The sequence below is a fragment of the Variovorax sp. RA8 genome (genome assembly GCF_901827175.1).
Lineage (GTDB): Bacteria > Pseudomonadota > Gammaproteobacteria > Burkholderiales > Burkholderiaceae_C > Variovorax.
Map to the genome: position 1 here is coordinate 4,867,652 of NZ_LR594662.1, position 444,908 is coordinate 5,312,559.

464 protein-coding genes, 11 tRNA genes, 3 rRNA genes and 3 pseudogenes (2 of these 481 running past the window's edge) are annotated in these 444,908 nt (G+C 62.5%); 189 read left to right on the plus strand and 292 right to left on the minus strand.

Features of this window, described 5'->3' with window-relative positions:
• The 3 genes in view from dxs to xseB are tightly spaced (at most 14 nt apart) and all read right to left on the minus strand, a layout consistent with a single transcriptional unit that may run on beyond the window.
• Window positions 1-1,293: the 5' portion of a 1-deoxy-D-xylulose-5-phosphate synthase gene (gene dxs, locus E5P3_RS22940; RefSeq protein ID WP_162588060.1), read on the minus strand. The gene continues 591 nt to the left of window position 1, outside the view; 1,293 of the gene's 1,884 nt are visible here — the first part of the coding sequence; its start codon is at window positions 1,291-1,293; its stop codon lies off the left edge, out of view.
• Between the two features lie 14 nt (window positions 1,294-1,307).
• Window positions 1,308-2,225 (minus strand): polyprenyl synthetase family protein, encoded by a 918-nt coding sequence (locus E5P3_RS22945; protein ID WP_162588061.1) that lies wholly within the window; start codon window positions 2,223-2,225, stop codon window positions 1,308-1,310.
• Complete coding sequence (xseB, locus tag E5P3_RS22950) at window positions 2,222-2,491, minus strand: exodeoxyribonuclease VII small subunit (protein ID WP_162588062.1); 270 nt, start codon at window positions 2,489-2,491, stop codon at window positions 2,222-2,224. The genes E5P3_RS22945 and xseB overlap by 4 nt, the downstream gene beginning before the upstream one ends.
• 245 nt (window positions 2,492-2,736) lie before the next feature.
• Between xseB and E5P3_RS22955 the strand changes: the two genes are divergently transcribed.
• From E5P3_RS22955 to E5P3_RS22990, 8 genes are all read left to right on the plus strand, one after another.
• Window positions 2,737-3,876 carry an aromatic ring-hydroxylating oxygenase subunit alpha gene (locus E5P3_RS22955; RefSeq protein WP_162588063.1) on the plus strand — a complete coding sequence of 380 codons (1,140 nt, stop codon included), beginning with the start codon at window positions 2,737-2,739 and terminating at the stop codon, window positions 3,874-3,876.
• Window positions 3,877-3,886: 10 nt separating this feature from the next.
• Complete coding sequence (locus tag E5P3_RS22960) at window positions 3,887-4,819, plus strand: DMT family transporter (protein WP_174263091.1); 933 nt, start codon at window positions 3,887-3,889, stop codon at window positions 4,817-4,819.
• Between the two features lie 17 nt (window positions 4,820-4,836).
• Complete coding sequence (locus tag E5P3_RS22965) at window positions 4,837-5,748, plus strand: sulfurtransferase (protein WP_162588064.1); 912 nt, start codon at window positions 4,837-4,839, stop codon at window positions 5,746-5,748.
• Window positions 5,745-6,290 carry a DUF2796 domain-containing protein gene (locus tag E5P3_RS22970; protein ID WP_162588065.1) on the plus strand — a complete coding sequence of 182 codons (546 nt, stop codon included), beginning with the start codon at window positions 5,745-5,747 and terminating at the stop codon, window positions 6,288-6,290. Before E5P3_RS22965 ends, E5P3_RS22970 begins: the two co-directional genes overlap by 4 nt.
• Window positions 6,291-6,297: 7 nt before the next feature.
• Entirely contained in the window at window positions 6,298-7,002 is a 705-nt protein-coding gene (locus E5P3_RS22975; RefSeq protein WP_162588066.1) for an ABC transporter ATP-binding protein, read from the plus strand.
• Window positions 6,999-8,261, plus strand: a complete 1,263-nt coding sequence (locus tag E5P3_RS22980; protein WP_162588067.1) for an ABC transporter permease — start codon at window positions 6,999-7,001, stop codon at window positions 8,259-8,261. Before E5P3_RS22975 ends, E5P3_RS22980 begins: the two co-directional genes overlap by 4 nt.
• Window positions 8,262-8,263: 2 nt before the next feature.
• Window positions 8,264-8,863, plus strand: a complete 600-nt coding sequence (locus E5P3_RS22985) for a DUF3299 domain-containing protein (RefSeq protein WP_162588068.1) — start codon at window positions 8,264-8,266, stop codon at window positions 8,861-8,863.
• Between the two features lie 90 nt (window positions 8,864-8,953).
• The gene (locus tag E5P3_RS22990; RefSeq protein WP_162588069.1) at window positions 8,954-9,163 is read left to right on the plus strand and encodes a dodecin; all 210 of its coding nucleotides are present in this window, start codon (window positions 8,954-8,956) and stop codon (window positions 9,161-9,163) included.
• A gap of 29 nt (window positions 9,164-9,192) precedes the next feature.
• On the opposite strand, the gene E5P3_RS22995 is transcribed toward E5P3_RS22990, so the two are convergent.
• The 5 genes from E5P3_RS22995 to E5P3_RS23015 form a co-directional block, all read right to left on the minus strand.
• Window positions 9,193-9,426 carry a hypothetical protein gene (locus E5P3_RS22995; RefSeq protein ID WP_232073276.1) on the minus strand — a complete coding sequence of 78 codons (234 nt, stop codon included), beginning with the start codon at window positions 9,424-9,426 and terminating at the stop codon, window positions 9,193-9,195.
• 130 nt (window positions 9,427-9,556) lie between these two features.
• Window positions 9,557-10,450 (minus strand): ZIP family metal transporter, encoded by an 894-nt coding sequence (locus E5P3_RS23000; protein ID WP_162588070.1) that lies wholly within the window; start codon window positions 10,448-10,450, stop codon window positions 9,557-9,559.
• 64 nt (window positions 10,451-10,514) lie between these two features.
• Window positions 10,515-11,432: a dienelactone hydrolase family protein gene (locus tag E5P3_RS23005; protein WP_232073278.1), complete on the minus strand. Its 918-nt coding sequence runs from the start codon at window positions 11,430-11,432 to the stop codon at window positions 10,515-10,517.
• A gap of 76 nt (window positions 11,433-11,508) precedes the next feature.
• A complete protein-coding gene (locus E5P3_RS23010) occupies window positions 11,509-12,273 on the minus strand; it encodes an aspartate/glutamate racemase family protein (RefSeq protein WP_162588071.1) in 765 nt (254 codons plus the stop codon).
• A gap of 32 nt (window positions 12,274-12,305) precedes the next feature.
• On the minus strand, window positions 12,306-13,187 hold the full coding sequence (locus E5P3_RS23015) for a transporter substrate-binding domain-containing protein (RefSeq protein ID WP_162588072.1): 882 nt from the start codon (window positions 13,185-13,187) through the stop codon (window positions 12,306-12,308).
• A gap of 226 nt (window positions 13,188-13,413) precedes the next feature.
• Here E5P3_RS23015 and E5P3_RS23020 point away from each other — a divergent pair, with 226 nt between their 5' ends.
• Window positions 13,414-14,625 (plus strand): D-amino acid dehydrogenase, encoded by a 1,212-nt coding sequence (locus tag E5P3_RS23020; protein WP_162588073.1) that lies wholly within the window; start codon window positions 13,414-13,416, stop codon window positions 14,623-14,625.
• Here the strand turns inward: E5P3_RS23020 and E5P3_RS23025 are convergent.
• Genes E5P3_RS23025 through polA form a run of 3 tightly spaced genes read right to left on the minus strand, consistent with a single transcriptional unit; the run spans window position 14,622 to window position 19,655 of the window.
• Window positions 14,622-15,524 carry a LysR family transcriptional regulator gene (locus E5P3_RS23025; protein WP_162588074.1) on the minus strand — a complete coding sequence of 301 codons (903 nt, stop codon included), beginning with the start codon at window positions 15,522-15,524 and terminating at the stop codon, window positions 14,622-14,624. The genes E5P3_RS23020 and E5P3_RS23025 overlap by 4 nt on opposite strands.
• A gap of 17 nt (window positions 15,525-15,541) precedes the next feature.
• The gene (locus E5P3_RS23030; protein ID WP_162588075.1) at window positions 15,542-16,831 is read right to left on the minus strand and encodes a M20/M25/M40 family metallo-hydrolase; all 1,290 of its coding nucleotides are present in this window, start codon (window positions 16,829-16,831) and stop codon (window positions 15,542-15,544) included.
• A 31-nt stretch (window positions 16,832-16,862) separates the two neighbouring features.
• On the minus strand, window positions 16,863-19,655 hold the full coding sequence (gene polA / locus E5P3_RS23035) for a DNA polymerase I (RefSeq protein WP_162588076.1): 2,793 nt from the start codon (window positions 19,653-19,655) through the stop codon (window positions 16,863-16,865).
• Between the two features lie 97 nt (window positions 19,656-19,752).
• On the opposite strand from polA, the gene E5P3_RS23040 reads away from it, so the two are divergent.
• The 3 genes from E5P3_RS23040 to E5P3_RS23050 are packed head-to-tail and all read left to right on the plus strand — an operon-like array spanning window position 19,753 to window position 22,001.
• Window positions 19,753-20,109 carry a hypothetical protein gene (locus E5P3_RS23040; RefSeq protein ID WP_162588077.1) on the plus strand — a complete coding sequence of 119 codons (357 nt, stop codon included), beginning with the start codon at window positions 19,753-19,755 and terminating at the stop codon, window positions 20,107-20,109.
• 12 nt (window positions 20,110-20,121) lie between these two features.
• Complete coding sequence (locus tag E5P3_RS23045) at window positions 20,122-21,171, plus strand: homoserine kinase (RefSeq protein ID WP_162588078.1); 1,050 nt, start codon at window positions 20,122-20,124, stop codon at window positions 21,169-21,171.
• Between the two features lie 26 nt (window positions 21,172-21,197).
• Window positions 21,198-22,001 (plus strand): BPSS1780 family membrane protein, encoded by an 804-nt coding sequence (locus E5P3_RS23050; RefSeq protein ID WP_162588079.1) that lies wholly within the window; start codon window positions 21,198-21,200, stop codon window positions 21,999-22,001.
• A gap of 55 nt (window positions 22,002-22,056) precedes the next feature.
• On the opposite strand, the gene E5P3_RS23055 is transcribed toward E5P3_RS23050, so the two are convergent.
• Window positions 22,057-24,420, minus strand: coding sequence for a UvrD-helicase domain-containing protein (locus E5P3_RS23055; protein ID WP_162588080.1), 2,364 nt, complete (start codon window positions 24,418-24,420; stop codon window positions 22,057-22,059).
• Between the two features lie 223 nt (window positions 24,421-24,643).
• Between E5P3_RS23055 and E5P3_RS23060 the strand changes: the two genes are divergently transcribed.
• From E5P3_RS23060 to E5P3_RS23075, 4 genes are all read left to right on the plus strand, one after another.
• Complete coding sequence (locus E5P3_RS23060; protein WP_162588081.1) at window positions 24,644-25,129, plus strand: hypothetical protein; 486 nt, start codon at window positions 24,644-24,646, stop codon at window positions 25,127-25,129.
• A 199-nt stretch (window positions 25,130-25,328) separates the two neighbouring features.
• Window positions 25,329-25,772, plus strand: coding sequence for a protein kinase domain-containing protein (locus E5P3_RS23065; RefSeq protein WP_162588082.1), 444 nt, complete (start codon window positions 25,329-25,331; stop codon window positions 25,770-25,772).
• A gap of 229 nt (window positions 25,773-26,001) precedes the next feature.
• Window positions 26,002-26,979, plus strand: coding sequence for a GMP reductase (locus E5P3_RS23070; RefSeq protein WP_162588083.1), 978 nt, complete (start codon window positions 26,002-26,004; stop codon window positions 26,977-26,979).
• A gap of 52 nt (window positions 26,980-27,031) precedes the next feature.
• A tRNA-Ala gene (locus E5P3_RS23075) sits at window positions 27,032-27,107 on the plus strand.
• A 53-nt stretch (window positions 27,108-27,160) separates the two neighbouring features.
• On the opposite strand, the gene E5P3_RS23080 is transcribed toward E5P3_RS23075, so the two are convergent.
• Entirely contained in the window at window positions 27,161-27,868 is a 708-nt protein-coding gene (locus E5P3_RS23080) for an SDR family NAD(P)-dependent oxidoreductase (RefSeq protein ID WP_162588084.1), read from the minus strand.
• 116 nt (window positions 27,869-27,984) lie between these two features.
• On the opposite strand from E5P3_RS23080, the gene bktB reads away from it, so the two are divergent.
• Window positions 27,985-29,166 (plus strand): beta-ketothiolase BktB, encoded by a 1,182-nt coding sequence (gene bktB / locus E5P3_RS23085; RefSeq protein WP_162588085.1) that lies wholly within the window; start codon window positions 27,985-27,987, stop codon window positions 29,164-29,166.
• Between the two features lie 64 nt (window positions 29,167-29,230).
• Window positions 29,231-29,306: transfer RNA gene (locus tag E5P3_RS23090), tRNA-Lys, on the plus strand.
• A gap of 141 nt (window positions 29,307-29,447) precedes the next feature.
• On the opposite strand, the gene E5P3_RS23095 is transcribed toward E5P3_RS23090, so the two are convergent.
• From E5P3_RS23095 to orn, 3 genes are all read right to left on the minus strand, one after another.
• Window positions 29,448-30,893 carry an NAD-dependent succinate-semialdehyde dehydrogenase gene (locus E5P3_RS23095; RefSeq protein ID WP_162588086.1) on the minus strand — a complete coding sequence of 482 codons (1,446 nt, stop codon included), beginning with the start codon at window positions 30,891-30,893 and terminating at the stop codon, window positions 29,448-29,450.
• 207 nt (window positions 30,894-31,100) lie between these two features.
• Window positions 31,101-32,909 (minus strand): DEAD/DEAH box helicase, encoded by a 1,809-nt coding sequence (locus E5P3_RS23100; RefSeq protein ID WP_162588087.1) that lies wholly within the window; start codon window positions 32,907-32,909, stop codon window positions 31,101-31,103.
• A 223-nt stretch (window positions 32,910-33,132) separates the two neighbouring features.
• Entirely contained in the window at window positions 33,133-33,729 is a 597-nt protein-coding gene (gene orn / locus E5P3_RS23105) for an oligoribonuclease (protein WP_162588088.1), read from the minus strand.
• A gap of 65 nt (window positions 33,730-33,794) precedes the next feature.
• Between orn and E5P3_RS23110 the strand changes: the two genes are divergently transcribed.
• The 4 genes from E5P3_RS23110 to E5P3_RS23125 are packed head-to-tail and all read left to right on the plus strand — an operon-like array spanning window position 33,795 to window position 37,559.
• Window positions 33,795-35,066: a M48 family metallopeptidase gene (locus E5P3_RS23110; protein WP_232073280.1), complete on the plus strand. Its 1,272-nt coding sequence runs from the start codon at window positions 33,795-33,797 to the stop codon at window positions 35,064-35,066.
• Between the two features lie 59 nt (window positions 35,067-35,125).
• The gene (locus E5P3_RS23115; protein ID WP_162588089.1) at window positions 35,126-35,464 is read left to right on the plus strand and encodes a 4a-hydroxytetrahydrobiopterin dehydratase; all 339 of its coding nucleotides are present in this window, start codon (window positions 35,126-35,128) and stop codon (window positions 35,462-35,464) included.
• A 17-nt stretch (window positions 35,465-35,481) separates the two neighbouring features.
• The gene (rsgA, locus tag E5P3_RS23120; protein WP_162588090.1) at window positions 35,482-36,441 is read left to right on the plus strand and encodes a ribosome small subunit-dependent GTPase A; all 960 of its coding nucleotides are present in this window, start codon (window positions 35,482-35,484) and stop codon (window positions 36,439-36,441) included.
• Window positions 36,438-37,559 carry a glycosyltransferase family 4 protein gene (locus tag E5P3_RS23125; protein WP_162588091.1) on the plus strand — a complete coding sequence of 374 codons (1,122 nt, stop codon included), beginning with the start codon at window positions 36,438-36,440 and terminating at the stop codon, window positions 37,557-37,559. The genes rsgA and E5P3_RS23125 overlap by 4 nt, the downstream gene beginning before the upstream one ends.
• 15 nt (window positions 37,560-37,574) lie before the next feature.
• Here the strand turns inward: E5P3_RS23125 and hisC are convergent, their stop codons facing one another.
• From hisC to rpsP, 7 genes are all read right to left on the minus strand, one after another.
• A complete protein-coding gene (hisC, locus tag E5P3_RS23130) occupies window positions 37,575-38,654 on the minus strand; it encodes a histidinol-phosphate transaminase (RefSeq protein WP_162588092.1) in 1,080 nt (359 codons plus the stop codon).
• A 20-nt stretch (window positions 38,655-38,674) separates the two neighbouring features.
• Entirely contained in the window at window positions 38,675-39,676 is a 1,002-nt protein-coding gene (locus tag E5P3_RS23135) for a CobD/CbiB family protein (protein ID WP_162588093.1), read from the minus strand.
• Between the two features lie 54 nt (window positions 39,677-39,730).
• Window positions 39,731-40,450: a CoA pyrophosphatase gene (locus E5P3_RS23140; protein WP_162588094.1), complete on the minus strand. Its 720-nt coding sequence runs from the start codon at window positions 40,448-40,450 to the stop codon at window positions 39,731-39,733.
• Window positions 40,451-40,615: 165 nt separating this feature from the next.
• Window positions 40,616-40,996 carry a 50S ribosomal protein L19 gene (gene rplS / locus E5P3_RS23145; RefSeq protein ID WP_093106411.1) on the minus strand — a complete coding sequence of 127 codons (381 nt, stop codon included), beginning with the start codon at window positions 40,994-40,996 and terminating at the stop codon, window positions 40,616-40,618.
• 98 nt (window positions 40,997-41,094) lie between these two features.
• Window positions 41,095-41,841 (minus strand): tRNA (guanosine(37)-N1)-methyltransferase TrmD, encoded by a 747-nt coding sequence (trmD, locus tag E5P3_RS23150; RefSeq protein ID WP_162588095.1) that lies wholly within the window; start codon window positions 41,839-41,841, stop codon window positions 41,095-41,097.
• An 18-nt stretch (window positions 41,842-41,859) separates the two neighbouring features.
• A complete protein-coding gene (gene rimM / locus E5P3_RS23155; protein ID WP_162588096.1) occupies window positions 41,860-42,414 on the minus strand; it encodes a ribosome maturation factor RimM in 555 nt (184 codons plus the stop codon).
• Between the two features lie 16 nt (window positions 42,415-42,430).
• Entirely contained in the window at window positions 42,431-42,694 is a 264-nt protein-coding gene (rpsP, locus tag E5P3_RS23160) for a 30S ribosomal protein S16 (protein WP_068676152.1), read from the minus strand.
• Window positions 42,695-42,861: 167 nt separating this feature from the next.
• On the opposite strand from rpsP, the gene E5P3_RS23165 reads away from it, so the two are divergent.
• Window positions 42,862-43,383: a GNAT family N-acetyltransferase gene (locus tag E5P3_RS23165; protein WP_162588097.1), complete on the plus strand. Its 522-nt coding sequence runs from the start codon at window positions 42,862-42,864 to the stop codon at window positions 43,381-43,383.
• A complete protein-coding gene (locus E5P3_RS23170; protein WP_162588098.1) occupies window positions 43,380-43,826 on the plus strand; it encodes a hypothetical protein in 447 nt (148 codons plus the stop codon). The genes E5P3_RS23165 and E5P3_RS23170 overlap by 4 nt, the downstream gene beginning before the upstream one ends.
• Window positions 43,827-43,833: 7 nt before the next feature.
• Here the strand turns inward: E5P3_RS23170 and E5P3_RS23175 are convergent, their stop codons facing one another.
• The 5 genes from E5P3_RS23175 to hda form a co-directional block, all read right to left on the minus strand.
• Window positions 43,834-44,844 carry an inorganic phosphate transporter gene (locus E5P3_RS23175; protein WP_162588099.1) on the minus strand — a complete coding sequence of 337 codons (1,011 nt, stop codon included), beginning with the start codon at window positions 44,842-44,844 and terminating at the stop codon, window positions 43,834-43,836.
• A 12-nt stretch (window positions 44,845-44,856) separates the two neighbouring features.
• Entirely contained in the window at window positions 44,857-45,501 is a 645-nt protein-coding gene (locus E5P3_RS23180) for a DUF47 domain-containing protein (RefSeq protein ID WP_162588100.1), read from the minus strand.
• 93 nt (window positions 45,502-45,594) lie between these two features.
• Entirely contained in the window at window positions 45,595-46,056 is a 462-nt protein-coding gene (gene folK, locus E5P3_RS23185; RefSeq protein ID WP_232073282.1) for a 2-amino-4-hydroxy-6-hydroxymethyldihydropteridine diphosphokinase, read from the minus strand.
• 1 nt (window position 46,057) lies between these two features.
• Window positions 46,058-47,629: a polynucleotide adenylyltransferase PcnB gene (gene pcnB, locus E5P3_RS23190; protein WP_162588102.1), complete on the minus strand. Its 1,572-nt coding sequence runs from the start codon at window positions 47,627-47,629 to the stop codon at window positions 46,058-46,060.
• 27 nt (window positions 47,630-47,656) lie between these two features.
• Window positions 47,657-48,343 carry a DnaA regulatory inactivator Hda gene (gene hda, locus E5P3_RS23195; RefSeq protein WP_162588103.1) on the minus strand — a complete coding sequence of 229 codons (687 nt, stop codon included), beginning with the start codon at window positions 48,341-48,343 and terminating at the stop codon, window positions 47,657-47,659.
• A 207-nt stretch (window positions 48,344-48,550) separates the two neighbouring features.
• On the opposite strand from hda, the gene purM reads away from it, so the two are divergent.
• The 6 genes from purM to E5P3_RS23225 all read left to right on the plus strand — a co-directional run bounded on the left by purM (window position 48,551) and on the right by E5P3_RS23225 (window position 55,706).
• Window positions 48,551-49,591: a phosphoribosylformylglycinamidine cyclo-ligase gene (gene purM, locus E5P3_RS23200; protein WP_162588104.1), complete on the plus strand. Its 1,041-nt coding sequence runs from the start codon at window positions 48,551-48,553 to the stop codon at window positions 49,589-49,591.
• Window positions 49,592-49,605: 14 nt separating this feature from the next.
• Entirely contained in the window at window positions 49,606-50,664 is a 1,059-nt protein-coding gene (locus E5P3_RS23205) for an AI-2E family transporter (RefSeq protein ID WP_232073284.1), read from the plus strand.
• Window positions 50,665-50,770: 106 nt separating this feature from the next.
• Window positions 50,771-51,343, plus strand: coding sequence for an isochorismatase family protein (locus tag E5P3_RS23210; RefSeq protein WP_162588105.1), 573 nt, complete (start codon window positions 50,771-50,773; stop codon window positions 51,341-51,343).
• 12 nt (window positions 51,344-51,355) lie between these two features.
• Window positions 51,356-52,351, plus strand: coding sequence for a GlxA family transcriptional regulator (locus E5P3_RS23215; RefSeq protein ID WP_162588106.1), 996 nt, complete (start codon window positions 51,356-51,358; stop codon window positions 52,349-52,351).
• Between the two features lie 125 nt (window positions 52,352-52,476).
• Window positions 52,477-53,541, plus strand: a complete 1,065-nt coding sequence (locus E5P3_RS23220; RefSeq protein WP_162588107.1) for a glycosyltransferase family 4 protein — start codon at window positions 52,477-52,479, stop codon at window positions 53,539-53,541.
• Window positions 53,542-53,555: 14 nt separating this feature from the next.
• Window positions 53,556-55,706: an amylo-alpha-1,6-glucosidase gene (locus E5P3_RS23225; RefSeq protein WP_162588108.1), complete on the plus strand. Its 2,151-nt coding sequence runs from the start codon at window positions 53,556-53,558 to the stop codon at window positions 55,704-55,706.
• Window positions 55,707-55,721: 15 nt separating this feature from the next.
• Here E5P3_RS23225 and E5P3_RS23230 read toward each other — a convergent pair whose 3' ends face one another.
• Genes E5P3_RS23230 through murJ form a run of 3 tightly spaced genes read right to left on the minus strand, consistent with a single transcriptional unit; the run spans window position 55,722 to window position 58,615 of the window.
• Window positions 55,722-56,144, minus strand: coding sequence for a bleomycin resistance protein (locus tag E5P3_RS23230; protein ID WP_162588109.1), 423 nt, complete (start codon window positions 56,142-56,144; stop codon window positions 55,722-55,724).
• Window positions 56,144-56,995 (minus strand): SirB1 family protein, encoded by an 852-nt coding sequence (locus E5P3_RS23235; protein WP_162588110.1) that lies wholly within the window; start codon window positions 56,993-56,995, stop codon window positions 56,144-56,146. The genes E5P3_RS23230 and E5P3_RS23235 overlap by 1 nt, the downstream gene beginning before the upstream one ends.
• 54 nt (window positions 56,996-57,049) lie before the next feature.
• Complete coding sequence (gene murJ / locus E5P3_RS23240; RefSeq protein WP_162588111.1) at window positions 57,050-58,615, minus strand: murein biosynthesis integral membrane protein MurJ; 1,566 nt, start codon at window positions 58,613-58,615, stop codon at window positions 57,050-57,052.
• 118 nt (window positions 58,616-58,733) lie between these two features.
• Here murJ and rpsT point away from each other — a divergent pair, with 118 nt between their 5' ends.
• The gene (gene rpsT, locus E5P3_RS23245) at window positions 58,734-59,045 is read left to right on the plus strand and encodes a 30S ribosomal protein S20 (RefSeq protein ID WP_068676180.1); all 312 of its coding nucleotides are present in this window, start codon (window positions 58,734-58,736) and stop codon (window positions 59,043-59,045) included.
• A gap of 113 nt (window positions 59,046-59,158) precedes the next feature.
• Here the strand turns inward: rpsT and E5P3_RS23250 are convergent, their stop codons facing one another.
• Window positions 59,159-59,491: a DUF3579 domain-containing protein gene (locus tag E5P3_RS23250; RefSeq protein ID WP_162588112.1), complete on the minus strand. Its 333-nt coding sequence runs from the start codon at window positions 59,489-59,491 to the stop codon at window positions 59,159-59,161.
• Between the two features lie 162 nt (window positions 59,492-59,653).
• Here E5P3_RS23250 and E5P3_RS23255 point away from each other — a divergent pair, with 162 nt between their 5' ends.
• From E5P3_RS23255 to kynA, 5 genes are all read left to right on the plus strand, one after another.
• A complete protein-coding gene (locus tag E5P3_RS23255; protein ID WP_162588113.1) occupies window positions 59,654-60,859 on the plus strand; it encodes an aspartate aminotransferase family protein in 1,206 nt (401 codons plus the stop codon).
• Complete coding sequence (argF, locus tag E5P3_RS23260) at window positions 60,856-61,848, plus strand: ornithine carbamoyltransferase (protein WP_443083262.1); 993 nt, start codon at window positions 60,856-60,858, stop codon at window positions 61,846-61,848. Before E5P3_RS23255 ends, argF begins: the two co-directional genes overlap by 4 nt.
• Window positions 61,849-61,933: 85 nt before the next feature.
• On the plus strand, window positions 61,934-62,572 hold the full coding sequence (gene kynB / locus E5P3_RS23265) for an arylformamidase (RefSeq protein ID WP_162588114.1): 639 nt from the start codon (window positions 61,934-61,936) through the stop codon (window positions 62,570-62,572).
• Entirely contained in the window at window positions 62,569-63,855 is a 1,287-nt protein-coding gene (gene kynU, locus E5P3_RS23270; protein WP_162588115.1) for a kynureninase, read from the plus strand. Before kynB ends, kynU begins: the two co-directional genes overlap by 4 nt.
• A 48-nt stretch (window positions 63,856-63,903) precedes the next feature.
• On the plus strand, window positions 63,904-64,740 hold the full coding sequence (gene kynA / locus E5P3_RS23275; protein WP_162588116.1) for a tryptophan 2,3-dioxygenase: 837 nt from the start codon (window positions 63,904-63,906) through the stop codon (window positions 64,738-64,740).
• Between the two features lie 8 nt (window positions 64,741-64,748).
• Here the strand turns inward: kynA and E5P3_RS23280 are convergent, their stop codons facing one another.
• A complete protein-coding gene (locus E5P3_RS23280; RefSeq protein ID WP_162588117.1) occupies window positions 64,749-65,600 on the minus strand; it encodes a helix-turn-helix domain-containing protein in 852 nt (283 codons plus the stop codon).
• Window positions 65,601-65,697: 97 nt separating this feature from the next.
• Here E5P3_RS23280 and E5P3_RS23285 point away from each other — a divergent pair, with 97 nt between their 5' ends.
• The 7 genes and pseudogenes from E5P3_RS23285 to E5P3_RS23315 all read left to right on the plus strand — a co-directional run bounded on the left by E5P3_RS23285 (window position 65,698) and on the right by E5P3_RS23315 (window position 74,684).
• Window positions 65,698-66,684 (plus strand): Bug family tripartite tricarboxylate transporter substrate binding protein, encoded by a 987-nt coding sequence (locus tag E5P3_RS23285; RefSeq protein ID WP_162588118.1) that lies wholly within the window; start codon window positions 65,698-65,700, stop codon window positions 66,682-66,684.
• Window positions 66,685-66,696: 12 nt separating this feature from the next.
• The gene (locus E5P3_RS23290) at window positions 66,697-68,991 is read left to right on the plus strand and encodes a xanthine dehydrogenase family protein molybdopterin-binding subunit (RefSeq protein WP_162588119.1); all 2,295 of its coding nucleotides are present in this window, start codon (window positions 66,697-66,699) and stop codon (window positions 68,989-68,991) included.
• Window positions 68,984-69,856, plus strand: a complete 873-nt coding sequence (locus tag E5P3_RS23295; RefSeq protein WP_162588120.1) for an FAD binding domain-containing protein — start codon at window positions 68,984-68,986, stop codon at window positions 69,854-69,856. Before E5P3_RS23290 ends, E5P3_RS23295 begins: the two co-directional genes overlap by 8 nt.
• A gap of 58 nt (window positions 69,857-69,914) precedes the next feature.
• Window positions 69,915-70,391 carry a (2Fe-2S)-binding protein gene (locus E5P3_RS23300; protein ID WP_162588121.1) on the plus strand — a complete coding sequence of 159 codons (477 nt, stop codon included), beginning with the start codon at window positions 69,915-69,917 and terminating at the stop codon, window positions 70,389-70,391.
• Window positions 70,381-70,893: pseudogene (locus E5P3_RS23305) on the plus strand (CoxG family protein); the annotation flags it as partial. The gene E5P3_RS23300 and the pseudogene E5P3_RS23305, both read left to right, overlap by 11 nt.
• Window positions 70,894-70,949: 56 nt before the next feature.
• Window positions 70,950-73,271, plus strand: coding sequence for a molybdopterin-dependent oxidoreductase (locus E5P3_RS23310; RefSeq protein WP_162588123.1), 2,322 nt, complete (start codon window positions 70,950-70,952; stop codon window positions 73,269-73,271).
• 165 nt (window positions 73,272-73,436) lie between these two features.
• Window positions 73,437-74,684 (plus strand): SMI1/KNR4 family protein, encoded by a 1,248-nt coding sequence (locus E5P3_RS23315; RefSeq protein ID WP_162588124.1) that lies wholly within the window; start codon window positions 73,437-73,439, stop codon window positions 74,682-74,684.
• Window positions 74,685-74,690: 6 nt separating this feature from the next.
• Here the strand turns inward: E5P3_RS23315 and E5P3_RS23320 are convergent, their stop codons facing one another.
• The 4 genes from E5P3_RS23320 to E5P3_RS23335 are packed head-to-tail and all read right to left on the minus strand — an operon-like array spanning window position 74,691 to window position 78,319.
• Window positions 74,691-75,872 (minus strand): FAD-dependent monooxygenase, encoded by a 1,182-nt coding sequence (locus tag E5P3_RS23320; RefSeq protein ID WP_162588125.1) that lies wholly within the window; start codon window positions 75,870-75,872, stop codon window positions 74,691-74,693.
• 6 nt (window positions 75,873-75,878) lie between these two features.
• On the minus strand, window positions 75,879-76,145 hold the full coding sequence (locus E5P3_RS23325) for a DUF6587 family protein (RefSeq protein WP_162588126.1): 267 nt from the start codon (window positions 76,143-76,145) through the stop codon (window positions 75,879-75,881).
• A 1-nt stretch (window position 76,146) separates the two neighbouring features.
• Window positions 76,147-78,045, minus strand: coding sequence for a ferrous iron transporter B (gene feoB, locus E5P3_RS23330; RefSeq protein ID WP_162588127.1), 1,899 nt, complete (start codon window positions 78,043-78,045; stop codon window positions 76,147-76,149).
• Window positions 78,038-78,319, minus strand: a complete 282-nt coding sequence (locus E5P3_RS23335) for a FeoA family protein (RefSeq protein ID WP_162589817.1) — start codon at window positions 78,317-78,319, stop codon at window positions 78,038-78,040. Before E5P3_RS23335 ends, feoB begins: the two co-directional genes overlap by 8 nt.
• Before the next feature lie 110 nt (window positions 78,320-78,429).
• On the opposite strand from E5P3_RS23335, the gene E5P3_RS35860 reads away from it, so the two are divergent.
• Together E5P3_RS35860 and E5P3_RS23340 are read left to right on the plus strand one after the other, a co-directional pair.
• Complete coding sequence (locus E5P3_RS35860) at window positions 78,430-78,750, plus strand: hypothetical protein (protein ID WP_232073286.1); 321 nt, start codon at window positions 78,430-78,432, stop codon at window positions 78,748-78,750.
• Window positions 78,726-79,883, plus strand: a complete 1,158-nt coding sequence (locus tag E5P3_RS23340; protein ID WP_232073288.1) for a C13 family peptidase — start codon at window positions 78,726-78,728, stop codon at window positions 79,881-79,883. Before E5P3_RS35860 ends, E5P3_RS23340 begins: the two co-directional genes overlap by 25 nt.
• 53 nt (window positions 79,884-79,936) lie before the next feature.
• Here E5P3_RS23340 and E5P3_RS23345 read toward each other — a convergent pair whose 3' ends face one another.
• Entirely contained in the window at window positions 79,937-82,804 is a 2,868-nt protein-coding gene (locus tag E5P3_RS23345) for an aconitate hydratase (protein WP_162588128.1), read from the minus strand.
• Between the two features lie 127 nt (window positions 82,805-82,931).
• Here E5P3_RS23345 and E5P3_RS23350 point away from each other — a divergent pair, with 127 nt between their 5' ends.
• Complete coding sequence (locus tag E5P3_RS23350) at window positions 82,932-83,759, plus strand: helix-turn-helix domain-containing protein (protein ID WP_162588129.1); 828 nt, start codon at window positions 82,932-82,934, stop codon at window positions 83,757-83,759.
• A 102-nt stretch (window positions 83,760-83,861) separates the two neighbouring features.
• Complete coding sequence (locus tag E5P3_RS23355; protein WP_174263092.1) at window positions 83,862-84,362, plus strand: pyridoxamine 5'-phosphate oxidase family protein; 501 nt, start codon at window positions 83,862-83,864, stop codon at window positions 84,360-84,362.
• A 72-nt stretch (window positions 84,363-84,434) separates the two neighbouring features.
• Here E5P3_RS23355 and acnB read toward each other — a convergent pair whose 3' ends face one another.
• From acnB to E5P3_RS23380, 5 genes are all read right to left on the minus strand, one after another.
• Window positions 84,435-87,020 (minus strand): bifunctional aconitate hydratase 2/2-methylisocitrate dehydratase, encoded by a 2,586-nt coding sequence (acnB, locus tag E5P3_RS23360; RefSeq protein ID WP_162588131.1) that lies wholly within the window; start codon window positions 87,018-87,020, stop codon window positions 84,435-84,437.
• An 80-nt stretch (window positions 87,021-87,100) separates the two neighbouring features.
• Entirely contained in the window at window positions 87,101-87,661 is a 561-nt protein-coding gene (locus E5P3_RS23365; protein ID WP_162588132.1) for a hypothetical protein, read from the minus strand.
• Window positions 87,662-87,692: 31 nt separating this feature from the next.
• Window positions 87,693-88,691 carry an HpcH/HpaI aldolase/citrate lyase family protein gene (locus E5P3_RS23370; protein ID WP_162588133.1) on the minus strand — a complete coding sequence of 333 codons (999 nt, stop codon included), beginning with the start codon at window positions 88,689-88,691 and terminating at the stop codon, window positions 87,693-87,695.
• 55 nt (window positions 88,692-88,746) lie between these two features.
• Window positions 88,747-89,523: a trans-aconitate 2-methyltransferase gene (gene tam, locus E5P3_RS23375; protein WP_162588134.1), complete on the minus strand. Its 777-nt coding sequence runs from the start codon at window positions 89,521-89,523 to the stop codon at window positions 88,747-88,749.
• Window positions 89,524-89,550: 27 nt separating this feature from the next.
• A complete protein-coding gene (locus tag E5P3_RS23380) occupies window positions 89,551-90,537 on the minus strand; it encodes a malate dehydrogenase (RefSeq protein WP_162588135.1) in 987 nt (328 codons plus the stop codon).
• Window positions 90,538-90,728: 191 nt separating this feature from the next.
• Here E5P3_RS23380 and E5P3_RS23385 point away from each other — a divergent pair, with 191 nt between their 5' ends.
• The 19 genes from E5P3_RS23385 (at window position 90,729) to accD (ending at window position 110,032) form a co-directional block, all read left to right on the plus strand.
• The gene (locus E5P3_RS23385; RefSeq protein WP_162588136.1) at window positions 90,729-91,490 is read left to right on the plus strand and encodes a GntR family transcriptional regulator; all 762 of its coding nucleotides are present in this window, start codon (window positions 90,729-90,731) and stop codon (window positions 91,488-91,490) included.
• Between the two features lie 169 nt (window positions 91,491-91,659).
• A complete protein-coding gene (gene sdhC, locus E5P3_RS23390) occupies window positions 91,660-92,106 on the plus strand; it encodes a succinate dehydrogenase, cytochrome b556 subunit (RefSeq protein WP_162588137.1) in 447 nt (148 codons plus the stop codon).
• Between the two features lie 51 nt (window positions 92,107-92,157).
• Entirely contained in the window at window positions 92,158-92,523 is a 366-nt protein-coding gene (sdhD, locus tag E5P3_RS23395) for a succinate dehydrogenase, hydrophobic membrane anchor protein (protein ID WP_162588138.1), read from the plus strand.
• Between the two features lie 5 nt (window positions 92,524-92,528).
• Window positions 92,529-94,340 (plus strand): succinate dehydrogenase flavoprotein subunit, encoded by a 1,812-nt coding sequence (sdhA, locus tag E5P3_RS23400; protein WP_162588139.1) that lies wholly within the window; start codon window positions 92,529-92,531, stop codon window positions 94,338-94,340.
• A 23-nt stretch (window positions 94,341-94,363) separates the two neighbouring features.
• Window positions 94,364-95,065, plus strand: a complete 702-nt coding sequence (locus E5P3_RS23405) for a succinate dehydrogenase iron-sulfur subunit (protein ID WP_162588140.1) — start codon at window positions 94,364-94,366, stop codon at window positions 95,063-95,065.
• Between the two features lie 17 nt (window positions 95,066-95,082).
• Complete coding sequence (locus E5P3_RS23410; protein ID WP_162582167.1) at window positions 95,083-95,385, plus strand: FAD assembly factor SdhE; 303 nt, start codon at window positions 95,083-95,085, stop codon at window positions 95,383-95,385.
• Between the two features lie 23 nt (window positions 95,386-95,408).
• Window positions 95,409-96,719, plus strand: a complete 1,311-nt coding sequence (gene gltA / locus E5P3_RS23415; protein WP_162588141.1) for a citrate synthase — start codon at window positions 95,409-95,411, stop codon at window positions 96,717-96,719.
• A gap of 120 nt (window positions 96,720-96,839) precedes the next feature.
• Window positions 96,840-96,980, plus strand: a complete 141-nt coding sequence (locus tag E5P3_RS23420; RefSeq protein WP_162588142.1) for an entericidin A/B family lipoprotein — start codon at window positions 96,840-96,842, stop codon at window positions 96,978-96,980.
• Between the two features lie 128 nt (window positions 96,981-97,108).
• On the plus strand, window positions 97,109-98,053 hold the full coding sequence (locus E5P3_RS23425; RefSeq protein WP_162588143.1) for a LysR substrate-binding domain-containing protein: 945 nt from the start codon (window positions 97,109-97,111) through the stop codon (window positions 98,051-98,053).
• A gap of 46 nt (window positions 98,054-98,099) precedes the next feature.
• Window positions 98,100-99,521 (plus strand): 3-isopropylmalate dehydratase large subunit, encoded by a 1,422-nt coding sequence (gene leuC / locus E5P3_RS23430; protein ID WP_162588144.1) that lies wholly within the window; start codon window positions 98,100-98,102, stop codon window positions 99,519-99,521.
• Between the two features lie 12 nt (window positions 99,522-99,533).
• Window positions 99,534-100,184: a 3-isopropylmalate dehydratase small subunit gene (gene leuD, locus E5P3_RS23435; RefSeq protein WP_162588145.1), complete on the plus strand. Its 651-nt coding sequence runs from the start codon at window positions 99,534-99,536 to the stop codon at window positions 100,182-100,184.
• 28 nt (window positions 100,185-100,212) lie between these two features.
• A complete protein-coding gene (leuB, locus tag E5P3_RS23440) occupies window positions 100,213-101,301 on the plus strand; it encodes a 3-isopropylmalate dehydrogenase (RefSeq protein WP_162588146.1) in 1,089 nt (362 codons plus the stop codon).
• A 90-nt stretch (window positions 101,302-101,391) separates the two neighbouring features.
• Window positions 101,392-102,534 carry an aspartate-semialdehyde dehydrogenase gene (asd, locus tag E5P3_RS23445; protein WP_162588147.1) on the plus strand — a complete coding sequence of 381 codons (1,143 nt, stop codon included), beginning with the start codon at window positions 101,392-101,394 and terminating at the stop codon, window positions 102,532-102,534.
• 282 nt (window positions 102,535-102,816) lie between these two features.
• A complete protein-coding gene (locus E5P3_RS23450) occupies window positions 102,817-105,378 on the plus strand; it encodes a FimV/HubP family polar landmark protein (RefSeq protein WP_332107390.1) in 2,562 nt (853 codons plus the stop codon).
• A 25-nt stretch (window positions 105,379-105,403) separates the two neighbouring features.
• On the plus strand, window positions 105,404-106,216 hold the full coding sequence (truA, locus tag E5P3_RS23455) for a tRNA pseudouridine(38-40) synthase TruA (RefSeq protein WP_162588149.1): 813 nt from the start codon (window positions 105,404-105,406) through the stop codon (window positions 106,214-106,216).
• Complete coding sequence (locus E5P3_RS23460; RefSeq protein WP_162588150.1) at window positions 106,213-106,890, plus strand: phosphoribosylanthranilate isomerase; 678 nt, start codon at window positions 106,213-106,215, stop codon at window positions 106,888-106,890. Before truA ends, E5P3_RS23460 begins: the two co-directional genes overlap by 4 nt.
• 48 nt (window positions 106,891-106,938) lie before the next feature.
• On the plus strand, window positions 106,939-108,216 hold the full coding sequence (gene trpB / locus E5P3_RS23465) for a tryptophan synthase subunit beta (protein ID WP_162588151.1): 1,278 nt from the start codon (window positions 106,939-106,941) through the stop codon (window positions 108,214-108,216).
• Window positions 108,213-109,058, plus strand: coding sequence for a tryptophan synthase subunit alpha (trpA, locus tag E5P3_RS23470; protein ID WP_162588152.1), 846 nt, complete (start codon window positions 108,213-108,215; stop codon window positions 109,056-109,058). The genes trpB and trpA overlap by 4 nt, the downstream gene beginning before the upstream one ends.
• A gap of 101 nt (window positions 109,059-109,159) precedes the next feature.
• On the plus strand, window positions 109,160-110,032 hold the full coding sequence (gene accD / locus E5P3_RS23475; RefSeq protein WP_162588153.1) for an acetyl-CoA carboxylase, carboxyltransferase subunit beta: 873 nt from the start codon (window positions 109,160-109,162) through the stop codon (window positions 110,030-110,032).
• Between the two features lie 7 nt (window positions 110,033-110,039).
• On the opposite strand, the gene E5P3_RS23480 is transcribed toward accD, so the two are convergent.
• A complete protein-coding gene (locus E5P3_RS23480; protein ID WP_162589819.1) occupies window positions 110,040-110,600 on the minus strand; it encodes a YggT family protein in 561 nt (186 codons plus the stop codon).
• Between the two features lie 49 nt (window positions 110,601-110,649).
• On the opposite strand from E5P3_RS23480, the gene E5P3_RS23485 reads away from it, so the two are divergent.
• The 4 genes from E5P3_RS23485 to E5P3_RS23500 all read left to right on the plus strand — a co-directional run bounded on the left by E5P3_RS23485 (window position 110,650) and on the right by E5P3_RS23500 (window position 114,679).
• Window positions 110,650-111,288 carry an LON peptidase substrate-binding domain-containing protein gene (locus tag E5P3_RS23485; RefSeq protein WP_232073290.1) on the plus strand — a complete coding sequence of 213 codons (639 nt, stop codon included), beginning with the start codon at window positions 110,650-110,652 and terminating at the stop codon, window positions 111,286-111,288.
• A 78-nt stretch (window positions 111,289-111,366) separates the two neighbouring features.
• A complete protein-coding gene (gene lysS, locus E5P3_RS23490) occupies window positions 111,367-112,899 on the plus strand; it encodes a lysine--tRNA ligase (protein ID WP_162588155.1) in 1,533 nt (510 codons plus the stop codon).
• Entirely contained in the window at window positions 112,896-114,173 is a 1,278-nt protein-coding gene (locus E5P3_RS23495) for an Hsp70 family protein (RefSeq protein ID WP_232073292.1), read from the plus strand. Before lysS ends, E5P3_RS23495 begins: the two co-directional genes overlap by 4 nt.
• The gene (locus tag E5P3_RS23500) at window positions 114,170-114,679 is read left to right on the plus strand and encodes a YgjP-like metallopeptidase domain-containing protein (RefSeq protein WP_162588156.1); all 510 of its coding nucleotides are present in this window, start codon (window positions 114,170-114,172) and stop codon (window positions 114,677-114,679) included. Before E5P3_RS23495 ends, E5P3_RS23500 begins: the two co-directional genes overlap by 4 nt.
• Before the next feature lie 6 nt (window positions 114,680-114,685).
• On the opposite strand, the gene nagZ is transcribed toward E5P3_RS23500, so the two are convergent.
• From nagZ to E5P3_RS23605, 21 genes are all read right to left on the minus strand, one after another.
• Window positions 114,686-115,762 carry a beta-N-acetylhexosaminidase gene (nagZ, locus tag E5P3_RS23505; protein ID WP_162588157.1) on the minus strand — a complete coding sequence of 359 codons (1,077 nt, stop codon included), beginning with the start codon at window positions 115,760-115,762 and terminating at the stop codon, window positions 114,686-114,688.
• Entirely contained in the window at window positions 115,759-116,154 is a 396-nt protein-coding gene (acpS, locus tag E5P3_RS23510) for a holo-ACP synthase (RefSeq protein WP_162588158.1), read from the minus strand. The genes nagZ and acpS overlap by 4 nt, the downstream gene beginning before the upstream one ends.
• Complete coding sequence (locus tag E5P3_RS23515; RefSeq protein WP_162588159.1) at window positions 116,151-116,894, minus strand: pyridoxine 5'-phosphate synthase; 744 nt, start codon at window positions 116,892-116,894, stop codon at window positions 116,151-116,153. The genes acpS and E5P3_RS23515 overlap by 4 nt, the downstream gene beginning before the upstream one ends.
• On the minus strand, window positions 116,891-117,661 hold the full coding sequence (gene recO / locus E5P3_RS23520) for a DNA repair protein RecO (RefSeq protein ID WP_162588160.1): 771 nt from the start codon (window positions 117,659-117,661) through the stop codon (window positions 116,891-116,893). The genes E5P3_RS23515 and recO overlap by 4 nt, the downstream gene beginning before the upstream one ends.
• A gap of 16 nt (window positions 117,662-117,677) precedes the next feature.
• Window positions 117,678-118,643 (minus strand): GTPase Era, encoded by a 966-nt coding sequence (era, locus tag E5P3_RS23525; RefSeq protein ID WP_232073294.1) that lies wholly within the window; start codon window positions 118,641-118,643, stop codon window positions 117,678-117,680.
• Complete coding sequence (gene rnc, locus E5P3_RS23530) at window positions 118,640-119,344, minus strand: ribonuclease III (protein WP_162588161.1); 705 nt, start codon at window positions 119,342-119,344, stop codon at window positions 118,640-118,642. Before rnc ends, era begins: the two co-directional genes overlap by 4 nt.
• Before the next feature lie 90 nt (window positions 119,345-119,434).
• On the minus strand, window positions 119,435-119,791 hold the full coding sequence (locus E5P3_RS23535; RefSeq protein ID WP_162588162.1) for a DUF4845 domain-containing protein: 357 nt from the start codon (window positions 119,789-119,791) through the stop codon (window positions 119,435-119,437).
• 25 nt (window positions 119,792-119,816) lie between these two features.
• Window positions 119,817-120,788 (minus strand): signal peptidase I, encoded by a 972-nt coding sequence (lepB, locus tag E5P3_RS23540; RefSeq protein ID WP_162588163.1) that lies wholly within the window; start codon window positions 120,786-120,788, stop codon window positions 119,817-119,819.
• 13 nt (window positions 120,789-120,801) lie between these two features.
• Complete coding sequence (gene lepA / locus E5P3_RS23545) at window positions 120,802-122,613, minus strand: translation elongation factor 4 (RefSeq protein ID WP_162588164.1); 1,812 nt, start codon at window positions 122,611-122,613, stop codon at window positions 120,802-120,804.
• A gap of 522 nt (window positions 122,614-123,135) precedes the next feature.
• Window positions 123,136-124,623 carry a DegQ family serine endoprotease gene (locus E5P3_RS23550; protein ID WP_162588165.1) on the minus strand — a complete coding sequence of 496 codons (1,488 nt, stop codon included), beginning with the start codon at window positions 124,621-124,623 and terminating at the stop codon, window positions 123,136-123,138.
• Between the two features lie 41 nt (window positions 124,624-124,664).
• Window positions 124,665-125,732, minus strand: a complete 1,068-nt coding sequence (locus tag E5P3_RS23555) for a MucB/RseB C-terminal domain-containing protein (RefSeq protein ID WP_162588166.1) — start codon at window positions 125,730-125,732, stop codon at window positions 124,665-124,667.
• 25 nt (window positions 125,733-125,757) lie between these two features.
• Window positions 125,758-126,402, minus strand: coding sequence for a sigma-E factor negative regulatory protein (locus E5P3_RS23560; RefSeq protein WP_162589825.1), 645 nt, complete (start codon window positions 126,400-126,402; stop codon window positions 125,758-125,760).
• Between the two features lie 12 nt (window positions 126,403-126,414).
• On the minus strand, window positions 126,415-127,089 hold the full coding sequence (rpoE, locus tag E5P3_RS23565) for an RNA polymerase sigma factor RpoE (protein ID WP_162588167.1): 675 nt from the start codon (window positions 127,087-127,089) through the stop codon (window positions 126,415-126,417).
• Window positions 127,090-127,584: 495 nt separating this feature from the next.
• Window positions 127,585-128,829 (minus strand): beta-ketoacyl-ACP synthase II, encoded by a 1,245-nt coding sequence (gene fabF / locus E5P3_RS23570; RefSeq protein WP_162588168.1) that lies wholly within the window; start codon window positions 128,827-128,829, stop codon window positions 127,585-127,587.
• 93 nt (window positions 128,830-128,922) lie between these two features.
• Window positions 128,923-129,162: an acyl carrier protein gene (gene acpP / locus E5P3_RS23575; RefSeq protein ID WP_007830471.1), complete on the minus strand. Its 240-nt coding sequence runs from the start codon at window positions 129,160-129,162 to the stop codon at window positions 128,923-128,925.
• Between the two features lie 98 nt (window positions 129,163-129,260).
• Window positions 129,261-130,004, minus strand: a complete 744-nt coding sequence (fabG, locus tag E5P3_RS23580) for a 3-oxoacyl-ACP reductase FabG (RefSeq protein WP_162588169.1) — start codon at window positions 130,002-130,004, stop codon at window positions 129,261-129,263.
• A 26-nt stretch (window positions 130,005-130,030) separates the two neighbouring features.
• Window positions 130,031-130,984: an ACP S-malonyltransferase gene (fabD, locus tag E5P3_RS23585; protein ID WP_162588170.1), complete on the minus strand. Its 954-nt coding sequence runs from the start codon at window positions 130,982-130,984 to the stop codon at window positions 130,031-130,033.
• 47 nt (window positions 130,985-131,031) lie between these two features.
• Window positions 131,032-132,009, minus strand: coding sequence for a beta-ketoacyl-ACP synthase III (locus tag E5P3_RS23590; protein WP_162588171.1), 978 nt, complete (start codon window positions 132,007-132,009; stop codon window positions 131,032-131,034).
• On the minus strand, window positions 132,009-133,100 hold the full coding sequence (gene plsX, locus E5P3_RS23595) for a phosphate acyltransferase PlsX (protein ID WP_162588172.1): 1,092 nt from the start codon (window positions 133,098-133,100) through the stop codon (window positions 132,009-132,011). The genes E5P3_RS23590 and plsX overlap by 1 nt, the downstream gene beginning before the upstream one ends.
• Before the next feature lie 62 nt (window positions 133,101-133,162).
• Complete coding sequence (gene rpmF, locus E5P3_RS23600) at window positions 133,163-133,345, minus strand: 50S ribosomal protein L32 (RefSeq protein WP_068678319.1); 183 nt, start codon at window positions 133,343-133,345, stop codon at window positions 133,163-133,165.
• A gap of 160 nt (window positions 133,346-133,505) precedes the next feature.
• Window positions 133,506-134,054: a YceD family protein gene (locus E5P3_RS23605; protein ID WP_162588173.1), complete on the minus strand. Its 549-nt coding sequence runs from the start codon at window positions 134,052-134,054 to the stop codon at window positions 133,506-133,508.
• A gap of 38 nt (window positions 134,055-134,092) precedes the next feature.
• Here E5P3_RS23605 and E5P3_RS23610 point away from each other — a divergent pair, with 38 nt between their 5' ends.
• From E5P3_RS23610 to E5P3_RS23620, 3 genes are read left to right on the plus strand one after another with little or no spacing between them, the layout of a single operon-like run.
• Window positions 134,093-134,674, plus strand: a complete 582-nt coding sequence (locus tag E5P3_RS23610; protein ID WP_162588174.1) for a Maf family protein — start codon at window positions 134,093-134,095, stop codon at window positions 134,672-134,674.
• A 50-nt stretch (window positions 134,675-134,724) separates the two neighbouring features.
• Complete coding sequence (locus tag E5P3_RS23615) at window positions 134,725-135,432, plus strand: SAM-dependent methyltransferase (protein WP_174263093.1); 708 nt, start codon at window positions 134,725-134,727, stop codon at window positions 135,430-135,432.
• Window positions 135,433-135,449: 17 nt separating this feature from the next.
• On the plus strand, window positions 135,450-136,586 hold the full coding sequence (locus E5P3_RS23620; RefSeq protein ID WP_162589827.1) for an MFS transporter: 1,137 nt from the start codon (window positions 135,450-135,452) through the stop codon (window positions 136,584-136,586).
• On the opposite strand, the gene E5P3_RS23625 is transcribed toward E5P3_RS23620, so the two are convergent.
• From E5P3_RS23625 to E5P3_RS23640, 4 genes are read right to left on the minus strand one after another with little or no spacing between them, the layout of a single operon-like run.
• The gene (locus E5P3_RS23625; protein WP_162588176.1) at window positions 136,587-137,609 is read right to left on the minus strand and encodes a S49 family peptidase; all 1,023 of its coding nucleotides are present in this window, start codon (window positions 137,607-137,609) and stop codon (window positions 136,587-136,589) included.
• A gap of 1 nt (window position 137,610) precedes the next feature.
• The gene (locus tag E5P3_RS23630; protein ID WP_162588177.1) at window positions 137,611-137,976 is read right to left on the minus strand and encodes a Rieske (2Fe-2S) protein; all 366 of its coding nucleotides are present in this window, start codon (window positions 137,974-137,976) and stop codon (window positions 137,611-137,613) included.
• Window positions 137,977-137,986: 10 nt separating this feature from the next.
• Window positions 137,987-138,655: an HAD-IIIA family hydrolase gene (locus E5P3_RS23635; protein WP_162588178.1), complete on the minus strand. Its 669-nt coding sequence runs from the start codon at window positions 138,653-138,655 to the stop codon at window positions 137,987-137,989.
• Window positions 138,648-139,703 carry an RluA family pseudouridine synthase gene (locus E5P3_RS23640; RefSeq protein ID WP_332107392.1) on the minus strand — a complete coding sequence of 352 codons (1,056 nt, stop codon included), beginning with the start codon at window positions 139,701-139,703 and terminating at the stop codon, window positions 138,648-138,650. The genes E5P3_RS23635 and E5P3_RS23640 overlap by 8 nt, the downstream gene beginning before the upstream one ends.
• A 540-nt stretch (window positions 139,704-140,243) precedes the next feature.
• Here E5P3_RS23640 and E5P3_RS23645 point away from each other — a divergent pair.
• The 8 genes from E5P3_RS23645 (at window position 140,244) to E5P3_RS23680 (ending at window position 151,653) form a co-directional block, all read left to right on the plus strand.
• Window positions 140,244-143,177: an Rne/Rng family ribonuclease gene (locus E5P3_RS23645; protein WP_162588179.1), complete on the plus strand. Its 2,934-nt coding sequence runs from the start codon at window positions 140,244-140,246 to the stop codon at window positions 143,175-143,177.
• A 533-nt stretch (window positions 143,178-143,710) separates the two neighbouring features.
• On the plus strand, window positions 143,711-144,430 hold the full coding sequence (locus E5P3_RS23650) for a sugar transferase (RefSeq protein WP_162588180.1): 720 nt from the start codon (window positions 143,711-143,713) through the stop codon (window positions 144,428-144,430).
• A gap of 1 nt (window position 144,431) precedes the next feature.
• The gene (locus E5P3_RS23655) at window positions 144,432-145,862 is read left to right on the plus strand and encodes a mannose-1-phosphate guanylyltransferase/mannose-6-phosphate isomerase (RefSeq protein ID WP_162588181.1); all 1,431 of its coding nucleotides are present in this window, start codon (window positions 144,432-144,434) and stop codon (window positions 145,860-145,862) included.
• Window positions 145,863-145,920: 58 nt separating this feature from the next.
• Complete coding sequence (fcl, locus tag E5P3_RS23660; protein WP_162588182.1) at window positions 145,921-146,889, plus strand: GDP-L-fucose synthase; 969 nt, start codon at window positions 145,921-145,923, stop codon at window positions 146,887-146,889.
• Between the two features lie 22 nt (window positions 146,890-146,911).
• Window positions 146,912-147,883: a hypothetical protein gene (locus E5P3_RS23665; RefSeq protein ID WP_162588183.1), complete on the plus strand. Its 972-nt coding sequence runs from the start codon at window positions 146,912-146,914 to the stop codon at window positions 147,881-147,883.
• Entirely contained in the window at window positions 147,880-149,229 is a 1,350-nt protein-coding gene (locus tag E5P3_RS23670; protein WP_162588184.1) for a hypothetical protein, read from the plus strand. The genes E5P3_RS23665 and E5P3_RS23670 overlap by 4 nt, the downstream gene beginning before the upstream one ends.
• Window positions 149,226-150,389, plus strand: a complete 1,164-nt coding sequence (locus E5P3_RS23675; RefSeq protein ID WP_162588185.1) for a glycosyltransferase — start codon at window positions 149,226-149,228, stop codon at window positions 150,387-150,389. Before E5P3_RS23670 ends, E5P3_RS23675 begins: the two co-directional genes overlap by 4 nt.
• Before the next feature lie 37 nt (window positions 150,390-150,426).
• Window positions 150,427-151,653 carry a glycosyltransferase WbuB gene (locus E5P3_RS23680; RefSeq protein ID WP_162588186.1) on the plus strand — a complete coding sequence of 409 codons (1,227 nt, stop codon included), beginning with the start codon at window positions 150,427-150,429 and terminating at the stop codon, window positions 151,651-151,653.
• Window positions 151,654-151,704: 51 nt separating this feature from the next.
• On the opposite strand, the gene E5P3_RS23685 is transcribed toward E5P3_RS23680, so the two are convergent.
• From E5P3_RS23685 to hemC, 7 genes are all read right to left on the minus strand, one after another.
• A complete protein-coding gene (locus E5P3_RS23685; RefSeq protein ID WP_162588187.1) occupies window positions 151,705-153,954 on the minus strand; it encodes a polysaccharide biosynthesis tyrosine autokinase in 2,250 nt (749 codons plus the stop codon).
• Window positions 153,954-154,391, minus strand: a complete 438-nt coding sequence (locus E5P3_RS23690; RefSeq protein ID WP_162589831.1) for a low molecular weight protein-tyrosine-phosphatase — start codon at window positions 154,389-154,391, stop codon at window positions 153,954-153,956. Before E5P3_RS23690 ends, E5P3_RS23685 begins: the two co-directional genes overlap by 1 nt.
• A gap of 5 nt (window positions 154,392-154,396) precedes the next feature.
• Window positions 154,397-155,566 (minus strand): polysaccharide biosynthesis/export family protein, encoded by a 1,170-nt coding sequence (locus tag E5P3_RS23695; RefSeq protein ID WP_162588188.1) that lies wholly within the window; start codon window positions 155,564-155,566, stop codon window positions 154,397-154,399.
• A gap of 217 nt (window positions 155,567-155,783) precedes the next feature.
• Window positions 155,784-157,067, minus strand: a complete 1,284-nt coding sequence (locus E5P3_RS23700; protein WP_162588189.1) for a heme biosynthesis HemY N-terminal domain-containing protein — start codon at window positions 157,065-157,067, stop codon at window positions 155,784-155,786.
• Window positions 157,068-157,076: 9 nt separating this feature from the next.
• On the minus strand, window positions 157,077-158,153 hold the full coding sequence (locus tag E5P3_RS23705) for a uroporphyrinogen-III C-methyltransferase (RefSeq protein WP_162588190.1): 1,077 nt from the start codon (window positions 158,151-158,153) through the stop codon (window positions 157,077-157,079).
• Window positions 158,150-158,923, minus strand: a complete 774-nt coding sequence (locus E5P3_RS23710) for a uroporphyrinogen-III synthase (protein ID WP_162588191.1) — start codon at window positions 158,921-158,923, stop codon at window positions 158,150-158,152. Before E5P3_RS23710 ends, E5P3_RS23705 begins: the two co-directional genes overlap by 4 nt.
• A 5-nt stretch (window positions 158,924-158,928) precedes the next feature.
• Complete coding sequence (gene hemC / locus E5P3_RS23715) at window positions 158,929-159,834, minus strand: hydroxymethylbilane synthase (protein WP_174263094.1); 906 nt, start codon at window positions 159,832-159,834, stop codon at window positions 158,929-158,931.
• 100 nt (window positions 159,835-159,934) lie between these two features.
• Here hemC and ppc point away from each other — a divergent pair, with 100 nt between their 5' ends.
• Together ppc and E5P3_RS23725 are read left to right on the plus strand one after the other, a co-directional pair.
• Entirely contained in the window at window positions 159,935-162,859 is a 2,925-nt protein-coding gene (gene ppc, locus E5P3_RS23720) for a phosphoenolpyruvate carboxylase (protein ID WP_162588192.1), read from the plus strand.
• Between the two features lie 43 nt (window positions 162,860-162,902).
• Window positions 162,903-163,817: a LysR family transcriptional regulator gene (locus E5P3_RS23725; RefSeq protein ID WP_162588193.1), complete on the plus strand. Its 915-nt coding sequence runs from the start codon at window positions 162,903-162,905 to the stop codon at window positions 163,815-163,817.
• A 95-nt stretch (window positions 163,818-163,912) separates the two neighbouring features.
• On the opposite strand, the gene E5P3_RS23730 is transcribed toward E5P3_RS23725, so the two are convergent.
• Window positions 163,913-165,199: a DNA polymerase Y family protein gene (locus tag E5P3_RS23730; RefSeq protein ID WP_443083263.1), complete on the minus strand. Its 1,287-nt coding sequence runs from the start codon at window positions 165,197-165,199 to the stop codon at window positions 163,913-163,915.
• 18 nt (window positions 165,200-165,217) lie between these two features.
• Here E5P3_RS23730 and E5P3_RS23735 point away from each other — a divergent pair, with 18 nt between their 5' ends.
• Together E5P3_RS23735 and E5P3_RS23740 are read left to right on the plus strand one after the other, a co-directional pair.
• On the plus strand, window positions 165,218-165,778 hold the full coding sequence (locus tag E5P3_RS23735) for a putative glycolipid-binding domain-containing protein (RefSeq protein WP_162588195.1): 561 nt from the start codon (window positions 165,218-165,220) through the stop codon (window positions 165,776-165,778).
• A gap of 265 nt (window positions 165,779-166,043) precedes the next feature.
• Window positions 166,044-167,183, plus strand: a complete 1,140-nt coding sequence (locus E5P3_RS23740; protein ID WP_443083296.1) for a DNA topoisomerase IB — start codon at window positions 166,044-166,046, stop codon at window positions 167,181-167,183.
• Window positions 167,184-167,283: 100 nt separating this feature from the next.
• On the opposite strand, the gene rrf is transcribed toward E5P3_RS23740, so the two are convergent.
• The 9 genes from rrf to yaaA form a co-directional block, all read right to left on the minus strand.
• Window positions 167,284-167,396: ribosomal RNA gene (gene rrf, locus E5P3_RS23745) — 5S ribosomal RNA — on the minus strand.
• A 116-nt stretch (window positions 167,397-167,512) separates the two neighbouring features.
• Window positions 167,513-170,383: ribosomal RNA gene (locus tag E5P3_RS23750) — 23S ribosomal RNA — on the minus strand.
• 312 nt (window positions 170,384-170,695) lie between these two features.
• Window positions 170,696-170,771: transfer RNA gene (locus E5P3_RS23755), tRNA-Ala, on the minus strand.
• Between the two features lie 28 nt (window positions 170,772-170,799).
• A tRNA-Ile gene (locus tag E5P3_RS23760) sits at window positions 170,800-170,876 on the minus strand.
• Window positions 170,877-170,949: 73 nt separating this feature from the next.
• Window positions 170,950-172,484: ribosomal RNA gene (locus tag E5P3_RS23765) — 16S ribosomal RNA — on the minus strand.
• Together the 16S, 23S and 5S rRNA genes with 2 tRNA genes alongside form the textbook arrangement of a ribosomal RNA operon.
• Window positions 172,485-172,959: 475 nt before the next feature.
• The gene (gene queF / locus E5P3_RS23770; protein WP_162588196.1) at window positions 172,960-173,817 is read right to left on the minus strand and encodes an NADPH-dependent 7-cyano-7-deazaguanine reductase QueF; all 858 of its coding nucleotides are present in this window, start codon (window positions 173,815-173,817) and stop codon (window positions 172,960-172,962) included.
• Complete coding sequence (locus tag E5P3_RS23775) at window positions 173,814-174,707, minus strand: alpha/beta fold hydrolase (RefSeq protein WP_162588197.1); 894 nt, start codon at window positions 174,705-174,707, stop codon at window positions 173,814-173,816. Before E5P3_RS23775 ends, queF begins: the two co-directional genes overlap by 4 nt.
• Window positions 174,708-174,741: 34 nt before the next feature.
• Complete coding sequence (locus tag E5P3_RS23780) at window positions 174,742-175,584, minus strand: 2OG-Fe(II) oxygenase (RefSeq protein ID WP_162588198.1); 843 nt, start codon at window positions 175,582-175,584, stop codon at window positions 174,742-174,744.
• A complete protein-coding gene (yaaA, locus tag E5P3_RS23785) occupies window positions 175,581-176,366 on the minus strand; it encodes a peroxide stress protein YaaA (protein WP_162588199.1) in 786 nt (261 codons plus the stop codon). Before yaaA ends, E5P3_RS23780 begins: the two co-directional genes overlap by 4 nt.
• A gap of 303 nt (window positions 176,367-176,669) precedes the next feature.
• On the opposite strand from yaaA, the gene E5P3_RS23790 reads away from it, so the two are divergent.
• Both E5P3_RS23790 and galU read left to right on the plus strand, forming a co-directional pair.
• A complete protein-coding gene (locus E5P3_RS23790) occupies window positions 176,670-179,540 on the plus strand; it encodes a valine--tRNA ligase (protein ID WP_162588200.1) in 2,871 nt (956 codons plus the stop codon).
• An 88-nt stretch (window positions 179,541-179,628) separates the two neighbouring features.
• A complete protein-coding gene (gene galU / locus E5P3_RS23795) occupies window positions 179,629-180,519 on the plus strand; it encodes a UTP--glucose-1-phosphate uridylyltransferase GalU (protein ID WP_162588201.1) in 891 nt (296 codons plus the stop codon).
• On the opposite strand, the gene E5P3_RS23800 is transcribed toward galU, so the two are convergent.
• The 4 genes from E5P3_RS23800 to cysM form a co-directional block, all read right to left on the minus strand.
• Window positions 180,500-181,618, minus strand: a complete 1,119-nt coding sequence (locus E5P3_RS23800) for an SGNH/GDSL hydrolase family protein (protein ID WP_162588202.1) — start codon at window positions 181,616-181,618, stop codon at window positions 180,500-180,502. The genes galU and E5P3_RS23800 overlap by 20 nt on opposite strands.
• Before the next feature lie 11 nt (window positions 181,619-181,629).
• On the minus strand, window positions 181,630-181,857 hold the full coding sequence (locus tag E5P3_RS23805; protein ID WP_068678739.1) for a sulfurtransferase TusA family protein: 228 nt from the start codon (window positions 181,855-181,857) through the stop codon (window positions 181,630-181,632).
• 30 nt (window positions 181,858-181,887) lie between these two features.
• Entirely contained in the window at window positions 181,888-182,454 is a 567-nt protein-coding gene (locus E5P3_RS23810; RefSeq protein WP_162588203.1) for an NUDIX hydrolase, read from the minus strand.
• 91 nt (window positions 182,455-182,545) lie between these two features.
• Window positions 182,546-183,448 carry a cysteine synthase CysM gene (gene cysM / locus E5P3_RS23815; RefSeq protein WP_162589836.1) on the minus strand — a complete coding sequence of 301 codons (903 nt, stop codon included), beginning with the start codon at window positions 183,446-183,448 and terminating at the stop codon, window positions 182,546-182,548.
• Window positions 183,449-183,499: 51 nt separating this feature from the next.
• Here cysM and E5P3_RS23820 point away from each other — a divergent pair.
• Window positions 183,500-183,584 (plus strand) — tRNA-Leu (locus tag E5P3_RS23820).
• A gap of 91 nt (window positions 183,585-183,675) precedes the next feature.
• On the opposite strand, the gene E5P3_RS23825 is transcribed toward E5P3_RS23820, so the two are convergent.
• The 3 genes from E5P3_RS23825 to E5P3_RS23835 all read right to left on the minus strand — a co-directional run bounded on the left by E5P3_RS23825 (window position 183,676) and on the right by E5P3_RS23835 (window position 186,273).
• Window positions 183,676-184,083 carry an RNA recognition motif domain-containing protein gene (locus E5P3_RS23825; protein ID WP_162588204.1) on the minus strand — a complete coding sequence of 136 codons (408 nt, stop codon included), beginning with the start codon at window positions 184,081-184,083 and terminating at the stop codon, window positions 183,676-183,678.
• Between the two features lie 265 nt (window positions 184,084-184,348).
• A complete protein-coding gene (locus tag E5P3_RS23830) occupies window positions 184,349-184,627 on the minus strand; it encodes a hypothetical protein (RefSeq protein ID WP_162588205.1) in 279 nt (92 codons plus the stop codon).
• Between the two features lie 185 nt (window positions 184,628-184,812).
• Window positions 184,813-186,273, minus strand: coding sequence for an NAD-dependent succinate-semialdehyde dehydrogenase (locus E5P3_RS23835; protein ID WP_162588206.1), 1,461 nt, complete (start codon window positions 186,271-186,273; stop codon window positions 184,813-184,815).
• 201 nt (window positions 186,274-186,474) lie between these two features.
• Between E5P3_RS23835 and E5P3_RS23840 the strand changes: the two genes are divergently transcribed.
• On the plus strand, window positions 186,475-186,630 hold the full coding sequence (locus E5P3_RS23840) for a hypothetical protein (RefSeq protein ID WP_157103462.1): 156 nt from the start codon (window positions 186,475-186,477) through the stop codon (window positions 186,628-186,630).
• A gap of 29 nt (window positions 186,631-186,659) precedes the next feature.
• A complete protein-coding gene (locus tag E5P3_RS36180) occupies window positions 186,660-186,782 on the plus strand; it encodes a hypothetical protein (protein ID WP_269473990.1) in 123 nt (40 codons plus the stop codon).
• Between the two features lie 37 nt (window positions 186,783-186,819).
• On the opposite strand, the gene E5P3_RS23845 is transcribed toward E5P3_RS36180, so the two are convergent.
• Complete coding sequence (locus E5P3_RS23845) at window positions 186,820-187,206, minus strand: response regulator transcription factor (protein ID WP_232073296.1); 387 nt, start codon at window positions 187,204-187,206, stop codon at window positions 186,820-186,822.
• Window positions 187,203-188,087 (minus strand): S1C family serine protease, encoded by an 885-nt coding sequence (locus E5P3_RS23850; RefSeq protein ID WP_162588207.1) that lies wholly within the window; start codon window positions 188,085-188,087, stop codon window positions 187,203-187,205. The genes E5P3_RS23845 and E5P3_RS23850 overlap by 4 nt, the downstream gene beginning before the upstream one ends.
• Before the next feature lie 237 nt (window positions 188,088-188,324).
• On the opposite strand from E5P3_RS23850, the gene E5P3_RS23855 reads away from it, so the two are divergent.
• Window positions 188,325-188,675, plus strand: coding sequence for an alpha/beta hydrolase (locus E5P3_RS23855; protein ID WP_162588208.1), 351 nt, complete (start codon window positions 188,325-188,327; stop codon window positions 188,673-188,675).
• Between the two features lie 217 nt (window positions 188,676-188,892).
• Here E5P3_RS23855 and E5P3_RS23860 read toward each other — a convergent pair whose 3' ends face one another.
• A complete protein-coding gene (locus tag E5P3_RS23860; RefSeq protein WP_162588209.1) occupies window positions 188,893-189,816 on the minus strand; it encodes an SDR family oxidoreductase in 924 nt (307 codons plus the stop codon).
• 40 nt (window positions 189,817-189,856) lie between these two features.
• Here E5P3_RS23860 and E5P3_RS23865 point away from each other — a divergent pair, with 40 nt between their 5' ends.
• Both E5P3_RS23865 and E5P3_RS23870 read left to right on the plus strand, forming a co-directional pair.
• Window positions 189,857-190,921, plus strand: coding sequence for a CDP-6-deoxy-delta-3,4-glucoseen reductase (locus tag E5P3_RS23865; RefSeq protein WP_162588210.1), 1,065 nt, complete (start codon window positions 189,857-189,859; stop codon window positions 190,919-190,921).
• Window positions 190,922-190,979: 58 nt separating this feature from the next.
• Window positions 190,980-191,957, plus strand: a complete 978-nt coding sequence (locus tag E5P3_RS23870; protein ID WP_162588211.1) for a Bug family tripartite tricarboxylate transporter substrate binding protein — start codon at window positions 190,980-190,982, stop codon at window positions 191,955-191,957.
• Window positions 191,958-191,979: 22 nt separating this feature from the next.
• Here the strand turns inward: E5P3_RS23870 and E5P3_RS23875 are convergent, their stop codons facing one another.
• The 8 genes from E5P3_RS23875 to E5P3_RS23910 form a co-directional block, all read right to left on the minus strand.
• On the minus strand, window positions 191,980-192,696 hold the full coding sequence (locus E5P3_RS23875) for an ABC transporter ATP-binding protein (protein ID WP_162588212.1): 717 nt from the start codon (window positions 192,694-192,696) through the stop codon (window positions 191,980-191,982).
• A gap of 2 nt (window positions 192,697-192,698) precedes the next feature.
• Window positions 192,699-193,469 carry an ABC transporter ATP-binding protein gene (locus E5P3_RS23880; RefSeq protein WP_162588213.1) on the minus strand — a complete coding sequence of 257 codons (771 nt, stop codon included), beginning with the start codon at window positions 193,467-193,469 and terminating at the stop codon, window positions 192,699-192,701.
• A gap of 17 nt (window positions 193,470-193,486) precedes the next feature.
• On the minus strand, window positions 193,487-194,674 hold the full coding sequence (locus E5P3_RS23885) for a branched-chain amino acid ABC transporter permease (protein ID WP_174263095.1): 1,188 nt from the start codon (window positions 194,672-194,674) through the stop codon (window positions 193,487-193,489).
• 13 nt (window positions 194,675-194,687) lie between these two features.
• Window positions 194,688-195,617, minus strand: a complete 930-nt coding sequence (locus E5P3_RS23890; RefSeq protein ID WP_162588214.1) for a branched-chain amino acid ABC transporter permease — start codon at window positions 195,615-195,617, stop codon at window positions 194,688-194,690.
• Window positions 195,618-195,860: 243 nt separating this feature from the next.
• On the minus strand, window positions 195,861-197,156 hold the full coding sequence (locus E5P3_RS23895; protein ID WP_162588215.1) for a replication-associated recombination protein A: 1,296 nt from the start codon (window positions 197,154-197,156) through the stop codon (window positions 195,861-195,863).
• 67 nt (window positions 197,157-197,223) lie between these two features.
• Window positions 197,224-197,862 carry an outer membrane lipoprotein chaperone LolA gene (gene lolA, locus E5P3_RS23900; RefSeq protein ID WP_162588216.1) on the minus strand — a complete coding sequence of 213 codons (639 nt, stop codon included), beginning with the start codon at window positions 197,860-197,862 and terminating at the stop codon, window positions 197,224-197,226.
• Window positions 197,863-197,875: 13 nt separating this feature from the next.
• Window positions 197,876-200,257, minus strand: a complete 2,382-nt coding sequence (locus tag E5P3_RS23905; protein WP_162588217.1) for a DNA translocase FtsK — start codon at window positions 200,255-200,257, stop codon at window positions 197,876-197,878.
• 133 nt (window positions 200,258-200,390) lie between these two features.
• Entirely contained in the window at window positions 200,391-201,065 is a 675-nt protein-coding gene (locus E5P3_RS23910) for a Crp/Fnr family transcriptional regulator (protein WP_068681431.1), read from the minus strand.
• Between the two features lie 167 nt (window positions 201,066-201,232).
• Between E5P3_RS23910 and trxB the strand changes: the two genes are divergently transcribed.
• The 3 genes from trxB (at window position 201,233) to rpmG (ending at window position 202,793) form a co-directional block, all read left to right on the plus strand.
• Window positions 201,233-202,195 carry a thioredoxin-disulfide reductase gene (gene trxB, locus E5P3_RS23915; RefSeq protein ID WP_162588218.1) on the plus strand — a complete coding sequence of 321 codons (963 nt, stop codon included), beginning with the start codon at window positions 201,233-201,235 and terminating at the stop codon, window positions 202,193-202,195.
• A gap of 179 nt (window positions 202,196-202,374) precedes the next feature.
• Window positions 202,375-202,608, plus strand: a complete 234-nt coding sequence (gene rpmB / locus E5P3_RS23920) for a 50S ribosomal protein L28 (protein WP_162576306.1) — start codon at window positions 202,375-202,377, stop codon at window positions 202,606-202,608.
• A gap of 11 nt (window positions 202,609-202,619) precedes the next feature.
• Window positions 202,620-202,793, plus strand: coding sequence for a 50S ribosomal protein L33 (gene rpmG / locus E5P3_RS23925; RefSeq protein ID WP_007830291.1), 174 nt, complete (start codon window positions 202,620-202,622; stop codon window positions 202,791-202,793).
• A 117-nt stretch (window positions 202,794-202,910) separates the two neighbouring features.
• Here rpmG and E5P3_RS23930 read toward each other — a convergent pair whose 3' ends face one another.
• From E5P3_RS23930 to E5P3_RS23940, 3 genes are all read right to left on the minus strand, one after another.
• On the minus strand, window positions 202,911-204,125 hold the full coding sequence (locus E5P3_RS23930; protein ID WP_162588219.1) for a DesA family fatty acid desaturase: 1,215 nt from the start codon (window positions 204,123-204,125) through the stop codon (window positions 202,911-202,913).
• Window positions 204,126-204,257: 132 nt separating this feature from the next.
• The gene (locus E5P3_RS23935; RefSeq protein WP_162588220.1) at window positions 204,258-205,529 is read right to left on the minus strand and encodes an RsmB/NOP family class I SAM-dependent RNA methyltransferase; all 1,272 of its coding nucleotides are present in this window, start codon (window positions 205,527-205,529) and stop codon (window positions 204,258-204,260) included.
• Between the two features lie 12 nt (window positions 205,530-205,541).
• The gene (locus E5P3_RS23940; RefSeq protein ID WP_162588221.1) at window positions 205,542-207,398 is read right to left on the minus strand and encodes a M48 family metalloprotease; all 1,857 of its coding nucleotides are present in this window, start codon (window positions 207,396-207,398) and stop codon (window positions 205,542-205,544) included.
• Window positions 207,399-207,425: 27 nt separating this feature from the next.
• On the opposite strand from E5P3_RS23940, the gene E5P3_RS23945 reads away from it, so the two are divergent.
• Entirely contained in the window at window positions 207,426-207,671 is a 246-nt protein-coding gene (locus E5P3_RS23945; RefSeq protein WP_162588222.1) for a DUF1653 domain-containing protein, read from the plus strand.
• Between the two features lie 30 nt (window positions 207,672-207,701).
• Here E5P3_RS23945 and E5P3_RS23950 read toward each other — a convergent pair whose 3' ends face one another.
• Window positions 207,702-208,052, minus strand: a complete 351-nt coding sequence (locus E5P3_RS23950; protein ID WP_162588223.1) for an I78 family peptidase inhibitor — start codon at window positions 208,050-208,052, stop codon at window positions 207,702-207,704.
• Between the two features lie 32 nt (window positions 208,053-208,084).
• Window positions 208,085-208,669: a phosphoribosylglycinamide formyltransferase gene (gene purN, locus E5P3_RS23955; RefSeq protein WP_162588224.1), complete on the minus strand. Its 585-nt coding sequence runs from the start codon at window positions 208,667-208,669 to the stop codon at window positions 208,085-208,087.
• Between the two features lie 150 nt (window positions 208,670-208,819).
• Here purN and E5P3_RS23960 point away from each other — a divergent pair, with 150 nt between their 5' ends.
• The 4 genes from E5P3_RS23960 to E5P3_RS23975 all read left to right on the plus strand — a co-directional run bounded on the left by E5P3_RS23960 (window position 208,820) and on the right by E5P3_RS23975 (window position 213,441).
• A complete protein-coding gene (locus E5P3_RS23960; protein WP_162588225.1) occupies window positions 208,820-210,022 on the plus strand; it encodes an acyl-CoA dehydrogenase family protein in 1,203 nt (400 codons plus the stop codon).
• A gap of 28 nt (window positions 210,023-210,050) precedes the next feature.
• Entirely contained in the window at window positions 210,051-211,166 is a 1,116-nt protein-coding gene (locus tag E5P3_RS23965) for an acyl-CoA dehydrogenase family protein (protein WP_162588226.1), read from the plus strand.
• Between the two features lie 87 nt (window positions 211,167-211,253).
• Window positions 211,254-212,633 (plus strand): alpha/beta fold hydrolase, encoded by a 1,380-nt coding sequence (locus tag E5P3_RS23970; protein ID WP_162588227.1) that lies wholly within the window; start codon window positions 211,254-211,256, stop codon window positions 212,631-212,633.
• A 10-nt stretch (window positions 212,634-212,643) separates the two neighbouring features.
• Window positions 212,644-213,441, plus strand: a complete 798-nt coding sequence (locus tag E5P3_RS23975; protein WP_162588228.1) for an enoyl-CoA hydratase — start codon at window positions 212,644-212,646, stop codon at window positions 213,439-213,441.
• Here E5P3_RS23975 and E5P3_RS23980 read toward each other — a convergent pair.
• Window positions 213,438-213,995, minus strand: a complete 558-nt coding sequence (locus E5P3_RS23980; protein WP_162588229.1) for an HNH endonuclease — start codon at window positions 213,993-213,995, stop codon at window positions 213,438-213,440. The two genes, E5P3_RS23975 and E5P3_RS23980, sit on opposite strands and share 4 nt — an antisense overlap.
• A 164-nt stretch (window positions 213,996-214,159) precedes the next feature.
• On the opposite strand from E5P3_RS23980, the gene E5P3_RS23985 reads away from it, so the two are divergent.
• From E5P3_RS23985 to E5P3_RS24000, 4 genes are all read left to right on the plus strand, one after another.
• Complete coding sequence (locus tag E5P3_RS23985; protein WP_162588230.1) at window positions 214,160-215,197, plus strand: bifunctional riboflavin kinase/FAD synthetase; 1,038 nt, start codon at window positions 214,160-214,162, stop codon at window positions 215,195-215,197.
• A 122-nt stretch (window positions 215,198-215,319) separates the two neighbouring features.
• On the plus strand, window positions 215,320-218,190 hold the full coding sequence (ileS, locus tag E5P3_RS23990) for an isoleucine--tRNA ligase (protein WP_162588231.1): 2,871 nt from the start codon (window positions 215,320-215,322) through the stop codon (window positions 218,188-218,190).
• A complete protein-coding gene (lspA, locus tag E5P3_RS23995; RefSeq protein ID WP_162588232.1) occupies window positions 218,190-218,693 on the plus strand; it encodes a signal peptidase II in 504 nt (167 codons plus the stop codon). The genes ileS and lspA overlap by 1 nt, the downstream gene beginning before the upstream one ends.
• A gap of 53 nt (window positions 218,694-218,746) precedes the next feature.
• Window positions 218,747-220,405, plus strand: a complete 1,659-nt coding sequence (locus E5P3_RS24000; RefSeq protein ID WP_162588233.1) for a Na/Pi cotransporter family protein — start codon at window positions 218,747-218,749, stop codon at window positions 220,403-220,405.
• A 31-nt stretch (window positions 220,406-220,436) separates the two neighbouring features.
• Here the strand turns inward: E5P3_RS24000 and E5P3_RS24005 are convergent, their stop codons facing one another.
• The 9 genes from E5P3_RS24005 to E5P3_RS24045 form a co-directional block, all read right to left on the minus strand.
• The gene (locus E5P3_RS24005; protein ID WP_162588234.1) at window positions 220,437-221,423 is read right to left on the minus strand and encodes a quinone oxidoreductase family protein; all 987 of its coding nucleotides are present in this window, start codon (window positions 221,421-221,423) and stop codon (window positions 220,437-220,439) included.
• Window positions 221,424-221,524: 101 nt separating this feature from the next.
• The gene (locus E5P3_RS24010) at window positions 221,525-222,529 is read right to left on the minus strand and encodes a tripartite tricarboxylate transporter substrate binding protein (RefSeq protein WP_162588235.1); all 1,005 of its coding nucleotides are present in this window, start codon (window positions 222,527-222,529) and stop codon (window positions 221,525-221,527) included.
• Window positions 222,526-223,947: an amidohydrolase family protein gene (locus E5P3_RS24015; RefSeq protein WP_162588236.1), complete on the minus strand. Its 1,422-nt coding sequence runs from the start codon at window positions 223,945-223,947 to the stop codon at window positions 222,526-222,528. Before E5P3_RS24015 ends, E5P3_RS24010 begins: the two co-directional genes overlap by 4 nt.
• A gap of 34 nt (window positions 223,948-223,981) precedes the next feature.
• Window positions 223,982-225,325, minus strand: coding sequence for an amidohydrolase family protein (locus E5P3_RS24020; RefSeq protein WP_162588237.1), 1,344 nt, complete (start codon window positions 225,323-225,325; stop codon window positions 223,982-223,984).
• Window positions 225,322-226,338, minus strand: a complete 1,017-nt coding sequence (locus E5P3_RS24025; protein ID WP_162588238.1) for an ABC transporter ATP-binding protein — start codon at window positions 226,336-226,338, stop codon at window positions 225,322-225,324. The genes E5P3_RS24020 and E5P3_RS24025 overlap by 4 nt, the downstream gene beginning before the upstream one ends.
• On the minus strand, window positions 226,335-228,320 hold the full coding sequence (locus E5P3_RS36345) for a dipeptide/oligopeptide/nickel ABC transporter permease/ATP-binding protein (protein ID WP_162588239.1): 1,986 nt from the start codon (window positions 228,318-228,320) through the stop codon (window positions 226,335-226,337). The genes E5P3_RS24025 and E5P3_RS36345 overlap by 4 nt, the downstream gene beginning before the upstream one ends.
• Window positions 228,317-229,261 (minus strand): ABC transporter permease, encoded by a 945-nt coding sequence (locus tag E5P3_RS24035; RefSeq protein ID WP_162588240.1) that lies wholly within the window; start codon window positions 229,259-229,261, stop codon window positions 228,317-228,319. The genes E5P3_RS36345 and E5P3_RS24035 overlap by 4 nt, the downstream gene beginning before the upstream one ends.
• Window positions 229,258-230,619, minus strand: a complete 1,362-nt coding sequence (locus E5P3_RS24040; protein WP_162588241.1) for an amidohydrolase family protein — start codon at window positions 230,617-230,619, stop codon at window positions 229,258-229,260. The genes E5P3_RS24035 and E5P3_RS24040 overlap by 4 nt, the downstream gene beginning before the upstream one ends.
• Before the next feature lie 13 nt (window positions 230,620-230,632).
• Window positions 230,633-232,120: an ABC transporter substrate-binding protein gene (locus E5P3_RS24045; protein WP_162588242.1), complete on the minus strand. Its 1,488-nt coding sequence runs from the start codon at window positions 232,118-232,120 to the stop codon at window positions 230,633-230,635.
• A gap of 131 nt (window positions 232,121-232,251) precedes the next feature.
• Here E5P3_RS24045 and E5P3_RS24050 point away from each other — a divergent pair, with 131 nt between their 5' ends.
• Window positions 232,252-233,166, plus strand: coding sequence for a LysR family transcriptional regulator (locus E5P3_RS24050; protein ID WP_162588243.1), 915 nt, complete (start codon window positions 232,252-232,254; stop codon window positions 233,164-233,166).
• Between the two features lie 684 nt (window positions 233,167-233,850).
• On the opposite strand, the gene E5P3_RS24055 is transcribed toward E5P3_RS24050, so the two are convergent.
• The 11 genes from E5P3_RS24055 to E5P3_RS24105 form a co-directional block, all read right to left on the minus strand.
• The gene (locus tag E5P3_RS24055; protein WP_162588244.1) at window positions 233,851-234,642 is read right to left on the minus strand and encodes an SDR family oxidoreductase; all 792 of its coding nucleotides are present in this window, start codon (window positions 234,640-234,642) and stop codon (window positions 233,851-233,853) included.
• A gap of 19 nt (window positions 234,643-234,661) precedes the next feature.
• Window positions 234,662-235,585 carry a DMT family transporter gene (locus E5P3_RS24060; RefSeq protein ID WP_162588245.1) on the minus strand — a complete coding sequence of 308 codons (924 nt, stop codon included), beginning with the start codon at window positions 235,583-235,585 and terminating at the stop codon, window positions 234,662-234,664.
• Window positions 235,586-235,591: 6 nt separating this feature from the next.
• Window positions 235,592-237,205 (minus strand): gamma-glutamyltransferase family protein, encoded by a 1,614-nt coding sequence (locus E5P3_RS24065; protein WP_162588246.1) that lies wholly within the window; start codon window positions 237,203-237,205, stop codon window positions 235,592-235,594.
• Window positions 237,206-237,209: 4 nt separating this feature from the next.
• Entirely contained in the window at window positions 237,210-238,190 is a 981-nt protein-coding gene (locus E5P3_RS24070; protein WP_443083264.1) for a Bug family tripartite tricarboxylate transporter substrate binding protein, read from the minus strand.
• Window positions 238,191-238,275: 85 nt separating this feature from the next.
• Entirely contained in the window at window positions 238,276-239,790 is a 1,515-nt protein-coding gene (locus E5P3_RS24075; protein ID WP_162588247.1) for a tripartite tricarboxylate transporter permease, read from the minus strand.
• An 11-nt stretch (window positions 239,791-239,801) separates the two neighbouring features.
• Window positions 239,802-240,290, minus strand: coding sequence for a tripartite tricarboxylate transporter TctB family protein (locus E5P3_RS24080; RefSeq protein WP_162588248.1), 489 nt, complete (start codon window positions 240,288-240,290; stop codon window positions 239,802-239,804).
• 122 nt (window positions 240,291-240,412) lie between these two features.
• Window positions 240,413-242,203 carry a GspE/PulE family protein gene (locus tag E5P3_RS24085; protein WP_162588249.1) on the minus strand — a complete coding sequence of 597 codons (1,791 nt, stop codon included), beginning with the start codon at window positions 242,201-242,203 and terminating at the stop codon, window positions 240,413-240,415.
• Complete coding sequence (locus tag E5P3_RS24090; protein WP_162588250.1) at window positions 242,200-242,949, minus strand: spermidine synthase; 750 nt, start codon at window positions 242,947-242,949, stop codon at window positions 242,200-242,202. The genes E5P3_RS24085 and E5P3_RS24090 overlap by 4 nt, the downstream gene beginning before the upstream one ends.
• Window positions 242,946-243,494: a DNA-deoxyinosine glycosylase gene (locus E5P3_RS24095; protein ID WP_162588251.1), complete on the minus strand. Its 549-nt coding sequence runs from the start codon at window positions 243,492-243,494 to the stop codon at window positions 242,946-242,948. Before E5P3_RS24095 ends, E5P3_RS24090 begins: the two co-directional genes overlap by 4 nt.
• 55 nt (window positions 243,495-243,549) lie before the next feature.
• Window positions 243,550-243,978 carry a hypothetical protein gene (locus E5P3_RS24100; protein ID WP_162588252.1) on the minus strand — a complete coding sequence of 143 codons (429 nt, stop codon included), beginning with the start codon at window positions 243,976-243,978 and terminating at the stop codon, window positions 243,550-243,552.
• A gap of 124 nt (window positions 243,979-244,102) precedes the next feature.
• Entirely contained in the window at window positions 244,103-244,963 is an 861-nt protein-coding gene (locus E5P3_RS24105; RefSeq protein ID WP_162588253.1) for a TatD family hydrolase, read from the minus strand.
• A gap of 89 nt (window positions 244,964-245,052) precedes the next feature.
• Here E5P3_RS24105 and E5P3_RS24110 point away from each other — a divergent pair, with 89 nt between their 5' ends.
• The 5 genes from E5P3_RS24110 to E5P3_RS24130 are packed head-to-tail and all read left to right on the plus strand — an operon-like array spanning window position 245,053 to window position 249,937.
• Window positions 245,053-246,051, plus strand: a complete 999-nt coding sequence (locus E5P3_RS24110) for a S1C family serine protease (RefSeq protein ID WP_162588254.1) — start codon at window positions 245,053-245,055, stop codon at window positions 246,049-246,051.
• Window positions 246,052-246,092: 41 nt separating this feature from the next.
• Window positions 246,093-247,112, plus strand: a complete 1,020-nt coding sequence (locus tag E5P3_RS24115) for an AAA family ATPase (protein ID WP_162588255.1) — start codon at window positions 246,093-246,095, stop codon at window positions 247,110-247,112.
• Complete coding sequence (locus E5P3_RS24120) at window positions 247,093-248,088, plus strand: DUF58 domain-containing protein (RefSeq protein WP_162588256.1); 996 nt, start codon at window positions 247,093-247,095, stop codon at window positions 248,086-248,088. Before E5P3_RS24115 ends, E5P3_RS24120 begins: the two co-directional genes overlap by 20 nt.
• Entirely contained in the window at window positions 248,085-249,137 is a 1,053-nt protein-coding gene (locus tag E5P3_RS24125; protein ID WP_162588257.1) for a VWA domain-containing protein, read from the plus strand. Before E5P3_RS24120 ends, E5P3_RS24125 begins: the two co-directional genes overlap by 4 nt.
• A gap of 41 nt (window positions 249,138-249,178) precedes the next feature.
• Window positions 249,179-249,937 carry an SDR family NAD(P)-dependent oxidoreductase gene (locus tag E5P3_RS24130; protein ID WP_162588258.1) on the plus strand — a complete coding sequence of 253 codons (759 nt, stop codon included), beginning with the start codon at window positions 249,179-249,181 and terminating at the stop codon, window positions 249,935-249,937.
• A gap of 51 nt (window positions 249,938-249,988) precedes the next feature.
• Here the strand turns inward: E5P3_RS24130 and E5P3_RS24135 are convergent, their stop codons facing one another.
• Complete coding sequence (locus E5P3_RS24135; protein ID WP_232073297.1) at window positions 249,989-250,888, minus strand: LysR substrate-binding domain-containing protein; 900 nt, start codon at window positions 250,886-250,888, stop codon at window positions 249,989-249,991.
• A gap of 127 nt (window positions 250,889-251,015) precedes the next feature.
• Here E5P3_RS24135 and E5P3_RS24140 point away from each other — a divergent pair, with 127 nt between their 5' ends.
• A complete protein-coding gene (locus tag E5P3_RS24140) occupies window positions 251,016-251,996 on the plus strand; it encodes a tripartite tricarboxylate transporter substrate binding protein (protein WP_162588260.1) in 981 nt (326 codons plus the stop codon).
• Between the two features lie 8 nt (window positions 251,997-252,004).
• A complete protein-coding gene (locus E5P3_RS24145; RefSeq protein WP_162588261.1) occupies window positions 252,005-253,420 on the plus strand; it encodes an FAD-dependent oxidoreductase in 1,416 nt (471 codons plus the stop codon).
• Window positions 253,421-253,439: 19 nt separating this feature from the next.
• Here the strand turns inward: E5P3_RS24145 and E5P3_RS24150 are convergent, their stop codons facing one another.
• Together E5P3_RS24150 and E5P3_RS24155 are read right to left on the minus strand one after the other, a co-directional pair.
• A complete protein-coding gene (locus E5P3_RS24150) occupies window positions 253,440-254,465 on the minus strand; it encodes a DUF2272 domain-containing protein (protein WP_162588262.1) in 1,026 nt (341 codons plus the stop codon).
• A 130-nt stretch (window positions 254,466-254,595) separates the two neighbouring features.
• A complete protein-coding gene (locus tag E5P3_RS24155) occupies window positions 254,596-255,906 on the minus strand; it encodes an amino acid deaminase (protein ID WP_162588263.1) in 1,311 nt (436 codons plus the stop codon).
• A gap of 250 nt (window positions 255,907-256,156) precedes the next feature.
• Here E5P3_RS24155 and E5P3_RS24160 point away from each other — a divergent pair.
• Together E5P3_RS24160 and E5P3_RS24165 are read left to right on the plus strand one after the other, a co-directional pair.
• A pseudogene (locus E5P3_RS24160) lies at window positions 256,157-256,300 on the plus strand (RidA family protein); the annotation flags it as partial.
• Window positions 256,301-256,304: 4 nt separating this feature from the next.
• Window positions 256,305-257,144, plus strand: coding sequence for a M23 family metallopeptidase (locus E5P3_RS24165; RefSeq protein WP_162588264.1), 840 nt, complete (start codon window positions 256,305-256,307; stop codon window positions 257,142-257,144).
• Window positions 257,145-257,576: 432 nt separating this feature from the next.
• On the opposite strand, the gene E5P3_RS24170 is transcribed toward E5P3_RS24165, so the two are convergent.
• From E5P3_RS24170 to E5P3_RS24185, 4 genes are all read right to left on the minus strand, one after another.
• Entirely contained in the window at window positions 257,577-258,914 is a 1,338-nt protein-coding gene (locus E5P3_RS24170) for a type II toxin-antitoxin system HipA family toxin (RefSeq protein WP_162588265.1), read from the minus strand.
• Between the two features lie 3 nt (window positions 258,915-258,917).
• A complete protein-coding gene (locus E5P3_RS24175) occupies window positions 258,918-259,160 on the minus strand; it encodes a helix-turn-helix domain-containing protein (RefSeq protein ID WP_162588266.1) in 243 nt (80 codons plus the stop codon).
• Between the two features lie 126 nt (window positions 259,161-259,286).
• Window positions 259,287-259,970, minus strand: coding sequence for a lipoprotein-releasing ABC transporter ATP-binding protein LolD (gene lolD, locus E5P3_RS24180; protein WP_162588267.1), 684 nt, complete (start codon window positions 259,968-259,970; stop codon window positions 259,287-259,289).
• Window positions 259,963-261,219 (minus strand): lipoprotein-releasing ABC transporter permease subunit, encoded by a 1,257-nt coding sequence (locus tag E5P3_RS24185; RefSeq protein ID WP_162588268.1) that lies wholly within the window; start codon window positions 261,217-261,219, stop codon window positions 259,963-259,965. The genes lolD and E5P3_RS24185 overlap by 8 nt, the downstream gene beginning before the upstream one ends.
• Before the next feature lie 206 nt (window positions 261,220-261,425).
• Between E5P3_RS24185 and E5P3_RS24190 the strand changes: the two genes are divergently transcribed.
• The 4 genes from E5P3_RS24190 to E5P3_RS24205 are packed head-to-tail and all read left to right on the plus strand — an operon-like array spanning window position 261,426 to window position 265,653.
• Window positions 261,426-262,394, plus strand: coding sequence for a hypothetical protein (locus E5P3_RS24190; protein WP_162588269.1), 969 nt, complete (start codon window positions 261,426-261,428; stop codon window positions 262,392-262,394).
• On the plus strand, window positions 262,394-264,112 hold the full coding sequence (recJ, locus tag E5P3_RS24195; RefSeq protein ID WP_162588270.1) for a single-stranded-DNA-specific exonuclease RecJ: 1,719 nt from the start codon (window positions 262,394-262,396) through the stop codon (window positions 264,110-264,112). Before E5P3_RS24190 ends, recJ begins: the two co-directional genes overlap by 1 nt.
• Window positions 264,109-264,987 (plus strand): NUDIX hydrolase, encoded by an 879-nt coding sequence (locus tag E5P3_RS24200; protein ID WP_162588271.1) that lies wholly within the window; start codon window positions 264,109-264,111, stop codon window positions 264,985-264,987. Before recJ ends, E5P3_RS24200 begins: the two co-directional genes overlap by 4 nt.
• Before the next feature lie 60 nt (window positions 264,988-265,047).
• Window positions 265,048-265,653, plus strand: a complete 606-nt coding sequence (locus tag E5P3_RS24205) for a hypothetical protein (protein ID WP_162588272.1) — start codon at window positions 265,048-265,050, stop codon at window positions 265,651-265,653.
• An 89-nt stretch (window positions 265,654-265,742) separates the two neighbouring features.
• Here the strand turns inward: E5P3_RS24205 and E5P3_RS24210 are convergent, their stop codons facing one another.
• Genes E5P3_RS24210 through E5P3_RS24220 form a run of 3 tightly spaced genes read right to left on the minus strand, consistent with a single transcriptional unit; the run spans window position 265,743 to window position 271,077 of the window.
• On the minus strand, window positions 265,743-266,411 hold the full coding sequence (locus tag E5P3_RS24210) for a hypothetical protein (RefSeq protein WP_232073298.1): 669 nt from the start codon (window positions 266,409-266,411) through the stop codon (window positions 265,743-265,745).
• A gap of 50 nt (window positions 266,412-266,461) precedes the next feature.
• The gene (locus E5P3_RS24215; protein WP_162588273.1) at window positions 266,462-267,478 is read right to left on the minus strand and encodes a response regulator transcription factor; all 1,017 of its coding nucleotides are present in this window, start codon (window positions 267,476-267,478) and stop codon (window positions 266,462-266,464) included.
• Complete coding sequence (locus E5P3_RS24220) at window positions 267,475-271,077, minus strand: hybrid sensor histidine kinase/response regulator (RefSeq protein WP_162588274.1); 3,603 nt, start codon at window positions 271,075-271,077, stop codon at window positions 267,475-267,477. The genes E5P3_RS24215 and E5P3_RS24220 overlap by 4 nt, the downstream gene beginning before the upstream one ends.
• Before the next feature lie 36 nt (window positions 271,078-271,113).
• Here E5P3_RS24220 and E5P3_RS24225 point away from each other — a divergent pair, with 36 nt between their 5' ends.
• From E5P3_RS24225 to ureC, 4 genes are read left to right on the plus strand one after another with little or no spacing between them, the layout of a single operon-like run.
• Window positions 271,114-271,416 (plus strand): urease subunit gamma, encoded by a 303-nt coding sequence (locus E5P3_RS24225; protein ID WP_162588275.1) that lies wholly within the window; start codon window positions 271,114-271,116, stop codon window positions 271,414-271,416.
• A 24-nt stretch (window positions 271,417-271,440) separates the two neighbouring features.
• Window positions 271,441-272,043, plus strand: coding sequence for a HupE/UreJ family protein (locus E5P3_RS24230; RefSeq protein ID WP_162588276.1), 603 nt, complete (start codon window positions 271,441-271,443; stop codon window positions 272,041-272,043).
• A complete protein-coding gene (locus E5P3_RS24235) occupies window positions 272,040-272,345 on the plus strand; it encodes an urease subunit beta (RefSeq protein WP_162588277.1) in 306 nt (101 codons plus the stop codon). Before E5P3_RS24230 ends, E5P3_RS24235 begins: the two co-directional genes overlap by 4 nt.
• 2 nt (window positions 272,346-272,347) lie before the next feature.
• On the plus strand, window positions 272,348-274,066 hold the full coding sequence (gene ureC / locus E5P3_RS24240) for an urease subunit alpha (RefSeq protein WP_162588278.1): 1,719 nt from the start codon (window positions 272,348-272,350) through the stop codon (window positions 274,064-274,066).
• Here ureC and E5P3_RS24245 read toward each other — a convergent pair.
• Entirely contained in the window at window positions 274,011-274,310 is a 300-nt protein-coding gene (locus tag E5P3_RS24245) for an AbrB/MazE/SpoVT family DNA-binding domain-containing protein (protein ID WP_162588279.1), read from the minus strand. The genes ureC and E5P3_RS24245 overlap by 56 nt on opposite strands.
• A gap of 64 nt (window positions 274,311-274,374) precedes the next feature.
• Here E5P3_RS24245 and ureE point away from each other — a divergent pair, with 64 nt between their 5' ends.
• The 4 genes from ureE (at window position 274,375) to E5P3_RS24265 (ending at window position 276,766) form a co-directional block, all read left to right on the plus strand.
• Window positions 274,375-274,968 carry an urease accessory protein UreE gene (gene ureE, locus E5P3_RS24250; RefSeq protein ID WP_162588280.1) on the plus strand — a complete coding sequence of 198 codons (594 nt, stop codon included), beginning with the start codon at window positions 274,375-274,377 and terminating at the stop codon, window positions 274,966-274,968.
• Window positions 274,968-275,657 (plus strand): urease accessory protein UreF, encoded by a 690-nt coding sequence (locus E5P3_RS24255; RefSeq protein ID WP_162588281.1) that lies wholly within the window; start codon window positions 274,968-274,970, stop codon window positions 275,655-275,657. The genes ureE and E5P3_RS24255 overlap by 1 nt, the downstream gene beginning before the upstream one ends.
• A 14-nt stretch (window positions 275,658-275,671) precedes the next feature.
• A complete protein-coding gene (gene ureG, locus E5P3_RS24260; RefSeq protein ID WP_162588282.1) occupies window positions 275,672-276,322 on the plus strand; it encodes an urease accessory protein UreG in 651 nt (216 codons plus the stop codon).
• Window positions 276,323-276,496: 174 nt separating this feature from the next.
• Window positions 276,497-276,766, plus strand: a complete 270-nt coding sequence (locus tag E5P3_RS24265; RefSeq protein ID WP_162588283.1) for a DUF1488 family protein — start codon at window positions 276,497-276,499, stop codon at window positions 276,764-276,766.
• Window positions 276,767-276,981: 215 nt separating this feature from the next.
• On the opposite strand, the gene ilvB is transcribed toward E5P3_RS24265, so the two are convergent.
• On the minus strand, window positions 276,982-278,739 hold the full coding sequence (gene ilvB, locus E5P3_RS24270; RefSeq protein WP_162588284.1) for a biosynthetic-type acetolactate synthase large subunit: 1,758 nt from the start codon (window positions 278,737-278,739) through the stop codon (window positions 276,982-276,984).
• 64 nt (window positions 278,740-278,803) lie between these two features.
• Between ilvB and E5P3_RS24275 the strand changes: the two genes are divergently transcribed.
• A complete protein-coding gene (locus E5P3_RS24275) occupies window positions 278,804-279,298 on the plus strand; it encodes an Lrp/AsnC family transcriptional regulator (RefSeq protein ID WP_232073299.1) in 495 nt (164 codons plus the stop codon).
• A gap of 70 nt (window positions 279,299-279,368) precedes the next feature.
• Here the strand turns inward: E5P3_RS24275 and E5P3_RS24280 are convergent, their stop codons facing one another.
• The 5 genes from E5P3_RS24280 to E5P3_RS24300 all read right to left on the minus strand — a co-directional run bounded on the left by E5P3_RS24280 (window position 279,369) and on the right by E5P3_RS24300 (window position 283,199).
• On the minus strand, window positions 279,369-279,590 hold the full coding sequence (locus E5P3_RS24280; RefSeq protein WP_162584109.1) for a hypothetical protein: 222 nt from the start codon (window positions 279,588-279,590) through the stop codon (window positions 279,369-279,371).
• A gap of 353 nt (window positions 279,591-279,943) precedes the next feature.
• Window positions 279,944-280,327: a RidA family protein gene (locus E5P3_RS24285; RefSeq protein ID WP_162589846.1), complete on the minus strand. Its 384-nt coding sequence runs from the start codon at window positions 280,325-280,327 to the stop codon at window positions 279,944-279,946.
• Window positions 280,328-280,349: 22 nt separating this feature from the next.
• A complete protein-coding gene (locus E5P3_RS24290; RefSeq protein ID WP_162588285.1) occupies window positions 280,350-281,495 on the minus strand; it encodes a DSD1 family PLP-dependent enzyme in 1,146 nt (381 codons plus the stop codon).
• 13 nt (window positions 281,496-281,508) lie between these two features.
• Window positions 281,509-282,495 (minus strand): tripartite tricarboxylate transporter substrate-binding protein, encoded by a 987-nt coding sequence (locus E5P3_RS24295; RefSeq protein ID WP_162588286.1) that lies wholly within the window; start codon window positions 282,493-282,495, stop codon window positions 281,509-281,511.
• Window positions 282,496-282,524: 29 nt separating this feature from the next.
• Window positions 282,525-283,199 carry an HAD family hydrolase gene (locus tag E5P3_RS24300; protein WP_162588287.1) on the minus strand — a complete coding sequence of 225 codons (675 nt, stop codon included), beginning with the start codon at window positions 283,197-283,199 and terminating at the stop codon, window positions 282,525-282,527.
• 72 nt (window positions 283,200-283,271) lie between these two features.
• Here E5P3_RS24300 and E5P3_RS24305 point away from each other — a divergent pair, with 72 nt between their 5' ends.
• Entirely contained in the window at window positions 283,272-284,237 is a 966-nt protein-coding gene (locus E5P3_RS24305; protein ID WP_162588288.1) for a LysR family transcriptional regulator, read from the plus strand.
• On the opposite strand, the gene E5P3_RS24310 is transcribed toward E5P3_RS24305, so the two are convergent.
• The 7 genes from E5P3_RS24310 to E5P3_RS24340 form a co-directional block, all read right to left on the minus strand.
• Window positions 284,223-284,310 (minus strand) — tRNA-Ser (locus E5P3_RS24310). The two genes, E5P3_RS24305 and E5P3_RS24310, sit on opposite strands and share 15 nt — an antisense overlap.
• 15 nt (window positions 284,311-284,325) lie before the next feature.
• Window positions 284,326-285,024, minus strand: coding sequence for a TetR/AcrR family transcriptional regulator (locus E5P3_RS24315; RefSeq protein WP_162588289.1), 699 nt, complete (start codon window positions 285,022-285,024; stop codon window positions 284,326-284,328).
• Between the two features lie 16 nt (window positions 285,025-285,040).
• Window positions 285,041-286,222, minus strand: coding sequence for a radical SAM family heme chaperone HemW (gene hemW / locus E5P3_RS24320; protein ID WP_232073491.1), 1,182 nt, complete (start codon window positions 286,220-286,222; stop codon window positions 285,041-285,043).
• Between the two features lie 80 nt (window positions 286,223-286,302).
• A complete protein-coding gene (gene rdgB, locus E5P3_RS24325) occupies window positions 286,303-286,902 on the minus strand; it encodes an RdgB/HAM1 family non-canonical purine NTP pyrophosphatase (RefSeq protein WP_162588291.1) in 600 nt (199 codons plus the stop codon).
• Between the two features lie 30 nt (window positions 286,903-286,932).
• Complete coding sequence (gene rph, locus E5P3_RS24330; protein WP_162588292.1) at window positions 286,933-287,661, minus strand: ribonuclease PH; 729 nt, start codon at window positions 287,659-287,661, stop codon at window positions 286,933-286,935.
• Between the two features lie 25 nt (window positions 287,662-287,686).
• Window positions 287,687-288,601, minus strand: coding sequence for a PP2C family protein-serine/threonine phosphatase (locus E5P3_RS24335; RefSeq protein WP_162588293.1), 915 nt, complete (start codon window positions 288,599-288,601; stop codon window positions 287,687-287,689).
• A 37-nt stretch (window positions 288,602-288,638) separates the two neighbouring features.
• On the minus strand, window positions 288,639-289,646 hold the full coding sequence (locus E5P3_RS24340; protein WP_068681569.1) for a serine/threonine protein kinase: 1,008 nt from the start codon (window positions 289,644-289,646) through the stop codon (window positions 288,639-288,641).
• 92 nt (window positions 289,647-289,738) lie between these two features.
• On the opposite strand from E5P3_RS24340, the gene E5P3_RS24345 reads away from it, so the two are divergent.
• From E5P3_RS24345 to E5P3_RS24360, 4 genes are all read left to right on the plus strand, one after another.
• A complete protein-coding gene (locus E5P3_RS24345) occupies window positions 289,739-290,653 on the plus strand; it encodes a YicC/YloC family endoribonuclease (RefSeq protein WP_162588294.1) in 915 nt (304 codons plus the stop codon).
• A gap of 26 nt (window positions 290,654-290,679) precedes the next feature.
• Window positions 290,680-291,300: a guanylate kinase gene (gmk, locus tag E5P3_RS24350; RefSeq protein ID WP_162588295.1), complete on the plus strand. Its 621-nt coding sequence runs from the start codon at window positions 290,680-290,682 to the stop codon at window positions 291,298-291,300.
• Between the two features lie 37 nt (window positions 291,301-291,337).
• Entirely contained in the window at window positions 291,338-291,541 is a 204-nt protein-coding gene (gene rpoZ, locus E5P3_RS24355) for a DNA-directed RNA polymerase subunit omega (RefSeq protein WP_093162973.1), read from the plus strand.
• Window positions 291,542-291,634: 93 nt separating this feature from the next.
• Window positions 291,635-293,890 (plus strand): RelA/SpoT family protein, encoded by a 2,256-nt coding sequence (locus E5P3_RS24360; protein WP_162588296.1) that lies wholly within the window; start codon window positions 291,635-291,637, stop codon window positions 293,888-293,890.
• Window positions 293,891-293,893: 3 nt separating this feature from the next.
• Here E5P3_RS24360 and greB read toward each other — a convergent pair whose 3' ends face one another.
• Window positions 293,894-294,466 (minus strand): transcription elongation factor GreB, encoded by a 573-nt coding sequence (gene greB / locus E5P3_RS24365; protein WP_162588297.1) that lies wholly within the window; start codon window positions 294,464-294,466, stop codon window positions 293,894-293,896.
• A gap of 477 nt (window positions 294,467-294,943) precedes the next feature.
• The gene (locus tag E5P3_RS24370) at window positions 294,944-295,366 is read right to left on the minus strand and encodes a hypothetical protein (RefSeq protein WP_162588298.1); all 423 of its coding nucleotides are present in this window, start codon (window positions 295,364-295,366) and stop codon (window positions 294,944-294,946) included.
• Between the two features lie 748 nt (window positions 295,367-296,114).
• Here E5P3_RS24370 and E5P3_RS36500 point away from each other — a divergent pair.
• The 3 genes from E5P3_RS36500 to E5P3_RS24385 all read left to right on the plus strand — a co-directional run bounded on the left by E5P3_RS36500 (window position 296,115) and on the right by E5P3_RS24385 (window position 297,883).
• On the plus strand, window positions 296,115-296,429 hold the full coding sequence (locus tag E5P3_RS36500) for a helix-turn-helix domain-containing protein (protein ID WP_162588299.1): 315 nt from the start codon (window positions 296,115-296,117) through the stop codon (window positions 296,427-296,429).
• A gap of 226 nt (window positions 296,430-296,655) precedes the next feature.
• Window positions 296,656-296,907 carry a hypothetical protein gene (locus E5P3_RS24380; protein ID WP_162588300.1) on the plus strand — a complete coding sequence of 84 codons (252 nt, stop codon included), beginning with the start codon at window positions 296,656-296,658 and terminating at the stop codon, window positions 296,905-296,907.
• A gap of 481 nt (window positions 296,908-297,388) precedes the next feature.
• Window positions 297,389-297,883 carry a hypothetical protein gene (locus tag E5P3_RS24385; RefSeq protein ID WP_162588301.1) on the plus strand — a complete coding sequence of 165 codons (495 nt, stop codon included), beginning with the start codon at window positions 297,389-297,391 and terminating at the stop codon, window positions 297,881-297,883.
• 1,117 nt (window positions 297,884-299,000) lie between these two features.
• Here E5P3_RS24385 and E5P3_RS36505 read toward each other — a convergent pair.
• Window positions 299,001-299,222, minus strand: coding sequence for a hypothetical protein (locus E5P3_RS36505; RefSeq protein WP_443083265.1), 222 nt, complete (start codon window positions 299,220-299,222; stop codon window positions 299,001-299,003).
• Window positions 299,223-299,869: 647 nt separating this feature from the next.
• Here E5P3_RS36505 and E5P3_RS24395 point away from each other — a divergent pair.
• Complete coding sequence (locus E5P3_RS24395; RefSeq protein ID WP_162588303.1) at window positions 299,870-300,388, plus strand: hypothetical protein; 519 nt, start codon at window positions 299,870-299,872, stop codon at window positions 300,386-300,388.
• Between the two features lie 20 nt (window positions 300,389-300,408).
• Here E5P3_RS24395 and E5P3_RS24400 read toward each other — a convergent pair whose 3' ends face one another.
• The 5 genes from E5P3_RS24400 to E5P3_RS24420 are packed head-to-tail and all read right to left on the minus strand — an operon-like array spanning window position 300,409 to window position 302,572.
• Complete coding sequence (locus E5P3_RS24400) at window positions 300,409-300,813, minus strand: 3TM-type holin (RefSeq protein ID WP_197893981.1); 405 nt, start codon at window positions 300,811-300,813, stop codon at window positions 300,409-300,411.
• Between the two features lie 11 nt (window positions 300,814-300,824).
• A complete protein-coding gene (locus tag E5P3_RS24405; protein ID WP_162588304.1) occupies window positions 300,825-301,313 on the minus strand; it encodes a glycoside hydrolase family 108 protein in 489 nt (162 codons plus the stop codon).
• Window positions 301,310-301,540 carry a hypothetical protein gene (locus E5P3_RS24410; RefSeq protein ID WP_162588305.1) on the minus strand — a complete coding sequence of 77 codons (231 nt, stop codon included), beginning with the start codon at window positions 301,538-301,540 and terminating at the stop codon, window positions 301,310-301,312. The genes E5P3_RS24405 and E5P3_RS24410 overlap by 4 nt, the downstream gene beginning before the upstream one ends.
• Entirely contained in the window at window positions 301,537-301,773 is a 237-nt protein-coding gene (locus E5P3_RS24415) for a hypothetical protein (RefSeq protein WP_162588306.1), read from the minus strand. Before E5P3_RS24415 ends, E5P3_RS24410 begins: the two co-directional genes overlap by 4 nt.
• Window positions 301,774-301,786: 13 nt before the next feature.
• Entirely contained in the window at window positions 301,787-302,572 is a 786-nt protein-coding gene (locus E5P3_RS24420; RefSeq protein WP_162588307.1) for a phage tail protein, read from the minus strand.
• 131 nt (window positions 302,573-302,703) lie between these two features.
• Here E5P3_RS24420 and E5P3_RS24425 point away from each other — a divergent pair, with 131 nt between their 5' ends.
• On the plus strand, window positions 302,704-302,958 hold the full coding sequence (locus E5P3_RS24425; protein WP_162588308.1) for a hypothetical protein: 255 nt from the start codon (window positions 302,704-302,706) through the stop codon (window positions 302,956-302,958).
• A gap of 162 nt (window positions 302,959-303,120) precedes the next feature.
• Here the strand turns inward: E5P3_RS24425 and E5P3_RS24430 are convergent, their stop codons facing one another.
• The 19 genes from E5P3_RS24430 to E5P3_RS24520 all read right to left on the minus strand — a co-directional run bounded on the left by E5P3_RS24430 (window position 303,121) and on the right by E5P3_RS24520 (window position 321,045).
• On the minus strand, window positions 303,121-305,703 hold the full coding sequence (locus tag E5P3_RS24430) for a hypothetical protein (protein ID WP_162588309.1): 2,583 nt from the start codon (window positions 305,701-305,703) through the stop codon (window positions 303,121-303,123).
• Entirely contained in the window at window positions 305,703-307,298 is a 1,596-nt protein-coding gene (locus E5P3_RS24435; RefSeq protein WP_162588310.1) for a hypothetical protein, read from the minus strand. Before E5P3_RS24435 ends, E5P3_RS24430 begins: the two co-directional genes overlap by 1 nt.
• 9 nt (window positions 307,299-307,307) lie before the next feature.
• Window positions 307,308-308,069: a hypothetical protein gene (locus E5P3_RS24440; RefSeq protein ID WP_162588311.1), complete on the minus strand. Its 762-nt coding sequence runs from the start codon at window positions 308,067-308,069 to the stop codon at window positions 307,308-307,310.
• Between the two features lie 2 nt (window positions 308,070-308,071).
• Window positions 308,072-308,479, minus strand: coding sequence for a cupin domain-containing protein (locus E5P3_RS24445; protein ID WP_162588312.1), 408 nt, complete (start codon window positions 308,477-308,479; stop codon window positions 308,072-308,074).
• Entirely contained in the window at window positions 308,476-309,213 is a 738-nt protein-coding gene (locus tag E5P3_RS24450; protein ID WP_162588313.1) for a hypothetical protein, read from the minus strand. The genes E5P3_RS24445 and E5P3_RS24450 overlap by 4 nt, the downstream gene beginning before the upstream one ends.
• Window positions 309,214-309,224: 11 nt before the next feature.
• Window positions 309,225-309,815: a hypothetical protein gene (locus E5P3_RS24455; protein ID WP_162588314.1), complete on the minus strand. Its 591-nt coding sequence runs from the start codon at window positions 309,813-309,815 to the stop codon at window positions 309,225-309,227.
• Entirely contained in the window at window positions 309,812-311,272 is a 1,461-nt protein-coding gene (locus E5P3_RS24460) for a hypothetical protein (RefSeq protein ID WP_162588315.1), read from the minus strand. The genes E5P3_RS24455 and E5P3_RS24460 overlap by 4 nt, the downstream gene beginning before the upstream one ends.
• A complete protein-coding gene (locus E5P3_RS24465) occupies window positions 311,272-311,874 on the minus strand; it encodes a phage adaptor protein (protein WP_162588316.1) in 603 nt (200 codons plus the stop codon). Before E5P3_RS24465 ends, E5P3_RS24460 begins: the two co-directional genes overlap by 1 nt.
• 1 nt (window position 311,875) lies before the next feature.
• Complete coding sequence (locus E5P3_RS24470; RefSeq protein WP_162588317.1) at window positions 311,876-312,181, minus strand: hypothetical protein; 306 nt, start codon at window positions 312,179-312,181, stop codon at window positions 311,876-311,878.
• Between the two features lie 85 nt (window positions 312,182-312,266).
• Window positions 312,267-313,238 carry an SU10 major capsid protein gene (locus tag E5P3_RS24475; protein ID WP_162588318.1) on the minus strand — a complete coding sequence of 324 codons (972 nt, stop codon included), beginning with the start codon at window positions 313,236-313,238 and terminating at the stop codon, window positions 312,267-312,269.
• 10 nt (window positions 313,239-313,248) lie between these two features.
• Window positions 313,249-314,238 (minus strand): hypothetical protein, encoded by a 990-nt coding sequence (locus E5P3_RS24480; protein WP_162588319.1) that lies wholly within the window; start codon window positions 314,236-314,238, stop codon window positions 313,249-313,251.
• Window positions 314,239-314,328: 90 nt separating this feature from the next.
• The gene (locus E5P3_RS24485; protein ID WP_162588320.1) at window positions 314,329-314,610 is read right to left on the minus strand and encodes a hypothetical protein; all 282 of its coding nucleotides are present in this window, start codon (window positions 314,608-314,610) and stop codon (window positions 314,329-314,331) included.
• Between the two features lie 20 nt (window positions 314,611-314,630).
• Complete coding sequence (locus E5P3_RS24490) at window positions 314,631-315,842, minus strand: hypothetical protein (RefSeq protein ID WP_162588321.1); 1,212 nt, start codon at window positions 315,840-315,842, stop codon at window positions 314,631-314,633.
• 182 nt (window positions 315,843-316,024) lie between these two features.
• Window positions 316,025-316,489, minus strand: a complete 465-nt coding sequence (locus E5P3_RS24495) for a hypothetical protein (RefSeq protein ID WP_162588322.1) — start codon at window positions 316,487-316,489, stop codon at window positions 316,025-316,027.
• A 9-nt stretch (window positions 316,490-316,498) separates the two neighbouring features.
• Window positions 316,499-318,832, minus strand: coding sequence for a portal protein (locus tag E5P3_RS24500; protein WP_162588323.1), 2,334 nt, complete (start codon window positions 318,830-318,832; stop codon window positions 316,499-316,501).
• Window positions 318,833-319,045, minus strand: coding sequence for a hypothetical protein (locus tag E5P3_RS24505; protein WP_162588324.1), 213 nt, complete (start codon window positions 319,043-319,045; stop codon window positions 318,833-318,835).
• 10 nt (window positions 319,046-319,055) lie between these two features.
• A complete protein-coding gene (locus E5P3_RS24510; protein ID WP_162588325.1) occupies window positions 319,056-320,462 on the minus strand; it encodes a terminase B in 1,407 nt (468 codons plus the stop codon).
• A complete protein-coding gene (locus tag E5P3_RS24515; RefSeq protein ID WP_162588326.1) occupies window positions 320,419-320,817 on the minus strand; it encodes a hypothetical protein in 399 nt (132 codons plus the stop codon). Before E5P3_RS24515 ends, E5P3_RS24510 begins: the two co-directional genes overlap by 44 nt.
• Window positions 320,818-320,832: 15 nt before the next feature.
• Window positions 320,833-321,045, minus strand: a complete 213-nt coding sequence (locus E5P3_RS24520; protein WP_162588327.1) for a hypothetical protein — start codon at window positions 321,043-321,045, stop codon at window positions 320,833-320,835.
• Window positions 321,046-321,130: 85 nt separating this feature from the next.
• On the opposite strand from E5P3_RS24520, the gene E5P3_RS24525 reads away from it, so the two are divergent.
• Window positions 321,131-321,370 (plus strand): hypothetical protein, encoded by a 240-nt coding sequence (locus tag E5P3_RS24525; protein ID WP_162588328.1) that lies wholly within the window; start codon window positions 321,131-321,133, stop codon window positions 321,368-321,370.
• Between the two features lie 224 nt (window positions 321,371-321,594).
• Here E5P3_RS24525 and E5P3_RS24530 read toward each other — a convergent pair.
• Window positions 321,595-321,656, minus strand: a tRNA-OTHER gene (locus E5P3_RS24530).
• An 85-nt stretch (window positions 321,657-321,741) separates the two neighbouring features.
• On the opposite strand from E5P3_RS24530, the gene E5P3_RS24535 reads away from it, so the two are divergent.
• Together E5P3_RS24535 and E5P3_RS24540 are read left to right on the plus strand one after the other, a co-directional pair.
• A complete protein-coding gene (locus E5P3_RS24535) occupies window positions 321,742-321,933 on the plus strand; it encodes a hypothetical protein (protein WP_162588329.1) in 192 nt (63 codons plus the stop codon).
• A 9-nt stretch (window positions 321,934-321,942) separates the two neighbouring features.
• Window positions 321,943-322,242, plus strand: coding sequence for a hypothetical protein (locus E5P3_RS24540; RefSeq protein WP_162588330.1), 300 nt, complete (start codon window positions 321,943-321,945; stop codon window positions 322,240-322,242).
• A gap of 141 nt (window positions 322,243-322,383) precedes the next feature.
• Here E5P3_RS24540 and E5P3_RS24545 read toward each other — a convergent pair whose 3' ends face one another.
• From E5P3_RS24545 to E5P3_RS24570, 6 genes are all read right to left on the minus strand, one after another.
• On the minus strand, window positions 322,384-322,902 hold the full coding sequence (locus E5P3_RS24545; protein WP_162588331.1) for a hypothetical protein: 519 nt from the start codon (window positions 322,900-322,902) through the stop codon (window positions 322,384-322,386).
• Window positions 322,899-323,147 (minus strand): hypothetical protein, encoded by a 249-nt coding sequence (locus E5P3_RS24550; protein WP_162588332.1) that lies wholly within the window; start codon window positions 323,145-323,147, stop codon window positions 322,899-322,901. The genes E5P3_RS24545 and E5P3_RS24550 overlap by 4 nt, the downstream gene beginning before the upstream one ends.
• Window positions 323,144-324,958 (minus strand): toprim domain-containing protein, encoded by a 1,815-nt coding sequence (locus E5P3_RS24555; protein WP_162588333.1) that lies wholly within the window; start codon window positions 324,956-324,958, stop codon window positions 323,144-323,146. The genes E5P3_RS24550 and E5P3_RS24555 overlap by 4 nt, the downstream gene beginning before the upstream one ends.
• The gene (locus E5P3_RS24560) at window positions 324,955-325,944 is read right to left on the minus strand and encodes a hypothetical protein (RefSeq protein WP_162588334.1); all 990 of its coding nucleotides are present in this window, start codon (window positions 325,942-325,944) and stop codon (window positions 324,955-324,957) included. Before E5P3_RS24560 ends, E5P3_RS24555 begins: the two co-directional genes overlap by 4 nt.
• A complete protein-coding gene (locus E5P3_RS24565; RefSeq protein ID WP_162588335.1) occupies window positions 325,944-326,294 on the minus strand; it encodes a hypothetical protein in 351 nt (116 codons plus the stop codon). The genes E5P3_RS24560 and E5P3_RS24565 overlap by 1 nt, the downstream gene beginning before the upstream one ends.
• 106 nt (window positions 326,295-326,400) lie before the next feature.
• Window positions 326,401-326,706: a CII family transcriptional regulator gene (locus E5P3_RS24570; protein WP_269473991.1), complete on the minus strand. Its 306-nt coding sequence runs from the start codon at window positions 326,704-326,706 to the stop codon at window positions 326,401-326,403.
• Between E5P3_RS24570 and E5P3_RS24575 the strand changes: the two genes are divergently transcribed.
• Entirely contained in the window at window positions 326,705-326,935 is a 231-nt protein-coding gene (locus E5P3_RS24575; RefSeq protein WP_162588337.1) for a hypothetical protein, read from the plus strand. The two genes, E5P3_RS24570 and E5P3_RS24575, sit on opposite strands and share 2 nt — an antisense overlap.
• Window positions 326,936-326,942: 7 nt before the next feature.
• On the opposite strand, the gene E5P3_RS24580 is transcribed toward E5P3_RS24575, so the two are convergent.
• On the minus strand, window positions 326,943-327,143 hold the full coding sequence (locus E5P3_RS24580) for a Cro/CI family transcriptional regulator (protein WP_162588338.1): 201 nt from the start codon (window positions 327,141-327,143) through the stop codon (window positions 326,943-326,945).
• A 77-nt stretch (window positions 327,144-327,220) separates the two neighbouring features.
• On the opposite strand from E5P3_RS24580, the gene E5P3_RS24585 reads away from it, so the two are divergent.
• The 4 genes from E5P3_RS24585 (at window position 327,221) to E5P3_RS24600 (ending at window position 329,839) form a co-directional block, all read left to right on the plus strand.
• Window positions 327,221-327,721 carry a helix-turn-helix domain-containing protein gene (locus tag E5P3_RS24585; protein ID WP_162588339.1) on the plus strand — a complete coding sequence of 167 codons (501 nt, stop codon included), beginning with the start codon at window positions 327,221-327,223 and terminating at the stop codon, window positions 327,719-327,721.
• 116 nt (window positions 327,722-327,837) lie between these two features.
• Entirely contained in the window at window positions 327,838-328,146 is a 309-nt protein-coding gene (locus E5P3_RS24590; RefSeq protein ID WP_162588340.1) for a hypothetical protein, read from the plus strand.
• Window positions 328,147-328,148: 2 nt separating this feature from the next.
• A complete protein-coding gene (locus E5P3_RS24595) occupies window positions 328,149-328,910 on the plus strand; it encodes an SGNH/GDSL hydrolase family protein (RefSeq protein WP_162588341.1) in 762 nt (253 codons plus the stop codon).
• 182 nt (window positions 328,911-329,092) lie between these two features.
• Complete coding sequence (locus E5P3_RS24600; RefSeq protein WP_162588342.1) at window positions 329,093-329,839, plus strand: hypothetical protein; 747 nt, start codon at window positions 329,093-329,095, stop codon at window positions 329,837-329,839.
• 192 nt (window positions 329,840-330,031) lie between these two features.
• Here the strand turns inward: E5P3_RS24600 and E5P3_RS24605 are convergent, their stop codons facing one another.
• Entirely contained in the window at window positions 330,032-330,589 is a 558-nt protein-coding gene (locus tag E5P3_RS24605) for an Arc family DNA-binding protein (protein ID WP_162588343.1), read from the minus strand.
• Between the two features lie 436 nt (window positions 330,590-331,025).
• On the opposite strand from E5P3_RS24605, the gene E5P3_RS24610 reads away from it, so the two are divergent.
• Genes E5P3_RS24610 through E5P3_RS24635 form a run of 6 tightly spaced genes read left to right on the plus strand, consistent with a single transcriptional unit; the run spans window position 331,026 to window position 334,755 of the window.
• A complete protein-coding gene (locus tag E5P3_RS24610; protein ID WP_162588344.1) occupies window positions 331,026-331,577 on the plus strand; it encodes a hypothetical protein in 552 nt (183 codons plus the stop codon).
• On the plus strand, window positions 331,574-332,296 hold the full coding sequence (locus tag E5P3_RS24615) for a hypothetical protein (protein ID WP_162588345.1): 723 nt from the start codon (window positions 331,574-331,576) through the stop codon (window positions 332,294-332,296). Before E5P3_RS24610 ends, E5P3_RS24615 begins: the two co-directional genes overlap by 4 nt.
• A complete protein-coding gene (locus E5P3_RS24620; protein WP_162588346.1) occupies window positions 332,293-332,970 on the plus strand; it encodes a hypothetical protein in 678 nt (225 codons plus the stop codon). Before E5P3_RS24615 ends, E5P3_RS24620 begins: the two co-directional genes overlap by 4 nt.
• On the plus strand, window positions 332,967-333,410 hold the full coding sequence (locus E5P3_RS24625; RefSeq protein WP_162588347.1) for a ribonuclease H family protein: 444 nt from the start codon (window positions 332,967-332,969) through the stop codon (window positions 333,408-333,410). Before E5P3_RS24620 ends, E5P3_RS24625 begins: the two co-directional genes overlap by 4 nt.
• Window positions 333,407-333,847, plus strand: a complete 441-nt coding sequence (locus tag E5P3_RS24630) for a hypothetical protein (protein ID WP_162588348.1) — start codon at window positions 333,407-333,409, stop codon at window positions 333,845-333,847. Before E5P3_RS24625 ends, E5P3_RS24630 begins: the two co-directional genes overlap by 4 nt.
• 20 nt (window positions 333,848-333,867) lie before the next feature.
• Window positions 333,868-334,755, plus strand: a complete 888-nt coding sequence (locus E5P3_RS24635; RefSeq protein ID WP_162588349.1) for a tyrosine-type recombinase/integrase — start codon at window positions 333,868-333,870, stop codon at window positions 334,753-334,755.
• A gap of 80 nt (window positions 334,756-334,835) precedes the next feature.
• Here the strand turns inward: E5P3_RS24635 and E5P3_RS24640 are convergent.
• The 3 genes and pseudogenes from E5P3_RS24640 to E5P3_RS24650 form a co-directional block, all read right to left on the minus strand.
• Window positions 334,836-334,912: transfer RNA gene (locus E5P3_RS24640), tRNA-Arg, on the minus strand.
• Window positions 334,913-335,023: 111 nt separating this feature from the next.
• A pseudogene (locus tag E5P3_RS24645) lies at window positions 335,024-335,908 on the minus strand (NAD(P)-dependent oxidoreductase); the annotation flags it as partial.
• 15 nt (window positions 335,909-335,923) lie between these two features.
• Window positions 335,924-336,406 carry a hypothetical protein gene (locus tag E5P3_RS24650; RefSeq protein WP_162588351.1) on the minus strand — a complete coding sequence of 161 codons (483 nt, stop codon included), beginning with the start codon at window positions 336,404-336,406 and terminating at the stop codon, window positions 335,924-335,926.
• Window positions 336,407-336,471: 65 nt separating this feature from the next.
• Between E5P3_RS24650 and E5P3_RS24655 the strand changes: the two genes are divergently transcribed.
• The 3 genes from E5P3_RS24655 (at window position 336,472) to E5P3_RS24665 (ending at window position 339,134) form a co-directional block, all read left to right on the plus strand.
• Complete coding sequence (locus E5P3_RS24655) at window positions 336,472-336,633, plus strand: hypothetical protein (protein ID WP_162588352.1); 162 nt, start codon at window positions 336,472-336,474, stop codon at window positions 336,631-336,633.
• 122 nt (window positions 336,634-336,755) lie between these two features.
• Entirely contained in the window at window positions 336,756-337,481 is a 726-nt protein-coding gene (locus tag E5P3_RS24660) for an HpcH/HpaI aldolase/citrate lyase family protein (RefSeq protein WP_162588353.1), read from the plus strand.
• A gap of 240 nt (window positions 337,482-337,721) precedes the next feature.
• On the plus strand, window positions 337,722-339,134 hold the full coding sequence (locus E5P3_RS24665) for an integrase family protein (RefSeq protein ID WP_162588354.1): 1,413 nt from the start codon (window positions 337,722-337,724) through the stop codon (window positions 339,132-339,134).
• On the opposite strand, the gene E5P3_RS24670 is transcribed toward E5P3_RS24665, so the two are convergent.
• Window positions 339,121-339,468 (minus strand): helix-turn-helix domain-containing protein, encoded by a 348-nt coding sequence (locus E5P3_RS24670; RefSeq protein WP_162588355.1) that lies wholly within the window; start codon window positions 339,466-339,468, stop codon window positions 339,121-339,123. The two genes, E5P3_RS24665 and E5P3_RS24670, sit on opposite strands and share 14 nt — an antisense overlap.
• A gap of 146 nt (window positions 339,469-339,614) precedes the next feature.
• Here E5P3_RS24670 and E5P3_RS24675 point away from each other — a divergent pair, with 146 nt between their 5' ends.
• Both E5P3_RS24675 and E5P3_RS24680 read left to right on the plus strand, forming a co-directional pair.
• The gene (locus E5P3_RS24675; RefSeq protein ID WP_162588356.1) at window positions 339,615-340,124 is read left to right on the plus strand and encodes a hypothetical protein; all 510 of its coding nucleotides are present in this window, start codon (window positions 339,615-339,617) and stop codon (window positions 340,122-340,124) included.
• Entirely contained in the window at window positions 340,121-340,978 is an 858-nt protein-coding gene (locus E5P3_RS24680) for a hypothetical protein (protein ID WP_162588357.1), read from the plus strand. Before E5P3_RS24675 ends, E5P3_RS24680 begins: the two co-directional genes overlap by 4 nt.
• A gap of 18 nt (window positions 340,979-340,996) precedes the next feature.
• On the opposite strand, the gene E5P3_RS24685 is transcribed toward E5P3_RS24680, so the two are convergent.
• A complete protein-coding gene (locus E5P3_RS24685; RefSeq protein ID WP_162588358.1) occupies window positions 340,997-341,230 on the minus strand; it encodes a hypothetical protein in 234 nt (77 codons plus the stop codon).
• Between the two features lie 106 nt (window positions 341,231-341,336).
• On the opposite strand from E5P3_RS24685, the gene E5P3_RS24690 reads away from it, so the two are divergent.
• The gene (locus tag E5P3_RS24690; RefSeq protein ID WP_162588359.1) at window positions 341,337-341,732 is read left to right on the plus strand and encodes a hypothetical protein; all 396 of its coding nucleotides are present in this window, start codon (window positions 341,337-341,339) and stop codon (window positions 341,730-341,732) included.
• A gap of 48 nt (window positions 341,733-341,780) precedes the next feature.
• On the opposite strand, the gene E5P3_RS24695 is transcribed toward E5P3_RS24690, so the two are convergent.
• The 7 genes from E5P3_RS24695 to E5P3_RS24725 all read right to left on the minus strand — a co-directional run bounded on the left by E5P3_RS24695 (window position 341,781) and on the right by E5P3_RS24725 (window position 346,111).
• Window positions 341,781-342,146, minus strand: coding sequence for a hypothetical protein (locus E5P3_RS24695; RefSeq protein WP_162588360.1), 366 nt, complete (start codon window positions 342,144-342,146; stop codon window positions 341,781-341,783).
• Window positions 342,147-342,156: 10 nt separating this feature from the next.
• Window positions 342,157-342,879 (minus strand): amino acid ABC transporter ATP-binding protein, encoded by a 723-nt coding sequence (locus E5P3_RS24700; RefSeq protein WP_162588361.1) that lies wholly within the window; start codon window positions 342,877-342,879, stop codon window positions 342,157-342,159.
• On the minus strand, window positions 342,876-343,118 hold the full coding sequence (locus E5P3_RS24705) for a hypothetical protein (protein ID WP_162588362.1): 243 nt from the start codon (window positions 343,116-343,118) through the stop codon (window positions 342,876-342,878). Before E5P3_RS24705 ends, E5P3_RS24700 begins: the two co-directional genes overlap by 4 nt.
• Entirely contained in the window at window positions 343,115-343,747 is a 633-nt protein-coding gene (locus E5P3_RS24710) for an amino acid ABC transporter permease (protein ID WP_162588363.1), read from the minus strand. Before E5P3_RS24710 ends, E5P3_RS24705 begins: the two co-directional genes overlap by 4 nt.
• Before the next feature lie 111 nt (window positions 343,748-343,858).
• Window positions 343,859-344,557, minus strand: a complete 699-nt coding sequence (locus E5P3_RS24715; protein ID WP_162588364.1) for an amino acid ABC transporter permease — start codon at window positions 344,555-344,557, stop codon at window positions 343,859-343,861.
• A 109-nt stretch (window positions 344,558-344,666) separates the two neighbouring features.
• Window positions 344,667-345,161: a hypothetical protein gene (locus E5P3_RS24720; RefSeq protein ID WP_162588365.1), complete on the minus strand. Its 495-nt coding sequence runs from the start codon at window positions 345,159-345,161 to the stop codon at window positions 344,667-344,669.
• A gap of 107 nt (window positions 345,162-345,268) precedes the next feature.
• Window positions 345,269-346,111, minus strand: coding sequence for a transporter substrate-binding domain-containing protein (locus E5P3_RS24725; protein WP_162588366.1), 843 nt, complete (start codon window positions 346,109-346,111; stop codon window positions 345,269-345,271).
• Between the two features lie 134 nt (window positions 346,112-346,245).
• Here E5P3_RS24725 and E5P3_RS24730 point away from each other — a divergent pair, with 134 nt between their 5' ends.
• Entirely contained in the window at window positions 346,246-347,289 is a 1,044-nt protein-coding gene (locus E5P3_RS24730) for an ArdC family protein (protein WP_162588367.1), read from the plus strand.
• On the opposite strand, the gene E5P3_RS24735 is transcribed toward E5P3_RS24730, so the two are convergent.
• Genes E5P3_RS24735 through E5P3_RS24775 form a run of 9 tightly spaced genes read right to left on the minus strand, consistent with a single transcriptional unit; the run spans window position 347,290 to window position 356,055 of the window.
• A complete protein-coding gene (locus tag E5P3_RS24735) occupies window positions 347,290-347,748 on the minus strand; it encodes a hypothetical protein (RefSeq protein ID WP_162588368.1) in 459 nt (152 codons plus the stop codon).
• Window positions 347,749-347,758: 10 nt separating this feature from the next.
• Window positions 347,759-348,808 (minus strand): DUF4116 domain-containing protein, encoded by a 1,050-nt coding sequence (locus tag E5P3_RS24740; RefSeq protein WP_162588369.1) that lies wholly within the window; start codon window positions 348,806-348,808, stop codon window positions 347,759-347,761.
• A gap of 9 nt (window positions 348,809-348,817) precedes the next feature.
• Window positions 348,818-349,861, minus strand: coding sequence for a DUF4116 domain-containing protein (locus E5P3_RS24745; protein ID WP_162588370.1), 1,044 nt, complete (start codon window positions 349,859-349,861; stop codon window positions 348,818-348,820).
• Window positions 349,862-349,870: 9 nt separating this feature from the next.
• Window positions 349,871-350,311 (minus strand): hypothetical protein, encoded by a 441-nt coding sequence (locus E5P3_RS24750; RefSeq protein WP_162588371.1) that lies wholly within the window; start codon window positions 350,309-350,311, stop codon window positions 349,871-349,873.
• A 9-nt stretch (window positions 350,312-350,320) separates the two neighbouring features.
• On the minus strand, window positions 350,321-351,184 hold the full coding sequence (locus E5P3_RS24755; RefSeq protein WP_162588372.1) for a DUF4116 domain-containing protein: 864 nt from the start codon (window positions 351,182-351,184) through the stop codon (window positions 350,321-350,323).
• A gap of 2 nt (window positions 351,185-351,186) precedes the next feature.
• Window positions 351,187-352,266, minus strand: a complete 1,080-nt coding sequence (locus tag E5P3_RS24760) for a hypothetical protein (RefSeq protein ID WP_162588373.1) — start codon at window positions 352,264-352,266, stop codon at window positions 351,187-351,189.
• Window positions 352,263-353,336: a hypothetical protein gene (locus tag E5P3_RS24765; RefSeq protein WP_162588374.1), complete on the minus strand. Its 1,074-nt coding sequence runs from the start codon at window positions 353,334-353,336 to the stop codon at window positions 352,263-352,265. Before E5P3_RS24765 ends, E5P3_RS24760 begins: the two co-directional genes overlap by 4 nt.
• The gene (locus E5P3_RS24770; protein WP_162588375.1) at window positions 353,333-355,525 is read right to left on the minus strand and encodes a type IV secretory system conjugative DNA transfer family protein; all 2,193 of its coding nucleotides are present in this window, start codon (window positions 355,523-355,525) and stop codon (window positions 353,333-353,335) included. The genes E5P3_RS24765 and E5P3_RS24770 overlap by 4 nt, the downstream gene beginning before the upstream one ends.
• Window positions 355,522-356,055 (minus strand): hypothetical protein, encoded by a 534-nt coding sequence (locus tag E5P3_RS24775; protein WP_162588376.1) that lies wholly within the window; start codon window positions 356,053-356,055, stop codon window positions 355,522-355,524. Before E5P3_RS24775 ends, E5P3_RS24770 begins: the two co-directional genes overlap by 4 nt.
• 94 nt (window positions 356,056-356,149) lie before the next feature.
• On the opposite strand from E5P3_RS24775, the gene E5P3_RS24780 reads away from it, so the two are divergent.
• Window positions 356,150-356,833 (plus strand): hypothetical protein, encoded by a 684-nt coding sequence (locus tag E5P3_RS24780; protein ID WP_162588377.1) that lies wholly within the window; start codon window positions 356,150-356,152, stop codon window positions 356,831-356,833.
• A 30-nt stretch (window positions 356,834-356,863) separates the two neighbouring features.
• Here E5P3_RS24780 and E5P3_RS24785 read toward each other — a convergent pair whose 3' ends face one another.
• From E5P3_RS24785 to E5P3_RS24840, 12 genes are all read right to left on the minus strand, one after another.
• Window positions 356,864-357,265 (minus strand): hypothetical protein, encoded by a 402-nt coding sequence (locus E5P3_RS24785; RefSeq protein WP_162588378.1) that lies wholly within the window; start codon window positions 357,263-357,265, stop codon window positions 356,864-356,866.
• Window positions 357,265-358,029 (minus strand): hypothetical protein, encoded by a 765-nt coding sequence (locus E5P3_RS24790; protein WP_162588379.1) that lies wholly within the window; start codon window positions 358,027-358,029, stop codon window positions 357,265-357,267. The genes E5P3_RS24785 and E5P3_RS24790 overlap by 1 nt, the downstream gene beginning before the upstream one ends.
• Window positions 358,030-358,076: 47 nt before the next feature.
• Window positions 358,077-360,488, minus strand: coding sequence for a type IV secretion system DNA-binding domain-containing protein (locus tag E5P3_RS24795; protein WP_162588380.1), 2,412 nt, complete (start codon window positions 360,486-360,488; stop codon window positions 358,077-358,079).
• 161 nt (window positions 360,489-360,649) lie between these two features.
• A complete protein-coding gene (locus E5P3_RS24800; RefSeq protein WP_162588381.1) occupies window positions 360,650-361,093 on the minus strand; it encodes a hypothetical protein in 444 nt (147 codons plus the stop codon).
• 10 nt (window positions 361,094-361,103) lie between these two features.
• Window positions 361,104-361,367 (minus strand): hypothetical protein, encoded by a 264-nt coding sequence (locus tag E5P3_RS24805; protein ID WP_162588382.1) that lies wholly within the window; start codon window positions 361,365-361,367, stop codon window positions 361,104-361,106.
• Window positions 361,368-361,506: 139 nt separating this feature from the next.
• A complete protein-coding gene (locus E5P3_RS24810; RefSeq protein WP_162588383.1) occupies window positions 361,507-361,899 on the minus strand; it encodes a hypothetical protein in 393 nt (130 codons plus the stop codon).
• A 60-nt stretch (window positions 361,900-361,959) separates the two neighbouring features.
• Window positions 361,960-365,397: an AAA family ATPase gene (locus E5P3_RS24815; RefSeq protein ID WP_162588384.1), complete on the minus strand. Its 3,438-nt coding sequence runs from the start codon at window positions 365,395-365,397 to the stop codon at window positions 361,960-361,962.
• Window positions 365,398-365,399: 2 nt separating this feature from the next.
• Window positions 365,400-365,846: a hypothetical protein gene (locus E5P3_RS24820; protein ID WP_162588385.1), complete on the minus strand. Its 447-nt coding sequence runs from the start codon at window positions 365,844-365,846 to the stop codon at window positions 365,400-365,402.
• Complete coding sequence (locus E5P3_RS24825) at window positions 365,843-366,118, minus strand: hypothetical protein (RefSeq protein ID WP_162588386.1); 276 nt, start codon at window positions 366,116-366,118, stop codon at window positions 365,843-365,845. The genes E5P3_RS24820 and E5P3_RS24825 overlap by 4 nt, the downstream gene beginning before the upstream one ends.
• The gene (locus E5P3_RS24830) at window positions 366,115-366,363 is read right to left on the minus strand and encodes a hypothetical protein (protein ID WP_162588387.1); all 249 of its coding nucleotides are present in this window, start codon (window positions 366,361-366,363) and stop codon (window positions 366,115-366,117) included. Before E5P3_RS24830 ends, E5P3_RS24825 begins: the two co-directional genes overlap by 4 nt.
• 7 nt (window positions 366,364-366,370) lie before the next feature.
• Window positions 366,371-366,598, minus strand: coding sequence for a hypothetical protein (locus E5P3_RS24835; RefSeq protein WP_162588388.1), 228 nt, complete (start codon window positions 366,596-366,598; stop codon window positions 366,371-366,373).
• A complete protein-coding gene (locus E5P3_RS24840) occupies window positions 366,599-366,892 on the minus strand; it encodes a hypothetical protein (RefSeq protein ID WP_162588389.1) in 294 nt (97 codons plus the stop codon). It lies immediately after the preceding gene.
• Window positions 366,893-367,246: 354 nt separating this feature from the next.
• On the opposite strand from E5P3_RS24840, the gene E5P3_RS24845 reads away from it, so the two are divergent.
• Together E5P3_RS24845 and E5P3_RS24850 are read left to right on the plus strand one after the other, a co-directional pair.
• Window positions 367,247-367,549, plus strand: coding sequence for a hypothetical protein (locus tag E5P3_RS24845; protein WP_162588390.1), 303 nt, complete (start codon window positions 367,247-367,249; stop codon window positions 367,547-367,549).
• Window positions 367,542-368,198, plus strand: coding sequence for a hypothetical protein (locus tag E5P3_RS24850; protein WP_162588391.1), 657 nt, complete (start codon window positions 367,542-367,544; stop codon window positions 368,196-368,198). Before E5P3_RS24845 ends, E5P3_RS24850 begins: the two co-directional genes overlap by 8 nt.
• 38 nt (window positions 368,199-368,236) lie before the next feature.
• Here E5P3_RS24850 and E5P3_RS24855 read toward each other — a convergent pair whose 3' ends face one another.
• On the minus strand, window positions 368,237-369,109 hold the full coding sequence (locus E5P3_RS24855) for a hypothetical protein (protein WP_162588392.1): 873 nt from the start codon (window positions 369,107-369,109) through the stop codon (window positions 368,237-368,239).
• 100 nt (window positions 369,110-369,209) lie between these two features.
• Here E5P3_RS24855 and E5P3_RS24860 point away from each other — a divergent pair, with 100 nt between their 5' ends.
• Window positions 369,210-369,986, plus strand: coding sequence for a hypothetical protein (locus tag E5P3_RS24860; RefSeq protein WP_162588393.1), 777 nt, complete (start codon window positions 369,210-369,212; stop codon window positions 369,984-369,986).
• Here E5P3_RS24860 and E5P3_RS24865 read toward each other — a convergent pair.
• The 23 genes from E5P3_RS24865 to E5P3_RS24970 all read right to left on the minus strand — a co-directional run bounded on the left by E5P3_RS24865 (window position 369,955) and on the right by E5P3_RS24970 (window position 385,329).
• Window positions 369,955-370,722 (minus strand): N-6 DNA methylase, encoded by a 768-nt coding sequence (locus E5P3_RS24865; protein ID WP_162588394.1) that lies wholly within the window; start codon window positions 370,720-370,722, stop codon window positions 369,955-369,957. The genes E5P3_RS24860 and E5P3_RS24865 overlap by 32 nt on opposite strands.
• Complete coding sequence (locus E5P3_RS24870) at window positions 370,719-371,495, minus strand: N-6 DNA methylase (RefSeq protein ID WP_162588395.1); 777 nt, start codon at window positions 371,493-371,495, stop codon at window positions 370,719-370,721. The genes E5P3_RS24865 and E5P3_RS24870 overlap by 4 nt, the downstream gene beginning before the upstream one ends.
• Before the next feature lie 11 nt (window positions 371,496-371,506).
• Entirely contained in the window at window positions 371,507-372,574 is a 1,068-nt protein-coding gene (locus tag E5P3_RS24875; RefSeq protein WP_162588396.1) for a DUF4116 domain-containing protein, read from the minus strand.
• A 792-nt stretch (window positions 372,575-373,366) separates the two neighbouring features.
• Window positions 373,367-373,591, minus strand: coding sequence for a hypothetical protein (locus E5P3_RS24880; protein ID WP_162588397.1), 225 nt, complete (start codon window positions 373,589-373,591; stop codon window positions 373,367-373,369).
• Window positions 373,588-373,710 carry a hypothetical protein gene (locus tag E5P3_RS36190; RefSeq protein ID WP_269473993.1) on the minus strand — a complete coding sequence of 41 codons (123 nt, stop codon included), beginning with the start codon at window positions 373,708-373,710 and terminating at the stop codon, window positions 373,588-373,590. The genes E5P3_RS24880 and E5P3_RS36190 overlap by 4 nt, the downstream gene beginning before the upstream one ends.
• 103 nt (window positions 373,711-373,813) lie before the next feature.
• The gene (locus E5P3_RS24885; protein WP_162588398.1) at window positions 373,814-374,029 is read right to left on the minus strand and encodes a hypothetical protein; all 216 of its coding nucleotides are present in this window, start codon (window positions 374,027-374,029) and stop codon (window positions 373,814-373,816) included.
• Between the two features lie 30 nt (window positions 374,030-374,059).
• Window positions 374,060-374,356 carry a hypothetical protein gene (locus E5P3_RS24890; RefSeq protein ID WP_162588399.1) on the minus strand — a complete coding sequence of 99 codons (297 nt, stop codon included), beginning with the start codon at window positions 374,354-374,356 and terminating at the stop codon, window positions 374,060-374,062.
• A gap of 208 nt (window positions 374,357-374,564) precedes the next feature.
• Window positions 374,565-375,440: a hypothetical protein gene (locus tag E5P3_RS24895; protein WP_162588400.1), complete on the minus strand. Its 876-nt coding sequence runs from the start codon at window positions 375,438-375,440 to the stop codon at window positions 374,565-374,567.
• 3 nt (window positions 375,441-375,443) lie between these two features.
• Window positions 375,444-375,728, minus strand: coding sequence for a hypothetical protein (locus tag E5P3_RS24900; RefSeq protein ID WP_162588401.1), 285 nt, complete (start codon window positions 375,726-375,728; stop codon window positions 375,444-375,446).
• Window positions 375,729-375,738: 10 nt separating this feature from the next.
• Window positions 375,739-375,930, minus strand: a complete 192-nt coding sequence (locus tag E5P3_RS24905) for a hypothetical protein (RefSeq protein WP_162588402.1) — start codon at window positions 375,928-375,930, stop codon at window positions 375,739-375,741.
• 217 nt (window positions 375,931-376,147) lie between these two features.
• Window positions 376,148-376,861: a hypothetical protein gene (locus tag E5P3_RS24910; RefSeq protein WP_162588403.1), complete on the minus strand. Its 714-nt coding sequence runs from the start codon at window positions 376,859-376,861 to the stop codon at window positions 376,148-376,150.
• Window positions 376,858-378,045, minus strand: a complete 1,188-nt coding sequence (locus E5P3_RS24915; RefSeq protein ID WP_162588404.1) for a phospholipase D family protein — start codon at window positions 378,043-378,045, stop codon at window positions 376,858-376,860. Before E5P3_RS24915 ends, E5P3_RS24910 begins: the two co-directional genes overlap by 4 nt.
• Window positions 378,046-378,103: 58 nt before the next feature.
• Complete coding sequence (locus E5P3_RS24920; protein ID WP_162588405.1) at window positions 378,104-379,132, minus strand: hypothetical protein; 1,029 nt, start codon at window positions 379,130-379,132, stop codon at window positions 378,104-378,106.
• Window positions 379,122-379,391, minus strand: a complete 270-nt coding sequence (locus E5P3_RS24925) for a hypothetical protein (RefSeq protein ID WP_162588406.1) — start codon at window positions 379,389-379,391, stop codon at window positions 379,122-379,124. The genes E5P3_RS24920 and E5P3_RS24925 overlap by 11 nt, the downstream gene beginning before the upstream one ends.
• Window positions 379,388-379,621 (minus strand): hypothetical protein, encoded by a 234-nt coding sequence (locus tag E5P3_RS24930; protein WP_162588407.1) that lies wholly within the window; start codon window positions 379,619-379,621, stop codon window positions 379,388-379,390. Before E5P3_RS24930 ends, E5P3_RS24925 begins: the two co-directional genes overlap by 4 nt.
• Before the next feature lie 677 nt (window positions 379,622-380,298).
• Complete coding sequence (locus E5P3_RS24935; RefSeq protein WP_162588408.1) at window positions 380,299-380,688, minus strand: hypothetical protein; 390 nt, start codon at window positions 380,686-380,688, stop codon at window positions 380,299-380,301.
• A gap of 129 nt (window positions 380,689-380,817) precedes the next feature.
• Window positions 380,818-381,774 (minus strand): hypothetical protein, encoded by a 957-nt coding sequence (locus tag E5P3_RS24940; protein ID WP_162588409.1) that lies wholly within the window; start codon window positions 381,772-381,774, stop codon window positions 380,818-380,820.
• A 212-nt stretch (window positions 381,775-381,986) separates the two neighbouring features.
• Complete coding sequence (locus tag E5P3_RS24945; protein ID WP_162588410.1) at window positions 381,987-382,187, minus strand: hypothetical protein; 201 nt, start codon at window positions 382,185-382,187, stop codon at window positions 381,987-381,989.
• An 88-nt stretch (window positions 382,188-382,275) separates the two neighbouring features.
• Entirely contained in the window at window positions 382,276-382,668 is a 393-nt protein-coding gene (locus tag E5P3_RS24950) for a hypothetical protein (RefSeq protein ID WP_162588411.1), read from the minus strand.
• A 431-nt stretch (window positions 382,669-383,099) separates the two neighbouring features.
• Window positions 383,100-383,297, minus strand: a complete 198-nt coding sequence (locus E5P3_RS24955) for a hypothetical protein (RefSeq protein WP_162588412.1) — start codon at window positions 383,295-383,297, stop codon at window positions 383,100-383,102.
• Window positions 383,294-383,905, minus strand: a complete 612-nt coding sequence (locus E5P3_RS24960; RefSeq protein ID WP_162588413.1) for a hypothetical protein — start codon at window positions 383,903-383,905, stop codon at window positions 383,294-383,296. Before E5P3_RS24960 ends, E5P3_RS24955 begins: the two co-directional genes overlap by 4 nt.
• 244 nt (window positions 383,906-384,149) lie before the next feature.
• Window positions 384,150-384,617: a hypothetical protein gene (locus E5P3_RS24965; protein WP_162588414.1), complete on the minus strand. Its 468-nt coding sequence runs from the start codon at window positions 384,615-384,617 to the stop codon at window positions 384,150-384,152.
• Window positions 384,618-384,918: 301 nt separating this feature from the next.
• Window positions 384,919-385,329, minus strand: coding sequence for a hypothetical protein (locus E5P3_RS24970; protein ID WP_162588415.1), 411 nt, complete (start codon window positions 385,327-385,329; stop codon window positions 384,919-384,921).
• A gap of 228 nt (window positions 385,330-385,557) precedes the next feature.
• Between E5P3_RS24970 and E5P3_RS24975 the strand changes: the two genes are divergently transcribed.
• Window positions 385,558-386,730 (plus strand): Swt1 family HEPN domain-containing protein, encoded by a 1,173-nt coding sequence (locus tag E5P3_RS24975; RefSeq protein WP_162588416.1) that lies wholly within the window; start codon window positions 385,558-385,560, stop codon window positions 386,728-386,730.
• A 4-nt stretch (window positions 386,731-386,734) separates the two neighbouring features.
• Here E5P3_RS24975 and E5P3_RS24980 read toward each other — a convergent pair whose 3' ends face one another.
• From E5P3_RS24980 to E5P3_RS25020, 9 genes are all read right to left on the minus strand, one after another.
• A complete protein-coding gene (locus E5P3_RS24980; RefSeq protein ID WP_162588417.1) occupies window positions 386,735-387,211 on the minus strand; it encodes an N-6 DNA methylase in 477 nt (158 codons plus the stop codon).
• Complete coding sequence (locus E5P3_RS24985; RefSeq protein WP_162588418.1) at window positions 387,204-387,635, minus strand: hypothetical protein; 432 nt, start codon at window positions 387,633-387,635, stop codon at window positions 387,204-387,206. The genes E5P3_RS24980 and E5P3_RS24985 overlap by 8 nt, the downstream gene beginning before the upstream one ends.
• Window positions 387,632-387,919 carry a hypothetical protein gene (locus tag E5P3_RS24990; protein WP_162588419.1) on the minus strand — a complete coding sequence of 96 codons (288 nt, stop codon included), beginning with the start codon at window positions 387,917-387,919 and terminating at the stop codon, window positions 387,632-387,634. Before E5P3_RS24990 ends, E5P3_RS24985 begins: the two co-directional genes overlap by 4 nt.
• Window positions 387,897-388,217, minus strand: a complete 321-nt coding sequence (locus E5P3_RS24995; RefSeq protein WP_162588420.1) for a hypothetical protein — start codon at window positions 388,215-388,217, stop codon at window positions 387,897-387,899. Before E5P3_RS24995 ends, E5P3_RS24990 begins: the two co-directional genes overlap by 23 nt.
• Window positions 388,214-388,471 carry a hypothetical protein gene (locus E5P3_RS25000; protein ID WP_162588421.1) on the minus strand — a complete coding sequence of 86 codons (258 nt, stop codon included), beginning with the start codon at window positions 388,469-388,471 and terminating at the stop codon, window positions 388,214-388,216. The genes E5P3_RS24995 and E5P3_RS25000 overlap by 4 nt, the downstream gene beginning before the upstream one ends.
• A gap of 205 nt (window positions 388,472-388,676) precedes the next feature.
• Window positions 388,677-389,093 carry a hypothetical protein gene (locus E5P3_RS25005; RefSeq protein WP_162588422.1) on the minus strand — a complete coding sequence of 139 codons (417 nt, stop codon included), beginning with the start codon at window positions 389,091-389,093 and terminating at the stop codon, window positions 388,677-388,679.
• 600 nt (window positions 389,094-389,693) lie between these two features.
• Window positions 389,694-391,580: a DNA primase family protein gene (locus E5P3_RS25010; protein WP_162588423.1), complete on the minus strand. Its 1,887-nt coding sequence runs from the start codon at window positions 391,578-391,580 to the stop codon at window positions 389,694-389,696.
• A gap of 83 nt (window positions 391,581-391,663) precedes the next feature.
• The gene (locus tag E5P3_RS25015) at window positions 391,664-391,849 is read right to left on the minus strand and encodes a hypothetical protein (protein WP_162588424.1); all 186 of its coding nucleotides are present in this window, start codon (window positions 391,847-391,849) and stop codon (window positions 391,664-391,666) included.
• Window positions 391,850-392,065: 216 nt separating this feature from the next.
• Entirely contained in the window at window positions 392,066-392,425 is a 360-nt protein-coding gene (locus E5P3_RS25020) for a hypothetical protein (RefSeq protein ID WP_162588425.1), read from the minus strand.
• 153 nt (window positions 392,426-392,578) lie between these two features.
• Here E5P3_RS25020 and E5P3_RS25025 point away from each other — a divergent pair, with 153 nt between their 5' ends.
• The 3 genes from E5P3_RS25025 to E5P3_RS25035 all read left to right on the plus strand — a co-directional run bounded on the left by E5P3_RS25025 (window position 392,579) and on the right by E5P3_RS25035 (window position 395,864).
• On the plus strand, window positions 392,579-392,752 hold the full coding sequence (locus E5P3_RS25025; RefSeq protein ID WP_162588426.1) for a hypothetical protein: 174 nt from the start codon (window positions 392,579-392,581) through the stop codon (window positions 392,750-392,752).
• A 128-nt stretch (window positions 392,753-392,880) separates the two neighbouring features.
• The gene (locus tag E5P3_RS25030; protein WP_162588427.1) at window positions 392,881-395,586 is read left to right on the plus strand and encodes a DotA/TraY family protein; all 2,706 of its coding nucleotides are present in this window, start codon (window positions 392,881-392,883) and stop codon (window positions 395,584-395,586) included.
• Between the two features lie 65 nt (window positions 395,587-395,651).
• Window positions 395,652-395,864: a KTSC domain-containing protein gene (locus E5P3_RS25035; RefSeq protein ID WP_162588428.1), complete on the plus strand. Its 213-nt coding sequence runs from the start codon at window positions 395,652-395,654 to the stop codon at window positions 395,862-395,864.
• Between the two features lie 19 nt (window positions 395,865-395,883).
• Here E5P3_RS25035 and E5P3_RS25040 read toward each other — a convergent pair whose 3' ends face one another.
• The 10 genes from E5P3_RS25040 to E5P3_RS25085 all read right to left on the minus strand — a co-directional run bounded on the left by E5P3_RS25040 (window position 395,884) and on the right by E5P3_RS25085 (window position 400,693).
• Window positions 395,884-396,594 carry a DUF4116 domain-containing protein gene (locus E5P3_RS25040; RefSeq protein ID WP_162588429.1) on the minus strand — a complete coding sequence of 237 codons (711 nt, stop codon included), beginning with the start codon at window positions 396,592-396,594 and terminating at the stop codon, window positions 395,884-395,886.
• A gap of 88 nt (window positions 396,595-396,682) precedes the next feature.
• Complete coding sequence (locus E5P3_RS25045; RefSeq protein WP_162588430.1) at window positions 396,683-397,003, minus strand: type II toxin-antitoxin system RelE/ParE family toxin; 321 nt, start codon at window positions 397,001-397,003, stop codon at window positions 396,683-396,685.
• Window positions 397,000-397,269, minus strand: coding sequence for a type II toxin-antitoxin system Phd/YefM family antitoxin (locus E5P3_RS25050; RefSeq protein WP_162588431.1), 270 nt, complete (start codon window positions 397,267-397,269; stop codon window positions 397,000-397,002). The genes E5P3_RS25045 and E5P3_RS25050 overlap by 4 nt, the downstream gene beginning before the upstream one ends.
• Window positions 397,270-397,331: 62 nt before the next feature.
• Window positions 397,332-397,622, minus strand: coding sequence for a hypothetical protein (locus E5P3_RS25055; protein WP_162588432.1), 291 nt, complete (start codon window positions 397,620-397,622; stop codon window positions 397,332-397,334).
• Between the two features lie 181 nt (window positions 397,623-397,803).
• The gene (locus E5P3_RS25060; RefSeq protein ID WP_162588433.1) at window positions 397,804-398,019 is read right to left on the minus strand and encodes a hypothetical protein; all 216 of its coding nucleotides are present in this window, start codon (window positions 398,017-398,019) and stop codon (window positions 397,804-397,806) included.
• Window positions 398,020-398,066: 47 nt separating this feature from the next.
• Window positions 398,067-398,531: a hypothetical protein gene (locus E5P3_RS25065; protein ID WP_162588434.1), complete on the minus strand. Its 465-nt coding sequence runs from the start codon at window positions 398,529-398,531 to the stop codon at window positions 398,067-398,069.
• A gap of 11 nt (window positions 398,532-398,542) precedes the next feature.
• On the minus strand, window positions 398,543-398,704 hold the full coding sequence (locus E5P3_RS25070) for a KTSC domain-containing protein (protein ID WP_162588435.1): 162 nt from the start codon (window positions 398,702-398,704) through the stop codon (window positions 398,543-398,545).
• A gap of 50 nt (window positions 398,705-398,754) precedes the next feature.
• Window positions 398,755-399,519, minus strand: a complete 765-nt coding sequence (locus tag E5P3_RS25075) for a DUF6030 family protein (RefSeq protein WP_162588436.1) — start codon at window positions 399,517-399,519, stop codon at window positions 398,755-398,757.
• Window positions 399,519-399,965: a hypothetical protein gene (locus tag E5P3_RS25080; protein ID WP_162588437.1), complete on the minus strand. Its 447-nt coding sequence runs from the start codon at window positions 399,963-399,965 to the stop codon at window positions 399,519-399,521. The genes E5P3_RS25075 and E5P3_RS25080 overlap by 1 nt, the downstream gene beginning before the upstream one ends.
• 62 nt (window positions 399,966-400,027) lie before the next feature.
• On the minus strand, window positions 400,028-400,693 hold the full coding sequence (locus tag E5P3_RS25085; protein ID WP_162588438.1) for a hypothetical protein: 666 nt from the start codon (window positions 400,691-400,693) through the stop codon (window positions 400,028-400,030).
• 237 nt (window positions 400,694-400,930) lie between these two features.
• On the opposite strand from E5P3_RS25085, the gene E5P3_RS36195 reads away from it, so the two are divergent.
• Together E5P3_RS36195 and E5P3_RS25095 are read left to right on the plus strand one after the other, a co-directional pair.
• Window positions 400,931-401,419, plus strand: a complete 489-nt coding sequence (locus tag E5P3_RS36195) for a pilin (RefSeq protein WP_197893982.1) — start codon at window positions 400,931-400,933, stop codon at window positions 401,417-401,419.
• Window positions 401,420-401,473: 54 nt separating this feature from the next.
• Entirely contained in the window at window positions 401,474-401,938 is a 465-nt protein-coding gene (locus tag E5P3_RS25095) for a pilin (protein ID WP_162588439.1), read from the plus strand.
• On the opposite strand, the gene E5P3_RS25100 is transcribed toward E5P3_RS25095, so the two are convergent.
• The 9 genes from E5P3_RS25100 to E5P3_RS25140 form a co-directional block, all read right to left on the minus strand.
• Window positions 401,935-402,183 carry a hypothetical protein gene (locus tag E5P3_RS25100; protein ID WP_232073300.1) on the minus strand — a complete coding sequence of 83 codons (249 nt, stop codon included), beginning with the start codon at window positions 402,181-402,183 and terminating at the stop codon, window positions 401,935-401,937. The two genes, E5P3_RS25095 and E5P3_RS25100, sit on opposite strands and share 4 nt — an antisense overlap.
• An 8-nt stretch (window positions 402,184-402,191) precedes the next feature.
• The gene (locus E5P3_RS25105; RefSeq protein ID WP_162588441.1) at window positions 402,192-403,199 is read right to left on the minus strand and encodes a DUF4116 domain-containing protein; all 1,008 of its coding nucleotides are present in this window, start codon (window positions 403,197-403,199) and stop codon (window positions 402,192-402,194) included.
• Complete coding sequence (locus E5P3_RS25110; protein ID WP_162588442.1) at window positions 403,180-403,848, minus strand: SOS response-associated peptidase; 669 nt, start codon at window positions 403,846-403,848, stop codon at window positions 403,180-403,182. The genes E5P3_RS25105 and E5P3_RS25110 overlap by 20 nt, the downstream gene beginning before the upstream one ends.
• A 45-nt stretch (window positions 403,849-403,893) precedes the next feature.
• Complete coding sequence (locus E5P3_RS25115) at window positions 403,894-404,523, minus strand: DUF4116 domain-containing protein (RefSeq protein WP_162588443.1); 630 nt, start codon at window positions 404,521-404,523, stop codon at window positions 403,894-403,896.
• Window positions 404,524-404,586: 63 nt separating this feature from the next.
• Window positions 404,587-405,402, minus strand: a complete 816-nt coding sequence (locus E5P3_RS25120) for a DUF4116 domain-containing protein (RefSeq protein WP_162588444.1) — start codon at window positions 405,400-405,402, stop codon at window positions 404,587-404,589.
• A gap of 80 nt (window positions 405,403-405,482) precedes the next feature.
• Window positions 405,483-405,941 (minus strand): hypothetical protein, encoded by a 459-nt coding sequence (locus tag E5P3_RS25125; protein ID WP_162588445.1) that lies wholly within the window; start codon window positions 405,939-405,941, stop codon window positions 405,483-405,485.
• A 1-nt stretch (window position 405,942) separates the two neighbouring features.
• Window positions 405,943-406,314 (minus strand): hypothetical protein, encoded by a 372-nt coding sequence (locus E5P3_RS25130; protein ID WP_162588446.1) that lies wholly within the window; start codon window positions 406,312-406,314, stop codon window positions 405,943-405,945.
• On the minus strand, window positions 406,301-406,642 hold the full coding sequence (locus E5P3_RS25135) for a hypothetical protein (RefSeq protein ID WP_162588447.1): 342 nt from the start codon (window positions 406,640-406,642) through the stop codon (window positions 406,301-406,303). Before E5P3_RS25135 ends, E5P3_RS25130 begins: the two co-directional genes overlap by 14 nt.
• Window positions 406,639-407,691: an HNH endonuclease gene (locus E5P3_RS25140; RefSeq protein WP_162588448.1), complete on the minus strand. Its 1,053-nt coding sequence runs from the start codon at window positions 407,689-407,691 to the stop codon at window positions 406,639-406,641. Before E5P3_RS25140 ends, E5P3_RS25135 begins: the two co-directional genes overlap by 4 nt.
• A gap of 45 nt (window positions 407,692-407,736) precedes the next feature.
• On the opposite strand from E5P3_RS25140, the gene E5P3_RS25145 reads away from it, so the two are divergent.
• Entirely contained in the window at window positions 407,737-408,171 is a 435-nt protein-coding gene (locus E5P3_RS25145) for a hypothetical protein (protein ID WP_162588449.1), read from the plus strand.
• On the opposite strand, the gene E5P3_RS25150 is transcribed toward E5P3_RS25145, so the two are convergent.
• From E5P3_RS25150 to E5P3_RS25160, 3 genes are all read right to left on the minus strand, one after another.
• A complete protein-coding gene (locus E5P3_RS25150) occupies window positions 408,172-409,467 on the minus strand; it encodes a Y-family DNA polymerase (protein ID WP_162588450.1) in 1,296 nt (431 codons plus the stop codon).
• Window positions 409,468-409,471: 4 nt separating this feature from the next.
• Window positions 409,472-409,900, minus strand: a complete 429-nt coding sequence (locus E5P3_RS25155) for a LexA family protein (RefSeq protein WP_162588451.1) — start codon at window positions 409,898-409,900, stop codon at window positions 409,472-409,474.
• Window positions 409,901-410,272: 372 nt separating this feature from the next.
• Window positions 410,273-411,181: a tripartite tricarboxylate transporter substrate binding protein BugE gene (locus E5P3_RS25160; RefSeq protein ID WP_443083297.1), complete on the minus strand. Its 909-nt coding sequence runs from the start codon at window positions 411,179-411,181 to the stop codon at window positions 410,273-410,275.
• A 209-nt stretch (window positions 411,182-411,390) separates the two neighbouring features.
• Here E5P3_RS25160 and E5P3_RS25165 point away from each other — a divergent pair, with 209 nt between their 5' ends.
• The 5 genes from E5P3_RS25165 (at window position 411,391) to E5P3_RS25185 (ending at window position 416,032) form a co-directional block, all read left to right on the plus strand.
• Window positions 411,391-412,389 carry a YadA-like family protein gene (locus E5P3_RS25165; RefSeq protein WP_162588453.1) on the plus strand — a complete coding sequence of 333 codons (999 nt, stop codon included), beginning with the start codon at window positions 411,391-411,393 and terminating at the stop codon, window positions 412,387-412,389.
• A 2-nt stretch (window positions 412,390-412,391) separates the two neighbouring features.
• On the plus strand, window positions 412,392-412,943 hold the full coding sequence (locus E5P3_RS25170) for a hypothetical protein (RefSeq protein WP_162588454.1): 552 nt from the start codon (window positions 412,392-412,394) through the stop codon (window positions 412,941-412,943).
• A 4-nt stretch (window positions 412,944-412,947) separates the two neighbouring features.
• Window positions 412,948-413,021 (plus strand) — tRNA-Ala (locus tag E5P3_RS25175).
• 100 nt (window positions 413,022-413,121) lie between these two features.
• Window positions 413,122-414,729: a hypothetical protein gene (locus E5P3_RS25180; protein WP_162588455.1), complete on the plus strand. Its 1,608-nt coding sequence runs from the start codon at window positions 413,122-413,124 to the stop codon at window positions 414,727-414,729.
• A gap of 91 nt (window positions 414,730-414,820) precedes the next feature.
• Window positions 414,821-416,032, plus strand: coding sequence for an AAA family ATPase (locus tag E5P3_RS25185; protein ID WP_162588456.1), 1,212 nt, complete (start codon window positions 414,821-414,823; stop codon window positions 416,030-416,032).
• Here the strand turns inward: E5P3_RS25185 and E5P3_RS25190 are convergent.
• The 10 genes from E5P3_RS25190 to hrcA all read right to left on the minus strand — a co-directional run bounded on the left by E5P3_RS25190 (window position 416,029) and on the right by hrcA (window position 427,954).
• The gene (locus E5P3_RS25190) at window positions 416,029-416,463 is read right to left on the minus strand and encodes a hypothetical protein (protein ID WP_197893983.1); all 435 of its coding nucleotides are present in this window, start codon (window positions 416,461-416,463) and stop codon (window positions 416,029-416,031) included. The two genes, E5P3_RS25185 and E5P3_RS25190, sit on opposite strands and share 4 nt — an antisense overlap.
• The gene (locus tag E5P3_RS25195) at window positions 416,444-417,121 is read right to left on the minus strand and encodes a PIN domain-containing protein (protein WP_162588457.1); all 678 of its coding nucleotides are present in this window, start codon (window positions 417,119-417,121) and stop codon (window positions 416,444-416,446) included. Before E5P3_RS25195 ends, E5P3_RS25190 begins: the two co-directional genes overlap by 20 nt.
• On the minus strand, window positions 417,118-419,058 hold the full coding sequence (locus E5P3_RS25200) for an ATP-binding protein (RefSeq protein WP_232073301.1): 1,941 nt from the start codon (window positions 419,056-419,058) through the stop codon (window positions 417,118-417,120). Before E5P3_RS25200 ends, E5P3_RS25195 begins: the two co-directional genes overlap by 4 nt.
• Before the next feature lie 10 nt (window positions 419,059-419,068).
• Complete coding sequence (locus E5P3_RS25205) at window positions 419,069-420,226, minus strand: GIY-YIG nuclease family protein (RefSeq protein ID WP_162588458.1); 1,158 nt, start codon at window positions 420,224-420,226, stop codon at window positions 419,069-419,071.
• A complete protein-coding gene (locus tag E5P3_RS25210) occupies window positions 420,223-422,142 on the minus strand; it encodes a DEAD/DEAH box helicase (RefSeq protein WP_162588459.1) in 1,920 nt (639 codons plus the stop codon). Before E5P3_RS25210 ends, E5P3_RS25205 begins: the two co-directional genes overlap by 4 nt.
• Window positions 422,135-424,789 carry a DNA methyltransferase gene (locus E5P3_RS25215; protein ID WP_162588460.1) on the minus strand — a complete coding sequence of 885 codons (2,655 nt, stop codon included), beginning with the start codon at window positions 424,787-424,789 and terminating at the stop codon, window positions 422,135-422,137. The genes E5P3_RS25210 and E5P3_RS25215 overlap by 8 nt, the downstream gene beginning before the upstream one ends.
• A 61-nt stretch (window positions 424,790-424,850) precedes the next feature.
• A complete protein-coding gene (locus tag E5P3_RS25220; RefSeq protein WP_162588461.1) occupies window positions 424,851-425,594 on the minus strand; it encodes a hypothetical protein in 744 nt (247 codons plus the stop codon).
• Complete coding sequence (locus E5P3_RS25225) at window positions 425,591-426,538, minus strand: helix-turn-helix transcriptional regulator (RefSeq protein WP_162588462.1); 948 nt, start codon at window positions 426,536-426,538, stop codon at window positions 425,591-425,593. The genes E5P3_RS25220 and E5P3_RS25225 overlap by 4 nt, the downstream gene beginning before the upstream one ends.
• Window positions 426,539-426,652: 114 nt before the next feature.
• Window positions 426,653-426,731, minus strand: a tRNA-Ile gene (locus E5P3_RS25230).
• A 218-nt stretch (window positions 426,732-426,949) separates the two neighbouring features.
• Window positions 426,950-427,954, minus strand: coding sequence for a heat-inducible transcriptional repressor HrcA (gene hrcA / locus E5P3_RS25235; RefSeq protein WP_162588463.1), 1,005 nt, complete (start codon window positions 427,952-427,954; stop codon window positions 426,950-426,952).
• A 28-nt stretch (window positions 427,955-427,982) separates the two neighbouring features.
• Here hrcA and E5P3_RS25240 point away from each other — a divergent pair, with 28 nt between their 5' ends.
• From E5P3_RS25240 to rapZ, 3 genes are all read left to right on the plus strand, one after another.
• Window positions 427,983-428,879: an NAD kinase gene (locus tag E5P3_RS25240; RefSeq protein ID WP_162588464.1), complete on the plus strand. Its 897-nt coding sequence runs from the start codon at window positions 427,983-427,985 to the stop codon at window positions 428,877-428,879.
• 142 nt (window positions 428,880-429,021) lie between these two features.
• Window positions 429,022-430,710: a DNA repair protein RecN gene (gene recN, locus E5P3_RS25245; RefSeq protein WP_162588465.1), complete on the plus strand. Its 1,689-nt coding sequence runs from the start codon at window positions 429,022-429,024 to the stop codon at window positions 430,708-430,710.
• A gap of 56 nt (window positions 430,711-430,766) precedes the next feature.
• Entirely contained in the window at window positions 430,767-431,645 is an 879-nt protein-coding gene (gene rapZ / locus E5P3_RS25250; RefSeq protein ID WP_162589856.1) for an RNase adapter RapZ, read from the plus strand.
• Here rapZ and mutY read toward each other — a convergent pair.
• The 3 genes from mutY to mutM form a co-directional block, all read right to left on the minus strand.
• Entirely contained in the window at window positions 431,642-432,715 is a 1,074-nt protein-coding gene (gene mutY, locus E5P3_RS25255) for an A/G-specific adenine glycosylase (RefSeq protein WP_443083266.1), read from the minus strand. The two genes, rapZ and mutY, sit on opposite strands and share 4 nt — an antisense overlap.
• Window positions 432,705-434,666, minus strand: a complete 1,962-nt coding sequence (locus tag E5P3_RS25260) for a dynamin family protein (RefSeq protein WP_162588466.1) — start codon at window positions 434,664-434,666, stop codon at window positions 432,705-432,707. Before E5P3_RS25260 ends, mutY begins: the two co-directional genes overlap by 11 nt.
• Before the next feature lie 70 nt (window positions 434,667-434,736).
• Entirely contained in the window at window positions 434,737-435,552 is an 816-nt protein-coding gene (gene mutM, locus E5P3_RS25265; protein WP_162588467.1) for a bifunctional DNA-formamidopyrimidine glycosylase/DNA-(apurinic or apyrimidinic site) lyase, read from the minus strand.
• 80 nt (window positions 435,553-435,632) lie between these two features.
• Between mutM and E5P3_RS25270 the strand changes: the two genes are divergently transcribed.
• The 8 genes from E5P3_RS25270 (at window position 435,633) to E5P3_RS25305 (ending at window position 441,954) form a co-directional block, all read left to right on the plus strand.
• A complete protein-coding gene (locus tag E5P3_RS25270; protein WP_162588468.1) occupies window positions 435,633-437,456 on the plus strand; it encodes a tetratricopeptide repeat protein in 1,824 nt (607 codons plus the stop codon).
• Window positions 437,453-437,947 carry a lipoprotein insertase outer membrane protein LolB gene (locus E5P3_RS25275; RefSeq protein ID WP_162588469.1) on the plus strand — a complete coding sequence of 165 codons (495 nt, stop codon included), beginning with the start codon at window positions 437,453-437,455 and terminating at the stop codon, window positions 437,945-437,947. Before E5P3_RS25270 ends, E5P3_RS25275 begins: the two co-directional genes overlap by 4 nt.
• Window positions 437,944-438,807, plus strand: coding sequence for a 4-(cytidine 5'-diphospho)-2-C-methyl-D-erythritol kinase (gene ispE / locus E5P3_RS25280; protein ID WP_162588470.1), 864 nt, complete (start codon window positions 437,944-437,946; stop codon window positions 438,805-438,807). Before E5P3_RS25275 ends, ispE begins: the two co-directional genes overlap by 4 nt.
• A gap of 68 nt (window positions 438,808-438,875) precedes the next feature.
• Window positions 438,876-438,952, plus strand: a tRNA-Gln gene (locus tag E5P3_RS25285).
• A 68-nt stretch (window positions 438,953-439,020) separates the two neighbouring features.
• Complete coding sequence (locus tag E5P3_RS25290) at window positions 439,021-439,995, plus strand: ribose-phosphate pyrophosphokinase (protein WP_162582409.1); 975 nt, start codon at window positions 439,021-439,023, stop codon at window positions 439,993-439,995.
• A 99-nt stretch (window positions 439,996-440,094) separates the two neighbouring features.
• Window positions 440,095-440,748, plus strand: coding sequence for a 50S ribosomal protein L25/general stress protein Ctc (locus tag E5P3_RS25295; RefSeq protein ID WP_162588471.1), 654 nt, complete (start codon window positions 440,095-440,097; stop codon window positions 440,746-440,748).
• A gap of 84 nt (window positions 440,749-440,832) precedes the next feature.
• Window positions 440,833-441,465: an aminoacyl-tRNA hydrolase gene (gene pth / locus E5P3_RS25300; protein WP_162588472.1), complete on the plus strand. Its 633-nt coding sequence runs from the start codon at window positions 440,833-440,835 to the stop codon at window positions 441,463-441,465.
• Window positions 441,466-441,501: 36 nt separating this feature from the next.
• Window positions 441,502-441,954, plus strand: coding sequence for a hypothetical protein (locus E5P3_RS25305; protein WP_162588473.1), 453 nt, complete (start codon window positions 441,502-441,504; stop codon window positions 441,952-441,954).
• Here the strand turns inward: E5P3_RS25305 and E5P3_RS25310 are convergent.
• Window positions 441,951-442,244, minus strand: coding sequence for a YfhL family 4Fe-4S dicluster ferredoxin (locus tag E5P3_RS25310; RefSeq protein ID WP_162588474.1), 294 nt, complete (start codon window positions 442,242-442,244; stop codon window positions 441,951-441,953). The genes E5P3_RS25305 and E5P3_RS25310 overlap by 4 nt on opposite strands.
• 212 nt (window positions 442,245-442,456) lie before the next feature.
• On the opposite strand from E5P3_RS25310, the gene E5P3_RS25315 reads away from it, so the two are divergent.
• The 3 genes in view from E5P3_RS25315 to E5P3_RS25325 are tightly spaced (at most 12 nt apart) and all read left to right on the plus strand, a layout consistent with a single transcriptional unit that may run on beyond the window.
• Complete coding sequence (locus E5P3_RS25315; RefSeq protein WP_162588475.1) at window positions 442,457-443,407, plus strand: ABC transporter permease; 951 nt, start codon at window positions 442,457-442,459, stop codon at window positions 443,405-443,407.
• Window positions 443,404-444,285, plus strand: coding sequence for an ABC transporter permease (locus E5P3_RS25320; RefSeq protein ID WP_162588476.1), 882 nt, complete (start codon window positions 443,404-443,406; stop codon window positions 444,283-444,285). The genes E5P3_RS25315 and E5P3_RS25320 overlap by 4 nt, the downstream gene beginning before the upstream one ends.
• A 12-nt stretch (window positions 444,286-444,297) precedes the next feature.
• Window positions 444,298-444,908: the 5' portion of an ABC transporter ATP-binding protein gene (locus E5P3_RS25325; RefSeq protein ID WP_162588477.1), read on the plus strand. The gene runs 376 nt beyond the window's last position; only the first 611 of its 987 coding nucleotides appear in the window; its start codon is at window positions 444,298-444,300; the stop codon falls past the right edge of the window.

Genomic DNA, 444,908 nt, shown 5'->3' on the forward strand with positions numbered 1-444,908 from the left:
GATGTCGTAGGCGCCCGCATGGGTCGCGCCGTCGGCGCCCACCAGGCCCGCGCGGTCGAGCGCGAACACGACCGGCAGGTTCTGGATCGCCACGTCGTGGATCATCTGGTCGTACGCGCGCTGCAGGAAGGTCGAGTAGATCGCGACCACCGGCTTGAGCCCTTCGCATGCCAGGCCCGCCGCGAAGGTGACGGCGTGCTGCTCGGCGATGCCGACGTCGTAGTAGCGCTCGGGGAAGCGCTGCTCGAACTCGACCAGCCCCGAGCCTTCGCGCATCGCCGGCGTGATGCCGACCAGCCGGCTGTCCTGCGCCGCCATGTCGCACAGCCAGTGGCCGAAGACCTGCGTGAAGGTCTGCTTGGGCGCGGTAGCGGGCTTGACCAGGCCGATGGCCGGATCGAACTTGGTGGGCCCGTGGTAGGCCACCGGATCGGCCTCGGCCAGCTTGTAGCCCTGCCCCTTCTTCGTGACCACATGCAGGAACTGCGGGCCGTGCAGGTGCTTGAGGTTCTCGAGCGTGGGCACCAGCGAGTCGAGGTCGTGCCCGTCGATCGGGCCCACGTAGTTGAAGCCGAACTGCTCGAAGAGCGTGGCCGGCACCACCATGCCCTTGGCATGCTGCTCCAGGCGCTTGGCCAGCTCGAACAGCGGCGGCGCCGCGCGCAGCACGCTCTTGCCCACGTTCTTGGCCGCGGCGTAGAAGTTGCCGCTCATCAGCTGCGCGAGGTAGCGGTTGAGCGCGCCCACCGGCGGGCTGATCGACATGTCGTTGTCGTTCAGGATCACCAGCAGCTTGCAGTCGTACACGCCCGCATTGTTGAGGGCCTCGAAGGCCATGCCGGCGGTCATCGCGCCGTCGCCGATGATCGCGACCGCGTGCCTGTCCTCGCCCTTCTGCTTGGCCGCCAGCGCCATGCCGAGCGCGGCCGAGATGCTGGTGGAGGAATGCGCGGTGCCGAAGGTGTCGTACTCGCTTTCGCTGCGCTGCGGGAAGCCTGAGATGCCGCCGATCTGGCGCAGGCTGGGCATGCGCTCGCGCCGCCCGGTGAGGATCTTGTGCGGGTAGGTCTGGTGGCCCACGTCCCACACCAGCCGGTCGTGCGGCGTGTTGAACACGTGGTGCAGCGCCACCGTGAGCTCGACCGTGCCGAGGTTCGAGCTCAGGTGCCCGCCGGTGCGCGAGACGTTGTCGAGCACGCAGCTGCGCACCTCGTCGGCCAGCTGCTTGAGCTGGGCACGGTCGAAATGGCGCAGGGCGGAGGGGTCGTGGAGGGTGGGGAGCAGCGGAGCCATGGGTTTGTAGTTCTCTATCGATCGCGGTCCACGACCATGTAGGCCAGCGCGCGCAAGGCGCCGGTATCGGCCAGCCCACTTCGGTCGAGCGCCTGCAGCGCCTGAACCAGCAGTTCGCGCGCCTGCGCACGCGCGCCGCCGAGGCCGAGCAGCGAGACATAGGTGGGCTTGTCGCTCGCCGCATCCTTGCCCGCGGTCTTGCCGAGTGTCTGCGAGTCGGCCGTGACGTCGAGGATGTCGTCCACCACCTGGAAGGCCAGGCCGATCGCGGCGCCATAGGCGCGCAGTGCATCGAGCGCCTCGGCATCGATGGTGCCGCAGGCGGCGCCCATCTCGACGCTGCCCTGCAGGAGGGCGCCGGTCTTCAGGCGATGCATCTCGCGCAGTTGGGCCTCGTCGAGCGCGAGCCCGACGCTGGCCAGGTCGATCGCCTGCCCGCCGGCCATGCCCTGGCTGCCCGCCGCGCGCGCCAGCAGGCGGCACAGCCGGGCCTGCACCGCGGGCGCGATGCCTTCATCCTCGGGCGTGAGCAGCTCGAAGGCCAGCGCCTGCAGGGCATCGCCGGCCAGCAGCGCATCGGCCTCGCCGAACTTCACGTGCACGGTGGGCTTGCCGCGGCGCAGCACATCGTTGTCCATGCACGGCAGGTCGTCGTGCACCAGCGAATAGGCATGGATGAGCTCGGCCGCGCAGGCGGCACGCAGCGCGGCCTCGGCCTGGCCGCTGGCCGACTCGCTGGCAGCGAAGACCAGCAGTGGCCGCAGCCGCTTGCCGCCATCGAGCACTGCATAGCGCATCGCATCGCCCAGCAGCACCGGTGCATCGACGCCCACCCACCGCGACAGCGCGGCCTCGACGCGAGCGAGCAGCGGCTCGCTCCAGGCCGCAAGGCGCCGTGCATCCCAGCGCAGGGCATCTGCCGCGGCGCTCATTCCCCGGCCCAGGCCTTGAGGCCGTTCGCGTCGAGCACCTTGATCTGATCTTCGACCGCCTGCAGCTTGTCGCGGCAGAAGGCCAGCAGCGCCGCGCCCCGCTGGTAGCTGCCGAGCAATTGGTCGAGCGGCAGTTGTCCCGATTCGAGTTCGGCCACCAGCTGCTCGAGTTCCTGAAGCCCGGCTTCGTAGGTCGCGGGCAACGCGCCGGTGTCGGAAGCTGCGGGTGAAGGAGCCGGTGGGGAGGAAGGAGACACCTTGGGCATGCGGGGATGGGGGATCAAACCGGGCATTTTAGGGCGGGGGCACCAAGGCCGCCCCGCGGCGCCATCGGCCCGGGCCGGCCAAGCCCTTCAGCACGGAGGGCAAAGCAGCAGCACGCTTATTTTTCCCGGGGTACAATCCCGCACTCTCGCGCCGGCGCCCGCCGGCGATTTTCTTGGGGCCGCCCGTTCTTCAGCGGCACCTCCTTGCGTTCTTCCTCCCTGTGGGGAGCTTGGTCAGGTCACCCATGTCTGATTTAAGTCTTCAACTGCAGCAGGCTTCCAGCCAACTCCCGGTTTCCGCGTACTTCGACGAGGCGCTCTATGCCCGCGAGCTGCAAACCCTTTTCGCCGGCGGTCCGCGCTACGTCGGCCACCGGCTCGCGGTGCCCGAACCGGGCAACTACCACGCCCTGCCGCAAGAGCAGCAGGGCCGCGCACTGGTACACACGCCCAAGGGCGTGGAGCTGATCTCCAACGTCTGCCGGCATCGCCAGGCACTGATCCTGCAAGGCCGCGGCGAACTGGATCGGCAGGCCGGCGGCGGCAACATCGTGTGCCCCCTGCACCGCTGGACCTACGCGGCCGCCGACGCACGCACCACCGGCAAGCTGATCGGCGCACCGCATTTCGCACAGGACCCCTGCCTCGACCTGCACAACTATCCGCTGACCGAATGGAACGGCCTGCTGTTCGAGCAGAACCCGCGGGGCGGCGGGCGCGATGTCGCCGCCGACCTGGCCCGGCTAGGCCCGCGCGCGGACCTCGACTTCGAGGGCTACGCACTGGACCGCGTCGAGCTGCACGAGTGCAACTACAACTGGAAGACCTTCATCGAGGTCTACCTCGAGGACTATCACGTCGGGCCCTTCCACCCGGGTCTCGGCAGCTTCGTCACCTGCGAGGATCTGCGCTGGGAATTCGGCCTCCACCATTCGGTGCAGACGGTGGGCGTCGCCAACCGCCTCGGCCGCGCCGGCAGCCCGGTCTACCAGAAGTGGCAGGAGCAGTTGCTGAAGTACCGCGAGGGCAAGCCGCCCAAGTACGGCGCGATCTGGCTCACCTACTACCCGCACGTGATGATCGAGTGGTACCCGCACGTGCTCACCGTCTCGACGCTGCACCCGATGGGGCCGCAGAAGACGCTCAACATGGTGGAGTTCTTCTACCCCGAGGAGATCGTCGCCTTCGAACGCGAATTCGTCGAGGCGCAGCAGGCCGCCTACATGGAAACCTGCGTCGAGGACGACGAGATCGCCGAGCGCATGGACGCCGGCCGCCGCGCACTGATGCTGCGCGGCGTCGACGAGAGCGGCCCCTACCAGAGCCCGATGGAAGACGGGATGCAGCAGTTCCACGAGTGGTACCGCCGCGAGATGGCTGCCTAGAGCCGGAGGGATGCAAGCCCTCTGGATGGTGCTGGCCGCACTGATCTTCGCCACCATGGGCGTGTGCGTGAAGATCGCTTCCGCCTGGTTCACGAGCGCCGAGCTGGTGCTCTACCGAGGCCTGATCGGCATGCTGTTCCTGTGGGTGCTGGCGCGCCAGCGCGGCATCGCGCTCGCCACGCCCTACCCCGGCATGCACGCCTGGCGCAGCCTGATCGGCGTGTTCTCGATGGGTGCCTGGTTCTACGCGATCGCGCACCTGCCGCTCGCGACCGCCATGACGCTCAACTACATGAGCAGCGTCTGGATCGCGGCCTTCCTGGTCGGCGGCGCGCTCCTGGCCTGGGTGCCGGTGCCCGGCCGCGACGGGCGCATTGCACGGCCGCCGCTGCAGGGCCCGCTGGTCCTGACCGTGCTGGCGGGCTTCGGCGGCGTGGTGCTGATGCTCAAGCCCAGCGTCGGCGACGGCCAGGGCTTCGCGGGGCTGGTGGGCCTGATGTCCGGGCTGACCGCCGCCTTCGCCTACATGCAGGTGGTCGCGCTCTCGCGCGTGGGCGAGCCGGAATCGCGCACGGTCTTCTATTTCGCGGTGGGCTCCGCGGTGGCGGGCGGTCTCGTCACGCTGCTGGGCAGCTTCACGCCCTGGGAGCAATGGACCTGGGCGCACGCCGCGTGGCTGCTGCCGGTCGGCGTGCTCGCGGCACTGGGACAGCTGTGCATGACGCGTGCCTATGCAAGCGCCAAGACGCAAAGCGGTACGCTCGTCGTGGCCAACCTGCAATATTCCGGCATTGTCTTTGCGGCAATCTACAGTGTGCTTCTGTTCGGCGACCGCATCGACGCGGCCGGCTGGGCCGGCATGGTGCTGATCGTCGGCAGCGGCATCGCGGCCACCGTGCTGCGTCAGCGCTCGCTGCCCAAGGCGCCCGCCGAAGAGCATTGAGCCATGAAGGAACCGCCATGTACCAGACCCTGATTTCCGTCGACCAGCTCATGGACCTGCAGCGCAACGGCGCCCCGCAGATGGTGTTCGACTGCAGCTTCGACCTGATGAAGGCCGAGGCCGGCCCCGCCCAGTACCGCGCGGCCCACATCCCGGGAGCGATCTACGTCAACCTCGACACCGACCTGAGCGCGAAGCATGGCGCGCCGGGCGCGAACGGGGAGGTCGTGGTGGCGCAGGCCGACGAGGGCCCGCCCGCATCGGGCGGGCGGCATCCGCTGCCCAGCCGCGAGAAGTTCGCAGCCTGGCTCTCCAGCATCGGCTTTGCGAACAACATGCAGGCTGTGGTCTACGACCGCAACGGCGCCAACTACTGCGGCCGGCTCTGGTGGATGCTGAAGTGGATGGGCCACGACGCCGTGGCCGTGCTCGACGGCGGCCTGCAAGCCTGGCAGGCGGCGTGCGGCCCGACGAGCAGCGGCGAGGAGCCGGCGCGCTTCCAGTCCAACTTCGTGCCCGGTGAACCGCTCGCGGCCCTGGTCGACACGCGCACCGTCGCCGCGCGGCTGGAGAAGGCCGATCAGACGCTGATCGATGCGCGCGCCGCCGCACGTTATCGCGGCGAGGTGGAACCCCTGGACCCGATCGCCGGTCACATCCCCGGGGCCCTGAACCGGCCCTTCACCGAGAACCTCGGCCCTGAAGGCAAGTTCAAGCCGGCCGCGCAGCTGCGCGCCGAGTTCGAAGCTCTGCTGCAAGGCCGGGACCCCGCCACGGTCGTCCACCACTGCGGCAGCGGCGTGAGCGCCGTGCCGAACGTGCTCGCGATGCAGATTGCCGGGCTCGGGCCGACCGCGCTCTATGCCGGCAGCTGGAGCGAATGGAGCAACACGCCGGGACTGCCGACCCGGCAAGGTGCGGATGCATGAATCTTCAACGCCTTCTCTGGACTTTTGCGTTCACGGCCCTGGCCGCGGCAGCCCCGCTGGCCGCGACGGCACAGGCGCGCGCGCACGTGCACGGCCAGCTCAAGCTCGACATCGCCATCGAGGGCCCGACCGTGGTGATCGAGATGGAATCGCCGCTCGAGAACTTCGTCGGCTTCGAGCATGCGCCCAAGACCGAGGCCGAGAAGAAGATGGCCGAGGACGCCATTGGACAGCTGCGCGCGGCCGACCAGCTGTTCAAGATCGACCCCGCCGCCAACTGTAAGCTCGGCCCCGTCACGCTCCGTTCGGCGGCGCTGGGCCTGGGCAAGTCCGAGACCGGCGTGGGTGAAGGCCATGCGGATCTCGATGGCACTTTCGCGTTCAATTGCACCAAGGCCACGGAGACGAAGTTCATCGAGCTGGCGTTGTTCAACGCCTTCAAGGGCGTGCGCCAGATCGACGTGCAGATCGTCTCGCCGGACGGCCAGTTCAAGCGCACGCTCAAGCGGCCCGCCACGCGTCTGACGTGGGGCGGCAAGTGACGGTTCGGTGAGCGCGGTTCTTTCCGCCGAAGCGCTGCGCTACGCCTGGCCGGGCGCCCCTGCCTCCTGCATCGACATCGAACACCTCGACATCGAAGCGGGCGAAGCCGTGTTCCTGCACGGGCCCAGCGGCTGCGGCAAGAGCACGCTGCTGTCGCTGCTGGCCGGCGTGCTGGTGGCCGATGCGGGCCGCATCACCCTGCTGGGCCAGGACTGGGCCACGCTCTCGGGCGCCGCGCGCGACCGCCAGCGCGTCGCACACGTGGGCTACATCTTCCAGCAGTTCAATCTGCTGCCCTACCTGAGCGTGCTCGACAACGTGCTGCTGCCCTGCCGCTTCTCGGCACGACGCCGCGAGCAGGCCGGGCGCGAAGGCGGCGCGTGCGCGCAGGCCGCGCAATTGCTCGAAGCAATGGGCTTGCCGCAAGCCTTGTGGAAACGCCAGGCGATGCAGTTGTCGGTCGGCCAGCAGCAGCGCGTGGCCGCGGCCCGCGCGCTCATCGGCCACCCCGAGGTCGTGATCGCCGACGAGCCCACCTCGGCACTCGACGAGGACCGCCGCGAGGCCTTCCTCGACGTCCTCATCGAGGCCTGCCGCGCGAACCGCAGCGCCCTGGTGTTCGTGAGCCACGACCAGCGCATCGCGGCGCGCTTCGGCCGGCATCTGCTGCTGCCCGAGATCAACCGCGCGGCCATGGGCGAGCCCCCATGAAGGCCCTGTTCGCGATCGCCTGGAAGAGCGCCTGGAACCGCCGCTTCACGCTGGCGCTCACGGTGCTGTCGATCGCGCTGTCCACCTTCCTGCTGTTGGGCGTCGAGCGCATCCGCACCGAGCTGCGCGACAACTTCTCCGCATCCGTCTCGGGGACCGACCTGATCGTGGGCGCACGCACCGGCTCCTCGCAACTGCTGCTGTACTCGGTGTTCCGCATCGGCGCCGCCACCAACAACATGCAGTGGCAGAGCGTGCAGGCCCTGGCCGCGCACCCGGGCGTGGATTGGGTAGTGCCGCTGTCGCTGGGCGACTCCCACCGCGGCTTCGCGGTGCTTGCGACCTCGCCGGACTACTTCCAGCATTTCCGCTACGGCAACCGCCAGCCGCTGCGGCTGCGGGAGGGCAAGCCCTTCGCCGAACTCTTCGACACGGTGATCGGCGCCGAAGTGGCGGATCGGCTCGGCTACCACGTGGGCCAACGCATCACGCTGGCGCACGGCAGCGGCGAACTCAACGTGGCCGAACATGCCGACAAGCCCTTCGTCGTGGCGGGGGTGCTCGCGCGCACGGGCACGCCGGTCGATCGAACGGTCCACATCGGCCTGGAAGCGATGGAGGCCTTGCATCTCGAATGGCGCGGCGGCGCGCCGCTGCCGGGCGTGCGCATCCCGGCCGAGCAGGTCCGCAAGTTCGATCTCAAGCCCAAGACCGTGACCGCCGCGCTGGTCGGGCTCAAGAACCGGGCCGCGGTGTTCTCGGTGCAGCGCTGGGTTTCAACCTACCAGCCCGAGGCGCTGATGGCCATCCTGCCCGGCGTGGCGCTGGACGAGTTGTGGAGCGTGATCGGCGTCGGCGAGAACGCGCTGCTGCTGATGTCAGCGCTGGTCGCGCTGGTCAGCCTCGCAGGGCTGGTGTCGGTGGTGATGGCGGGGCTGAACGAGCGGCGCCGCGAGCTCGCGGTATTGCGTGCGGTGGGCGCCAGCCTGCGCCATGTGCTGGCGTTGCTGGCGCTCGAAGGCGCGATCGTCACACTGCTGGGCGTGGCGCTCGGCCTCGTCGCGGCGGCGCTGGGGATCGCCCTGCTTTCGCCATGGCTGCAGGCCCAGTTCGGGCTGACACTCTCGCTGTCCGAACCTACACTCAATGAATGGGCCTTGCTCGCCGGCTTGCTGGCGGCGGGCTGGCTTGCGAGCCTGCTGCCGGGCGTGCGCGCCTACCGGCTCTCTCTTGCAGACGGCCTCTCCCCAAGGATCTGAACATGATGAAGACATTGCGTCCCCTGCTCCTGGCGCTGTGTGCCGCGACCGTCACGGCCTACGCTGCCGACCCGGCGCCGCAGTCGACCTCGGCCACCAACCCGCTGGGCGGCAAGAACGCCGCCGCCAAGCCCGCGCCGGGTCAGCCGCGGCTGATTGCCTGGGAAGAATTGGTGCCCAAGGACTGGGACCCGATGAAGGAATTCAAGGGCATGGACCTGAGCAAGCTGGAGGACGGCGATCCTCGCGCCAACGAGCTGCTGATGAAAATGCAGGAAGTCTCGAACAACGCGCCCACCAACCCTGCGATGAACGGCGTGGAGATCAAGCTGCCGGGCTTCATCGTGCCGCTGGAAGAGAACAAGGGCGAGGTCACGGAGTTCCTGCTGGTGCCCTACTTCGGCGCCTGCATCCACACCCCGCCGCCGCCGGCCAACCAGATCGTGCACGTGCGCCCGCGCCAGGGCGCGAAGTTCCGCGCCATGGACACGGTATGGATCACCGGCAAGCTCCAGACCCTGCGCAACGATTCGATGATGGGCGTGAGCGGCTACCACATGACCGCGGAGAGCGTCACCAAGTACACCGGCGGGGCGAAGTAGCAGACGACCGCAGCGCCCGGGGCCTATGATGAACGGGACGCTGCCCTTTCGATGGCAGCGCGCCCGGTTCCATCATCCAAGGAGCGTTCCATGTCCAATCACGTCTACAAACTCCTCGAACTCACCGGCTCTTCGCCCACGAGCAGCGACGATGCCGTGCAGCGTGCGATCGCGAAGGCCAGCGAGTCGGTGCGCAACATCCAGTGGTTCGAGGTCACCGAGACCCGTGGCCACGTGCAGGACGGCAAGATCGCGCATTGGCAGGTCACGCTGAAAGTGGGCTTCACGCTCGAGGACTGAAGAAGGGCCCGGTGCGGACCGGGGCGACCTCAGTCCGGCGCCTGCATGACGCGATCGAATTCCTCGTCGGCCGGCACGTTGTCGGCATCGAGCTCGCTGGCATCGCTCAGGTCGATGCCGGTTTCCTCGGAAAGCTCGTCCGGCGCTCCGGCCTCGACTTCGTCCAGAGCTTCGCCTTCGGGCAGCTCGTCGTCCTCGATTTCTTCTTCCGTTGGATCGTCGACGGGATCGACGGAGCGCAGCGGGGGATCGGCGCGGTTCATGATCGGCTCCTAGGCTGTTATGGCTCGCGTTGGCAAGCCCCAAGTGTGAGCCTCCTCGCCCGACTTGGGTAGCCCGAGTTTGCAACCGGCCGAACGGGCGGTGTGTCGGAAATCGCCGCGTTCGGCCTCTTCAATGCTTGTGGCCGTGTTCCTCGTGCGCGGGCTCGGCATGCTCATGGGCATGTTCGTACTCGCCATGGGCCAGGCGGCTGACGCCCATCACCAGCAGGAGACCCGCGGCGAGCCAGGCGATCTGCCATGCGGTCTCGCGCGCGCTCAGGCGCTTTTGCAGTTGCGGAATCAGGTCGGCCAGCGCCACGTAGACAAAGCTGCTGGAGGCCAGCACCAGGAAGTAGGGAAGCCAGCCGTGGAGCTGGTCGACCAGCCACCAGCCGGCCAGGCCGCCCAGCGCGGTCATCGTGCCGGCGAGCGACACCTTGACCAGCGCCGCCCGCGCATCGGGCGAGCTCTGGCGCAGCACCACCAGGTCGCCGATGTGGTGCGGTACTTCGTGCGCAAGCACCGCGAGCGCGGCGACCAGACCCAGGCGCAGGTCGGCGATGAAGGCCGAGGCGATCAGGATGCCGTCGCCGAAGCAATGCACGCTGTCGCCGGTGAGCACTGCCCAGCCGCCGCTCTTGCGCAGATGGTCGTGGCCGTGCGAATGCGAGCGCCCGTGTCCGTGTCCGTGGCCATGGTCGTGGTCGTGGTCGTGGTGCTCCTCCTCGCCATGATGGTGCTCGTGGCCGTGGTGCCAGAGTTCGGCCTTGTCGAGCAGGAAGAACAGCACCAGCCCGCCGAGCAGCACGCCGAACAGCAGGCCCGGTTCGATGCGGCTCTCGAAGGCCTCGGGCAGCAGGTGCATGAAGGCGGTGGCCAGCAGCGCGCCAGCCGCCAGGCTCAGCAGGTGCTGCGGATCGACGCCGCCGCCGCGGCGCACGCCCACGCGCAAAAGCAGCGCGGCGACCCAGACACTTCCGATGCCGGCAACCAGAGTCGCGGCGATGATGACGAACAGGTTCATGTCGGCTTCACGAGAAAAAACAAAAGCCGCCCATCGGACGGCTTTCAGCAGAAAGCGCGGCGCCTCAGTCGATGCCGTGGCTATGGAACCAGGCCAAGGCACGCTTCCAGCCGTCCTCGGCCGGGCCCGCGACGTAGCTCGGCCGGTAGTCGGCATGGAAAGCGTGGCCCGCTTCGGGGTACACGACGAACTGGGAGGCCTTGGCCGCCGGAGAGCCGGTGGCCAGAGCGGCTTTCATCTTATCAACCGTGTCAAGGGGGATGCCCTGGTCCTTGCCGCCATAGAGACCGAGCACCGGCGCCTTCAGCTCGGCAACCAGGTCGATCGGATGCTTCGGCGTCAGCGCGCCGGGCTGCCCGACCAGCCGGCCATACCAGGCCACGCCCGCCTTGACCTTGCCAGTGGCCGCATAGAGCCAGACGATGCGGCCACCCCAGCAGAAGCCGGTGATGGCGGCCTCGTCGGCGTCGCCGCCGTTGGCCGCAGCGTACTTCAGGGCGCCGTCGAGGTCGGCCATCACTTGCGCGTCGGGCACCTTGCTGACCACTTCGGCCTGCAGCTTCGGGATGTCGGTGTAGCTGCGCGGATCGCCCTGGCGCGCATAGAGCTCGGGCGCAATCGCGTAATAGCCGGCCTTGGCGAAGCGGCGGCAGGTGTCGGCGATGTACTCGTGCACACCGAAGATCTCCTGCACCACCAGCACCACGGGCAGGCCGGTCTTGCCGGCAGGTGCGGCGGCGTAGGCCGGCACATCGAAGCCGTTCACGCTGTACTTGACGGGGCCGGCCTTCAGGCCGTCGGCGGGGGTGTTGATCGCGGTCTGCGCCGCGATGGGCAGCGTGGCCGCCGCATAGCCGACGCCGATGGCGGCCTTGAGAGCGGTGCGGCGCGTGGTGCCTTGCCAGGTGCTCTCGCCGGGGCGAAGCGAATCGAACTCGGCTTGCAGATCGGAACCTGTCTGGGAATGGCGCATCAGGGGCATCAGTACGGACTCCTTGAAGAAATCGACAACCAGGCACGCAGGCGCGCGCCACCGCAAAGGCCCGCACTGTAGGCGATCAGGCGTGAATCCGCTGTGACTGGGAAATCCCGTCATAGGCCCGCACGGCGAGCGCCGACGCCAGGACCCGTGCCGGATCGACCAGCCGCAGCCCGGCGACGGCCGCCGAGCCTTGCAGCCCCAGCGGGATCTCGGTGCAGCCCATGACGATGGCCACCGGGCCATGCCGATCCGCCAGTTGCTGCGCAACCCGGCTGAAGCAATGCTCCGCCAGACACATGTCGCCGGCTTTCACGCCCTCGTAGATGCCGCGCATCAGCAGCCTGCGCTCCTCGGCCAGCGGCAGGTGGCAGGCCAGGCCCGCATCGGCGAGCGCCTGCTCGTAGAGCCCCACGCGGTAAGTGCCCTCGGTCGCCATCAGCGCCGTGCCGCGCACGCCCTCGGCGGCGAGTTGCGCGGAGACCTCGCGCGCCACATGCAGTACCTCGATCTGCGGGAAACGCTCCTGCAGCGTGGCGTGCCAGGCATGGGCCGTGTTGCAGGCGATCGCCACCGCGCGGCTGCCGAGGGCGGCCAGCCGTCCCAGCGCCTGCAGCATGGGCTCCAGCGGCTGGTGGGCACCGAGCGCGTTCGATTCGAGCGCGCCGCTGCGGTCGGGCACCGGCACCTGCGCCAGCCAGTGCTCGGGAAAGGCCTGGTCGCGCACCGGCTCGCCGCGCTCACGCATGAGCCGGGCACAGGCTTCGACGAAGAGGCGCACGAAGTCGGCGCCCGCCGCCGGCCCCATGCCCCCAAGGATGCCGACCGTCTGCGACTTCAGCATCGCGGCCTCCCTGCCTCGATCAACGCCTGCGCTCAGGTTGCGGGTTTGTCAGTAGGCGACTTGATGTTGTCGCGCAGCTGCGGGCTCATCGGCAGGTTCAGCGGCACGTTCTTGGGCGGGATCGGCTGCAGGAACCACTTGGTGTACATCTTCTCGAACTCGCCGCTCTTCATCAGGCCGATGAAGGTGTCGTCGACCAGCTTCTTGAAGGCCGTGTCGTCCTTCGCCAGCATGCAGGCATAGGGCTCGACCTGCAACGCCTCGCCGACCACCTCGAACTCGGCCGGGTTCTTGGCATTGGCCATCAGTCCATACAGCAGGATGTCGTCCATCGCGAAAGCCACGGCGCGGCCGCTCTCGACCAGCAGGAAGGCGTCGGCGTGGTCCTTGGCCAGCACGATGTCCATGTCGAGGTTCTTCTCGGCGTTGTACTTGCGCATGACCAGCGCGTTGGTGGTGCCGGTAGTACTGGTGATCGTCTTCTTTGCGAGGTCGGCGTAGTCCTTGATGTTGGAGGACTTCTTCACCAGCAGGCGCGTGCCCGTGTAGAAGTGGTTGACGGCGAAGCTCACGTCCTTGGCGCGTGCGCTGTTGTTCGTGGTGGAACCGCACTCCAGGTCGACGGTGCCGTTGCTCAGCAGAGGAATGCGGTTCTGCGAGGTCACGGCCATCATTGCCACCTCGAGATTGGGCTTGTTGAGCTTCTTCTTGACCGCTTCGACCACCGCATTGGAGAGCTCGACCGAGAAACCGATCGGCTTGCCGCCGTCCAGGTAGCTGAAGGGCACCGAGGACTCGCGGTAGGCGAGCGTGATCTTGCCGGAGGCGGCGATCTTGGCCAGGGTGTCGGCAGCCTGCGCACCCGTTGCGGCAGCGGCGAGCGCCACGGCAGCCATCAATACGGAAATCTTCATGCGAGCCCTTTCGATCGGAATGGAATGTGTTGCCGAGTGTAGGAACGATTCACGCGGTGGCCACAATTCCTTTTGCACCCACGCCCATGACCAAAAGTTATGGCCCGGCGCCCGGAGCCTGAAAGGCATGAGCTTTGGCTATGGGCGGCGGCGCTTTTGGCATTTCACGCACGCGCGGCCGGCGCCTAGAGTCGGCGCATTCAACAAGCGACAGGAAGAAAGCGTCATGCATGTGGGTGTGCTGGGTGCCGGCATCGTGGGCCTGGCCACGGCGTGGCAGTTGAGCCAGCGGGGCGTCCGGGTGAGCGTGGTCGACCGCGCGGCGCCTGGGTCCGGCGCAAGCGGCGGCAACGGCGCGCAGCTGAGCTATTCCTACGTGCAGCCGCTGGCCGACGCTTCCATCTGGAAGCAGCTGCCCAAGCTGCTGTTCTCGCCCTCCTCCCCGCTGAAGCTGCGGCCCCAGCTCGATCCGCTGCAGTGGCGCTGGGGCCTGGCATTTCTCGCGGCCTGCAACGCGCGCACCTCGCGCGAGACCACGTCCCGGTTGCTGGCACTGGCGGCCGAGAGCCGCGCCGCCTTCGAGACCATGCTGGCCGGGCTCGATCCCGACTGCGACTACTCCAGCACCGGCAAGCTGGTCCTGTATGGGAGCGCCGCCTCGCTGGACGGCGCCCGCCGTCAGCTCGAGCTCCAGCGCACGATGGGCAGCGAGCAGCGCCTGGTCACGCCCGACGAATGCATCTCGATCGAGCCCGCGCTCGCGGCTTACCGCGACCAGATGGCCGGCGCCGTCCACACGCCCAGCGAATGTGCCGCCGACTGCCTCAAGCTCTGCAACGCGCTGGAGCGGGCGTTGCGGGCGCGCGGTGTGCGCTTCCTGCTCGACTGCGAGGTGCAAGGCTTCGACCGGCGCGATGGCCGCGTGGCGGCGGTGCAGACCAGCGCGGGCGACGTGGAGGCGGACGCCTTCGTCATGGCCCTTGGCACCGCCTCGCATCGGCTGGGTCGCCAGCTCGGCGCCTACCTGCCGGTCTATCCGCTCAAGGGCTACAGCATCACGGTCGATGTGGACGGGGCGCCCGATGCGGCGCCGCAGGTCAGCGTGACCGACAGCGCGCGCAAGGTGGTGTTCGCGCGCATCGGCTCGCGCCTGCGGGTGGCGGGGATGGCCGAGCTGGTGGGGCACGATGCCAGCATCCCGGCCACGCGCATCGAGACGCTGGCGGCGGCGACGCGCGCCGTGTTTCCACAGGCCAGCCGCATGGAGGCGCTCCATCCCTGGACCGGCATGCGCCCGGCCACGCCGACGGGCGTGCCCATCATCGGGCGCCTGGCCGGTGCGCCGTCGAACATGGTGTTCAACACCGGCCACGGCGCGCTGGGCTTCACGCTGGCTTTCGGATCGGCGGAGCGCGTGGCGCGGCAGCTGACGGCCTAAGCCATTTCCTCGATCGCCTCGCGCATGCAGCGCGTGATGCCGCGCACCGCCACCGAGTCGGGCCGTTCGGCAAAGCGCAAGGCACGGATCGGCACCGGGATGCACGGCTCGAGCGCCAGCACATCCACCTTCTCGCGATCGGCAGAGCCGGCGGTGCAGCCGTCGACCAGTGCCACGCCCAGCCCATGGTGCGCCATGGCCAGCGCGGCATGGTAGGTCTGCACCGTGACCACGGCCTGCTGGAAGCCCACGCCGGCCTGTCGGCAGGCCTGGCTCAGGCTGGTGCCCACGGGGTCACGGCTGTCGAGCCCCACCACCGGGACCTTGACGAGGTCGTGCAGCGCCACCGAGCCGTTGCGCACCAGCGCGCGCGGCAGCATCCCCTTGGGTGCGATGCACACCATGCGGCTGTCGGCCAGCGCCTCCTGCGTGAGCGAGGGATGCACCGCGGGACTGAAGGCGAAGCCGACGTCGGCCTCCTGCCGCAGCAGGGCCGACATGATCTGCGGCGAATGCAGCGATTCCACCGTGACGACCACGCCCGGATGCTGCTCCCGGAACGCCTTGAGCGCGCGCGGCAGCACTTCATAGCTCAGCGCCAGCACGGTGAGGATGCGCAGCTCGCCCGCGTTGCTGCCGGTGCGCAGATGGGCCGCCAGCCGCTGCACCTCGTCGAGCTGCGCGAAGAGGCGCTCGATGTGCGGATAGAGCGCCTGCGCCTCGGTCGTGGGCGTGAGCCGCCCCTTGGCGCGCTGGAACAGCGGGAAGCCCAGCTGGAGCTCCGCATGCTGCAGCGTGCGGCTGACGGCCGGCTGCGTGATGTTGATGAGCCTGGCCGCCGCGCTCACGCTGCCGGTGAGCATGATGGCGTTGAAGACCTCGATGTGGCGCAGGCGCATCGCGTCAGGCAGTTGGGCTAGTGGCCGGCGGTCTTGCCGCGCGAGATGTCCATGACCATGCGCGCCGCCAGGTAGAGCCGCGGCTCGATCGAATCGATCAGCACGTACTCGGCATCGGCCGAATGCGCGCCGAAGCCCTGCAGACCGAAGCGCTCCACCACCGGGGCCTTGGTCTGCAGCGCGGCAAAGGCCGCGTCGGTGCCGCCGCCGGCCACCTTGTCGTCCGCGCCCAGATCACGGCCCAGTTCCTTGTAGACCGCCTGCGCATGCGCGGCGAGCGCGCGCGACGCGTCCGTGGCCTCCAGCGGCGGACGGCGGCGCTCGAACTTCATCTCGACCTTGGCCTCGGGGATCAGCTGCTTCTTCACCCGCTCCTGCACCTGCTTCTCGATGCGGTCGTAGTCGCTGACCTTGAGCACCCGCACATCGGCGGCGGCGCTGGCCGAAGCCGGGATCACGTTGCGGTTGGTGCCCGACTTCGAGATGGTCCAGTTCATCTTGAGCCCGGTCGCCGGATCGGACAGGTCGCGCATCTGCAGGATCTGGTGCGAGAGCTCGTACAGCGCATTCACACCCAGCTCGGGCGCCGAGCCCGCGTGCGAGGCCTTGCCCGTGACGTTGAGCGACACCGAGGCGATGCCTGCGGTGGCCAGCGAGAGCTTGTCTTCCTTGACCGAGGCGCCTTCGTACGACATCACCACGTCGTGCTCCGCGCCGAGCCGGCTGATGAGCGCGCGCGAACCGGGCGAGCTGATTTCCTCGTCGCCGTTGATCAGTACCGTGAGCGTGCCGTATTCCTTGAAGTCCAGCGCCTTCAGCAGCGCCACCGCGTGCAGGATGACGGCCACGCCCTGCTTGTCGTCGGCAATGCCCAGGCCGTAGGCCTTGTCGCCCTCGATGCGGAAGGGCTGCTTGTTCAGCATGCCGATCTGATAGACCGTGTCCATGTGGGCGATCAGCATGATCTTCTTGCTGCCGGTGCCCTTGAAGGTGGCGCGCACCGCCTTGCCGATCTTCTCCGGCGTGTCCCCCATGCGGTAGGCCTCGGCCGTGGGGTCGACCAGCTCGACCTGGCCGCCCATCGCCTTGAGGCGCTCGGCGATCAGGTTGGCGATCTTGTCCAGGCCTTCGAGGTCGCGGCTGCCCGATTCGATGGAGACCAGCTGCTTCAGGGTTTCGAGCAGGGCAGGCTTTTCCTTGGCGGCCAGCGCGGCGATGCGCTCGTCGGGTGCGGCGCAGGCGATGCCCAGCCAGGCGGCGCAGAGGGCGCCAAGTGCGAAGGTGCGGAGGCGATGCGAGAGCTTCATTCGTTTGTCTTTCCTTGGGTTCTTTCTTCTTTCAATGGGCCTTGTCCCAATTGGGACCAAAGCCGATTTCTGCGAGCAGCGGGACCTTGAGCTCCGCCACGCCGGCCATGAGTCGCGGGATTTCGCTGCGGACCCATTCGACTTCATCCTCGGGCACCTCGAACACCAGTTCGTCATGCACCTGCATGATCATCTTCGTGCGGCGCTGCTCGGCGTCGAGCACGTCCTGCACCTTGACCATGCTGAGCTTGATCAGGTCGGCCGCCGTGCCCTGCATCGGCGCGTTGATGGCGGCGCGCTCGGCGCCGCCGCGGCGCGGGCCGTTGGGCGAGTTGATCTCGGGCAGGTAGAGGCGCCGGCCGAACACCGTCTCCACATAGCCCCGCTGCTTGGCCAGCGCCTTGGTCTCGTCCATGTAGATCTTCACGCCCGGGTAGCGGGCGAAGTAGCGGTCGATGTAGGAGGCCGCGGCCTTGGTCTCGATGCCGAGGTTGCGCGCCAGGCCGAAGCTGCTCATGCCGTAGATCAGCCCGAAGTTGATGACCTTGGCGTAGCGGCGCTGCTCGCTCGACACCTGGTCCACCGGCACGCCGAAGACCTCGGCCGCGGTCGCGCGGTGCACGTCGATGCCCTCCGTGAACGCGCGCAGCAGCGACGCGTCGCCGCTGATGTGGGCCATGATGCGCAGTTCGATCTGCGAGTAGTCGGAACTCGCGATCACGCTGCCCGCCGGCGCCACGAAGGCCTCGCGCACGCGCCGGCCTTCGGGGGTGCGGATCGGGATGTTCTGGAGGTTGGGGTCGTTGCTGGACAGCCGCCCCGTCACCGCGACCGCCTGCGCGTAGTGCGTGTGCACGCGGCCCGAGCGCGGATGCGCCAGCTGGCCCAGCTTGTCGGTGTACGTGCCCTTGAGCTTGGACAGGCCGCGGTGCTCGAGGATCTTGGCCGGCAGCGGGAAGTCCTCGGCCAGCTTCTCCAGCACCTCCTCGTCGGTGCTCGGCGCGCCGCTCGGCGTCTTCTTGATCACCGGCAGCCCCAGCTTGGTGAAGAAGACCTCGCCGATCTGCTTCGGCGAGCCCAGGTTGAAGGGCTGGCCCGCCAGCTCGTAGGCCTCCTGCTCCAGCGCCATGATGCGCTTGCCCAGCTCGTTGCTCTGGGCCGCCAGCGTGGGTGCGTCGATCAGCACGCCGTTGCGCTCGACGCGGTACAGCGTCTCGCTGGAGGCCATTTCCAGCTCGTAGACGAAGCGCAGCTTCTCGTCGGCCTGGAGCCTGGGCCAGAGCGCGAGGTGCACGTCCAGCGTCTGGTCGGAGTCCTCGCAGGCGTACTCGGCCGCCTTGTCGATCGACACCTGGCTGAACGGGATCTGGTGCGCGCCCTTGCCGCACAGGTCCTCGTAGTCGATGCCGCTGCGGCCCAGGTGGCGCTCGGCCAGGCTGGCCAGGCCGTGCGGCTTGTGCACTTCAAGCACGTAGCTCTGCAGCATGGTGTCGTGCGCGTAGCCCTGCACCTCGATGCCGTGGTTGGCAAACACATGGCGGTCGTACTTGACGTGCTGGCCCAGCTTCTTCTTCGTGCCGTCCTCCAGCCAGGGCTTGAGCTTCGCGAGCACCTCGTCGCGAGGCAGTTGCGCCGGCGCGTCGCCGTAGTTGTGCGCCAGCGGGATGTAGGCCGCCTCGCCGGGCTTGACGCTGAAGCTGATGCCCACGATCTCGGCGTACATCTCGTCCAGCGAGGTGGTCTCGGTGTCCAGCGCGACCAGCTCGGCGGCCTCGACCTTCGCCAGCCAGGTGTCGAAGAGCGCCCAGTCGAGGACCGTGTCGTAGACCAGGTTGCTGGCCTTGGCCGCGGCGTTGGCGGCCGGCTCTTCCAGCAGGCCGGTGCCGCCCTCCGGGCCGCGCTTCGCCTTGTTCTCCTCGATGAGCTCGGGCGGGACTGCATGCGCCTCCAGCGTCTTCACCAGGCTCTTGAAGCCGTACTTCTCGTAGAAGCTCTTCAATGCATCGACCTGCTGCGGGCCGATGGCGATGCCGTCGAGCGCGGGCAGCCCGGGCACATGGCCGTCGAGCTCGCAATCGGTGCGGATGGTGACAAGCCGCTTGCCCTGCGGCAGCCAGTCGAGGGCCTTGCGCAGGTTCTCGCCGGCCTGGCCCTTGACCTCGCCGGCGCGGGCGATGAGCGCATCGAGCGAGCCGTACTCCAGCAGCCACTTGGCGGCCGTCTTCGGGCCCACCTTGTCTACCCCGGGCACGTTGTCGACGCTGTCGCCGACCAGCGTCTGGTAGTCGACCATCAGGCGGGGCGGCACGCCGAACTCGGCCGTGACGCCGGCCACGTCGCGCCTCTTGCCGCTCATGGTGTCGATGATGGTGACGTGCTCGTCGACCAGCTGGCTCAGGTCCTTGTCGCCGCTGGAGACGATCACCTCCACGCCCTGGCTCGCCGCGGTGCGTGCCAGGGTGCCGATCACGTCGTCGGCCTCGATGTCGGGCACGCACAGCACCGGCCAGCCCAGGAGCTTGACGACTTCATGGATGGGCTCCACCTGGCTGCGCAGGTCATCGGGCATCGCGGAGCGGTTGGCCTTGTACTGGGGATACCACGCGTCCCTGAAAGTCTTTCCCGGCGCGTCGAAGATGCAGGCGGCGTAGTCGGCCCGCACCTCGCGGCGCAGCACCTGCAGCATGTTGATCATGCCGCGGATGGCGCCGGTCGCCGGGCTGCCGGGATCGCCCGGCACTGCGCGCAGATCGGGCATCGCGTGGAAGGCGCGGTAGAGGTAGCTCGAGCCATCCACGAGCAGCAATGTTTTCTTGTCGGTCATCGGAGCATTTTGCCGCGCCGCGTCCGAGCGCCCGCACGACGCCGAACGTCGCTGCGCGCTGACAGCGAGGCACGGGGCCGCCGCCTACAATCGCCCCATGTCTTCCACACCTCTTCTGCTTGCCCGCGGCGCCCTGCTGGCCGCGCTGGCCGGTGCCGCACCGCTGGCCGCCGTTCATGCCCAGAGCGCGCCGCCGCCCGCCGAGGCCCAGGCCGCGCCCGAGCCGCCGCGCCGCAATCAGAAGATCGAGCACATCCACGTCGAAGATTCCGGTGCGCGCGTCGACGAGGTGCGCTACGGCGGCCAGACCCAGAGCATCACGGTCCAGCCGAAGGCGAACGTGCCCTCGTACGAGGTGCTGCCCAACAACACCGGGCGCGACCGGCAGGGCCAGTCCGAGACCGGCGGCGGCAACGGCAACGGCGCGCGCGTCTGGAACGTGCTCAAGTTCTGAGCACGGGCGGCCGTGGCGGTCTTTACCGAAGTCGGGTTCGACGAAGCCGATGCGCTGGTCCAGCGCCTCGGCCTGGGCCCGCTGGCCGCGCTGCGAGGCATCGAGGGCGGCATCGAGAACACCAACTACTTCGCCAGCACCGCGTCGGGCGAATTCGTCCTGACGCTGTTCGAGCGCCTGGGGCCGCAGCAGCTGCCCTACTACCTGTGCCTGATGAAGCATCTGGCCTCGCGCGGCATCCCGGTGCCCGGGCCGGTCGCCGACCCGGCAATCGAGCCGCTCGGCGGACATCCTCTCTCCGTCCCGGCCAATGCGCCCTGCGAGTTCCTGCACCGGGTCGCGGGCAAGCCGGCGGCGCTGGTGCAACGGCTCGCAGGCAAGAGCGAGCTGTCCCCCACCGCAGCGCACTGCGCCGAGCTGGGTCGTCTCCTGGCGCGCATGCACCAGGCGGCGCGCGACTTTCCCCGCATCCAGCCCAACCTGCGCGGCCTGGCCTGGTGGAACGACACCGCGCCGGTGGTGCTGCCCCACCTCGAAGCACCGCAGGCCGCGCTGCTGAAGAGCGAGCTGGCCTACCAGAACCACATCGCCCAATCCTCGGCCTACGCGGCGCTGCCGCGCGGCCCGGTGCACGCGGACCTGTTCCGAGACAACACCATGTTCGCCGTCGACGGCGACTCCCCGCGCCTGACGGGCGTGTTCGACTTCTACTTCGCCGGCACCGACACCTGGCTGTTCGACCTGGCGGTGTGCCTCAACGACTGGGCCATCGATCTGCCCACCGGCCGGCACGACGCCGTACGCGCCGACGCGCTGCTGGCCGCGTACGGTACCGTGCGGCCGCTGACGGGTGCCGAGCGAGCCCTGCTGCCCGCGATGCTGCGCGCCGCGGCCCTGCGCTTCTGGATCTCGCGGCTGTGGGACTTCCACCTGCCACGCGAGGCGAGCATGCTCAAGCCCCATGACCCGACCCACTTCGAGCGCGTGCTGCGCGAACGCTCGCGGGCGCCGGCCACCCCCTTGTCTTCTTGCATCGCCGTCGGCGAGCCGCAGGCCGCCTGAGGCTTGTTGAGCCCCGGCCTCCATCCATGAAACTGAACCTCGTGCCGGCACGTACCGGCGCCGAATGGGTCCGCCTCGGGCTCAAGACCTTCTGGCGGCAGCCGCTGGCCTTCATTTCGCTCTTCTTCCTGTTCATGGCCTCGATCTCGATCGCCTCGCAGCTGCCGCTCATCGGCAGCGTGCTGGCCCCGATCCTGCTGCCCTTCATGACGCTGGGGCTGATGGTCGCCACCTCGGTCGCCTATGCCAACGACCGGCAGAAGCCGGCCGCGCCGGCCATGTTCGCGGCCGCTGCCGAGGCGGTGCGCAACGAGTGGCGGCCAATGGTCGTGCTGGGCCTGATCTCGGCCGCCTATTTCGTCCTGGCAGTGGGCGTCTCGGCCCTGTTGGACGACGGGCAGCTGGCGCGCGCCTACCTGCTCGACGAGACGCTCTCGCCCGAGGTGATGGCCAGCAGCGACTTCCAGACCGCGCGCCTGTTCGTGATGGTGCTCAACCTGCCGCTCTCGCTCGCCATGTGGCATGCGCCGGCACTGGTGCACTGGCATCACGTCGAACCGGTGAAGAGCCTGTTCTTCAGCCTGGTCGCGTTGTTCCGCAACTTCGGCGCCTACGCGATGTTCTGCCTTTCGTGGTTCGGCGTGTTCTTGGTCGCGGGCATCGCCATCGGGCTGGTGGCCACGGTGCTGGTCGGTGTCGGCGCCGTCGGCATGGGCGGTGGCGCCTCGGCCATCGGCAGCGCGCTGATGATCGGAAGCGCCCTGGTGCTGGCGGCCATGTCGCTGAGCTCGACCTGGTTCACCTTCAGGGACAGCTTCCAGGCGGATTGAGTACGGGAACGAAAGCGGAACTCAGAGGACGCGAAGGCTTCTTTCCGCTCCCGCACTAAACCGGCGTCAGCTTCGCCACCGACAGCGCCAGCCACTTGACGCCGTGGCGCGGAAAGTTGATCTGCGCCCGTGCATCGTCGCCGCTGCCCTCCAGCGCAAGCACGGTGCCCTCGCCGAACTTGTTGTGGAAGACCTGCATGCCCGAACGCAGGCCATGCGAAGGCGCGGCCTTCTGCGGTGGCACGGGTGGGCTGGCGAAGTTCTCCTTGCTGCCGTAGCTGGCGCCGCGCGTGCTCGCGTAGCCCCCACCGTAGCCAAAGGCCGAGGGCGTGAAGCCCTGGTTCTTCGGCGTCAGCCACTTGAGCGCGGACTCGGGCAGTTCGTCGAAGAAGCGGCTCTTGAGGTTGTAGCGGGTCTGGCCGTGCAGCATGCGGGTCTGCGAATGGCTCAGGTACAGGCGCTGGCGCGCGCGCGTGATGGCCACGTACATCAGCCGGCGTTCCTCCTCCAGGCTTTCGTGGTCCGACAGCGAGTTCTCGTGCGGAAAGAGGCCCTCCTCCATGCCGGTGATGAACACGCAGTCAAACTCCAGGCCCTTGGCCGCATGCACGGTCATCAGCTGCACCGCGTCCTGCCCGGCCTGCGCCTGGTTGTCGCCCGATTCCAGCGCGGCGTGGGTCAGAAAGGCGGCCAGCGGGCTCATGGTCTCGCCGGTCTCGGCGTCCGGCGCTAGCGGCTCGTCGGTGACCGGCAGGTTCGGGTCGAGCCCCTGGCTGGCCGGCGACTGGCGCAGCTCGTCCACCGGCATCGCCACCGCGTCGCGCCCGAAGCCCTCCTGCGTGACGAAGCTCTCGGCCGCGTTGACCAGTTCCTCCAGGTTCTCGATGCGGTCGGCGCCTTCGCGCTCGCTGCGGTAGTGCTCGACCAGGCCGCTGTGCTGCAGCACCAGCTCGATGATCTCGCGCAGCGACAGACCCTGGGTCTGCTCGCGCAGCACGTCGATCTTGGCCACGAAGGCCGACAGGTTGGCACCGGCCTTGCCGCCGACAGCGGCGACTGCGTCGTGCAGCGATCGGCCCGCGGCACGGGCGGCGTCCTGCAACTGCTCGATGCTGCGCGCGCCAATGCCGCGCGGCGGGAAGTTGACGATGCGCAGGAAGCTGGTGTCGTCGTCCTTGTTCTCCAGCAACCGCAGGTAGGCCAGCGCGTGCTTGATCTCGGCGCGCTCGAAGAAGCGCAGGCCGCCGTACACGCGGTAGGGCACGGCGGCATTGAAGAGCGCGGTCTCGATGACGCGGCTCTGCGCGTTGCTGCGGTAGAGCACCGCCATCTCCTTGCGCTCGATGCCGTCGCGCACGAGTTGACGCATCTCCTCGACCATCCACTGCGCCTCGGCGAAGTCGCTGGTGGATTCGTAGACGCGCACCGGCTCGCCGGGGCCCTGGTCGGTGCGCAGGTTCTTGCCCAGCCGCTTCTTGTTGTGGCTGATCAGCGCGTTGGCCGAGTCGAGGATGTTGCTGTAGCTGCGGTAATTCTGCTCCAGCTTGATCTGGTGCGTGACCTCGAACTCCCGCACGAAGTCCGCCATGTTGCCCACGCGCGCGCCGCGGAAGGCGTAGATGCTCTGGTCGTCGTCGCCCACCGCGAGCACGCTGTTGTCGCCGGGCACGAAGCGGCCCTCCACCGTCTGGCCTGCCAGCATCTTGATCCAGGCGTATTGCAGGCGGTTGGTGTCCTGGAACTCGTCGATGAGGATGTGGCGGAAGCGCCGCTGGTAGTGCTCGCGCACCGGGTCGTTGTCGCGCAGCAACTCGTAGCTGCGGAGCATCAGCTCGCCGAAGTCGACCACGCCTTCCCGCTGACACTGCTCCTCGTAGAGCTGATAGAGCTCGACCTTCTTGCGGTCGTCTTCACTGCGGGCCTCGACGTCGCGCGGGCGCAAGCCGTCTTCCTTGGCGCCTGCGATGAACCACTGGGTCTGCTTGGCCGGGAAGCGCTCCTCGTCGACGTTGAACTGCTTCATCAGCCGCTTGATGGCCGAGAGCTGGTCCTGGGTGTCGAGGATCTGGAAGGTGGAAGGCAGCCCGGCCAGTTTCCAGTGCGCGCGCAGGAAACGGTTGCACAGGCCATGGAAGGTGCCGATCCACATGCCGCGCACGTTGACGGGCAGCATGGCGGTGAGCCGCGCCATCATCTCCTTCGCCGCCTTGTTGGTGAAGGTGACGGCCAGGATGCCGCCAGGCGAAACCTGGCCGGTCTGCAGCAGCCAGGCGATGCGGGTGGTCAGGACGCGGGTCTTGCCGGAGCCAGCGCCGGCGAGGATCAGGGCGTTGCCGGCGGGCAGCGTGACGGCGGCGAGCTGCTCGGGGTTGAGGTTTTGCAGCAAGGGGGAGGCGGGCGCGGGGTCGTCGAACAGCATGGTGCATTGTAGGAAGCGTGGTCTTGCAGGGCTCTCGGCGGGCTATCCCGCGGATCGCAGGGCAGATGGAACAGGTTCCGGCGGATCGTTACTCATCTCGCACAGGGTGGCGCGCATTGCGGGAGCCGTGCGGTTGATTCGTAAGCTGGCCAGTTAGGCGGACATCTACGCCACGACGCGACCAAAAAGGCCCGGCGTGTTGAAGCACGGATGGAACCAGCTGATGGGCCGCACCGAAACCCGCAAGCGCGCAGCGAACCAGGCCGGAGATCTGATCAAAGCCAAAGTCAAACAGGTTGCGGGCGCTGAACAGGCTCCGGGCATGGACAAAATGCTCACACGAGTGAGCAGCCAGATCTCGAAATGGGGTTCCGTCAATGCAAAGGACCTCCACCAACTGCTCGACGCCATCAAGGACGTGGAGAAGGCCAATGCTGCAAAGGAAGAACAACAGCGATGTGACATGGCCGTCAAGGGTGCCGCTCAGTTCGTCGTGGCAAGTGCCAGGCTTGACGTCCTGGGGCTGCCCCTAAAAGTGCTTGCGCCCGCGTTCAGGAAAAAATCAGCTTCCGATTTCCGGGCCTTCATCCTGGAAGCGAGCCGCGGCGACGAGAGCCCGCCCAACTATGCATTGGCCCGTGCGTTCGCCGAGCAATGGATCGAAGCCTCGCCGAAGGATGTGAACTGTGACGAAGAACCCGACATCTGATCGACAGCCTTGTGAAGTTGATGATGCGTGGCTGCAAGATGGACGTGACACCTGCCGTTGAGCAACCGCTCCAAGAGTGCACGCACGTTGAGGACGGAAAGTTCGAGCGCCCCGATGGCACGCTCTTCTCGCGCAAAACCCTCTTGGGCGCTGGAGGAACGCGGCAACGTTTCTCTACAGGTCCGAGGACGGGAAGGAAGTGGCGGTCAAGGAATTTAAAGCTGACGCTGAGCTGTCACGATTGCCTGGGGCGAAGGCGGAAGCCAAGATACACGACCGGGCACAGATGGAAGGAAATCATGTGGTCGACTCGTCCGACTACACCGCTCCAGAAATGATACGGGCACGGAACCAAAGCACATTGGTGACCGAGAGGGCCGCTATATGGTCACTGGGCGTGATGCTGTTTAAGATCACTAAACGTGTCATGCCCTTCCCTGCAAACGAATGGGTTTCAGAGTCCTTCAGCCTTATTCTCGATTTCGCCGAGAAGGGCTGGGTCGCTCGATTCAAGCAACTCGGATTGGACCCAACGGACAGACTGCATCAGCTTATCGGCGAGATGCTCGATCCGGATCCCCTGAAGCGGCCTTCGGCCCAAGCGGTTCTCGCGCATCCTTCGATCGCAAGTCACGCCGGTTGAGGCGGCCACGCGCGGGCGCCGCGTCGAGGCTTATTGGCCCTCATGCATGGACGGTATTCGCACAACTGTTCGCAACCGACCCGCCGCGCTACTAAACTCGCTCACCGGGCCCAAGTTTCTTGCGCCCGGTTTTTTACGCGCGCTTCCTATTAGCGGGACGCGTCCGAAAGCCGGCCAGACCAAGCGCTCATTCGTTCATCAACGACGACCTTCCCAGGAGCTTGGTTCCATGCAGATCTTCGACTACGACAACATCCTCCTCCTGCCGCGCAAATGCGTGGTGGAAAGCCGTTCCGAGTGCGACGCCAGCGTCACGCTGGGCAGCCGCACCTTCCGCATCCCGACAGTGCCCGCCAACATGAAGACAGTGGTCGACGAGACCATCTGCACCTGGCTCGCCGAGAACGGCTACTTCTACGTGATGCACCGCTTCGACCTCGACAACGTGCAGTTCGTGAAGGACATGCACGCCAAGGGCGTCTTCGCCTCCATCTCGCTGGGCGTCAAGAAGCCGGACTACGAGACGGTGGACCTCCTGGCCGCCGAGGGCCTGGCGCCCGAGTACATCACCATCGACATCGCGCACGGCCACGCCGACACGGTGAAGAACATGATCGCCTACCTCAAGAAGAAGCTGCCCAAGGCCTTCGTGATCGCGGGCAACGTGGGCACGCCCGAGGCGGTGATCGACCTCGAGAACTGGGGCGCCGACGCGACCAAGGTCGGCATCGGCCCGGGCAAGGTCTGCATCACCAAGCTCAAGACCGGCTTCGGCACGGGCGGCTGGCAGCTGTCGGCGCTCAAGTGGTGCGGCCGGGTGGCGACCAAGCCCATCATTGCCGACGGCGGCATCCGCGACCACGGCGACATCGCCAAGAGCATCCGCTTCGGTGCGTCGATGGTGATGATCGGCTCGCTGTTCGCCGGCCACGAGGAGTCGCCGGGCAGGACGGTGGAAGTCGACGGCGCGCTCTTCAAGGAGTACTACGGCTCGGCCAGCGACTTCAACAAAGGCGAGTACAAGCACGTCGAGGGCAAGCGCATTCTGGAGCCGATCAAGGGCAAGCTGGCCGACACGCTGGTCGAGATGGAGCAGGACATCCAGAGCTCCATCAGCTACGCGGGCGGGCGCAAGCTCATGGATATCCGCAAGGTCAACTACGTCACGCTGGGCGGCGACAACGCAGGCGAGCACCTGCTGATGTAAGAGGGCGGCCGCGCCGGGGCCTCTCGATTCTGGTTAGAATTCGCCCTGCGTTGGGGGGGTAGCTCAGCTGGGAGAGCGCCGCGTTCGCAATGCGGAGGTCGTGAGTTCGATCCTCATCCTCTCCACCAACTTTTCTCATGAGGCCTCGGCATCCGCCGGGGCCTTTTTGCTTTGGGGCCTTTCAGGCGTCCAGCGTCAGGTGCTGGCCGTGCAGCGCCGCAGCCGCGGGCGAGGCCAGGAAGCCGATGGTCTGGGCCGCCACGGTCGTCGAGACCCAGCTCTCGGGCTGGGCGTTGGGCATGGCCTGGCGGTTGGCCGGCGTGTCCAGCACGCTGGGGGCGATGCTGTTCACCGTGATCCCATGCGGCGCCAGTTCGGCAGCCGAGGCCTCGACGAGGCGCTGCAGCGCGCTCTTCGACGCGATGTAGGCCGCCATGGCCGCAGTGCCGCGCGCCGCGCCCTTGGCCGTGACGGCGATCACGCTGCCGGCCTTGCGCTCGATCATCGAGGGCACCAGCGCCTGCGAGACCGCGACGAAGGACCAGGCGTTCAGTTCCATCATGCGATCCCAGGCCGTGCGGCTCAGCCCGTGCACCGGTTCGCCCATCTCGAAGCCGCCGGCGATGTGCACCAGCGCATCGACCTGCTTGAACGCTGCCAGGATGCGCCGCCCGGCCTCGCCCATAGCGTCGGTCGACGTCACGTCCGCCTCGAGCAACAGATGTTGCGAGTTGTCGAGTCCGGGAAACACGTTGACCAGGTGCTCCATGCGATGGTCCAGCAGGGCCACCCGGGCACCCTGGTCCAGGAAGTGCTGCACGACGGCGCGGCCCAGGGCGCCGGCGGCGCCTGTCACCACGACGTGGCGGGAGGTGTTGGGGTCGATCATTTCGCGGCTCCTTGTTCGGGGCAGGCATCGTAACGCCGCGGCCACGCAGGAAACGTGCATCATTGCCCCTTCCCCCTCCCTCTCCTCTTCCCCTTTCACTGCACCGGAGACATGTCATGAAAGAAGTAGTTGTTGTCAGCGGCGTTCGCACGGCGATCGGTACCTTCGGCGGCGCGCTCAAGGACGTGCCGCCCACGCGGCTTGCCGCGCTGGTGACCAAGGAAGCGCTCGCGCGCGCCCAGGTCGACGGCAAGGACGTGGGCCATGTGGTCTTCGGCCACGTGGTCAATACCGAGCCGCGCGACATGTACATGGCTCGCGTGGCGGCCATCGAGGGCGGTTGCGCCCAGGAGACGCCTGCGCTCACCGTCAACCGCCTCTGCGGCTCGGGCCTGCAGGCGATCGTGAGCGCGGCGCAGAGCATCCAGCTCGGCGACGCGAAGGTAGCCGTCGGCGGCGGCGCCGAGAGCATGAGCCGCGCTCCGCTGTCTTCGCTCACCGCGCGCTGGGGCGTGCGCATGGGCGACATGAAGCTGGTGGACATGATGATCGGCGCGCTACACGACCCCTTCGAGAACATCCACATGGGCGTCACGGCCGAGAACGTGGCCAAGAAGTGGAACATCAGCCGCGAAACGCAGGACCAGACCGCGCTGACCAGCCACCAGCGTGCGCAGAAGGCGATCGAGGGCGGCTACTTCAAGAGCCAGATCGTCCCGGTGCCGCTGCCGAGCCGCAAGGGCCCGACGCAGTTCGACACCGACGAGCACGTGCGCTTCGACGCGAAGATGGAAGACATGGCCAAGCTCAAGCCCGCCTTCCTGAAGGAGAACGGCACGGTGACGGCCGGCAATGCCTCCGGCATCAACGACGCCGCCGCGGCCGTGGTGCTGATGGAGAAGGGGGAGGCGGCGCGCCGCGGCCTGAAGCCGATGGCGCGCATCGTGGCCTACGCCTTCGCCGGCGTCGACCCGAACTACATGGGCATCGGGCCCGTGCCGGCCTCGCGCAAGGCGCTGGAGAAGGCAGGCCTCAAGGCTTCGGACATGGACGTGATCGAGGCCAACGAGGCCTTTGCCGCGCAGGCCTGCGCGGTCTCGCAGGACCTCGGCCTCGACCCAGCGAAGGTGAACCCCAACGGCTCCGGCATCTCCCTCGGCCACCCGATCGGCGCCACCGGCGCGCTGATCACCGTCAAGGCGCTGTACGAGCTGGAGCGCATCCAGGGCCGATACGCGCTGGTGACCATGTGCATCGGCGGCGGGCAGGGCATCGCCTGCATCTTCGAACGCGCCTGAGCCGAGGGCGCATTCATTCTTGCTATAATCTTTGGATTGCCTGAATGACAGCGATGTCGATCAGGGGCTCTTAGCTCAGTTGGTAGAGCAGCGGACTCTTAATCCGTAGGTCGAGTGTTCGAGTCACTCAGGGCCCACCAAAATTACCGCGCCAACGCTGAAAAGCCCGCCATCCAAAGATGGCGGGCTTTTTTCTTTGGAGGCGGTTTGGGCGGGCGTCCTCAGTCCGCCGTCGCGCCGCGGGCAATATGCCCGCGTCTCCTGTCCGGCCGCAACCGGCCTCAGGCGGCCATGATCGACACGGCCTTGGTGTTGAGATAGGCCTCCATCGCCTCCGGGCCGCCCTCGGAGCCGTAGCCCGAGTCCTTGACGCCGCCGAAGGGCATCTCCGGCGAAGGCGCGGCCGGCTGGTTGATCCACAGCATGCCGACCTCGAGTTGCTGCGACAGCAGGTGCGTGTTCTTGAACGAGCGCGTGAAGGCATAGCCCGCCAGGCCGAAGGGCAGGCGGTTGGCCTCGGCGATGGCTTCCTCCAGCGTGTCGAAGCCGCGGATGGCAGCGACCGGGCCGAACGGCTCGTTGTTGAACACGTCGGCTTCCAGCGGCACGTCGGTCAGCACGGTGGGGGCGAAGAAATTGCCGACCGAACCGATGCGCTCGCCACCGGTCGCGACTTTCGCGCCCTTGCTCCGTGCGTCGTCCAGGACCTGGGCCATGGCCGTGAGGCGGCGCGCATTGGCCAGCGGCCCGAGGGTCGTGCCCTCGGCCAGGCCGTCGCCCAGCTTGAGGCCTTCGGCATGCTTGACCAGCGCTTGCGCGAATTCGGCCTTGATGCTGTTGTGCACCAGGAAGCGCGTCGGCGAGATGCACACCTGCCCAGCGTTGCGGAACTTGGCGCCGCCCGCGGCCTTGACGGCCAGGGCGACGTCGGCATCGTCCGCGACGATCACCGGCGCGTGGCCGCCCAGTTCCATCGTGGCGCGCTTCATGTGCTGGCCGGCCAGGGCGGCGAGCTGCTTGCCCACCGGGGTGGAGCCGGTGAAGGTGACCTTGCGGATGATCGGATGCGCGATCAGGTAGCTGGAGATCTCGGCGGGGTTGCCGAACACCAGGCCCACCGTGCCGGGCGGCACGCCGGCGTCGACGAAGGCCTGCAGCAGGGCCGCGGGCGAGGCCGGCGTCTCTTCGGGCGCCTTCGCCAGGAAGGAGCAGCCGGTGGCCAGCGCGGCACCCAGCTTGCGCACGACCTGGTTGATGGGGAAGTTCCAGGGCGTGAAGGCGGCCACGGGCCCGACCGGCTCCTTGATCACCAGTTGCTGCGCCGCCAGGTTGCGCGATGGCACGATGCGCCCGTAGACGCGGCGGCCTTCGTCGGCGAACCATTCGATGATGTCGGCGCCTGCGAGCACCTCGACGCGCGCCTCGGCGAAGGGCTTGCCCTGCTCCAGCGTCAGCAGGCGGGCGATCTCGGGCGCGCGCTCGCGCAGCAGGCCGGCGGCCTTGCGCATGGTGGCCGCGCGCTCGTTGGCAGGGATCTTGCGCCAGGCCTGGAAGCCGCGCTGCGCGGCCTCCAACGCACGGTCCAGGTCGGCGATGCCGGCGTGCGCGACCTTGCCGATGGGCTTGCCGGTGGCCGGGTTGACGACGTCCAGGGTCTTGCCGCTCGCGGCGTCGCACCATTCGCCATTGATCAGGAGGCGGGTGTCAACGTAGCTCGATGTGCTCATGTCGGTCCTTGGGTTCTTTCAGGGGGATGTTGATGCCGGATTCGGACGGGAGCGGGCGCGAGGCCGTCCCGTGCGCCATTGTCGCCCGACGCGGCGGGTCGCCCCCGCGAGCGGGGCAAAGCCCCTCGCGCCTGGCCTCCACATGGAGGTCGCGGACGCAAAAAAGCCCGCCTCGGGGGAGGCGGGCTTTGCAGGAAGATCGACGCTTCAGCGGCTCGGCTTGAAGGCGCGGCGCTGCCCGTCGCGGGGCACGAAGGACTTGGCGCCACCGTGCGCGCCGCCGTGGCCGCGAGGGGTACCAGCGCCAGCGCCGGCGCGCGGCGCGCTGTCACCCCAGCCCGGCTTTCGGCCGTAGCTACCGGCCTCGTCACGGCCCCTGCCCTGCGCCTGGCCCGGGGCCTGGCTCTGGAAGCCACGCGAAGGCGCGTGGCTGCGCGGCGCCGGGCCGCGATCATTGAAGCCGCTGGCATTCGCATAGCCGGCGCGCGGGCCGCCGAACTTGCGGTCGCGCGAATGGTTCTCGCGGTTCTCGCGGCCGCGGCCGCCGAAGTCGCCCGGCGGACGACCCTGCGGGAAGCGCTGCTGCGGCTCCAGGCCGGGGATCACCTCGGCCGTGAAGGGCTGGCGGCTGTAGGCCTCGATGTCGAAGATCTTGCGGCGATCGCGGAACTCGGCAAAGGTCACGGCCAGGCCGTCGCGCCCGGCCCGGCCGGTGCGGCCGATACGGTGCGTATAGTCCTCCGCCTTCATCGGCAGGCCGAAGTTGAAGACGTGGGTGATGGTCGGCACGTCGATGCCGCGCGCGGCCACGTCGGTGGCCACCAGGATCTGCACCTGGCCCTGACGCAGCGCCATCAGCCGGCGATTGCGCAGGCCCTGGCTCAGCGCGCCGTGGAGCGCCACGGCGCTGAAACCGCCCTGCTGCAGGTCGGCGGCGAGGCCGTCGCATTCCACCTGCGTGCTGCAGAAGACGATGGCCTGGTTGATGCTGGTGTCGCGGAGCCAATGGTCGAGCAGCTTGCGCTTGTGCTGAGCGTTGTCGCTCCAGAACAGCACCTGCTTGATGTTGACGTGCTTCTCCTGGGGGGTATCGATGGTCACGCGCTGCGGCTCGCGCATCACGCGCTGCGCCAGTTGCTGGATGCGCGACGCGAAAGTGGCGCTGAACATCATGGTCTGCTGGCGCTCGATGGTGAGCTGGTTGATCTCGGCCAGGTCGTCGGCAAAGCCGAGGTCGAGCATCCGGTCGGCCTCGTCGACCACCAGGAACTTGACCTGGTCGAGCTTGATCTGCATCGAGCGCTGCAGGTCCAGCAACCGGCCAGGCGTGGCGACCACGAGATCGGCGTTCTGCAGGCGGGCGATCTGCAGCTGATAGGGCATGCCGCCAACCACATTGGCGATACGCAGACCGCGGCAGTGCTTCACCAGGTCGATCGCGTCGTGCGCCACCTGCTGGGCCAACTCGCGCGTGGGGCACAGCACCAGTGCGCCGGGGGTGGCGGCCTTGAAGTGGCGCGGGTTGGTCGGGTCCTTGCGCTTGCTCTTCTTGGACGGCGCTTCACCGCGGGCAGCGGCCTCTGCGGCTTGGCGCTGGTGCTCGGCCTTCGCGGCGGCCGCGGCTTCGGCCTGGCGCTGCAGCAGCGTGTGCAGCACGGGCAGCAGGAAGGCGGCGGTCTTGCCGCTGCCGGTCTGGCTGGAGACCATCAGGTCGACGAAGCGGGCGGCACCGTCGGTCCCGCCGATGGCGCCCATGGCGCGGGGAATCGCCTGCGCCTGCACGGCGGTCGGCTGGGTGAAGCCGAGGTCCTCGACGGCGGCGATCAGTTCGCTGGCCAGGCCCATCTGGACGAAGCCGTTGGGCTGCTTCGTCTCGGCAGGTGCGACGGCGTCGAGTGCCTCGAGCACTTCGGAAGCCTCGGTGTGGGGGATGGAAGTCGATTCGCCGCGAACAGCGGCGAAGTCATCGGATTGCACAGGCACGAACTCGCCCTGCGCTTCAAAAGCGTCGGTCATTGAAAAATCCAAGTGCGGGCGCCGCCGTGAGCGGCACCCCGTCGGGTGGCGAAAACATCAACCATCCAACGACATTTCAGCCTGGGCTTTCGCCTGGGCTGCGGCCCATTCGTGTGGGCGCGGTGTGCAAGATAGGGAGATGCAAGAAGCGCTCTGGGCACCTGCTTGAAAGGGCTACCCGAAAGCGAAGCCGTCGATTATTGCATGACTTCGGGGTTTTCACCTAATCCCGCAGCCGCAGGAAGGTGTCGCGGTAGTGCGCCAGCTCCTCGATCGACTCGTGCACGTCGGCCAGGGCGGTATGGGCCTGCTGCTTCTTGAAGGCGTTGTAGGCAGCCGGCTTCCAGCGCTTGGCGAGCTCCTTGAGCGTGCTGACGTCCAGGTTGCGGTAGTGGAAGTACGCCTCCAGCCTGGGCATGAACTTGACCAGGAAGCGCCGGTCCTGGCCGATGGTGTTGCCGCACATCGGCGAGCCGTTCTTCGGGATATAGCGCGCAATGAATTCAAGCAACTGCTGCTCGGCCGCCGCCTCGTCCAGCGTGGAGGCCTTGACCTTGTCGATCAGCCCGCTGCGGCCGTGCGTGCCCTTGTTCCAGGAGTCCATGCCGTCGAGCACCGCGTCGCTCTGGTGGATCACCAGCACCGGACCGTCGATGCGCGGAGTGAGGTCGGGGCCGGTCACGACCACGGCAATCTCGAGCAGGCGCTCCTTCTCGGGGTCCAGGCCGCTCATCTCGCAGTCGAGCCAGACGAGGTTCTGGTCGCTCTTCTTGAGGGTGGCGGCGGTCGCGGCTGCGGTCGTGACGATGGAATCGGGCATCGGCCGATTGTCGTCGATGACCTTGAGCGCGAGTGGGCATGCCTGCGGGCTAAACTCGCTGCGCCATGGTCGCTCCCCTGCCCGCTTCGCTGCTGCTCACCCTCGCCTTCGCGCTCGCGCTGGTCGCGGGCCTGATCGTGAAATTCTGGCTGGCCACGCGGCAGATCCGCCATGTGGCGCGCCACCGCGACGCGGTGCCCCCCGCCTTCGCGCAGGCCATCACGCTCTCCGCACACCAGAAGGCGGCCGACTACACGATCGCCAAGACCCGCTTCGGCTTGCTCGAGATGGTCTGGGGCGCGATGGTGCTGCTGGGCTGGACCTTGCTGGGCGGGCTCAACCTGCTCAACGAACTGCTGCTCGACGCGCTGGGCGGCGGCATGTGGCAGCAGCTCGCGCTGATCGCCGCATTCGCGCTGATCGGCGGGCTGCTCGAGCTGCCCTTCACCTTGTGGCAGACCTTCCGGCTCGAGGAACGCTTCGGCTTCAACAAGATGACCTGGCGGCTCTGGCTGGCCGACGGCATCAAGGCGCTGCTGCTGGGCGCGGTGATCGGCCTGCCGATCGCCGCGCTGATCCTCTGGTTGATGGGTGCGGCCGGCCGCCTGTGGTGGCTGTGGGCCTGGGGCGCATGGATGGGCTTCAACCTGCTGCTGATGCTCGTCTACCCGACCTTCATCGCGCCGATCTTCAACAAGTTCCAGCCGCTGGACGATGCCACGCTCAAGGCCCGCGTCACCGCGCTGATGCAGCGCTGCGGCTTCGCGGCCAAGGGCTTGTTCGTGATGGACGGCAGCACGCGCAGCGCGCATGCCAACGCCTACTTCACCGGCTTTGGCGCCAGCAAGCGCGTGGTCTTCTACGACACGCTGCTGCGCCAGCTCAACGCGGGCGAGGTGGAGGCGGTGCTCGCGCACGAACTGGGACACTTCAAGCACCGGCATGTGCTCAAGCGCATGGCCGCGATGTTCGCGCTGAGCCTGGCCGGCTTCGCGCTGCTGGGCTGGCTGTCCGGCCATACCTGGTTCTATACCGGGCTGGGCGTGCAGCCCAACATGGCGGCGCCCAACGATGCGCTGGCGATCCTGCTGTTCATGCTGGCGGTGCCGGTGTTCGGCTTCTTCGTCGCGCCGCTGCCGGTCCTCATTTCGCGCCGGCACGAGTTCGAGGCCGACGCCTATGCGATCGCCCAGACCAACGGCGCCGACCTGTCGCGGGCGCTGCTCAAGCTCTACCAGGACAACGCCTCGACGCTCACGCCCGACCCCGTGTTCGTCAAGTTCTACTACTCGCACCCGCCCGCCACCGAGCGCCTCGCGCGCATGGCGGCGGCCTGAAAAGGTGTGAACGAACCCGCCGGATTCATTCACACCTTCCGACCCCTGGAAAGACGATCATGACCAGCATGTTGAAGCCCATCGACTGGAAGACGAAGACGCGGCGCGCGCTGAGCGCGACGGAGATCGTGTCCCACCTGGCCCGGGTGGACGGATGGAAGCTCACCGGCGACGGCGCCGATGTCGCGATCGAGAAGACCTTCAGCTTCGCAAACTACTTCGAGACCATCGCCTTCGTGAACGCGCTGGCGCTGGTTGCGCACAAGCAGGACCACCATCCCGACCTCTCGGTCCACTACAACCGCTGCGTGGTGCGCTTCAACACGCACGACGTGGGTGGCCTCTCGGCCACGGACTTCGACTGCGCAGCGCAGGCGGATGCCCTGCTGGCTGCCTGAGCCGATGGGCCGCGCCCTTGGCTAAGCCCGCGCGCCCCCGGCCGGGCGGCGATGCCCACGGGCACACGGCACGGCGCGACGGGCTCGTCGTCGCCAGCCACGGCCGCCATTGCGTGGTCGAGACGCCCGAGGGCGAGCGCGTCATCTGCCATCCGCGCGGCAAGAAGAGCCTGGCCGTGGTCGGTGACCGGGTGCGGTGGCAGGCCAGCGAGGACGAGGGCACCATCGAAGAGCTGCAGCCGCGCAAGAACCTGTTCTACCGGCAGGACGAGATCCGCACCAAGTCCTTTGCGGCCAACCTCGACCAGGTGCTGATCCTGATCGCGGCCGAGCCGGAGTTCTCGGAAACGCAGCTGGCGCGCTCGCTGATCGCGGCGGCAGCCGAGCGCATCGCCCCGATCATCGCGCTCAACAAGAGCGACGTGGTGGCGTCTTTCGAGCGGGCCTGGGAGCGGCTCGCGCCCTACCGCCGCATGCACCACGGCGTGCTGCCGCTGTCTCTCAAGGCCTCGCCCGAGGTCGATCGCGCGACCCTGATGAAGCTGCTGGCGGGCAAGACCACCCTGGTGCTCGGCCCCTCCGGAGTGGGCAAGAGCACGCTGACCAACCTGCTGGTGCCCAGCGCCCGTGCCACGACAGCGGAAATCTCGCAGGCGTTGAATTCGGGCAAGCACACCACGACCAGCACCACCTGGTACTGGGTGGACGAGGCGCGCAGCACCGCGCTGATCGATTCGCCGGGCTTCCAGGAATTCGGGCTGAACCACATCGAGCCGATGCAGCTCGCGTCACTGATGCCCGACATCGCCGAGCACGCCGGCGAGTGCAAGTTCTACAACTGCACGCATCTCCACGAGCCGGGCTGCGGCGTGATCGCGCAGGTGAGCTCGCCGGGCCACCCGGGCTCGATCAGCCCCTCGCGCTATCGCATCTATGGCGAGCTGTTCGCCGAACTGAGCCAGCCCCGCCACCGATGAAAGTGCTGCTGTACTCCCATGTCTTCCATCCCTCGGTCGGCGGCGTCGAGACCGTGTCGCGTGCACTGGTCGAAGGCTTCGTGGCTCGCGGCATCGACTGCAAGGTGGTCACGCAGACGGCGACCCGGGAGGTCGAGGTCTTTCCCTTCGAGGTGATCCGCCAGCCCTCGAGCCGGCGCGTACGGGAGCTGCTGCGCTGGGCCGACGTGGTGCTGTTCAACGGCGCCACCATGGCGCTGCAGCCCTGGGTACTGCTCTACCGCAAGCCATTCGTCTGGGTCCACGTGGGCTACCAGGCCAGTTGCATCGATGGCGCTGGTTGGGTCGACGGCAAGCCTGCACCGCTGTCGCCGTTCGCTTCCTTTCTTTTTCATGCGCGCCGCAGCGGCTACGCAAGGGGCGTGAAGGAGGGCCTGAAGCTGCTGCTGCGCCGCGCCGTCGCCAAGTTCGGCGTGACGCGCAACGTTGCCATCACCGAGTGGATGAACCAGGCCCTGCCGCTACCGCGGCAGGTGCAGATCTACAACCCCTTTCCGATCGAGCGCTTCCGCGCAGCGGACCGCGAGGGGGCCGAGTACGAGTTCTTCTACATGGGCAGGCTGGTGCAGGAGAAAGGCGTGGACGTCCTGGTCCGCGCCTTCGCGAGGCTGCACCAGCGCCACGCCGGACGGCCGCGCCTGCTGCTGATCGGCGACGGCAGCGCGCGAGCACAGGTCGAGCGCCTGGTCGCAGAGCTGGGCATCGCATCGTCGGTACGCTTCGTCGGCGCGCAATCCGGCGAAGGCCTGGTCGAATGGGTCGCGAAGGGCATGATCGGCGTGATCCCCTCGGTGTGGTACGAGCCCATGGGCGGCGTCGCGGTGGAGTTGCTGGCGGCCGGCAAGAGCCTCATCGTGTCGGCCCAGGGCGGATTGGCCGAATGCGTGGGCGATGCCGGCCTGACCTTCCCGAATGGTGACCACGAAGCCCTGGCCGCTCAGATGCAGCGCGTGCTGGACGATCCGGCCCTGCGCGCCACGCAGGCAGCGAAGGCGCGCGAGCGCGCCGGGAGCTTCATGCCGGGACGCTTCGTCGGCCAGTACATCGAGCTACTCGAGGGGATCGCTCGCAAGGCCTGAGCGCCCGGCCGGGTTTCAACCCAGGATGTCCGAGAGCGCCTCGACCAGCACGCCGCACTGCTCGCGCGTGCCGACGCTGATGCGCAGGTACTGCGCGATGCGCGGCTGGTCGAAATGCCGCACCAGCACCGCACGTGTGCGCAGCGCCGATGCCAGTGCCGCCGCATCGTGCGCGGGATGGCGCACGAACAGGAAATTGGCCTGCGAGGGCAGCACCTCGAAGCCGAGGTCCTCGAGTTGCAGGGCCAAGCCCTCGCGGATGTCCATGACTTGGTGCCGCGTATGGGCGAACCACGCCTCGTCCGCCAGCGCAGCGATCGCGCCGGCACTGGCGAGACGATCGATCGGATAGGAATTGAAACTGTTCTTGACCCGCTGCAGCGCCTCGATCAGCTGAGCCTGTCCGCAGGCGAAACCCACGCGCAGCCCGGCCAGCGACCGCGACTTGGACAGGGTCTGCACCACCAGCAGGTTTGGATGTCGCTCGATCAGCGGCAGCGCGCTCTCGCCGCCGAAATCCACATAGGCCTCGTCCACCAGCACCACGTGCCGCGGGCATGCTTCGAGCAGCCGCGCGACGCTGTCGAGCGGCAGGCCGGTGCCTGTCGGCGCGTTGGGATTCGCGATCACGATGCCGCCGCAGCCGGTTGCGGCGCGTGCGGCCATCGCGGGGACGTCGATGCGCAGCCCGGCATCGACTGGCTGCAGCTCGCAGGCAATGCCGTAGAGCTGCGCATAGACGCGATAAAAGCTGTAGGTGACGTCAGGGATCAAGAGCGGCTCGGCCTGCTGGAAGAAGGCGAAGAAGGCGTGGGCCAGTACCTCGTCGGAACCGTTGCCTGCGAACACCTGCGAGCCATGCAGCCCATGGCGCGCGGCAATGGCTTCGCGCAGCGCGACCGATTCGGGATCGGGATAGCGCTCGAGCCCCTCGGAAGCCGCGGACTGGATGGCGTCGAACACCTGCGGCGACGGCCCGAAGGGGTTCTCGTTGGTGTTGAGCTTGACCAGCTTCGCGATGCGCGGCTGCTCGCCCGGCACATAGGGTTCGAGCGCCGCGATGCGCGGGCTCCAGAAGCTGGGCGCGGTGCTCAAGGGGATCGATCCGATCGAGCTCAACCCAACAGGCGCGCCAGGGTGAGCAGCGCCAGCAGCACCATCCACATCACGACCGAGCGCCAGACCAGGCCGACCACGCTGCGCAGATGCGCCGGCTCGGGCTCGCGCCCCGGGGTGCTGCCGCTGTCGAGGCCGCGTGCCCCAGCGAGCGGGTCGCCGGCCTGCGCCCGCGACAACGGATCGGTCAGCGGCACCGGGCTGAGCACGCCACCGCCGAGCCGCACATTGACTGCGCCCGAGGTCGCGGCCAGGATCACGCCGTCGTTCCCGTTGGGAAAGCGCCGGGCATCGTTGCGCCAGCAGTCGATCGCCTCCTCGAAGCTGCCGACTACGGCAAAGCCAATGGCCGTGATGCGCGCGGGCAGCCAGTCGATCAGTGACCAGGCCTGGTCGGCAGCCTCCTGGACCCAGATGCTGGAGGGCTGGACCGAGGCGTTGTTCTTGTGCGCCCAGTAGCGCGCGACGAACTCGCTCATGCGGTAGAACACGGCCCCGGCCGGTCCGAGCCCGAAGGCGGCAAGGATCGAGAACCAGGCCAGCACGCCGAACACATGGCGGTGCGCCGCGATCACCGAGTGCTCGATCACATGCCGCACGATCTCGCTGCGGGGCAGGTCCGCCGCATCCACGCGCTGCCAGTGGGCCAGCAGCGAGCGGGCCAGTGCCTCGTCGCCCACGTCCAGAGCGTCGCGGATGCCGGTGAAATGGTGGCTGAACTGCCTGAAGCCGAGCGTGACGTAGAGCACCGCCACGCTCCACAGGACGGCGAAAGGCAGGCCCAGCGTGAGCGCCAGCAGCCAGTGCACCCCAAGAGCGAGCACCGTCGGCACCAGCACCGCGAGCCCCCAGGCAACCCAACCGTGGTGCGGCTTGCCGGCGTCGAAATTGCGGCTGGTCCAACGGGTCCATGCCAGGACGCCGCCATATACCGGGTTGTGATAAGCGAGCGGCCGCACCTGCTCGATCAGCAAAGCGCACAGGATCGCGAAGAAGCTCATCCGTCGATGATAGCGAGTGGTCCCCTGGCGCCCCCGAGCTCCCGCACCGCTGGGTTAGGCCGCCAGGAAGCGGTAGAGGTTGCGCAGCATGCCGGCCGTCGCACCCCAGACATAGCGCTCGTGCGCACCGTCCTGGTAGGGCATCGAGAACCACTCGCGCGACTGGAGTTGGTCGTCGACCAAGGCGTGGCGGCGGTGGTTCGCCGGGTTCATCAGATAGGCCAGCGGGACCTCGAAGGCTTGCGCGACCTCGTAGGGGTTGAGGGTCAGCTCGAAGTCCGGGTGCACCAGCCCGACCACCGGCGTCACGATGAAGGAGGTGACCGTCGTGTAGGTGGGCAGCGCCCCCAGGACCTCGATGTACTCGGCCGAGAGGCCAACCTCTTCCCATGCTTCGCGGAGGGCCGCGGCCGCGATGTTGGCATCCTCGGGGTCTACCCGGCCGCCGGGGAAGGCCACTTGGCCCGAATGGGTGGACAGGTTGGCGGTGCGCTCGGTCAGGAGCACGGTGGGCTCCTCGCGCATCACGATCGGCACCAGCACAGCGGCCGCGGCCGGCACGCGGCTCGTCAGGCGCGGCTCGCGCCGCAGTTCGGGCGTCCAGGCGGGCGGGGCGGCGAAGCGCGCACGCAGGGCCTGGGCATCGAAACGGATCTGCGGAACAGCGGGGAGCGCGGAGTCGACGCCGACCACCGGTACCTGGCGCGGGTCGAAGGACCGCAGCGCCGACGGCAAGACGGCATTGACGTTCTCTTCAACAGGGGCGGCGCGCATGGGAGGTGGAGGAGTGGTCAAGTCGGATCTGGAGAGTAAAACGCAAAACGGCGCAGCGGATGACAGGCGACACCACGACAAAAATCACGGTCCCCCTGATTCATCGAGGCACCAACGCAAAAAGCCGCCCTGAGTGGCGGCTTTTTGCACGGCAGGAGGCACTCTTTACTGAGCTGCTGCTGCGGAGGACTTGCCGGGGAGCTTTTCCTTGATGCGCGCCGAACGGCCGCTGCGCTCGCGCAGGTAGTACAGCTTGGCGCGGCGCACATCGCCGCGGCGCTTGACTTCGATGCCGGCAATCAGCGGGCTGTACGTCTGGAAGGTGCGCTCGACGCCTTCGCCGCTGGAGATCTTGCGCACCGTGAAGCCGCTGTTGAGGCCGCGATTGCGCTTGGCGATCACCACGCCTTCGTAGGCCTGCACGCGCTTGCGGTTGCCTTCGACGACATTCACGCTGACGATGACCGTGTCACCGGGCATGAAATCGGGAATCTTCTTGCCGAGCCGGGCGATTTCTTCCTGCTCGAGGGTCTGGATGAGGTTCATGGCTTTCCTGGATTCGATCGTGCACGCGCTACACAAGGGGCGTCTGCAGCCTGAGAGGCTGGGCCGACGCGGCCGGCAGAGGATCGGGGAACCGAGAATTATAGCTTTTTCGCAAGCGCCTTTTCGTCCGCCGCGCTCAGACGGCCAGCCGCACGCGCCGCATCTACCAACTCGGGCCGCTTCTGCAGCGTGATCGCGAGCCGCTGGTCACGCCGCCAGCGCTCGATCTGCTCATGGTGGCCCGAGAGCAGGACCGCCGGCACGCCCTGCCCTTTCCATTGCTCGGGGCGGGTGTAGTGGGGACAGTCGAGCAGCCCGTCCAGCGCCGGGTTGAAGCTGTCCTGGAGGTGGCTCGCCTCATCGCCGAGCACGCCGGGCTGCAGCCGGGCCACCGCATCCAGCAGGGCCATGGCGGGAATTTCGCCGCCCGAGAGCACGAAATCGCCCAGGCTGAGCTGGTGCGTCACCCGGGCGTCGATGAAGCGCTGGTCGATGCCCTCATAGCGGCCGCATACCAGGACCGCCCCATCACCCGCAGCCCAGTGCTCGACAGCCCTGTGCCGCAGGACCTCGCCCATCGGCGAGAACATGACGACGGGCGCCGTGGCCCCGCGCGCGGCGAGCGCAGCATCCAGGCAGGCCGACAGCGGCTCGGCCATCATGACCATTCCAGGCCCGCCGCCGAAAGGCCGGTCGTCCACGCGACGGTAGTTGCCCTCGGCGAAATCGCGCGGGTTCCACGGCACGACCTCGATCTGCCCCGTTTCGAAGGCACGCCGCGTCACGCCAGTCGCGAGGAAGGTCGCGAACAGCTCGGGGAACAAGGTGATGACATCGAAGCGCATGGGCGCTGACGGTGCGGCTCAGTAGTCCGGCTGCCAGTCGACGGTGATCAGCCGTCCCGACAGGTCCACCTTGTCGATGAAAGCAGAGACGAAGGGGATCATTCGCTCGACGGGCTTGCCGTTCTCCAGCGCCTCCAGAACCAGCGTGGTCTGTGGGCCGCTGGCGAGCATCTCGCGAACCGTGCCGAGAGTCACGCCTTCCCGATTCACGACTGGAAGGCCGATCAGGTCGACCCAGTAGTACTCGTCCTGCGCAGCGGTCGGAAAGCTTGAACGAGGCACGAACACACGCGCGCCACGCAGCGCCTCGGCCGCGTTGCGGTCGGGCACGTCTTCGGAGGAGGCGACGATGCAGTCGGAATGTTCCTTGGCCTCGCGGATGGTCAACCGGAAGGCGCCGGTGGACTTGCCGCCGGGCGGCTGCAGGAACCAGCGCTTGGAGGAGAAAAGCGCCTCGGGCTGGGCGCTGTGGGGCAGGACCTTGAACCAGCCCTTGATACCCCAGGCATCGGCGATGCGCGCCACTTCGATCGCATCCGCCGGCAGTTCGGCGGCTTCGAGCGTGGGCAGCATCGCCGGAGCAGGCGGCTTAGGCGGCCGCCTTGGGGGCCGCGGCGGCGGCCTGCTTGATCAGGCGTGTGACAGTGGGCGAGGCCTGCGCGCCAACACCCTGCCAGTAGGCCAGGCGATCCTGCGCGATGCGGATGCCTTCCTCGTTGTCCTTGGCGGTAGGGTTGTAGAAGCCCAGGCGCTCGATGAATCGGCCATCGCGGCGCACGCGCTTGTCCGACACGACGATGTTGAAGAACGGACGACCTTTGGAGCCGCCGCGGGAGAGTCGGATCACGACCATGATTTATCCTTCGGGTGGTGCAACGAACACTGAAAACGGTTCGCCCACGGAGTTCTTCCAGCGTCGAGACACGCGACATAGCCACCCGGCCAGCGCACGCTGAAAAGCCGGCGATTATAGCCCGAGGGATATTCCTCACCATTCCCGGCCTGTGCCGGACCTTTCGAATGACCGCCATCCGACCCAGCCGCGACGAAGACATCCCCGCGATCACCTCCATCTACGCCCACCATGTGCTGCACGGCACCGGTACCTTCGAGACCGAGCCGCCCACGGCTGCCGACATGGCGGCACGGCGAGCCGACGTGTTGGCCAGGAAGCTGCCCTACCTGGTGGCCGAGCGGGACAGCGAACTGCTGGGCTTTGCCTACTGCAACTGGTTCAAGCCGCGCCCCGCCTATCGCTTCTCGGCCGAGGATTCAATCTACCTGGCCGAGGCCGCGCGCGGCCAGGGACTGGGGGCCAGGTTGCTCGCTGCATTGATCGAGGCTGCCGAGTCGGCGGGCGTGCGCAAGCTGATCGCGGTGATCGGCGACTCTGCCAACGCCGGCTCGATCGGCGTGCACCGCGCGCAGGGCTTCGAGCACGTGGGCGTGCTGAAGAACTGCGGCTGGAAGTTCGGCCAATGGCGCGACGTGGTCCTGATGGACAAGGTGCTGGGCGAAGGCAGCGCGACGAGCCCCGAATGAAGAACAAGACGGTAGCCGCCTGGCTCGCCTTCCTCGGCGGTCCGCTGGGCCTGCATTGCTTCTACCTGCGCGGCTTCGGCAGCACGCTCGGCTGGCTGCTTCCCATCCCGACAGCCCTCGGGCTCTACGGCATCGAGCGCGTGCGCCTCTACGGCGTGGACGACGCCTGGAGCTGGCTGCTGCTGCCGCTGCTGGGCTTCACGATCGCGGGCTGTGCCCTCACTGCCATCGTCTACGGCTTGATGACGCCAGAAAAATGGAATGCCCGCTACAACGCCGGCGCTGCGTCCGATGCCCAGCCCGGACGCAGCAACTGGCTCACCATCGGGGCCGTCGTACTGGCCCTGTTCTTCGGCAGCACCATCCTGATGGCCAGCATCGCCTTCAGCTTCCAACGCTTCTTCGAGCATCAGATCGAAGAGGGGCGCCGGATCTCCCAGTAGGCCGCGATCAGAAAATCTGCAAGCCGAGCCAGTAGGCGATGGCTGCCACGAAGGCCGATGCCGGAATCGTGAAGACCCAGGCCCAGACGATGGTCCCTGCCACCCCCCAGCGCACCGCGCTGGCGCGCTGCGTCGAGCCCACGCCGACGATGGCGCCGGTGATGGTGTGCGTGGTCGACACCGGGATGCCCAGCGCGGTCGCGAGGAAGAGCGTCAACGCCCCGCCGGTTTCGGCGCAGAACCCGCCCACCGGCTTGAGCTTGGTGATCTTCTGGCCCATGGTCTTGACGATGCGCCAACCGCCGAACATGGTGCCCAGCGCGATCGCTGCATAGCAGCTCGCCACAGTCCAGGCCGGTGGTGCCTCCGCGCTGGCGGCGGAGTAGCCGGTCGCGATCAGCAGCATCCAGATGATGCCGATGGTCTTCTGCGCATCATTGCCGCCGTGGCCCAGGCTGTAGGCGCCGGCAGAGACCAATTGCAGCGTGCGGAACCACCGGTCCACGCGCGAGGGCGTCGAGCGGCGGAAGGCCCACGCGACCAGCACCATCATGATCGAGCCGAGCAGGAAGCCCAGCAAGGGCGACACGAAGATGAAAGCCACCGTCTTCCAGATCCCCGCGGCGATGAGAGCGCCGGCACCGGCCTTGGCGATCACCGCGCCCACGATGCCGCCGATCAGCGCATGCGACGAGCTGCTGGGAATGCCGTAATACCAGGTGAGAAGGTTCCAGCTGATGGCGCCCACCAGCGCCCCGAAGACCACGTGAACGTCAACCACGCCCGGCTGCACGATGCCCTTGCCGACGGTCGCCGCCACGCTGAGGTGGAAGACGAAGACCGCGACCAGGTTGAAGAAGGCGGCGAACACCACCGCGTGCCCGGGCTTGAGCACGCCGGTGGACACGACCGTGGCGATCGAATTCGCCGCGTCGTGGAAGCCGTTCATGAAGTCGAATGCGATGGCCAGCGCGACCAGCACCACCACCACCCAGAGGGCGACCTGGACCGATTCCATTCGGCGCCGCGCTCAGGAATTCTCGAGGACGATGCCCTCGATCACATTGGCCACATCCTCGCACTTGTCGGTGATCCGCTCGAGCAGCTCGTAGATCGCCTTGAGCTTGATGACCTCGCGCACGTCCGGCTCCTCGCGAAACAGCTTGCTCATGGCGCTGCGCAGCACGCGGTCGGCGTCGGATTCAAGGCGGTCGATCTCCTCGCAGGTCTTGAGTGCGGCTTCGGCCGTCGCCGGCTCGCTCACCTTGCCGAGAAGCTTGACCGCGTCCTTCACCCGTTCGCAGCACTTCGTGCTCAGGGCGGTGAGGCGGGTGATCTCCTCGGTCATGTGGCGCACGTCGTACAGCGCCATGGTTTCGGCCGAGTCCTGGATCAGGTCGGCCACGTCGTCCATCGTGTTGATCAGCTTGTGGATCTGCTCGCGGTCGATGGGCGTGATGAAGGTCTTGTGGATGAGCCGATTGACATCATGCGTCACGCGGTCCGCGGCGCGTTCGGCGTTGTCCACGTCGCGGTTGTACTGCTCGCGCAAGTGCAGGTCGTTGTAGTTGCCCACCAGTTGCTCGAAGGCGCGCGCGGCTTCGACGATGCGATCGGCGTGCTGATCGAACATCTCGAAGAAATTCCCCTCGCGGGGCAGCAGCTTGCCGAACATGGCGATCTCCTGGGTTCTCGGCTATCACCAACCCGTGACGCCATCATGAAAAAAACCTGGCAAGTGTAATGGGCACGCATCGCCGAAGCGGGCTCAGAGCCGCTCGACGCGCTGGCCGGCCACCCGCGCGAGTTGGGCTGCCGAGACCAGGGCCGGCGCGATCTCGGCCAGTGGCAGCAGCACGAAGGCGCGCTCGCCCATGCGCGGATGCGGCAGTGTCAGTACCGCGCTCTGCATCGTGGTGTCGCCGTGCCGCAGCAGATCGAGGTCGAGGGTGCGCGGGGCGTTGCGGTAGGGCCGCTCGCGGCCGGCCTCGGCCTCGAGTCGCTGCAGCTCGGCCAGCAGGGCAGGCGGCGCCAGGCCGGTGCGCAGTTCGACCACGGCATTGATGAAATCGGGGCCCTGGGCCTCGAGAGGTGCGCTGCGATAGAGCGAGGAGCGCGCGGCGAGCCGGGTGCGCGGCAGGCTTGCCAAGTCGTCCATTGCCCGCCTCACCGTCGCCTGCGCGTCGCCGAGATTGGCGCCGATGGCGACGTAGGCCGGCGTTGCCGTCACGTCAATCGGCCGCAATGCTGCCGGCCTCGCCGCCGGTGCGCGGCTTGCGCCGGCGGCGGCGCTTGCGCGGTGCGGCGGCGGCGAGCTCGCCCTCAGGCGGCTGCGCCTGCTCGGCCTCGCCATCGGCCTGCGCAGCCGCAGGTGCCGCGCTGCGCGCCGGGCCGCGCTGGCGGGTTCTCTTGTGCTGCTCGTCGCGCACCTGGTCCAGCAGGTCCTGGCGACGCACGTCGTCAGAGGTGCTGCTGAACTCCTGCCACCACTCGGCGATCGCCTCGCTCACCTCGCCGACGTCGGCGCGCAGGCGCATGAAGTCGAAGGCCGCACGGAAGCGCGCCTGCTCGACCAGGCTGTAGGGCGTGGCGCCGCTGCGCTTGTCGAAGCGCGGCTGCATCATCCAGATCTCGCGCATGTCGGCCGCCAGCTTGCCGCGCCCCGAGACGTCGCCGATGCGCGCGTTGAACACGTCGTCGATGGCATCCTGCAAGGCTGGGAAGGAGGCCTGCGGGCGCTGGCCATGACGCCCCTCGGCGCGTTGCGCCCAGCCGTCGCGCACGTCGGCCCACAACACGCAGGCCAGCAGGAAGCTCGGCGCCACCGGCTTGCCCTCGCCCACGCGGCGGTCGGTGTCCTGCAGCGCGGCCTTGACGAAGGGCTGGTCGGCACGCTCGACGATCACGTCGAGCAACGGGTAGATGCCGCTCGCCAGGCCCAACTTGCGCAGCTGCGCGACCGTCGCCACCGCGTGGCCGGTCTGCAGCAGCTTGAGCATCTCGTCGAACAGGCGGCTCTGGGGCACATCGGCCAGCAGCTTGCTGCATTCGACCAGCGGGGTCCCGGTCTTGGGCTCCAGCGAGAAGCCCAGCGCTGCCAGCTTGGCCGAGAAGCGGATCGCGCGGATGATGCGGACCGGGTCCTCGCGGTAACGCGTGACCGGGTCGCCGATCATCCGCAGCGTGAGCTTCTTGGCGTCCTTGATGCCGTTGTGGTAGTCGACCACGATCTGGCTCGCCGGGTCGTAGTACATCGCATTGATGGTGAAGTCGCGCCGCGCGGCGTCTTCCTCCTGAGGGCCCCAGACGTTGTCGCGCAACACGCGGCCGCTGGCGTCCACCGCGTGCTTCATGCCGGCGAGCTCGCCCTTGCTGGTGCGCTCGTTGCCGGCCACCTGCTCGGCGCCGGCACTGTCCATGTAGGCGCGAAAGGTCGAGACCTCGATCACCTCGTGCTCACGCCCGCGGCCGTACACCACGTGCACGATGCGGAAGCGCCGGCCGATGATGAAGGCACGCCGGAACAGGCTCTTGACCTGCTCGGGAGTGGCGTTGGTGGCCACGTCGAAGTCCTTCGGGCGCAAGCCCAGCAGCAGGTCGCGCACCGCGCCGCCGACGACGTAGGCCTCGTAGCCGGCGTCCTGCAGCGTGGTGACCACGTTCCTGGCGCGCTCGTCCACCAGTTGGGGGTCGATGCCGTGCACGGAGGCCGGCACCTCCTGGCGCTTGCCGAAGCGGTTCTTGCCGCCAGAGCCGGCGACGCCGGACTTGCCCAGGAGTTTGTCGATGAATTTCTTGATCATTGGAAAGCTTCGGCGCGGGACGCGCCCTCATTCATTTTCGAGCATCGACCGGATCAGGGGGATCGTGATCGCGCGCTGGGTCTGCAAGGCATAGCCGTCGAGCTGCGCCAGCAGCTCCATCAGGCTGCCGAGGTCTCGGCTGAAGCGATGCAGCATGTAGTCCAGCACCTCGTCCGTCAGCATCACGCCGCGGCTGTCGGCGGCCTGGCGCAGCACGGCACGGCGCTCCGGTTCGTTCAGCACCTTCAAGTGGAACACATGGCCCCAACCCAGGCGCGTGCGCAGGTCCTCGCGCAGCGGCAGGTCGGCCGGCGGCACCGCGCCCGCCGCCACCACCCCGCGCTGCAGGCTCTGCGCGTTGACGAACCAGTTGAAGGCCGCGTGCTGCTGGACCGCCGTGTAGAGATGTACGTCGTCGAGCAGCACCGCGCCCCAGCGCTCGTCGAAGTCGGGCGGATCCGAGAGCCCCGCATGCAGCCACCCCACGCTCGCGCCCTGCTCGCGCAGGGCGCTGCGCACCGCTTCCAGCAGATGCGTCTTGCCGCTGCCGCTCTCGCCCCAGAGGTAAGTCGGCACCGGCGAATGCAGCGTGCTCGAACGCGCATCGCCCACCCACAGCCGCAGATGCCGCAGCGCGGGTTCGTTGGGACCGGCGAAGAAGCCCGCCAGTGTCGGACCGGAGGCAAGGCCGATATCGAGCGCGAGCTGCTTCATGCCGAGGCCACGGCGGGCGGCTGGAAGGACGCGGATGACGCGGTACGTGGATTCATGGGACAGGCGGAAGCGCTGCGCGACGGGCCGAGGGCGCGGGGCAACAGGGCCCTTAAAATCGTGGGGAATTCTATCGGCCCGACCGCCCCGGTTGCCGGCGTCATTCTCCTCCTCCCTTCGACCGTCACTTCTTTTTCGTCCGGCCCGCCCATGAACTCCACCCCGCCCACCCCGCTCAGCTACAAGGATGCCGGCGTCGACATCGATGCCGGCGACGCGCTGGTCGACCGCATCAAGCCGCTGGCCAAGAAGACGATGCGCGAGGGCGTGCTGGCCGGCATCGGCGGCTTCGGCGCCCTGTTCGAGGTACCCAAGCGCTACAAGGAGCCGGTGCTGGTGAGCGGCACCGACGGCGTGGGCACGAAGCTCAAGCTGGCCTTCGAGTGGCACATGCACGACACCGTCGGCATCGACCTGGTGGCCATGAGCGTCAACGACGTGCTGGTGCAGGGTGCCGAGCCGCTGTTCTTCCTCGACTACTTCGCCTGCGGCAAGCTCGATGTGGACACGGCCGCGGCAGTGGTCGGCGGCATTGCCCGCGGCTGCGAGCAGAGCGGCTGCGCGCTGATCGGTGGCGAGACCGCCGAGATGCCCGGCATGTACCCGGCCGGCGAGTACGACCTGGCCGGCTTCGCGGTGGGCGCGGTCGAGAAGTCGAAGATCCTCACGGGCCGGGACGTCAAGCCCGGTGACGTGGTACTGGGCCTGGCCTCGGCGGGCGTGCATTCCAATGGCTTCAGCCTGGTGCGCAAGGTGATCGAGCGTGCGGGCGCCGACCTGCCCGCCACGCTGGACGGCCAACCCTTCCGGGAGGCCGTGATGGCGCCGACCCGGCTCTACGTCAAGCCGGTGCTGGCGGCGTTGGCCCGGCACCCGATCAAGGCGCTGGCCCACATCACGGGCGGCGGGCTGCTGGAGAACATCCCGCGGGTGCTGCCCGAGGGCACGGCGGCGCACCTGAAGAAGGGCAGCTGGCCGCAAAGCGAGCTCTTCGCCTGGCTGCAGAAGGTGGCCGGCATCGACGACCTGGAGATGAACCGCACCTTCAACAACGGGATCGGCATGGTGGTTGTGATCGACGCGGCCGACGCCGCGGCCTGCGCCGCCACGCTGCGTGCTGAGGGAGAGACGGTGTACGAGATCGGCACCATCGCGCCGCTCGGCGCCGGCGCGGCCGTGGTCGTGGCCTGAAAAGCCTCCGCCGCGTGAGCGTCGTCGCCCCCCTCCCCTCGCGCAGGCTGGTCACGGCGAGCTACCTGCTCATCGCAGGCGCCCTGCTGCTGATCATGTGGCAGGGCCTGCTGCCCGGGCTGCTGTGCGTCTGCATCGGCTTTCTCGGCACACGCTGGCTCGCGCGCCTGCTCGATGCGGGACTGGGCCGGCTGCTCCCCGCGAAGGCGCGCCAGCAGGCGCCGGACTCCCCGTCGTCCTGGTCGCGCGTCGTCGCCGCAACCCTCGTGTCGCTGGCGCCGATCGGCCTGGGCATGCTGGCGTTTTCGGAAGCGCGCGAGTTCGTGCTCGGCGCGCCGGAGCAATACCAGGAACTGCTCGACTACATCGCCCGCACGGTGCTGGAGCTGCGGCTCAAGCTGCCGCCCGAGATCGGTACCTACCTGCCCGAAGGCACGGCCGAGGTGCAGCGGGTCATCGCCGGCTACCTCCGCGCCCAGGCCGGCGCGCTCGCGCTGACCGGCCGCGCCTGGCTGGGCGGCCTGCTGTTCGCCTATGTCGGCCTGATCGTCGGGGCATTGGCGGCCGTGGCCCGGCATCCATCCAGCGGCCGCCCGCTGGCCGAGCTGCTCAAGCAGCGCATCACCCTGTTCGGCGAGGCCTTCGGCCAGATCGTGGCCGCACAGTTCTGGATCGCGGCCTTCAACACGCTGCTGACTGCGATCTTCCTGTTGTTCGTGCTGCCGCACTGGGAGCTGAACCTGCCCTACACGCCAGCGCTGATCACGCTGACCTTCGTCGCCGGCCTGGTGCCGATCGTCGGCAACCTGCTGTGCAACACGGTGATCACGCTGGTGGGCCTGTCGGTCTCGCCGGTCACTGCGCTGGCTTGCCTGGGCTTTCTGATCCTCATTCACAAGGCCGAGTACTTCATCAATGCCAAGGTGGTCGGCGCCCGCACGCAGATGGGCGTGTGGGAGCTGCTGTCTGTGATGTTCGTGGCCGAGGCCGTGTTCGGCCCGGCCGGGCTGGTGGCGGCTCCGTTGTTCTACGCCTACCTCAAGAAGGAACTGCAGGCGGCACGGCTGGTTTGAAAGTCAATGTCCTGATTTGACCGATTCGTGTCCTGCTGAGGGCGGACAGGCGGCAGAAACATAGGAAAAATAAGGCGCATCATCCACCTGCCCGGAGTTTTGCGCCATGAAGTCTTGTCTGATAGTGATCGATGCCCAGGAATCCTTCCGCCATCGCCCCTATTTCACCCCGCGTGACCTGTCCGCCTACGCGTTCGCCCAGAACGCGTTGATCGAAGGCTGCCGCGCTGCCGGCATTCCGATCGTGCGCATCTTTCACGTCGACGGACCCGCTCTCGCCGACAACCCCTTCGCCATCGAATCCGGCCACGTCCGGCCGCTGGCCGAGCTCGCGTCTTTCGAAGCGGCCGCCACCTACACCAAGCACCGCCACAGCGCCCTCGTCGGGACCGGGCTCGATGTGTGGCTGACGCAGAACGGCATCGCCAGGCTGATCGTGAGCGGCATCCGCACCGAACAATGCTGCGAGACCACGACCCGCCATGCCTCAGACCTGGGCTGGGCGGTCGATTTCGTTACCGATGCCACGCTGACCTTCGACATGACGCAGCCCGACGGCCGGCCCCTGGCGGCGGCCGACATCAAGGCTCGCACCGCGACCGTGCTGGAAGGCCGTTTCGCGAAACTGTGCACCGTCGAGCAAGCACTGGAGCGGGCCGGCGCGCTGGCCGCGGCCTGAGGACGAAGGCGGATGAGCAGCGCGCCACGCATCCGGGTCGTGTTCGTGCTGCTACCGAACAGCCTGGTATTGGACTGGGCCGGCCCGGCGGAAGCGCTGCGCATCGCCAACCAGCAGCTGCGCGCCGGCGGGCAAGCCGAGCGCTTCGCCATCGAGTTCGCCTCCCCGAGCCCCACCTCGACCGGCTCCGTCGGAATCACCCTGAGCGGCCTGGATCCATTGCCGACCTATTGGGACGACGGGCCCGCCTGGATCGTGCTGGTGGGCCTGCCGGGCGACACAGTGTCGACGGCCGGTGCGGACGCCCAGGCACTGCTGCGCTGGCTGCGCGGCCAGCGACTGGAGCGGGGCCGTCTCGAGCTGGTGACGATCTGCGCCGGCGCCCTGCTGGCTGCCCATGCCGGCGCCCTGGCAGGACGGCGCGTCACGACCCATCACCATCACCTCGATGAACTGCGGAGGGTGGAACCGCGCTGTGACGTGGTGGCCAACCGCGTGTTCGTGATCGACCCGCCGCTCTACAGCAGCGCCGGCGTGACGACCGGCATCGACCTGATGCTGCATCGCATTGCCGACACCTGCGGCGGGGCGCTGGCGGCCCAGGTCGCCCAGACCATGGTGGTGGCGCTGCGGCGCGGTCCGCAGGACCCGGAACTCTCGCCCTTCCTGGCCCACCGCAACCACCTGCACCCTGCGCTCCATCGCGTGCAGGATGCGGTGAGCGAGGCGCCGCAGGACGACTGGAGCGTGCCGCGCATGGCCCAGGTCGCCCACACCTCGTCACGTCACCTGACGCGCCTGTTCGTCGAGCATGCAGGCGTGGCACCGCTCGATTACCTGCGCCGCCTGCGCCTGGCGACAGCGCGGCTGGCCCTCGACTCGGGCGCCAACGTCACCCGCGCGGCCGAGCTGGCAGGTTTCGCTTCCGACACCCAGCTGCGCCGCGCCTGGAGGCGGTTCGGCGCCGAGGGAGTGCCTTCGCGCCACCGGCTCGCCCCCCGCGCCTGAGCGCCTGAGCGCCTGCGGCTTGTGCGATTCGTCCTATCCAAAAAGCGCCATCGTCCGGCCCGGCGCGTCTGCGCCCGGTGCTCTTCTAGCGTCTTTCACACCTAGCGCGCGGGGAGCCAGAGGCCATGAAGATCGCTCAGATCGCTCCAATGTACGAGTCCGTGCCACCCCGTCTCTATGGCGGAACGGAGCGGGTCGTCGCCCATCTCTGCAATGCCTTGGTGAGCCAGGGTCACGAGGTCACCCTGTTCGCCTCGGCCGACGCACGCACACGGGCGCAGTTGGTTCCCATACGCGAACAGGCATTGCGGCTGGACCCGGCGCCGCTCAAATCTGACCTGGCCAGCCACATGGTGCTGCTTCAGGAGGTGCGACGACAGGCGGACGACTTCGACGTGCTGCATTTCCACATCGACCTGCTGCACTTTCCCTTCTTCGCGGACATGGCCGAACGCACGCTCACCACCCTGCACGGCCGGCTGGACCTGAAGGACCTGCCCGAAGCCTATGCCCAGTGGCAGCAGTTCCCACTGGCCTCCATTTCCAGGCACCAGCGCGCGCCCCTGCCCTTTGCCCGCTGGCACGGCACGGTCCACCATGGACTCGACCCGGCGCTCTACCCCTTCCAGCCGGAGGCGGCCGGCGGCTACCTCGCCTTCCTCGGCCGGATCTCGCCCGAGAAAAGGCCCGACCGGGCCATCGCGATCGCCACTCGCGCAGGGCTGCCGCTGAAGATCGCCGCCAAGATCGACGCGGTGGACAAGGAATACTTCCGTGAGCGCATCCGGCCGCTGCTCGACCATCCGCTGGTGGAATTCATCGGGGAGATCGGGGATGCCGAGAAGCCCGCCTTCCTTGGCGGCGCGCGCGCCCTGCTGTTCCCCATCGACTGGCCGGAGCCCTTCGGGCTGGTGCTGATCGAGGCCATGGCCTGCGGGACGCCGGTCATCGCCTGGCGCTGCGGCTCGGTGCCCGAGGTGGTGGATCACGGGATCAGCGGCCTGATCGTCGGCGACGAGGATGAGGCGCTCGCAGCCGTCCAACAGATCGGTGCACTCGACCGCACCGAGGTCCGCGCCACCTTCGAGCGGCGTTTTTCTGCCGCAACCATGGCCAAGGCCTACGTGGAGTTGTATCGTCGGCGTCCTGCGCACGACAAAGACGGCACTTCCTATCCCAAGGCGGCTTGAGCATGAGCCAAGGCATGACGACTGAACCGCCGCTCGCGGAGCTCGAGGTCGAGGCGGTACTCGAACGCAATCCGCAGCGGCTTTTTGTCCTGAAGGAGGGCGACACCTTCCTGGTCGCCGATGTCTACGGCGACGTCACGGGAGAAGCCGACGGCCTGTTCCACAACGACACGCGCATGCTGTCGACCTTCCTCCTGCGGCTGGCCGGTCGAAGGCCTTCGCTGCTGTCGGGCGCCGTGAGCCAGGACAACCTGTTCTTCACGGCCAACATGACCAACCACCCGCTGCCCCTGCTCGGCAACCCGGCCACGGCGGAGGGCGTGATCCACCTGGAGCGCAAGCGTTTCATCTGGAACGACCGCATCTTCGAGCGCATCAGCGTGCTGAACTATGGCGACCAACGGGTGCAGGCACCGCTGACACTGCATTTCGCGGCCGATTTCCACGACATGTTCGAGGTGCGCGGCCAGCAGCGGCAGCAGCGCGGCGCCCGCGAGCCGTCGCTGCTGAAGGAGCGCGGCGTGGAGTTGCGCTACCAGGGCCTCGACGGCCTGCTGCGCAGCATGTGCATCGAGTTCTCCGAGAACCCCGAGCGCATGGATGAGCGGCATGCGGCCTTCATGGTGCAACTCGATCCGCAGCAGCGCTGGACGCTGCATGCCGAGATCGGACCTTGTCCTTCGGACGCCGGCTGTTCGCGCTACCGGCAAGCCGCAGCCGCGGCCCGGCGCAGCATGCGCACGCGCCAGCGGCGCGGCGCGCGCGTACTGGCCTCGGGCCGATTGTTCCAGTCGTGGCTGGACAAATCGCGCGCCGACCTGGCGTTGCTGACCACCGACCTGCCCACCGGCCCGTACCCCTACGCCGGCATTCCGTGGTTCTCGACCCCGTTCGGACGCGATGCGATCGTGACAGCACTCCAGACGCTATGGCTCGATCCGGGCCTGGCGCACGGCGTGCTGTCCTTCCTGGCGCACAACCAGGCGCAGCAGACCTCGACTTTCCGCGACTCCGAGCCGGGCAAGATCATGCATGAGACGCGCAAGGGCGAGATGGCGGCGGTGAACGAGTTGCCCTTCGCCAAGTACTACGGCGGGGTCGACACGACGCCGCTGTTCGTCATGCTGGCGGGTGCCTACGCGGAACGGATGGGCGATCCCCACGTGCTGGATGCCTTCTGGCCGGCACTGGAAGCCGCCGTGCGCTGGATCGAGCGCAGCGCGGCCAGCCATCCGACCGGCTTCCTGAGCTATGCGCGCGGCGAGGTGACCGGGCTGGCCAACCAGGGCTGGAAAGACAGCAACGACTCGGTGTTCCACGCCGACGGGAGCACGCCGGAAGGGCCGATCGCGTTGATCGAAGTCCAGGGCTACGCCTACCGCGCCTACGCCGCGATGGCCGAGCTATCGCGCCTGCGCGGCGACGCGGACGCGGCCCGCCACTGGCAGCAAAGCGCGGTGGCGCTGCAGGCTTCGGTCGAACGGCACTTCTGGCAGGAGGACATGCAGTTCTACGCGCTTGCGCTTGACGGCCACGGGCAACCCTGCCGGGTGCGGGCGTCGAACGTGGGGCATCTTCTGTACACCGGGCTTCCGCGCGCCGAGCGCGGGCGGGCCGCCGCCGAACAGTTGCTCTCGCGTGCCTTCAACTCCGGCTGGGGCATTCGCACGCTGCCGCCCGAGACGCCGCGCTTCAATCCGATGTCCTACCACAACGGCTCGGTCTGGCCCCACGACGTGGTGCTGTGCGGCGCCGGGCTGGCGCGCTACGGCGAGCGCGACGGGCTGGTCCGGCTGCTGAACGGCCTGTTCGAGGCTGCCACGCATTTCGGCATGCGGCTGCCCGAGCTGTTCTGCGGCTTCGAGCGCGCGCCGGGCGAGGCGCCGATCGCCTATCCGGTCGCCTGCTTGCCGCAGGCCTGGGCGGCGGGCTCGGTCTTCATGCTGCTGCAGGCCTGTCTGGGCTTGCAGCTCGATGCCCATCGCGGACTGGTGCGCGTCGAGGATCCGCGACTGCCGGATGGAATCGACCATCTCCAGCTCCGGCACCTGCAACTCGGCACGCAGAAGCTGGACCTGAGCTTTCAGCGCCTGGGCGAGCGCGTGGTCGCATTCATCGACCGGCAGGAGGGGCCGTCACCGGTCAAGCTGTCGCTGAAGCTGTAAGGCGGCGAGAGGCGCTCAGAGATAGCCGCAGAAGCGCAGCACATGCCCGTCGGGCTCGCGTATCGCGAACTCGCGCAGCCCCCAGGGCTGCGACATCGGCGGCTCGATCACGCTGACGCCGCGTTTCACGTAAGCGGCATGCAGGCCGTCGACGTCCTGGCCCACATGAATCACGATCTCGCCGCGCCAGGCCTCGGCCTCGCGCCGGCCGCATTGCCACAGCCGGATGTAGACCGGATCGCCGTAGCTGCGGTCGCCCTTCTTCACCCGCGCATAGCTCGGCGGCTCGCCGGCGATGAAGTCGAGCTCGAAGCCGAGCACATCGCAGAAATAGCGCGCGGCGCGGGCCGCATCGGCGACCGGCAGCACCGGCTGCACGCCGTGGAATTCATGCAGCGTGCCGAGGTCGGCGGCCGCGGTCTTGCTGTCCTGCGCCATCAGTTCTCCGCCCGGCGCAAGGCGGCGACACGCTCGGCGATGGCATCGATGTCGAGCGCATCCTCGGCATGCATCAGGTAGGTCTCGAGGTCGCGTACCGCGCGTGCGGTGTTGCCCTGCTCCGCATGGGCCAGCCCGCGGTCGCGGTGCTCGCCCCAGGCCTCGGGGAAGAGCGTGACCAGCCGGTCCTGCACCGCGATCGCGCGCTGCCAGTCTTCCTGCGCCCGGTGGATTTCCTTCAGGTTGCGCAGCATGCGCCCGATGATCTCGCGCGGCGAGGCCGGCTGCAGGTACAGGCCCAACGGCACGTCGAAGTCGCCAACCAGCCCGCTGCTGCGCTTGTAGGGCTCGAGACGCTCGCTGAGCTCCTCGCGCGAGAGCGACTTGCCGGTGAAGGGATCGATCACCACCTGCCCCTTGGGCAGCGTGATCTTGACCATGAAGTGGCCCGGGAAGCCCACGCCGCGCGCCTGCAGGCCCAGGCCCTGCGCCAGCTCCATCCACAGCACGGCCAGCGAGATCGGGATGCCGCGGCGCGTGCGCAGCACCGCGTTGAGGTAGCTGTTGTCGGGGTCGTAGTAGTCGTTGACGTTGCCGCCAAAGCTCAGGTCGTGGAAGAAGAACTGGTTGAGGGCGCGCAGCCGCTGCAGCGGTGCGGCATCGGCGGGCAGCCTGCGCTTGAGGCGCGCGAGCAACTGGTCGACATCGCCCAGCACCTGCTGGACATCGAGCTCGGGGTATTCGTCCTGGGCCAGGCTGGCGGCGGCTTCGAGCAGCGGGAAGTGGTCGTCGCTCTTGACAAGCGACTCGAAGTACTCGAGTGCGGTGGGCGCCTGGAAGCTGAACGTCATGTGTCTTTGTAGAGGAGCCCGCGCCGAGCGTCAAGGCAGGGCATGCGCCATGAATCAGCGGCGCACCAGGCTGCGCAGCTTGACGCCCGCGAGCGCCAGCACTGCGAAGTACAGCAACGCCCCGCCTATCACCAGTGCCGCCAGCAGGCCAATGCGATGCAGGCGCTGCGCCTGCAGCCCGATCCAGTCGAAGTGCTGGTTGCCCCAGACCAGCAGGGCGCTCAGCGCGGCGGTCCCCGCCAGCACCTGGAGCAGGAAGCGCCCCCAGCCCGGCTCGGGCCGATAGCTGCCGCGGCGGACCAGTCCGACGAGCAGCCAGAGCGCATTGACCATCGCGCCGATGGCGATGGTGAGCGTCAGCGCCGCATGCTGAAGCAGCGGCACCAGGGCGACGTTGAGCAGTTGCGTCAGCACCAGTACCGCCACCGCGATCAGCATCGGCGTTCGCGTGTCGTGCTTGGCGTAGTAGCCCGGCGCCAGCACCTTGACGGCCACCAGGCCGACCAGCCCGACGCCGTAGCCCATCAACGCCAGGCTGGTGCGCTGCACGTGGAATTCGTTGAAGGCGCCGTTGTGGAACAGCACGGCCACCAGCGGTCGCGCAAAGACCAGCAGGGCCAGGGCGCAGGGCACCGACAGCAGCACCACCAGGCGAAGGCCCCAGTCGAGCATCGCGGAGTAGCGCGCATCGTCCTGGGCCGCGCGCGCGCCGGCGAGCTGGGGCATCAGCACCACGCCGAGCGCCACGCCCAGCAACGCGGTGGGGAACTCCATCAGCCGGTCGGCATTGGTGATCCAACTCACGCTGCCGGTTGCGAGGTGGGAGGCGATCTGCGTGTTGATCAGCAGCGAGATCTGCGCCACGCTGACGCCGATCAGCGCCGGCAGCATCAGGCGCGCGACGCGGCGCGTGCCCGGATCGGCCCAGGCGGCGCGGATCGCGCCCGGGCCGAGGCCGATGCGCGGCATCATCCCAACCCTGCGCAGCGCGGGAATCTGCAGCGCCAGCTGGAGCACCCCGCCCACCATCACGCCTGCGCACTGCGCATAGATCGGCTCGAGCCCCAGGCGCCTGAACCAGGGCGCGCCGACCACGATGGAGAGGATCAGCGCCACGTTCAGCAGCACCGGCGCGGCCGCAGGCACGGCGAACTTGCGCCAGGTGTTGAGGATGCCGCCGGCCAGCGCCACCAGCGACATGAAGCCGATGTAGGGGAACATCCAGCGCGTCATGGCGACGGCGGCGTCGAAGCTCTCCGGGTTCTTCTGCAGGCCGCTGGCCATGGCCCAGACCATCAGCGGCGCCCCGATCACGCCCGCCACGCACAGCAGGACGAGGGTCCAGGTCAGCAGTGTCCCCACGTGGTCCACCAGTGCCTTGGCGCCTGCGTCGCCCTGCTCGGTCCGGTTGGCCGCCAGGACCGGCACGAACGCCTGGCTGAAGGCGCCCTCGCCGAACACGCGCCGGAACAGGTTGGGGATGCGGAAGGCGACGTAGAACGCGTCGGTCATCGCGCTGACGCCGAACACCGAGGTCATGAGCACGTCGCGGATGAGCCCCGTGATGCGGGAAGCGAGCGTCAGCAGGGAGACGGTGGAGGCGGATTTGAAGAGCGACACGGCCGGAAGTGTATGTGGCTGCGCGTGCTCTTCCCGGGGCCCGGGACGGGCAGTTGCCCATCGCCTATAATGGAGGGCTTTGCCGCATCATCCGCAGACACTGTAAGGAACACCATCCATGGCATCCACCAAGCCCAAGAAAAAGAACCCGCGCCTCGCGTCGGGCCGCAAGCGCGTCCGCCAGGACACCAAGCTCAACGCCGCGAACACCTCGCTGCGCTCCAAGTACCGCACCGCTGTGAAGAATGTCGAGAAGGCCGTCGTGGCCGGCGACAAGACCAAGGCGGCAGAGCTCTTCGCGAAGGCCCAGAGCATCGTCGACACCATCGCCGACAAGGGCATCTTCCACAAGAACAAGGCTGCTCGCGACAAGAGCCGCCTGGCAGCCAAGGTCAAGACCCTGGCCCTCGCCGAAAAGGCCGCCGCCTGACGTCTTCAGGCAAGCCCGGACAGGCCTCCCGCCAGTCCGCCGTTTGATCTGGGTGCGCTGCAGCAAAGTGAAAAAACCGCCTTCGGGCGGTTTTTTCATGGGCGGGTGCTTTTCTACTTCCGGCTGCCAGCGGGAGGCGCCGCGTCGGGCACCAGGCAGGCCTCGGCTACCTGCAGGTTGTTGTCCCGGGCGAAGTTCATCACGAAGTCCCAGGCCATCACCTCGGCCTCGCGCAGCTCGGCGCTCACCACCACGCACTTGATGCCGTTGATCACGGTCGGCACGCACCAGGGCGAATAGCTCAGGTGGCTGTCCGGCTGCGGCCCGCCCGGCCGGAACGAGCACATCACGCCCGCCAGCCGCTCCGCCCAGTCGCTCGGGCGAAAGGTCCGGCCATCTTGGGTGATGCCCTGGATGAAAATTTGTTTGGCGGAGGGGGAAACCATGGATTGCGCGAAGGACGCAGGCGGGTGCTGCGCTGCACAATGGATTCTATCCGGGTGGGTCCCGCGAGCGACACGGGGGCGCGGCATTGCTGTGATGCGCAATCCTCAACGACGCTGTCAAAACGCAACCCTAGAATCCCTGTTCCCCTTTTCGGAGATCGTATGAGCGCCACTGCCGCCCCCTCCTCGCCCCATGTCATGAACACCTATGGCCGCCTGCCGATCGCGCTGTCGCACGGCCAGGGCTGCCGAGTCTGGGACACCGAGGGGCGAGCCTACCTGGACGGCCTCGGCGGCATCGCGGTCAACACCCTGGGCCACAACCATCCCGAGCTGGTGCCGGCGCTGCAGGAGCAGATCGCCAAGCTGATCCACAGCTCCAACTACTACCACGTGCCGGGCCAGGAACAGCTGGCCACCAAGCTCACCGAACTCTCGGGCCTGACCAACGTCTTCTTCTGCTCCACCGGCCTGGAAGCCAACGAGGCCGCGCTCAAGCTGGCGCGCAAGTTCGGCCATGACAAGGGCGTCGAGCGCCCAGAGATCGTGGTCTACGAGGCCGCGTTCCACGGCCGCAGCATCGCCACCCTGTCGGCCACCGGCAACCCGAAGGTGCAGAAGGGCTTCGAGCCCCTGGTCGAAGGCTTCATCCGCGTGCCGCTCAACGACATCGAGGCGCTGAAGAAGGCGACCGAGGGCAATCCGAACGTGGTCGCCGTGTTCTTCGAGACCATTCAGGGCGAAGGTGGCATCCACCCCATGCGCTGGGAGTACCTGCGCCAGGTCCGCCAGCTGTGCGACGAGCGCGACTGGCTGATGATGATCGACGAGGTGCAGTGCGGCATGGGCCGCACCGGCAAGTGGTTTGCGCACCAGTGGGCCGGCATCAAGCCGGACGTGATGCCCTTGGCCAAGGGCCTGGGCTCGGGCGTGCCGGTCGGAGCGGTGGTGGCCGGTCCGCGCGCCGCCAACATCTTCGCCCCGGGCAACCACGGCACCACCTTCGGCGGCAATCCGCTCGCGATGCGCGCCGGCATCGAGACCATCCGCATCATGGAAGAGCACAAGCTGCTCGACAATGCAGCCAACGTGGGCGCGCACCTCAAGGGCGCGCTGGAGCGCGAACTGGGCGGCCTGCCCGGCGTGAAGGACATCCGCGGCCAAGGCCTGATGCTGGGCATCGAACTCGACCGTCCCTGCGGCGTGATCCTCAATCGCGCCTGCGAGGCCGGCCTGCTGCTGAGCGTGACCGCCGACAGCGTGATCCGCCTGGTGCCGCCGCTGATCCTCAGCGTGGCCGAGGCGGACGAGATCGTCGCCATCCTCGCGCCGATCGTGAAGACCTTCCTCGCGGAGGCCACGCCATGAGCGCCGCCCGGCCGCCCGAAGGCGCTCGCACCGCAGCCGCAGGCGAAGGTTCTCCAAAGAACTCGGTCCCGGCGTTGCGCCACTACCTCCAGTTCTCGGACTTCACCGCCGACGAGTACGCCTACGTCTTCGCACGCGCCGCTCTGATCAAGAAGAAGTTCAAGGCCTACGAGAAGCACCAGCCGCTCACCGACCGCACCCTGGCCATGATTTTCGAGAAAGCCTCGACGCGCACCCGCGTGAGCTTCGAGGCCGGCATGTACCAGCTCGGCGGCAGCGTGGTGCACCTGACCACCGGCGACAGCCAGTTGGGCCGCGCCGAGCCGATCGAGGACAGCGCCAAGGTCATCAGCCGCATGGTCGACCTGGTGATGATCCGCACCTACGAGCAGACTAAGATCGAGGCCTTCGCCACGCACTCGCGCGTGCCGGTGATCAACGGCCTGACCAACGAGTTCCACCCCTGCCAGATCCTGGCCGACATCTTCACCTACATCGAGCACCGCGGCTCGATCAAGGGAAGGACGGTGGCCTGGGTCGGCGACGGCAACAACATGGCCAACACCTGGCTTCAGGCCAGCGAGATCCTGGGCTTCAAGGTGCACGTGAGCACGCCCAGCGGCTACGAGGTCGACCAGTCGATCGCCGGCATCCGCTCGGCCGACAGCTACCAGGTCTTCAAGGACCCGATGGAAGCCTGCCGCGGCGCCGACCTGGTGACCACCGACGTGTGGACCAGCATGGGCTACGAGGCCGAGAACGAGGCCCGCCGCGCCGCCTTCGCCGACTGGTGCGTGGACGAGGAGATGATGCGCGCGGCCCAGCCCGACGCCCTCTTCATGCACTGCTTGCCTGCCCATCGAGGCGAGGAAGTGCAGGCCGAGGTCATTGACGGCCCGCAGTCGGTGGTCTGGGACGAAGCCGAGAACCGCCTGCACGCGCAGAAGGCGCTGATGGAGTTCCTGCTGCTCGGCCGCCAGGCTGGCTGACCGCCGCTCGGCGCCTTTGCCGATGTTTGCGTTCTGTTGGAAATAACCGACACCACGACGCTGTTCACGGCGCTAAGTTCGCGCCATGAACCAACGCATCTGGGACATCTCGCCGCCGGTGCATGAAGGCGCGCCGGTATTTCCCGGCGACACGCCCTATCGCCAACGCTGGGCCGCGACCATCGCGCCGGGCTGCCCGGTCAATGTCAGCGAGATCACTCTCTCCCCGCACGTCGGCGCCCACGCCGATGCGCCGCTGCACTACGACCCGGAAGGCGCGACCATCGGCGAGGTGGACCTCGCTGCCTATCTCGGCCCCTGCCGCGTGATCCATGCGATCGCGCGCGGGCCGCTGATCCAGTGGGCGCACATCGCGCATGCCGTGCACAGGCTGCCGCCGCGCGTGCTGGTCCGCACCTATGAACGCGCCCCCATCGACCGCTGGGACGGCGCGCTCGCGGCCTACGCGCCCGCCACCATCGAACGCCTCGCGGCGCTGGGCGTGAAACTCATCGGCATCGATACCGCCAGCATCGACCCCGCCGACAGCAAGACCCTCGACAGTCACCAGGTGATCCGCCGCCTCGGCCTGCGCGTGCTCGAGAACCTCGTGCTCGACGCCGTGCCCGAGGGCGACTACGAACTCATCGCACTGCCGCTCAAGCTGCTGACGGCCGACGCTTCCCCCGTTCGCGCGGTGCTGCGCGAGTTCACTGCCCCATGACCATGACCCTCGACGATTGCCGGCGCCTCGATGCCGAAGACCCTCTCGCCGCGCTGCGCGGCCAGTTCATCCTGCCCGAGGGGGTGACCTACCTGGACGGCAACTCGCTCGGCGTGCTGCCCAGGGCCGCCCCTGCGCGCATTGCCGAAGTGGTCAGCCATGAGTGGGGCGAGGGCCTGATCCGCTCCTGGAACAGCGCGCGCTGGATCGACCTGCCGCAGCGCCTGGGCGACAAGCTGGCCCGCCTGATCGGCGCTGCAGCGGGCGAGGTGGTCTGCACCGACGGCACCTCGATCAATCTCTACAAGGTGCTGTTCGCAGCCCTCTCACAGATGAAGCCCAGCGGTCGCCGCGTCGTGGTCAGCGAGCGCAGCAACTTCCCGACCGATCTCTACATCGCGGAATCGCTGTGCCGCGAGCGCGGCTTCACACTGAAGCTGGTCGAGGAAAGCGAGCTGCCCGCCGTGCTGGACGACCAGGTCGCAGTGCTGATGCTGACGCACGTCAACTACCGAACCGGCGCGATGCACGACATGAAGGCGCTCACCGCCGCGGCCCACGCGTTCGGCGCGCTCACGGTGTGGGACCTCGCGCACAGCGCAGGCGCGGTGCCGGTGGCGCTCAACGACAGCGAGGCCGACTTCGCCATCGGATGCGGCTACAAGTACCTCAATGGCGGCCCGGGCGCGCCGGCCTTCGTCTGGGTGCATAAGAGGCATGCGAGCCGTTTCGAGCAGCCCCTGTCGGGCTGGTTCGGCCATGCGGCGCCCTTCGAGTTCACGCCGCACTACCGGCCCGCGCCGGGCGTGACACGCTACCTCTGCGGGACCCAGCCCATCATCGCGCTGTCTGCACTGGAATGCGGGATCGATTCGGTGCTCGCGGCCGAGCCTTTCGACGGCGGCCGCGGCAGCATGGCGGCACTGCGCGCCAAATCGCTGGCCCTTACCGATGCCTTCATCGCCCTGGTCGAGGAACGCTGCCCGGGCCGCTTCACGCTGGTCACGCCGCGCGAGCATGCTCGGCGCGGTTCGCAGGTCTGCCTGGCGCTCGCAGACAACGGGCCGGGCGCCTACGCCATCGTGCAGGCGCTGATCGCCCGCGGCGTCATCGGCGACTTCCGTGCCGGCGATACCCGCACGCCCGACATCCTGCGCTTCGGCTTCACCCCCCTGTACCTGGGTTTCGAGGATGTCTGGAACGCCGTCGAGCACCTGGTGCAGGTGCTGGAACGCGAGGAATGGAAGCGGCCCGAGTTCAACCAGAAGCTCGCCGTGACTTGAAGGAAGGCCCATCATGAATTGCACGGCCCGCAGGGCGGAGGTTTTCCAGTGAGCACCGAAAAGATCGTCCACGAAGAAAAGGCGCAGCTCGACTTCAGCGCCTCGATGAGCTACAGCGACTACCTCAGCCTGGACGCCATCCTCAACGCCCAGCACCCACGCTCGCCGGCCCACGACGAGATGCTCTTCATCGTGCAGCACCAGACCAGCGAGCTGTGGATGAAGCTGATGCTTCACGAGCTGCGCGCCGCGATCCGCTGCGTCGCCGAGGACGAGCTTGCCAGTGCCTTCAAGATGCTGGCGCGCGTCTCGCGCATCATGGAACAGCTGGTGCATGCCTGGGATGTGCTGGCCACCATGACGCCGCCGGAGTACAGCGCGATGCGGCCCTACCTCGGCAGCTCCAGCGGCTTCCAGAGCTGGCAGTACCGATGCATCGAGTTCGCACTCGGCAACAAGAACGCCGCCATGCTCAAGCCTCATGCACACCGGCCCGAGCTGCTGGCCGAAGTCGAAGCGGCCTGGCACGCCCCCTCGCTTTACGACGAGGCGCTGCGCCTGTTGGCGCGCCGGGGCTTCGCCATTCCGGCCGACCACGTCGAGCGCGACTGGACCCGTCCGTACGAATGCAGCGATGGCGTGGAGCAGGTCTGGCTGACCATCTACCGCGATCCGAAGCAGCACTGGGAGCTCTACCAGCTGGGCGAGGAGCTGACCGACCTGGAAGACGCGTTCCGCCTCTGGCGCTTCCGCCACGTGACCACCGTGGAGCGCGTGATCGGCTTCAAGCGCGGCACCGGCGGCACGGGCGGCGTGAGCTACCTGCGCAAGATGCTCGACGTGGTGCTCTTCCCCGAGATCTGGAAGCTGCGCACGGATCTCTAGTTCTGGTTCTATCGGCCCGGCGGCACCGCTGGAAACTTCGCCGCTGCCAGACGGTTCTGGACGGCCTGCGCGGCGGCCTTCAGATCGCCGAGATGGCGCTTCACGACCTCCTGCTCGGTCGCGACCGCCGGCAGCCACGCGCAACTGATGCAGCCGACCACCACACCACCGAGCTGAATCGGCACCGAGATGGCGCCGAATCGCTCCGGCGAATCCAGGCTCGTCGGACTCGGGTCGCGCGATGCATATCCCTGCGCCCGGTAGCGGGCGGGCCAGTCGGCGGCACCATGCGCCTTCAAGGCGGCACGGTCGACCTCGTAGGGCGAACGCGCCAGCCCGCCCAGCAGCCTGCGCCGTTCGGCTTCCGGGCAGAACGCGAGGTAGCAGCGCCCGAGCGAGGACAGCAGCAGCCGCGGGCGAAAGCCGAGCACGCGGTAGTTGACCGCCAGCCCGTTGATCGGCCGGTTGGTGTCGAGGATCAACATTGCGAGCCCGTCCAGCACTGCGAGGTCGGTCGGCCAGGGGACGACTCGCTGCAACTGCTCTCGCGGTTGCGTCGCGAGCGCGGAAAGTCGGGTGCGCCATTCCAGGGCCAGTCCCGATTCGCCGGGGCTGGCCGCTGGCACATAGCGGTTCTCGATCTCGTTCCGCTCGATCCACCCGGCCTCCTGCAACGTCCTCAGGATGCGCAGCAGCGTGGCCTTGGACAGCGAGGTCTGGCGGTGCAGGTCCGCCAGCGTGGCGGCGGACGAGCGCTGGATGGACCAGAACACATCGAGCCCGCGGCGAAGTGCGGTGATCGACTTCACGCCGGGCGCGGGCCCGGCGCTGCGGAAACTGTCGCGTCGCAATTGGTTCATTGGGTGAAATTATGTCTGGCTACACCGGGAAGCGACCCACAGAATTCGCTCGCTTCCTTCATCCCATCACAGCGGGCCCGAGCCCAGGAGACACCCCATGAAAGCCCTTCGACGACAGCTCACGCTCGGCGCCCTCGCGCTCGCCTGCGGCCTCGCCATCGCACCCGCCACCGCCCAAGCGACCTATCCCGCGAAGCCGATCTCCATCATCGTGTCCTACCCACCCGGCAGCGACACCGACTCGATCGCGCGCATGCTTGCCGAGCGCTTGGCGCAGCGCTTGAACCAGCCGGTGATCGTTGACAACAAGCCGGGCGCGGGCGGCACGCTGGGCAACTCGTTCGTCGGCCGCGCAGCGCACGACGGCTACACGCTGCTTTTCACGCCCAACCCTTTCACCACCGCGCCAATGGTGCTGCGCCTGTCGCCCGCCGCCAGCTATGACGTGCTGCACGGGTTCGAGCCGATCATCCAGATCGCGACCCAGCCCCTCGTGCTGGTGGCCCATCCGGGGGTCGGCGCGAAGTCGGTGCCGGAGATGGTCGCGCTGGCCCGCTCCGGCAAGACGCTCAGCTACGCCTCCCCGGGCGCCGGCTCGCCGATGCACATCGCGGGTGAATGGCTCAACCGCGCTGCCGGCGTGAAGATCACGCATGTGCCGTACCGTGGCGTCGCCCCATCGGTCAACGACGTCGTCGCCGGCCATGTCGACACGGCCTGGGTGACGCTCGGCGTCGTGAGCCAGTACACCAGCCAGGGCCGGCTCCTCCCCCTGGCCATCGGCGATGCCTCCCGCTCGCCGCTCGCGCCCCAGGTGCCTACGCTTGCCGAACTGGGCTACAAGGACGTCGTGGTCGGCGCCTGGAACGGGTTCTTTGCTCCCAAGGGCACGCCCATGGAGGTCGTGCGCCTGCTCAACGGCCATCTGAACGAGATCATCAAGTCGCCCGAGGTGGTGAGCAAACTGGCGACCTTCGGTGCCCAGCCGGTCGGCGGCGCACCCGAGGTGCTGGCCAAGACCAATGCCACCGAATATCAAGTGATGGGCAAGCTGATCAAGGACCTGGCCATCACGGCCGACTGAGGCGGGACTCCCATGAGTGCTTCCACGCTGGGCACCTCGGTGCCCCAGGTCAATGCGCGCTCCAAGGTCACGGGGCGCGCTCTGTACGCCGGCGACATCCAACTCCCCGGCATGCTGCACGGCAAGGTGCTGCGCAGCCCCTATCCGCATGCCCGCATCGTGCACATCGACGCGACGCAGGCACTCGCGCTGCCCGGCGTGAAGGCGGTCGTGACGGGCGCCGACGGGCCGCCGGTGCCCTGGGGCGTTCACCACAAGGAGCGGCTCACGCTGGCACGCGACGTGGTGCGCTTCGCCGGCGAGGAAGTGGCCGCCGTTGCCGCGACGAGCGAAGAAATCGCGCGCGACGCGCTGGACCTGATCCAGGTCGAGTACGAGGAACTGCCCGCCCTCCTCACGCCCGACGAGGCGCTGGCCCCGCAGGCGCCGCCGGTCCATCCCGGTCGCGCCGGCAACATCTCGCACGAGATCCGCTTCGAGCGCGGCCACGTGGATGCGGCCTTCGCGCAGGCCCACCTGGTGCATGAGGCGACATACACCACGCATGCGCAATACCCAGGCTACATGGAGCCGATGGCCTCCGTGGCGGCCGTCGACGCCGACGGCCGCCTGCAGGTGTGGACCTCGACGCAGTCCGCGTTCCTGGTGCGCGCCCGCCTGGCCGCGGTGCTCGAACTGCCGGTCTCCCGCGTGCGCGTCATCCAGGCGACCACCGGCGGCGGCTTCGGCGGGAAGATCATCGAGGACGCCAACAGCCTGATCGCCGGAGTGCTGGCGCTGCGCACCGGCAGTCCGGTACGGCTCGTCAACACGCGGCTGGAAGATTTCCTCGCCTGTGCAACCAGCGTGCCCGAGCGCATCACCCTCCGGCTCGGTATGGACCGCGAGGGCCGGATCGTTGCCAAGGACGTGCGCATCGTCGCCGACTGCGGCGCCTACAGCGGCTTGTCGGCGGAAGTCATGCATGTCAGCGCGATGCGCAGCGACAACATGCACCGCAACGGCAACGTGCGCTCGCACGCCACGCTGGTCTACACGCACACGCCGCCGCACGGCGCCTTTCGCGGCTTCGGCGGCACGCAGATGCTGTTCGCGCTGAACAGCCATATCGACGCCATGGCGCGCCAGCTGGACCTCGATCCGCTGGAGGTCCACAGGCTCAACGCGATCGAGCGCGGCGAGACCTCAGTGCATGGTTGGAAGATCGGCAGTACCGGGCTGGCCGAGTGCCTTGCGCAATGCGCCGACGCGATCGGCTGGAGCGGCAGGCGCAGCCGAAACGCTGCCGTGCAAGTCGCAAAGCGGCGCGGGCTGGGCCTGGCCGCGGCCATGCACGTGAGCGGCAACCGGACCATCGGCGACTGGGACGGCTCCACCGTCATGCTGAAGATCGACGAGGACGGCCGTGTCGTCCTTCACAGCAGCGAAGCGGACATGGGCCAGGGGGCCATGACGATGCTGTCGCAGGTCGTGGCGCACGAGCTCGACATCCCGCTCGCGCATGTCCACGTCGTCCCGCCCGACACCGACAGCTCGCCCTGGTGCATCGGCTCGCTCGCCTCGCGCGTCACCATGGCAGCAGGCAATGCGGCCATCGTGGCGGCGCGCGCCGCGCGCGACAAGCTGCTTGAGCAAGCCGCAGCAATGCTGCAGGCACCGGTCGGCGAGCTGCAATGCGCGGGGGGCACGGTGCATGTGCGCGCAACGCCGCAACGCAGCCTCACGCTGGCCGAGCTGTCGCGCGCGCGCCTCTGGCGCCAGGGCGGTGAAGGCATCCAGGTCATCGGCACCTGGGATGCCAGGACCGAGATGTTCGACAAGAAGACCCTCATGGGCAACATCGCGCCGGCCTACTCCTTCGCTGCGCAGGCGGTCGAGGTCGAAGTCGATACCGAGACGGGACAGGTCACCCTTGTCGACAGCTTCGTGTCCGACGACTGTGGAAGGGCCCTCAATCCGCAGGCAGTCCACGGGCAGAGCAACGGCGCTGCGGCACAGGCGATCGGCTGGACGCTGTACGAGCGCCTGCAACTGGAGGACGGCCGCATCGCCAATGGCAACTTCGCCGACTACACGATGGCCACGTCCGACGCGCTGCCCATGCTGCGCAGCGGCATCGTGGAATCGAACGACCCCCATGGCCCCTATGGCGCCAAGGGCGCGAGCGAAACGGCGATCCTGCCCGGCCCGGCTGCCATCGCCAACGCCGTCTTCGATGCGGTCGGCGTTCGCATCACGGAACTGCCGATCACACCCGAGAAGTTGCTGGCCGCGCTGCGCCGGGGCGGGGAGCCGCGCCATGCGTGAGTTCGACTTCCTGCAGCCGCGCACCGTGCCCGAGGCGAGCCGCATGCTCGCCGATCTGGGGGACGATTGCCGGGTGATGGCCGGCGGCACGGCCTTGCTGCTGGCCATGCGCCAGCGCATGGCGGCGCCGTCCCACGTGGTCTCGGCCATGCAGATCGAGGGGCTGCGCGGCATTTCCTTCGATGCGCGCGAGGGGCTGCGCATCGGCGCGCTGGTCAAGCATGCCGAGCTGGCACGCTCCGATCTCGTCCGGCGCCACTACCCGATGCTCGCGGCGATGGCCGCGCAGGTCGCCAACCCGCAGGTGCGCAACCAGGGCACGCTGGGCGGCAATCTCTGCTATGCCGACCCTGCCACCGACCCGCCCGGCTGCTTGATGGCACACGGCGCGCAGTTGGTCCTGGGCAGCGCGCGCGGCCAGCGGGCCCTCCCGATCGAGGAGTTCCTGGTGGACTACTACGTGACCGCGCTCGAGCCCGACGAGCTGGTGATGGAGATCCGCGTGCCGGCACCGCCCTCCGATGCCGACGGCCGCTACACGCGTTTCCTGCGTACGGCCGCGGAGCACAGGCCGCTCGCCAGTGTGTCGCTGATGACGCGGCGCGAGGGCGCGCTGTGTCGCGAGGCGAGGCTGGTCGTGGGCGCGTCGGTGCCCGTTCCGCGCCGGCTCGCCCGCGCCGAGGAGTTCCTCCGCGGCCGAACGATCACCGAGGTCGTGGCCACGGAGGCCGCCGACATCGTTGCCGCCGACATCGACCCCATCTCGGACATCCGCGGGAGCGCCAATTTCCGGCGCGACATGGTGAGGGTCGCCTGCCGCCGGACCATCGCCGGCCTGTTCGGCCTGACTGGAGAAAACACATGAGCCGCACGGCCGTTCCGAAAGCGCACAGCACCGCAGCCCGCAGGGCGGAGGTTATCCAATGAGTCATCACACCATCGCCCTGATCGTCAACGGGCAGCGGCAGGAGGCGGACGTCCCCGCGCGCAGGCTGCTGTCCGACTTCCTGCGCGACGATCTTCACCTGACGGGCACCAAGCGCGGCTGCGAGACCGGCGTCTGCGGTGCCTGCTCGGTGCTGATCGACGGCGAGGTCGTGAAGTCCTGCCTGTCGCTGGCGGCGCACGCGGACGGCTGTGCCGTCACTACGGTGGAAGGGCTGGCGCAGGATGACCGGCTGCACCCTTTGCAGGAAGCCTTCATGCGCTGCGGTGGGCTCCAGTGCGGCTACTGCACGCCGGGCTTCCTGATCGCCTCGTGCGCGCTGCTGGCACACAACCCCGCACCATCGGTGCATGAGGTGCGCCACGGCCTCAACGGCAACCTGTGCCGCTGCACCGGCTACAGCCAGATTGTGGAGTCCGTTCTGGACGCCGCGGAGAAGATGCATGGAAATTGAGAAGACCCTGGCCTTTGCCGCACCGCCCGCGCGGATCTGGGCGCTGCTGCTGGACCCCGAGGTGATGGGCGGCTGCGTTCCCGGCATGCAGTCGATCGAGGTGGTGAGTCCCACCGAGTACAAGGCCTTGATGGCGGTGAAGATCGCCTTCGTGAGCGCGAAGTTCAAGCTGAGGACGACGATCCTCGAGCAACGCGCGCCATGCTACCTGCGCTGCGAAGGTACCGGCGAGGACGCCTCGGTGGCCAGCTCGCTCAAGCAGCAGAGCGAGATGTTCCTGGCCGAACAGGCCGACGGCAGCACCGAGCTGCGCATGAAGGTGAAGGTCGACGTGCTGGGTCGGCTGGGCAGCTTCGGCCTCAGCGTCATGAAGACCAAGGCTGACCGCATGTGGGATGAGTTCGGGCAGAACCTAGCGAAGCGGATCGAGTCGCAGCAGGAGGCACCGGCCGAGACACCGAACGCCCTCGAGGAGGAAGCCGTGCCACCGCCGCCGGAGAGCTTCGGCTGGTGGTCGCGCCTGCGCGACCGCCTGCAGCCGGCGACAAAGGGATGAAGATGAACACGCCTCCCGGCCATCGAACGATCCAGACAGCCTCCCACTGGGGCGTCTACAACGTGGAGATCGATCCGCGCGGCCAGATCGTCAGGACCACGCCATTCAAGGCCGACCCGCATCCGTCGAGGTACATGGCGAGCTTGCCGGAGACGGTTCGCAGCCCGCTGCGGATCAACCAGCCCCATGTCCGCGCAGGCTACCTGCAACGCGAGAAGACGCGCAAGCGGGGCGGCGAGGCCTTCGTTCCCGTCGGCTGGGACGAGGCGCTGGACCTGGTCGCTGGCGAGCTGGCGCGCGTCAAGTCCCGATTCGGCAACGAAGCGATCTATGGTGGGTCTTACGGATGGGCCAGCGCCGGGCGCCTCCATCATTCCCCGAGCGTCCTCAAGCGCTTCCTCGGTCTGCATGGCGGCTACGTCGAAAAGCGCGGCAACCACAGCTTCGGGGCCGCGCTGCAGATCGCCCCCTACGTCCTGGGCCGCTCGGACATCACGGAGATGGTGGTGCCCTGGCCCGACCTGGTGGCGTCGGCCGAGCTCGTGGTCATGTTCGGCGGTGCCTCGCTGAAGAACACCCAGATCGATGCCGGCGGCGCCGTGGCGCACGAGAGCCCGGACTGGTTCAAGCGCGCTCGCGCAGCAGACATTCGCTTCGTCAACATCAGCCCATCGCGCCAGGACCTGCCTGCGCAGGTGAAGGCGCAGTGGGTTCCACTGCGTCCCAACACCGACGTCGCCCTGATGCTGGGCATCGCGCACACGCTCGAGAAGGAAGACCTGTGCGACCGCAGCTTCCTCGCGACGCACTGCGAGGGTTACGAGCGATTCGAGGCTTATCTCATGGGACGCCAGGATGGCCAGCCCAAGGACGCGCGCTGGGCGAGCCGCATCACCGAGGTGCCGACGGAGGCGATCGAAGGGCTGGCGAGAACGATGGCCCGCTCGCGCACCCTCATCACGACCAGTTGGTCGATCCAGCGTGCCGACCACGGGGAGCAGCCGGTCTGGATGACGATCACGCTGGCGGCCATGCTCGGCCAGATCGGGCTGCCGGGACGCGGCTTCAGCCTGGGCTTCGGCGCGGTCAACGGCACGACAAGGCCGCACCACGACGATCTTCCGCGGCCGACGCTGCCCTTGGGTCCCAATCCCGTGAAGGCCTATGTGCCGGTCGGACGCGTGGGCGACATGCTGCTGCGTCCGGGCGCGACGATCGAATACGACGGCAAGACCATCACCTACCCGGACATCAAGCTGCTGTACTCGATCGGAGGCAATCCCTTCCATCACAACGGCAACCTCAACCGGTTCCTCGAGGCCTGGCAGCGGCCGGACACGGTGATCGTCCACGAGCCATGGTGGAACCCGGCCGCCAGGCATGCGGACATCGTGCTTCCGGCGACCACCACGATGGAGCGCAACGACATCCTGGCGCAGGAGTACACGCCTTTCTGGATCGCGATGAAGCAGGTGATCGAGCCCGTGGGCCAAGCGCGCAACGACTTCGACATCATGGCGAGCCTGGCGGCCCGCCTGGGCTTCGGCCCAGCCTACACGGAGGGGCGGGACGAGTTCGGATGGCTGAAGCACATGTACGACGGCGCGCGTGCGCGAGCCCGGGTCCTCGGCTTCGACCCGCCGGAGTTCCAGGCTTTCTGGGAAGCAGGGGCATGCGAGTTTCCACCGCCATCCGAGGCCAAGGTCCTGCTCGGCGACTTCCGGCGCGATCCCGCCGCGCACCCGCTGTCCACGCCGTCGGGGCGGATCGAGATCTTTTCGAGCACCATCGCCGGCTATCACTATGCGGACTGCCCGCCACATCCGGCATGGCTGGAGCCCGCCGAGTGGCTGGGGTCGCGAACGGCGTCGCGCTTCCCGCTGCATCTCCTCTCGAATCAACCGACACCGCGGCTGCACAGCCAGCACGATCACGCCCCCGCCAGCCGCCAGGGCAAGGTGTCCGGGCGGGAGGCGCTGGCTATGCATCCCGACGATGCGACGACACGCCGGCTTGCGCAGGGAGACGTGGTGCGGGTCTTCAACGATCGGGGCGCGTTCCTCGCGGGAGTGGTCGTCGCGGACCACCTTCGCCCCGGCGTCGTCCAGATCTCGACCGGCGCGTGGTACGACCCCGCCGAAGGCGGCCAACCAGGCAGCCTCGAGAAGCACGGCAACCCGAATGTGGTCACGCTTGACGGTGGCACGTCGCAGCTGGCGCAATCGACTGCCGTCCAGACGGTGCTGGTGCAGGTCGAAAAATGCGAATCGCCGCCGCCGGTCACCGCATTCGCCTTGCCGCGGTTCGCCTCCCGTCCCTCCTGAACGCGCTTGTCCCGGCGGCCCGTGAAGCCCGCTTCTCGAGTGCATTCATCGGCCCGGCGTGCACCGGGCCCGAAGAACTTGATACTCTCCCCCATGGCTCGGCATCATTCGGTTGCAGTTGGCTTGACTCACCGCCGCCGGGCATGCCGATGACAAGGAGACTCCATGAGCGCCCATTTTGCCGACGACGAACTGGCCCTCCTGCGCGAGCACGGCATCGTGCTCTTCGCCGAGCGGGTGATATTCGACGCCCGGCCCCCGATGACGGTCGAGCAGATCGCGGCCGTGCAGGAACTCTGCGCCGGGCCGCTCCCGCCCGAGCTCGTCGCGCTCTGGCAACGCACGGCGGGCGGCCGCATCGACTACGACCTGCATCTGCGCATCAACGGCTACGAGGAGGCCGTGAGCTGGGCCGAGCTGTTCTGGAAAGGCAGCGGCGCAGACCATGACCTCCAGGACTGGATCGAACACGAACAGCAGAACGCGCGTGAGGCGGCCGCAGCCCGCGACCAGCAGTGGGACGGCAAGCTCACCGCCCTGCCCTTCGGCGGCTTCGAGTCCAGCGACCGGATCTACGCCGTGGTCGAGCGCGGCGCCGACTATGGCCACATCCTGGCCTGGAAGCAGGGCCTGCCCGAGGCCTGGGCGCATGCGATGCACGAGGACGGCCTGACCACCATCGCGCACGACCTGCCCGCCGCGTTCGCCATGCTGCACCTGGACGAGGACCCTCTCGAGCCCGCCGGCGACTATTTCACCGGACAGGCGCTGCTCGAATACCTCGACGAACGGCACCAGACGCACGGGCTCGCGCTCGAGCTGGTGGACAAGCTGGTGGCCTTCTACCGTCGCGCGGTGGTCGACTGGCGCACGCCGCTGGCCGCGGGCACGCTGGCCAGCGACGGCGCTCTCTCGCGCATCGCCCTGCGTCACGCGGTCGCGACCGACGACAAGGCGCTGGTCGAGCGGCTCGCCGCCAACGGCGTGCCGCTCGACGGGCCGCTGCAGGGCAGCGCGCTGGCCACCGACCTGGCCCTCGCCCACGGCGCGCACCATGCGGCGGAAGCGCTCGCGCGCGCGGGGGCGCCCGTGTCGCCCGATGCGCTCGACGCCATCGACAGCGCAGTTTCGCCAGAGCTCGTGGCCCTTCTGCTGGAGCGCGGCGCCCGGCCCAGCGCGACCGCGATCGCCGAATGCGTGGCCTGCGGTGCGCCCGCCGCGGCGCGGGTGATCGCCGACGCCTATCGGAAGCAGCACGAGGACCTGCCTACGGCATTCGAGACGGTGCGCCAGGACATGCTGGCCGACCTGGAGAGCTCGCTGGCCGAAGTGCGCACCGGCAAGCGCAGCCACTACCTCGGCGCCGAGGGCCTGGCCGAGCGAGTCGACCACCTGCAGAGCTTCAGTCTCTGAGAAGGTTCAGGCCCCGTAGAGCCAGGGCACGTCGAGCAGCCGTGCGCCCAGCACCCGCAGGGCCGCGTCGCGACCCACGCGCACCAGGCCGGTGGCATGGAAGATCTCGCCGTTGCGCCGCGCCCGCGCCTGCACCTGCGCATTGCGTTCCCAGCGCCCTTGCGCGTAGCGCGCGAGACGCTGCGGCACCTCCTCGGCGCCGCAGCCGTCGAGTGCCTCGGCCAGCGCCACCCCGTCCTCGATCGCCATGCCGGCGCCTTGCGCCAGGTAGGGCAGCATCGGGTGCGCGGCATCGCCGACCAGGGCCACGCGCTCGCCGGCCATCTGATCGGGACCGCTGAGCGGCGTGCGGTCGCACAGCGTCCAGGCGCGCCAGGCCGGCATCGCCTCCAGCAGCGCCTGCAGGCCCGCGTCCATGTGGCCGGTCGCGGCCTGCAGGGCGGCCAGGCTGCTGGCCTGGTCCCAGTCGCGCGCATCCCCTGACGGCGCGGCCTCGGCCAGCACCACCACGTTGAGGGCCTCGCCGCGGCGTACCGGGTAGGCCACGGCGTGCAGGCGCGGGCCGAGCCAGACGCTGATCTGCATGCTGCGCAACGCCGCCGGCAGCGCCGATTGCGCGACGAGGGCGCGCCAGGCCGTATGGCCGGTCGCACGCGGCGGGGATGCATCCTCCACGACCCGCGCGCGCACCGTGCTCCAAAGGCCATCGGCGCCGATCAGCGCATCGCCTTCCCAGGCCCTGGTGGCAGTGCTCGCGACGCAGACCGCGCCCGCACGAGCCACGGCATCGGTGATGCGCGCGCCGGTGTTGACGGTGACGGCGCCGGTGCCACGCACGGCGGCGAGCAGCAGCGCATGCAGGTCGGCGCGATGCGCGCAGAGGTAGGGGGCGCCATAGCTGCGCAGCATCGCATTGCCGAGCGGCAGGCGCGCGATCTCGCCGCCGCGAACGGCGCTGCGGACAACCAGCGCCTCGGGCCTGGCAGCAATGCGCATCAGCGGCTCCCACACCCCGAGCATCTGCAGGCGGCGCGCGACGTTGGGGCCGAGCTGGATGCCAGCGCCGACCTCCCCGAAGGCTACGGCCTGTTCGAACAGGTCGATGCGGTGGCAACGACGGGCCAGGGCGAGCGCGCTGGCCAGGCCCGCAATGCCGCCGCCCGCGACCAGGATATGAGCGGCACGCATGCCAGCTCAGCGCCCGGTGGTGCTGCGCCTGGCCTGCGCCGAATCGGCCGGAGTGCCGCAAGTGCCGCAGCTGTCGCACGAACCGCAGCCCGAGGTCTTGGCAAGCGATGCGGCCATTTGCTGCGCACGCTGCGCATCGAGCAGGCCCGCGCGTTGCGAGCCCGAAGCGAGCCGGGCCGCGGCCGCGCGGCGCCAGCCGGCGGGCATCCAGCGCCAAACGGCGTAGAACGCGGCCAGCGCGACGATCAGTCCAACGATGATCTGTTGGGTCATCTCATCCTCCTGTGAATGCCAGGGCCACACGATAGGTGATCAAGCACGCAACGTAGGCGAGGGCAAACAAGTAGGCCGCCATGATCCACACATAGCGCCACGAACCGGTCTCGCGCTTGACCGCCGCCAGCGTCGAGATGCACTGCGGCGCGAACACGTACCAGACCAGCAGCGACAGCGCCGTGGCGAGCGACCAGCTGCCGGCGATCAGCGGCTCCAGCTGGCCCGCGACATCGTCGCCGGTCGCCGAGAGCGCGTACACCGTGCCGAGCGCGCCCACCGCCACCTCGCGCGCCGCCATGCCGGGCACCAGCGCGATCGAGATCTGCCAGTTGAAGCCGATGGGCGCGAAGATGTGCTCGAGGCCGCGGCCGATGATGCCGGCCAGGCTGTACTGGATGGCGGGGCCGGTCGCGCCCTCGGGTGGCGACGGGAAGGTGGACAGGAACCACAGCAGGATCGTCAGCGTCAGGATGATGGTGCCCACCCGCTGGATGAAGATCCACGCGCGCTCGTACAGGCCCAGCGCCAAGTTGCGCAGGTTGGGCCAGCGGTAGGCCGGCAGCTCCATCATCAGCGGCGAGCGCTGCTGAGTGCCGCGGAAGCGCTTCATCACCCACGCCACCGCCATGGCCGAGACGATGCCGAAGACATACAGCGCGAACAGCACCACACCCTGCAGGTTGAACACGCCGCCCACGGTGCGCGCCGGGATGAAGGCCGCGATCAGCAGCGCATAAACCGGCAGCCGCGCCGAGCAGGTCATCAGCGGCGCGATCATGATCGTGGTGAGCCGGTCGCGCCAGTTGCTGATGGTGCGCGTGGCCATCACGCCGGGGATGGCGCAGGCGAAGCTCGACAACAGCGGAATGAAGGAGCGGCCCGACAGCCCCACCGTGCCCATCACGCGGTCGAGCAGGAAGGCCGCGCGCGGCAGGTAGCCGGAGTCTTCGAGCGCAAGGATGAACAGGAACAGGATCAGGATCTGGGGCAGGAACACGATCACGCCGCCCACGCCGGCGACGATGCCGTCCACCAGCAGGCTCTGCAGCATGCCCTCGGGCACCAGTTGCTTCACCAGCTCGCCGAGGGCGCCCGTGGCGTCCTTGATGGCATCCATCGGCACGTTGGCCCAGCTGAACACCGCCTGGAACATCAGGAACAGCGTGACCGCCAGCACCAGCATGCCCCACAGCGGATGCATCACCACGCGGTCGATGCGGTCGCTGGCGGCCAGGCTGCCCGCGGGCTCGCGCACCGCCGCGGCCAGGATGCGGCGCACCTCGCGCTGGGTGGCGAGCACGTCGTCGAGGCCCGGTGCCTGCCAGGGCGCGGCCCGGGCGACCGCGACCGGCGCATCGAGCTGCGCCAGCAGGCCCTGCGCGCCGCCCGCGTGCACGCCGACCGTCTCGATCACCGGCACGCCGAGCTCGGCTGCCAGCAGCGGCACGTCGATCGCGATGCCCTGCTTCTTCGCCATGTCGGTCATGTTGAGCGCCACCACCATCGGCAGTCCCAGGCGCCGGGCCTCCAGCACCAGGCGCAGGTTGAGCCGCAGATTGGTGGCGTCGGTCACGCACACCAGCAGGTCGGGCAAGGCCTCCTCGCTCTTGCCGGTCACCACGTCGCGGGTGACAGCCTCGTCGGCCGACAGTGCATTGAGGCTGTAGGCCCCAGGCAGGTCGAGCACGGCCACCCGTCGGCCCGAGGCGGTGCGCAGCAAGCCCTCCTTGCGCTCGACCGTCACGCCGGCGTAGTTGGCCACCTTCTGGCGGCTGCCGGTGAGCAGGTTGAACAGCGCGGTCTTGCCGCAGTTGGGATTGCCCAGGAGCGCGATGCGTCCGGGCGGCGCGGACGAGACGGCGGCGCCCGGCTGGAAGTTGAGGGTCGCCTCAGCCATGGTGCGCGGCTCCCGGCAGCACGCGCACCAGCGCGGCCTCGTGGCGCCGCAGTGCGAAAGTGGTGTGGCCCAGGCGCACAGCCAGCGGCTCTCGGTTGGGTACTCCGGTGGCGACGATGCGCACCATCTCGCCGGGCACGAAGCCGATCTCGGTCAGCCGGAGCACCAGGTCGCGCACTTCCGCTTCTTCGGGCCTCGAGACCTCGAGCACGGTGGCCCATTGGTGGTTCGGAAGCTGGTCAAGGCTGATGGCGGCTGTCGCCGCCCGATTCATGGTAGTCACCCGCAGATCCAAAATCGACAAAATGAGAATTATTCTCGAAAACACGCGCCTTGGGCGAAGCGGAATCGAAGTAGCCCTGCTGCCCGGGCATCATCGCGGCCATGACAGACCCGCAATCCGATCCGCCGCTCGACGCCGCTCCCGTTGAAACGGCTCCCCCCTCCCATCCCTCGCAGCCTGCCGCCCGCGCCTCGTTCTGGCGCTGGATCGGCGAGGGCCTGCGCGCAGCGTTCCTGCTGCCGCCCCGCATCGACGCTTCCCCCACGCCCTGGCAACTGCTGATCCTGGTGTTGGTCCCGGGCCTGCTGGCCCTCGGCGTCGCGCGCCTGCAGATCGAGGGGCCGGCCAGCTTCCACCCGCTGCCGGCGCTTCAATCCTTCTGGGCGACGGCGCTCTCATGTGGCTCGGCTGGTGGACGCTGAACACCACCCCCGCGCGAGGCGCCCTCGGCCGCTGGTTCGCGCTGGGCACCTGGGCCGCAGTGCCCTGGAGCCTGCTGATGGCCGGCATGTCCCTGGCCTATTCCCAGGGCTGGTTGCCGAGCGTGCTGACCACGGCGTCCGGCTTCTGGGCGGTCTACGGCGCCTTGCTCGGGATCGGCCTGGTGGCCGCCGTGCGACTGATGGCCCGCTGCGTGGCGAGCCCGATGCGACTCGCGATCTTCGTGCCGGGCCTGCTGGCGATCAGCGCGCTCGGCATCTGGGAGGCCCTGCAGGAGCAGGAGCGCGTCTGGCAGGAAGACGCCAGCGCCTCCGCCAAGGCACCCGAGCGGCCCCGGCTGCGCCTGACGCAGGAGACTTTCGAGGCGCAGCAGGCCGTCTGGCAGCGCGCGGTCGACGGCATCGCGCCTCGGCGCGACGGCGAGGCTCAGGTGTTCGGCCTGGTGTTCGCGCCCTATGCCTCCGAGGACGTCTTCCTGCGCGAGAGCGCGATGGTGGCCACCCTGCTGGAGGAGCGCTTCGATGCCCGCGGCCGTGTGCTGCGCCTGGTCAACCACGCCACGACCGCGGAGGAGCTGCCGTGGGCGACGCCGCTGAACCTCCGGCGCGCCGTGGAAGCGGTGGCCGCCCGCATGGACCGCGAGCAGGACGTGCTGGTGGTCTACATGACCTCCCACGGCGCCAGCGACTTCAAGCTGGCATCGTCCCACTGGCCGCTCACCGTGCCCTGGCTGACGCCGCAGCAGCTGCGCGAGGCGCTGGACGCGGCCGGCATCCGGCATCGGGTGATCGCGATCTCGGCCTGCTATTCGGGCGGCTGGATCGAGCCCCTGGCCACCCAGCACAGCCTGGTCATGACCGCGGCCGATGCCGAGCACACCTCCTACGGCTGCGGCCACCGCTCCGAACTCACTTTCTTCGGCCGCGCACTGTTCGACGAGGCCCTGCGCAAGACGCGCTCCTTCGAAGCGGCCTTCGCTGCGGCGGTGCCGGTGATCCGGCAACGGGAGATCGACGCACAAAAGGAAGACGGCTTCTCCAACCCGCAGATCCGCGTTGGGGATGGCATCAGGCCCGTGCTGGACAGGCTCTCGCAGCGGCTCGGGGACGACTGAAGGAAAAAGCGGCACGCGCTCGCGTGCCGTTGCGCAACCAGGCCCGCCGGCGCTCAGGCGGCCAGCAGCTGCCTCAGCACGAACGGGAGAATGCCCCCGTGCCTGTAGTAGTCGACCTCGATCGGCGTGTCGATGCGCAGGCGCACCGTCACCTCCTGGTGCGTGCCGTCGGCGCGGTGGACGACGATCTTCACATCCATCTGCGGCTTGAGCTCGCCGCCGATCACCACGTCGATCTTCTCCTCGCCGGTGAGGCCCAGGCTTTCCCATGAATCGGCACCGCGGAACTGCAGCGGCAGCACGCCCATGCCGACCAGGTTGGCGCGGTGGATGCGCTCGAAGCTGCGCGCCACCACCGCCTTGATGCCCAGCAATTGCGTGCCCTTGGCCGCCCAGTCGCGCGAGGAGCCGGTGCCGTATTCCTCGCCGCCGAAGATCACGGTGGGCACGCCCTGCTCGATGTACTTCATCGCCGCGTCGTAGATGAACATCTTCTCGCCGCCGGGCTGGAACAAGGTCACGCCGCCCTCCTCGCGCGAGCCGTCCGGACCGGGCGGGATCATGAGGTTCTTGATGCGCACGTTGGCAAAGGTGCCGCGCATCATCACCTCGTGGTTGCCGCGCCGTGAGCCATAGCTGTTGAAGTCGGCCTTCGAAACGCCGTGGGCCTTGAGCCAGATGCCGGCCGGCGAGCTTTCCTTGATCGCGCCGGCGGGCGAGATGTGGTCGGTGGTGATCGAATCGCCGAACAGCGCCATGATGCGCGCGCCGGTGAAGCCCGCGTCCGACGCGTGCGGCTGCATCTTGAAGCCGTCGAAGAATGGCGGCTTGGCAATGTAGGTCGACGTCGGCCAGTCATAGACCTGGCCTGCGGTGCCCTTGATGCTGCTCCACAGCTTGCCGGGGTTCTCCTGGATCTGCTCGTAGTTCTTGCGAAAGGCCTTGGCGTTCATCGCATAGTGCAGGTTCTCGTCGATCTCCTTGGAACTGGGCCAGATGTCGCCCAGGTACACGTCCCTGCCCTTCTTGCCCTTGCCCACCGGCTGGGTCATCAGGTCGACCATGACGTTGCCGGCGATCGCGTAGGCCACCACCAGCGGCGGCGAGGCCAGGAAGTTGGCCTTGAGATTCGGATGGATGCGGGCCTCGAAGTTGCGGTTGCCCGAAAGCACGGCGGCAGCCACCAGGTTGTTCTTCGTGATCACCTCGTTGATCTCGGGCGCAAGGTCGCCTGCATTGCCGATGCAGGTGGTGCACCCGTAGCCGGCCAGGTAGAAGCCCAGCTTCTCGAGGTAGGGCAGGAGGCCCGCCTTCTCGAGGTACTCGGTCACGATGCGCGAACCCGGCGCCAGCGAGGTCTTCACGTGCGGCTTGACCTTGAGACCTGCCTCAACCGCCTTCTTGGCCAGCAGGCCTGCTGCCAGCAGCACGCTGGGATTGGAGGTGTTGGTGCAGGAGGTGATGGCAGCGATCAGCACGTCGCCGTTCCCGATGGTCACCGCATTGTTCGGCGCATGGGCCGTCGTGGCGCCGACATGCGCGGCCTCGGCGGTCGGCTTGTTGGCCACCATCTCGACCATCGGCGCCGGCGCGCCGGGCCGAGGTTCGGCGGGCGCCTCCTCGGCCGTCTCGCCGTGCTGCGACAGCGGGTAGCGCGCCTTGAGCTTTTCGGCAGGCTGATTGAAGCCGTTGGCCTCGTTCGGCTTGCTGTAGAGCTCGGAGAACTTGGTCGCCAGGTGGCCGAGGTCGATGCGGTCCTGCGGACGCTTGGGGCCGGCCACGCTGGGGGTGACGGTGCCGAGGTCCAGCTTGACGACCTTGGTGTAGTTGAGCTCGCCGGGCGCGGGCATGCCGAACAGGCCTTGGGCCTTGTAGTAGGCCTCGAAGCGCTCGATTTCCTTGTCGGTGCGTCCCGTGCCCCGGAAATACTCGACCGTCATCTCATCGACAGGGAAGAAGCCCATGGTTGCGCCGTACTCGGGCGCCATGTTGCCGATGGTCGCACGATCCGGAACGGGGATGGAAGCGGCGCCGGGGCCGAAGAACTCGACGAACTTGCCCACCACCTTCTCGCTTCGCAGGATGTTGGTGACGTAGAGCACCAGGTCGGTGGCCGTCACGCCCTCTCGCAGCTTGCCGCCGAGCTCGAAACCCACCACGTCGGGCGTGAGCATGTAGACCGGCTGGCCCAGCATCGCGGCCTCGGCCTCGATGCCGCCCACACCCCAGCCCACGACGCCGATGCCGTTGATCATGGTCGTGTGGCTGTCAGTGCCCACCAGCGAATCGGGGTAGTAGACCGGCGTGTCGCTCGTGTCCTGCGGGCTCTTGTAGACGCCGCGCGCGAAATATTCGAGGTTGACCTGGTGCACGATGCCGAAGCCCGGCGGCACCACCCCGAAGGTGTCGAAGGCCTGCATGCCCCATTTCATGAACTGGTAGCGCTCGTTGTTGCGCTGGAATTCCAGCTTCATGTTGAGGTCGAGCGCCTTGGGCGTCCCATAGTAGTCCACCATCACCGAGTGGTCGACCACCAGGTCCACCGGTACCAGCGGCTCGATGGTCTTGGGTGACTTGCCGAGCGACTGGGCCACGCTGCGCATCGCGGCCAGGTCGGCCAGCAGCGGCACGCCGGTGAAGTCCTGCAGCACCACCCGCGTCACGACGAAGGGGATTTCGTCGGTGCGGTCCGCGTTGGGCGCCCAGTTGGCGAGCTGCTCGACATGCTCGGGCGACACCTTCTTGCCGTCGCAGTTGCGCAGTACCGACTCGAGCACGATACGGATCGAGACCGGCAGCTTGTCGACGTTCGGATATTGCCTGGCGAGTTCCTTGAGCGACCAGTATTTGCCGGCCTTGCCCGATGCAGTCTTGAAGGTCTTGAGCATGGGGGCGAAAGCGTGCGCCGGTTCTCTGGCCATGAGGAACTCCTTGGGGATTCGTGGAAGCACCTCAAAGATAGCAGGGTTCGATGACAAGGTGAGGCTCGCATGCTCGATGACCTGGGAGGTCATGGGCGCCGCGCGCCGCTTCACTAGGATAGTGCCCATGAGCCTGCACCCGACGCCGCCCACCGCCGCCGATTCCTTTGGCGCCCACCTGCGCCACTGGCGCCAGCACCGCCGCCTCAGCCAGCTCGACCTGGCGCACGAGGCCCAGGTGTCGACCCGGCACTTGAGCTATGTCGAGACCGGCCGCGCCGAGCCCAGCCGCGAGATGGTGCTGCGCCTTGCCGAGCGGCTCGAGGTGCCGCTTCGCGAGCGCAACACGCTGCTGGTAGCGGCCGGCTATGCGCCGATGTACCGGCAGCGCTCGCTGGACGACCCGGCCTTGGCGCCCGCCCGGCAAGCGGTGGATCTGGTGCTCAAGGGCCACGAGCCCTTCCCGGCGCTGGCAGTCGACCGGCACTGGAACCTGGTGGCGCACAACGCGCTGGTGCCCCTGCTGATGGAAGGCGCGGCGCCCGAGCTGCTGGCTCCTCCCGTCAACGTCTTGCGGCTCAGCCTGCATCCCGATGGGTTGGCGCCGCGCATCGCCAACCTCGCCCAATGGCGCGCCCACTTGCTGGAGCGGCTGCAGCAGCAGATCGCGGCTACCGGCGATGCGACATTGGTCGCGCTGCACGACGAGCTCGCGGCCTACCCCGCGCCGCGGGTCAGCCACGACTCCCCGGCCAGCAACAGCGAGCTCGCCGGCGTGGCCGTGCCCTTCCAGTACGTGACGCCGCATGGCGTGCTGAGCTTCATCAGCACGACGACCATCTTCGGCACGCCGGTGGACGTCACGCTGCAGGAGCTGGCAGTGGAGTCGTTCTTTCCGGCGGACGCCTCGACCGCCGCCGCGCTGGCCGCGATGGCGCAGCAGGTGGCGGGCTGACGACGGTCGGCGGCGGACGACAAGGGAACGCGGCTTTTCGCGTCGCGGTCCGCGCTCCGCGGGCGTCTAGCGTGACGGTCTTTCACCTCATCGGAGATGCCCATGCCCACCACCGACCAGCACGCCAAGCTCTGGGACCTGATCAAGGACACGCGCTACGGCATGCTGACCCACCGCCATGGCGATGGCCAGCTGCACAGCCACCCTCTCACCACCCAAAGCAAGAACCTGGAGGAAGGGGGGACGCTCTACTTCTTCATTCCCCGGGACGGGGAGATCGCGCGCCACGTCGCGAGCGACCCGATGGTCAACGTGTCATACGCCAACACGGACAAGGACAGCTATGTCTCCGTGGCCGGACAGGCCGCCCTCGTCGAGGACCAGGCCAGGAAGGAAGCGCTTTTCAACACCATGTCCAAGGCCTGGTTCCCCCAAGGACCCACGGATCCCAACCTGGGCCTGCTGGCGGTCAGCATCGTCGAGGCCGAATACTGGGACGTGAAGGACAGCAAGATGGTCCAGCTGATGAAGATGGCAGCTTCGGCCGTCACCGGAAATCCGCCAAGGCAAATGGCGGAGCACGAGAAACTCCGGGGCGGCTGACGACAGGAAGCGCGGGGACGCGCAAAAGAAAGCCCGCCTGGGAGAGGCGGGCTGGGCTGGAATGGCTGCGGGTCAGGCGGGGACCTTGGCCGCGACCTCCGTGTAGTCCTCGATCTTGTCGAAGTTGAGGTACTGGTAGATCTGGTCGCTCGCCGCGTCCAGCACGCCGGTGCTGGCCATGTATTCCTCCCTGGTCGGGATGCGACCCAGGCGCGAGCAGATGGCGGCCAGCTCGGCGCTGCCCAGGTACACGTTGGTGTTCTTGCCCAAACGATTGGGGAAGTTGCGCGTGCTGGTCGACATCACAGTCGCGCCCTCGCGCACCTGCGCCTGGTTGCCCATGCACAGCGAGCAGCCCGGCATCTCGGTGCGCGCGCCCGCGTTGCCGAACACGCCGTAGTGGCCTTCCTCCGTCAGTTGCTGCGCGTCCATCTTGGTCGGCGGCGCGATCCACAGCTTGACGGGGATGTCGCGCTTGCCTTCCAGCAGCTTGGAGGCGGCGCGGAAGTGCCCGATGTTGGTCATGCAGGAGCCGATGAACACCTCGTCGATCTGGGCGCCTGCCACGTCCGACAGCGTCTTCACGTCGTCCGGATCGTTGGGACAGGCCACGATCGGCTCGTGGATGTCGGCCAGGTCGATCTCGATCACGGCGGCGTACTCGGCGTCGTCGTCGCCCTTGAGCAGCTGCGGGTCCTTCAACCAGGCTTCCTGCGCCGCGATGCGGCGCGCCAGCGTACGTGCGTCGGCATAGCCCTCGGCGATCATCCAGCGCATCAGCGTGATGTTGCTGTTGATGTACTCGATGATCGGTTCCTTGTTCAGGTGCACCGTGCAGCCGGCCGCCGAGCGCTCGGCCGAAGCGTCGCTCAATTCGAAGGCCTGTTCCACCTTCAGGTCCGGCAGGCCCTCGATCTCGAGGATGCGGCCCGAGAAGACGTTCTTCTTGCCCTTCTTTTCGACCGTCAGCAGGCCCTGCTTGATGGCGTAGAGCGGGATCGCGTTGACCAGGTCGCGCAGGGTCACGCCGGGCTGCATCTTGCCCTTGAAGCGCACCAGCACCGACTCCGGCATGTCCAGCGGCATCACGCCGGTGGCGGCTGCGAAGGCCACCAGGCCCGAACCGGCCGGGAAGCTGATGCCGATCGGGAAGCGAGTGTGGCTGTCGCCGCCGGTGCCGACCGTGTCGGGCGTCAGCAGGCGGTTGAGCCAGCTGTGGATCACGCCGTCGCCCGGACGCAGCGAGACCCCGCCGCGCGTGGAGATGAAATCGGGCAGCTCGTGGTGCATCTTCACGTCGACCTTCTTCGGATAGGCCGCCGTATGGCAGAAGGACTGCATCACCAGGTCGGCGCTGAAGCCCAGGCAGGCCAGGTCCTTGAGCTCGTCGCGCGTCATAGGGCCGGTGGTGTCCTGGCTGCCGACAGAGGTCATCTTCGGCTCGCAGTAGGTGCCGGGGCGGACCCCCAGCCCCTCCGGCAGGCCGCAAGCGCGGCCGACCATCTTCTGGGCCAGCGAGAAACCCTTCTTGGTGTCGACGGGGCTGACCGGCAGGCGGAACAGCGTCGAAGCCGGCAGTCCCAGCGCCTCGCGCGCCTTCGCGGTGAGGCCGCGGCCGATGATCAGCGGAATGCGGCCGCCGGCACGCACCTCGTCGAACAGCACCTCGCTCTTGACCTTGAACTCGGCAATGACCTTGCCGTCCTTCAGCGCCTTGCCCTCGTAGGGGCGCAGCTCGACCACGTCGCCCATCTCCATCTGGCTCACGTCGAGCTCGATGGGCAGCGCGCCGGCATCTTCCATCGTGTTGTAGAAGATCGGCGCGATCTTGGTGCCCAGGCAAACGCCGCCGAAGCGCTTGTTGGGAATGAACGGGATGTCCTGGCCGGTGAACCAGAGCACCGAATTGGTGGCGCTCTTGCGCGAGGAGCCGGTACCGACCACGTCGCCCACGTAGGCGACCAGGTGGCCCTTCTCCTTGAGCGACTCGATGAACTTGACCGGGCCGCGCTTGCCGTCTTCCTCCGGCGTGATGCCGGGGCGGGCGTTCTTCAGCATCGCGAGCGCGTGCATCGGAATGTCGGGGCGCGTGGTGGCATCGGGCGCGGGCGAGAGGTCGTCCGTGTTGGTCTCGCCGCTCACCTTGAAGACGGTAATGGTGAGGCTCTGCGGCACTTCCGGCCGGCTGGTGAACCACTCGGCATCGGCCCAGCTCTGCAGCACGGCCTTGGCGTTGGCGTTGCCCTTGTCGGCCTTTTCCTTGACGTCGTGGAACTGGTCGAACATCAGCAGAGTCTTCTTCAGCCCCTCGGCCGCGACACCGCCCACCTCGGCATCGTCGAGCAGATCGATCAGCGGGCTGATGTTGTAGCCGCCCAGCATGGTGCCCAGCAGCTCGGTCGCATGGGTGCGAGAGAGCAGCAGGCTCTTCTCGCTGCCGTGGGCCACCGCCGCCAGGTAGCTCGCCTTGACCTTGGCCGCGTCGTCTACGCCGGCCGGCACGCGGTGCGTGAGCAGGTTCAGCAGGAACTCGCCGTCCTTGGCGGTCGCGGTCTTCATCAGTTCGATGACTTCGCTGGTCTGCTTGGCCGACAGGGGCAGCGGCGGGATGCCGAGCGCGGCGCGCTCGGCGACATGGTCAACGTAGGCTTGCAACATTTCTTCTCTTCTCCGAGATCGGGAACCGGTGTGGCGGCCGAAGCAAAAGGCGGGCCGCCGGCGCCTTGGTTTGCCGTGGCTTACTTCTTGGGCGCGTCAGCGCCGTCGAACAGGCTCTTGGGCGGGTTCTTCTTCATGTCTTCCGCGACCACCGATTGCTCGTTGGCCTGGCATTCGTCGGCCAGCCGCAGGCCCTGCTTCTGGCTCATCAGCATCGACTTGTTGCCCAGCTGAAGCCACATCGCTTCGGCCTTCGGGTCCTCGAGACGAATCGCGCCGGTGCGGCTGTTGACCGGGTGCATGAAGTACTTCGTGCTGCCATGCGTGACGATGAAGAAGCCGGGCTTCTTCTGGCTGCTCTCGATCGCCACGCTGGCACCGAGTTCGCACTTGATGGTGCCGGTGAGCACGCGCTTGGAGACCTCCAGGTCTTCGGATGAGAGGACGACGTCGGACTCTTCACTGATGGGCTTGGCTTCCTCGAGCTTCTTGATGACGCGCTTGGGCACCACCTTCTGCGTCACTTTCTTGGCGGACTTCGCGGCCCGCTCCTTGAGCGGCGGCTTGGCCGCGGAATCCTGCGCCAGTGCCGACAGCGGCAGGGCAAGCGCCACGGCGGCGATAAGGGCAATCTTCTTCATGGGTGTCTGTTCCTTGTAGGAGGTGTGGTTTTCAGGAGGACGCCGCCGCAAACCATCCTTGCGCCTCCGGCGGCAGCGCACGGCCGGTGGCATGCGCACGCGAAAGTACCTGCCAGAAGTGGCGATAGCTCGCGCGGTCGTGCAATGTGCCATCAAAACTGACCGGCGCCCAATTGGCAGCGGCTGCGGACGCTATGATTTTTGTAGCCATTTGAATCTGCCGCTCGTCGGGCGCGAAGGCCTCGAGGATGGGGCGGATCTGGTTCGGATGGATGCTCCACATGCGCGTGTAGCCGAATTCGCTGGACGCTCTCCTGGCGGCGGCGCGCATCGCGTCGACGTCGTTGAACTCGGTCACCACGCAGTGCGAAGGCACCTTGCCATGCGCATGCGCGGCAGCGGCGATCTCGAGCTTGGCGCGCACCACCAGCGGATGAGTGAACTGGCCCGCCGCGCCCATGCCCTCGGCAGGAATCGCGCCGCCATGGGCCGAGACGAAATCCATCAGGCCGAAGCTGAGTGACTGCACGCGGGGATGGGCCGCGATCTCGAAGGCCTGGTGCACGGCGAAAGGCGACTCGATCAGCACGTGGAGCGGCAAGGCCTCTGCGCCGACAGCGTTGAGCGCCTGCACGGCCTGGCGCACATCGTCGACCGATTCGACCTTGGGCACCATCAGGTGGCTCAGGCGGTGGCCGGCGCGCCCCGCAATGGTGACCACATCGCCGGCGAAGGCCGGGTGGTCGACCGGGTGCACGCGCACCCCCACGCGCATGCCGGGGGCAGCGGCCAGGGCGAGCTCGGTGACCAGGGCAGCGTGCTCGGCCTCGCCGCCCACGGGGGCGCCGTCCTCGCAATCGAGGGTGACATCGAACACGCAGGCGCCGAATTCCTGCGCCATCTCGGCCTGCAGCGAGAGGCTCTTGCGCATGCGCGCCTCTACGCCGCTGTAGTGGTCGCACACCGGCAGCACCACGGCGCCGGCCTGCGCGCCGAGCAGCACTTCCTGCGGATGGACGGATTCGGTCATTGGACTACCTTCGCCTTCGGCTGCAGTGCCATGAGCCTTCGAACGGCCGGGCGGCTCATGACTTTCGTTGGGCAACGATGAACATGCGCGGAAAGGCCAGTAGCCGCTTGCCATCGGCGCGCGCGGGATAGGCGGCTTCCACACGCCGCTCGTACGCGGCCAAATAGCTCGCCTGCAGATCGGCCGGCAGCCGGTCGACGAAGGGCTTGAGGCCTGTACCGCGCACCCATTCGACGATGGCGGCCGCCGAAACCATGGGATGCTGGTAGGCAGTACGCCAGACGTCGACCTGCACCGCCTCGGGCGCCAGCAGGTCGTAGTAGCCGGCCAGCGCCAGCAGCAGGGTCCGCAGCCGGTCAGCATCGCCGATGGGCTCGGCCCACGGCGCCTCGGCCGCGACTTCGCGCATCAGCCGGTGTGTGGGCTCCTCGCGGTTGTCGGGCATCTGGATGGCGAGCACCCCGCCCGGCGCCAGGGCGGCGAACAGGCGCGGGATCAGCGTCTCGTGACCGGGCACCCATTGCAGCGAGGCATTGGCATAGATGAGATCGGGCGGCGACCCGGGCTGCCAGCTCGCGATGTCGCTGAGCTCGAAGCGCGCCGCCGGCAGGCGCTCGCGCGCACTCTTCAGCATCGCTTCGGAGTTGTCGGTACCGATGACCTCGGCACCGGGGAATCGCTGCACCAGCAGCTCGGTGGAATTGCCGGGCCCGCAACCCAGGTCGACGACGCGGGTTGCCGAGGACAGCGGAACCCGCGCCAGCAACTCCTGCGCGGGGCGCGTGCGCTCGTCCTCGTAACGACGGTAGAGCGCGGGGTTCCAGTCGAGCATGCTGGTGACTGACCGACGAGGTGGAACTCAGAGCAGGTGGGCGACGCCGGCCTGCTCGTCCTGCAGTTCCTTCAGGGTCTTGTCGATGCGTTCCTGGCTGAACTTGTCGATTTCCAGGCCTTCGACCAGCTTGTATTCGCCGTTCTCGGTGGTGACCGGGAAGCCGAAGATCACGTCCTTCGGAATGCCGTACTGGCCATCGGAAGGGATGCCCATCGTGACCCACTTGCCGTTGGAGCCCAGGGCCCAGTCGCGCATGTGGTCGATGGCGGCATTCGCGGCCGAGGCGGCCGACGAAAGGCCGCGTGCCTCGATGATGGCGGCGCCGCGCTTGCCCACGGTGGGCAGGAACACGTCGGCATTCCAGACCTGGTCGTTGATGAGGTCCTTGACGCTCTTGCCGCCGACGGTGGCGAAACGGTAGTCGGCGTACATCGTGGGAGAGTGGTTGCCCCAGACGGTGAGCTTCTCGATGTCGCCCACGGCCGTGCCGGTCTTGGCGGCAATCTGGCTGGCGGCGCGGTTGTGGTCCAGGCGCAGCATGGCGGTGAAGTTCTTGCGCGGCAGGCTGGGCGCACTCTTCATCGCGATGTAGGCGTTGGTGTTGGCCGGGTTGCCGACCACCAGCACCTTGACGTTGCGGCTGGCGACCTGGTCCAGGGCCTTGCCCTGGGCGGTGAAGATCTGCGCGTTGGCGGCCAGCAGGTCGGCGCGCTCCATGCCGGGGCCGCGCGGGCGGGCGCCGACGAGCAGCGCGTAGTCGGCGTCCTTGAAGGCGACCAGCGGATCGCCGGTGGGGACCACGCCCGCCAGCAGCGGGAAGGCGCAGTCCTCGAGCTCCATGATCACGCCCTTGAGCGCCTTCTGCGCTTTCTCGTCCGGGATCTCGAGCAGTTGCAGGATGACCGGCTGGTCCTTGCCGAGCATCTCGCCGGAGGCGATGCGGAACAGCAGGGCGTAACCGATTTGGCCGGCGGCGCCGGTGACGGCAACGCGAACAGGCTTTTTGCTCATGGGAAAACTCCAGGAAAGGTGAAAACGGTGCGCGGTCGCGGTTGCGGGCGCGGAGGTCGGGGCCGGGCGATGCGCCCGGTCGCATAGGCCGGCTTGGATTTTATGCCGATTTGCGCTTTGGATGGCGCCAGTCTTGTGTCTTATATAAGATGTCGGGCGAAACACGCTGCCGTGGCGCACCCCGCCTGCCAATGACCACCTCCACTATCGCGCTTGCCGAGTCGGCGACGCCCTCGTTCAGCCCGCTCTACCAGCAGATCAAGTCATTGATCCTGCAGAGCCTGCACGCCGGCGAATGGAAGCCGGGCGAGCCGATCCCGAGCGAGATCGAACTGGCCGCGCGCTTCCGCGTGAGCCAGGGCACGGTGCGCAAGGCCATCGACGAACTCGCGGCCGAGAACCTGGTGGTGCGCCGCCAGGGCAAGGGCACCTTCGTCGCTACCCACGCCGAACAGCATGTGCAGTACCGCTTCCTGAAGCTGGTGCCCGACAGCGGCGACGTCGACAGCGAGGGCCCTGCCGAGCGCGAGATCGTCGACTGCAGGCGGCTGCGCGCGAGCGCCGACGTCGCCCGCCTGCTCGCGCTGCGCACCGGCGACGCGGTGCTGCAGGTACGGCGCGTGCTCGCCTATCGCGGCACGCCCACCATCCTGGAAGACCTCTGGCTGCCCGGCGCGCCCTTCAAGGGCCTCACGGCCGAGCGGCTGATGGCCTGGCACGGCCCGATGTACGCGATGTTCGAGACCGAGTTCGGCGTGCGCATGGTGCGCGCCGAGGAGAAGATCCGCGCCGTGCTGCCTGACGAGGCGCAGGCCGCGCTGCTTCGCGTCAGCACCGCCACGCCGCTCCTGAGCGTGGAACGCGTTGCCCATACGTACCACGACACGCCGATGGAGCTGCGCCGCGACCTCTATCGCACCGACACGCACCACTACCGCAATGAACTCGGCTGAGCGCATTCGCGCTGCAGTCCATGACGGCCGCGACACATCAACATCCGAGCGCCGCGCTGCGGTGACAGTTCGGCATCAGTCGCCCGATGGTGCATTGCAATAGAATTTTGCGTTGTTTGCATTTCCGCCAAAGAACAAGCCGCCCCCTCTAAAAATTCTGAAAGCCCACATGACAGAGCTGGCCACACCTCCCCGATCCCAGCGGCGCGAGTTCCGCAACATCAACGCCTTCACCGACCTCACCACCTACCGGCTGCCACCGGCGGGCCTCGTGTCGATCCTGCACCGCGTGAGCGGCGCGCTGATGTTCCTGCTGCTGCCCTTCGTGATCTGGATGTTCGACACGTCCGTGTCTTCCGAGTACTCCTATGCCCGCTTCAAGGCCGCCTTCAACAGCGGCCTTGGTTTCGTTCCGGGCTGGTTCCTCAAGCTGGTGGCGCTCGCCTTGATCTGGGCCTACCTGCACCACTTCATCGCCGGCCTTCGCCATCTCTGGATGGACGTGAGCCACGCCGCGGTGAGCAAGGAATTCGGCCAGAGCTCGGCCATCGCGACGCTGGCCATCAGCATCGTGCTGACCGTCGTGCTCGGTGCGAAGCTGTTCGGTCTTTATTGATTTGCGGGTCAGATCTTCAGCTCTGACCCCACCTGATTGGGAAACTGACTCATGTCTGTGAACTACGGCTCCAAGCGCATCGTCGTCGGCGCGCACTACGGTCTGCGCGACTGGCTCAGCCAGCGCATCACCGGCGCCCTGATGGCGCTGTTCACCATCATCCTGCTGGCGCAGGTGCTCTTCACGCGCGGGCCGATCGGCTACGACGCGTGGGCCGGCATCTTCGCCTCGCAATGGATGAAGGTGCTCACCTTCGTGGTGATCGCCTCGGTGCTCTATCACGTGTGGGTCGGCATGCGCGACATCTGGATGGACTACGTCCAGCCGGTCGGCATCCGTCTCGTCTTGCAGGTTTTCACGATCGTCTGGCTTGTGGCGTGCGCGGGTTGGGCCATTCAAGTGCTCTGGAGAATCTAAGCGCCATGTCCTCCTATACCAAAGAACAAATCACCAAGCGCAAGTTCGACGTCGTCATCGTCGGCGCCGGCGGATCCGGCATGCGGGCCTCGCTGCAGCTGGCGCGCGCGGGCCTCAACGTGGCCGTGCTCTCGAAGGTCTTCCCGACTCGCTCGCACACCGTGGCCGCCCAGGGCGGCGTGGGCGCATCGCTCGGCAACATGAGCGAAGACAACTGGCACTACCACTTCTACGACACGATCAAGGGCTCCGACTGGCTCGGCGACCAGGACGCGATCGAATTCATGTGCCGCGAGGCCCCGAAGGTGGTCTACGAGCTCGAGCACTTCGGCATGCCCTTCGACCGCAACCCGGACGGCACCATCTACCAGCGTCCCTTCGGCGGCCACACGGCCAACTACGGCGAGAAGCCGGTGCAGCGTGCCTGCGCCGCGGCCGACCGCACCGGCCACGCGATGCTGCACACGCTCTACCAGAAGAACGTGGAAGCCCGGACCCAGTTCTTCGTCGAATGGATGGCGCTCGACCTGATCCGCGACGCCGAGGGCGACGTGGTGGGCGTGACCGCGCTCGAGATGGAAACCGGCGACCTGCACATCCTGCAGGCCAAGACCGTGCTGCTGGCGACCGGCGGCGCGGGCCGCATCTTCGGCGCCTCGACCAACGCCTTCATCAACACCGGCGACGGCCTCGGCATGGCTGCGCGCTCAGGCATCCCGCTGCAGGACATGGAGTTCTGGCAGTTCCACCCGACGGGCGTGGCTGGCGCCGGCGTGCTGCTGACCGAGGGCTGCCGCGGCGAAGGGGCGATCCTCATCAACAGCAACGGCGAGCGCTTCATGGAGCGCTACGCGCCGACCCTGAAGGACCTGGCGCCGCGCGACTTCGTCTCGCGCTCGATGGACCAGGAGATCAAGGAAGGCCGCGGATGCGGTCCGAACAAGGACTACGTGCTGCTCAAGATGGACCACCTGGGGGCGGAGACCATCCACAAGCGCCTGCCTTCGGTGTACGAGATCGGCGTCAACTTCGCCAACGTCGACATCACCAAGGAGCCGATCCCGGTAGTGCCAACCATCCACTATCAGATGGGCGGCATACCCACCAACATCCACGGTCAGGTCGTGGTGCAGAAGGGCGAGGACAACAGCGCCGTGATCAACGGCCTGTATGCAGTGGGTGAATGCTCCTGCGTGAGCGTGCACGGCGCCAACCGCCTGGGTACCAACTCGCTGCTCGACCTGCTGGTGTTCGGCCGCGCGGCCGGCAACCACATCGTCGAGTTCAACGACAAGCACCGCGAGCACAAGCCCCTGCCTGCCGACGCCGCCGACCGCACGCTGGAGCGCCTGAACCAGCTCGAGGCCTCGACCTCGGGCGAGTACGCGCAGGACGTGGCGGGCGAGATCCGCTCGGTGATGCAGAAGCATGCCGCCGTGTTCCGCACCCAAGCCTCCATGGACGAAGGCGTCCAGAAGATCGCCGCCGTGCGCTCGCGCGTCGCCGACGTCACGCTCAAGGACAAGTCGCGCATCTTCAACACGGCACGCATCGAGGCATTGGAAGTCGACAACCTGATCGAGGTGGCGCAGGCCACGATGGTCTCGGCCGCCGCGCGCAAGGAATGCCGCGGCGCCCACACGGTGGAGGACTACGAGCGCCCGGCGGACGATCCCGTGGCGCCGCTGGGCCGCGACGACGCGAACTGGATGAAGCACACGCTCTGGTACAGCGAGGACAACCGCCTGTCGTACAAGCCCGTCAAGCTGCAGCCGCTGACGGTCGACTCCGTGCCGCCCAAGGTCCGCACGTTCTAAGAACACATCACAAGGTTTTCACGATGAAGCGCACATTCCAGATCTACCGCTACGACCCGGACAAGGACGCCAAGCCCTACATGCAGACAGTGGAGGTCGAGCTCGACGGCCACGAGCGCATGCTGCTCGATGCCCTCATGAAGATCAAGGCGCAGGATCCGTCGCTGTCCTTCCGCCGCTCCTGCCGCGAGGGCGTCTGCGGCTCGGACGCGATGAACATCAACGGCAAGAACGGCCTGGCCTGCCTGACCAACATGAACACGCTCAAGGGCACGGTGGTGTTGAAGCCGCTGCCAGGCCTGCCGGTGATCCGCGACCTGATCGTGGACATGACGCAGTTCTTCAAGCAGTACAACTCGATCAAGCCCTACCTCCAGAACGACACGGTGCCGCCCGAGAAGGAGCGTCTGCAGTCGCCCGAGGAGCGCGACGAGCTCAACGGCCTGTACGAGTGCATCCTGTGCGCGAGCTGCTCGACCAGCTGCCCGAGCTTCTGGTGGAACCCGGACAAGTTCGTCGGGCCAGCCGGCCTGCTGCAGGCCTACCGCTTCATCGCCGACAGCCGCGACGAAGCGACCGCCGAGCGCCTGGACAACCTCGAAGACCCGTACCGCCTGTTCCGCTGCCACACGATCATGAACTGCGTGGACGTGTGCCCGAAGAGCCTGAATCCCACCAAGGCCATCGGCAAGATCAAGGAACTGATGGTGCGCCGCGCCATCTAGCCATTTGTGCGAACCCCATGCAATCCGCCGCCGACCTCGACCAGCCGATCAGCGAACGCGCGCTGAGCAAGCTCAAGTGGCGTTGCCGGCGCGGCTTGCTCGAAAACGACCTGTTCATCGCCCGCTTCTTCGAGTTGCATGAGCAAGGTCTGACCTGCGGGCAGGCGCAGGCCATGGAGACATTGATGGACCTGTCGGACAACGATCTGCTCGACCTCTTGCTTCGAAGAAAGGAGCCCGAGCCCGGATGGGCCGGCGCCGAAGTGATCGAACTGTTGCAGCTGATGCGTACCGAGGGCGCGCACCCCCTCTCATCTTGATCATTTTTTGAAAGACACTCGCAATGAAAGCATCCGACACCAAAGCCACCCTGTCGTTCAGCAACGGCGGACAGAGCGTCGAGCTGCCGATCTACAAGGGCACGATGGGGCCCGAAGTGATCGACATTCGCAAGCTCTATGCCCAGACCGGCATGTTCACGTACGACCCGGGCTTCATGTCGACAGCCTCGTGCGAATCGGCCATCACGTACATCGACGGCGACAAGGGTGAGCTGCTCTACCGCGGCTATCCGATCGAGCAGCTCGCGACCAATTGCGACTTCCTCGAGACCTGCCATCTGCTGCTGTACGGCGAGCTGCCGAACGAAGGCGAGAAGGCCGCCTTCACCAAGCTGGTGACCAACCACACCATGGTCAACGAGCAGATGCAGTTCTTCCTGCGCGGCTTCCGCCGCGACGCGCATCCGATGGCCATCATGACGGGCTTGGTCGGCGCGCTCTCGGCCTTCTATCACGACAGCACGGACATCAACAATCCGAAGCACCGCGAGATCGCCGCGATTCGCCTGATCGCGAAGATGCCGACGTTGGTGGCCATGGCCTACAAGTACACCATCGGCCAGCCGTACATGTATCCCAAGAACGACCTCAGCTACGCGGGCAACTTCTTGCACATGATGTTTGCGACGCCATGCGAGGAGTACAAGGTCAGTCCGGTGCTCGAGCGCGCGCTCGACCGCATCTTCATCCTGCACGCCGACCACGAGCAGAACGCCTCGACCTCCACCGTGCGCCTGTGCGGATCGTCGGGCACCAACCCGTTCGCCGCGATCGCGGCCGGCGTGGCCTGCCTCTGGGGCCCGGCCCACGGCGGCGCCAACGAGGCGGCGCTCAACATGCTCTACGACATCCAGAAGGCCGGCGGCGTCGACAAGATCGGCGAGTTCATCAAGCAGGTCAAGGACAAGAGCTCGAACGTGAAGCTGATGGGCTTCGGGCACCGCGTGTACAAGAACTACGATCCGCGCGCCAAGTTGATGCAGGAAACCTGCCGCGAGGTGCTCGGCGAACTGGGCCTGGAGAACGACCCGCTGTTCAAGCTGGCCATGGCGCTAGAGAAGATCGCCCTCGAGGACGAATACTTCGTCTCGCGCAAGCTCTACCCGAACGTGGACTTCTACTCGGGCATCGTGCAGCGCGCAATCGGCATCCCGGTGCCGCTGTTCACCGCCATCTTCGCGCTGGCCCGCACGGTAGGCTGGATCGCCCAGCTCAACGAGATGATCGGCGACCCCGAGTACAAGATCGGCCGCCCGCGGCAGCTCTTCGAAGGCTCGCCCAAGCGCGACGTACAGCCCATCAGCAAGCGCTGATCGTTCGCGGCGCTCACGCGGGAAAGCTGCCCTCGGGCAGCTTTTCTGCGTTTTGGCTGACACACGGCATCGAGCGGGGGGCGCACGCTGCGTAGCACTTTTTAACGAAGGAGTTATGCCATGAAGAAGCTTGCCGCACTGTTTGCCGTTGCGTTCACCCTGGCTGTGCCGCTGGCCGGCTGCAATACCTGGAAGGGCGCTGGCCAGGATGTGCAGAAGGCTGGGGAAAAGATGGAAGACGCGGGGAAGAAGCGGCAATAAGCCCGACGGTGCCCGCGATTGCACATCGCATGCGGGTACCCGTGTCATCGCGCATCGCGATGACCCCACACTAAAAACCAGCGGAAAATAGAGGCCTCCATCTCCTTACGAGATGCCAGTGCCTCTCCATGATTTCATCCGAACGCAGCTTCGCTCGCCGCATCGACCTCACGTCGCTGCAGTTGTTCGTGGCCGTTTGCGAGCTCGGCAGCATCGGCCGGGCGGCGGAACGCGAATTCATCGCCGCTTCGGCGATCAGCAAGCGGCTGTCGGACTTGGAAGCCACCCTTGGCACGCCCCTGCTTTACCGCCACGCGCGTGGCGTCGACCTGACGCCGGCGGGCGAGAGCCTGCTGCACCATGCACGCTCGGTGCTCTACAGCCTGGAGAAGATGCAGGGCGAACTGAGCGAATACGCCGACGGTGTGCGCGGCCATGTGCGCGTGCACGCCAACATTTCGGCCATCGTGCAGTTCCTGCCCGAGGACCTGGGCGCCTTCACGCGCGAGCACGACGCCATCAAGATCGACCTCGAGGAGCATCTCAGCAGCGAAGTGGTGCGCGCGGTGCACGAAGGCGCGGCCGACCTCGGCATCTGCCACATGCCCGAGGGCGCAAACGAGTTGCAGAGCCTGCTCTATCGACATGACACCCTGATGCTGATCGCGCCCCCCGGGCATCCGCTCGCCGGCCGCGGTGCGATCGACTTCGCCGATTCGCTGGCCTTCGATCACGTCGGCCTGCACACCAACAGCTCCATCTACGTAGCGATGCACCAGGCGGCGCTGGCGGCCGGCCGCACCATCAAGCTGCGCATCCATGTCACCGGGCTTGACGCCATGTGCCGCATGATCGAGAACGGCCTGGGCGTCGGCGTGATGCCGCAACGCGCCTTCGAGCTGATGCAGGGCGGCATCGGTCGTGGGCTGAGCAGCATTGCGCTCAAAGACGCCTGGGCCGCACGCGAGATCCGGCTGGTGGCACGCGACTTTTCCACACTGCCGGTCGCGGCGCGCACCCTGGTCAAGCACCTGCAGGCGCCCGACGCGGCGGCTGATCCGCTGGCGGCCTGAGGCCGGATAGGCAGACAATTCCCTCCCCACGAAAGAGACCATCACCATGGCACGCACGCTCTACGACAAGCTCTGGGACGAACACGTCGTCCACACCGAGGAAGACGGCACCTCGATCCTGTACATCGATCGCCACCTGGTCCACGAAGTGACCAGCCCTCAGGCCTTCGAGGGGCTGCGCGAGGCAGGCCGCAAGCTGTGGCGCATCAGCTCGGTGGTCGCGACCGCCGACCACAACACGCCCACCACGCACTGGGAGCGCGGCTACGACGGCATCGAGGATCCGATCAGCAAAGAACAGATCACAACTCTGGACACCAACATCAAGGAGTTCGGCGCAGCCGCCTTCTTCCCCTTCCTTAGCAAGCGCCAGGGCATCGTCCACGTGATCGGGCCCGAGTCGGGCGCCACGCTGCCGGGCATGACCGTCGTGTGCGGCGATTCGCACACTTCCACGCATGGGGCCTTCGGCGCGCTGGCGCACGGCATCGGCACCAGCGAGGTCGAGCACGTGATGGCCACGCAGACGCTGCTGGCGAAGAAGGCCAAGAACATGCTCGTCAAGGTCGAGGGCAAGCTCGCGCCCGGCTGCACCGCCAAGGACATCGTGCTGGCCATCATCGGCCGCATCGGCACGGCAGGGGGCACCGGCTACACCATCGAGTTCGCCGGCTCGGCGATCCGCGATCTCAGCATGGAAGGCCGCATGACAGTCTGCAACATGGCGATCGAGGCCGGCGCGCGCGCCGGGCTGGTGGCGGTGGACGAGAAGACCATCGCCTACATCCAGGGCCGGCCCCTGGCGCCGACCGGCATCGAATGGACCCAGGCGGTCGAGTACTGGAAGACGTTGCAGTCTGACCCGGGCGCGCATTTCGATACCGTGGTCGAGCTCGACGCGACGCAGATCAGGCCCCAGGTCACCTGGGGCACGTCGCCCGAGATGGTGGTGCCCGTGGATGGCCGCGTGCCGGACCCCGACAAGGAAAAGGATGCGAGCAAGCGCGGCGCCATCGAGCGCGCCCTGAGCTATATGGGCCTCGAGCCGAACAAGGCCATGAACGACATCTTCATCGACAAGGTCTTCATCGGCTCGTGCACCAACAGCCGCATCGAGGACATGCGCGAGGCCGCTGCCATGGTCAAGAAGCTGGGCCAGAAGGTCGCGAAGAACGTCAAGCTCGCGATGGTGGTGCCTGGCTCCGGCCTTGTGAAGGAACAGGCCGAGCGTGAAGGCCTGGACCAGATCTTCAAGGCCGCAGGCTTCGAATGGCGCGAGCCCGGTTGCTCGATGTGCCTGGCGATGAACGCCGACCGGCTGGAGCCCGGCGAGCGCTGCGCCTCGACCAGCAATCGCAACTTCGAAGGCCGGCAGGGCGCCGGCGGCCGAACCCATCTCGTGAGCCCGGCCATGGCCGCGGCAGCCGCGGTGCACGGCCATTTCGTCGACGTTCGCCAATTCGCCTGAGGAGCCAAGACCATGCAGAAATTCACCGTCCACAAAGGCCTCGTGGCACCGATGGATCGCGAGAACGTCGACACCGACGCCATCATTCCCAAGCAGTTCCTGAAGTCGATCAGGAAGACCGGCTTCGGCCCCAACCTGTTCGACGCCTGGCGCTACCTCGATCCGGGCGAGCCGGGCCAGGATCCGGCATCGCGCAAGCCCAACCCCGACTTCGTGCTCAACCAGCCACGCTATGCGGGTGCCTCCATTCTGCTGGCACGCCAGAACTTCGGCTGCGGCTCCTCGCGCGAGCACGCGCCCTGGGCACTCGACCAGTACGGCTTCCGCGCCATCATCGCGCCGAGCTATGCGGACATCTTCTTCAACAACAGCTTCAAGAACGGGCTGCTGCCCATCGTGCTGTCCGAGTCGCAGGTGGCCCAGCTCTTCGACGAGACCTTCGCCTTCCCGGGCTACAGCCTGACCATCGACCTCGAGCGCCAGGTCGTGGTCAAGCCCGACGGCAGCGAGATCGCCTTCGATGTGCAGGCCTTCCGCAAGTACTGCCTGATCAACGGACTGGACGACATCGGCCTGACCCTGCGACACAAGGACAAGATCCAGGCCTTCGAGGCCGAGCGCCTGGCCCGGAAGCCCTGGCTGGCACACCAGCTGATCGGCTGAACCCTTTCCATTTCTTCAGAACGACTTCATGAAAATCGCAGTTCTTCCCGGTGACGGCATCGGCACCGAAATCGTGGCCGAGGCCATCCGCGTGCTCGACACGCTGGACCTGTCCTTCGAGATGGAAACCGCCCTGGTCGGCGGCGCGGGCTACGAAGCCCACGGGCATCCGTTGCCAGAATCCACGCTCAAGCTGGCCAAGGAGGCTGACGCGGTGCTGTTCGGCGCCGTGGGCGACTGGAAGTACGACAAGCTGGAGCGCTCGCTACGGCCCGAGCAGGCGATCCTCGGCCTGCGCAAGAACCTGGGCCTGTTCGCCAACTTCCGCCCGGCGATCTGCTACGAGCAGTTGGTCGACGCCTCCAGCCTCAAGCCCGAACTGATCGCGGGCCTGGACATCCTGATCATCCGCGAGCTCACCGGCGACATCTACTTCGGCCAGCCACGCGGCCGCCGCACGGCACCAGATGGCCATTTCCCTGGCTCCGAGGAGGCCTTCGACACGATGCGCTACTCCCGCCCGGAGATCGAGCGCATCGCCCATGTCGCCTTCCAGGCCGCGCGCAAGCGCAGCAAGCGGGTGACCAGCGTGGACAAGGCCAACGTGCTCGAGACCTTCCAGCTCTGGAAGGACGTGGTGAGCGAAGTGGGCAAGGAATATCCCGACGTCGAGCTCGACCACATGTACGTGGACAACGCCGCGATGCAGCTGGTCAAGGCGCCCAAGAAGTTCGATGTGGTGGTCACGGGCAATATGTTCGGCGACATCCTCTCCGACGAGGCGGCCATGCTGACCGGCTCGATCGGAATGCTGCCCTCGGCCTCGCTCAATTCGAGCAACCAGGGCCTCTACGAGCCTAGCCACGGCAGCGCCCCCGACATTGCGGGCAAAGGGGTTGCCAATCCTTTGGCTACAATCCTGTCCGCTGCCATGATGCTCCGCTTCTCCCTGAACCAAGCCGAGGCTGCCGACCGGATCGAGTCGGCGGTCAAGCACGTGCTGGCGCAGGGCCTGCGGACGGCGGACATCTGGTCGGAGGGCACGACCCGAGTCGGCACGCGCGAGATGGGCGACGCCGTGGTGGCAGCCATCACCAAAAAGACGATTACCGGCTAACCGCAGCCCGTTTCGTCATGCCCTTCCCGGCTCTGACGAGCCGGGTGCCAAAAAAGACGACTTTCTTTTTTCACAAGGGCAAACTGAAAAATGGCGAACGCAACTCAACCTCTGGTCGGTCTCGTCGGCTGGCGCGGCATGGTCGGCTCGGTCCTGATGGACCGCATGCAGGCTGAAGGCGACTTCCAACTGATCGAGCCGCTGTTCTTCTCCACCTCCAACGCCGGCGGCAAGGCCCCGGCGATGGCGAAGAACGAGAGCACCCTGAAGGACGCGCACGACATCGAGGCGCTCAAGAAGTGCGACATCGTCATCACCGCCCAGGGCGGCGATTACACCAGCGCAGTCTTCCCCAAGCTGCGCGCCGCGGGCTGGAACGGCCACTGGATCGACGCCGCCTCCACCTTGCGCATGAACGATGACGCCATCATCGTGCTCGACCCGGTCAACCTGCCGGTGATCCAGAAGGCGCTCGCCAAGGGCGGCAAGAACTGGATCGGCGGCAACTGCACCGTCAGCTGCATGCTGATGGGCGTCGGTGCCCTCTACAAGGCCGGCCTGGTCGAATGGATGACCAGCATGACTTACCAGGCGGCCTCGGGCGGTGGTGCCCAGCACATGCGCGAGCTCCTCGCACAGTTCGGTAGCCTGCACGGCGAGGTGCGCGCGCTACTGGACGATCCGAAGTCTGCCATCCTCGAGATCGACCGCAAGGTGCTGGCCCGCCAACAATCCCTGAGCACCAGCGAGACCGCCAACTTCGGGGTGCCGCTCGGTGGCAGCCTGATCCCATGGATCGACAAGGACCTGGGCGACGGCACCAGCAAGGAAGAATGGAAGGCCGGCGCAGAGACCAACAAGATCCTCGGCCAGGGTGCAGCTTTCGGAACTGCCGCCACGCCGGTCGACGGCTTCTGTGTGCGCGTCGGCGCGATGCGTTGCCACAGTCAAGCGCTGACCTTCAAACTCAAGAAGGATGTGCCCCTGGCGGACATCGAGGCGCTGATCGCCAACGACAACGCCTGGGCCAAGGTGGTGCCGAATACCCGCGAATCCACGATGCGGGACCTGACTCCAGTCGCGGTGACCGGCACGATGAACATCCCCGTCGGCCGCTTGCGCAAGCTTGCGATGGGCCCAGAATACCTGGGTGCCTTCACCATCGGCGACCAGTTGCTGTGGGGAGCGGCGGAACCGCTGCGGCGCATGCTGCGCATCCTGCTCGAGGCCTGATGCGGCGTCGGGCGCTCTCCGGGGTGCCCGACGTTGCGATGCAGCAACGCAAAAATGGCGCCGAAGTTGGCACGCACTGGGTAGATAAGGCCTGTCGCCTTGTCAGTGCGGGGCGATGATGTTAACGTCCTCTTACACTTTTGGGCCCAATTGCCCTCTACCAGCATGACACGACATCCGTTGCCTGCGGCCCGACTCTCGGCCATTTGCCCGACCTCGCGCCTTCCCGCCCGCGGCCAACTCTCCCTGCTCTGTACGGCGGTGGCTTTCGGACTGGGGCTGGTGAGTGTCGACGCCGCCGCGCTGGCGCTCGGGCGGCTCAATGTGCAGTCGGCCCTGGGCGAGCCCCTTCGGGCCGAGATCGAGGTCACCGAGATCGCCCGGGGCGAAGCGGACGGGCTCAAGGTCAACATTGCTCCCGCCGAGGCCTTCAATGCCGCCGGCGTCCCCTACAGCGCGGTGCTGGCCGATGTAAGGACCAGCCTGCAGCGCCGGGCCGACGGGCGCTACGTGGTGCGTCTCACCAGCAACCGCATGCTGAGCGAGCCCTTCATCGACCTGCTGGTCGAGGCCAACTGGAATTCCGGCCGCGTCGTGCGCGATTACACGGTTCTGCTGGATCCGCCAAGGAGCCGCACCGCCACCGCAGCCGCGCCGATCGCACCCACCGCCCCGCAAATCAGCGCGACGCCCGCGCCGCGCAGCGCCCCGGCAGTCACGCAGGCGCCCTCGCGCCGCGCGCCCGCTGCAGCTGAGACTGCTCCGGCTGCGCCCGCCGAGAGCGAGCGCAGCGTGCGCACAGGTTCGGGCGACCAGCAGGTGACGGTCCGGCCCGGCGATACCGCGAGCAAGATCGCGGGCGCCTACAAGTCGGCCGATGTATCGCTGGACCAGATGCTGGTGGCCCTGCTGCGGGCCAACCCCACTGCCTTCATCGGCGGCAACGTCAACCGCATGAAGGCTGGCGCCGTACTCGACGTGCCGAGCGCCGCGCAGGCGGCCGCCGTTCCCGGCGACGAGGCCAGGCGCACGGTGACGGCGCAGAGCCGGGATTTTGGCGAGTACCGCCGCCGCTTGGCCGAGAACGCCCCAGCCTCGCAGGTCGCCGAGGCAGACCGGCAGGCCAAAGGCCAGTTGCAGGCCAACGTCGAGGACCGCAACGCCGCGAATGCAGCCGCCGACAAGCTGCGCGTCAGCCAGGGCGGCGCGGGCCGGCAAACCGAGGAGCAGCTGGCCCGGAGCCGCCAAGCCCAGGAAAGCAGCACGCGCGTCGCCGAACTGTCGAAGAACATCGAAGAACTGAACAAGCTGCAAGCCGCGAGCGGCAGCCCGCCGGCCGCCGCAGGAACGCCGCAGTCAACGGCCCCTGCTGCCGCCGTTCCCTCGCCCGCTGCACCCGCGACGGCGGCACCGGGCGCCACGCCGGCACCCGGCGCTGCGGCGGCCCCCTCGAGTCCGGCAGCGCCCGCCCTGCCGGCAACGCTTGCACCAGCCGCGAATGCGCCGACTGCACCCACCGCCGCGCCGGCGCCCGCGCCCGATGCAGCCGCTTCCGCCACCGCCACGGCACCCGCCCCTGCGCCAGCGCTGGCGGCGGCCGCCGCCAAGGCCCCGGCGCCCGCTCCTGCTCCCGCTCCCGGCTTCTTCGACGAACTGCTCGCGAATCCGCTGATCCTCGGTGGCGCCGCGCTGATCGCGCTGCTGGTCGGCTTCCTGCTGTACCGCGTCCTGGGCCGCAAGCGTCGTGAAGCCGGCGAGAGCGTGTTCCTCGAAAGCCGCATCCCCAAGGACTCCTTCTTCGGCGCCAGCGGCGGCGAGTCGGTGGACACCAAGAACCGGGGCAATTCGGTCGTTTCCTCGCTGTCCTATTCGCCCAGCCAGCTCGACGCCGGCGATGTCGATCCGGTGGCCGAGGCCGACGTCTACCTGGCCTATGGCCGCGACCTGCAGGCCGAGGAAATCCTGCGCGAAGCCCTGCGCGTGACTCCCGAGCGCACCGCCATCCACCTCAAGCTGCTCGAGATCCACGCCAAGCGGCGCGACCTGCGCGCCTACGAGGCCCTCGCCTCGGACGTGCACAAGCTGACCGGCGGCACCGGCAGCGATTGGAACCGCGTGGCGGAAATGGGCAAGGAGTTGGACCCCGGCAATCCGCTGTACGAATCGGGTGGCCGGAATGTCACGTCCGCGGAAGCCGCCGCCTTCGCCGGCACCCTGGCTGCCGCCACGGCAACACCAGCAGCGCCAATTGCCGCGCCGGCACCGGCTCCAGTGGTCGCCGCGCCGCCCCCGGCCTTCGTGCCTTCGGTCGCCCCGCTGGATTTCGATCTGGACCTGACCAAACCCCCGGCGCCCGCTCCCGTCAGCGCCAGCTTGCCGCAGACGCAGATCCAGGTGCCCGCCCAGACGCCGCGTACCGCGTTGAAGAATGGAAGCCATTCAGGGCCCACCGCCCCGACCGCCAAGCTCGACCTGCACAACGACTTCGACACCGCCCCGGGGGTCCTCGAAGCGACCACGGTCCGCGCCCCGCTGACCTCGGAAGAAGACATGACCCAGCCGGCGACCCTGCGTGCCGGCCTGCCGGGCGACTCCGGCTTCATCGAGTTCGACATGAGCTCCATGGCCGGGCTGCGCGCCCCCGCCGACACCGAGCGCGGCCGCCTGGAACCCCTGGCCGAGGAAAGCGGCGAAAGCCCCCATGCCATCAAGTTGTCGCTGGCGCGCGAATTAAAGGCGCTCGGCGATGTCGAAGGTGCCCGCTCGCTGGTCGAGGAAGTGGCCGCCGAGGGCTCGGGCGATGTAAAGGCCGAAGCCAAGCAACTGCTCGGCCAACTGCGCTGAGCGGCGTGCTGGCGCCGATCCCCCGGTGAGGCTGGCCCTCGGCGTCCGCTACCAGGGCCAAGCCTACGAGGGCTGGCAGAGCCAGCTTTCGGGCCGCACCGTCCAGGACAAGCTGGAGGCCGCGCTGGGCCGCTTCGCCGACCAGCCCATCTCCACCTTGTGCGCCGGGCGCACCGACGCCGGCGTGCACGCGCTGATGCAGGTGGTGCACTTCGACACCTCGATCGAGCGCCAGCCCGTCTCCTGGGTCCGCGGCACCAATCGCTTCCTGCCGGACGACATCGCCGTGCAATGGGCGCAGCCCGTGCCCGGCCAGTTCCATTGCCGCGCCAGCGCCCTGACGCGGCGCTACCTCTACGTGCTGTCCCAGTCGCCGGTGCGCCCGAGCCTGGACGCAGGCCGGGTCGGCTGGTCCATCCACCCGCTCGACGGCGATGCGATGCGCGCCGCTGCGGCCATGCTGCTGGGCCGGCACGACTTCAGCTCATTCCGGGCCTCGGCCTGCCAGGCGCTGTCGCCCGTCAAGGAGCTGCGGCGCATCGAGATCACGCGGCGGGGCATGAACGACCGCTGCCGTTGGCACTTCGAATTCGAGGCCGATGCCTTCCTGCATCACATGATCCGCAACATCATGGGCTGCCTGGTCCGCATCGGCCATGGCAAGGCCCAGCCGGAATGGATGCGCGAAGTGCTGCAGGCGCGCAGCCGCCTGGTCGCCGCGCCGACCTTCTCGCCCAACGGCCTCTACTTCCTCGGACCGCTCTACGACGCCGGATGGGGTCTTCCGCCCGAGGCGACTCTGCAGACGGGCGGCGCTGCGTATGATGGCCCGCCATGAGCACTGCCGGCCGTACGCGCATCAAGATCTGCGGACTTACGCGCGAGCAGGATGTCGATGCAGCGGTCGAAGCGGGTGCCGACGCCGTGGGTTTCGTGCTCTATCCAGCCAGCCCGCGCGCGGTAACCGCGGACCGCGCGCGCCAGCTCGCCTCGCGACTGCCGCCTTTCGTCACGCCAGTCCTGCTGTTCGTCAACGAGCCGGCGCCTGCGGCGCTGGCAGCCCTGCAAGGCGTGCCCGGCGCCATGGCCCAGTTCCACGGAGATGAGTCTCCCGAGCAATGCTGGGATGCGAGCGGCCGCGGTGCCCACCACTTCATGCGCGCAGCCCGCATTCCGCTCGGCGCTGCCGGCGTCGGCTTCGACCTCGTAAAATACGTCTCCGATTACTCCCACGCCCTGGCCATCCTGCTCGACGCCCATGTCGAAGCCTATGGCGGTGGCGGCAAGGCATTCGATTGGTCACTTCTTCCACCCGCCGTCGACGCTCACCTCGTCTTGAGTGGTGGGCTCGCACCTGCAAACGTGGGCGATGGCATTCGCCGGCTGCGCACGGCCGCGAAGTCGCTGGCCGTTGACGTGAGCTCCGGCGTCGAGGCCGCCAAAGGCATCAAGGACGCCGCGAAGATCCGCGAATTCGTGGCCGCCGTACGGGCGGCCGATGCATTGACCTAGCGCGTCGCCCGACTCGATCGTCCGGCGGCGCGCCCACCGATCGAGACCATGAACAGCTACGACCAACCCGATCCCAGCGGCCATTTCGGCATCTATGGCGGCACCTTCGCCAGCGAAACGCTGACCCACGCGATCAACGAATTGCGCGAGGCCTACGCAAAATACAAGGACGACCCAGAGTTCCAGGCCGAATTCCGCCACGAACTCGCGCATTTCGTGGGCCGTCCCTCGCCGATCTATCACGCGGCACGAACCAGCCGCGAGATGGGCGGCGCGCAGATCTACCTGAAGCGCGAGGACCTGAACCATACCGGCGCGCACAAGGTCAACAACACCATCGGCCAGGCGATGCTCGCCCGGCGCATGGGCAAACCGCGCGTGATCGCCGAGACCGGTGCCGGCCAGCACGGCGTGGCCACGGCCACCATTTGCGCACGCTACGGGCTCGAATGCGTGGTCTACATGGGAAGCCAGGACGTCAAGCGCCAGAGCCCGAACGTCTATCGCATGAACCTGTTGGGCGCGACCGTGATCCCGGTCGAATCGGGCAGCAAGACCCTGAAGGACGCGCTGAACGAAGCGATGCGCGACTGGGTCACCAATGTCGAGAACACCTTCTACATCATCGGCACCGTGGCCGGTCCGCATCCGTACCCGATGATGGTGCGCGACTTCCAGCGCGTGATCGGCGACGAGTGCATTGCGCAAATGCCGGCGATGCTGGCGGCACAAGGCATCACCGGCGAGGCTGAAGGCCGGCAGCCGGACGTCGTGGTGGCATGCGTGGGCGGCGGCAGCAACGCCATGGGCATCTTCCACCCCTACATTCCCTTCACGGGCACGCGCCTCATCGGCGTCGAAGCGGCTGGCGAAGGACTGGACAGCGGCAAGCACGCAGCTTCGATCCTGCGCGGCAGCCCCGGCGTGCTGCACGGCAACCGCACGTACCTCCTGCAGAACGATGACGGGCAGGTGACCGAGACTCACAGCATCAGCGCCGGGCTCGACTACCCCGGCGTCGGGCCCGAGCATGCCTACCTGGCCGACATCGGCCGTGCCGAGTACGTGGGGGTCACCGATGCCGAGGCCCTCGAGGCCTTCCACTACCTGTGCCGAACCGAGGGCATCATTCCGGCGCTCGAATCCAGCCATGCCCTGGCCCACGCCATGAAGCTCGCGAAAACCATGCGTCCCGACCAGTCGATCCTGGTCAACCTCTCGGGCCGCGGCGACAAGGACATCGGCACCGTGGCCGACCTGTCGGGGGTCGACTTCTACGATCGGCCGTCGATGCGCGGCCTCAGCGTCAAGGGAGGCAAAGCATGAGCCGCATCGCTGCCACCTTCGAGCGCCTTCGCGAGCACGGCGGCAGGGCCCTGATTCCCTACGTCACCGCAGGCTTCCCCTACGCCGACATCACCCCCGAGCTGATGCACGGCATGGTGGAAGCAGGCGCCGACGTGATCGAACTCGGCGTGCCCTTCTCCGACCCGATGGCCGATGGCCCCGTGATCCAGGCCGCGGGCGAAGCCGCGCTGGCGCTGGGCATCGGCATGAAGCAGGTGCTGGCGATGGTGAGCACCTTCCGCCGCAAGGATGATGCGACGCCGGTCGTGTTGATGGGCTATGCCAATCCGATCGAGCGCTACGACGGCGTGCACGGTAAAGGCAGCCTCATCCGCGACGCCGCGGCCGCCGGCGTCGACGGGCTGCTGGTGGTCGACTATCCACCCGAGGAATGCGAGGACTTCGCCGCCGGCCTGCAGGCGCACGGCATGGACCTGATCTTCCTGCTGGCCCCCACCAGCACCGCCGAGCGCATGGCGCAGGTCGGCCGCATCGCCACGGGCTATGTCTACTACGTCTCGCTCAAGGGCGTGACCGGCGCCGGGCACCTCGACACCGAGGCAGTCGGCCGAATGATCCCGCGCATCCGCGAGCACGTGAAGCTGCCGGTGGGCGTGGGCTTCGGCATCCGCGATGCCCGCAGTGCCCAGGCGGTCGGTTCGACGGCGGACGCGGTGGTGATCGGCACCCGCATCATCCAGCTGATCGACGGCCAGCCCCGCGAGCGGGTGGTACCCCTGGTGAGCGAATTCCTGGCGGAGATCCGGGAAGCGCTGGATGCACTGCCGGCCGCGACGGCCAAGAATGCGGCTGGTCGATAATGCGGAGTTGACCCACACCCCGAGCCCCTATCCCGCGGGCGGGAGAGGGCGCTACTCGCCGCGAAGACCTTGTTTCGCGAGAACTTCGAACTGGAGCCCCCATGAGCTGGCTTGAAAAACTGCTTCCGCCCAAGATTGCGCCCACCGACCCGAGCGAGCGGCGCCAGATGCCCGAAGGCCTCTGGATCAAGTGCCCGAGCTGCGACACCGTGCTCTACAAGACCGACCTCGAGCACAACCAGAACGTGTGCCCGAGTTGCAGCCACCACCACCGTATCGGCGCGCGCGCGCGCATCGACGCCTTTCTGGACTCGGAAGGCCGCTACGAAGTGGGCCAGGAAGTCCTGCCGGTCGACGCCCTCAAGTTCAAGGACAGCCGCAAGTATCCAGAGCGGCTCAAGGAAGCACTCGAAAACACCGGCGAGACCGACGCACTGGTAGTAGTGGGCGGCTCGGTCCATAGCATCAACGTGGTGGTGGCCTGCTTTGAGTTCGACTTCATGGGCGGCAGCATGGGCAGCGTGGTCGGCGAGCGCTTCGTGCGCGGCGTCGAGACCGCGATCGAGCAGAAGGTGCCCTTCATCTGCTTCACCGCCACCGGCGGCGCGCGCATGCAGGAAGGCCTGCTGTCGCTGATGCAGATGGCCAAGACCAATGCGGCGCTCACGCGCCTGGCCAAGAAGGGCCTGCCCTACATCAGCGTGCTGACCGACCCGACCATGGGCGGCGTGAGCGCCGGCTTCGCCTTCGTGGGCGATGTGGTGATCGCCGAGCCCAAGGCACTGATCGGCTTTGCCGGCCCGCGCGTGATCGAATCGACCGTGCGGGTAACGCTGCCCGAAGGCTTCCAGCGCGCCGAATTCCTTCAGACCAAGGGTGCCATCGACTTCATCTGCGACAGGCGCGAACTGCGCAAGACGGTCGCCAACACGCTGGCGATGCTGCTGCGCCAACCGGCCGACGCAGTGGTCTGACCCCGGGCTAGCGGCCCATCCCGAAGACGGCCGCCATGAGGCTTCCCAGCACGATGGCACCCACCTGGAGCAGCACGATCGCGGCGAGCGGCGACAGGTCCACGCCGCCCACAAGCGGGATGAAGCGCCTCAGCGGCCGCACCAGCGGCTCGGCCAGCCGGCCGATGAGGTCCTGGAGCATCGACGACGCATTCGGGATCCACGAGAGAACCGCGTAGACGATCAGCAGCGCAGTCAGGCCTGACACCGCCAGCTGCATCAGCCCGATCAGCGACACCAGCGGCAGGATCGCCCAGCGGCCGAGCGCCCCCATCAGGGCCCACAGCAGCAGGAATTTGAGCATCACCAGCAACCACGCGGCCACGGCGCTCGCCAGGTCCCAGCGCTTGACCGCGGGGATGACGCGCCGCAGCGGCAGCACGATCCAGTCGGTGATCGCGAACACGAAGCGCCCCAGCGGGTTGCCGAAGGGCACGCGGTGGTACTGCATGTACAGGCGCAGCAGGCACGCCCCGCCGAGGAGGCCGACGATCACGTCGAGAAGGAACGAAGGGATCTGGTAGAACATGGCGCGCGGTCGTGAACGGAATGCGATGATAGCCATGCAAGGTTCCTCGATGACGACTCAACCCCTCCCGCAGCCCCTGCCCCTGTTCCCGCTGGGTACCGTGCTCTTTCCCGGCGGCTTCCTGCCCCTGCGCATCTTCGAGGTCCGCTACCTGGACATGATCGGCAAATGCCACAAGGCCGGCACGCCCTTCGGCGTGGTGAGCCTGACGCAGGGCGCGGAAGTCCGGCGCGCGGGCGCGGAGGCCGAGCGCTTTGCCGGTGTCGGCACGCTCGCCGAGATCCGCGAGTTCGAAGTCCCGCAGGTTGGGCTGATGCAGATCGCCTGCGTGGGCACGCAGCGCTTCCGCGTGCGCACCAGCGCGTTGCAGACGCATGGGCTCTGGACCGCGGAGGTCGACCTCGTCGCCGACGACGTGGCGCTCGCCGTGCCCGATGACCTTCGGGCCGTCTCCGACGCGCTGCGCCGCCTGGTGGACACCCTGGAGGAGCGGCGCCGCGGCGAGCAGCTGCGGTTGCCGGTCCAGGCGCCCTTCCGTTTCAATGATTGCGGCTGGGTGGCCAACCGTTGGTGCGAGCTGCTGCCCGTGCCGACTGAGCTCAAGCAGCGGCTGATGGAGCTGGATAGCCCCTTGATGCGACTCGAGCTGGTGGGCGACCTGCTCGTGCGCACCGGGATCACGAAGTAGCCCGGCAGCCGGGCTGCAAGACACCGCCGGCTAAAATGGCGGGTTGCGCGCGGCTGCCCGCGCTTCTACTTCCCCCTCATGTCCGACGCACTCCCCTCTTCTTCCTCCGCCCACGACGACAACCAACTCATTGCCGAACGGCGCGAGAAGCTGAAGGCGCTGCGCGCCGCACAGGTCGAGGGCAAGGGCGTCGCCTTTCCGAACGACTTCAAGCCCGCCGACCGCGCGGCAGCGCTGATCGCGGCGCACAACGAAACAGAGCCCGAGGCGCTGGAAGCCACGCCGATCGCCGTCAGTGTCGCGGGCCGCATGATGCTCAAGCGGGTGATGGGCAAGGCGAGCTTCGCCACCGTGCAGGACGCCACCGGCCGCATCCAGCTCTACGTCACGCGAGATGCCGTCGGCGAAGCGCCCTACGCCGAGTTCAAGCACTGGGACCTGGGCGACATCGTCGGCGCCGAAGGCACCGCCTTCAAGACCAAGACCGGCGAGCTCTCGGTCAAGGTGACCCGGCTGCGCCTGCTGACCAAGAGCCTGCGCCCCTTGCCCGACAAGTTCCACGGCATGGCCGACCAGGAGCAGAAGTACCGGCAGCGCTACGTCGACCTGATCACCGACGAGTCGGCACGCGAGCGCTTCGTCGCACGCAGCCGCGCGGTGAGCGCGCTGCGCGAATTCATGGTGGCCAACGGCTTTCTCGAGGTCGAGACGCCGATGCTGCACCCGATGCCGGGCGGCGCCAACGCCAAGCCCTTCAAGACGCATCACAACGCGCTGGACCAGGAGATGTTCCTGCGCATCGCGCCAGAGCTCTATCTGAAGCGCCTGATCGTCGGCGGCTTCGAGCGCGTCTTCGAGATCAACCGGAGCTATCGCAACGAGGGCATCTCGGTGCGGCACAACCCCGAGTTCACGATGATGGAGTTCTACGCGGCCTACTGGAACTACCGCGACCTGATGGACTTCACCGAGACGCTGATCCGCACCATCGCGCAGAAGAGCGTCGGAAATCTCCAACTCGAGTACCAGGGCAAGCCGGTGGACCTGAGCCAGCCTTTCGAGCGGCTCACCATCCGCGAGGCGATCGCCAGGCACACCGAGGCCGGCGCGAACGCCGACGATGCCCCCTGGCTGCGCGATGCCCTCCGCAAGCTCGGCTTGAGCGAGGAGAAGGACAAGCTCTCCCAACGCAGCCTGGCGAGCCTGCAGGTGATGTACTTCGAGGAGACGGTGGAAGAGAAGCTCTGGCAGCCGACCTTCATCATGGAACACCCGACCGAGATCTCGCCCCTGGCGCGCGCCAACGACGAGCGCCCGGAGGTCACGGAGCGCTTCGAGCTCTACATCACCGGCCGCGAGTTCGGCAACGGCTTCAGCGAGCTCAACGATGCCGAAGATCAAGCCGCGCGCTTCAACGCCCAGGTCTCGGCGAAGGACAGCGGCGACGACGAGGCGATGTTCTTCGACCACGACTTCGTGCGGGCGCTGGAGTACGGCATGCCGCCTACCGGCGGCTGCGGCATCGGCATCGATCGCCTGATGATGCTGCTGACCGATTCGCCCAGCATCCGTGACGTGATCCTCTTTCCTGCATTGCGCCGGGAATCTTGAGTACACAGGCGCCCGTCCTCGGCATCGACTTCGGCACGTCCAATTCCGCGGTCGCGTGCGTGGCCGGGAGCGAGCTCGCCCGCCTGCTGCCGCTGGAGGGATCGGCGACGACGATCCCGACCGCGGTCTTCTTCAACACCGAGGACCGCAGCACGCATTTCGGCCGCGAGGCAGTCGCACTGTACCTGGCGGGCACGGAAGGCCGGCTGATGCGATCGCTCAAGAGCCTGCTCGGCAGTGCGCTGATGCAGGACCAGACCGAGATCGGCCACCAGCGGGTGAGCTTCGAGGACATCATCGCCCTCTTCCTGTCGGAGCTTGCTGCACGCGCCCACCGGCAGCTCGGCGCGAGGCCGGCGCGGGTCGTCGTCGGCCGCCCGGTGCATTTCGTGGATGATGACCCGGCGCGCGACCGCGAGGCCGAAGCCACGCTGCGCCGGGCCGCGCGGAACGCCGGCCTGGGCGACGTCGACTTCCAGTATGAGCCGATCGCCGCCGCCTTCGACCACGAGCGGCGCGTCACCCGCGAATCGCTGGTGCTGATCGTCGACATCGGCGGTGGCACCTCCGACTTCACCGTGGTGCGCCTGGGCCCTGGGCGGATCGCGAAGGCAGATCGCTCCGGCGACGTGCTGGCCACCACAGGCGTGCACATCGGCGGCACGGACTTCGACCAGCGGCTCAGCGTCGAATGCGTCATGCCGCATTTCGGTTTCCGCCATATCGGGCCGCAGGGCCGCGAGGTGCCGAGCAGGACCTTTTTCGACCTGTCGTCATGGCACCTGATCAATTGGCTCTATGCGCCGAAGGCGATCCGGCAGGCGCAGGAGCTGCGCGTCAACTACCTCGATACACGGCTGCACGACCGGCTCATAAACGTGCTCTCCGACCGGCAGGGGCATCGCATTGCCAGCGAGGTGGAAGAGGCCAAGATCCGCAGTTCGATGACCAGCGATACCGTGGCGATCGACCTGTCGTTCGCAGAGCCGAAGCTGAACGCCATGCTCACGGCCGGTGACATGGACCGCCAGCTCGCAGTGCAACTCGACAACGTGGTCGCGTGTGCCCGCGATTGCGTCGCGCGCGCGGGGCTGCACGGCGAGCAGCTCGACGCCCTCTACCTGACGGGCGGCTCCTCGGCCCTGCGCCCCTTTCAGGGTGCCCTGCGACGGGCCTTTCCGGCCACGCCGGTCATCGAAGGCGATCTCTTCGGCGGCGTGGCCGCAGGCCTGGCCTATGCCGCTGCCGGCGCCGGAACGCCGCGACCCGCGTGAAGTACCTGGCAGCCTACCCCGCGGCGCTGCGCGCCCAGGTCGAGGAGCTGATGACGCAGGGCCGGCTCGGCGACTGGCTCCTCAAGCGCTACGGTGGCGTGCACGGCATCCGGACCGACCGCGCGCTCTACGACTACGTGAGCGGACTGAAGAGCGAGTTCCTGCGCAACGCCGAGCCGCTGGCCAAGGTTGCCTTCGACAACAAGCTGCACGTGATCCGCAACGCACTCGGCACCCACACGACCATCTCGCGCGTGCAGGGCGGCAAGCTCAAGGCGAAACGCGAGATCCGCGTGGCGAGCTTGTTCAAGGAAGTGCCGATCGAATGGCTGCGCATGATCGTCGTGCACGAACTGGCGCACACGAAGGAGCGCGAGCATGACAAGGCCTTCTACCAGCTCTGCATGCATATGGAGCCGGACTATCACCAGTTCGAATTCGACCTGCGCCTCTACCTCACGCACCTGGAGAGTGGCGGCTCCGCCCTCTGGTCGGCGACGGCCTGACCGAGGTCAGAGCCCGGACAGCGTCGCGGCAGCATGCCGATAGGCCGGCGAGCGCATGAGGTCGTCCCAAGCGAGCGCACCACCCCGCGGCAGCAGAGCGCGCCGACGCGCCTCGCGGACCGCCTCCGGCTTCCAGCGGCCGTTGCGGCGCGCTGCGGCAAAACCGTCGAGCACTTCGTCGAGCGCCGTGCTCTCGCCGATGCTCTGGTTGCACAGCAGCGCGAGGTCGCAGCCAGCGTCGAGGGCGGCAAGCGCGGCGTCGCTGTAGCTCAGCAGCTCACCCTGGATGCTGCGCGCGGCCTCCATGCTGAGGTCGTCGCTGAATACCGCCCCGTCGAAACCCAGTCGGCCGCGCAGGATCTGCTGCAGCCACTTCGGCGAAAAGCCTGCCGGACGGGTGTCGACCTTCGGATAGATCACATGCGCCGGCATGACTGCAGCCAGCGTGCCGCGCAGCCAGTCGTAGGGCTTTGCATCGTCGGCCAGGATCGCCTTGAGGCTGCGACGGTCCACGGGGATCGCCACGTGCGAGTCGGCACGCACGAAGCCGTGCCCCGGGAAATGCTTGCCGCAGTTGGCCATGCCTGCCTGCAGCAGGCCGTGCGTGAGGCTGCGGGCCAGCAGTGCGACGACGCGCGGATCGCGATGGAAGCTTCGGTCGCCGATCACGCTGCTTTCGCCGTAGTCCAGGTCCAGGACGGGCGTGAAGCTGAAATCGACGCCGCAGGCACGCAGTTCGGCGGCCAGCACTTGGCCGCAGGCCACGGCCGCCTGGGTGGCGCGCATCGGATCGCGCATCCAGAGCTCGCCCAGCGTGCGCATGGAAGGCAGGCGGGTGAAGCCATCGGAGCGGAAGCGCTGCACCCGTCCTCCTTCATGGTCGACGCAGACCAGGATGTCCGGCCGCAGGGCCTTGATCTCGGCGTTGAGGGCGCTCATCTGCGCCCGGTCTTGCCAGTTGCGCGCGAAATGGATCACGCCCCCCACCAGCGGATCGGCAAGGCGGCGACGGTCGGCGGCATTCAATGCGGTGCCCGCGACGTCGATGATCAAGGGGGCGTGCGCGGGATTCTGGTCGGTCATGGCTTGCGTTCGACCACGACAAAGCTGGCCGCGTAGTCGGTCTCGTCGGTCACCGTCACGTGCGCGACCAGGCCTTCGGCCTCGAACCAGTCCTTCAACACACCATGAAGCACGATCACGGGCTTGCCGCTGCGCTGGTTCGCGATCTCGCACAGCCGCCAGCTCATCGGCATGCGCATGCCCAGGCCGATGGCCTTGCTGAAGGCCTCTTTGGCGGAAAAGCGCGTGGCCAGGTAGCGCAGGCCGCGCTTCGGCCAGCGGGCGCTGCGGGCACGCCAGACCTTGAGTTCGGCCTCGCTCAGCACGCGCTGCGCGAAGCGCTCACCCTGGCGCTCGAAGGTGGCGGCGATGCGGCGGATGTCGCAGATGTCGGTGCCGATGCCGTAGATCACGCGGCCTCTCGAATACAGCGCAGGTAGTCCCGCGTGGCCGCGGCGTAGCCGAGCTCCAGCGCATCGGAGACGAAGGCATGACCGATCGAAACCTCGCGCACACCGCGCACCGCCCGCAGGAAGTCGGTGAGATTGTCGCGGCTCAGGTCGTGACCGGCATTGACTTCGAGCCCGGCCGCCTGCGCCGCGCGGGCGGCCTCGGCGTAAAGGGCCAGCACCGCGTCAGCCCTGGAGGTGCCCCGCGAGGCGGCATAGCCTTCGGTGTAGAGCTCGATGCGGTCGGCCCCGACGGCCTTGGCGGCCGCCATCATGTCCGGCTCCGGGTCCATGAACAGGCTCACGCGCACGCCCAGGGTCTTGGCTTCGGCTATCAACGGCCGCAGCCGATCGGCATCGTCGGGGAAGGTCCAGCCGTGGTCGCTGGTCGACTGGGCCACCTCGTCGGGAACGAAGGTGGCCTGGTGCGGGCGCAGCTCTCGCACGAAGTCCATCAGGTTGTGGAACGGGTTGCCCTCGATGTTGAACTCGGCCTGGGGCCAGTCCTTGCGCAGCAGCTCCGACAGGTCCTGGACGTCCTGCGGGCGAATGTGGCGCTGGTCGGGCCGGGGGTGCACCGTGATGCCGTGCGCCCCGGCATCCAGGCACAGCGCGGCGGCGAAGAGCACGCTGGGGATGCCCAGCGAGCGCGTGTTGCGCACCAGCGCCACCTTGTTGAGGTTGATCGACAGGGAAGTGCTCATAGGGCTTGCAAGTCTCTCATCATCTGGCGCGTACGCAGCGTGCTCACACCGCAATGGTAGTTGAGCAGCACGCGCAGCTGGTTGCGCAGCGCGCTGCTGGCCCCGGCGTTCAGGGTCGCGACCTGGCGCAGCGTGGCAGCCAGCGGCGCGCGTTCCTCGAGCGTGCGTTGCAGGGCCAGCCAGCCGGCGCCCTCGAGTGCGGCTTCGTCCTCGGCGGCGAGGCGCAGGCCAGCCTCGGGCACGAGGGCGTAGCGAGTCTGCGTGTCGAGGGGCGCCAGCGTCAGTGTTTCGATATCGAGCACCGGCAGCAACCCGACCTCGCGCAGCAGCAGCAGCTCGAAGGCCCGCAGCGCGGCGGCCTGGGTAGCAGCCTGGGCGCCCCCATGGTCGCCGGCCAGCACCTGCACCATGACGGCGTAGCCGTCGAACAGCGCCTCGTGCGCGTCGTCGCGCGCCAGCAAGCGCAGCAGCAGTTCATTCAGGTAGTAGCCCGACAGCAGGGCTTCGCCGGTGGGCATCACATGGCCTCCCATCCACTCGGCCCCCTTGAGCGTGCGGATCTCGGCGTCGCCGCCGTAGCTGACTTGCAGCGGCTGCAGGGGAAGCAGCACCGGCCGGAAGTTGGAACTCGGCCGCTTGGCCCCCTTGGCCACCAGGGCGATGCGTCCGTGATGGCGGGTGAAGACCTCCAGGATCAGGCTCGACTCGCTCCAATCGTAGTGGTGCAGCACATAGGCCGGTTCATGCGAGACGCGGTGGGTTGCCATTCACCCTCGGCCGTGTTCATTCATATCCGAATGAACGTACCCGTGCCTCGTCGTCGGCCCAGCCCGAACGCACCTTGACCCACAGCTCGATGAAGACCTTGGCGTCGGCGAGCTTTTCGAGCTCCTGCCGCGTTTCCATGCCGATGCGCTTGATGCGCTCGCCCTTGTCGCCGATCACCATCGCCTTGTGGCTGTCGCGCTCTACGACGATGGTGGCGGCGATGCGCAGCAGGCGTTTCTGGCCCTTGCGGGCAGGCGGCTCCTCCTCGTACTTGTCGATCACCACGGTCGATGTGTAGGGAAGCTCGTCGCCGGTCAGGCGGAACAGCTTTTCCCGCACCAGTTCGCTGGCGAGGAACTGCTCGCTGCGATCGGTGAGCTCGTCCTCGGAATACCACCAGGGCTGCTCCGGCAGGTACTTTTCGCAGATACCGAACAGGCGCTCGATGTCCTTCGGATTCTTGGCCGACATCGGGACGAGCTCGGCGAAGGCGTGCCGGGCCTGCATCTCCTGCAGCCACGGCGCTAGCTCGCTGCGGCGATGCACGTTGTCGAGCTTGTTGGCGATCAGCACCGTCGGGATGCCGGTGCCGAGCAGCTTCAGCACCCGCTCGTCGGCCGCGGTGAAACTGCCGGCCTCGACCACGAAGAGGATCAGGTCCACGTCCGAGACCGCGCCCACCACGGTCTTGTTGAGCGAGCGGTTGAGCGCGTTGGCGTGCAGCGTCTGGAAGCCCGGCGTGTCGACGAAAACGAATTGCGTCAGCCCACGCGTGCGCATGCCGGTGATGCGGTGCCGCGTCGTCTGCGCCTTGCGCGACGTGATGCTGATCTTCTGGCCCACCAACGCGTTGAGCAGCGTCGACTTGCCCACGTTGGGCTTGCCGACGATGGCAACAAGGCCGCAGCGCTGGCCGGGGGATGGGTCCGGCCCCGCTCCCTCTGCGGGAGGGAGCGGACTGGATTCGATGGGATGGTTCATGGGGATGCCTTTGCAGCGCCTCCGCGCGCCTTGAGCCGGATCAACATGGCGGCGGCCGCGGCCTGCTCGCCGGCGCGGCGCGAGCCGCCGATGCCGCGTTCGCGCAAGCCCAGCTCGGACACCTCGCATTCGACATCGAAAGTCTGCTTGTGCGCCGCGCCCAGCGTGCCGATCACGCGGTAGACCGGCAGCTTCATTTTGTGGCCCTGCAGCCATTCCTGCAATTCGGTCTTGGGGTCCTTGGCCGCGGCGTCCATGCGCGGCGTGATGGCAACGGACTCGTAGAGCCGTCGCACCAGCGCCTGTGCCGGCCCGTAGCCGGCATCGAGGTAGACGGCGCCGATCAGCGCCTCCAGCGCATCGGCCAGGATCGAAGGCCGGTTCGGCCCGCCGGACCGCGCTTCCCCTTCGCCCAGCCGCAGCAGCGGGGACAGCGCCAGCTTGAGCGCCAGTTGATGGAGGGTGTCCTGCTTGACCAGATTGGCCCGCACCCGGGACAGGTCGCCCTCGGGAAGTTGCGACAGTTGCTCGTAGAGCAGATGGGCGACCGCCAGGTTGAGCACCGAATCGCCGAGGAATTCAAGCCGTTCGTTGTGATCGGCGGAGAAACTGCGATGCGTCAATGCGCGCTGCAGCAACCGCGGGTCTGAAAAGGAATGCTGGAGACGCGCCTGCAGCGCGTCGAGGCCACCGCCCGTCACGGCTGGCCCGTCGAGGCGTTGCGCCAGAACCTGCGCAGCCCCTCGGCAGGGCGACGCAAGGGCTTGGCCGCGACCCCGTGTGCGTCCATTTCAGTTCGATTGGCCTGCGTACTTGAGCGTCAGGTAGGCCGGACCGAACAGGTGGATCTCGCGCTCATAAGCGAAGGACACCACGACCTTGTCGCCGACCTTCTTGACGTCGAGGTCCTTCCCCGCGACCGACTGGAAGTCGTCGATGGCCTGAGCCCGGTCGAAGATCGCCCGCACCTCGGGAACGGTCGTTCCCTCCTTGGCCTTGTTCGCCGCCTTGGTGATCGCCTGGTACTCGATCAGCGTCGGAATTACCTGGGCCACCACCACGCCGACGCAGGCCAGCACGACGGCGACGAACAGCAGCCCGATAAAGGATATGCCACGCTGGCGCCGCCTGGATTGACTTGCTCTCATCCCTCTTTTCCCTCCAAAACCTCGATTATTGGAACCCGCCGATGCGCTTGAGGTCGCCGAAATTCATCCAGACGAAAAAGGCCCTGCCCACGATGTTCTTGTCAGGCACGAAGCCCCAGTAGCGCGAATCGAGCGAGTTGTCGCGGTTGTCGCCCATCATGAAATAGTGGCCCGGCGGCACCTTGCACACCACGCCCTCAACACTGTAGCGGCAATTTTCCCGGTTCGGGAACGCCATGATTTCGGCTTCCGAAAGGCCGGCACGTCGGCCCTCGTCGTTGAGCAGCATGTGCCTCTTGCCGCCCAGGTCCTCGGAATACTGCTTGAGGTAGCGCATCGCCTCCTCGTCGAAATAGTCGGGCTCTGCCCGCTTGCTGACAGGCTGGCCGTTGATGGTGAGCTTCTTGTTGAGATAGGCCACTTCGTCGCCCGGCACGCCGACCACGCGCTTGATGTAGTCCATGCTCGGCTTGGGCGGGTAGCGGAACACCATCACGTCGCCGCGAGCTGGCGGGGTGCCTTCGGTCATCTTGGTGTTGATGACGGGCAGGCGCAGGCCGTAAGTGAACTTGTTGACCAGGATCAGGTCGCCCGTGAGCAGCGTGGGCATCATCGAACCGGAGGGAATCTTGAAGGGCTCGACCAGGAAGGAGCGCAGCAGGAACACTGCCAGGATCACCGGGAAGAGGCCCGCCGTCCAGTCCAGCCACCACGGCTGCATGAGCAGGCGCTCGCGCGCCTTGGGGTCCGTGGTGTCGACCTGGGTGATGCCCTGGCGGTTCAGCTCTTCGCGCCGTTGAGCCAGGGCGATCTCCAGCGCCTCGGCCGTTTTCCGGCGACGCGGAAGGAAATAGAGGCGCTCGGCCAGCCAGTACAGGCCCGTGACCACGGTGGCAAGAAACAGAAGCAGTGCGAAGTTGCCTTCGACGGCACCGAAGTACCAGGCACCGATATATCCAACGAAAGCCGCAAGGATCAGGGAGGTGAGAAATGCCATCGATGCCGTGTTCTTAGTCTTCGACCTGCAGGATGGCGAGAAAGGCCTCTTGCGGGACCTCGACCGAGCCGATCTGCTTCATTCTTTTCTTGCCCGCCTTCTGCTTCTCGAGAAGCTTGCGCTTGCGGGTGATGTCGCCGCCGTAGCACTTGGCGAGCACGTTCTTGCGCAGGGCCTTGATTGTCTCACGCGCGATGATGTTGGCCCCGATGGCGGCCTGGATCGCGACGTCGTACATCTGGCGACTGATGATCTCGCGCATCTTGGCAACGACCGCCCGGCCGCGGTACTGGCTCTGGCTGCGGTGCACGATGATCGACAGCGCGTCGACCTTGTCGCCGTTGAGCAGGATGTCGACCTTGACGACGTCCGACGCGCGGTACTCCTTGAACTCGTAGTCCATCGACGCGTAGCCCCGGCTGACCGACTTCAGCTTGTCGAAGAAGTCGAGCACGATCTCGCCCAGCGGCATCTCGTAGGTCAGCATGACCTGGCGGCCGTGGTAGGCCATGTTCATTTGCACGCCGCGCTTCTGGTTGGCCAGGGTCATCACCGAGCCGACGTATTCCTGCGGCATGTAGAGATGGACCGTCACGACCGGCTCGCGGATCTCCGCCATGCGGCCGACGTCGGGCATCTTCGACGGGTTCTCGACCATGATCACCTCGCCGTCGTTCTTCACGACCTGGTAGACCACGCTGGGGGCCGTCGTGATCAGGTCCTGGTCGAACTCGCGCTCCAGGCGCTCCTGCACGATCTCCATGTGCAGCAGGCCCAGGAAGCCGCAGCGGAAGCCGAAGCCCAGTGCCTGGGACACCTCCGGCTCGTAGTGCAGCGAGGAGTCGTTGAGTTTGAGCTTCTCCAGCGCGTCCCGCAGCGAGTCGTACTCGCTCGCCTCGGTTGGGTAGAGGCCGGCGAACACCTGCGGCTGGATTTCCTTGAAGCCCGGCAAAGCCTCGGTGGCGGTCGCGGCCGCACCGCCGCTGCCGGTCTTGATCTGCGTGACCGTGTCGCCTACCTTCGCGGCCTGCAGCTCCTTGATGCCGGCGATGATGAAGCCCACCTCGCCCGCCTCGAGCGACTGGCGCGTCTCGGCTGCCGGAGTGAAGACCCCGAGGCTGTCGGCGTTGTAGCTCGCACCCGAGGCCATCATCTTGATGCGGTCGCCCTTCGCCAGGCGGCCGTCCACCACGCGCACCAGCATCACCACGCCCACGTAGGCGTCGAACCAGCTGTCGACGATCATCGCGCGCAGTGCCGCATCGGGATTGCCGCGCGGCGGCGGCACCTTGGCCACGATGGCCTCGAGAATCTCGTCGATGCCCATGCCCGTCTTCGCAGAGCACGGAATCGCATCGCCGGCGTCGATGCCGATCACGTCCTCGATCTCGGCCTTCGCGTTGTCGGGGTCGGCTTGCGGCAGGTCCATCTTGTTGAGCACCGGCACCACCTCGACACCGAGATCGAGTGCGGTATAGCAGTTGGCCACCGTCTGTGCTTCGACGCCCTGGCTCGCATCGACAACGAGCAGCGCGCCTTCGCATGCGGACAGCGAGCGACTCACTTCATAAGAGAAGTCGACGTGACCCGGCGTGTCGATCAGATTGAGGTTGTAGACCTGTCCGTCGCGTGCCTTGTAGTGCAGTGCCGCAGTCTGCGCCTTGATGGTTATCCCACGCTCTTTCTCGATATCCATCGAGTCGAGGACCTGCGCTTCCATCTCGCGCTCGGCGAGGCCTCCGCAACGCTGGATCAAGCGATCTGCGAGCGTCGACTTGCCATGGTCGATGTGCGCAATGATTGAAAAATTTCTGATGTGATTCATCAACGGGAACGCTTAAGTACTTGAAATGGCTCGTGCGCAGCAGGCGACAGGCAAGAAAAAAGGGCGCGTCCCCAAGAGACGCGCCCTGAACCAACAAGCAATGGCAACTGCAGTAGTTGGAACTTCATTGTAGGCAAAAAGGGGGGCGCGTACAGCCGGGCCTGGGCCTCGGATCGGTCGTTGCAGGTCAGCAACATGGTACTTATTAACAGCTTATCAACACAATCGGTGGACCAGTTCCTTAACAACTTGTGGGCGATCTGTGGAGCACCGGTGGGTGACATGCGGGAATCCCGCATCGTGGAGAAGCTTCGGCGGCTTATGCGCCGTGGAGGCTCCCTCGGCGTCCTATTCTACCGAAAAGTGTCATTAGCCCTCCAATAAGTTAGCGATCGCCAACCAATCGAGGCGACTCAGCGACGTCAAAATTTTTTTGCTCGGGGTTGCAGGAACACCAAAAGGGGTCGGAAAAAAGGCCCCAAACCCGACTGCGGGATGGGGCCACTTGACGCCAGACGCCGTTCAGCGTGAGGGGCGAATCAGGGCGTACTGCGCCCAGTCGCCGCGGCGGAAAAGCACGCTCACGGGCTTGCTCTTGTCAGCCTTTACCAGCGCAGATTCGAACTCCTTGGCGTTGGCGATCTCGGTGTTGTTGACGGCCAGGACGATGTCCCCCTCGCGCAGGCCGGCGCGGGTCGCTGCCTCGGTGGCCGAATCGATCTTCACCCCGCCCTTGAGCTTGAGCTCTTTCTTTTGCGCCTCCGTGAGGTCGCTGACGGCGAGGCCCAGCGACTTGGCAGCGGCTGAGGCCGACGGCTTGCTGGTCGGTTGCTCCTCGCGCTCGGCCGTCCGCGCCGGCTTGTCAGGCTCGATCTCGGCGATCGTCACGCTCAGGTCGCGCGAATTGCCGCGCCGGAACACGGTGACCGTGCTCTTGGTGCCGGGCTTGGTGTTACCGACGAGGCGCGGCAAATCGCTGGGCTTGTCGATGGCCTTGCCGTCGAAACGGGTGATGATGTCCCCGGGCTCGATGCCGGCCTTCTCGCCCGGCGAGCCCGCCTCGACCCCGCGCACCAGGGCGCCCTGGGCCTTGCCTAAGCCGATGGATTCGGCTACATCCTTCGTGACTTGGTCGATCTGAACACCGATGCGTCCGCGCGAAACCCGACCGTTCGTGCGGAGTTGGTCGCTCACGCGAATCGCCTCGTCGATCGGAATCGAGAAGGAGATGCCCATGAAGCCGCCCGAGCGCGAATAGATCTGGCTGTTGATTCCGACCACCTCGCCGCGCATGTTGATCAGCGGCCCGCCGGAATTGCCCGGGTTGATAGCGACGTCGGTCTGGATGAAGGGCAGGTAGTCGCCGGTGTCACGCTGCTTCGCGCTCACGATGCCGGCGGTCACGGTATTCTCGAGGCCGAATGGCGAGCCGATGGCCATCACCCATTCGCCGACGCGCAGCTTGGAGATGTCGCCAACCTTGACGGCCGGGAGCCCGGTGGCATCGATCTTCACGACCGCAACATCGGTGCGCTTGTCGGCCCCGATGATCTTCGCCTTGAATTCGCGCTTGTCGACCAGCGTCACCATGACCTCGGATGCGCCGTCGACCACGTGGGCGTTGGTCATCACGAAGCCGTCGGACGTCAGGATGAAACCGGAACCCACGCCCCGCGGCCGCTCCTCCTCCTGCGGCGCCTGGGGCCGATTCGGGCGCGGGCCCTGGCGCGGGATGTTGGGCATGGGCTGGCCGAAGAAGCGGCGGAAGAACTCCTGCATCTCCTCGTCCATCTCACCGCTGCCGCCGCGCTGCGTCACCTTCTCGACAGTCCGGATATTGACCACCGCCGGGCCGACCTGATCGACCAGATCGGTGAAGTCGGGCAGCACGCGCGCCTGGGTCTGCGCACTGGCGGGGGCAACCGGCAGCAGTGCAGCGCCGGAGGCGAGCATGAATGCCCCGGCCAAGAAGAATGAGCGGATCCTGTTCCTCTCGGTTCTGAACATCATCGCTTCCTTTTGGAGAACACTTAAAACATCGATATGGCGACTCAACGCGCACGCACAAGACTCTGCGCGAACCCATCGAGCGTCTGAGGAGGAACTTCGCCGACCGCGGTCAGCCACCAGTCGCCATCCTTGTTCGTCAGCTTGCGCGTCAGCGTGTAGGTGGCGCCGAGTGCGAGCAGGACTTCCCGAGGCTGACGTTTGGCGTCGTAAGGCTCCACGAAGAGCGAGACCGTTGCCAGGCCATCAGAGAAAATCCACTGCATCGTGTGCCCTTGCTCGCCGCCCGCCGCAGCGCCCATCGCGCGCCTGTAGCAACTGACAGGCTTGAAACCGGCGATGGGGGCTCGCAGGTCCCAACCCTCCTTGAGAGGCGTGCTGCGCTCGAGCTCGGATTTCTCTACCTTGTAGCCGGCGGTGCTGGCCATCATCTGCGCCAACGCCTGCGCTTTGACTGGTGCATCGAGCTGGAGTTCAGAAAAGGCAGACTGTTCGATCACACGGTTCTCGCCATCGAGGGTCTGCAACTTCACAACCAGGCCCGAGCGCCGCTCGCTCCAGATGCGGTAGCCGAAACGCAGGCCGTCGCGCGGCTCCAGCTGCACCACGTCGGCATCGAAGCCTGCGACGCGATCCTTGCCCACGACGCGTGCACCATAGTAGTTGCCGATCGCGGAGTCGGGCGCACCGAGCAGATTCGGAAACAGTTCGAGGTTCTCGCGCTTCTCGCTCTTGACGATCTTCGTCTCGGGCAGGAAGGTCATCACATGGTTGTTGCGCCTGAAGGTCGAGCGCGGCGGCCCGGACAGCACCTCGACGCGCTCGAACTGGAGGTCGCCTTCGCAGACATGCCAGATGCGGGCACTCGACAAGTTTCCGCCGGCAGCCGAAACGACGAAGGTCCCTGCATAGGACCGCTGGCGGGATGCTGTATGCATTCGCTGCAGCCACTCGACCACGCTCAGCGTCGGCGCCTCGCCGCCCACCGCGCTGGTCGCCCCTTTGACCGACGGCGAGGACGCCCTGCTCTGCGCCACGACCATCGGTGCAACGCATAGCGCCGCAACCAGGACCACCGCGCCACTCGCGGACATCGGCATCGAGACAGTCATTGGGGCAGCTGCGGACGCACGATCATCAACGCGACGGCCTGTCAAAGGTCGCATTGCGCAGGAAGCCGGACGGCATCTGGGAGGCGCCGCCCGCTTGCTGGTGCGCTTCAAGCAACTGGTCCAGGCGGGGATCGCGCAGCATGACCTGCGGATGCCCATTGCCCACCACGACTCGCATCGGCATCAGCACAGATGCGCCCTGCGGCGCGGACCCGTTGGCGGCGAGCACCGAGCCCGAGCTCTGCTGTTGTTGCTGCTGCGCCAATTGCGCCGCCGGCTGAGGACCGGCGCCCCCGACCCAGTTCCAGCCGATGGCTGCCGCCGCTGCGAGCGATGCTGCACCGGCCACGAGTTTCCATCGGAACACCGGCTCGTTGGCGGCTTCGGCGCGACGCAGCGCGGGCATTGCCGCGACATCCGGCGCAAGCACTGGAATGGAGGGCTCCGCCGCCAGTCGTTGCTGGAGCCGCGAGAGGAACTGCGAGCTGTCGCTGCACGCGGTATGGACGCCGGACCGCAGGACATCCCCGACGACATGGTAGGCATGCCAGGTCGCACGCAAGTCGTCGCTACCGCAGACCTTGTCGATCACCTGGGCGAACTCGTCATCTCGCAAATGCCCGTCGGCGAGTGCGGAAATCTGCTCATGGACCATGGTTATGTGCTTCATCTTGTTCACCTGCTACCAACGTTTGCCGGACTGGTTGTCCAGCAACGGTTTGACTCGGGCCGAAATGGCTTCGCGCGCCCTGAAAATCCGCGAGCGCACCGTCCCGATAGGACAATTCATGACCTCGGCGATCTCTTCGTAGCTCATGCCTTCGATCTCGCGCAACGTGACCGCCTGCCTCAGCTCTGCGGGCAGGGCCTCCATCGCTGCTTCGACGGCGGCCGCGATTTCATTGGCGGCCAGCACGGATTCGGGCGTCTCGTCGGTGGTTGGTTCGTTTCCTGGCCGGTAAGTTTCATCATCCTCGTCGGAAGACGAACGCAGCGTGCTTTCGGTTACGGTCGGATCGCGCTTCATGTCCACCAGGGCCTTCTTGGCCGTATTGACAGCGATGCGGTACAGCCACGTGTAGAACTGCGCTTCGCCCCTGAACTGGTGCAGGGCGCGATAGGCGCGGATAAAGGTCTCCTGCGCGATGTCCTCGACCAGGTTCACGTCCCGCACCATGCGGCCGATGAGCCGCTCGATCCGGCGCTGGTATTTGAGGACCAGCAATTCGAACGCCTTCTGATCGCCCGCGACCGTGCGCTGGACCAGTTGGAAGTCGACCTCCCCGGCTCCGGGCGCGACAGTCGGCGCATTGGTCAGACCGGCGTCGGGCGGCACGGGCGGCGGAGCTGCGGTCATGAAAGAGGATGTTGCGCGCCCATGGGCGCGGACCGGGCGTCAGTCAGGGCCTGGCTGGCCCGAATGGGGCGCGAATATACCGCACGGCGCAAGTTCAGCCAGCGCTCGGGCATGGTGCGCCGCTCGAGCCAGACCCACCCGCTAGCGCCCCCGCTGTGGGTAATCCGCACGAGAAGCCAGGACTGGCCATCGAGGGCCACCCGCGCTCGAGCCGCCTGCAAGCCCGTCGCGCCCCGGATCGACCAGCGCGAGCCGTCGAAATCCAGCACATCGGACGAAGCACGACGGGGCGAGCCTCTCCATGCAGCCACGCCCGTTCCGATCAAGCAGAGCACCAGCAGCCCGGCGCGCCAGTCTACCTGGCCCAACCGAGCGCATGCCGCAACCGCGCAGCACGCGCCGCTGATCCAAAGGAGGAGCAAGAGCCAGTCCGCAATACGCGAACGCCCCACCGGGTAGCTCACCGACGGGGCGCCGTGCATGGGTCCTGGGAATTCAAGCGCGCTTGAACACCAGCGTGCCGTTGGTGCCGCCGAACCCGAAGTTGTTCTTCACCGCGACGTCGATGTTGAGATCGCGCGCCTCATTGGCGCAGTAGTCGAGATCGCACTCCGGATCCTGATTGAAGATGTTGATCGTCGGCGGGCTCTTCTGATGGTGGATCGCCAGCACGGTGAACACCGACTCGATGCCCCCGGCACCTCCGAGCAGGTGGCCGGTCATGGACTTGGTCGAATTCACCACCAGCTTCCCGGCTTGCTCGCCGAAGGCCTTCTTGATCGCGTTGGTCTCGTTGAGGTCGCCGAGCGGCGTCGAGGTACCGTGCGCGTTGAGATACTGGACCTGGTCGGGGTTGACGCTGGCGTTGTTCAGCGCCGCCACCATCGAGCGACGCGGCCCATCGACGTCCGGAGCGGTCATGTGGAAGGCATCGGCGCTCATGCCGAAGCCGGCGACTTCCGCGTAGATCTTGGCGCCGCGTGCCTTGGCTCGCTCGTATTCTTCAAGCACCACCACCCCCGCGCCCTCGCCGAGCACGAAGCCGTCACGGTCGCGATCCCACGGGCGCGAGGCGGTGGCCGGGTCGTCGTTGCGTGTGGACAGCGCGCGAGCCGCGGCGAAGCCGCCGATGCCGAGCGGCGAAACCGTGGACTCGGCACCGCCGGCGATCATCACATCGGCGTCGCCATACTCGATCATGCGAGCAGACGTGCCGATCGCATGCAAACCGGTGGTACAGGCCGTCACGATCGCGATGTTAGGCCCCTTGAAGCCGTAGTGGATCGACACATGGCCGGATATCATGTTAATGATCGACGCGGGCACGAAAAACGGGGAGACGCGGCGCGGACCGCGGTTGGTCAGCTCGGCATGCGTCGCCTCGATCATGGGAAGCCCCCCGATGCCCGAACCGATGTTGCAGCCGATGCGAACGGCGTCTTCGTGGGACAGCGCATCGCCGGTCGGCAGACCGCTGTCCTGCACCGCTTGCATCGCAGCGGCCAAGCCGAGATGGATGAAGCGATCCATGTGGCGCGCTTCCTTCTCGGCGATGTACCGGGTGATGTCGAAGCCCTTCACCTCGCCCGCGAACTTGCATGCGAAAGCGCTCGCATCGAAGCTGGCAATGGTGTCGATGCCCGATTTTCCAGCGAGCAGATTGGCCCAGCACTCGGCGACGGTATTTCCGACAGGGGCAATGCAACCGAGTCCGGTCACAACGACGCGGCGTTTGGTCATGCCGGCAAACCTTTCTGGAGGCACTGAGACCATCGGACGGCCTGCACGATCATGGCGGCCGCGAACCGATGCGGGAACCCAGTGTGGCCGATATCAGGCCTTTTGATTCTTGGTGGCGTAGTCGACGGCGTTCTGGACGGTCGTGATCTTCTCGGCGTCTTCGTCGGGGATCTCGATGCCGAATTCGTCTTCGAGTGCCATCACCAGTTCGACCGTGTCGAGCGAGTCTGCACCGAGGTCCGCGACAAAAGCCTTCTCGTTGGTGACCTGGGACTCTTCAACGCCGAGTTGCTCGGCAATGATCTTCTTGACACGTGCTTCGATATCGCTCATTTGGTTCCCTCTAAGGGTTGTAGGTAATCGATGATTTTAGCCGGCCGGATCATGGCGTTTGGCCTTGGCCCAGCCGGCAAAGGAATTGCTTCTCGCGTTCACATATGCATGCCGCCATTGACATGCAACTCCTGCCCTGTCACATAGGCGGCCTGAGGCGAGGCCAGGTAGGCGACGGCATGGGCGATATCCGCCGGCTTGCCGAGGTGGCCGAGTGGGATCTGCGCCAGCAGCGCCTGCTGCTGGGCTTGGGGCAGGTTGGCGGTCATGTCGGTCTCGATGAAGCCGGGCGCGACACAGTTGACCGTGATGTTGCGACTGCCAAGCTCGCGTGCCAGCGCACGGGTCATGCCCGCGACACCGGCCTTGGCGGCGGCATAGTTGGCCTGGCCGGCATTGCCCGCCGCGCCGACCACGCTGGTGATGCTGATGATGCGGCCGTAGCGCTGCTTCATCATGGGACGGATCGCCGCGCGCGAGAGGCGGAAGACGGCCTTGAGATTGGTGTCGAGCACTGCATCCCAATCCTCGTCCTTCAGTCGCATGGCCAGCATGTCGCGCGTGATACCGGCGTTGTTGACCAGCACATGGATCGCACCATAGGCCCTGACGATCTGATCGATCAACGCCTCGACCGCCGGGCCGTCGTTCACGTCGAGCGCCAAGCCGCGTCCGCCATGAGCGCCGAGTGCGGAGGTAATCTTGTTGGCGCTCTCCTCGGTGGTGCCGGTGCCGATGACCTGCAGGCCACGATGCGCCAGTTCGAGCGCGATCGCCGCCCCGATGCCGCGCGAGGCACCGGTGACCAGAGCCACCTGGCCCTCGAATTTGGGAATACTCATGGGAGATGAATGTTGAGGCAAGCTGCTCAGGTGCCGAGCAGTTGCTGGGTTTCCGCCCGGGTCGCCGGGTCGTAGACAGAGGCCGCGACGAGCTCGGGCGAAATGCGCTTCGCCATTCCGGCGAGCACCTTGCCGGGCCCGCATTCGACGATGACCTCCACGCCGCGCGCCTTCAGCGCCAGCACGCTTTCGACCCAGCGCACGGGGCCCGCGGCCTGGCGCACCAGGGCATCGCGGATCCGGTCGGCGTCGGTTTCCACCGCCACGTCGATATTGTTGAGGATCGGGATCTGCGGCGCCGCCAGGCTCACCGATGCCAGCCGCTGGCGCAGGGCTTCGGCCGCGGGCCGCATCAGGCTGGAGTGGAAGGGGGCCGATACCGGCAAGGGGAGCGCCCGCTTGGCACCTTGGGCCTTGAGCACTTCACAGGCCTTGTCGACCGCGGCCTTGCTGCCGGCGATCACCGTCTGCATCGGGTCGTTGAAGTTCACGGCCTCGACGATCTCCGCACTGCCGGGCCCGTAGCCGGCGGTCACCTCTGCGCAACCTGCCTTCACCTTTTCCGCGTCCATGCCGAGGACCGCCGCCATCGCACCCGCGCCGACCGGCACGGCCTGCTGCATCGCCTGGGCGCGAAAGCGCACCAGCGGCGCCGCCTGCGCCAGGGTGAGCACGCCCGAAGCGACGAGCGCGGAGTACTCGCCCAGTGAATGGCCGGCGACCAGCGCCGGCTCGGCACCACCCTCAGCCAGCCAGGCCCTCCAGGCGGCGACGCCAGCCACCAGCATTACGGGCTGCGTGTTCGTAGTGAGGCCCAGCGCTTCCTTGGGGCCCTCGCGGATCAGGCGCGCGACATCCTCGTCCAGCGCATCGGAGGCTTCGCGCAGCGTCTCGATCACGGCCGGGTGATCACCCCAGGCATCAAGCATGCCGACCGCCTGCGAGCCCTGGCCCGGGAATACGAAAGCGAAGGATTTCATTATTGCGTCTCCGTTGCGCGCCTCGCCGCGGGGGGCGGCGCGTCGCACTACATAGTCAACAACACCGCGCCCCAGGTGAAGCCACCGCCAACGCCTTCGAGCATGACTGTGTCACCCTTCTTCACCTTGCCCGCACGGACTGCCTCGTCCAACGCCAGCGGAATGGAGGCGGCGGAGGTGTTGCCGTGCTCGTTGACGGTCACGACCAGCTTCTCGAGCGGGAGCTTGAGCTTTCGCGCGGTGCCTTCCATGATGCGGATGTTGGCCTGATGGGGGATCAGCCAGTCGATCTCCGTGTTGGCCTTGCCGGCCTTCTGCAGGCAGGCGCGCGCCGCCTCCTCCAGTACGCGGACAGCCAGCTTGAACACGGCCTGCCCGTCCATATGGAGCAGCGGCGTGCCGAGCACATTGCCACCCGAGACATGACCGGGCACGCAAAGAATGCCAACGTGCCTCCCGTCGGCATGCAGATCGCTGGCGAGGATACCGGGCTCGGTGCTGGCCTCGAGCACCACCGCGCCGGCGCCATCGCCGAACAGCACGCAGGTAGTGCGGTCGTTGAAATCGAGGATGCGCGAGAACACTTCCGCACCGATGACCAGCGCGCACTTGGCGCTGCCCGTGCGGATCATCGCGTCCGCCACCGTCAATGCATAGACAAAGCCGCTGCACACGGCCTGCACGTCGAAGACAGGGCAGCCGGCAATGCCCAGCTTGTTCTGAAGGATGGCTGCCGACGAAGGAAACACCATGTCAGGCGTCGAGGTCGCAACGATGATCAGGTCGACTTCGGCAGCGCTGCGGCCAGCAGCCTCGAGCGCCTGCTTGGCGGCGTGAACGCCCAGATCGCTGCTGGTCACCTCGGGTGCAGCGAAGTGGCGGGCACGGATGCCCGTTCGCTCGACGATCCACTGATCAGAGGTTTCGATGCCACGCACCGCGAGTTCGCGGGCGAGGTCGTCGTTGGTCACTCGACGCGGCGGCAGGTAGCTGCCGGTGCCGGTGATGCGTGAAAAAAGAGTCATCAAACGTGGAGCGCCGCCGTGTCGACCGGCGTCGCCGGCTCTTGCCGCGCGAGCAGTGGCGCGGCGTGGGCGATGCGGGCCCGCACGCGATCGAGCAGGTTGTTGCGAGCGGCATCATAAGCGCGATCGAGCGCATGACCGAAAGCCACTTCATCCGCAGAGCCATGGCTCTTGAATACCAGCCCACGCAGCCCGAGCAGGGCAGCGCCGTTGTACCGGCGATGATCCAGGCGACGCTTGAGGGCTTTTAGAACCGGATAGGACACAATCGCGGCGAATTTGCTGAAAATACTGCTCGAATACTCGACTCGAAGGAAGTCGACGATCATCGCCGCCACGCCTTCCGTGGCCTTCAATGTGACGTTGCCAACAAACCCGTCACAGACGACGATATCGGTCGTCCCCTTGAAGATGTCATTGCCCTCGACGTTGCCGTAGAAGTTCAGGTCGTCGGAGCTTGCGGCCTTTCTCAACAGTTGGCTGGCTTTTTTGATAGTTTCGCTACCTTTTATTGCTTCCTCGCCCACATTGAGCAGCCCGACCGAGGGCGACTCATTGCCCGTCAGCGCTGAGACAAGCGCAGAGCCAAGGACGGCGAATTGCAGAAGGTCTTCTGCGTCGCAATCCACGTTCGCGCCGAGATCAAGTACCGTGGTTGCCCCGCCCTTGCTGTTGGGCAGTTGGGGCGCGATGGCCGGCCGGTCAATTCCCTCGAGCGTCTTGAGCAGGTAGCGTGCAATGGCCATCAACGCGCCAGTATTGCCCGCCGAAACCGCGGCCTCGGCAGCGCCATCCTTCACCTGCTGGATCGCGACGCGCATCGACGAGTCTTTTTTCTTCCGCAGCGCGACCTCGACGGGGTCGTCCATGCCAACAACTTCGCTGGCACCTATGATCCGGGCGCGCGGGTGCGAAAAATCGGCGAGCGCGGCGGGCGCGCCAACCAGAAGCAGCGACGCCTCGGCGTGGCGCTCGAGAAAAGCCCGACAGGCCGGGAGCGTGACGCGCGGCCCATGATCCCCGCCCATGCAATCGACGGCCAGCGTGATCGCGCGGGGTGCGGACGTTACGGAGTCGGAAAACGCAACCATCAAAACAAAGGCCCGACGCTACGCCAAAAGTAGCTTCGGGCCTTCAGCCTTGAAACAGCAGATCAGGCTTCTGACTTGGTCTTGAGCACCTTGCGGCCGCGATAGAAGCCGTTGGGGCTGATATGGTGGCGCAGGTGCGTCTCGCCGGTGGTCGGCTCGACAGCCAAGCCCGGAACGCCCAGTGCGTTGTGGGAACGATGCATGCCGCGCTTGGACGGCGACTTCTTGTTTTGCTGGACAGCCATGCTGGCTCCTGAAAATGTTCGGGTGAGTGGGTGGGCACGCGCTCGACCGTGGGCTCTGGCGGCCCTTGCCGTCCCTCGACCACATGCAAAGGGCGGCGCGCGCGAAGCCCGTGATTATAGCTCCATCGAAGCACCAGATGCCAGTCCCTCGACTTCACGCCTACTTCCGCTTGTCCGACCGCAAGCTGCCAAGCACGGCGAAGGGGTTGGGGCGAGCGGCCTCGGCGGTGTCGAACTCGGGGTCCACTGCGGACAGCTTCACCGGCTCCGGGCAATGTTCGTGGCGCGGTGTAACAGGGATCTCCATCAGCAATTCATCCTCGATCAAGGCATGCAGATCGAAATCTCGGCTGGAAACGAGCACATCCTCCTCGGATTCCTCGTCTTCGACAGCCGCCGTGCCTTCGTCCGCGACGAATCGAAACCAGCGGTCAACTTTCAACTCGACATCCACAGGCGTCAGGCACCGCTGGCAAACCAGCGGCACCGTGCTCGATGCGCTCAGATGCAGCCAGGGCACCGGGGCTTCCGCATGCCCGTTGCGCTCAGTGCCGACGGCCTCCCAGCGCACGCGCGAATCGGCTGCGGGGCTGGCGAGTTCCGCGCTCAAGCGCGTATAGGCCTGGACGGGCTCCTCGCCCGAAAGCGTCGCGGCTGCCTCGGCGAAGCGGTTCACGTCGAGCCTGCCGGGGGTGAATTCTCTGCTCATCGTCGCCAGTCTAAACCGCTCACGCACAATCATGGGCCATGCAACGCCCCGTGATTCTTGCCTCGACCTCGCGATATCGCCGCGAGTTGTTCGCCCGCCTGCTTCTGCCCTTCGACGTCCATCCCCCCGGTGTCGACGAAAAACCACTGCCCAAGGAGTCGCCAAGCGCCCTGGCCGAGCGACTCGCCCTCGAAAAGGCCGTGGCGGTGGCGCGCCGCTTTCCGGAGGCGGTGGTGATCGGCTCCGACCAGGTGGCCGACCTGGCCGGCGAGCCGCTGGGCAAGCCCGGAGACCACGCCCGCGCGACAGCCCAGCTACGGCGCATGCGCGGCCAAACCCTGGTGTTCCAGACCGCCGTCGCCGTGGTCTGCCAAGCCACCGGGTTCAGCCAGCGCGAGCTCGCTCCCGTACGGGTCGTCTTCCGTAATTTCAGCGACGCGGCGATCGAGCGCTATTTGCTGGCAGAGCAGCCGTACGACTGCGCAGGCAGCGCCAAAAGCGAAGGCCTCGGCATCGCGCTGCTGGACGCCATCGACAGCGACGATCCGACGGCGCTGGTGGGCCTGCCCTTGATCCGCACCGCCAACATGCTGCGCGCCGCAGGGATCGATCTGCTGTGAGCCGAGGCAAGCTCTATCTGGTTCCGGCACCGCTGGATTTCGGATGCGACATGCAGGCCGCACTGCAGGAGGTGGTGCCGCTCGGCACGCTGCAGGCCGCCGCCAGCATCACCCATTGGATCTGCGAAAACGCAAAATCGGCACGCGCCTATCTCAAGCGCATCGATGGCGTCGTGCCGCTCGCTGCGCCACTGCAGATGCAGCAGATCCAGGAGTTGCCGCGCGAAGTCCACAAGAAGGGCGACCACCAGGCGGGCCAGTTCGATGCGCGCCCGCTGCTCACCGCGGCGCTGGCCGGCGCCGATATCGGGCTGCTGAGCGAGGCCGGCATGCCGGCTGTTGCCGATCCGGGCTCGTCCGTTGTGCGCGCAGCCCACGAACTGGGCATCGCGGTGGTGCCTCTCACCGGGCCAGTGTCGCTGCTGCTCGCGCTCGCGGCCAGCGGACTCAACGGCCAGAATTTCGCCTTCGTCGGCTATCTGCCGCAGGAAGCCGAGGCCCGGGTGCAGCGCATCCGCGAGCTCGAATCGCTCGCGCTGCGCACCGGCCAGACCCAACTCTTCATCGAAACGCCCTACCGCAATGCAGCCCTGCTGCAAGCCTTGATGCAAACACTCCAGCACAACACGCGACTCGCGGTGGCCCGTGGCTTGACGCTTGCGAGCGCCGACATCCGTAGCGAGCCGGTGAAAGCCTGGCGCGCCAAGCCTACCGGCACCGACGACCGCATGCCCGCCGTATTTGCGATCGGACGCTAGGCGTGTCTGCGACCGTCATGCAGCCGTCCGCGCGTACGCGTTGGGCATCGCGCGTGCAGTTCTTTGCCTCGGGCTTCATCTTCGCCACCTGGGGCGTGCATATCCCGACAGTAAAAGCCCAATACGGCGTCACGGAGGCTGAACTCGGTCTGGCCCTGCTCGCAGCCGGCATCGGCGCCCTGCTCGGCCTCACGCAGGCGAGCCGGTGGATCGGCCGCTACGGCGCACGTACCACGGCCGGCCCCTGCGGGGCCATCTACGCCCTGCTGCTCGCCGGCCTGCTGGTCATGCCGGGCTATGCCGCATTGCTGGGCCTGTTGGCGGCTTTCGGTATCGTCACCAGCGTGTTCGACGTGGCGATCAACACCGAAGCCGCAGAGCTCGAGCTGCGCAACGGGCACCCGCTCATGAGCGGGATGCACGGCATGTTCAGCCTGGGCGGCATGGCCGGCGCGGTGACCGGGAGCGCGGCGCTGGCCGCGGGCATGGCACCGCAGGCGCATCTGACGCTCGTGGCGAGCGCAGTGGCAGTGATGGTCGCATTTGCCGCCCAGTGGATGCTGCCCCGCGAGGCCACCGCTTTCGCCGCCAACAACGAAGGCTTCCGCCTGCCCCGCGGCGCCCTCGTGATCCTCGGCGTGCTGGCCGCGCTGGGGCTGATCGCTGAAGGCGCGATCTACGACTGGAGCGTGCTCTATCTCAAGCAGGAGCTGGGCAGTCCACAACAGCAGGCCGCCCTCGCCTACGCCAGCTTCTCCGCTGCCATGGCCGCGACGCGCTTCTGCGGCGACGCGATGCGAGCGCGCTTCGCGCCGGCCGTGCTGCTGCGCGGTAGCGCCCTGCTGGCCGCTGCCTCCATGACACTGGTCCTGCTGACCGATGCCCCATGGCTGGCGCTGGTCGGCTTCGCGGGGGTGGGGGCCGGATTCGCGAACGTGGTGCCGATCCTGTTCGCGGCTTCGGCGCGCGTGCCGGGCGTCGAGCCGGCGCGCGGCATCGCTGCGGTTTCGGCGGCGGCCTATCTGGGCTTCATGGCGGGGCCGCCTGTGATCGGCTTCCTGGCCGAGGTCAGTTCGCTGACCGCAGCGCTCTATGTCGTGGTGGCCTTCGCCGTGGGTCTCGCGGCGTCGGCGCGCTGGGCCGACCCGGCCTGATCAGCGCAGCGCGGGCGCGCTGCGCATCGCACGCACCGAAGCATCGCCGAGCGCCGCGCCGAATTTCTTGGCCAGCTTCTCGGCCACGTTGTCGCGGCGGGTGTAGTCAATGACTTCCTCTGCCTTGACGACCTCACGTGCGACGAAGTCGACATTGCCGAGCTGATCGGCGAGCCCGAGATCCACCGCCTGCTGTCCGCTCCAGAACAGGCCGCTGAACAAGCCCGGCGTCCCGGTCTTCAGCCGATCGCCCCGGCCTTTCTTGACCACGTCGATGAACTGGGCGTGGATCTGCTCGAGCATCTGCTGCGCATGCGCACGCTGGGCATCGCTCATCGGGCTGAAGGGATCGAGGAAGCCCTTGTTCTCGCCGGCCGTCAGCAGCCTGCGCTCGACACCGACCTTTTCCATCAGCCCCGTGAAGCCGAAGCCGTCCATCAGCACGCCGATGCTTCCGACAATGCTGGCCTTGTCGACGAAGACCTTGTCGGTCGCCGCAGCGATGTAGTAGGCCGCCGAGGCGCAGGTCTCCTCGACTACCGCGTACACCGGCTTGTTGTGCTTGGCCCGTAGGCGGCGGATCTCGTCGTTAATGATGCCGGCCTGCACCGGGCTTCCGCCGGGCGAATTGATCAGCAGCACGACGCCCTTGGCGCCCTCGTCCTCGAAGGCGGTCTTCATCGCCGCCACCACGAACTCTGCGCTTGCATCGGCGCCGTTGGCGATCTCGCCCTTGATCTCGACGACCGCCGTGTGCGCGGTGGTTTTGGCGGTGGTTGGCGTGCCGCGCGAGACGACCAGCCAGACCAGGAAGATGAAGAAGGCCAGCCAGCTCAGCCGGACGAAAGTCTTCCAGCGTCGTGCGGCCTGCTGCTCGCGCAGGCTGGCGAAGGCGAGCTTCTCGAGCGTCGCACGCTCCCAGCCGGGCTGCTGCGTCGGATCATTCCTGGAGCTGCTGTGCGCCGGCCTGGCGCGCTCGAAAGGCTCGAAACCCTCGGGTTCCGTGCGGTGGGGGTCGGTCATGTCAGAAAGCCAGGGGTTGGAGGTTCCAGGCAGTATGCCAGTGCACCACGCCGTCCCGTTCGCTCAGCGCGATCTTCACCAGGCCGCCGCGGCAGGGGCCGCCGGCGCATTCGCCGGTGTCCGGCCTGTAGACGGCGCCGTGGGTCGCGCACAGCAACCATTGGCCGCTGTCGTCGAAGAATCGGTCGGGCTGGAAGTCCAGCTCCATCGCCACGTGGCTGCAGCGATTCAGGTAGGCATGCACCTGCCCTTCGTAGCGGACCGCGAAGGCCCGGCAGGTCTGGCCGCCGTGAACCACGTCGAAGGGCACGGCACGACCACCCTCGACCAGATCGGCCGCATTGCACAGGGGAATGCTTTCGCTCATTTCCCGATTTTCACGCGTTGTCGAGCAGCCATTGCATCAGGCCGGACACCGAGTGCGCCACGTACAGAGGCTGCAGCGCGTCGAAAGTGTCAGGCTCGTGCGCGCCGTAGCTCACGCCCACGCTCGCACAGCCGGCGTTGATCGCGAGCTGCAGATCATGGGTGGTGTCGCCGATCATGAGGGTGCGCTCTGGCGGCACCTCCAGTTCCTCCATCAGCTCGAGCAACATGCGCGGATGCGGCTTGCCGAAGGTCTCGTCGGCCGTGCGCGAGGCGTCGAAGCGCTCGCGCAGCGCGACGGTGGCCAGGGCTTCGTTCAGTCCGCGCCGCGACTTGCCGGTGGCCACCGCCAGCTTGTGTCCACGGTTTTGGAGCGCATCGAGCAACGGCAGAACGCCGTCGAAGAGCACGAGGTCGTCCTGATGCTTGAGATAGTGGTACCGGTAGCGAACCCCAAGTTCAGCGTATTTCTCGCGGGGCACATCGGGCGCTGCGCGAGCCAGCGCCTCGGCCAGGCCCAGGCCGATCACCCAGGCGGCGTCGTTTTCGCTCGGCCTGGCGCCACCGACGTCGACCACTGCGGCCTGGATGCAGCGCACGATGAGACGGGTGGAATCGTAGAGGGTGCCGTCCCAATCGAAGGCGATCAGGTCGAAGCGGCGTGGGCGGCTGTCAGTCATGGGTCACGGGCGTAGCGGAAACGGCGAGCGCATCGAGCGCGACCTGGGGCATCAGCGCGCGCAGCTCGGGCGGCAGCTCCGCCTGCAACGCCATGCGCTCGCCGCTCGCGGGATGGGTGAACTCGAGGCGCCAGGCGTGCAGGAACATGCGCTTGAGGCCGAGCTTCTGCAGCGCGCGGTTACGCTCGAAGACGCCGTACTTGTCGTCGCCGGCGATCGCATGGCCGCCGGAGGCGAGGTGGACGCGAATCTGGTGCGTGCGGCCTGTCTTGATGGTGACGGCGAGCAGGGAAAAGGCCGCCGGCTCGATCGGCAGCGAAACCCGCGCCAGCACCTTGACCAGTGTCACGGCCCGCATGGCGTCGGGATGGTCCTTGGCGACAACGCGCACACGCCGCTCGCCGGGCTCGGAGGATCCCGGTCGGCTCGGCAGCAGATAGCGTGCAAGTGGTGCGTCGAGCACCTTCTTGTTCGCCGGCCAGTGGCCCTCGACCAGCGCCAGGTAGGTCTTGCCGGTCTCCCGCTCGCGAAACTGGTCCTGCAAGCCCGTCAAGGCGCTGCGCTTCTTGGCCACCAGCAGGATGCCTGAGGTCTCGCGGTCCAGCCGGTGCACGAGCTCCAGGAAACGAGCCGCGGGCCGCGCCATGCGAAGCTGCTCGATCACGCCGGAGCTCACCCCGCTGCCGCCGTGGACCGCCACGCCAGCCGGCTTGTCGATCGCAAGCATGGCATCGTCCTCGTACAGCAAGGGGAATTCGCGCGCGGGCGGAGGCTGCGATCCGCCCTCCTCCACCGCCCGTGCGGCCATCCGCAACGGCGGCAGTCTCAGCACGTCGCCCGCTTCCAGCCGCGTCTCGGCCTGCGCCCGGCCCTTGTTGATGCGCACCTCGCCGGACCGGATGATCCGGTACACATGCGTCTTGGGGACGCCTTTGAGCTCCCTGAACAGGAAGTTGTCGAGTCTCTGACCCGCAAATTCAGCATCGACTGTCAGAAAGCGAACTTCTGCTGCCGCGGGGCTTGCCGTCGCACCTATAATGTTTTTCACCAGCGCGGTCTTGTAAGTGCTTGATTGAACAGAAGTTTAGAGCACGACCGGCAGCGTTGCGAGGTCGATGCCGCTTGGGCGTTGAATCTGCAGGCCACGCGCAAACGTGCAAGGCGGCAGCCGCTCCATCCAAGCCAAGCCGACGCCCACGAAACACCGATACGGAATACCAGCCGGCAGGCAACAGGCTGCCGGCGGATCGAAGCGAGTCCCTTTGTGTTGATGCTGTTGATTCAACTGTGCCTACGCTGGCTGATGCCGGCGCCTTCGGGCATTGAGTCATCGGTTGCGCCTGTTTCCACCGCGCCAGTTGCCATCGAAAACATGGCAAGTCAACATCACATCGGGCTCGCGCCCATCCACGCGCCCCCACCCTTGCTGCGATTGAGCTGACGCTCAATTCAGGTGGCGTGCGCTCGCACACCGCCGGCATCCGGGGTCAAGCGGCAATTCCTCCTTCGTTTCGCGAAGCGTCGTCCGTGCATCGTGGGTCCGTCATGGACCGGTGAGAACGACAGATACGACAAAAGGAAACGCATCATGAAGCGGATGCTGATCAACGCCACGCAGGCAGAAGAACGCCGCCTGGCCATCGTCGACGGGCAGAAGCTCCTCGACTACGAAATCGAGATCGAAGGACGCGAACAGCGCAAGGGCAACATCTACAAGGCGGTCGTGACGCGCGTCGAGCCGTCGCTGGAGGCCTGCTTCGTGGACTACGGCGAGGATCGGCATGGCTTCCTTCCGTTCAAGGAAATCTCCAAGCAATATTTCGCCGAAGGCGTGTCTGCCAGCCAGGCGCGCATCCAGGACGCCATCAGGGAAGGCCAGGAACTGGTGGTCCAGGTCGAGAAGGAAGAGCGGGGCAACAAGGGTGCGGCCCTGACCACCTTCATCTCGCTGGCTGGCCGCTACGTGGTGCTGATGCCCAACAACCCGCGCGGCGGCGGCGTCAGCCGGCGCATCGAGGGTGACGACCGCGCCGAACTCAAGGAGGCGATGGACCAGCTCGAGTACCCCAAGGGCATGAGCATCATCGCGCGCACCGCTGGCATCGGCCGCGCCGCGCCCGAGCTGCAGTGGGACCTGAACTACCTGCTGAAGCTGTGGGCCGCGATCGACGGCGCCGCCAAGGGCGGCAAGGGTGCCTTCCTGATCTACCAGGAGTCGTCGCTGGTGATCCGGGCGATTCGCGACTACTTCAACCACGACATCGGCGACATCCTGATCGACACCGACGACATCTACGACCAGGCGCAGCAGTTCATGGCGCACGTGATGCCGGAACATGCGCAGCGCGTGAAGCGTTATCGCGACGACGCCGCCCTGTTCAGCCGCTTCCAGATCGAGCACCAGATCGAGTCGGCCTATGCCCGCACGGTGCAACTGCCCAGCGGCGGTGCGATCGTGATCGACCACACCGAGGCGCTGGTCTCGGTGGACGTGAACTCGGCGCGGGCCATCAAGGGCGGCGACATCGAGGAGACCGCCACGCGCACCAACCTCGAAGCCGCCGACGAAGTGGCGCGCCAGATGCGCCTGCGCGACCTGGGCGGCCTGATCGTCATCGACTTCATCGACATGGACGAGTCGAAGAACCGCCGCGAGGTCGAAAGCCGCCTGCGCGACGCGCTGCGCCAGGACCGCGCGCGCGTCCAATTCGGCTCGATCAGCAAATTCGGCCTGATGGAGATGAGCCGTCAGCGCCTCAAGCCTGCCCTCTCCGAAGGCTCCTCGATCCCTTGCCCCCGCTGCGGCGGCTCGGGCCACATCCGCGACACCGAATCGAGCGCGCTGCAGATCCTGCGCATCATTCAGGAAGAGTCGATGAAGGACAACACCGCCGCCGTGCACGTGCAGGTACCGGTGGAGGTCGCCTCCTTCCTGCTCAACGAGAAGCGCCCGGAGATCGCCAAGATCGAGCTCAAGCAGCGCGTCACCGTGCTGATGGTGCCCAACAAGACGCTGGAGACGCCCAACTACAAGCTGGAGCGGCTGAAGCACGACGACCCGCGTCTCGATCACATCGAGGCGAGCTACAAGATGGCCGACGAGATCGAGGATCCGACCTCGGTCACGCGGCGCTCGCAGGAGCCCACCAACCGTCAAACCCCGGTAATCAAGGGTGTGCTGCCCGACGCGCCGGCACCGGTGGTGGCGCCCAAGCCCGAAGCGGTGCAACCGCCCGCGGCAGCGCCCGCGCCCGTGGCGCCGCAACCCGTGGCCGCGCAGGAACCATCGGAAGCAGGCTTCTTCGGCTGGATCAAGCGACTGTTCGGTCCGGCTCCTGCGCCGGCACCCGCTCCGGCGGTCATTCCTGTCGAAGCGCCAAAGCCGCGCCGTGAAGGCCGTGGCGGTCGCGACGGCGAAACGCGCACCGCGCGAGAAGGCGAGCAGCGCCGCACCGGACGCGGCGAAGGCCGAGGCGGTGAACGCCGCGGCGGGCGCACCGGCGAGCGCCGTGAAGGCGAGCGCCGCGAAGGACGCGAAGCGCGCGGTGAGGCGCGCAACGACGCCCAGACCCGCGAGCCGCGCGAGCCGCGCGAGGCACGCGCACCGCGCGACGGCGAACGGCGCGGCCGTGGCGAGCGGCGCGAGAACGAGCCCCGCCAGACGCCGGCCGACGCCGAGATCCAACTCGACACCCAAGCGCTTGCCCCGAACGGACCGGCGGGCGAGGAAGGGGCGCCTCCGGCAGAACGTACGCCACGCGGACGCGGCGAGCGCCGGGAACGCGGCGAACGCGGCGCCGATGCCGTGCGCGATGCCGGCAGCGATGCCGCCCAGCCGGATGCCGAGCGCGGCGCACGCAGTGGCCGCGAGGAACGCGCTCCTCGCGGCGAGCGCGGCGAAGGCCGACGCGAACGCCGCGGCGAGGGGGCTCCGCGCACGACCGAAGCCTCTCCCGCAGCGCAAGCCCTGGCCGCCGACAGCGCCGCTGATGCGGCGACCGGGGATGGTGCACCGCGCCGCGAGGGTGACGAACGCCGCGGCCGCTCGCGTGACCGCTATGGCCGCGATCGTCGCGAACGCGGCCAGCGCGAAGAAGCCGATGCCGGTGTGGCGCTGCAGCCGCTCGAAGCTGCCGACGCGAACGGCGCAGCCGAGCTCGATGGCCTGCCCGAGGCGCCTGCCGAGAGACCGGCGGCGACCTTCGCCCCCATCGTCGTCGACGCGCCGGCCGTGCGCACGCGCGCGCTGCCGAAGATCCAGCCCTACGAGTTGCCGACGGACGAACTCGCCCAGATAGCGGAGGGCTCCGGCCTGCAGTGGGTGAATTCGAACGCCGAGCGCGTGGCCCAGGCTCGCGCTGCGATCGCAGCGGAACCCCGACCAGTCCATGTGCCGCGCGAACGGCCGCCGGCGACCGTGCTCGATGAAGGGCCGCTGATCCTCGTTGAAACGCGTCGCGATCTGGGAAGCATGGTGCTGCCGTTCGAGGAGCCTCTCCGCGAACCCGGGGTACGCCAGTAGAAGGCCGCGGCAGCGGGACCAATCGCCTGCTTCCTTTCCCTCGGCGCCGCCGAGGGGCGCCTCAAGGCCGCGTCAGAAATGGCGCGGCTTTTTGCCTTGTGCGCAGGCTTGCCGCCACGCCGCAGACACGCATTGCAGGCGTTGTCCTACGTCCGCCGGTGTAATTCCTTCTTGTTCAGAGCGGCATACTCTATGCATGCTGCAGCGCAACAGCACAAACCCGGCAAGAAACCAGTTAACTACGTCACAAAAACCTGAGCGGCGTTTGGAAACAACAGACAAACGTCAACTCTCGTTAACATGTTGTCATACAAAAGCACTACACTCTATGCTCGATGCTGCGTCGCATCAGGGCTGCGGGGACGCTCTTGGTAGAGGGCGAAGCTTACGCCGTTTGGCAAGCGATGTACGTCTTTTGTTCACAAGACAAACGGCTCATCTTGTGTTCAAATTCTTGCGAATAGTAGTAAAGCGTTACAGCTGCCGCGCTCTTGGCTTGAGGCAGCACATACCCGTCACCGGGGGAATATTCAATGTTTCGTTCCGACTCAACCGCACACGGCAACGTGGTTCGACGCTATACCCCCGGGGGCGGGCCTTCGGCGTCTCCCATCTACGTGCAACCGCGCAGGCTCGGCTTGCTGGAGCGCGCTGCGAAGCGCAGCATCGACATCGTGGGTGCGCTGACTTTCTTCATTCTCTTCGGCCCACTCTATTTGCTGGTAGCGCTCTGCGTAGGCATCAGCATGGGCCGTCCCGTGCACTTCTGGCAGCACCGTCTCGGTGAGAACGGGCAGCGCTTCCGCTTCTACAAGTTCCGCTCAATGGTGCGCGATTCCGAACACGTGCTCGACGAGTTCTTGAGCCGCAACGACATGGCGCGCACCGAATGGGACACTTTCCAGAAGCTGGAGAAGGATCCGCGCATTACGCCGATCGGCCAGTTCATCCGCAAGTTGAGCCTCGACGAGTTGCCGCAGTTCTGGAATGTGCTCAAGGGGGACATGAGCCTGGTCGGCCCGCGTCCCTGCATGGAGCGGCAACGCACCCTCTACGGCAAGGGCTGGGAGCACTACTGCGCGATGCGCCCTGGCATCACCGGCCTGTGGCAGGTGAGCGGCCGCAACCGGCTGTCCTATGCCCGACGCGTCGAGCTCGACGTGGAGTACGTCAGCAACTGGTCGCTCTGGCTGGATATCAAGATCCTGTTGAAGACGGTGCGCACCGTGATCACCGGCGACGGGTCGAGGTAACATGATCCGGCCCATCGTTCTCTGTGGCGGCAGTGGCACGCGGCTATGGCCGCTCTCGCGCAAGACGCTGCCCAAGCAGTTCGTTCCCCTGATCGACAACAAGAACCTGCTGGTTCTCACGCTGGAACGCCTGCGGCTTCTGAGCCCCGAGGTGACCTGCGTCGCGGCGGAAGAGCACCGCTTCCTGGTGCAGGAAAGCATCGAGGCCGCAGACGTGAGCGGCCAGCAGCTGCTCGAGCCGGTGGCTCGCAACACGGCAGCGGCCATGGCCGCGGTCGCCCTTCTGTCCGAGCCTGACCAGCTGCTGCTGTTCGCGCCGGCCGACCATCACATTCCCGACGCCGAGCGCTTCGTGGCAACGATCCGCAAGGGCGTGCCCGCCGCCCTCGCCGGCCATCTCGTGACCTTCGGCGTCGAGCCCAGCTTTCCGAGCACGGCCTACGGCTATATCCGGCAGGGTGAGCCTCTCGCGGCATCGCTGGGCGACGAGGCCGGCCACGCGGTGGCTGCCTTCGTCGAGAAGCCGGCCGCTGCGCATGCCGAGCAGTTGCTGCTCGCGGGCGGCCATCTCTGGAATGCAGGGATCCTGCTGGTCCAGGCCCGGGTACTGATCGCAGCGCTGCAGCAGCATGCGCCCGACATCCTCCAGAGTTGCCGCGAGGCCACTACAACCGTCGAAGTCGACGGCGACTTCCTGCGAATGGATGCCGCCGCCTTCGGCCGCTGCCGCAGCCAGAGCATCGACTACGCCGTGCTCGAGAAGTGCGAGAAGGTTGCCGTACTCCCGTTCCAGGGGCGCTGGAGTGATGTCGGGAGCTGGAACGCGGTGGCCGAGCTGCACGAGGCGGACGACAACGGCAACCGGATCAGCGGCCAGGGCTTCGCCATGGGCGCACACAACACCTTCATCTACGCACCGAACCGTCCCGTCGTCGCCCTGGGCACCAAGGACCTGCTGGTGGTGGACACGCCGGACGCGTTGCTGGTCGCGCACGCGGAGTTCGCTGAACAGGTCAAGGACGCGGTCGCGCTGCTGACCACCCACGGGCACAGCCAGGCCACGCGCCACCGCCGCATTCCGCGCCCCTGGGGCGCCTATGACAGCGTCGACGATGGCGACCGTTTCGCCGTCAAGCGCCTCACGGTCAAGCCCGGTGCGCGCCTGGCCCTGCGCATGCATCACCATCGCGCCGAGCACTGGGTGGTCGTGAAGGGCACGGCCCGGGTGCTGTGCAACGGCGAGATCTGCCTGGTCAAGGAAGATGAATCGATCTACATCCCCGTAGGGGCCAAGTACCGGCTCGAGAATGCGGGCAAGACAATGCTCGAGGTGATCGAAGTCCAGACCGGCGGCTATCTCGGCGAGGACGACATCGTCCGCTTCGATGACGCGCCCGCCGCCGTCCTCGGCAAAGACAAGAAACTGGCCTGAGCGCTCCTTTTTCCGGGCGTTCCGGTCCCCTCCAATCCTGCGCGAAGGTCGACATTCCATGAGCCAGTTTCAGAAGCGGATTTTCGTGGCGGGCCACCGCGGCATGGTCGGCAGCGCGATCGTCCGCTGCCTGGTCGAGCAGGGCTACAGCAACATCATCAGCCGCAGCCGTGCCGAGCTCGACCTGACCGACCAAGCCCAGGTGCGTGCCTTCTTCGCCGAAGAGAAGCCGCAGGAGGTGTACGTCGCCGCGGCCAAGGTGGGTGGCATCCATGCCAACAACAGCTATCCAGCCGAGTTCATCTACTCGAACCTGATGGTCGAGGCGAACGTGATCCACGAGGCGTGGCGCAACGGTGTGAGCAAGCTGCTCTTCCTCGGCTCGAGCTGCATCTACCCGCGGCTGGCGGCGCAGCCCATGGCCGAGGATGCGTTGCTGACCGGCAAGCTGGAGCCGACCAACGAACCCTATGCGATTGCCAAGATCGCGGGCATCAAGCTGTGCGAGAGCTACAACCGCCAGTACGGCTGCGACTTCCGCAGCGTGATGCCGACCAACCTCTACGGCCCGGGCGACAACTACCATCCGGAGAACAGCCACGTGCTGCCGGCAATGATCAGGCGCTTCCACGAAGCGAAGCTCGCCGACGCCCCCGCGGTGGTCATCTGGGGCACCGGCTCTCCGAAGCGTGAATTCCTCTATGTCGACGACATGGCTCGCGCCTGCGTGCACGTCATGGACCTGCCGCGCGAAACCTACGCGGCCTGTACCGAGGTCACCACCAGCCATATCAACGTCGGCACCGGTGAAGACCTGTCGATCGCCGAACTCGCCAGCCTGGTGAGCGATGTAGTGGGCTACCAGGGCGAGATCCGCTATGACACCGGCAAGCCGGACGGCGCGCCGCGAAAGCTGCTCGACATCTCGCGCATCCGCGAGCTCGGCTGGGCGCCCGAGGTATCCTTGCGCGACGGCGTGACACGCGCCTACGAAGACTTCCGCAGCGAAGAACTCGTTCCTTCCTGAGGAGTCCCCTGTCCTGTCCTGCATGAACGCTTCCTCGCTCTCCCTCATCCCGCCCGGCACGGGCGGCGTGCGAGACTACGCGTCCGTGGTCGGCCACCCGCTCCATGCCCCTTTGATGGAGTTGAAACACGACACCGACACCACCTCGCTCTCGGGCGACTTCGTGCTGCTGCACTTCAGCGGCTACGGCTTCGAGAAGCGCGGCATTCCCCTGTGGCTGGTCCGCCGGATCCGCAGCCTGCGCGCGCAGTTCAAGGCCGTCGGCGTGGTCTTCCACGAGCTCTTCGCGACTGGACCGCCGTGGGGCTCGGCCTTCTGGCTCAGCGGCATCCAGCGGCGCATTGCGCGCGAGCTGCTGCTCGAGTCCGACTTCTGGCTGACGAACCGCGAGGATGCCGCGCGCTGGCTGCTGGCGCAGTCGAAGGCTGCGCCGCACCGGGTGCTCCCCGTGTTCTCGAACGTGGGGGAACTCGACGCGATCGACACCGAGCGGCAGCGCAGGCTGGTCGTGTTCGGCAGCGCCGGCATCCGCGCCCAGGTCTACGACTGGTCCGACGGCGAGATCTTCCGCAGTGCGAAGCGCAACGGCCTGGAGATCCACGACATCGGCCCGGCCATGCCTGAAGGGCCGCTGGCGCAGCGCATGGTCCACGAAGGCGTGGTGATGCACGGCAAGCTGCCGGCCGAGCAGGTGAGCGCGGCCTTGGCCGGCGCGGACTACGGCGCGCTCGCCTATCCGCCGGACTATGTGTCGAAGAGCGGCATCTTCGCGGCCTACTGCGCGCACGCGGTCTGCCCCATCCTGCTGTCGAAGGACTACGGCGAGCATGACGGCCTGACCGCCAACGTCCACTATGTACGCGGCTTCGGCGCGCTCGACGCCACCATCGATGCTCGCAGCGTGGGCGGCGCGGCACACAGGTGGTACAAGCCGCATCGCGTCGACGCCCACGTGGCGGCACTGCGCACGCTCGCGAGCGAGGGACGACGATGAGCGCCGTCGCCCCTACCACCACCATGCAGGCGCCCAGCCGGGCTGTGTCGCTCAGCCGTGCGGGCAAGCTTTTCCTCGCCGTCTTCCTGATCGTCGTGTTCGAGGGCTCGGTCCGCAAATGGGTGTCGTCCGCGTCTACCCTGCCCTTGATTCTGCTGCGCGACATGCTGGCGCTGATGCTGGTGGTCTACGCCTGGCGGCACGGCCACCTGAGGCGGCACAGGAAGATCACCGCCGCCATGCTGGCCTGGACGTGCCTGGTGGTGGGCTGGGGACTGCTTCAGCTGGTCGCCGGCCAGAGCACGCCTGTCGTGTACGTGATCGGGCTGCGCTTCTGGCTGCTCTACATCTGGTTCGCGGTGGCCGCGGCGGCTGCGATGAACGAGGCGGACTACCGGGCCGCCATCAAGGCGGCCGCCTACGTCATGCTGCTGCTGGCGCCCCTGGCGGTGCTGCAGCACTACTCGCCGCCGGGCGCGCGCATCAACACCCAGATCGACGGCGATGAGGAAAGCGTCTTCGTCGCGGTGGTCGGGGTGGTCCGCACCACCGGGACCTTCAGCTTCACCTCGGGCTATGCCACCTACCTGACCATGGTGGCGCCCCTGGTGTTCGGCATCCTGGCCGCACGCAAGCGCAACCAGTTCCAGTTTCTGTTCGCGCTCGCGGTGTTCGGGGCCTTCGCCACCGGCGCGCTGGTGAGCGGATCCAGAACAGCGGCGATCACGTCGGCCGGGATGCTGGGAGCCTTCCTGGTCGGCCGCCTGCTTTTCTCGAAGACGCGCAACAAGGTGGGCGCGGCGGCCGCCGTCGTGGTGATCGGCTTGCTGACCGCCATCTTTGCCTATGTATTCCGCGACGCCATCGGCGTCACGCAGACGCGTTTCGAGCAGGCGTCGGCCGCGGAAGACTTTACCGAACGGGTGCTTACGGTGCTGTTCGGTGAGCCCTGGGTGCTCGACCTCGTCACCTGGCTCGGCTACGGCGTGGGCTTCGGCTCCAACCTCGCCACCTACGTGCGTACAGGCTCTGCCGATGTCTTCGCCCTCGCGGAAGCGGAAGGCGGCCGCATCCTGATGGAAGGCGGACTGCTGGGCTTCGCCTATATCGCGCTCAAGTACCTCGTGCTGGTTCTGGGCGTGATCCGCAGCCTGAAGATCTCGATCAGCACCAACTCCCCCTATCCGCTTCTCGTCTGGCTGACGACCGCGTTGGCGGTGGTCAGCTGGCCTGCCCTCGGGCAGCTGACCGCCAACGCCCTGCTCGGGCTCATGTTCGCCTACGCTCTCCTGCTATTCCGGTACCCGAGGCTCGAGATCTTCCCGCCGCGCGCCTCGCGATCGTGAGACTGCTGCATCTGGTCCCCTCCGTCGATCCCCAGGGCGGAGGCGTCATCGAGGGAGTGCGGCGCATCCACGACGCGCTGACGGCCCTGGGTCACAGTGGCGACGTGGTGAGCCTGGACAGCCCCGATGCCCCCTGCGTGCGCGACTATCCCGGCACGGTGGTCGCGACCGGCCCGTCGATCTCCAGCTACGGCTACAACGAGCGCCTGCTGCCCTGGCTCAAGGCACATGCCGGCGGCTATGACGCCGTCATCGTCAACGGGCTCTGGCAGTACGTGGGCCTTGCGGCCCGGCGCGCGCTGCACGGCTCGGGCACTCCCTACTTCGTGTACAGCCACGGCATGCTGGATCCGTGGTTCAAGCGCCGCTACCCGCTCAAGCACCTGAAGAAGTGGCTCTACTGGCCCTGGGGCGAGTACCGCGTGCTGCGCGACGCATCTGCCGTGGTCTTCACCTGCGAGGAGGAACGCCTGCTGGCTCGGCAGTCGTTCTGGCTCTATCGCTGCCGCGAGGTGGTGGGCTCCTACGGCACCAGCACGCCACCGCGGGATGCACAGCGCCTGTCGGAAGTCTTCCTCTCGTCCTTCCCCGAGCTGCGTAACAAGCGCCTTCTGCTCTTCCTCGGCCGCATCCACGAAAAGAAGGGCTGCGACCTGTTGATCGAGGCCTTCGCGCAGGTGGCGGGAAAGGCGCCCGATGTCCATCTCGTGATGGCGGGGCCCGGCGACGATGCCCTTACGCGGCAACTGCAAGCCCGCGCGCGGAGCCTGGACCTGGCCTCGCGCATCAGTTGGCCGGGCATGCTGTCGGGAGATCTCAAGTGGGGCGCTTTTCATGCGTGCGAAGTGTTCTGCCTCCCCTCTCACCAGGAAAACTTCGGTATTGCGGTGGTGGAGGCCATGGCCTGCAGCCGGCCGGTGCTGATCAGCGACAAGGTCAACATCTGGCGCGAGATCGATGCGGACCACGCCGGCTTCGTCGAGTCCGATACGCTGGAAGGCACGACTGCCCTGCTGCGGCGCTGGCTGGCCGCAACGCCGGCCGAGCTGGACGCGATGCGCGCCGCCGCGCTGCGCTCCTTCGAGCAGCGTTTCCGCATGGAGCAGGTGGCTTCGACGCTGGTCGACATCATCCGCACGCACGCTCCGCACCTCGGCTAAGGGCCAACGCCCCTTTGCACAGCGTCAACAGGCCCTCATGAAGCTGCTCGTCTACGGCATCAATTTCGCACCGGAGCTGACCGGCATCGGCAAGTACACCGGGGAGATGGTGGCCTGGCTCGTGGCGCACGGCCACGAAGTGCGGGTGGTGACGGCCCCGCCCTATTACCCCGACTGGGAAGTGCAGCCGGGCTACCACGCCGGGCGCTACATCCGACACGAATGGCAGGGTGCCCAGGTCTTTCGCGCGCCGTTGTGGGTGCCGCGCAAGGTGACCGGTGCGAAGCGGCTGCTGCATCTGGCAAGCTTTGCCGCCAGCAGCGTGCCGGCCCTGCTCACCCAATGGCACTGGAAGCCGGACGTGGTGTGGGTCACGGAGCCTCCGATGTTCTGCACGCCGGCGGCCCTGGCTTTCGCGCGCCTGCGCTCGGCCAAGTCCTGGTTGCATATCCAGGACTACGAGGTGGACGCCGCCTTCGAGCTCGGCCTGCTCAGGGGGGCGCGCACGCGCGCCTTCGTCGCGGCGGCCGAGCGCTGGCTGATGCGCCGCTTCGACCGCATTTCGACGATCTCGCAACGCATGCTCGAACGCGCGCGCAACAAGGGCACCGAGGACGCACGGCTGGTCTTGCTGCCCAACTGGGCGGACGTCTCGGGGATCCAGCCGCTGCAAGGCGTGAGCCCCTACCGCGCCGAGCTCGGCATTCGCCCCGACGCGGTGGTGGCGCTCTACTCGGGCAACATGGGCGCCAAGCAGGGCCTGGAGCTGTTGGCCGAAATGGCCTTGATGCTCAAGGACCAGCCCGGCCTGGAGTTCGTGTTCTGCGGCAACGGCGCCGGTCGCGCCGCGCTGATGAAGCGCTGCGAGTCGCTCGCCAATGTGCGCTTCCTCGACTTGCAGCCGGTCGAGCGGCTCGGCGACTTTCTTGGCCTGGCCGACATCCACCTGCTGCCCCAGCGTGCCGACGCAGCGGACCTGGTAATGCCCTCCAAGCTGACCGGCATGCTCAGCAGCGGCAGGCCGGTGGTCGCTGGTGCACGCCCCGAGACCGAGCTCGGCAAGGTGACGGCCGAATGCGGCATCGCCGTGCCGCCGGACGACGCCAGATCCTTCGCAGACGCCGTGCTGGCGCTGGCATCGCAGCCCGAACGCCGGCGCGAGCTGGGGCTCAAGGCGCGCGCGGTCGCCGAAGCGCGCTTCGATCGCGATGCCGTGCTGGCGCAGTTCGAGCGCGACCTGCTGGCCTGCGTTGCTAAGCGCTGAGAGGAACGCCCGCTCAAAAAAAACCGGGCCTCGGCCCGGTTCTTTTTTGCCTCACTGCTCTTCGGGCAGGATGCTCTCGTAGTTGTAGCTGGTGTAGCGGTACCGCCCGTACTTGTAGGGTGTGAAGGTGCGCCGGCCCAGGTCCATCGCGTTGAGCAGCACGCCTGTGGCGGCCTTGCCGCTCATGGAGAGGCGTCGCGTGCTTTCCTTGAGCTCGCCCATGGTCGACTGGTCGGCGCGCGCCACCAGCAGTACCGTGCCCACATGGGCCGCCACAGTGGACGTGTCGGCGGCCACCAGCACCGGCGGCGTGTCGATGACGACCAGGTCGTACTGCTCGGACAGGCGCTCCAACATGGTCTTGAACGAGTCCGACACCAGCAGTTCCGCCGGGTTCGGCGGCAGTTGGCCGGTGGCAAGGAAATCGAGGTTGGGCACGACCTGACGGTGCACGGTCTGCTGCACCGTCAGGCTGCCCGCGATCAGCTCGGACAGGCCGCCGTGGCGCTGCAGGCCGAAGTACTGGTGCGTGTGGCCGCGGCGCAGGTCGGCGTCGATCAGCAGCGTGCGCTTGCCTGCGGCGGCCATGAGGGCGGCAAAGTTGGCCGTCACGAAGCTCTTGCCGACGCCTGGCGTGGGGCCGCTGATCAGCACCCGGTTGTTGGGCGACTCCAGCATTGCGAATTGCATCGCGGTGCGCAGGCTGCGCAGACTCTCGACCGCCGGGTCGTCAGGGTTCTCGATCGCCAGCAGGCGCACGCCGGTCGCGCCGCTGAGCCGGCGCTTGGCTATGGCGGCCTGCGAGGGGCTCAGCGGAATTGTCGAGAACACGGGCAGGCCGGTGTCGGCTTCGACCTCGTGCGGATCGCGCAGCCGCTGCTCGACGAAGGAGCTGCGGATGAAGGCCGCGACGATGCCGAGGAACAGCCCCAGCGCCAGCGCCGCGGCGATGATCACCTTGCGGTTCGGCTTGACCGGCTGCGAGGGCACCACCGCCTCGTCGAGCACGCGCACGTTGCCGACCTTGCCTTCCTTCACCAGGCGCAGCTGCAGCGCATTGTTGAGCAGCGACTGGTACAGCTCGGTGTTCACCTTGACGTCGCGCTCCATGCGCACCGCTTCCTGCTGGATCGCCGGCAGGCCCTTGATGCGTTCCTGGATGCTGCCCATGTCGGACCTCAGCGCCGCGATCTGGCTGTCCAGGGTCTGCACCGCAGGATGGGCAGAAGTGAAACGCGACTCCAGCTCGCGCCGGCGCTGCTGGGCATCCAGCAGCTTGGTCTGCCGGTCGACCGACTGGCCCAGGATCAGCGCGGCTTCCTCGCTGAAGGCCACCGTCCCCTTCTGGTTGCGATAGCGGTTGTAGACCTCCTCCGAAGCCTCCAGCTGCTTCTTGAACAGGGGCAGCTGGACGTCGAGGAAGGCCAAGGTCTTCTGCGCTTCCGCGGCCTTGCGCTCGATGTTTTGCTTGACGTACTGGTCGCCCACGGCGTTGAGCACACGCGTCAGCTTGAAGGGATCGGTGTCCTGCAGCGATACGTTGACGATGCCCGAGTTCTTGCCGCGCTCCTGGAGGACAAGACTGGACTGCAATCCGATGGTGGTCGGAAGCTTTGCGTAGCGGTACAGGTTGAACAGCGCGCCCGGCTTGCCGGCCAGCTGGTCGATCTGCAGCGTGATCGGCCCCTCGGGCGTCTCGGCCTTCAGCATTGTGCCGACGGTGCCCTTGAGCTGCTGCATGCCTGGGTAGTCCAGCGTGTACTGGTTGTTCGCTGCGGCGGTCACGGTGAACAGGCCGCCTTCCATGATGGTCGGCACGTCGAACTGCGAGACGAGGATGCGCTCGGTACCGGACACATAGCCGTCGAGCCAGAGGAAGCCCGGGTCCGAAAGGCCGTTGGCGCGGCGCGCCAGCCAGCCGCCGATGTAGGGCACATAGCGGGGTCCGGAGGCGATGTAGAGCTTCGCGGCCTCCACCGCCTGGCCTGCGATCATGCGCGAGCGGATGATCTCGATCTCGGCGCTCGCCGGCGTCTTCACGTCCACCAGGCCTCCGGCTTCGGCCAGGATGCCCTTGCCCCCGGGCTCCGTGTCCTCGACCTGGATCACCATGTTGGACTCGTAGACCGGGCGCTCCAGGAAAGCATAGCTCGCGCCGATCACGAACACGACGAGGGTGATCGCCGCGATCAGCCACTTGTTCGAGATCAGGACGTCGATGTAGCGCCCGATGTCGAGGTCTTCCTCGTCCGCCGCGCTCGCCGGGGAGGGATTCGTCTTGGTAATGATTGAGGAAGTCATCAACTGGATACTCTTGAAATGCGTTGGGCCCACTGCCTGGCGCCGGATTCGATGAGCTGGAGCGAGTGCTCGAAGAGGCTGCGATCCTCCCGGTAAGGATCAGGCACGTCCTCGTCGCTGAACTCGCAAAGACGGAACACCTTGCCAGCAGCGAAGAGATAGCGCTCCTGGACCGCGCGGCGTTGCTCGCGGTCCATCACCAGGATCAGGTCGGCGCGCTGGCACATCTCGAGGCTGAGCTGCTGCGCCCGGTGCCCGCCGATATCGATGCCGCGCGCGTCCAGCAGCTCGCGCGCGGTGGGGTCCGCAGGCTTGCCGACCAGCGCCTGCAGGCCGGCCGAACCGACCTGCACGCCGGGCAGGTCGGCCGCCATCACGGCTTCGGCCATCGGGCTGCGGCAGATGTTGCCGGTGCACACGACGAGGACGTTCTGGATGGCCACTATCTGCCGCTCCCACCGGTGCTGCGCGAGCCCAGATCGCGATAGGAGGTCGCGGTCGTGGCGGTCGGAAGGATCAGGCTGAGCACGCGGTTCCACTGGACCAGCGGCACCGGGTCGACGTAGACCACGTCCTTGGGCCTGAGGGCGAAGCCGTCCGCCATCGCGATCGCCGTGGGGGTGCGGGCGTCCAGGTGGAAGATCGACAGGCCATCCGTCTCGTTGCGGATCACGTAGATCTGGCGCGGGTTGGCGGTACCGAGGTTGACGCCGCCGACTTCGGTCAGCGCGTCGTTCAGGCTGAGCCGGCCGTTGCGCATCACCACGCCTGTCTGCACGTTCACCTCACCCATGACGGTGACCTTGCGTTCATCGCGGCTGCGCACCATCACCAGGTCGCCCGACCGCAGCGGGATGCTGGTCGGCGCGATGCCTGCCTCGGCCATGGACATGAGGTCGAGCGTGACGGTCTTGCCATCGCGGGTCAGGGTCACGGCAGAGCGGTCCCCGTTCCCCGAGAACCCGCCCGCGCGGTTGATCGCTTCGGCCAGGGTCATGGGGATGTCAGTGAAGATCTGCAGGCCGGGCGTGCGGACTTCACCTTCGATGTAGGCACGCTTGCTGCGGAAGGCGTTCACGCGCACGCTCAGCTGCGGGCTCTTGAATACCCGGGACAGCCTGTTGATCAGCGTTTGCTCCAGGTCCTGGACCGTCATGCCTTCGGCCTTGATCTGGCCCACGTAGGGGAAGCTCATGTGGCCCGTGTTGGACACAATGAAGCCGGGCGCCGGCGACACGCTCGCCTGATCGGCCACGGTCGTCGCAGGGATTCCGCTGAACACGATTTCCGGATGGTCATAGACCACGATGCTCACCACATCGCCAGGACCGATCTTGTAAACCGGCGGCTCACCCACCAGCGCCCGTACTTCGGGGGGCACGTTGTTGCCGACAGCGGCGCGCTGCGCCCGGATCAGCTGGGGCGTGATCTCGGTGATCGCGCCCGGAGGTGGCGGATCGATCTCCGAGGTGGAAAAGCCCGAAGGCGAAACAGCCTGGGCACCGTCGTTGCCCGCCGAACGAAAGCCCGGGGCCAGTGGCGCACAAGCCTGTAACAGCAGCCCTGCCAAGGCGAACAAAGTGGCATGTAGTAGGAAACGTTTCAAACCCAACTCCGAGTCATGACCCTGAATGAATACTTTTGCAAACAGTTACGACTGTACATCAGCAAAGCGCCAGGCTCAAATTCTTTCTTGGCCTAGAGCGTTAGGCAGGGTAAACGGGTGTGGCGTCAGATGGGGTAAGCGAGCTCCTACACGGCGCAGTTTCAAGCGCTAATTAGGTCTTCAGCTATCAAAAAGATAGCGATACGGGACCAGTTCACCCCATTCAGGGGGTTTCGATCTGTGCAGCGCGCTTCCAGGCAGCAGAAGCCTGATTAGCGTCGTCGCGAGCTTCGGCGAGTTCTGCCAACGCTTGCCAAGCCCGGCGGTGCAAAACTGGATCTTGTAACGCCAGACCGGCATGCGTGAGCAGTTGTTGCGCCTTGCCCCAGAGCTGACGCTTCATGCACGCCATGCCGGCGAGATACTGCAGGTTGGCGTCCCGCGGATTGTTGCGCTGCGCCGATTCGATGCGTGCCAGCCAGTCGGCATCGACCGAATCGAGACCGGCCTCCAGCGCCCGCACCAGCTTCACGCGCAACGATTCGTGCAGGCTGCGAGGCTGCTCGATCATGCGCTCCCACACCGGCAGCAGCCAAGCGCGCGCGAGCGTGAGGTCGCCGCGCAGTGCGACCATGCGCTGCGCCGCATGGATCGCGACCTCGGGCATCTCGCGCTCCCCGCCCTCGAGCTCGCTCCAGGCCCGCAGGAGTTGGTTGGAGTCATGCGCGCCCGAGAGCAGCTCGGTCGCCAGGCCGCGCACGATGCTCTGCGCCGCGGCATCGGAGAAGGCGCGATGCTTGGCCAGCAGGCGCGCGGTCTCGAGCGCCTCCTGCGTGCGCCGGTCCTGGCGCGCCGCCTTGAGCCGCAGGCGCAGGGCCAGCGTGCGGCGCTGCGCACCCTGCGGAAGCTCCTCCAGCCGGGCCAGCGCAGCAGGCGCGTCGCGGTCGTCGAGCGCCCAGCGGGCTGCGCGCAACTGCACGCCTTCGCGGGTTTCGGGGCTGGCGAGCACGGCGCGGTCGGCGCTCTCGTTGAGCGCCTGCTGCAAGTGTGCATCGCGCGCGGCCCGGTCCTGCAGGGCCTGGGCGCTCTCCGCGGCGAGCAGGTGCGACAGCACGCGGATCTGCTGAGCCTGCGGCAGCCTTGCATCCAGCGCGGCCAAGGCCCGCTCCTGCGACAGCGCCGCCTGCGCCGCCTTGCGCGAGCGCGAGAAGCGGCCGGCCAGCTGTTGCGCGAGGGCGTCCAGCAGCGCCGCATGCAAGGAGCGCTCCTTCTGTTGCAGCCGCCATTGGCGTGCCTGCCGCGGCAGGGAGAACAGCGCAGACAGCGCACGCAAGGCCACGTGCAGAAGCCCGAAGGCCACCAGCAGGATCAGCAGCGTGAGGTTGAGTGAGAGGTCAACCCGCCACGGCGGCCAGAAAACGGTCACCGTGCCCTGGTTGTTGCCGGCGAACAGCGCCACCGCCGCCGCGATGCCGAACAAGGCCAGGAGCCACAGTGCTGCGCGCATGCCCGAAGCCTATCGCCCTGCCGCGGCCGTGGTGAGCGCGGCCAGCGTTTCGTCGATGCGCGGCGGTTCGCTGGTCTTGATCTGGGCCTGCAACTGCTGCAACAGCGTGGCAGCCGCCTGCACGCGGCGCGAGGCTGGATCGAAGTAGCGGTTGAGGGAGGCCGAAACCGTGGCCAGTTCATTGCGGGCCGTGTCGAACTGCCGGGACAGGAGGGCCAGGCGCGCGTTGAGCAGTTGGAGCTTCAGGTTCTCGCGCAGGAAGAAGGTCTGGTCGGGCGACAGCAGGACGGCCTCGGGGCGATCGATGCGCCCCACGCGCAGCAGCGCGCGCGCCTCGTTGCGCACCATCAGCAGTGCACGCTGCCACCACGGCGCATCGACCGGCATCGGCTCGGCCTGCCATGGGTTGAGACCAGCGCCGCGCGTGGCCACCGCGTTGAGAGGCGGCAGCTCGTCCACCATGCGCACCAGGTCGTCGAGCTTGCGCAGCGTCTCGCCGCTCTCGGCGGTGGCGCCGGCCTGCAGACGCCCGACATCGCGCTGCATCGCGCGCTGGAGGGGCGCCAGCCGCGGCTGGGCCGCGCGAGCGATGCGCAGGTCGCCGGCCTTGAGCGCGGCCAGCAGTGGCTGCACATTGCCCGTGACCTCCGCCTGCTGAAGCGCGAGGCGGACCGCGGCCTCGATGTCGACCACCAGGTTCTCGTCGCGCGAGCGCGACAGGCTCTGCATCAGCTCCTCGAGCTGCGAACGCTGCAGCGCCACCTCCGCCACCCGGGTCTCGTTGAGTGCCAGCCGCGCCGCCGTGTCTCGCACCGTCTCCTGCGCCTGGCGCGCCAGAGTGCGGGCCTCCATGGACTGCGCCATGGCGTCGGCGCTCTGCCGGGCCAGTTGCTCCTGCATCCCGCTGACCTTCTGCCAGAGAACCAGCACCGCCACCAGCGCCACCACCGCGGCCGCAGCCAGCAGTCCGAGCAGGATCTTCGAGAGCGTGGCTGCGGGAAGCGGCGCCGTCTGCAGGGGTGCCGGTACGCGCGCGCGCGCCGTCGGTTCCTGCAGGGGTTCGTTCAAGACGGAGGCGTCGCTCATGCGAAGGATTCTATCGACGCGACCAGCGCGCCCGGCGCCGGGGAAGAGACGCGCACCGCCCCGAATCCCGCGGCGCGCGCGGCTTCCGCGATGCGAGGGTGGGTGGCGACCGCACGCGCGGACGCCCACGCCGTGCCGGGCATCGCGGCGCGCAGACGAGCGATGGACTCCGCGCTGCTGAAGAGCCAGACCGCCTCGCCGCGCGCACCTTCCGCAGCCAGAGCGCGCGCGGCCTCGTCGAACGGAGCGGGGATGCGGCGATATGCGACGACGATGTCGCACGCACCGCCAGCCGCGACGATTTCGCGCGACAGCCAGGCGCGCCCGGCGGGCTGGCCCGCCGCATCGCCACCGCGCACGATCAGCACGCGTGCGCCCGGCCCCACCTGCGCATGCACCCCGGCCCACAGTGCCTCTGAATCGAACTGCCCGGCGTCCGCCGCCGGCGCGTCGATCGCCGAGGCCGGAACGCCGGCCTGCTGCAGCGCACGCACGGTGCCGGGGCCGGTGGCCCAGCAGCGTGAACGCAAGCCGGCAGCGATGGCGCCGGCACCGTCGAAGAAATGCTCGACAGCTGCCGCGCTCACGAACATCAGGGCGGCATAGTCGCCGAGGCGTTGCACCGCCGCCTGGAGATCTTTCCGATCAGCCACCGGGGCGATCCCGATCAGGGGCAGGGCCTGCGCGTCCAGGCCGGCGGCGCGCAAGGCGTCGACCCAGCGCGCCGCCTCGCGCGCGGGGCGCGTGACGATCACTCTGGAGGCAGGCATCTCATTCAGTGCGCGCCGGCCTCGCGCAGCAAACGGGCGGCCGCGTCGCCGAGCGCGACGGCCTGCGCAGGGTCGTCAACCTCGGCCTGCGCGTGGATGCGGACCAGCTGCGCCGCGCCGTCGGGATCGCCCCAGGCGGCATCGATGCGCAGGCGGTCGCCATCCTGCCAGCGCGCGTGGGCCGCCAGCGGCATCGAGCAACTGCCGCCCATGGCCCGGCTGACGGCGCGCTCGGCCGCAGTGGCGAGCTGATCGCGCAGACTGGCGAGCGGCGCCAGCAGCGATACCAGATCACTGCGATCGGCCCGCACCTCGACACCCAGCGCGCCCTGTCCCGCGGCCGGCAGCATGGCCTCGGGTTCGAAGACGGCGCGGATGCGCTGCTCCAGGCCCAGCCGCTTGAGGCCGGCGGCCGCCAGCACGATGGCGTCGTACTGCCCTTCGTCGAGCTTGCGTAGCCGCGTATCGAGGTTGCCGCGCAAGGGCTCGATGCGCAGGTCGGGCCGCAGCGCGCGCAGCAACACCACGCGCCGCAGACTGGAGGTGCCGACCACGGCACCCTGCGGCAGGGCCTCGAGCGACGGGTAACGCGGCGACACCAGCGCATCGCGCGGATCCTCGCGCGCCAGCACGCAGGCCAGCACGAAGCCTTCGGGCAGATCCATGGGCACGTCCTTGAGCGAGTGCACCGCGATGTCCGCACGGCCTTCTTCGAGCGCCAGCTCGAGTTCCTTCACGAACAGGCCCTTGCCGCCCACTTTGGAGAGCGAACGATCGAGGATCTGGTCGCCGCGGGTCGTCATGCCGAGCAGGCTGACCGCGTGACCTCGTTGCTGAAGCAGGGATTGCACATGCTCCGCCTGCCAGAGGGCCAGGCGACTCTCGCGCGTGGCGATCACGATGTTGGTCAATGAGGGGCCGTTTCCGTTGCTGTGGGGGACCTTGGGAATGCTAGCATTGTTGCATCGCAGCAACGCGGCGGCGACCCCGATCGAACGAGGAGATTTTCGAATGAAAAGCAGCCCTGCCCCTGCTTCCACCACAAAGCGCCGAGACAGCGACGAACAACCGCTGATCGACGACGTCCGCCTGCTCGGACGCATCCTCGGCGACGTGATCCGCGAGCAGGAGGGCGAGGAGGCCTTCGCGCTGGTGGAGAAAATCCGCACGCTGTCCGTCTCCTTCCGGCGTGATGCAGACCATGCAGCCGACCGCGCGCTCAAGAACCTCCTCAAGGGGCTGAGCGCGGCCGAGACGGTGCGCGTGATCCGGGCTTTCACCTACTTCAGCCACTTGGCGAATCTGGCCGAGGACCGGCACCAGATCCGCCGCCGCACCGAGACCGAGCGCAAGGGCGAGAGCGCCGCCGGCAGCCTGGAGATGGCGCTCGCGCGCATCCGGAAGGCGGGCATCACGCCGGCAGCGGTGGTGGAGTCGCTGGCGCACAGCTACGTGTCGCCGGTGCTCACTGCCCATCCGACCGAAGTGCAGCGCAAGAGCATTCTCGATGCCGAGCGTGCCATCGCGCAGCTGCTGACCGAGCGCGACGACATCAAGCTGCGCCAGCAGTGCTTCGCCGGCGCCAGGGACACACTGACGCCGATCGCCCTGGCGGAGAACGAGAGCCGCATGCGCGCGCGCGTGCTCCAGCTCTGGCAGACGCGGCTGCTGCGCTTCTCCAAGCTCACCGTGGCCGACGAGATCGAGAATGCGCTGAGCTACTACGAGGCCACCTTCCTGCGCGAGATCCCTCGCGTCTACGCCGTCCTGGAAAAGGCCCTGGGCCGCAACGACATCGCGCCTTTCCTGCGCATGGGCCAATGGATCGGCGGCGACCGCGACGGCAATCCCAACGTGACGGCCGAGAGCCTCGAGTACGCCATGCGCCGCCAGTCCGAGCTGGCGCTGCGCTACTACCTGACCGAGGTGCACTACCTCGGCGGTGAGCTGTCGTTGTCGGCCACGCTGGTGGACGTGTCGGTGGAGATGCAGGCGCTGGCAGAGCGCTCGCCCGACCACAGCGAGCACCGCCAGGACGAGCCCTACCGCCGGGCGCTCACCGGCATCTACTCGCGCCTGGCGGCGACGCTGCGCGAACTCAGCGGCGGCGAGGCGGCGCGCCATGCGGTCGCGCCCCAGAACCCCTATCCCGATGCCGTGGAGTTCCTGGCAGACCTGCGCACCATCGAGGAATCGCTGCTCGACAAGCATGGCGCGGGCCTGGTGAGCCAGCGCCTCGGGCCGCTGATCCGCGCAGTCGAGGTGTTCGGCTTCCATCTCGCGACGGTCGACCTGCGCCAGAGCTCCGACAAGCATGAGGCCGTGATCGCCGAGCTGCTGGCCACCGCGCGGATCGAGCCCGATTACGCGGCGATGGCCGAGGAAGCCAAGCAAACGCTGCTCCTGCGCCTGCTGGACGACGCGCGCCCGCTGCGCGTGCCCGACGCGGCCTACTCGCCGCTCACGCAGAGCGAGCTCGCGATCTTCGCGGCCGCGCGCAGTGCCCGCAAGCGCTACGGCGCGGCGGCGATCCGCCACTACATCATCAGCCACACCGAGACGGTGAGCGATCTGCTCGAGGCGCTCTTGCTGCAGAAGGAAGTCGGCCTGCTGCGCGGCACCCTGAGCAACGGCGCCCCCACGCTCGGCACTGGCGTGTCCTCGCTGCCACCCAAGGGGGCGCCCGCTGCCTCGGGGCGGCCCGGCGCTGCGCTCGGCTGCGCCACCTGCGACCTGATCGTCGTGCCCCTGTTCGAGACCATCGAGGACCTGCGCAATGCCGCGCCCATCGTGCGTGCCTTCTACGCCCTGCCCGGCATCCAGGCCCTGGTCGCGCGATCGGGCGCCGAGCAGGATGTGATGCTGGGCTACAGCGACAGCAACAAGGACGGCGGCATCTTCACCAGCAACTGGGAGCTCTACCGCGCCGGCACTGCGCTCGTGGCGCTGTTCGACGAGCTGAACAAGAAGGCCGGGACCGCCATCCGCCTGCGCATGTTTCACGGCCGCGGCGGCACGGTGGGGCGCGGAGGCGGCCCGAGCTACCAGGCCATCCTGGCGCAGCCGCCCGGCACGGTGCGCGGCCAGATCCGCCTGACCGAACAAGGCGAGGTGATCGGGTCCAAGTACGCCAATCGCGAGATCGGGCGGCGCAATCTCGAGACGCTGGTCGCCGCCACCCTGGAAGCCACGCTGCTGCCGTCGGCGAAGGCGGCGCCGGCGGCCTTCCTCGCCGCTGCCGACGAGCTGTCGGCAGCAAGCATGGCGGCGTACCGCGCACTGGTCTACGAGACACCCGGCTTCGGCGACTACTTCTTCAGCGCCACGCCGATCCGGGAGATCGCCGAGCTCAACATCGGTTCCCGGCCGGCCTCGCGCAATCCGAGCCGCCAGATCGAGGATCTGCGCGCCGTGCCCTGGAGCTTCAGCTGGGGGCAGTGCCGGCTCACGCTGCCCGGCTGGTACGGTTTCGGGTCGGCGATCGAACGGTTCCTGGCTGCTGCCGGCAGCGCGGCGGCGCGCAAGGAACGACAGGCCCTGCTGCAGCGCATGGTTGTGCAGTGGCCTTTCTTCAGCACCTTGCTTTCGAACATGGACATGGTGCTGGCCAAGAGCGACCTTGCCCTGGCCACGCGCTACGCCGAACTGGTGGAGGATCGCAAGTTGCGCCAGAAGGTGTTCTCGATGATCGAGGCCGAATGGCATCGCACGTCCGACGCGCTGGCGCTGATCACCGGCGCGAAGCAGCGGCTGGAAGGCAACGCCGAGATGCAGCGTTCAATCCGCCACCGCTTCCCCTATATCGATCCGCTGCACCATCTTCAGGTGGAACTGATGCGGCGCTGGCGCTCCGGCCAGCAGGACGACGAGCGCCTGCAGCGCGGCATCCACATGTCGATCAACGGCGTGGCGGCAGGCCTGCGGAACACGGGCTGATCGAGCTGAAATTGCCGGGGTCGCCGCACAATGGGCGATTGACATGGACAGCCTAGACCTTCTCAAGACCTTCCGCGAAGTCGCCGCCTACGGCAGCTTCTCCCGAGCGGCCACCCGCCTGGACATGTCCAAGGCCACCGTGAGCAAATATGTGGCCGAGCTCGAAAGCCGCTTCGGGGTGCGCCTGCTCAACCGCTCGACGCGCTCCGTCAGCCTCACCGACGCCGGGGCGCTGCTGCTCGAGCGCAGCAAGCCGGTGATGGAGATGGTGGAGCTCACCCAGGCCGAACTGCAGGAGCATGCGAGCCAGCCGCGAGGCCGGCTGCGCATCTCGGCGCCGCACGGCATGGGCCAGGGCGACCTGCCCAAGCTCCTGGCACAGTTCATGGGCTACTACCCCGAGGTCAGCCTGAGCCTGCACCTGAGCAACCGCCAGGTCGACATGGCCGAGGAAGCGGTTGACCTGGCGCTGCGTGCCGGTCCGATCGAGGACGACAACCTCATCGTGCGCAAGCTGACGCAGCTGAAGCTGGTGGTGTGCGCCTCGCCGCATTACTGGAAGAAGCGCGGCACACCGGCGCATCCGGCCGAGCTGGCGCAGCACGAGACGCTGACGCATTCCCGGCTCGGCATCCATCCGCAATGGCGCTTCGAGGTCGATGGCCAAGCGCTGGACGTGCCGGTCAAGAGCCGCATGGACGCCTCCGAGGCCGGGCCGCTGATCGAGGCGGCGCTCATGGGCTTCGGCGTTCTCTACCTGCCGGCCCTGCTGGTCCAGACCCACATGGACCATGGCGAACTGGTTCCGGTGCTGCGAGACTGCGTGCGCAACGACATGTGGTTGTCGGCCGCCTACCTGCAGCGGCGTCACAACAGCGCGGCCTTGCGCGCGCTGCTGGACTTCCTGCAAACCCGCTTCGAGCAGAAGTACTCCTTGGACAAGCGCCGGATGTCTTGACGGACTTCCGCGCCATGGGCCGGCGCTGCGCATCAGATCGACCGCGAATGCACCCGGCCGACGCGAGTCAAGCAGCACTCGAGCGATCACGTTGTCTAGAAAAGCGAGGCGGTGGTCGCAAGGGCGGCGGCGCGCGATTGCGCCACGGATCCTCTTTGCGCCGACGCCAGCAGTGCCTCCGGACTACCTGCCTTCACCAGCGCCCCCACGCGCACGCCCAACAGGCGCAGCGGCCGTCCCAGTGGCACGCGCTTGAGGCAACGTCCGGCAGCTTGCCGGATGGTTTTCGCGTCCGAGGTGAACTGCTCGATGGTCTGGTCGCGCGTCGCGATCTTGAAGTCGTCGTAGCGCAGCTTGATCCCGATCGTCTTGCCGACATAGCCTTTGCGTTGCAGATCTTCCGCCACCTTGCCGCAGAGGTGCGTGAAGATGGCGCCCAGCTCGGCCCGGTCGCGCACCGCATGCAAGTCACGCTCGAAGGTGGTCTCGCGGCTCATCGACACCGGCTCGCTCTCGGTCACCACCGGCCGCTCGTCGCGCCCCCACGCCACCTCGTGCATCCAGGCGCCGGTGGCCTTGCCGAAGTTCTGGATCAGCCAATCGCGGTCGCGGGCCGCGAGCTCGCCGATCGTGCGGATGCCGAAGCGCTGCAGCTTCTCGTCGGCCTTGGGCCCGATGCCGTTGACCTTCCGGCAGGGCAGTGGCCAGATGCGCGTCTGGAGGTCATGGCTATAGACCACCGAGACGCCATTCGGCTTGTCGAACTCGCTCGCCATCTTGGCCAACAGCTTGTTGGGCGCGACGCCGATCGAACAGGTGAGCCCGGTCGCCTCGAGAATGGAGCGCTGGATCAGGCGGGCCAACACACGTCCACCCTCCCGCTGACCGCCAGGCACCTCGGTGAAGTCGATGTACACCTCGTCCACGCCGCGGTCTTCCATCAGCGGTGCGATCTCGGTGATCACCTTCTTGAACATGCGCGAATAGCGGCGGTACTCGTCGAAATCGACCGGCAGGATGATGGCATGCGGGCACAGCTTCGCCGCCTTCATCAGCCCCATTGCGGAGCCGACACCGAAGGGCCGCGCGGGATAGGTCGCGGTGGTGATCACGCCGCGGCCCACATAGTCTCTGAGCAGCGGGAAGGCCGCGACCGGAATATCGGCCAGGGTGCTGCCTTCCGGCAGCTCGCGGATGGCTTCATCCACCTTGCGCCGGCCACCTCCGATCACGACCGGGAGCCCCTTGAGCTGCGGGTAGCGCAGTAGTTCCACTGAGGCATAGAACGCATCCATGTCGAGGTGGGCAATGCGGCGGATTGGAGCGGCGGTCACGCGCTGATTTTGAACGTTCGGGGACGGGCACTGGTGCGCTGGGGGCATCGATGCCATCATCGGCCCATGCAAATCGTAGCCACCATGTTCTGGCGCCGGCTCGACCTGCCCGGCCATGATGCCTGCCGCCTCGAGAAGCACGGCGACGGATGGCAGCTCGACGGCGCCGCCGTCTTTCGCGGCGAGAACGGCCAGCCCGCCCGTCTGGACTACCGCGTGCATTGCGACAAGGCGTGGCACGCGAAATGGGGACGTGTGCGCGGTTGGATCGGGAGCCTCCCGGTGGACTTCGCGATCGCGCGCGCCGCCAACGGCGAATGGTCGCTCAACGACCAGCGGGTGCCGGGCTTGGCCCATTGCACGGATTTGGACCTGGGCTTCACCCCCGCCACCAACCTGCTGCCTTTGCGCCGCCTAAACCTCCAGGTCGGTGAAAGCGCGGAGGCGCCGGCCGCCTGGCTGGACCTCGACAACGAAGACCTGAGCGCGCTGGCGCAGCACTACGAACGCCGCAGCGAGGCCGAGTACTGGTACCAATCCCCTCGCTTTGACTATGAGGGTCTGTTAGTCACGGTGCCGGAAGGTTTCGTCACGCACTACCCGACGCTTTGGCAGCCTGAGGGCTGAGGGCTGAGGGCTGAGGGCCCCACCGCCGGGTGTGGTCGTGGCGCGGACTAGCGGGCATGCTGCGCGGCGCTGGCACCCAGCGAAGGCGGTCGCGTCATGGCCGGAAGAGCTCCGGCAGATTCGTCTCGCCAGAGCGCAATGAAGATGTGCTCGCCGGCGGGCTCGGACTCGCAACGCGTGCTGGGTCCTACAGGCGGGCGGGGTTGGCGCCATCTCGCAGAGTACGTCGAAGAATGCAACCTTGGCCTTTAACTTTTCTAAGCGCATGGCTGACGCTGCAAGTCCTCGACCTGTGCCTCTCAATAACGGCCTCGTCTATGTGGATGCCGGCATGCCGGGGCTCACGCGTGTGCGGCATGGCAGCAGCTTTCGCTATCGGGATGCGAAGGGCCATTGGTTGCGTGACGTCGATGAGCTTTCCCGTATCAAGCAGTTGGCTATTCCACCGGCGTACACCGACGTCTGGATCTGTCCGCTGCCCAATGGCCATCTACAGGCCACAGGAATGGATGCGCGCGGCCGCAAGCAGTACCGCTACCACGCCGAATGGCGCCTGCTGAAGGATGAAACCAAGTTCGAACGACTGGAGCTGTTCGGGCGCGCGTTGCCGAAAATCCGCGCGCGCGTGGCGCGCGACCTTCGAGCAGGTGCGAGGGAGCCGTTGCCGGGACGCGCGACGGTGCTGGCAACGCTGGTGCGCCTGCTCGACATCACCTTCCTTCGGGTGGGCAACGAGGAATATGCCAGCAGCAACCGATCTTATGGCCTCACGACCTTGCGCAACCGGCACGTCGATGTGCGCGGCAGCTCGCTCAAGCTACGCTTTCGCGGCAAGAGCGGCGTGCTCCATGAGGCCCGAGTCGACGATCCCCGAGTAGCGCGCGTCATTCGGCGGTGCCAGCAGTTACCCGGCCAAGAGCTCTTCCAGTATCAGGGGCCCGAAGGCGAAGTACGTAACGTGTCCTCCTCTGACGTCAACGAGTACCTGAGAGAGGCGGCGGGAGACAATTTCACTGCGAAGGATTTCCGAACCTGGCATGGAACAGTGCAAGCACTTGAACTCACGCGCATTGCCTGCAGCGGTGAGTCGGAAGGCGTACGAGCCAGCTCACGCGTCAGCGCCAAGGAAATTCTCGGCGCGGTTGCCCGACAACTTGGCAACACCCCAGCGGTTTGCAAGAAGGCCTATATTCATCCGGCTGTGCTGACGCTCGGCGCCAAATTGTCTGCCGATTCCGGGGCAATGACCGAGATATGGAAGGAACTGGCAAACGCACCTCCAAGTGTGCGCCGGCTTCACTCTGCAGAGGCACGGTTGCTTGCGTTCCTGCGGCGGAGTCGTCTTGAGGCTCGGCGCGCCCAGAAGGCCTTGGCAGCGAATCAAGGCGGCCGCGCGAGTGCGTGAAGTATGTCGATGCTGGAGTGGTGTGGGAAGGGTGGTAGAGGGGCGCGTATAAAAGCAAAAAGCCCAACCATTGCTGGCTGGGCTTTTTGTGGCTGTAAGAGCCTGACGATGACCTACTTTCACACGGGAACCCGCACTATCATCGGCGCTGAGGCGTTTCACTGTCCTGTTCGGGATGGGAAGGAGTGGGACCACCTCGCTATGGTCATCAGGCATAAAGGGGTGCTGTCTTGGTGTTGAGGACAAGACGGCGAATTCATAGAGTTAAATCAGTTGTTATTTGACTGCGTCACTTGGCATAACACCTTGATCTGGGAGATCAAAGTTATAGGGTCAAGCCGCACGAGCAATTAGTATCGGTTAGCTTAACGCATTACTGCGCTTCCACACCCGACCTATCAACGTCCTGGTCTAGAACGACTCTTCAGGGGGCTCGAGGCCCCGGCAGATCTCATCTTGAAACGAGTTTCCCGCTTAGATGCTTTCAGCGGTTATCTCTTCCACACTTAGCTACTCGGCAATGCCACTGGCGTGACAACCGATACACCAGAGGTGTGTCCACTCCGGTCCTCTCGTACTAGGAGCAGGCTTCCTCAAATCTGCAGCGCCCACGGAAGATAGGGACCAAACTGTCTCACGACGTTTTAAACCCAGCTCACGTACCTCTTTAAATGGCGAACAGCCATACCCTTGGGACCGGCTACAGCCCCAGGATGAGATGAGCCGACATCGAGGTGCCAAACACCGCCGTCGATATGAACTCTTGGGCGGTATCAGCCTGTTATCCCCAGAGTACCTTTTATCCGTTGAGCGATGGCCCTTCCATACAGAACCACCGGATCACTATGTCCTGCTTTCGCATCTGCTCGACTTGTCAGTCTCGCAGTTAAGCACGCTTATGCCATTGCACTATCGTCACGATGTCCGACCGTAACTAGCGTACCTTCGAACTCCTCCGTTACGCTTTGGGAGGAGACCGCCCCAGTCAAACTGCCTACCATGCACTGTCCCCGATCCAGATGATGGACCTAGGTTAGAACCTCAAACACACCAGGGTGGTATTTCAACGTTGGCTCCATGCGATCTAGCGACCGCACTTCAAAGCCTCCCACCTATCCTACACAGATCTGTTCAAAGTCCAATACAAAGCTACAGTAAAGGTTCATGGGGTCTTTCCGTCTTTCCGCGGGGAGATTGCATCATCACAAACATTTCAACTTCGCTGAGTCTCAGGAGGAGACAGTGTGGCCATCGTTACGCCATTCGTGCAGGTCGGAACTTACCCGACAAGGAATTTCGCTACCTTAGGACCGTTATAGTTACGGCCGCCGTTTACTGGGACTTCAATCAAGAGCTTGCACCCCATCATTTAATCTTCCAGCACCGGGCAGGCGTCACACCCTATACGTCCACTTTCGTGTTTGCAGAGTGCTGTGTTTTTAATAAACAGTCGCAGCCACCGATTTTTTGCAACCCATTCATGCTCCGTTGTTCACTTCACACTAATAGGGCACACCTTCTTCCGAAGTTACGGTGTCAATTTGCCGAGTTCCTTCTCCTGAGTTCTCTCAAGCGCCTTAGAATACTCATCTCGCGCACCAGTGTCGGTTTGCGGTACGGTCGTGTGCAGCTGAAGCTTAGTGGCTTTTCCTGGAACCTCGTTCAGTCACTTCACCAGCAAGCTGGCTCGATCGTTGGCCTCGGTATATGTGCGCCGGATTTGCCTAACGCACGCCTACTTCCAACTAAACCGGGATATCCAACACCCGGATGACCTATTAAGATCCGTCCCCACATCGCACTACACATCGGTACAGGAATATTGACCTGTTTCCCATCAGCTACGCATCTCTGCCTCGCCTTAGGGGCCGACTCACTCTACGCCGATGAACGTTGCGTAGAAAACCTTGCGCTTACGGCGAGGGGGCTTTTCACCCCCTTTAACGCTACTCATGTCAGCATTCGCACTTCTGATACCTCCAGCACGCTTTACAACGCACCTTCACAGGCTTACAGAACGCTCTCCTACCACGCACAGTAAACTGTGCATCCGCAGCTTCGGTAACTGGCTTAGCCCCGTTACATCTTCCGCGCAGGACGACTCGATCAGTGAGCTATTACGCTTTCTTTAAATGATGGCTGCTTCTAAGCCAACATCCTGACTGTTTTAGCCTTCCCACTTCGTTTCCCACTTAGCCAATTTTAGGGACCTTAGCTGGCGGTCTGGGTTGTTTCCCTCTTGAGTCCGGACGTTAGCACCCGGTGCTCTGTCTCCCAAGCTGTACTCGTCGGTATTCGGAGTTTGCCTTGGTTTGGTAAGTCGCCATGACCCCCTAGCCAAAACAGTGCTCTACCCCCGACGGTAATACTTGAGGCACTACCTAAATAGTTTTCGGAGAGAACCAGCTATTTCCAAGTTTGTTTAGCCTTTCACCCCTATCCACAGCTCATCCGCTAGTTTTGCAACACTAGTCGGTTCGGACCTCCAGTACCTGTTACGGCACCTTCATCCTGGCCATGGATAGATCACTTGGTTTCGGGTCTACACCCAGCGACTAGACGCCCTATTCGGACTCGATTTCTCTACGGCTTCCCTATTCGGTTAACCTTGCCACTGAATGTAAGTCGCTGACCCATTATACAAAAGGTACGCCGTCACCCTTGCGGGCTCCGACTTTTTGTAAGCATGCGGTTTCAGGATCTATTTCACTCCCCTCCCGGGGTTCTTTTCGCCTTTCCCTCACGGTACTAGTTCACTATCGGTCGATGATGAGTATTTAGCCTTGGAGGATGGTCCCCCCATCTTCAGACAGGATTTCTCGTGTCCCGCCCTACTTTTCGTCAGCTCAGTACCACACAAGTCTTTTCACGTACGGGGCTATCACCCACTATGGCCGGCCTTTCCAAGCCGCTCCGTTAAGTCTTGTGCTATCACTAACAGGCTCTTCCGATTTCGCTCGCCACTACTTTCGGAATCTCGGTTGATGTCTTTTCCTCGAGCTACTGAGATGTTTCAGTTCACCCGGTTCGCCTCGTTATCCTATGTATTCAGATAACGATACCTTTCGGTGGGTTTCCCCATTCGGAAATCTCCGGATCAAAGCTAATTTGCCAGCTCCCCGAAGCTTATCGCAGGCTATCACGTCCTTCGTCGCCTATCATCGCCAAGGCATCCACCACATGCTCTTATTCACTTGACCCTATAACTTTGACGTTTCTTCACAGAAACCAAAGCCCATCAAGGAATATGCCAGGTCTTTCACCTGACGCGTTATGCCGTCTTCATTCGAATTGCTTCGAAGTGAAGTTCATTTGACGCAATCAAAATTCTTGTTGCTGATGGCACGGTCCGCACCAAACCTTTACGAATGTGCAGTTTCCATCAGCAACGCTGATTCGACTCTATGAATTTTTAAAGAACAGCCGATTGACCGAACAATCTCGATCAACAACAAAGAGGCCTCGCGCTCTCGCACAAAGCCGCTTTGGTGTTGAAGGATCTACCAGGATGATGGTGGAGGATGACGGGATCGAACCGACGACCCCCTGCTTGCAAAGCAGGTGCTCTCCCAGCTGAGCTAATCCCCCGATGTCCTCTCACTTGGATATCAGAAGATGGTGGGTCTAGTTGGGCTCGAACCAACGACCCCCGCCTTATCAAGACGGTGCTCTAACCAGCTGAGCTACAGACCCATGGTCGAAACGAATCGACCTCTTCCAACAACCGATAAGTGTGGGCGTTCAATTTGAACGGCATTGTTTCCAGAAAGGAGGTGATCCAGCCGCACCTTCCGATACGGCTACCTTGTTACGACTTCACCCCAGTCACGAACCCTGCCGTGGTAATCGCCCTCCTTGCGGTTAGGCTAACTACTTCTGGCAGAACCCGCTCCCATGGTGTGACGGGCGGTGTGTACAAGACCCGGGAACGTATTCACCGTGACATTCTGATCCACGATTACTAGCGATTCCGACTTCACGCAGTCGAGTTGCAGACTGCGATCCGGACTACGACTGGCTTTATGGGATTAGCTCCCCCTCGCGGGTTGGCAACCCTTTGTACCAGCCATTGTATGACGTGTGTAGCCCCACCTATAAGGGCCATGAGGACTTGACGTCATCCCCACCTTCCTCCGGTTTGTCACCGGCAGTCTCATTAGAGTGCCCAACTAAATGTAGCAACTAATGACAAGGGTTGCGCTCGTTGCGGGACTTAACCCAACATCTCACGACACGAGCTGACGACAGCCATGCAGCACCTGTGTTACGGTTCTCTTTCGAGCACTAAGCCATCTCTGGCAAATTCCGTACATGTCAAAGGTGGGTAAGGTTTTTCGCGTTGCATCGAATTAAACCACATCATCCACCGCTTGTGCGGGTCCCCGTCAATTCCTTTGAGTTTCAACCTTGCGGCCGTACTCCCCAGGCGGTCAACTTCACGCGTTAGCTTCGTTACTGAGTCAGTGAAGACCCAACAACCAGTTGACATCGTTTAGGGCGTGGACTACCAGGGTATCTAATCCTGTTTGCTCCCCACGCTTTCGTGCATGAGCGTCAGTGCAGGCCCAGGGGATTGCCTTCGCCATCGGTGTTCCTCCGCATATCTACGCATTTCACTGCTACACGCGGAATTCCATCCCCCTCTGCCGCACTCCAGCAATGCAGTCACAGATGCAGTTCCCAGGTTGAGCCCGGGGATTTCACAACTGTCTTACATCACCGCCTGCGCACGCTTTACGCCCAGTAATTCCGATTAACGCTTGCACCCTACGTATTACCGCGGCTGCTGGCACGTAGTTAGCCGGTGCTTATTCTTACGGTACCGTCATGAGCCCTCTTTATTAGAGAAAGCCTTTTCGTTCCGTACAAAAGCAGTTTACAACCCGAAGGCCTTCATCCTGCACGCGGCATGGCTGGATCAGGCTTGCGCCCATTGTCCAAAATTCCCCACTGCTGCCTCCCGTAGGAGTCTGGGCCGTGTCTCAGTCCCAGTGTGGCTGGTCGTCCTCTCAGACCAGCTACAGATCGCAGGCTTGGTGAGCCTTTACCTCACCAACTACCTAATCTGCCATCGGCCGCTCCATTCGCGCAAGGCCTTGCGGTCCCCTGCTTTCATCCGTAGATCTCATGCGGTATTAGCACAGCTTTCGCTGCGTTATCCCCCACGATTGGGCACGTTCCGATGTATTACTCACCCGTTCGCCACTCGCCACCAGGATTGCTCCCGTGCTGCCGTTCGACTTGCATGTGTAAGGCATGCCGCCAGCGTTCAATCTGAGCCAGGATCAAACTCTATAGTTCGATCTTGAATTTAACGTCTCTCGCGAGACAAACTCATAAAAACGGAATTGAAGTGAACTTCACTTCTATTCTCATGAGCATTTAAAGCCTGAAAGGCTTCGTTCCGAAGAACTTGGCCATTCGCCTCAAACGCCCACGCTTATCGGCTGTATGTTTTTAATGATCCCCACAAGTCAGGCAACTCTCTCGCCCTCCTTGCCCACTTCGCTGCGATCAGCGAAGCCTTAGATTATCACACGATTTTTGAAGAACCGCCAAACTTTTTGAAGTTTTTTTAAGAACCCATCAACCACTCGGTCAACACAGCCCCAACCAAAACCCCTCTTCCCGCCCAAACCAGCCATCAAAGCCCATCAGGCTTCAGCGACCAGAACATCCTCAGCGGAGCCTTCGATTATGACACGGATTTTGACCAGTCCGCAATCGCGCTCAACTTTTTCGATTCCGTCCAGCATTGGGCTCTGAACAGCCCGTCCTACTGGCGCGCCGTCCTGGTGTTCGGCGGCAAGGCCTGCGGCCAGCTAGCGCGAAATGGGTTGATGTCCAGCCCACCGCGCCGGGTGTAGCGTGCATAAACAGCCAGTTTCGTTGGTTGGCAGCGGCGCCAAATGTCCAAGAACATGCGCTCGGCGCAGGGCTCATGAAATTCGTTGTGGGCGCGAAAGCTCACGATGTAGGCCAGCAGGCCTGCTTGGTCGATTGGCGGGCCGCTGTAGCGGACTTGGACGCTGCCCCAGTCTGGCTGCCCGGTCACCAGGCAGTTGCTCTTGAGAAGGCGGCTGCAGAGCGTTTCCGTCACGAGTCCCTGCTTCGCATCGCTCGACAGCAACTCCGGCGCAGGCCGGTAGTGCGTGCACTCGATATCAAGCCGATCGAGATCAAGACCATCAAGCTCATGCATCTGTTCGCGACCGAACGCATCGGGCGCCAGCAGCTTCACTCCGATGCCGGCCGCTCGATCGCTCCCTCGCCATAACGCCTCACGCAGATCGATGCGCAGGCGCTCGCGCACTGCGTCGAAGTCCACAAACACCGTGCTGTTGAAGCTGTTGAGATAGAGCTTGAAGGACTTGCTCTCGATGATGTTGGGCGTCTCGCAAGGCACCGTGAAATGCGCGATCGCCAGCTGCGGCTTGCCGCGGGGATTGAGCCAGCTCAGCTCGAAGGCCGTCCAAAGATCCGCGCCAAAGAAGGGCAGCGGCTGATTCGCGATGCCCATGGCTTCTCGCTGCGTGGCGCGGGGAATCGGAAACAGAAGCCCGGGGTCGTAGCGATCGACATAGGCCGAGGCTTGCCCCAGCTGCGATTGTTCAGGTGTGTTGTCGAGGCTCATGCGCGCTTCTCGGCTGTTTGCATAAAGGGAATGATGTGCTGCAGCAGGATGTCGCACACCAGCGGCGGCAGGTCATGGCCCATGCCGGGCACCGAGACGAAGCGCGCGCCCGAAATCCGGCGCGCCGTATCGTGGCCGCAAGCGATGGGCACCAGCGGATCGGCATCGCCGTGCAGGACCAGCGTGGGGCTGGAGATTCGCCCCAGCAAGGCATGGCGACCGCTGTCGGCGCCGATCGCCAGCATCTGCCGCACGATGCCAGCGGGCCGGTAGGCACGGCGCAGACCGCGAGTGATGCGCTCGGTCAAGGTCCGCTCATCCTGGGGATATGCGGGGCTGGCGATGAGCCGGGCCACGCGCAGACTGTGCGCCAACAGCGCGGCCTCAGTCCGGCTGGCCGGCCGACGCATCAGCGCCGCAGCGACGTCGGGTCGCGGCCCCGGCAGGTTCCGCGCCCCGCTCGAGCTCATGATGCTGACCAGGCTTGCGGCACGCTGCGGCGCGGCGACAGCCAAGCGCTGTGCGATCATGCCGCCCATCGAAGCGCCCACCACATGCGCGCGCCGAATGCCCAGCACATCGAGGACCCCGAGCGCATCATCAGCCATGTCCTGCAACGAATAGACTGAGCGCACCGGCAGGCCCATGCGATGCCGGACGCTCTGCCAGACCAAGTTGCCCGCGCCAGCATGGTCGAAGCCCTGGCTCAGGCCAATATCCCGGTTGTCGTGTCGCACGACCCGGAAACCGGCGTCGATCAGAGCCCGCACGAATTCGTCGGGCCAGGCGATGAGCTGCATGCCCAGGCCCATGATCAGCAGCACCACCGGCCGTCCTTCGCCACCGCTGTCCTCCACTTCGATCCGGATGCCGTTGGCCGCGAGTTTCATGATGTGGTCAGCCTCTTGAAGGCAGGCGCAGTGCCTAGCGGAACTCGCGCTCGCGCAACCACTTGGTCGCCACCCATTTCTCACCCGCCAGCACCGGGGCTCCCCCATGCAGGGTGTGCGTTGCCGGATCGGGCCGCTCGTAACTAAAGAAGACGCCGGTGCCGCGCTTGGGCGCGACTTCGAGGCCCACATCGGGAAAGGTCGTCGCACCGCCGAGTCCGGGCTCCTGCAGGTACATGACAAGCGTGGCCACGCGCTGGCCGCCGCGGCGCAGTATGGTGGGCGTGCCGGGCTCGCCAGGGTCGAAATAGTCGTAGTGCGGCCGGTATTGAGCGCCCGGCGAGTAGCGCAGGACCTGCAGCCCCTCGCCGAACTCAAGCGGCCAACGCAGAAGCAGCGCGATGCGCTGCTCCAGGCGCGCAACGAGAGAGTTCTCCCCGCGCTCGAAGAACATGCCGTCGCTGGTGCGATCGACATTGAGTGCCTCGCCGCCTGTCTGAGTCTCCACGGTGAGGGACCGCGCGAGCCGCCGCCGCGCCGTCTGGATCAGGCCCTCGCATTCGTCGTCCGAGAGCAGATCGCCGAACACGACGACACGCGGATGGCGCAGCGTCTGGAGCACCTGCACGCGGCGATCGCCCGCGTCGATGTACAGCGGCGCGTTAGACAGATCCGGCCCCGGCATAGCGGTCCGCGCAACAGCGGTGGTCGCGAGCCCTGCAGCCTGCGCCTCGACCTCTGCGAGGGCCGCGTCCGCCGCATCGGCATGCCAGCCCGCATCGCGCATGGAGGCGCGCAAGCTGGGGATGGAATGCCCAGCAGCGAGCTGGGTGACAACCCATTCCCGCAATTCGGGACTGATGGCTTGACTCGTCACGCTGATCTCCTTCGAAACACGAAACGCTCCGGCGCCGAAGCCTTGGCGTCGAAGACATATCCTTCGAGATCGAACTTCTCCAGCGCCCTAGGCGTGGAGGCCTTGTGCAGCACGGCCCAGCGCGCCATCAGGCCGCGGGCCCGCTTGGCGAAGAAGCTGATGACCTTGTACTTGCCGTTCTTCCATTCCTCGAACACGCACTCCACCACGCGCGCCTTCAGCACTTTCAGGTCGACCGACCTGAAGTATTCCTGCGACGCCAGGTTGATCACCACCGGCGTGCGATCCGCCGCCAGCCGCTGGTTGATGTAGACGGCAATGCGCGAGTTCCAGAAGGCGTAGAGATCCTTTCCGTGCCTGTTGGCCAGCTGCGTGCCCATCTCGAGCCGATACGGCTGGAGCCGGTCCAGCGGACGCAGCACACCATAGAGACCGCTCAGGATGCAGACATGCTCCTGCGCCCATCCGAGCTGCGCAGCGCTCAGCGTCTTCGCGTCGAGGCCCCCGTAGACATCGCCATCGAAGGCCAGGGCCGCTTGCTTCGCGTTGTGGGCCGTGCCCTTGGACGCCCAGGCCGCGTAGCGCATCACGTTGAGCGCCGAGAGCTTGTCGGACAGGCGCATGAGCTCGGCAACTTGCTGCGGCGACTTCTCGCGCAGGATCTTGATGAGTTCTGCCGCGGGGCCTCGGGGCCCCTCGAAGTGCGGCTGGGTGGCAGGGAGGGTGCCGGCCACGGGGGTTTCGTAATCGAGCGACTTGGCCGGGGAGAGCAAAAACAGCATCCGCGAATTATCCCGCGGTGCCAAAGCGAGGCGGCGCGAGGGGGTTAGGTCCGCCCTGCGCAAAATTGCACCTCCGAGGAGATCCGCTGTGAAGGCAATCTACGAACCGCGCTCTCATAACCGCGCTCTCATTCTTGCCGCCCGTGCCTGGATCGCGCGCAAGGCAACCGTTACGTCTGGAGCCCGGTCAACTACGCGCAGGCGCGCTCACCCCCGCCGCTGGCCGGGCTCGAATAAAATCCGTGGCTTCCCCAACCCACCCGAACGGCATCCTGCGGGATGCCGTTCTCGTCTTTGCACCCCATGAGCGACACCTTGTCCCAGCCCGGCCTCGAGAGCCTGTCCAAATCCTTCGAACCCGCCGCCCTCGAGGCGCACTGGGGCCCCGAGTGGGAGCGGCGCGGCTACGCGAGAGCAGGCGTACGCGGTACGGGGCAGCCCAAGGAAGGCGCAGCGTCCTTCGCGATCCAACTGCCGCCGCCGAACGTGACCGGCACGCTGCACATGGGCCATGCGTTCAACCAGACGATCATGGACAGCCTCACGCGCTACCACCGCATGAAGGGCGACAACACGCTGTGGGTGCCGGGCACCGACCACGCGGGCATCGCGACCCAGATCGTGGTCGAGCGCCAGCTGCAGGAGCAGAAGATCAGCCGCCACGATCTGGGCCGCAAGAACTTCGTGGCACGCGTGTGGGAGTGGAAGCAGAAGTCGGGCAACACCATCACCAACCAGATGCGCCGCCTGGGCGACACGGTGGACTGGACCCGCGAGTACTTCACGATGGACGAAAGGCACTCGACGGTGGTCACCGACACCTTCGTGCGGCTTTACGAGGAAGGCCTGATCTACCGTGGCAAACGGCTGGTCAACTGGGACCCGGTGCTCAAGACCGCGGTGAGCGACCTCGAGGTCGAGAGCGAGGAGGAGGACGGCTTCCTCTGGCATATCGCCTACCCGCTCGAGGACGGCGCCGGATCGCTGACCGTCGCGACCACACGCCCTGAAACCATGCTGGGCGACGTTGCCGTGATGGTCCACCCGGAAGACGAGCGATACAAGGCGCTGATCGGCCGCAAGGTAAAGCTGCCGCTGGTCGACCGCCTGATCCCGGTGATCGCCGACAGCTATGTCGACAAGGAATTCGGCACCGGCGTCGTCAAGGTCACGCCCGCGCACGATCACAATGACTATGCAGTCGGCCAGCGCCATGGCCTGCCCGTCATCGGCGTGCTGACGCTGGACGCCACCATCAACGACAACGCGCCCGAAAAGTACCGCGGCCTCGATCGCTTCGATGCCCGCAAGTCGGTGGTGGCCGATCTCGAGGCCCTGGGCCTGCTGGTCGAGACCAAGAAGCACAAGCTCATGGTCCCGCGCTGCGCGCGCACCGGCGCCGTGGTCGAGCCGATGCTGACCGACCAGTGGTTCGTCGCCATGACCAAGCCTGACGCCAACGGGCAGTCGATCGCGCAGAAGGCCATCGACGCGGTGCGCTCGGGAGAGGTGAGCTTCGTGCCCGAGAACTGGGTCAATACCTACAACCACTGGATGGCGAACATCCAGGACTGGACCATCTCGCGCCAGCTCTGGTGGGGCCACCAGATCCCGGCGTGGTACGACACCGACGGCAAGCTGTACGTCGCGCGCAGCGAAGCCGAGGCCCAGGCCCAGGCGCCCGGCAAGACACTGGTGCGCGACGAGGACGTGCTCGATACCTGGTACTCCTCGGCCCTGGTGCCTTTCTCCTCGCTCGGTTGGCCCGAGAAGACGCAGGACTACAACCTGTACCTCCCCTCCAGCGTCCTGGTCACCGGCTACGACATCATCTTCTTCTGGGTCGCCCGGATGATCATGATGACGAAGCACTTCACCGGCCGCGTGCCCTTCAGGCATGTCTACATTCACGGGCTGGTGCGCGATTCGCACGGCCACAAGATGAGCAAGTCCGAGGGCAATGTGCTCGACCCGGTGGACCTCATCGACGGCATTGCCCTGCCCGAGCTGCTGGAGAAGCGCACTCAGGGCCTGCGCCGCCCAGAGACCGCGCCGGCCGTGCGCAAGAACACGCAGAAGGAATTCCCCCACGGCATCCCCGCCTTCGGCGCCGACGCGCTGCGTTTCACCTTCGCCTCGCTCGCCTCGCTGGGCCGCAACATCAACTTCGACCCCAAGCGCTGCGAAGGCTATCGCAACTTCTGCAACAAGCTGTGGAACGCGACGCGCTTCGCTCTGATGAACTGCGAGGGCCAGGACTGCGGCCTGCGCGAGCACACCAAGGAAGAATGTGCTCCGGGAGGTCCGGCGCACGGCTACCTCAAGTTCAGCCAGGCCGATCGCTGGATCGCCTCGCAGCTGCAGCGCGTCGAGGCCGAGGTTGCCAAGGGCTTCGAGGAATACCGGCTCGACAACGTGGCCAACGCGATCTATCAGTTCGCATGGGACGAGTTCTGCGACTGGTATCTCGAGATCGCCAAGGTCCAGATCCAGCAGGGCGAGCCCGCCCAGCAGCGCGCCACCCGCCGCACGCTGATCCGCACGCTCGAGGCGCTGCTGCGCCTGGCGCATCCGCTGATCCCTTTCATCACCGAGGAGCTCTGGCAAAAGGTGGCGCCGGTGGCCGGCCGCCATGGCGAGTCGGTGATGATCGCGCCCTATCCGCAGAGCCAACCCGAGAAGATCGACGAGTCCGCCGAGGCTCATGTTGCACGGCTCAAATTGCTGGTCGACGCTTGCCGCACGCTGCGCGGCGAGATGAACGTCTCGCCCGCCATGCGCCTGCCGCTCTATGCCGTGGCCGACACCGCGGATGGCAACGCCTTCGTGCGCGAGGCCGCGCCGGTGCTGCAGGCGCTGGCGAAGCTCAAAGAAGTCAAGGTCTTCGACGACGAGGCGAGCTGGGCCGCAGCGGCCGAGGCGGCCCCGGTCGCGGTGGTGGGCGATGTGCGGCTGTGCCTGCACATGGAGATCGACAAGGCCGCGGAAAGAGCCCGCATCGGCAAGGAAATCGCCCGCATCGAGGGCGAGATCGCCAAGGTCAATGCCAAGCTCGGCAACGAAGCCTTCGTCGCCAAGGCGCCGCCCGCGGTGATCGAGCAGGAGCGCAAGCGACTGGCGGACTTCAGCGCCACCCTGGGGCGGCTGCGCGACCAGCTTGTGCGCCTCGGCTGACACATGCTGGAGACGGAGAGCTTTAGTATTCGAGCCTGGCGCCGCCGAGCGCTGCCCTCCTCAGATTCACCGACCAGACGCTAAGCCCATGTCCACTTCCACCAAGCGCATCCGCAAGGCCGTGTTCCCCGTCGCCGGCTTCGGCACTCGATTCCTGCCGGCTACCAAGGCACAACCGAAAGAAATGCTGCCGGTGGTGGACAAGCCGCTGATCCAGTACGCCGTCGAGGAGGCCTACGCTGCCGGCATCCGCGACATGATCTTCGTGACCGGCCGAAACAAGCGCGCGATCGAGGACCACTACGACACCGCCTACGAGTTGGAGAGCCAACTCGAGGCCAGCAACAAGCTGGAACTTCTCAGGATCGCCCAGTCGGTGATGCCGGACGACATGACCTGCTCGTACGTGCGCCAGCCACGCATGCTGGGCCTGGGCCACGCCGTGCTGTGCGCCGAGCACCTGGTCGGCGACGAACCTTTCGCTGTGCTGCTGGCAGACGACCTGATGGTCGGCCCCGAGGGGGGGGAGCCCGTGCTGGCGCAGATGACGCGGGCCTTCGCCCGGCTCGGCGGCTCCGTGCTGGCGGTGCAGGAGGTGCCGCTGGAGCAGGTCAAGCGCTACGGCATCGTGGCCGGCGACACGGTCGAGGAAGGCCTGGTCAAGGTCAATCGCATGGTCGAGAAGCCCAAGCCCGAGGATGCGCCCTCGCGGCTCGGCGTAGCGGGCCGGTACATCCTGACGCCCGGCGTATTCGACGAAATTCGCAGCCAGCCCAAGGGCGCCGGCGGCGAGATCCAGCTGACGGACGGCATCGCCTCGCTGATGAAGAAGGAAGCCGTCTACGCCTACTCATACCAGGGCGTGCGCTACGACTGCGGCAGCAAGGAGGGCTTCCTTCAAGCCACCGTCGAACTCGCGCTCGCGCACCCGGAAGTCGGCGCCCAGTTCCGCGCCTACCTCAAGACCCTGGAGCTCTAGCAGGCGCAGCCGCGATCAGCGGCTCGAGGAAGCGGCGCAGATCCTCGTCCTCGATCGGCGCGAGCGGCAGATCGAAGGCTTCGCGCAGGCGAGCCACCAGCGCCTGTGCCCACAGGGCGTTCCATACGAGACCCGGATGCAGGTCCGCGAGGACGGAGTTGTGCGGATCATCGCCGATGGTGTTCGTCACACGCAGCACAGGGCCGATCTCTACCGTCTTGTAGTCCGGCTTGCCCTCGGCATTGCGCGAGCCCCAATGGGCCCGGAACCAGGCCACGTCGTCGAAATAGGCCAGGCGGGCATCGCCCTCGGTCAGCCGACGGATGGAAGCATTGAAGGCATCGAGCGCGGCTGCGATATTGCGAGACTCCTTTGCCGACTGCCACCGGTCGAAGTTCGCGGGATCGTCCACCTCGTTGCCGATGCCCACGAGCAGGATGCGGGTGGCCGGGTGCGAAGCGTGGATCCGCCTGACCGCCGCACCGATCTCGCCGGCGCAGTAGGCCATGACCTCGCGCAACTCGGGCGCACCAGGATCGGTCGCCTGCAGGTCCATCAGGCCGGCCCAGTTGTTGAGGCCGATGCGGATCACTACCACGCCGCGCCTCCAGCGCTCGGGCTCCTCGTCCATCAGCGCGACCAGCCGCGGCACCTGCCGGAAGCGCCCTTGCATCAGGTTCTTGCAGGCGGCGCCGGAGTTGGCGAAGTTATAGAGATAGTCCTCCTTGCGCGGCGCACGGCCGCCCGGCAGGCCCATCCATTCGCGCGCCAGCGCGATCACCCCAGGCCGGCCCCAGCGCACCCAGGGGCCGGGATCGAGCTGTTGGCCGCGCAGGCGCGCCAGAATCTCGGTCCATTGGAAGGTGCGCGACCGAAAGGCGCCGCCGCGCTCGGTACTGTCGGCGGGAAACCAGGCCTTGTCCTGGTAGGAGTGGCTGTTGGAATCTCCCAGCACAGCGAGCGGAATCGCGTCGGATGCCGCGGCTGAGCGCGCAGGCGTGTTGTGCGGCATGCCATCGCTCCACAAGACCAGAACGAGCGCCCCGGCTGCCAGGGCCAACGCCAGGCCGCCGGCGGCGAAGCGTGCGCTGCGCTTCACGGCGGGCCTGCTCAGCGGCGACGCAGGACGTGGATGAAGTCGTCCCCCACCGTCTGCTGGTCGACGAGGTCGTTGCCGGTCTGCCGGGCGAAGGCCTGAAAATCGCGCATCGAGCCGGGGTCGGTGGAGATCACCTTGAGCAGTTGCCCGCTCTGCATCTCGTTGAGCGACTTCTTCGCCTTCAGGATGGGCAGTGGGCAGTTGAGTCCGCGCGTGTCGATTTCTTTGTGGATGTCCATGGGTGTTCCTTCTGCCGGGCTGCCGGAATTCTAGGAGGCAGCCGTCGCGTCGGGCGCGGGCGTCAGGGGCCTCGGCCATTCGACGAACTGCGGCTCGTGCCCGCGCGTGCGCAGCCAATCGGCCAGCGCGTAGCCGGTGCCCGCCGGCCAGCAACGCAAGGCGGCCAGGTCGTACAGCCGGTAGTCCACCAGTTCGGGCGAAAGCCGCACCTCGCCGTCAGCCACCGCGTGGTAGGCGATGATCACCTGGTTCATGCGCTGGAAGTCGTACACGCCGACCAGATCAAGCGCGCTGGTGTCGAGGTTGGTCTCTTCCTTGATCTCGCGTGCGATGCCTTCCTGCGGCGTCTCGCCAGCCTCCATGAAGCCGGTGATCAGCGCATACATCTTGTGCGCCCAAGCGGCGTTGCGCGCCAGAAGCACCTGGCCGCGGTATTCGATGATCGCGGCCAGCACCGGCGTCGGGTTGTTCCAGTGGGTCCACCCGCAGGCCGGGCAGCGCAGGCGCGATTTGGGACCTCCGTCCTCGGCCAGCTCGATGCGTGCGAGGGCCGTGGCGCAAGCCGAGCAGAACTTGGGATCGGTCGTTGCGCTCATGAGGTCTCGGCGCTTCGCACTGCGGTATTCGCCTTGGGAATGGCCGTACGCCTCATCGGGGCCACCTTCGCCTTCGGAGCGGCTGTGCGGCTCATGCCGGAAAGACGCCGGTGGAGAGATAGCGATCGCCGCGGTCGCAGACTACGAAGACGATCGTCGCGTTATCTACCTTCTTCGCGATCTCGAGCGCCACCCATAGCGCCCCGGCCGACGAGATGCCCGCGAAGATGCCCTCCTCGCGCGCCAGCCGACGGCACATCTCCTCGGCGTCATCCTGGCTCACGTTGACCAGTTGATCGACGCGGCTGGGCTCGTAGATCTTGGGCAGGTACTCCTCGGGCCACTTGCGGATGCCCGGGATGCGTGAGCCCTCCTCGGGCTGCGCGCCGATAATGCGCACCGCGGCGTTCTTCTCCTTCAGGAAATGCGAGACGCCGGTGATGGTGCCGGTGGTGCCCATCGCGCTCACGAAGTGCGTGATGCGTCCCCCGGTGTCGGCCCAGATCTCGGGGCCGGTGGTCTCGTAATGGATGCGCGGATTGTCGGGGTTGGCGAACTGGTCGAGCACCCGGCCCTTGCCCTGCGCCACCATCTGCTCGGCCAGATCGCGCGCGTACTCCATGCCACCGCTCTTGGGCGTGAGCACCAGCTCGGCGCCGAAAGCCTTCATGGTCTGGGCTCGCTCGACCGAGAGGTCTTCGGGCATGATCAGCACCATGCGATAGCCCTTGACGGCCGCGGCCATCGCGAGCGCAATGCCGGTGTTGCCTGAGGTAGCCTCGATCAGCGTGTCCCCGGGCTTGATCTCGCCGCGCTCCTCGGCACGCTTGATCATCGAGAGCGCCGGCCGGTCCTTGACCGACCCGGCGGGGTTGTTGCCTTCCAGCTTGCCCAGGATCACGTTGCCGCGCTTCGCGTTGTCCGCTGCATCGATGCGCTGCAGCGCGACCAGCGGCGTCTTGCCGATCGCGTCCTCGATCGTCGGGTAGTTCACATTTGCCATGGCAGGCACTGTGCCATAATTTTGAGCTCTCTTCCTTCCCCTGCCCGGGTGGTGAAATTGGTAGACGCAGGGGACTCAAAATCCCCCGCCGCAAGGCGTGCCGGTTCGATTCCGGCCCCGGGCACCATCGACAAGGCGGCGCTGCTTACATCGCTTGCTCCAGGAACGCAAAAAAAAAGGCTCCCGAGGGAGCCTTTTGTACTGATGCCGATAGGCGCTCAGTAGCCGCCGCGGCCACCGCCGCCGTAGCCACCACCGCCACCGCTGCGGCCGCCACCACCGCCACCACCGTAGCCGCCACCGCCGCCACCGCCACCGTAGCCGCCGCCACCGCTACGGCCGCCGCCACCGCCGCCGAAGCCGCCGGGCGAGCGGGGCTCCATCGGACGGGCCTCGTTGACGGTCAGGGCGCGGCCTTCCAGCGACTGGCCGTTCAGGCCCTCGATGGCTGCGAGCGCTTCCGAATCAGTGCCCATTTCGACGAAGCCGAAGCCCTTGGAGCGACCGCTGTCGCGTTCCATCATGACCTTGGCGCTGGCAACGGAACCGTAGGCGGCGAACGCCTGTTCCAGATGGTTGTCGCGGACGGAATAGGCGAGGTTGCCTACGTAAAGTTTCTTGCCCATGGAGGACTCCTAATCAAACCAAAAAAACAATCGATGGAGTCCCAGAGTCACAACAAGCAAGGATGCGCAGTGGCGCGAAACTGAACCGATTACCCAACGCGAAGCCAAAGCGAACTAAAGCGACGCCCCGGCATTGTCGCGCACTTCTGGTGATTGCGGTCAAGATTCCTATGGAGGGAAACGCCTAGTTCTCCGAGGCGCCTTCATCGGCGGGTCTCTCAGCTCGCCTTGCGCTCATGCGGCGCCGGCCGGATCCACGCCTTTCTCAGGCCTTTGCCTGCGCCTCCAGCCGTCGGTTGGCATCCAGTGCGTAAAGCACGGCCTTCTCATCCTGGCCCTTGCCCGATGCGTCCCCGATCGGAATCTGGGCCGAGCCGTAGAGCTCGCGCTCCAGGCGCTTCGCACGCTCGGAATACATGCGGGCCAGGGCGCCGTGATGCTCGGCGGCCGCCTGGTGCTCAATACGCGCCAAGTGGGCTTCCTCGAGCAGCGCCATGACGCGCCGCAGATGGCCGTTTCGGTTGGGTTGGAAAAAACTGAACATCGGGATCCTCCATCACAAGCCAGCAGGAACTCTTTGTAGCTGCAGTCGCCCGGCCGGCGCTGTAGGTGCAAGGCTCTTGCGAATCAATCGTCATGAATTAGTTCTCAGTTTTGTCGATTGTCTGCACCTCGCCATCCCCCAAAAGAGTTACTCCGCCTTGGCCACTACATACATTCCCCGATGGCCTAGGTGTCCAGCCCTGCCAGACAGACGTACTTGATCTCGAGAAACTCGTCCAGCCCATACTTCGAGCCCTCGCGTCCCAATCCCGACTGCTTGACGCCCCCGAAAGGCGCCTCGGCGGTCGAGATCAGCCCGGTGTTCACCCCCACCATGCCCGAGTCGAGCTGCTCGGCCACGCGCATGATGCGGCCGATGTCCCGGCTGTAGAAGTACGAGGCCAGCCCGAACTCAGTGTCGTTGGCCAGCGCAATGGCCTCGGCCTCGGTGTCGAAGGCGAAGACGGGCGCCAGCGGGCCAAAGGTCTCCTCGTGCGCGACCAGCATGTCCCTGGTGGCGCCGGCCACCACGGTGGGCTCGTAGAAGCGGCCGCCCAGCGCATGGCGCCTGCCGCCGGTGAGCACCTTGCCCCCCTTGGCCAGGGCGTCGGCCACATGCTCCTCGATCTTCGCCACTGCCTTTTCGTCGATCAGCGGCCCCTGGGTGACGCCCGGCTCCGCGCCGTTGCCCACCTTCAGAGAGCGCACTTTGGCCACCAGCTTGTCGGTGAAGGCCGCCAGCACGCTTTTCTGGACATAGATTCGGTTGGCGCACACGCAGGTCTGGCCGGTGTTGCGGTACTTCGAGACCATCGCGCCCTCGACTGCGGCATCGATATCGGCATCGTCGAACACGATGAAGGGTGCGTTGCCGCCGAGCTCGAGCGAAAGCTTCTTGATGGTGTCGGCAGACTGCCTCATCAGCATGCGCCCGACCTCGGTGGATCCGGTGAACGTGAGCTTGCGCACCGTGGGATTGCGCGTCATCTCACCGCCGATCTTCGCGGCCGAGCCCGTCAGAACCGACAACAGGCCCTTGGGCAGCCCCGCGCGCTGGGCGAGTTCCGCAAAGGCCAGCGCCGAGAACGGGGTCTGCGTGGCAGGCTTGACCACCATCGCGCAGCCCGCAGCCAATGCCGGCCCTGCCTTGCGCGTGAGCATCGCGGTGGGGAAGTTCCAGGGCGTGATCGCGGCCGTCACGCCGATGGGCTGCTTGAGCGCGAGGATGCGGCGGTCGGCCGAGGGCGCGGGAATGGTGTCGCCATAGACGCGTCGCGCCTCGTCAGCAAACCATTCGATGAACGAAGCCGCATAGGCGATCTCGCCCTTGCTCTCGGCCAGCGGCTTGCCTTGCTCGGCAGTCATGATGAGCGCCAGATCTTCCTGGTTGGCGAGCATCAGGTCGTTGAGCTTGCGCAGGATTGCGGTGCGCTCCTTCGCCGGCCGCCGCGCCCAGTCGCGCTGCGCGGGCTCGGCCGCGGCGATGGCGCGCCGCGTTTCTTCTGTACCGCACATCGGCACGGTGCCGATCTGCTCGCCGGTAGCCGGATTGGTTACTGGAATGGCTTCGCGCGTGTCCGCATCGATCCATTCGCCCGCAAGAAAAACCTCCTGGCGCAGGAGAGTGGGATCTTTCAAGTTCAGCATGGGATGAGTGCCTCCTGCCGCAAGCTTGCATCGCGGCGACCCGGATGTCGAGGCCCCTCGCCGCCCTGTCAGCGAATGCCGACGCCCTCTGGCCGGATGCGGCGGACACGCGCTGCGCCCCCGAACCGACGAGTCGCCGCGTCGCCGGCCGCTGGCTGTCGGCACCGGTCGCGCCTATACATGCAGCATTGGAGGCACGTCATGGACAAGATCATCCTGGACTCGGCGGGCGATGGACGCGGCTACGAATGCCTCGGCCTGCACGGCTCTCGCATCCTCACCCGCAGCCATGCGGAAGCCTGCTTCTGGCATTCGCTCGGCTACGTCGTGCTCCACTATTCGCATTGGGCGGCGTGAACACGCATCAGCCTCAGGGAGAACAAAGCATGCTCATCGTCATGAGGACCGTTCCACGGGCGCAGGATGCGCGCCTCGTGATCGCGTGCATACGCGCCTGCATCTGGGCGGCCGTCGAAGGACGTCCCTTCTGTCCGCTGCGCCAGGACTGAGCTGGTCGTCGCCAGTACCGCCTCGCCGACGCTTCGCCTAAAGATGGAGAACGCCGAGCCGCGCTGCCTGCGCGACGGCAGCGGCACGTCCGGTCGCGTCGAGCTTGTCGATCAGCGAGCCCACATGGAACTTGGCGGTGTGCACGGAGATGCCGAGGCGGCGCGCAATGAGCTTGTTCGATGCGCCCTCGGCAACCAGCGCCAGCACTTCCAGCTCGCGCTGGGTCAGGGTCGAGTCCGTCGCCTCGTCGCGCTGCGCGGCCTCGGGCAGCACCAGGGCCACGTCGGCCGCTTCGCCACGTTCGGCCACACGGATGTCAGGCGCCGCGGCCAACGCGGCAATGAGGCGCTGCGACAAGGCCTCGTCCTCGATCTCGAGGGCAACCACGATCGGCTTCATCGCGCCATTGTGGATCGCAGTCAATCCGCCGGCTTCTCCCCCACCGTGAGCCGCGCCTCCACCGCCTCGCCGGCGCGCCGCAGCAACAGCGTGAGCACGGTCCCCACGCTCGCCGGACCCAGGGCGCGCAGCAGCAGGGGTACGCTGCGAATCGGGTGTCCGTTCATCGCCACGATGACATCGCCCTGGCGAATCCCGGCCGCGGCGCCGGGCCCCTGCTCCGCCACGCCCATCACCATCGCACCGACACTGCTGGCGTCCACCCGCACCGGCTGCAGGCTCAGCCCGAGGTAGCCGCGCGGCATGCGGCCATGCGCCATGAGCTGCGCGGCAACGCGCTCGATCGTAGCCGCGGGAATGATCAGCACGCGCCGTCGCGGACCGAACACCGCCATGCCCGCCGCTTGGCCCTTCGCGTTGAGCACGATGCCTCCCTCCGCGCCGAGCCGCAGCCGCAAGTCGAGCTCGATGCGCGCGTCGATCTCGCCGCCGCGCAGGCTGCGCCACCCCGGCCCGGCCAGCGAGACCAGCCCGCCCGCCACCAGCGGCAGGCCTTCGCGTGCGCCGAGCGCGAACACCATCTCGCCGGCACGCAGCGGCGCGGCATCGAAGACCACCGGCGGCGCCGTCACGCCTTCGCAGTGCAGCAGCAGCACATCGGTGGTGGGATCGCGCCCAGCCACCTTGGCCGAAACCGTCGCGCCGCCGGACAGCACAAGCTCGGCCTCCTCGTCTTCCGGCAGTCCTTCCTCGGAACTCACGACCCATCCCGGCCGCCAGACGAATCCGCTGGCGCGCGCGTGGCGCGTCTGGATGGCGAGCACGCCGGGCGCGGCGGCGCTCACCGCATCGGCCATCGCAGTCGACATTAGATCGAGCGGGGATGGGGAGAAAACATTCGACATCGCAACTCCTTGAATGGCCTCTGCATTGTCGAAAGGCCGCCGCCGCGCGCCTACTGCCCGGTTGGGCAGGCCGCCCTGCCAGAGCGCTTGCGCGCGCTTCGCAGGCGTCATGCGGGCTGCTGGGCGGAGCCTCGATTGTTTCCAGGCTGCGAACACCGCGGTTCAAAGCGCCGCGCTTTTTCGGGAGTCGTTGGTCTCAAACTAATCTTCATCGACAACCCATCTGAAGGACCCGAAATGAAAGCCTCGAAACTTATCGCCACTGCCGCTCTTTCGTTCCTGGCCGTCGCCGCGGCGCAAGCGGAAACGTACGAAGGCGTGCATCCGCTGACCTCCTCGGCCAGCCGCAGCGAAGTCGCCACGCAAGCGGTTGCCACCGCCCGCGCCGGCAACGTCTATGCCGAGGGAGCCAGCGCCGGCGTACAGACCTTCGAATCCAAGGCCGATCGCTCTCAAGTGCGTGCCGGCGCCGTTGCCAAGGCTCACGATCCGTTCGGGAGCCTCGACCGACGCGCCTTCTATCGCGACGAAGTCCCCGCCGCGTACAAAAAGCCGAAGGTGTCGTTCACGCGTCAAGCCGGACTCTGACCGGTCGACAAGTAAAAACGAAAGGAAGAAGACGGGCCTCATGGCCCGTTTTTTTTAGGTGGCGTGCTACCGTGGTCCTGCGGCAGGGTCACGGGCGCATCGCGGGCGCTCAGACTACCGCGCCGGTGCCCGCTTCACTGGCGCCGCGTTCGCGCGTCAACCCCACGGAGGAAGAAGTAGACGGACAGCTGCGCGACTGGCAGGGTGCCCGAACCGGTCAGGGCAGCAACCCTGTGGCAACGGTCGGATGCCGCAAGCGTACGCGCAGCTCCCGCTTGAGCCGCTTGTTGTCCAGCCGGCGCGACTCGCTCATGAAGCTCATCTGCGACAAAGGCAGTTGCGCCTGGGCTTCCTCGCGTGCAATGCGAGGCGGCCGCGGCAGGCCGTAGAGGTCGGCTGCGAGGTCGATGTAGTCGCCGATCTTGAGCTCGCTGTCGTCGCTCGCATGGAACACGCGCTGCGGGCCGCCGCGCCAGAGCGCCGTCACGCAGACGCGCGCCAGGTCGTCGGCGTGGATGTGATTGGTGTAGACATCGTCCTCCGTGCGCAGAACCGGCGTGCGCTTGTGCAGCCGCTCGCGCGGGGTGCCGCCTTCGCGATCCGGCGCATAGATGCCCGGAATGCGCAGGATGCGCGTCGCGACGCCGGTGCGGCCCAGCCAGCGCACGGCGCGTTCGGCATCGACGCGGCGGTGCGCGCGGGGTGTGCCGGGCCGCACGGCGCGCGTCTCGTCGATGCGCGCGCCGCCGCAGTCGCCATAGACGCCGCTGGTCGAGCCATAAACGAGGGCGGCCGGCGGCGTGCGCAGGCGCAGTGCGCGCACCAGCGCGGCGGTGCGGTCGTCGCGCCACCCGCGCGCGCCTTCCGCGCGCGCGGGTGGTGCGAGGTGCAGCACGCGCGTGGCCAGCCCCGAGAGGCGGCGCAAGGTGGCGGGCCGGTCGAGATCGGCCACGATCGGCGTGAGGCCGGCCTTCCGCAGCGCGACCACCCGGTCGGGCGAGGAGGTCAGCGCGATCAGGCGCACGCGGCCGCGCAGGGCGCGTGCCGCACGCAGGCCGACATCGCCGCAGCCGACCACGAGCACGCGCTCGCGCCGGAAGCGGGTAGGCCTGCTGCCGAACGGGCTGTTGAATGCGGGCAAAATCGATTTCCTTTTGCTGAACAAGAGACGAAGAATACCCATGACAAGCGCAGCGCCGCACGAGGCGGGCTTTCACATCACGGTCGAGCCAAGCGGACGGCGTTTCACCGCGCACGCCGACGAAACCATTCTCGCGGCAGGTATCCGCCAAGGCATCGGCCTGCCCTATGGCTGCAAGGACGGGGCCTGCGGTTCCTGCAAGTGCAAGAAGCTCTCGGGCGAGATCACGCTGCGCATGCATCAGAGCAAGGCGCTGAGCGCGGAGGAAGAGGCGGCGGGCTACGTGCTGACCTGCTGCGCGACGGCACACAGCGACGTAGTGCTGGAGTCGCGCCAGGTCACCGACGCCAATGCCTTCCCGATCCGCAAGATGCCAGTGCGCGTGCAGTCCATCGTGAAGAAGTCGCACGACGTGGTGATGCTGCGCCTGCAGCTGCCGGCAGGCGAGCCGCTGCAGTTTCATGCGGGCCAGTATGTCGAGTTCATCCTGCGCGACGGTACGCGGCGCAGCTATTCGATGGCCAACGCGCCGCACACGCTGAGCGAGCCGGGCACCGGCATCGAATTGCATATCCGGCACCTGCCGGGGGGCAAGTTCACGGACCACGTGTTCGGCGCGATGAAGGAGAAGGAGATCTTGCGCATCGAAGGGCCCTACGGCAGCTTCTTCCTGCGCGAGGACTCCGACAAGCCGATGATCCTGCTGGCCTCGGGCACCGGCTTCGCACCGATCAAGGCGCTGCTGGAGCACATGAAGTTCAAGGCCATCGATCGGCCCGCCGTGCTGTACTGGGGCGGGCGGCGGCCCGAAGACCTGTACATGGACGACTGGGTACGGTCGGCGATGGAGGCAATGCCGAACCTGAGCTATGTTCCGGTGGTCTCAAATGCGGTACCGGACGACGACTGGCGCGGACGGACCGGCTTCGTGCATCTGGCGGTGATGGAGGACTTCGCGGACCTGTCCGCCCACCAGGTATATGCCTGCGGCGCCCCCATCGTGGTCGAGTCCGCGAAGCGGGACTACGTGGCGCAGCGAGGCCTGCCGGAGGACGAGTTCTTCGCGGATGCGTTCACGACGGAGGCAGACAAAGCGCTGCCTTGAACGGGAGAGGGAGTAATACCGAGGCCTCGTCGCTTCGCGTCCACGCACAATCGGGCCTATGAAAACCAGAGACTTCCTCCTCACCCTCCTCGCTTCCACGGCCCTCCTTGCCACCACCCACGCCTCGGCCCAGTCGGCGCAACACCCGATCCGCCTCGTCGTCCCCTACGCCGCCGGCGGTCCGATCGACGTCACGGCCCGCGTGCTGGCCGAAAGGGTCAAGGACACGCTGGGGCCCGTCATCATCGACAACAAGCCGGGCGCCGGCGGCAACATCGGCGCCGACGCGGTGGCGAAGGCCGCACCCGACGGGCTCACGATCGGCATCGCGGCGACCGCGACCAACGCGGTCAATCCCTGGCTCTACAGCAAGATGCCCTTCGACGCCGCCACCGCCTTCGCGCCCATCACGCAGATGGTGCGGGTGCCCAACGTGCTGGTGATGAACGCGGAAACCGCGCAGCGCCTGAAAGTCAACAACCTGCGCGACCTGATCGCCTACGCCAAGGCCAACCCCGGCAAGCTCAACTACGGCAGCGGCGGCAACGGCAGCGCCGGCCACCTAGCGGGCGAGATGTTCAAGAAGGAAGCCGGCATCTTCGCCGTGCACATTCCCTACAACGGCGGCAACCCGGCGCAACTCGCCCTGCTGTCGGGCCAGGTGGACTTCAATTTCGACAACCTCGCGACCGCCGCGCCGAACATCCGCTCGGGCAAACTGAAGGCGATCGCGGTGACCACCGCCGAGCGCAGCAGCGCGCTGCCCGAGGTGCCGACAGTCGCCAGCACGCTCAAGGGCTTCGCCATCGACACCTGGTGGGGCCTGGTGGCGCCGGCAGGCACGCCGACGCCCGTGCTGGACAAGCTCAACCGCGCCTTCGTTACGGCACTCAACGCGCCCGAGACCAGGACCCGCTTCGCCTCGCTGCTGGCCGAGCCGGTCGCGAACACGCCGGATCAGTTCGGCGCGTTCATGAAAAGCGAGCTCGCGAAATACGAGAAGGTGGTCAAGGCCACCGGCGCAAAGGTCGATTGATCCGCAGGCTGGGGGAGCGCTACTACTCCCCTAGATACGCGGCGCGCACCTTCGGGTCGCTCAGCATCACCTTGGCATCCCCGCTCATGGTGATCAGCCCCGACTCCATCACGTAGCCGCGATCGGCCAGCTGCAGCGCGCGGCTGGCGTTCTGCTCCACCAGGAGCACGGTGACGCCCTGGTCGTAGACCTGCTTCACCACCTCGAAGATCTTGTCGACCATGATCGGCGATAGGCCCATCGAGGGCTCGTCGAGCAGCAGCACCTTGGGGCGCGCCATCAATGCGCGGCCCATCGCGAGCATCTGCTGCTCGCCGCCGGACATCGTGCCGGCCAGCTGCGTGGCGCGCTCCTTCAAACGCGGGAAGGTGGCGAACACGCGGTCGATGTCCTTGGCGATCTCGGCCTTGTCCTTGCGGATGTAGGCGCCGATCTGCAGGTTCTCGGTGATGGTCATGCGCGTGAACACGCCGCGCCCCTCGGGCACCATCACCAGGCCTTCGCCCACCAGATCCCAGGCGCCGCGGCCCTTGATGCTCTTGCCGAGGAACTCGATGTTGCCCGCGACGAAGGGCAAGGTTCCGGTGATGGCTTTCATGGTGGTGGTCTTGCCGGCGCCGTTGGAGCCGATCAGCGAGACCAGCTCGCCCTCTCGCACCTCGAAATCGATGCCCTTCACCGCCTGGATGCCGCCGTAGGCGACCTTCAGGCCGCTCACTTTCAAAAGCGTTTGCGCCATTTTCAATGTCCTCCCGTGCCGAGGTAGGCCTCGATCACTTTCTCGTTTCTCTGAACGTCCGCCGGCGTGCCTTCGGCGATCTGCTTGCCGTAGTCGAGCACCGTCACGCGGTCGCACAGGCCCATCACCAGCTTCACGTCGTGCTCGATCAGCAGGATGGTGCGGTCGTCCTTGCGGATGCGGTCGATCAGCTCGCGCAGCAGCACCTTCTCGGTGGCGTTCATGCCGGCCGCGGGCTCGTCGAGCGCGATCAGCTGCGGGTCGGTGGCGAGCGCACGGGCGATCTCGAGTCGGCGCTGGTCGCCATAGCTCAGCGTGCGCGCCTTGTAGTCGGCGTACTTGCCGATGCCCACGTAGTCGAGCAGTTCATGCGCGCGCTTGGCGATCGCCTCCTCCTCGGCCTTGAAGCGGCCGGTGCGGAACATCGCGCCCAGCACGCCCGAGTGCGTGCGTACGTGGCGGCCGACCATCACGTTCTCCAGCGCGGTCATTTCCGAGAACAGGCGGATGTTCTGGAACGTGCGCGCGATGCCGGCCTTGGCGACTTCGTGCACGGCGGTGGGCTGGTAGGGCTTGCCGCCCAGCTCGAAGCTGCCGCTGTCCGGCGTGTACAGGCCGGTGATGACGTTGAAGAAGGTGGTCTTGCCGGCGCCATTGGGGCCGATCAGCCCGTAGACCTGGCCGCGGGTGATCTTGATTCCCACGTCGGACAGGGCCTGCAGGCCGCCGAAGCGCTTGGAGATGCCGCGGACATCGAGGACGGTGTCAGTCATGCTGGTGCTCCCCGCGTTCACGGATTGATGGACATGGGGCGCGAGGCACCACCGGGCAGTTCGTCGGCGGGCGTCTCGACGCCTGGCGCGGCGCCGGGCATGCCGGATGCCGTCGCGGGCGCACCGCCCTTGCGCTGCAGCGACTTGCCGTGTTCCGGCGAGGGCCAGAGGCCGCGGGGACGTACCAGCATGATGACGATCATCGCCAGCGCGATGAAGAGCTGGCGCAGGATCGAAGCGTCCAGGCGTCCGTCGGTCATGGCCTGAAGCGGCCCGGCCACATAGCGCAGCACCTCGGGCAAGGCGGCCAGCAGCACCGCGCCCAGGATCACGCCCGGCAGGTGGCCGATGCCGCCCAGCACCACCATGGCGACGATCATCACCGACTCCATGAGGCTGAAGGACTCGGGCGAGACGAAGCCCTGGAAGGCCGCGAACATGGCGCCCGAGACGCCGCCGAAGCTGGCGCCCATGCCGAAGGCCAGCAGCTTCATGTTGCGGGTGTTGATGCCCATGGCCTTGGCGGCGATCTCATCCTCGCGGATCGCCATCCAGGCGCGTCCGATGCGCGAGAGCTGCAGCCGGTGCGAGATCAGGATGGTGATGAGAACCAGCGCGAGGAACAGGTAGTAGTACAGCGAGACCGAGGAGATCGTGTAGTCGCCGAGCTTGAGCGGCCTGCCCAGGTTGAGGCCCCAGAAATGCACCGGGTCGATGGCGGTAATGCCCTTGGGCCCGTTCGTGAGGTTGAAGGGATGGTCCAGGTTGTTGAGGAACACGCGGATGATCTCGCCGAAGCCCAGCGTCACGATCGCGAGGTAGTCCCCGCGCAGCTTCAGCGTAGGTGCGCCGAGCAGCACGCCGAACAGGGCGGCAAGCCCGAAGGCCGCGGGGATCACGAGTAGCAGCGAGCTGTGCAGGCCGTTGGGGAACATGGCCTTCATCGCCGGGAAGGTGTCCGTCAGGTGCGGCGAGCCGAGCAGCGCGAAGAGGTAGGCGCCGATCGCGAAGAAGGCCACGTAGCCCAGGTCCAGCAGGCCGGCGTAGCCGACCACGATGTTCAGGCCCAGTGCCAGCAGCACGTAAAGCAGCGCGATGTCGGCGATACGGACCCAGGCGTTGCCCTGGCTCTGCAGCAACAGCGGCAGCACCAGCAGGCCGACGGCCGCGATCGCGATGTAGACGATTTTTTTCATGTCTTTCATGGCGCGCCCTCCCTCAGGCCCGATCCGCTACCCGCTCGCCGAGCAGGCCCGAGGGCCGCAGCGTGAGCATGATGATCAGCACGACGAAAGCGAAGATGTCGCTGTAGTGGCTGCCCAGCACGTCGCCGGTGAGCGCGCCGATGTAGCCCGAGCCGATGGCTTCTATCAGCCCCAGCAGGATGCCGCCGACCACTGCGCCGGCGAGGTTGCCGATGCCCCCGAATACCGCCGCGGTGAAAGCCTTGAGGCCGGGGATGAAGCCCATCGCATGCTGCGCAATGCCGTAGTTCGAGGCATACATCACGCCCGCCACTGCCGCCAGCACGGCGCCGATGATGAAGGTGGCCGAGATGACCATGTCGGGCCGGATGCCCATCAGAGCCGCAACGCGCGGATTCTCCGCGGTGGCGCGCATCGCGCGGCCAAGCTTGGTGTAGTTGACCAGCCACATCAGTACAACCAGGCAGAAGGCAGTCACGCTGAGAATCATGACCTGCGTCGGCGAGATGACGGCGCCGCCGACGTGAATCGGCGTGGTGGACAGCAGATTGGGGTAGGCCTTATTGGTGGGCTTCCAGATGATCATCGCCAGTGTCTGCAGCAGGATCGACATGCCGATGGCGGTGATCAACGGCGCCAGCTTGGGGCTGTTGCGCAGCGGCCGATAGGCCACCTTCTCGATCGTGAAGTTGAGCGTGGCGGCGACCACGCAGGCGATGATGAGCGCGAGGATGAGGATGATCCAGCCGGGGGTGCCGGGCATCGCGGTCTGCATCCAGCCGATGATGGTCCAGCTGGTCAGCGCCCCGACCATGAGGACTTCGCCGTGCGCGAAGTTGATGAGGTTGATGATGCCGTACACCATGGTGTAGCCCAAGGCTATCAAGGCGTACATGCTGCCGAGAACCAGACCGTTGATGATCTGCTGCAGCAAGATGTCCATAGAGAATCCCTTTTTGTAATAAGACGCCCTTGGTTGGCGCCCGACGTACCAGGTGCACCGGTTCGGCGCCCTGGCTTCGCTTAGCAAAAAACCCGCCAGCATGTATCGACGGCGGGTTTGTGGCCGGGATTGTAGTCACGCCGGATCGCCATTTTTGTGCACGGCGCCCGGGGTTTTCCCGCTGGCGCGGGGAATTCGCGGCGTCTCGGAGTCAAGCCCGTATCAGCTGCGATACACCGCGTATCAACGGCCCGCGTCTTCGTTGCGCTTGCGCAAATCTCGTAGTTTCTCGCCGATGCGGATCTCGAGTCCGCGCTCCACCGGCCGGTAGAAGGGCTCCCGAGGCTCCATGCCGTCGGGCAGGTAGCGCTCGCCGGCCGCGAAGCCGCCTTCCTCGTCGTGCGCGTAGCGATAGCCCTTGCCGTAGTCGAGCTGCTTCATGAGCCGCGTCGGCGCGTTGCGCAGATGCAGCGGCACGGGGCGCGTTCCGTCCTGCTGGATGAAGGCACGGACCTCGTTGTAGGCCTGGTAGACCGCATTCGACTTGGGCGCGATCGCGAGGTAGAGCACGCACTCGGCTAGCGCCAGCTCACCCTCGGGCGAGCCCAGGCGCTCGTAGACCTCGGCCGCGTCGAGCGCAAGTCGCAGCGCGCGCGGATCGGCCAGGCCTATGTCCTCGCTGGCCATGCGCACCAGCCGGCGCGCCATGTAGCGCGGGTCGGCGCCGCCATCGAGCATGCGCACGAACCAGTAGAGCGCTGCATCGGGGTCGCTTCCGCGCACCGACTTGTGGAGCGCGGAGATGGTGTCGTAGAACTGCTCACCGCCTTTGTCGTAGCGGCGCATGCGCTCCCCGAGCACGCGCACCAGCCAGTCGTCGCCGATGTCGTCTCGCTTCTCGGCAGCGGCGGCAACGGAGAGGGTTTCGAGCGTGTTGAGCAGCCGGCGTGCATCGCCGTCCGCGTAAGCCACGAGCCGCTCCACCGCCTTCGGCTCGATGGCGGGCACGGCCTGGATGTCCTGTGCCCGGACGACGATCTGGCGCAGATCCTCCTCGGTCAGCGACTTCAGCACATACACCGCTGCGCGCGACAGCAGCGCCGAGTTGACCTCGAAGGACGGATTCTCGGTGGTGGCACCAATGAAGGTGAACAGGCCCGATTCCACGTGGGGCAGGAAGGCGTCCTGCTGACTTTTGTTGAAGCGGTGCACCTCGTCGACGAAAACGATGGTGCGGCGCTGCTCCAGGCCGTCGCGCGCGGCAGTCGCGCGCTCGACCGCGTCGCGGATATCCTTCACGCCGCCGAGCACCGCGCTGATGCTGAGGAACTGCGCATCGAAGGCATCGGCCATCAGCCGCGCGATGGTGGTCTTGCCGGTGCCGGGCGGGCCCCACAGGATGCAGGAATGCGGCTGGCCCGATTCGAAGGCGATGCGCAACGGCATGCCCGGGCCGAGCAGGTGCCGCTGGCCGATGACCTCGCCCAGGGTCTTGGGGCGCAGGCGCTCGGCCAGGGGTTGATGAGAGGTCGGAGCCATGGAAGCCGTAGTGTCGCGCAAGCGTCGCGCGACGCTCCGGTCGGCAGGCGGCGTCGCCGCCAGCGCACTATTGCCGAATCACGTCGGCACCGGCCGGCGCCTTGAACTGGAAAGTGCTCGCGGGCAGCGGCGGATTCACCTCGACCTTGCTGAACTTCAGCACCGACCTCTGGCCGAAGCTGTCGAGAATCTCGAGCGAGGCCAGGGCGTCGCCCTGGAAGCCGATCTGCACGTTCTGCAGCTGGCCGTCCTTGTTCTTCGGGCTGGCCTTGACCCATTGGAGGCCGTCGCGTTCGGGGGTGCCCTCGAGCGTGAAATCGGCATGCAAGGCACGCAGATCGGGCGCGGAAGCGATCAGCGCCGCCGGGGTCGAGCCCAGCGCCTGGGATTGCTTGCGCTGCGTGACCTGGTTCAGGTCGGCGTCGTAGAGCCAGAGCGTCTCGCCGTCGGCCACGATGCTTTGCGCAAAAGGCTTCTTGTAGTCGAACTTGAACTTGCCAGGCCGCTGGAATTCGAAGGTGCCGCTCGACACCTTGGCGCGCGAGGGCTGGCCCTCCTTTGGCGGCGCGGTCACCGTCTGGGTGAACTCGGCGCGGCCCGATTTCGCGTTCTTGACGAAGGCTTCGAGACTTTCCATGCCGCCGGCCCACGCGCCGCCGGCGGCCATCACGCAAAAGGCGACAAGCGGTATCTTCTTCAACAGCATCCCTGTACTTCCGTCATTCGGCACGCGCCGGCACCAGGATCTCGCGCTGGCCGCTGCCGCTCATCGCGCTCACCAGCCCGGCGTGTTCCATGTCCTCGACCAGCCGCGCGGCGCGGTTGTAGCCGATCTTCAGGTGGCGCTGCACCAGCGAGATGCTGGCCTTGCGGTTCTTGAGCACGATCTCGACCGCCTGGTCGTACATCGGGTCCTTTTCGCCGCCTTCGCCGCCGCCTTCACCGAGTAGATCGCCATCGCCGTCGACGGTTCCCCCTTCGAGCACCCCTTCGATGTAGTCCGGTTCCCCTTGGGACTTGAGGTAGGCGACGACACGGTGTACCTCGTCGTCGCTCACGAAGGCACCGTGCACGCGCACCGGCAGGCCGGTGCCGCTCGGCATATAGAGCATGTCGCCCATGCCCAGCAGAGCCTCGGCGCCCATCTGGTCGAGGATGGTGCGCGAGTCGATCTTGCTCGAGACCTGAAAGGCGATGCGGGTGGGAATGTTGGCCTTGATCAGGCCGGTGATCACGTCCACGCTGGGCCGCTGCGTGGCGAGGATCAGGTGGATGCCGGCGGCGCGCGCCTTCTGCGCAAGGCGGGCGATCAGCTCCTCGATCTTCTTGCCCACCACCATCATCAGGTCGGCGAGTTCGTCGATCACGACCACGATGTGGGGCTCGCGCTTGAGCGGCTCGGGATCGTCCGGCGTCAGGCTGAAGGGGTTGTAGATGAACTCCTCGCGCGCCTTCGCCTCGTCGATCTTGGTGTTGTACCCCGCAAGGTTGCGCACGCCCAGCTTGCTCATCAGCTTGTAGCGGCGCTCCATCTCGGCCACGCACCAGTTGAGGCCATGTGCCGCCTGGCGCATGTCGGTGACCACCGGTGCGAGCAGGTGCGGGATTCCCTCGTAGACCGACATTTCCAGCATCTTCGGATCGATCATGAGCAGGCGTACATCGCGCGCCTCGGCCTTGTAGAGCAGGCTCAGGATCATCGCGTTGATGCCTACCGACTTGCCGGAGCCGGTGGTGCCGGCCACCAGCACATGCGGCATCTTCGCGAGGTCGGCAACGACCGGGTTGCCGATGATGTCCTTGCCCAGGCCCATCGTGAGCATCGACTTGCCCTCGTTGTAGATCTGCGAACCGAGGATTTCGCTGAGCCGGATCGACTGGCGCTTGGCGTTGGGCAGCTCGAGCGCCATGTAGTTCTTGCCCGGGATGGTCTCGACCACGCGGATGGAGACCAGCGACAGCGAGCGCGCCAGGTCCTTCGCCAGGTTGACGATCTGCGAACCCTTGACGCCGGTGGCCGGCTCGATCTCGTAGCGCGTGATCACCGGGCCGGGAGAGGCCAGCACCACGCGGACCTCCACTCCGAAGTCCTTCAACTTCTTTTCAATCAGGCGCGAAGTCATTTCCAGCGTGTCGGCCGACACGGTTTCCTGGCGTCCCTGCGCGGCATCGAGCAGGTCCACCTGCGGCAGCTTGCTGTCGGGCAGCTCGCGGAACAAGGGCTTCTGGCGTTCCTTGGCAACGCGGTCGCTCTTTGGCACCTCGGTCATGGCGGGCTCGATCTGCACCGGCGGTGCAGGCGGCCGCCGCTTGAGGCGCGGCACGATGCGCAACTCCTCGTCGGGCGAATCGGGCTCGTCGCCCTGCTCCACAGAAGCCAGTTCCTCGCGCTCGCGCACCGCCTTCTTGCCCATCGCGATGTCCTCGGCGATCTCGCGCTTCTCGCGGCGCGACTCGAAGAGCGAATACAGGCGCGAACCAATGCGCTCGGCAATCTGGCTCCAGGAGAAGCGGAACACCAGGGCCGAGCCGATCACGCCGGCAGCGATGGCGATCAGCGCCGAGCCGGTGAAGCCCATCCACTTCACGCTGAGCGGACCGACCAGATAGCCGAGCACGCCGCCGCCATGGCCGGGCAGGTGCGATTCGAGCCGATAGAGGCGCGACCATTCGAGCACCACGCTGGCGCACAGCAGCAGCACCAGGCCGAACCAGAAGGCCACGCGGCTGCGGTTGAAGCGGCCACGCGGCGGCTGCTCGTGCGCAGCTTCGCTGCCCCGCATCCAGCCGGCCAGCGAGGACAGCCACACGCGCAGGCCGGCCGCAAGGCACCACCAGACCGAGTAGCCGGCGAGGAAATAGCTGGCGTCGGCCAGCCATGCGCCGATGCGGCCGCCCCAGTTCTTGACCTCGCCGCCAGTACCCGAGGTGGACCAGGCGGCGTCCGACGGCGTGAAGCTCAGCATGGCGAGCAGCCAGAACAGCAGCGCGACGAAGCCGGCGATCAGCGTGATCTCGTGCGCGAAGCGCATCGCGCGCGTCCGCACGGGCTGCGTTTCGCCTGACGCGGAGGATTGAAGGGTATTGAGCGAATAGGTCATGGAAGGCACGGCTGCCGGCCCGCCGGAACGGGCAGGCAGCGCACTGAAACTACAACGAACACCATCGCGGCCGCGTTGTCATCGGGGCCGGCGATGCTAAGGCCAGCGGTCCGCGAGGCCGCAGGCCGGAGGGTCAGGCAAGCGATGAGAGGCGTTCCTTGACGATCATGGAGCCATCGGGCTGCGTCTGGACGAAGCCTCGTTCCTCAAGGTCCTTCATGACACGGCTGACCATCTCGCGCGAGGCGCCGACCATCTTGGCCAGGTCCTGGCGCGAGATCTTGTCACGCACCTTGAGGTTGCCCGCGCCGTCGTCCACCGCGAATTCGAGCAGCGAGCGCGCCACGCGGCCGTAGACGTCCATGAGGGCCAGCGATTCGATCTTGCGATCGGCATGGCGCAGCCGCGAGACCAGGCCGCGCATGATGTTGTAGGACATCGAGGAGTTCTCGGGCAGGCAGCGGGCGAAGGCCTCGCGACCGAGCATCAGCACGTCGGTCTGGACCTCGGTGCGCACCGTGGCCGAGTGCGGCTCGTCGTCGATCATGCTCATCTCGCCGATGTAGTCGCCCGGGTGCAGCGTCGCGAGGATGACCTCGCGCCCGCGGCTGTCTGTGCTCATCACGCGCGCGCGGCCCGTGAGGATGATGTAGAGCGCATCCGACTTCTTTCCCTGCTCGACAACCACTTCGGCGCGCTTGAAGCGCTTCTTCACGATCGCATCAGCGATGCTCGCCGATTGAGCCGGCGTGAGCGCAGCAAACAGCGGCACGCGGCGGAGCAATTCAAGATTGGACAGCATCGACATTCATCAATCCCCGGATCTGTCGCGCGATTGAAAATGCCCATGCATTAATACAATCGCACGCATTGATAACACCCCGCGCCCGGTCTTGAACCGAACGGTGATACTCCATATCTATCACCCTTGAAAATGTACACGCTGATGCAGCGTCAAACCTAGGTTTTCTACTCATGTCGTCCTCTCCACGCCACGCGAAGGTACTCATTCTGGGCTCGGGCCCTGCCGGATATACCGCTGCAGTCTATGCGGCGCGCGCCAATCTGCAGCCCATGCTCATCACCGGCATCGCCCAGGGCGGTCAACTCATGACCACCACCGAGGTCGACAACTGGCCGGCCGACGTGCATGGCGTCCAGGGGCCGGATCTGATGCAGCGGTTCCTGGAGCATGCCGAGCGCTTCAAGACGGAAATCGTCTTCGACCACATCAACAAGGTCGACCTGAGCAAGCGCCCGTTCACGCTGACCGGCGACAGCGGCACCTACACCTGCGATTCGCTGGTGATCGCCACCGGCGCCTCCGCCAAGTACCTCGGCCTCGACTCGGAGCAGCACTTCATGGGACGCGGCGTTTCCGGCTGCGCGACCTGCGACGGCTTCTTCTACCGCGAGCAGGAAGTGTGCGTGATCGGCGGCGGCAACACCGCCGTGGAGGAGGCGCTCTACCTTTCGAACATCGCGAGCAAGGTCACGCTGGTGCATCGTCGCGACAAGTTCCGCGCCGAGCCGATCCTGATCGACAAGCTCCATGAGAAAGTCAAGGAAGGCAAGATCGAACTGAAACTGCACAGCACGCTGGACGAGGTGCTCGGCGATGATTCGGGCGTGACCGGCATCCGGCTGAAGAACACCCAGACGGGAGCGACCGAGCAGGTCGACCTCAAGGGCTGCTTTATTGCGATCGGCCACCACCCGAATACCGACATCTTCCAGGGTCAACTGGAGATGAAAGACGGCTACATCCTCACCCGCTCGGGCCTGCAGGGCTTCGCGACCATGACCAGCATCCCGGGTGTCTTCGCGGCCGGGGACGTGCAGGACCATGTGTACCGCCAGGCGATCACCAGCGCCGGCACCGGCTGTATGGCGGCGCTGGATGCCCAGCGCTTCCTGGAGCAGGACGGAACTCTCTGAGCCGAGCACGGGTGTTGGGACTATAATTCGAGGCTTTGCCGAACTCGGACCTCTGCTTTGTCTTGGGTGCGAAACGCTCGGTAAGCCGGGATACCGCCACCCGATTCTGGCGAGGTCAAGCTGCAACCCACCCCCGCAATCCTTGCGCCGGGTGCCAGCTGTTCAAGAAAGAGTTCCACATGGCACGCGTATGCGAAGTCACGGGCAAGGGCCCGATGGTCGGAAACAACGTTTCCCACGCCAACAACAAAACCAAGCGCCGGTTCCTGCCGAACCTGCAATACCGCCGCTTCTTTGTCGAGAGCGAAAACCGCTGGGTGCGCCTGCGTGTTTCGAGCGCCGCGCTGCGCCTCATCGACAAGAAGGGCATTGACGCCGTGCTCGCGGACTTGCGTGCGCGCGGCCAAGCCTAAGGAGCTGAATCATGGCAACGAGCAAAGGCGGACGCGAAAAGATCAAGCTGGAATCCACCGCGGGTACCGGCCATTTCTACACCACCAGCAAGAACAAGAAGACGATGCCCGAAAAGATGTCGATCATGAAGTTCGACCCGAAGGCACGCAAGCACGTCGAATATAAGGAAATCAAGCTGAAGTAATTCGGCGGATTTCGCGATAAAACCCGCTGGGATCCAGCGGGTTTTTTTCTGCCTGCATTAATAAAAAGCCGGCTCGAAAGCCGGCTTTTTATTTAGGGCCCAGGCCCGGATGACAGGTCAGGCGCGTGCGGCGCGCAGTCGGGTCGAGAAGTCGCGCAGCCCCGCAATGCCGCTGGCTTCCGCGCGATGGCACCAGGCAGCCAGATCGGCGGCCAGCTGTTCGCGCGACTGCGAGGTGTTGAGCCAGAGCTGGCGCAGCTCCTCGCGCATTGTCACCATCTTGTCCAGCACCGGGTGGGCCGCACGGGCCTGCACCAGGTTCGAACGGACAGTGGCCGGCACCTTGTCGTCGTCGCGATGCAGCCAGCGCTTGGCGGCCTTCAGCGCAGACAGGTCGGCGCCCTTGTCCTTGAGCAATGCCAGTTCCTGCTTGGTGGCGCGGCGCATCTCACGGGCGTACCCGGCCATCACTTCGTAGCGATTGGCGATGACGGCTTCCAGCGTCTTCTCGTCGGCCACCGGCTGGATGTCGCCCAACTGCATCTTCGGCGGGACCTTCTTGACCTTCGCCCAGCCGATCTTTTGCATCAGGCTGATGTAGATCCAGCCGATGTCGAACTCGTACTTCTTGACCGAGAACTTGGCCGAGGTGGGATAGGTGTGGTGATTGTTGTGCAGTTCCTCGCCGCCGATGATCAGGCCCCAGGGCATGATGTTGCGGCTGGCGTCGGGTGCCTCGAAGTTGCGGTAGCCCCAGTAATGGCCAATGCCGTTGATGACGCCGGCCGCAGTGATCGGGATCCACAGCATCTGGACCGCCCAGACCGCCATGCCGAGCGCACCGAAGAGCGCCAGGTTGAGCACCAGCATCAGGCCCACGCCCTGCCAGCTGTAGCGCGAATAGAGATTGCGCTCGAGCCAGTCGTCCGGAGTCCCGTGGCCGTAGCGCTCCATCGTCTCCTTGTTCTTCGACTCGGCGCGGTACAGCTCGGCGCCGCGCCAGAGCACCTCGTCGATGCCCTTGATCTGCGGGCTGTGGGGATCTTCCTCGGTCTCGCACTTGGCGTGGTGCTTGCGATGGATCGCCACCCACTCCTTGGTCACCATGCCCGTGCCGAGCCAGAGCCAGAAGCGGAAGAAATGGGAAGGGATCGGGCCCAGATCCATGGCCCGGTGCGTCTGGGTGCGGTGCAGGAAGATCGTGACCGCAGCGATGGTGATGTGCGTGGTGAACAGCGTGTACAGCACGACCTGCCACCACGTGAGATCCCACAGGCCGTTCCCGAGCCAGTCGATGGCCGCGCTCAGGAGGGCAGAGTCAGGAAGCAACATTGAATTCGGTACTCCATGGCCGCACGAAGGTGCAGCCTTCAGGTAACCGTTGATTTTAAAGGGCGGCTCTTCAAAAAGGGGGCTAAATCCTTGATCTATAGCAAGTATTCACCCGTCTTTGAGGGTTCGCCCCTATTTCCGCTGCCAGACTGCGGCAAAAAAGCCGTCGGTGGAATGACGATGCGGCCAAAGCCGCAGATAACGCCCCCCGGCTTCGCCGCCAGCGCAGAGGTTCTCGGGATCGGCCACCTTCAGGGCGCCGAGCAGCGGCGCGACATCGAGGGCCTCGAATTCCGGATGGGCGGCGCCGAAGGCCTCGGCAATGGCCTCGTTCTCCTCCGGCAGCACGCTGCAGGTGGCATAGATCAAGCGCCCCCCGGGCTTCACCAGCCGCGCGGCGCTCTGCAGGATCGCGGCCTGCTTGGCGGTCAGCTCTTCGATGGCCTTGGGCGACTGCCGCCATTTGAGGTCCGGATTGCGGCGCAATGTGCCCAGGCCCGAGCAGGGCGCGTCCACCAGCACCCGGTCGATCTTCCCCGCCAGGCGCTTGATGCGTTCGTCGCGCTCATGGGCGATCGCCGCGGGATGCACGTTCGACAGCTTGCTGCGCGCCAGCCGCGGCTTGAGCGCGTCGAGCCGGTGCGCCGAGGTGTCGAAGGCATAGAGCCGCCCGGTGCTGCGCATGGTTGCGCCGATCGCGAGCGTCTTGCCGCCGGCACCAGCGCAGAAATCGACCACCATTTCGCCGCGCTTGGCGTCGAGCAGCAGGGCCAGCAGTTGAGAGCCTTCGTCCTGCACCTCGACTGCGCCGCGGGCAAAGGCGTCGAGCTTGGCGAGCGCCGGCTTGCCGTCGATGCGCAGCCCCCAGGGCGAGAAGGGTGTGACGGTGGCCTGGACGCCGGCCAGCGCCAGCTCCTTCTGCACATCGGCTCGCTTGTCGGTCAGCGCGTTGACCCGGAGATCCAGCGGCGCGGACTGCTGCAGGCTTTGCACCAGCGGCCAGAAGCCTTCGCCTAACTGCGCCTTCAGCGGCGCGACCAGCCACTCCGGCAGGTTGTGGCGATGGCGCTCCAACAGGTCCTCGGGCTTGACGCCATCGCACTGGTCGAGCCAGCGCTTCTCAACGTCGCTGAGCGCGCTCTTGAGGAAGTCACGCGGCCCGTAAAAGCCGAGGATCGCCATGCGCCGCTCCTTCGGTCCGCTGCCCGAGGGCGACAGATGGTCGAACAGCAGCTTCTTGCGCAGCACGGCGTAGACCGTCTCGGCCAGCGTGGCGCGCTCGCGCGGCCCCAGATGGCGATGCTCGCGGAAGTAGCGGGAGACGACCTGGTCGGCGGGATGTTCGAATTTGAGGACCAGGCCGACCAGGTCGGCGCAGGCCTCGAGGAGGGCTCGGGGATGCATGCCCCGATTGTCTCAGCCGGCCGTGCGCGTCCAGACGGGGGCGAAAGCCTGCTGCTCGATCTCCGCAAGCGTCGGGGAATGCCCCGCCCACAGCACCAGCGCGGCACCCGGCAGGCTCAATGTCTGCTCGAGCTCGCGGCACAGGTTCCAGCGCTCCTCGTCGGACCGCCCGGGCACCTCAAGGAACACCACATAGGCGCGGCGCCACGGGAACTCGCGCAGGTTCTTGCGCACCAGCCATGCGCGCGCGACGGCGTTGCAGCGCACCAGGTCGGCCCGCAGTTCGCCGAGCTCGAAGTCGTTCAGGTCGTGGTGGGCGATCTGGCTGAAGAACGGCGTGCTCGTGATCTCCTCCCAGGCGCGCTGCTCGGCTTCTTCCGCGGCCTTCATCCGCTCGCGCCATTGCTTGAGTGACGCCTCATCGTGCGGACCTGCATCGGGATCCTCGAGCAGCGCAACCGCATTCCGCGCCGCCCACCATCGGCTGGCGGTGCTGGACTCGTGCAGCCGGTGCAGCACTGCGAGCCGGGCGGTGCGGTCCTTCGGCGGCAGCATCTGCGCCAGGCCCCGCAGGGCACCCGGGTGATCGGGCGTGATCTGCAGGGCACGCTCGTAGTGCCGGCGCACGTTGGCGCCGGCGTCCAGACGGCGCTCGCAATCGGCCCATTCGACCATCTCGTCCGCGTTGTTGCGCCCGGCACCGGCCGCCAGGGCGCCCGCACGCTGCCGCACGCGCTGGAGGTAGGCATGGTGCTGCTTCCAGTCAGCGGCATGCGCGCGCCGCCAGTCGGCGTCGAAATGCTCGATCCAGCGGGCCCGGTCGGCCAGCAGGCCGAGCGCCGATTTCGCCGACCAGGCCGGCAGCGCTGCCTTCTCGTCGAGCGCCTCGAGCCGGTCTCGCAGCACCGGATGGGTGTCGTCGATGTCGCTCACGCGCCGCAGCGCGCCGCGCAGCGCCTCGCGTGCCACGCCCGGTGCAACGGGCTCGATCAGTTGCACCTCCATCGACGCGAAGGGGCCGGCCGGCAGCGCCTCCGCGGACGCCCGTGCCCAGTGGGCGAGCCAGAACTCGTTCGCATACCAGTTGCTCTTGACGGCGATCTCGGTCAGCGCTGCGGCCGCCACGCCGGGCCCGAGCAGGCGGGCCGAGACGCGGTCAGCCTCGTACTCGTCCTGGCGCGCCAGCGCGAAGGTCTTGGCGGCGAAGCGCGGGAAGTACCAGCGGAAGAAGGCCTGCGAGGCCAGTGCCACGACGCCGCTGTCGTTCTGCAGATTGGCATCGAGCTTGAGCCAGGACAGGCGCGTTCGGTAGATCCAGGCGCTCAGCTTGCCGTGGTTCCCGCGCAAGTGGCCGTACTCGTGGGCGAGCACCGACAGCAGCCGGCGCCGGTCCAGCGCCATCAGCAGCGGCAGTCCCACGCTCAGGTAGTTGACCGCGCCGCCGAAGAGGCCGAAGCGCGGCAACTGCCGGATGCTGGCGTTGAACTCGCCGTCGAGATAGACATGGTGGACCGGCGGTCCGTCGATCTTCTGGCGGATCCGGTCCAGCCCTTCGAAGAGCAGCGGCGCATCCTCGGGCGCAAGCCGCACGCCCTGCGGCTCCTCCAGGCGCACCCACAGCGCACGCAACGTGGCCCACAGCAGGCCAAACGCGAAAAGCAACAGCCAGCCGCGCGTGAAATTGAAGCGCCCCTGCCCCAGCGAGAGGAGCACCCACGCGATGATGCCGACCGCCAGCGCCAGGCAGGCGATCACCCACAGATAACCCAACGCGGCGAAGATCGCGACCCCGCGGCGATAGCCCTGGCTGTCGTCCGCACTGGCATGCTCGCTCAATCGCACGAGGTGAACAAAATCGGCGCGATCCATTTCCGACCTTTCAGACGCTCGAACACGATGCCCAGCCCGACCGACGACCACCTGCCGCCCCTGATCGAGACCCCTCCCGGCCGCTATCGCCACTACAAGGGCGGCGAATACGAAGTGCTGGGCACCGTACGCCACAGCGAGACCCTGGAGCCGATGACGCTCTATCGAGCGCTCTACGGCTCGAACGGGTTGTGGGTGCGTCCCGCCGCGATGTTCGGCGGGACCGTGGAGATCGACGGCCACCCCCAGCCGCGCTTTGCGCGGATTGCATAGAGCAGGAGTGGCGCCGCAAGGCAGCTTTCCTCAGCCGCAACGCACGGCCGTCACGCGGACGCGCGCATCGACGACGAGGTTGAGCCGGCCACCGTTGAACTCCATCGTGACCGCCTGATCGGGCTTCAGTGTGCGCACGCTCTGGGCCCCGGCGCGAACCCGGGCGGCCGCCTCGAGTTGCGGCGTCGCCGCCTGACCGACCGCGAACCGGGCGTCGTCTGCCCGGCATTGCACCAGCGGCTCGGCGGCCGGAGCAGCTCCGACGGGCGCAGACGTCGGGGCTGGCGCGAGTGCAGGCGCAGCCGCGGGCGCCGGCGCGGCGCAACCGGACAGCAGCGCGGCAGCAGCCAGCGCAAACACGGCCAAAAAACGACTTTTCACGACGTGGCTCCCCAAGGGAAAGCGAGATTGTGTCAGTTTGTTTCTGACAGCCAGCTTGCAATGGCCTGCGGGTAAACCCTGTGCTCTTGCGTCAGTACTCGCGCGGCGAGACTCGCTGGCGTGTCGTCCGGGAGGATCGGCACCACCGCCTGGGCCAGGATCGCCCCATGGTCGAGTTCGACCGTCACCTGGTGCACGGTCAGCCCAGCCACCTTGCAGCCCGCCTCGATAGCGCGTCGATGCGTGTGCAGACCCGGAAATGCCGGCAGCAGCGAGGGATGGATGTTGAGCAGGCGCCCCTCGTAGTGAGCCACGAAGCCCGGCGTCAGGATGCGCATGAAGCCTGCCAGCACCACCAGCGCCGGCACATGCACGTCGATGGCGTCGGCCAGCGCCGCATCGAAGGCCTCGCGGCTCGCGAAATCCTGGTGCGGGATCACCGCCGTCGCGATGCCCCGCGCCTGCGCGAGGGCCAGGCCTCCCGCATCTGCCTTGTTGCTGATCACCGCGGCCACCCGCGCCCCGAAGCGCCGCGCCCACTGCTCGCGCTCGGCGGCGCGCACGATGGCCGCCATGTTGGAGCCACTGCCGGAGATCAGGATCACGATGTTCTTCATGGGAGGCGGGATTATCTTTGCTGCTGGTTTCCACCCGGTCGGTTTGTCTCCACGCTGACAGGCCAACAAGCACGACCGTGCTAAAACTGATTGGTTCGACAGACCGACGCGCCGCCTTGGTGGCGCCCGACCAACACAGCGAGGCAACGCATGGATTTGAGCTTCACGCCCGAGGAACAGAAGTTCCGCGAAGAGATTCGCGCCTGGGTCAAGGACAACCTACCCCAAGACATCTCCCACAAAGTGCACAACGCGCTGGAGCTCACGCGCGACGATATGCAGCGCTGGGCCAGGATCCTCGGCAAGAAGGGCTGGCTGGGCTACGGATGGCCGGTGGAGTTCGGCGGCCCGGGCTGGACCGCGGTGCAGAAGCACCTGTTCGAGGAAGAGACCGCGCTGGCTGGGGCGCCGCGCATCGTGCCGTTCGGCCCGGTGATGGTGGCGCCGGTGATCCAGGCCTTCGGGAACGCCGAGCAGCACAAGCGCTTCTTGCCTGGCATCGCCAGCGGCGAGGTGTGGTGGAGCCAGGGCTACAGCGAGCCCGGCTCGGGTTCGGACCTGGCCTCGCTCAAGACCCGGGCCGAACGCAAAGGCGATAAATACATCGTCAACGGCCAGAAGACCTGGACCACGCTGGGCCAGTACGGGGAATGGATCTTCTGCCTGGTGCGCACCAGCAGCGAGGGCAAGCCGCAGACCGGCATCAGCTTCCTGCTGATCGACATGAAGTCACCCGGCGTCACCGTGCGTCCGATCAAGCTGATGGACGGCGGCCACGAGGTCAACGAAGTGTTCTTCGACAACGTCGAGGTGCCGGCCGAGAACCTCATCGGAGAGGAGAACAAGGGCTGGACCTACGCCAAGCACCTCCTGTCCCACGAGCGCACCAACATCGCCGACGCCAACCGCGCCAAGCGCGAGTTGGAGCGCCTCAAGCGCATCGCCAAGCGCGAGGGGCTGTGGGCATCTACCGGAGGGGATTCATATGCTCAGCGCTTCCGCGACGAAATAGCCAAGCTCGAGGTCGACGTCATTGCGCTCGAGATGCTGGTGCTGCGCGTGCTGTCTGCCGCGACTTCCGGCAAGAACTCGCTGGACATCGCGGGCCTGCTCAAGATCCGCGGCAGCGAGATCCAGCAGCGCTACTCGGAGCTCATGATGCTGGCGGGCGGCCCCTTCGCGCTGCCGCTGATCCGCGAGGCCATGGCCGCGGGCTGGCAGGGCGACTTCCCCGGCGGCCACCCCGAGCTGGCGCCGCTGGCGACGACCTACTTCAACATGCGCAAGACCACCATCTACGGCGGCAGCAACGAAGTGCAGCGCAACATCGTCGCTCAGACCGTCCTCGGTTGAGCGCCACACAGCAGGAAGGAACGAGACGATGGATTTCAATTTCAGCGACGACCAGCAGCAGCTTCGCGACGCCGTCGCCAAGTGGGTCGAAAAAGGCTACGCCTTCGAGCGCCGCCGCGGCATCGAGGCAGAGGGCGGCTTCTCGCGCGAGGCCTGGGACGAACTCGCAGAGCTCGGCCTCTGCGGGCTCTACATTCCCGAAGAAGAAGGCGGCCTGGGCATGGGCCCGGTCGAAGGCATGGTGGTGATGGAAGAGCTGGGCCGCGGAATCGTGCTGGAGCCGCTCGCCCAGTCCTTCATCGCCGGTGCGGTGCTCGCCGGCCATGCCGACGAGGACACCAGGGACAACTGGCTGCCCCGCATCGCCGGGGGCCAGGCACTGGTCGTGCTGGCTTACCAGGAGCGCAAGGGGCGCTATCGGCTCGACGTCTGTGCAGCCACGGCGACGAAAGACGGCGACGCATGCCGGTTGAGCGGCAGCAAGAGCCTGGTGCCGGCCGGCGACGAGGCCGATGCCTTCATCGTGCCCGCCCAGCTGGACGGAACGATCGCCCTCTTCCTCGTGCCACGCTCCGAGGACGGCGTCGCCACGCGCGGCTACGGCACGCAGGACGGCAGCCGCGCCGCCGAGGTGGTATTCGACAAGGCCGCCGCCACGCTGGTCACGAAGGACGGCCTGCCGGTGCTCGAGCACGCAGTCGACATCGGCATCGCCGCCACCTGCGCCCAGGGCGTGGGCGCGATGGAAAAGACCCTCGCCCTCACCGTCGAGTACATGAACACACGCAAGCAGTTCGGCGTGCCCATCGCCAGCTTCCAGGCGCTGCGCCATCGCGTGGCCGACATGAAGATGCAGCTCGAGCTGGCCCGCTCCATGAGCTACTACGCAGCCCTCAAGCTCAACGCCCCGCCCGCCGAGCGCCGCCAGGCGATGGCCCGCGCCAAGTACCAGTTGGGCCTGGCCATGCGCTTCGTCGGCCAGCAGTCGGTGCAGCTCCACGGCGGCATCGGCGTGACCGACGAGTACGTCGGCAGCCACTACTTCAGGAAGCTGACGCAGCTGGAGATGGTGTTCGGCGACACCTTGCACCACCTCGGCGAGGTATCGTCACGCATGCAGGACAGCGCCGGCGTCTTTGCATGACACGCAGAGCTGCTGTCTTTTTCCGATAGCATGCCGCGCCCGCCAGACCTGTGCTGGCGGGCGCTTTCTTATTGCGCCGGAGCTCCCATGCACACTCGCCGACATCTGATCGCCCTCAGCCTCGCCACGACCATGCTCGCCGCCTGCAGCTCCGTGCCCACCACGACCGATCGTCCGCCGATCGTCTTCATGCATGGCAACGGGGACTCGGCGGCGCTGTGGCAGACCACGCTGTGGCGCTTCGAGTCGAACGGCTGGCCGCGCGAGCGGCTGTTCGCGCCCGACCAGCCCTTTCCGCTGGCGCGCGACGACGACGGCGTGGCACAGCCGGGGCGCAGCTCGACCGCCGAATCGATGGCCTTCCTGAAGGCCGAGGTCGAGCGCGTGCTGAAGGCCACCGGCGCGCCCAAGGTGGTGCTGGTCGGCAACTCGCGGGGCGGCAACACCATCCGCAACTATGTGCAGAACGGCGGCGGCGATCGGGTCGTCAGCCACGTGGTGCTGGGCGGCAACCCGGCGCATGGCATCTGGGCCGTCAAGGGCTTGCGCGAGGGCAGCGAGTTCTCGGGCCTGAGCCCTTTCATCCAGCGGCTCAACGCGCCGAAGAACGCGGCCGGCGACGAAGTCACGCCGGGCGTGAAGTGGTTGACCTTGCGCTCCGACAACAACGACAAGTACGCCCAGCCCGACGGCGTGTGGATTGGCGCCAAGGGCACGGCCACGAACATCGGCTTCGATGGGCCGGCACTCAAGGGCGCGACCAACATCGCGCTACCCGGCGTCGACCATCGAGAAACTTCCTTCTCGCCGGCCGCTTTCGATGCGACCTGGCGCTTCCTGACCGGCCAGGCGCCACGAACGCTGCAGCCGGCGGCAGAACCGACCGTCACGCTGTCGGGCCGGGTCACGGGCCTCGGGCTCGATCCTCTCGATCCAGCCAGCGGCGCCTTCGTCAACAACCTGCCACTGGCCGGCGCGCGGCTCGCCATCTACGCCGTCGACGCCCGGACCGGTGCCCGCCGTGCCCAGGCCGCCTGGGAGCAGACCATCGGTGCGGACGGCCGCTGGGGTCCCTTTCCCGGGCAACCGACAGCCGCCTACGAATTCGTCCTGAGCGCGCCGGGCTACGCCACCACGCACATCTACCGCAGCCCTTTCCCGCGATCCAGCGCCGTGGTGCAATTGCGGCCCGAACGCCTTGCCGAGGCCGACCGCGATGCCAAGGCCCTGGTCATCTTCACGCGGCCGCGCGGCTACTTCGACGTCCGGCGCGACACCATCCGCTTCGACGGACAGCGCGAACTACCCGGCGTTCCGCCGCTGGGCGCCGGCGTATCGAGCTCGAAGCTCAAGCTTCCGAGCGATGTTCCTCGCAGCGTTGTTGGCGAATTCAATGGCGAGCGGGTGGCGGGCCAGAGCTGGCCGGCGGCGCAAGGCCATGTCAGCGTGCTCGAGCTCACCTACTGAGGGCTACACGATGAATGCAAATGCGAACCTCGTTCTGCATACGCGCGACGCGCGTGGCGTGGTCACGCTGACGCTGAACCGTCCGGAGGCCTTCAACGCGCTCTCCGAGGAAATGATTACGGCCCTCGCAGCCCAACTCGATGCCGTCTCCTCCGACGACGCCGCCCGTTGCGTGGTTCTGGCCGGCGCCGGCAGGGCTTTCTGCGCCGGCCACGACTTGAAGCAGATGCGGGCAGAACCCTCGGCCGGCTACTACGAAGAACTGTTCGCCCGATGCGGCGAAATGATGCTGGCCCTCCAGCGCCTGCCGGTGCCTGTGATCGCGCGCGTGCATGGCATCGCGACAGCGGCCGGATGCCAATTGGTCGCGATGTGCGACCTCGCAGTCGCCTCCAGTGCGGCGAAATTCGCGGTGAGCGGCATCAACGTCGGCCTGTTCTGCTCCACGCCCAGCGTGCCGCTGTCGCGCAACCTCGGCCGCAAGGCGGCCTTCGAGATGCTGGTGACGGGCGATTTCATCGATGCGAACGAAGCCATGGCCAAGGGCCTGGTCAACCGCGTCGCGGCTCCTGAAGCGCTCGATGCCGAACTCGAATCGCTGGTCGCCCGCATCATCGACAAGCCGAAGACCGCCCTGGCCCTGGGCAAGGCCTTGTTCTACCGCCAGATCGAGACCGGGGTCGCGGCGGCGCTGGCGGACGCGAGCCAGACCATGGCCTGCAACATGATGGACGACAGCGCGCTGGAGGGCGTCCAGGCCTTCATCGAGAAACGCCCGCCGAACTGGCCCGGGCCGACGGCGGACTAGCCGTGCAGCCGCGAGTTGTGCGGCAGGTGCGCCATCAGGAACTCCATCTGGTCCGCCAGGATCCGGCGGTTGCGCAGGATGAAGTCCTCCCAGAGGCTGGGCACGTAGGGCGCATAGAGCAGCGGCATGTTGGCCTGCTCGGGCGTGCGGCTGCTCTTGCGGTGGTTGCAGGGCTTGCAGGCCGTCACCACGTTCATCCAGCTGTCGATCCCGTTCTGCGCGAACGGGATGATGTGCTCGCGCGTGAGGTGTTCCTCGTGGAAGTGGCCGCCGCAGTAGGCGCAGATGTTGCGGTCTCGCGCGAACAGCTTGCTGTTGGTCAGGCCGGGGCGCATCGCGAAGGGATTGATGCGCGGCACGCCCTTGGTGCCGATGATGCTGTTGATCGCAATCTGCGACTGCTGGCCCGTGACCGCGTTGTGCCCGCCGCGGAACACCGCGACCTGCGCACCGACTTCCCAGCGCACCTCGTCCGCCGCGTAATGGATCACCGCCTGTTCCAGCGAGATCCACGACTGGGGCAGCCCCTGGGCCGAGAGCTTCAAGACCTTCACACACGCCTCCTCACGAAAGGGAAGAACCACGGAAAGACCAGGCCGTCGCGCATACCGGACGGCTTGAGAGCGACGCACTGCGTCACAATATACCGGCTTTGTGACAAAAAGCCCTGAGTGGGCCCATTCGGCGGGCGCGAAGCGCTATCAAAAAGATATCAACGATGCAGGTTTTCCGGGGTTTCAGGCATCCGGGCGTGGCTCCGGCCTGCGCCCTGACCATCGGCAATTTCGACGGTGTGCACCGCGGCCACCAGGCCATGCTGGGCCTGCTCAACACGGAGGCGCGCCTGCGCGGGCTGCCCAGCTGCGTGCTGACCTTCGAGCCCCACCCGCGCGACTATTTCGCCCAGCGCACCAAGCGGCCCGAGTTGGCGCCGGCGCGCATCGGCACCTTGCGCGACAAGCTCAGCGCGCTGGCGGCCAGCGGCGTGGCCCAGACCATCGTGCTGCCCTTCGATACCCGGCTCGCCTCCCAGACGCCGGAGGATTTCATCCGGCACGTGCTGATCGAGGGCCTGGGCGTGCGCTACGTGCTGGTGGGCGACGACTTCCGCTTCGGTGCCAAGCGCGCCGGCGACTACGCCATGCTCGACGCAGCCGGCGAGGCCCACGGCTTCGACGTGGCACGCATGAACAGCTACGAAGTGCACGGCCTGCGCGTTTCCAGCTCCGCCGTGCGCGAAGCGCTGGCCGAGGGCCGGATGAGCGACGTGCAGGCCCTGCTCGGCCGGCCCTACGCGATCTCCGGCCACGTGGTGCACGGACGCAAGCTCGGCCGCGCGCTGGGCGCCTCGGCCCCGGGGCGCCACGATGGCTTTCGCACCCTCAACCTCCGCTTCAAGCATTGGAAGCCGGCCGCCAGCGGCATCTTCGCGGTGCTGGTGCACGGCCTGGCCGAGCAACCGCTGCACGGCGTCGCCAACCTGGGCGTGCGCCCCTCGCTCGATGCCAACGACGTGAACGCCGGCCGGGTGCTGCTCGAGACCCACTGCCTCGATTGGCCCGCCCACCTCGGCGAGGAGGGGGCCTACGGTAAAATCGTCCGCGTGGAACTGCTGCACAAACTGCACGACGAATTGCGCTACACCAGCCTCGAGGCCCTGACGGCGGGCATCGCGAAGGATGGCCGCGACGCACGTGCGTTCTTCGCTTCCGCCCACGCCGAGACCCGTCGCCAGACCACGCGCGATCGAATTTAGCCCGGGCCCGACCGCGCTGCCGCCCTTCTGCAAGCTCAGGGCGGACGGCTTTTTTCCTTCGCACCGACGCCTCCACCAAGGTTCGGGCCGAGCCTGTCGAAGCCCCCTGTTCGAACTTCATCATGTCTGCTGACGCCGCCTCCACCACCGACTACCGCGCCACCCTCAACCTGCCCGACACCCCCTTCCCGATGCGGGGCGACCTGCCCAAGCGCGAGCCGGGCTGGGTCCAGGAATGGAACGACGAAGGACGCTACCACCGCCTGCGCGACGCGCGCCGCGGCGCCCCCAAGTTCATCCTGCACGACGGCCCGCCCTATGCCAACGGCCAGATCCACATGGGGCATGCCGTCAACAAGATCCTGAAGGACATGATCACCAAGGCGCGCCAGCTCGAGGGCTACGACGCGCTCTACGTGCCCGGCTGGGACTGCCACGGCCTGCCGATCGAGAACGCCATCGAGAAGAAATACGGCCGCAACCTCAGCCGCGACGAGATGCAGGCCAAGAGCCGCGCCTACGCGTCCGAGCAGATCGCGCAGCAGATGGCCGACTTCCAGCGCCTGGGCGTACTGGGCGAATGGGACCATCCGTACAAGACCATGGACTTCGCCAACGAGGCGGGCGAGCTGCGCGCCTTCAAGCGCGTGATCGAGCGGGGCTTCGTCTATCGCGGGCTCAAGCCGGTGTACTGGTGCTTCGACTGCGGCTCCTCGCTGGCGGAGTTCGAGATCGAGTACGCGGACAAGAAGTCGAACACGGTCGATGTGGCGTTCAAGGCGCACGAGCCCGAGGCGGTGCTGCGCGCCTTCTTTCCCGACGGGCAGGACAGGACGGCTGCCGGCCTCGCGCACGCGAGCAAGGACATCTTCGCGGTGATCTGGACCACCACCGCGTGGACCATCCCCGCCAACCAGGCGCTCAACCTCAACCCCGAGCTCGAATACGCCCTCGTCGACACCGACCGCGGCCTGCTGATCCTGGCCGCCTCGCTGGTCGAGATGTGCATGAACCGCTACGCGCTCGACGGCAAGCTGCTGGCGACGGTCAAGGGCGACAAGCTGGGCGGTCTCGAGTTCGAGCATCCGCTGTACGACGTCGATGCCGGCTACCGCCGCCTGTCGCCCGTCTACCTGGCCGACTACGCCACCGCCGACGACGGCACCGGCATCGTCCATTCCTCGCCAGCGTACGGCCTGGACGACTTCAACTCCTGCGTCTCGCACGGCCTGGCCTACGACGACATCCTGAACCCTGTCCAGGGCAACGGCACCTATGCGGCGGACTTCCCGCTGTTCGGCGGCGAGCACATCTGGAAGGCGGTGCCGCACATCATCCAGGCCCTGCGCGACGCCGGCCGGCTGCTGACCACCGAGGCCATCACCCACAGCTACCCGCACTGCTGGCGCCACAAGACGCCGGTGATCTACCGCGCCGCCGCCCAGTGGTTCGTGCGGATGGACGAGGGCGAGGGCGTGTTCACCAAGGACAAGGCGCCCAAGACCCTGCGCCAGCTGGCGCTGCAGGCGATCGAAGAGACGGGCTTCTACCCCGAGAACGGCAAGGCCCGCCTGCACGACATGATCGCCAACCGGCCCGACTGGTGCATCAGCCGCCAGCGCAGCTGGGGCGTGCCGATCCCCTTCTTCCTGCACAAGGACACGGGCGAGCTGCATCCGCGCACCATGGAGATCCTCGACCAGGCGGCCGGCATCGTCGAGAAAGGCGGCATCGAGGCCTGGAGCCGGGTGACGGCCGAGGAGATCCTCGGCCCCGGCGATGCGCCCCACTACACCAAGAGCACCGACATCCTCGAAGTCTGGTTCGACTCGGGCTCCACCTTTTCGCACGTGCTTCGCGGCACGCATCCGAACGTGCACCACGAGACCGGCCCCGAGGCCGACCTCTACCTCGAAGGCCATGACCAGCACCGCGGCTGGTTCCACTCCTCGCTGCTGATCGCCTGCGCGCTCGAAGGCCGCGCCCCCTACAAGGGCCTGCTGACCCACGGCTTCACCGTCGACAGCCAGGGCCGCAAGATGAGCAAGTCGCTCGGCAACGGCATCGAGCCGCAGGAAGTGAACAAGAAGCTGGGCGCCGAGATCATCCGCCTCTGGGTGGCGGCGAGCGACTACTCGGGCGACATCGCCGGCGACGACAAGATCCTCGCCCGCGTGGTCGATGCCTACCGCCGCATCCGCAACACGCTGCGCTTCCTGCTCGCCAACACCAGCGACTTCGACATCGCGAAGGACGCGGTCCCGCTCGACCAGCTGCTCGAGATCGACCGCTACGCGCTGAGCCGCGCCGCGCAGTTCCAGGCCGAGGTGCTCGCGCACTACAAGGTCTACGAGTTCCACCCGGTGGTGGCCAAGCTGCAGGTCTACTGCTCGGAGGACCTGGGTGCGTTCTACCTCGACATCCTGAAGGACCGCCTCTACACCACCGCGCCCGGCTCTCGGGCGCGCCGCAGTGCACAGACGGCGCTCTGGCACATCACGCAGGCGATGCTGCGCTGGATGGCGCCCTTCCTGAGCTTCACGGCGGAGGAGGCCTGGAAGTTCTGCGGCAACGGCGAGTCGATCTTCACCCAGGTCTACTGCGACCTCGGCACGCCCGACGAGACGCTGCTGGCCAGGTGGTCGCGCATCCGCGAGATCCGCGATGCGGTCAACAAGGAAATCGAGAACGTGCGCGCCGCCGGCCAGGTCGGCTCCTCGCTGCAGGCCAACGTCAAGCTCACGGTGCCGGTCGAGGACCATGCGCTGCTGGCCTCGCTGGGCGAGGACCTGAAGTTCGTCTTCATCACCTCGGCCGTCGAACTGGCGCAGGGTGACGTCGTTGCGGCACAGGTGACGCCCAGCACGGCCGCCAAGTGCGAGCGCTGCTGGCATTGGCGCGACGATGTCGGCCACGACCCGGCGCACCCGGGCCTGTGCAGCCGCTGCACCAGCAACCTGTTCGGCGCCGGCGAAGCCAGGAGTGCCGCCTGATGGCCGCGACGCGCTCCCTCGCCTCGCCGCGCACCGGCATCTGGCCCTGGCTCGCGCTGGCCCTGGCGATCCTGATCCTCGACCAGTTCACCAAGACGCTGATCCTGGGCTACTACAAGCTGGGCGATGCCACCTACATCACCAGCTTCTTCAACATCGTGCGCGCCCACAACACCGGCGCCGCCTTCTCCTTCCTCGCGGACGCGGCGGGCTGGCAGCGCTGGTTCTTCACGGCGATCGGGGTGGCAGCGGCGCTGTTCATCGTGTGGATGCTGCGCTCGCATGCGGGGCAGAAGCTGTTCTCCTTCGCCATGGCTGCGATCCTGGGCGGCGCGATCGGCAACGTGATCGACCGCATGATGCACGGCTACGTGGTCGACTTCCTCGACTTCCACCTGGCCGGCCGCCATTTCCCGGCCTTCAACGTCGCCGACAGCGCGATCACGATCGGCGCGATCTGCCTCATCCTCGACGAACTGCGACGCGTACGCCGCGGCAAGTAGCGGCCGGCTCCGGCAAGCGGAAGCCGAAGGCTGGTCTATAGTCGTCCGCTTCCATGAAGCACCTGTTGAATCTGCTGGCCGCCGTTGCGCTGCTGGTATGGGGCACCCATCTCGTTCGCACCGGCGTGCTGCGCGTCTTCGGCGCCAACCTGCGCAAGATCCTGGTGCACAGCATGCGCAACCGCTTCACGGCCGCGCTCTCGGGCATCGGCGTCACGGCGCTGGTGCAATCGAGCACCGCCACCGCGCTGATGACTTCCTCCTTCGTCGGCCAGGGCCTGGTGGCCCTTCCCGCCGCGCTGGCCGTGATGCGCGGCGCCGACGTCGGCACCGCCCTGATGTCGGTGCTGTTCTCGGCCGACCTCTCCTGGCTGTCGCCGCTCTTCATCTTCGTCGGCGTGGTGCTCTTCATCTCGCGCGGCTCCAGCGTGGCAGGCCGCGTCGGACGGGTGCTGATCGGCCTCGGCCTGATGCTGCTGGCGCTGCGGCTGGTGGTCGAGGCGACCGGGCCGCTGTTGTCCTCGCCGCCGGTGCTGGAGCTGCTGGCCTCACTCGGCAGCGACGTGCTGCTGGAGATCACCATCGGCGCGGTTCTGGCCATCGCGGCCTACTCCAGTCTCGCGGTGGTGCTGCTGGTCGCGGCCATGGCCAGCTCCAACGTGGTGCCGCTGGATGTGGCGCTGGGCCTGGTGCTCGGCGCCAACCTCGGCAGCGGCTTGCTGGCGATGCTGACCACCGCGAAGTCGGCGATCGCGGTGCGCCAGGTCACCGTCGGCAACCTGGTCTTCAAGCTGCTGGGGGTGGCGATCGCGGCGCCTTTCGTCGGGACCTACCTGCGCGAGGCCCGGCCCTACATCTCCGACGCGACGCAACTGGTGGTGCTGTTCCACCTGGGCTTCAACCTGGTGGTCAGCATCGGCTTCATCGGCCTCACCGACTGGGTCGCGCGGCTGGTAGCGCGCCTGCTCCCGGTGCCGACCGAGCCCACGGCCATGCAGCGGCCCCGGCACCTCGATCCCTCGGCCCTTTCCACGCCTACGCTCGCAATTTCCAACGCCGCACGCGAGGCCCTGCACCAGGCCGACGTGGTCGAGACCATGCTGATCGGCATGCTCAAGGTGATCCGCGACAACGACCTTCGCCTGGCCGCCGAGCTGCGCAAGCTGGACGATACGGTGGACGAGCTCTACTCGGCCATCAAGTACTACCTGACCAAGATCTCGCGCGAGGCGCTCGGCGAGGAGGAAAGCCGGCGCTGGACCGACATCGTCAGCTTCACCATCAACATGGAGCAGATCGGCGACATCATCGAGCGGGTGATCATCGACATCGAGGACAAGAAGATCAAGAAGCAGCGCAACTTCTCCGCCGCCGGCATGCGCGAGATCGTCGAGCTGCACGAGCGCCTGCTCGCTAACCTGCGGCTCGGCATGAGCGTGTTCCTCAATGCCAACGTGCGCGACGCCCAGAAGCTGCTGGAGGAGAAGGCGCGCTTTCGCGACCTGGAGCGCGCCTACGCCACCACGCACCTAGAGCGCCTTGCGGAACAGACCGCTTCGAGCATCGAGACCAGCTCGCTGCACATCGACCTGATCAGCGATCTCAAGCGCATCAACTCCCACATCTGCTCGATCGCCTACCCGATCCTCGACTCGGCCGGTGCGCTCTCGCGCACGCGCATGCGCGAGTCGCGGCTCAGTCCGATGGAGTGACTGCTTTCAGCGAGTCCGGGCGCTGCCTCGCTCAGAGCGTGAGGATCGTGCAGCCCGTGGTCTTGCGCGCCTCCAGGTCGCGGTGCGCCTGCTGCACTTCGGCCAGCGGGTAGCGCTGCGCGATCGGGATCTTCACCGCGCCGCTTTCCACCACCGCGAACAGATCGTCCGCCATCGCCTGGGTGCGCTCGCGGCTGGAGGTGTGCGTGAACAGCGTCGGGCGGGTCACATAGAGCGAGCCCTTGGACGCCAGCAGGCCGAGGTTGAAGGGCGGCACCGGCCCCGAGCCATTGCCGAAGATCGCGAGCAGGCCGAAGGGCCGCAGGCAGTTCAGCGAGCCCTCGAAGGTGTCCTTGCCCACCGAGTCGTAGACCACCTTCACGCCCTGGCCGCCGGTGATCTCCTTGACGCGCTCGGCGAAGTTCTCGGTGCTGTAGTTGATCGCGTGGGCCGCGCCGTGCTCCAGCGCCAGCTTGCACTTGGCATCGGTGCCGGCCGTGCCGATCAGCTGCAGGCCCAGGGCCTTGGCCCACTGGCAGGCGATCAGCCCGACGCCGCCGGCGGCCGCGTGGAAGAGGATGAAGTCGCCCGGCTGCAAGCCCTCGGCCGGCAGGGTCTTCTTCAGCAGGTACTGGGCGGTGAGGCCCTTGAGCATCATGGCCGCGCCGGTCTCGAAGGAGATGGCATCGGGCAGCCTGCACACGTTCTTGGCCGGCATCACGCGCAGCTCGCTGTAGGCGCCTGGCGGCTGGCTGGCATAGGCGGCACGATCGCCGGGCTTCAGATGCGATACGCCCTCGCCCACTGCCTCGACCACGCCAGCGGCTTCCATGCCGAGCTGCAGCGGCATCGGGAAGGGGTAGAGCCCGCTGCGCTGGTAGGTGTCGATGAAGTTGAGGCCGACTGCGTGGTGGCGGATGCGGATCTCGCCCGGGCCGGGTTCGCCGACCTCCACTTCGACGATCTTCAGTTCCTCGGGACCGCCGTGGCGGTCGATGCGAACGGCTTGGCTGCGCATGGATGTCCTCTTTCAGTTCGGCTTGCACGAAAAGAGCACATGGTAGACAGGCCCGCGATCCGGTGCAGGGGCCCGCGCGCAATGTCCGCGAGGCGCGGGGATCAGTTCGGCGGCGCGATGTTCTCGTCCCGCACCACCTTGGTCCAGCGCGCGACGTCGGTGGCGAGGAAGGCCTGCGCCTCGCGCGCGGCGGTAGGCCAGGGCTCGGCCGCCTGCAGCTTGAGCGTCTGGACGATGTCGGGCCGCCGCAGCGTGGCCTGCACCATCTCGTTGAGCTTCGCGACGATCGCGGGCGGCAGGTTCCTGGGGCCGGCCAGCGCGTACCAGGCGCTGACGTCGAAGTCCGGCAGCACCGTCTCGGCCACGCTCGGCACCTCCGGAAACGCCGCGAAGCGGTTGCGCGAGGTGACGGCCAGCGGCCTGACCTTGCCGTTTTCGATGTGGGAGGCCATGCCGGCCAGAGAGGTGAAGATGATCGGCACCTCGCCGCCCATCACCGCGAGCGCCGGCGCGCTGCCGCCCTTGTAGGGCACATGGGTGAACTGCACGCCGGCCCGCGCCTGGAACAGCACCGCCGCCAGGTGCATGCCGCTGCCGGTGCCGCCGGAGCCGTAGTCGATCTTGCCGGGCTGGGCCTTGGCCTGCGCCACCAGTTCCTGGATGCTGTGCGCGGTCGCGGCGGGGCCGGCGATGATCGCGAAAGGGCTGCGCGCCACCATCGAGATCATGGTGAAGTCGTTGACCGCGTCGAAGGGCAGCGACTTGTACAGGCCCGGCGCCGCCGAATGACCCGAGGCCATCAGGAACAGGGTGTAGCCATCGGGCTCGGCCTTGGCCACGTAGTTGGCTCCGATGGTGCCCCCTGCGCCCGGCTTCCCCTCGACGACGGCCTGCTGGCCGAACTGCTCCGGGAACTGCGCCGCCAACAGGCGCGCCAGCGCGTCCACCGGTCCGCCGGAGGTGAAGCCGTGGACGATGCGCACCGGCTTCTGCGGCCAGGCCGCGGGAGCCGCGCCCTGCGCGCCGGCGGGCGCGGCCGCCCACAGCAGCGGTGCCGATGCCAGCGCCGCGACCGCCAGGCGCCGGAGGGAGAACGAGGTGCTCATAGGACGAAGCGCTCCGGTTGGGGCCCGCGCTCGACGGGCCGTGATTCGTAATGGCCTTCCCCGAACATGCGCAGCCGTGAGGCCAGCAGCTCCTCGTTGAGCCTCGCCAGCCGCCCGGCGTCGAAGCACAGGCGGCCGTCGCGCTTGGCGAAGCGGCCCGCGACCATGACGTTCTCGATGTCGGAAGTTTCGGCGTACATGACGACCACGTGAGCCGGGTTTCCCCCTGGCATGGCCGGAAAGATGTTCAGGCCGCGGGTGTCGAACATGACCAGGTCGGCCTGCTTGCCGGGGGTGATCGAGCCGGTCTTCTTCTCCAGCCCGAAGGCCTTGGCGCCGCCCATGGTGGCCCAGTACAGGGCATCGCGGGTGAGCGTGGAATGCTGCGTCTTCGCGGGCCACTGGCCGGCCGCGTAGAGGCTGCGGTTGTCGAGCTCGCGCTGGTGCAGGAAGGCATGGCGCATGACCCACAGCATCGAGCTGTTGAAGTACGGGTCGCAATCGGTGCCGATCGAGGGCACGGCGCCATGCTTCACCAGCCGGCCCAGCATCGCGGGCTGCTCGTAGTTCAGCATCTCGGTGAGATTGGTGGCGGTGATGGTGCAGCCTGCGTCGAGCACGATCTTCAGTTCGGCGTCGTCGAAGCAGTTCCCGTGCCCGATGTTGTGGTCCGGCCCGAGCAGGCCTTCGGCCGCCAGCCGTGGATAGCCGTCCTCGACCACCCGCTTGCCCTTGCGGCCGTAGGTGTGGGCCGAGTTGATCAGCCCGTACTCGCGCGCCAGCCGGATGTCGTGGGCGGCCACGTCGTACTCGCCCCAGTCGGGCCCGAGGATCGCCATTGCGAGCGTCACCAGGCGATCGTCGGAAGCGAGGCGCCCGGTGCGCAGGCGATGGATCTCCTCCCGCGGGAACGGCTTCTTGTGGTACGGGATCTCGCCCGGGCGCTCCGGCGGCTTCACCGTCCCGCGCGCGAAGACGGCGCGTACGCCCGACTCTTCCAGCGCATCGATGGCCGCGTCAGTCATTTCGGCATCGCGCAGGATGTGGCACCAGTCGACGATGGTGGTGGTGCCGTTGCGCAGCTGGTTGAGCGCCCCCAGCAGGTTGCCCAGGTACACATCGCGCACCCCGTAGCGCGTGGCGAGATTCTTGTGCATGTTGGCGTGGTAGTCGCGGCTGCCCACCCAGTCGCTGCCGATGCCGCGCAGCTGGAATTCCCAGGTGTGGATGTGGGCGTTGACCATGCCGGGCGTGACGATGCGGCCACGGCCGTCCACCACCTCGTCGGCCTCGGCGCCGAGGCGGGGCCCGACGGCGAGGATCTTCTCGCCCTCGACCAGGATGTCGGCTTCGTCGAAGTCGCCCACGGCAGGGTCCATGGAGAGCACGCAGGCGTTCTGGATCAGGGTTCGGGTCATGTCTCGATCGATCAGGTTGGTTGGATGAAGGAGTTCAGGCGGCCGGCGCCGCGGCGCCGAACAGGCGTTCGCGCACGCGCCGGGTGGCGTCGACCGCCGCCTCGTGCGCACCGCCCGCGAGCTCGCCGCCGCGCTTGTGCACGCGGCCGTCCACGATCACGGTGTCGACGTCGCCCACGTTGGCCTGCAGCACCACGTGCGCGGCGGGATCGCCCAGGGAGGGGCTGTAGCGGCCGGCGCGCAGCAGCACCAGGTCGGCCAGACAGCCCGGGGCGATGCGACCCAGCACCTCGCCCAGGCCGATGGCGCGCGCCGCATTCACGGTCGCATAGGCCAGCAGGTCGCGCGGCTGGATGAAGGGCGTGCCCGGGTAGCGCGCGAGCGGCCAGCGACCGCTCGTGCGCTCGCGCTCGGCTTCCTCGGCGCGCATCAGCAGGAAGGTCAGGCGCATCTGCGAGAACAGGTCGAGCGCAACGCGCGAGGGCACGTCCACGCCGAGGCTGGGCGTCACGCCGGCCCGGTGGGCACGCGCGATCACGCTCGTCGAACGGCCGTCGCCCACCTCGCTCTCCGGCGTGAAGGAGATGCCGCCGCCGCACTGCGCGATCAGCGCCAGCTCCTCGTCCAGGATCGGGTTGCAGTGCACCGGCAGCATGTCGGGGCCCAGCAGGCCGGCGCCGTGCAGCTCATGGATCTGCCCGGCGACGTTCTGGTGGAAGGTCATCGGCAGGCCCAGCTCGCGCGCCAGGCCGATCTCCGGCTCCACCAGCGCCAGGCCCGCGAACTCGAGCGAGGCAAGGGCCACGCCCAGGCGCACCAGTGCGTCCGTCCCGCCCGCGCGTTCGCGCTGCAGCGCGCTCACCTGCTCCAGCCGCCAGGGGTGGTCGGCGGCCAGCGTGTCGAAGCGCCCCAGCATGCCGTAGCCGAACAGCACCCGCTGCCCCGTTCGGTCGTGCGCACGCAACCCGGCCTCGGCATGGCCGGGCGTCATCACGTTGTGACAGAAGTCCAGCACCGCGGTGATGCCGTTGTCGAGCATCTCCACGCCGGTGGCGAAGGTGGCATCACCCACGTCCTCGGCCGTGAAGCGCTCGCGCAGCGGGAAGATGTGGCGGTTGTAGTCCCCCATGCCCCACATGCCGGCGCCCAGGCCCTTGAGCGGGCCCTGCCAGAGATGGGTATGGGTGTCGATCAGGCCCGGGATCAGGATCATCCCGCGCGCGTCGATGCAGTCGGCGCCGTCGGCCTCGAGACGCTGCCCGACCGCGGCGATGCGGCGCCCCTCGATGCGCACGTCGGCCGCCTGCAGGTCGCCGAGCGACGGGTCCATGCTGAGGACCGTGGCGCCGCGGATCAGCAGGCCATTCCTGGGGTTCATGCGGTGACCTCCTCCTCGATCTCGTGCAGCCGGATGCAGGCGGCCCGGCCGTCCCCGCTGCTGGCCTCGAGCTCGGGCATGCGCTGCCGGCAACCCTCCACCGCCCAGCGGCAGCGCGTGTGGAAGGCACAGCCCGGAGGCGGCGACAGCGGGCTGGGCAGCTCGCCGCGCAGCTGCAGCCGGCGCGCGCGCGAGCGCTGCTCCTGCAGCTGCGGATCGGCCACCAGCGTGGATGCCACCAGCATGCGCGTGTAGGGGTGGCGCGGCGCGTCGTGCACCTGGGCCGCCGGCCCGGTCTCCACCAGCCGGCCCAGGTACAGCACGCCGACGCGGTGGCTCACATGGCGCACCACGTCGAGGTTGTGCGCGATGAACAGGTAGCTGAGCCCGAACTCGCGCTGCAGCTCCACCAGCAGGTTGATCACTTGGGCCTGCGTGCTGAGGTCCAGCGCGCTCACCGGCTCGTCGCAGATGATGAGCCGTGGCCGCACCGCCAGCGCCCGCGCGATGGCCACGCGCTGGCGCTGCCCGCCCGACAGCTCGTGCGGATGGCGCTGTGCGTGGTAGGCGGCCAGCCCGACGCTGTCGATGATGCGCGCCACCTCGCGCCGGCAGGCCGAGGCGTCCATCGCACGGTGACGGCTGATGGCCTGTTCGATGGTCGCGCCCACCGTCTGGCGCGGATTGAGCGAGGACATCGGGTCCTGGAACACGACCTGCACGTCGCGCCGGTAGTGCAGCGGCGTGCGCGGCCCGAAGGCGGTGATGTCCTCCCCGTCGAAGCGGACATGCCCGGCAGTCGCCGGCGCCAGCCGCAGGATCGCGCGCCCGATGGTGCTCTTGCCCGAGCCGGATTCGCCGACCAGGCCGAAGGTCTGGCCCGGCTCGATGGTGAAGCTCACGTCGCGCACCGCCGACAGCGTTCTGGCACGGCCGAACATGCCGTGGCGCAGGCGGAAGTCCACCGAGAGGTTCTCGACGCTCAGCAGCGGGGCCTTCGTGTCCGTGTTCATGGCAGCACCTTCTCTTTCCGCCGCTGTGCGAACGCCTCGATGCGCAGGCATCGCACGCCGTTGTCCAGCGCCACCGGCGCGGCGGTGCAGGCCTCGATCGCGTGCGGACAGCGCGGATGGAAGCGGCAGCCCTGCGGCCACGCCCACGCCGGCGGCACTCGTCCGGGAATGGTGGCCAGCGTGGCGCCGCCGGCGCCGCCCTTGGGCATCGCCGCGAGCAGCGCGGCCGTGTAGGGGTGGCGCGGCCGCGCGAGCACCTCGCGCACCGGGCCGGTCTCCACCATCTGGCCCGCGTACATCACCGCCACCCGGTCGCACGCGTCGGCCACCACGCCCAGGTCGTGGGTGATCAGCAGGATCGACATGCCCAGGCGCTGCCGCAGGTCCATCAGCAGGTCCAGCACCTGGGCCTGGATGGTCACGTCCAGCGCGGTGGTCGGCTCGTCGGCGATCAGGAGCTCCGGTTCGCAGGCCAGTGCGCCTGCGATCACCACGCGCTGCGCCATGCCGCCGGAGAACTGGTGCGGATAGTCGTCCAGGCGGCGCTGCGCGTCGGGCACGCCCACCATCTCCAGCAGCGCGATGGCGCGCGTGCGGGCCTGCCGTGCGTCGAGCTCGGTGTGGGCGCGCACCGCATCGACCAGTTGCCGGCCGATGGTATGGACCGGAGACAGCGCCGCGCCCGCGTCCTGGAACACCATGCCGATGCGTCGCCCGCGGATCTGGCGCGCCATCGCCTCGTCCATGCCGACCAGCTCGGTATCGCCCAGGCGGATCGACCCGCCCGCCACGCGTGCGGCCGGCGGCAGCAGGCCGATGATGGCGGCCGCGGTGATCGACTTGCCGCAGCCCGACTCGCCCACCAGGCCCAGCACCTCGCCGCGGCGCAGGTGCAGCGACTCATCGCTGAGCAGCTCGGCGTCGCCTTGCGGGCCCTGCAGCCGCACGGTCAGGTGGCTCAGCCGCAGCAGCGTGTCGGGCGGCAGCGGCTCGGCCGCGGCGGGCACCGTGCGGGGCTGCGCCGCGACCGGCTCGGCTGCGGCTGGAGCTGCGGCACGCCGCGCGACGCGCGGCCCGCCGGGCAGCAGGCTGTCGCGAAGCGCATCACCCAGCAGGTTGAAGGACAGCACCGTCAGCGTGATCGCCACACCCGGCAGCACCGGCAGGAAGGGCTGCTCGCTCTGGAACTGGCGCGCGGTCTCCAGCATTGCGCCCCAGCTCACCTGTGCGCTGTCGGCGCCCACGCCGAGGAAGCTCAGCATGGCCTCGATCAGCAGCGCCGTGCCGAGCGAGATGGAGGCCTGCACCACCAGCGGCCCGGCCACGTTCGGCAGGATCTGCCGCAGCATGATCGAGAACGGCCCGAGCCCCAGCACGCGCGCCGCATCCACGTACAGCCGCTCGCGCTCGGCCAGCACCACGGCGCGCGTGATGCGCATGAAGCTGACCGAGAAGATCAGCCCCACCGCGAGCATCGCGTTGGCCAGGCCCTTGCCGAACACACCGATCAGCGCCAGCGCCAGCAGCACCGCGGGGATGGACTGCATCACGTCGGCCAGCCGCATCGCGATGCGGTCGAGCCAGCCGCCGAGGTAGCCCGCGGCCAGGCCGATACCGATGCCGAGCACCGCGCCGATGGCCACGCTCTCGAAGGAGGCCAGCAGCGCCGTGCGCGCGCCGAACACCAGGCGCGAGAGCGTGTCGCGGCCCAGGTCGTCGGTGCCCAGCCAGTAGATCGGCCCCGGTGCCTCCAGGCGGTGCTTGAGGTCGGGATGGAACGGGTCGTGCGGCGCCACGAGCGGCGCTGCGGCCGCACAGACCAGCAGCAGCAGCAGCCAGGCCGCGGGCAGCAGCACGAAGGGACGCGCGAAGGCCTTCAGCCGCGGCGCCAGGCGCACGCGGCGGGCGGTTTCGTCGTTGGCGGCGGCAGCGGGCGTGGCCATGGCGGACAGCCTCTCGGCAGGGGCGGTGGTGGTGTTCAATGCACGCGCACCTTCGGGTTGATCAGCCCGTAGCCGATGTCGGCCACCAGGTTGACGGCGAGCACGATGAGCGCGATGACGACGACTGCGCCCTGCAGCATGGGAAAGTCCGCGCGCACCACGCTGTCGATCAGCAGCGTGCCCAGCGCCGGCACCGCGAAGATGCGTTCGATCGCGATGCTGGCGCCGACCAGCACCGACATCTGGATCGCGATCACGCTGAGCACCGGCACCATGGCGTTGCGGATCGCGTAGCGCCAGACGATGGTGCGCTGCGGCAGCCCGCGCGCTCGCAGGGCATGCACGTAGGGCGACTGCAGCACCTCGATCATCGCGCTGCGCATCTGGCGCGCGATCACCGCCGCCGTGTGCACGCTCAGCGCCACCGCCGGCAGCACCAGGCCGCGCGCCCACTCCAGCGGGTCCTCGGCAAAGGGCGTGTACCCCACCACCTGGAACCATTGCAGGTTGACCGCGAAGGCAAGCGAGAGCAGCAGCGCCAGCCAGATGCTGGGCACCGCCAGCCCCAGCGAGACCAGCAGGGTCAGCGCCCGGTCGGCCCAGGAACCGTGGCGCACCGCCGCCGCGATGCCCAGCGGCAGGCCGAGCAGCAGCGCCAGCAGCATGCCGGCCAGCGCCAGCGAGAGCGTGACGCCGACGCCGTCGGCGATGGAAGCGCTCACCGGCAGGCTGGTGTAGAGCGACTGGCCCAGGTCGCCGCGCAACGCGCTGCCGATCCAGGCCAGGAACTGCTCGGGCAGCGGACGGTCCAGCCCCAGGCCGCGCGCGTACTCGGCGCGATCGGCCGCGGAAGCACCGGGGCCCAGGATCTGGCTGACCGGATCGGTCGAGGTCATCCGCGTCAGCACGAAGGTGAAGAGCGAGACCGCGAACAGGATCGGCAGTACCGCGCCGAGCCGCGCGAAGAGCAGGCGTTTCATGCGCGCACCCCCTGCCCGGCGGCGGCCGGACCGAGCACGCGTTCGCGTACGCGCCGGGTGGCGGCCGCGGCCTCGGCCGAATCGAGGTCGAGCAGCCGGCCGCCGCGCTTGCGCACCCGGCCGTCGACCAGCACCGTGTCCACGTCCGCGGCGCAGGCCTGCAGCGCCACGTGCGCCGCCGGATCGCCCAGCGAGATGCCGTAGGGCCCGGTGCGCAGCAGCACCAGGTCGGCCCGCAGGCCGGGGGCGATGCGGCCGATCTCCTCGGCCAGGCCGAGGGCGCGGGCAGCGTTGACGGTCGTGTACTCGAGCATGTGGCGCGGCTGCGCCTGCGGCGTACCGGGGTGGCGCGCAAGCGGCCAGCGGCCGGCGATGCGCTCGACCGTGGCCTCCTCGTTGCGCAGCACCTGGAAGGTCAGGCGCATCTGGGCGAACAGGTCCAGCGCCACGCGCGAGGGGATGTCGACGCCGAGGCTGGGCGTCACGCCGGCGCGGTGCGCGCGGCCGATGATGCTCATCGGCCGGCCACCACCGAACTCGCCCTCCACGGTGAAGGAGATGCCGCAGCCGTGCTGCGCCAGCAGTGCGAGCTCGTGGTCGGTCGCCACGTTGGCATGCACGGGCAGCAGGTCGCCTCCCAGCAGGCCGGCCTGGTGCAGTTCGAGGATCTGGCCGGGCGGGTTCTGGTGGAAGCTCATCTGCAGGCCGAGCTCGCGCCCGAGCGCGATCTCGGTGGCGACCAGTTCCAGGCCGGCGTACTCCAGCGAGCCCAGCGCAATGCCCAGCCGCAGCAGCCCCTCGCGCCCGCCGAGCTCGCGCGACAGGCTGCGGATCTGCTCCAGCCGCCAGCCGTGCTCGGCCGCCAGCGTCTTGAAGGCGCCGAGCATGCCGTAGGCGAACAGGATGCGCTGCCCGGTGCGCCGGTGCGCCGCGATCGACTGCTCGGCATGGGCCGGCGTCATCACGTTGTGGCAGAAATCCAGCACGGTGGTGATGCCGTGGTCCAGCATCTCGACGCCGCAGGCGAAGGTGGCGTCGTGCATGTCGTCGGCCGAGAACTTCTCGCGCAACGGGAACACGTGCCGGCTGTAGTCGGCCGAGCCCCACAGGCCCGCGCCCAGGCCCTTGAGCGGCCCCTGCCACATGTGCGTGTGGGAATCGATCAGGCCGGGGATCAGGATCATGCCTTCGGCATCGATGCGCTCGGCGTCCTCGGGGGCATCGAGCGCGGGGCCGACGGCGGCGATGCGCTCGCCCTGCACCAGCACGTCGCCGCGGGCGAGCTCGCCCACCTGCGGGTCCATGCTGAGGATGGTGGCGCCACGGATGAGGAGGCGCTTTGGATTGTCGGCGGCCATGGTGCCCTCCTCTTCAGCGCGCCAGCCGTACATCGGCGTAGCGGAACACCGCCACGTCGCCGACGGTGGACACCACCTTCGCGATCTTCTTCGGGTTGTAGGCCCAGTAGGCCGCGTAGTCGAAGAAGCCGCAGTCCAGCGCCTCGTCGTGGACCACCTTGATCATCTTCTGCCAGCTGGCGTTCTGGACCTTCGGGTCCTCGGCGGCGAGCGCCTCCTTCACCGCCGCGTCGACCGCCGGGAAGGTGGTGCCCAGCGGATTGCCGGCGCCGGTCGGCGCGAAGTGGTAGAGGTAGTAGTCGTAGGGCCCGGTGTCCTGCGAGTCGGTCAGGATGGCGGCCGCGTACTTGCCGCTGCGGAAGGTGCTGAAGAACTGGCCGAAGGTCATCAGGTCCAGCTTCACGTCGATACCGATCTGCGCCATCTGGCTCTTGAACAGCTCGGCGATGGTGCGCTGGTTGTCGAAGCTCGCCAGCGTGATCTGCGGCTTGGGGTTGCCGAGCTCGGCCATCAGCTGCTTCGCCTTCGCAAGGTCGTGCGGGTAGCCCTTCACATCCGGGTTGTAGCCGGGCATGCCCTGGCGCACGCGCTGGGTGTGGACCTTGCCGCGGCCGCCCAGCTGGGCGTCGATGTAGTCCTGCGGGTTCATCGCATGACAGACGGCTTGGCGCAGCTTGGTGCTGTCGAAGGTCTTGACCGTGTCCATCATCTGCAGGTGCCACAGCACCGAGGGGAACCAGCTCACCTTCATGCCCTCGCGCTCGGCGCGGGTAGCGATCGAGGCGTTGGTCCAGACGATATCGACCTGGCCGGTGCGCAGCGCGTTGTAGAGGCTGTCGGCATCGTTGATGTGGGTCACCTCGATGCGGCGCACGCCCACCGTCTCGGGCGCGTAGTAGCCGTCGTAGTAGCTGACCACCTGGCGCAGGCCCTTGACCACGTCCTTGGCCTCGTGCTTCCAGGGGCCGGTGCCCACCGGCGCGGTCTTCCAGCTGCCGCTGTCGAGTGCCTTCGGCGACACCATGTACGCGCCACGGCGTGCCAGGTTGGGCAGGAGGTTCGGCGAGGGCCGCTTGAGCAGCACGTCCACCCGCGTGGGCGAGACCGCCACGAACTTGTCCACGCCGTCCATCACGCCGCGCCACTGGCCGGGCGTGTCGCGCACGCGCTCGAGGTTCTTCACCACCGCGGCGGCGTCGAAGGGCGTGCCGTCGTGGAAGGTGACGCCCTGGCGCAGCGTGATCTCGACCTTGGTCGGGCTTTCCTTCCAGGCAGTGGCCAGGCGCGGCACGATGGCCACGCCGTCGGGCGACATCTCGGCCAAGCCCTCGTAGACCAGCGAGGTGTAGGTGCTGTTGGCCTTGGTCAGCGTCTCCCAGTCGTCCAGCTGCTGGTTGGTGCCGAAACGCAGGGTCCCGGCCGGCTCGGCAGCCGCCAGGCCGAGCCAGCAGGCCAGGCCCGCCGCGATGGTGAGGCGCAGGATGCGCGCGCGCATGGTCATCAGTTCTCCTCCAGATCGTGGGTGATGGGTCTCAGCCGCCCTGTTGTTGCTCTGTGAAGGAATGTTGACAGTTTCCCTATTGGGCATAAACATCTCGAACGAGAAGAATCACTTTCGAGATTGGAAAGAATGTGGACCGACTGACCTGCATGGCCGTGTTCCGCAAGGTGGTGGAGCGCCACAGCTTCAGCGATGCGGCGGAGGAGCTCGCGATGTCGGCGGGCTCGGTGAGCAAGTACGTGGCGGCGCTCGAGACGCACGTGGGCACGCCGCTGCTGGCGCGGACCACGCGGCGCATCAGCCTCACCGAGGCCGGCCGGACCTACTACGCGAGCTGCATCCGCATCCTCGACGACATCGAGGAGGCCGAGAAGACCGCTGGCCGCCTGCACCCCACGCCGCGCGGGCTGCTGAAGGTGCGCGCGCCGGTCTCGCTGGGCTCGGCGCACCTGGGCCGCAGCATCGCGGACTTCCTTGCGTGCTTCCCCGAGGTCAAGCTGGAGCTGACGCTGAACGACTATTTCGTCGACCCGGCCGAGGCCGGCTTCGACGTCTCCATCCTGATCGCCAGCAAGGACCGCGAGCCCATGCGCGGCGCGCGGCCGATCGGCCGCATGGCGCGCGCGATGGTGGCCTCACCGGCCTACCTCGCGCGTCATGGCGAGCCGGCGACGCCGCAAGAGCTCAAGCGCCACAACTGCATGGTCTACAACCGCGGGCAGCTGCCCGACGAGTGGCACGTGACTGCGCCCGGCGGGGACCGCACCGTGCGGGTGACGGGCAACTGCCGCTGTAACAACAGCCTGGTGCTGCGCGAGTCGCTGCTGGAAGGCGCGGGCATCGGCCTGCTGCCGACCTTCCTGGTGGCCGACGACATCGCCGCCGGCAGCCTTCGCGCGGTGCTGCCCGAGTGGGCACCCGAGTCGCGCACGCTCTACGCCGCGTTCCCGCAGCCGCGCCAGCCCTCGGCGAAGGTGCGCGAGTTCGTGGACTTTCTTGCGCACAGTTTTGCGGTGGACAGCCAGTGGAGGCTGGCGTTCGAGTGACATCGTGATGCGTGATGCGTGATGCGTGATGCGTGATGCTGCCTGCGCGCCGCGGAAGGTGGTCTGCGGCCCGGGCTCCTACTGGGGCGGTCGGCGCTTTGCGCCGACTCCGTTGCGGTGCTCGCCTGGGGGCGGCGCCGCGGAACTCGCTACGCGCCCTGCGGGCGCTGCGCTCAGACAGCCGCGGCGAGTCAGTTCACGAAGCGCGCCTGTCCTTCGGCAGGCGCGCCCGCCCCCAGGCTGCGCTCCTCACCGCCCCAGAAGTCGCCCGGTCCGCAGACCACCTTCCGCGGGGGACACGTCGGGGTTGATCAATACCGACCCCCACGCCGCGGCGGTTCGGGTCTTTGGATACTGGCACACCGTCTCTCGCAAAGGTGCCTGCGGGTGTGCGGGGCGGCGTGCCTCTGTGGCGCCGAGAAGCGCAGTGCAGCCGGCCGCACGCCTGCCGAAGGACAGGCGTGCTTCGTTGTCTGACTTGCCGCGGCTGTCTGAGCAGAGTGAACGAAGTGAACGTCGCGAGTTCCGCGGCAGGCCGGCTGCGCGAGCATCGCAGGGGAGTCGGCGCGAAGCGACGACCGCCACAGTGGCACGCCGCCCCGCACACCCGCAGGCGCCTTTGCAGCGCGCAGAACCTACTACCGGTGCACAACAGAGCGATCCCACGTGGATCGCCAAGAGACCTCAGTAGGTCCCCGGGTAGGCCCCGCCATCGGCCAGGATGTTCTGCCCGTTCAGATACCCCGCCTGCACGCTGCACAGAAAAGCGCAGATCGCGCCGAACTCCTCCGGCGTGCCGAAGCGCTTCGCCGGGATGGTCTTCTTGCGGTTCTCCCACACCGCATCGAAGTCCTGTCCCGACTTCTTGGCGGCGCCCGCCATGGTGCCCTTCAGGCGGTCGGTCTCGAAGGCGCCCGGCAGCAGGTTGTTGAGCGTCACCCCCCGCGCCGCGATCGCGCTGCGCGCCACGCCGGCCACGAAGCCGGTGAGCCCGCTGCGCGCGCCGTTGGACAGGCCGAGGATGTCGATCGGCGCCTTCACCGAGCTGGAGGTGATGTTGACGATGCGCCCGAAGCCGCGCGCCGCCATGTCGTCGATCGTGGCCTTGATCAGCTCGATGGGCGTGAGCATGTTGGCCTCCACCGCCTTGATCCAGGCCTCGCGGTCCCAGTCGCGGAAGTCGCCCGGGGGGGGACCGCCGGCATTGGTGACGACGATGTCGAAATCCCTGTGCGCCGCGAAGGCCGCCGCGCGCCCCTCGGGCGTGGTGATGTCGGCGGCCACCGGCTTGACCCACGGGCCACCCGCACGGGCGGCCGCCTCGAGCTTCTTCGCCGCCTCGGCCAGTGCCTCGGCACCGCGCGCCACGATCACCACGTTCACGCCCTCGCGCACCAGCGCCTCGGCGCAACCGTAGCCCAGCCCCTTGCTGGCGCCGCACACCAGGGCCGTGCGGCCCGTGATTCCCAGATCCATGATCGATTCCTTCAGGGCTTCAACGCCCTGTTCTCGTGAAAACAAAAATGCCCGCGATCACCAGCACGGTGCCGGCCGCGATCCACGCGGTGAAGGGCTCGCCAAGAATCAGCGCACCCATCACGACCGTCGACATCGGCCCGATCATGCCCGTTTGCGCGGCCATCGCGGGGCCGATGCGCTCGATGGCCATCATCACCGCCAGCACCGGCAGCGCAGTGCACACGATGGCGTTCAGCACCGACAGCCAGATCACCTCGGGCGCCAGCTGCAGGACCGTGTCCAGCGGGCGCAGCACCGCGAACTGCAGGATGCACAGCACGCAGGCCACGCCGGTCGCCAGCCCGACCAGCCGCAGCGAGCCCAGGCGCCTGACGAACTCGCCGCTGGCGACCAGGTAGATCGCATAGCTCACCGCGCTCAGGAACACCAGCAGCGCGCCCCAGGCGGCCGCGCTCGACTGGCCCAGGCTCATCTCGTGGCCGAAGACCAGCAGCACGCCCGCGTAGCTGATCGCCATGCCGGCCATCTGCCAGCGCGTGATGCGGCGGCGGTAGGCGATCCAGCCGAACAGCAGCACCAGCGTCGGGTTGAGGTAGAGGATGAGCCGCTCCAGGCTGGCCGTGATGTAGGCCAGGCCGGCGATGTCCAGGAAGCTGGCCAGGTAGTAGCCCGAGAAGCCCAGTCCGATCACGCCCATCCAGTCGCGCCGCGTGAGCGCCGGCTTGCCGCGCCCGGCCCACCAGGCCATGAGCGCGAACAGCGGCAGCGCGAACAGCATGCGAAGCATGATCAGCGTGATCGCGTCCACCCCGTACCGATAGGCCAGCTTGACGATGATGGCCTTGCCGCTGAAGGCGATGGCCCCCACCGAGGCGAGCGCGAGGCCGGGGCCGAGGCGCTTGTGCGCGCGCGGTCCCGCGGCGGCCTGGACGGAGGACATCGGCGATCAGAATCCGGCAGCGAGGCCGTCGCGGCGAGCGTCGCTCGCGGCCACATAGCCTTCGACTGCCGGCTCGCCCGCGCGCCAGATGAACTGGCCGGCGCCGAAGTCCTGGTAGGAATCGTTGATCACCTCGACCTTGTGGCCGAGCGCGCCGAGGCCTTGCACGAGTTCCGGCTTCATCGCCGCTTCGGCGTTGATCTCGAGCCCCTGGTTGAAGCGCCAGCGCGGCGCGTCGCACGCGGCCTGCGGGTTCTGGCCATGGTCCAGCATGCGGACCAGGGTCTGCATGTGGCCCTGCGGCTGCATGTTGCCGCCCATCACGCCGAAGCTCATCACCGGCTGCCCGTCCTTCGTCAGGAAGGCAGGAATGATGGTGTGGAAGGGGCGCTTGCGCGGCTCCACCACATTGGGGCTCTTGGCGTCCAGGCTGAAACCGTGGCCCCGGTTCTGCAGGCTGATGCCGAAGGTCGGCTCCACGCAGCCGGAGCCGAACCCCATGAAGTTGCTCTGGATGAAGCTCACCATCATGCCGCTCTCGTCGGCCGCGGTGAGGTAGATCGTGCCGCCCTTGATCGGGTTGCCGGCCTTGAAGTCCTGCGCCTTGTTCACGTCGATGAGTCTGGCACGGGAGGCGAGGTACGCGCCATCGAGCATTTGCAGCGGGGACGCCTCCATCGACGAGGGGTCCGACACATAGCGGTAGGTGTCGGCGAAGGCCAGCTTCATCGCCTCGATCTGCAGGTGCTGCGAAGCCACCGAGTCGACCGGCATCGAGGCCATGTCGAAGTTCTGCAGGATGCCCAGCGCGATCAGCGCCGCGATGCCCTGGCCGTTCGGCGGCATCTCGTGCACGGTGTAGCCGCGGTAGTCCTGCGCGATCGGCGCCACCCACTCGGGCTTCCAGTTCGCGAGGTCGCGCACCTTGAGGCTGCCGCCGTTGGCGCCTGAGAACTTCTCCAGCGCCTCGGCGATCTCGCCGCTGTAGAAGGCATCGCCCTTGGTGTCGGCGATGGCCTTCAGCGCGCGGGCCGCGGCCGGAAAGCGGAACAGTTCGCCGACCTCGGGCGCACGCCCCCAGGGCAGGAAGGCCTCGCCGAAGCCGGGCTGCGACTGCAGGATCGGCGTGGCGGCGGCCCACTTCTGCTGCACCACCGGCGGCACGAGGTAGCCGCGCTCGGCGATCTCGATGGCCGGCGCCATCAGGTCCTCGAAGGGCAGCTTGCCGAAGTGCTCGGACAGCGCGACCCAGCTGCCCACGGCGCCGGGCACCGTGACCGAATCGATGCCGCGCTGCGGCGGCGTCCTGGCGTCCTTGCCGTACTTGCGCTGGAAGTACTCGGGCGTCCACGCGGCCGGCGAGCAGCCGGAGGCGTTGAGCCCATGCAGCTTCTCGCCGTCCCAGAGGATGCAGAAGGCATCGCTGCCCAGGCCGTTGCTCACGGGCTCGACCAGGGTCATCACGGCCGCGGTCGCGACGGCCGCATCGACCGCGTTGCCGCCCTGCTGCAGGATGCGCAGGCCGGCCTGGGCGGCGAGTGGATGCGAGGTCGAGACGACGTTGCGGGCGAAGACGGGGATGCGGGTGGAGGTGTAGGGGTTGGCGTAGTCGAATTTCATGGCTTCAGTCGCTGATGATCTTGCGTTCGATGATGATCTTCTTCCACTTGGCGGCGTCCTGCGCCACCATCGCCGCGAACTGCGCGGGCGTTCCGGTGGCCGGCGCGATGCCCAGCCTGGAAAGCTTGTCGCGCACTTCCGGATCGCTCACCGCCTCGTTGGCCGCGGCATTAACGCGCGCCACGAGATCGGCCGGCAGCCCCTTCGGCCCGTAGAGGCCGAACCAGGTGTTCGACTCGAAGCCCGGCAGTACGTCGGCGATGGCCGGCAGCTCGGGTGCCAGCGGGCTGCGCTGCAGCGAGGTCACGCCCAGCGCGCGCAGGCGGCCGTCGCGCACGTGCGGCATGCCGGTGGGCAGCGCGTCGAAGAGCACGTCCACCTTGCCGCTGATCAGGTCGGGGATCGCGAGCGCCGTACCCTTGTACGGAATGTGGGTGACGAACACACCGGCCTGCGACTTGAAGAGCTCCGCCGTGAGCTGCACGATGGTGCCGTTGCCGCTGGAGGCGTAGTTGAGCTTGCCGGGGTTCTTCTTCGCGTACTCGATCCATTCGCGAACCGTCTTCGCCGGCGAGCTGTTGGGCACCAGCATGATGCTGGGCGCGTCGCCCACATGCGCGATGGGCGCGAAATCGCGCACCGTGTCGTACGGCAGCTTCGGGTTGATCGCGGGCCCGATCGAATGCGTGCTGGTGGTGGCCAGCAGCAGCGTATAGCCGTCGGCCAGCGCCTTGGCCGCGAGGTCGGAGCCGATCGCGCCGCCGGCGCCCGGCTTGTTGTCGATCACCAGCGTGGCGCCCAGCTTCTCGCCCATCTTCTGCGACAGGGTGCGCGCGAAGAGGTCGGTGGCGCCGCCGGCCGGGAAAGGCACGACCAGGCGGATCGGCTTGTTCGGGTAGGCCTGCTGCGCGAAGGCGGCGGGCCATGCGGTCGCGCACAGCGCCAGGGCGCCGGCACGAAGAAGGGAGGACCTTTTCAGTTTCATGGGATCAGATTCTGAGGCTTCGGCGTCGGGGGCGTTCAAAAGCAAAAACGGCGCCCGAAGGCGCCGCTTGGCGAAGCCGGGAGGCTCAGTCCACCTCGACGAAGGCTTCCTCGCGCTTCGACTTGACTGCGGGCAGCAGCACGATCACCACCATCAACGCAGCAGCGACCAGCAGCCCGGCCGAGATCGGCCGCGTGACGAACACGCTCCACGAGCCGCGCGACAGCAGCAGCGCGCGCCGCAGGTTCTCTTCCATCATCGGTCCCAGGATGAGCCCCAGCAGCAGCGGCGCCGGCTCGCAGCCCAACTTGATGAACGAGTAGCCCACGATGCCGAAGATCGCGACCATCCAGACGTCGAAGGTGTTGTTGTTGGTCGAGTACACGCCGATCGCGCAGAACAGCACGATGGCCGGGAACAGCCAGCGGTAGGGAATCGACAGCAGCTTGATCCAGATGCCGATCAGCGGCAGGTTCAGGATGATCAGCATCAGGTTGCCGATCCACATCGACGCGATCAGGCCCCAGAAGAGCTCCGGGTTGCTGGTCATCACCTGCGGGCCGGGCTGGATGTTGTGGATGGTCATCGCGCCCACCATCAGCGCCATCACCGGGTTCGGCGGAATGCCGAGCGTCAGCAGCGGGATGAAGGAAGTCTGCGCGCCGGCGTTGTTGGCCGCCTCCGGGCCGGCGACGCCGCGGATGTTGCCCTTGCCGAAGGGAACCTCGCCCGCCTTGAGCTTCATCTTCTTCTCGAGCGTGTAGGCCGCGAAGGCCGACAGCAGCGCGCCACCGCCGGGCAGGATGCCGAGCGAGGAGCCCAGCGCCGTGCCGCGCAGCACGGCGGGGAAGCCGTTCCTGAAGTCGGCCTTGGTCGGCCAGAGGCCATGCACCTCGGCGGTGAAGACCTGGCGCTCCTCCTCGGGCCGTGCCAGGTTGGAGATGATCTCGCCGTAGCCGAACACGCCCATCGCGATCACGATGAAGCCGATGCCGTCGGTCAGCTCCGGGATGTCGAAGCTGTAGCGCGCCACGCCCGAGTTCACGTCGGTGCCGACCAGGCCGATCAGCAGGCCCAGCACGATCATGCAGATCGCCTTGAGCAGCGAGCCCGAGGCCAGCACGACGGCGCCGATCAGGCCCAGCACCATCAGCGAGAAATATTCGGCCGGGCCGAACTTGAAGGCCAGCTCGGTCAGCGGCGGCGCGAAGGCAGCCAGGATGAGCGTGCCCACGCAGCCGGCGAAGAAGGAGCCCAGGCCGGCCGCCGCGAGCGCTGGACCGGCCCTCCCCTGCTTGGCCATCTGGTGGCCGTCGATCACGGTCACCACCGATGACGATTCGCCCGGCAGGTTGACCAGGATGGCGGTGGTGGAGCCGCCGTACTGCGAGCCGTAGTAGATGCCGGCCAGCATGATCAGCGCGGCCACCGGCGGCAGTGCATAGGTGGCCGGCAGCAGCATCGCGATGGTGGCGACCGGGCCGATGCCCGGCAGCACGCCGATCAGCGTGCCCAGCAGGCAGCCGACGAAGGCGTAGATCAGGTTCTGCAGCGTGAAGGCCGCCGTGAAGCCGATGGTCAGGTTGTTGATGAGATCCATGGCAGTCGCTCTCAGCCGGTGATGAAGGTGGGCCAGACCTGGAACTGCAGCTTGAGCAGAACCACGAAGGCGACATAGCTGCCCACCGCCAGGATGGTGGCGAGGACCAGGCTTGCTTTGAGGCTGTAGTGCTCGCCCGCGAGACCCGCGACCAGCACCAGCGCGTAGATGGCGGCGATCAGCCCCATGGCAGGAAGCCCGATGCTGGGCAGGCCACCGAGCAGGATGCCGAAGATCAGGTTGGAGCCGATGATGAAGGCCAGCGGACGCCAGGCGATCTTGCCGACCGGTTCACCGTCCACCGTCTCGATGACCAGCGAGGTGAAGATGACGATGATCCCCAGGATGCCCAGCAGGATGCCCAGCATCAACGGAAAGTAGCCGGGCCCCATGCGGGCACCGGTGCCCACGCTGTAGGTCGTCGCTCCCCATGCGAAGGCAATGCCGACGATGGTGAACATCAGACCCGCGAAAAAGTCCTTCTGACTTTTGATTTTCACGAACTGTCCCCTCGAAAGATTTCGAACAGCGGATTGTGGGGTCAGCTACCGGTCAGGATCGATGTGGATACCACCTAGCGTGAGGTTAGGGTTACTCCGGAGGGACGGCCGTGCAGGTCGCACTACTCGAGCGGCGGGGTGGCGCTCAGCACTTCGTCCACCGTGGTCAGCCCTTCGGCCACGCGCAGCGCACCGGCCAGGCGCAGCGGCCGCATGCCGTCGACCACGGCCTGGTGCCGCAGCGCCGCTACGTTGGGTTCCTTGTCGACCAGCGTCTTGAAAGGCTCGCTCACGGTGAGAAGCTCGTAGAGGCCCATGCGGCCGCGGTAGCCCGTCATGCGGCAATCGACGCAGCCGACCGGCTTGTAGGCACGCACCGAGCCGGTGATCTGCCAGGGCTTGACGAAGGCGCCGAGCTGCTCGCGCGTGACGCTCTCGTCGGGCGCCTTGCAGTGCGGGCAGAGCGTGCGCACCAGGCGCTGCGCCAGCACGCCGAGCATGGTGGCGTTGATCAGGTAGTTGGGCACGCCCAGCTCCATCAGCCGCGTGATCGCGCTGGGCGCGTCGTTGGTGTGCAGGGTGCTGAAGACCAGGTGGCCGGTGAGCGCGGCCTGCACTGCCATCTCGGCGGTGGCGAGGTCGCGGACCTCGCCCACCATGATGATGTCCGGGTCCTGCCGCATCAGCGCGCGCAGGCCCTCGGTGAAGCCGAAGTCCAGTTGCGGCTGCACCTGCGTCTGGTTGAAGGAGGGCTCGATCATCTCGATCGGGTCCTCGATGGTGCTGACGTTGACCTCCTCCGTCGCCACCCGCTTGAGCGTCGAATAGAGCGTCGTCGTCTTGCCCGAACCGGTCGGCCCCGTCACCAGGATGATGCCGTGCGGCCGCGTCACCAGCTGCTCCCAGCGTTGCGCGTCGTGCTGCGCGAAGCCCAGCGCATCGAGGTCCTTGACCGCCGTGTCGGGGTCGAAGATGCGCATCACCATCTTCTCGCCGAAGGCGGTGGGCAGCGTCGAAAGCCGCATTTCGACTTCGTCGCCGCGCATGTTGCGGGTCTTGATGCGGCCGTCCAAAGGCCGGCGCTTCTCGACGACGTCCATGCGGCCCAGCAGCTTGATGCGCGAGACCATCGCGTTCATCACGCCCATCGGCATCTGGTAGGCGGGGTGCAGCACGCCATCGATGCGGAAGCGGATCACGCCCTGGTCGCGCCGCGGCTCCAGGTGGATGTCGCTGGCGCGCTGGTCGAAGGCGTACTGCCACAACCAGTCGACCACCTGCACCACGCTCTGGTCGTTGGCGTCGAGCTGCTTGTTGCTCTTGCCCAGCTCTACCAGTTGCTCGAAGCTCGCGCCGCCCGCGCTGCCGCCGGCCTTCTGCGCCGCGCGCACCGACTTGGCCAGCGAGAAGAACTCGGCCGTGTAGCGCTGGATGTCGGTCGGGTTCGCGACCACGCGCCGAACCGGACGGCGGGCCTGCCGCTCCACCTCGGCGATCCAGTCCGTGAGGAAGGGCTCGGCCGTCGCCACCACCACCTCCGCCGGGGTGACCTGCACCGGCAGCACCTTGTGGCGCTCGGCATAGGCGGCGCTCATGGTGTCGGCCACCTTGCCGACGTCGACGCGCAACGGGTCGATCCGCAGGTACGCCAGCCCGGCGCGGCCCGCCAGCCATTCGCTCAGCATCTCCAGGTCGAGCGGCTTGCCATCGCCCCGGCGCGTCATCGCGACATTGGCCAGCCGCACCAGCGGCGGCTGGCGGCTCTCGGCCTGGGCGCAGCGCGCCATCGTGCGCTTGGCCTCCTCGGGCGAGATCACGCCGTCCTTCGCAAGCCACTCGATCAGGTGCCGCAGGTTGAGCGGCCCTTCGGGGCGGGGCGCGGAAGCGGAGGCGGGAGAGGTCAGGGCGCTCATCGATCAGCAATCGGTTTGAACACCCGCAGCCACTTGGGCGCGGGCAGGCCCCAGCGAGTCTGGATGCTTTGGGCGCGCTCGGCAAGCGCCGGGCGCTTGGGCCTGCTCGGGCTGCGCTGGGCCAGCACGATGGTGTTGCCTTCGCGCGTCGGCCGGAAGGTCCACAGCGCTTTCTCGCCAAATGCGGCGGCGATCTTCTCGACGCTGCGCTCGTAGCTCGAGGAGCGGCCGAAGAGATTGACCGTCATGCAGCCGTCCTCGGTCAGCAGCCGGCGGCAGTCGGCATAGAAGTCCTCGCTGTCGAGCACGGGCGCCGCGGCCTCGTGGTCGTAGAGGTCGACCTGCAGCGCATCGACCGTGCCCTGCCACGCCGGCTTGCGGATCTCGGTCTGCGCATCGGCCACCACCACGCGCAGCTTGGCGTCGTCGGCCGGCAGCTTGAACCAGCCGCGGCAGGCCGCCACCACCTGCGGGTTGAGCTCGATCGCGGTGGTGCGCATGCGCAGCGCCTTGCGGCTGAACTTGGTGAGGCTGGCTGCGCCCAGTCCCAGCTGCATGGCGTGGCGCTTTGCCACCTCGGCCGGGTCGACGAAGAGCAGCCAGGCCATCATGCGTTGCACGTACTCGAGCTCGATCTCGAAGGGCGCGTCCAGCTTCATCGAGCCCTGGACCCATTCGGTGCCCAGGTGCAGGTAGCGCACATCCCCGAAGTCGGAGAAGTTGACCTCGGGCAAGGCGCGCTTCATGGGACGGGCAGGTGCTGCGCGATCACCTCGCGCCATGCCGCCGCCTTGCGATCGAAGTTCCAGGATGCATGCGCCGGGCTTGACGAGGGCAGGCGATGGACCGGCACACCCAGCGTGCGCGTGTGCCGCGCATGCCTGAAGCTCTCGCCGCCGTTGTGCGCGATGGCGGCCAGGGCCGGCAGGCGCAGGCTGGCGATGTCGTTCGGCACGGCGTCGCGGATCGCCGCATCGAGGCTGCCCTCGCGCCTGCAGCGCCCGTACACGTCCCACACGCCGAGCCCGCGCGCGAGCAGCCATTCGCTACGCTTTTGATAGCTGTCAGGCCCCATGGGCAGCGGGCTGTCGGGCCAGATGGCTTGCAAGATTCTCCAGAACTGGTTTTGCGGGTGCGCATAATACTGCTGCTGCGCGATCGACCGGGCGCCCGGAAAGCTGCCGAGAATCAACAGCACAGTCGCTTCCGACACGATGGGCGCCAAGCCGGTCAGCACGGCTTGCGCTTGGTACGGGTAGCCGTCGGGTCGATTCGTCACGCTCGTGAGCATAGAAGTAAAAAAAAACCCGCCGCTGGCGGGTTTTCCGTAGGCGCCGGGAAGCGGGTCAGGGCTTCTTCACAGCTTCGTTCTGGGGCGTGCCCGGGATCTTCTCGCCGATCTTGTCGCCCACTTGACGCGTCTTGTCGGCAGCAGCGCCGGCGGTGTTGCTCACGGCGGTGCCGGCCTTGCTGGCGACATTCCCTGTCGCATCCGCAGCCTTCGCGGTGCCGCTCTTGGTGGCGTTCCAGGCCTTCTTGGTCGTCTTCTTGGTGCCTGTCCAGGCCTTCTTGGTGCCGCTCTCCGTCGCCTTCACGGCCTTCTTGGTGCCGCTCTTCGTGGCATCCCAGGTCTTCTCGCCTGCGTTCTCCGCCTTCTCGACCGTGCTCGGCTGTGCGCTCGGCTGAGTCTGGGTCTGCGCGGCTGCCGAGAGGCCGATGGAGGCCAGCGCCAGCGCCAGCGCGGCGGGCAACCAGCGAATCGATGATGTCTTCATGGGGAAAGCTCCTTGTGGATGTTGGAGTGACGAACTTGCCACCGTCTTGCAACGGCCACTCCAACAGCAAGGATGACACCAAAAGCGCGCCCGAAGCCTCGTTTGCGCAATATGCGCCATCGGCCTACGCGCTTCGCCGGCGATCCGCCGACGCCCCGATCAGCGCCGACAGACGCGGCAGCGCCGACATCGCGTTGCGCGTGGTGGCTTCGGCCAGCACCTCGGGCGCGATGCCGCGCAGGCCCGCCAGCACCTCGGCGATGCGCGGCAGCTCGCCCGGCTCGTTGCGGCCCTGGGGCTGGCCCGCTGCGCGCTGCGCTTGCGTGCGATAGAGCCACTGGGGCTGGATGTCGGGCGAATCGGTCTCGAGCACGATCGCCTCGAGCGGCAGCTCCGTCGCGAGGCGGCGCAGTTGCAGCGCACGCTCGAAGGTCAGCGCACCGCCGAAGCCCAGCTTGAGCCCGAGCGCGAGACAGGCCTGCGCCTGCTGGGCACTGCCGTTGAAGGCATGGGCGATGCCGAGCCAGTTCCCTTCGGGCCCGACCTGGCGCAGATGCTTGAGCACCTGGTCCACCGAACGGCGTACATGGATGATCACTGGCAGCCCGTGCTTGCGCGCGAGCTGCAACTGAGTGTGAAAGAAGTGTGCCTGCTTGTCGGCGTCGAGCCCAGGCACGAAGAAGTCGAGCCCGATCTCACCCACCGCGACCAGCCGCGGGTCGTCCCGCCGGGCCGCGAGTTCGGCATCGAGCTGCGCCAGGTGCTCGTCCCTCGCCTCGCCCGTGCACATGGGATGGATGCCGAGCGCGTAGGCGTCGTCCTGCGCATGCGCGAGCTCGCGCACGCTTGCGAAATTGGCGACCTCCACCGCGGGAATCACGCACAGGGCCACGTTGCGCTGCGCCGCGCGCGCACGGACCACGGGCATCTCGCCGCCGAACTCCGGCGCATCGAGGTGGCAATGGGTATCGACGAAGACAGCCATCGGCGGATGATGCCCGAACGTATGCACAGGCGCGGAAAGCGTGCTACCGTGCCTGCTCACGCGTGACTTTTTTAGCCGGAGGTGTCCCGATGCGCAGGCCAGCTTTCTACAGTCGCTCGCCCCGCACGCCGCTCGATGACGCGGCAGATGCCGGGACGCCGCAGCAGCCCGACGGGACGCCCGGCGACGCGTCGGCTCCGGCCGTTGCGCCTGCCGCCAGGTCGCGCTGGCAGCCCGGACGCCGCAGCTTCGCGCTGCTGCTCGCTCTCGCAGTCGGCTCGGCCGCCACCAGCCTCGCCCTGTGGCCGCGCCAGAACATCCGCCAGTACACGCAGAAGGACATCGACGCCGCCGTGCTGCGCACGCTGCAGACTGCCACCCTGCCCTCGCCGGCCGCCAAGGCCGCGGACATCATCCGCCCCTCCGTGGTGCGCGTAGTGGGCTATGGTCCCGAGAAGAAGACGCCCGAGGCGCAGACCCAGAAGCAGGGCCGCAACCTGGCCAAGGGCAAGCCGCCGGAGGCGCAGGCGGACGAGCCCCCCGGCGAGGTCGAGCGCGGGGTCGGCACCGGCGTGGTGATCGTCGACAAGGGCATCATCCTCACCAACCTGCACGTGGTCGCGGGCGCCGAGAAGATCAAGGTCACCTTTGCCGACGGCCTCGAGGCGCCCGCCGTCATCACCGGCGTGCAGCCGGAGAATGACCTCGCGGTGCTGCAGGCGCAGAAGCTGCCCGACGACCTGATCCCGGCCGTGATGCGCTCGACCGCCGACCTGCAGCCCGGCGACCAGGTGGCAGCCGTCGGCTTTCCCTTCGGCATCGGCCCCTCGGTCTCCGCCGGCGTGGTCTCGGGCCTCAAGCGCTCCTTCCGCTCGCCCGAAGGCAAGCAGGAGTTGGGCAACCTGATCCAGTTCGACGCCGCCGCCAACCCGGGCAACTCGGGCGGCCCGCTCGTCAACATGAACGGCGAGGTGCTCGGCATCGTCACCGCGATCCTCAACCCGACCCAGCAGCGCACCTTCATTGGCATCGGATTTGCGGTCCCGATCGAGAACGCCGCCTCGGCCGCTGGTTCGCCGCCGTTCTGAAACGCCCTTCCTCCTGGCCCCGCACACAGAGAAAGCCCCGCATGAGCACAGAGACCGAATCGACCCCCGCGTCTTCCGCCAGCACGGCCGAGCTGATGGAGCAGATCCTCTACCAGGTCAAGCGCGTCGTCGTCGGCCAGGACCGCTTCCTGGAGCGCGTGATGGTTGCGGTGCTGGCAGGTGGGCACCTGCTGGTGGAAGGCGTGCCGGGCCTGGCCAAGACCCTTACCGTGAAGACCCTGGCCGATGCGGTGCGCGGCCGCTTCAAGCGCATCCAGTTCACGCCCGACCTGGTGCCGGCCGACCTGGTGGGCACGCGCATCTACAACCAGAAGACCGGCGAATTCAGCACCTCCCTCGGCCCCGTGTTCGCCAACCTGCTGCTGGCCGATGAGATCAATCGCGCCCCCGCCAAGGTGCAGAGCGCGCTGCTCGAAGTGATGCAGGAGCGCCAGGTCACGATCGCCGGCGAGACCCACCGCGTGCCGCGCCCTTTCCTGGTGATGGCGACGCAGAACCCGATCGAGACGGAGGGCACCTACCCGCTGCCGGAGGCGCAGGTGGACCGCTTCATGATGAAGGTGCTGGTCGATTACCCGACCGACGAGGAAGAATTCGTGATCGTCGAGCGCGTCATCGGCCCGGCGGTCGAGGCCATCGCGGTGGCAAGCACCGAGCAGCTCGCGGCGCTGCAGGCCGAGGCGCGGCAGGTGTACGTCGATCCCTCGCTGATCCAGTACGCCGTGCGGCTGGTGTCGGCCACGCGCACGCCCGAGCGCCATGGGCTGAAAGACATGCGCCGCTTCATCACCTACGGCGCCAGCCCGCGTGCCAGCATCAACCTGACGGAGGGCGCGCGCGCACTGGCCCTCCTGCGGGGCCGCAGCTATGCGCTGCCCGAGGACATGACGGCCCTGGTCCCCGATGTGCTTCGGCACCGCGTGACGCTGTCCTACGAGGGCCTGTCGGAAGGGCTCACGCCCGACGGCCTGATCGAACGCATCATGCGGGCCGTGCCACCGCCGGCCAAGCCGCTCGAACATGAAAAACTGGTGGCCTAGCCGACGTCCAGCGGCCAACGACGAACAGCTCGCGGCTGCCGAGGCCGCGGCCGGCGGCGCCGAGCGCGCGCTGCGCCGGCTCGAGTGGACCGTGATCCGCCGGCTCGACGGCCTGCTGCAGGGCGACTACCGCACCCTGATGCGCGGCACCGGCCTGGACCTGGCGGACCTGCGCGAGTACCAGCACCACGACGACGTGCGTCACATCGACTGGAACGTCACCGCCCGCCTGCAGACGCCGCATGTGCGCGTGTTCACCGAAGACCGCGAGATGGCCGCCTGGTTCATCCTCGACCTGAGCCGCTCGGTGGACTTCGGCTCAGGCCGCAAGGCCAAGCGCGAGATCTCAGCCGGATTCGTCGGCGTGATCGCACGCCTGCTCACGCGGCACGGCAACCGGGTGGGCGCGCTGGTCTACGGCAACGACGTCGAAGCCGTGATACCGCCGCGCTCCGGCCGGCGCCACGTGCTTCACCTGCTTCACGCCATGGAACGCCGTGCCGACCAAAAGGACCAGCCGCGGCAGAAAGGCATGACCCGCCTGGCCGAGCTGCTCAAGTCCGCGGCCGTGCTGATGCCGCGCCGCTCGACCGTGTTCGTGGTGTCCGACTTCCTCAGCGAGCCCGGCTGGGACCGCGCGCTGGCGCAGCTGGTGCGGCGCCACGAAGTGGTGGCGGTGCGCCTGTTCGATCCGCTCGAGCTCGACCTGCCCGATCTCGGACTGGTGCCGCTAACCGACGCCGAGACCGGCGAGCAGATCTGGGTCGACACCCACGACGCCGGTTTCCGCAAGCGCTTCGCCCGCCTTGCCACCGAGCGCGAAAACACCTTGCGCGCGACGCTGGCCAAGGTCGGCGTCGACACGCTCGAACTCTCGACCAACGACGACCTGGTGGAAGCGATCGTGCGCTTTGCCGACATGCGCAAGCGCCGCGTGCGCGCCGGCTCGTCCCAGCCCAAGGCGGTGGCAGCATGAACTTCCTCTGGCCTCAATTCCTCTGGCTCCTGGCCGCGGTGCCGCTGCTGGTGCTGCTCTACATCTGGCTCATGCGGCGCAAGAAGAAGCTGGCGCTGCGCTATGCCAGCCTGTCGATCGTGCGCGAGGCGATGGGCGCGCGCCAGAGCGTGCGGCGCCACATCCCGCCCTTCCTGTTCCTGCTGGCGATGGTCGCGATGCTGATCGCCGCCGCGCGGCCGATGGCGGTGGTGGTGCTGCCTTCCAACCAGCAGACCATCATCCTGGCGATGGACGTGTCGGGCAGCATGCGCGCGGCCGACGTCCAGCCCAACCGGCTGGTGGCCGCGCAGGAAGCAGCCAAGGCCTTCCTGAAGGACCTGCCGCGCCACGTGAAGGTCGGCATCGTCGCCTTCGCGGGCAGCGCCAACGTCGCGCAGCTGCCCACCACCAACCGCGAGGACCTGGTCCAGGCGATCGACTCCTTCCAGCTGCAGCGCGCCACCGCCACCGGCAACGCCATCGTCGTCTCGCTCGCCACGCTGTTCCCGGACGCCGGCATCGACATCGCGAACTTCGGCCCCCAGGGCAGCAACAACAACCGGTTGCGTGGCGTGCCCCTCGACCAGGCCGGCAAGCCACCGCCGAAGGAGTTCACGCCGGTGGCGCCGGGCTCCTACACCTCGGCCGCCGTCATCATGCTGACCGACGGCCAGCGCACCACCGGCGTCGATCCGCTCGATGCGGCCAAGGTCGCAGCCGAGCGCGGCGTTCGCGTCTACACGGTGGGCATCGGCACCGTGGACGGCGAGACGATCGGCTTCGAAGGCTGGTCGATGCGCGTGCGCCTCGACGAGGAAACGCTCAAGGCCATCGCCAACAAGACGCAGGCCGAGTACTACTACGCGGGCACCGCGGCCGACCTCACCAAGGTCTACAACACGCTGAGCTCGCGGCTCACGGTCGAGAAGAAGGAAACCGAGATCTCGGCCCTGTTCGCGCTCGGTGCCGCGGTGCTGGCGCTGCTGTCGGCCGGGCTCTCTCTGCTCTGGTTCAACCGCATCCTGTAAGGAGTGCGGCGCGGATGCCGGAACCGGACGACCCTCGCCGCATGTTCGACCTCAAAGACAGGACGGCGCTCGTCACGGGAGGCAATGGCGGCATCGGCCTGGGCATGGCGAAAGGCCTGGCGCAGGCCGGCGCCCGCGTCGTGATCGCGGCGCGCAATGCGGAAAAATCGGCCGCCGCGGTCGAGGCCCTGCGTGCCCTGGGCAGCGACAGCTTCGCGCTGGCGGCGGACGTGAGCGACGAGGCCTCCGTGCAGCGCCTCGTCGAAGAGGCGGCCGAGCGCTGCGGCCGGCTCGATATCCTGGTCAACAACGCCGGCACCACCGTGCGCAAGCCGGTGGACCAGCTCGCGCTGTCCGAGTGGCACCAGGTGATGGACACCAACCTCACCAGCGCCTTCCTGTGCTGCCGCGCGGCCTACCCGCACCTCAAGAAGGCCGGCCGCGGCAAGATCATCAACATCGGCTCGATGATGTCGATCTTCGGCGCCCCCTATGCGCCGGCGTACGGCGCGAGCAAGGGCGGGATCGTGCAGCTGACGCGCGCCATGGCCGCCTCCTGGGCACCCGACAACATCCAGGTCAACGCCGTGCTGCCAGGCTGGATCCGCACCGAGCTGACCGACGGCGCGCGCGCCCAGGTGCAGGGCCTGGAGGATCGCGTGAACGCGCGCACGCCCGCCGGGCGCTGGGGCGGGCCGGAGGACCTGGCGGGCATCGCGGTCTTCCTGGCGAGCCCCGCCTCCGATTTCGTGACGGGCACCGCGATTCCCGTCGACGGGGGCTATTCGATCGCGGCCTGACGCGGTGACTGTGACTGCGGCGACATCGCAGTCGCGGGGCCGTCTTCGGACTCAGCGCGGGATTCGCGGCGGGGACGTCTTGAGCGCCTCGTCCCACACGCGGTTGAATGCCTGGCAGAAGGCCCCCTGCACCACCGACATCGGCCGGTACCGGTTGCGGATGATGCGGACCTCCAGCCGTTCGCTGCTCTTGAAGGGCCGCACCGCGAGACCGGTGAACGACTGGCCCGCAACGGCGGCACGATCGATGACGGCGATGCCGGCGCCGGCCTGGGCGAACCAGCATGCGGTGGTCGCGGAGCGCACCTCGATATCCAGGCGCAGTTGCGCGGCCGCCTTGCCGTAGGCGCGGTGCAGGCTCTGGCCGTAGGGCGTGCCGGCGGACGAGGTGATCACGCGCTGGCCGCGCAGGTCGGAAGGCGTGACCAGGGCCTTCGCGGCGAGCGGATGATCCTCGCGCATCACGCATGCCAGGCCGCAGGCGTAGCTCTTGACGGTCACCAGATTGGGATGCTCGTTGGGCAACAGGCCGATCGCGAGATCGGCTGAATGGTCGAGCAGCGCATCGACCATGATGGGCGACACCAGGACTTCGATGCGGGTCTTGAGCAGCGGAAAGCGCTCGTAGAGCAGGGCGACCGCGCGCGGCGTGAGGTGCGAGGCCAGGCTGGCCGAGACGGCCAGGCGCAGCGTGCCGCTCTCGGGCCGGGCCAGTGTTCGCGAGACGTCGCGCACGCGCTCGACGCCGCGCCAGAGGCTCTCGATCTCGGCGTGGAGCTGCTGCGCCTCTGGCGTGGGCACGAGGCGGCCCTTGACGCGCTCGAACAGGGTCAACCCGCTCTGGCGCGCCGCATGCGCGAGCAGCTTGCTCACCGCCGGCTGCGAGACGTGCAGCAGCTCGGCCGCCCCAGCCACGCTGCCGGTGAGCATGACGGCGCGGAAGACTTCCATGTGGCGCAGGTTCATAACCAAAGGTTAAGGCATGGACATGTCTTTTCATTTGCCGAGCGTCGGTGCGCGCCGAACAATGCAGGTACCCCCCCCCCGCAAGGGCAGAGACAAGAGATGGAGACGAGCCATGACGAAGACGAACATCGGCCCTGCGCGCCGGCGCCTGCTGCAGGCCGCGGCACTGATGGCCCTGGCCCCCTCGCTGCGCGCACAGGGGTTCCCGAGCAAGCCGGTGCGCATCTACCTGCCCCAGCCCCCCGGTGGCGCGGCAGATCGGCTCGCGCGGGTACTCGGCGAACGGCTGGAGGCGCGCTGGAAGCAGTCGGTCATCATCGAGAACAAGCCCGGCGGCGGCGTGGTGATCGGCACGCTGGCGACCGCGCGCGCGGCGCCCGATGGCCACACGCTGGGCCTGCTCGGCAGTTCGCTCAGCATCAACGCCGTGCAGCGCAAGGACCTGCCCTACGACAGCGCGACAGACCTGCAGCCGATCGCGCGCGTGGGCTACTACACGGTGGCGCTGGTCGCCGCGGCCGACTTCCCGGCCAGCAACATCCGTGAGCTGATCGCGCTGGCGAAGAAGCAGCCCGGAAAGCTCTCGTTCGGCTCCAACGGCATCGGCACCTCGGCGCAGCTCGCCGGCGAGATGCTCAACCACATGGCCGGCATCCAGCTGCAGCATGTGCCCTACAACGGCGCGGCCAAGATGTACACCGAGATCGTGGGCCGGCAGCTCCCGATGGGCTTCTCGGTCGCCAGCTCGGCCGAGACTTTCGTCAAGGCCGGCCAGCTCAAGGTGCTCGGCGTGACCAGCGCCAAGCGCAGTCCGCTCTACCCCGACTGGCCGGCGATCGCCGAGACGCTGCCGGGCTACGAGGCGATCAACTGGGCCGGTTTCGCAGCGCCGGCCGGGGTGCCGCGCGAGATCGCGCAGCGGCTGGCCGACGACATCGCGGCGGTGCTTGCCATGCCCGAGGTCGCCAAGGCCATGGCGGAGATGGGCGTGGAAGTCTCGCCGCAGGGACCGGACGAATTCAAGGCCTTCATCCAGAGCGAGATCCGGCGCTTCGCCGAAGTCACCAAACCGCTCGGCACACCCACCAACTGACATCACCCATGAACGACGACCACACCTATACCTTCACGCGCCGCATCCCGGCCGGCGACAGCTACGACCTCGTGGTGGCAGGCGGCGGGCCAGCAGGCACCGCGGCAGCCGTGTGCGGCGCGCGGCTAGGCCTCAAGACCCTGCTGGTCGAAGCGACCGGCTGCCTGGGCGGCATGGGCACCTCGGGCCTGGTCGCGTCCTTCGGGCCGGTGGCCGACGGCGAGCGCATGCTGGTCGGCGGCTTCATGAAGGAGCTGCTCGAAACCATGTGGGCACAGAAGGCCTTCGGCCCGCACGTAGTGCCCGAGTTCCTGAACGCGCAGCTCAATCGCTGGGTTCCATTCAAGCCCGAGCACCTGAAGCGCATCCTCGACGACTTCGCGGTGTCGGCCGGCGTGGAGCTGCGCTTCTTCACGCGCGTGATCGAGGCCGACACCAGCGGGCGGCGTGTCAATGGCGTGGTCCTGAGCAATGTGGAGGGCCTGCGTTATGTGCGCGCGAGAACCTTCGTCGACGCGACCGGCGACGCCGCGCTCGCCGCGCTCGCGGGCGCCGAATGCAAGGTGGTGCTGCGCGACACGGAGACGGTGGCGCCGAGCACGCTGTGCTCGCTGCTCGGCGGCATGCACTGGGACCATCCGGCCTATGGCAGCGACTGGCGCGGCATCGATGAGGTCAAGAACCACACCAAGACCGAGCTGCTTGCCCATGCCATCGCCGACGGCCACTTCACGCAGGAGGACCGCTTCATGCCCGGCATGAACAAGATCGGCGAGCGCACCGCCACGCTGAACGCCGGCCATGTGTTCAACCTGAATCCGCTGTCCAACCGCAGCCTCTCCGACGGCATGGTGTTCGGCCGCAAGCTCGCGGTGGAGTACCTGGAGTTCTATCGCAAGTATGTACCCGGCTGCGGGGACCTGGAGCTGCTGGCCACTGCGCCGGTCATGGGCGTGCGGGACTCGCGCCGCATCGTCGGCGAGTTCGAGCTCGGCATCGAGGACTTCCGCAACCGCCGCCAGTTCGCCGATCAGATCGCGGTCTACAACCGCCCGACCGACGTGCATCCGACCGACACCTCGAAGGCGGAGTACGAGCGCTTCCTGAAGGACTTTCACGGCAAGGACAACCTGGGCCGCGGTGGCAGCGTGGGCATCCCGTACAGCATCCTGGTGCCGCGCGGTTCCGACAACCTGTGGGTCGCGGGGCGCTGCCATTCGAGCGACACCAAGGTGCACGGCTCGATCCGCGCACAGTCGGCGGCCTACATGATGGGGCAGGCGGCCGGGTCGGCAGCGGCACAGTCGATCGCGACCGGGCAGCCGGCTTGCGATCTGGACACGCAGGTGCTGGTGGAGCGATTGAGGGAGGCAGGTGCGTATCTGCCGCAGGCGATGCTGTCGCCCGCGATGACCCGCGCCTGATCGCGGCACGCCGGTCGCCTCAACGCCATTGCAGCAGCAACGACCAGGGCTGCCGGCTCATGTGGCGATCGACGCAGGCCGGTGCGCCGGCGTCGCAGCCATGCCGGTAGCTCGGGTCGAGCAATCGGGTGCCGGGCGCAAAGGCCAGGCGCCGCAGGCTGACGGACTGCAGCACGTTGCCGCCGATGGCGTCGAAGCCCATGGCACCCACGTCCACCACCACGTCGCAGTGCATGGGCAATGCAGCACCGCCGGTGCGACGCGTGGCCAGGAAGCGGCCGAGGCCCTCGAAGTCCGCGAGCCCCTCATCGTCGCTGCGTGCATGGCAGACCAGGTCGCCGATGCGCGGCGGCGTGCGCGCGAGATCGCAGGCGCGCATGGCATAGGGCGTGACCCGGCCCTGCGCCTCGTCGATCCCGGCCTGCCACGCGGCACCCGCGTAGTCGGCGTGCGCTTCGGAGAAAGCGAACTCCCGGGGCGCGAGCCCGGCCTCGCGCGCGAGCCAGCTGACGAAGGCGGCGGACCAGGGCGTGTCGATCACGGCGACTCGGTCCACGGCGGTCTGCAGCGCGCGCAGCTCATGGGATGCCAAGCCTTGGTCGGGCCCCACGCCCAGGCCTTGCAGGTGGGCCGCGGTCGCCTGGTCGAGCGCCTGCCGCAGCAGGCCGCGGTCAGCCGGAAGCCACGCGCCGAACCTCACCTGGGCGGGAAGCCGGCCGTCCTGCGCATCGACCGCCTGCCAGTAGCCCATGACGCGCTCCCAGGGTGCCGGAACGCGCGACGGCCTGCGCAGCGCCTCGGCTTCGGAATAGCCCGATTCGATGAGCCGGCCTTCGGCATCGAGTGCCTGGCCGCCGAACGCTGCGTGCTCCTGCCGGGCCGCCGCGGCCAGGGCTTGGGCGCGTGGCGGCGATGCGGACCGGGCCGCGGTGTCCAGGCACAGCGAACCGGCGCGGCCGGCCGGAGAGGACAAAGCCAGCAGAGCGACGGCCGCGCCTGCAAAGCCTCGTCGAAACGCGGGAAGAAGGCGGGGCGCGACATGCATGCTGATCGGCACTTTAGCGGGCCCGCCGGCACGCGCCCTTCTCACGATCAGGTCAGGATGGAGCGGCGCGTTGCCGAGGCGCCCCCGCGCACGGCAACCACCTTCCGCAGCAGGGAGTTCGTCATGGCCATCAGAAATGCATCGACACCGCGTCGCTCACGCGATAGTCCTCCTCCACCACTGGCATCCAGTGCCACTTGTCGAAGGTGGTGCAGGGGTGCGAGATACCCAGGCCGATGCGGTCGCCGACAACAGGCGCTCGCGGCGAAGCGGCATCGTCCCAGCGCAGGTAGGCGTGCTGGTCGTTGAGGCCGGTGATCTTCCAGTCGGCTGGCACGCCTTCGGGCACCAGGCTGCCGCGCGGGGCGCGCGCGATGGGCACGGGCAGCGAGAGGTCGAAGGAGATGTCGCGCTTGCCCACCGTGAGGATCGCAAGCCCGGGCTCGGGGCGCGACTGCACCGTGGCCCACACCTCCATGGCAGGGCGCAGGCTCCCGCCCTCCCCTTCCTTGCAGTCGCATCCCAGCCGCTGGTCCACTGCGCGGAGCATGCGCTTGTAGAAGCCATGATCGTGCGTGACGTAGCAGCCCGAGCGCAGGATGCCGCGCACGCTGCTCTTGAGCGTCGGCTTCAGGCGGCAGGCCACCAGGTCGAAGATGGCCGAGCCGCCGGCCGAGACGATCACCTCGTCGCCCTCGAACAGGCCCTGTGCATCGCAATGGCGCGCCACGGACTGGACGCGGTCCATCAGCGCATTGGCGTACGCGGTGTCGGGGCCGGTCTCGCCCGTGGCGGCCAGGCCCTCGTAGCACTCGATGCCCACCAGGCGCACCGCAGGGCTCCGGTTAAGGGCGGTGGCCAGCGCGATGGCCTCCTCCTGCGTGCGGCAGCCGGTGCGTCCGCCCTCCACGCCGATCTCCACCATCACTTCGAAGGGCAGGCTCTCGTGATGGCGCCCGGCCCAATCCTCGATGAGCACGAGCTGGGCCGGCGAATCGACCAGGAACACCACGCGCAGGTCAGCGTGTTCGTGCAGCAGCAGCTGGATGCCGGCCAGGTCCTCGTCGTTCACCACCTGGTTCGCGATCAGCGTGCGGCGCGCGCCGGCCGCCACGCCGATCGCGAGCTGCGTGACGGTCGCGAAGGTCAGCCCCCAGGCCCCCGCATCGAGTTGGCGCCGGAACAGCTGCGGCGACATGGTGGTCTTGCCGTGCGGCGCGAGGTCGATGCCCCATTGCCGCACGCGCGCCTGCATCCAGGCCAGGTTGTGCTCCAGCGCCTCGCGCTTGAGCACGGCCAGCGGCAGCGGGAGGTCGCCGGCCAGCACATGCCAGCCGGCCTGGCCGATCTCGCTGCGGCGCCTGGGCGGCTGGGTGTGCGGATAGCCCTTGAAGCGGCCGTCGAAGTACGGATCGAAAAGCGCGGTGTCAGTGGTGGTCATGCGATCAGGTCCTTGCGGATGCAGGCGGTGAAATGGCCCCACGATCGCACATCGGCACCACGCTTGGCGCGGCGTCGAGGTATAGAGAGGCTCGTAAACATGCTGCATGATGGTGCGGCCAAGTCCGCGGTGGAGGCCATCCGGTTCTTCCAGGATCGCTGAAATCGACTCGCCCGATTCTTCGCCAACCTTTCCAAACTCAGGAGTTCCCATGCCGCTCGAATACCTCGGCGTCTCGCCCAACGCGTCGGACGCGCGCGATTTCGGTGCCTTCAACCGCTTCGGCATGGGCTACTTCAACGGCAACTTCCCGGCACGCTCGACCACCGAGGCGCGGCTGATGGTCGACGCCAAGGTCGAGATCGACGTTGTGGCCTACAAGCCGAAGGCCTGAGCCCATGCACCTGAAGCGCCGCGATGCCCTGCTGGGCGCGCTCGGGCTGATGGCCCTGCCGGCTGCCCACTCGGCCCAGGAAGGGGCGGTATGGCCCCGCGACTTGCTTGTGCCCGGGGGCGTGGCCCGGCTCTCGCTGGGCCCGGCCGCCCGCCGTCCGCAGGCGCGCACCGAGGATGACGTGCCGCTGCTGGTGCTGGGCGATGTCATCGAATGGAGCGCGCTGGTGGGCATCCCGCTGTCCGCGCAGCCTGGCGAGGCTCGCATCCGCGTGCTGCGCGAGGACGGCAGTGCGCGAGAGCTGCCCTACGTCATCGCGCCCAAGCACTACCGCGAACAGCAGCTCAAGGTCGCGCCGGGCCAAGTCGACCTCTCGGCCGAGGACATGGCTCGCTACGAGCGCGAGCGCGCGCACCTGCAGGGCGTGATGGCCACCTTCAGTGAGCCCCTGCCCCTGGGCGAGCTGCGCATGCAGGTCCCGGTGCCGGGGCGGCGCTCCAGTTCCTTCGGCCTGCGGCGCGTCTTCAACGGCGAGAAGCGCAATCCGCACAGCGGCATGGACATCGCGGCTGCCACGGGCACGCCGGTGAAGGCGCCGTTGGGGGGTCGCGTGATCGACACGGGCGACTACTTCTTCAACGGCGGCACCGTCTGGCTCGATCACGGGGGCGGGCTGCTCACGATGTACTGTCATCTGAGCGCGATTGATGTGAAGACGGGGGAAGCGGTAAAGGCCGGTGAGCGCTTCTGCGCGGTGGGCGCCACGGGACGGGTGACGGGCCCGCATCTGCACTGGTCGGTGATGCTGAACCGGGCGATGGTGGATCCTGCGCTATTCCTGTAGCTAGCTCGGTTGCTTTCGTTCAGCCATGCTCGCCCCCTTGGCGAGTGATGGCCCTCGGCCGCTCTGCAATTTAGCCAGCGAAGGTTGCCGGATCGTCCGGGCCTGCGAGCGCGGCGGCGCACAGGCAAACGGCGAAGACTGCACGGCACAGGACCGGCATCGATACATGGCGATCGGATGGCATCGATGCGCGCGATGTCGATGCATACGCTGGCAATGCAGCGGTCTTCTATTCATTGGGGGAGCTCTCTGTTTTGGGTGCGGCGGACTGTCGTCGAGCCGAGAACTCTCTTTTTGTCATGCGAATCTGGCGATCTCTCTTCAATGCGCGTCCTGCGGCATTACCGAGATCTTCACGCCCGACGGCGCGTGAAGGCCCTGAAGGCCGAGCGGCCGACGGCGAAGCGGTGCGATCGAGCCTGCGCTTGGCCCCTACTCCCTGGGCATCGCCTCCAGCGCCGCTGCGGACGCGGCGAGCCCGCGCAGGATGGGCTGCGCCACCTTCGCCGGAAAGCCGGCTGGCAGTTGCGCCTCCATGCGCGCGATGACGCCGGGCGTGCTGTCGAGCAGGAAGCCGACGATGTCCTCGGCGTCCGCGCCATATCCGCACAGGCGCGCGGTGGCATTGAAATGGCGCCTGCGGATGGTCGACCTTCGGTAGTGCTTGTTCTTCCCGATCATGGCCATCGCCAGCGTCGCGTCATGGCGGGAGAACTGGTTGGGCCCCGAGCCCTCCACCGGCCAAATGGACATGACGTCATAGAGCGGCGTGAGCCTGAAGCGCCCTTCCGGCAACAGGTGGATGCTGAAGTTCTTGGCATGGCCATCGGGTGCAGCGAGCATCCAGAAGATCAACTGCGCCGCGAGCAGGGTCCGCAGGTCCTCGCGCGCTCTGACCGATTGGCGCAGGATCGTGGCCAGGTCCAGCAGGCCCGGGCCGCCGTCCGCTTCGTACTTCAGGTGCGAGGGCACGCCGAGCGCCTGGCAGAAGTCTTCCTGCGGCAAGCGCATGAGCCAGCTTCCCGAAGAATGCAGCTGCCGGTCGAAGCGTTCGACGGCCAGCACTTTCTGCGCGCCGAAGCCGAGGATGGCGCAACGGGGCACCGGCAGTCCGTACGCCTGCAGGATGTTCAGGCAGAGCCATTCGTTCTCGACCGAGGTGCTGAAGTCCGCTTGGCGATGCCCCACGAGCCCCAGCGGCAGCTTGAGGATGTGCGTTGTCGGCGTCGCGCCGTGCGGCCGCATCCACTGCTGGTCGTGCCACAGGAGCGCGGTCTTTTCCTGAGCGCCTGCGAGCGAGATGCGCAGCACGTCCTCCTCCCCTGGCAAGCCGCCGAGGCGGCCCGGCGTCACGGTCTGAAGAAGCAGCGCCTCGACTTCGACAGGCGACATCGGTGTTCCCGAGATCCGCCGGAGGTCCGCGGGTGCCTCGTCTTCGGCGAGCAACTGGATGGCGCCGACGCAATCGCGCCCGACGGCCCGCAGCAGCGCGAATGCGTCGGTGGAAGCCGTCCCGAATCGCGTGGCGAGGCGCTCGCGGATGGCGCGGCTGTCAGGCAGCAGGTTGTCGAAATAACTGTTGACGACCTGGCCCTTGAGCCCGCCCGTCACCAGCGGAAGCGACAGCGACAGGGGGCGCCCGGCCGGTGAAGCCATCCATGCGGGGTCGTAGACGAGCTCGGGCTCGCCGCGCGCTGGGATGCGCCACGCTCCGACCCGCTCGCCGTTGGCCCAGATCGACAGGGCCTGCGAATGCGACCGGCGGCCCATCGCTCACCATTCCTGCGCCGGGGACGCGTCAGATCTGGACTGGACGATGAGCTCCATGCCGAGCAGGCCGAAGAGTGCGAGCAGCTGCTCGAGGCTCACCGATTCCGGGTGGAGCTCCATGTGCGAGATGCGACTCTGGCTGATGCCCATGCGCCGGGCCAGCTCGGTCTGCGGCACGCCGGCCGCGCGGCGGGCGGATTTCAGGAGCGGGCCCAGCTGGGAGGGCGTGGAGAGGACTTGGCGCATGGCATTGCCCATGGGACGAACACACTGCATCTTACCCATATGATGGGTAAATGAAAAATACCCATGACATGGGTAAATAGACTTTACCCAGCAAATGGGTAAAAAGCCACCAGCACTGCCGCAGCGCTACTGACCGTTGTCCAGCCGCCCCGCCGCCAGCCGCAGCACGCGGTCGCACCGCTTGGCCAGGCCGTCATCATGCGTGACCACCACGAAGGCGGTGCGGCGCTCGTGCGCCAGCTTCAGCATCAGCGCGAACACGCCGTCGGCGGTGTTGCGATCGAGGTTGCCGGTGGGCTCGTCGGCCAGCACGCAGTCGGGCTGCGTCACCAGCGCGCGCGCGATCGCCACGCGTTGGCGCTCGCCGCCGGAGAGTTCGGCCGGGCGATGATGAACCCGCTCGGCCAGCCCCACGGCCGCCAGCATCGCGGCGGCAGCCTCGGCGGCCTGCTGCGGCGGCATGCGGCGGATCTTCAAAGGCATCGCCACGTTGTCCAGGGCGCTGAACTCGGGCAGCAGATGGTGGAACTGGTAGACGAAGCCCAGGTGCGCGTTGCGCAGCCGGCCCTGCTCGGCCGCGTCGGCGTGCGCGATGTTCTTGCCGTGCAGTTCCACGCTGCCGGCGGTGGGCGCATCGAGCCCGCCCATGAGGTGGAGCAGCGTGCTCTTGCCGGAGCCCGAGGCGCCGACGATCGCCAGCGTCTCGCCGGCGCGCACGTCGAGGTCGACACCGTGCAGCACCGTGAGGTCGATGCGGCCCTCGTGGAAGCGCTTGGTCAGGCCCCTGACCTGTAGAACTACCTCACTCATAGCGCAACGCCTCCGCCGGATTGACGCGGCTCGCGCGCCAGCTCGGATACAGCGTGGCCACGAAGGACAGCGCCAGCGAGATCAGCGCGATCGGCAGGATGTCGCCGCGCTGGGGATCGCTGGGCATCTTGCTGATGAGATAGATGTCCTGTGGCAGGAAGCGCGCGTTGAAGAGCCGCTCCAGCGCCGGCACGATCACGTCGATGTTGTAGGCGATGCCCAGTCCCAGCAGCAGACCGCCCAATGTGCCGATCACGCCCACCATCGCGCCCTGCACCACGAAGATGCTCATGATGCTCTTCGGGCTCGAACCCAGCGTGCGCAGGATCGCGATGTCGGCGCGCTTGTCGGTGACCGTCATCACCAGCGTCGACACCAGGTTGAAGGCGGCGACCGCGACGATCAGCGTGAGGATGATGAACATCATGCGCTTCTCCACCTGCACCGCCGCGAACCAGGTCCTGTTCTGGCGCGTCCAGTCGCGGATCAGGAACTCGCCGGGCAGCGTGACGGCCAGCTCATCCGCCACCTCGCGCGCACGGTGCAGGTCCTTGAGCTTGAGGCGCAGGCCGCTCGGCCCTTCGAGCCGGAACACGCGCGCGGCGTCCTGCTCGTGGATCATCGCCAGCGCCGAGTCGTATTCGTAGTGGCCCGAATCGAAGGTGCCGACCACCGTGAACTGCTTCAACCGCGGCACCACGCCGGCCGGCGTGACCTGCCCGCCCGGCGCGATCAGCGTGACCTGGTCGCCCACCTGCACGAAGAGCGAGCGCGCCAGCTCGATGCCCAGCACGATGCCGAACTCGCCCGGCACCAGCTTCTGCAGCGCGCCCTTCTGCGTCGTGGCGGAGATGTCGGTCACCTGCGGCTCCAGCGACGGCTCGATGCCGCGCACCAGCGTGCCCTTCATGTCCTCGCCGCGCGCGATCAGCGCCTGCGCCGCGATGAAGGGTGCGACGCCCACCACGTTGGGGTTCTTGCGCGCCGCCGCGGCGATGGCGTCGATGTCGGCAAGCGCCTGGCCGTCGCGCGAGAGGATCTCGATGTGCGAGATCACGCCGAGCATCCGGTCGGTCACCTCCTTCTGGAAGCCGTTCATCACCGAGAGCACGATGATCAGCGCCGCCACGCCCAGCGCGATGCCGAGCATGGAGACGCCGGAGATGAAGGAAATGAAGCCGTTGCGCCGCGTGGCCCGGCCCGCACGCGTGTAGCGCCAGCCGAGTTGCAGTTCGTAGGGGAGAGGCATCAGGCCTCCCGCCGGGCCGCCCCAAGGCAGGCCTGGCCTTGCAGGCTGCACCGCCGCGAGACGCGGCGGTTCTTCATGCCGTCCAAGCCTGCGCAGGCAGGCTTGGAGCCGCGGCATTCAGTCCCCTCGGGGGGCAGCGAATACACGAAGGGATGAGCGTGGGGGTGGTGCATCTCGGGAATTGTGGCATCCCGGACAATAGGCCCATGCCCGTGCCGCCCTCTGCCTCCCATCTGCTCATTCCTTTCGCCGGCCGCGGCACGCCGGCCTGCCGCGCAGCGATACGCAGCCTGCGGCTGCCCAGGCTCGAAAGCCTGCTCTCCCGCCTCGCGCTCGTGCACGAAGACGTGCAGGACGAGAGCACCCTCTCCCCTCCGCACGAGCGCGCCCTGGCCGCGGCGCTCGGCATTGCGGCGCCCGACGGCCAGATCCCCTGGGCCGCGCTGGAAGCACGCCGCGCCGGCCTCGATGGCGCCGGCGAGGACGGCAGTTGGGGCATCGCCACCCTGTGCCACTGGCAGGTGGGCATCGACGACGTGGTCCTCGGCGATCCGGGCGCGATCCGCATCGACGCGGCCGAGTCGGCAGCCCTGCTGGCGATCGCACGGCCCTACTTCGAGGAGGACGGCATCGCGCTGCATGCCTCGGGCACGCCGAACCGCTGGCTGGCGCGGGGCCGGGTGTTCGACGGCCTGGCCACGGCCTCGATCGACCGCGCGATCGGGCACCCCATCGCCCAATGGTCGCCGCTGTCCGACGGTGCCCGCCTCCTGCGGCGGCTGCAGAACGAAATGCAGATGCTGCTCTACACCGAGCGCGTCAATGACGAGCGCACCGCGCGCGGCGAGCCGCCGATCAATTCCTTCTGGCTCAGCGGCACGGGGCGGCTGCCAGCCGACGCCGCGCCGCCGGACGCCGGGCCGCAGGTGGCCGATGGTCTGCGCGAGGCTGCTCTTTGCGACGACGTCGCGGCCTGGGCGCAGGCCTGGGCTGCGCTCGACGAAGGGCCGGTTGCCGAACTGCTCGCCGCCTACAACGCAGGCGCCGAGGTGACGCTCACACTCTGCGGCGATCGCGGCGCGCAACGCTTCGGCGTGCAGCGGCGCGGCCTTGCGCAGTGGACCCGGTCCCTGTTCCAGCGCGCCAGCGCGCCGGCCGTGCTGGAGGCACTGTGATGAAGATCGTGACCCGCGCCATCCCGCCGCGCAGTGCCTGGGCACTGGAACAGGCAGGCGTTCATCCGCTGCTGGCGCGGCTCTATGCTGCGCGCGGCGTGCAGACCCGTGAAGAGCTTGACGACGGCCTGGCGCGGCTGCTCGCGCCCGATGGCCTCCACGGCGCGCGCGAGGCCGCGGTGCTGCTGGCCGACGCGATCCGCGACGACAGGCGACTGTGCATCGTCGCCGACTACGACTGCGACGGCGCCACCGCCTGCGCCGTGGCCCTGCGCGGCCTGCGCCTGCTGGGCGCCCGGCATGTGAGCTACCTGGTGCCCGACCGCGTGATCGACGGCTACGGCCTGACGCCGCCGATCGCCGAGCGCGTGGCCGCCACCGGCGCCGACGTGCTGATCACGGTGGACAACGGCATCGCCAGCGTCGAAGGGGTGGCCGCTGCCAAGGCGCGCGGCCTCACGGTGCTGGTGACCGACCACCACCTGCCCGGCCCGGCGCTGCCCGCGGCCGATGTGCTGGTGAATCCCAACCAGCCCGACTGCGGCTTCGACAGCAAGAGCATCGCGGGGGTCGGCGTGATGTTCTACGTGCTGCTGGCGCTGCGTTCGGAGCTGCGCGCGCGCGGCGTGTTCGATCTGGCCACGCAACCGAAGCTCGATGCCCTGCTGCCGCTGGTCGCCCTGGGCACTGTGGCCGACGTGGTGAGGCTCGATGCCAACAACCGGCGCCTGGTCGCGCAGGGCCTGCGCCGCATCCGTGCGGGCGCCATGCCCGCCGGCCTGGCCGCCCTCTTCAAGGCCGCGGGCCGCAATGCGGCGGCGGCGACCACCTTCGACTTCGGCTTCGCGCTGGGGCCGCGCATCAACGCGGCCGGGCGCCTGGCCGACATGACGCTGGGCATCGAGTGCCTGACGACCGACGACAGCGCCCGCGCCGAGGAGCTGGCGCGTTTGCTCGACGGCATCAACCGCGAGCGGCGCGACATCGAGGGCGGCATGCGCGAACAGGCGCTGCTGCTCGCAGAGTCGCTGTTCGGCGACGACGGCGACGAGATGCCGCCCGCTGCGATCAGCGTCTTCGACGCGGAGTTCCATGAGGGCGTGGTCGGCATCGTGGCCTCGCGCATCAAGGACCGCTACCACCGCCCCACCTTCGTCTTCGCCGCCAGCGGCGCGCCGGGCAAGGAACACGAGCTCAAGGGCTCGGGCCGCTCGATCCCCGGCTTTCACCTGCGCGACGCGCTGGACCTGGTGGCCAAGCGCCATCCCGGCGTGCTGCTGCGCTTCGGCGGCCATGCGATGGCGGCCGGCTGCACCGTGGCCCGGGAACACTTCGAGACCTTCGAACGTGCGCTCGCGCAGGTCGCCGCCGAGCGGCTCGATGCCGCCGCGCTGATGCGCCGCCTGGACACCGACGGCCCGCTCGCGCCCGAGTACCTGCGCGTGGACCTGGTCGACACGCTGCACCGCGAGGTCTGGGGCCAGGGCTTCGCGCCGCCCACCTTCAGCGAGGAGGTGGAGGTCATCTCGCAGCGGCTGGTGGGCGAGAAGCATCTCGCGCTCAAGCTGCGGCACAAGGGTCAGCCGGTGGACGGCATCTGGTTCGGCCACACCGAGCCGCTGCCGCCGCGCGTCGTGATCGCCTTCCGGCTGGATGCGGACGAATGGCAGGGCGTGCGGCGCGTGCGCTTTCTGGTGGAGGGAGCGGAGATCCCATGAACACTGCCGTGACCGAGACGCCGATTCCCATCCGTCCAGCCGCCACCGTGCTCATCTGCCGCGACGGCGCGGCCGGGCCCGAGGTGCTGATGATCCAGCGCCATGCGCTGTCTGACGTGCATGGCGGCTCCTACGTGTTTCCCGGCGGCAAGGTGGATGCGGCGGACGCGCGGCTCGACGCGGCGGCTCATCTCGACCAGCCGCCGGAGCGCCTGCACGCGCTGCTCGCCGACCCGGACATCGACGCCGCCACGGCGGCGGCGATCCACGTCGCCGCCGTGCGCGAGGTCTTCGAGGAATGCGGGCTGCTGCTCGCCGAGGGCCTCGACCGCCCGGGCGCACTGCAGGCCGTCGCGCTGAGTGGGCAGGGCATGGACTTCAATGACATGCTCGGCCGCCTCGGCCTGCGCGTGGCGACCCGCGCGATGCGGCCCTGGTCGCGCTGGATCACGCCGCTGCAGGCCCTGCACTCGCCCGGCAAGCGCTTCGACACGCGCTTCTTCATCGCCCGAGCGCCCGCCGGCCAGGAGCCGCTGCATGACGCGCACGAAGCCGTGCTCTGCGCCTGGCTGCGTCCGCGCGAAGCGCTCGAGCGCTACTGGCGCGGCGAGATCGCGCTGGCAGCGCCGCAGATCATGAGCCTCGCCCACCTGGGCCGCCACGCCAGCATCGACTCGATGATGACCGAGGCGGAAGGCCGCGCCCCCTGCCTCGTGCGCCCGCTGACCTTCGAGATCGACGGCTACCGCGCCACCGCCTATCCCGGCGACCCGCTGCACCCGGAGCGCGCGCGCGTGATGCCGGGCCCGCTGCGCCTGATGCTACGCGGCAAGCGACTGGAGCCGCCCGGCGGCTTCGACGACCTGTGGCAATAGGCCGCGGCCGCCGCTCACTGCATCACTCGCCTGCTTTTGTTGCCGCCCCGGACATATTTCATGGAATTCCTCACCCTGGCGGCCGTGCTCCTGCTCGCCGTCTACTTGCTGAAAACCCGCGAGCAGAAGAAGCGCATCATGCTGCTCGCCGGCCACCTCGGTCGCTACGAGATCGAGACGCTGATGGAGAACCTGACCGAGGGCTACCTGCGCTGCCTCGGCGAGAACGATCCGGCGCGGCGCGAGCAGATCTGGAAACTGCTCGACACGACCGAGCAGACGCTCGCCGGACAGTTCCAGCGCTTCGCCGCCGATTTCGCGCGGGTCGCGGATGCCGATGCGCGCGTGAGCACGCTGCCGCTGGCCCTGCCCTTCGCCCAGCGCCTGTTTCCGGCGCACAGCTTCGACATGCGCCGCGCCCTGGCGATCCACGCCCGCGGGATCGCCGATGCGGCGGCCAACACCCTGCAGCGCACGCCCCGGGACAAGGCCTACACCATGTCGGCGGAGCTCTTCCTGATGCAGCACACCTGCCACTGGTACTGCCGCTCCAGGGCGGTCGCATCGGCGCGCATGCTGGCGCGGCACAAGACGCCCCATGCGCAGTTGGTCGACTCGGTGGCACCGGCGACGCGGCGGGACTATCGGGCATTGGTCGGCGGCTGATGTAGGGGGGGGTGGGTCAGGCCGGCGATGGTTATACGGCGCCGCCGAAATTTGCCAGTACAACCAGCGGCGCTGTGTCGCGGCAGATTTCAGCGCCCGAACTCGTGATTCAGCCCGACCGAGAAGCTGCGTACGCCGCTCGGCCCGGTGCGCGCCGCGCTGAGGTCGATGCTGATCACCGGAGTGATGCTGACGCGCGCCCCGACGCGCGAGGTCCAGAGGCCAAAGGCGCGGTTGCGTTCCGCGATCAGTGACACCGTGTCGTTCAGCGCCCACTCGCCCGCCAGGCCGCCGCGGCCCGTGCGCGCGCCGCTGCCGGTGGACCAGTCGGCGCCCAGGTTGGCATGGACCATCAGGCTGTCGGTCGCGCGCCATGTCACCGGAACGACGAACTGCCCGCCGCTGCGCCCGCCCCGTCGCGGCAGCTGGGAGACGAAGCCCATCGAGACGGCAGCGCTCCAGCGGGCCTCGGGCGCCTGCCCGAAGAAAGTCCATTTGAGCTGCGGCCCGAGCGCGTGGACCGTATCACCCGGCACCGAGATCCGGTCGATGTTGAGTCCGAGCTCGACCGGCCCGACGCGGCAGGCCGGCCCCAGGTGCCACGCCGTGATGTGCTCGCTGCGCACGCGCGTGCCCCAGAACTCGTACTGGCACTGTCCCGCATCGAGCGTGCCTGCATCGTCCACGTCGAAGTGACCGCCGGCCTGGGCGGTTGCTGCGGCCAGCCACAGAGAGACGGTCCACGCGCGTCGGATCATGGCCGCGAATTCTAGGTGCGGCCCGGGTCAGTTCATTCGCGCACAGACCCTCACAACTCGAACTGCGGCTGCAGTTCGCGGATACGCTTGATCGCCACGCCGGCAGCGGCGGTGCGGGTCTCGACGCCGAGCTTCACGTACACGCGCTCCAGGTGCTTCTTGGCGGTGGCCGGGCTGCTGCCGAGGATCTCGCCGATGTCGCGGTTGGTCTTGCCCTTGACCACCCAGTAGAGCACCTCGGCCTCGCGCGCCGTCAGCTTCAAGGTCAGGCTCATGGCCTCGATGACGGCCGAGTCGGAGACCTCGCGCATGATGATCAGCCAGTCGTCGCCCGCGTCGTCCTGGCCGGTCTGCTGGTGCAGGCGCAGGTTGAGCGCGGCAGCGCCATGCGCGATGGCAAGAACGGGCGGCTCGACCTGGTGCTGCCGCGCGTCGGGCAGATGGCGGCGCAGCCAGTCCAGCACCACCGGCGGCGTCGCGGGCGCGCTGCTGCCGCAGTAGCGCTGCAGCAGCTCGCGCGCCAGCGCGGTCTGCCAGACCAGCTTGCCTTCGGGCATGCGCACGGTGAAGCTGGCGTAGCCGAAGGCATCGAGCGCGTTGCGCGCCTGGCCGGCCTGCTGCGCCGCCTGCCGCGCGCGGCGTGCGCCTTGCAGATGCACGTTCATCCGCGCCAGCACTTCCTTGGGCTTGATCGGCTTGGTGACGTAGTCGACGCCGCCCGCCTCCAGCGCCGCGACCAGGTGCTCGGTCTCGGTGAGGCCGGTCATGAAGACGATCGGAATGTGGGACGTCGCGGCATCGGCCTTGAGCCGGCGCGCGACCTCGAAGCCGTCGATGCCCGGCATCATCGCGTCGAGCAGCACGATATCGGGCCGCGCCTGGGCCGCACGCTGCAGCGCCTGCTCGCCGCTGGTGGCGACCAGCACGGCGTAGCCCGATTCGTCCAGCGCGTCGTGCAAGACGGCCAGGTTGTCGGGCACGTCGTCGACGATCAGCACCACGTCACCGGTGCCGGCATGCTCGCGCAGGCTCCGGACCAGGGACGGCGGGCTTGCTTCTGCGCTCACGGGGTGCTCCCCGCCGCGGTCAGTGCCCGGCTCATGGCCTCGAACTGGAACTGGCGCGCCAGTGCGCGCTGCGCGGTGGTCCAGGCCGCGCACTCGGGCTGGGCGGCATCGATGGCGTCGAGTTCGTTCATGATGCCGCGGAAGTAGCCCAGGCTGACCGCGTCGCCGAGCGCGCGCAGGCGCGCGGCAGCGGGCAGCGCGCCGGCGGGCTCGGCCGGCGCCGGCTGCGCCGCCGCGGCGCTGTCGGTCCACCGCAGCGCGAGCCGCCGCTCCAGCCAGTCGAGCAGTTCGCTGTGGCGCACGGGCTTGACGAAGAAGTCCTCGGGCGCGATGCCGACATCGTTGTCCAGCCGCTTGTCGAACGCGTTGGCCGAGACGATGGCGACCTGCGCATCGGCCAGGCCGAGCGCACGTGCGCGGCGGATGGTCTCCCAGCCGTCGATGCCGGGCATCGCCAGGTCCACGAACATGGCATGCGGATGCCAGCCGGCCGCCACCAGGTCGAGCGCATCGTGGCCGCTGGCGGCTGTGCGCAGCTCGAAGCCCAGGGGCGCGAGCACCTGCACGAGCAGCTCGCGGTCGGCCTCTTCGTTGTCCACCACCAGCAGCCGCCGGCGTGGGCCTTCGTAGCCGCGGCGCGCACGCGGTGCCGGCGCCGCCGCGACGCGCCGGATGCCCGCGCCGCTCGTGTGATGCACGCGCGGCAGGAACATCCGCACCCGGAACAGCGAGCCCGCGCCCGGCGCGCTCTGCACCTTCATCTCGCCGCCCATCAGGTCGATCAGCATCTTCGCGATGGTCAGGCCCAACCCCGCACCCGGCGCCGACGGGCCGGCGCTGGCCCCGCGTGCGAAGGGCTCGAAGATGCGGCCCAGTTCCTCGGACGACATGCCGGGGCCCGTGTCCTCGACCTCGATGGCCGCGAACTCGCGCGCATAGCGCAGGCGCAGCGCGACGCGCCCGCTGGCGGTGAACTTGATCGCGTTGCCCAGCAGGTTGATGAGGATCTGCCGCACGCGCTTCTCGTCGGCGCGCACCAGCTCGGGCAGATCGCCTTCGGGCTCGAAGCGGAAGGCCAGGCCCTTCTCGGCCGCCTGCAGCTCGAACATGTCGGCCAGCTCGACCATCAGCTCGGCGAACTGCATGGGCCGGGCATGCAGCGTGAGCTTGCCGGCCTCGATGTGGGCAATGTCCAGCGTACCTTCGATCAGCGACAGCAGGTGCTCGCCGCCGCGCTTGATCACCGCCACCGCCTGCCGCCGGTGCGGCGGCACGGCCGCGTCCTCGCCCATGAGCTGCGCATAGCCGAGGATGCTGTTGAGCGGCGTGCGCAGCTCGTGGCTGATGGCGCTGATGTAGCGGCTCTTGGCCTGGTTGGCCTGGTCCGCCTGCTCGCGTGACTGCTCGGCCGTCTGCTTGGCGGCCTGCAGCGCGCGGTCGGTTTCGCGGTGCAGCTCGATCTCGCGCATCAGCAGGTGCGTCTGGCGGTTCGATTCCTCCTGCGCCACCTTGCGGCTCTGGTGCGCCAGCACCAGCCACCAGGCGACGATGCCGGCGATCAGCATCAGCGCCATGTAGGCCTTGAGGAAGCCGGAGCGCAGCGAGGTGGTGGCCTGTGCCATGTCGGCCAGCGCACTCTCGCCGATGCTCCGCAGTTCCTGCTGGTAGAGCACGCCGAACACTGCGGCGAGCAAGGGCACCACGATCAGCATCAGAAGCAGGAAATGCCCCAGCCCGGTGTCGAGGTACGGCCAGACGCGGCGCGGCAGCAGCCAGCGCAGGGCGCCCGACCATTGCGCCGACAGGCTCGCCTCGGGCTTGCACAGGTCGCCGCAGCGCGCATCGAGCGTGCAGCACAGCGAGCAGATCGCACCCTGGTAGGCCGGGCAGTGCGCCATGTCGGGGCCTTCGTAGTCGCGCTCGCAGATCACGCAGCGCTGCGTGCTCAGGCGCCGGTAGCTGCCGACGTCCGGTTCGACGCGGGCCCATCGCACCGCGCGCTGCCCGAGGGCCGGCGTGAACGGGGCGGCGCCGTCTGCGTCCGATACGCGTGCGATGTAGTACTTGCCGCGCGTGGCCCAGGCGATCAGCGGCGCGGCGGCGAAGGCGGTGCCCAGCGCGATCAGCGCCGAGAAGGCCTGCGCGGTCCGGCCGAAGGCGCCCAGGTGCGCGCTGATGGACAGGGCCGAGGCCAGCGCCATCGCGCCCACGCCCACCGGGTTGATGTCCCACAGGTGCGCGCGCTTGAACTCGATGCCCGGCGGCGACAGCCCCAGCGGCTTGTTGACCACGAGGTCGGCCACCACGGCCATCATCCAGGCGATGGCAATGTTGGCGTAGAGGCCCAGCACATCGCCCAGGGCCTCGAACACGTTCATCTCCATCAGCATGAACGCGATCAGCGCGTTGAACACCACCCACACGACGCGGCCCGGATGGCTGTGGGTGACGCGCGAGAAGAAGTTGCTCCAGGCCAGCGAGCCGGCATAGGCATTGGTGACGTTGATCTTGAGCTGCGAGATCACCACGAACAGCGCCGTGGCCGCCACCGCCCAGCCGTACTGCGGGAACACGTACTCGTAGGCCGCAAGGTACATCTGGTTCGGGTCCACCGCCCGCTCGGGCGGCACCATGTGGCCGATGGCAAGGTAGGCCAGCAGCGCCCCGCCCAGCATCTTGAGCACGCCCAGCACCACCCAGCCCGGTCCGCCCGCCAGCACGCCGGCCCACCAGCGGCCGCGGTTGGCAGCGGTGCGCACGGGCATGAAGCGAAGGTAGTCGGCCTGCTCGCCCATCTGGGTGATGAGCGCGATGCCGACCGTGAGTGCAGCACCGAAGAGGTGCAGATCAAAACCGATCTCGCCCGTCTTGACGCCGTTGTAGTGCGTGATGCCCGAGAACGCACCAGGATCGCGCACCAATACATAGACAAAGGGCACCACCAGCATCACCAGCCAGATGGGTTGGGTCCAGACCTGCAACCGGCTGATGGCCGAGATGCCGTGGGTGACCAGCGGGATCACCACCAGCGCACAGACCAGGTAGCCCCAGGCTGCCGGGATGCCCAGCGCGAGCTCCAGCGCGTAGGCCATGACCGCCGCCTCGAGCGCGAAGAAGATGAAGGTGAAGGAGGCGTAGATCAGCGAGGTCAGCGTGGAGCCGATGTACCCGAAGCCGGCGCCGCGGGTGAGCAGGTCCATGTCGACGCCGTAGCGCGCGGCGTAGACGCTGATCGGCAAGCCGGCCAGGAAGATGATCAGCCCCGTGACGAGGATGGCCCAGGCCGCGTTGACGAAGCCATACTGCACCAGCAGCGTGGCGCCCACCGCCTCCAGGATCAGGAAGGAGGCCGCGCCGCCGAAGGCCGTGCTCGCCACGCGCCATTCCGACATGCGGCGAAAGCGCTGCGGCGTGAAGCGCAGCGCGTAGTCCTCCAGCGTTTCGCGCGCCACCCAGCTGTTGTAGTCGCGCCGGACCTTGACGATGCGCTGCGGCGCTTCGTCGCTGGCGAGCGGGGGAACGGCGGTCGAGTCCACGCCGGGCAAAGTGCAGGTTCCGTGCCATCGGCACGACTGTTGCAATGCCCCTGGCTTGCCCATAATGACCCGCCCCGACGAAGCGATCCGACCCCGCCCATGGAACTGACACCGCGCGAAAAAGACAAGCTCCTGATCTTCACGGCCGCCCTGCTGGCAGAGCGGCGCCGGGCACGCGGGCTCAAGCTCAACTACCCGGAAGCCGTGGCACTGATCTCGGCCGCCGTGATGGAGGGCGCGCGCGACGGCAAGACCGTGGCCGCGCTGATGAGCGAGGGCCGCGGCATCCTGTCGCGCGCCGACGTGATGGAGGGCGTGGCCGAGATGATCCCGGACATCCAGGTCGAGGCCACGTTCCCGGACGGCACCAAGCTCGTCACCGTCCACCAACCCATCGTCTGAACGACAAGACAACAAGAGCACACCATGACCCTGCGCCTTCTTCGCCAAGCCCCCCTGCTCCTGATCGCCGCGTTGCCGCTGGCCGCGGCCGCCCACACCGGCGCCGATGCCGGCCTGCACCACGGCCTGGCCGCGGGCTTCCTGCATCCGCTGACCGGGCCGGATCACCTGGCCGCGATGGTGGCGGTTGGCCTGTGGAGCGCCCTCACCGCGCGCCGTGCCTGGCCCGATCTGCTGTGGGCGCCGCTGGGCTTCGCGCTGATGCTGCTGGCCGGTGCGATGCTGGGCCTGGCGGGTGCTCGGCTGCCGGCGGTGGAGCCCATGATCGCGGCCTCGCTGCTGGTGCTGGGACTGTTGGTCTTCACGCGGCGCCGACTGCCGGCGCTCGCCGCTGCGGCGCTGGTCGGCCTGTTCGCGCTGTTCCACGGCGTCGCGCACGGGCAGGAGTTGGCCGTCGAAGCGGGGGCCGCACTCACGCTGGCCGGCATGCTGGCCGCGACGCTGCTGTTGCATGCCGCGGGAATAACGGTCGGCTGGGCACTGCGCCGCGGCCATCGCTGGCTGCCGCGCCTGACGGGCGCAGCGGTCGCGATCTTCGGCATTGCCCTGCTCGGCGGCCTCGCATGATCCCCGGGGAACTCATCACCGACGAGGGCGACCATGCGCTCAACCCGGGCCGCCGCGCGCTGACGCTGGTGGTGCGCAACGCCGCCGACCGGCCCATCCAGGTCGGCTCCCACTACCACTTCGCCGAGACCAACGGCGCGCTGGACTTCGACCGCGAGGCCGCGCGCGGCATGCGGCTGAACATCGCCTCGGGCACCGCGGTGCGCTTCGAGCCGGGGCAGCAGCGCACGGTCGAGCTGGTGGACTTCGCCGGCGACCGGGTGGTCTACGGCTTTCGCGGACTGGTTCAAGGAAAGCTCTGAGCATGGCAACGATCGGGCGGCGTGCCTACGCCGAAATCTTCGGGCCCACGGTGGGCGACCGCGTGCGGCTGGCCGACACCGACCTGGTGATCGAGGTCGAGGAGGACTACACCCTGCACGCCGGCGGCTACGGCGAGGAAGTCAAGTTCGGCGGCGGCAAGACGATCCGCGACGGCATGGCGCAATCGCAGCGCACGCGCGCCGAGGGCGTGGTCGATACCGTCATGACCAACGCGCTGATCCTCGACCACTGGGGCATCGTCAAGGCCGACATCGGCCTGAAGGGCGGGCGCATCGTCGCCATCGGCAAGGCCGGCAACCCGGACGTGCAGCCGGGCGTGGACATCGTCATCGGCCCCGGCACGGAAGTCATCAGCTGCGAAGGCAACATCGTCACGGCCGGCGGCATCGACAGCCACATCCACTTCATCTGTCCGCAGCAGATCGAGGAGGCGCTGGCCTCCGGCGTCACCACCATGCTCGGCGGCGGCACCGGCCCGGCCACCGGCACCTTCGCGACCACCGCGACGCCGGGCCCCTGGCACATCGAGCGCATGCTGCAGGCGGCCGACGCCTTCCCGATGAACCTCGGCTTCCTCGGCAAGGGCAATGCGAGCCTGCCGGCCGCACTGCACGAGCAGATCGACGCCGGCGTGATCGGCCTCAAGCTGCACGAGGACTGGGGCACCACGCCGTCGGCGATCAGCAACTGCCTGGACGTGGCCGATGCCACCGACACGCAGGTGGCGATCCACAGCGACACGCTGAACGAGTCGGGCTTCGTCGAGAACACCATCGCGGCGGTGAAGGGCCGTGGCATCTGCGCCTTCCACACCGAGGGTGCGGGCGGCGGCCATGCGCCCGACATCCTGCGCGTGGTGGGCGAGACGAACTTCCTGCCCTCCTCCACCAACCCGACGATGCCCTACACCGTGAACACGCTCGACGAGCACGTCGACATGCTGATGGTGTGCCACCACCTCGACGCCGGCATTCCCGAGGACCTGGCCTTTGCCGAGAGCCGCATCCGCAAGGAGACCATCGCGGCCGAGGACATCCTGCACGACCTGGGCGCGATCAGCATGTTCAGCTCCGACAGCCAGGCCATGGGGCGGGTGGGCGAGGTAATCATTCGCTGCTGGCAGACCGCGCACAAGATGAAGGCCCAGCGCGGCAAGCTGCCCGAGGACGGCAACCGCAACGACAACGCACGCGCCAAGCGCTACGTGGCCAAGTACACGATCAACCCGGCCATCTCGCACGGCATCTCGCACGAGGTGGGCAGCATCGAAGTGGGCAAGTGGGCCGACCTGGTGGTGTGGAAGCCGGCCTTCTTCGGTATCAAGCCCTTCACCATCCTGAAGGGCGGCAGCATCGCGATGGCGGCCATGGGCGACCCCAACGCCTCGATCCCGACGCCGCAGCCGGTGCACTACCGGCCGATGTTCGGCGCCTTCGGCGGCGCACTCGCCAGGAGCTCGCTGACCTTCGTCTCGCAGGCCGGGCTGGCGGCGGGCATCGGCGACCGCTATGGCCTTGCGAAGACGCTCAGCGCGGTGAAGAACATACGCGGCGTGCGCAAGCAGGACATGGTGCACAACGGCTACACGCCGACGATGGAGATCGACGCGCAGACCTATGCGGTGCGGGCCGATGGGCAGTTGCTCACCTGCGATCCGGCGGTGGTGTTGCCGATGGCGCAGCGGTATTTTCTGTTCTAGGCGGCTCGCCGATGTCGCTCTGCGCCAGCGCTCGCAGCACCGCCCAGCGCTCCCGCCTGATCTCGCGGCCAATCTTCACCTGCTCCTCGAATTCGGCGCTTGGCGAGGAGAGAAGGTAGCCGTCGGCAGTTTCGGTCAGAAGCAGGTTGTCGCCCGCCTTCCAGTTTTGCCGAGCGAGCAGCGCGGCCGGAAGTATCAAGCCCACTGCGTCGCCCTCGGTCTGCGTCAACTGCAAAATAGCCATCGTCTTACCCTGTGATGGGCACCATTGTCTCAGTGGTCTCAGCACGAATTCTTCACCAGTTGACATGCTCACAGCCAACAAACTCATGCCCCAGGGCGGCGGCCTCGCGCCGGTGCTGCTCAAGCGCGCCGCCACCATCGAACTCGACTGGGACGTGCGCCAGAAAAGCCGCTTCGACACCACCGACTCGCAAGGCCGCCAGCTCGGCGTGTTCCTGCCGCGCGGCACGCTGGTGCGCGGCAGCGATGTGCTCGTGGCGGAGGACGGCTCGCTCATCAAGGTGATCGCGGCGAAGCAGCCGGTGCTGGTCATCACGCATTGCAGCGAGCACGGCACGCCCTTCGACCTCATGCGCGCGGCCTACCACCTGGGCAACCGGCATGTGCCCATCGAGCTCAAGCCCGACCATTTGAAAATCGAGCCCGACCACGTGCTGGCCGGCATGCTGCGATCGATGCACCTGATCGTGCGCGAGGCCGAGGAGGCCTTCGAACCCGAGGGCGGCGCCTATGGGGCGCAGGGCCACTCGCACGGTGCCGCGCCCGTGGGCCCGGTGCTGCATCCGGACGCCTACGCCGCGGCGCCCGCAAACGACCACGACCACGATCACCACGGCCATTCGCACGACCACGCGCATGGCCACGGCCACTCGCATTGATGGCTGACGCGCCGGGCTCACTGCCCGCGGCCAGCCTCCTGCAGCTGATCTGGCTGGCCTCGCCGGCCCTGCCCGTCGGCGGGTTCTCCTATTCGGAAGGCCTGGAAGCAGCGATCGAATGGGGCGGCATCGGCAACGAGGAAACCGCGTCCGACTGGCTGGCAGACCAGCTCCACCTGAGCCTGGCGCGCAGCGACCTGGCCGTCGTCGCCCAGGCCATCGGCGCCTGGCGCAACGGCGAGCTCGCACGCATCCGCGATCTCAACGACTGGGTGTTCCAGACCCGCGAAACGGCCGAGTTCCGGCTGCAGACCGAGCAGATGGGCCGTTCGTTCGTCGAATGGCTCAAGCTGCGGCACGCCGATGCCGCCGAGGTCTTCGACACCTTGCCCGCAAGCTACCCGATCGCCTTCGCCTTCGCGGCCGGCCGCACCGAAGCGCCGGTGCGCGACGCCTGCCTGGCCTTCGCCTTCGGCTGGGCCGAGAACATGGCGGCTGCCGCAGTCAAGGCGGTGCCGCTGGGCCAGAGTGCGGGCCAGCGCATCCTCGGCCGCCTGGCCGCCGAGATTCCCGCGGCAGTGGACCGGGCCCTCGCGCTGGCGGATGATGAGCGCCAGGCCTTCTCTCCCATGCTCGCCGTGCTGTCGGCGCGCCACGAAACGCAGTACTCACGCCTTTTCCGAAGCTGATCCGAACCCACACCATGAGCTCCGCCCTGCACCACATCCCCTACCGCACCAAGAGACTGCCGCCCCTGCGCGTGGGCATCGGCGGCCCGGTCGGCTCCGGCAAGACCACCCTGCTGGAGATGCTCTGCAAGGCGATGCGCGACAAGTACGACCTGATCGCCATCACCAACGACATCTACACCAAGGAAGACCAGCGCCTGCTGACGGTGGCCGGTGCGCTGCCGGCCGAGCGCATCATGGGCGTGGAAACCGGCGGCTGCCCGCACACGGCGATCCGCGAGGACGCCTCGATCAACCTCGAGGCCATCGACCGCATGCTGGCCGAGTTTCCCGATGCGGATGTGGTCTTCGTCGAAAGCGGCGGCGACAACCTCGCCGCCACCTTCAGCCCCGAGCTCAGCGACCTCACGATCTACGTGATCGACGTCGCGGCCGGCGAGAAGATCCCGCGCAAGGGCGGTCCCGGCATCACCAAGAGCGACCTGTTCGTGATCAACAAGACCGACCTCGCGCCCTACGTGGGCGCCGACCTCGGCGTGATGGAGGCCGACACCAGGCGTATGCGCAAGCAGCGGCCCTTCGTGATGACCAACCTCAAGACGAACGACGGGCTTGCGGCGGTCATCTCCTTCATCGAGGAACGCGGGATGCTGGCCGAGCACTGAAACGGGGCGGCCGTCTTTCAGCTCGCCCGCGGAAGGGGCCCCCGCGATTCCTCGGCTCAAGCCAAAGCAGGCGAATGTGAAATACGTCACAGTCTGTTGGCTATATAGACCGTCTGGCGTATTTTTTGCTGGGAGGGAAGATCCGATACTGCCATAACGAATACCAAAGTTCCTATGGCCTCCGAAGCAATCTTCCTTCCCGCAGCTGGCAGCGTCCAGTTCGCCATCTACCCCGACGGGTACGACGGGGCCCGCATCATCGCCAGGATCGACGAAGAAGCGCTGCACGCCCGCTTCCACGCGCCCTACAGCGAATCGGAACTGGTGCGCACCTATGACCGCAACGCCGATTCCATCGACGCGCTGGCGACGGCCCGCTACCGCGAGAACCCGCGGGCGGAGATCTGGCTGCGAAGCACGGATTTCCAGGCAAGCGGGTACTAGCCTGGCCGTGGAACTCTGCTAGCGCACCATCTGCGCCGAAGGGGCTCGGCTTCTGGGTGGGCATGCCCACCTGGCGGTCTCGATGCACACGCCGTCGCTGGCCGAATATGTGGACTGCCTCGACCGAGGCGATCCCGAGCGCGAGGGATACGCATCGCATCACGACATCGAGGCGCCCCGACCGATCGCGCATGCGCTCTCGCACTGAGGCGGCCTCACGCCTCTTCGTACCAGGTGTCCTTGTCCAGCATCACGCGGTGGTGGCCCTGCCCCGCCGGAATCATCGGAAAGCAGTTCTCCTGCGCCGCCACTTGCACGTCGAGGAAGAAAGGACCAGGGCAGGCCAGGCATTCGGCCAGTGCATCGGGCAGCTCGGCCGGATCGGCCACACGCCGCGCCCCCCAGCCGAAGGCCCGGGCCAGCGCGACGAAGTCGGGCAGCGCCTCGTTCCAGCTGTGGCTCAGCCGGTTGCCGTGGTTGAGCTCCTGCCACTGGCGCACCATCCCCATGTAGCCGTTGTTGCAGAGCACCAGCTTGACCGGCGCACGATGCTGCACAGCGGTGGAGAGCTCCTGGATGTTCATCAGCACCGACGCGTCGCCGCTCACGCAGACCGTGAGCGCCCCGGGGTGCGCGATCTGCGCGCCGATCGCGGCGGGCAAGCCGTAGCCCATGGTGCCGGCGCCGCCCGAGGTCAGCCAGCGGCGGGGACGCTCGAAGCGCAGGTATTGCGCGGCCCACATCTGGTGCTGGCCCACATCGGTGGAGACGATGGCATCGCGGCCCGAGAGCGCCTGTTGCAGTGAGACCATCAGATGTTGCGGCAGGATGGTGTCGGGACGCGGCGCGAAATCCAGGCAGCGCCGCGCGCGCCAGCCCTCGATGCGCCGCCACCAGGGCGCGAGGCGCCCGGGCGCCAACTCGTCGAGCGCGGGCATGCCGAGCAGCGCGTCCAGCACCGCGCCGCAGTTGCCGACCATCGGCACGTCGACCTTGACCACCTTGTCGATGCTCGCTGGATCGATGTCGATGTGGATCTTGCGCGCCTGCGGGCAGAACTCGGCCAGCTTGCCGGTCACGCGGTCGTCGAAGCGGGCGCCGACGCAGAGCACCAGGTCGGCTTCGTGCATGGCCAGGTTGGCCTGCAGCGTGCCGTGCATCCCCAGCATGCCGAGGAAGCGCGGGTCGGAGGCCGGGAAGGCGCCCAGGCCCATCAGCGTCAGTGTGCAGGGCGCGTCGAGGCGGCGCGCCAGCGTCGTGAAAGCCTCGCAGGCGGCCGGCCCGGCGTTGACCAGGCCGCCGCCGCCGTAGAGCACCGGCCGGCGCGCGGTGGACAGCAGGTCGGCCGCGCGCGCCAGGCTGGCTCGCGGCAGCCGGGCATCGGCGCCGCTGCGGTACCGACGCGCCGTCGCGGCGTCGACGGCGTCGTGGCCGAGCAGCGCCTGCTGCACATCCTTGGGCACATCGAGCAGCACCGGCCCCGGCCGGCCACCGGCGGCGATTTCCAGCGCGAGGCGGATGCGGGACGGGATCTCGTCCGCCGTGCGCAGCTGATGGTTCCATTTGGTCACCGGCCGCGACATGCCCAGCGCATCGCTTTCCTGGAAGGCATCGGTGCCGATCACCGCCGTCGCGACCTGGCCGCTGATGCACAGGATCGGCACCGAATCGCTGATCGCGTCGAGCAGTCCGGTCATCGTGTTGCCGACGCCTGGGCCCGAAGTGACAAGCACAACGCCGACCCGGCCGGTGCTGCGCGCATAACCCTCCGCCGCATGCACGGCGGCCTGCTCGTGCCGCACCAGCACATGGCGCAGCCGCGGCTCGCCGAAGAGTGCGTCATAGAGGGGCAGCGCCGCGCCGCCAGGGTAGCCGAAGATCGTGTCGACACCGCACTCGACCAGCGTCTGGAGCAGCGCCTGGGCGCCGTTGCGCAACGAGAGAAGCGCCGGCATGGGAACAAGGTTTTGCATGCGTCGATTCTTCAGCCTTTGCTGCAGAATGTGCTTCGTTTATTGGAATCATTCGGCGGTTCGCTTGAATATCAATCGCAAAAAGACAGGAAATAACGAAGAACTTTTTGACAAGATCGACCTGGCGATCCTGCGCGTGCTGCTGCACGACTCCCGCAAGACGCTGCAGGAGATCGGGGCCGAGGTCGGCCTGGCGGCCACCAGTTGCTGGAGCCGCATCAAGAAGCTGGAGGCCAGCGGCGTGATCAAGCGCTACACGGTGGATGTCGATGCGGCCAAGCTGGGCTACCAGGACTCCGTGATCGTGCAGCTCACGCTGGAGAGCCACAGCGACGAGACGCTGTACGAGTTCGGCCGCGTGTTGGCCAGCATCCCGGAGATCCAGGAGGCCTACCTGGTGTCAGGCGACTACGACTACTACATCCGCATCGCGGTGCGCGACACTCGCGACTACGAGCGGCTGCTGCGCGAGAGGCTCTACAAGATTCCCGGCATCCGCCACAGCCAGTCGCACTTCGTGCTGCGCGTGCTGAAGGAAGCCAGCGCGCCCCTGATCTGAAGGTCGGCACACGCTGGCGCCGCACCGCATTCGGAGAATGCGGCCCGGTGCGCCATGAGAGATGCGGGGATCAACTGGGCTGGAGCGGCGCTTCCGGCGACTGCGGACCTTGAGCGGGTTCCTGCTGGTGTTGTTGTTGATGCGGGTGCTGCGGCATACCGACCGCGGCCAGGCCGCGCCCTGCTATGCCCTTGACCAGGTGCCGCGGGAGGTGATGCGCCTTGGCGAGCAAGGCCAAGGCTTCGCTGCGCGCCGGCTCGCAGGCCGGCAGCAACTTCTGCAATGAACTCATCGTGGTCGTCCTTGCGCCGGAGAAACGGAAACCCTGGCTCTGCGTCGTGGCGCCGCAGGCTTTTCATCGCGTAAAGGAGAGGCGGTCCCGGCACGGCCGCGGCGCATTATGTGCATGCCCCTGGCCGGCGCGCCAGTCAATAGGCCTGCTGCCGACAATCTCTTTAAGGTGCGCCGCCACGGCACGAGCGCCCTGTAACGAAAAAGCCCTGGCTGTTGCCAGCCAGGGCAAGAAGGTCGGTGGTCGACCTTGGAGAAGGGATGGTGGGTTGGGTTCCGGACCTGCCCCAAGGTTCCCGATCGCGAAGATGGATCGGCGGTGCTTGGCGGCCCTGGATGGCCAGCCGGCGAAGGTCACGCCAGAGCCGTGGCCTCCACCTCGACCTTGAATCCGAAGTGCAGCGGCCCGGTCGGCACGACCGCCCTCGCAGGACGGGAGGGTCCGGCCCATCGCCCATACAACTTGTCGAACGCCGGCCAGTTGGCGATGTCGTCGAGATAGACCCGGACCTGCAGCAGCCGGTCGATGCCCGAACCTGCCGCCAGCAGGGCAGCCTGCACGTTCGCCAGCGTCTGGACCACCTGCTTTTCGAAACCCGCATTGATCAGGCGCTCGCCACCCGGCGTGATTGGCAACTGCCCGGCGATGAACACCAGGCCGCCGCCCACGGCAGCATGGCTGTAGTGCCCCCCTGGCCTGACAAGCGCAGGCACCGTGACATGGACGGGGCCGGACATGCGCTTCGGTTGGGCCGGGTCTTCACCAGCCATGGAAACGCTCCCAGGGCTGCACGGTGCCATCCGCGGCCAGCGCCTCGTAGGCGGGAAACTGCGCGCCGGTGGCGCAGGCATGGTTGGGCAGTATCCGCAGCCGGGTCCCGGCCGGGAAGCGCGCCACGATGTCCGCGTCCGCCGAGCCCTCTCGCGACAGGATGCCGTGCTCCTGGTTGGCTGCCGAAAGCAGGTAGCCGTCTAGCGGCACCCCGTCTACGGTGCATACCTGGCCATAGCCGTAGTCGCGCTCCTGCTTGGCCGTGCCCAGGTCGCGGCTCATGGCCATCCAGCCGGCATCGACGATGGCCCAGCCCTTGTCCGCCTGGTGTCCAATGACCGTGGTGAGCACGCTCAGCGCGATGTCTTCGGTGCTGCAGACGCCCACGTTGCGCATCACGAGGTCGAAGAATACATAGACCCCGGCACGCAGTTCGGTGACGCCCTCGAGCGACGCCGCTTGCAACGCGGTGGGCGTGGATCCGACCGACACGATGGGGCACTGCAGGCCCGCCGCGCGCAGGCGTTCCGCGGCCAGGACGCAGCCGGCGCGTTCCTGCTCGGCAAGGGCGGCAAGGGCCTCTGGCGTGCGCAGTTCATAGCTGGAGCCGGCATGCGTCAGCACGCCGGCCAGGCGCATGCCGCCCTCGTGCAGCACGCGGCCCACCTCGAGGAGGACGTCCTCGGCTGGCTTGATGCCGGAGCGGTGGCCATCGGTGTCGATTTCGATGAGCACCTCGAAGACGTGGCCATGCTCGCGGCCATATTCGGCGATGGCCCGTGCGCCCTCGACGCTGTCGGTCAGGATCTGCAGCGCACAGCCGCGCTGGCGCAGGTCCAGCGCATGCGGGAGGCGGTGCGGCGCCATGCCGACGGCATAGAGGATGTCGCTCACGCCTCGGCCGAAGAACTCATCGGCCTCTTTCAGCGTCGACACCGTGATGCCCGCCGCGCCGGCGTCGAGCTGGGCGGCGACCACATTGGCGCATTTGCTGGTCTTCACGTGCGGGCGAAAGCGCACGCCCAGTGCGTTGGCCCGCTGCTGCATGCGGGTGATGTTCCGTTGCATGCGCTGCAGCGACACGATGGCTGCCGGCGTGTCGATGTTGGCGAGATTTCTTGGGTTGTTCTGCATAAGCTTGCTCAAGTCAGTCCAGGTATTCGCCCTTGGCCTTGAGGGCCGGCACGTCGTCGCGGATGCCACGCGCAATGAGCGCGGCGACGGCTGCGGGCGTTGCATCGGCAGGTGCGGGCAGCTCGACGCCCAAGCCCTCCATCTGCTTGCGCAGAGCCGGATCGGCGACCGCCTGCTGCAACGCGCTCGTCAACGTCGCGAGCACGGGCTGCGGCGTGCCACGTGGAGCGAAGAAGGCGTTCCAGGAACGCACATCCAGGGGATGACCCGCTTCCGTCGCGGTGCCGACATGAGGCAGCTGCTTCAGGCGCGCACCGGACAGTACCGCGATGGCCTTGATGCGCCCACCTGCGATCTGCGGCAGTGCGGTGGTGGTCTGATCGCACATGAAATCGGTCTGGCCACCCATCAGGTCGTTGACCGCGGGCGCGACGCCCTTGTAGGGCACGTGGGTGACGTTCCGGGCCATGGAAGACAGCAACAGCACACAGCCGTAGTGCGATATGGACCCTACACCGGCGCTGCCGTAGGAGGCCTTGTCCTTGTTCTTAGCCAGCCAGGCGCCGAACTCACGCAGGTTGCTGGCCGGCAGGTCCGCGCGGGCCAGCAGCAGCATCGGTGCTGCGCCTGCGGGACCGATGGGCGCGAAATCGGCGGCGGGGTCATAGGCCAGCTTCTTGTAGAGGGCGATATTGGCGACGTGCGTACCGATACCCCCGAACGAGATGGTGTAGCCATCAGCGGCGGCCTTGGTGGCCTTGGTCAAGCCGATGACCCCATTGGCGCCGCCGAGGTTCTCGATGACGATGGGCTGGCCCAGGGGGCCGGCCATCTTCTGCGCGACGGCGCGGGCCAATGCGTCGCTCGGACCACCGGCCGGGAAAGGAACGATCAGGGTGACCGGGCGGGCCGGAAATGCCTGGGCGATGGCGCCGGGCGCGGCAAACAAGCTGGCACAGAGGGCGGCAAGGCCAGCGGCCAGGCGAAGGAAGCGGATCATGAACAGCTCCTGGAGGTGGTGGGGTTGAATCAGGATGCGGCCGGTTGGAAGCCACGCAGCCATGGCAGCACGCCATCGAGCGTGGGCGCTTCGACCTCGGCCAAGGGCGCGCCTTCGGGCCGAGCCAGCCCGACGCGGTTGTGCCAGTAGGTGCGCAGGCCGACGCTGGCTGTGCCGAACATGTCGTAGCCGGAACCGGCAACGAATGCCGCCTCGGCCGGCTGCACGTCCAATCGCTCCAAGGCAAGCCGGTAGGGTCTCGGATCGGGCTTGTAGAAGCCCGCCTCCTCGGAGGTCACGACCGCATCCCAGCCGATTCCCAAGCGTTCGGCGGCGCGGTGGCCAAGGCGTCGTGAGCAGTTGGTCACCACGGCCAGCTTGCAGTGGGGCTTGAGCGCCTGCAGCAGTTCGCTAGCGCCGCTCCAGGCGGGCAGTTCATCCCAATGCTCGTCCAACGACTGCGGCGCGCTGGCGGGCAACCCGACAGTCGCGGCGGCTTGCCGTACCAGATCTTCGTAGGGCACGTAAGCGCCGCAGCCGTAAGTGAGCCGCAGGTATTCGGCGCGCCAGGCACGGCCCAGATGCTCGGAGCCCGCGGCCGCGTTCCAGACGGTCCACGAATCGAGCAGCGCAGTGAGCAGGTCGAACAGCACGGCCCCGGGATAACGCCCGGCTTTCAGGATGGGAGTCGAAGTGTTTTGCATGGCGATCACTTTAGGCGGGCCAAAGGGTCTTCGTGCTTCACTCTTGAGTCATCAATAGTTAAGCTTTGCTGAATGATGCAGATAGAAGACCTCCGCCTGGCTGCTGCGCTGTTGCGCGAGAGCTCGCTCAGCGCTGCCGCGCGCTCGCTCGGTGTCACACCGCCCGCGCTGTCGATGCGATTGCGCAAACTCGAGGCCTCACTGGGCCTGGTACTGGCCAACCGCACGTCGCGCAAGCTGCACCTGACGTCGGAAGGCGAACGATTCGGACGGGAGGCCTATGAGCTTCTGCTGAAGTTCGATGGCCTGCGCGAATCCCTGCAGCGCGACGACCGGCGCCTGACCGGAACGCTGCGAGTGGCCGCATCCTTCGGCTATGGCCGCACGCAGGTCGCGCCGTTGCTGTCTCGTTTCTCTCGCCTGCATCCAGCCCTTCGGCTGCAACTCGACTTGCGCGAAACCCCGTGGCCCGACAAGCATGATTCCGACGCCGTGGTGCATGTGGGCTCGGTGCGCGACTCGTCGTGGGTGGGCCATACGCTCGCTTCCAACGAGCGGTGGCTGTGCGCAAGCCCGGCGTACCTGCGTGAGCACGGCATGCCCCGCAACCCGGCGGACCTGGCCTACCACGCCTGCATCTGCATCCGCGAGAACGACGAGGACGTGACGCTGTGGCACATGCGGCCTGCGGGCAGCAGCGCCCGCAGGAGCGAGACGCTGCGCATCAATCCGGCATTCGTCACCAACGACGGCAGCGTGGCCCGCCAGTGGGCCGAGGATGGGCTGGGGATCGTGCTGCGCTCTCAATGGGACGCGGCAGAGGCGCTGGCCGCCGGGCGCCTCGAGCGGGTGATGGCAGATTGGGAGTTTGGCGCCGCTCCCGTGGTGGTGCTCGTACCCACGCGTAAGGGACGCAGCGCGCGAGTGCAGGCCCTGGTCAGCTTCCTGGTCGAAGCGGCGGGGCAGCCCCCTGGTGCGGCCGCCACACCGACTTTGGCTGGTCGAGGGCAGGCGGCCCCATTCTGGCGGAGAGTGTGAGATTCGAACTCACGGACGGTTGCCCGTCGGCAGTTTTCAAGACTGCTGGTTTAAACCACTCACCCAACTCTCCGGGCAGCCGGCAATTTTAGCCGCTGGCTTCGCCCGGCCCGTCGCGCTCGACAGCGGCGGGCGCGGGCAGCCAGCCGCGCAGCACCAGGTCCACCACGCCTTCGGCCCAAGCGCGGCGCTCCTCGGGGCCGGCCAGCGGCTTGGAGATGAAGAAGCGCACCCCGCCGAAGGCCAGCGTCGACAGCTGCACCGCGGCCAGTTCGGGATCGGGCACGTGCAGCTTGCCGCCACGATTCGCCTCGGCCAGGTATTCGACCACCGGGGCGAGCACATAGCTGTTCTCGGCGTAGAGCGATTTCGCGAGCTCCGGAAAGCGCACGGCCTCGGCGATCACCAGGCGCAGCAGGGCGAGGGTCTGGGGCTCGGTGGCGCCCAGGTACATGCGCTCGACGAGGTCGAGCAGCACCTGTCTTTCGTCAGCGTCGGAGCGCACGAGCGTGGACTGCATCGTCTCACGGGCGCTGCTCACCGCGCGGTGCACGACCTCGCGGAACAAGGCCTCCTTGTTCTCGAACTGGCGGTAGATGGTGATCTTGGCGACGCCGGCATCGCGCGCGATGGCCTCGATGCTGGTGGCGGCGTAGCCGTGCTCGAGAAAGGATTTCAACGCAGCGCCAAGGAAGGCTTCGCGCAGCGCGGCCGCCTGTTCGGGGCTGGGCCGTCCGCGGGAACGACGCTTGATGACTTCTTCTTCCGGCAAGTTTCGGGTCGGCATGGCAGCGCTGGTGGTCTCAGCTCTCGGGAAGGAAGATGGCCTGCAGGTCACTCAGGAAGTCCAGGCCGCGGGCGGTGGGCCAGACGCGGGCGAGGTCCCGTTCGATCAGACCCTTGCGCTCGGCCTCTTCGAGCCCGCGCTGGATGGCGGTGACGGCCAGCCCCGTGCGTTCGCCGAACTGCGCCAGCGTGAAGCCGTCCTTCAGGCGCAGGGCATTGAGCATGAATTCGAAGGGCAGCTCGGCGATGCCGACCTCCTCGCTCTGCGCGACCGCGCGGGCGGCGAGCGCGTTCTCCATGTAGAGGCGTGGCTCGCGGAAGCGGACCTGCCGCACGATGCGATGCGCAAAGCTCAGCTTGCTGTGCGCGCCGGCGCCGATGCCGAGGTAGTCGCCGAATTGCCAGTAGTTGAGGTTGTGCGCGCACCGGTGGCCGGCACGCGCGTACGCGGAGATCTCGTAGCGTTCCAGCCCGCGCTGCGCGGTGCGCTCGCTGATGCGGTCGAGCATCGCGTAGGCGACGTCGTCCTCCGGCACGCTCGGCGGGAACTTGGCGAAGTAGGTGTTGGGCTCGATCGTGAGGTGGTAGACGGAAAGATGCGGCGGCGCGAGCGCGAGCGCCTGGGTCAGGTCGGCGTCGAGCTCGTCGGGCGTCTGGCCCGGCAGCGCGTACATGAGGTCCAGGTTGAAGGTGTCGAAGGCCTGCGCCGCCTCCTCGACCGCCGCGATGGCCTGGGCGCGGTCATGCACCCGGCCGAGCGCCTCCAGATGCGCATCGTTGAAGCTCTGCACGCCCACCGACAGGCGGGTAACGCCGGCGGCGCGGTAGTCGCGGAAGCGGTCGCGCTCGAAGGTACCGGGATTGGCCTCCAGCGTGATCTCGCACTCGGGCGCCAGCTTGAGCCGGGCCCGCAGGTCGCCCAGCAGGCGGTCGATCGCGGCCGGCGAGAACAGGCTGGGGGTGCCGCCGCCGATGAAGATGCTGTGCACGCTGCGGCCCCACACCAGCGGCAGGGCCGCGTCGAGATCGGCGATCAGCGCGTCCAGGTAGCGCTGCTCTGGCAGCGCCGTCTCGCCGGCATCGCCACGCCACTCGTGCGAGTTGAAGTCGCAGTAGGGGCACTTGCGCAGGCACCAGGGCAGGTGGACGTAGAGCGAGAGCGGCGGCAGCGCCGACAGCTGCAGGGGGCCGGGACGCATCCAGTGCAGTACGTCGTTCGCCCGCTCCGCATCGCCACTGCGCGCCTGCGCGCGCTCGTCGGCGATCGGAATGGGAAGGCTCACAGCCAGCGCTCCCGCATCAGGGCCAGCATGGCGCGCGCCGCCTGGCCGCGATGGCTGTAGGCGTTCTTCAGCTCGGGCGGCAGCTGGGCGAAGGTCTTGCCGAGTTGCGGCAGCCACATCACGGGGTCGAAGCCGAAGCCGTTCTCGCCGATCGGCTCGCGCGTGATCTGGCCCGACGCGCGGCCAATGGCAATCAGCGGCTCGGGGTCCTCGGGGCTGCGCAGTGCCACGAGCGTGCTGACGAGCGCGGCGCGGCGGTCCTCCATGCCGGCCATTTGCTCGAGCAGCGCGCGAACGTTGTTGGCGTCGCCCTTCTCGTAGCCGAAGCGCGTGGCGTAGTAGGCGGTGGCCACGCCGGGCAGCCCGCCGAAAGCCTCGACGCAAAGGCCCGCATCGTCGGCAATTGCCGGCAGGCCGGTGGCCGCCGCTGCGTGCCGCGCCTTGGCCAGCGCGTTTTCGACAAAGGTGACGAAGGGCTCCTCGGCCTCGCCGACGCCCAGCTCAGCCTGGCGCACGAGCTCGACACCGAGCGGCGCGAACAGCTGCTGCAGCTCGGCGAGCTTGCCGGCGTTGTTGGAGGCGAGGACCAGTTTCATCGGCAACCCGCGGATCGCGCCGTCGCCCGATCAGAAGGCCAGCGCCCGCGCCTGCAGCGCGGTCAGCTCGGCGATGCCCTTCTCGGCGAGCAGCAGCAACGCATTCATCTCGTCGCGCGAGAAGGCGGCCCCTTCGGCCGTGCCCTGCACTTCCACGAAATGCCCGGCGCCGGTCATCACCACGTTCATGTCGGTGTCGCAGGCGGCATCTTCGATGTACTCGAGATCGAGCAGCGGCGTGCCTTGCACGATGCCGACGGACACCGCAGCGACGTGGCCCCGGATCGGCGAGGCCGCGAGAGTGCCGGCCGCCAGCAGTTTGGTGACTGCATCCTGCGCCGCCACGAAGGCGCCGGTGATGGCCGCGGTGCGAGTGCCGCCGTCGGCCTGGAGCACGTCGCAGTCGAGATGGATGGTGCGCTCGCCGAGGGCGGCGAGGTCGAAGACGGCGCGCATCGAGCGGCCGATGAGGCGCTGGATCTCCTGCGTACGGCCACTCTGCTTGCCGCGCGCGGCCTCGCGATCGCTGCGGGTGTGGGTGGCGCGCGGGAGCATGCCGTACTCGGCCGTGACCCAGCCCTCGCCGCTGCCGCGCTTGTGCGGCGGCACCTTTTCCTCGACCGAGGCGGTGCAGAGCACGCGCGTCTGGCCGAACTCGATCAGCACCGAACCCTCGGCATGGATGGTGAAACCGCGCGTGATACGCACGGGACGCAGCTGGTCAGCGGCACGGTCGCCGCTTCGTACGAAAACTGTCATGTCAACCCAGGAAAAAGAGAACGGATCAGGGCTTGCGTGCGGCGGAGGAGCGCTTGATGGCTTCGTTGATCTCGGCGATCGAACGCTCGATGGCGTCATCGTCGAGATCGTCGAGCTCGCTGTCGGAGGGCATACCCGCCTGGATGGTGGAGGCGAAGACGCCATCGCTGATGCTGTCGGTGGATACGCCCCGGGTCTGGCCCGTCGCATCCGGCGTTTCCCATTCGAGCGCGATCAGCGTAACGTTGTCGCTGTGGGAACCGCCGTTGCGCAAGGCCATTTCGGCGAGATCGGGTGCAGCGTCGGAAACCGGCTTGCCGGAAGACAGCGTGCGCACGATCAGGCTCTCGTCCAGCACGCTCCACAGGCCGTCGGAGCACAGCATGATGCGGTCGCCCCGCTGCAGTTGCAGCGGGGCAGAGATGTCGAACAAGGGCGTGGTCGGCGACCCCAGGCATGTCAGCAGCAGGTTGCGGTTGACGACCTCGGCACCCGTGGTCCCGCCGGTGCGCGGCCGCTCGGCGTGGGAGTGATCGCGCGTGCGCGTCAGCAGCTCGCCGTCGCGAATCACGTAGAGCCGGGAGTCTCCGCAATGGATCCAGGTCGCGGTCGTGCCTTGCAGGACCGCCGCCACCACGGTTGTGCGGGGCGTGTCGAGCATGCCCTTGTTGCCCGCGTAGCGCATGATCTGCTGGTGCGCAGCCATCAACGAAGCCGTGAGGAAGGCCTTCACATCCTTCACCATCGGCCGCGCCTCGCGCTGGTACAGCGCCGCAATGGTCTGCAGCGCCATCTGGGCGGCTACCTCGCCCTCAGGGTGCCCACCCATGCCATCGGCCAGCACGAACAGGCCCGATTCCCGCGTGTAGCAATAGCCCATGCGGTCTTCGTTCTTGAGACGGCCGCCCTTGCGGCTGACCTGGAAGACGGAAAATTTCACAGCGGCCGCCTGGCGGAGTAAACAACGTGGGGGGTCATCATGCCGGACGCGTGGTCGGAGCCGCCGCTTTGGGCAGGCCCTTCTTTTCGAAGGAGCGCATGTTATCGATCGACAGCCGCACCTTCTCGCTCACCGTGAGCTTGGTGTAGCGGCGCTCGCCCTCGCGGCTGAGTTCCTTCTGCAGCGCAAAGACCGATTGCGGGCGCGACAGCGGGTCGAGCGACATGCACCACTCGACCACCTCGATCAGGTTGTCCGAATAGATGCCACGCAGTCGCGAGAGCGACAGGCCGAGCCGATCCTTCTCGATGCGCTGCGGCGCGTCGTTGGGCGGGTAGCCCTGCATGCAGGCATAGATGCACGCGCCGATGGCGTAGATGTCGGTCCAGGGGCCCATCGAGGAATCGCGGCGGTACATCTCGGGCGCCGCGAAGCCGGGGGTGTACATCGGCCGGATGAAGTTGCCCTCCTTGGACAACACCTCGCGCGCGGCGCCGAAGTCGATCATCACGGCGCGGTCGTCATCGGTCACGAAGATGTTGGCAGGCTTGATGTCCAGATGGAGCATCTTGTGCTGATGCACGATTCGCAAGCCGCGCAGGATCTCGTCGAACAGCGAGCGGATGGTGGATTCGCGAAAGACCTTCTGCTTCTTGAGGTCGCGCGCCGTCACGATGAAGTCCTGCAGGGTGGCCCCCTCCAAGTAATTCATGACCATGTAGACGGTCTCGTTCTCGCGGAAGAAGTTGAGCACGCTGACCACCGAGGCATGCGAGATCTGCGCGAGCGAACGCCCTTCCTCGAAAAAGCTCTTGAGCCCCAGGCGGTAAAGCGATAGTTTCTCGGGTGGCACCTGGGGCGCGAGTTCGCCGGTGCCGCGGGTGGCCAGCGAGGACGGGAGGTATTCCTTGATTGCCACTTGCTGGCCACTGTGGTCGACAGCAAGGTAGACCACCCCGAACCCGCCTGCCGAGATGCGGCGCACGACGCGATAGCCGCCAATGACCGTGTCAGGCAACAAGGGCGAAGGTTTGACCTTTGACATAATCCGGGAGTTTCGCCCGAAGGCGGGAGTGCGGCAAGCGAAGGTGGTGCCGTTGTCTCGGGGCGTGCACACCAATTCAAGAGCGAGGCGCGATGCCAGTTTACAGCATGACCGGCTATGCCAGCGGCCAGACCGCCGCGGGCAGCGGTCACCCGGAAGCCGAGCCGCGAACCGCCGGCGCGGGCCGGCTCGGAGTCGAGATCCGCTCGGTCAACAGCCGTTTTCTCGACCTCACATTCAAGCTGCCCGAAGAGCTGCGCCAGCACGAGCCCATGCTGCGCGAGCTGCTGACCGGCCAGCTCAAGCGCGGCAAGGTCGAATTGCGCGCGGCCATCGAGAGCGGCGCCGCAGCGGGCATCGGCGAGCCCTCGACCAAGCTGCTGCAACGGCTCAACGGCCTGCAGGACAGCATCCGCGCCTGGCTGCCCGCCGCGCGCGAACTCAGCGTGGCCGACGTGTTGCGCCTGGCGGCCGGCGACACCACCGCCCGGAGCGATTGGGGCCCGGAGCTTTCCGAGCTGGCGACGAAGACGCTCAAGGGCCTGATGACCGCACGCGAGCGCGAGGGCGCACGGCTGGCCAGGATGCTGCAGGACCACCTGGCCCAGCTGCGCGCCCTTGTGGCGCAGGCGCTGCCGCTGGTTCCCCAACTGGTCGAGCAGCAGCGCAACCGCTTCCTGGAACGTTGGCAGGAAGCCCTGGGGGCGAGCGGCGGCACGCCGCCGGAGGCCGCCCAGGACCGCGCCCTGGCCGAAGCCACGGCCTTCGCGATCCGCATCGACGTCGCGGAAGAACTCACGCGCCTGGGTTCGCACCTGGATGAAATCGAGCGGCTGGTCAAGAAGGGCGGCGAGATCGGCAAGCGCCTCGACTTCCTGATCCAGGAGCTGCATCGCGAAGCCAACACGCTCGGGTCCAAGTCTGCGACGCTGGAGCTCACCCGCATTGGCGTGGACATGAAGGTGCTGGTCGAACAGATGCGCGAGCAAGTGCAGAACATCGAGTGACAGGGAACAGGGAAGGGAACGCGCGAATGGATTACCCCGGCAATATCTTCGTGGTCGCGGCGCCCAGCGGCGCCGGCAAGTCGAGCCTGGTCAAGGCCTTGATGGAGCTCGACTCCGCGGTACAGCCCTCGGTGTCGCACACCACACGGGCACCGCGCGGCCAGGAGAAGCATGGCCGCGAATACTTCTTTGTGCCGCATTCGGAATTCGATGCAATGGTCGCGGCCGATGCCTTCGTCGAGTGGGCCCATGTGCACGGACAGCGCTACGGCACCTCGAAGAAGGCGATCGAGGACCGCATCGCCCAAGGCGCCGACGTGATCCTGGAGATCGACTTTCAAGGGGCGATCCAGATCCGCAAGACCTTTGCCAACGCAGTGATGATCTTCATCCTGCCACCGAGCTGGGAAGAGCTGCGTTCCCGGCTCGAGCGGCGCGGCGAAGACAGCGCCGAGGTGATCGAATTGCGTTTGCGCAATGCCGCCGAGGAGATGGCGCGCGCCAACGAGTTCGACTTCGTTATAATCAACGAGTTATTTGAGCGCGCACTTTTCGACCTGAAGGCGATCGTCCACGCTCAGCGGCTCCGGTATTCCGCACAGCGCCGCGCGCGTGCCGACACTTTCGCCGCCCTGAACATTCCCTGATCCCGATCAGGCCCCCGCCTGTAAGCCGAAAGACCCCATGGCCCGCATCACCGTCGAAGACTGCCTCCAACAAATCCCGAACCGCTTCCAGCTCGTGCTGGCCGCCACCTACCGTGCGCGCATGCTGAGCCAGGGTCACGCGCCGAAGATCGAGAGCAAGAACAAGCCCGGCGTCACGGCCTTGCGGGAGATCGCCGAAGGCAAGATCGGGCTTGAAATGCTCAAGAAAGTCCCCGGCTGAGCTGACGCACACCTGCAACAAATAAGCACCGCAACGCGGTGCTTTTTTATTGCCCAAAGACATCGAGCCAGTCGCCAAGCTAAAGTGACAAGCATGAGCGCGGTTGTCAAGTCCCAGTCAGGTGCCCCCAAGGGCACGCCCCGGCCGAGTCCGGCGGCGCTGAATGCAGCTGCCGCCAGCTTCGCCGCGCTCACCGATCGCCTCGACTACCTGAGCGCCGAGGACGTCGAGCAGGTGCGCCGTGCCTACCGGTTCGCCGACGAGGCCCACCTGGGCCAGCTGCGCAACAGCGGCGAACCCTACATCACCCACCCGATCGCAGTGGCGGCACAGTGTGCGGAATGGAAGCTCGACGCGCAGGCGCTGATGGCCGCCCTGCTGCACGACGCGATCGAGGATTGCGGCGTGACCAAGTCGGAGCTGATCGAGCGCTTCGGCGCTCCCGTCGCCGAACTGGTCGATGGCCTCACCAAGCTGGACAAGCTGCGCTTCAACACGCGCGAGGAGAACCAGGCCGAGTCCTTTCGCAAGATGCTGCTGGCGATGGCGCGCGACGTGCGCGTCATCCTGGTCAAGCTGGCGGACCGCACGCACAACATGCGGACGCTCGAAGATGCCCCGCGCGAGAAATGGGCCCGGATCTCACGCGAGACCCTCGACATCTACGCGCCGATTGCGCATCGGCTCGGGCTCAACCAGACCTACCGCGAACTGCAGGACCTGTCTTTCCGCCACCTGCGTCCCTGGCGCTACGCGATCCTCGCGAAGGCCGTTGCCAAGGCCCGCGGCCGACGCCGCGACCTGATCCAGAAGGTGCAGCAGGAACTGGAAACCGCCTTCGCCGCAGCCAGCATGAGCGTGCGCATCGCGGGCCGCGAAAAGACGCTCTATTCCATCTACCGCAAGATGGAAGAAAAACACCTGAGCTTCGCGCAGGTCACCGACATCTACGGCTTTCGCCTCATCGTCCCGTCGGTGATCGCCTGCTACACCGGGCTGGGCATCCTGCACCAGATGTACAAGCCGCTGCCGGGAAAGTTCAAGGACCACATCGCCATCGCGAAGCTCAACGGCTACCAGTCGCTGCACACCACGCTGGTGGGGCCGGCCGGCGTGAGCGTCGAATTCCAGCTGCGTACCGAGGCCATGCACGTGGTGGCCGAGTCCGGGGTGGCGGCCCATTGGCTCTACAAGGCGGCCGAGCCGAGCACGGCAACGGGCGACCGCCTTGGAACCAAGTGGCTGCAGTCCCTGCTCGACATCCAGGACGAGACGCGCGACGCGGCCGAGTTCTGGGACCACGTCAAGGTCGATCTCTTCCCCGACGCGGTCTACGTCTTCACGCCCAAGAGCCAGATCCTGGCGTTGCCGCGCGGCGCGACGGTGGTCGACTTCGCCTATGCCATTCACAGCAACATCGGCGACCACACTTCGGCAGCGCGCATCAACGGCGATCAGGTTCCGCTGCGCACCGAGCTCAAGAACGGCGACGTCGTAGAGGTCATCACCGCACCCGTATCGACACCCAACCCGGCATGGCTGGGTTTCGTGCGCACCGGCCGGGCGCGCTCGAAGATTCGCCACTACCTCAAGACCCTCGCGCACGCCGAGTCGGAAGGACTGGGTGAAAAGCTGCTGGCGCAGGCCCTGCGCGCCGAGGGCCTCGGGAACCTGCCGGAGGATGACGAGGAGCACCAGCAGATCTGGGAAAAGCTCCTGCGCTTCACCGGCAACCGTACCCGCTCGGAACTGCTGACCGACATCGGGTTGGGCAAGCGCATCGCCACCATCGTCGCCAAGCGGCTGATGGCGCTCTTGGCCGAACGCGGCGAAAAGCCCGACGCATTGATGCTGAGCCGCGAGCGCTTCACTGCGCACGAGGCCGTTTCCCAAGGCGCCGTCACGCTGGACGGCAGCGAGAATTCCTCGGTGCGCTTCGCGCTGTGCTGCCGGCCCATTCCCGACGACCCGATCGTGGGCTATCTCGGCCACGGCGAAGGCCTGGTGGTGCATACCGAAGCTTGCGGCGTCGGGCAGCGACTGCGCCACAAGGACAGCGAACGCTTTTTTGCCGTCGAATGGGCGGACGAGCCGGTGCGAACTTTCGAGACCGGCGTCGTCATTACCGTGCGCAACGACAAGGGCGTGCTGGCGCGCGTCGCGGCCACGCTGGCGGATGCCGAGGCGGACATCACGCACGTGGAGATGGCCGACGAGACGCCGCAGGACTCCACCGACCTGCGCTTCGTGATCGCGGTGCGCGATCGCACCCACCTCGAGGCCGTGCTGCGGGCAGCCCGACGCACTCCCTCCGTGCTCGCTGCGGCGCGAACCGTTCCGGCGCCCTGAGGCTCAGCCCGCCGCGGACGATGGCGGCGGATAGCTGACTGACAGCACCTCGATCTCGTGGTCGCCCCCGGGGGTCGCGAGCTTGACCACATCGCCTTCACGCGCTTTCAGCAGCACCCTGGCGATCGGGGAAATCCAGCTCACCTGCCCGCGCGCGCTTTCGGCTTCATCGATTCCCATGATGGTCACCTCCCGCTCATCGCCGGTCTCGTCCGCATAGCGAACGGTGGCACCGAAGAAGACCTGGTCGCGGCCACGATGCACCGAGGGGTCCGTGACCTCGGCCACCTCGAGCCGCTTGGTCAGGAAGCGGATTCGCCGGTCGATCTCGCGCAAGCGCTTCTTCCCATAAAGGTAGTCGCCGTTCTCGGATCGATCTCCATTCTTGGCCGCCCAATGAACAGCCTCGACCACCTTGGGCCGCTCGACGTCCATCAGTTCGAGCAACTCGTCGCGCAGCCGCGCATAGCCTTGCGGGGTGATGTAGTTCTTGCCTCCGACGGGGAGCGGCGGCATGCCGGCGGTGCCGTCATCGTCATCGCCTGCGTCGTTCTCTTTGGTGAATGCCTTGCTCATGGCCAGAAGCTCCAAGGCGAAAGACCCTGCAACTCTCGTTGCAGGCCTTCTTGATGGTAGTACCGCTGAACTCAAATCCCACGCGCCCTTGGCGCAGGCAGTCCCGCACTCGTGGTGCGCTGATTCTATTGACCAGGGTCGGTAGCCTGCCCGTCAGCGCTTGCGTCCTTCGCCGGTAGGCGTATTTGCCGGGCCGGAGGTTTTCAGCACCTGCACGCACCCAGGCACCACGCAAAGAAAAACGGCTTAGAGGGGTGAGCCTCTAAGCCGTCGATTCACAGGAAAAAAGTGGTGCGGCTGGCAGGATTCGAACCCACGACCCCTTGGTTCGTAGCCCTGCAGCTGCGAAGGATGTCATTGTAAATCAACGACTTAGGGCGTCCACCCGGTTGGTTGTTGCAGCGATTTGCCTAGGGGCGCAGAGACGAGTCGCGCAAAAGTCGCGCAGCGCGAATACCGGCCTGTCACGCCTGAAGCCTACTCGTTCAGCGGGTGAGTGCTGATCGAGAGGCTCCGGATGAGGCCGCTGCCGTAGTGCAGCTTGTCGAAGCTCATGTGCATGTGGCACTGGCAGCCGGAAATCGCCAGTCGGGAGGCGAAGGCATATTCTTCGGGACCGAGATCTACCACAGCGGTTATCTCTTTTTTGGCCCCAACGACGGAGCCGATCGCGGATGCTTCCTTGAGGCCTTCGCCACCATCAACAAGCATGAGATCGAAACCGGTCACGGTTCCCACTGCTTCAGCAAACGCGCCCTTCGCATGAAGGTAGTAGCGTCCGTCGCGAGTCATTCGGTGCCTGCCGTCGCTGGCGTGAACGAACAAGGCCATTTCCCACTGGCTGACCACCCCCTCGCGGCGTAGGAGCTCTCGCTTCTTGGTCTTGCGCTTGGTTGCCATGACTTCCTCTTTCGTTTGGTAAGCGAAGCAGTCTGCCGACACCCAAAAAATCCAGGAAGCATGGATGGATAATCAACAGCTAAGGTCCGTCTGGCGGGAGGTCTTGCTTCGGCACCGGTTAGGTTTTGTTGGAGAGAGGAAAAATGAAAATGCCTTGGAACGCCCTGCTGCCGCTCGCCGGCTGCGCGAGCGAGCGCACCAACGAATCTATGGCTGACCCATACAGGTTCTTTGCTGGCGTGCATGGGCATGCTTCTCCCGCGGGTCTTGTTGGTCAACTTGGCGCGCGCGCGTGAAGCGCTGGAGGCCAAATAGTGCCGGATGCCGGACTGTTCTTCATGTTCCTGTACTGGGCTTGCCCAGTCGTTTCAGCCTGGGTCTTGTGGAATTTTCACTGGAAGATCAAAAGCGAATGGGCACGGGTGGCCGCGTTTTTTGCCCTTTCCTGCGTCTTGATCGCGGCGCTCTGGCTACTTGGCGTCCCCTACCCCACGACTGATTGAACACCTAGACGTTCACAGGTCCATTCGCATCATCGCTTGAACCTCTCGGCCGGCGCCGCGCTCTAGCACTTCTGCAGAGCCCGTTGCCCTGCCTGATCTAACAGTACCGCGACAGGTCCACTCGCGCGAAAGTGGCCCGCATGAGACCGTCGCCCCTCCCCACAGCTGATCTGCCCTTTGTACCGCCATCGGCCAAGCCCACCCCGCGGGGAAGATCGGCGCCGACGCGCAACGCTACTGTCTCTATGGTCGGTGCAAATGTCCGGGCGTACCGCCTCGCGGCGGGGCTCTCCGGTGCTCAGTTGGCCTTGCGAGCTCGGCTGTCTGACTCGATGCTCTCACGGATCGAGGGAGGCCTCGTTTCCCCGTCTCTTTGCACGCTGACCAAGGTCGCAGCGGCGCTGGGGCTGCCCATGTCAGCCCTGCTCGACCAAGAGGTGGAGTTCTGGGCCTGGTGGGCAGCCCGGCCTACCGGGTGGCGACAGGCTGCGGCAAACACCCCTACCCTTCGGCAAAACGGTGGCAAGCCGCGCGCGGCCTACCTGATCAAACCCCTGTAAGCCCCGCCCGCGGGGGCCTTCCAGATCGGCCGCTGAGGTCGGCTTGAACCTGGCAAAGCGAAGAGGTGATGTTCCTACAAGCGCCCCTGTTCCCGATCGGTCAGTAAAGATCACGAGGACTTGCCGTCCGGGAAGTGGGTACACCTATTCAGATGCCTGACATTCATCCCGTTGCGCCCGCTCAGGAGTGACGCATACTTGATGACAATTGCACTCCTGACCACCGATGAATATCTCTCCGGCGCGCGCAGATGCCGACCCGCCCGTTGCCCCACCCGATTGGACGATCGAGGTGGGATTTGACCAAGTGGGCGAAGGTCGCTATTTTTTTGCGGATGTGAAGCGGTCGGGAATGTTGATGTTTCGGATCGGGGTGGGTGGCATAGCCGACGAGGCAAAGGCGAGGAAGCTGTTGGCGGCCAAGGCGCGCGCCTCGATAGATGAATTCCTAATCCGAGAACAACAATACGGTGCTTAACCCGCTCGGGGTCCCCGCGTCCCGCGTAGCGGGGGCGCCTGTTCAGACGACGTTCAGCCTATGGCGCATATGATGCGCAGCTTCTGGGGAGCACCGACCGATGCAGTGGAACCTTCGCGTACTGTATGAGATAAGGCTGCATCGCAGCGAAGAGCTCGAAGGTGACCCGCGGCCAGTGGTGGCCCAATCCCTTTGGCTTCCAGATACGCAGGCCAATCGAAAGATGCTCCAGCAGGCCGCAGAGGAAGGCAACCGCCACTTTGGTGATGCAACACACTGGATAGAAGAGCGCCAGGCATGAAGCCCAGAGCGGCGATGGTGGCGTGACTGGTTGAGGAAGATCGGCCTGTAGACAAGTGGCCCAGCCCGAGCTTTCGCTTCTTGGCTGGGCCTTCGCGCATTTGGGGTGTCTCTTACCGGATCCAGCAAACTCGAAAGCCTACCCTTGCCTACCGAGCCGGTAACCGCATCGGAGGCGTCGTTGCACCTCACAGGACGCCGCATCGAAGATCTAACTTCGTCCGGCGTATACTGTACGTCCATCCAGTACTATCCGCATGTGTTCACGATCGTTTACCGCTGCCGCCGAGAGGGGCAACTGCTTCACCGCGATGATGTCGAGACTGATCCGGCGCACGGTGAACTGCAGGTGTTTCGTAAAGGGATGAAGCGCGTGGCGGTGCTTCTCGGCCAGGACCGGGAAACGTATGTGCTGCCGCTGCTCGACAAGGTGAAGCTCCTCGCGATCAATGAGCGCGGCGTGCTGCTCACCGGCATCGAGATCTATCCCACCCGCGGAGCCAAGGGCACAGGCCCGATGTTCCCGCAGACCTGGTGGTGCGAGCTGAACCCCAAAGGCCGCACGTCGATCGCTGACCCGGCGGAAGCGCGTCGTCGCGAGCGGGAGCGAGAAGCGCGCGAGATCGCTGATTCCCTACTTCGGCGGCCAGTGCGTCGCGGGAAGTACGAGCCCTGAGCCCCTAAGCCCTGCCCCACCACCGCCTATTCGGCGATCTTGCGCACTCCGTCGTCCCTGGGGCCTCCACCGGCGAGGCGAGCAGACGACGCCACACATCCATCTTTGCAATCCGCACTTCGGGCAAGGCGGGTGGCCGGGCCTAGGTAGACGCAGCAAGAAGTAGCCGCCCGCTGTGAAATAGGTCACTGACGAAGGCGTCGTTGGCGCTCATGATGGCGCCATGGTTAGATCACTTGCCCTTCTTTTGACTCCGCTGGTCACGCTAGGTCTTGTGTATGCCTTCGGCATCGGTGCGCTGCTCACATGCTTCGTGCTCGCTTTTCTTACGTTGATGCTCTCAACAGGAAAATTCGAACACGACGCTGCGAAAGAACGTCGCCGCGACTTCGGCCACACGACTGTTCCTGCCGGGCTATAAGGTCCCAGGTGCGCCCATCACTAGCGGTGAGACCTGGCCCCACTAAATCGATGGTCTCTTAGCCAACGAATGGCGGCCTCCATGCCTGCCGCAACTGCTTCGTCATCGCTCGCGTAGAGATCACCGACTTGGCGCTTCACTTCAACGTCTCCGTGCCATTCGTACTCGGTGATAACGAAGGTCGCCTGGAAGTGGCCGTCTCTTCCCCGGGAAAAACTGCGAAGCGTGAATTGACCGCATTGCGCGATTTGAACCCGTTCTTGAGGCACTGCCATCCCTTCAGTGTGCTGAAGGTGATTGCGTAGCAACGTAAGAAAAGTGCCCGTTATTCCGGCCACGCTGACGGAGGCCCAATGCCGTCCCAGGCCTAGAACTCGAATGCGAACTTGTGGTTGACGGCGCAGCGTAGGACTACCGACCAGCCTGCTCCGCGATCTTGCGCATCGCGTCGCCGCTGGCCTTGGAGCCGGCGACTTCTAGGTAGGCAGTTCCGGCGTGATGGTGATGCAGGCCCCGCGACGTGGACGGATGGCCGTTAGGCAAGGCCATCTTCGTGACAGAAGAGTAAGCCACCCCCCACAACCAGCCGACGCCGACGGCGGAACGGAGGGAATCGAAACCCTCCGGGCAGGGGACTCAAAATCCCACGCCACAAGGCTTGCCGGCTCGATTCCGGTCCAGGGCATTCAGCACGTCTCAGTACCGATAGTCCCGGTCGCCACGGTCATCCCAGTCGCGATGGTGATGGTGATGGCGCCAACGTTCGCCCCGCCAGTAACCCGGGGCTGGCTGCACGTCGTACACGGGCGCCGGACGGTAGTAGACCGGCGGCGGCGGGCGGTAGTACGCGCGCGGTGCCGGCTCGTAATACACGGGCGCCGGCGCCGAGTAGACCGGCGCGGGTTGGTAGTAGTGCACGGGGCCCGGTTCGGCAACGCCGATTGCAACGCCCGGCAGGTCAATGCCAACAGACCAGCTCGCGCCTGCATTGGCCGAGGCTGCCGTGAAGAGCGCACTGGCCGCCACAGCACTAACTGCGGCCAATTTGAGAAAGGGGGAAAGATTGAGGCTCACTGTGGGGACTTCTGTAGGGGCGAACAGCGCCCTTGCCTACCTACAACGCCCTGCGCCCATCGAATGTCACGTCGCCAACGTGAAGAACGTTGCGAAATGTAGCGATGGGCGCTTAGATGCCTCATGATCGCGAGTTCGATCTCCGCGGACACCTTTGCTAGGGCGGGGTCGGGAGTGGGCCGAACGACGCGCCTATCCGACGAGATTCGGATCGTCGGGCGGGGCTTGAGAAGATCGAAGAATTGGGTGCTCCAGGGAATGGAACTTTCGAGATCTTCGCCGTCGAATAGGGGGTGCCCGCAGGCCGAAGCCGGGGCGTAGCCTAGCAGGAGACGTGACAGAACGTAACGTCTCGCCTATCCTCCTCGCTCCTTTCGATCCCCTCGGCCAGCCTGGGCCGCTAATCTCCAGTGCTCTACGCCCGCTTCATGGCAACGCCCAAGCTTCTCATCACAGGACCAGGGGGATCGACGTATCGACTTGCGGAGCCGATGCAAATCTACGATGGCGAAACCCATGTCGGGACCATCGAGGCAGTGATCGTGTCACGGAGTGGACACGAGGTTTACCTCGACCGCTTTGTGCCCTCGGCCATCCCAATGCGGCACAAGTGGGTGTCGAGGAATCTTGTGCTCGTTGAAACAGTCGCATTCTTGGCAAAGCATTTCGCGGCAGTCACGACGATCAGGGTCTCTTTGGACTCGCCCATTGAAAGGCACGACGACGTCCTTAAGGTCGCGAGGGCCCGTGCCCAGAGCCTGCGTCGCATCAGCGCCCACCAGATCAACATCACCCCCAGCTTCGCACCCTCGAATCGGGGCAATTTCGCGGTTAGTGGGGTCTGGAAGCGCAGCCCGCAAAGCCTCAAGGCCCTCAATGCCGCTCTACGCCACGAACGCGTAGCCCACCAATCTCGGAGGGCGGCGGCGGCAACTGTCGCAGGCCGCCTAGCAAGACTCGGTGCACGGATCCAACTCATGCTTTCCGGCTCGACCGGAAAAGGCATCTAAAGCGGGGAGATAGCCAGGAATCAGGCCGCGCCCTTCACCTTCTCCACGGTGCGGAAGGCGCCCAGGCCCAGCATGCCGAGCAGCAGCGGCCACAACTCCTCGGTGTCGATGCGCGGCAACTCCACCGGATGGCCGATGGCCTGACCGATCATGAAGAGCATCGGGCCGCCGATGAACTTGAAACCTACCGCCAGTGCGCAGATCCAGCCCACTGCTGGGCGCCAGCCGGAGACGAACAGGTTGCCGCTTGCCGCCTCGATCTTGTTGGTCTCGGCCTGAGCCGTCGCAAGCTGCGTGTCGGCGTTGAGCCTGGCAAGTTCGCCCTGCTGAGCCAGTTCGACAAGACGCACTTTCGCCGCTTCGGCAGCGTTTTTGTCCGGGAAAATCTTGTCTAGGATGTCGCCCACGGCGGGCAACAGGGCCAACAATGGGACGGTCACGGCGAGTCCTCCAAGCGCTGCAGGTTGCTGGCCACCCGCCGCGCCCAGCCGCGGCCGAAGGCGCCCCAGGTCGGTTGGTCGGTCATGAACTGCAGGCGCACGCCGTTGAATCTGGCGCCGATGAGCGGATCCGCCGCGGCCACGGCCTGCAGGGTCTTGGGCCCTATCGCGCCATCGGGCATGGCGCCCACCACGCGCTGCAGCCATTTCGCTGCCTGCTCGGGACCGCTGTTCACTGCAGCGTCGAAGACATCGAACCGGATATGCTCCGGCAGGGCGTCTGCCTTGATCGGCATCCAGTACAGGTCGCGGTAGATCTGCTTCGCCTTCTCGCGCGGCAGGTCGCGCATGTCACCACGGAAGCCATTGGCACGGGCTACGCGCGCAGTCACGCCCCACATGGTTTCACCGCCTGGGTCGCGCGAGTCGTTGGCGTAGCCGCCCTCGTGCCCGAGCAGCCGATCGAATGCCTCGTCGAAGGTCATGACAGGTCCCCCGGCTTGGTGAATCGTCCCTCGGCCCAACGCTTGATGCGCAGCCCCCACTCAGTTTCTTCGCGCCACCACTTGCGTACCAAGTAGCCAATCTGCAGGACCACAAGCACCCCGGTAAGGAAGGCGGTCCAGCTGATCTGCGAGTACCAGGCAATGCCACTAGCCGGCGCGGTGCGCACTGCGAGCTCTACCGCGATGTCTTTGATTTCCTGCTTCATTCGCCGCCCTCCTCCCCATTGGCTTCGATCGGGCGAAGCTCCCACCGGCCGCCCTCTAGGTCTTTGGGGTCCGGCACATGGAAGGGCACTTCTTTCGACGCATCGAACTTCGGAGGCGCAGTTCGTGTAGCGAAGGCAGGGCACTGGAGCTTGCCGGGCTCGAGTTGGTCGAAATCCGCGCGGATGCCCCCGGTGAAATGGCGAGTAGTCGGGTCGTAGCTGAAAACGTACATGCCGGCTCCTCGCTCAGTATTTGATGTAGTACGGATAGGCGACGTTGCGCGGCCGGCCGTCTGCGCCGCCTGCATTCAGGATCGTGATTCCGATTCCAGCGGCGTTTATGCCGATGCCCGTGAAGCTGCCGGCGACGCTGATGTTGTGGCCGTGAGCCCCATCGGTGCTGGTGCCGCTCGGCCCAGTAACTTGCGCCGCCGGTGCTGCGCCGCCGGCTGTGGCAACCAGATTCACCGAGGCTTGATAGGAGTGCGAGTGGGAGCCCTGAACGTCCGCCGAAGCCCCATGCGTGTGCCCGGGGTCGCTCACGCCGTGCACATGCGCTGGGTCGCTGTAGCCGTGGTTGTGGATGACGTTGTCATGGTCCTGAAAAGCACCAATCCCGCGGCCCGGGTCGTAGCCGCGCGATTCATCGAGCGTGCGAAGGAAGATCCCGCGCAAGTCCGGCAGGCGAAAGTTACTGACGCCGTCGCCGGTTGAGAACTGCCCAAACCAAGTTCCCGCGCCCCAAATTGCATCGGACGTGATACAGCCGGAGGCCGCAGCGAAGGCCCACAGCGCCGGGTAGGTTGTGCGGCTCACGAGCTGGCCGTTCATCTTCAGGTAGCCCGGCGGCGCGTTGAGGCTCGGCGCCCGGACCATCGTCCCAACTGCCACACCGGCACCGTCGCGCAACTGTGCGATGAAGCTCAGCGCATAGCGGATCGCGTCATCTAGCGTCGATGGGAGGTCGCTGCCGTCCGGGCCGTTGAGGGCCGGGTTCGTGCTGCAGGCTGCAAGGGTGGTGGTTACTGCCATGAAGGAAGCTCCAGAAATGCGAAAACCCGCCGAAGCGGGTTTCAGGGGGATGACGCCAGTGGCGCCTACGAATGGCGGTACGCTGTCGGGGCAAGATGCGAGATGCAACTGGCCACCGGCAAGGACCACAAATGGACTACGAGCACGAGATCAAGGAACTGCACGGCGTCATCGATACGCTCGTCGGCATGAACACTGCCCTGATGTCGGCAGTGACGTTGATGCTGAGGCTCCACCCTAAGAGAAATGTGCTGATCGACGCCTACCCGCAGGTTCGCGAGTTCATAAGCAACCAGTCGCTTTTTCTACCGCTCACCGACGAGAGCATGGCTTTCGCCCAGAAGCTCCTCGATGAACTGTTCCAGCGCGCGAAGGACGACGACTAGCAGGTTGCACGGCCTGCAAGCACACGGAAGGCGCCTTGCAATGCCTCCCACACCTCGCGCCCTAAAATGCGCCGATGGATGGACTGTTCACCGAATACCTGATCTGGAAGGCCATTGGCCTTTGCGTGCTCGGGTTCATGGTGAACTTCGTTTACACGCTCGTCACTGGCCGGACGCTAGAAGAGGTGCTGAGCGAAAAACGAGAGGAGTGAGCGCCGAGGTGCCAGCCAGCCCCAGCGGCCGGCCAACGCTCAAGCGCTCATAGGCCGCGATCGCGCGGGCCAGCTCTTCAGGATCCGCCAGCATCGTGCCCAGGCGGTCCACCCTGCCCCGCTTTGCCGACTGCCGCAGTGCATCCAGCATCGGGCCCGTGAAACGGCCGATGATGGGCGTGCGACTTGCGATTCCGTTCACCATTGGGTTGTCGAGCAGCCCCAGACTGAGCGCGTTCTGCACGTTCTGCGCCGTGTTGGAACCAGTGGCCAGGCCCAGGCGCTCGGCATTGTCAGCGCGCGACAAGTCGCGGCCTACGCCGCCCAGCGTGGCCCGCTCGCCATCGTCGAAGAGGCCGTTCACTGCGCCGCTGCGCGCTGCCAACCACCGATTGAACTTCGCGTTCGTGAGCGCGCCGGCCGCGTTGGTCTGGCTCGCCGCATCCGTCACCGCGTAGTTCTTGAGGAGCTCCGTGGTCTCTGGCGATGCGACGCGGCCAAACGCGGCCATGTCATCAGCTTGCGAGCCGCGCGGGCTAAAGAACTTCGGCGCGAGCTCGCCGCCCTGCGCCGCCGGCTGCCCGTCGCCGCCCTGGCGGAAGATCGAGCCCTGCGGGCCCGTGCGGAAGCGCTGCATGCGGTCCTGATGCATCGCCAGGGCCTCGCGCCACTGGTTGACGATGTCGCCCGGGAAGTTCTCGCCGGGCCGGCCGTTGCCAGCCGCCACCGCATCCACCTGGGCGTCGATGTCGCGGCGCATCTGGTCGAGTGCCGCGGCCTCGCGCGTGCGCCCTTTCGCGACTGCATCCGCGTGCGCTTCCCCGATCGAGCTGCGGAGGTTCTGCACCTCGCGGAATGGGACCGGACGAGCGATCGTCGTGGCGCCGGGTGCATCGCCCTGCAGCGCTTCGCGCGCAGCCTGATACAGGCGATCCATGTCGGCGCTCGCGCCGCGGCCTCCGGCCAGATCAGGGTCGCGCAGGTGGTTCAGCAGCGTCGCCGGATCACTGTCGGGGATGAAGCCTTCGGCGTGCATGCGCTGCGCCAGCGTGTCGAGCGGTTGGCCGCGTCCATTGTTCGCGATGCCGCGCAGGCCCGGCGTCTGGCGAAGGTCGTGGAGCTCGCCAGCGAAGGCCTGGCCAGCAGGCGTCGACGTGTTGATGCCGCCGGCACGGCGCACCGCCTGCGCCAGGGTCTGCTCGTCCTGCGTCAGCCCAGCTCGAGCAGGCGCCACCGCCTCGATCGTTTCCTCGCCGATGTTGCGCGCGGTATCGATCGCGCGTTGCGCGTTGCCGCCCCCATTGAAGGTGCCGCGCCCCAGGAAGCGCTGTTGCGCGGCCTCCATGTGGCCGATCGGCAGGATGAAGCGCGTTTCGTCGAAAGGGTCGACGGCATCGAACGCCGCAGCGGTGCGAGCCCGAGCCGCCTCGTCGGCCGCGCGAACCTCCGGGCCCAGCGCATTCCCGAAGTTTTCGGCCGACTGCTGCACAGTGCCGGTTACCGGCGAGATCCGGTTCAGAGCATCCAGCCGCGCCGCGTCCTGCGCCTGCTGAGCGCCGAGCAGCTTGGTATCGCCCGCGTTGCGCAGCGTGCGCGCCAGCTGGCTCACGCCCGGGTTCTGCAGGATCTGCGGCGCGGTGGCCGGCGCCTGCACGATGCTGGGCCCCTGCTGCGCAAGGGCTGCGCGGACGGCAGGCAGTTCGCTTGCCTTGAAGCCGGCTGCTTCCACGACGGAACGCGCGTCCTTGGCGATCTGAGGAGCGAAGGCCGAACGAGCGCCCGAAGCTATGGCACCACCCGCCTTTGTGACCAACTGGAAGGCCGGCGGCAGCAGCGCGCCCACCAGGCCACCAGCGCCAGCGTCCTCCGGGTTCACCAGTCCGGCCGAAGCAGCGCCAGTGATGCCGCCCCCGGCCGCGCGCGTGCCGAGGTTCAGCAGCCTGCCCGCCGTCGTGGTGGGCGCCATGCCGGTACGGAATCCGCTCGATGCGAGCGACTCAGCGAGCGGCGCCAGCCGCGGCGCCACCGCGCGCACAGTCCCGCCCAGCGCCCCACCGACGCCCGCAGTCCCTGCGATATTGGCCGTAAGCCGTCCAGCGTCAAAAGACGGGCTGGCGTTCTCGGTGATGAACTGCTTCAGCGATGCTTCGCGATCGGCGTTGGCGCGCCCCGCTTCGCTCTGCGCCGGCTGCCCGGTCACCAGGCCGGAGAGAGCCCCCTTCTTCTTCCAGCGATCCTCCACGATGGAGTCGGGCAGGAACTCGGCCGCCTTCTCGTTGGCCTTGGTCATCCCCGTTAGGATCGTGTTCCCGATGTCGGCGGCGCCGCTCGGCAGGCCCTTCGCGAAGCCGGCGGGGTTGAACTCGATGCCGAGCGCGGACAAGGTCGGTCCGATGAGCGGAATTGCAGCGGTGCCAAGCCGGCGCACCGATCGGCGGGTCGAGGGCTCAGCTGCTTCCGGCGCGTCGGCGTACTTGGCCCACGGGCCATCTGCCGGCGCAGCTTCCTGATACTTCTCCCAAGGTCCGGCCATTACAGCTTCTCCCAGCTCTTCGGATCGGCAGGATTGCCGCCCTTGTACCGGTAGCCGTCCTGCACGGCACCGCGCGGCGGTCGGCGACCTCCACCGGCCTCATTGCTCGCAAGCGGCGCGTCGGGGACGCTCTCGCCACGGGTGATCTTCAGCCCGCGCTCGACCACGTCGCGCAGATCCTTCAGCGCCGCGGTGAACTCCTCGGTGCTCTGCGCCTTGTCCAGGCGCGCAATCGCGTTCTCCGCCTTGGTGCCCTCCACCTCCGTGATTGCGCCACCGCCCTTCAGGCTGTTGTATGCCTGCAGGAAGGTCTGGCCCTTGAGTTGGTTTCGCACTTGCGCGAAGTTCCAAGCATCGGTTCCGGGGATGTAGTTGCGCGGATCGAGCGTGCCTTGCAGGCCGGTCGCCTCTTTCAGGCCGGGATGATTGAGCGCCTTGTCGATGGTGCGCAGCGCATCGTTCCCAGCGTTCAGCGCCTTCTGCTTCTCCGCCTTGGGCACGGTGTCAGCCTTCACCTGTTCGGTCGCCCGCAGCTTTGCCACGTCCTCAGCATCCGACTCGGCACGGGACATACCCGAGGGGATGGCGCCGGCCGGCATGCCAGCAGGTGCACGCGAGACCGCCGCTGCACCGGGACCGATGACAGGCGAGCCAGACGCCACCGGCACACCGCCCGTGCGACCACCGCCAGGCAGCCGGCCAATCTCACGCTGGATGCCGGCAATGTCGGCCTGCGCGCGCTGGACAGCCGCCGCATCGCCGCGCTGCTGAGCCGTCGCCAGTTCCCGCTCAAGTGCGCCGAGTTCCTGCGTGTAGATCTGCAACTGCCCGTCAGCCGCCGACGCGGTGTTGCCGCCGTCCAGGCCGCCCGAGCTGTACTGGCGAGGTGCGCCGAGCGGACCACCAGGGAGGGCGCGAGCCGACGGTGTAGCAGCAGGCGCCGGTGCAGCCGGATTGCCGCCCACGAGCGACGACTTAGGCACCTTCCACTTGCGACCGTCCGCCCCCTCCACATCAACGAAATCGCCGCGCATGCCGATGTCCGATTGCTCGATACGATCCGCCGTCCGCGCCTGAATCGCCGGCTGGTTCATGCCGGGCTTGATCGTCTTCTTATCGGCCCACATCCCAGGGGCGACTTCCACCATCTCGGGGCGTGTCGCCTGCCAAAGCGGAGTGACGTCGGGTAGCCCAGCGATGCGCGCGGCCAGCACGTCGTCTGCCGTCATGTTCTGAACCATGCTGCCGCCGGATGCCGGGGCACTACCCACCAAGCCGTCACCTCCCGCCCCAGTCGAACGACCTTGCAGTCGCTCGACGAACGAGGCAAGCGCACCGCTCTTGCGCTGCATCTCGGCGATCTGCGCCTGGCGAAGTTCGGCTTGTCCCGCGTTCTCCGCCATCTGCGACTGCATAAGTTGCTGCCTGAAGCGTCGATCCTCGCGCGCGTCGCGCATCCCATGCGCCTGCTGCACACCGCCAGCAAGGCGCTGCCCGAATGACATGGGTTGCGTGGTCGGGCCACCGGCAGCGATCAGAGCCAGACCAAGCTGCGCATCATCGCTGTTGAGAAAATCCAGAAGTCCACCGGCCATGTTCGCCCCTTACCAGTTACCGCCCGGCGTGCCACCACCCGAGCCATCCGCCGCGGGCGAGCCGCCGACGCTGTTCCCGCTGTTGCCCAGAAAGCCCCCAGGCCCAGCCATCGGCCGGACGCCGAACTGCGACAAGCCCCGCGGGTCATTGCCGCCCATCAGGAAGAATTCCTGCATGTCGCGGTACGCCTGCGTGCCGGGCGTCGGGGTGTCGCCGTAGCGATACGCGCCGTAGCCGCCAGTTGCGCCCACGCTGGCCAGCGCGCTCGGATCGCCGCCCATGAGCCAGGGCGAGCGCCCGCTGTCGATGAGCGCCTGCTGAACCGGCGAGTACCCCATGTCCTGCTGCACAAACTTGCGCTCCGGCTCTGGGATCGGCTCCGGCCGGCTCTGCATCCCCTGCACGCTGCGTTGCCCGAGGCCGCCAGCCATCGTGTTCCAGTCCCAAGCCTGAGCACGAGCGTTCGGGTTCTTCTTGTCGAAGCCCACCGGCTGCCTCTGCAGTTGGCCCAGCAGACCAGGAATCAGCCCGCGCATGTAGTCACTCTGCGCATACTGGTTGTCGAGGGATGCACGCTGCCGCGCGCTGATCGGCTGCGCCTGATACCGCGACTGCAAGGCAGATCCCTCGTTCAGGTTCTGCAGCAGCCAGGGGACCGCCATTGCCCAGGGCTCGCGATTGCTGGAGCTCGAGCCCGCGCCACCACCCGATTTGCTGTCGGCGCTGAGCAAGCCGCCCACCGCCCCGATTGCCGCGCCGATCCATGCCATGGTCAGTCCTCCTTCGATTGGTTCATGGTGCGCACGAGGCCATTGACCTCGGCGACATTGATGGGCGCCACGGTGATGTCGTCCACCGCATCGGGCGTGTCCGCCTCGGTGCCGTGGATGCACAGCCAGATCACGCCTGAGAGCGCTCGCACGCCGTGGTGCACGCCGGCCGGGATCTCGATGCACGCCGGGCCCGTGAGCACGCGCCGCTCGGAGTCGCTCACCAGCTCGACAGCCCCGCTCACCAGGTAGGCCAGGTGCGGGTAGTGGTGCCGGTGCTGCACGATCTGCGCACCCTTCGGGATCAGCGTTTCCTTGATGCAAACGCCCGAGCCGAAGAAGTGCGAGATGTTGGAGCCGTCGAGCTCGCTGATTGGCCGGAGCCCGGACGGAAGCAGCCCCCCGCTCATGCGCGCCACCCGGGGTAGCTGCCGTTCGTGCTCGTGCCATCGGAGGCGGTGTTGCCCCAATCCCAGCCGCCGCTGCTTCCGCCGCCAGACGAGCCCCCACCCTGGCGCCACCAGCTATTCCCCAACTGGGCGCCGCCGACCGCAGAAAGCAGCGGATTGCTGCTCGTGCCCTGCGTGCCGGTGCTCGTTCCGCCCATGCCGCCCAGGCCGCTCGCGATCTGCGAGAACTGCTGCAGGTAGTTTAACGGAGCGGTCTGCTCGAAGCCTGCGTTCTGCTGGTCCAGCGCGTTGTAGCCGCCTAGCGTGCCCAGGAGCCCGATGCCGGCCTGCAGGTTGCCCATGTTCTGCGCGTAGGCGTCGTTAAACACGCCGCGGTCGAAGTCCTGTTCGTACCGGCGCGTACCCTCATCGAATTGCCGCTGACCCTCGCCGAACCCCTTTTGCCAGCGGTACATGTCCTGCTGTTGGGTGTAGTCGCCGAAGCGCAGCTTGGTCGCGATGTCGGACAGCGAGCCTTGCAGGTTCTTCTCGTCGTTGCGCGCCATCTCCTCCAGCCCGCTGTTGCCGAAGCTCCCGGAGCGCACCATGGTCGCATTCGAGGCCGGCCGGGCAGACAGGTTGAAGTTGCGCACGACATCGCCGCTCGCCGCGTCGATCATCTGCTGAAGGTAGGGGTTGCTGGTGCCGAGGTACGGATTGTCCGTTCCTGCACCCCAGCCGGAGAGGTCTGCCATATGAAACTCCTTTATGCGCGGCGCACCAAGTGGCCCGAGAAACTGCTGAATGAGGGGCTTACGCCGAGGAATCGCGCCGAGGTGCCACTGACCCAACCGACGACTTGCATGACATCGCTGGACCCATTCATGAAGACCGGGCCAGATGCCGCGTTCACCGCGCCAACGCCACCCGAACTCCCTTGAAAGAGAACGGGCTGCCGGATGCCTAAGCTGTTCTTCCAGAACTGAAGGCGAACGTCGGTGATCGGGGCTGCCGCAGCGTCAAAGGTCAGGTTTGCGCAGAAGTTGTAGTAGCCGGCAACGTCCGGCTGAAACAGCCAATTGGTCGTGTCATAGCGGCCATTGGTGTCGAATTCCTCAAGGTCGCAGTGCAGGAAGAAAAAGCCCCCAGCACTGCCCACGCTCTGGTTCGCTGACATGTAGGCGTAGAAGGCCGGCGCATCGAGCGTCTCGCTGATCGGCTTTGCTCCGGCCCGAACGTTTCCGATCGCATCGGCCATCGGATTGACGACGAGCGCCACATCGCGCGCCCACGTAAGCAGCGACCCGAAAAGGCCCGGTCCAGGCGCAAGGCGTGGCTCTTGTCCGAGCTTCTTCATCGCGCACCGTCCGGGCGCAGCGGCAGCTTGTGGGCGGTTTCATGGTGATCGCCCATGAAGTCGAAGCGCACACGATGGAAGCGCCCGGACTGCCAGACATCGAAGCCCCCGTCGTAGATTTGCTCCGTGGGGCCGGCAGCGAGTGCATCCCCCTCGTTGAACTTGAAGAACCCGCTTGCGCAAGCGCTCGTCGGCGACTGCGTGAAGCGAACACGCACGCGATCGAGCAGAGAGACCAGGTCGTCATCGCCGTAGTCACCGGTCGTGTAGCTGGAGGCGCCGCACGCGCCGCTGTTCACGACGAGTTGATGACTCGCATTGAAATAGGCGAATGCGCGACCGCCAGAGAGCCAGTACTGTGAGTCGAACGGGACAGCCGGGAGGTCGTTAATCGAGCTCGAATAGACGTTCAAGCCGTCAATCGTGGTGCCTGGCGCCGTGAAGCTCATCGCGGCCTCGGACACGAAGTCGGAGCGGCCCCAGCGTTTCGTCTTCACGTTGTAGACCAGCACCCGGTCGAGCGCGCCTAAGCTGCCGGTCGAGGCGAAGCTGACCCAGACAAGCTGCCGCTGACGGTCGAAGGACACGCGCGTCCTGTATCGGTACGTTTGGGAGCTGTTGCGGCGGAACCAGACGCGCACCTCATCGCCGATCGAGACAGGTCGCGTGCTGTCAAAGATCCAGAAATCGTCCTCGCCGACGATGAAATGCGCCCCGCCGATGTCGCACACCGCATCCAGCCCCACGGCGCCGCAATCGTTCGAGCCCGGCACGAGAGTCCATTGCCAGGTTCCCGAGGCCGAGCCTACGAACTGGCCCAGGAAGATGCCGCGCGTCTTGTAGGCAATCACGTAGTCGCCCAGCCCTGCAGCAGCCTGGATGCCACCTGGCACCGCTACAAGGCGGCCCGTGGTCGCGCCTGTCGCAACGCTCGGCGTCCAGTTGGTCTGATCGCTCTGCGCGCAGCACCACCAGCGGTCGGGCGACACTCCGAAGGTGCCGTCGTTCGTGTTGAACGCGATCACGAAATTGTTCGACGCGCTGACGACGATCTTTGCTCGCGGAGCGCCCGCAATGGCCGCGAAAGCGCCCGTCGTCGAGCTCTGCATGGTGTCCACCAGGTTCGATGCGATCGTGGTATCGCCGAACTGGCAAAAGCTCCAGCGGGAATCAACGCTGCCGGTATAGCTGCCGCCCCCGGCGCTGCGGTCGGTCCAGGTGGTGCTCAACAGCTCGTAGAGCTTGGTCTGAGTGCCGGCGAAGATCCGGCGCGTCTCGTTGAGCTTGGTGACAATGACTGCACCACGGCACTCGGCTGGCAAGGCAGCGACGTTCGCGCTTGCCCCGGTCGGCGCGCCGGCAAAGCCGGTCTCAGTCGGGATGATGTTGGCGCAATCCGTGAAGATCCCCGGCGTGTTCGGGTCCACATCGGGGGCGAAACCAAGCAGCTTGTCCATCACCGGCGCCGCTGGTGGAGACGTGAGCCGCTGATCTGCGCTGCGAGATCGGCGGACTGAAAGTTGTCGATCGCCTTGTCGAGCAGCGACCCGTATTCGGCCACCTTGGCATCGTTCTTGACGAAGATCGCGGCCTCTATCAAGGCAGCGTACAGGTAGATGCTCGGCGCACGGTCGAGCAGCCAGGTTGTCCCGGCGGTTTCCAGCAGGCCTGGATGCTTGAAGTACTTGATTGAGAGGTCGAGATTGACGCTTGGCGTCTGGCCATACAGCAGCCGGCCGCCCTCGATGCTGTACTTCGAGGGATCGCCGTCGTAGGGCAGATCCTCAAGAACGTCAGCCGACATGTACTCCATCCGGGCTTCGGTCGCGCTGCGGATGCGCTTGAACGCCAGCCAGTCGTCAGGCAGGGCGACCCAGTTCTGTCCAGCAGGAATCGTCAGGGTCGAGGACTCGACACCCCATTGCGAGCGCACGCGCTGCCACAGACGCTCCTCACCCAGCCGGATGAAGTCGGGCACCCGGTTGGCGACCGTCGAATCGAAGCGCCCAGACCAATCCTTGACGGCGGTCTGCAGGTCGGTGTAGCTCGACAACGCCATGTCAGAGGCTCTTCTTGTACGGCGAGTAGCCGATGAAGCTCGGGTTGTCGCGGAAGAACTGGCGCACGGCGGCGGCGCGTTCGGCGCGGTCGCGGATCACCAGAATCTTTGCGTAGAAGGCAGGCGGAATGTGGCCCACCAGTTTTCCTTCACCCCAGCGCTGCCCGTCCTGAGCCTCGCGCAGCTCTTGCGCGTACTTCAGATGCGGCTCGGCGTCGAAGGTCTTTTGTGTGATGAGGGAATCGCCCTCGAAGTGCAGTTGCGTGCGAATGCCGGTATGGGGATCAACCCCTTCGTCAATCGTCACGTTCTCGGAATAGCCAGTAGTCATTTCGTGCGCTCCAATGAAAAAGGGCCTCCCGAAGGAGGCCCCTTGATGCCGCAGCTTCTGATCAACCGCCCGTGAGGTCGGCGATCTTGAAGTGCACGTTCTCGCTGGTCAGGCGCAGGGTTGCGTCCACCAGAATTTGCTCGCGCGTGCTGTCGCCAGACTTGCCGAGCGGCTCGGACTGGAACGGGCGCAGGTACGCGACATCGCCGTACTCCGGATCAAGACCGAACACCTGCGTGCTGCCGGCCATGATGTAGTGCGGGACGATCTCCAGGTCGCCGAAATCCGACGTGTACACGTCGGCGCCGCCGATGATGCGACCTTGCTCCTTCTTCGCCACCTGCACGCGGTTGACCGCGATACCGGTGAAGCCGGAGAAGACGCCCTTGTGGTTCGGGCCCATGTACACCGCAGGCGGAATCTTGCCGCTGGAGGTGTAGACGGCCTGAACCGAAGCTTTCAGCAGCGCCTCGGTAAAGGCGCGGCCGGTGCCTGCGGTCGGGGCGGTCGTCGGAGCGCCGGAGGTGTGCGCAGCGGTCGAGCCGCCAGCACCGTGGTTCGCGTTGGTGTAGATCAACACGCCCAGGCTCCCAGCCTTGGCAGGCGCGGCACCGGAGCCCGCAACAGCCGGGTTCGTGGAGACCGCCATGGCCTCCATATCGCGCTGGAGTTCCTTGTAGCCCTTGGCCTTGTAGTAGGCCATCGCGGACTTCATGCCTGCCTTCTTGACCTTCTCGACCCGGCCGGAAACCGCGATCGTGTCTTGGAAGATCTGGCAATAGTTGCCGACGCGCACCGGCGGGGTCTTGGCGCTCGCTGTGGCGTCATCGCCGTCGATGGCAGCGTTGTCCTTGTTCGGCGTGCGCAGGTTGTCACGCTGCCACTCGGTGAAGGTGTTTTCCGCGGTTGCCTTGCCGAACATCGAGATCACAGGCGTGCTCTCGGGGTTCACCATGGTGATCTTGTCGATCAGGTCTTCGCGAACGTTGGTGCCGGCATCGTACCGGTCGTAGAGGTTGGTTGGTTGGGCCATGTTGGCCTCCTTACAGCTTGTTGGTCAGAAGGAACGAGGCGAGATCGCGCGTGCTGGCCTTCCCGGACTGGAAGCGCTTGTTCAGCTGCTTGTTGACCTGCTCGTTGCGGGGCGTGCTCTGGCGAGCCGCTGGCAGTTGAGGCGCCTCGCGCACCTTCCCCTTCATGGTCTTTGCCTTGTCCTGCAACTGACGGTAGGCAACGGCGTCCTTCATGATCAGGACCAAGCGAGGGTCCCGGACCACTGCAAAACGCTCTTGTTCGACGCCGTACAGCTTGTGTACATCGCCGAAGATGCTGACGAGCTTCTCCTTGTTGATGCCGTGCTGGCCCAACTTGCCCCATGCAGCGGACACCTCGCGTGCGGATGCTTCCTGCTGGGCTGCCTGGTGCTGCTGCACCACGGAGTTCATTTCGGCGTCGATCTCGGCCAAGGCCGCGTTCACCGCACGATGCCGCGCATCCTCAAGGATGTACGCATCGCGGTCGGTGGCCGCCAACTGGGCCAGTTCCGCCTCGCTCTTCAGCGCCGCCAACTTCACGATGGCGGTTCGTGCCTTCATCGCCTGCTGCGCGTACTGCTCTAGGCCTTGGGTAAGGCGCTGTTCGACCAGGGAATGCGCTTGGCGCTCGCGTTCGCCCAGTTCCATGGTCTTCCGCGTGTAATCGGAATGACGCATGTAGCTGGCGACCAGCTCTTTCTCGTCCACCTCAAGTTCGGTGTCGGCTCCGTCTTCGCCTTTGACAGAGACTTTGAACTTCTGACCGCTTGGCTGACCTTTGGCGGGGTCCGATGCGCCGTCGCCGGCATCATCTTCGTCAGGGCTGTCATCCTCGGCATCACCGCCGGGGTTTTCGTCGGCATCGGAGTTGTCCGGATCGGGTCCGGGCTCGTCGCCGTTGTTGGGGGCATCCTGCAGCGTGTCGGCCTCAGGGTTATCGACCAGGAATGCCGCCAGGTCATCTTCAGATACCGGGGCCGAATTGGCTTGTCCAGTCATTTGATGCTTTCAATCAAGACCACCCCCACGAGGCACCAGGGGGCAGACACGGGACGCATCGCTGCGGAGCCCAAAAAGGTCGGTGCGGACCTAGATAACTTTGCGCAGGGCCCGGCGCACGCCGGATTCATTGCGTGCACTGTCGATGTCGATCTTCGCGGTGGCCAGCTTGCCGGCTTCAAGGAGGCCGCGCAGCGTAGACTCGACGTTGTCCGCGATCCGGGCGGCCTGCAGCAGCAGCACCTGGCCCTCACGATCGCGGACCGGGCAATCCTTCCAGCGCTCGACAACGTTTTCGCGCATGAGACGCATCGCTTCATTGAAGGCGGGGTTCTCAAGCACGCGCGCGGCTTCGACGCCAAGGTCTGCCATGCGTTGGTTTGCGGATCGGTTCATGCCAATAGCAGCGCAATCAGCGCTTCCTCTTCGTCTTGAGCCGCAAGGCGGGCCCGGGCTTGCTCTTCGGCCTGCATCTGCTGGATGCGGAAGGCCACTTGCGCCATGAACAGCTGCATCGGATCGACCTCTGCAACCACCGACGGGATCACTGGGCGCTGCGCCAGCCAGCCGGCCATCAGCTCGCGAAAACGCTCCTCTGCTCCGTCGTGCTGCAGAACAAGCTCTGCCGCCTGCACCTCAATGACCTTCGCCCGCTTCGCTGCGCGCTCCTTCGCCGGCTTCACGCGACGCTCGGCGCGAGCCTCCAAGATGCGCTGCAGCAGCGGCTTGAACGAGACAAAGCGTGGGCCGCTCTCAAAGCCTGCATTGCGGGTCGGCTCCGGCGCCGGGCTCCCCTGCGTCACTGTCGGCGCGTGGCCGGTCAACACGATGGCGCCAGCACCCGGCGCCACGTTCTGCGCGCCGGATTGAGTCACCGTGGGCGCATAGCCCGTGATCGCGATGGCTCCAGCGCCAGGCACGGCCGAATGAGGCTGCGAGATCGTGGGGGCGTACCCCGTCAGGCCAACAGCACCAGCACCAGGCGCCGCGCTGTGCGGCTGTCCGATGGTCGGAGCGAAGCCCGTCAGCGCAATGGCACCAGTGCCCGGGGTTGCCGAGTGCGGCTGCGCGATGCTTGGAGCGAAACCTGTGATCGCGACCGTCCCGGCTCCGGGGTTGACCGCCGTACCACCCCCGCCAGCAGCTTCCCTGAAGCCTACGACGAAGACGGCAGCCTGGCCACCGACCGTCGAGCCGAATGCCGGCGACATGGCGGCGGTGCCCGGAGACACCGCAGAGGCGACGCAACCCGGCCAGTAGTTGCCGGAGCCCTCCTGCGAATCGATTGCGAAAGGCGCAGCGACGCTCCACGTCTGCGCGCCTTGGTTGTTACCGCAGAAGCCCAGGACATCGGCATTCGCTTCAAGCGGACCGCTGGTAACCGTCCACGGCGTCGGGAAGCCGTCGCCCGTCTGCGCCACGCTGCCGGCGATGAGGGGCGATGTCGGATCGCGCCCGCGAAGCACCGAGACGGCATAGCCCGTGTCCGCGCTGCTGCTGTAGGCGACCGCGACCTGAAAGCCGGTCTTGGCAGGCACCTTGGCCCAGTAGACGCGCAGCTGGTTGCTGTTTGTCGTGTCCGGTTGCGTCGTGCCGATCTGCACGAAGTCCGAGCCTGGTCCTCCCCCCGCGTTGTGCGTAGGCGTTGATCCACCAGCCTGGTTGAAGGCCTCGCGTATGGACACAACCGCGATGTCGTCCGCGAGCGTGTTCCCCGTGGTCGATAGAAATGAGCCGGCCCCGTTCCCCTGCCCCGTGAGCGTGAACGCGACCGCCATGGAACCCCTTAAGTCGCCGTCAGGATGCCGTTCGCGTGCGGCGTCACGGTCAGCGGGTTGCCGGCAGTCGTCAGCGGCACATCAGCCGGCGTCGAGTCGCCCAGGAAGTGGCCCAGCATCGGATTCACCTTGCCATTGAGCGTGCCGAGGTAGTAGACGACACCACGGCGCCAGGCCGGAATGCCGGTGCCAGTCGCGTTCCACACGGCAGGGTCACAGGTGAACTTCACCACGCCCCCGGTCTGGTTGAGGGTCACATTCGCGAGTGCGATGCCGCCCGTGGTGTAGCCCTGGCCGTTCGCGATCTGCGCAGCGGATGCCGCCGCCCACAGTTCATCGGTCGCGTTGTTCGGCACATAGCTGTTCGTCACCAGCGCCAGCCGCCAGTTCGCAGCGTTGGCGTTCAGGAGGTTGGTCGCGTTGAAGAGGTTGAGCTTCGCCAGGTCGGGGAAGATGAATGCGCCTGCTGCCATGGTGAATCCTTAGTGGTGTCCGACCACGCGGCCGGCTTCATCTCGAACGATCGGGCGCACTTGGCCGCCCTTGGCAACGCCGACCACTGCGCCAGTCGCTGGGTCGCGAACGAGTGCGGCCGGTGCGTCAATCTTGGCGTTGATGGTCTCCATGCCGGCCATGAGCACCTGGAACGGGTCCGGCCCCTCGACTACAGCTCCGGTCTCAGGGTCGACGCCCCAGCCAGGCGGCAGGATGCTCTCGGGGTGCGAGATCTTCGCCACCGTGACGCGCGCAGCGTTGTCCTTGTCGGTCTTGTAGCGGCCCTCGGCGATGCGAGCGAGCTCAAGCTGATAGTCGTACTCGGCCTTGGCGCGTTCCCGCGCGGCGTCACGCTCGTCGTTCTGCTGCTGCAGCGCAAAGTTGTTCTGCGCCTCGCGTTCCTTGATCTGAGCCTCGCGGTCGATCCGCGCCATGGCGGTCTGCTGCTTCATCTGCTCGATCAACACCTCTGGGGGCGGGCCTTCCGGCTTCTTCGGCATCGGAGCGTCGCCCGGGTCCTTCAGGTACTCGCCGACGTTCTTGAACCCGCCCAGGGCGATGCGCTTCGCCTGCGTGTTGTAGATCTGCTTGGGCGTGACCATCATCTCGCCGAGCGGGCTCTGCGCGAGCATCAGTTGGGTTTGCGCAATGTTGCCCAGCACCAGCATCTGCTTGTCCGTGTCGCCCGTGCCCAGGCCGACGTTGACGGTGGCGTCATACCCATCGCGCCAGTCGTTCGGGTCGTACTTGACGAACCGGCCGCGCAGACGGAACGCGATAGGCTCCATGTCGCCTTCGGTTAGAAGGTGCAGGATGCCCTTGAACATGGGCTTCACCAGCGTTTCGCCCAGCATGCGCGCGATCAGCTTCACCCGCTGCTTGGCCGCGTTGGTGAGTTGGCCAGCTTCGTAGGCGGTGCGGTCGGTGCGCAGCGCGTTGGGGTCGATCCCCTGCTGCATCTTCGAGACACCCGTGCGCTTCTCGCCCATCGAGTCGATGTATTCAAGGAGCGGGAACATCTGGTTCCCGACGAAGGGCGTGAGGTCGCCCCCCAGCGCGTCAGGCTGGCGCACGCGAATGACATCGCCAGGCTGCCCGTCAAGCACGTCGTCAATGTCGGCCATCGGGGCGCCGTTCTTGTCGATCAGGACGGTCTTGCGCGGGTTGTTCGCAAGGTAGGCGTTGTTCAGGACGCTGCGCGTAAGCTCGGTCTTGATGACCTGCAGGTCCGACACGATCTCGGCGATCGACATGCCATCCCAGCGGTGCTGCACCAGGATGGGCGAGCCGATGGAGATCGGCACCTCGTCGCATTCCTCGTTGCTCAGCACCTTGTCAGCGAGGCGGTACACCTCCCGGCGCTCGGCAATTCCATCCCCGTCGAAATCGGCCAGGACCCACTCGATGCGCAGCCATCCCTTGGTTTGGCTCTCGTCCGCAGTCTCGACGGCTTCCCGGTCAAGGTCGGCTTCTTCGGGCAGCCCGCGGCGCATCTGGCGCTGATCCTCAGCATCTCCAACACCCGGTTGAATGCTGGCGGCCAGTTCCTTCGCCTCAACGTCCTTGAACCCCATCTCGTGGAGGTCGGACAGCGTCACCTCCATGTTCCGGTTCACGTAGGGGCAGTCGGCCAGCATCATGCTGGACCAGTCGCGCTGCACCAGCAGGTTGTCAGGCTGGAACGCCTCGACCTTGATGCACTTCTTCTCCACCACGCGAGAGATCCGCACGGTGAAGCGCTCTTCCACGGCAGGTGTGCCGTCGAGGTTGAACACGGGCTGGCCAGTCATCTGGTCGATAGCCGGCACCAACGTGACATCCTGGCCCTCGATCTTGTCGTCTTCCTGCGACTGCGCGGCAAGCTCAAGTGCACTGACGTTCTCAAGCGTGATGACCTTGCGAATGCGCTTTTTCTCTTTGCGCCAGTGGATCGCGCCGGTCTTGATCTGCAGCGCATCCTTGAAGGCGGTGGTCAGGACCAGGAAGCCGTCGTTCATCTTGCGAAAGACGTGGTTGACCGTGTCCGTCGCCTGCTGGCAGTACTCGGCGTCGTCGGCCTCCGTGGGCTCGAACTCAACCGCGTCGTCGCTGCTCAGGAACATCTCGACGAGGTCGGGCAAGATCCATTCGACCGTGTCCTGCACCTCGGACGTGACGATGTCCGACCAGCCCTCTACCTCCGTGCCATAGGGCAGGCGGTAGTACTCGCGCACCGAGCGGCGGCGCTCCTGCGCGAGCGTGCCCCAGACGAACTGCGCCGAGCTGCTTTCGCGCTCCTGCAGCAGGCTCAGGAGCTGCTTGTCGTCCATCTTCTTCGCCACTTACTCCCCCTGCACAGCCTTGGCGGCAGCCTCGGCCGCGCGCTGCTTGGGCGACTTCTCGGGCCAGGGCGGGCAACCCACGACGAACGTGCCATCCTCGTAGGTGTGGGTCTGGCTACCCTGCGCGGCTTCGAGCACGGCTGCAGCGATGTCCTCGCCGGCCGGCTTGTTGTCGGTGGTCGGCTGCGTATCGGTCTTGGGGGTCTTTGCCATGATGGTCCTTTCAGCGTGTGCTGATCATTCGGTTCCGGTACTTCAGGGGCTTCAGCGGCTTCGGCGGGGCGCCGAGCTCAGCGAAGGTCAGCAGCCAGGCGTCCGCCCGGTTCGGGCTCTTCACGCCGCGGGCCTTGAGCTCGGGCTTGCCTTCGACCTTGATAAGGCCGTTGCTCAGGATCGTGTACGTGGGCACGGTCAGCTCGGCGATCGTGTCCTCGTCCTCGCAAAGCTTGCAGTCCTTGGCTTCGAGCCACTCGCGGCCCTTCCACCAGAGTTCATCGCGCAACCGGTTGAACTGGCGTTCCTCGTTGTCGTTCACCGCCTCGGCCTCGGCCACGTTGACGCCGACAACCGGCAAGCCCAGTTCCTGGAGTCGATCGACCACGCCGGCACCGATACCGATGACATCGACGTTGATGGCCTGCGGTCGCTCAGCCTCGGGAGTCTTGTCCCACTCGGCTTTGATCAGACCCGCGGTCTGCATGGTGTCCTTGCCCCACCACTCTTCCACCGGTGCGAGCTGGTGATTGCCCTTGCGCTTCGCCAGAGCCGAGCTGTCGTCGCCGAAGCGGGCCACGTCCACGCCCCAGACAACCGCGGCACTGGCGATCACCGCCACTTCGCGGATCTTGGCCGCCTCGCAGAGCTCCAGCGAGATCACTCCATCAGGTGCGCCCACAAACTCCCCCTTGACGCGGACCTTGAAGACCGAGCTTTGCCGCCCGTACTTCTTGGCCATGTTCTCGATGTAGGCCCGGGACACCATCGGGCTCTTCTCGCCATCCCAGTGCAGCGCAGCCCAGGCGCCGCGCATCTTGTGGTGCGAGTCGAAGAAGTAGCCGCTCTGCCGGGTCGGATTGGCCGCCATCACGACGAAGGCGCCATCGGTGGACAGCGCACCCTCTGCGACCTCGAACACGTTGTCGCTGACGCCCGAGGCCTCGTCGATCAAGAACAGGATGTTCTCGGCGTGGAAGCCCTGCAGCGCCTCCGGCCGCTCCGGTCGCGAGGTGCGCGCCACTGAGAACGATTCGTTCGGCGCCGCCGCCATCCGGAACGCACCGGCGGACCAGACGAACTGACCGCCCAGGGCCGGATACTTCTCCTTCATGGTCCGATGCCACTTGGCGATCTCGGACCACAGTACGTCTTCAAGCTGGTGCGCCGTGGGTGCGGTCGCCGGCACCTTCGCCGGGAAGTAGCACGCCAGGAACCACAGCACGCACCAAGCCATGAACGTTGACTTGCCCGTGCCGTGACCCGATCGGATCGACACGCGGCGAGTCTTCACCAGGTGGCGGCTGGCATCCCACTGCTGATCCGTCGGATCGGCACCCAGCACTTCCTGCGCGAAGAGTGCCGGGCCTCCCTCACGCCACCGGAGGACGGCCTGCTGTGTTGGACTGAGCGCCATTCAGTTCCGCCAGCTCTTCGGCGAGGCTGCGGGTCTTGATCTCCCCGGAATGCTCGATCGCCGCCAGGCGCGGATGGATGTACGGAGCCGCGTCCTTTGCGATGCCCGATGCCTCGATCATCAAGTCAAGCGGCACCAGGTCGCGCTCGGCGTCGCTTACCGCGGCGGCCCGCAAGTTGTCGAAGCGACCGACCAGGGCGCGCATGGTCTGCAGCATCACTTCAAGCGGGGTCAGGCCTTCTTCGGCTGCCTTGTCCGCGATCTCGCGCGTCCTCTTCGTCGCCGCTCCAGCTTTGCGACCGGCGTTCTTCCGAGCACCACCGCGCTTTGATTTCGTTTGATTGTTTTCAAACATTTCAAACGTTCTCGCTCACAGGAACCCCATCCGCGGCTTGTGCGGAGTTTCGACAGCCTTCCCGGTGATCTCCTTCACCACCTGGTGCAGCTTGGACACCACGTCTTCGGGCTCGGGATCGCTCGACACAGAATGCGCGCTGCCGCAAACGCCAAGAATGCTCGGCTCGTAGTAGGCCTCCTCGCCTACAACGTGAGCCAGCGACGGGGATGAAGGTTCTTGAATCATGGTTCGGGGCTTCCTTGGCTTGTCCGAAATTGGGCCGCAGTCGTGCTCTTGTCAGGGCACATTGCGCGGAACCAAGGAGAAGACTATGTGGCTCGATTTCCTTCGCAGGATCGAAAACGCTACGTTTCCCCTGACCGTCACAGATCAGCAGGAGATCGAGGGAGTGGAGCAGCTTATGGCTGCGTTGCTGATCACTGCCGCGGTCGCGCCGCTATCAGTGGGCAAGGAAACGCGCGGCCAGCGAAGCCCTGCCATCGTCATAGGCATCACCGGCGAGGGCCGAAAACTGCTTGCCAAGTACCGCTCCCGGTCAGTATCAGAGTGAGCGCATCGGATTTACGCCTTCGGCGCTGCGCTGACCGTTCTCACTCACACCTCGCGACCATCGAGTGCGGATGGTGAAACAGTGGGCGCGGATTGCCCGCCGCGCCGGCACGCGGGGCTGGTGCCTGTCGCCGGGTGGGAATCAAGGCAGGCTCTTCCCCTGCATGTCACGGCGCCGAAGCACCGCGGTGTTAAGCCGCTGATCGGGCGTGAGTCCCCGTTGGATGGTTGCGATGGCCAGGCTCGAACTGGCGCCCCCCGCGCGCTACCTACTGCGCTACACCGCGGAAAAAGGATGCCCGATCGCATTTCCCAGTGGGAGAGACGACGCTCGGCAGAACTATCATCAAGATCCAACCAAATGAGGACGCCATGCTCACTTCACATCCCAAACTCGCGCTAGCCGAAGGCGCTACCGAATCTGCCCGGGCCCAGATCAACGCCATTGCGGTGGCGCCGAATGCTGACCCCGATACAGTCCAGGCGCTGAAGGATCTCTGCTCGGCGACCGAGTACATCCTGCATGTGCTCAAGGATTGGGAGCAGAAGGTCAACAGGCAGTAAGGGTCGGCGATGGAAGAAGCAAAATTTGCGGACGTGCCGCCTATGGACTGGGGTATGGCTGCGGTCCAGAGCCTCATTGCAACGCTGGTAACGCTGCAGCGCAATGGCGTCCTGCAAATTTCAGATGTCGTATCTGAAATTGGCAACACGATCGATTATCGGACTCAGCATTTCCCGGAGCGACGAGCCAAGGACCAAGTTCTCCAGCACGTTTACGAGATGATGATGCTGGCCGACAAGAACGAAGCGGAGCTTGCCGCGTTGAAAGCCAAGCGCGACGCAGCTGGAGGTCTGCCTCCCTCGAAATGAGAAAGCCGCCTCAGTGGGCGGCTTGAGAACCCAAAAGGGCGAGCTCATCCATCAAAGGTTGAGCTGCTCTTATTTTTCCCGGCTCACCCGGGATTTGGACAGGTCCGGATATTGTACCGAGCGGTAGAGTATTCGCAAGCATCAGTCCATGAGATCGCGCAGTTTCCTCATTGCAGCAGGGCCCGCTTCAGCCTGGCTCTTCTCCATTTGCGCGATCAGCCATCTGGCGAGCTCGCGCTGCGGCGCGGGGAACTGACGCTCGAAGGGGACCTTCCCCTCTCCGAGGCACGGCTTGCACTTCTGCGTGCCGAGCGTTTTGGTGCCAGGAATCAGGGTGACGCCATGGCCGCCACAAGGCTTGCAGGTGCCGTCCCTATGCCAAGCGAGGCACGCCCTGGCCATGTCCACCGCCTGAACACGATTGAGCTTCACTCGGAGCCCACGCGCCTGCTTCCAGACCTCGTCCGAGAGGAGCTCAACGATCTGAACGGCCGCCGAGTTGTCCCCGCAGAAGAGGCGCTGCAGCGCTGCTGCCAGTGGCTCGTGCTTCGCAGCCAAGCCCATCGCGCCCAGGACATCGGTATCCGACATCGTGGTGCGCGGGTCGCTCTTGAGGTTCGCGGATCGAACGGCGCTGGCATAGCGCTCAATGATCTTCATACCGTGTTGTCATCCTTTCCGCTGTCGTACAAGCGCCGAACTTCCGCACGTTCCACCAGCAGCGGACGGAGCTCATCTGCCTTTGCGCTGACCTCGTCATCGGTTCCGAAGGCAATCAACAAATAGTCGTTGGTCATGTTTCCTTCGAAGAACCGCATGCCTGACTGCGCGGTGCGCGACAGCGGCTCCGTGTGAAACCCGTTGGACTTCTTGCTCCAGAGCAGCGCGTAGATCTCGTCGTTCATTGGTTCTCCTGGTTTGAAAAAGGGACGTAGGACAGCGGGTAGCGCCGCGACTGGGAACGGTACTGCATAGATGCCTTGTCGAACCACAGCAGGAGCGTGTAGTCCTGCGTGAGCCCGTTGCGCTGCTTCTTCAGGATCAACTTCGCGTCGAAGTCGGCCTGCTGCGCTTCCCAGGCCGCCACCGCCTCGCCATCGTTTGGGTTCGGGGGCGCCTCATCCTTCTGGGCGCGCCAGACCGAAAAGACGTTGTCTGCACGGTTGACGATTCCGCCCGCGCCGGCCACCTCCATCTTGCTCGGTGCCTCCGCCTCGTCCTTCAGCTTCCGGGGGTGCGCGACGATGTGAATGTGCGCGCCGTGAGCTTTGGCGAACGCGGTGATCTTCTGCACCGCCTCGTTCTGCTTGGTGATCGCGCCAGGCCCGTCGGCCGGAACGTCGATCATCATCAAGCTGTCGATGACGAAGTGGCGGACACCGTACCGGCGGGCCGCGTAGCCGAACACCTCGAGCAGACGATCGAGCCTCGCGATGCCGACCAGGTCGAAGAGCCAGCACCTTTCGCGAAGCCACGCGCCGACAGCCCGGATGTACTCGCGTGTCGGCTTGCCCAGGCCGGTAGCCTGCTTGTGCATGCGCAGGAGGTGCCTGCCCGGCATCATCTCGCCCGAGAACACCACCACCCGCTCACCTTGGGCCATGAGCCCAAGCAAGACCTGATCGAGCATCAGGCTCTTGCCGTGCCCGTTGATGCCGGTCCAGCAGGTGTACTCGCACAGTCGGAACTCGAAGAAGTCGAACGTGCGGTCGAACTGAAGCACGGGGTCGCGCGGCGCGTCGGGATCGGGATAGAACAACGATTCGACCTCTGGCGTGAAGTCGTCGGCGTTCCGCAGTTCCTCGGGGTCCAGCGGCCGCGCGTCGTCCATCGCCTGCTGGAAGTCCACCGCCTCGGCTCCGTCTTGCAGCCACTGGTTCGCGTCCTTCGCGCCCAAGCGCACGCGACGGCAGCGCTCCACTCCCAGACGCTGGATGACCTCCTTTGCGCCCTTGTCGCCGGCCTCGTCGTTGTCGAAGCAGACCAGGATCTCGTCGAAGCGTTCGAGCTTGTCCCAGTCGGTTTCGAGCCACTGGTGATTGCCAGCACCCTGGTTCACCGACAGCGTGGGGATCCGCATCTGGTGGAGCGTCATGGCGTCGATCTCGCCCTCGGTGATCGTCACAACCCGGGCCTTCGCGTCGATCAAGTGCCAACCGAACAGGCACGGCGCGGCGCCCGCCTCCTGCCGCATGTCCTTCTTTTCGTCGATGTTGCGGTACTTGATGTTGATCAGCTCGCCGTGCTGGTCGATGAACGGGAAGACGGCGTAAATCTTGCCGTGCTGCACCTGCTCGGCGACCTTGAAAGCCCGGATCGTCTCGTCGGTCAGCCCGCGGCCGCGCAGCCACTCCAGCGCCCTGCCCTTCGCTGCCGGCACGCCAGGGCTGACTGGCCGACGGTAGGTTTTCTCCGGCGGCTTCGGGAAGTCGTCACGGATGCCGAGGTACTGCTTGACCTCCTTCATCGCGTCCACGATGCCGAGACCGCGGCAGGCCATCCACAGATCGAGCAGATCCCCGCCCTCCCCGCTCGCGAAGTCCGACCAGACACCGGCCTTGTGCCCGCGGATGCACACGGACAGGCTGTCGCCTGGCTCCCCGCTGGTGTTCCCGATCTTCCACTCACCGGCGCGCTGCTTGCCGCCCGGCAACAGGTACTTCGCGATGTCGGCCGCCCGCTCGGCCATGCGCGGCTTCAGCTCGCTCGCGTTCATGCCGCCACCTCGCTGATGCGGCGGCCGTCGCGGAACTCGCGGTAGTTGAGGACGTGGCAGCGCTCGTTCGCAGCCTCCGCCGGATGCGTGAACCCGGCGACCTCCCACCACTGCTGCCCGCTCTCGTTGACGGGCACCGACGACTTCGCGCCCGGGATCTCATCATCCCACCGGCCCTGGTTCAGCCAGGTGGACGCATGCGGGATGAAGCGCCCGTTCTCGCGGCGGTCGAGGTGCGGCCGCTGTGCCGCCAAAGCGCCCAAGATCTTCGCCTGCAGCGAAGCATCCGGGGCGAGAGTCTTCCATGCCCGCCATGCTGCCTGGCGCCCCATCTTGCGGGGATAGGCTGCGTAGAACGCTGCGAACTCCGGCGACTCCTCATCGTCACCAGACGCGGGACGCCGCCGCTTCCCCCCTTGGGGGGTATGGGGGGTATTACTTGAATCAGGAATCAGTGAATCAGGAATCAGGGTGTTATGGATCAGTTTCTTAACTGTTAAACCACTGTTGTTGGCATCAGCTGGACCAGCCGGCTTAACTGTTAGACCACCGTCTTCGACCCTCTCTGAGTTGGCTGCCGTAACCGTTGCCGCACAAGAAAGGCGGTGGCTGACGCCGGTTGCATAACCGTTCTTGTTGCGTTCGTGAACGGTGATGAAGCCTTCTTCGTCGGGGATCTGCCCATCCTTTTCAGTGCCGTGGGGAACCTGGTGCTTCACGAACGCCACGATCCGGATGTACCGGACGCCAGCCCACTGGTAGCGCTTGATGAAGCCCCACAGCACGAGCTCTTGCAGAAGTGGCTCGACCTCGATCGAGTCGAAGGGGAAGAGCTCGCCTTTGATCTTCTTCGCGCGATCCTCCAGCCGGCCCTCGCGATCCGCAAGGGTCCAGAGACCAGCAAAGCACAAGCGCGCGAACGCTGAGCACTCGGCCAGGTCTTCGTTCTTGAAAAAGCCTGGCTTGATGTTGCGGGCGCGGGCCATCAGTGATGCGACCCCACTTCTCCTGACGCCACGTCGCCCATAGCGGCCGTGATCGCCTCGATCTCCTGCTCGATCGCGGCCCATCGTTCCGCGGCTTCGCCCTGCGTCTTAGTGAGCGCGGCGATGAACTTCGGCATGTCATCGCGCTCGATCACGATGAAGTGCGGTCCATCGCTGACAGCATCGGCGCTGGCGATCACGACGTGGCCGCCGTCACCGGGATAGACCGCGAGCTGTTGGAACTTGCCATCGACGACCATGCAGCCGCCCTCGCGCAGTTCGTCCCATGTCGGCGACAGTGGATCCTGGGTTCCAGCCAGGTCTGGCGCTTGCGTGTCGATCATTTCCAACGTCCCATTTCATGATTCGTCGCCCAGACGGCGCGGCCGACGTGCCCGCGGTGCACGGAGCACCAGTACAGAAAGTGAGCGACCCAGAGGACGGCGCGGCGCATGGTCACTCCCAGATGAGCTGATCCGGCCGCTCGATGCTGGCCAGGTGGACCTTCGACAGGGTTAGCAACGCCTGTATCTGGTCCGGCGGAAAACATTGCATTTCTTGGTTGACGACCTTGAGGCCTAGATGGGCCAGGAGCTCGCTGAATTGCTCCAGCTGGTCGTTCTTCATCCTGCTGACCGTCGATTCGCTGATGCCCATGGAGGTCGCGAGCGCAACCTGCCTTCCGGGCTCTTGCAGCGCGCGCAAGATCGTCACTTGCGTCTTGCGTGCTCTTTCTTGGACGGTGGAAGACGATGCCGACATGACTTACCGCCCTACCCTCGCTGCCAACGACGCCGACTTGATCCACTGCTCGACACGAACCTTCTTGAGCACCAACACGACCGGCGACGGCAAGACCGCACAGGTGAAGCTGCGCGTGAGCCGGCTGGAGTTGCGATGGCTCGACGGCGACGTGGTCGCGCGTTTCAACGCCCAAGAGACCGATGTGTCGCCGATGCGGCGGGTGCGCCCCAGCAGAACCGAGAGGTAGGCCATCCTCAGCCCGTCCGCTCTTGCAGAGCGCCAGCATCGACCGGTTCGGCTTCCACGAACCATTCAGGCCGCAAGACGCGCAGTTGCCAGACGCGGCCGTCTGGCATGTCCTCCCCCCATTGGGAGATCGCGCCGGGTGTGATGCTCAGCATCTTGGCCAGCGCTGCGGCGCTTCCTGCGTTGGCGATTGCGATCTTGGTCTTCATGGTTAGCACTATAGCGCTCTAAAGCGATGAGCGCTAGTCTGCTAAATTCTTTAGATGGCTTAATCGATCCCATGAGCTTGAATGAACGCATCAGAGAGGCGCGTGATGGCGCCAAGATGACCAACACCGAATTGGCACGCGCGACCGGGCGCAGCCAAGGCGCTGTCACACAGTGGTTAGACGGGACTGCTCAATCCCTCAAGGGCGAAACTGCCGCTCTCATTGAGCGTGCGACTGGCTACCGTGCTTACTGGCTGATCACCGGCAAAGGGCCAAAGCGCGTCGAAGACGTTGAGCCGCAACTCAAATGGGACGTGCTCACTTCCCTCGAGATCCTGGGCAAGTCAATCGAAGAGGTCGTAGACCCCGGTGCTCGAGCCAGCGCGGTTTCGATGCTCACCACCTACATCAACGACCCGAGCGGAAATCTCGACGTGCTGCCGCTTATCGCCAAAAGGCTGTCGGGCGAGCGCCCTAGTGCAACAGATAAGGGTTTCTGGGAGGGAAGACGGGCCAACATGGAGCCAATCAACCCAACGGCACCCAAGCCTGGTAAGCACAAGAAGGACGGATCCTGAGGTCCCTGCACTCAGATACTTTAGTGAACTGAAGGGTTATTATTTAGTTTGCTGTACTTCTGAGCTTTAGTTGTCTAAAGTCAGCTCTATCGCCCACGTTGGGCAAGGAGTTGAAATTGGACGCTGTCGCACACACAACTTTCGAAGCCGCCGCGCGCGATGCGCTGCGCAAGCGCAACTGGCGCAACGCGGCCCTTCTGTTCACCGAGGCCGCGGACGAAATCCCCGCCGACATCCACGGCGTGACACCTGTCCGCGCCAGCGGCCTTCGTCGCGATGCGCACTTGGCGCTGTGCCGCACGGAGGAGTTCAAGAACTACCGCGAGCAAATGCGCACCCGACGCTGCAGGGATTTCCGCGCCGAGTGGGAGACACCGTCGGGCGAACTCGTCACCCGCCTCCTGATGCCGAAGCGGAGGGCCTGACCATGTTGCTCGACTTCATTCTCTCGTCGCGCCTGTTCAACTGGTTCTTCGGCACCATGCACGGCCGCGACGAGCGCATCGATGCGGCGGCCGCCCGCGGCGCCCTCTCCGCCTTCGCGTTCGCCGTCCTCGCCGGCTGCGGAGGCGGTGGCGGTGGAAGTGGCGGCGCCCCCATGGCGCTGCTGCCGGCCGCGCCCAAGGAGCAGCCCGCCGAGCAGCCGATCAAGCCCCCACCGATCTGTTCGGTGACCCTCTACGGGGACTCCATCCTGCACGGCGGCACCGTTGCCGGGCAGCTGCTCGAGACCCCGGCCGCAGCCATCCAGCGCATGCGCCCTATGTACCGGCTGGTCGATCGCTCGCGAAATGGTGACTCTGTGCTTCTTCGCTTGCCGAGCTTTCTTGCCGATCAGATAGACACCCGGTTCGTCGTGATCGAGCACGGCATGAACGACGCCGGCAACGGCTTCGACTACCGCGAGCCGCTGCGCTCCATGGTCCAGCGCGTGAAGGCCCTCAAGGCGACGCCCGTCGTCACTGGCCTATCGCATGTGCGCGGCGCGCCGGCTTGGCGCGATACCTACGACGCCCTGGCGCGTCAGGTGGCCACCGAAGAGGGCGCGATTTTCGCGGACTGGGGCGCCGCGCCGTACTCCGACGCCGACATGGCCGACGACGTGCATCCAGCCCAGGCATACAGCACACGCCTTGTCGATAAGCTTGTGCGCGCCCTGGACGCTGCAGCTCCGGAGTGCCAGTCTTGAACTGAGTTCCGGAGATCGCCCAACCAAGCCCGCCCTGAGCGGGCTTTTTTCATGCCTACCTGCGCCTTCACGAGTGGCCGCGGTGCTGATGGCACGTTGATGGCACGTTGATGGCAATATTGCGGGAGTGATCAACGCCGGTTCTATATCTGATGCCGGAAACCTTTCCCGACGGGCGCATCTTGGACAAGATTGAAGACCACGACCATCAGAAGTTAGACGTGTGCATAGGCTGCCTGATGGACGATCAAATCGAACTGTTCTGGCACAGTGCGGCACCGCTGGCCCAGGCCCTCCTCTTCTTGGAGAAGCAGGACCTGCATGCCCTGATTCAGACTTTGCCACTTGAACCGGATGAAGCCGAGGCACAGATCGATGCTCTTCAAGACATAGAGCATGCAGACGAGTTTCCAGACAGCAAACCTCAGGCGCTGGGCCAGCAACTATGGAATCTTGTAAGCAACGAGCACAGCCACTGCTATTCGCACTCTGAGAGACTCGGCCAAATCGAGATCCTCACTGCGATCCTATCTATGGATCTTGCCGCACAGTACCTGCAGAGCGGCAACGTGCCGTCGTGTTTTGCATCGTGTAGCCGTGCGCACATGCATCTCGGCATGGCCTTCATACAAGCTGGTTCGTCCTACGCCAAGGACTCTCTGCGGGCCATCGCGAAACGCGGTGGCGACGCGAAGGTCAAACAAGACCCTAAGCAGCGGACCAAGGACCAGGCAAAGGAATACTGGATGCGCTGGCAAGAGAACCCATCGCTTTACTCAGGGCCGGAAGCCTACGCAAAAGACATGATGAACAAGTTCGGGCCCGAAAGCGACTTGCCACCAGAACAAGCTATCCAGAATATCGAAAGTCCCAGGCGATGGACTCGCCAGTGGAAGGCGCAGAGCAATACTACCGAGCCGGCTGGGTAGCTACTAAGCTAGCCGGGTACGCATTCACCCAGCACGCTGCTATAGATTTAATAGCGGTCGCCAGATCCAATCTCTACCATACCGCAGCACATCAGATGCATTGCGGGTTCGAATGGAGTGAGGATGGAAGCAACTGCAGCAGCCCGCTGGCCGGTCGATCTTTGTCGCTGTACTGGGGGTGCTGTCGCGATGTCAGGGATCTTGCCGCTCCCGGTCCGCACGCTCCGCAGCCCGTCTGGCTTCAATCTCCTCCATGCGCTTTTGGTGTCGAGCAATCGCTTGTTGATCCCCGTCAGCAAGCATGTAGGCCTCGACTGCGCCCCCCAGCCGCTCCAAGGCTCGTTCCATTTCCTTTTTCATCTGAGGCACGGAGAACGGCAGATCTCGCGACAAGGACGAGGCCATGGCCGAGAGCCGAATGTAAGCATCCTCTTGCGGTTCGTTAAGGATTTGCACTTCCGCCTCTCTGGCTCTGGATCGCGCGAACCGCAGCAATTCCAAGGCCGCAAGCAATGCAGCCTGGTATCTCTGCGTGACGAACTGCCTCTCGATGGCTTGCGCCTGGAGCTGGGCAACCGACAGTGCCAGAGCCGCCGACCCACCTTCGCCGAAAGAGTCTTCGAGGCGCTGCAGGATCTCGGCATTCATCGACCGGTTGTTGGCCTTTGCAGCCTCTGCGATCCGGTCGCGCATCCCCTCGGGAAAGCGAACGATGTACTTGTCCCCAGCTTGAGCTGTGGTGCCCGGCATGGGTGCCGGCGGTGGTGGCGGCGGGGTAAGCAGCTTTCTACGTTCAACCATGACAGTAGCTTAATGGCTAAATGCCATACATCAAACGATGGCAAATAGCCATTATGTATTTGCATCCAGCTGGCGCTTAGCCATAATTTAGCCATCATGGCTCTTAGCCACTATCTTATGTCTACGCCGCAGCCGATGCACCCCAAGCCCGTCCAAGTCCGTATGAAAGCGGAAACGCACAAGTGGATCCACGAGCAAGCCCACGCTCAGGAGCGCTCGGCGAACTGGATCATCAACCACATTCTCGAGCAGGCTCGCGCCTCGCAAAAGGAGGCGCCGATGAGCAGCGGATAGCGCGAAGGCCATCCAAAAGGCGAACCCCTGGGGCGGGTGAGAGCGCTTCCAGGGGTTCTAGATCCGAGAACCCTGACAAGGAACCCAAATCATGATCAATGTTAAGGCACCGTCGCGTCGCACCGCAACAACCGTTGCCAAAGCCGCTACTGCTGTCACTCCCTCTAGAACCGTCACGGCCAAGCCGATCGAGAACGAGGCCGCCACTTGCAAGCCAACGAAGGTCGCCAGCGCAGTCAGCAACACCCTCGGGGTATCCCGCGCATGTTCGGCAAGGGCTTCGGAGTTCCTCCAACTGGCCTCCGAACTCGACGAACCTGACGAAGACCTGCGGAGCGGCGATACCCTCCGCTTTACGCGCATGGCCTTGGGCCAGCTGGAGATGTTCAGCTACGACGACAGGTGGACTGACATCGAGATGGCCGGAACGCTGTTCGACAGCATCGCTCTGATTAATGCCGCGGCCTGGTCGCCGGGCGACAAGATCGGCAAAGCCCGCCGCATCCTGCTAGATCAGGCGCGCCAGTTGCTCGAGGCTGCTGCTACGACCGCACTCGACGGCGGCATTCTCGAGGCCTCGAAGGCAATGGCCGCGGTGCACCAGGTCTACAGCAAGGAACTGCCGCAAGGGGCGCTGCAATGACCGCCGCAACCCTCATCAAGCCTGCCAAAAGCCCGGCGAAGGCCGTCCGCAAGAGTGCCGTCTACGTGCCGTCAACCGACGGCAGCAACGTTGTGGCGCGCTTGGCAGCCCTGCAGGCAGCGATTCGCGAGGCAGACGAAAAGCTAGAGGCTGCCTACGACCGCGCGGAACGCGGCGAGCCATATGAAGTACTGCTTCACCATGTCGCACACGAGCTGCTGATCGGCGACGCGCTCGCAATGCTGGAAGACTCGCCGACGCAAGCTGATGCCGCCGCCAACTATGAGGCGCTCTTCAAGCCGCTGGCCGCGCTGCAGGGCGCGATCGGACTCGCTCAGGGCTCTGGCATTGAGGGAACGCTGAAAGAGGCATTCGAACTGCTCGACTGGGCACAGAACGAACTCGACTGCTGCGCGGGTCTGCCGAAGCTGCTCCCCAAGGGCACGAGGGCCGAGGCCGCGCAGCGCGAAACCCCTGCACCCACCCGAAAGCGCGTGGACTGGTTGGAGGTCGACATTGCAGACGGCGACCTCCGCTCGGCAGAGATCCTGATGGAGATGGCGCACATGGAGTGCCAGTGGCAGTACTCCGATGCTGAGGCATCCGAGCGCGCGCAAGAGCGGATCATTGTCATGCTCGACGCGATCGGGAACCAGGTCGCCGAAGCCCGCGAGCGTCTTCAAGCAGTGATCACTGAAGTGATCGGGGACAAGTCGTGAGCGCCGCCGCAACCATTTCACCCGGTGTCGAGTACGAGGCCGGCACCAGCGGCGACATCTACATAGGCCGCCCAGCAGCCCTGATTGCAGCCGGCTTGATCGAAGCCGCAAAGGTGCCAGGCGCCCCCGGCATGCCGCGGTCGTCCATTACGTTCGTGGACGGCGTACCGCAGCCCCGCGGCGCCAAGCCGGCGCACGACGAGCGCTGGATGCAGGCAACGATGTACGGTCGCCAACTCCGGCTTACGAAGGGGATCGACCCCGAGGAGCGAAGCCGCCGAGAGCAGAAGCGCGCCCGGGAACTGGAAGAACTGGCTCGCACCACGCCGAAGAAAGACATCGGCCGCGACGAAGCGATCAAGCAACTGCGCAGCGCCAGCGCGATCTTCCAGGTTGGCGATTCCGTGATTGTCAATGGCCACCAGGCCATGGTCTGCGAGGGCTACAAGGTGCACACGGTCAGGGCCGAGGATGGCGAGTACATCGACCGTGATGGCGTTCGCGTCGAACACCGCTGGGGCTACACCTGCCGATACCGCAGCGGCGAAGAGTTCTTCTTCGCGGCGTACCAGGTCACCGCACCCAACGACACTGGTCGCCCAAGCCATTTGCGCTTGGTAGCAGGTGCCAAGCCGGCGCCCAGGCCCGTCCTGGCTCTCAGGAGCCACGCATGATCGAGATCTACACGGACGGAGCTTGCTGGCCCAACCCGAGCGCCAATGGCGGATGGGGTTTCGTGGCCTACACCAACGGCGCCGAAATACACACCGCCAAAGGTCCAGCCGAGGGCCTGACGACCAACAACCGCATGGAGATGACCGCCATGCTGCGCGCACTGATGTGGCTGGGCGAGCGGCCGGGCCGCATCCTCAGCGACAGTCAGTACGTTGTCAACGGCCTCAACTCCTGGTGCAACGGTTGGGAGCGCCGCGGGTGGATGCGCAAGGACAAGGGCTCGATGGTGCCCGTCCCGAACGCCGACCTGTGGCAGGTGATGGTGATCGCCCGCATGCCACAGCATCAGATTCAGTGGGTAAAGGGTCACGCCGGCATCTTGGGCAATGAGCGGGCCGACCAGCTCGCCGAGACGGCCTGCAGAGGCATCGCCGCATGAGCGGTCATCTCCTGCCCCGGGTGGTCCGTCACCGCGACGCCCCCGGCTACTGCGGCATGGACCGCAACCGCTTCGACGCCGAGGTGCGCCCTGCCATCACTGAAATCCCCATCGGTCATCGCGGGATCGCCTTCGACCGGCTTGAGCTCGATGCCTGGCTTGACGCGTATATTTCTGAGCGTGGACGCCCGAGTCGCTCAAGGAAAGGAGAAATCCAATGCGAACTCGGACAAAAGGGATCCAGCTTCTCGGAAGCGAACGGGTCGTCAACAAGCAGTACCTCGGTGAGAGGATCTTCCAGCGTCTCGGCGCGGTCTCGCAAGACGATGCAGAAGCTTGGCTTCGGCGCCGTCAGCTCGAAATCGACGACGAGCGGGCAAAGCAACTTCGAGCAGGCGCTGATCGCTTGTGGGCAGATGGGGCGGCAAAGTACTTGATGGAATGCAGGCAGCGCGGAGTGCGCTCGCTGGAGACCATCGGCTACCACGTCAAGATCCTGCTGCCCTACATCGGCAAGCTGCCCATGGGCGAGGTCTGCAACGACTCGCTGGAGACCTTCAAGTCGGAGCGGATCGACGAGGACGGAGCGAAGAACTCCACCGTCAATCGCAGCCTGGAGGTGGTGCGAACAGTGATGAACCGTGCGGCGCGGGTCTGGCGGGACAACGGAAGGCCCTGGCTGCCCTCACCGCCGCTGATCGAGATGCTGGATGAGGATGCACAGCGGAGACCGCCGTACCCGCTGTCATGGGCAGAGCAAGCGAAGCTGATTCCGGTGCTCGCGACCCACCTCCAGCGACCTGTGCTTTTCGCGCTCAACACCGGCGCCCGCGATGACAACGTGTGCGGGCTTCGGTGGAGCTGGGAAGTGCCGGTGCCGGAGCTGGAGCGCAGCGTTTTCGTGATTCCTGCGGCGGAGTTCAAGGGCAAGCGCGACCATGTGCTGGTTCTGAACGATGCTGCTTGGAAGATCGTGGAAGCCTGTAGGGGGAAGCACGAGGAATACGTGTTCACCTACCGACCGCCAGCGAAGAAGGAGCCAGGCGGGAGGCGGAAGGAGCTGCCGCGCCGGCGAATCGGTACGCTGAACAACACGGGTTGGCAGCGAGCTCGCGCGTCGATTGGGCTGGAGAAGGTGCGGGTGCACGACCTTCGCCACACATTCGGCCAGCGGCTCCGGGACGGGGGTGTTTCCGAAGAGGACCGCGCCCTGCTTCTGGGACATGCGATCGAGGGGATGCCGCAGCACTATGCGACGGCGACAGTAGCTAGGCTTGTGGAGGCCGCGAACAAGGCGACCAACACCTTTGACCGCACGACGCTGCTGCGGGTAGTGAACGGCTAGGCGTTAGAAGAAAGTCGCGCAAAAAGTCGCGCAAATGAGAAGAGGGTTAGTCCGCGCTAACGGGCTAACCCTCTGAAAAGTGGTGCGGCTGGCAGGATTCGAACCCACGACCCCTTGGTTCGTAGCCAAGTACTCTATCCAACTGAGCTACAGCCGCACAGCTTGCGAGTATAGCATGCCCGCAGCGCTGTCCTGCGCGCGCAATGCGGTGCCGCGCCTCGCGGCCAGATGGACAGACGGCGCCGACGCCGCCCGTGCAACCCAAGGCTCACTTCCCCAGGAGCGCCGGAAGCTGCGGCACCAACGCGTCCGGCGCTTTGGCCAAACCGGTCTCCAGCGTGGACAGCACGGCGGCGGCAACTGTCTTGTAGGCGCCGGCGTCCTCGGCCATGGTGTTGTAGTAATCCAGGTCCTTGCGTGCATTGGCAATCGAAAACCGCAGCCCCGAGGTATCCCCGGCAAGCAGGAACGGCTTGAGCCGCTCCAGCGCAATGCCGCCTCCGCCGCCTTTTGCCAGCACTTCCACGAACGCTTCGGCTCCCACGCCGTTCGTCTTCGCGCACGCGGCGGCCTCCGCCAGTAGCGTCACCATGCCGAGGGACACGTAGTTGTGCAGGAGCTTCATGCTGTGTCCCGCACCCACGGGCCCCATGTGCGTGATGTTCTCCGCGAAACACTGCAGGAGCGGCAGGACTTCGTCGAGCACCGCGGCGTCACCGCCGACCAGCAGGTTCAGGCGCCCTTCCGCGGCCTCTTTCGGCGTGCGCGTCATCGGTGAGTCGAGGAAGCGGCCGCCGGCAGCCTGCACCGCCTGCGCCATGCGCACGGTGGACGACGGAATGGCGGTGGAGCAGTCGATCACCACCGCGCCGGGGCGCAGCCCCTGCAGGACGCCGCCCTCCCCCGCGAGCACGGCCTCGACCTGCGGCGAGCCCGTCAGCACCAGGATCACGATGTCCGACGCGGCAGCGACCTCGCGGGCGCTGGCGAGCACGAGCGCACCCTTTGCCTCGAGGTCGTCCACCGGCTGGTTGCCGGGGTGGTCCAGCACCCGCAATTCATGCCCGTGCTTGAGGACGTTGCTCGCGATCCCGTGGCCCATCATGCCGATGCCCACCATACCGACGCTTCTTGCCATCACTCGTTCCTTCGTTCGTTGTTGCGTTGCTCAGCGGCGGCTCGCCATGAACCGCTTGAGGTACTGCGGATCGACCGCTTTCTGGATGACCTTCAGCGGGATCGGCTCAGGGATTGTCTTTGTCGATTGAAGAACCTGCATCGCCAGGTTCAGCTTTCCCACCAGGCCGCCCTCGGCCGATATTATCGAAAGCGGATTCGCCGGATCGAGCTGCTGCGCCAGCGTCGGGCGCTGCTGGTAAACACGCTCGACCGCGGCCTGGGCGACTGCGGGCGTCAGCGACAGGCGCTTGACCAGCGCGTCGACTGCGAGCTGCGCGTTCTTTGCTACAGCGTCAGCAGCAAGCGCCTCGAGTTCCAACAGCTTGACGCCGGCGTCCGGGTGCTTCTTCAGGAAGTCCGGGCGCGCCCCCGTCATGCGCGGGCACACGCCGCCCTCGGCGTACTCCGGGTCCCAGCTCACGACCCTGAAGCCTTCCGCGTCGAGCGATGCCGAGTACGGTGACCACGCCATGCCCGCGTCGATGGAGTTGCTGAGGAAGGAGTTGCGCAGCAGCGGCGCAGGAATGTGAGGGGCTGGTGGAGTTCGACTGCCATCCGAACGTGGGTCGTGATGCGGTGGTCGGATCGCTGCTGCCCGTGACCGATGGACGCGTGCCGGTGCCACAGAGGCCGAGCCTCGGTGCAGCGCCCGACCTCGAGGCGCTGAGCCGCTATCGCACCTGGGCCCGGCAGGGCTGATGGCCCCGCAGACCGGTGCGCTGCACCGGCGCCGTGCTGTTCACGCCCAGCGACCGGCCCGAGCGGTTCGGCAAGGGCTGGGCCGCGAGTGGCGGTCGCCTGATCCTCGACCTCGAAGACGCGTGGCGCCCAAGCACAAATTCGCCGCCCGTGAAGCGGTGGTGCGGTGGCTGCAGGAAACGGGACACGAACCGCTGGTGCGGGTGAACGCGGGGGACTCGCCGTATCAGGCGGACGATCTCGCCGCGCTGGGCAGTCTGCGCGTGGCCGGCGTGATCGTCCCGAAGGTGAATACGCCGCGCGACCTGCATGCGCTGCGTGTCGGGTGGCCGGCGGCCACGCTGTTCCCTTTGATCGAAACAGCGCAGGGCCTCGAACACGCGACCGAGATCGCGAGCGTACCCGGCGTCGGGCAGTTGCTGCTCGGGGCGCTGGACCTGCACGCCGATTGCGGCATCGACTATCCGCATCCTGCGCTGCTGGAGCATGCGCGTCTTGGCCTCGTCTTGGCCAGCCGTTGCGCGGGCATCGTGGCGCCCATCGACACACCACATCCGGCCGTGCGTGAATTCGAGGAGGTGGCCAAGTACGCGCGAGCCTTCGCCCGGCCCGGCTTCGCGGGCAAGCTGTGCATCCATCCCGGCCAGATCGCCAGCGTGGCGGATGCCTTCAGGCCGTCCGAAGAGCAGCTCCAATGGGCGCGGGCGGATGGTCGATGCGCCCGTGGTCGCCTGGGCGAATGCCCTGCTGGCGCGCACTGCGGCATAGCAAGGGCGCGCAGACCGATGGCCAGGAGGCTTCGTCCCGGAGATACGGCGCTACGGGGCGTGCCACAAATGCGCAGGTAGGCGGGTCGCGGTGGTAGGCCGTCCTGGGCTTGAACCAGGGACCAACGGATTATGAGTCCCTCTCTCCCTAGGCTAGGCTACAGAGGAAAAATCCTAGGCTACAGATCTAAGCCGTTGATCTGATTCGAGATTCTAGCATTGATGGGGCGCATTGAGGTGTGTTGAGCATCGTTGTGCCGTAGCCTATGCGTAGCCTAAATACGCCTCGCGCGTTAAAGTGAGTCCACCAAAAGGATCACCATGGCTGAAAAACTCACTCTGGAACTCATCAAAAAGCTGCCTCTGTCCACGGATGGCAAGCAAAGCATCGTCATGGACACCGTCACGCCTGGCTTCGGAATCCGTGTGGGGAGCCAGTCCAAGACCTTCATCGTCGTCAAGCGGATGCCCCATGGGACACCCAAAAAAGTCACCCTTGGCAAGTTCGGCTCACTCACCCTAGAGGCTGCTCGGAAGCTGGCTCAGGACTTCATCTCTCAACTGGCTCACGGGGTGGACGTGAACCAGCAAAAAAGGGCGGTGAAGACTGAAAAAAGAGCCATCGTTGAAGAACAGAAAAAAGAAGAATCCAACGATAAGCAGACTCTTCAATGGTTGTTTGATGAGTACAAAAATGAACAACTCATCAAGAACAATGGTGGCTCTGAAGGCACCCTCTCATCAATGGGTGAATGTTTCAAGATGATGGGTGCAAGGCAGTGCCAAACACTTATCTACAACGAGAAGAAAAAGACATGGAGTGAAGGCAAATTAGTTAACTTGGAAAGTTGGCTTGATCGCCCTCTTCGCTCAATCACCACAAAAGAAATTCTTGATCGTTTTGAAGTGATGGAAATCACAAGACCAAAACGATTGATTGGTGGTGTTTTGAAACCAATGGGGCGAACGCATCAAATCGCCTACAAGTTTGCGATGAGTGCATTTGAATGGTTCATCCCAAGAAACTATCATCAAACCAACAAACAAGAAATGTTGGACAATCCATTCAAGATCTTAACAATCTACAAGAAATGGAAAGCGGTTGGAGTCAGAACAAGAGTTGTTGATTTTACTGATGTAGAGGTCTTTGGCACTTGGTGGAATGCTATTTTAGATTATCGTGCGGTCAATGAAGTAGCAGCCGACTACATGCAATATTCAATCTTGCAAGCTGGCCGTAGTATTGAAATGGTCAACATGACTTGGGACATGGTAAACCTCAAGAAACGGCAAGTGACATACGAGAAGACAAAGAATGGTGATGACTACACCATGCCCCTATCAGATATTGCTTATGAAATCTTGGAAAGAAGAAGGGCTAAAAATCCAAAGTCAAGCAACTGGGTTTGGGACTATCCTGAATCGAAGACTGGTCATATCCCAAAAGACACCAAGCACCATTTTCATCAACTTACTGAAAGAGGTGCTGTGTTTGTTAGCACCCATGACTTGAAGAGAACTTGGGCTAGTGCGGTTGCATCATTGAACAAGTATGGGGATCGTGAAATTGACTACATCCTCAAGCATGCTCGTAGTGATGTTGGTATCCACTACTTCATCAAGAATGAAATCTTGCTCAAAGAGATTTTGCAGTCTGTAGAGAATTTGTTTGTTGGACTGGTTGCCAAACACAATGCTAGCAAAAATGAAGTGCAGGAAGTTAGCGAGGCTTGAGCATTGAAACCAGACGATCCACTATCTCCAAGACTTGTTCACGGTCTTGTGCAGATAGTGGATTTATTTTTTGGGCAAGGATCATTGCTTGCTCAGTGCTTCTGTCAGAGCTGATAAGAAGTAAGTCTTGAACAGGACAACCCAAGGCTTCAGCCACTTCTACAAGCCTTGGAATGCTAGGCATGATTGAACCTCTCTCCATGCGAGAGATTGCCTCAATCCCAAGGTTGAGAGTAGTTCCAAGCTCCTCTTGAGTCATTGGCACGGCTTTCCTGCGGTCGGCAATCGCCTTGCCTACCTTTACCGCCAATGCTGATTCCCTGTCTTTGTCCATGTGCACCACCTAGTCAAAGATGGTCGCGTCTCAACCCATCGGGTAGAAGGACGAAACGGGATGATTGTCTACCCGTTCCGTCTAGTCTGCGTTAAAGTTCGTTCAGCACTTCCTGGGTGGAGGGGCATCAACAATGCGAGGACGACATGGAAAGCAGTTTCAAGAAAAGCTATCAAAAAACTATGAACCCTGATGGTTCGTTTGAGCTGTCATTTAAATCAAAGCGGCTGAACCCAAGAACCGCTGCGGGTGTGGGCATGCTCATCGTTTTTGCGATGCTGCCAGCATCATGTGCAGTGACACTGCCTGTTGCCATGTTGTTCGGGTCGGGGCGTGATTTCATGTCCGTGCCTGTCTGGTTGGCCTTGACTCTCATAACATTTGGCATTGGTTGCTACATGATTGCAAATTCGTCTAGCAAGCTTGTGGTAGTTCCAAACAAGGGGCTTGTCATCAAAGGCAAGAATCTGCCGTTCTCAGATATTCAAAATATCGGAACCATCCACACTCCAGCACTTGGCAATAGCAAAGGTTCAGCATATGTCTATGCTGAGACTTTCGGCACCCAAGTAAACCTTTCAAAGTACATCACATTGTCTTTGGCTGATTCGTTGGTGGCTGAAATCAAAGAAAGCTCTGGGGTGGTGTGGAAATGAAAACTGCAACCTATGTGAAGCATGGGACTATCGTGACCGATCACTTGGCTCCCATCAATGCCACGATGTTCATTGCTACAGGAACATTGCTTCCCATCATGGATTTCCTTCGTCCATATTTTCCATACATCAACTTTGTGGCTGGTGCAGTTGTATTGTTCTTTGTGGTGCTTGCCATCATGAAGGTGCTGAAGGTTCCTCCAAACCGTGTGATTCCTTCAAGTATGGTGTTCTGTGCTGGTGTCTGTGCTGTCGCCTTCTCGGTGGGTGCAGTGGCTTCAAGCAAGCATGCAAGCGATGGTGGATTCATTGCTGCGAAGTCTACTGATGCTCGTGCACTTCAAGCGAACATTCTGAACCTTGAAAAGCACACTCAGGCTATCAATGACAAGCTCACAGACATCCAAGCTGGCAAGTCCTCAAACCCTCGGGTAGAACTTGCAAACATGGGCATCCAGTGGGACTTCTATAAGTTTTACGAAGCTGCCAAACGGGGTGATGAACTCGTGGTGGATCTGTTCCTGAAGGGTGGTATGCCTGTCACCAGTGCCGTAGGTGAACACTTCACATCCATCCCAAAGTCGGTGGTCATCACGAACTTGCCCAATGCTGGAAGGCTGATGGAAATCTTTGCCAAGAACGGCGTGGATTTGAATGACCAAAAGCTTGTGGCAAGAACTGGAGTGCCAGAGCCTCTCACACCTCCAAACCTGTATGCCTACGCCATGAGGGAGAAAAGCCCTGTGGCTGAGAAGCTGGCAAGTTTGGGAGTCAACACAACTGGCTATCCAGCATGGAATCAAGCCATGGACACAGAAGACAAGAAGCCCAAGGCTTACCTATCTGGCATCTAAGCCCCTTCGGGGGCTTTTTTAATGGATGTGGATAGGCTTCGCTTCAGACTTCTCTATGGCAATCTTTGTGGTGAATGAACATACGGAAGTGAAGGCAACAAACTCTTTGAAGCTAATTTCCTTCATTTCTCTTTTATGTATGAGAAAAAGGATGTGCTGAACAAAGGCAACCTCAACAGAATGAGGATTGATAAGTAAATCGTTTGCTATGCCCTGAGCCGCTGATTCCATGTCTTCTATTTGTTTATTCATGATGTCCCCTTGTTGTTTTAATGTGAATATTATTATCAATATAGCGTGATTGAATTGAATATCAATCCATATATGTTAAAATAAACATAACAACAGGAGACAAAAGATGTTTGATGATTATTTAGATATGGTCTTTACGGGTTTTCGTGTTCAAGAATGCTTGGATGCAATCAATGATGAAGCTACGGCAGAAGCTGGATGGAACCAGTATGTAGAGATGGTGGGTGGCAATGCTCCTGAGTCCGACTACTGGAACGAGGGCACCACCAGTGTTGAAGCCCAGTGGGACTACAGCCAGCTTCGCAAGCACTGCGAGACTCTCATGCGGATCTACATGGAGAACCTGAACCTTGATGACCTGTTGACCATGCTCAAGTGTGGTGAGCAAGTGATGGACTATGCAGATGAGGAGACAAAGAATGTCTATGCGGCTTGGGAGCTTCAAAGAAAGCTCATTGAGACATTGAGCGAGAAGAAAGAAAGCAAATCAGTGAAGATATGAGCTTTAAAATTTTGGAATATAGAAAAGCCAGCATCTCGCTGGCTTTTTTCATTGAAAGAACTTTGTGACTCTTGGATGGTAGGGGTCAAGTTTTCCTTCTTCCAATTGTTTACTTGTTTCATAGATTGCTCTCTTGCAAAGCTCTCCTAAGTTGATGCCTAGACTTTTTGCCATGGATTCTGCCTTGACCAACTGTTGAGGCTGGAAAGGCAGGAACACTGATTTCACTGTCTTTGGCTCTTCCGCTGTCCACTTCGGGCCTTTGTAGCTCTCCAAACCATAAACATATTGAAGGCAGAACAAGCAAGCTCTTGAGTTTCCAATTTGAAAATGTTTGGCAATCGCTTGTAGCTTTGCAGGGTTGTATTCATCGCTTGATAAAAAGCTTATTTGTCTTACGCTGTATTCAATCATGGGTGTCTCCTTATCTGATTATTTTTGAAAGAAATGCTTGTGCTCGTGGAGACTTAGGACTTGCGAAGAATTCATCAGACTTCGCTTCTTCCACAATCTTTCCGTCAGCCATGAAGACAATCCTGTTGGCAACTTGCTTGGCGAATCCCATTTCATGAGTCACGACAACCAAAGTCATCTTCTTGTTGACGGCTAGGTCGGTCATGATGTCCAAGATGTCTTGAACGGATTCAGGGTCAAGTGCACTGGTTGGCTCATCAAACAGGAGATAGTCAGGATTGACCACCAAGGCTCTTGCAATCGCTACACGCTGCTGCTGGCCGCCTGAGAGCTGGCTTGGGTACTTGTCGGCGTGATCTCTCATGCCTACTGCTGCAAGCTGTACCTTCGCCTTGAGAGTTGCGTCTTCACGGTCTATGCCATGCACGTGCACCTGAGGGCCTACAAGGTTGTCCAGCACTGTCATGTTGGCAAATAGTGCGAAGTCCTGGAACACCATGCCTACGGTCTTGTGCAGGCTCACTGGCTCCATGAGGGCGGTATCCATTCCCTCCAAGAAGATGTTGCCGTTGTTGATTGGCTCCAAGCCGTTGATGGTCTTGATGAGAGTGGACTTGCCTGAGCCTGAAGGCCCGCAAATAACAACCACATCTCCTTTTTTAATCGTGAGATTCACGTTGCTTAGAACCTGTGAAGCTCCATAGCTCTTGCTGACATTGTTTAATTGAATCATTTTTCTTCCTTTTGTTGTTGTTTTCTGTCGAAACTGCACTGTGCAATATTCTTAATTTTTTCTATCAATAGCTCTGTTTCTCTAAGGTTCAGGTCAAGCTCCCTAACTATGACGATGACCGGCTGAACTCTTTCGTTGAATGTTAGATTTGTCATAACATCAATGACGACGGCTAAATGTTCTGGCGGGAGCTTGTGAAGGTCATAACCTAACTTCTCTAGGTGCTTGTCTATGTTCATACCGCACCTCTTTGCAATCTGTTGGCGACTCTTTGAAGAGCTACACAAAGCACTAAATACACTGCACTGCCTGCCAATATCATTCCTGGCATGTTGCCATTCATTTCACCAGTCTTGACCATTGACCCAAAGAAGTCGGTCAAACCTATGACATACACAAGTGCTGTGTCTTGGAAAAGAATGATGGATTGTGTGACTAGAACTGGCAGACTGTTCTTGATAGCTTGTGGTATCAACACATAGCGATAGCTTTGAAGTGTTGTGAAGCCATTAGACTTGCAGGCTGCAAGTTGATTCTTAGGTATGGCATTGAAGCCTGAGCGAAGAATCTCAGCGAAGTAAGCAGCCTCAAACAGACTGAAGGCAATCAAGGCACATGCCATGCGGATGTCACCATTAATGCCAAACATTGTTTTGACGATGCCTGGTGCAACCAAGTAGAAGCCAAAGATGATGAGGACTAGAGGCAGAGAGCGAAAAGCGTCTATGTAGACTCGTGCGAGTTGGTCAGCAACTGGAATCTTGAGAGTTCGGCACATTGCCAGAACTGTTCCCAGCATCAGCCCAAAAACCAAAGCAACTGCTGTGATGGTTGCTGTAGTTATAAATCCATTGATAATAATTTCCATATTTGTCTACCTTGTTGTTATTATTCAAGATAGCAAATATATTGTGAAAAGCAATATCTCTTGAGAAATAAAAAAAGCACCTGAAGGTGCTTTATATGAATGGTTCAAGAATCAGGCTAGCTTTGTCTTTTTCTCAATCAAATAGGCAAGTCCTTTCACCGAGAAGTTGATGATGAGATAACCAATCAAGATGCATAGGAACGCTTCGTAGGGCTTAGCTGTGTAGTCAATGATTGTTTGCGCTTGCTTGGTCAAGTCCAACAACCCGATAGTAGAAATCACTGCACTGTTCTTCACAGTGTTCATCGCTTCGCTGGTCAAACTCGGCGCAATGTTCCTGAGGGCTTGAGGCACGAGGAACCTGATGTATGTCTGCACCTGGTTGAAGCCTAGAGCCTTGGACGCGGCTGCTTGCGATCTGGGTAGGGCTTGTATGCCTGCTGTGACCTGTGCGGCTATACGGCTGCTCATGTAGATGGCAAGGCTCAGGGTTCCTACAGTGAAGATGAGATGGTCTGGGTTCATGGTCTTCACTGCCTCTGGGAAGAGGATGACTGGAAGCACGAAGTAGCCAATGAACACCTGAGCCAAGAACGGCACAGAACGGACAACCTCAAAGTAGGTGTCAGCGAGCTTCTTCTTGATGCCGGTGGTGGTTCGTAGAGAACCGATGACCACTCCAAGGGCGAGAGCCAGCATAAAAGCCAGTCCTGAAACTGTGACTGTGGTGAGGGCTCCTGTGAGTACCCAGTCAAGATAAGTTTGATTTTCGCCGGTCGCTACTTTCTCAGATAAAAAATTAAAGTCCATGATATTCCTTCTTGTTGTTATATCAAGATAGCAAATATATTGTGAAAAGCAATATCTCTTGGGCAATAAAAAAGCACCCGTAGGTGCTTAGTTAGTTTGTTGGTCATTTTCATACAGTAGTTTCTTCATCTTGAGTTGTTTTGTTTGCGACCACGGTGTCTGCCACATGTCTCGTTATGTAGCGCAAATGAATTAGAGCTTTCATCTTCAAACGGTTTTCTTGAACGATTGCTTGGTCAATTTCGTGGAAATTCTTCGCATAAAACTGAACAATCAACCTAGTTAGCATTACATCAATCCCACGAGAAGTAAACTTACAAAACTCCCTTGGTCTTAGTTCGTACTTAAAATTGAAACCGTTCTGTCCGAAATGTATGTTGGCTGTGCATGTTGTATTGTCGGGTATGGCATAGCGCCAGTATGCACGCACATGATTGCCAAGGGAGTCAAAAAAAGACTTGTTGTGCTCGTGAACTTTCATTTCCCATTTTTGTTTCTTAGTTGGTTCTGAGGCAGAAGTCTTCTCGTGCGGTATTTGTGTCCTTATTTTTTTAAGTTCATAATAAAACTTTCCGCTTATCTTTCGATTACTATTTTTGCTCATGTCATCTCCCTGTTGTTCTTTTTAAGATAGCAAATATATTGTGAAAAGCAATATCTCTTGGGCAATAAAAAAGCACCCGTAGGTGCTTTTCTTGTTTGTGGTTGGTCTTATTTGCCTAGCACTGCTTTTCTTTGCTCTGGTGTCCATTTCAAACCAAGTGGAGCAAACCATTTGGTGTATAACTTTTCCAAAGTGCCATCAGATTTAACTTTGGCTTCAAACTCCTTGAAGTCTGCGGTGAACTCTGCGTCTTGTTTTCCGTACATGATGCCGATTAACTCAGCTTCACCAACTACAACATTGTTCAAAACTTTGAACTTGGTAGTTTTCAACTTAGCGATTTCGCCAGCAAGTAACACGCTATTTGTCACTAGGCCAACTGCACGGCCTTGTTCTACTAATAAATAGCCTTGTGGATAGTCTTTTGCTAAGACAAGAGTAGTTCCCCATCCCTTTTCAGCATTCAATTTCTTGAAGATTTTCTCGCCTGTAGTTCCTGCTACGACTGCAACAGTTTTGCCTTTGAAGTCTTCCAAGGATTTGATTGATGTGTCAGTGGACAACACTGCTGGAACAACTGGGTCAGCATCAACAATCATGAAGTTGACTGCTTTTGCTCTTTCTTCTGTGTAGCTTGTAGAGCCTGTTTCTAACTCAATTACTTTGTTGACCACCAAAGGCTGTCTAGTTTGTCCGTTGACTGAAACCTTGTTGACTGTTAAGTCCAAGTTGTATTTCTTTTCAATGAATCTTTTGAACTCCATACCCAAGTCCTGGCTATAGCCAACATATCTACCTTGTGCATCTGCGTAGCTGTAAGGCACTGAAGTGTCTCTAGATCCGAAAGTGATGGTTTTTGTTTCTTTTAATTTGTCTATGGTTTCACCAGCGAAGGCGAAGCCAGATAATGTCAATGCCAAACTTAATGCTGTTGCTTTTAAAATGTTCATAATGTCTCCTTTTTGTTGTTATGAATGAATCTACATTAGCAAAGATATTGTGATTGTCAATATCTCTTGATAATTAATTGACTCATTATTCATTTCTGCTAAGTTATTTAGATTAATGAACGATGGGAGCATGTATGGCAACAAAAGGAAAATGGGCGAAGAAGGATAAAGACTACGAACCTAAGGATCACATTCAGGAAGTCAATGACAAAGTGATTGCGATGATGGAGGAAGCAATTGACAGCAAGTTTCAAAAGAAATGGTTGACTTGCACCACGCCACCATTTAATCCCATGACAAACACTGAGTACAAAGGCATCAACTTCCTGGCGCTGCTATCAGCAAACTTTAATGACCCACGATTTATGACATTCAACAATGTCAAAGCGATGGCTGAAGAAACTGGGACAGAAATGCATATCAAGAAAGGGGCCAAAGGATTTACCGTGTTCAAGGCTATGCAGTTCTTCTCTAGAAAGGACGGCGACAAGGTGGTCTCTCTAAGTGCTGAAGAGGCAGAAAACTACGGTGATGTCTCTACTCGCTGGGGTTATGTCCGAGCTGGCACAGTCTTCAATGGAACTCAGATTGAAGGGCTGGAGCCTTACATAGTCCAGGTGAACAAGGTTGTAGACCACTCGGAGATTGAACTTCTAAAAGACGCATTGGTGGCTCGTACTGGGCTGAAGGTGACACACAGTGAAGTAGGTCAGGCGTACTACTCACCTGTACAGCACAGCATCCACATGCCTAACAAGGATCTTTTTGTGTCCACAGAGGCTTACTACACCACTCTCCTGCACGAAGAATCACATGCCACAGGACCAGCCCTGAAGAGAAATCAAACAGGGAAGTTTGGAACTCCAGACTACGCCTTTGAAGAACTTGTGGCTGAGATTGGCAGCTACATGCTAGGTTCTAAATTAGGAATTCAATATGATCCATCTACTTTGACCCAGCATGGTGCATATCTAAATAATTGGATTTCAATTCTTAAAAATGACAAGTTCGCCATTTTTAAGGCTTCTTCGCAGGCAAGTAAATCTACTGACTACAACATTGGTCACCATCAGGAACACAAGCTTGAGCTTGAGATGAAGAAAGATTGGATATTGGAGAAAGTGGTGGCTCCAGCCCGTGCAGTGGAGATGAAGAAAGCACCAGTGATGAGCATGTAATCACATGCCCAAATAACGACCTTTGACAGGAGGCTTTTTGGGGCTCTGAAGCTTGGGCCTGTATGTGGGCTCAGGCATCTCACGAACGGGCTCAGCAGGTTTGCTGGTGTCGTATCCAAGCTCTTTCGAAAAGCGTGAGTTGAGGAAGTTCTGAAGCTTCTTCGTGTTGTTCGTGTTGAGCAAGGTTTCCTCTACAGGATTGCTAAAAAAACTCCCAATCTTCTTCCATCCGGTGACAGGTTCACGGACCTTCAGCTTTTCTACTGCATACCAAGTCGTGTCTATGGCATCGCCTTGTGGCGTCTTCATGTTGATCCAGACATTGTGAGGTCTGAGCTTCTCGTTCAAAACATCAATATGCTCTTGACTGAACAAGCCAGATGCATGACCTTCAGATAAGTATTGATTGTCAAACCAGTCATCGATTTTGTCCATTGTTGTTCTTCTTTTCGTTTCCATCGCCAGCTCCTTATATTTTCATTTTTCTTGTTCGTGTTTCAACCTTGGGTGCAAGTTTATGTTCAAGGGACTGTGAGAACTTCTCAGTTGCAATCCCTTTGGTAAGGTTAGCAACCTCATTGGAAGTGCCTGCCATGGCTTGTATCACTGGTGAGGCATGGGACAGCACGGCTTTAAGATACCAATCCTGCGGATCGCAATTCTTGATAGCCTCAAGGGCAACTCCTCTGTCCTCTCGCAGTTCTTTGGACGCATCCTCAAAAGATAGCGGGAATGCTCTAACTGCAACTATTACACATTCTCTGTCAGCTCTTATTGCATCGCTAAAAGCTGGAAGTGAGTCACCGGACTTAGCAAGGAATTCAAGTGCAAAGGCTTTGTCATTTTTCAGGCGGTCAGATGCGAACTTGATGCCAGTGTTAGTGAGGTCGTTATGTTCAGGCTGTATGGTTTGAAGTAGCAGTTGTTCGTGGTCTTTAAACTGTGCTGGTGCAAATTCAAGAACTTCTGGCTTGCTTTTCAAAGCACTAAATATGACATCAATGTCCTCTTTAAACGTATTTGGAAGTGTCTCGTATAACCATGGAGCGTAGTGGACAGCTTCAAGAGTCACATCTTTTTCGTTCCTGAGACTGTCTGAGAGATGGTTGTAGTTATCACCACTCATGGTGGAGATTGTGAACAAAGCAATATCTCTGTAAGAGGAGCATTCTGGAGAAACATACTTCATCACTTCTTGGCATTGTTCTCTAGATGGATGAGCAGATTCTTTGATAAATTTATCTTCTTGCTTTTCTGCCTCAGTCATTTTGGAAGTATGTACTCCTAACATTCCCATAAAGCTTTTTTCGTTATGGATGGCATAAAGCACCATCTTTTCATCCTTGGCATATGCTGTGTTCTCAATCGCTTTGATACCGTGCTTCAATATCTTCTCCTCCATGGCTTTGTCTTTCCTGTCTGACAGATAGCTCTTGAGATCGTTATAGCTTTTCACAAGAAGGTTTTGTTCCTCCATCGGCTGACCACTTAGTTTTTCTAGTTGTTGTGCGAATCCCATACTAACTCCTTATATTTTAATTTTTCTTGTTGATGCCTCAGCCTTTGGTACAAGCTTCTTCTCAAGTGAATTTGAAAATTTCTCTTGAGCGATGGCTTTGGTCAAAATTTGCACGGGGTCGCCATCTCCAACTGCTTGTTGAATTTCTGAGCTTGCATGTACGAGGGCAAAGTTAAACTGTTTAGTTTCTTCATAACTTTTGCATGCCTTTAATACGATTGCTTTATCGGCCTTGATTTCATCGGAGAAATGTTCAAGCTTACAGCCGTTCCATTCAACTGCGGCTTGTGCAAGCTCTGAATCATTACGAAGTCTTTCAGATATGAAAGCCATGCCGTCTATTTCGTAATCGTGAAGAGATGCCCATGCAACATCCTCGTCATCCTTCAATCTGTCTGATGCATATTGAAGGTTTTGTCCATTCTGCTTAACCGCAAACATGACAAGTTCTTTACTGTCTTTTAACCTTTCACTGAAAGGTTCCATCGCACAGTAGTGTCCTCCGTGAACTTCATTCTGATAACTCAGAAGACCTTCTTTGGCGATCTCAATATTGTCACAAGGTGCATTCCCCATGTATTGAATTTCACCACCGCCTAGAGATTTCACGGCTTGTAAACATACTGTTAGATCTTCTTGCATTGCATCGCTGACAAACTTCAATACAGAAGTGTGCCTGCGCTCCGTACCATAAGTCTTCAATCTGGAAATCTCATCCTTAGTTAACGGGTACTTTTCCTCAGGGTCAATTCCATTATTTTTGCCCTCATGATTTGACAAGTTTCCCCAATATCTGTCTTGGATGTGATCTGAACGATCAATGTCTGCTCTAAATTGTGCTTCTGATTCAATAACTTTTAGGATAACTTTCTTATTGTCTTCATAGGGACTGCCTTGCAGAGCTGAAGGCCCTTTCAATTCAACTTCTTTCATAAAGTTGTCAACCTTCTTGTCCCATATGTATTCTTTGAGATCGTTATAGCTTTTCACAAGAAGGTTTTGTTCCTCCATCGGCTGACCACTTAATTTTTCTAGTTGTTGTGCGAATCCCATGATGTCTCCTTAAATATTCATTGTTGGTTGGTTTGTCCTGGCTCTTGTTGTTGTTGGTGTAGCAGGCTTGAACTTGATTTCCTTGGACTGCTCTGGTGCTTGTGTGGCGCTCCATCCAAGTTGCTTTGATAAATTCTTTTCAAGCCAGCTATCAAGCTGTGAAGGCGATTCAGTAAAGAAGATAGTTTTCTTCTTCATGTCGGCAGTAGGTGTCTTTGGGATGAAGGACTGCACCTGGTAGCCGTACTCAATCCATTCACCTCCCTGCATCTCGTTCTTGACTATCCTGTAGCCGTGCTTCTGAAGCTTGGTGTTTAGATGGTCTATGTGGTTCTCACAATAGAGGTTGCTGCTAGGGCTTTGCGATAAGTAAATGTTTGAGGCAACAGCCTTGGTTTTGTTTGAGAGTGCTTCAAGAGCTAGTGCAAAACGTGATTTCTTTTCTTCCATGATGTCCCCTTAGATTTTCATAGTTAGCTTTTGTGATTTTTTTGGTGCAAGGTTGTTAGATAGCTTATCGAGAAGGACAAGTGAGTTCAGTGCCTTGTGGGGATCGTTGCCCCTACATGCATTTTGAATTCGCTCAGATGCGAATAATTCGATAACGGAATCTTCGTTTGTGTTGATTGTTCTATTGGGATTCTTATCGCTATACTCCCACTCCTCTCGCATGTAGGCTGCATGAATTATTTCAGGGTCATCATGGAAAAATTTGAAGGTTCCAAGAGTTTCATGATTCTTGGATACTGTTTCCAGTGCTAAAGCTCTGTCTCTTAATAAAGGGTGGTTTTCAGGAAGATTTCTTACGTTTGCAGTGTCAATGTTTATTGCCATCATGCAATATTCCTTATCATCAAAGAGTTTTGGCATTGACCATCCAAATTGTTGAGGCCGAGCTTTAACAGCTTCACTCATCAGAGATTTGTCGCTGCGAATTTCATAGCCAGCACTCTGGATGTTTGGAAGAGCACTAGCAATCAATGCATAGTCGTTTCTTATTTCATCGGAAAAATATCGAAGTACGTCCGCTTTCTTGTCGTTGTATAGGACTTGGCGAGCGATGTCTTTATCTTTGCAACACTCCTCGCCTGCGTACCTGATTGATCTTGGATTCTCCGTAACTGCTTCCATCACAACTTCTTTGTCATCTTGTAATGAACTGTTGAACAATTGGAGTAGGTCGCCTCTTTTAGAAACCGCCGCAAGAGCAACTTCTTTGTCATCTTTATGTGGCTCAAAATGTGCGTAGATAGGTACTGGAAATGCTGGGTGTTTCAGGGAACTCAACATTTGTTCTTTTGAAATAGTGAATCTTGATGTCATGCTTACATCTCCTGAGCAAGTTTTTTGGTTCTCTTCGCTAATGGCTTTTTGGTTGCTGGCTCTGCCTTAACTTCCTCTTTCTTGGCGACTGGCTCAGGTTTGGCTACAGGCTCTCTCACAGTGCCTAGGTACAAGTCCTTGTCCTTGAGGTTGTGCAACCACTCAGGGCCTTGCTCATTGCGTACTTGTTGAAGCAGCGGAGCATTCGCCTTGGGTACACCTGGATAGCTCGCCTCCATCCACATGACACCCAGCTTGTCCTTCCACTCGGCTCCATGAGCTTCACGAAAAGCCATAAGGGCATCTTTTTGTTCGCGGTTGATTGGAAGAGCTACAGCTTCAGGCACTGCGACCTGCTTGGGTGTGTAGTCGGCAACTGAGATTCTTCCCTTGTCGTATTGGGTAAGGTACTTTTTGGAGCCGATTGGAAGTTTTGCTTTAACTGCTTCCTCACGGTTCATGAAATCATCTTTGCCTTGAAGAATTGAGTTGGTCTTGATGACTTGGAAGAATCGTTTGTCACCGTCAACACCTTGCTCTAGCACTCCAAAATATTTACCTGCATGGACAACTTCGCCCACCATCCAGCATGGTTTAGATGGGGATGGAGGATGTTTGAATTCAGGGGTTTTGCCGTTGGCTCTGTCAAAGGTCACGATGTAAGTCAAGTCATCCCATTCTTTGGCAATCTCTTTGGTGACAAGTCTTGCTTTCATGATCTTCTCGTTGAGATTCATAACTAGCTTGTCGCTTCCAAGTTCACTGAATGGGACACTGAAAACTTTCATTGCTGGGTTGTCATTGCGAAGCTCTTCTGCGTAAGTTACGCCTTGCTGGTTTCTTCGTGAGAAGCCCATGTAAATGTCAAAGCTGTTCTTCATCTCAATGATTGCCCTCTGGTTCTCATTGTCAACAATGACATTGACTCCATCTTTGTTGCCTTCGTTGATTTTTACGAAACTCTTATTTTTATCGTTCATGGCTTCTTCCTTGTCTAATTGATTAATACCATTCAAATTAGCAGAAGAAAACATGTAGTCAAATTTAGGCAATAAAAAAGCACTCGAAGGTGCTTTTTTCATAATATTCCTGGTAGGAACACATTCTTGTATGGTGCAGGTTTAGGCTTGTCCTCTGCAATAGTGAGATTGAACGGCTTGCCGGTTCTCATCAGCTCTTCTTTCACATCTCCAAACTCGTCCTGAACCTGAGACTCAGCCGGTTTGCTGGTGTCAATCTTCTGTGAAGCGAGCTTGGCAACCTGGTTGAAGTTGGCCGGCGCCGGTGTTGTGCCCAAGAGGTAGGTGTATGCCTCTGGACTGGTGAACAGTGCGGCCAGGTACAGCTTGCTTCTCGCGTCTGTGTAGACCTTGCCATTCAGGGTGTACTTGTAGGTGAAGGTGTCAGCCACTTTCAGCTTGTTCGCCTCTGTAGGATCTGCCGCATAGACCTTCAGGGCACTGAGCATGGATATGTACTTCGCAGCACCTCCACCACCCACCTTGTAGGCGTGATAGACCAATGCATCCTGCTCGTTCTTCTTCAGGCTGGCGAAGCTCGGGACAAGCTTTCTCATGGGAGCTTCGTACTGCTCTCTCATGAGCATCACGGCTTGACTACCCTGATCCGGTGTTATGGAGGCACGGGGGAGACTAGAAGGCTGCTGGACCCCAGAAAGAGCCACCAGTTGCCCGGCTGCGGCCGAGTCAAGGCCGATCGCTCTCGTTAACTCTGTGTTCCTTGCGACGGACTGCTGGCCTAGGTTCCAGCCAAACCCAATTGCTGCTCCCTTGTTGTCCATGTAGGGAAAATTTTTGAAGCCTTCCACCTCGGAAACGATGCTGCTGTACCAGTTGCCCTTGGCAGCTTCTGATAGTGCCAATGAACGGGCTACAGACTTGTTCTTGGGGGTGTAGCTGGACACGACTTGGCTAGGTGGTGTCTGTACCTGCTTAGGTTCAGCACCCACATGGTCAAGCAAGTTGATGGAAGGCAATTTCGCATCAGTGCCCTTGAACTCCATCACCTTCAGCTCAGGAAGAGCCGTGACAGGCTCCAAGCTCTGTGTGGATCTCTTCCCTGCATAGTAGAAGCCTGCTCCTGCGAACAGAACAAGGGAAGCTACAAGAATGTGTGACTTGGCTACTTTCATTTTGTAGCTCCTAATCTTGCCTTTGCAGTCATCTTGTCGGCATAGCTGGTATTAATTGGCTCAAAATTTGAATCTAGTGGGTTTGTGACTATCACATCTCTTCTTCTTGCACCACCTCTTGAAAGATCAGCAATTGCATAGAATTTCTTGGTATTGACAAGTTGGACATCTTTCTCTTGAAGAATGTGAATAGGTTGTTCTGAAAGCTTCAGAGTTGCATACTGACCACTACCATTATTTCCAATACCTTCTATGCCGTCGCTTCTAAACAATTTAGCAAATGCATTCATAGAAAGTATCTTCATCCACCTTCTATGATTGTTGTTAGGGTCATTCATTGGACTAGCCATGATGATTCTGTTAGTCAAGCTGTATGAAATCATGCCAGCTTGAATTTGCTCAACCCAAACTCTATCTTTACCAATGCGATCCTTCACATATTCATATGTTGGAGCACTGGATTTATAAGAAATGATTGACCCAAAAGAATCCAACATTGCAAGAGCTTTGTCTTTGGGGAATTCAGCGAAATACGAATCCACGTTTTGAGTTGCAAATATGCAAGAGAGTCCAAGGGATCTTGCTATTGGAAGCATTGCCAAATCTGATGAATCGATCAGTCGTTGCACTTCATCAGCAATAAAGAAGACTTGAGATCCACCGGACTTTTTCCAATTGTCTCCACGGGCTTGGATTGCTCTGTATAACTTTGCTTTTAAAAACTTGCTGTATATGACACCCGCTGTTGGAAACAAAGCCTCAGGAAAGCAAATCCCAATGCTCAATCCTTTCATCACATCTACGATTTCAATATCTGAAGTTGTGCTGTCGGCAAGATGACGAAGAAGCTTGTTTTGGAAGAATGGTGCAAACCATGCATTGACGCTAGCCATTACATTTTTAAGTGTCTCCCCATCGTTTTCTTGTAATGCACCAAAGGTCAGTGCAGCATCCGTTAAAAGACTTCCTTCTTTCCCAAAGTCAGGATGGTTTCCAATCAATGCAAGCAATGGGTGTTTTTCACCCTCAGGTGCTTTTTCGCCAAGTTGAGTGATGACTTGGAATCTTGTAGTTAAATTAAATTTTCCAAGCTCCTGGTCAACAATTGCTTCATGAAAGACCGAGCCAATAAACACTAGATTTCTTGCTGTGTCTGAAAAGAACTTTGAATTACCAGTTTCTCCACCTGCTGGGCTGTTCAATGTTTTCAACATGTCTGCAAACTGTTCTGGCGTGAAGCCTTCAAGCAAGTTGAGGTTCTTAACTTTCTCATCAATAATGAAATCAAGGTATTTAGCGCAATCTCTCGCTAAGTAACCTTTGCCATCCATGATGAAGATACCGTTTATTGAAGTGCCATTTGATTTAAGACTTTTAAGTATCTTTCTTAGTAATGCGGTTTTTCCAGTTCCTGTTGATCCAAAGATGTGCACGTGAGTCCCTAAGTCATCCTGACTTTGAACCATTGACAAGCCTTTATCTGGGGCATAGCTGTCGCCATTTGAAGTAAGAGTGCCTGTAGCTGTCCCATGGTCAACCAGTGGACTTTTGTCCTCGTTTGCATTAAAGGCCTGAATATGTCTTTCCTCATTGGGTCTTGACTTTGGTGCTCTAAAACTTGCTCCTGCGTTTTCAGTTCCTTGGCGTGCAAGCTTTGAAGCAATCTTCCTGTTTGTAAATTCCAAATATGCAAGTGGAGCAAAGGCTGGAATTAAATTAAAAATATCTTGAACAAAGCTTGCCTTCATGCCGATTGCAGCCAACGGACCGCCTAGCATGGGAATCACTGTTGATGCACCTACAGTAACTAATGAGAAGAGAACAGTTTTCAGTCCTCCGAAGAAGCAATAAAACCCAATGAAATATGCAAGCAAGATGGCTGGCGCAACCGCTCCCAATCCAAGTTGAGGTAGAAGCCCCATAAGTACAGCCACTAGGGCATACAAGCTTATATATAAAGGTAGTGCAGGACTGGCAGTGCCACTCGCTGAACTTTCAACAAGCAGCATGCCAGCTACTGGGTAGCCTTTTGAATTGAGCTGTCCGGTTCCTTCCTTATCGTCTAAGTCAGGTGGAACATTTTTGCCGTGTGGAACATCATGACGAAGCCAGCAGTCGTCAGCAAACTCTCGTGCCTCATGTAGAACTTTCCCCATCGGGAATAAAAGTGATAGTGCTCTAAATTTCATAATGCCTCCTGTAGTTTTTTGTATTCTTCAGCCAAGGCATTTTGTTTTTTCTCAAAAGTTTCCTTGTCAATCTTTCCTTCAACTGTTTGCTTTTGAATTTCTGTTAATTCAGCCACGATTTCTTTTGCTCGTGCTTGAATCTTCTGTTGTTTGTTCGCGGTGTTTGCTTGTTCTTCTTTTGCATCTGCGATTCGGCTTTTTGCTTTAACTTCAGAAACAAGCTCTTTTCCTTTTACTACACCACTTATTAATAATGAGCCACTAAAGAAGATTGTTGCACTTGCGATAGTTGCAGCAATAGCCATATTTTTAAAGACTTTCATTCTTACTTGGTCAATCATGGTGTTTCTCCATAATGCTTGCCATCCTCCAACAGAGTCTGGGTGAAGATGAGTTTGGTTGATGGCTGATCGGTCATTTGGGATTGCATAAAACTCTTCAGCACTGCAATCAAGCCCAAAACCTCTTGGATCACCATAAATTACTCGCCCTATGAGAATGAGTAATCGTGAACGGATTGATATTTTCATTGTTCGATTCCTTTTTGTTGTAGATATATATTTAGCAGATATATTGCAAATTGCAATATCTTTGCTAGTATTAATTGAACAATAAGGAAATCAAATGGAAGAATTAATCGACAAGCTACCCAAAACACCTCTATACGAGAACTTTGCAAAATATCTGAATACTTTGAAGGATGAGGAAAGCGAAGCAATCCTTAAATACATCCTTGGCTCATCAATCATTGGCAACCCTCTTCTTGAAGAGTTCTTCATGACTGAACAAAGATCTGTCTACCAATTACTGGTGCACAGACAAGCTTATGAAGTGTTCAAAGAGGATGTGGACAACTGGATTGCTGGGCTGGAGCCGCGCTTCAACGATGCAGGTGAAGTGTTCTTCAACGGCATGCAAGACTTCGTTGGGCAAGGTGCCCTCATCCTCAAGCAGGCCGGTACTCAGATCTCCCATGACCTGGTGCAGGCACAAGCCAGACTGGTGACTGAGACTGACAAAGTGATTCAGGCGGGAGCCGTCCAGTTGAAGGCGGCGCTGGATGACCATGCGAGTGAGCTGGAAAAGAGGCTGACTGCAACTGCGGTTGCTGAAGTCAACAAGCTCTCTGATGAGAGGAAGAAAGTTGCCAAAGTGCTAGTGGACAGGTTTGATGAGACTATCGAGCCTCACATCAAGTCATTTAGATCCAGCACCGACGAATTCACCTTCAAGAGGATTGCATACCGTGTAGGTGAGTTCTTTCTTGCGATTGCCATCTACCAAGGACTGAAGGCAGTCTTCTTCTAAGACATAAAAAAAGCACCTCAAGGGGTGCTTTTATATTTTCATCTTCATTGATTGTTGCCTGGTCTCTGACTTCGGCTTTATTTGCTTATCTAACTTTTCCATCAGCTTTTCAGTTTCACGGGCCTTGATGACTTCATCGCACTTTTCAACAACAAGCAGCAAACTGTGTTTTGAATCGAATGTGGAAAGTCCAGCCTTTACAAGAAATTCCTTGTCAATATCTGTAGTAGCTCCATCTAAATTACCTTGAGTTATTGACCTTATGGATGCTGTTTTGAGAATTTTAGGATACTCATCTCCATATAACTTTGTCCCGCCAAGCAATGGCATAGCCTTCATGCCAAAGCTAGTTGCCCCGTCCATAGCAAAATCTGCCCTTACTAAGTTTTCTGGTAGATCTGCGAGCATTTCAAAATGATTGAAGTCATCCATCACATACCTCTGCTCATCTTCATGGTTGGCTTTTGAGTGATGCCACTCTTCTCTCTCATAGCAAACAACTTGTCAGCTATTGATGGAAGTGCAGGAGCTTTAAAATTTTGGATTCCGGCTTTTTGAGGCTCAACCTTGGCACCTTCAACTTTTATCTCATCGTTCGGAGCTTTAACCTGTTTGACTAAGACATGAGTGTTTGGCTTAATACCGTACATCTCAGCTTTGTATTCTTTGAAGGCTTTGTGTGCTTCTTTCTCAAGTTGCTCTATGTCTCTTGGAGCCAAAGAGTTATCAAGTGAATGAGCATAGTCAAATTTAGCTTCCTGCAATTTGAAGTATGCAGTCTCAAAGCCGTGCTGATGTTTCAGGACATCGCGTTGCTCCCAATCAGCTTTGAGCATCTCAGCCTTATGAGTCTCAAGAATGTTACGGTGGGCTAAATCCTTGCCTGTTTGAACTCTCCACTGTGCATCAGGATCTTGCAAGCCAACATGCAACTCTCTATATTGGAAAGTGTTCATATTGTGATGAATGCCAAATGCCATTGAAGTTTCCTGATTCTTCGTATTGTTGAAGAAGTCGCGGGCTTTCCTTGGGTCTTTGTGCATCTCAAAGTTCATTTCTTGAACCATGGCATTCATGGTCAATGCTGGATGAAGTTCTGTTTTTGGCTCTGGGTTCAAAGCTTCTTTTCTCTTCATCTCTGATCTCAAGAAATCGCCAAAATCTAGGATTTCTTTTTCTTGTGTTTTCGTAGTCATAATGCTCCTTAGTTGTTCTTATAGTTGTAGCAAAAAACATTTAAATGTCAATTTTTGGTCATCTCATCTAGACCATCTCTTTTCTGTTTCCAAGCATCCTCAGACTTCTTCTTTGAAGTGGTCACATTCTTCTTGGCATCAGTGAATATCTCAGCCACGTGCGATACAGACTTCGCTAGGCTTCCACCAAGAGCTTCCATGGCAATGTCCTTCATGAGACTGCCTTGCATGCCCTCATCCTCACTGGGCAGGTTGTAGAGGGGTGCACGCTCTGAACGGTTGATGGCTGCTTCCATAGCATCAAGCTCCTCGGGTGAGAAGTCCTCATCGGTCATCTCTGAAGCGGCGTCGACGACGATGTCGTCTTCGTCCACAAACACCTCAATCCTCGGCTTGGGTCCACCCGCAGGAGGAGATGGCAGCATGGTTGCCTTGAGCTGCGCTACATCCACCTGTGCAGGCTTGTAGGTCTTGCCACTGATCCAGTCCGCAGCTTCAGGCTTGTATGGCTTCGGGTAGTCGCGTACTACTGGCGCCGTCATCAGGTAGGCATTGGCTTCGTTGCCTGGCAGGTAGAGATAGTGAATCTCGTTGCCCTTGGTTCCAAACAAGCTGTTTACTTCGTCTGGAGTGATGACAAGCTCGTTGTCGTGTACCTGATTGTTAATACTGGTTGATGTACCGCTCTCCTGCATCGTCTTGCTCGTGTGGGTCTTGCTGATGTGCTTTTTGCCCACTAGGTTTGAAACCATTTCGGCTGAGGTGCCTTGGTTCATACCCATGATGTAGATGTTGCCAGTGTTCGCTAATATGAACTCTAAGAATTCGAGCGAATAGACAGATTTTAATTGTGAGAAGTCCTGACAAGATAATGTCACAACTATCCCTTTAGAAGCAAACATCTCAAGTGCTGGCTGTACAAATTCCTTTAAGTTTCCAAGGCTCTGGAACTCATCACAAACAATGTTCAGGTTACGAAGTGCCAGTTGATCAGTCTTGTCTTCTTGATAAAATTTGTCATTGACCATAGATGTCAGATACAGCAATAATCCACGAATGACACCATCCATTTGAGTCTTGAACCTTCCAGAGGGCTTTAGTATGACAACCTTTTTCTTTGGATTCTCATCAAGCAACCAACGGCGCATTGAAAATCTCTCGCGTCCTTCGTAGCCATCCCATACTTCAGCCCATTTCAAAATAGGCTCTATGTTCTTCAAGTGCTCATTTATATAGACCTTGTGAACATGCTCAAGCTGAGCTGGCTCAATAAACTCGTCCATTCCTGAGACTTGCTCATCCCACGGCTTTTGTAGCTCAGCCTTGAGGTCAATCCACTTCCATTTTGGCTTCAGCTTGTTGAGTTTCTTGATGTGTGCATAGATGATTGACGATGTGCAAACATTCCATGGAATGATTACATCAACATCTTTGCCTTCCTCGTGAATGGTTTTGATGACCGGAAAGGCATTGGCTAGATACCACTCAAGCCAAAACTGTTTCTTCAAGAGCTTCGCACTCATCTGATGGATTGCAACCTTGTAGTCATAGCCATCCCATATACGAGCCACATCATTGAGGAACATCAAGTTGGTTGCAACAGTTCCCACAATTGAACTCAGTGGTGTTTCTCCCATTCTTAGAATTGGTCCAAGCTCTGGGTAGTATTTATCAAGCAGCGGCGTCAGGTTTTCAACTGACATATCCTTGAAGTATGCGAAGTTGTTGTAGCTCCAATCGCTCCCAGCTTCTTTAACTAATATCGCACCAATGCCAGTGGTTAGTGCACGTGCAGATTTTCCCCAGAATGGGTCTTTCTCTGATACATCAATCAAGCCTGCCGCGAACTGTGCAAAGTCTTGAGGAAGCAGTAAGTCTTTAGCAATGTCATGAGGAACTGAGAATTTTTCATCTGGGGCAATCTGAATCATGTCTCTCTTGTGGAATAGCTCTGCATACTCGCCTTTAGGCGTATCAATAATCAAAAGCTTGTAGAGTTCCTTCTTCAAAATCTTGTGGTAGTAGACTTGCATTACCACTTCTTTGTTCTTCACACCCTTACCGCGTCTGCTGCCTCCAATTATCAGGTTATGAACTCTTCGGGCCTGATCCGACATATAGATGATGATTGCTTTTTTGGGATCATAGGTTTCAGGCTTGAGAACATTGAACCCCACACTCGTTGCCATGATGAGTCCTGCTGCACTGGTGCGAATCTGTCTATCCATTACCTCTTTCAGGTCAGCGAATCCTCTTTTGCCCTTGAGCAACTTCCTGCCTCGTACTTGAATGTTCAGTTCTACGGGTTCCCATGAATTCCTGCTAAACCAATAGAAACCTCCTGCACCTATAGTGAGACTGATTGCCTTGCGAATTGCCAATGTGAGTGCATCGCCTATGGTGAACCAGCTATAAATCAGTTTGAAGTACGAAATGATGGCATCCAGCTTGGTAGCCATCGGGGGTCTTTCTGTGACAAACCACAGAGCCAAAAAAGCGATGGCTAAACAAAAAAGGAACCCGCAGGTCCCTATGTATATTGCTCGACCTACATAAACTACTGGTCTGGTTCCATCAAGTATTCGTTTGTCACCCGGCCCTAGGTAGATTGGCTTGTCGTTCATGCCTTGTCACCAAACATCATTCTTTTCCAGTTGGATTGAAAGTAGGTCCAACGGTCGGTGTCTTTCATTGCAGCAACTTCTTGTTTGGCTTCTTCGCAACCTTGAGTAGCAAGTTCGTCATCCATCTTGAGCATGCTAGCGTCGTTGTACTGTTGAGATTCTTTGCCATCTTTTATATCTAAGACATCGTATTTGGATGTTGGATTGAAAAGTAATCCGTAGTCTTTGAGATATGCAGTTTCCTTAGCTGCAAATTCAGCCTTGGGTTCAATGCACTTAACTTTAATGATGTCATCTTTTTCTAAGCTGATTCTTCTGTTTTCCATGATGGCTGCGCCTTGAACTTTGGTCATGTAAAAGTCATAGAAAGTTAGTGAGCCGATCAGTACGGTTCCGATAAATGCTGCCACTGCGATTGGTTTGATAATTTCCTTGTTCATCATGTGCTCCTTAAAATATTGATGTGATGTTGGTTATCGTTGTGATTAACCCGACTGTGGTTAACAGTCCGATAGCTAAAGGTGTAAAGAAGTTGTACAGGTCGTAAAACTTTTCGTTGCGCACATTCTTCATGTAGGTGGCTCTAAGTTCTTCTGCATCTTCCTGGCTAGGCTGTACATAGCCTTTCATGATTACTGGGTCAACATACGAGTCTTGCTCTACATTGCTGGTCATGAAATCTTCATATTCTTGTACTGGGTCAACTGTGTTCATATGTTCTCCGTATTCTTGTTGTTCTTATAATTAACTTAGCAGATATATTGTGATTTGCAATACCTCTTGATAAATAATTTAGACAACAAAAAAGCACCCGTAGGTGCTTAATCTAGAAATCAAAAATTTTAAATCTCGTTTAGTCAGTTATAAACGGATCGTGGTAGGGTTCGGGGACACCTTCTTGAGAAGGAGCGTTCTCCTGCGGAGTCTTTTCCTCTTCTGGCTGATTCTTATCGCATATCCACAGAGCACCTGGTTCATCAGTTGTATGAATAATCACATGAAGTGCGCCGCATTGAGCTTTAAGGTCTGTGCCTTGTACCATCCACATAGAATTCGGACAGATAGTGCAAATCAAGTGTTTGGATGGAGCATCAACCTTCTTGGATAGGTTCTCAAGCACAAAGCTTTTGTGTTTAATCTTTAGAATCTTTTCCTTGGCTGTATCAGGCAAGTCAGGATGAGGGACAAATCCTGTCCATTCTTTGATTTCTGTTGGTTTAAGTGAGTCAATTGTTCTTTTTGTCATAGCTAGTCTTTCTTGTTGTTGTTATTTAATCTAGCAAATATATTGTGAAAAGCAATATGTTTACATAGTTTGACTTAATCCTTTTTTCTTGCCAAAGGATCTCGTCTGGGTCGGTTTCTTCACATCGGTCAGGTCTGGTGTGAAAACGGGCTTCTTGGCAGGTGCACTGGTAGTCATCTGCGGTAGCTCGTTCAAGTGCTTGATGTCGTTGATGGACTTCTTCGCAGCTTCTGGAGGACGGCTGAAGCTCATGACATCTCGTGCCTTCTGGGCAAGCTCTACCGCCTTGCGAACCAGATCCTTGGCTTGGGCTGCTGCCTTAGAGGACAGACTGGTAGGCTGTACCTGGTCAACCTGGTTGAGGTGTGCTGGCTTGGGTGGTCCCATGAAGTCAGAAGCTACAGGCACAGGGTGAGCCACCTTGTAGCCACGCTCCTGACGAATCCGCTTGTAGGTGTCCTCCGCATGACCATCAGCCCTGTCAAAGTCGTTGGATGTCTTCTTAAAGTTGGTTTTCTGGAAGGCTTCGACCACGTTCTTCAGGTCATCCATTACGGCTGAGGCTTTCCGGCGATTCTGTGAGTCCTTCTCCTCGTAGTTGGCTGTCAACCATGCACGTGTCTCAATGAAGCTATGAAGGACTTCTGGAGGTAGCTCCACACCTTTTTGCTTTGCAGTCCACTCAGCAACCTTCTTCATGGATGTTGTTGGAGGCTTGCCCTTCATACGGGTTGATAAGAGATCTACAACCTCTTCAGACAGATACATCCTTGCCATGCCACGATGTCTGGAAAGTGCCACGTAGGAGCTGTGTAAGTCTGCCAAGTTCTTGCCGATGGTGAACTGAGTGTTCTCTACGGTGCCACCTTGACTCTTGTGAATCGTTTTTGCATAGGCATGTTGGAAGCTATGCTCATCTTTCAAGTTCAAGAAGTGGCGGGTGCCATCATCAAGTTCAATCTGAATAGCACGCGGTTTGCCATTGAGAAATTTGGCAATAGATAACACACTGCCTGTCTCTGAGTTTTCTAAGGTAGTAGTTTCAGCATTGGCACTCTTTTGTTTTTTCGTGAAAACAATACGATCACCAACTGAGAATTCTCTATCTATACCGTCCTTGCCTTTTACAGTGACTTCTTCCTGTGGAAGTTGCCCCGTTTTTCTCAGAGCCTCACGGACCTTATCATTGATGCTGTCGACTTCATCATTAGAAGCGGCAAGAATAAACTTCTGCTTGAAGTCCGTCTTGTCTTCCATGTAGTGTTTAACCATCAAGTCCACTTTCCCTTTCTCGGTCTTGGTGATGTGGATGAGCCCTTTTTCGTACAACCTGTCTAAAGCTTTCTCTGATTGACCTGAGGCCAGCTCTTCAACAAGCTCACGCTGCCAATGATCTCTTTGGCGATTGATGGTAGTAACAGGTGCAGTTGTGAACTGTTCGTTCAAAACTTTAAAGCTTCCACCAAAGCCTACAGGCTGCAATTGCTCCTTTTCCCCGGTCAATACAAGCTTACTTCCTGCCATGTTTGCGGCTTTGATAATCTTGTAGAGAGTCTCCGTGTCAGCCATACCGGCTTCATCCACAAAGATTACATGCTTGTTGGTAAGCTTTACTTTTCCAAGTTCGATTTGTTTAATCAGGGCACTTGAATTGAAGAAGGTGCCTTTCTTCATGCCGGTGTCTTTAGCTAATGACTTGGTGGCATGTCCAGCCGGTGAAGTGCCAATGATTGAAAAACCATTTCTCTCGTACTCCTCTTTGACGACACGAAGAAGAGTAGATTTGCCTGAGCCTGCACGGCCAGCGATGTTCATCACTGCACCTGGCTGAGTCATGGCAAGTGCTATGGCATTCTTCTGACCTACAGAAAATTGAAACTGCTTGCTAGGTGTGGTGTTCGCTACTTCGCATGCAAGGATCGCTTTGAACACATCTTCTCTGGCAAGCACAAACCTAGTCTCGCTCTCTCTGGCTTTAAGTGACTCGCTGATGTACTTATCCATCTCCAGAATGCCAGTGGTAGTAAATCGAACATCACGGCCAAAACGAAGCTGTTTTTGTTTTCTAAGCTCTGGATCTGAGATGGTGTCAGCAAGGAAGTCTTTGAAATATTCCCTTTGGTCTTTGTCCATTACTTGATGGCACTGAGACTTAAACACGTATTCAGCATGTCTTTCTGAAGTGTCACGGTCACAGATTCCGATTAGTTGCTTATGAACGTGCGCCTTAATCTGATCTTCACTGAAAACAACATCTTTATGTTTGCGAAGATAGTTGCTGACCATCAATGCAGGATCTGGAAGTTCTACTTGAGCCTTGACCTGGTTAAAGTCTTGGTGTGCAGCAATGCTTTTTGCAGTGAAGCCGTGCTTGGAGAACTTGTCAGCCCAAATCGCTTTCATCTCACTTGGAGACAAATCTGTCTTGTCTAACTTGAGTTCCTTACGGGCAATCTCTTCAGCAACGAATCCTCTGACTTTCAGTTTCTTCATCAGAGCTTCCATTTCCTTGGATCTAGCTCCCAGCTCGCTTCGAAGAGATTCAGGAATAAACTTATCTTCTACATCCCATGAAGCAATGTTTTTCTCATGGTCTTGCAGAAACTCGTTGTCCTTGTCTTCATCCAAGTAGATGGGCTTGAAGGTCAGTCCATACTCTTTCTCAAGAAAAGGGTACATCTCAAGTTGGAAGATGGCGTTGTACTTGTCTTTGTTCTTGATGATTAAATCATTGCAGACAGACAAAAGTTTGCCGTCATAACCCATTGCAGTATTTAAAAGATCGTAGTGCCAGTGTTTATGACATTCTGGTCCTCCGTTACCTTTGCCATCGTATGCAGTTCCACGATTCTCTATATGGTGGAAGCTCACTGCTAGAAGCTCTTTGACATACTGCAAATCAACACCATCTGTACCTGTACGGATGAAGGCATCTCTTTCCATTTCAGGAAGGATGTGCTCAGTGAAAATCTTATTCACATGATTGGTAAGCTTGCTCTCCAGTGAAGGATCTGCAATCTCCATGGCTGTAAGAACATTGGAAGTATTTCTTCCAAGTGTGAAAACAAACTCAGTGCCAATTCTTTTATCCTTCCCCGCATCTTCGGGCTTGTACTTGCCGTCCTCGCCAATTGGAGTGGCGTTTTTGTTAAGCTTTATCATCAGGCCTCTTGGTGTCTCTATCGGAAACCTGAGAAGAGCTTGTGCCTCATTAACTTTGGGAAGATATTCCACAGGGCAGTAGCCGTTGGATAAATCTTCCCAAAGCTCTAGAGTTAAAAATCTGTCTTCAATACCAAGACTCTTCGCTAACCCACCAGCAATCAACGGTGAGTAAGGCATCTTTTTAACGATGTCACGATATTTTGGGTCATTCAAGTCTGGGTTCTTATCGTCAGGAAACAAGAAGGCAATTTCCTTCTCACATGCTTGCCTGTTATAAAGTAGCTGACCTTCGTGATACTTGCCATTTGTCATATTCATGTAGTCAATGAGCATGATTAGATTCCTCCAAAGGTTTCTTTGAAGTCAATCATCTTCTCTATCTTGTCTAGAGTAGCCATGGTGGAAGAAAATGCCTGAGCCTTGTTCAAATACTCAACAATCATTTCATAACGTTTTTCTGCGATGAAACTGATGCCACAATCTTGTGCAGCTATCACTCTTCCATCTGCTTGAAGTTGAATGTGGTAATGACTAAGAGGGTAGCTGGGGTCGCTTGGAGACAATGGCACTTCACGGCTTAGTATGTAAATAGCCATCTTTTCAGGCTTCAACATCTCGTTGACATTGCTCAAGAACATGTCAATGGTTGCTTCCTTGAGCTGATTATTTATTTTCAGTCTGTCGGAAAGTGCTGCCATTTCTTCGGCAATACCATAGCTGGACATATAAAGGGCTGTAAGCTCCTTCTTGACTGCTTGTGTGATTTGATTGTTGTAGTTCATATCTTTGTCTTTCTTGTTGTTGTATGTTCTTTTGGTGGCAACTCTGCTTCAAGCTTGATACTGATTTCATTGCCTCCTATCAGGTAGAGTTCAATCCATTTACAGTTTTTCCCTATGGGGGCATTTCTGTAATACTGACCACTTGGCTTGTCATTGATGACTAGGTTGTGCTTTTTAGCCCATGCCTTAGTCGTGTAGCCCATAAGTTCCCACGGAGTTCCATTCATGTTTGGAAGCTGTTCGTTGTAGCTTGGATGGGTTGGCTTTCTCACTTCATCTTCTCCTGAAGAATAAAATAAAGCTGTTGGACTTGCTCTGTTAGAAGCTCAACCTGTTTTGCTAGGTTGCGCTGCTCCACTGGAAGCTGATGCAAATCCACGTAGGTCTTCAAAGCGATTCTGTGTGCCTTGGAGCGTCCTGTTTTCTGATGAAGCTTGTGGTCAGCAATTATTTGTTGGATTGCTTTCTCATCGTCTTCAAAGATTTTTACGCCGTCCATTCTTAAGTGCTTGTTCATGGGCACCTCAAACGAATCTCATGGCGATAAGCCAGATTGCTAAAACTGCAACAAGGCTGAACCCAGCTTGCCAGTAATGATTGGATTTCTTTAGACGATTGATTTCACTGCTTGCCAACTCAAGAGCTTGTACTTGAGCCTGCATGGCAACAAAGTATTCCTCAGTGTTGCTGTCATCCAAGATTGCGGTGTTAGCTTCTAGAGCCTGAGCGAAAGTTAACTTCCTGGCTTCCACTTAAGCACCTACTCTTGCAGAGCCATATCTTTTGATTAATGCATCGGCTTCTTTGCAGAGTTTTGCGTAGTCATCTATTGACATCAATGTTTCTGCAATGTCGCAGTTGCAGAGTTTCATGAAGACATGTGTGACCTTCTTTGCCTGCTTGACTATGAAGTGGTCATTGTCCGCCACGTCCATTTTTTGACCCATCTTGGTCAATGTATAAAGTTGTTTAACTTCTGTACTGAAGACCAAGATTCTGTGACCTGATAATTTAAGTACCTTGTTGTATTGCGCTACTGTTCTCATGCTTAACTCCTTGTTGTTGTATTTAGTTAAGCAGAAAATTTGTATTTTGCAAGGTTAAACCTTTCTTTTTTGATTAATGGTTAGTTTCTCCTCTGAAAATGGGGTTAAAAGCAAAATAATACATTTAAATGTGTTGGGTGCTTAGGAAATTCGAAACGGCGAAGACGACTCGAATCTAAATCAATAAAACAACTTCAATCAAAAAGAATCACGATGATCTAGATTAAATCTATTTAATACAGAAGAAGTCTGATTCATTCAATTTAGAGCTGTTTTATTCTCTCTGCATTTGACAATATCAATACTATCGCTATATTAAGGAGTATCAACAACTATAAACACATGAGAGGCTATATGAATACTAAAAACGAGGGGACTTTAAGTTCCCTATCTGAACTGACTGAGATTGCAATTCAAGAACAAACTGAGTCTCTGGCTGGTCTTGACAATCTTCCTGAACAAACAATGATTGACGCGGTTCGTGAGAATCTTGGTGTTTGGGAATCTAAACTTTTTCCATTATTAAAGGCTCGTAGGATTTCTATCCATGGAGCTATTGCTGACTTGCTCGTGAAGTCAGGCTACAAGAATGTGACGGCTCAGCATGTCTGTGTTGTCATCTCAAAGGTTCGCAAAGAGAGGTCTCGTCGTGGATAACTTGACCTTGATGACTGATGAAGCGATTGCTGAGCTTGAGCGAGATCCTGAGGTCTTGAATCTCCGTATCGTGATTGAGGGTCAGTTTGACGCTTGGACTCAACGGCTCTTTCCATTGCTCCAGTTGAAGAATATTCCTTGCTATCGATTCGTCACTGCGTTGCTTCACAAGGATGGACATACGGCTGCGACAGAGACTTTGGTTGGCCTCTACATGAGACGAATTCGTGAGAAGCGCAACTTGGATTCAGTCGTTCGCTCCAAGCATTCGCTCAAGGGGTCTAGGGGCGTTACTCCTACCGTTACTCTTACTAGGCCAGCTCGAGAACTCCGAGCTGATCCGGTTGTCCGTGTGCAAGCTACTGATCGTCCAGTAGCTCAAGCTGTGTCCGTGCCACCTGTGGAGGCTGTGCCTGGCGTCGTGCCTGTGGAGGTGACTGATTGGCATGCGGAGCTTCGTCGCTTGGATACCGAGGGTCGCTCTGCCGTGTGGACTGGCGCTGATGAGTGGATGTGGGCTTACTTCAAAGGCTGTGCCAAATCCATGGATAAAGTCCTCCCCAAGAACATCATTGATGTAGAGAACCTTTTGGACGATCCCATCAAGGTCAAGGTTTTGCACAGAATATTGGACAAGGTTGAGACATAAAAAAACCAGCAAATTGCTGGTTTCTTCTTTATTGGTGTTTATTTCTTTTTGGTTGGAACATTTGCCATCAAGATTTCGTTAACCCCCTTGTTGCTCCCTTCGGTGCCAAACTCCTTGAAGTCTGGTGTGATGGTAACCCCCAAGCCTTTCTCTAATCCTGTCCTTGGATCAATATGTGGGAAGTCAAGTACTCCTGCGAATTGGTCATCTGTCTTTCTCAAGAAGTCATGAGCAAGGACAAGCTCCATTCCATTCGCTGGTGTCTGGATGAAGTTTCTCAATCTTTGGGTTTTGACAACTAGCTGAAACTCAGCTGTGAACTTGGTTGTGATTCTTAGTTTCACGGCTCTTCCACTTGTCAACTCATTCTGTGCTTGCTTGCAGTCGTCAAAAGCTTTTAGCAATGCCGCCTTGTTAGTCATCTTCCCCTCATTCATCATGTAAATGATTCTGTACTCGCCTTCAACTCCAGCAAGCAACTGGGCAAGACGCTTCACACTTTCCAAGCATTTGTCTGTTGCGATTGGCACCATGAAAAGTGGCATTGTGTCGAACATCTCAAAAGATGAAAGCAAAGTGTCCATGTCTTCAAAAGTGTCGTATAAGACATCAATGAATGCTGCTGGAGTGTCAATAGCGATGACTTTTTCTGGTGATTGCAAAGCATTGATAAAGCTCGACTTGTCTTTACGGATGTCAAAGGTCTTCCCCTTGGCTCCGTAAACCTCCAAAAGCTCTGTGTGATCTTTATCCCCAGAGAAGATTGCTACTGGTACTTGGTGGTGCATACATGCTTCAATCAATGCAATCATTGCTGTTGACTTGCCTACATCTCCCACATTACTTACTGGTATCACTGCATACTTGCTTCTGCTGTGTGGTAAGAATTTAATAATTGTTGATTTGTACATAGTTTTTCCTTTGTTGTTATGACATTATTCAACATAGCAAATATATTGTGAAAAGCAATATCTCTTGACTTAATATTTTCAGTCGATACCATCTTTAGCCATGAATACCGATGATGAATTTGATAATCGTGACTACGATGAGCCATCTAAATACAGAGATTTAGATAAAGTTGAGCCTAGTGAGCTTTTCACATCGCTTAGCAATTTAGTCTTTTTGCAGTCCGATCCATTCCTTCGGATGCAAGCTTTCAATCTGGGCATGACTGATCAGTTCATCATGCAGATGGAATACAAGGTTCTTCGGGAGTTATGGGCCGAAGAGCGAACCCCTGAGCTGGCTCACTTTCTCAATGCCCAATCTCAAATGTGGATCTTGTCTGCCTATGAGTTGCTCAGGACATGGAGGGAGTCCATCAAGGACATCCTGAACCTGCATAAAAATGGTGGATTGCCAAACAAGATTGCTTCCCTGAAAGCTCAGGAGCTGTCTGAATCAAACATTGGTGTTGTCTCACGAGTGGAGCAACTGGAGGAGGTCTTGGCGAAACCTCAGCTTGTGGATGTGATGAAGTCACACCTTGACCACACTTACATGAGCTTCACGATGCTGGAGTTTTTGCGTGTCAACCTTGCCAAGAACACTACTCGCAAGAAGCCAAACCTCATCCCCATGCTTCCCCATGGCCGAATCAACAAGGAATGCGGATCACTGGATTTTCAGCTTGCCGTTGGTATCAACATCCTCGGTGAAATGAACCGGCGAGATGTCGCTGACAGCATGCGTGGACTTGACCTATCGGCCCCTCCACCAAGCGAAGACGATCACAAGTCTTTTGAATCTTGGATTAGAGGGCCTGGACAACTTCCACCGTTTTAAGCCGTGCTACCTGCCTGTTTATTTCTTCCTTGTCCAAATCATTGGGCTGATGGTTCGAAAGATACTTTCTCACATGAGGTATCGCATAAGTGAACAGCTTTTCATCTTGAATCAACGGGTTGCCACACTCAACCCGAAGGCTGGCAAACGGCACTTGATGAACCATTGAGGACAAGATGACTTGAAGACTCGTGAGCCTGCACATGTGAGGGTCACGGTCTGCCGCATGGATGTCCACCAGAGCGATAGCTGGCTTGCCGTGTTCCTGGTAGAGGCTCTGGAGCATCCCCATGGTCAAGGCTCCTCCTCCGCTACACACATCACTGATGCTGATCGGCTGGTTGCTGGCTATGGCTTGGTCGTGGTGCCCCGTGGAGGTGTTCAACTCGCCAATGAGGCTGGCTACATCTGACGGAGTGAAGAACTGGCCCCAGTCAAAGCCTAGATATTGGTCGTATTCACCCCCTAGGACATCCTCAAACGGCTCTGCACTGCGAACCATATCCAAGTAGGTGTCAGCACATGCCTTGAGCTGCGCGAGATCCTTGGCCGTGTGCTTCGTCATGGTCACGAACTCAGGGTTGATTCTCAGGTAGCCATGAGGGAATGCCGTCATGTAGGGTGCCTTGGGCAGTGAGTTGATTACTGCCTCAAACATCGCTTCTAGCCCTGCCTTTGGTGTCCTGATGTCTCGGGACCCATGGACAAGTTTCTGTATCTGTTTTGAGAGTGTCATGCTGCCTCCGTCTCGGGAGCTTCAGCGCGATTCTTCAGGTTGAAGATGACATACCTGTTCCGGTCTGCTGCGAACCTGTAGGCAAGAAATTTGGTGCTGCCAAATGCATAGTGGTCGTAGTCAGTGATGCCGTTGCAGCAATGGAGGGACAGGCTTCCAAGTGGGATGTCATGAACAAGGCATGACATGGTGATTTGGAGTGCCGTCATGCGGACCATCTTGCGATCTAGGTCTACCCCGAACATGTGCACCTGGTTGAGTCTGGTGGGGTGTAGCTCGTGGGCATATCTGAGCCATCCAAGCAAAAGTGAACCTGCCCCACATCCAGCAGGATCGCCTACTAGGATGTCCTCACCCGTCTCCAGCTCGGGCAAGGTGCATGTGAGCCTAAACAAGCCGTCTGCCACCGTAGGAGGTGTTAGGAACTGGCCCATAGCCTTTGAGAGCTTCTGTGAGCTGTAGCCGATGAGGTGCATGACATCGGTGAACGGATCACACAGCTTCACCAGTTGCCAGTAGTCCTGTGTGATGGTCTGGAGCAACTCCCAAGCTTCAGGGTCTTTCTTGTAGTTGCTGAGTTCCTGAGCCATGAAGTCAGAGTGATACATGCTCCCCCATGGAAACTGCATGCTCCAAAACCAGTCGCTACTTACAAAATTGAAAGATAGCTGGCTGAGGTCAATCATGCACTGTTGCTCAGTCAACCCTTGCCTTGATACTTCCACCATCCGTGTGATGTTCTTCTGAATCCCCTTGATAAGTTTGTCTTTCATTTTTGTCCCCCTTAGATTTTTACTTTTCTTTTGTTGTCTTCCTTGATGGATAGTTTTGAGTCAAGACTGTCCTTTAGTTTGGCTGTTCTGTAGAGTTCAAGTAGGTGCAATCCATTGGAGGGACAGTCTCTCCAATTACTTCCTGCAAATCCAATTTGCTCAAGAAGCTCAACTGGCAAGACTTCAACCGAAATCTGGGAATTTGTATCAACGAATACTTTTTCCATGATGCTAAGTCGCATCTTCTGTGTAGCTGGAAGGCGGGTGTAGAGTTCTAATAATCTCGATTTGTATGTGTTTTGAACCATCAAATCAACAAGGCCATCATCGTCAAGAATTTCTGATGGTATTGCGTGATGAGTTTCAGGGTTATCAGCGACATACCTAGCGAAGCTTTTTCTTCCCCGCATATTCAATGGCAGATAGTTGTAAATGGCCTTGTCCGACTCAAGAAGATGAGTGATGAAATCTTTGTTATTCTTAAGCTCGTTGCCTAGATCCCACACCATCAAAGGATGTTTAGTGCAGTATGGCAATACAAAATCTACAGAGTTCCGTAATCTCTCAGAAGCATATTGAAAAGAGTGAATATTAAATTCCATCATCGTTTTCATGAATGCCTCGTTGTCCAAGCAATGGTACGGCACACTTGCAAGAGCTGTTGAGTCATTCTTTACAAGTTCAACCACATGACTTGCACTTGAAAGTATTTCTGCGGGCAAATCTCCAAATGAACAATTGGGAGAGCTTACATAAGCTGCGACCATTTCCCAGTCGTTGAAGTCAATTGAAGTTGACGGAATTTTCGTTTGCGATTTAAGAGCTGCAATCAACACTTCACGATCACTTCTAACCCTTGGCGAAAAATGTTTAAAAGCAAAAGGATTACGACTACAAGAGTGAAGAGCCAATTCTTTGTTGTCTGCAAAGCATGATGGTATCTGTGCCCATTTGTCATGGATAACCGCTTCGCGGACAACATCCATATCCTCACGGAAGAGGTCAAACACTTTGCAGCTAAAGCTTTGATTGTTTTTAAGATGTTTCAGTGCGGTTTCTTTTGTTTTGTATAGAGCCATGTTATTTCCTTTATGTTAAACATGACTTTATTATATATTAAATGAATGATTTATTGTTTGACTATCATTGTTTTAGCCCCATAACAATACTTAAAGTAAGAATATCAATGATAATGTTGTTAATGTGCAACAATTAGAATTCAATGTTCTTGCATTTATGAGCTTCGTCATCCGTGAACTTTGTCATTAGGAAGCCAAACTCATTTTTATTTAGATATGTGAGGTCAAGCTTCCATTCCTGAGAGCTTCTTTGTTTCACTACTGTTTTGGCGTGAGCAACGAGTTTTTCCGCGCAAGCGGCATCTATTCCGTTCACCTTTGCTAGGTGAACAAGGGCAGCTTCACCGTAACCTTGGCGGGTAGCCAGTCCTAGATGCTTTACTTTGTGGCACATAGGACATATGGACTGCATTCCCGTGAGCTTCTGTGTGCCTGTAGCTTCATTGAAATCCCAGACTTCATGACACTCCACGGGCCATGTGAAACCTTGGCTCTTGCCTGAGCGGTTGCATATCTGACATCTGTGGTCGTTCCTGGCCTTCTTGTGAACGACAGAGCAAACCTTCTTCCACTGGTCTGCTGAGATTCGTGAACGGACATTGCATCCGTGCATCGTGAAGGGGACTAACTCAATCCCTAGCTTGTGTTCCTGGCTGGTGAACCCCCCGAATATTCTTTCTAGCCATCCTATTATTCTTCTTATCATTGCATTCCCCTATGTTGTACATATCAACATAGAGAAATTAAAGCATTTGTAAATATTCAGGCATTAAAAAAGCACCATGGAGGTGCTTAATATTTGATGGTGATGTACTTATCATCAACTGTGATGGTCGCCCTACTCTCCTCTTCTTTCAAGATTGATGGTGAAAGATTGGGGTTGTTGCATAGCATGACCTTGTTGTCCTTGATCTCAAGGGTGCACCTGTATTCAAGCTTGGCAGAGACTTGCATGGTTGTCTGTGGCTGTGCATAGGCGCCGGAAGCAATTAGGGCTAGAAGTAAGACTGCTTTCATGCCAGCACCCTCACAAGGTATTCAAAGCCCATGACTGCAAGCTTGCACAGTCCTACTATCTGGATAGCAATTAAGGCTAACTTGAAAGCCGGTTTGATTCCAAAGTCTTCATTGTTCATACAAAGACCTTCGCTAATGTTGATATTAGGCTCATAAAACCTATGAATGCAAAGGCAGAGCCTACACACAAGACAGATTTTGGAGTGAGTTCATAAATATTGTTCATAAATTCTTCCAAACTTTAGGCTGAATTGATTTCTTGATGTCGGTCAAGTTTGCGATTTCACGGGCTAGGCTGTCACGATCTGCCTTCGCACCATGTTTGGAAGCTTCTTGCAAAGCGTGAAATGTTGCTTTGATTCTGACTACCACTGCAAAGTCTGGTGGAAGACTGCTTGAGTAGATTTCCTGTTTGAGTTCGTTTTTAGTTTTTTCCATTTTCGTCTCCTTGTTGTTGTTGTTATGGACTTAAGCGGCTACATGGTTGTTTTGTAGTGTTCTGATGAAGAGTTGATTCAACATAGCGAATCTTCCAGTGCTGATTTCTTCTTCTGGCTCTTTGTTCATTTCTTCAAAGTATTCCAACTCTGCTTCTGTGATTGCTTCGTGTGAAGAAAGAGTCAACCCAGTAAGTTTTTTGTAGCGCTCTTGGTTGTTTCTGAAGATGCTGTAGTTCATCTGGTCATTTCTATCGTCAAGAGATTCCAAATCTTTGTTGATTTCGATTGCTTGAGATGCAGTGAAGATAAATGTCTGAATGTTCATAATGGTTTCCTTTTAGTTTTTCTTATACTTATATATTAGCAAGCCATTTTAAATAATCAATAGACAAACCAAAGTTTCAGATGAGCGGTCATTTTCAAAAACAAGTGGATTGATGATTGTGGCGATAGCTCATGCACTTGTGAAAGGTGCTCTTTTAGAGCGGGAGAGGCGTGACCTGGCGGACGTTAAAAAAGCACCCGTAGGTGCTTCATATCTTCAAAGGCTTAGTCTTCTTAATTGGTTTTACAGGAAGAGCGTCTTCTAACTTGTCCGCGAGAAACTGAGGCTTTAGCTTGGCATAGTTGTCTTTGAGCTTTTGAGCCTCGTGCTCAAGGCATTCATCCATAACGGCATTAAAGTTTGGAAGATTGCATACGGTGTCGAATGCCTCTTTGCTCCTGCGATCTATCGATGGATAAATCATTCTTAGCTGAGGTCGTAGCAACTCATAGAAGGATTTGATTGGACGTTCAGCTTTGACTATCTGATAAAGCCTTTCAAGAGGCTCAGCTTCTACTTCGGAGTAACAGTTTCCGTCAAACATGTCTTCAGTGATGAAGTCAAACTTTGAAGTGACCATGTAGCAATTGGCGCCCATGAAAGAAAAGTTGTTGTTGAGAACTGAACAAAGAAGAATCTCAGAATCAGACTGAAATCTTTCATGCGCCCACTTCAGGGTGTGTCTGTTGGTGAGTGCAGCATTGATGACGGTCTGTCTGTCATTGCGAAGCCTTCCTTCCTCTGTCCAGAACTTCTCAATTCCTTGTGCTTCATCCATGCCCAAACATGGAACAGCGACGTTGTACTCAGGGAAGAGAGCATGGAGCTTTGCTTTTCGTGCAAGCATCCATCTGACCTGGTAGCCGTTGAAGTCATCAAAATCTTCTTCGGCCTCTTTGAACTCAGCAAGTAGCTCTTGTCTTGAAGGCTCATGGTTGAAGAATGATCGTGCATCAGCCTTTAGTGCATTGATTCTTGATTCGCTTGTGTCTTCCACTTCTGTTTTTTGCAATCCTGCTGGGTCTTTGTCGTTGAAGAACTGCTTTACAGGAATTGGTGGATGAGTCTTTTTAAATTTGAACATGGCTTACACCACTTCTTTAATAGATTCGGCATGTCTAGGATTTATCCATAAAGTGATTGTCCTTGTGATTCCGTTGAATCGATTCAGTGATGTCACAGTGATTTCAACTTGATTCTCGTTTTCTTTTGTTCTTGAGAACAGGTGAGCGATGTCATTGAACATCCAACTTGCATTGATGGTGGTTGAGTCCTTGAGTAGCTTGTCCCATACATCGTTTGTTGTCTTTATGGAGTTCATGAACTTCTCACGATCCTTCATTAATTTCTTTTCGTATGCTGATATTTTCATGGTCAGCTCCTTACTTGCTCAATGCACGTTCAATCGCTGCGTAGACTGGCTCTTTCGCTTTTACCATGACATTGCGAACACCTTTATTAGTGCTCATGTCGAACTGCATCTTCAACCAGTTGCCTGAAAAGTTTTGAATGGTGCCAGCATGAATGATGATGTCGTATTTATTTTCCAGTCTTGTGATGTATGAATTGTTCATGAATTTTCCTTGTTGTTATACTTATATATTAGCAATTCATTTTAAATATTCAATAGACAAACCAAAGTTTCAGATGAGCGGTCCATTTGAGGAACGAATGATTTCAGGCTGTAGCTCGTGCACTTGTGAAAGGTGCTCTTTAGAGCGGAAAAGGGGAAACCGTGCAGACATGAAAAAAGCACCCGTAGGTGCTTGGCATGTATTCGTGGATGGGAAGTCAAGTTCTTTGAGTGAAGCGGCTTATCAGTCCAAGCTCAAAGGCTTCCATCACATCTTCAATCTTCACTTCTATGAGTATTGAATCTTTGCCCATGAATTTGATGGTTGGCGCATTCTGAAGTCCAACAGACAATTTTCCTTCATGAGCGAACTGACTCCTCATGTTGTATAGAAACTGTGCGAACCTCTTGATGCTGTCCATTGGCTCTCTTTGCTTGGTCAGTAAATTACATAGTTTCGCTTGATGGTCATCTGAGAGCCTTTCAAAGAATGCAACCACCTTCTTGATTGAGCCGTAAGTCAACAGATATTCATCATTGAGCTTGTTAAGATGTTTTTCATCAAGAATGGGTAGCTTCTTTTCATTTTTCAGCCATTGTTGAAAATGAACATGCTTGAGGTTCGACAGTGATTCAATCAGTGCAAATATTGTCAGTAGCTTGTGCGAGTCGGTGATGTAGTCGACCACTTGCTCAATGCCATTGACCTTGCTCACCCAGTCGCCATCCTTGACCATGTACCTGTAGCTTGCACAAGTGCTCAGGAGCAAGAACTTTTCCTCATTGGTAGGGATGGCTTCATAAAACTCATCCAGCTTTTCAGGGGTATCGAATCTGTGTGCTAGGACATGCTGAAGATGAAAGTAGAAGGCTTCCTTTCTGGTCTGGAATTTGTACTCAACTAGCATCTCAGCTCGTGACAGATCATTCATGTTGTTGGCTCGTAGAAGATTGCATCCAGCGTGGCTGCTCGTGCCTTCCATGCTTCAAGCTCCTTGCCTGCCTTGGGTGGTTCAGATTTCCACCATGGGGAGTTCATGAGCCGTACCACTACCTCATCCCAGTACCGTTCGTAGTCCAGCTTGTCAGCACGGCGAATGCCGACATCCTCGGCGAGCTTTCTGAGGTTGGCGCCGTCCACACACAGGAATTGGTCTGGTCGCTTCATGCTGAGCAACCTGGTTGAAGTGCCCAGTCCGTCCCTACCGTCTGGGAATGCTGTGAGGTATGCGGCGATGAAGCTCCGGTACTGATCCTTGGTCACTGTGCCTGTGGCTGGGATGAAGTCCAAGGCTTGCGAGAAGGCTGGCTCTGAGGCGTTCATGAGCTTGTAGAAGACGCCGGCGCCGACCATAGAGCCAAACCACTCTGAGTGCTTCAAGGACTTGCTCCTGAGGCCTGCGATGCCTAGCCGTGTGTCTATGGGGATGTCGTTGAAGGTGGGATAGGTGGAGAAGGACTTCTGCACCTGTGCAAGGAGATCCAGCCGGTCATCAAAGCCGTGGTTCGTGTCCTTCTGAATCTCGGCAAGGAAGGTGGGCCAGTCCATGCCCATGACCTTAGATTGCACGGCTGACTTGGTGGGTGGAGTCTCCCCATACTGATCCACGAGTTTGAGTAGCTCGGGCTGCTTGGCCGCCCAGATATTGCGGTATCGCTGTGCCTCGGCCTGGTCAACTGTCTTGGCCGCGATCCAGTAGCCCTCTATGACCTTCAGCAGCTCATCCTTGATGGTTGGGCTGTCCTCGTGGGTGATGAGAGTAGACACCTCTGCATTCGTGTTCAGCGCACCCTTGGTGAGGTTGGCACTGCCGATCAGGACTTCAAAGCTCGTGTCATCCCAGAAGGCATACACCTTGGGGTGGAAGACACCAGATGGCTGGAGCATGAACTTGACGGTTTGGGAGTCAGTGAAGCTGTCCAGCACGTCAGGGTGGGTTTGATAGAAGTGCGTGCCTATGACGGCATGGCGAATCTTGCCCTTGTCCTCCAGCAGCTTCGTGAAGGCATCAGTCCCTGAGCTTGCCCATGCCACTGCAAATGAGATGTGTGGGTACTTCTTGATGAGCCGTGAAAGGTTGCTTCTCAGAGCCGCATTTGTGGTTATCAGTTGCACATCTCATCCTTGGTTGTTGAGCAACTATAAGGCAAGAAAAAAGCACCTTTAGGGTGCTTCATATTTTGTTATTTGTTTTTGCGCTTGGTCTATCAGGAAGATTAGCTTTCAATTTGTCGCTGAGAGATTTCGCATTTATTGCGTCACTGATCCTAGCGACAGTTATCTGCGGAAGAGTTGCATTTTTCATTCCAGAAATTTTAACAATCTCTTCCAAAACTTCTTCTGAAAAGAAGACATTCATCCTTGTCAAGTAGTCAATGATTTCTTCACCCGTAACGTCATCATGACTTCCAATGTGCCTGAGCAATAAAGCTTGCCTGTAATCTAATACATCTTGAAAGTAATAAGATCTAAAGCCGTCCTTTTCGCTAACAAACTCTTTCTCAAGACGAAGCCAACAATCGTTTCCATGATACGGATGCTTAACTTTATGCAAATTGTTCGCTAAAAAGATAATTGAGTTAATCCCGTTCTTGTGATAATGGAATCTTCGCATTTCGTCGGTGGAAAGCATGTCGTTGTTATCACCGCGCTCCAAGCAGTAATCAAGAATTTCAATTTCCTTATCACTTCCATCATGCCTTAGATTTTTGATGAAGTTGTATGAGTTGCTATATGGAAAGTGATTAAGCCTTGAAATATCACCAGCTTCGGCAAGCATTTCTGCCACCTTGTTAACAGTGGATGCGTAGAGGTCGTAGAAAGCTAGGCAACCGCCTTCCTTAATCAAATCTAAGATTTCGTAGTAAAGGAAGTCAAAATAGTCATAGTTTTTGATTTCCACACTGTGTTCAAGAACAAAGTTTATAAGTTCTCTGGCCCCACGGAAAGCAAAAGAGTCTAGATAACTCTGCCCGCTCAAGAGAATATTTTCATAGTGGTTGATAAGAAAACTTTTCACTTCTGCATCAGAATATTTTGCAGCTTCTTCCGTAAGCTCATTTTCCACAGAAGTTACAAAAAAGCCAGACGCTGCTACAACATTGTGATGTTCTTTTAAGTTGAAAGTAACTTTGGAGAGCAACAGCTTAAAGGTTTTAAGATTGGCTTGACGCGCTTTTGAAACTTGTACTTCATTTTTCATGATGACCCCCTTTTAGTTCTTGTTTTACTTTTCTCCAGTCGACAAATCTTCTAATAAAAATGGTGATGACTATAAGAGGGACTCCCGTGCCAAAAATCAGTAAGCGATTTTCATCTAAAAAGCCGTTGTACTTTGCTAAAAATGCATTGATTGCTTGAATGTTTATAGCGATGATAAGTGCTATGAAGAGTACGCAAGCAAATGAATCGAAACCATCCATCTCGTTTTTGTAGAACTCCTTGTAATCTTTTCTGTTCATTTTTCATCTCCTGTTGTTATTTTTAGAATCTCTTTGTTTGCGAGACTTATAAGCCCAGCTACTTCCATGACTTTCTCGCCAAGCTGGATGTTGGCCTGGCAGTTCTCATAAAAGTTGTCTCGTGTGATGTTCATCTCTTCAACATACATATTGAGCCATTGGAAGGCATTGTTGGTGCCTTGGATCAACTGCTGGACTCGTTCTTTTTGTTCTTGTGTGAGTTCGTTCATTCCTCTTTACTCCACACAATCTTTGGGAGATCTTCAACGTGAGCATCAATAAACCTTTGGATGCGGCAGGAAGTGCGGCTATATAGATAGTTGCAGTTAATTTCTGCTCTCAGATTGCTGAAGAGCATTTCAAGGTCGTTCATGTTTCCAAGTTCAAGGCGCATGAACTTATTTACTATGTAAGAGAATTGCTCTTGTGAAACAATTGAGTGATGTTTGTAGTCGTCGCGCTCGTAAATTACCGATCTGTCAAAGTTTATGTTCATGGCTTTTCTTTCTTGTTGTTATATGTTCATATTAGCAAGCCATTTTAAATAATCAATAGACAAGGCATTCTTTAAGATAAACGGTTGGATGTATGGACGAAGAAAAAGCACCCTAAAGGTGCTTTATTTGTTTTCATGAGAACCATTCAATCTTATTGGGTTAGATCCTTTGTATCAGCTTCCATCCTTCCTTGTTTTTGTTTAGCTTCCTCAGCTCTATGAACTCTTGGCTTGAGTCCATCATGAAGCATCTATCCCCTATGCGGCGCTCAATGTAATACTGTTGAACTCCATCCCTTAGATAAACAGATGGTCTCACCTTGTTCATGGGGTCGAACTCATTTGATAGTGTTTGCTTTAGCTGGTCATACTGCTTCATGTGGCCTTTGTTTGTTGTTGGTCTGGTCGGTCTTATTCTTCGTTGATGATCACGATCTGTCTGTAACCAGTCAGATGAGAGTTTCTTATGTACTCTTCATCAATGCATGTCTTTAGAAGGTTTGCAACATCATGCTTGGATGTGTGGTCATAGTCATCGTGAGGGAAGTCTATGAAGTCACCAATCTGCTTCAGGTTGGCGTCACGGTCTTTGAGGTCGATGGTGAGGACTCTTAAGCCGGGTGAATGTGAATCGACTTCTTCAACCTCTTGGTCCCATTGCTTTTCTGTGAACTCAAGCTCGCCATCCTCGATCAATGATTCAAGCATTGCTTGAGCTTGCTCTAAGTCATCAGCGCGGATTTCGACTACTTCAGAGATTGAGACTGTTGTTGTGGTTGCTACTAAATGGAAGGTTTTCATCTTTGTCTTTCTTGTTGTTGTCTTTTTATAGTAGCAAGCCATTTTAAATAATCAATAGATTAGACAGACTTTGAGATGAACGGTCCGATGTGAAGACGAAAAAAAAGCACCTTGAAGGGTGCTTGATTTTTATCTTTGGAAAGTAACTCTTGTTTTATCGTAAAGGTAACTTACAGATCCATAGTTGTGAGCCTTTTCAAGAATTTCGCTAGTTAGTCCTGGGTCATAGATGCCTTCTTCTTGTGCAATGTATTGGAACAATCCCATGAATTCACTTGGCTCAATACCAGATATGGTGATTCTTGCTAGCCTTGATTTGACTTCACGTACTTGCGCTATGAACTTCTCGTTTTCTCTGAGGCAATCAATACTTTGTTTGAAGTAAAAATCTTCTTGCTGGTCTTTGGTGAAGAGCTTGTCCATAGTCACTTGTGAGAAACGTGTGATCGTCTTTCTTGCGATTGTGCGATATGTCCATTTATTTAGTTGGCCGATCAACTGAGCAAGCTGTTCTTCATTTACTGGCCCTTCAAATAAGGAGGGCATGAATTTACTTCCATATGATGCAAGCTCTAGGGCATCTTTAATAGTTCTATCACTGCATAAAAATCTAATGGCTGCGTGGTGCACTGGCTCGTCTTTGAAAAGGTGCAAGCTAGTGACACCAGTGATTTGTTCCGTATAGAACTTCAATCTTGGCTCGCAACCTTTCAGTTGAGATATTGCTTGCTCGCCTAATGTGACAAGTACATTGTTTTCTGTGTACTCAATCTTTTCGACGTGGATGGTTTTAGCACGGTCAAGATTTTGATAGAAACGTCTTTTCAAAGTGATCGCGTCATCTGCAATTGATTTGTTATTGCCGTTTTGAAGAACAATACAACCCTGCACCAAACTATCAACGAGTTCTGCAACTACTGCACTCATCACGCCTTTGTTTGGAGCTGCATAGTGCAACAAGATGGTGTCATAGCTTCTTGGGGATACATTGTTATCCGATGACACTGAGCCAAAGATGATTGCTATGTTGTTGTGTTTGTCTACTGCTCTGTAGATTTTTGTGCTTTGTAAAATTTTATGGCTCATGATTTTCTTTCTTGTTGTTGTACTTATATATTAGCAAGCCATTTTAAATAATCAATAGACAATACAGAACTTTAAGATAAGCGGTCCGTTTATATGTGGAGTGGTTGGCGGTAGCTCGTGCACTGTGTGAAAGGTGCTCTTCAGAGCCGAAAGAGGGCAACCACGCAGGCACAAAAAAAGCACCCGTAGGTGCTTGGCTGGTGGTTTGTGTCTCAGGGCTTGATGTCGACCGTTGGCTTATCTGGGATGTCATCCAGTGCGAGAGCGCCTTGTCTGAGCTTCTCCAGTCTGGCTATGCAGTCCGTCACATCCTTGGATGGCTCGCCCTTGGCCTTCTCCTCGGTGATCCGCGCCTGGTAGAAGTCTGCAAGAGCTTTGGGTGTCAGTCCTGGTGGTGCTGTGAGGTCGCACATAGAGAGCCTTTCGTGTTGACATCACTGTACAGTGCGAATCATCACTTTTGGCTCACTGGCGCCGTTCGGGCACGTAATAAACGGCCCCTCAAGGGGTTTGCTCAGTCTCAAGAAGGATCGGCTTGTTGGGCTTCTCAGCTTGCTTCAAGAAGGCTGCGGCCATGGCCTTCTTCACCTCCGAATCGTTCATCACGGCATCAAGAGTCTCATGGGGGATTCGTGAAGGAGCCTTGGCTACCTCAGAGGCAAGGACCTGCACCATCCTGTTTGGTGTCACATCATCCTTGAGTTTGAACGCATCCTGAAGTGTGAAAACAAGCATTGGTGACATCAAGATCATCATCAGCTCAACATCTGCAAACCTTCGTTGTTGAAATCTATCCAGAAAATCAGAAATCAAAAATTTTAAAGCTCTTGCTCTCTGCTTCTTGAATTTGAGCTGAGCCTTTCTTTTCGGAAAGAAGTCAAAATCTGTGTTCATGGCTTACTTCCTCAAGAACTCTATAAGAGCTTTATATTTTGGATTGTTGCCATGCTCTTGCTCATAGACGACAAGGACGGAATGTGGAAGGTTGACAGATGCGCCTACTATCTTCGCCATCACAAGTTCTTTAAGATCGTTGGGAAGTGCGCTCTGCGAATTAAGGATTAAAAATTGTTGTATCATAGATTCTTCTTATAGTTATTGGCTCGTGAGGTGAGCAACTCCATTATTCAGTAGCAGTTGTTGTTGTCCCAAGTGTCATCACGAAGAGTGGATTTGCGGTTGCTGAAAAATTGGTAAGTGCATTCTGCAAGTCTTTCAAAGACTCTTGGCTCAACTTATTAGAGGATGGTGCGTAGCTGATTTGCTTCTCATGGTAGTTGCCACTTTTCATTGGTAAGTAATCTATTATCATTTTTTGAGTCCTTTTAATATTGATTGTTGTTGTCCCAACTATCGTCACGAAGATTTTCTTTGAAGTTTGAAGCTGCGGACTTTTCTTGGGATTCGTTTAGAAGAACTATGTGACTCATTGGCTTGACGTTTTTCAGATTAATGTGATTGGCTATCGTCTCAACTTGCTGACGAAGTATTGGACTTTTTATAAATTGCGCTTTTCTGTTCATGATGATTTCCTTTGTTTCATGTTTGGGTAGTGTTTTGCTTTGATGTCTTGGTGAAGAGTGCCCTCGGCCATCTTCTTGTCGTTGTTCATAAGTGATTTGGTAGTTCTGACGATTGGTAGTGAAGATAGGATTCCATCCACTCCAATTCTGTGACCTTTGAAAGTTACTGCGTTCTTGCTTTCATTTCTTTCGGAACTATCAACCATCCATCTTCCATGATCGTATAAAGCTTTCATTCCTAGGTTGACATCGCCGCCTATGCTACGAGCCATTTCTTTTTGCCATTCATCTTCATCATTGCATTGTGAATAGTCGCTTTTTGGGGTGTCAATTAGCAAAAATGGATGTTTAGCAATTTCGTACACATTTTCCAAGAATGACTTAAAAGTTCTTCTGTCTGTTTGATTGCAGATGAAGAAGTGCCTAGCCGAATTTGTGTAGCACTTAACCAAGTCGGCAAATCTTGCTGTGGCATCTGTGTCATCGTCTAAAGCAAGCTCTGCGAAGAAGGCATTGGTAGATGTGATTGCTTCTGATTCTGTGGATGGCTCTGCTTTAAAAGCTGAGTAGTGTTGAAGCTCTGAATAAACCTCGTTGAATGTTCTCATGGCGTTCCTCTTAGTAGCCCATAAGTACAAGTTGAAGAACTGCCAAGATGCCAATGCCGTGAATCCATAATTGCATTGTGATGTTGTCGTTCTCTGCTGTGGTTGGTTTGTATTTCATAATGATTTCCTTGTTGTTATGTATTAATATTAGCAAAGCATTTTAAATAATCAATAGACAAAGCAAATGTTTAAGATAAACGGTTAAATGAGCGGACAAGAAAAAAGCACCTCATAGGTGCTTTGTCTATTTTGAGCTTGCATTTTTTCTTACTCTGGCTTTTCGATCTATCTCGTCAATCTCATCTTTTGCGCTCCAGCTCGTATCAGCATAATCTATATGAAAGTATTGCTCGGGCCAGTCATATGACTCTTCCCAAAGTTGGTCATCACATGGAGCATCGGAGATGATTACGACCCTGTCTCCATACCACTCCCCCTTGTGACCCCATAGATTTCCACATGCTTCCATGAAGATTGCTCCAGCATGTTCTTTGCTGTAGTAGCTTAGATAGCCTCTATGTTCCTTTGCCCATGAACCTTTGATGTTTGACTTGGAGAAGCCTATGTATGGCTCTTCCTGTTCTTCGCTTTTTGTGTAGCCTGCATCATACTTTTGAGCAATTAGTTCTTGTGCTTGCTCATCGGCTATGTGAGTGGCTAGCATGCCTCTTTGTTTTTTGTCTAAGTTGATGATTTTGAAATATGTGCTCATGATGAATTTTTCTTGTTGTTATATATTCATATTAGCAAACCATTTTGAATAATCAATAGACAAAGATGATATTTACGATAGACGGTTAGATGAGCAGACAAGAAAAAAGCACCCACGAGGTGCCTTATAGTTTGTAGAGCCAGATGGATATAATTACTATGAGTGTCCAACAAGATAAGAAGTAAGCCAAATAACATAGATCCTCAGCATCCCATGAATCTTTGTTTTTCATTTGCATTGCTTCTTTATATTTATTTTCCATGATTTCCCTTTGATTCTTTAAGTTCTGCTTGCGCGCTCTTCATTCAAGCGAAAGTATGTTTTCGACTTGAGTTCTTACGTTGTAGCGAAGATCTTCATCAATTTGAAATTGATGTCTTTTGATGAAATCAAGCATTGATTCTGTGATAGTTACTTCATCATCGCTTTCAATTTCAAATTGTGGCTCGTCAGACTCGACTTCATGACTTTTCATGATTGCATCAATCATGTGATCTTTCAAACCTTTAAGACTTCTAAGCTTTGAAATACATTCGCCTTGATCAATGTAGATTGAAGAGTTCACTGTAAGAGTGAAGCCGGTATCTTCATGGATTAATTCGTATTTAGCCCATGAGCCAGTGACATTTCCAGCCTCTAATGGATAAGCTTCGTACTGCTCGCTTGAGATGTAATCAATGCTTGTGTTTTTTGTAGATAAAATATAATTCATATTAGCTCCTTGTTGTTATTTATTTATATTAGCAAACCATTTTAAATAATCAATAGACAAAGTGATATTTAAGATGAACGGTTGCTTTAGTGGGGGATAGGTTTAACTACTAGCGGTAGCTCGTGCACTTGTGAGAGGCGCTCTTTAGAGCTGGAAAGGGGATACCTAGCAGGCGTGAAAAAGCACCCGTAGGTGCTTGGCTGGTAAACTGCTTGCATAGGAGCCGGAATGAGCAAATCTCTTCAAGAAATCATTAAGCAGCAGCAAGCTCGTGAGGATATGTTGTCCAAATATGCTGGAGCTTCAAGCATTACTGACACCCTTGCCAAGATGAACAAGGATTCATTGAGTAGCATCCTTGCACATCAAAAAAGCATGAGTGCTGTGGAGAACTTCGGCAAGATGTTTGAAAAGGAGAAATTTGCAGCTTCGCAAATTGCTAAGTTTGCAACTCCTGTCTTGCCCTCTTATATTGGCGACGCCATCAAGCTCTCAAAATCACTGACTGAGAATAGTGCGATGAGTCAGATGAAATCAATCATTGCCTCTGATGCCATGCACCATCTTAAGATTGGTGAAACCATCAAGAACTTTGAACTTGGAAGTGCCTTTAAAAGCTTGGCGATTGGAAATGCCATTGAACGACTGGTGCCTAAGATTCCACCATTGTTTGCTTCTGAAATGTTGGCTCTTGAACAGTTCAAAAGTCTTGGAAGTGTGATTCGCTCTGCTGATGTTTTCGGTGAGCTGCATTCCAAGGCTTTGAGATCCAGCCTAGGCGACTGGCGGGGCACCATCGTTGTCCCTACCCTTGCACAAAGCCTCTACGTCACCCAAGGTTTCGACAGAGGTTTGACTGAGCTTCCAAATGAGGAGTTCTTTGGTGTCGTCTCTGAGGCTGGGCTGACACATCCATCTACAGACATTGAGCTTTTTGGGCCAGTGGTTGTGGATGTCGGTGATGAGGAGCTGAATCAAGAGGAGCTGAATGCCAAATGCTATGCACGCATCTACAGGCTTGAAAATCGCCTGAGGACGTTCATTGATGAAGCTATGACGGCAAGGTTTGGAAATGGCTGGTTCAAGCAACTACCCGCTGATGTCAAAGACAACTTGAAACAGGTTCAGGAAAAGAAGAGGAAAGCTGGAGAGGACAGGACCTTGATTGAATGCACTGACTTCAGCCACTACACCAAGATTATTTTCAAGGGTGATCTCTGGAGGGATGTCTTCTCCCCCCTGTTTGGGACACGGCGAAAAGAGGATGTGCAGGAATCCTTGAATCGGCTCAAGCCCATTCGTGACACTGCCATGCATAGCAACCCAGTAAGCCATGAGGATTGGGTGATGCTGCACTTTGAGACTGGCCGGCTGCTCAAGGTGATTGCCAAGCTGCACTGATGGTCTACAGGTCGCTCATGCGGTGTGATGACCTGGTGAAGCTGTCCTCGATCCAGTGGTATTCCCAGATGGTGATGTCCTGAGGCGTGAGTGCGTTGCCGATCTGGATGTTCGCCTTGAGGATGGCTTCGGCTTGCTTTAAGAAGGCTGTGAGGTCGTCTGACTGAACGGTGAGCAACAGGTAGCGGTAAAGCCTGTCTCGGGACTCGTGGACGTTCTCTGGCGAGATGTCTATGCCGTAGATGGATGACAGGCACTTGAGGGCGTAGGTCGTGCTTTCGCCTGTGCTGTAGCTCAGCTTGCGCTTGAGGATCTCAATGAGGAAGTTGCCTGTTCCGCAGGTTGGCTCCAGCCACGTGCTCAGCGGGTCTTGAAGCTTGTCCTGTGGGATGAGATCCAGCATCTTGCTCACGATGTGTGGAGGGGTGAACACTTCGCCAAGGCTCTTGACTCGCTCCCTGCTTTTGATGAGATCAGACATTGGCGAAGAATTCCTGCTTCACCCAGTCAGCAGCTTCCTTCAAGGCGATGTCCATGGCTGTTCCTGGCCGTGCCGTAGGCATGTAGGCGGTCAATTCCTTGGATAGCTTGCCGTTCGGTGCGAAGCTGACTGTGTGGCATGGAGTCCTGAGGCTGTTCGGTTCGTAAAGCTCAAGAGTTGCCGTGTTCTTCCTGCCCAATTTGACCTTCAAGGTGTAGCTCATTCCAATGATGTAGCGGTAGCTCGGGTTTGGTGCGGTCATCAACTCTCTGATTGCTGGCTGGTTGTACAAGTCATAGACCTGGTAGCCAGTGATTTCAGCAATGAGCTTCACGGTTGTTGGCTTGCCTGACTTTCTGATAGAGACGATGGCTGAAGATATTTTTCTATCTTTCTCTTGTTTTTGTTCTTTTGTGTAGTTCATATTTTTAACTTTCTTGTTGTTATGGGTTTTTCGCCAAGGCTTGATTGAAGGCTTTGTTGCAAATCAAAAGCATTCTTTGTGGCGGTTGTTATGTAATATAAGGAACGGCGGTTGTGGTTGTTGCTGAAATGGTCGTAAAAAAGACATTCGCCAACCTTGAGTCCATGTCTTATATATAATCTGAACCATACATAAGATATCTCTGTAAGCTCGCTCCTAAAAAGCTTGACTTTTATATAAATATCCATTTCAATTTCTTTTTTAGTTAGAGTTGGCGTATTCATTTCCATCTCCATGAAAAATATTCCCGACTGTACAAGCCACTACACTGTTCCAGTGCTCAATCTCAGACATGTCAACCTCTGACAGACATCCAATCATCTGGTATGAATCCAACCTGTCGTATACCCATTGTTTAAGCTGGCTGCGATAGATTGCTCTAGGTTTTGGCACAACAATGAATTCCTTGGTGCCATCATCTAGCAACAACAATCCAAACTTATTCTTGGCTGGCCTATGTGGGTGTGCTTTCCACTTTAATATTTCTTTCAAAGTGCTGAGAGTAAGTGTTGATGGGTTCATGCTGCTACTCCCATGTTGATGTCATTGACTAACTTCATGGCGAAATTAAAAGCTGTAGAAGTCTTTTCTCCTTGGCATAGGAAACTGACCTTTTTGTTGTTCTTGAAGTAGATGTTCAGGATGCCCATGCCTTCATCGCTCAAGACTTGCACTACATAGTGAGCTTCGCTCTTGATTGTTAATGTGTAGTCGATCTGGGCTGACAATGCTTGTTCTATCGAATCTTTGCTTAGGTTTAAATCTTTGAGGTTCATGGAATACTTTCTTGTTGTTATGTATTCATATTAGCAAAGCATTTTAAATAATCAATAGACAAGCAATTGTTTAAGATGAACGGTTGAAGTCATGGATAGGTATCGCTTCTTCTAAAGAAGAGTCTTCCCCTGATAGGGGATGTGCTTCGCATGGACGTAAAAAAAGCACCTCATGGGTGCCTTGTTCTTCTGCTTAAGTTGTGGATTAAGCTATCCATTCACCTTTTGCTTCGGTTACCTCTTCTTCTTCATCTTCATCGTTTTCATCTGGAACCTCAGAGTCTTCAACATACTCATTTAAGGCTGAGTTAAAAATGTCCTCTTCTTGCTTCTTAAGATATACAAGGACAATAGTTCTAAATTCATCAATGTCAGATTGTGTATAGACGAACGTGCTGTTTGAACGAAGATAATAAAGTATAGAGTTGAGTTCATTTCCCTCAAACCTATCTTCCGGCATAACTTGCCTCAGTGTTTTATCTGCTTCGTACCAAAGATTTGTTCTCGTAAATCCATCAGTAGGAAGTAACTCGCTGAGAAGTTCATAGTAATGATCCCGTGCCTTGTAGAAAATCTCACCAAGAATCAGATCGTCTGTTATTTCGCTCCTATTTATTTGCATGTTAATCTCCTTTTAAGTTAATTATTATATAATGAATGAAGATATTAATCAATTGATATTTGATGATTGCATATAATAGGAGCTTTAAAAATTTTGGATTTCGAAGATTATGGCGAAGCTCGTGCTCTGTGAGAAGACTGCTCTTTAGGGCCGAAAGAGGGGAAACCTAGCTGCACAGGGTGCACAAGGTTGAAAAGGACCCTGTGCAGGACCTTGTGCAGTCGAAATACCTATATAAATCAATAACTTACCTTCTATAAAAGTGAGAGTGCACAAGGTGCACAGGTAGATCTCAAAAGTTTTCCGTGCGAGAAAAAATAATTTTAAAAATATTTTTAGAAATTCATATTTGAATTTTTACTTCCCTCTAATGGCCTAAAAAACCGATTTCGAAAAAAGTTTCGAAAAATTATTCCTGCCTGTAAAAAGAATGTCAAAGTGCCTGTGCGCCTTGTGCAGTTGGGGTGTTTAGTGACGGTTTCTCCTCTGAAGATGGCCTGCACAAGGTCCTGCACAAGGCCGAGGTGGACCCTGTGCACCTTGTGCAATTTCCCATGAAAAAAGCCAGCATGGAGCTGGCTTTGTGGGTCTAAGTCGGTCTTACTTCTTAACTGGTATGTTTAGAGTCAATATTTCATTGACATCTTTGTTGGACTCTTCATTCCCAAATGCATTGTCAATCTCGTCTTGTTCGGCTTTGATGTCCTCAAGAGGAGTGTTGGTAAGGTTGATGAACCTCATCCTCTTGCCCTTGACCGTTTTCTGAGGATCTCTCATGTCAGGGAACAGAGCATTCATTCTCTTCCAAAACTCTGTTCCACCAAAAAGAGTCAGATTGGATTCTTCACACCATTCCTGATATTTCTTGTAGAAGTCATTCTTGGAAATGTTGCAGCTTACAGGGTCGATGCGATAACCCATATCGGTCACATAGGCCAACACGGTGTTGCTGGCAATCTTCTCTTCTTGAAGTCTTGCCTTAACAGTTTCTGGCGGATCAAACTTCGTTCTTTTGTTCAAGCGAAGCAATCCTTCAAGGCACCAATCGACAACTAAATCAAGTTCGTTTTCAATGATGAGCTTGTGCAAGTCTGGAATGATTGCATCACCTTCAAACTTAACATCCCAGCGGATGTACTGAAGACGGCGGAAAACCGCATCTGTCTCATCTTGAATCCTTGGAAACCTGTTGCATGACATGATCCACTTGGCAGTCGGATGATGGTCAAAAGCCCGTTCATAAAGGTTTCTCAAGCTAACCAAGTCGCCAGCAATGAACTTTTTCAGTTCATTTTCATTGAGCTTCCCCTTCGGAGTTTCGGCAGAAATGGCAAGTGAAGCGTCTTTCAATGAAGCCATTTCAGGGCCATCTAGCTTGTCCAAGTTGACTGCTACAGCATTCTCATGAAGCTTCTCAATGATTTCTAAAAGCACACTCTTGCCGTTGGAACCTGAGCCTTCCCAAATCTGAGCTACTTGGTGTTTGACATTGTTAGTCAGGGTGTAGCCACAATATTCTTGGACAAGCATGCGTTCTTTTTCATCAGGCAAGCTGCTTGTGATGAACTTGTAGAACCTGCTTTCAGGTGGCAGTGGTTTTGGAACATAGAAGCGGGAGCCTTCCTTGAACTTCAAGGCGGCTTTGATGTTGTAGGTCACACCCCAAGCCTTGTCTGGCTTCTTCAACAGGAGGTTGCCTTCATCGGTCACGAAGAGCCATGCATTGAGCATGGGGATGATGGATTCCTTGGGTCTTGGTGGCAGGGACTGGGACTTGAACAAGGCACTCTCGTAGGCATTCCCAGCGAGCTTGTTGCCTGCCATGTTGGGGAAGTTCTCCTCCAGCCACTCAAAGGCTCGTTTCCTGCCCTCGTGCTTGGTCAGGAGCTTCCAGTACGACTCAGCCCACTCGTAGAGGGCAACGTTCTCATCTCGGACGTCGACGGCCAGGTTAGGCATCGCACCTACGGTCTTGGCATACACCAGCTCGGGAGTTGGCTCATCGCTTGCCAGTGCAGCCATATGAGCCTTGTGAGCTAGATCGGCATTTCTCTCCTTGGCCTTCTTGGCTTCGGCTTCTAGCTTTTCTTGCTTCTTGAAGAAGGCTTCTGCGGCCTTTTGGTCATCTCGGGCTTTAGCTTTTTGCTCTTTTTCTTTGGCAGCTACTTCTTGCTTGTAGGCTTTTTCAAGCTCAATCAGCTCAGCTAGTCGTTCTTTATTTTTTGCTTTCTTCGCTGCAAGCTTCATCCTTGCAAACTCTGGCAACTTATCAACTGACAAGAACTTGGTTATTTCATCTTCTTGGTCTTGTTCAATTGAGTCTTCACTATTTTGGTGAAACGGCAAGAACTTGCCATCATCATCAATGGTCAGATACAGGGTATCAGTCTCGTCTAATGTTTCGTTTCCTGGTGGAACTCCAAACTGATCGTCAACATATTTGTCGTCGACAGTATTGACAATTTCATTATTATCTGTATTATTCATCTATATATCCTTTATATTTGCCTCCTCCTTCCAAGATTCGGCATTAACTTACAAAAAGCATCTGCTAGACACAGGTGCTTTTTTTATGCTTGTTCAGTCTCTCCGTGGATTTCAAAGAGTTCGTCAATACGATTTCTCATCAACACTTGGATGTTGAAGCCCTTCTTCTTAAGCACGGCAATCTTTGCCTTCTGATCACGCTTGAGGTTTATGAGATAAGGCACATCAACTTTATCTTCGTCTGGCTTTCTGCTTTTTATTTCATTCATATTGTTCCTCCGTTTTATTCAATTGTATATAGAATACAATTAAAGTCAATAGATTAAAGTAATTAATGTGAAGAGTTTCAATCTCTGTGGTTTGACATTCACAAAATGATGATCTATTGTATGAATGTCTCATGTCAGTTTCCGCGTGAGATGTTTCTTCTTGTTGTGAAGTGAGAAACCCTCAGATTAGTTTCTGAGGGTTTTTCTATTTCTGGCTTAGATGAATGAGATGCTTTGGAATGCTGTTTGCATATTCATTAGCACCTTAACTGTGTGATAAAAGTAGAGTCCTATCACATAGGTCATCGTGTTGAGAATGGATTCTTGTCCAAAGATGAACCATAGAAGGGCTGTGCTTCCTAAGCTGGCTGCAAACAAGTCCTGGTTGTTGGCAAGCTTGACCTGGTGAGCGTCGGTTTGATCGTTGCTTTCTTTGCCGAAGCTGTCACAAAACTTCATCCCTCCCAGTTTGATGAGTTGCCACACATACCAACATACATAAAGCATGTTGAAGTTTGGCAGGACTGCAAGAACAGTCTTGAATGATGGTAATTTGATTCTGGTTAGTGTATTCATATTGTAATTCCTCTTATATTAGTGTAGGGAAGTTTTCTACAATATCAATCCCGTTACCATATCGATGCGTAAAGATTCGAAAATCATCATCATGAATCGACTCTTTTTCTGTGGTTGATCAATAATTTGTTCATCAACACAGAAAGGATATATATGTCAGTTCAAAAGTTCTCAGATGATGTGGTCAAGGAGTTGGAGGAAATGAAGAAGCTCGGAATCAAGGTGAGCAACAAAGCCATTGAGCGAGCAAAGAACTTGGAAGAGATGGCTGAACTTGAAAACATGGGTGTCTCTGAATGTGCTGACTTGATGATCAACTTGTCTTAAAACACTCTACATAAATAAATAGCCACCCGAAGGTGGCTATTCTTCGTCTAAAAACATCCCCTTATTTTTGACAATTCGTATTTCATCTATAATATAAGGAGACAACAACAACAAGAAGCGAGTCATATATGTACGGAATTATTTTATTTATCTTGGCACTGATGCCAAGTTTTGCAGAAGCTGCAAATATGTTTGAGCCTGTCCCTGCGGACAAGGCTATGAAACTGTTAGCCGCGATGTTTGGCAATCTGGGGGTCTTCGGCGCCAGTAGCTCAGATGCTTTCTCAGGTGTCATCACAACGTTCAATGCTGCGGTCCTGACCATTGGCGGGATCTTGGTGGCTTACACCATCATTGCAGGAACACTAGGCACGGCTCATGACGGCGAGATGCTTGGCAAGAAGTTCTCATCGGTCTGGGTGCCCATCAGGACGGCTGTAGGGACTGCTCTCATCCTTCCCGTGATGACAGGGGGCTACTGTGTCATGCAAGCGCTTGTAGGCTGGCTCATCGTCCAAGGAATCGGCTTGGCTGACAACGTGTGGTCCAGCTACATGAGTGCGGCGAACATCACCAAAGTGGTCACTGTCGGTATGGAGAAACCTGCGGTGTCCAACTTGGCTTGGAACACCTTCGGCTCTCTCACATGCATGAGAGGCTATGAGAAGCTCTACAACGATTCCAGAGCTGCAAACGATGTCTGGCCTGAGATCACTTGGGGCACCACCACTACAGCTACACCTGGTGGAACCATCATCGAGTTCGGTGCGAAGACGGAATCAACTGGCTTCTTTAAGAACTCATGCGGCAGTGTCACGATTGACAGGCAAGACCCACTTCCAGCGGGCAACCCCATGAGCGAGTTTTCCTTGATGGGAGACCTGTCCAGCCTCAACAGTGACTTGAGCGCTGCTGATGCTAAGCATGTGGCTGCGGTGAATGCCCTGATCTCTGCGGTCGACAACACGGCTCGAAGCTTCGTGGGTAACACCGGCTTTGATGTCACATCAGAAATCAATGTGGCTGCTGCTACCTATGAGGCGGCCACCAAGGACGCGGCCGCCGGCGTCGTCGCCAAACTCGGTGACTTCGGACAGTTGGAAAAATCGGCTTCTAAGGACGGCTTCTTGCTGGCTGGCGCATGGTTTATGAGATTGAGCTACCTGTCGGAAGTGGCTCAGAAAGCCATCGCAAAGGTGCCTACTGCTTCAGGTGCTTCAGGCTCAGTGAACAGCGTTTTCAAGGACCAGTTCCAAGGCAAATATTTGAAGCCATTGATGGAGCTAAGAGCGAAAGGCGACAACCAGTTTGGTATAGCCAACAGTGAGGATCAATCCAGCTCGGCGATGGATGGCGGGTCTGGTGTCTGGGACTGGATCAAGTCAGGTTTCAGCTTAGACAAGTTGGTGAAAAAGGTTTTCAAGGCTGATGCCATCACTGCGGCAAGCTCTGATGAGCATCCAGTCATGGCTATGAAGAGAGTGGGCAACTGGGCTGGAATCGTTGGCGGTGCCATGTTCTTGAAGTACGGTGCTGCTCTAACTGCGGCAGGCAATCTTCAAGGTGCTGGTACAAGTTTGGCGATAGCCACATTGCCCGTTGCAATGATTGTGTTCCCTGCCCTCATGGCAATCAGCTTCATGCTGAGCTTCGTCCTGCCAATGCTTCCATTCCTGATGTGGATTGGTGTCTGCTTGGGCTGGGTAGTGCTGTGTGTGGAGGCTCTAATTGCAGCTCCCATCTGGGCGGTCATGCACTTGACGGCCAATGGCGACGATATGACAGGCTCGGGCTCTCAAGGCTACCGTCTGGTGTTGAGCTTGACTCTTCGCCCTGTGCTCATGGTGTTTGGTCTTATTGCTGCATTGACCATCATCACCCTATTCGGTCAACTCATCAACATGGTGTTCTTTGATGTCTTCATCTTGAGCCAGCAAGACTCAAGTATCTTTATCTGGATTGTTGGCCTACTTGCCGCACCTCTTATATATGCAGGCGTAATGTGGACAGTTATCAAGAAGTCCATGGATGCTATCCATATTATTCCTGACCAAATCTTGAACTGGTTTGGCGGTGCTGGTCAGCAACTTGGTCACTATGGAGAATCTTTAGGTGGTCAAAATTCAGGAAGCTATGCGGCAGTCGGTGCAATCGGTGTGCAAGCTGGTAGAGGATTGGATGCCAAAAGGCAGGGTGTTGACATGCAACAGCAAATTGGTCAGCGCCAGGCTGCATTGGCTGGAAACGAACAGGCAAAACAAGCGGCCATCTCAGGTGTCAAGAGTGATCTTGATGACAAGCTAGGCTCCGGTGGTTCTTCAATCGTCCAGAAAGCAATGTCTGAGGGTGGCAAGCAAGCTGACTTCAACTCATTAGAAGCTCAACAAATCGGCTCAAAAATGGATAGTGGTATCCAAGCTCTGGGCGGAAAAGAATCTTCTGCTGGTGTGAAGTTCAATGAAGGCATGAATGCTGATATGGATCAGGGCATGCACTTTGACCAAGCATTCTCCAAGAACTTGAAGAGTGGCATGGATGAACAGTACGGCTCTGGTGCTGGTGCGTTCCTGGATAAAGCCAGTCAGGGCAAGCTTCAAGGCTCTGAGTTCACTAAAGGTGTTGAGCAACTCAATGAGATTTCAGCTCACTATGCAAGCAAGGGCTTGAGTGGTGCTGATGTCTCTGAGAAGACATCCAAGCTTTTGGGTGCGGCTGATAAGAACTACACTAATTCCACCAAATCAACTTTAAACGGTGGAGAAAACAATCTTAATCATTATGTTGACAAGGCAATTGGTTTTGCTCAAAAATCTACAATGAAAGACTCAAAATGATGATATATTGATTGCTTATATATCCCATTTATCATATAATACCTCTATTAATTGGAGGTATTATCATGTACAAGAAGGCGGTGGAAAGCACAACATTTTCAGCAGTTGGTTATAACGCAGAAAAGCAAGTTCTTGAAGTTCAGTTCAAGAATGGTCGTATCTATCAATACGTCAAAGTGGCTTATGAAGTCTATGTGGATTTCATGGCTTCCCCATCAAAGGGAAAATTCTTGCATAGCTCCATCTTGGGTGTCTATCCACACATCAGGATTGCATAAAAAAAGCACCCGAAGGTGCTTAGATTTTTGGCCCTCGTTCTGCACGCGATGGCTTGACTGCATGTTTAGCATTTAACTTTGCATGTAGGTCACGGGCATTGATATATTTTTCAAGTGTATCAGCAGGAGTTTCACTGTCGCCTACGATGTCCTGAATCGCCTGAGATGCATGCCTGATAACATGTGGATGAATCTTGATTGCTTTTAAAACAGTTTTTTCATTTGCTTTGTCTGCTTCTGTTCCATGCACTAACGCCCATCCATAGGTCTTAAGAGCGAGATGGAAAAGTTCAGAGTCTTTCTGAAGTTCCTTTGAGGCATCGCTTAAGGTTGAGCCAGCTTTCTCCACGGCACGCAAAACAATAGCTTTGTCGGCTTTATTATCCGTTGATGTGTAGGCTATTGAGTGTGGATACGACTCAATAGCTGCCAAGGTCACATTTCTGTTTTCACGCAGTTTTTCAGGAAGTATTTGAAACAATTGACCTGAGTGCCTCATTAACTTGCATGCAAATTCTTCTGTCTGAAGTGCTTCGCTTAGTCGTTTAACCTCTTGGGGATGATTCTTGATTGCAGCAAAGGCTACTTCTGGTTCATCTTGGAAACTTACAAATCCTTTTGTCCAGAATTTTGCTCCATTGTTCAATGCTTGAATTGCTTCTTCTTTATTTTTGTATTGAATTGCCATGATTTGTTTCTTTAATGTGTTGGCAATATCATACCATTTCATTTTCAAATATCAATAGACAATTCATGTCTTTAAGATAAACGGCATTGGTTACCGACAATAAAAAAAGCACCCGAAGGTGCTTAGATTGTTAGGCTCTGAAGAGTCTCTGCATTAAAAGTGTGTTGAAGTCTCGTCGTTGGTCACAAACGATGTGGATGTAGACCGTGTCATCAATCACCTCATAGATAATCTTGTTCATCTTTGTGAGGACTTGGCGATACTTCTTGACATTCAACTCTTGAAGCTCAAAAGGGATCTTGCCGGTGATGGTTCCATTGCCTACAGCAAAAACAACGGTCTTGATTTCTTGGTAGCCGGTTGCCCAAACATCTTTGCCAAACTTCTTGACAACATAGGATTTCAACTCCTTGATGTCGTCTTCAGCAGATTGAAGAAAAACAACATTCATTCTTCATCCCTGTCCAAGTCGGCAAATACCTCACTGGCTGGGCGAAACTTACCTTGTTGAATCTCGTTCTCTCCAAGTGCCAAAATCTTCAGGAGGGCAAGGGTCTGTTGACTGGCTTCAAAGGTCCCAACATCCATCACCACTAGCTTTGCCTCGCCGTTCTGAGTAATCACCATCGGCTCACGGCTCTCAGTGATGTCCTTGACGATTTCGGCGGCATGGCTCTTGAGGTAGCTGATGGGTTTGACTTGGGTAGAGAACTTCATGGCATGTCCTTAGTAGGTGGACTGATTATAGACCGAATTTGGTCTTGTGCCAAGTTGTTTAATTACTCAGCTTCCCAACACCACGAAAATGCACCAATGGGGTAGAGCCTTTTGCCATCAATGATGACTGGACTGAAAGTGTCAAATTCACCTTCAGGATAATCTTCGGTTCGGTAGATGAAGCTATCTGATTTTTCGTCATAGATAAGCTTGTCATCAAACTGCGAGAAATCATTTGCAACTTGCTGTGCCACTTCCAATGTGAAGTAAGGGCATTCCCATCCATTCCAATATTGGCCTTGTGAGAATCCCATGTACTTGCACTCTTCAATGCCAAACTTCTTTTCAATCATAATTTTCTCCTTTCATAGATTATAAAAAGGATAGATGATTGCGTCGAACGATAAACGTCATAAGCTAAAGATGATTTGCGTCAATTTGCGTATTCATATAGCGAAGCATTGCCAAGCAAGGATGTTTGGGCAAAAAAAAGACTCCCGTAGGAGCCTTATACAAATCAAGGAGAGGATGGCTTTAACGAAACATCTGACCCAGCTTAAAAGCCAATCCATACAATGGTGACTTTTTGGGTGCAACTGGAACTGGTGCCAAATACTTTTGGTTCAAAAGCTTTGTTTGTGCGCTGAAAGTAGTGTCCCATGAATTAACACCGGCTTGATTCTGGGTGAATGAACTACCCAAACCAAGCTCGTTATTGAATGTGCCAGACATATTGCGGTCATTGTTCATAGGAACTCCTTTCTCTCGTTGTACAGCGCAGACAGGCCCGCGTCAAGTCAGAACAGCACAGTCTCATAGTCGCTGCGGATCTGCTCGTTCTGCTCCAGCACGGCATAGAGGACGGCCAGAGAGGCAGTGACAAGCTCGGTGTCACGACCTGGTGAAGAGTTGGGAGGGTGCTTCCCCCCATGGAACAGGTTGTTCCTCACTCGCTGGAGGCTCTCCAGTGCCTTTGCCCTGTCTGTCGCTCCCTGTAGTGCCACATCCTTCCACTTGAGGTTCGGCGCCTGTATCTGTGGCGGGTAGGCAAGCAAGTAGCCCAAGCTCACGGCAAGAGGACTGTCCTGAGCCACTTCAAGAGTGAACTCCCGTGCGAATCGCTTCCAGTCTGGGGATGCTCGTCCCTCCCCTTTCACAAAGCCTGCCTCTTTCAAAGCAAATTCAAATCTTGAGAACACTGCAAAGAATTCACAAGCAAGGTCTTTTGGAACACTGATGAAAGTGAACGGATCAGGAAGCATATTCAAAAATTTTAAATCTCGTCTTTTAGCTTTGCGTGGTCAGCTACAGCTTCGGCTATCTTGTCATCAACATCTCGCTTGTTCACATCGTCGTACCAATAGACAACACCATCACTGAATTCAATGCGAAGCTCTTTTTCTCGCGGCATGTAGCTCGTTATTATTTTTTCCATGTTGCACCCTTTTTCTTTTATTTTTAGCGTGCTTCATGGAGATGTCAAATTTAGAGGTTGCCTTCGGCAATATATTTGAACGGGAATGCTCCATTGATTGCGGCTTTGATTTTGTACTTCCCACCACCGTGCATCTCACAGAAGAACAAATCCTTGCCCTGACCCTTAAGCATGAAGCTTTTGTGTCCGGGCTCCATCACAGGTGCACCGTCGCCTGAAATCAGCGATTCTGAATAATTGACAGCCTTCGCAGTCACCTTCTTGCACTGGGCAAACTCATTGGTTGCACCTTGAACAACTGCCTTGTTGGCAGCAACGTATCCAGCTTCTTTCAGAACAACCACATAGCTTTCTATGTGACCTGGTTGGAACTCAAGTTCAGCTTGTCCAAACGGAGCCGTGACGACTTGAGGTTTCTTCTGGGCAATGGCTGTGAGAAGTCCTGCTGGAGGTGTCTGACCTACTGACTTGAAGAACTTGGTGGTTGCACTCTGAAGCTTGGCAAAAGCAAGCTCTTTCTCAGCCGGATTGTTGATGTTGATCTTGATGCGGATTTCATTCGCACGGTCAAAAGCCGTGGAGCGGATGTAGTAGGCAATGTTTGGCTCCATGCCTCCCCCTCTGGAGGTGCCGAATGACACAAGCTGGCTCATGCATGTCCACTCGCTGGGGTCTGCCTTGCTCGGCTTCCATCCAGCAGTAGGGATGCCCTCAGATTCAAGAGCCGTGCACAGCACCCGTGGGGACTTGAAAACACTGTCTTGAGCCATCACGGCAAGTGGGAAGAACAGGCACGATGCCAAGACTCGTTTCATCAAAGACCTTTAGAAATATTGAGGATGTCTGCCACGGGTCGGGCCTTGTAGGCATGAATCAAGATTCTCGCCGTTTCTGTTGCAAGTAGAAACAGTGGAACCTCCAGCTTGAAGCACTCGTTGACCATGAGCGGGTCGTTGTCGTGAGGGATGGACTGGACACAGTAGGTGAAGGCAAAAATCTCCCGCCTGCGGTCGATCTCCTTGAAGCCCACGGCGAGGAGCTGGCAGTTCATCGCCCGTAGTTCCTTGGTCATGCTCAACAGGCAGGACATGGCTTCTCGTGTCTCCTCGGGGGTGTGAGCCAGTCCAAGCACATCCATCAACTCTCCTGACTTGAAGAAATGCTCACCATGAGCCGTGAGGTTGTGGGCAAGCTCCTTGTGAAGCCTGTGCAACTCGGTGGCAGTCGCACCATCTGGAGTGAGTTTGATGGGTCTGTGCATAAGTTTGTGGAGGACGTGAAAAAGCCACCCGAAGGTGGCTTGTGGATCTTGCTGTGGACAGCTTACTTGGCTTCTGGACCAGCCTTCTTGGTCTTGATGTTCTCGATGATCGCAGCCCACTCCTTCTTGCCTTCAGGAGTCGCGTAGAACTCCTTTCCTTCTGGAGTTTTGTAGCTCTCCATTACGGATTCGAACTTGTCGCCGTGCTTGATGAACAGGTCCTTGAACGCCGGCTTGGTGTACGAAGTGAATTTGTCGGGGTCACCCTTGCCGTAGCCAGCAGGACGCTTGCCATTCGCTGGGAGGGCAATCATCAGAAGCTTCTTAGGCTTCTTTTCCTTCGGGGCGCCATCGGTTTCCTTGGCTGCTCGTGGTGCCTTGGTAACACCGGCTGCCAGACGGATGGTGTTGGCATCAAACAGCTTGTCAATGTCAGAGACTTGCGCACCAGCTTCCTTCAGGTCAAGGAAAGTAATGCCGTGCTTCTTCATCTCCTCAACCAGCTTGGTTACGGTGCCCTTCTTGGCTTCACGCTTTGTTTCGTCTGCCTTGTTCAGGTTTTGCAGTGCTTCAAACACCTTGGGGTCAGTGGAACCTTTCAGAATGAGGTCCATCAGCGCCTCTTTTGAAAGATCAGAAACCTTCGTGGCAGGAGCCTGAGCCGCAGCAGCGGGAGCAGCAGCCTTGTTGGTGTCTTGAGCCTTGGTGTCTTGGGTAGCAGTTGCCATGATGTTTCCTTAGTGGATGTTGATTGAGTTTGCCGTCTCAACAAACTCAATGAATGTTTGTTGATGTAGTGACTTTAGGTCTTCATCTTTGGTGCGTCAACAACTTCTTCAATCTTTTTTCATCTTTTCATCAAACTTGTTCGAAACAACATGTTTGCGTCTTTCTTACAACAACCCGTTTGTCTGAATATTGGTCAACTTCCATTGCTTTTCTCAATATATCTGCTATTTTGATATATGAACAAGGGGAAATTAATGATAACAAATATAAGACAAAAGGGGTTCACCCTCATTGAATTGATGATTACGGTGGCAATTGTAGGAATTTTGGCTGCAATAGCTTTGCCTGCATATCAGGACTACACCATTCGTGCACAGGTAGCTGAAGGTATATCACTAACTGGTGGCATTAAGACAGACATGGAAGAGAGTCATGCACAAACCGGAGACTTTGAAGCGATGCGATTGAAATCCTATACAGATGCTCCCACAGTCGGGAAATACTCCACGGTTTTCAAGAACTTCAATTCAAACACTCAAAAGGTTGTGATTCTGGTGATGATGAACGGACCAGATGCTAGTCAAAAGCTCAAGGACATCAATGCAAGGCTCTATTTAGTTCCAACTGAGCAACCTGGTGGAAACATCGGCTGGAAGTGCACAAGCACATTGGCTGGTGGAGAAGAGATTCCAGCTAAATACTTGCCAAGCTCCTGCAAAGATTAAGAAGCCCAGCCTCGTGGCTTAGAACGAGAGAAAAACAACAACAAGGAGATGATGATGAAAACAGCAATGCAAAAGGGTTTCACCCTTATTGAATTAATGATTACCGTAGCGATTGTAGGAATCTTGGCCGCTGTAGCCTTGCCTGCATATCAAGATTACACAATTCGTGCGCAAATCAGTGAGGCAATCTTGCTTGCCTCAGGCACAAAGCCTAAGGTGGAAGAATGGTATGCCATGAGGGGGCAACTGCCTTCAGACAGCTTTGAGGCTGATGTGGCCTGCCATAACACCAGATGTGGCAACTATGTGGACTACATTGATATTCAAGCTGGATCACCTGGCATGGTGTTCGCTCGTCTAGGCAATGATGTCAATACTAAGGTCAAAGGCTATTCAATTTTCATGAAAGCTCGTATCAACCCTGACGGCAACTTGTCATGGGAATGCATTGGCAACATGAACAGAAAGTATTTGCCTTCCTCATGCACTCAGCACGACACTCCTCAGACAATTAGTTAACCCACTGGGTCAGCGTTCTCGTCTTCGCCTGATGCTCTCGGGCCGGTGTTCTGATCTTTGATTGACTTCATCATTTCAGCAGTACCTGCTTGCCAAGCCTGTATCCATGTTGGAAATGATTCTTCTGAAGCTTTCACATCACTCCAGATAGCAGCATCATCAGTAGACTCAATGAGAACCCAGAAGAAATCTCCTGTGTCAGGTTCGTCAACAAAAACTGTAAGTCTGCGGAGATGGTCAATCATAGGTGCTTTCATAGAACAGGTCCTGATTGTTGTTTTCGCTGGCGTGGGGTAAGTTTGGGTTCATCCTTGGGCTTAAGGTTAACTCCTAGCTTGCCGTGCAGCTTCTCGCTCTCAATAGCATTGGTGAGTGTTTCAACCGGCTCTAGATTGCTTTTCTCAAGCAATGACTTGATTCTTGGCGATAAATTATCCGAGAAAACCTCCTCGCTAATTGTATAAAAACCCTCAACACATCTATAAGCTTCCCTAGCGACCTCCAAGTCATCTTTCAGAGAATCGCCCATATAAGATAGAAAGTAATAATTTTTCGTCAGGAAATGCTCAGCAAATTCTTTGTCGTTTCTTATTTCGTCAGGCAGTAACTTACAGTAGCGATCCAATTCATCAAGATCCTCAAGGGGGATGTCGTTGGAGATGTAGGTTTTGATGTCACCAAGAGCCTCCTGCATATCTGGGTCTGATTTAACTTCATCACTCAGAGTAGGCCAGACCGTTGGATTGGTTTTAACTGCAAGCCTAACAAACTCCACGTCATTTTGAAGTGATATGTCGGCTAGATGAAATAGCTCAGGACTGAACTTGATTGCCTTAATAAGAAAATCAAAATTGCTCGACAGTGTCTCGTGAAGTTCTGTTACTTTCAGTTGTCGCTCGATAAGCTCACCCATGATGTCAGGATCAGCTTTGAAGTCATCTGGAAGCGACTTGTATATTAGGCTGGCAAAGTAAGGTGTAGGTGTTCCCAGTGTGCTCGATGGAAACAAGTCATCGTCTAGCTCATCATTGGAGTAGATGCGATTTTCTCTATATTGCTCTTCATAAGCTACAAGAACCAATTGGAGAAATTCCCTATTCTTGTAAAGCTCTTCTCCAAGCCAAGTAATACAGTACGAATTCATGCCAATCGCTAACAGCATGAACCTTTCATCGTTGGTCAGTTCTGGCGATAGCTCAAACTCTTCAGGAATTTCACGTGAGTGAATAACACGGAGAGCTTCAATTCTTTTGATTTGCATGTGATTGAGGGTCGCCAGAAGCTACCCATTGAAAAGCCGAACTGTCAGGATGTTGATGGATGACGGACAGGGCTTCATCGCCACCAGCTAGCCACTTCGCCCAGTCCTCGGGCTCGAGAACGAGTGGTGCCCTGTCATGGGTGGTGCCTAGGAAGTCGTTTGGCTCGGTTGTGACCATCGTGAAGGTGTTGACCGGCTCACCTGTCTTGTTGTCCTTAGACACCTCGTAGAGTCCTGCTGCAAGGAAGACAGTGGTTTCTTTCATCGAGATGTCTACCCTTGTTTTCACACCCTCCAGAATGGGCCACTCCCACCATGCAGACATGGGGATGAGGCAACGAGTCTCCTTGAAGGCTTTCCTGAAGGTCGGGAGCTTGTGCACTGTCGCACCCACGGCGTTGATGAGTTCGCGCTTCACCCACTTGTCAGGCTTGGCAGGGTCAGGCCAAGTGCGATGGAACCCCCAGCGGCGCCGATCCACGAAGGTCTTGCCGTCCTGGTCCTGGCGGATGACTGGCTGATAGGTGCGGGGGAAGACTTCGGCACTTCCATCCCATAGCTCGGGTTCAGGGTCACGGATGCCAAGGCGAAGAAGATCCAGCTTCTCGTTGGCTATCCAGAGAGGGTCTAGGCGGTATCGTCCACACATAAAAAAAGCCCTTACGTGAAGGGCTACATGATGCCATCGTGATCTTCATATTTTCATCTTAGGCTTGTGAGATTCAACCTTAGGTGCCAGTTTCATATCAAGCTTTTCGTGAAGAAGATGAGCTTGTAAGGACTTCACTGGATCTTCATCGCCAGCTAGCTTTTGTATCTCCTCGGATGCAAAGTGAATCACTGCTGAAGGTTTGTGGTGCGGTTCAATCTCTTTCAGCAATTCTAGAAACTGAGATGGGTTGTCTCTTACTGAGGGGTTTATTGAATTCAGGGGACTAGAAGAATCAGCGCAACAGATCTCGATTAATGCTGGAGTGCTTTTGATTCTGTCAGAGGCGTATTGAAATGATGAAGATTGAGCCCATGTTGCATGTTGTGCAACCTCAATATCGTCTTTCAACTGCACTGATGCTTCTCTAAAGATGCCACAGCATGATTGAACAGCCTGCACCATGAATTCTTTGTCTGCTTTGAGCCTTCCTGAAGCCTCATGAGCGATATAGGCATTGTTTACAAGCGATGCAGTCATCACCTCTTTATCGTCCTTGAATGGTTGAATTAGTTCAACTAAGTATTCATGACTTAATCTATTGGTACTGAACTGGTTATCAGCCAGTTCACTCAATACAAACCTTTTTTCTTCTTGATATTCTTCTGTTGTCATGATTTTCCTTTATTGTTCTATTCAGAATAGCAAAAGAAAAAGGGCTGTCAAACAGTCCCTTGGTTAAATCTTCATCTTCATGGATTGCTGCCTAGTCTCCGCTTTTGGTGCAAGCTTCATATTTAATTTATCCATGAGTTTTTCTGCATTCACGGCTTTCGTCAGGTATGCAACTGGATCTTCCTTTCCAATTTCATCTTGTAGTGCTGTCGGAAAATGCCTTGTGTAGTGAGGCTCATGCTCTATGGCTCTTAAACATACCTCCTTATCTCCCTGCAACCTTTCTGAGCAATGTCTGTAGGCTGTAGGCGAATTGGCTAGGGCATGTAGAACCATGTCCTTGTCATCCTTGATTTGGTCTGAGGCATATTGAATCTGCCAGCCTTCAGTGTTAAGAACATGATGCACAAATTCCTTGTCGGCTTGGAGCTTCTTTCCCACGAATGGAAAGCAGTTGCCATGCTTATTATGAAACCTCAACATCAAGTCCTTATCTTCGCGGATGGAACTTGGAAACTTTTGAAGTCCAAAACCATAGGCACTGTGTGATGAGCAATTCATCATGGCAGTCTCAAATAGACCTTGGTCTGCTTTTAGCTCGTTGGACGCATATTGAAGATTAAAGCCATTGTTAAGAACTGGACTGTGCCTTTCCATCTGAAGAAAGCCAGCTCTATCGCTTATTGCTCGGGCACATAGTTGGTAGTCACCACGCAGCTCTTTAGATGCATATCTAAAATCTCTGCCACCATTCATATTGATGGCATCTTCAACCACTTGCCTCTGACCTCTGAAAAGCTCAAACTTCTTCATCTTGATTGAGTCACCACGCCTAATTGCATCGTGGCAACTATCACTATCCATATAAACTCCTGCCATACTCTTCTCCTTGTTGTTCAGATAAGAGTAGCAAAATAAAAAGGGCTGTCAATGCAGCCCTTGTATTTCAATCTGATTATTCACCTGTCGTATATATCAGGTGACGACAAATCTTCCCCAAAGATGCTCTTAGCATAGGTTCTCCAGAAGTCCGCAGGCTTCCCAGCACTTTCTTTTTCAAGATGGTCTTTGATGTCAACTGATGATGTCTGTGCGAGTTCCAGAAGTGCGAAATAGAATCTGCTGCGCTTCTTCTTGCCATCGTAGCTAATTCTTGGGTCAGGCATGTCCCATGCCTTCTTCTCCAAGTCATCAAACCAGGATCGGTAGATAGATAGGGGTGTCTCTTGAATGAGGAAGTAGCAGACTTCCCAAAGGTCGTGCCTTACACAATCCAGCAATATTGGCTTAATTGCGCGTGGACGTGCGGAATTTTCACTCTTCTCTTTTATTTTGTCTATTTGACGATAGATGTTTCTGATGTAATTGGAGCGGCTTACTAGTTCGTCGTCAACAATAATGAATTGAGGTGCCAGCATGTCAACTGCGATCTTTCAAGTCTTCCATCCGTGCCATGAAGTCCTTGCCTTCTGGGTCGCTATCTTTATCGCATTTCCATCCTGCAAGCCTTAAAACTTGAGCGTAAGCTGTTGATTCCCAAATTTGTGCAATGGTAAGTCCAGTGATTCGGCCTGGTTGACCTCTAAGGTCTGTGATGACACCACGCTGAATAGCTTCCATTGTCATGTGGATATGCTTTTCATCACTGAACTCAAAAAGCTCCTGGACCACATCAGCTATTTCTTCAGCCGTCGGGTTCATGGCAAAGAACTCGGCTCTGTCTTTTTCCTCACAAAGCTCCACCATTGTAGAAACCCTTTTTGAATAATCAGATTCATCAAGTTCGGTCATTTTGGCTCTTATTGTTTGGTTGAGTCCACCCAGACATCAACAGTATCTTGCCATAGTCGCTTTTCTCAAAGCTTTGGGCTATTGTTTCTTGATAAATAACACCGGGAGACTCTCGAAAATCTTTGACGATGCCTTTTTTCAAGCCTTCAAGTGCTGCGAAAGAAGCGATACCATCAAGTCCGACATCCAAAGAACATGCGACAACATCGGCAATTACTTCAGGACTTGGATTTTGATCGAAAAACATTTGAGGGTTGTCTCCCCTCAAAAACTCCATAAGTCGATCAAAGTTGACTTGATATTCAGTCGGCTTATCGTCGTCAGTCATTCTTCTTCCTTAGGTTCAAAGCCAAAGTGTTGCCTGTGCCATTTGAGATAGGGTTTCATTCCTGCATGTGTGCGACTGGTCAATGCACCATGCGGGTTAATAGGCAAGCTATTTTGAGCCTGAAGATGAAATCTAGCGTGAACGAGCATCTTGAAATTATCGTCAAAGCTGATGTATCCACGGTCAAATGCCTTATCCAAGTTCGGGCTGAGCAAGATGCCGTTGTCTGGAGAGAGGCGCTCCTTTCTGGTGGTGCACTTGCTCCAAGGCTTGATGTGCGAAGCAACTAATAGCGCCTCGTCCTTGCACTGCGTAACAGCACAGCCTTTCCACCTTTCAACCAGCTTTTGACGAAAGTAGCCTTGCCCCACTCGTAGTTTTACGATGGCATCTTTTTCGGTGTCTGAGAGTGGAGAGTTTTCAAGCCAGTCAAGAAACTCGTTGTCAGTTCCTGGCTCGGGTGCTTCATCAAATGGATCTTTGATAACTCGTGGAGGTGGCTCAATGCCACGGACCAGCTCAAAGGCTCCGTCAGTGTCATATTTATGAACCCACCATGAGGCTGAGTCCAATAATCGTTTTTCTGCTTTTGAAGAGTCGGTTGCCGCATCTTCAACATCGGTGCGACTGCCATCTAAAACTGCCACTCGCACGGGAAGGCGAGAAAAGTATGCAGTTGAGACAAGAGAACTGAATGCCTGAGCCTTTTTAATTTTCATTGCCAAGCGATGATCTGACTCGCCAGCAATCTTCATGTCCGTCTTCATGTTGCCCCACTTCTGGGCATCCAATCTTGAATTTCCTAGACGGACAAGTTTCCCATCCATGGGCTGGATTTCATTCCACCAAATACATGCAAGATATGGTTCACCTTTGCCACCAAATGTCCACAGGCTGTTTTGATAGACATTGTCAGGCGGATCAATAGGTCTGTTATCTTTACGACTAATTTCCCAAGGTTCACCACTCAAGCCTGCTTCAATAGCTAGATCATAGATGTTCCGCTTGGTGAGAGGGCGAATGGATTGGTATTCTTCTTCAAGTGTCATGTTAGGATGATGCCTGTTCGCTATAGCAAAACATGAAAGCCAAAAATGCTACGAGATCCTGATTACAAACCGAGTGCTAACAACTTGTTCAAAATAAATCAAGCTCTCAAGGTGGTTGAAACAGTTGGGAAGTTCATCAAGCAGCCTGCACTTGAGACAATATTTTTTGAGCAAGATGACAAGAGCTTTATTTTACTGGTTAATCCATTTCTCAATGACTTTATTGAGGTTGCTCTAGTCAATGAATCATTTGAAAATTGCGAAGATAAGAAGGAATCTCAGGCGTTGGGTATTCTTTCCGGCGCTAATGAATATGGATCTGCAAAGTTTTATTTAGATCCATCAGAACATGCCACTGGCAGAATAAGCTCTTTTTTGTCTCCTGAGCAAGATTACACAGTTGCACTTCATGCTGTCATGCTGACCAAACTTTTAGAGGAATCTGAGCAGGTTGCCAAAAGCCTAAACAGGAAGCGGTGATTACGCTCTCACTATTGGAATGTCTGCCCAGTTGGTAGTGTAGGCTGGTGTCCTTCGTTCCTGCTTCATGGAGAATGCTCGTTTGTCCCCATGCAAGCCTGCACTTCCCAAGATGATCGTGCCCTTGCCATACCGTCCGTTGAGCTTGTCCAAGGTGGTCATCAATGTCCCCTTGTCTTCAGGCTCTGGCTCAAGGTTGAGTTCAAATTGTTCAATGCCACCATCTTGAAGCTCCAAGAGCATGACTCCAGCCTTGGCATAGTTGAATCCTGCCTTGTAGATATTGCGCAGGCCTGACAGTGCAGCTTCAGCTATCAGTCTGGTGTCGCATGTAGGTCTACGCAGTGGGATGGTCATGCTCCTGCTGTACTGGGGATCTTTCCTGAAGGGACTAGTACGGATGAAGCACAGGACTTGGCCGGCGTTGCCTCCTTGCTTTCTGAGCTTCTCTGATGCCCTTGTAGCGAACTCTGTGACTGCCTCGGTCAGCTCGTGCAGTTCGGTGAGTGGTGTGCCAAACGACCTGGTACAGGCGATCTCCTTTTTGGCTGGTGCATGCTCCTCCAAGTCAATGCAGGATGTTCCTTGAAGCTCACGAACAGTCCTCTCCAGCACCACACTGAAACGGCTCCTGATGGTTGCCGCATCTATGCGGATGAGATCCTGCACAGTCATGATTCCACCGGCTTTGAGCTGCTCACTGATTCGCGGACCCACTCCCCAAACTTCACCCACCTCAGTCCTTGCGAAAACATCGTCAAGCTCTGCGGGTGACAGGGTTGAGAAGTCGCAGACTTGAGCTAGCTTCTCAGGGTAGGAACCCGGCTTCCTCTCGCTCGTTTTGGCGACATGGTTTGCCAGCTTTGCAAGTGTCTTGGTGTTGGCTATCCCAATCCCACAAGGTATGCCTACCCATTGCAGGATTCGACTTCTGAGCTTGAGGCCTCTTTCCACATGGTCAGTGTTGATGCCTGATAAATCAACAAATGATTCATCTATGGAATACACCTCAACACGATGACCAAAGCCTGAGATGATGCTAGCTACTCTGTCGGATAAATCACCGTAAAGAGCAAAGTTGGCAGACAGGGCAACAAGTCCATGTGTCTCAGCCATACTTTTAATCTGGAACCATGGGGCACCCATTTTTATGCCCAATGACTTTGCTTCGTTCGAGCGTGCTATGGCACATCCATCATTATTAGAAAGAACAATGACAGGCAAGCCGTTCAGCGATGGTCTGAAGACTCTTTCGCAACTTACATAGAAGTTGTTTCCATCAACAAGTGCGAACATGACATCACGCCTTGAACCGCTTGAGAGAGGTCAGCACCACTCCCCAGATTTCCAGTAGCTGGCCGTCTTTGGGGATGATGTCTGGGTAGGTTGGGTTGCCTGCCTTGAGCCTTATGACACCAGCGCGCTTGTAGAGGTACTTGCAGACAAATTCGTTGTCTAGGACGGCGATGACGATGTGCCCATGGGCGGGTCGGATGGCTCTGTCCACGAGGAGGGTATCCCTGTCCCAGATGCCGTACTCCTTCATGCTGTCCCCTCTCACAGTCATCCAGTAGGAGGCTGCTGGATGGATGAGAAGCTCTTCCAAAATGTCCACTCGCTTGGCTCCCAAATCCTCGGCTGGACTCGGGAAGCCTGCCCTCACATGCTCCTCAAGCTCCGTTATTGATAGCGGGGTGAGGTTGACTGGGATAGGAGCAAGGCTGTACATCCATCCAGTGTAAGCCGGTGGTGGTCGGTGGTGGCGAAAACTTGCCTGACCTGGTGGGACATGTGCTCAAAAATTCAGCATGCGGATTGCTGTTTGCCATGCGAAGTTGACAATCAAAATTAACCTGCTATTTATATTCAAACAGGATTAATCGCTGCCACACCAAATCCAATACTTAATTCAATATGCTTCCCAGCCATGAATTCTAAAAACCCTCAGAAATGAGGATTTTTTTTGACAATTACAAATAACCTGCTATTTATATATTATCAAATTCTTAGTAAAGTTTGGCAGGATCATTTGCTTGGTCGCGGTGATTGAGAAAGTGAAAAAGCCTTCAGTGATGAAGGCTTTTCTTATGGGTGACTCATTTTACTCAAGTGTCAACTTTTGCTTAGAAACTACGTTTTTGTAAACTGCAAGCTCATCTTTAACTTGTGCAGTGAACTGCTCTGGTGTGTTGCCGATGATGATTGAACCAGTGTCTTCAATTCTTTTTCTTACTGCTGGGTCTTTCAGAGCTTCAACTACACCATCATGAATCTTGGTGACAACTTCTTTAGGCATGTTCTTTGGGCCGGTGATGCCGTAGTAAGCCATGCGGTTGACGGACTCTAATCCGACTTCCTTGAAGGTAGGAACATCAGGAAGTTCTTTCAACCTGTTAGGAGCGGCGACAACGATTGGAATCAATCTTCCAGTTTTGATGTGCTGATAAGTTGATGGAAAGTTGTCAAAAATCATTGGCACTTGTCCACCTACAGTATCTGTCAATGCAGGGCCAGCACCTCTGTATGGAATGTGAGTCACGAATGTTTGAGTCTGGCTTTTGTAGGACTCCATTAACAAGTGACCAATACCACCAGCACCTGACGAAGCATAGGAATACTTTCCTGGATTCGCTTTCAACACTGCCAAGAACTCTTTGTAAGTCCTAGCTGGGAATGATGGGTGCACAGCAATGATGTTTGGGGTTGCTGCGATGTTTGTGATGTATGTGAAATCGTTGATTGGGTCGTAAGGTGTCTTCGGATTGATGGCTGGGTTTGCAGCAGTGCTGGACACAGTTGCGATTCCAAGCTTGTAGCCGTCTGGAGAAGCCTTGGCTGTCTCGTTAGCTCCCACGATTCCACCACCACCAGCCTTATTGATGACGATGACAGATTGCCCGAATGCTTTGCCTAAAGGCTCACTGATGACACGGGCCACGATGTCAGTTGTTCCACCAGTAGCGAATGGAACTTGAAGTTCAACAGGCTTGGTCGGGTAGCTTTGTGCCATTGCTGAGAATGTGCATAAAGTTGAAGCAATCGCAATTGCTGAAATTTTAAAGATGTTCTTCATAAGGTGTCTCCTTTGTTGTTATGAATGAATTCACCTTAGCAAATATATTGTGATTGTCAATATCTCTTAGTCAAAAGATATTGTGATTCATAATTGACTTTGGTTTTCTTTTTGCTATAGATATATAGAACAACAAAAGGAAAACCATGAAACACACAAGAATATTTATAGGATGCATGCTGTTAGTTTCAGCCAGTGCATATGCTCAACAAAACTCAACTGGATTAGGTGCAACCACCGTTGGCGGCTCTGGAATCATCACCCGCATCTATTCCAATAATTCTGTAAGCATTGGAGAAGGTGCATCTGCCAATGAATCTGGGGTAGCCATCGGTGTTGGAACTACTACAGGTCAAAGTGGTGTCGCCATCGGTAGAGATAGCAGTGCTGAAGACAATGCCGTATCTCTTGGGACTAACAATTATGTAGAAGGCTCCAATGTGGGTGTTGGCAACAACATTAATGTCACTGGAGTAGCGAACTCTGTAGCACTGGGGAATGGCACCTCAGCCACGAGAAGCAATGAGGTCGCTGTAGGCGGTAGAACGATTGGTGGCCTTGGCGTCGCTACATCCAATGACCAGGCTGCTAACTTCGGCCAAGCAAAGGCGATGGTGAGCAATGGTGTGACTCAGGCTGTCACTACTTCTGCCGCATACACAGATGCGGTGGCTACTTCCACATTGGGCTCAGCCAATGCCTATACAGACAACATAACGGCTGGTATCAAGCAAGAAGCTGTGACTGAGGCGAACGCCTATACGGACAATGTTGGTGCTTCTGTCTTGAACAATGCCAATACTTACACTGACAACACAGTGAAGGGCTATGCGAGAAAAGACTATGTAGATGCTGCGGTAGCTGGTGGTGTGAAGCAAGCCAATGCTTATACAGATGACAAGTTCAAGCAGGCCAGCAAGATTGCCTACAGTGCTGCTTCCGTGGGTATGGCTTCATCTGCTTTGGTCTTCAATCCAAATATTCAAAGACAAGTAGCTGTAGGTGCTGCAACTGTTCATGGAACATCTGCCTTGGCATTAGGCATCGCATGGAGGCACGGCGAGAGGGGAATGTTCAACGTTCGTGGTGCACTTGGTCAGAACGGCACAAGCGGTGTAGCTATCGGCTACTCAATGGGTTTCTGATCATGAAGATAGATTTCACCCTTACAGACATGGCGATAGAAGAGATTGAGAGCAAAGGCGAACAGGTGACTTTGAAAAAGATTTCTGTGATTACCGGCTATAAATACGGCGACTTGTACATGAGTCGAAAGTTCAATCAATATATAAGACGCACCAGTGTTTCCGAAAAGGTTAGAAAACGCAGAGAACGGGCGACAAAAGATTTTATTGCCAGAGTTGATGCCGCAAAAACTGAACGCGAACGTAATGCGCAAGCTCAAAAAAAGAAGAATGAGGAAGCCAAGAGCCGTGCCAATGCAACCCCAGTTATCTTCTCACTTCCACTTTCTCAATCATTGCCGTCTCAAATTCCTGCTGGTAGCTCTGGCAAGATGACATGGAGGAGTGGCTCAGCAACCCAGTATGTGGAGATAAATGTTGTAGGGCTAGCTGATGATGATTGGTTCACCCGCGAAGTGGGTGCTTATATGTGCCTTGAAGCCTTCAACAAACTTATGGGCAGAAAAGGTGATAGGAAGATAAGAGAATCTGACATTGAAGCTCTGAAGCCATAAACATCAGGGGATAGCTTAATGGCAAAGTATGGAGTCGCGCTCCAAAGTGCTAGGTTCGATTCCTAGTTCCCCTGACCAATATTAAAGCCACCTACGGGTGGTTTTTTCATGCGTGATAGATATTGCAAATCACAATATATCTGCTACTTTGAATGCATAACAACCATAAGAGGCATTCATGGACTATGCGACATATTCACCACTGGCAACTACGCATTTATTCAAAGCAACACCCACACTTGAACAAATAGCCAACCATCTATCACTTGGCACTATCAAGATAAGGTTTTATCAACTGTCAACCAAGCAAGTCGTTGATGAGGTATTGATAACTGAGCCGTTCATGCTCCGTGGCTATGTGTGGACTGGAACCTATCTGAAAAATGGCAAGATGAAGTTTGTTGAGAATAGAGAACTATCCAAAATTCTGTTCAAGCATGTCTTAGGTACGGATTCAATTGATCTTGTAACTCACTTCAGGCATGTCAGTGAAGGTGAGAAGTTCAATAAGTATGTTGCTACGGTTTGCAAGAAGAATGACTGCCTTGATGAAGCCAAACACTACAAAATCGATTTAAAAGCATGGAACGTACTTAACAGTTTGTTTGGGCAATTCAATGGCCTAGAAGATGAACTAGAGAAGAAGGACTTATGGAAGGTGATAAGAAGCAAAAATGCTGGCTATCTTAATAGGATGCCTTATGGCATTGGAAGCCAGAACAAAGTAACCTTCTACCGTGGCGGATGGGCTGAGAGATACAGGTTTCGTACAGGCAAAGAATCAAACCTTGGTAAGTACGCATTTGATTACCTGCTCTTCATGTATCGAAATAAGTACAGAGCACAAGATAAACCGGCGTCATTTGCGGCAACCCTTTCAGGAGACGATTTATCAAAGGTTCTGATGATGCATGCGACTTCTGGAAATATCCCCCTATGTGATCCCGAATATGCAGGTTTGGGCGAGAGAGAAAATCAGATGTGTGCGAACAGATTTCTTTCCAAGGTTAACAATGACTGGGGCTACATTGTTGCATTGTGTGATAGACAACGCGCCACCCCCGAAATCGTTAGGCAACTTTATCTATTCAACGAACACATTCCAGGAAACTTTTTTCCAGCATTCTTTTCAGACTCCGCTCATTTTATGTCTGAAGCTCCACATCATTTGCGGGACACTGCTTTTCTACATTCCGTAAAGCCGTATTATGAAAATGACAAAGAGTTAGCCACTTCTTTGCTTCGCTTTGCAAACACAACTGACGACGATGAGTTTTCGGAATTTTCATTAGCTCGCTTGGCGTCAGCAAATATCTATCAGAACCTATCTGATGACTTGAAGGTTGACACTGACCTAATACGGCGTGTTGGAGCTGGAGCTATCAGATACCTTCCAACGAAGTACCTCAAAGATCGTGATTTCCTTTTGGAAGTGCTGAAGCTTTGGCCTAAATCCTATACCCCTGATTTAAAGGCGATTCTCAAATATGCCCATGTAAGTCTTGTTCGTAACCCATCCTTTTTAAAGCAGTGTTTCATGAATAAGATTGAGGGTTTGGGGGTAGATTTCTATGTGAATGAAAAAGATGAGAAGCGACTTACTTTGGATTTCATCGGTGAAATCAGGCTTCAGATGGATGTAGACGATGCATTTGATGATGATATATTAAGAATCAACCTTTCCATTCTCGACAAAGTAGTCGAAAGACGAAGTTTGAGGGATAGGCTTGAAGCCAACCTTCACCTTAAGATTGAGACTTCTACTCAGAGAAAGACAAAAATATAAGCCACCTACGGGTGGTATTTTGTTGCCCAGAGATATTGCAAATCACAATATATCTGCTACCTTAAATACATAACAACGATAAGAGGTATGTATGGCAACTAGAAGCAAATTGAGGAAGTTAGCAGATGATTTAAAAAGCCCACCAATCATTTTTGATGCCGTGAAGACTGCTGACTCAGAGAAAAAGGAATCATCTACCAGAGAGCTTATCAACCGACATTTCAAGGCTGACCAAACGAAACCTGATGATGCTGCTTGGATTGAAGGCATTGAGACTGGAAGCGATGATGTTGAAGTAACACGTACTGGTGAGTTTGTTGATGAAGATGAACCCAGCGATTCAGTTGAAGGTGTCGTTTGGTTTGACAGGGATGCACTTAGAAGAGCTTTGTCCAAGGTCAAGGATGAGACTCACAGGAGCTTCATCAGCAAGATATTGGCAACGAAGGAAGACAGGCCTGCTCTGGCTGTCGATGATGAAAAGGTCTTTGATGAGCTACAAGCTCAGTTCCCCAACTTCACTGATGTCATCAACTTCTACAAGGCGCAGTTGAGGCTATGTGCCATCACCGGCAGGACAAGAATCAGCCCTGTGTTGTTGCTCGGGCCACCTGGCGTAGGCAAGACCCTTTTCAGCAGGAAGCTGGCTGAGGCTTTAAAGACTGGATTCACCTTCATAGACATGGCTTCTGCCTCGTCCTCTTGGGTGCTAAGTGGTCTACATGCGACTTGGCACGGTGCGAAGTGCGGGAAGATTTTGGATGCCATGCTCTACAGCCCTACAGCCAGTCCCATCGTTGTGTTGGATGAGCTTGAGAAGCCTGTGGGTGCTGAGCGAGATCCGAAGAATGCTCTGTATCAATTGCTTGAGGAAAGCAGTGCCCGTGCCTTCGTGGATGAGTTCCTAGACCATCCGGTCAACTTGTCTTCCATCCTCTATGTGGCTTGTGCCAATGGATTGGATGGAATCTCAGAGCCACTGCTTACGAGATTTAAAATTTTTGATATTGCGGCTCCATCGGTTGAGGAGCAAGCGGCAATCATTCAGAAGATGTATGTGGATGAGGTTCAAGGCTCAAGTCTGTTTGAGACAAAGCTTGATTCATCATTGATTGATAGCTTGATAAGCGACTCATTGCGAGTAGCCAAACAGAAGATTTCTGATGCTGTGGGTATGTCGTTGCTGGAGCACACCCAAGATGAAATCAAAGCATTGAGGGCTTCATCGTCTTCTGCGATAAGCCTTAAACTTAGACACTTCAAGACTCATCACAAGAAGACAACTGCGAAGCTCGGTTTCTAAATCAGATATTTTTGAAGAAAGCCAAGAAGCTCTACCGACACTGTGCCCCAACTATAACCTCCTTTATCGTCCCATGACTTGGTGCCTATCATGTGACCATTAGTGGTCAGCTCGTTCATCAGCTCATCGTGTGGATATACATACCATGAGCCTTTGTAGTTGAAGGCGATATGAATATCTTTGCCACAATACTTTTTCTCAAAAGACAGTCGGCCCTTCAATTGCACTTTTAAGAACCTGTTGCCGTCAATGTGGCAAGCAATGAAGTCGGCGCCGTGCCAATCGTCAGAGAGCCTAAGGCAGTTATAGCCATAGTCGGCCAAGTGTGCAGAAATCTTTTGAAAATTGAAGTTCTCTTGCTGTCTGGAATTCAATTTTGAGTAGATGACCTTCTTAAAGGTGACTGGACCCTCATCTTGCGTATCTGCCAATGCAACCTCCGCACATCCATTCACCATCGTCATAAATGCCCCCTGTCATATCTGTGTTTTGGTGGCACCAGCCACATACTGAATAAATGGCGTAGTCCTCTTCTGCATCTCGAGAACGATCCTCAAATCCTGGCTGGAGTGACGGCAGGAGCTTTTTGTCTGGCGGACTGGCAAAGCATCCGCAGTTGGTGCACCACTGACCCCCGTGGTGCTCAATCGTGCTGGCCTTGTGGCATCGTTTGCAGACGATCACCTCTATGGCTGGAACGGCTTCAACTGAAGCAACTTGGATGACGACAGGCACCAATTCATCAAGGCTATTGATCCGCCTGCACTGCATACCGTTTTTGTTCAGATGGTTCAGCAGTGGGTCAAAGCCCTTGTCCTTGGACAGGACGATGCACAGGGTGTCGGGTGCTGTCTCAATAGTCCGGCCAAGCTGAAAGGCGATGTGGAAGTCCAAGGCGTTCTTGCCGGTGCCTTCAATCTTTTGAAAATCAACACGGGTGAACCTGTGAGCCGTTTCCTTCTTTCGTGAAGCCTTCGGCGGGTTCTGGTTGGCGCCCACATAAATGATTGCTCGGTAGCTCTCATCAAGTCGTGAGAGGTCGACCTTATGAACATTCTCAAGGTCAACGAGGAGGAGCGATTTGGTCAAGCCTTGCTTTCCGCAAGTTCTGGCTGAAGGACATGCAGCGGCGACAAGAATTTATTCAGTTCGTCTTGCTGCTCAAGCAGGAATGGTGCATCTTTGACCTTGGAATGAAGATTGAGCAATCGCTTCTCTGCACGGTTCAAGATTGTGTCGTAAAGCATTGGGAAGATGGTGACTTCATCGCCTTTGGATGTCGGCTCACTCTCGCCGTCTTCTATGGCATCACCCAGCACAAAGCAATCAACCTTTGAGTGCTTCTTGAGGTAGCCTTTACCGCGAAGCTCCTTCACATATTTCCAAACTTGGTCTTGCTCTTTTCCCCCGAGGCTGAGCCCTGTGGTCTTCAAGTCAATGATCACAAGGTGGTCGACGCCGTCTTCGTCATGCTGGGAGTTGTACGAGGGTCTTGCATAGAACCCAATGCTGCTATCTGGCAATGCAACGAAGTCAGGTCTGTTCCTGGTGCCCTTGCCTTTTTTATCACCGAATATTTGTTTGATGACCTGCGTCATGCCACGGTTGGATGTGAATTCTATGGACTCAAACTGCGCACCAAACATCCATAAGCCGCGTTCAAAAAGTGGCTGAAGTTCATGTACTTCATCAATGCCTACCACTTTGAGCTTGATACGAAGTTCACCAATGAGCTTGAGGCGGGTCTGGATCTCATCCAGTGCTAGCTTTGCCATGCCGATTGACCAATCACTGAGAATGGCATGCAGCGCATCCAGATCGTCTGGTTTCTGATCATGAAGAAGCTCAAGCAACCCAAACTGAGATTTACTTTTCTCTAGATTGGTCAGCAAGGCTCCAAGCTGAACGATCTCGGATTCGCCAAATGATGGCAGCTTGTCCACCACTTGATTAACGAAGGTCTGCACACGCTCTTTGGAGAGCAACGAAAGTCCATTGATAGAGTTACCAAGCTTTGTGAGCACATTGGATTTAAGTGCTGTCTTGCTGGCTTCGCCAGTGTCAGAAATAATTTGGCGAATGCGATCTTGCACTCTTGTGCGTGTTTCGGTCCATGCCGCATTCTCATCATTGAAGCTGTTCCAATCGCTAGCGACAGCACCTTTTTGATTGAGATAGTCGGCCTGCACAATGAAGATGAACCTCTTCGCTTCTGAGGTTCGGCCGTCCAAGATTCTCTCGTAGTCACTGCCTGACCATTTGCACTGGCCTACGGCACGGTTCTGAACCCACCATGCAATGCCATGCTGCTTGGTCGTCTTGTTTGGCTTCTTGCTATCAATATGAAGAATTTTGACGGTGCCATATCCCGGTATCTCAAGGTCTTCTTGGGACAGGAGTTCGGGGATGTCGTTAAAAGTAATGGCCTTGCCGTTGATGGATACCTTGAAGGCAGGATTGAATAGGAACCTGCTCCCAATCAGCTCTCGGGCTTGCTCTTCGGTGAACAAGTGGGAACGAATATCTCCGGTGCCCACGATTTCAGTGCCGTGGCCGTCCTGCTTCTCGGCTTCATAGGAGATGTCCTTGATGACCAGTGGGCGAGTGCTGGAGGTGCTGACTTCACATTCAAACCGCTGTCCGTCTCTCGTGGAAGCAGTGGTGTACTTGCTGGCGAAACAGAATGAGGCGAACCGTCCCTTGCCATTTTTTCCGAAGACTGCACGGGGCGAACCCTCTACACCTGGTGGAGGTTCTGACAGTGCGCCTTCGGCGCCGATCTTGTCATAGGACATCGTTCGCCAAATGCCTTGGAACATCCCCAAGGTCATGCCTTTGCCGTTGTCCTTAATCTTGAACTGCTTGCCCTGTGATGTGTCGGGCCAAGTTATCTGGACATCGGTGGCATAAGCATCCCAGCAGTTGGCGACAAGCTCCACGATGGCGGTAGCAGGGTCAGTGATGATGGAGCCAGCATGGGCTTCCAAGAAACGCGGGTCGTAAAGAAGATCTTCTTGTTCCATCATCTTGTCTTTCTTAATCTCGTTCTACGACTTGCTCAGTGTCGCCGTCATAGCGGTAGTGCACGATTTCGCCATTTATAAGGAGCTGGATTGCAAGCTCTATGCAGTCAATCGGTGCTATGAACCATTCTCTGGGAACATGCAGCTTGCCCATGCTGTCTGTCACTTTGAGGTCTAGGCAATATTTACCAAAAAAAGTGTGCAGCAGATTTTCAAACTTCTGCGGGTTTAGGTTGTAGCACTGAAAGACAGACACGATCTTGACCGGCGCCATCAAGTAGGTTGGCTCCTTTGCCGCGTTCTTGATTCGGTCTTCAACGGTGGTTGTGGAGAAGCCGATCTTGAAGAGGTTCGTGATGGCTTTGACTTCAGGGAGCTGGCTTACTGATTTCAGTACATAGACAAAACCAGTGGACAGGTCATCTGGTTTAATCAGCTCCAGCTCTTCCAAAGCCTTCTCATGGTTGTCAAGAATGCGCCTGCCCGATGGGTCCTTATAGAGTTCTGTCGCCAGTGAGCGAAGCAACATGTTGGACTCAGTGCCATTGTCAAAAATAATACGAAGGCGAGCATTCACCTTTTTATTTTTAACTTCTTTCTCACCGACTTCGGCAATGAAACACACGATGCCATGCAGCACGAAGAAGTGACCTGGCTTGATTTGTTGTTCACCCGTGAAAGCACGCATCTCACGAATGCCAGCTTTGAGTTCTCGGTGGCACAGGTCAAAAAGCGGCTCAAACTGAGGGAAGTCCATGCAAGGCTTGCGAGATGCAATCTTGTCGGGCATCTTCATGGTGGCTGGCACATGCTTCAAGGTGAAGATGCTTTCCTCACCCGGACCCAGTAAACCCAGCTCGTCATCGTCGTAGATGTCGTCCACCGTCTCCACAACTTTTTTCAGGAGCTGGTGGGTGTCTATGGCACGAAGTGAATCTGACTTGAGCTTGCTGGAGCGAATGCTTGCCAAACGGCTGTTGAGCTTGAATTCATGCATGTCTGCATGGTTGGGCTCAGGCTCCTTGCCGTGCTTGGCTACAAAGGCTTCTATCTCCTTGAACGAAGCGACAAGGCGATGGTCTGCCGTCATCGCAGGGGTGGCGAGTGGCTTCACCTTGAGCAAGTCAAGGTCATCATCCTCCACGAGCTTGAGCAAGTCTTCCTTCTTCATACGCCCTGCTGTCTTCGCTGGTTGCGGATGTAGATGAGGGCTTGCCCCATGCGAGCTTCCAGAGCATCGTTGGACTGCGGGTCTGGTGGGTTGCCATGAATCTTGGTGAACTCTTTGACCTTCGGCCAAAGCAACACAGCTTCCTCAGGTGTCATGACGATCCGAGTAGCTTCAATAGCCTCTTGGATGGTCTTCAGGACATTGGCAGTCACTGACTTGGACAGGATTTCAAAAGCCGACTGGAAAGGATTGATCCGGTCAATCAGGTCAATGTGCAAGTCGTCAATATTTACGAACTTGCCAGCCATTTTGATGAATCTGCGATCCCCGTCTTCCTTAAACTCGCCACTCTTCAAAACTGAGTCGGCCACGATGTGCTGGCGAACACTTTCAATCTCGTCATCCGTGAGGTCTGGATAGCGAAGCTTGATAATTTTCGGTATGAGAACCTTGTTTATGACTTCAGGATCAACATTTCCTGGAATCGCCTTGAGCATCGTGTCATCTTGAAGAATGACAGCTTTCATGTCGTTCAGGTCTTGCTCAATGATGTCCTTGAGCTTCTTGCTGGAAGGCTCCTTGAAGCCTCCAATTTTTACTTCGCCCGGTCCAGCCTTGTCATCATCATTGAGCTTGGTCTTGAACTTGAAGTTCGGCGCAAGAACCTGCTCCATCAGGAGGGAACAAGTAATCGCCTTGAGCATATTGTTGACAGCCAGCTTGACCAAATCATCATGAGCATCTGGTTGAGCTATCAGATTGGTGAACTGGGCATGGGACTTGTTCGGACTATCGCGGGTGCATCGGCCAATGATCTGAATAATTTCGGTGAGGGACCCACGATAGCCCACGGTTAATGCGTGTTCACAGAATGACCAGTCAAAGCCTTCCTTCGCCATACCTAATGCAATGATGAGATCTAGCTCTTCAGGGGTCTTAATGGTGCGGAGAAAGTTGACTACCTTATCTCTGGCTCGTGGTTCGTCGTAGACCAAATCAGCAACCCGAATGATCTTGCCATCTGTGTGCCTTCTGACATTGATAACCCCTGTCTCAGAATCTTGAGATTGGACGATACCTATGATGTCCAGAATACTTCCGACCTCGTCGCCTTTTTCCTTGGTGGATTCACCTGAACGAACATGGGGAATGTGAAGGATGGTCTTCTTGTCGGTGTCCAACACATCGGCAATCGCACTGAGGTATTTCTTTTGGTAGAAGTGATACCCAATGCCCAATGACTTCATGTAGGTGTAGCCGTTCAACTGCTCGTAATAGTTATAGGTCACTTTCACGAACTTGGCTTCATCTTCAGGCAACAACACCGGCACGCTGTCGCCACGGAAATATGAGCCAGTCATGGCAACGATGTGCACCTTGGACTTCTGCATAACACTCCGAAGCAAGAACCCAAGCTTGCTATCGGCGTCTGCTGAGACATGGTGGAACTCGTCAATGGCAAGTACGCAGTTATCTAATGCTTCCTCTTCAATCGCTTCAAAAGCAAATCTGAGGGTGGCATGGGTGCAGATCAGGATGTCGCTGTCATCCTTGAGAAAATTCTTGAAGGCTGTGACCTTGCTGGAGTCACCACCTGGTGTGCACAGATTGTTCTCAGGCTTCACTACCCAGTCTGTGAAGAAGCCATGCTGGGAAAGAGGGGTAGATGCAAATGATGAGCCAATAGAGCGCTCAGGCACGGCAATGATGGCCTTCTTGACGCCTTGCTTGTGGATCTTGTCCAAGGCCAGGAACATAAGAGCGCGGCTCTTGCCTGAAGCTGGGGGAGCCTTCAGCAATAGGTACTGCTCATTGCGTGCTTCGTAGGCACGTGCCTGCATCTCACGCATGCCCATATCGTTGAGCTTCGTGCTTTCACCTGTCTGGTGATATTGGACTTCAACAAGATTAGGCATGGATGGTCCCTTTGGTCATTTTTGTGTAGAGCTTGAAGATCGCAGTAAGCCTGTCTTCATCGGTGACATCACCAGTCAATCCATAAGCTGACTCAACAACCGAGTCCAGCTCAAGGTGGGCATCCAGCAACTCTGGGGGCATTAGATCGGGGTCGTACAATTTCGCCAAGGTCATTTCGCTGTATGACTCGCGCACGGTCAGAATCTTGCCTACAGCAACCGTGAGCTTCTTTTTAATGCTGTCATTGAGGACTGGCACAGGAAAATTGTTGTACAACAATGCGGAAGAATATCTATAGTCGTTCTTAAGTTTGCCGCCAACTGCTTCAATCCAAATCATGTGAAATCTTGAGGCGAGCAATCCAAAAACTATTGGAGTTGCATTAGGAACCACGTAAATTTGGTTTGATGCAACGACTTCTGATTGCAAGAACTCAATCGGCAAGTACTTTCTTCTTTCGGAAGAAACAGTTGGCACTGCCAGATAATTTTGAGTAGGCTGCCTGATCTCGGCAAAGAGATGTGAGGTTGCTGCAAGCTTTTTCGTCGTTGCACGGTCACTGTTGCTGCGCCAAGTTTTAACTTTCTCGTAGCGCATACGAATAGGGCGGCACTTTAGCGCTTCTTCCAGATTATCCTTAAGCCACAGACAATACCTTTCCTCACCATGCAGCAATTCTCTGGCTCCGATAAACGGACGAAGGAACTTGGAAGCGGTGGGACATTCCTGTCGTATTGCCGATGCTTCGTTGGCTGTGAGTGTGTAGTTGCCATCATCTAAGGCGAAGCTTCCATAGTTGATGGGTGGCAAAGCTGATAGGCCCGTTTTTCTAGGGTAGATGAACAGGTTTTCCGCATCGGCAAGATAAGCATTGATGTTCTTTGCTTTCTTGCGCAGGCCGTCATCAAAGATGAACTTATCTTCTTGTGAAACATGCCGAAGGCCGACGATTACACAAATAACTGCTGCGTTCTTCTTTGCACTGTTTTCCCACTTAAATGAGAGATGGCAGAAGAAAATCTCAAGACCTTTCCCGAACAGTAGAGGCCACAAGATCGCCACCTGTACCCCTTGTGTCAGGGAGTTGGTTGATACAAATGCAAAGCGAACATTTGTTTTCTCGGCGTATTCAGCCGCTTTAAGGAACCACACTGCGATGTAGTCTAAGTCCCCACTACCTTGAATCTTTGAAAAGCTCAGCTCCACATCTGTTTTCTGCTCGGATGATTGTTGCCGTGCTCCGAGGTAAGGAGGGTTGCCAAGAACGTAGATTTCCTCATCGTTGTGGGCAGGGCATACACTTTGCCAAGGCGTGCGTGCTGCATTCCCGCATTTGACATTTCCACTCGGTTTCAGTGGCAGAGTGGGTGAGGTGGTCTTAAAGCGGGCATAGAAGATCACATTCATCTGATGCTCTGCTAACCACAGGGCCAGCGTCGCAATCTCAGATGCGAAGTCATCAAGTTCAATGCCGTAAAACTGGCTCAGTCTGATTCCGCTCAACGAGAAGGAATGCTGTTGATTTAATGCTGCCAACGCCTCAAGAATCTCCATTTCCAGCTTGCGCAGCTCCTTGTAGGTAATAATCAAGAAATTGCCAGAACCGCAAGCTGGGTCAAATATCTTGATTTTTGTGAGCCGTGAAAGCAACTCCTCCAGCTTTTTTGCATTACCTCTGTGTGAGTCTAGGTCTTCATGCAGAGCATCTAAAAATAGCGGGCCAGCTACTTTCATGATGTTCTGGTATGAGGTGTAGTGCATCCCCATATTGCCCCGTTGCTCAACATCAACCACGGCCTGGAACATAGAGCCGAAGATGTCAGGATTGATCTCTGACCAATCCAAGTCCAAGCCGCAACGAATCAGGAGTTCGCGGCTGCGCTTGTTGAAGGCTGGGACAGGGACATGTTTCTCAAACAAGCCACCATTCACATATGGGAATTTCTCGTAGTAGCTTGGTGTGCCGTCACGGCTTTCCTCATCAAGAACCTTGAAGAGCCCTTGAAGGTATTCAGCAAGGTCGCTACCGTCTGCACTGGTGTGAGACTCAATGCTCTTGCTGAATAGCTTCGCTTCAAAGATCGTGGTGTCTTCTGCAAAGTAGCAGAACAACAAGCGAGACAAGAAAACGTTGAGGCTGTGGCGCTGCTCATCGTTCTGAACTGGATTTTGCTCAAGGATCAGGTCATAAAGCTTTGCCATCTTCTCGGCGGCTTTGACATCGGCAGGGCTGTCTTGAGTCTGCTTTGACTTCTCCATACCTGCCCATGGCAGGAAGAAATCAAACTTGCTTGCTAGCTCTACGAATGCAATATCCAAAGACTCTTCAGTCTTTGTGTCGTATGCATAGAATTTGTCAAAGTTCGTAGCAATGATGAATCTGGGTTTGTGCTTCTTGACTTGATCAGCCTGCTTCATCTGTTCCAAGATTTGGGCAGGCTGATGAATGCCACTGTGAGTGAAGTACACATTGCTCTTCCAAAGAACATAGTCCTTATCCTTGGAAATGTTGTACTCGCCAGCCTGCAACCTGGTCACTGAAGCCTTGGGTTTGCCATAGGCAGTCAGCAAGTCATAGATGAAGGTTTCTGGTTTGGCGTGAAGAAGAAGGTTGCGAACGCCTTCAGCAATTTGAGCAATGTGCATATTTTTTTAATGTTGACCACTGTTTTCAGACTTGGTGAGCTAGCAAGTCTGATTAATGTCTCTAACGGATTGAATCGCTAAAAATTTCACCCGAAGTCAATGGCTCGCCTTCATATACAGGATGAAACTGAGTGCGCCACGGAGAGCCATCGGGGAATAAGGTGATGTCAATGTCTTCTTCAAGCTTGACCAAACTATCGCGATCATTGAAGTCAATCTCAACGTCAAGGCCGTTTTCTTCATCAACTTGTAGATCGGCAGTCAGCCTTGACCCATCTACCTTAATGTCCTTTGGGTTTAAGTCATAAGGGGCAATGAACCATTTAAAGTATTCTTCAATCGAGTCAATGATGCGGATGTCTGCACCTAGACCTCTACGCATTTCCCCAATGTAGACACAGATATATGCTTGAATCTTTCTTGGCTCCTCTGATTCAAGTTCATCGTCTTCTTCATAAGACTCTATCTGATCATCTAGAACTTGATACAGCTTCGCCAAATCAGGATTGACATCATCTGCCTTACTTAGGCCATTTAGAAAGTTGTTGAAAGCCCTCAAGCCCTTGATGGCGGTCGGATCGTTGCGACAAGTATTGCCAAAAAGCCTGACCGCACGTGTGCCTTCCTCTAACTTGTCGGAAGTGCTAAGCAAGCCATCTTCATAAAGCTGGATGATTAAATGTGCAGTTTCTTGAAAGATTGGCTTTATCCTGTCTTTGCTAAGTTCAGCATGAATTGCTGGATAATCTTTCTTGGCTGTTTCAAGGAAATCGTCAATGGTTTTTATATTTGACTTCGTTGTCATCTGTCGCCTTTCTTCTTCAATGTTGATTCAAGTTTTTGAGCCAAGCTCATGCTGTTGTGAATATTGATGAGCGGACCGTCCTCATCATCTTCTTCTGCATAGTCCAAAGCTGACATTGTTTGATTGTCCAGCTTCTCAAGATCCAAGCCTTCATCCAGCAAGGCTGTCACGAACTCTTTGTAGTGCTGGGGATGGTCAAAACACCATTGATTCAGTCCGAGGACATGAGCCAGACTGTAGCCACTGAGATTGTTGGCAGTGTTGATGTTCATGCCATTCTTTAAAAGCAGGTGGATGGCTTGGATGAAAGGCTGATGATTTTGGAGCTTGCCAAAGATTGTTTGATGGTAGAACCAGTAGGCAACATCAAACGTTTTGGCTTTGTCCTTGAGCAACTCGCTGGCTCTGGGCAAGTCTTTTATGAGGCATTCTGAAAGCTCTGCCATGTCCTCCATGGCGTTGCCCATGTTGACGATTCTGAAACTCGTGGGGGTGGCTTCAGGATCGCCCTCCTCGTGCTTGATTGCAGCCTCAAGGGAGAGCTTCAAACCATCTGGATAGGTGAACACTGGGAAAGCTGTGGAGCCTTCTAAAAAGTAGCTTCTCAGGCCTTTAACCGATGCCTCTGAAGTGTTGGTTACCGTTCTTTTCTTCAGCCATTCACGAACATGGCCGACTTGGTAGCGAACATTCTTAGGATTGCTCAAGTACTGTGGACCTGAGCCTTTGCTTCGCCAAGATTTCACCGTGGGGACGGCTTCACCAATCCAGTCAGCAAGGGTCTTTTCATCTATGTACCGCTGGTCATCCCACTGGCTATAGTTCTGTTCCTTGGCAGGCTTAGCAGAGGGCTGTTTTGCTGCTTCAACGATAGCCAGTAGTTGGCCTGCGCTCAGTAGTGCATCAGGCGGCAGTGCCTTGAGAATTTCTGCAAGAGAAGTCATCCCTCATTGTGAATGGACAACCCGCTTTTTCGCTGACAAATGCTTACTTTTGGTGCGACAAGGGAACGAAAAAAAGCCGCTGCAAGTATCACCTTACAACGGCTTTTTAGAGGTTGGTAGGCCCCCCGTGAGTCGAACACGGCACCAACAAATTATGAGTTTGCTGCTCTAACCAAGCATGAGCTAGGGGCCCAGATTTTCAATTATCCCACTGCGTCAGGGGGAACCATGCCAGTCATCGGGTGCGTTGCCTATATGTAGCCTAGGCTTTTTGTCGCTTTTTCCAGATGCTGTAAGTTGTTGATTTTGCTCGATAAAACTTAACAGGGCTGGGGATTATGAGTCCGCTGCTCTAACCAGCTGAGCTAACGGCCCACGCAGGAGCGATTCTAGTGGGCGGCTTCCCTGCCCCTATTTGCGGTGGCTCAGCGCGTTGGTCACGAGCTTCGACGTGATGTCGACGATCTGGATCATCCGGTCGTAAGGCATGCGCGTCGGCCCGATGACGCCCAGCGTTCCCACCACCTCGCCATCGACCTCGTAGTTCGCGCTGACGATCGAGAGATCGTCGAAGGGCACAACCTGGCTTTCCCCACCAATGAAGATGCGCACGCCTTCGGCCTTGCTCGAGACGTCGAGCAGGCGAAGCAACTGCGCTTTCTGCTCGAAGAGCTCGAAGGCCCGGCGCAGGTGGCTCATGTCGCCGGAGAAATCGGTGACCGACAGCAGGTTGCGCTCGCCCGCGATCACCACTTCTTCCTGCGCCTCCGTCAGCACCTCTGAACTGACCTGCACCGCCGCCTGCATCAGAGCGCCAATCTCTCCGCGCAGCTGCTCCATCTCGGATTGCAGCCGGTCGCGCACCTGTTCGATCGACAGGCCGGCGAAATGCGCATTGATGTAGTTCGAGGCTTCGACCAGCTGCGACTGCGAGTAGTCGACCTCGGGAAAGATTACGCGGTTCTGCACGTCGCCATCGGGCGAGACGATGATCACCAGCAGGCGGCGATCGGACAACCGCAGGAACTCGATCTGCCGGAACACCGAGGCGCGCCGCGGCGCCATCACCACGCCGACGAACTGCGACAGGTTCGAGAGCAAATGGGCCGCATTGGCGATCACCTTCTGCGGCTGGTCGGGCGGCAGGCTGGGCGCCGCGAACTGCTCGCGCTGCGCAGTCAGCATGGTGTCGACGAACAGGCGATAGCCTCGCGCCGTGGGAATGCGGCCCGCCGAGGTGTGAGGACTGGCAATGAGCCCGAGCCCCTCCAGGTCGGACATGACATTGCGAATGGTCGCAGGCGAGAGCTCAAGCCCCGAAGCCCGGGAGAGCGTACGGGAGCCCACCGGTTGCCCTTCGGCGATGTAGCGCTCGACCAGTGTCTTGAGCAGCAACTTGGCGCGGTCGTCCAGCATTGAAAGATTTTAGTGTTGTAATTTACCGATGACATCCAGCTTCCGGCGCGTTGCATTGATCGGCAAGTACCAGGCTTCTGGCGCGCGAGCGCCGGCCGGCGCTCTGGACGAGATCATGGAAGGCATCGGCGCCTTTCTCGAATCCCAGGGCTGCGAGGTCTTCGTAGAGCAGCCGGACGAGGGCGAGACGGCGCAGACCCGCTATGCCGGCCTGTCGGTCGAGGAGATCGGCCGGCAATGCGATCTGGGCCTGGTGGTGGGCGGCGACGGCACGATGCTCGGCATCGGGCGCCAACTCGCATGCTACGGCCTGCCGCTGATCGGCATCAACCGCGGGCGGCTGGGCTTCATTACCGACATCGCGCTGAACGACTACCAGACCGTGCTGATCCCGATGCTGGCCGGCGACTACGAGGAAGACCACCGCAGCCTCATGCAGGCGAATGTGGTGCGCAAAGGGCTCTCGGTGTTCAATGCGCTCGCCATGAACGACGTGGTCGTCAACCGCGGCGCCACCTCGGGCATGGTGGAGCTCCGGGTTTCGGTCGGCCATCACTTTGTCGCCAACCATCGCGCCGACGGCATCATCATCGCGTCGCCCACCGGGTCCACCGCGTACGCGCTGTCTGCCGGAGGCCCGTTGCTGCATCCGGCCGTGCCGGGCTGGGTGATGGTGCCGATCGCTCCGCACTCGCTCTCCAACCGCCCGATCCTGCTGCCGGACGCGGACGAGGTCTCGATCGAGCTGGTCGGCGGGCGCGACGCGAGTGCCAATTTCGACATGCAGTCGCTGGCGACCATGGCCATCGGCGACCAGATCGTGGTCCGGCGCTCCGAGTACCGCGTGCGCTTCCTGCACCCCCGAGGCTGGAGCTATTTCGACACGCTGCGCAAGAAACTGCATTGGAACGAAGGAGGTTCCTGATCCATGAGCCGCACGGCCGCCCCGAAGGCGAATAGCACCGTAGCCGAAGGCGAAGGCACTTTGGTGAGCCCGCACGCTCGACCGGGTCGTCGCCCCTCGCAGGCGCGCCCTGCGCCCTCCGGCATTCCGAGCGGGCATTGACATGGCACTGCGACGCATCGCCTTGCGCGATTTCGTGATCGTGCGTGCACTCGAACTCGACTTGGCCGCCGGCTTCACCGTGCTGACCGGCGAGACCGGCGCCGGCAAGTCGATCCTGATCGACGCGCTGCAATTGGCACTCGGCAATCGTGCGGACGCCGGCGCAGTGCGCGAGGGCGCGGAACGCCTCGACGTCAGCGCCGAGTTCGATGCCGAGCCTACCCTCGCCGCTTGGCTGGACGAAGGCGGCTTCGAGGCCGGCGAGGCACTGCTGCTGCGCCGGACGGTCGATCTCCAAGGCCGCAGCCGCGGGTGGATCAACGGCAGCCCGGCCACCGCCACGCAGTTGCGCGAACTCGGCGACCGGCTGCTCGACATCCACGGCCAGCACGCCTGGCAGAGCCTGACACGTCCCGATGCCGTGCGCGGGTTGCTCGACGCCTATGCCGGCGCCGAAGATGCGGTTGCCGTCCTCGCTCAGGCCTGGCAAGGATGGCGCCACGCCATTGCGGCGTTGGACAAGGCACGCTCGGCCCAGGATTCGCTGCAGCGCGAGCGCGAACGCCTCCAGTGGCAGGTGGGCGAAGTCATGAAGCTCGCGCCGGGTGCCGATGAGTGGGAAGAACTCTCGGCCAGCCATACCCGCATCTCCAACGCGCAGGCGCTTATCGACGCCGCCGAAGGCGCCTGTGGCGCACTGGAAGACGACGAGAGCGGCGCGCTCGCAGCGCTGAGCCGGGCCGTCACGCTTCTGCGGGACTGCGAGCACATCGAGCCCGCCTTCAAGGAATTGGGCGAAGTGCTGGCCTCGAGCGTGGCCCAGGCTTCCGATGCCGCGCATTCCCTGCACGGCTATCTGCGCCAGGCCGACACGGACCCGCAACGGCTCGCCGAGCTGGACGAGCGGATGGGCCTGTGGATGTCGCTCGCCCGCCGCTACAAGCGCACCCCGGCCGAGCTGCCCTCGCTGCTCGCCAGCTGGCAGGCTGAGCTGCAGGCCCTGGACGCCCAAAGCGACCTGGAGGCGCTGGAGCGCGCCGAGCAGGCCGCGCAACAGGCCTACCTGAAAGAGGCCAGGGCCCTGAGCAAGGCACGCAAGCAGGCCGCCCCGCGATTGGCACAGGCGGTGACGCAGGCCATGCAAGGCCTCGGCATGCAGGGTGGACGCTTCGAGGTTTCGCTGGAAACGCTGGCCGAGCCCGCCCGCCACGGACTCGAGGACGTCGCCTTCCTGGTCGCCGGCCATCCGGGCAGCACGCCACGCGCGATCGGCAAGGTGGCCTCCGGCGGCGAGCTCTCGCGCATTGCGCTGGCGATCGCGGTCACTACCAGCCAGCTTGGCGCCGCGCAGACCTTGATATTCGACGAGGTCGACGCCGGCGTCGGTGGCGCCGTGGCCGAGACCGTCGGCCGTCTCATGAAGCAGTTGGGCCGCGATCGCCAGGTGCTGGCGGTGACCCATCTGCCGCAGGTGGCCGCCTGCGCCGATCACCACCTGCTGGTCGCCAAGCAGCAGACGAGCGCGAAGAGCCGGGGCGGTATCCGGACCGAGAGCAGCGTGTCGGTGCTCGACGACGACACCCGCACCCGCGAAATCGCTCGCATGCTGGGCGGCGAGCGCGTGTCGCAGACTTCGCTCGCGCATGCGCGAGAAATGCTGGGCAAGAAGACGCCGGAGGTTTCGGCATGAGCCGCACGGCCGCTCCGACGGCGAATAGCACCGCAGCCGAAGGCGAAGGAACTCCAGTGAGCCTGGAACTGGTGCTGATCACCGGCATGTCCGGCTCGGGCAAGTCCGTCGCCCTGCACGCGCTCGAAGACGCAGGCTACTACTGCGTCGACAACCTGCCGCCCGAGCTCCTCATGCCCTTCATCGCCCTGCAGCGCGAGCAGCAGGCGGGACGCGTGGCAATCGCGATGGATGTTCGCAGCGGCGTCTCGCTGCCGCTGGTGCCGCAGCAGCTCGAGCGGCTACGCAACGAGGGCGTGTCGCTGCGTTCGCTGTTTCTCGACTCGACCACCGATGCGCTGGTGCGCCGTTATTCGGAAACCCGTCGCCGCCATCCCCTGTCGCGCCACGATGGCCGCACGGATGCGCCGGAACAGCAGCGCGTCCTGGTGCAGGCCATCGAGCTTGAACGCGAGTTGCTGGCCGAGCTGCGCGACGGTGCAGACGTGATAGACACCAGCATCATCCGGCCGGCGCAGCTGCAGAGCTACATCAAGGCGCTGATTGCCGCGCCCGAGAGCGCACTCACGCTGGTCTTCGAGTCCTTTGCCTTCAAGCGCGGCGTGCCGCTCGATGCCGACTACGTGTTCGACGTGCGGATGCTTCCCAACCCGCACTACGTGCCCACGCTCCGGCCCTTGACCGGCCGGGACGCGCCCGTGATCGACTGGCTGCGCGAACACGAGGACGTCGCGCGCATGCAGGGCGACATCGAGCAGTTCCTTCATCGCTGGCTCGATGCGTTGGCACGGGACCATCGCAGCTACGTGACCGTGGCGATCGGGTGCACCGGCGGGCAGCACCGCTCGGTGTTCTTGGTGGAACAGCTGGCCCGCGGCTTCAGCACACGCTGGGCCGCCCTCAAGCGGCACCGCGAGCTGGACGCCTTGAGCTAGTCGCCGGTCGCGAGCAGCTTGCGCACCGGTGCCGGCAGGCCGAGCACCGGCCATTCGCCGGCCTCGAACCAGCGTCCCGACCCGGTCGGCGGGCGCTCGGCCGCATACGCCACGGACACCGGATGCAGGTGCAGGTCCTTGTGCGTGAGCACGTGCAGGAAGGCCGGATCGTCCTGCGCGACACAGCGCGCATCGGGCGCGAGCTCGTCCAGCAGCAAGGCGCGGCTCTCATAGACCGGCAGGCAGTAGAGGCCGGCCCAGATCCCACGCGACGGGCGCTTCTCCAGCCACACGCGCCCCTTCGTGTCGAGCGCCTTCAGCATCCACAGGGATTGCGCGCTGCGCCGCAGCTTGCGCGTCTTGATCGGAAAGCGCTCCGGCGCGCCCGCTCGCCGCCCCGCACACAGCTCGCTGGCCGGGCAGATCATGCAGCTGGGCTTGCGCGGCAGGCAGACGGTGGCGCCCAGGTCCATCAGCCCCTGCGTGTAGCCGGCGATGGCTCCCTGCTGGGCGGGCGGCGGCAGCAGTTCCGTCGCCAGGGCCCACAGCGCTTTCTCCTGTGTCGAGGACGCCAGGTCGCCTTCGAAGCCCAGCACCCGCGTCAGCACCCGCTTCACGTTGCCGTCGAGGATCGCCACCCGCTCGCCGAAGCAGAAAGCGGCAATGGCAGCGGCGGTGGAGCGGCCGATGCCTGGCAGCGTCTGCAGCTCGGCCGCCGTCCGCGGGAAAGCGCCGCCGAAGCGCGAGACCACGTCCTGGGCGCACTGGTGCATGTTGCGCGCGCGGCTGTAATAGCCCAGGCCGCTCCACAGGCCCAGCACCTCGTCTTCGCTGCCTGCGGCCAGGGTCTGCACCGTCGGAAAGCGTTCGAGAAAGCGGGCGAAGTAGCCCAGCACGGTCGAGACCTGGGTCTGCTGGAGCATGACCTCCGACAGCCAAACGCGGTACGGGTCGTGGGTGTTCTGCCACGGCAGCTCGCTGCGCCCGTGGCTGCGCTGCCAGGCCACGACGCGCGCGGCAAAGTCCGCCGGCAGCCCCTGGGCCGCCGATTTCCGATCTTCAGGCGGCACTGAGTTCGCTGCGCGCGGCGGCCGAGGAGGGCGCCTCGTTGCTCGTCAGCAGCGCCGTGAACTCGCGCAGGCGCACGTGCAGCTCGGCCAGGCCCACCTCCTGGGCAGCGAGCTCGGTCAGGCGCTCGTCAAGGTTGCCCGCGGCGCTCTGGATGCGCTCGATCGCCTCGATGCGCTTGGTAAAGTTGCGGCGGCGTTCCTTGAGCTGCGCGTCGAGCTGGGCGCCGGCGCCCTTGCTCCAACGCTCCACCTCGGTCATGGCCGCCTCGTTGACCACGCGCAGCCGGCTGGCCAGCGCGCGCACGAGCTTGTCGCAGAAGTCGGGTTGCGCCAGCTTCAACACGTTGCCGATGCCGAGGTAGTGGATGTGGCTGCGCTCGATCTGGCTCAGCTGCTCCTGGAAGCCCGTCAGGTCGGGCTCGGCCGGCGCCTGCAGCGCGAAGCCATGCTCGGCATTGAGCTGGCGGAAGGTGGCGTGCAGCATCGACTGGATCTCGGCGGTGGTCGCCTGCACCTCGCGAAGGTTGTTGCGCAGCGCATCGAAGGTTGCGCCGTACACCTTGCGCACGTTGAACTTGATGCCGGGCCGCTTGAGCGCGGAGGACAGGCGAGCCATGTCGGCCTTGAGCGCAGTGCTGCCCAGCACTGCGTACACCTCGCGCAGCAGCTTGCCCTGCACCGAGCGCAGCGCCAGGATGCGGGTGTTGCTGCCCTCGAACTCGGCCTGCTCCTGCTCGATGCGGGTGCGCATGTGGCGGATGACCGACACGTTCTTGCCGCGCAGGCCCTGCAACTCGAGTGCCTGCTCCGACAGGTCGCGCTGACGCACCTTGAGGATGCGCGCCGCCTCGGCCTGCAAAGCAGAGATGCCGGCGTCCACCGCCAGCCGCAGCATGCGCTCGCGCTTGCCGAGCAGGCCCTCGCCCAGCACGGATTCAAGTGCAGGCAGCCGGCTCGCCTGCAGCAACGGCACGTCGCGGCGGATCTTGGCCTGCAGGCCCTTTTGCGCCGACACCGGAAGCACCTGTGTGAGCGGCACGCCCAGCAGCTCAGCGGCGCCCTTGCGCTGACGCTGGATCTGGGCATCGATCTGGGCCGGCGTGCTCAGCGTGTCCCACATGGTGTCGATCTTGTTGAGCACCACGATGCGGGTCTCGCCCGGATCGCCCTCGGTGATCAGGTGCTCGCGCCAGATGGCGAGGTCGGAACGGGTCACGCCGGTGTCCGCGGCGAGGATGAAGACCACGGCGTGGGCCTGCGGAATCAGGCTCACCGTCAGTTCGGGCTCGGCGCCGATGGCGTTGAGGCCGGGGGTGTCGAGGATCACCAGGCCCTGCTCGAGCAGGGGGTGCGGCATGTTCAGCAGCGCGTGCCGCCAGCGCGGGATCTCGACCTGGCCCTCGCCATCGGGCACGGGATTGTCGTCGGGCGATTCGTCGCTCCAGAAGCCCAGCGAGCGCGCCTCGGCCAGCGGCACGCGCCGGACCTCGGCCACCTTGTTCATGGTCTGCGAGAGCTGTTCGGCGTCCTCGACGTCGATCGGGATCTCGGTCCAGTGCTCGACCTTGTCGCGCCAATGAGCGAGCGAATGCGGCTCCAGCCGGGTTTCGATCGGCAGCAGCCTCAGGCAGGGAGCAAAACCGGCGTCGTAGCCCAATTCGGTGGGGCACATCGTCGTGCGGCCCGCGCTTGCCGGCATGATGCGGCGGCCATACGCAGCAAAGAAGATCGCGTTGATCAGCTCGGACTTGCCGCGCGAGAACTCGGCCACGAAGGCGACCATGACCTTGCTGGTGCGCATCTGCGATTCCAGCTCGCGCAGTCGCTCTGCCACGCTCTGGTCGAGCAGTTCGTTCTCGTCCAGCCAGCGCGCCAGCCATTTGAGGCGGTGCGCAAAGTTGCGTCGCCAGGCACCGTGCTGGTCGAATTGCTGATTGAATGAGCGAGTCAAGGGTGTGTAAGGGTTGCTTACAAATATTAGCACCCACATGGCGCTGGCGTGCCTGTAGTCTGCCGGGCTTTCAGTACTTTTGGCAGTTTGGGCAGAAATATGTGGAGCGCTGGCCCTGCCGCACTTGGCGCACGGGGGTGCCGCAGATTCGGCAGGGCTCGCCGGCGCGACCGTAGACGGTCGCCTCCAGCTGGAAATAGCCGCTCTGCCCGTCGACATTTGAGAAATCGCGCAGTGTGCTGCCGCCACGCTCGACCGCCCGCGCCAGGATCTCCCGCACCGCCGCATGCAGTCGCGCCGCACGCGGACGGCTGATGCGTGAAGCGGACAGGCTCGGACGGATGCCGGCCAGAAACAGCGCCTCGGAGGCGTAGATGTTGCCCACGCCCACCACCACGTCGCCGGCCAGCAGCACCTGCTTGATCGACGCCCTGCGTCGTCGCAGGCCCGCATGGAAACGATCAAGCTCGAAAGACGCTTCCAGGGGTTCCATCCCGAGCCCGCCCAGCAGCTTGATTGCCAGCGGTGTTGCCTCGTCCTCCACGTATACCACCGCGCCGAAGCGCCGCGGATCGTTGAGCCGCAGGGTCCCGCGGCTGGTCACCATGTCGAAATGATCGTGGGCGCCAGGGGCGGGAAGCAGGGTGTCGAAGCGCAGGCTGCCCGACATGCCCAGATGCATCAGGAGCAGGCCAGAGTCCAGGTCGACCAGAAGGTACTTGCCGCGCCTGCGCACGGCGCGCACCGTGCGCCCCACCAGCGTCGAGGGCTCCGCCGCCAGGGCCCAGCGCAGCGGCTTGCCCAAGCGCACGGCTTCGATTCGCGCCCCTGCGATCCGTTCGGCGAAGCCGAGTCGCGTCACTTCAACTTCGGGTAGTTCAGGCATGGAGAAAGGCCGACATGAAAACAAGGCGAGATCGCAGCCCGTGCGGCCATTGCTGGAAAACCTTGGATTATTATGGCTTGATGACCCCATCGCTTCGCCGATCCCGCCTTTCGGCGGCCGCGCTCTTGGCCTTCATCTCGCTGGCCGCGCAGGCGCAGCCCCAAACCCCCGCCCCGGCAGCACCGACCAGCCCCGCCCCCCTCATCGAACCAGCGGCACCGCCCGTGACGACCGCCGCGGCCACGGCCCAGCGCGAGGAGAAGGCGCAAGCCTCGGCGATGACAGCCGAGCTCTTCTATGAAGTGCTGATGGGCGAACTGACGGCGCGCTCGGGCGACCCGGGCTCGGGCTACGCGCTCGTGCTGGACGCCGCGCGCCGTTCGCGCGACGCCAAGCTGTTCCAGCGCGCCGTGGAAATCGCGCTCCAGGCGCGCTCCGGCGATGCCGCGCTCGCCGCGGCACGCGCCTGGAAGGAAAGCCTGCCCCAATCGCGCGAGGCGCGGCGCTTCGAGCTGCAGATCCTGATCGCGCTGAACCGGATCAGCGAGACCGTCGAGCCGTTGAAGACCGAGCTGGCGGCTACTCCGCAGGTGGAGCGGCCCTTCCTGATGGCTGTCATCGCGCGCCACTACGCCCGGGCTGCCGACAAGAAGCTGGCCGTCTCGGTCGTCGAACAGGCGCTGGCCGATGAACTCACGAGCCCAGCCACCGGCGGCGCCGCGTGGACCGCGGTCGGCCGCCTGCGACTGGCGGCCGGCGATGCAGCCGGCGCGCTGGAGGCGGCGCGCAAAGGCCACGAGATCGATCCCTCGGCCGACGGACCGGCAACGCTGGCCCTGGAACTGGTGGACCCTGCCCAGCCTGAGGCCGAGGCGCTGGTCAAGCGCTACCTGGCCGGACCCAAGGTCCTGCCAGAGATGCGCATCGCCTACGCCCGCGTGCTGGTGGAAGGCCGCCGCTACACCGATGCCAGCGCCGAACTCGCCGCACTGACCTCGGCGCGCCCTGAGCTCCCCGAGCCCTGGCTGCTGCTGGGCAGCCTGCAGACCCAGGCACGCCAAGACGCAGCGGCCGAAGCCTCGCTCAAGCGCTACATCGCCATGGCCGACACGCAGGCCGATGCCGAAACGCGCGGCCGCGGCCAGACCCAGGCCTTCCTGCTGCTGGCGCAGCTGGCAGAACGCCGCAAGGACTTCGTGGGCGCCGAGCACTGGCTGTCGCGTATCGACAGCACCGAAGACCTGGCAGCCGCGCAGACACGACGCGCTGCGCTGCTGGCCCGCCAGGGCAAGCTGCCGCAGGCCCGCGAACTGGTCCGTGCCCTGCCCGAGCGCACCGAGGACGACAAGAAGCAGAAGTTCATGGCGGAGGTCCAGCTGCTGCGCGATGCCAAGCAGTACCAGGCCGCATACGACATGCTGGCGCAGGCCAGCTCGGCCAAGCCCGAGGACACGGACCTCATCTACGACAAGGCCATGGTGGCCGAGAAGCTGAACCGCCTCGACGAGATGGAGCGCCTGCTGCGCCGCCTGATCGATCTCAAGCCCGACAACCAGAACGCCTACAACGCACTCGGCTACTCGCTGGCCGATCGCAAGATCCGCCTGGAGGAAGCGCGCACGCTGATCAAGAAGGCCGTTCAGCTCGCGCCCGAAGACCCGTTTATCGCCGACAGCCTCGGCTGGGTCGAGTTCAGGCTCGGCAACACCGACGAAGCCGTGCGCATCCTCGAGTCCGCCTACAAGCGCCGGCCCGACCCGGAGATCGGAGCGCACCTCGGCGAAGTGCTGTGGGTCAAGGGCCAGCGCGATCGCGCCATGTCGATCTGGAAGGAGGCCTTCCTGGTCGACTCGGACAACGAGACGTTGCAGGAGACGCTCAAGCGTCTGCGCGTGAAGCTTTGAAGCGTCGTCTCGTCCTATGCGCTGGTTGGGCCGGCCTGTTGCTGGCCGCAGGCTGTGCCAGCCCCGGAGGCCCGCCGAAGAACACCGATGCCGGACAGGCCTGGAGCGGCAGGCTTTCGCTGCGCGTCGACAGCGAGCCGGTGCAGACCTTCTCGGCACTGTTCGAGCTGCGCGGCGCCCCGCAGACCGGCGAGCTCGTCCTGACGAGTCCGATCGGCAACACGCTGGCGCAACTGCATTGGTCCCCGGGTGAGGCACTGCTGAGGAACGGCAGCGAGACGCGGCGCTTCGACTCGGTAGACGCGCTGATCGAGGCCGCGACCGGCGCGGTCATTCCGGTGGGCGCGCTGTTCGGCTGGCTGGCTGGGCGCGACGACCGGGTGCCTGGCTGGCGGCCGGACCTGTCCCAGATCGGCGCCGGCCGCCTGCAGGCTACGCGCGAGTCGCCGCAGCCGCGAGCGGACCTGCGCATCGTCTTCGAACGCGCATGAAGGCGCTCTACGACCTTCCGGCGCCGGCCAAGCTCAACCTTTTTTTGCACATCACCGGCCGGCGCGCGGACGGTTACCACCTGCTGCAGTCAGTGTTCATGCTGATCGACTGGTGCGACACCCTGCACGTGGAGAAGCGCAGCGACGGCCGCCTGACGCGGGAGGACCTCACGATGCCGCTGCCGGAAGATGACCTGGTGCTGCGCGCCGCCAAAGCGCTCCAGGCTTTTGCCGGAACGGCGGAGGGCGCCCACATCGGCATCGCCAAGCGGGTGCCGGCGCAGGCCGGCATGGGAGGCGGCTCCTCGGACGCAGCCACCTGCCTGCTGGCGCTCAATCGCCTTTGGCGCCTGGATCTGCCGTTGTCGAAACTCGAACAGATCGGCCTCGCCCTCGGGGCCGACGTGCCCTTCTTCCTGCGCGGGCGCAACGCGTGGGTCGAAGGCATCGGGGAGCAGATCACGCCGATCGACCTGTCGCCGGGGCGGTTCGTCGTCGTCAAGCCGGCCCAGGGCCTGGACACCCGTCTTATTTTTGCAGCGCCGGAACTTCAGCGCGCCACACCCGCTGCTATAATTTCTGGCTTTGCTGCACATGCCGGGCGAAACGGGGGCGAGATCAAGAGTCTTGACTTCGGTCGCAACGACCTGCAGCCGGTCGCTGAAAGGCTCTGTCCCGCGGTCACCGACGCCATTGAGTGGCTCGGTTGCCAAGGACTCGAGGCTCGCATGACCGGTTCAGGGAGTTCGGTATTCGCGGCGATGCCGCATGACGTGAAGCTGGCCGACGCGCCCTCGGGCTGGCAGCTTCGCAAGTGCAGCAATCTGGCCATCCATCCGCTTGCGGGGTGGGCGGTCTAGAAAGTCAGAGCGCTTTTGTGGTCTGATGCGACATATATCGGTGGGTGGCTTTGGCCGCCAACCTGTGTAGGGGAGTCGCCAAGCTGGTTAAGGCACTGGATTTTGATTCCAGCATGCAAAGGTTCGAATCCTTTCTCCCCTGCCAAATCTTCACGTTCACGAGAGTATTGGCGGCCCCTCGAACGGGCCATTTCCTTTTTTGCCGGGACGCTCATGCAGGTTCACCATCCTGATTTCATGGTTTTCACCGGCAATGCCAACCCGGGCCTTGCCGCCGAGATCGCGCACAACCTGGGCACATCGCTGGGCGCCGCCCGCGTCGGCCGCTTCTCCGACGGTGAAGTCACCGTCGAGATCAACCAGAACGTGCGCGCTCGCGACGTGTTCGTGGTCCAGTCGACCTGCGCCCCCACCAATGAAAACCTGATGGAACTGCTCATCATGGTCGACGCGCTCAAGCGCGCCTCGGCCGAGCGCATCAGTGCCGTGATCCCCTATTTCGGCTATGCGCGCCAGGACCGCCGTCCGCGCTCGAGCCGGGTGCCGATCTCGGCGAAGGTGGTGGCCAATCTGCTGGAGACGGTCGGCGTGGCCCGCGTGCTGACGATGGACCTGCACGCCGACCAGATCCAGGGCTTTTTCGACATCCCGGTCGACAACATCTATGCCTCACCGGTTCTGCTGGGCGACTTGCGCCAGCAGAATTACGAAGACCTGATCGTGGTCTCGCCCGACGTCGGAGGCGTGGTGCGTGCCCGTGCACTGGCCAAGCAGCTCAATTGCGACCTCGCCATCATCGACAAGCGCCGCCCTCGCGCCAACGTCAGCGAAGTCATGCACGTGATCGGCGAGATCGACGGCCGCAACTGCGTGATCATGGACGACATGATCGACACCGCCGGCACACTGGTGAAGGCGGCCGAAGTGCTCAAGGAACGCGGCGCGAAGAAGGTCTACGCCTACTGCACGCACCCGATCTTCTCGGGCCCGGCCATCGAGCGCATTGCCAAGGGCAGCGCGCTCGACGAAGTGGTCGTGACCAACACGATCCCGCTGAACGACGGTGCGACAGGGTGCGCCAAGATCCGTCAGCTCTCCGTGGCACCGCTTATCGCTGAAACGATCCAGCGCATCGCCAAGGGTGAATCGGTCATGAGTTTGTTCTCGGACCAGGAGAACCTCTTCTGAGGTATCCCCGGGCCTGAGCAAGAAGCCGGGCGCCCACCGTGGCGCCCTTTTTGAAACCGGAGTCGCACTGGTCGCGGTCGACTTCCACAGGAGTGAGTTATGAAATTCGTCGCTTACGAGCGCGCCAAGCAGGGCACGGGTGCGAGCCGCCGTCTCCGCATCTCGGGCAAGACGCCCGGTATCGTCTATGGGGGTGAAGGCCAGCCCCAGCTGATCGAGCTCGATCACAACGCGCTGTGGCACGCCCTCAAGAAGGAAGCCTTCCACTCCTCCATCCTCGAGATGGAAATGGCCGGCGCCACCAGCAAGGTGCTGCTGCGCGATGTGCAGTACCACCCCTTCCGCCCGCTGGTGCAGCACGTGGACTTCCAGCGCGTCGATGCCCGCACGCGCATGACCGTCAAGGTGCCGCTGCACTTCAAGGGCGAGGATGAATCCTCCGCCGTCAAGCTGGACCACAACCTCGTGAACCACGTGATGACCGAAATCGAAGTCAGCTGCCTGCCTGCTGACCTGCCCGAGTTCATCGAGGTGGACCTCGCCGGCCTGACCAAGAACGCCACGCTGCACGTCAGCGACATCAAGCTTCCCAAGGGCCTGAAGTACATCAGCCACGGCAAGGGCAACCCCGTGGTGGTGTCGGCTGTGTCGCCGCTGGTGGCCGAGGAAGCCGCCCCGGCCGAAGGCGCCGCGGAAGGCGCGCCGGCGGCCGCCAAGACGGACGCCAAGGCAGCGCCTGCCAAGAAGAAGTAATCGCCTCGCGCCTGCTTCGCCACGACGGCCCGCCTCGCGCGGGCCTTCTTTTTTGGCGAGCGGTGGCGCCGATAATTCCGCTCCATGATCAAGTTGTTCGTCGGCCTCGGCAATCCCGGCCCCGAGTACGAAGCCACGCGGCACAACGCGGGCTTCTGGTGGATCGATGCGCTCGCGCGCGACCGCAAGCTCACGCTGGCGCCGGAACGCAGCTACCACGGGCTGGTAGCCCGCATGCAGGTGGCCGGCCAGCCGGTGTGGCTGCTGGAGCCGCAGACCTTCATGAATCTCTCGGGCAAATCGGTGGCCGCGCTGGCCCGCTTCTTCAAGATCGAGCCCCACGAGATCCTGGTCGTGCACGACGAGCTCGACGTGGTGCCAGGCCAAGCCAAGCTCAAGCGCGGCGGCAGCCATGCCGGGCACAACGGGTTGCGCGACATCCATGCGCAGCTGGGCACCGCGGACTATTGGCGGCTGCGCCTCGGCATCGGCCATCCGGGCGTCAAGTCCGAGGTGGTCAGCTGGGTGCTGAAGAAGCCGCTCAAGGAACAGCGCGAGGCGATCGAGGACGCGATCGCCCGCACCCTCCACGCCTTCCCGGCCCTGGTCGCCGGCGAGATGGACAAGGCGACGCTGCTCATCCACACGAGCAAGCCGCCGCGTCCCAAGCCGCCGCGTCGAGAGCCGGCCGAAGGCGGACCGCCCGCTCCGGCCTGAGCGGAACCCATTGAAGCGAAAGGGAGAGAAGGAAGAATGAAGAAGAACTCGACACCTCGGATCGCCATCCTGGCGATAGCGGCCTGCGCCATCTGGGCCCCGCCCGCGGCCACCGCGGGCGGGGCCGCGTGGCGCTGCGGCAATACCTACAGCGACCAGCCCTGTCCGGACGGCAAGCCCCTCGCCCTCGGCGATATACGCGATGCCGGGCAGAAGCGCGAGGCCGACAACTCGACGCGCGAGGCCCAGGCAGCCGGCGACCGGCTGGAACGCGAGCGCCTGCGCCAGGAGAAGGCGCAGGCCGGCCGCCACGCGACGCTCATCGACAGCAGGCCGTCAGCGCCGAAGGCCGATGCCGATGGCGCGAAGAAAAAGAAGAAGGGCAAGAAGGAACCCGACTACTTCAGCGCCCATGACCCGGTGGCCACTGCGAAGAAGAAGGCGGAAAAAGCCGAGAAGGCAGGACGCCGCAGCGCCGAGAAAAGCTAGGCCTGAGCCCCTTCGGGGGGCCTGCCTTCGGCGCGCGCCGCCTTGACGGCCGCCAGCCGCTCGAATTTCTGCCACAGGGTCTCCTGCGACTCGAGGTAGGCCGGGTTCTTGGGAATGCAAGCCACGGGACACACCTGCACGCACTGCGGCTCGTCGAAATGGCCCACGCATTCGGTGCACTTGTGCGGATCGATCTCGTAGATCTCTTCGCCCATGTAGATCGCATCATTGGGGCACTCCGGCTCGCAGACGTCGCAGTTGATGCATTCGTCGGTGATCATGAGGGCCATGGCTTCGATTATCCGTCGACCGCCGCCCGGCCCGCCCCGCCAGCGGCCAAAACCCCCTTTTGAGAGCGGTGAGGACACCGAGCGCCGAAGCGGGGTCGACAGTGCCCGGGCATGGTCATTGCGTCAGTCGGGTTATGCTGCGGCCCGCCCCATGCGCCGCACGGCCGTTCCGACGGCGAATAGCATCGCAGCCGAAGGCGAAGGTATTTCCAGTGAGCCTCTTCCTGTTCAAGCGTTTCGTGACGCTGATCGCCACCCTGATCGGTGCCTCGGTCATCGTCTTCCTCGTGCTCGAGATCCTGCCCGGCAATGCCGCGCAGATGCTCATGGGCCCCGACGCCTCGCCCGAGGCCGTGGCCGCCCTCGCTACCAAGCTGGGACTCGACCAGCCGGCCTGGACTCGCTACTGGCACTGGATCGGCGGCCTGCTCACCGGCGAGCTCGGCGACAGCTACGCCTACAGCACGCCAGTGATCGAGCTGATCCTCGAGCGCCTCGCCCTGACCGTGCCCCTGGCCCTGCTCGCGATGGCCTTCACCACCGTGCTCGCCCTGCTGGTTGGCGTGACCGCCGCGGCGCGCCACAACAAGCTCGGCGACGTCGGCTTGATGGGGCTGACGCAGGTGGGCATCGCCATCCCCAACTTCTGGTTCGCGATCCTGCTGATCCTGGTCTTCTCGGTGCAACTGCAATGGTTCTCGGCCGGCGGCTTCGAGGGCTGGGATGAAGGCGTGCTGGCAGGGCTCAAGGCGCTGCTCCTGCCCGCCCTCTCGCTGGCCGTGGTGCAGGCCGCGATCCTGGCGCGCATCACGCGCTCGGCCGTGCTGGAGGTGATGCGCGAGGACTTCGTCCGCACCGCCCGCGCAAAGGGCGTCTCTCAGCGCGCCGTGCTGTGGACCCATGTGCTGCGCAACGCGCTGATCCCGGTGATCACCGTGATGGGCATGCAGTTCTCCGAGCTGCTGGCCGGCACCATCGTGGTGGAGAACGTGTTCTACCTCCCGGGCCTGGGCCGGCTGATCTTCCAGGCCATCAGCAACCGCGACCTGATCGTGGTGCGCAACTGCGTGATGCTGCTGGCGGCGATGGTGGTCATCGTCAACTTCGTGGTCGATGTGCTCTACGCCGTCATCGACCCGCGCATCAAGGCCTCCGACATATGAGCGCAGTCCCCGCACAAGTCCCGAGCGCCGCCGCCGCCAAGGCGCCGGGCTTCTGGCGCCGCGCGATGCATCACCGCAGCTTCGCCATCGGCGGCGTGCTCACGCTGCTGCTGGTCCTGGCCGCCGCCGTCTCGCTGGTGTGGACGCCCTGGTCGCCCTACGAGATGAACATCGCCAACAAGCTCAAGCCGCCGACGGCCGCGCACTGGCTGGGCACGGACACCTTCGGGCGCGACGTGGCCTCGCTGCTGCTGGTGGGCGCGCGCGCGTCCATCCTGGTGGGCGTGATCGCGGTCGGCATCGGCCTGGTGGTCGGCACGGCGCTGGGCCTGCTGGCGGCCGCGCGGCGCGGCTGGGTGGAAGAAGCCATCATGCGCTTCGCCGACTTCTCGATGGCCTTTCCCGCCATCCTCTCGGCCATCATGATGACGGCCGTGTTCGGCGCCGGCATCGTCAACGCGATCATCGCGATCGGCATCTACAACATCCCGACCTTCGCGCGCATCACGCGCGCATCGGCCAACGCGATCTGGTCGCGCGAGTACGTGGCCGCCGCGCGTGCCTGCGGCAAGGGTGCCTTCGCGATCACGATGCAGCATGTGCTGCCCAACATCTCGGCGGTGCTGATCGTGCAGTCCACCATCCGCTTCGCGATCGCCATCCTGGCCGAGGCCGCCCTCTCCTACCTGGGTCTCGGCACGCAGCCCCCGCAGCCCTCGTGGGGCCGCATGCTCAGCGAGGCCCAGACCATGATGTTCCAGGCTCCGTTGCTCGCCGTGTGGCCGGGCATGGCGATCGCGCTGGCCGTACTCGGCCTCAACCTGCTGGGCGACGGCCTGCGCGACCTGCTCGATCCGCGCCTCGCGCGCGCCCGCTGACCTCTCACCGACATGCCCCTGCTCGAAGTCGAAGACCTCCATGTCCAACTGCAGACGCAGCGCGGCCCGGCCGAGGCGGTGCGCGGCATCGGCTTCACGCTCGAACGCGGCGAAACGATGGGCATCGTCGGCGAGTCCGGCTGCGGCAAGTCGATCACCGTGCAGTCGCTGATGGGGCTGCTGCCCGCGACCGCCAAGGTCACGGGCAGCATCCGCTTCGACGGGACCGAGCTCGTCGGCCTGCCCGAGCGCGCGATGTGCGAGATCCGGGGCAACCGCATGGGCATGATCTTCCAGGAGCCGATGACGGCGCTGAATCCCGTCCACACCATCGCGCGTCAGGTCGGCGAGCCGCTGCGCCTGCATCGCGGCCTGTCGCGCGCCGAGGCCCGCAAGGAGGCGCTGGCCCTGCTCGAACGGGTGGGCATCCCGGACGCGGCCGCGCGCCTCGACGCCTACCCACACCAGTTCTCCGGCGGGCAGCGGCAGCGCATCGGCATCGCGATGGCGCTGGCCTGCGGGCCCGACCTGCTGATCGCCGACGAGCCCACCACCGCGCTCGACGTCACCATCCAGAAGCAGATCCTCGAACTGATCCAGGGCCTGGTGGACGAGCGCGGCAT

Coding starts and splice junctions, on each gene's coding strand:
- E5P3_RS22945 (WP_162588061.1), bottom strand. CDS start 2,225: ATGAGCGCCGCGGCAGATGCCCTGCGCTGGGATGCACGGCGCCTTGCG.
- xseB (WP_162588062.1), bottom strand. CDS start 2,491: ATGCCCAAGGTGTCTCCTTCCTCCCCACCGGCTCCTTCACCCGCAGCT.
- E5P3_RS22955 (WP_162588063.1), top strand. CDS start 2,737: ATGTCTGATTTAAGTCTTCAACTGCAGCAGGCTTCCAGCCAACTCCCG.
- E5P3_RS22960 (WP_174263091.1), top strand. CDS start 3,887: ATGCAAGCCCTCTGGATGGTGCTGGCCGCACTGATCTTCGCCACCATG.
- E5P3_RS22965 (WP_162588064.1), top strand. CDS start 4,837: ATGTACCAGACCCTGATTTCCGTCGACCAGCTCATGGACCTGCAGCGC.
- E5P3_RS22970 (WP_162588065.1), top strand. CDS start 5,745: ATGAATCTTCAACGCCTTCTCTGGACTTTTGCGTTCACGGCCCTGGCC.
- E5P3_RS22980 (WP_162588067.1), top strand. CDS start 6,999: ATGAAGGCCCTGTTCGCGATCGCCTGGAAGAGCGCCTGGAACCGCCGC.
- E5P3_RS22985 (WP_162588068.1), top strand. CDS start 8,264: ATGATGAAGACATTGCGTCCCCTGCTCCTGGCGCTGTGTGCCGCGACC.
- E5P3_RS22990 (WP_162588069.1), top strand. CDS start 8,954: ATGTCCAATCACGTCTACAAACTCCTCGAACTCACCGGCTCTTCGCCC.
- E5P3_RS22995 (WP_232073276.1), bottom strand. CDS start 9,426: ATGAACCGCGCCGATCCCCCGCTGCGCTCCGTCGATCCCGTCGACGAT.
- E5P3_RS23000 (WP_162588070.1), bottom strand. CDS start 10,450: ATGAACCTGTTCGTCATCATCGCCGCGACTCTGGTTGCCGGCATCGGA.
- E5P3_RS23005 (WP_232073278.1), bottom strand. CDS start 11,432: ATGCCCCTGATGCGCCATTCCCAGACAGGTTCCGATCTGCAAGCCGAG.
- E5P3_RS23010 (WP_162588071.1), bottom strand. CDS start 12,273: ATGCTGAAGTCGCAGACGGTCGGCATCCTTGGGGGCATGGGGCCGGCG.
- E5P3_RS23015 (WP_162588072.1), bottom strand. CDS start 13,187: ATGAAGATTTCCGTATTGATGGCTGCCGTGGCGCTCGCCGCTGCCGCA.
- E5P3_RS23020 (WP_162588073.1), top strand. CDS start 13,414: ATGCATGTGGGTGTGCTGGGTGCCGGCATCGTGGGCCTGGCCACGGCG.
- E5P3_RS23025 (WP_162588074.1), bottom strand. CDS start 15,524: ATGCGCCTGCGCCACATCGAGGTCTTCAACGCCATCATGCTCACCGGC.
- E5P3_RS23030 (WP_162588075.1), bottom strand. CDS start 16,831: ATGAAGCTCTCGCATCGCCTCCGCACCTTCGCACTTGGCGCCCTCTGC.
- polA (WP_162588076.1), bottom strand. CDS start 19,655: ATGACCGACAAGAAAACATTGCTGCTCGTGGATGGCTCGAGCTACCTC.
- E5P3_RS23040 (WP_162588077.1), top strand. CDS start 19,753: ATGTCTTCCACACCTCTTCTGCTTGCCCGCGGCGCCCTGCTGGCCGCG.
- E5P3_RS23050 (WP_162588079.1), top strand. CDS start 21,198: ATGAAACTGAACCTCGTGCCGGCACGTACCGGCGCCGAATGGGTCCGC.
- E5P3_RS23055 (WP_162588080.1), bottom strand. CDS start 24,420: ATGCTGTTCGACGACCCCGCGCCCGCCTCCCCCTTGCTGCAAAACCTC.
- E5P3_RS23060 (WP_162588081.1), top strand. CDS start 24,644: ATGGGCCGCACCGAAACCCGCAAGCGCGCAGCGAACCAGGCCGGAGAT.
- E5P3_RS23070 (WP_162588083.1), top strand. CDS start 26,002: ATGCAGATCTTCGACTACGACAACATCCTCCTCCTGCCGCGCAAATGC.
- E5P3_RS23080 (WP_162588084.1), bottom strand. CDS start 27,868: ATGATCGACCCCAACACCTCCCGCCACGTCGTGGTGACAGGCGCCGCC.
- bktB (WP_162588085.1), top strand. CDS start 27,985: ATGAAAGAAGTAGTTGTTGTCAGCGGCGTTCGCACGGCGATCGGTACC.
- E5P3_RS23095 (WP_162588086.1), bottom strand. CDS start 30,893: ATGAGCACATCGAGCTACGTTGACACCCGCCTCCTGATCAATGGCGAA.
- E5P3_RS23100 (WP_162588087.1), bottom strand. CDS start 32,909: ATGACCGACGCTTTTGAAGCGCAGGGCGAGTTCGTGCCTGTGCAATCC.
- orn (WP_162588088.1), bottom strand. CDS start 33,729: ATGCCCGATTCCATCGTCACGACCGCAGCCGCGACCGCCGCCACCCTC.
- E5P3_RS23110 (WP_232073280.1), top strand. CDS start 33,795: ATGGTCGCTCCCCTGCCCGCTTCGCTGCTGCTCACCCTCGCCTTCGCG.
- E5P3_RS23115 (WP_162588089.1), top strand. CDS start 35,126: ATGACCAGCATGTTGAAGCCCATCGACTGGAAGACGAAGACGCGGCGC.
- E5P3_RS23125 (WP_162588091.1), top strand. CDS start 36,438: ATGAAAGTGCTGCTGTACTCCCATGTCTTCCATCCCTCGGTCGGCGGC.
- E5P3_RS23135 (WP_162588093.1), bottom strand. CDS start 39,676: ATGAGCTTCTTCGCGATCCTGTGCGCTTTGCTGATCGAGCAGGTGCGG.
- E5P3_RS23140 (WP_162588094.1), bottom strand. CDS start 40,450: ATGCGCGCCGCCCCTGTTGAAGAGAACGTCAATGCCGTCTTGCCGTCG.
- rplS (WP_093106411.1), bottom strand. CDS start 40,996: ATGAACCTCATCCAGACCCTCGAGCAGGAAGAAATCGCCCGGCTCGGC.
- trmD (WP_162588095.1), bottom strand. CDS start 41,841: ATGCGCTTCGATGTCATCACCTTGTTCCCCGAGCTGTTCGCGACCTTC.
- rimM (WP_162588096.1), bottom strand. CDS start 42,414: ATGCTGCCCACGCTCGAAGCCGCCGAACTGCCGGCGGATGCGATCGAA.
- rpsP (WP_068676152.1), bottom strand. CDS start 42,694: ATGGTCGTGATCCGACTCTCCCGCGGCGGCTCCAAAGGTCGTCCGTTC.
- E5P3_RS23165 (WP_162588097.1), top strand. CDS start 42,862: ATGACCGCCATCCGACCCAGCCGCGACGAAGACATCCCCGCGATCACC.
- E5P3_RS23170 (WP_162588098.1), top strand. CDS start 43,380: ATGAAGAACAAGACGGTAGCCGCCTGGCTCGCCTTCCTCGGCGGTCCG.
- E5P3_RS23175 (WP_162588099.1), bottom strand. CDS start 44,844: ATGGAATCGGTCCAGGTCGCCCTCTGGGTGGTGGTGGTGCTGGTCGCG.
- E5P3_RS23180 (WP_162588100.1), bottom strand. CDS start 45,501: ATGTTCGGCAAGCTGCTGCCCCGCGAGGGGAATTTCTTCGAGATGTTC.
- pcnB (WP_162588102.1), bottom strand. CDS start 47,629: ATGATCAAGAAATTCATCGACAAACTCCTGGGCAAGTCCGGCGTCGCC.
- hda (WP_162588103.1), bottom strand. CDS start 48,343: ATGAAGCAGCTCGCGCTCGATATCGGCCTTGCCTCCGGTCCGACACTG.
- purM (WP_162588104.1), top strand. CDS start 48,551: ATGAACTCCACCCCGCCCACCCCGCTCAGCTACAAGGATGCCGGCGTC.
- E5P3_RS23210 (WP_162588105.1), top strand. CDS start 50,771: ATGAAGTCTTGTCTGATAGTGATCGATGCCCAGGAATCCTTCCGCCAT.
- E5P3_RS23215 (WP_162588106.1), top strand. CDS start 51,356: ATGAGCAGCGCGCCACGCATCCGGGTCGTGTTCGTGCTGCTACCGAAC.
- E5P3_RS23220 (WP_162588107.1), top strand. CDS start 52,477: ATGAAGATCGCTCAGATCGCTCCAATGTACGAGTCCGTGCCACCCCGT.
- E5P3_RS23225 (WP_162588108.1), top strand. CDS start 53,556: ATGACGACTGAACCGCCGCTCGCGGAGCTCGAGGTCGAGGCGGTACTC.
- E5P3_RS23230 (WP_162588109.1), bottom strand. CDS start 56,144: ATGGCGCAGGACAGCAAGACCGCGGCCGCCGACCTCGGCACGCTGCAT.
- E5P3_RS23235 (WP_162588110.1), bottom strand. CDS start 56,995: ATGACGTTCAGCTTCCAGGCGCCCACCGCACTCGAGTACTTCGAGTCG.
- rpsT (WP_068676180.1), top strand. CDS start 58,734: ATGGCATCCACCAAGCCCAAGAAAAAGAACCCGCGCCTCGCGTCGGGC.
- E5P3_RS23250 (WP_162588112.1), bottom strand. CDS start 59,491: ATGGTTTCCCCCTCCGCCAAACAAATTTTCATCCAGGGCATCACCCAA.
- E5P3_RS23255 (WP_162588113.1), top strand. CDS start 59,654: ATGAGCGCCACTGCCGCCCCCTCCTCGCCCCATGTCATGAACACCTAT.
- argF (WP_443083262.1), top strand. CDS start 60,856: ATGAGCGCCGCCCGGCCGCCCGAAGGCGCTCGCACCGCAGCCGCAGGC.
- kynB (WP_162588114.1), top strand. CDS start 61,934: ATGAACCAACGCATCTGGGACATCTCGCCGCCGGTGCATGAAGGCGCG.
- kynU (WP_162588115.1), top strand. CDS start 62,569: ATGACCATGACCCTCGACGATTGCCGGCGCCTCGATGCCGAAGACCCT.
- E5P3_RS23280 (WP_162588117.1), bottom strand. CDS start 65,600: ATGAACCAATTGCGACGCGACAGTTTCCGCAGCGCCGGGCCCGCGCCC.
- E5P3_RS23285 (WP_162588118.1), top strand. CDS start 65,698: ATGAAAGCCCTTCGACGACAGCTCACGCTCGGCGCCCTCGCGCTCGCC.
- E5P3_RS23290 (WP_162588119.1), top strand. CDS start 66,697: ATGAGTGCTTCCACGCTGGGCACCTCGGTGCCCCAGGTCAATGCGCGC.
- E5P3_RS23295 (WP_162588120.1), top strand. CDS start 68,984: ATGCGTGAGTTCGACTTCCTGCAGCCGCGCACCGTGCCCGAGGCGAGC.
- E5P3_RS23300 (WP_162588121.1), top strand. CDS start 69,915: ATGAGTCATCACACCATCGCCCTGATCGTCAACGGGCAGCGGCAGGAG.
- E5P3_RS23310 (WP_162588123.1), top strand. CDS start 70,950: ATGAACACGCCTCCCGGCCATCGAACGATCCAGACAGCCTCCCACTGG.
- E5P3_RS23315 (WP_162588124.1), top strand. CDS start 73,437: ATGAGCGCCCATTTTGCCGACGACGAACTGGCCCTCCTGCGCGAGCAC.
- E5P3_RS23320 (WP_162588125.1), bottom strand. CDS start 75,872: ATGCGTGCCGCTCATATCCTGGTCGCGGGCGGCGGCATTGCGGGCCTG.
- E5P3_RS23325 (WP_162588126.1), bottom strand. CDS start 76,145: ATGACCCAACAGATCATCGTTGGACTGATCGTCGCGCTGGCCGCGTTC.
- feoB (WP_162588127.1), bottom strand. CDS start 78,045: ATGGCTGAGGCGACCCTCAACTTCCAGCCGGGCGCCGCCGTCTCGTCC.
- E5P3_RS23335 (WP_162589817.1), bottom strand. CDS start 78,319: ATGAATCGGGCGGCGACAGCCGCCATCAGCCTTGACCAGCTTCCGAAC.
- E5P3_RS35860 (WP_232073286.1), top strand. CDS start 78,430: ATGACAGACCCGCAATCCGATCCGCCGCTCGACGCCGCTCCCGTTGAA.
- E5P3_RS23340 (WP_232073288.1), top strand. CDS start 78,726: ATGTGGCTCGGCTGGTGGACGCTGAACACCACCCCCGCGCGAGGCGCC.
- E5P3_RS23345 (WP_162588128.1), bottom strand. CDS start 82,804: ATGGCCAGAGAACCGGCGCACGCTTTCGCCCCCATGCTCAAGACCTTC.
- E5P3_RS23350 (WP_162588129.1), top strand. CDS start 82,932: ATGAGCCTGCACCCGACGCCGCCCACCGCCGCCGATTCCTTTGGCGCC.
- E5P3_RS23355 (WP_174263092.1), top strand. CDS start 83,862: ATGCCCACCACCGACCAGCACGCCAAGCTCTGGGACCTGATCAAGGAC.
- acnB (WP_162588131.1), bottom strand. CDS start 87,020: ATGTTGCAAGCCTACGTTGACCATGTCGCCGAGCGCGCCGCGCTCGGC.
- E5P3_RS23365 (WP_162588132.1), bottom strand. CDS start 87,661: ATGAAGAAGATTGCCCTTATCGCCGCCGTGGCGCTTGCCCTGCCGCTG.
- E5P3_RS23370 (WP_162588133.1), bottom strand. CDS start 88,691: ATGACCGAATCCGTCCATCCGCAGGAAGTGCTGCTCGGCGCGCAGGCC.
- tam (WP_162588134.1), bottom strand. CDS start 89,523: ATGCTCGACTGGAACCCCGCGCTCTACCGTCGTTACGAGGACGAGCGC.
- E5P3_RS23380 (WP_162588135.1), bottom strand. CDS start 90,537: ATGAGCAAAAAGCCTGTTCGCGTTGCCGTCACCGGCGCCGCCGGCCAA.
- E5P3_RS23385 (WP_162588136.1), top strand. CDS start 90,729: ATGACCACCTCCACTATCGCGCTTGCCGAGTCGGCGACGCCCTCGTTC.
- sdhC (WP_162588137.1), top strand. CDS start 91,660: ATGACAGAGCTGGCCACACCTCCCCGATCCCAGCGGCGCGAGTTCCGC.
- sdhD (WP_162588138.1), top strand. CDS start 92,158: ATGTCTGTGAACTACGGCTCCAAGCGCATCGTCGTCGGCGCGCACTAC.
- sdhA (WP_162588139.1), top strand. CDS start 92,529: ATGTCCTCCTATACCAAAGAACAAATCACCAAGCGCAAGTTCGACGTC.
- E5P3_RS23405 (WP_162588140.1), top strand. CDS start 94,364: ATGAAGCGCACATTCCAGATCTACCGCTACGACCCGGACAAGGACGCC.
- E5P3_RS23410 (WP_162582167.1), top strand. CDS start 95,083: ATGCAATCCGCCGCCGACCTCGACCAGCCGATCAGCGAACGCGCGCTG.
- gltA (WP_162588141.1), top strand. CDS start 95,409: ATGAAAGCATCCGACACCAAAGCCACCCTGTCGTTCAGCAACGGCGGA.
- E5P3_RS23420 (WP_162588142.1), top strand. CDS start 96,840: ATGAAGAAGCTTGCCGCACTGTTTGCCGTTGCGTTCACCCTGGCTGTG.
- E5P3_RS23425 (WP_162588143.1), top strand. CDS start 97,109: ATGATTTCATCCGAACGCAGCTTCGCTCGCCGCATCGACCTCACGTCG.
- leuC (WP_162588144.1), top strand. CDS start 98,100: ATGGCACGCACGCTCTACGACAAGCTCTGGGACGAACACGTCGTCCAC.
- leuD (WP_162588145.1), top strand. CDS start 99,534: ATGCAGAAATTCACCGTCCACAAAGGCCTCGTGGCACCGATGGATCGC.
- leuB (WP_162588146.1), top strand. CDS start 100,213: ATGAAAATCGCAGTTCTTCCCGGTGACGGCATCGGCACCGAAATCGTG.
- asd (WP_162588147.1), top strand. CDS start 101,392: ATGGCGAACGCAACTCAACCTCTGGTCGGTCTCGTCGGCTGGCGCGGC.
- E5P3_RS23460 (WP_162588150.1), top strand. CDS start 106,213: ATGAGCACTGCCGGCCGTACGCGCATCAAGATCTGCGGACTTACGCGC.
- trpB (WP_162588151.1), top strand. CDS start 106,939: ATGAACAGCTACGACCAACCCGATCCCAGCGGCCATTTCGGCATCTAT.
- trpA (WP_162588152.1), top strand. CDS start 108,213: ATGAGCCGCATCGCTGCCACCTTCGAGCGCCTTCGCGAGCACGGCGGC.
- accD (WP_162588153.1), top strand. CDS start 109,160: ATGAGCTGGCTTGAAAAACTGCTTCCGCCCAAGATTGCGCCCACCGAC.
- E5P3_RS23480 (WP_162589819.1), bottom strand. CDS start 110,600: ATGTTCTACCAGATCCCTTCGTTCCTTCTCGACGTGATCGTCGGCCTC.
- E5P3_RS23485 (WP_232073290.1), top strand. CDS start 110,650: ATGACGACTCAACCCCTCCCGCAGCCCCTGCCCCTGTTCCCGCTGGGT.
- lysS (WP_162588155.1), top strand. CDS start 111,367: ATGTCCGACGCACTCCCCTCTTCTTCCTCCGCCCACGACGACAACCAA.
- nagZ (WP_162588157.1), bottom strand. CDS start 115,762: ATGACCGACCAGAATCCCGCGCACGCCCCCTTGATCATCGACGTCGCG.
- E5P3_RS23515 (WP_162588159.1), bottom strand. CDS start 116,894: ATGAGCACTTCCCTGTCGATCAACCTCAACAAGGTGGCGCTGGTGCGC.
- recO (WP_162588160.1), bottom strand. CDS start 117,661: ATGGCAACCCACCGCGTCTCGCATGAACCGGCCTATGTGCTGCACCAC.
- era (WP_232073294.1), bottom strand. CDS start 118,643: ATGAACCATCCCATCGAATCCAGTCCGCTCCCTCCCGCAGAGGGAGCG.
- E5P3_RS23535 (WP_162588162.1), bottom strand. CDS start 119,791: ATGAGAGCAAGTCAATCCAGGCGGCGCCAGCGTGGCATATCCTTTATC.
- lepB (WP_162588163.1), bottom strand. CDS start 120,788: ATGGCATTTCTCACCTCCCTGATCCTTGCGGCTTTCGTTGGATATATC.
- lepA (WP_162588164.1), bottom strand. CDS start 122,613: ATGAATCACATCAGAAATTTTTCAATCATTGCGCACATCGACCATGGC.
- E5P3_RS23550 (WP_162588165.1), bottom strand. CDS start 124,623: ATGATGTTCAGAACCGAGAGGAACAGGATCCGCTCATTCTTCTTGGCC.
- E5P3_RS23555 (WP_162588166.1), bottom strand. CDS start 125,732: ATGACTGTCTCGATGCCGATGTCCGCGAGTGGCGCGGTGGTCCTGGTT.
- E5P3_RS23560 (WP_162589825.1), bottom strand. CDS start 126,402: ATGAAGCACATAACCATGGTCCATGAGCAGATTTCCGCACTCGCCGAC.
- rpoE (WP_162588167.1), bottom strand. CDS start 127,089: ATGACCGCAGCTCCGCCGCCCGTGCCGCCCGACGCCGGTCTGACCAAT.
- fabF (WP_162588168.1), bottom strand. CDS start 128,829: ATGACCAAACGCCGCGTCGTTGTGACCGGACTCGGTTGCATTGCCCCT.
- acpP (WP_007830471.1), bottom strand. CDS start 129,162: ATGAGCGATATCGAAGCACGTGTCAAGAAGATCATTGCCGAGCAACTC.
- fabG (WP_162588169.1), bottom strand. CDS start 130,004: ATGAGTATTCCCAAATTCGAGGGCCAGGTGGCTCTGGTCACCGGTGCC.
- fabD (WP_162588170.1), bottom strand. CDS start 130,984: ATGAAATCCTTCGCTTTCGTATTCCCGGGCCAGGGCTCGCAGGCGGTC.
- E5P3_RS23590 (WP_162588171.1), bottom strand. CDS start 132,009: ATGACTCTTTTTTCACGCATCACCGGCACCGGCAGCTACCTGCCGCCG.
- plsX (WP_162588172.1), bottom strand. CDS start 133,100: ATGGTTGCGTTTTCCGACTCCGTAACGTCCGCACCCCGCGCGATCACG.
- rpmF (WP_068678319.1), bottom strand. CDS start 133,345: ATGGCTGTCCAGCAAAACAAGAAGTCGCCGTCCAAGCGCGGCATGCAT.
- E5P3_RS23605 (WP_162588173.1), bottom strand. CDS start 134,054: ATGAGCAGAGAATTCACCCCCGGCAGGCTCGACGTGAACCGCTTCGCC.
- E5P3_RS23610 (WP_162588174.1), top strand. CDS start 134,093: ATGCAACGCCCCGTGATTCTTGCCTCGACCTCGCGATATCGCCGCGAG.
- E5P3_RS23615 (WP_174263093.1), top strand. CDS start 134,725: ATGCAGGCCGCACTGCAGGAGGTGGTGCCGCTCGGCACGCTGCAGGCC.
- E5P3_RS23620 (WP_162589827.1), top strand. CDS start 135,450: ATGCAGCCGTCCGCGCGTACGCGTTGGGCATCGCGCGTGCAGTTCTTT.
- E5P3_RS23625 (WP_162588176.1), bottom strand. CDS start 137,609: ATGACCGACCCCCACCGCACGGAACCCGAGGGTTTCGAGCCTTTCGAG.
- E5P3_RS23630 (WP_162588177.1), bottom strand. CDS start 137,976: ATGAGCGAAAGCATTCCCCTGTGCAATGCGGCCGATCTGGTCGAGGGT.
- E5P3_RS23635 (WP_162588178.1), bottom strand. CDS start 138,655: ATGACTGACAGCCGCCCACGCCGCTTCGACCTGATCGCCTTCGATTGG.
- E5P3_RS23645 (WP_162588179.1), top strand. CDS start 140,244: ATGAAGCGGATGCTGATCAACGCCACGCAGGCAGAAGAACGCCGCCTG.
- E5P3_RS23650 (WP_162588180.1), top strand. CDS start 143,711: ATGTTTCGTTCCGACTCAACCGCACACGGCAACGTGGTTCGACGCTAT.
- E5P3_RS23655 (WP_162588181.1), top strand. CDS start 144,432: ATGATCCGGCCCATCGTTCTCTGTGGCGGCAGTGGCACGCGGCTATGG.
- fcl (WP_162588182.1), top strand. CDS start 145,921: ATGAGCCAGTTTCAGAAGCGGATTTTCGTGGCGGGCCACCGCGGCATG.
- E5P3_RS23665 (WP_162588183.1), top strand. CDS start 146,912: ATGAACGCTTCCTCGCTCTCCCTCATCCCGCCCGGCACGGGCGGCGTG.
- E5P3_RS23670 (WP_162588184.1), top strand. CDS start 147,880: ATGAGCGCCGTCGCCCCTACCACCACCATGCAGGCGCCCAGCCGGGCT.
- E5P3_RS23680 (WP_162588186.1), top strand. CDS start 150,427: ATGAAGCTGCTCGTCTACGGCATCAATTTCGCACCGGAGCTGACCGGC.
- E5P3_RS23685 (WP_162588187.1), bottom strand. CDS start 153,954: ATGACTTCCTCAATCATTACCAAGACGAATCCCTCCCCGGCGAGCGCG.
- E5P3_RS23700 (WP_162588189.1), bottom strand. CDS start 157,067: ATGCGCGCAGCACTGTGGCTCCTGGCCTTGTTCGGCATCGCGGCGGCG.
- E5P3_RS23705 (WP_162588190.1), bottom strand. CDS start 158,153: ATGAGCGACGCCTCCGTCTTGAACGAACCCCTGCAGGAACCGACGGCG.
- E5P3_RS23710 (WP_162588191.1), bottom strand. CDS start 158,923: ATGCCTGCCTCCAGAGTGATCGTCACGCGCCCCGCGCGCGAGGCGGCG.
- ppc (WP_162588192.1), top strand. CDS start 159,935: ATGAAAAGCAGCCCTGCCCCTGCTTCCACCACAAAGCGCCGAGACAGC.
- E5P3_RS23725 (WP_162588193.1), top strand. CDS start 162,903: ATGGACAGCCTAGACCTTCTCAAGACCTTCCGCGAAGTCGCCGCCTAC.
- E5P3_RS23730 (WP_443083263.1), bottom strand. CDS start 165,199: ATGCCCCCAGCGCACCAGTGCCCGTCCCCGAACGTTCAAAATCAGCGC.
- E5P3_RS23735 (WP_162588195.1), top strand. CDS start 165,218: ATGCAAATCGTAGCCACCATGTTCTGGCGCCGGCTCGACCTGCCCGGC.
- E5P3_RS23740 (WP_443083296.1), top strand. CDS start 166,044: ATGGCTGACGCTGCAAGTCCTCGACCTGTGCCTCTCAATAACGGCCTC.
- queF (WP_162588196.1), bottom strand. CDS start 173,817: ATGAGCCTCGACAACACACCTGAACAATCGCAGCTGGGGCAAGCCTCG.
- E5P3_RS23775 (WP_162588197.1), bottom strand. CDS start 174,707: ATGAAACTCGCGGCCAACGGCATCCGGATCGAAGTGGAGGACAGCGGT.
- yaaA (WP_162588199.1), bottom strand. CDS start 176,366: ATGCTGTTTTTGCTCTCCCCGGCCAAGTCGCTCGATTACGAAACCCCC.
- E5P3_RS23790 (WP_162588200.1), top strand. CDS start 176,670: ATGAGCGACACCTTGTCCCAGCCCGGCCTCGAGAGCCTGTCCAAATCC.
- galU (WP_162588201.1), top strand. CDS start 179,629: ATGTCCACTTCCACCAAGCGCATCCGCAAGGCCGTGTTCCCCGTCGCC.
- E5P3_RS23805 (WP_068678739.1), bottom strand. CDS start 181,857: ATGGACATCCACAAAGAAATCGACACGCGCGGACTCAACTGCCCACTG.
- E5P3_RS23810 (WP_162588203.1), bottom strand. CDS start 182,454: ATGAGCGCAACGACCGATCCCAAGTTCTGCTCGGCTTGCGCCACGGCC.
- E5P3_RS23825 (WP_162588204.1), bottom strand. CDS start 184,083: ATGGGCAAGAAACTTTACGTAGGCAACCTCGCCTATTCCGTCCGCGAC.
- E5P3_RS23830 (WP_162588205.1), bottom strand. CDS start 184,627: ATGTTCAGTTTTTTCCAACCCAACCGAAACGGCCATCTGCGGCGCGTC.
- E5P3_RS23835 (WP_162588206.1), bottom strand. CDS start 186,273: ATGCTGAACTTGAAAGATCCCACTCTCCTGCGCCAGGAGGTTTTTCTT.
- E5P3_RS23840 (WP_157103462.1), top strand. CDS start 186,475: ATGGACAAGATCATCCTGGACTCGGCGGGCGATGGACGCGGCTACGAA.
- E5P3_RS36180 (WP_269473990.1), top strand. CDS start 186,660: ATGCTCATCGTCATGAGGACCGTTCCACGGGCGCAGGATGCGCGCCTC.
- E5P3_RS23850 (WP_162588207.1), bottom strand. CDS start 188,087: ATGTCGAATGTTTTCTCCCCATCCCCGCTCGATCTAATGTCGACTGCG.
- E5P3_RS23855 (WP_162588208.1), top strand. CDS start 188,325: ATGAAAGCCTCGAAACTTATCGCCACTGCCGCTCTTTCGTTCCTGGCC.
- E5P3_RS23865 (WP_162588210.1), top strand. CDS start 189,857: ATGACAAGCGCAGCGCCGCACGAGGCGGGCTTTCACATCACGGTCGAG.
- E5P3_RS23870 (WP_162588211.1), top strand. CDS start 190,980: ATGAAAACCAGAGACTTCCTCCTCACCCTCCTCGCTTCCACGGCCCTC.
- E5P3_RS23875 (WP_162588212.1), bottom strand. CDS start 192,696: ATGGCGCAAACGCTTTTGAAAGTGAGCGGCCTGAAGGTCGCCTACGGC.
- E5P3_RS23880 (WP_162588213.1), bottom strand. CDS start 193,469: ATGACTGACACCGTCCTCGATGTCCGCGGCATCTCCAAGCGCTTCGGC.
- E5P3_RS23885 (WP_174263095.1), bottom strand. CDS start 194,674: ATGAAAGACATGAAAAAAATCGTCTACATCGCGATCGCGGCCGTCGGC.
- E5P3_RS23890 (WP_162588214.1), bottom strand. CDS start 195,617: ATGGACATCTTGCTGCAGCAGATCATCAACGGTCTGGTTCTCGGCAGC.
- E5P3_RS23895 (WP_162588215.1), bottom strand. CDS start 197,156: ATGGCTCCGACCTCTCATCAACCCCTGGCCGAGCGCCTGCGCCCCAAG.
- lolA (WP_162588216.1), bottom strand. CDS start 197,862: ATGCTGTTGAAGAAGATACCGCTTGTCGCCTTTTGCGTGATGGCCGCC.
- E5P3_RS23905 (WP_162588217.1), bottom strand. CDS start 200,257: ATGACCTATTCGCTCAATACCCTTCAATCCTCCGCGTCAGGCGAAACG.
- E5P3_RS23910 (WP_068681431.1), bottom strand. CDS start 201,065: ATGTCGATGCTGTCCAATCTTGAATTGCTCCGCCGCGTGCCGCTGTTT.
- trxB (WP_162588218.1), top strand. CDS start 201,233: ATGTCGTCCTCTCCACGCCACGCGAAGGTACTCATTCTGGGCTCGGGC.
- rpmB (WP_162576306.1), top strand. CDS start 202,375: ATGGCACGCGTATGCGAAGTCACGGGCAAGGGCCCGATGGTCGGAAAC.
- rpmG (WP_007830291.1), top strand. CDS start 202,620: ATGGCAACGAGCAAAGGCGGACGCGAAAAGATCAAGCTGGAATCCACC.
- E5P3_RS23930 (WP_162588219.1), bottom strand. CDS start 204,125: ATGTTGCTTCCTGACTCTGCCCTCCTGAGCGCGGCCATCGACTGGCTC.
- E5P3_RS23935 (WP_162588220.1), bottom strand. CDS start 205,529: ATGCATCCCCGAGCCCTCCTCGAGGCCTGCGCCGACCTGGTCGGCCTG.
- E5P3_RS23940 (WP_162588221.1), bottom strand. CDS start 207,398: ATGGATCGCGCCGATTTTGTTCACCTCGTGCGATTGAGCGAGCATGCC.
- E5P3_RS23945 (WP_162588222.1), top strand. CDS start 207,426: ATGCCCAGCCCGACCGACGACCACCTGCCGCCCCTGATCGAGACCCCT.
- purN (WP_162588224.1), bottom strand. CDS start 208,669: ATGAAGAACATCGTGATCCTGATCTCCGGCAGTGGCTCCAACATGGCG.
- E5P3_RS23960 (WP_162588225.1), top strand. CDS start 208,820: ATGGATTTGAGCTTCACGCCCGAGGAACAGAAGTTCCGCGAAGAGATT.
- E5P3_RS23965 (WP_162588226.1), top strand. CDS start 210,051: ATGGATTTCAATTTCAGCGACGACCAGCAGCAGCTTCGCGACGCCGTC.
- E5P3_RS23970 (WP_162588227.1), top strand. CDS start 211,254: ATGCACACTCGCCGACATCTGATCGCCCTCAGCCTCGCCACGACCATG.
- E5P3_RS23975 (WP_162588228.1), top strand. CDS start 212,644: ATGAATGCAAATGCGAACCTCGTTCTGCATACGCGCGACGCGCGTGGC.
- E5P3_RS23985 (WP_162588230.1), top strand. CDS start 214,160: ATGCAGGTTTTCCGGGGTTTCAGGCATCCGGGCGTGGCTCCGGCCTGC.
- ileS (WP_162588231.1), top strand. CDS start 215,320: ATGTCTGCTGACGCCGCCTCCACCACCGACTACCGCGCCACCCTCAAC.
- lspA (WP_162588232.1), top strand. CDS start 218,190: ATGGCCGCGACGCGCTCCCTCGCCTCGCCGCGCACCGGCATCTGGCCC.
- E5P3_RS24000 (WP_162588233.1), top strand. CDS start 218,747: ATGAAGCACCTGTTGAATCTGCTGGCCGCCGTTGCGCTGCTGGTATGG.
- E5P3_RS24005 (WP_162588234.1), bottom strand. CDS start 221,423: ATGCGCAGCCAAGCCGTTCGCATCGACCGCCACGGCGGTCCCGAGGAA.
- E5P3_RS24010 (WP_162588235.1), bottom strand. CDS start 222,529: ATGAGCACCTCGTTCTCCCTCCGGCGCCTGGCGGTCGCGGCGCTGGCA.
- E5P3_RS24015 (WP_162588236.1), bottom strand. CDS start 223,947: ATGACCCGAACCCTGATCCAGAACGCCTGCGTGCTCTCCATGGACCCT.
- E5P3_RS24020 (WP_162588237.1), bottom strand. CDS start 225,325: ATGAACCCCAGGAATGGCCTGCTGATCCGCGGCGCCACGGTCCTCAGC.
- E5P3_RS24025 (WP_162588238.1), bottom strand. CDS start 226,338: ATGAACACGGACACGAAGGCCCCGCTGCTGAGCGTCGAGAACCTCTCG.
- E5P3_RS24035 (WP_162588240.1), bottom strand. CDS start 229,261: ATGAAACGCCTGCTCTTCGCGCGGCTCGGCGCGGTACTGCCGATCCTG.
- E5P3_RS24040 (WP_162588241.1), bottom strand. CDS start 230,619: ATGGCCGCCGACAATCCAAAGCGCCTCCTCATCCGTGGCGCCACCATC.
- E5P3_RS24045 (WP_162588242.1), bottom strand. CDS start 232,120: ATGACCATGCGCGCGCGCATCCTGCGCCTCACCATCGCGGCGGGCCTG.
- E5P3_RS24055 (WP_162588244.1), bottom strand. CDS start 234,642: ATGGATCTGGGAATCACGGGCCGCACGGCCCTGGTGTGCGGCGCCAGC.
- E5P3_RS24060 (WP_162588245.1), bottom strand. CDS start 235,585: ATGTCCTCCGTCCAGGCCGCCGCGGGACCGCGCGCGCACAAGCGCCTC.
- E5P3_RS24065 (WP_162588246.1), bottom strand. CDS start 237,205: ATGAAATTCGACTACGCCAACCCCTACACCTCCACCCGCATCCCCGTC.
- E5P3_RS24070 (WP_443083264.1), bottom strand. CDS start 238,190: ATGAAACTGAAAAGGTCCTCCCTTCTTCGTGCCGGCGCCCTGGCGCTG.
- E5P3_RS24075 (WP_162588247.1), bottom strand. CDS start 239,790: ATGGATCTCATCAACAACCTGACCATCGGCTTCACGGCGGCCTTCACG.
- E5P3_RS24085 (WP_162588249.1), bottom strand. CDS start 242,203: ATGAGCGCCCTGACCTCTCCCGCCTCCGCTTCCGCGCCCCGCCCCGAA.
- E5P3_RS24090 (WP_162588250.1), bottom strand. CDS start 242,949: ATGAAGCGCGCCTTGCCCGAGGTCAACTTCTCCGACTTCGGGGATGTG.
- E5P3_RS24095 (WP_162588251.1), bottom strand. CDS start 243,494: ATGCTCACGAGCGTGACGAATCGACCCGACGGCTACCCGTACCAAGCG.
- E5P3_RS24100 (WP_162588252.1), bottom strand. CDS start 243,978: ATGAAGACATCATCGATTCGCTGGTTGCCCGCCGCGCTGGCGCTGGCG.
- E5P3_RS24105 (WP_162588253.1), bottom strand. CDS start 244,963: ATGGCTGTCTTCGTCGATACCCATTGCCACCTCGATGCGCCGGAGTTC.
- E5P3_RS24110 (WP_162588254.1), top strand. CDS start 245,053: ATGCGCAGGCCAGCTTTCTACAGTCGCTCGCCCCGCACGCCGCTCGAT.
- E5P3_RS24115 (WP_162588255.1), top strand. CDS start 246,093: ATGAGCACAGAGACCGAATCGACCCCCGCGTCTTCCGCCAGCACGGCC.
- E5P3_RS24120 (WP_162588256.1), top strand. CDS start 247,093: ATGAAAAACTGGTGGCCTAGCCGACGTCCAGCGGCCAACGACGAACAG.
- E5P3_RS24125 (WP_162588257.1), top strand. CDS start 248,085: ATGAACTTCCTCTGGCCTCAATTCCTCTGGCTCCTGGCCGCGGTGCCG.
- E5P3_RS24130 (WP_162588258.1), top strand. CDS start 249,179: ATGTTCGACCTCAAAGACAGGACGGCGCTCGTCACGGGAGGCAATGGC.
- E5P3_RS24135 (WP_232073297.1), bottom strand. CDS start 250,888: ATGGAAGTCTTCCGCGCCGTCATGCTCACCGGCAGCGTGGCTGGGGCG.
- E5P3_RS24140 (WP_162588260.1), top strand. CDS start 251,016: ATGACGAAGACGAACATCGGCCCTGCGCGCCGGCGCCTGCTGCAGGCC.
- E5P3_RS24145 (WP_162588261.1), top strand. CDS start 252,005: ATGAACGACGACCACACCTATACCTTCACGCGCCGCATCCCGGCCGGC.
- E5P3_RS24150 (WP_162588262.1), bottom strand. CDS start 254,465: ATGCATGTCGCGCCCCGCCTTCTTCCCGCGTTTCGACGAGGCTTTGCA.
- E5P3_RS24155 (WP_162588263.1), bottom strand. CDS start 255,906: ATGACCACCACTGACACCGCGCTTTTCGATCCGTACTTCGACGGCCGC.
- E5P3_RS24165 (WP_162588264.1), top strand. CDS start 256,305: ATGCACCTGAAGCGCCGCGATGCCCTGCTGGGCGCGCTCGGGCTGATG.
- E5P3_RS24170 (WP_162588265.1), bottom strand. CDS start 258,914: ATGGGCCGCCGGTCGCATTCGCAGGCCCTGTCGATCTGGGCCAACGGC.
- E5P3_RS24175 (WP_162588266.1), bottom strand. CDS start 259,160: ATGCGCCAAGTCCTCTCCACGCCCTCCCAGCTGGGCCCGCTCCTGAAA.
- lolD (WP_162588267.1), bottom strand. CDS start 259,970: ATGAGTGAGGTAGTTCTACAGGTCAGGGGCCTGACCAAGCGCTTCCAC.
- E5P3_RS24185 (WP_162588268.1), bottom strand. CDS start 261,219: ATGCCTCTCCCCTACGAACTGCAACTCGGCTGGCGCTACACGCGTGCG.
- E5P3_RS24190 (WP_162588269.1), top strand. CDS start 261,426: ATGCCCGTGCCGCCCTCTGCCTCCCATCTGCTCATTCCTTTCGCCGGC.
- recJ (WP_162588270.1), top strand. CDS start 262,394: ATGAAGATCGTGACCCGCGCCATCCCGCCGCGCAGTGCCTGGGCACTG.
- E5P3_RS24200 (WP_162588271.1), top strand. CDS start 264,109: ATGAACACTGCCGTGACCGAGACGCCGATTCCCATCCGTCCAGCCGCC.
- E5P3_RS24205 (WP_162588272.1), top strand. CDS start 265,048: ATGGAATTCCTCACCCTGGCGGCCGTGCTCCTGCTCGCCGTCTACTTG.
- E5P3_RS24210 (WP_232073298.1), bottom strand. CDS start 266,411: ATGATCCGACGCGCGTGGACCGTCTCTCTGTGGCTGGCCGCAGCAACC.
- E5P3_RS24220 (WP_162588274.1), bottom strand. CDS start 271,077: ATGGGCAAGCCAGGGGCATTGCAACAGTCGTGCCGATGGCACGGAACC.
- E5P3_RS24225 (WP_162588275.1), top strand. CDS start 271,114: ATGGAACTGACACCGCGCGAAAAAGACAAGCTCCTGATCTTCACGGCC.
- E5P3_RS24230 (WP_162588276.1), top strand. CDS start 271,441: ATGACCCTGCGCCTTCTTCGCCAAGCCCCCCTGCTCCTGATCGCCGCG.
- E5P3_RS24235 (WP_162588277.1), top strand. CDS start 272,040: ATGATCCCCGGGGAACTCATCACCGACGAGGGCGACCATGCGCTCAAC.
- ureC (WP_162588278.1), top strand. CDS start 272,348: ATGGCAACGATCGGGCGGCGTGCCTACGCCGAAATCTTCGGGCCCACG.
- E5P3_RS24245 (WP_162588279.1), bottom strand. CDS start 274,310: ATGGCTATTTTGCAGTTGACGCAGACCGAGGGCGACGCAGTGGGCTTG.
- ureE (WP_162588280.1), top strand. CDS start 274,375: ATGCTCACAGCCAACAAACTCATGCCCCAGGGCGGCGGCCTCGCGCCG.
- E5P3_RS24255 (WP_162588281.1), top strand. CDS start 274,968: ATGGCTGACGCGCCGGGCTCACTGCCCGCGGCCAGCCTCCTGCAGCTG.
- ureG (WP_162588282.1), top strand. CDS start 275,672: ATGAGCTCCGCCCTGCACCACATCCCCTACCGCACCAAGAGACTGCCG.
- E5P3_RS24265 (WP_162588283.1), top strand. CDS start 276,497: ATGGCCTCCGAAGCAATCTTCCTTCCCGCAGCTGGCAGCGTCCAGTTC.
- ilvB (WP_162588284.1), bottom strand. CDS start 278,739: ATGCAAAACCTTGTTCCCATGCCGGCGCTTCTCTCGTTGCGCAACGGC.
- E5P3_RS24280 (WP_162584109.1), bottom strand. CDS start 279,590: ATGAGTTCATTGCAGAAGTTGCTGCCGGCCTGCGAGCCGGCGCGCAGC.
- E5P3_RS24285 (WP_162589846.1), bottom strand. CDS start 280,327: ATGTCCGGCCCCGTCCATGTCACGGTGCCTGCGCTTGTCAGGCCAGGG.
- E5P3_RS24290 (WP_162588285.1), bottom strand. CDS start 281,495: ATGCAGAACAACCCAAGAAATCTCGCCAACATCGACACGCCGGCAGCC.
- E5P3_RS24295 (WP_162588286.1), bottom strand. CDS start 282,495: ATGATCCGCTTCCTTCGCCTGGCCGCTGGCCTTGCCGCCCTCTGTGCC.
- E5P3_RS24300 (WP_162588287.1), bottom strand. CDS start 283,199: ATGCAAAACACTTCGACTCCCATCCTGAAAGCCGGGCGTTATCCCGGG.
- E5P3_RS24305 (WP_162588288.1), top strand. CDS start 283,272: ATGATGCAGATAGAAGACCTCCGCCTGGCTGCTGCGCTGTTGCGCGAG.
- E5P3_RS24315 (WP_162588289.1), bottom strand. CDS start 285,024: ATGCCGACCCGAAACTTGCCGGAAGAAGAAGTCATCAAGCGTCGTTCC.
- hemW (WP_232073491.1), bottom strand. CDS start 286,222: ATGCGTCCCGGCCCCCTGCAGCTGTCGGCGCTGCCGCCGCTCTCGCTC.
- rdgB (WP_162588291.1), bottom strand. CDS start 286,902: ATGAAACTGGTCCTCGCCTCCAACAACGCCGGCAAGCTCGCCGAGCTG.
- rph (WP_162588292.1), bottom strand. CDS start 287,661: ATGACAGTTTTCGTACGAAGCGGCGACCGTGCCGCTGACCAGCTGCGT.
- E5P3_RS24340 (WP_068681569.1), bottom strand. CDS start 289,646: ATGTCAAAGGTCAAACCTTCGCCCTTGTTGCCTGACACGGTCATTGGC.
- E5P3_RS24345 (WP_162588294.1), top strand. CDS start 289,739: ATGCCAGTTTACAGCATGACCGGCTATGCCAGCGGCCAGACCGCCGCG.
- gmk (WP_162588295.1), top strand. CDS start 290,680: ATGGATTACCCCGGCAATATCTTCGTGGTCGCGGCGCCCAGCGGCGCC.
- rpoZ (WP_093162973.1), top strand. CDS start 291,338: ATGGCCCGCATCACCGTCGAAGACTGCCTCCAACAAATCCCGAACCGC.
- E5P3_RS24360 (WP_162588296.1), top strand. CDS start 291,635: ATGAGCGCGGTTGTCAAGTCCCAGTCAGGTGCCCCCAAGGGCACGCCC.
- greB (WP_162588297.1), bottom strand. CDS start 294,466: ATGAGCAAGGCATTCACCAAAGAGAACGACGCAGGCGATGACGATGAC.
- E5P3_RS24370 (WP_162588298.1), bottom strand. CDS start 295,366: ATGGCAACCAAGCGCAAGACCAAGAAGCGAGAGCTCCTACGCCGCGAG.
- E5P3_RS36500 (WP_162588299.1), top strand. CDS start 296,115: ATGGTCGGTGCAAATGTCCGGGCGTACCGCCTCGCGGCGGGGCTCTCC.
- E5P3_RS24380 (WP_162588300.1), top strand. CDS start 296,656: ATGAATATCTCTCCGGCGCGCGCAGATGCCGACCCGCCCGTTGCCCCA.
- E5P3_RS24395 (WP_162588303.1), top strand. CDS start 299,870: ATGCAAATCTACGATGGCGAAACCCATGTCGGGACCATCGAGGCAGTG.
- E5P3_RS24405 (WP_162588304.1), bottom strand. CDS start 301,313: ATGACCTTCGACGAGGCATTCGATCGGCTGCTCGGGCACGAGGGCGGC.
- E5P3_RS24410 (WP_162588305.1), bottom strand. CDS start 301,540: ATGAAGCAGGAAATCAAAGACATCGCGGTAGAGCTCGCAGTGCGCACC.
- E5P3_RS24415 (WP_162588306.1), bottom strand. CDS start 301,773: ATGTACGTTTTCAGCTACGACCCGACTACTCGCCATTTCACCGGGGGC.
- E5P3_RS24420 (WP_162588307.1), bottom strand. CDS start 302,572: ATGGCAGTAACCACCACCCTTGCAGCCTGCAGCACGAACCCGGCCCTC.
- E5P3_RS24425 (WP_162588308.1), top strand. CDS start 302,704: ATGGACTACGAGCACGAGATCAAGGAACTGCACGGCGTCATCGATACG.
- E5P3_RS24430 (WP_162588309.1), bottom strand. CDS start 305,703: ATGGCCGGACCTTGGGAGAAGTATCAGGAAGCTGCGCCGGCAGATGGC.
- E5P3_RS24435 (WP_162588310.1), bottom strand. CDS start 307,298: ATGGCCGGTGGACTTCTGGATTTTCTCAACAGCGATGATGCGCAGCTT.
- E5P3_RS24440 (WP_162588311.1), bottom strand. CDS start 308,069: ATGGCATGGATCGGCGCGGCAATCGGGGCGGTGGGCGGCTTGCTCAGC.
- E5P3_RS24445 (WP_162588312.1), bottom strand. CDS start 308,479: ATGAGCGGGGGGCTGCTTCCGTCCGGGCTCCGGCCAATCAGCGAGCTC.
- E5P3_RS24450 (WP_162588313.1), bottom strand. CDS start 309,213: ATGGCAGACCTCTCCGGCTGGGGTGCAGGAACGGACAATCCGTACCTC.
- E5P3_RS24455 (WP_162588314.1), bottom strand. CDS start 309,815: ATGAAGAAGCTCGGACAAGAGCCACGCCTTGCGCCTGGACCGGGCCTT.
- E5P3_RS24460 (WP_162588315.1), bottom strand. CDS start 311,272: ATGGACAAGCTGCTTGGTTTCGCCCCCGATGTGGACCCGAACACGCCG.
- E5P3_RS24465 (WP_162588316.1), bottom strand. CDS start 311,874: ATGGCGTTGTCGAGCTACACCGACCTGCAGACCGCCGTCAAGGATTGG.
- E5P3_RS24475 (WP_162588318.1), bottom strand. CDS start 313,238: ATGGCCCAACCAACCAACCTCTACGACCGGTACGATGCCGGCACCAAC.
- E5P3_RS24480 (WP_162588319.1), bottom strand. CDS start 314,238: ATGACTGGACAAGCCAATTCGGCCCCGGTATCTGAAGATGACCTGGCG.
- E5P3_RS24485 (WP_162588320.1), bottom strand. CDS start 314,610: ATGGCAGACCTTGGCGTCGAAGCCGCGCGCGTGCTTGAGAACCCCGCC.
- E5P3_RS24495 (WP_162588322.1), bottom strand. CDS start 316,489: ATGGCAGCAGGCGCATTCATCTTCCCCGACCTGGCGAAGCTCAACCTC.
- E5P3_RS24505 (WP_162588324.1), bottom strand. CDS start 319,045: ATGGCAAAGACCCCCAAGACCGATACGCAGCCGACCACCGACAACAAG.
- E5P3_RS24510 (WP_162588325.1), bottom strand. CDS start 320,462: ATGGCGCTCAGTCCAACACAGCAGGCCGTCCTCCGGTGGCGTGAGGGA.
- E5P3_RS24515 (WP_162588326.1), bottom strand. CDS start 320,817: ATGTTTGAAAACAATCAAACGAAATCAAAGCGCGGTGGTGCTCGGAAG.
- E5P3_RS24520 (WP_162588327.1), bottom strand. CDS start 321,045: ATGATTCAAGAACCTTCATCCCCGTCGCTGGCTCACGTTGTAGGCGAG.
- E5P3_RS24525 (WP_162588328.1), top strand. CDS start 321,131: ATGTGGCTCGATTTCCTTCGCAGGATCGAAAACGCTACGTTTCCCCTG.
- E5P3_RS24535 (WP_162588329.1), top strand. CDS start 321,742: ATGCTCACTTCACATCCCAAACTCGCGCTAGCCGAAGGCGCTACCGAA.
- E5P3_RS24540 (WP_162588330.1), top strand. CDS start 321,943: ATGGAAGAAGCAAAATTTGCGGACGTGCCGCCTATGGACTGGGGTATG.
- E5P3_RS24545 (WP_162588331.1), bottom strand. CDS start 322,902: ATGAAGATCATTGAGCGCTATGCCAGCGCCGTTCGATCCGCGAACCTC.
- E5P3_RS24550 (WP_162588332.1), bottom strand. CDS start 323,147: ATGAACGACGAGATCTACGCGCTGCTCTGGAGCAAGAAGTCCAACGGG.
- E5P3_RS24555 (WP_162588333.1), bottom strand. CDS start 324,958: ATGAACGCGAGCGAGCTGAAGCCGCGCATGGCCGAGCGGGCGGCCGAC.
- E5P3_RS24560 (WP_162588334.1), bottom strand. CDS start 325,944: ATGGCCCGCGCCCGCAACATCAAGCCAGGCTTTTTCAAGAACGAAGAC.
- E5P3_RS24575 (WP_162588337.1), top strand. CDS start 326,705: ATGACTTACCGCCCTACCCTCGCTGCCAACGACGCCGACTTGATCCAC.
- E5P3_RS24570 (WP_269473991.1), bottom strand. CDS start 326,706: ATGTCGGCATCGTCTTCCACCGTCCAAGAAAGAGCACGCAAGACGCAA.
- E5P3_RS24580 (WP_162588338.1), bottom strand. CDS start 327,143: ATGAAGACCAAGATCGCAATCGCCAACGCAGGAAGCGCCGCAGCGCTG.
- E5P3_RS24595 (WP_162588341.1), top strand. CDS start 328,149: ATGTTGCTCGACTTCATTCTCTCGTCGCGCCTGTTCAACTGGTTCTTC.
- E5P3_RS24605 (WP_162588343.1), bottom strand. CDS start 330,589: ATGCCGGGCACCACAGCTCAAGCTGGGGACAAGTACATCGTTCGCTTT.
- E5P3_RS24610 (WP_162588344.1), top strand. CDS start 331,026: ATGATCAATGTTAAGGCACCGTCGCGTCGCACCGCAACAACCGTTGCC.
- E5P3_RS24615 (WP_162588345.1), top strand. CDS start 331,574: ATGACCGCCGCAACCCTCATCAAGCCTGCCAAAAGCCCGGCGAAGGCC.
- E5P3_RS24625 (WP_162588347.1), top strand. CDS start 332,967: ATGATCGAGATCTACACGGACGGAGCTTGCTGGCCCAACCCGAGCGCC.
- E5P3_RS24630 (WP_162588348.1), top strand. CDS start 333,407: ATGAGCGGTCATCTCCTGCCCCGGGTGGTCCGTCACCGCGACGCCCCC.
- E5P3_RS24650 (WP_162588351.1), bottom strand. CDS start 336,406: ATGGCGTGGTCACCGTACTCGGCATCGCTCGACGCGGAAGGCTTCAGG.
- E5P3_RS24665 (WP_162588354.1), top strand. CDS start 337,722: ATGGCTGAAAAACTCACTCTGGAACTCATCAAAAAGCTGCCTCTGTCC.
- E5P3_RS24670 (WP_162588355.1), bottom strand. CDS start 339,468: ATGGACAAAGACAGGGAATCAGCATTGGCGGTAAAGGTAGGCAAGGCG.
- E5P3_RS24675 (WP_162588356.1), top strand. CDS start 339,615: ATGGAAAGCAGTTTCAAGAAAAGCTATCAAAAAACTATGAACCCTGAT.
- E5P3_RS24680 (WP_162588357.1), top strand. CDS start 340,121: ATGAAAACTGCAACCTATGTGAAGCATGGGACTATCGTGACCGATCAC.
- E5P3_RS24685 (WP_162588358.1), bottom strand. CDS start 341,230: ATGAATAAACAAATAGAAGACATGGAATCAGCGGCTCAGGGCATAGCA.
- E5P3_RS24690 (WP_162588359.1), top strand. CDS start 341,337: ATGTTTGATGATTATTTAGATATGGTCTTTACGGGTTTTCGTGTTCAA.
- E5P3_RS24695 (WP_162588360.1), bottom strand. CDS start 342,146: ATGATTGAATACAGCGTAAGACAAATAAGCTTTTTATCAAGCGATGAA.
- E5P3_RS24700 (WP_162588361.1), bottom strand. CDS start 342,879: ATGATTCAATTAAACAATGTCAGCAAGAGCTATGGAGCTTCACAGGTT.
- E5P3_RS24705 (WP_162588362.1), bottom strand. CDS start 343,118: ATGAACATAGACAAGCACCTAGAGAAGTTAGGTTATGACCTTCACAAG.
- E5P3_RS24710 (WP_162588363.1), bottom strand. CDS start 343,747: ATGGAAATTATTATCAATGGATTTATAACTACAGCAACCATCACAGCA.
- E5P3_RS24715 (WP_162588364.1), bottom strand. CDS start 344,557: ATGGACTTTAATTTTTTATCTGAGAAAGTAGCGACCGGCGAAAATCAA.
- E5P3_RS24720 (WP_162588365.1), bottom strand. CDS start 345,161: ATGAGCAAAAATAGTAATCGAAAGATAAGCGGAAAGTTTTATTATGAA.
- E5P3_RS24725 (WP_162588366.1), bottom strand. CDS start 346,111: ATGAACATTTTAAAAGCAACAGCATTAAGTTTGGCATTGACATTATCT.
- E5P3_RS24730 (WP_162588367.1), top strand. CDS start 346,246: ATGGCAACAAAAGGAAAATGGGCGAAGAAGGATAAAGACTACGAACCT.
- E5P3_RS24735 (WP_162588368.1), bottom strand. CDS start 347,748: ATGGAAACGAAAAGAAGAACAACAATGGACAAAATCGATGACTGGTTT.
- E5P3_RS24740 (WP_162588369.1), bottom strand. CDS start 348,808: ATGGGATTCGCACAACAACTAGAAAAACTAAGTGGTCAGCCGATGGAG.
- E5P3_RS24745 (WP_162588370.1), bottom strand. CDS start 349,861: ATGGGATTCGCACAACAACTAGAAAAATTAAGTGGTCAGCCGATGGAG.
- E5P3_RS24750 (WP_162588371.1), bottom strand. CDS start 350,311: ATGGAAGAAAAGAAATCACGTTTTGCACTAGCTCTTGAAGCACTCTCA.
- E5P3_RS24755 (WP_162588372.1), bottom strand. CDS start 351,184: ATGACATCAAGATTCACTATTTCAAAAGAACAAATGTTGAGTTCCCTG.
- E5P3_RS24760 (WP_162588373.1), bottom strand. CDS start 352,266: ATGAAAAAAGCACCTTCGAGTGCTTTTTTATTGCCTAAATTTGACTAC.
- E5P3_RS24765 (WP_162588374.1), bottom strand. CDS start 353,336: ATGAAAGTAGCCAAGTCACACATTCTTGTAGCTTCCCTTGTTCTGTTC.
- E5P3_RS24770 (WP_162588375.1), bottom strand. CDS start 355,525: ATGAAATTTAGAGCACTATCACTTTTATTCCCGATGGGGAAAGTTCTA.
- E5P3_RS24775 (WP_162588376.1), bottom strand. CDS start 356,055: ATGAAAATATCAATCCGTTCACGATTACTCATTCTCATAGGGCGAGTA.
- E5P3_RS24780 (WP_162588377.1), top strand. CDS start 356,150: ATGGAAGAATTAATCGACAAGCTACCCAAAACACCTCTATACGAGAAC.
- E5P3_RS24785 (WP_162588378.1), bottom strand. CDS start 357,265: ATGGATGACTTCAATCATTTTGAAATGCTCGCAGATCTACCAGAAAAC.
- E5P3_RS24790 (WP_162588379.1), bottom strand. CDS start 358,029: ATGACTACGAAAACACAAGAAAAAGAAATCCTAGATTTTGGCGATTTC.
- E5P3_RS24795 (WP_162588380.1), bottom strand. CDS start 360,488: ATGGCTACCAAGCTGGATGCCATCATTTCGTACTTCAAACTGATTTAT.
- E5P3_RS24800 (WP_162588381.1), bottom strand. CDS start 361,093: ATGAACAAGGAAATTATCAAACCAATCGCAGTGGCAGCATTTATCGGA.
- E5P3_RS24805 (WP_162588382.1), bottom strand. CDS start 361,367: ATGAACACAGTTGACCCAGTACAAGAATATGAAGATTTCATGACCAGC.
- E5P3_RS24810 (WP_162588383.1), bottom strand. CDS start 361,899: ATGACAAAAAGAACAATTGACTCACTTAAACCAACAGAAATCAAAGAA.
- E5P3_RS24815 (WP_162588384.1), bottom strand. CDS start 365,397: ATGCTCATTGACTACATGAATATGACAAATGGCAAGTATCACGAAGGT.
- E5P3_RS24820 (WP_162588385.1), bottom strand. CDS start 365,846: ATGAACTACAACAATCAAATCACACAAGCAGTCAAGAAGGAGCTTACA.
- E5P3_RS24830 (WP_162588387.1), bottom strand. CDS start 366,363: ATGAACAAGCACTTAAGAATGGACGGCGTAAAAATCTTTGAAGACGAT.
- E5P3_RS24840 (WP_162588389.1), bottom strand. CDS start 366,892: ATGAGAACAGTAGCGCAATACAACAAGGTACTTAAATTATCAGGTCAC.
- E5P3_RS24845 (WP_162588390.1), top strand. CDS start 367,247: ATGAATACTAAAAACGAGGGGACTTTAAGTTCCCTATCTGAACTGACT.
- E5P3_RS24855 (WP_162588392.1), bottom strand. CDS start 369,109: ATGTACAAATCAACAATTATTAAATTCTTACCACACAGCAGAAGCAAG.
- E5P3_RS24860 (WP_162588393.1), top strand. CDS start 369,210: ATGAATACCGATGATGAATTTGATAATCGTGACTACGATGAGCCATCT.
- E5P3_RS24865 (WP_162588394.1), bottom strand. CDS start 370,722: ATGACACTCTCAAAACAGATACAGAAACTTGTCCATGGGTCCCGAGAC.
- E5P3_RS24870 (WP_162588395.1), bottom strand. CDS start 371,495: ATGAAAGACAAACTTATCAAGGGGATTCAGAAGAACATCACACGGATG.
- E5P3_RS24875 (WP_162588396.1), bottom strand. CDS start 372,574: ATGGCTCTATACAAAACAAAAGAAACCGCACTGAAACATCTTAAAAAC.
- E5P3_RS24880 (WP_162588397.1), bottom strand. CDS start 373,591: ATGAAAGCAGTCTTACTTCTAGCCCTAATTGCTTCCGGCGCCTATGCA.
- E5P3_RS36190 (WP_269473993.1), bottom strand. CDS start 373,710: ATGAACAATGAAGACTTTGGAATCAAACCGGCTTTCAAGTTAGCCTTA.
- E5P3_RS24885 (WP_162588398.1), bottom strand. CDS start 374,029: ATGGAAAAAACTAAAAACGAACTCAAACAGGAAATCTACTCAAGCAGT.
- E5P3_RS24890 (WP_162588399.1), bottom strand. CDS start 374,356: ATGAACATTCAGACATTTATCTTCACTGCATCTCAAGCAATCGAAATC.
- E5P3_RS24895 (WP_162588400.1), bottom strand. CDS start 375,440: ATGTTCAAATTTAAAAAGACTCATCCACCAATTCCTGTAAAGCAGTTC.
- E5P3_RS24900 (WP_162588401.1), bottom strand. CDS start 375,728: ATGAAAATATCAGCATACGAAAAGAAATTAATGAAGGATCGTGAGAAG.
- E5P3_RS24905 (WP_162588402.1), bottom strand. CDS start 375,930: ATGAACAATTCATACATCACAAGACTGGAAAATAAATACGACATCATC.
- E5P3_RS24910 (WP_162588403.1), bottom strand. CDS start 376,861: ATGAATGATCTGTCACGAGCTGAGATGCTAGTTGAGTACAAATTCCAG.
- E5P3_RS24920 (WP_162588405.1), bottom strand. CDS start 379,132: ATGAAAAATGAAGTACAAGTTTCAAAAGCGCGTCAAGCCAATCTTAAA.
- E5P3_RS24925 (WP_162588406.1), bottom strand. CDS start 379,391: ATGAACAGAAAAGATTACAAGGAGTTCTACAAAAACGAGATGGATGGT.
- E5P3_RS24930 (WP_162588407.1), bottom strand. CDS start 379,621: ATGAACGAACTCACACAAGAACAAAAAGAACGAGTCCAGCAGTTGATC.
- E5P3_RS24935 (WP_162588408.1), bottom strand. CDS start 380,688: ATGAAAACCTTCCATTTAGTAGCAACCACAACAACAGTCTCAATCTCT.
- E5P3_RS24940 (WP_162588409.1), bottom strand. CDS start 381,774: ATGAGCCATAAAATTTTACAAAGCACAAAAATCTACAGAGCAGTAGAC.
- E5P3_RS24945 (WP_162588410.1), bottom strand. CDS start 382,187: ATGTGCGACCTCACAGCACCACCAGGACTGACACCCAAAGCTCTTGCA.
- E5P3_RS24950 (WP_162588411.1), bottom strand. CDS start 382,668: ATGAACACAGATTTTGACTTCTTTCCGAAAAGAAAGGCTCAGCTCAAA.
- E5P3_RS24955 (WP_162588412.1), bottom strand. CDS start 383,297: ATGAACAGAAAAGCGCAATTTATAAAAAGTCCAATACTTCGTCAGCAA.
- E5P3_RS24960 (WP_162588413.1), bottom strand. CDS start 383,905: ATGAGAACATTCAACGAGGTTTATTCAGAGCTTCAACACTACTCAGCT.
- E5P3_RS24965 (WP_162588414.1), bottom strand. CDS start 384,617: ATGAGCACATATTTCAAAATCATCAACTTAGACAAAAAACAAAGAGGC.
- E5P3_RS24970 (WP_162588415.1), bottom strand. CDS start 385,329: ATGAATTATATTTTATCTACAAAAAACACAAGCATTGATTACATCTCA.
- E5P3_RS24975 (WP_162588416.1), top strand. CDS start 385,558: ATGAGCAAATCTCTTCAAGAAATCATTAAGCAGCAGCAAGCTCGTGAG.
- E5P3_RS24980 (WP_162588417.1), bottom strand. CDS start 387,211: ATGTCTGATCTCATCAAAAGCAGGGAGCGAGTCAAGAGCCTTGGCGAA.
- E5P3_RS24985 (WP_162588418.1), bottom strand. CDS start 387,635: ATGAACTACACAAAAGAACAAAAACAAGAGAAAGATAGAAAAATATCT.
- E5P3_RS24990 (WP_162588419.1), bottom strand. CDS start 387,919: ATGAATACGCCAACTCTAACTAAAAAAGAAATTGAAATGGATATTTAT.
- E5P3_RS24995 (WP_162588420.1), bottom strand. CDS start 388,217: ATGAACCCATCAACACTTACTCTCAGCACTTTGAAAGAAATATTAAAG.
- E5P3_RS25000 (WP_162588421.1), bottom strand. CDS start 388,471: ATGAACCTCAAAGATTTAAACCTAAGCAAAGATTCGATAGAACAAGCA.
- E5P3_RS25005 (WP_162588422.1), bottom strand. CDS start 389,093: ATGCAAATAAATAGGAGCGAAATAACAGACGATCTGATTCTTGGTGAG.
- E5P3_RS25010 (WP_162588423.1), bottom strand. CDS start 391,580: ATGAATAATACAGATAATAATGAAATTGTCAATACTGTCGACGACAAA.
- E5P3_RS25015 (WP_162588424.1), bottom strand. CDS start 391,849: ATGAATGAAATAAAAAGCAGAAAGCCAGACGAAGATAAAGTTGATGTG.
- E5P3_RS25020 (WP_162588425.1), bottom strand. CDS start 392,425: ATGAATACACTAACCAGAATCAAATTACCATCATTCAAGACTGTTCTT.
- E5P3_RS25025 (WP_162588426.1), top strand. CDS start 392,579: ATGTCAGTTCAAAAGTTCTCAGATGATGTGGTCAAGGAGTTGGAGGAA.
- E5P3_RS25030 (WP_162588427.1), top strand. CDS start 392,881: ATGTACGGAATTATTTTATTTATCTTGGCACTGATGCCAAGTTTTGCA.
- E5P3_RS25035 (WP_162588428.1), top strand. CDS start 395,652: ATGTACAAGAAGGCGGTGGAAAGCACAACATTTTCAGCAGTTGGTTAT.
- E5P3_RS25040 (WP_162588429.1), bottom strand. CDS start 396,594: ATGAAATGGTATGATATTGCCAACACATTAAAGAAACAAATCATGGCA.
- E5P3_RS25045 (WP_162588430.1), bottom strand. CDS start 397,003: ATGAATGTTGTTTTTCTTCAATCTGCTGAAGACGACATCAAGGAGTTG.
- E5P3_RS25050 (WP_162588431.1), bottom strand. CDS start 397,269: ATGAAGTTCTCTACCCAAGTCAAACCCATCAGCTACCTCAAGAGCCAT.
- E5P3_RS25055 (WP_162588432.1), bottom strand. CDS start 397,622: ATGATTGAAAAGAAGTTTGGCATTGAAGAGTGCAAGTACATGGGATTC.
- E5P3_RS25060 (WP_162588433.1), bottom strand. CDS start 398,019: ATGAACAATGACCGCAATATGTCTGGCACATTCAATAACGAGCTTGGT.
- E5P3_RS25065 (WP_162588434.1), bottom strand. CDS start 398,531: ATGCTTCCTGATCCGTTCACTTTCATCAGTGTTCCAAAAGACCTTGCT.
- E5P3_RS25070 (WP_162588435.1), bottom strand. CDS start 398,704: ATGGAAAAAATAATAACGAGCTACATGCCGCGAGAAAAAGAGCTTCGC.
- E5P3_RS25075 (WP_162588436.1), bottom strand. CDS start 399,519: ATGAAACGAGTCTTGGCATCGTGCCTGTTCTTCCCACTTGCCGTGATG.
- E5P3_RS25080 (WP_162588437.1), bottom strand. CDS start 399,965: ATGCACAGACCCATCAAACTCACTCCAGATGGTGCGACTGCCACCGAG.
- E5P3_RS25085 (WP_162588438.1), bottom strand. CDS start 400,693: ATGGCAACTGCTACCCAAGACACCAAGGCTCAAGACACCAACAAGGCT.
- E5P3_RS36195 (WP_197893982.1), top strand. CDS start 400,931: ATGAACAAGGGGAAATTAATGATAACAAATATAAGACAAAAGGGGTTC.
- E5P3_RS25095 (WP_162588439.1), top strand. CDS start 401,474: ATGAAAACAGCAATGCAAAAGGGTTTCACCCTTATTGAATTAATGATT.
- E5P3_RS25100 (WP_232073300.1), bottom strand. CDS start 402,183: ATGATTGACCATCTCCGCAGACTTACAGTTTTTGTTGACGAACCTGAC.
- E5P3_RS25105 (WP_162588441.1), bottom strand. CDS start 403,199: ATGCAAATCAAAAGAATTGAAGCTCTCCGTGTTATTCACTCACGTGAA.
- E5P3_RS25110 (WP_162588442.1), bottom strand. CDS start 403,848: ATGTGTGGACGATACCGCCTAGACCCTCTCTGGATAGCCAACGAGAAG.
- E5P3_RS25115 (WP_162588443.1), bottom strand. CDS start 404,523: ATGACAACAGAAGAATATCAAGAAGAAAAAAGGTTTGTATTGAGTGAA.
- E5P3_RS25120 (WP_162588444.1), bottom strand. CDS start 405,402: ATGGCAGGAGTTTATATGGATAGTGATAGTTGCCACGATGCAATTAGG.
- E5P3_RS25125 (WP_162588445.1), bottom strand. CDS start 405,941: ATGCTGGCACCTCAATTCATTATTGTTGACGACGAACTAGTAAGCCGC.
- E5P3_RS25130 (WP_162588446.1), bottom strand. CDS start 406,314: ATGACCGAACTTGATGAATCTGATTATTCAAAAAGGGTTTCTACAATG.
- E5P3_RS25135 (WP_162588447.1), bottom strand. CDS start 406,642: ATGACTGACGACGATAAGCCGACTGAATATCAAGTCAACTTTGATCGA.
- E5P3_RS25140 (WP_162588448.1), bottom strand. CDS start 407,691: ATGACACTTGAAGAAGAATACCAATCCATTCGCCCTCTCACCAAGCGG.
- E5P3_RS25145 (WP_162588449.1), top strand. CDS start 407,737: ATGCTACGAGATCCTGATTACAAACCGAGTGCTAACAACTTGTTCAAA.
- E5P3_RS25150 (WP_162588450.1), bottom strand. CDS start 409,467: ATGTTCGCACTTGTTGATGGAAACAACTTCTATGTAAGTTGCGAAAGA.
- E5P3_RS25155 (WP_162588451.1), bottom strand. CDS start 409,900: ATGTACAGCCTTGCTCCTATCCCAGTCAACCTCACCCCGCTATCAATA.
- E5P3_RS25160 (WP_443083297.1), bottom strand. CDS start 411,181: ATGGCACAAAGCTACCCGACCAAGCCTGTTGAACTTCAAGTTCCATTC.
- E5P3_RS25165 (WP_162588453.1), top strand. CDS start 411,391: ATGAAACACACAAGAATATTTATAGGATGCATGCTGTTAGTTTCAGCC.
- E5P3_RS25170 (WP_162588454.1), top strand. CDS start 412,392: ATGAAGATAGATTTCACCCTTACAGACATGGCGATAGAAGAGATTGAG.
- E5P3_RS25180 (WP_162588455.1), top strand. CDS start 413,122: ATGGACTATGCGACATATTCACCACTGGCAACTACGCATTTATTCAAA.
- E5P3_RS25185 (WP_162588456.1), top strand. CDS start 414,821: ATGGCAACTAGAAGCAAATTGAGGAAGTTAGCAGATGATTTAAAAAGC.
- E5P3_RS25200 (WP_232073301.1), bottom strand. CDS start 419,058: ATGATGGAACAAGAAGATCTTCTTTACGACCCGCGTTTCTTGGAAGCC.
- E5P3_RS25205 (WP_162588458.1), bottom strand. CDS start 420,226: ATGAAGAAGGAAGACTTGCTCAAGCTCGTGGAGGATGATGACCTTGAC.
- E5P3_RS25210 (WP_162588459.1), bottom strand. CDS start 422,142: ATGCCTAATCTTGTTGAAGTCCAATATCACCAGACAGGTGAAAGCACG.
- E5P3_RS25215 (WP_162588460.1), bottom strand. CDS start 424,789: ATGCACATTGCTCAAATTGCTGAAGGCGTTCGCAACCTTCTTCTTCAC.
- E5P3_RS25220 (WP_162588461.1), bottom strand. CDS start 425,594: ATGACAACGAAGTCAAATATAAAAACCATTGACGATTTCCTTGAAACA.
- E5P3_RS25225 (WP_162588462.1), bottom strand. CDS start 426,538: ATGACTTCTCTTGCAGAAATTCTCAAGGCACTGCCGCCTGATGCACTA.
- hrcA (WP_162588463.1), bottom strand. CDS start 427,954: ATGCTGGACGACCGCGCCAAGTTGCTGCTCAAGACACTGGTCGAGCGC.
- E5P3_RS25240 (WP_162588464.1), top strand. CDS start 427,983: ATGACATCCAGCTTCCGGCGCGTTGCATTGATCGGCAAGTACCAGGCT.
- recN (WP_162588465.1), top strand. CDS start 429,022: ATGGCACTGCGACGCATCGCCTTGCGCGATTTCGTGATCGTGCGTGCA.
- mutM (WP_162588467.1), bottom strand. CDS start 435,552: ATGCCTGAACTACCCGAAGTTGAAGTGACGCGACTCGGCTTCGCCGAA.
- E5P3_RS25270 (WP_162588468.1), top strand. CDS start 435,633: ATGACCCCATCGCTTCGCCGATCCCGCCTTTCGGCGGCCGCGCTCTTG.
- ispE (WP_162588470.1), top strand. CDS start 437,944: ATGAAGGCGCTCTACGACCTTCCGGCGCCGGCCAAGCTCAACCTTTTT.
- E5P3_RS25290 (WP_162582409.1), top strand. CDS start 439,021: ATGCAGGTTCACCATCCTGATTTCATGGTTTTCACCGGCAATGCCAAC.
- E5P3_RS25295 (WP_162588471.1), top strand. CDS start 440,095: ATGAAATTCGTCGCTTACGAGCGCGCCAAGCAGGGCACGGGTGCGAGC.
- pth (WP_162588472.1), top strand. CDS start 440,833: ATGATCAAGTTGTTCGTCGGCCTCGGCAATCCCGGCCCCGAGTACGAA.
- E5P3_RS25305 (WP_162588473.1), top strand. CDS start 441,502: ATGAAGAAGAACTCGACACCTCGGATCGCCATCCTGGCGATAGCGGCC.
- E5P3_RS25310 (WP_162588474.1), bottom strand. CDS start 442,244: ATGGCCCTCATGATCACCGACGAATGCATCAACTGCGACGTCTGCGAG.
- E5P3_RS25320 (WP_162588476.1), top strand. CDS start 443,404: ATGAGCGCAGTCCCCGCACAAGTCCCGAGCGCCGCCGCCGCCAAGGCG.